This window comes from Bradyrhizobium vignae, from assembly GCF_900324035.1.
Taxonomy (GTDB): domain Bacteria; phylum Pseudomonadota; class Alphaproteobacteria; order Rhizobiales; family Xanthobacteraceae; genus Bradyrhizobium; species Bradyrhizobium vignae.
In genome coordinates this window covers 3,557,003-4,009,811 of the sequence record NZ_LS398110.1, presented here as the reverse complement: position 1 = coordinate 4,009,811, position 452,809 = coordinate 3,557,003, and the positions used below count along the sequence as shown (strand labels likewise).

429 protein-coding genes, 5 tRNA genes and 10 pseudogenes (2 of these 444 cut by a window edge) are annotated in these 452,809 nt (G+C 64.4%); 168 read left to right on the top strand and 276 right to left on the bottom strand.

The annotated features are described in order from the left end of the window. Positions 1–986, top strand: the 3' portion of a protein-coding gene (locus BRAD3257_RS19525) for a hypothetical protein (RefSeq protein WP_122403153.1). It extends 202 nt beyond the left edge of the window; 986 of the gene's 1,188 nt are visible here — the last part of the coding sequence; the start codon falls outside the window, past its left edge; it ends in the stop codon at positions 984–986. Between the two features lie 25 nt (positions 987–1,011). Here BRAD3257_RS19525 and BRAD3257_RS19520 read toward each other — a convergent pair whose 3' ends face one another. The 7 genes from BRAD3257_RS19520 to BRAD3257_RS19490 all read right to left on the bottom strand — a co-directional run bounded on the left by BRAD3257_RS19520 (position 1,012) and on the right by BRAD3257_RS19490 (position 8,335). Then, positions 1,012–1,962: a YVTN family beta-propeller repeat protein gene (locus BRAD3257_RS19520; protein WP_122403152.1), complete on the bottom strand. Its 951-nt coding sequence runs from the start codon at positions 1,960–1,962 to the stop codon at positions 1,012–1,014. Positions 1,963–1,964: 2 nt separating this feature from the next. Beyond that, a complete protein-coding gene (locus BRAD3257_RS19515; RefSeq protein WP_122403151.1) occupies positions 1,965–2,528 on the bottom strand; it encodes an SRPBCC family protein in 564 nt (187 codons plus the stop codon). A 476-nt stretch (positions 2,529–3,004) separates the two neighbouring features. After that, entirely contained in the window at positions 3,005–4,090 is a 1,086-nt protein-coding gene (locus tag BRAD3257_RS19510; protein WP_122403119.1) for an IS4 family transposase, read from the bottom strand. Positions 4,091–4,530: 440 nt separating this feature from the next. Then, positions 4,531–5,328, bottom strand: coding sequence for an AAA family ATPase (locus BRAD3257_RS19505; protein ID WP_122403150.1), 798 nt, complete (start codon positions 5,326–5,328; stop codon positions 4,531–4,533). Positions 5,329–5,428: 100 nt separating this feature from the next. Beyond that, positions 5,429–6,289, bottom strand: coding sequence for a PCC domain-containing protein (locus tag BRAD3257_RS19500; protein ID WP_122403149.1), 861 nt, complete (start codon positions 6,287–6,289; stop codon positions 5,429–5,431). Positions 6,290–6,298: 9 nt separating this feature from the next. After that, on the bottom strand, positions 6,299–7,906 hold the full coding sequence (locus BRAD3257_RS19495; protein WP_122403148.1) for an acyl-CoA synthetase: 1,608 nt from the start codon (positions 7,904–7,906) through the stop codon (positions 6,299–6,301). Positions 7,907–8,008: 102 nt separating this feature from the next. After that, on the bottom strand, positions 8,009–8,335 hold the full coding sequence (locus BRAD3257_RS19490; protein WP_244607993.1) for a hypothetical protein: 327 nt from the start codon (positions 8,333–8,335) through the stop codon (positions 8,009–8,011). 103 nt (positions 8,336–8,438) lie between these two features. On the opposite strand from BRAD3257_RS19490, the gene BRAD3257_RS19485 reads away from it, so the two are divergent. Next, on the top strand, positions 8,439–8,798 hold the full coding sequence (locus tag BRAD3257_RS19485; protein ID WP_122403146.1) for a hypothetical protein: 360 nt from the start codon (positions 8,439–8,441) through the stop codon (positions 8,796–8,798). A gap of 87 nt (positions 8,799–8,885) precedes the next feature. Then, positions 8,886–9,161, top strand: coding sequence for a GNAT family N-acetyltransferase (locus BRAD3257_RS19480; protein WP_122403145.1), 276 nt, complete (start codon positions 8,886–8,888; stop codon positions 9,159–9,161). 49 nt (positions 9,162–9,210) lie between these two features. Here the strand turns inward: BRAD3257_RS19480 and BRAD3257_RS19475 are convergent, their stop codons facing one another. Beyond that, positions 9,211–9,606, bottom strand: coding sequence for an SPW repeat protein (locus BRAD3257_RS19475; protein ID WP_122403144.1), 396 nt, complete (start codon positions 9,604–9,606; stop codon positions 9,211–9,213). Between the two features lie 318 nt (positions 9,607–9,924). Here BRAD3257_RS19475 and BRAD3257_RS19470 point away from each other — a divergent pair, with 318 nt between their 5' ends. Continuing rightward, positions 9,925–10,200 (top strand): GNAT family N-acetyltransferase, encoded by a 276-nt coding sequence (locus BRAD3257_RS19470; RefSeq protein WP_122403143.1) that lies wholly within the window; start codon positions 9,925–9,927, stop codon positions 10,198–10,200. 51 nt (positions 10,201–10,251) lie between these two features. On the opposite strand, the gene BRAD3257_RS19465 is transcribed toward BRAD3257_RS19470, so the two are convergent. Continuing rightward, on the bottom strand, positions 10,252–10,650 hold the full coding sequence (locus tag BRAD3257_RS19465; RefSeq protein ID WP_122403142.1) for a DUF3597 domain-containing protein: 399 nt from the start codon (positions 10,648–10,650) through the stop codon (positions 10,252–10,254). A gap of 336 nt (positions 10,651–10,986) precedes the next feature. Between BRAD3257_RS19465 and BRAD3257_RS19460 the strand changes: the two genes are divergently transcribed. Both BRAD3257_RS19460 and BRAD3257_RS19455 read left to right on the top strand, forming a co-directional pair. Then, complete coding sequence (locus BRAD3257_RS19460) at positions 10,987–11,895, top strand: DUF2189 domain-containing protein (RefSeq protein WP_162500268.1); 909 nt, start codon at positions 10,987–10,989, stop codon at positions 11,893–11,895. A 131-nt stretch (positions 11,896–12,026) separates the two neighbouring features. Next, positions 12,027–12,851, top strand: a complete 825-nt coding sequence (locus tag BRAD3257_RS19455; RefSeq protein ID WP_122403141.1) for a lytic murein transglycosylase — start codon at positions 12,027–12,029, stop codon at positions 12,849–12,851. 74 nt (positions 12,852–12,925) lie between these two features. On the opposite strand, the gene BRAD3257_RS19450 is transcribed toward BRAD3257_RS19455, so the two are convergent. Then, positions 12,926–13,189 carry a hypothetical protein gene (locus tag BRAD3257_RS19450; RefSeq protein ID WP_244608021.1) on the bottom strand — a complete coding sequence of 88 codons (264 nt, stop codon included), beginning with the start codon at positions 13,187–13,189 and terminating at the stop codon, positions 12,926–12,928. Between the two features lie 670 nt (positions 13,190–13,859). Between BRAD3257_RS19450 and BRAD3257_RS19445 the strand changes: the two genes are divergently transcribed. The 5 genes from BRAD3257_RS19445 (at position 13,860) to BRAD3257_RS19425 (ending at position 18,595) form a co-directional block, all read left to right on the top strand. Next, entirely contained in the window at positions 13,860–14,012 is a 153-nt protein-coding gene (locus tag BRAD3257_RS19445; protein ID WP_007590701.1) for a DUF1127 domain-containing protein, read from the top strand. Between the two features lie 125 nt (positions 14,013–14,137). Next, the gene (gene trmFO, locus BRAD3257_RS19440; RefSeq protein WP_122403139.1) at positions 14,138–15,565 is read left to right on the top strand and encodes a methylenetetrahydrofolate--tRNA-(uracil(54)-C(5))-methyltransferase (FADH(2)-oxidizing) TrmFO; all 1,428 of its coding nucleotides are present in this window, start codon (positions 14,138–14,140) and stop codon (positions 15,563–15,565) included. Between the two features lie 7 nt (positions 15,566–15,572). After that, positions 15,573–16,667 carry an AMP-binding enzyme gene (locus BRAD3257_RS19435; protein WP_122406659.1) on the top strand — a complete coding sequence of 365 codons (1,095 nt, stop codon included), beginning with the start codon at positions 15,573–15,575 and terminating at the stop codon, positions 16,665–16,667. A 74-nt stretch (positions 16,668–16,741) separates the two neighbouring features. Next, complete coding sequence (locus BRAD3257_RS19430; protein ID WP_122406658.1) at positions 16,742–17,320, top strand: CAP domain-containing protein; 579 nt, start codon at positions 16,742–16,744, stop codon at positions 17,318–17,320. 96 nt (positions 17,321–17,416) lie between these two features. Next, on the top strand, positions 17,417–18,595 hold the full coding sequence (locus BRAD3257_RS19425; RefSeq protein WP_122403138.1) for an aminotransferase class V-fold PLP-dependent enzyme: 1,179 nt from the start codon (positions 17,417–17,419) through the stop codon (positions 18,593–18,595). Positions 18,596–18,654: 59 nt separating this feature from the next. On the opposite strand, the gene BRAD3257_RS19420 is transcribed toward BRAD3257_RS19425, so the two are convergent. Next, entirely contained in the window at positions 18,655–19,116 is a 462-nt protein-coding gene (locus BRAD3257_RS19420) for a cupin domain-containing protein (RefSeq protein ID WP_122406657.1), read from the bottom strand. A gap of 112 nt (positions 19,117–19,228) precedes the next feature. Here BRAD3257_RS19420 and BRAD3257_RS19415 point away from each other — a divergent pair, with 112 nt between their 5' ends. Then, positions 19,229–20,782 carry a winged helix-turn-helix domain-containing tetratricopeptide repeat protein gene (locus BRAD3257_RS19415; RefSeq protein ID WP_122403137.1) on the top strand — a complete coding sequence of 518 codons (1,554 nt, stop codon included), beginning with the start codon at positions 19,229–19,231 and terminating at the stop codon, positions 20,780–20,782. A 25-nt stretch (positions 20,783–20,807) separates the two neighbouring features. Here BRAD3257_RS19415 and BRAD3257_RS19410 read toward each other — a convergent pair whose 3' ends face one another. Genes BRAD3257_RS19410 through yajC form a run of 6 tightly spaced genes read right to left on the bottom strand, consistent with a single transcriptional unit; the run spans position 20,808 to position 26,453 of the window. Further along, the gene (locus tag BRAD3257_RS19410) at positions 20,808–22,052 is read right to left on the bottom strand and encodes a threonine ammonia-lyase (RefSeq protein ID WP_122403136.1); all 1,245 of its coding nucleotides are present in this window, start codon (positions 22,050–22,052) and stop codon (positions 20,808–20,810) included. Positions 22,053–22,097: 45 nt separating this feature from the next. Beyond that, positions 22,098–22,961, bottom strand: coding sequence for a phytoene/squalene synthase family protein (locus BRAD3257_RS19405; RefSeq protein WP_122403135.1), 864 nt, complete (start codon positions 22,959–22,961; stop codon positions 22,098–22,100). Beyond that, a complete protein-coding gene (locus BRAD3257_RS19400; protein WP_027576230.1) occupies positions 22,958–23,341 on the bottom strand; it encodes an Mth938-like domain-containing protein in 384 nt (127 codons plus the stop codon). Before BRAD3257_RS19400 ends, BRAD3257_RS19405 begins: the two co-directional genes overlap by 4 nt. 60 nt (positions 23,342–23,401) lie before the next feature. Continuing rightward, positions 23,402–24,421 carry a protein translocase subunit SecF gene (gene secF, locus BRAD3257_RS19395; RefSeq protein WP_122406656.1) on the bottom strand — a complete coding sequence of 340 codons (1,020 nt, stop codon included), beginning with the start codon at positions 24,419–24,421 and terminating at the stop codon, positions 23,402–23,404. 11 nt (positions 24,422–24,432) lie between these two features. Further along, positions 24,433–26,037 carry a protein translocase subunit SecD gene (secD, locus tag BRAD3257_RS19390; RefSeq protein ID WP_122403134.1) on the bottom strand — a complete coding sequence of 535 codons (1,605 nt, stop codon included), beginning with the start codon at positions 26,035–26,037 and terminating at the stop codon, positions 24,433–24,435. Positions 26,038–26,084: 47 nt separating this feature from the next. Next, positions 26,085–26,453, bottom strand: coding sequence for a preprotein translocase subunit YajC (gene yajC, locus BRAD3257_RS19385; protein ID WP_027576227.1), 369 nt, complete (start codon positions 26,451–26,453; stop codon positions 26,085–26,087). A gap of 182 nt (positions 26,454–26,635) precedes the next feature. Between yajC and BRAD3257_RS19380 the strand changes: the two genes are divergently transcribed. Continuing rightward, positions 26,636–27,628 (top strand): ATP-binding protein, encoded by a 993-nt coding sequence (locus BRAD3257_RS19380; protein ID WP_122403133.1) that lies wholly within the window; start codon positions 26,636–26,638, stop codon positions 27,626–27,628. Positions 27,629–27,783: 155 nt separating this feature from the next. Here BRAD3257_RS19380 and BRAD3257_RS19375 read toward each other — a convergent pair whose 3' ends face one another. Continuing rightward, on the bottom strand, positions 27,784–29,163 hold the full coding sequence (locus BRAD3257_RS19375) for a peptidoglycan DD-metalloendopeptidase family protein (protein ID WP_122403132.1): 1,380 nt from the start codon (positions 29,161–29,163) through the stop codon (positions 27,784–27,786). Between the two features lie 109 nt (positions 29,164–29,272). After that, positions 29,273–29,923 carry a protein-L-isoaspartate(D-aspartate) O-methyltransferase gene (locus BRAD3257_RS19370; RefSeq protein WP_122406655.1) on the bottom strand — a complete coding sequence of 217 codons (651 nt, stop codon included), beginning with the start codon at positions 29,921–29,923 and terminating at the stop codon, positions 29,273–29,275. Positions 29,924–30,153: 230 nt separating this feature from the next. Between BRAD3257_RS19370 and BRAD3257_RS19365 the strand changes: the two genes are divergently transcribed. After that, positions 30,154–30,525 (top strand): response regulator, encoded by a 372-nt coding sequence (locus BRAD3257_RS19365; protein WP_122403131.1) that lies wholly within the window; start codon positions 30,154–30,156, stop codon positions 30,523–30,525. A 2-nt stretch (positions 30,526–30,527) separates the two neighbouring features. Here the strand turns inward: BRAD3257_RS19365 and surE are convergent, their stop codons facing one another. The 12 genes from surE to BRAD3257_RS19300 all read right to left on the bottom strand — a co-directional run bounded on the left by surE (position 30,528) and on the right by BRAD3257_RS19300 (position 42,547). Further along, positions 30,528–31,295 carry a 5'/3'-nucleotidase SurE gene (gene surE, locus BRAD3257_RS19360; protein ID WP_162500267.1) on the bottom strand — a complete coding sequence of 256 codons (768 nt, stop codon included), beginning with the start codon at positions 31,293–31,295 and terminating at the stop codon, positions 30,528–30,530. A gap of 108 nt (positions 31,296–31,403) precedes the next feature. After that, positions 31,404–31,766 carry a hypothetical protein gene (locus tag BRAD3257_RS19355; protein WP_122403129.1) on the bottom strand — a complete coding sequence of 121 codons (363 nt, stop codon included), beginning with the start codon at positions 31,764–31,766 and terminating at the stop codon, positions 31,404–31,406. A 61-nt stretch (positions 31,767–31,827) separates the two neighbouring features. Next, the gene (gene serS / locus BRAD3257_RS19350) at positions 31,828–33,159 is read right to left on the bottom strand and encodes a serine--tRNA ligase (RefSeq protein ID WP_122406654.1); all 1,332 of its coding nucleotides are present in this window, start codon (positions 33,157–33,159) and stop codon (positions 31,828–31,830) included. 199 nt (positions 33,160–33,358) lie between these two features. Next, the gene (tatC, locus tag BRAD3257_RS19345) at positions 33,359–34,171 is read right to left on the bottom strand and encodes a twin-arginine translocase subunit TatC (protein ID WP_122403128.1); all 813 of its coding nucleotides are present in this window, start codon (positions 34,169–34,171) and stop codon (positions 33,359–33,361) included. Further along, entirely contained in the window at positions 34,168–34,662 is a 495-nt protein-coding gene (gene tatB, locus BRAD3257_RS19340) for a Sec-independent protein translocase protein TatB (RefSeq protein ID WP_122403127.1), read from the bottom strand. Before tatB ends, tatC begins: the two co-directional genes overlap by 4 nt. Positions 34,663–34,751: 89 nt before the next feature. After that, positions 34,752–34,985, bottom strand: coding sequence for a twin-arginine translocase TatA/TatE family subunit (locus BRAD3257_RS19335; protein ID WP_018642198.1), 234 nt, complete (start codon positions 34,983–34,985; stop codon positions 34,752–34,754). 165 nt (positions 34,986–35,150) lie between these two features. After that, the gene (scpB, locus tag BRAD3257_RS19330) at positions 35,151–35,915 is read right to left on the bottom strand and encodes an SMC-Scp complex subunit ScpB (RefSeq protein ID WP_162500266.1); all 765 of its coding nucleotides are present in this window, start codon (positions 35,913–35,915) and stop codon (positions 35,151–35,153) included. A gap of 21 nt (positions 35,916–35,936) precedes the next feature. Next, entirely contained in the window at positions 35,937–36,776 is an 840-nt protein-coding gene (locus BRAD3257_RS19325; protein ID WP_028179491.1) for a segregation and condensation protein A, read from the bottom strand. Further along, positions 36,773–37,801: a beta-N-acetylhexosaminidase gene (nagZ, locus tag BRAD3257_RS19320; RefSeq protein ID WP_122403125.1), complete on the bottom strand. Its 1,029-nt coding sequence runs from the start codon at positions 37,799–37,801 to the stop codon at positions 36,773–36,775. Before nagZ ends, BRAD3257_RS19325 begins: the two co-directional genes overlap by 4 nt. A gap of 46 nt (positions 37,802–37,847) precedes the next feature. After that, entirely contained in the window at positions 37,848–39,398 is a 1,551-nt protein-coding gene (locus BRAD3257_RS19315; protein ID WP_122406653.1) for an SPOR domain-containing protein, read from the bottom strand. A gap of 140 nt (positions 39,399–39,538) precedes the next feature. Then, entirely contained in the window at positions 39,539–41,329 is a 1,791-nt protein-coding gene (gene argS, locus BRAD3257_RS19305; RefSeq protein ID WP_160118823.1) for an arginine--tRNA ligase, read from the bottom strand. A gap of 9 nt (positions 41,330–41,338) precedes the next feature. Beyond that, the gene (locus tag BRAD3257_RS19300; RefSeq protein ID WP_122403123.1) at positions 41,339–42,547 is read right to left on the bottom strand and encodes a deoxyguanosinetriphosphate triphosphohydrolase; all 1,209 of its coding nucleotides are present in this window, start codon (positions 42,545–42,547) and stop codon (positions 41,339–41,341) included. Positions 42,548–42,657: 110 nt separating this feature from the next. Between BRAD3257_RS19300 and erpA the strand changes: the two genes are divergently transcribed. Further along, the gene (gene erpA, locus BRAD3257_RS19295) at positions 42,658–42,987 is read left to right on the top strand and encodes an iron-sulfur cluster insertion protein ErpA (RefSeq protein WP_024342679.1); all 330 of its coding nucleotides are present in this window, start codon (positions 42,658–42,660) and stop codon (positions 42,985–42,987) included. Positions 42,988–42,991: 4 nt separating this feature from the next. Here the strand turns inward: erpA and BRAD3257_RS19290 are convergent, their stop codons facing one another. Then, the gene (locus BRAD3257_RS19290; RefSeq protein ID WP_122403122.1) at positions 42,992–45,316 is read right to left on the bottom strand and encodes an ATP-binding protein; all 2,325 of its coding nucleotides are present in this window, start codon (positions 45,314–45,316) and stop codon (positions 42,992–42,994) included. 135 nt (positions 45,317–45,451) lie between these two features. On the opposite strand from BRAD3257_RS19290, the gene xth reads away from it, so the two are divergent. Continuing rightward, entirely contained in the window at positions 45,452–46,249 is a 798-nt protein-coding gene (xth, locus tag BRAD3257_RS19285) for an exodeoxyribonuclease III (RefSeq protein WP_122406652.1), read from the top strand. A gap of 18 nt (positions 46,250–46,267) precedes the next feature. On the opposite strand, the gene BRAD3257_RS19280 is transcribed toward xth, so the two are convergent. The 4 genes from BRAD3257_RS19280 to BRAD3257_RS41075 all read right to left on the bottom strand — a co-directional run bounded on the left by BRAD3257_RS19280 (position 46,268) and on the right by BRAD3257_RS41075 (position 50,229). Then, positions 46,268–47,095: a tetratricopeptide repeat protein gene (locus tag BRAD3257_RS19280; protein WP_122403121.1), complete on the bottom strand. Its 828-nt coding sequence runs from the start codon at positions 47,093–47,095 to the stop codon at positions 46,268–46,270. After that, entirely contained in the window at positions 47,082–48,803 is a 1,722-nt protein-coding gene (ilvD, locus tag BRAD3257_RS19275; RefSeq protein ID WP_122403120.1) for a dihydroxy-acid dehydratase, read from the bottom strand. The genes BRAD3257_RS19280 and ilvD overlap by 14 nt, the downstream gene beginning before the upstream one ends. Before the next feature lie 609 nt (positions 48,804–49,412). After that, complete coding sequence (locus BRAD3257_RS41080; RefSeq protein WP_129142818.1) at positions 49,413–49,937, bottom strand: transposase; 525 nt, start codon at positions 49,935–49,937, stop codon at positions 49,413–49,415. After that, on the bottom strand, positions 49,921–50,229 hold the full coding sequence (locus tag BRAD3257_RS41075; RefSeq protein ID WP_244607992.1) for an IS110 family transposase: 309 nt from the start codon (positions 50,227–50,229) through the stop codon (positions 49,921–49,923). The genes BRAD3257_RS41080 and BRAD3257_RS41075 overlap by 17 nt, the downstream gene beginning before the upstream one ends. Positions 50,230–50,549: 320 nt before the next feature. Here BRAD3257_RS41075 and BRAD3257_RS19265 point away from each other — a divergent pair, with 320 nt between their 5' ends. Continuing rightward, complete coding sequence (locus tag BRAD3257_RS19265) at positions 50,550–51,635, top strand: IS4 family transposase (protein WP_122403119.1); 1,086 nt, start codon at positions 50,550–50,552, stop codon at positions 51,633–51,635. Positions 51,636–52,479: 844 nt separating this feature from the next. Here the strand turns inward: BRAD3257_RS19265 and BRAD3257_RS19255 are convergent. The 5 genes and pseudogenes from BRAD3257_RS19255 to BRAD3257_RS19240 all read right to left on the bottom strand — a co-directional run. After that, positions 52,480–52,812, bottom strand: a pseudogene (locus tag BRAD3257_RS19255) (TonB-dependent receptor domain-containing protein); the annotation flags it as partial. A 65-nt stretch (positions 52,813–52,877) separates the two neighbouring features. Further along, complete coding sequence (locus BRAD3257_RS19250) at positions 52,878–53,135, bottom strand: hypothetical protein (RefSeq protein ID WP_122406651.1); 258 nt, start codon at positions 53,133–53,135, stop codon at positions 52,878–52,880. Positions 53,136–53,335: 200 nt separating this feature from the next. Then, positions 53,336–53,548, bottom strand: coding sequence for a hypothetical protein (locus tag BRAD3257_RS19245; protein WP_122403118.1), 213 nt, complete (start codon positions 53,546–53,548; stop codon positions 53,336–53,338). Positions 53,549–53,699: 151 nt separating this feature from the next. Then, positions 53,700–53,876, bottom strand: coding sequence for a hypothetical protein (locus tag BRAD3257_RS40340; RefSeq protein ID WP_164937104.1), 177 nt, complete (start codon positions 53,874–53,876; stop codon positions 53,700–53,702). Positions 53,877–53,998: 122 nt separating this feature from the next. After that, the gene (locus BRAD3257_RS19240) at positions 53,999–55,735 is read right to left on the bottom strand and encodes an adenylate/guanylate cyclase domain-containing protein (RefSeq protein WP_122403117.1); all 1,737 of its coding nucleotides are present in this window, start codon (positions 55,733–55,735) and stop codon (positions 53,999–54,001) included. 280 nt (positions 55,736–56,015) lie between these two features. Here BRAD3257_RS19240 and BRAD3257_RS19235 point away from each other — a divergent pair, with 280 nt between their 5' ends. Then, a complete protein-coding gene (locus BRAD3257_RS19235; protein ID WP_122403116.1) occupies positions 56,016–58,205 on the top strand; it encodes a lytic transglycosylase domain-containing protein in 2,190 nt (729 codons plus the stop codon). Between the two features lie 75 nt (positions 58,206–58,280). Here BRAD3257_RS19235 and BRAD3257_RS19230 read toward each other — a convergent pair whose 3' ends face one another. From BRAD3257_RS19230 to BRAD3257_RS19215, 3 genes are all read right to left on the bottom strand, one after another. Then, complete coding sequence (locus tag BRAD3257_RS19230; protein WP_122403115.1) at positions 58,281–58,643, bottom strand: hypothetical protein; 363 nt, start codon at positions 58,641–58,643, stop codon at positions 58,281–58,283. Next, positions 58,640–58,828, bottom strand: coding sequence for a hypothetical protein (locus tag BRAD3257_RS19225; RefSeq protein WP_122403114.1), 189 nt, complete (start codon positions 58,826–58,828; stop codon positions 58,640–58,642). The genes BRAD3257_RS19230 and BRAD3257_RS19225 overlap by 4 nt, the downstream gene beginning before the upstream one ends. Positions 58,829–59,271: 443 nt before the next feature. Beyond that, a complete protein-coding gene (locus BRAD3257_RS19215; RefSeq protein WP_244607991.1) occupies positions 59,272–59,481 on the bottom strand; it encodes a hypothetical protein in 210 nt (69 codons plus the stop codon). 544 nt (positions 59,482–60,025) lie between these two features. Here BRAD3257_RS19215 and BRAD3257_RS19210 point away from each other — a divergent pair. The 3 genes from BRAD3257_RS19210 to BRAD3257_RS19200 all read left to right on the top strand — a co-directional run bounded on the left by BRAD3257_RS19210 (position 60,026) and on the right by BRAD3257_RS19200 (position 63,153). Next, a complete protein-coding gene (locus BRAD3257_RS19210; RefSeq protein ID WP_122403112.1) occupies positions 60,026–62,011 on the top strand; it encodes a PAS domain S-box protein in 1,986 nt (661 codons plus the stop codon). Then, positions 62,008–62,679, top strand: a complete 672-nt coding sequence (locus tag BRAD3257_RS19205) for a response regulator transcription factor (protein WP_244607990.1) — start codon at positions 62,008–62,010, stop codon at positions 62,677–62,679. Before BRAD3257_RS19210 ends, BRAD3257_RS19205 begins: the two co-directional genes overlap by 4 nt. A gap of 87 nt (positions 62,680–62,766) precedes the next feature. Next, on the top strand, positions 62,767–63,153 hold the full coding sequence (locus tag BRAD3257_RS19200) for a response regulator transcription factor (RefSeq protein ID WP_122403111.1): 387 nt from the start codon (positions 62,767–62,769) through the stop codon (positions 63,151–63,153). Between the two features lie 47 nt (positions 63,154–63,200). On the opposite strand, the gene BRAD3257_RS19195 is transcribed toward BRAD3257_RS19200, so the two are convergent. The 16 genes from BRAD3257_RS19195 to eno all read right to left on the bottom strand — a co-directional run bounded on the left by BRAD3257_RS19195 (position 63,201) and on the right by eno (position 80,052). After that, the gene (locus BRAD3257_RS19195) at positions 63,201–64,172 is read right to left on the bottom strand and encodes a tripartite tricarboxylate transporter substrate binding protein BugD (protein ID WP_122403110.1); all 972 of its coding nucleotides are present in this window, start codon (positions 64,170–64,172) and stop codon (positions 63,201–63,203) included. Between the two features lie 199 nt (positions 64,173–64,371). After that, positions 64,372–65,613: a threonine synthase gene (locus BRAD3257_RS19190; protein ID WP_122403109.1), complete on the bottom strand. Its 1,242-nt coding sequence runs from the start codon at positions 65,611–65,613 to the stop codon at positions 64,372–64,374. Between the two features lie 64 nt (positions 65,614–65,677). Continuing rightward, positions 65,678–67,099, bottom strand: a complete 1,422-nt coding sequence (gene lpdA, locus BRAD3257_RS19185) for a dihydrolipoyl dehydrogenase (RefSeq protein WP_122403108.1) — start codon at positions 67,097–67,099, stop codon at positions 65,678–65,680. Positions 67,100–67,116: 17 nt separating this feature from the next. Then, positions 67,117–67,350 (bottom strand): hypothetical protein, encoded by a 234-nt coding sequence (locus tag BRAD3257_RS19180; RefSeq protein WP_027574345.1) that lies wholly within the window; start codon positions 67,348–67,350, stop codon positions 67,117–67,119. Between the two features lie 9 nt (positions 67,351–67,359). Next, entirely contained in the window at positions 67,360–68,715 is a 1,356-nt protein-coding gene (locus tag BRAD3257_RS19175; RefSeq protein ID WP_122403107.1) for a pyruvate dehydrogenase complex dihydrolipoamide acetyltransferase, read from the bottom strand. A gap of 62 nt (positions 68,716–68,777) precedes the next feature. Then, a complete protein-coding gene (locus BRAD3257_RS19170; protein WP_122403106.1) occupies positions 68,778–69,230 on the bottom strand; it encodes a nucleoside deaminase in 453 nt (150 codons plus the stop codon). Positions 69,231–69,232: 2 nt separating this feature from the next. Then, complete coding sequence (locus tag BRAD3257_RS19165) at positions 69,233–69,535, bottom strand: DUF5076 domain-containing protein (protein ID WP_122403105.1); 303 nt, start codon at positions 69,533–69,535, stop codon at positions 69,233–69,235. Positions 69,536–69,538: 3 nt separating this feature from the next. Continuing rightward, positions 69,539–70,930 carry a pyruvate dehydrogenase complex E1 component subunit beta gene (locus BRAD3257_RS19160; RefSeq protein ID WP_122403104.1) on the bottom strand — a complete coding sequence of 464 codons (1,392 nt, stop codon included), beginning with the start codon at positions 70,928–70,930 and terminating at the stop codon, positions 69,539–69,541. 29 nt (positions 70,931–70,959) lie between these two features. Next, positions 70,960–71,982, bottom strand: a complete 1,023-nt coding sequence (gene pdhA / locus BRAD3257_RS19155) for a pyruvate dehydrogenase (acetyl-transferring) E1 component subunit alpha (protein WP_122403103.1) — start codon at positions 71,980–71,982, stop codon at positions 70,960–70,962. A 302-nt stretch (positions 71,983–72,284) separates the two neighbouring features. Then, positions 72,285–73,802 (bottom strand): aldehyde dehydrogenase, encoded by a 1,518-nt coding sequence (gene adh / locus BRAD3257_RS19145; RefSeq protein WP_122403101.1) that lies wholly within the window; start codon positions 73,800–73,802, stop codon positions 72,285–72,287. A gap of 250 nt (positions 73,803–74,052) precedes the next feature. Continuing rightward, the gene (locus tag BRAD3257_RS19140) at positions 74,053–75,012 is read right to left on the bottom strand and encodes a helix-turn-helix domain-containing protein (protein ID WP_162500264.1); all 960 of its coding nucleotides are present in this window, start codon (positions 75,010–75,012) and stop codon (positions 74,053–74,055) included. 310 nt (positions 75,013–75,322) lie between these two features. After that, the gene (locus tag BRAD3257_RS19135; RefSeq protein ID WP_122403099.1) at positions 75,323–75,640 is read right to left on the bottom strand and encodes an FtsB family cell division protein; all 318 of its coding nucleotides are present in this window, start codon (positions 75,638–75,640) and stop codon (positions 75,323–75,325) included. 96 nt (positions 75,641–75,736) lie between these two features. Next, positions 75,737–76,288 (bottom strand): NADPH-dependent FMN reductase, encoded by a 552-nt coding sequence (locus BRAD3257_RS19130; RefSeq protein ID WP_122403098.1) that lies wholly within the window; start codon positions 76,286–76,288, stop codon positions 75,737–75,739. A gap of 197 nt (positions 76,289–76,485) precedes the next feature. Then, entirely contained in the window at positions 76,486–77,484 is a 999-nt protein-coding gene (locus tag BRAD3257_RS19125) for an MBL fold metallo-hydrolase (RefSeq protein WP_122403097.1), read from the bottom strand. A 116-nt stretch (positions 77,485–77,600) separates the two neighbouring features. After that, positions 77,601–78,734, bottom strand: coding sequence for a zinc-binding dehydrogenase (locus BRAD3257_RS19120; RefSeq protein ID WP_122403096.1), 1,134 nt, complete (start codon positions 78,732–78,734; stop codon positions 77,601–77,603). Positions 78,735–78,768: 34 nt separating this feature from the next. After that, complete coding sequence (gene eno, locus BRAD3257_RS19115) at positions 78,769–80,052, bottom strand: phosphopyruvate hydratase (protein WP_122406648.1); 1,284 nt, start codon at positions 80,050–80,052, stop codon at positions 78,769–78,771. Between the two features lie 174 nt (positions 80,053–80,226). Between eno and BRAD3257_RS19110 the strand changes: the two genes are divergently transcribed. Further along, entirely contained in the window at positions 80,227–81,204 is a 978-nt protein-coding gene (locus BRAD3257_RS19110; RefSeq protein ID WP_122403095.1) for a virginiamycin B lyase family protein, read from the top strand. Between the two features lie 39 nt (positions 81,205–81,243). Then, positions 81,244–81,705: a preQ(1) synthase gene (gene queF / locus BRAD3257_RS19105; protein ID WP_122403094.1), complete on the top strand. Its 462-nt coding sequence runs from the start codon at positions 81,244–81,246 to the stop codon at positions 81,703–81,705. Positions 81,706–81,927: 222 nt separating this feature from the next. Here the strand turns inward: queF and BRAD3257_RS19100 are convergent, their stop codons facing one another. The 3 genes from BRAD3257_RS19100 to BRAD3257_RS19090 form a co-directional block, all read right to left on the bottom strand. After that, positions 81,928–83,133: an MFS transporter gene (locus BRAD3257_RS19100; RefSeq protein WP_122403093.1), complete on the bottom strand. Its 1,206-nt coding sequence runs from the start codon at positions 83,131–83,133 to the stop codon at positions 81,928–81,930. Continuing rightward, a complete protein-coding gene (gene kdsA, locus BRAD3257_RS19095) occupies positions 83,133–83,981 on the bottom strand; it encodes a 3-deoxy-8-phosphooctulonate synthase (protein ID WP_122403092.1) in 849 nt (282 codons plus the stop codon). Before kdsA ends, BRAD3257_RS19100 begins: the two co-directional genes overlap by 1 nt. A gap of 116 nt (positions 83,982–84,097) precedes the next feature. Next, the gene (locus tag BRAD3257_RS19090) at positions 84,098–84,424 is read right to left on the bottom strand and encodes an NIPSNAP family protein (protein WP_122403091.1); all 327 of its coding nucleotides are present in this window, start codon (positions 84,422–84,424) and stop codon (positions 84,098–84,100) included. A gap of 187 nt (positions 84,425–84,611) precedes the next feature. Here BRAD3257_RS19090 and BRAD3257_RS19085 point away from each other — a divergent pair, with 187 nt between their 5' ends. From BRAD3257_RS19085 to BRAD3257_RS19075, 3 genes are all read left to right on the top strand, one after another. Further along, the gene (locus tag BRAD3257_RS19085; RefSeq protein ID WP_122403090.1) at positions 84,612–85,286 is read left to right on the top strand and encodes a response regulator; all 675 of its coding nucleotides are present in this window, start codon (positions 84,612–84,614) and stop codon (positions 85,284–85,286) included. Beyond that, positions 85,283–86,659 (top strand): sensor histidine kinase, encoded by a 1,377-nt coding sequence (locus tag BRAD3257_RS19080; protein ID WP_122403089.1) that lies wholly within the window; start codon positions 85,283–85,285, stop codon positions 86,657–86,659. The genes BRAD3257_RS19085 and BRAD3257_RS19080 overlap by 4 nt, the downstream gene beginning before the upstream one ends. Positions 86,660–86,771: 112 nt before the next feature. Then, on the top strand, positions 86,772–87,434 hold the full coding sequence (locus tag BRAD3257_RS19075) for a class I SAM-dependent methyltransferase (protein WP_162500263.1): 663 nt from the start codon (positions 86,772–86,774) through the stop codon (positions 87,432–87,434). 4 nt (positions 87,435–87,438) lie between these two features. On the opposite strand, the gene pyrG is transcribed toward BRAD3257_RS19075, so the two are convergent. The 3 genes from pyrG to tpiA all read right to left on the bottom strand — a co-directional run bounded on the left by pyrG (position 87,439) and on the right by tpiA (position 90,515). Then, positions 87,439–89,070 (bottom strand): CTP synthase, encoded by a 1,632-nt coding sequence (gene pyrG, locus BRAD3257_RS19070; protein WP_122403087.1) that lies wholly within the window; start codon positions 89,068–89,070, stop codon positions 87,439–87,441. 166 nt (positions 89,071–89,236) lie between these two features. Continuing rightward, a complete protein-coding gene (gene secG, locus BRAD3257_RS19065; RefSeq protein WP_122403086.1) occupies positions 89,237–89,620 on the bottom strand; it encodes a preprotein translocase subunit SecG in 384 nt (127 codons plus the stop codon). Positions 89,621–89,759: 139 nt separating this feature from the next. After that, positions 89,760–90,515 carry a triose-phosphate isomerase gene (tpiA, locus tag BRAD3257_RS19060; protein WP_122403085.1) on the bottom strand — a complete coding sequence of 252 codons (756 nt, stop codon included), beginning with the start codon at positions 90,513–90,515 and terminating at the stop codon, positions 89,760–89,762. A 221-nt stretch (positions 90,516–90,736) separates the two neighbouring features. Between tpiA and BRAD3257_RS19055 the strand changes: the two genes are divergently transcribed. The 4 genes from BRAD3257_RS19055 to moaC are packed head-to-tail and all read left to right on the top strand — an operon-like array spanning position 90,737 to position 95,024. Then, on the top strand, positions 90,737–92,635 hold the full coding sequence (locus BRAD3257_RS19055) for a SurA N-terminal domain-containing protein (RefSeq protein ID WP_122403084.1): 1,899 nt from the start codon (positions 90,737–90,739) through the stop codon (positions 92,633–92,635). Between the two features lie 14 nt (positions 92,636–92,649). Then, the gene (gene trpD, locus BRAD3257_RS19050; RefSeq protein WP_122403083.1) at positions 92,650–93,663 is read left to right on the top strand and encodes an anthranilate phosphoribosyltransferase; all 1,014 of its coding nucleotides are present in this window, start codon (positions 92,650–92,652) and stop codon (positions 93,661–93,663) included. 7 nt (positions 93,664–93,670) lie between these two features. After that, complete coding sequence (trpC, locus tag BRAD3257_RS19045) at positions 93,671–94,492, top strand: indole-3-glycerol phosphate synthase TrpC (RefSeq protein WP_122403082.1); 822 nt, start codon at positions 93,671–93,673, stop codon at positions 94,490–94,492. 1 nt (position 94,493) lies between these two features. Next, positions 94,494–95,024, top strand: coding sequence for a cyclic pyranopterin monophosphate synthase MoaC (gene moaC / locus BRAD3257_RS19040; RefSeq protein WP_122403081.1), 531 nt, complete (start codon positions 94,494–94,496; stop codon positions 95,022–95,024). Here moaC and BRAD3257_RS39320 read toward each other — a convergent pair. Then, positions 95,012–95,236, bottom strand: coding sequence for a hypothetical protein (locus BRAD3257_RS39320; protein ID WP_129145027.1), 225 nt, complete (start codon positions 95,234–95,236; stop codon positions 95,012–95,014). The genes moaC and BRAD3257_RS39320 overlap by 13 nt on opposite strands. Before the next feature lie 123 nt (positions 95,237–95,359). Between BRAD3257_RS39320 and BRAD3257_RS19035 the strand changes: the two genes are divergently transcribed. Continuing rightward, the gene (locus tag BRAD3257_RS19035; RefSeq protein WP_162500594.1) at positions 95,360–98,095 is read left to right on the top strand and encodes a bifunctional diguanylate cyclase/phosphodiesterase; all 2,736 of its coding nucleotides are present in this window, start codon (positions 95,360–95,362) and stop codon (positions 98,093–98,095) included. An 83-nt stretch (positions 98,096–98,178) separates the two neighbouring features. On the opposite strand, the gene BRAD3257_RS19030 is transcribed toward BRAD3257_RS19035, so the two are convergent. Further along, on the bottom strand, positions 98,179–99,516 hold the full coding sequence (locus BRAD3257_RS19030) for a S41 family peptidase (protein WP_122403079.1): 1,338 nt from the start codon (positions 99,514–99,516) through the stop codon (positions 98,179–98,181). 303 nt (positions 99,517–99,819) lie between these two features. Here BRAD3257_RS19030 and BRAD3257_RS19025 point away from each other — a divergent pair, with 303 nt between their 5' ends. The 6 genes from BRAD3257_RS19025 (at position 99,820) to BRAD3257_RS40065 (ending at position 105,591) form a co-directional block, all read left to right on the top strand. Next, complete coding sequence (locus BRAD3257_RS19025; RefSeq protein WP_122403078.1) at positions 99,820–100,953, top strand: alpha-hydroxy acid oxidase; 1,134 nt, start codon at positions 99,820–99,822, stop codon at positions 100,951–100,953. 29 nt (positions 100,954–100,982) lie between these two features. Continuing rightward, positions 100,983–101,606, top strand: coding sequence for an HAD family hydrolase (locus tag BRAD3257_RS19020; protein ID WP_122403077.1), 624 nt, complete (start codon positions 100,983–100,985; stop codon positions 101,604–101,606). 156 nt (positions 101,607–101,762) lie between these two features. Further along, positions 101,763–101,966 (top strand): hypothetical protein, encoded by a 204-nt coding sequence (locus tag BRAD3257_RS19015; protein WP_122403076.1) that lies wholly within the window; start codon positions 101,763–101,765, stop codon positions 101,964–101,966. A gap of 549 nt (positions 101,967–102,515) precedes the next feature. Next, positions 102,516–103,727, top strand: coding sequence for a molybdopterin molybdotransferase MoeA (locus tag BRAD3257_RS19010; protein WP_122406647.1), 1,212 nt, complete (start codon positions 102,516–102,518; stop codon positions 103,725–103,727). Between the two features lie 175 nt (positions 103,728–103,902). Then, on the top strand, positions 103,903–104,604 hold the full coding sequence (lexA, locus tag BRAD3257_RS19005) for a transcriptional repressor LexA (protein WP_122406646.1): 702 nt from the start codon (positions 103,903–103,905) through the stop codon (positions 104,602–104,604). Positions 104,605–105,156: 552 nt separating this feature from the next. Then, complete coding sequence (locus BRAD3257_RS40065; RefSeq protein WP_162500262.1) at positions 105,157–105,591, top strand: hypothetical protein; 435 nt, start codon at positions 105,157–105,159, stop codon at positions 105,589–105,591. Between the two features lie 122 nt (positions 105,592–105,713). Here the strand turns inward: BRAD3257_RS40065 and BRAD3257_RS18995 are convergent, their stop codons facing one another. Both BRAD3257_RS18995 and BRAD3257_RS18990 read right to left on the bottom strand, forming a co-directional pair. Next, positions 105,714–107,993 (bottom strand): ComEC/Rec2 family competence protein, encoded by a 2,280-nt coding sequence (locus BRAD3257_RS18995; protein ID WP_122403075.1) that lies wholly within the window; start codon positions 107,991–107,993, stop codon positions 105,714–105,716. 96 nt (positions 107,994–108,089) lie between these two features. Beyond that, positions 108,090–108,323: a DUF2171 domain-containing protein gene (locus BRAD3257_RS18990; protein ID WP_122403074.1), complete on the bottom strand. Its 234-nt coding sequence runs from the start codon at positions 108,321–108,323 to the stop codon at positions 108,090–108,092. A 398-nt stretch (positions 108,324–108,721) separates the two neighbouring features. Here BRAD3257_RS18990 and BRAD3257_RS18985 point away from each other — a divergent pair, with 398 nt between their 5' ends. After that, the gene (locus BRAD3257_RS18985) at positions 108,722–110,050 is read left to right on the top strand and encodes an MFS transporter (protein WP_122403073.1); all 1,329 of its coding nucleotides are present in this window, start codon (positions 108,722–108,724) and stop codon (positions 110,048–110,050) included. Between the two features lie 193 nt (positions 110,051–110,243). On the opposite strand, the gene BRAD3257_RS18980 is transcribed toward BRAD3257_RS18985, so the two are convergent. Then, the gene (locus BRAD3257_RS18980) at positions 110,244–110,606 is read right to left on the bottom strand and encodes an SPW repeat protein (RefSeq protein WP_162500593.1); all 363 of its coding nucleotides are present in this window, start codon (positions 110,604–110,606) and stop codon (positions 110,244–110,246) included. A gap of 243 nt (positions 110,607–110,849) precedes the next feature. Between BRAD3257_RS18980 and BRAD3257_RS18975 the strand changes: the two genes are divergently transcribed. Both BRAD3257_RS18975 and glnA (BRAD3257_RS18970) read left to right on the top strand, forming a co-directional pair. Beyond that, on the top strand, positions 110,850–111,032 hold the full coding sequence (locus tag BRAD3257_RS18975) for a hypothetical protein (RefSeq protein WP_122403072.1): 183 nt from the start codon (positions 110,850–110,852) through the stop codon (positions 111,030–111,032). Positions 111,033–111,156: 124 nt separating this feature from the next. After that, positions 111,157–112,587 (top strand): type I glutamate--ammonia ligase, encoded by a 1,431-nt coding sequence (gene glnA / locus BRAD3257_RS18970; protein ID WP_122403071.1) that lies wholly within the window; start codon positions 111,157–111,159, stop codon positions 112,585–112,587. A gap of 18 nt (positions 112,588–112,605) precedes the next feature. Here the strand turns inward: glnA (BRAD3257_RS18970) and BRAD3257_RS18965 are convergent, their stop codons facing one another. After that, entirely contained in the window at positions 112,606–113,055 is a 450-nt protein-coding gene (locus BRAD3257_RS18965) for a YbhB/YbcL family Raf kinase inhibitor-like protein (RefSeq protein ID WP_122406644.1), read from the bottom strand. A gap of 118 nt (positions 113,056–113,173) precedes the next feature. Between BRAD3257_RS18965 and BRAD3257_RS18960 the strand changes: the two genes are divergently transcribed. The 3 genes from BRAD3257_RS18960 to BRAD3257_RS18950 are packed head-to-tail and all read left to right on the top strand — an operon-like array spanning position 113,174 to position 115,396. Further along, on the top strand, positions 113,174–114,175 hold the full coding sequence (locus BRAD3257_RS18960) for a ribonuclease Z (RefSeq protein WP_122403070.1): 1,002 nt from the start codon (positions 113,174–113,176) through the stop codon (positions 114,173–114,175). Between the two features lie 20 nt (positions 114,176–114,195). Then, positions 114,196–114,876: a phosphoribosylanthranilate isomerase gene (locus BRAD3257_RS18955; protein ID WP_122403069.1), complete on the top strand. Its 681-nt coding sequence runs from the start codon at positions 114,196–114,198 to the stop codon at positions 114,874–114,876. Positions 114,877–114,910: 34 nt separating this feature from the next. Next, positions 114,911–115,396, top strand: coding sequence for an adenosine-specific kinase (locus tag BRAD3257_RS18950; RefSeq protein ID WP_122403068.1), 486 nt, complete (start codon positions 114,911–114,913; stop codon positions 115,394–115,396). 97 nt (positions 115,397–115,493) lie between these two features. On the opposite strand, the gene BRAD3257_RS18945 is transcribed toward BRAD3257_RS18950, so the two are convergent. Beyond that, positions 115,494–117,170, bottom strand: coding sequence for a glutamine--tRNA ligase/YqeY domain fusion protein (locus BRAD3257_RS18945; protein WP_122403067.1), 1,677 nt, complete (start codon positions 117,168–117,170; stop codon positions 115,494–115,496). Positions 117,171–117,324: 154 nt separating this feature from the next. Here BRAD3257_RS18945 and gltX point away from each other — a divergent pair, with 154 nt between their 5' ends. From gltX to BRAD3257_RS42245, 9 genes and pseudogenes are all read left to right on the top strand, one after another. Then, the gene (gene gltX, locus BRAD3257_RS18940) at positions 117,325–118,749 is read left to right on the top strand and encodes a glutamate--tRNA ligase (RefSeq protein ID WP_122403066.1); all 1,425 of its coding nucleotides are present in this window, start codon (positions 117,325–117,327) and stop codon (positions 118,747–118,749) included. A 146-nt stretch (positions 118,750–118,895) separates the two neighbouring features. After that, positions 118,896–120,197: a citrate synthase gene (gene gltA, locus BRAD3257_RS18935; protein WP_122403065.1), complete on the top strand. Its 1,302-nt coding sequence runs from the start codon at positions 118,896–118,898 to the stop codon at positions 120,195–120,197. Positions 120,198–120,429: 232 nt separating this feature from the next. Continuing rightward, complete coding sequence (locus BRAD3257_RS18930) at positions 120,430–121,608, top strand: ROK family transcriptional regulator (protein ID WP_174221580.1); 1,179 nt, start codon at positions 120,430–120,432, stop codon at positions 121,606–121,608. A gap of 58 nt (positions 121,609–121,666) precedes the next feature. Continuing rightward, positions 121,667–122,953, top strand: coding sequence for an ABC transporter substrate-binding protein (locus BRAD3257_RS18925; protein WP_122403063.1), 1,287 nt, complete (start codon positions 121,667–121,669; stop codon positions 122,951–122,953). Next, positions 122,950–123,873 (top strand): carbohydrate ABC transporter permease, encoded by a 924-nt coding sequence (locus BRAD3257_RS18920; RefSeq protein WP_162500261.1) that lies wholly within the window; start codon positions 122,950–122,952, stop codon positions 123,871–123,873. The genes BRAD3257_RS18925 and BRAD3257_RS18920 overlap by 4 nt, the downstream gene beginning before the upstream one ends. Next, positions 123,866–124,723 carry a carbohydrate ABC transporter permease gene (locus tag BRAD3257_RS18915; protein WP_162500260.1) on the top strand — a complete coding sequence of 286 codons (858 nt, stop codon included), beginning with the start codon at positions 123,866–123,868 and terminating at the stop codon, positions 124,721–124,723. The genes BRAD3257_RS18920 and BRAD3257_RS18915 overlap by 8 nt, the downstream gene beginning before the upstream one ends. A gap of 10 nt (positions 124,724–124,733) precedes the next feature. Next, positions 124,734–125,843 carry an ABC transporter ATP-binding protein gene (locus BRAD3257_RS18910; protein WP_122403060.1) on the top strand — a complete coding sequence of 370 codons (1,110 nt, stop codon included), beginning with the start codon at positions 124,734–124,736 and terminating at the stop codon, positions 125,841–125,843. Beyond that, positions 125,840–126,607 (top strand): SDR family NAD(P)-dependent oxidoreductase, encoded by a 768-nt coding sequence (locus BRAD3257_RS18905; protein WP_122403059.1) that lies wholly within the window; start codon positions 125,840–125,842, stop codon positions 126,605–126,607. The genes BRAD3257_RS18910 and BRAD3257_RS18905 overlap by 4 nt, the downstream gene beginning before the upstream one ends. A 174-nt stretch (positions 126,608–126,781) precedes the next feature. Further along, positions 126,782–126,853, top strand: a pseudogene (locus tag BRAD3257_RS42245) (hypothetical protein); the annotation flags it as partial. A 53-nt stretch (positions 126,854–126,906) separates the two neighbouring features. On the opposite strand, the gene lpxB reads toward BRAD3257_RS42245, so the two are convergent. From lpxB to lpxA, 3 genes are read right to left on the bottom strand one after another with little or no spacing between them, the layout of a single operon-like run. Then, positions 126,907–128,091 carry a lipid-A-disaccharide synthase gene (lpxB, locus tag BRAD3257_RS18895; protein WP_122403058.1) on the bottom strand — a complete coding sequence of 395 codons (1,185 nt, stop codon included), beginning with the start codon at positions 128,089–128,091 and terminating at the stop codon, positions 126,907–126,909. Beyond that, positions 128,088–128,957, bottom strand: a complete 870-nt coding sequence (locus BRAD3257_RS18890) for an LpxI family protein (protein ID WP_122403057.1) — start codon at positions 128,955–128,957, stop codon at positions 128,088–128,090. Before BRAD3257_RS18890 ends, lpxB begins: the two co-directional genes overlap by 4 nt. A gap of 7 nt (positions 128,958–128,964) precedes the next feature. Continuing rightward, positions 128,965–129,756, bottom strand: a complete 792-nt coding sequence (gene lpxA / locus BRAD3257_RS18885; RefSeq protein ID WP_122403056.1) for an acyl-ACP--UDP-N-acetylglucosamine O-acyltransferase — start codon at positions 129,754–129,756, stop codon at positions 128,965–128,967. Positions 129,757–129,933: 177 nt separating this feature from the next. On the opposite strand from lpxA, the gene BRAD3257_RS18880 reads away from it, so the two are divergent. Beyond that, the gene (locus tag BRAD3257_RS18880) at positions 129,934–130,278 is read left to right on the top strand and encodes a KTSC domain-containing protein (RefSeq protein ID WP_122403055.1); all 345 of its coding nucleotides are present in this window, start codon (positions 129,934–129,936) and stop codon (positions 130,276–130,278) included. Between the two features lie 6 nt (positions 130,279–130,284). Here BRAD3257_RS18880 and fabZ read toward each other — a convergent pair whose 3' ends face one another. From fabZ to BRAD3257_RS18805, 15 genes are all read right to left on the bottom strand, one after another. Continuing rightward, positions 130,285–130,746, bottom strand: a complete 462-nt coding sequence (gene fabZ, locus BRAD3257_RS18875; RefSeq protein ID WP_122403054.1) for a 3-hydroxyacyl-ACP dehydratase FabZ — start codon at positions 130,744–130,746, stop codon at positions 130,285–130,287. Continuing rightward, positions 130,743–131,810, bottom strand: coding sequence for a UDP-3-O-(3-hydroxymyristoyl)glucosamine N-acyltransferase (gene lpxD, locus BRAD3257_RS18870; RefSeq protein ID WP_122403053.1), 1,068 nt, complete (start codon positions 131,808–131,810; stop codon positions 130,743–130,745). Before lpxD ends, fabZ begins: the two co-directional genes overlap by 4 nt. A gap of 124 nt (positions 131,811–131,934) precedes the next feature. After that, positions 131,935–134,457, bottom strand: coding sequence for an outer membrane protein assembly factor BamA (bamA, locus tag BRAD3257_RS18865; protein ID WP_122403052.1), 2,523 nt, complete (start codon positions 134,455–134,457; stop codon positions 131,935–131,937). 176 nt (positions 134,458–134,633) lie between these two features. Continuing rightward, the gene (rseP, locus tag BRAD3257_RS18860; protein WP_122403051.1) at positions 134,634–135,785 is read right to left on the bottom strand and encodes an RIP metalloprotease RseP; all 1,152 of its coding nucleotides are present in this window, start codon (positions 135,783–135,785) and stop codon (positions 134,634–134,636) included. 44 nt (positions 135,786–135,829) lie between these two features. Next, positions 135,830–137,053: a 1-deoxy-D-xylulose-5-phosphate reductoisomerase gene (gene dxr, locus BRAD3257_RS18855; protein WP_122403050.1), complete on the bottom strand. Its 1,224-nt coding sequence runs from the start codon at positions 137,051–137,053 to the stop codon at positions 135,830–135,832. Between the two features lie 4 nt (positions 137,054–137,057). Continuing rightward, positions 137,058–137,900: a phosphatidate cytidylyltransferase gene (locus BRAD3257_RS18850; RefSeq protein ID WP_122403049.1), complete on the bottom strand. Its 843-nt coding sequence runs from the start codon at positions 137,898–137,900 to the stop codon at positions 137,058–137,060. Continuing rightward, the gene (locus BRAD3257_RS18845) at positions 137,897–138,655 is read right to left on the bottom strand and encodes an isoprenyl transferase (RefSeq protein ID WP_036010029.1); all 759 of its coding nucleotides are present in this window, start codon (positions 138,653–138,655) and stop codon (positions 137,897–137,899) included. The genes BRAD3257_RS18850 and BRAD3257_RS18845 overlap by 4 nt, the downstream gene beginning before the upstream one ends. A 12-nt stretch (positions 138,656–138,667) precedes the next feature. Then, positions 138,668–139,231, bottom strand: coding sequence for a ribosome recycling factor (frr, locus tag BRAD3257_RS18840; RefSeq protein ID WP_122403048.1), 564 nt, complete (start codon positions 139,229–139,231; stop codon positions 138,668–138,670). 67 nt (positions 139,232–139,298) lie between these two features. Next, positions 139,299–140,015: a UMP kinase gene (pyrH, locus tag BRAD3257_RS18835; RefSeq protein WP_122403047.1), complete on the bottom strand. Its 717-nt coding sequence runs from the start codon at positions 140,013–140,015 to the stop codon at positions 139,299–139,301. 61 nt (positions 140,016–140,076) lie between these two features. Beyond that, entirely contained in the window at positions 140,077–141,000 is a 924-nt protein-coding gene (gene tsf / locus BRAD3257_RS18830) for a translation elongation factor Ts (RefSeq protein ID WP_122403046.1), read from the bottom strand. 133 nt (positions 141,001–141,133) lie between these two features. Continuing rightward, entirely contained in the window at positions 141,134–142,129 is a 996-nt protein-coding gene (locus tag BRAD3257_RS18825) for a 30S ribosomal protein S2 (protein WP_122403045.1), read from the bottom strand. 210 nt (positions 142,130–142,339) lie between these two features. Continuing rightward, entirely contained in the window at positions 142,340–144,826 is a 2,487-nt protein-coding gene (locus BRAD3257_RS18820) for a caspase family protein (RefSeq protein WP_122403044.1), read from the bottom strand. A gap of 166 nt (positions 144,827–144,992) precedes the next feature. Beyond that, positions 144,993–145,736 carry a carbonic anhydrase gene (locus tag BRAD3257_RS18815; protein WP_122403043.1) on the bottom strand — a complete coding sequence of 248 codons (744 nt, stop codon included), beginning with the start codon at positions 145,734–145,736 and terminating at the stop codon, positions 144,993–144,995. Positions 145,737–145,866: 130 nt separating this feature from the next. Continuing rightward, positions 145,867–149,370, bottom strand: a complete 3,504-nt coding sequence (gene dnaE / locus BRAD3257_RS18810; protein ID WP_122403042.1) for a DNA polymerase III subunit alpha — start codon at positions 149,368–149,370, stop codon at positions 145,867–145,869. Between the two features lie 448 nt (positions 149,371–149,818). Continuing rightward, positions 149,819–150,541 (bottom strand): outer membrane protein, encoded by a 723-nt coding sequence (locus BRAD3257_RS18805; RefSeq protein ID WP_122403041.1) that lies wholly within the window; start codon positions 150,539–150,541, stop codon positions 149,819–149,821. 253 nt (positions 150,542–150,794) lie between these two features. On the opposite strand from BRAD3257_RS18805, the gene BRAD3257_RS18800 reads away from it, so the two are divergent. Together BRAD3257_RS18800 and BRAD3257_RS18795 are read left to right on the top strand one after the other, a co-directional pair. Then, the gene (locus BRAD3257_RS18800) at positions 150,795–151,103 is read left to right on the top strand and encodes a DUF3551 domain-containing protein (RefSeq protein WP_122403040.1); all 309 of its coding nucleotides are present in this window, start codon (positions 150,795–150,797) and stop codon (positions 151,101–151,103) included. Between the two features lies 1 nt (position 151,104). Continuing rightward, positions 151,105–151,368, top strand: coding sequence for a DUF3551 domain-containing protein (locus BRAD3257_RS18795; protein ID WP_122403039.1), 264 nt, complete (start codon positions 151,105–151,107; stop codon positions 151,366–151,368). 53 nt (positions 151,369–151,421) lie between these two features. On the opposite strand, the gene BRAD3257_RS18790 is transcribed toward BRAD3257_RS18795, so the two are convergent. Beyond that, positions 151,422–152,060 (bottom strand): HD domain-containing protein, encoded by a 639-nt coding sequence (locus BRAD3257_RS18790; protein WP_122403038.1) that lies wholly within the window; start codon positions 152,058–152,060, stop codon positions 151,422–151,424. A 42-nt stretch (positions 152,061–152,102) separates the two neighbouring features. Beyond that, positions 152,103–152,564, bottom strand: a complete 462-nt coding sequence (locus tag BRAD3257_RS18785; RefSeq protein ID WP_122403037.1) for a carboxymuconolactone decarboxylase family protein — start codon at positions 152,562–152,564, stop codon at positions 152,103–152,105. Between the two features lie 117 nt (positions 152,565–152,681). On the opposite strand from BRAD3257_RS18785, the pseudogene pdxR reads away from it, so the two are divergent. Next, positions 152,682–154,087: pseudogene (pdxR, locus tag BRAD3257_RS18780) on the top strand (MocR-like pyridoxine biosynthesis transcription factor PdxR). A gap of 22 nt (positions 154,088–154,109) precedes the next feature. Here the strand turns inward: pdxR and BRAD3257_RS41070 are convergent. The 3 genes and pseudogenes from BRAD3257_RS41070 to BRAD3257_RS18765 form a co-directional block, all read right to left on the bottom strand. After that, positions 154,110–154,244: pseudogene (locus BRAD3257_RS41070) on the bottom strand (type I methionyl aminopeptidase); the annotation flags it as partial. 25 nt (positions 154,245–154,269) lie between these two features. Then, positions 154,270–155,169 (bottom strand): GNAT family N-acetyltransferase, encoded by a 900-nt coding sequence (locus BRAD3257_RS18770; RefSeq protein WP_164937153.1) that lies wholly within the window; start codon positions 155,167–155,169, stop codon positions 154,270–154,272. A 118-nt stretch (positions 155,170–155,287) separates the two neighbouring features. Beyond that, entirely contained in the window at positions 155,288–156,664 is a 1,377-nt protein-coding gene (locus BRAD3257_RS18765; protein ID WP_122403036.1) for an FAD-binding oxidoreductase, read from the bottom strand. Between the two features lie 106 nt (positions 156,665–156,770). On the opposite strand from BRAD3257_RS18765, the gene BRAD3257_RS18760 reads away from it, so the two are divergent. Next, on the top strand, positions 156,771–157,679 hold the full coding sequence (locus tag BRAD3257_RS18760) for a LysR substrate-binding domain-containing protein (RefSeq protein ID WP_122403035.1): 909 nt from the start codon (positions 156,771–156,773) through the stop codon (positions 157,677–157,679). A 237-nt stretch (positions 157,680–157,916) separates the two neighbouring features. Here the strand turns inward: BRAD3257_RS18760 and BRAD3257_RS18755 are convergent, their stop codons facing one another. The 3 genes from BRAD3257_RS18755 to BRAD3257_RS18745 form a co-directional block, all read right to left on the bottom strand. After that, positions 157,917–158,774, bottom strand: coding sequence for a DMT family transporter (locus BRAD3257_RS18755; RefSeq protein WP_122403034.1), 858 nt, complete (start codon positions 158,772–158,774; stop codon positions 157,917–157,919). A gap of 70 nt (positions 158,775–158,844) precedes the next feature. Beyond that, a complete protein-coding gene (locus tag BRAD3257_RS18750) occupies positions 158,845–159,381 on the bottom strand; it encodes a TetR/AcrR family transcriptional regulator (protein ID WP_244607989.1) in 537 nt (178 codons plus the stop codon). A gap of 180 nt (positions 159,382–159,561) precedes the next feature. Further along, positions 159,562–160,335, bottom strand: coding sequence for a helix-turn-helix transcriptional regulator (locus BRAD3257_RS18745; protein ID WP_122403033.1), 774 nt, complete (start codon positions 160,333–160,335; stop codon positions 159,562–159,564). A 110-nt stretch (positions 160,336–160,445) separates the two neighbouring features. On the opposite strand from BRAD3257_RS18745, the gene BRAD3257_RS18740 reads away from it, so the two are divergent. After that, the gene (locus BRAD3257_RS18740) at positions 160,446–161,525 is read left to right on the top strand and encodes a quinone oxidoreductase family protein (protein WP_162500259.1); all 1,080 of its coding nucleotides are present in this window, start codon (positions 160,446–160,448) and stop codon (positions 161,523–161,525) included. A 276-nt stretch (positions 161,526–161,801) separates the two neighbouring features. Here the strand turns inward: BRAD3257_RS18740 and BRAD3257_RS18735 are convergent, their stop codons facing one another. The 9 genes from BRAD3257_RS18735 to BRAD3257_RS18695 form a co-directional block, all read right to left on the bottom strand. Further along, positions 161,802–162,506 (bottom strand): ABC transporter ATP-binding protein, encoded by a 705-nt coding sequence (locus BRAD3257_RS18735; RefSeq protein ID WP_122403031.1) that lies wholly within the window; start codon positions 162,504–162,506, stop codon positions 161,802–161,804. Between the two features lie 7 nt (positions 162,507–162,513). Further along, entirely contained in the window at positions 162,514–163,794 is a 1,281-nt protein-coding gene (locus BRAD3257_RS18730) for a lipoprotein-releasing ABC transporter permease subunit (protein ID WP_122403030.1), read from the bottom strand. Between the two features lie 73 nt (positions 163,795–163,867). Next, a complete protein-coding gene (gene proS, locus BRAD3257_RS18725; RefSeq protein ID WP_122403029.1) occupies positions 163,868–165,187 on the bottom strand; it encodes a proline--tRNA ligase in 1,320 nt (439 codons plus the stop codon). A 166-nt stretch (positions 165,188–165,353) separates the two neighbouring features. Then, entirely contained in the window at positions 165,354–166,910 is a 1,557-nt protein-coding gene (locus BRAD3257_RS18720) for a copper resistance CopC/CopD family protein (RefSeq protein WP_122403028.1), read from the bottom strand. Next, positions 166,910–167,428, bottom strand: a complete 519-nt coding sequence (locus BRAD3257_RS18715; RefSeq protein WP_122406641.1) for a YcnI family copper-binding membrane protein — start codon at positions 167,426–167,428, stop codon at positions 166,910–166,912. Before BRAD3257_RS18715 ends, BRAD3257_RS18720 begins: the two co-directional genes overlap by 1 nt. Before the next feature lie 20 nt (positions 167,429–167,448). Further along, positions 167,449–167,862 (bottom strand): alkaline phosphatase D family protein, encoded by a 414-nt coding sequence (locus BRAD3257_RS18710; RefSeq protein ID WP_244607988.1) that lies wholly within the window; start codon positions 167,860–167,862, stop codon positions 167,449–167,451. A 20-nt stretch (positions 167,863–167,882) separates the two neighbouring features. Further along, the gene (locus BRAD3257_RS18705) at positions 167,883–168,413 is read right to left on the bottom strand and encodes a copper chaperone PCu(A)C (protein ID WP_122406640.1); all 531 of its coding nucleotides are present in this window, start codon (positions 168,411–168,413) and stop codon (positions 167,883–167,885) included. 82 nt (positions 168,414–168,495) lie between these two features. Beyond that, positions 168,496–170,712: a TonB-dependent receptor family protein gene (locus BRAD3257_RS18700; protein ID WP_122403026.1), complete on the bottom strand. Its 2,217-nt coding sequence runs from the start codon at positions 170,710–170,712 to the stop codon at positions 168,496–168,498. A 92-nt stretch (positions 170,713–170,804) separates the two neighbouring features. Beyond that, a complete protein-coding gene (locus BRAD3257_RS18695) occupies positions 170,805–171,179 on the bottom strand; it encodes a DUF2946 domain-containing protein (protein ID WP_122403025.1) in 375 nt (124 codons plus the stop codon). Positions 171,180–171,905: 726 nt separating this feature from the next. On the opposite strand from BRAD3257_RS18695, the gene BRAD3257_RS18690 reads away from it, so the two are divergent. Genes BRAD3257_RS18690 through BRAD3257_RS18680 form a run of 3 tightly spaced genes read left to right on the top strand, consistent with a single transcriptional unit; the run spans position 171,906 to position 175,492 of the window. Beyond that, positions 171,906–172,928 (top strand): sugar ABC transporter substrate-binding protein, encoded by a 1,023-nt coding sequence (locus BRAD3257_RS18690; RefSeq protein WP_162500258.1) that lies wholly within the window; start codon positions 171,906–171,908, stop codon positions 172,926–172,928. Positions 172,929–172,948: 20 nt separating this feature from the next. Continuing rightward, positions 172,949–174,451, top strand: a complete 1,503-nt coding sequence (locus BRAD3257_RS18685; protein WP_122403023.1) for a sugar ABC transporter ATP-binding protein — start codon at positions 172,949–172,951, stop codon at positions 174,449–174,451. A gap of 12 nt (positions 174,452–174,463) precedes the next feature. Then, complete coding sequence (locus BRAD3257_RS18680) at positions 174,464–175,492, top strand: ABC transporter permease (protein ID WP_122403022.1); 1,029 nt, start codon at positions 174,464–174,466, stop codon at positions 175,490–175,492. Positions 175,493–175,884: 392 nt separating this feature from the next. Here the strand turns inward: BRAD3257_RS18680 and BRAD3257_RS18675 are convergent, their stop codons facing one another. Both BRAD3257_RS18675 and BRAD3257_RS18670 read right to left on the bottom strand, forming a co-directional pair. Beyond that, a complete protein-coding gene (locus BRAD3257_RS18675) occupies positions 175,885–176,586 on the bottom strand; it encodes an L-2-amino-thiazoline-4-carboxylic acid hydrolase (protein ID WP_122403021.1) in 702 nt (233 codons plus the stop codon). 47 nt (positions 176,587–176,633) lie between these two features. After that, positions 176,634–176,960: a RidA family protein gene (locus BRAD3257_RS18670; RefSeq protein ID WP_162500257.1), complete on the bottom strand. Its 327-nt coding sequence runs from the start codon at positions 176,958–176,960 to the stop codon at positions 176,634–176,636. Between BRAD3257_RS18670 and BRAD3257_RS40335 the strand changes: the two genes are divergently transcribed. From BRAD3257_RS40335 to BRAD3257_RS18655, 3 genes and pseudogenes are all read left to right on the top strand, one after another. Next, positions 176,937–177,269, top strand: a complete 333-nt coding sequence (locus BRAD3257_RS40335; RefSeq protein WP_174221539.1) for a hypothetical protein — start codon at positions 176,937–176,939, stop codon at positions 177,267–177,269. The genes BRAD3257_RS18670 and BRAD3257_RS40335 overlap by 24 nt on opposite strands. 101 nt (positions 177,270–177,370) lie before the next feature. Further along, positions 177,371–177,526 (top strand): annotated as a pseudogene (locus tag BRAD3257_RS18660) (LysR family transcriptional regulator); the annotation flags it as partial. Positions 177,527–177,651: 125 nt separating this feature from the next. Further along, a complete protein-coding gene (locus tag BRAD3257_RS18655) occupies positions 177,652–180,750 on the top strand; it encodes a hypothetical protein (protein ID WP_122403020.1) in 3,099 nt (1,032 codons plus the stop codon). Here BRAD3257_RS18655 and BRAD3257_RS18650 read toward each other — a convergent pair. The 29 genes from BRAD3257_RS18650 to BRAD3257_RS18510 all read right to left on the bottom strand — a co-directional run bounded on the left by BRAD3257_RS18650 (position 180,747) and on the right by BRAD3257_RS18510 (position 210,799). Beyond that, the gene (locus BRAD3257_RS18650; RefSeq protein WP_122403019.1) at positions 180,747–181,796 is read right to left on the bottom strand and encodes an ABC transporter ATP-binding protein; all 1,050 of its coding nucleotides are present in this window, start codon (positions 181,794–181,796) and stop codon (positions 180,747–180,749) included. The genes BRAD3257_RS18655 and BRAD3257_RS18650 overlap by 4 nt on opposite strands. After that, positions 181,789–182,769 carry an ABC transporter ATP-binding protein gene (locus tag BRAD3257_RS18645; protein ID WP_122403018.1) on the bottom strand — a complete coding sequence of 327 codons (981 nt, stop codon included), beginning with the start codon at positions 182,767–182,769 and terminating at the stop codon, positions 181,789–181,791. Before BRAD3257_RS18645 ends, BRAD3257_RS18650 begins: the two co-directional genes overlap by 8 nt. Continuing rightward, a complete protein-coding gene (locus BRAD3257_RS18640; RefSeq protein ID WP_122403017.1) occupies positions 182,766–183,587 on the bottom strand; it encodes an ABC transporter permease in 822 nt (273 codons plus the stop codon). Before BRAD3257_RS18640 ends, BRAD3257_RS18645 begins: the two co-directional genes overlap by 4 nt. Beyond that, entirely contained in the window at positions 183,584–184,507 is a 924-nt protein-coding gene (locus BRAD3257_RS18635) for an ABC transporter permease (protein WP_122403016.1), read from the bottom strand. Before BRAD3257_RS18635 ends, BRAD3257_RS18640 begins: the two co-directional genes overlap by 4 nt. A 54-nt stretch (positions 184,508–184,561) precedes the next feature. After that, positions 184,562–186,151: an ABC transporter substrate-binding protein gene (locus BRAD3257_RS18630; RefSeq protein WP_122403015.1), complete on the bottom strand. Its 1,590-nt coding sequence runs from the start codon at positions 186,149–186,151 to the stop codon at positions 184,562–184,564. 403 nt (positions 186,152–186,554) lie between these two features. Next, positions 186,555–187,844: an S-methyl-5-thioribose kinase gene (mtnK, locus tag BRAD3257_RS18625; RefSeq protein WP_122403014.1), complete on the bottom strand. Its 1,290-nt coding sequence runs from the start codon at positions 187,842–187,844 to the stop codon at positions 186,555–186,557. Between the two features lie 33 nt (positions 187,845–187,877). Beyond that, positions 187,878–188,225: a hypothetical protein gene (locus BRAD3257_RS18620; protein ID WP_122403013.1), complete on the bottom strand. Its 348-nt coding sequence runs from the start codon at positions 188,223–188,225 to the stop codon at positions 187,878–187,880. Between the two features lie 155 nt (positions 188,226–188,380). Then, positions 188,381–188,656 carry a DUF1467 family protein gene (locus tag BRAD3257_RS18615; protein WP_100232724.1) on the bottom strand — a complete coding sequence of 92 codons (276 nt, stop codon included), beginning with the start codon at positions 188,654–188,656 and terminating at the stop codon, positions 188,381–188,383. A gap of 9 nt (positions 188,657–188,665) precedes the next feature. Then, a complete protein-coding gene (gene mce, locus BRAD3257_RS18610; protein ID WP_122403012.1) occupies positions 188,666–189,070 on the bottom strand; it encodes a methylmalonyl-CoA epimerase in 405 nt (134 codons plus the stop codon). A 12-nt stretch (positions 189,071–189,082) separates the two neighbouring features. Continuing rightward, on the bottom strand, positions 189,083–190,753 hold the full coding sequence (locus BRAD3257_RS18605) for a ribonuclease J (protein ID WP_122403011.1): 1,671 nt from the start codon (positions 190,751–190,753) through the stop codon (positions 189,083–189,085). After that, the gene (locus tag BRAD3257_RS18600) at positions 190,753–191,559 is read right to left on the bottom strand and encodes a biotin--[acetyl-CoA-carboxylase] ligase (RefSeq protein WP_122403010.1); all 807 of its coding nucleotides are present in this window, start codon (positions 191,557–191,559) and stop codon (positions 190,753–190,755) included. Before BRAD3257_RS18600 ends, BRAD3257_RS18605 begins: the two co-directional genes overlap by 1 nt. 1 nt (position 191,560) lies before the next feature. Next, positions 191,561–192,997 carry an NADH-quinone oxidoreductase subunit NuoN gene (nuoN, locus tag BRAD3257_RS18595; RefSeq protein ID WP_122403009.1) on the bottom strand — a complete coding sequence of 479 codons (1,437 nt, stop codon included), beginning with the start codon at positions 192,995–192,997 and terminating at the stop codon, positions 191,561–191,563. A gap of 22 nt (positions 192,998–193,019) precedes the next feature. Further along, a complete protein-coding gene (locus tag BRAD3257_RS18590) occupies positions 193,020–194,528 on the bottom strand; it encodes an NADH-quinone oxidoreductase subunit M (RefSeq protein WP_122403008.1) in 1,509 nt (502 codons plus the stop codon). Continuing rightward, positions 194,529–196,622, bottom strand: coding sequence for an NADH-quinone oxidoreductase subunit L (nuoL, locus tag BRAD3257_RS18585; RefSeq protein WP_122403007.1), 2,094 nt, complete (start codon positions 196,620–196,622; stop codon positions 194,529–194,531). Between the two features lie 8 nt (positions 196,623–196,630). Beyond that, positions 196,631–196,939 (bottom strand): NADH-quinone oxidoreductase subunit NuoK, encoded by a 309-nt coding sequence (nuoK, locus tag BRAD3257_RS18580; RefSeq protein WP_027523804.1) that lies wholly within the window; start codon positions 196,937–196,939, stop codon positions 196,631–196,633. Continuing rightward, the gene (locus BRAD3257_RS18575; RefSeq protein WP_027575307.1) at positions 196,936–197,574 is read right to left on the bottom strand and encodes an NADH-quinone oxidoreductase subunit J; all 639 of its coding nucleotides are present in this window, start codon (positions 197,572–197,574) and stop codon (positions 196,936–196,938) included. Before BRAD3257_RS18575 ends, nuoK begins: the two co-directional genes overlap by 4 nt. Positions 197,575–197,583: 9 nt before the next feature. Continuing rightward, a complete protein-coding gene (gene nuoI, locus BRAD3257_RS18570; protein WP_210342510.1) occupies positions 197,584–198,078 on the bottom strand; it encodes an NADH-quinone oxidoreductase subunit NuoI in 495 nt (164 codons plus the stop codon). Between the two features lie 8 nt (positions 198,079–198,086). Continuing rightward, on the bottom strand, positions 198,087–199,154 hold the full coding sequence (gene nuoH, locus BRAD3257_RS18565) for an NADH-quinone oxidoreductase subunit NuoH (protein ID WP_122403006.1): 1,068 nt from the start codon (positions 199,152–199,154) through the stop codon (positions 198,087–198,089). Positions 199,155–199,164: 10 nt separating this feature from the next. Further along, positions 199,165–201,240, bottom strand: coding sequence for an NADH-quinone oxidoreductase subunit NuoG (gene nuoG / locus BRAD3257_RS18560; protein WP_122403005.1), 2,076 nt, complete (start codon positions 201,238–201,240; stop codon positions 199,165–199,167). Positions 201,241–201,245: 5 nt separating this feature from the next. After that, positions 201,246–202,571 (bottom strand): NADH-quinone oxidoreductase subunit NuoF, encoded by a 1,326-nt coding sequence (nuoF, locus tag BRAD3257_RS18555; protein WP_122403004.1) that lies wholly within the window; start codon positions 202,569–202,571, stop codon positions 201,246–201,248. Between the two features lie 15 nt (positions 202,572–202,586). Continuing rightward, complete coding sequence (locus BRAD3257_RS18550; protein ID WP_122403003.1) at positions 202,587–202,793, bottom strand: hypothetical protein; 207 nt, start codon at positions 202,791–202,793, stop codon at positions 202,587–202,589. After that, positions 202,793–203,404, bottom strand: a complete 612-nt coding sequence (nuoE, locus tag BRAD3257_RS18545; protein WP_122403002.1) for an NADH-quinone oxidoreductase subunit NuoE — start codon at positions 203,402–203,404, stop codon at positions 202,793–202,795. Before nuoE ends, BRAD3257_RS18550 begins: the two co-directional genes overlap by 1 nt. A 12-nt stretch (positions 203,405–203,416) precedes the next feature. Continuing rightward, positions 203,417–204,379: an FkbM family methyltransferase gene (locus BRAD3257_RS18540; protein ID WP_162500256.1), complete on the bottom strand. Its 963-nt coding sequence runs from the start codon at positions 204,377–204,379 to the stop codon at positions 203,417–203,419. After that, complete coding sequence (locus BRAD3257_RS18535; protein WP_122403000.1) at positions 204,379–205,575, bottom strand: NADH-quinone oxidoreductase subunit D; 1,197 nt, start codon at positions 205,573–205,575, stop codon at positions 204,379–204,381. The genes BRAD3257_RS18540 and BRAD3257_RS18535 overlap by 1 nt, the downstream gene beginning before the upstream one ends. A gap of 2 nt (positions 205,576–205,577) precedes the next feature. Beyond that, the gene (locus tag BRAD3257_RS18530; RefSeq protein ID WP_027575316.1) at positions 205,578–206,189 is read right to left on the bottom strand and encodes an NADH-quinone oxidoreductase subunit C; all 612 of its coding nucleotides are present in this window, start codon (positions 206,187–206,189) and stop codon (positions 205,578–205,580) included. Positions 206,190–206,200: 11 nt separating this feature from the next. Beyond that, the gene (locus BRAD3257_RS18525) at positions 206,201–206,788 is read right to left on the bottom strand and encodes a NuoB/complex I 20 kDa subunit family protein (protein ID WP_162500255.1); all 588 of its coding nucleotides are present in this window, start codon (positions 206,786–206,788) and stop codon (positions 206,201–206,203) included. After that, a complete protein-coding gene (locus BRAD3257_RS18520) occupies positions 206,779–207,144 on the bottom strand; it encodes an NADH-quinone oxidoreductase subunit A (protein WP_008136158.1) in 366 nt (121 codons plus the stop codon). Before BRAD3257_RS18520 ends, BRAD3257_RS18525 begins: the two co-directional genes overlap by 10 nt. A gap of 715 nt (positions 207,145–207,859) precedes the next feature. After that, complete coding sequence (locus BRAD3257_RS18515) at positions 207,860–210,109, bottom strand: TonB-dependent siderophore receptor (RefSeq protein WP_162500254.1); 2,250 nt, start codon at positions 210,107–210,109, stop codon at positions 207,860–207,862. A gap of 174 nt (positions 210,110–210,283) precedes the next feature. Then, positions 210,284–210,799 carry a MarR family winged helix-turn-helix transcriptional regulator gene (locus tag BRAD3257_RS18510; RefSeq protein ID WP_122402998.1) on the bottom strand — a complete coding sequence of 172 codons (516 nt, stop codon included), beginning with the start codon at positions 210,797–210,799 and terminating at the stop codon, positions 210,284–210,286. Positions 210,800–211,313: 514 nt separating this feature from the next. Here BRAD3257_RS18510 and BRAD3257_RS18500 point away from each other — a divergent pair. The 8 genes from BRAD3257_RS18500 (at position 211,314) to BRAD3257_RS18460 (ending at position 218,258) form a co-directional block, all read left to right on the top strand. Beyond that, entirely contained in the window at positions 211,314–211,517 is a 204-nt protein-coding gene (locus BRAD3257_RS18500) for a hypothetical protein (RefSeq protein ID WP_122406638.1), read from the top strand. A 161-nt stretch (positions 211,518–211,678) separates the two neighbouring features. Then, positions 211,679–211,755, top strand: a tRNA-Asp gene (locus BRAD3257_RS18495). Between the two features lie 762 nt (positions 211,756–212,517). After that, a complete protein-coding gene (locus BRAD3257_RS18490; protein ID WP_122402996.1) occupies positions 212,518–212,880 on the top strand; it encodes a hypothetical protein in 363 nt (120 codons plus the stop codon). 953 nt (positions 212,881–213,833) lie between these two features. After that, complete coding sequence (locus BRAD3257_RS18475) at positions 213,834–214,055, top strand: hypothetical protein (protein WP_122402993.1); 222 nt, start codon at positions 213,834–213,836, stop codon at positions 214,053–214,055. A gap of 313 nt (positions 214,056–214,368) precedes the next feature. Then, positions 214,369–214,521, top strand: coding sequence for a hypothetical protein (locus tag BRAD3257_RS40325; protein WP_164937087.1), 153 nt, complete (start codon positions 214,369–214,371; stop codon positions 214,519–214,521). A gap of 547 nt (positions 214,522–215,068) precedes the next feature. Next, a complete protein-coding gene (locus tag BRAD3257_RS18470; RefSeq protein ID WP_122402992.1) occupies positions 215,069–215,398 on the top strand; it encodes an HU family DNA-binding protein in 330 nt (109 codons plus the stop codon). A 117-nt stretch (positions 215,399–215,515) separates the two neighbouring features. Further along, positions 215,516–216,766 (top strand): peptidase T, encoded by a 1,251-nt coding sequence (pepT, locus tag BRAD3257_RS18465; RefSeq protein ID WP_122402991.1) that lies wholly within the window; start codon positions 215,516–215,518, stop codon positions 216,764–216,766. A 361-nt stretch (positions 216,767–217,127) separates the two neighbouring features. Then, on the top strand, positions 217,128–218,258 hold the full coding sequence (locus BRAD3257_RS18460) for an MFS transporter (protein ID WP_244607987.1): 1,131 nt from the start codon (positions 217,128–217,130) through the stop codon (positions 218,256–218,258). Positions 218,259–218,322: 64 nt separating this feature from the next. Here the strand turns inward: BRAD3257_RS18460 and BRAD3257_RS18455 are convergent, their stop codons facing one another. Continuing rightward, complete coding sequence (locus BRAD3257_RS18455; RefSeq protein ID WP_122402990.1) at positions 218,323–219,213, bottom strand: hypothetical protein; 891 nt, start codon at positions 219,211–219,213, stop codon at positions 218,323–218,325. Positions 219,214–219,573: 360 nt separating this feature from the next. On the opposite strand from BRAD3257_RS18455, the gene BRAD3257_RS18450 reads away from it, so the two are divergent. From BRAD3257_RS18450 to BRAD3257_RS18425, 6 genes are all read left to right on the top strand, one after another. Further along, positions 219,574–219,810 (top strand): hypothetical protein, encoded by a 237-nt coding sequence (locus BRAD3257_RS18450; protein ID WP_122402989.1) that lies wholly within the window; start codon positions 219,574–219,576, stop codon positions 219,808–219,810. Positions 219,811–219,930: 120 nt separating this feature from the next. Next, positions 219,931–220,296 (top strand): hypothetical protein, encoded by a 366-nt coding sequence (locus BRAD3257_RS18445; protein WP_122402988.1) that lies wholly within the window; start codon positions 219,931–219,933, stop codon positions 220,294–220,296. A gap of 55 nt (positions 220,297–220,351) precedes the next feature. Continuing rightward, the gene (gene ihpA, locus BRAD3257_RS18440) at positions 220,352–221,626 is read left to right on the top strand and encodes a divalent metal ion exporter subunit IhpA (RefSeq protein ID WP_122402987.1); all 1,275 of its coding nucleotides are present in this window, start codon (positions 220,352–220,354) and stop codon (positions 221,624–221,626) included. Beyond that, complete coding sequence (gene ihpB, locus BRAD3257_RS18435) at positions 221,623–222,600, top strand: divalent metal ion exporter adaptor subunit IhpB (RefSeq protein WP_122402986.1); 978 nt, start codon at positions 221,623–221,625, stop codon at positions 222,598–222,600. Before ihpA ends, ihpB begins: the two co-directional genes overlap by 4 nt. Then, complete coding sequence (locus BRAD3257_RS18430; protein ID WP_122402985.1) at positions 222,593–225,805, top strand: efflux RND transporter permease subunit; 3,213 nt, start codon at positions 222,593–222,595, stop codon at positions 225,803–225,805. Before ihpB ends, BRAD3257_RS18430 begins: the two co-directional genes overlap by 8 nt. A 2-nt stretch (positions 225,806–225,807) precedes the next feature. Continuing rightward, positions 225,808–226,770 (top strand): cation diffusion facilitator family transporter, encoded by a 963-nt coding sequence (locus BRAD3257_RS18425; protein ID WP_162500252.1) that lies wholly within the window; start codon positions 225,808–225,810, stop codon positions 226,768–226,770. Positions 226,771–226,917: 147 nt separating this feature from the next. On the opposite strand, the gene BRAD3257_RS18420 is transcribed toward BRAD3257_RS18425, so the two are convergent. Continuing rightward, positions 226,918–227,778, bottom strand: a complete 861-nt coding sequence (locus tag BRAD3257_RS18420) for a class I SAM-dependent methyltransferase (protein ID WP_162500588.1) — start codon at positions 227,776–227,778, stop codon at positions 226,918–226,920. A 254-nt stretch (positions 227,779–228,032) separates the two neighbouring features. Here BRAD3257_RS18420 and BRAD3257_RS18415 point away from each other — a divergent pair, with 254 nt between their 5' ends. Then, entirely contained in the window at positions 228,033–228,392 is a 360-nt protein-coding gene (locus BRAD3257_RS18415; protein ID WP_122402984.1) for a hypothetical protein, read from the top strand. Positions 228,393–228,584: 192 nt separating this feature from the next. Here the strand turns inward: BRAD3257_RS18415 and BRAD3257_RS18410 are convergent. From BRAD3257_RS18410 to BRAD3257_RS18380, 7 genes are all read right to left on the bottom strand, one after another. After that, positions 228,585–228,661 (bottom strand) — tRNA-Val (locus BRAD3257_RS18410). A gap of 63 nt (positions 228,662–228,724) precedes the next feature. Continuing rightward, positions 228,725–229,129, bottom strand: coding sequence for a GFA family protein (locus BRAD3257_RS18405; protein WP_122402983.1), 405 nt, complete (start codon positions 229,127–229,129; stop codon positions 228,725–228,727). A 68-nt stretch (positions 229,130–229,197) separates the two neighbouring features. After that, entirely contained in the window at positions 229,198–231,621 is a 2,424-nt protein-coding gene (lon, locus tag BRAD3257_RS18400) for an endopeptidase La (RefSeq protein ID WP_122402982.1), read from the bottom strand. Positions 231,622–231,944: 323 nt separating this feature from the next. Beyond that, entirely contained in the window at positions 231,945–233,216 is a 1,272-nt protein-coding gene (gene clpX, locus BRAD3257_RS18395; RefSeq protein ID WP_008547851.1) for an ATP-dependent Clp protease ATP-binding subunit ClpX, read from the bottom strand. A 413-nt stretch (positions 233,217–233,629) separates the two neighbouring features. Then, complete coding sequence (locus BRAD3257_RS18390; protein ID WP_027559514.1) at positions 233,630–234,265, bottom strand: ATP-dependent Clp protease proteolytic subunit; 636 nt, start codon at positions 234,263–234,265, stop codon at positions 233,630–233,632. Positions 234,266–234,643: 378 nt separating this feature from the next. After that, positions 234,644–236,005: a trigger factor gene (gene tig, locus BRAD3257_RS18385; RefSeq protein ID WP_122402981.1), complete on the bottom strand. Its 1,362-nt coding sequence runs from the start codon at positions 236,003–236,005 to the stop codon at positions 234,644–234,646. Between the two features lie 175 nt (positions 236,006–236,180). After that, positions 236,181–236,265: transfer RNA gene (locus tag BRAD3257_RS18380), tRNA-Leu, on the bottom strand. 154 nt (positions 236,266–236,419) lie between these two features. Here BRAD3257_RS18380 and BRAD3257_RS18375 point away from each other — a divergent pair. After that, entirely contained in the window at positions 236,420–237,721 is a 1,302-nt protein-coding gene (locus tag BRAD3257_RS18375; RefSeq protein ID WP_122402980.1) for a multicopper oxidase family protein, read from the top strand. 4 nt (positions 237,722–237,725) lie between these two features. On the opposite strand, the gene BRAD3257_RS18370 is transcribed toward BRAD3257_RS18375, so the two are convergent. After that, complete coding sequence (locus BRAD3257_RS18370; protein ID WP_162500251.1) at positions 237,726–239,225, bottom strand: NAD(P)H-hydrate dehydratase; 1,500 nt, start codon at positions 239,223–239,225, stop codon at positions 237,726–237,728. A 380-nt stretch (positions 239,226–239,605) separates the two neighbouring features. On the opposite strand from BRAD3257_RS18370, the gene BRAD3257_RS18365 reads away from it, so the two are divergent. Together BRAD3257_RS18365 and glnA (BRAD3257_RS18360) are read left to right on the top strand one after the other, a co-directional pair. Beyond that, positions 239,606–239,944, top strand: coding sequence for a P-II family nitrogen regulator (locus tag BRAD3257_RS18365; protein ID WP_007603495.1), 339 nt, complete (start codon positions 239,606–239,608; stop codon positions 239,942–239,944). A 153-nt stretch (positions 239,945–240,097) separates the two neighbouring features. Beyond that, a complete protein-coding gene (glnA, locus tag BRAD3257_RS18360) occupies positions 240,098–241,507 on the top strand; it encodes a type I glutamate--ammonia ligase (RefSeq protein WP_122402979.1) in 1,410 nt (469 codons plus the stop codon). A 190-nt stretch (positions 241,508–241,697) separates the two neighbouring features. Here glnA (BRAD3257_RS18360) and BRAD3257_RS18355 read toward each other — a convergent pair whose 3' ends face one another. The 3 genes from BRAD3257_RS18355 to BRAD3257_RS18345 form a co-directional block, all read right to left on the bottom strand. Continuing rightward, positions 241,698–242,459, bottom strand: coding sequence for a slipin family protein (locus tag BRAD3257_RS18355; RefSeq protein ID WP_122402978.1), 762 nt, complete (start codon positions 242,457–242,459; stop codon positions 241,698–241,700). Then, on the bottom strand, positions 242,456–243,838 hold the full coding sequence (locus BRAD3257_RS18350; RefSeq protein ID WP_122406633.1) for an NfeD family protein: 1,383 nt from the start codon (positions 243,836–243,838) through the stop codon (positions 242,456–242,458). Before BRAD3257_RS18350 ends, BRAD3257_RS18355 begins: the two co-directional genes overlap by 4 nt. Positions 243,839–244,316: 478 nt before the next feature. After that, on the bottom strand, positions 244,317–245,279 hold the full coding sequence (locus tag BRAD3257_RS18345) for an AraC family transcriptional regulator (protein WP_129144927.1): 963 nt from the start codon (positions 245,277–245,279) through the stop codon (positions 244,317–244,319). A 310-nt stretch (positions 245,280–245,589) separates the two neighbouring features. On the opposite strand from BRAD3257_RS18345, the gene BRAD3257_RS18340 reads away from it, so the two are divergent. Next, positions 245,590–247,080: an outer membrane protein gene (locus BRAD3257_RS18340; RefSeq protein ID WP_122402976.1), complete on the top strand. Its 1,491-nt coding sequence runs from the start codon at positions 245,590–245,592 to the stop codon at positions 247,078–247,080. 13 nt (positions 247,081–247,093) lie between these two features. Here BRAD3257_RS18340 and BRAD3257_RS18335 read toward each other — a convergent pair whose 3' ends face one another. Beyond that, entirely contained in the window at positions 247,094–247,867 is a 774-nt protein-coding gene (locus BRAD3257_RS18335) for a gamma-glutamyl-gamma-aminobutyrate hydrolase family protein (protein ID WP_122402975.1), read from the bottom strand. 280 nt (positions 247,868–248,147) lie between these two features. On the opposite strand from BRAD3257_RS18335, the gene BRAD3257_RS18325 reads away from it, so the two are divergent. Beyond that, positions 248,148–249,299, top strand: coding sequence for an AI-2E family transporter (locus tag BRAD3257_RS18325; RefSeq protein ID WP_122402973.1), 1,152 nt, complete (start codon positions 248,148–248,150; stop codon positions 249,297–249,299). Between the two features lie 6 nt (positions 249,300–249,305). On the opposite strand, the gene BRAD3257_RS18320 is transcribed toward BRAD3257_RS18325, so the two are convergent. The 6 genes from BRAD3257_RS18320 to BRAD3257_RS18295 form a co-directional block, all read right to left on the bottom strand. Next, complete coding sequence (locus BRAD3257_RS18320; RefSeq protein WP_122402972.1) at positions 249,306–249,602, bottom strand: antibiotic biosynthesis monooxygenase family protein; 297 nt, start codon at positions 249,600–249,602, stop codon at positions 249,306–249,308. 96 nt (positions 249,603–249,698) lie between these two features. Next, positions 249,699–249,938 (bottom strand): hypothetical protein, encoded by a 240-nt coding sequence (locus BRAD3257_RS18315; protein ID WP_122402971.1) that lies wholly within the window; start codon positions 249,936–249,938, stop codon positions 249,699–249,701. 56 nt (positions 249,939–249,994) lie between these two features. Beyond that, positions 249,995–251,215: a GGDEF domain-containing protein gene (locus BRAD3257_RS18310; protein WP_122402970.1), complete on the bottom strand. Its 1,221-nt coding sequence runs from the start codon at positions 251,213–251,215 to the stop codon at positions 249,995–249,997. Positions 251,216–251,444: 229 nt separating this feature from the next. Next, positions 251,445–251,924 carry a 30S ribosomal protein S9 gene (gene rpsI / locus BRAD3257_RS18305; RefSeq protein ID WP_018642439.1) on the bottom strand — a complete coding sequence of 160 codons (480 nt, stop codon included), beginning with the start codon at positions 251,922–251,924 and terminating at the stop codon, positions 251,445–251,447. 1 nt (position 251,925) lies between these two features. Further along, positions 251,926–252,390: a 50S ribosomal protein L13 gene (rplM, locus tag BRAD3257_RS18300; protein WP_027576505.1), complete on the bottom strand. Its 465-nt coding sequence runs from the start codon at positions 252,388–252,390 to the stop codon at positions 251,926–251,928. A 156-nt stretch (positions 252,391–252,546) separates the two neighbouring features. Next, on the bottom strand, positions 252,547–252,975 hold the full coding sequence (locus tag BRAD3257_RS18295) for a PaaI family thioesterase (protein WP_122402969.1): 429 nt from the start codon (positions 252,973–252,975) through the stop codon (positions 252,547–252,549). A gap of 86 nt (positions 252,976–253,061) precedes the next feature. On the opposite strand from BRAD3257_RS18295, the gene BRAD3257_RS18290 reads away from it, so the two are divergent. From BRAD3257_RS18290 to BRAD3257_RS18275, 4 genes are all read left to right on the top strand, one after another. Beyond that, positions 253,062–253,886, top strand: coding sequence for an enoyl-CoA hydratase (locus BRAD3257_RS18290; protein ID WP_162500250.1), 825 nt, complete (start codon positions 253,062–253,064; stop codon positions 253,884–253,886). A gap of 124 nt (positions 253,887–254,010) precedes the next feature. Beyond that, positions 254,011–254,595: a CoA-binding protein gene (locus tag BRAD3257_RS18285; RefSeq protein WP_122406632.1), complete on the top strand. Its 585-nt coding sequence runs from the start codon at positions 254,011–254,013 to the stop codon at positions 254,593–254,595. A gap of 139 nt (positions 254,596–254,734) precedes the next feature. Then, on the top strand, positions 254,735–256,015 hold the full coding sequence (locus BRAD3257_RS18280; protein WP_122402967.1) for an O-acetylhomoserine aminocarboxypropyltransferase: 1,281 nt from the start codon (positions 254,735–254,737) through the stop codon (positions 256,013–256,015). Between the two features lie 197 nt (positions 256,016–256,212). Next, complete coding sequence (locus BRAD3257_RS18275) at positions 256,213–256,557, top strand: hypothetical protein (protein ID WP_122406631.1); 345 nt, start codon at positions 256,213–256,215, stop codon at positions 256,555–256,557. Positions 256,558–256,562: 5 nt separating this feature from the next. Here BRAD3257_RS18275 and BRAD3257_RS18270 read toward each other — a convergent pair whose 3' ends face one another. Beyond that, positions 256,563–257,645, bottom strand: coding sequence for a COX15/CtaA family protein (locus tag BRAD3257_RS18270; protein WP_122402966.1), 1,083 nt, complete (start codon positions 257,643–257,645; stop codon positions 256,563–256,565). A gap of 110 nt (positions 257,646–257,755) precedes the next feature. On the opposite strand from BRAD3257_RS18270, the gene BRAD3257_RS18265 reads away from it, so the two are divergent. Then, complete coding sequence (locus BRAD3257_RS18265) at positions 257,756–257,977, top strand: DUF2842 domain-containing protein (protein ID WP_122402965.1); 222 nt, start codon at positions 257,756–257,758, stop codon at positions 257,975–257,977. Here BRAD3257_RS18265 and BRAD3257_RS18260 read toward each other — a convergent pair. After that, entirely contained in the window at positions 257,974–259,020 is a 1,047-nt protein-coding gene (locus BRAD3257_RS18260; protein WP_122402964.1) for a polysaccharide deacetylase family protein, read from the bottom strand. The genes BRAD3257_RS18265 and BRAD3257_RS18260 overlap by 4 nt on opposite strands. 128 nt (positions 259,021–259,148) lie before the next feature. Here BRAD3257_RS18260 and BRAD3257_RS18255 point away from each other — a divergent pair, with 128 nt between their 5' ends. Continuing rightward, positions 259,149–260,330 (top strand): GNAT family N-acetyltransferase, encoded by a 1,182-nt coding sequence (locus BRAD3257_RS18255; RefSeq protein ID WP_122402963.1) that lies wholly within the window; start codon positions 259,149–259,151, stop codon positions 260,328–260,330. Positions 260,331–260,393: 63 nt separating this feature from the next. On the opposite strand, the gene BRAD3257_RS18250 is transcribed toward BRAD3257_RS18255, so the two are convergent. Then, positions 260,394–262,688: a GumC family protein gene (locus BRAD3257_RS18250; protein ID WP_122402962.1), complete on the bottom strand. Its 2,295-nt coding sequence runs from the start codon at positions 262,686–262,688 to the stop codon at positions 260,394–260,396. Positions 262,689–262,890: 202 nt separating this feature from the next. Between BRAD3257_RS18250 and BRAD3257_RS18245 the strand changes: the two genes are divergently transcribed. The 3 genes from BRAD3257_RS18245 to BRAD3257_RS18235 all read left to right on the top strand — a co-directional run bounded on the left by BRAD3257_RS18245 (position 262,891) and on the right by BRAD3257_RS18235 (position 267,106). Continuing rightward, complete coding sequence (locus BRAD3257_RS18245; protein WP_122402961.1) at positions 262,891–264,024, top strand: glycosyltransferase family 4 protein; 1,134 nt, start codon at positions 262,891–262,893, stop codon at positions 264,022–264,024. 118 nt (positions 264,025–264,142) lie between these two features. Then, the gene (locus BRAD3257_RS18240) at positions 264,143–265,693 is read left to right on the top strand and encodes an undecaprenyl-phosphate glucose phosphotransferase (RefSeq protein ID WP_122402960.1); all 1,551 of its coding nucleotides are present in this window, start codon (positions 264,143–264,145) and stop codon (positions 265,691–265,693) included. 156 nt (positions 265,694–265,849) lie between these two features. Beyond that, entirely contained in the window at positions 265,850–267,106 is a 1,257-nt protein-coding gene (locus BRAD3257_RS18235) for an O-antigen ligase family protein (protein WP_122402959.1), read from the top strand. Here the strand turns inward: BRAD3257_RS18235 and BRAD3257_RS18230 are convergent. Further along, a complete protein-coding gene (locus tag BRAD3257_RS18230; protein ID WP_162500587.1) occupies positions 267,075–267,551 on the bottom strand; it encodes a MarR family transcriptional regulator in 477 nt (158 codons plus the stop codon). The genes BRAD3257_RS18235 and BRAD3257_RS18230 overlap by 32 nt on opposite strands. Positions 267,552–267,698: 147 nt before the next feature. Here BRAD3257_RS18230 and BRAD3257_RS41965 point away from each other — a divergent pair. Both BRAD3257_RS41965 and BRAD3257_RS18220 read left to right on the top strand, forming a co-directional pair. Then, positions 267,699–268,890 (top strand): annotated as a pseudogene (locus tag BRAD3257_RS41965) (FAD-dependent oxidoreductase). Positions 268,891–269,205: 315 nt separating this feature from the next. Then, positions 269,206–270,177, top strand: a complete 972-nt coding sequence (locus BRAD3257_RS18220; RefSeq protein WP_122400484.1) for an IS110 family RNA-guided transposase — start codon at positions 269,206–269,208, stop codon at positions 270,175–270,177. A 208-nt stretch (positions 270,178–270,385) separates the two neighbouring features. On the opposite strand, the gene BRAD3257_RS18215 is transcribed toward BRAD3257_RS18220, so the two are convergent. From BRAD3257_RS18215 to BRAD3257_RS18205, 3 genes are read right to left on the bottom strand one after another with little or no spacing between them, the layout of a single operon-like run. Continuing rightward, entirely contained in the window at positions 270,386–271,564 is a 1,179-nt protein-coding gene (locus tag BRAD3257_RS18215; RefSeq protein ID WP_122402957.1) for a saccharopine dehydrogenase family protein, read from the bottom strand. 9 nt (positions 271,565–271,573) lie between these two features. Beyond that, a complete protein-coding gene (locus BRAD3257_RS18210) occupies positions 271,574–272,356 on the bottom strand; it encodes a DUF169 domain-containing protein (RefSeq protein ID WP_122402956.1) in 783 nt (260 codons plus the stop codon). Positions 272,357–272,410: 54 nt separating this feature from the next. Further along, positions 272,411–273,178 (bottom strand): YdcF family protein, encoded by a 768-nt coding sequence (locus tag BRAD3257_RS18205; RefSeq protein WP_162500586.1) that lies wholly within the window; start codon positions 273,176–273,178, stop codon positions 272,411–272,413. 168 nt (positions 273,179–273,346) lie between these two features. Between BRAD3257_RS18205 and BRAD3257_RS18200 the strand changes: the two genes are divergently transcribed. From BRAD3257_RS18200 to BRAD3257_RS18190, 3 genes are all read left to right on the top strand, one after another. Continuing rightward, positions 273,347–274,288 carry an acetamidase/formamidase family protein gene (locus tag BRAD3257_RS18200; protein WP_122402954.1) on the top strand — a complete coding sequence of 314 codons (942 nt, stop codon included), beginning with the start codon at positions 273,347–273,349 and terminating at the stop codon, positions 274,286–274,288. 200 nt (positions 274,289–274,488) lie between these two features. Then, a complete protein-coding gene (locus BRAD3257_RS18195; RefSeq protein ID WP_024341172.1) occupies positions 274,489–274,686 on the top strand; it encodes a hypothetical protein in 198 nt (65 codons plus the stop codon). A gap of 75 nt (positions 274,687–274,761) precedes the next feature. Continuing rightward, positions 274,762–275,253: a GcrA family cell cycle regulator gene (locus BRAD3257_RS18190; RefSeq protein ID WP_162500249.1), complete on the top strand. Its 492-nt coding sequence runs from the start codon at positions 274,762–274,764 to the stop codon at positions 275,251–275,253. Between the two features lie 273 nt (positions 275,254–275,526). On the opposite strand, the gene BRAD3257_RS18185 is transcribed toward BRAD3257_RS18190, so the two are convergent. Continuing rightward, a complete protein-coding gene (locus tag BRAD3257_RS18185) occupies positions 275,527–277,083 on the bottom strand; it encodes a porin (protein WP_122402952.1) in 1,557 nt (518 codons plus the stop codon). A gap of 408 nt (positions 277,084–277,491) precedes the next feature. On the opposite strand from BRAD3257_RS18185, the gene BRAD3257_RS18180 reads away from it, so the two are divergent. Next, entirely contained in the window at positions 277,492–277,998 is a 507-nt protein-coding gene (locus tag BRAD3257_RS18180) for a MarR family winged helix-turn-helix transcriptional regulator (protein WP_162500248.1), read from the top strand. Between the two features lie 16 nt (positions 277,999–278,014). Here BRAD3257_RS18180 and BRAD3257_RS18175 read toward each other — a convergent pair whose 3' ends face one another. Together BRAD3257_RS18175 and BRAD3257_RS18170 are read right to left on the bottom strand one after the other, a co-directional pair. Further along, entirely contained in the window at positions 278,015–279,127 is a 1,113-nt protein-coding gene (locus BRAD3257_RS18175; RefSeq protein ID WP_122402950.1) for an alpha/beta hydrolase family protein, read from the bottom strand. Between the two features lie 263 nt (positions 279,128–279,390). Next, the gene (locus BRAD3257_RS18170; RefSeq protein ID WP_122402949.1) at positions 279,391–280,362 is read right to left on the bottom strand and encodes an SDR family NAD(P)-dependent oxidoreductase; all 972 of its coding nucleotides are present in this window, start codon (positions 280,360–280,362) and stop codon (positions 279,391–279,393) included. Positions 280,363–280,719: 357 nt separating this feature from the next. Between BRAD3257_RS18170 and BRAD3257_RS18165 the strand changes: the two genes are divergently transcribed. Next, positions 280,720–280,959, top strand: a complete 240-nt coding sequence (locus BRAD3257_RS18165) for a hypothetical protein (protein WP_122402948.1) — start codon at positions 280,720–280,722, stop codon at positions 280,957–280,959. Between the two features lie 130 nt (positions 280,960–281,089). On the opposite strand, the gene BRAD3257_RS18160 is transcribed toward BRAD3257_RS18165, so the two are convergent. Continuing rightward, a complete protein-coding gene (locus tag BRAD3257_RS18160; protein WP_244607984.1) occupies positions 281,090–282,013 on the bottom strand; it encodes an alpha/beta fold hydrolase in 924 nt (307 codons plus the stop codon). Between BRAD3257_RS18160 and BRAD3257_RS18155 the strand changes: the two genes are divergently transcribed. Continuing rightward, a complete protein-coding gene (locus tag BRAD3257_RS18155) occupies positions 281,955–282,857 on the top strand; it encodes a TetR/AcrR family transcriptional regulator (protein ID WP_244607983.1) in 903 nt (300 codons plus the stop codon). The genes BRAD3257_RS18160 and BRAD3257_RS18155 overlap by 59 nt on opposite strands. Positions 282,858–283,893: 1,036 nt before the next feature. Here the strand turns inward: BRAD3257_RS18155 and BRAD3257_RS18150 are convergent. From BRAD3257_RS18150 to BRAD3257_RS18120, 7 genes are all read right to left on the bottom strand, one after another. Further along, a tRNA-Pro gene (locus BRAD3257_RS18150) sits at positions 283,894–283,971 on the bottom strand. A 114-nt stretch (positions 283,972–284,085) separates the two neighbouring features. Beyond that, a complete protein-coding gene (locus BRAD3257_RS18145) occupies positions 284,086–284,664 on the bottom strand; it encodes a MerR family transcriptional regulator (RefSeq protein WP_122402946.1) in 579 nt (192 codons plus the stop codon). 24 nt (positions 284,665–284,688) lie between these two features. Beyond that, complete coding sequence (locus BRAD3257_RS18140; protein ID WP_162500246.1) at positions 284,689–285,033, bottom strand: integration host factor subunit alpha; 345 nt, start codon at positions 285,031–285,033, stop codon at positions 284,689–284,691. A gap of 133 nt (positions 285,034–285,166) precedes the next feature. Then, positions 285,167–286,147 (bottom strand): beta-ketoacyl-ACP synthase III, encoded by a 981-nt coding sequence (locus BRAD3257_RS18135; RefSeq protein WP_122402945.1) that lies wholly within the window; start codon positions 286,145–286,147, stop codon positions 285,167–285,169. Further along, complete coding sequence (gene plsX / locus BRAD3257_RS18130; protein WP_122402944.1) at positions 286,144–287,205, bottom strand: phosphate acyltransferase PlsX; 1,062 nt, start codon at positions 287,203–287,205, stop codon at positions 286,144–286,146. The genes BRAD3257_RS18135 and plsX overlap by 4 nt, the downstream gene beginning before the upstream one ends. Before the next feature lie 295 nt (positions 287,206–287,500). Then, entirely contained in the window at positions 287,501–288,067 is a 567-nt protein-coding gene (locus tag BRAD3257_RS18125) for a YceD family protein (protein WP_122402943.1), read from the bottom strand. Next, positions 288,064–288,615, bottom strand: a complete 552-nt coding sequence (locus BRAD3257_RS18120) for a ubiquinol-cytochrome C chaperone family protein (protein WP_122402942.1) — start codon at positions 288,613–288,615, stop codon at positions 288,064–288,066. The genes BRAD3257_RS18125 and BRAD3257_RS18120 overlap by 4 nt, the downstream gene beginning before the upstream one ends. Positions 288,616–288,713: 98 nt before the next feature. On the opposite strand from BRAD3257_RS18120, the gene BRAD3257_RS18115 reads away from it, so the two are divergent. Both BRAD3257_RS18115 and BRAD3257_RS18110 read left to right on the top strand, forming a co-directional pair. After that, on the top strand, positions 288,714–289,199 hold the full coding sequence (locus BRAD3257_RS18115) for an outer membrane protein assembly factor BamE (protein ID WP_162500245.1): 486 nt from the start codon (positions 288,714–288,716) through the stop codon (positions 289,197–289,199). 234 nt (positions 289,200–289,433) lie between these two features. Further along, positions 289,434–290,420, top strand: a complete 987-nt coding sequence (locus tag BRAD3257_RS18110; protein ID WP_122402941.1) for a Bug family tripartite tricarboxylate transporter substrate binding protein — start codon at positions 289,434–289,436, stop codon at positions 290,418–290,420. A gap of 121 nt (positions 290,421–290,541) precedes the next feature. Here the strand turns inward: BRAD3257_RS18110 and BRAD3257_RS18105 are convergent, their stop codons facing one another. From BRAD3257_RS18105 to BRAD3257_RS18050, 12 genes are all read right to left on the bottom strand, one after another. After that, entirely contained in the window at positions 290,542–292,662 is a 2,121-nt protein-coding gene (locus BRAD3257_RS18105) for a sodium-translocating pyrophosphatase (protein WP_122402940.1), read from the bottom strand. A 235-nt stretch (positions 292,663–292,897) separates the two neighbouring features. Beyond that, positions 292,898–293,899, bottom strand: coding sequence for a thiamine-phosphate kinase (thiL, locus tag BRAD3257_RS18100; protein WP_122402939.1), 1,002 nt, complete (start codon positions 293,897–293,899; stop codon positions 292,898–292,900). A 153-nt stretch (positions 293,900–294,052) separates the two neighbouring features. Beyond that, on the bottom strand, positions 294,053–294,550 hold the full coding sequence (gene nusB, locus BRAD3257_RS18095) for a transcription antitermination factor NusB (protein WP_100232645.1): 498 nt from the start codon (positions 294,548–294,550) through the stop codon (positions 294,053–294,055). A gap of 4 nt (positions 294,551–294,554) precedes the next feature. Then, positions 294,555–295,046, bottom strand: coding sequence for a 6,7-dimethyl-8-ribityllumazine synthase (gene ribH / locus BRAD3257_RS18090; protein ID WP_122402938.1), 492 nt, complete (start codon positions 295,044–295,046; stop codon positions 294,555–294,557). A gap of 126 nt (positions 295,047–295,172) precedes the next feature. After that, positions 295,173–295,796: a riboflavin synthase gene (locus tag BRAD3257_RS18085; protein WP_122402937.1), complete on the bottom strand. Its 624-nt coding sequence runs from the start codon at positions 295,794–295,796 to the stop codon at positions 295,173–295,175. After that, positions 295,796–296,944, bottom strand: a complete 1,149-nt coding sequence (ribD, locus tag BRAD3257_RS18080) for a bifunctional diaminohydroxyphosphoribosylaminopyrimidine deaminase/5-amino-6-(5-phosphoribosylamino)uracil reductase RibD (RefSeq protein WP_122402936.1) — start codon at positions 296,942–296,944, stop codon at positions 295,796–295,798. The genes BRAD3257_RS18085 and ribD overlap by 1 nt, the downstream gene beginning before the upstream one ends. After that, entirely contained in the window at positions 296,941–297,423 is a 483-nt protein-coding gene (gene nrdR / locus BRAD3257_RS18075) for a transcriptional regulator NrdR (protein ID WP_011087793.1), read from the bottom strand. The genes ribD and nrdR overlap by 4 nt, the downstream gene beginning before the upstream one ends. A gap of 15 nt (positions 297,424–297,438) precedes the next feature. Then, positions 297,439–298,737 carry a serine hydroxymethyltransferase gene (gene glyA, locus BRAD3257_RS18070; protein ID WP_122402935.1) on the bottom strand — a complete coding sequence of 433 codons (1,299 nt, stop codon included), beginning with the start codon at positions 298,735–298,737 and terminating at the stop codon, positions 297,439–297,441. Between the two features lie 254 nt (positions 298,738–298,991). Beyond that, the gene (locus BRAD3257_RS18065) at positions 298,992–299,213 is read right to left on the bottom strand and encodes a hypothetical protein (protein ID WP_122402934.1); all 222 of its coding nucleotides are present in this window, start codon (positions 299,211–299,213) and stop codon (positions 298,992–298,994) included. Positions 299,214–299,250: 37 nt separating this feature from the next. After that, positions 299,251–299,484, bottom strand: coding sequence for a hypothetical protein (locus BRAD3257_RS18060; RefSeq protein WP_122402933.1), 234 nt, complete (start codon positions 299,482–299,484; stop codon positions 299,251–299,253). A gap of 196 nt (positions 299,485–299,680) precedes the next feature. Continuing rightward, positions 299,681–300,199: a transcriptional regulator LdtR gene (ldtR, locus tag BRAD3257_RS18055; protein WP_122402932.1), complete on the bottom strand. Its 519-nt coding sequence runs from the start codon at positions 300,197–300,199 to the stop codon at positions 299,681–299,683. A gap of 523 nt (positions 300,200–300,722) precedes the next feature. After that, a complete protein-coding gene (locus BRAD3257_RS18050) occupies positions 300,723–301,220 on the bottom strand; it encodes a DUF6163 family protein (RefSeq protein ID WP_122402931.1) in 498 nt (165 codons plus the stop codon). A 122-nt stretch (positions 301,221–301,342) separates the two neighbouring features. On the opposite strand from BRAD3257_RS18050, the gene hemB reads away from it, so the two are divergent. Next, a complete protein-coding gene (gene hemB, locus BRAD3257_RS18045) occupies positions 301,343–302,404 on the top strand; it encodes a porphobilinogen synthase (protein ID WP_122402930.1) in 1,062 nt (353 codons plus the stop codon). 303 nt (positions 302,405–302,707) lie between these two features. Here hemB and BRAD3257_RS18040 read toward each other — a convergent pair whose 3' ends face one another. Further along, entirely contained in the window at positions 302,708–303,607 is a 900-nt protein-coding gene (locus tag BRAD3257_RS18040; protein ID WP_197711557.1) for a DUF6151 family protein, read from the bottom strand. Between BRAD3257_RS18040 and BRAD3257_RS18035 the strand changes: the two genes are divergently transcribed. Both BRAD3257_RS18035 and BRAD3257_RS18030 read left to right on the top strand, forming a co-directional pair. Next, positions 303,521–304,069, top strand: a complete 549-nt coding sequence (locus BRAD3257_RS18035) for an RDD family protein (RefSeq protein ID WP_122402928.1) — start codon at positions 303,521–303,523, stop codon at positions 304,067–304,069. The genes BRAD3257_RS18040 and BRAD3257_RS18035 overlap by 87 nt on opposite strands. A gap of 115 nt (positions 304,070–304,184) precedes the next feature. Beyond that, positions 304,185–304,961 (top strand): arginyltransferase, encoded by a 777-nt coding sequence (locus BRAD3257_RS18030; RefSeq protein ID WP_122402927.1) that lies wholly within the window; start codon positions 304,185–304,187, stop codon positions 304,959–304,961. 153 nt (positions 304,962–305,114) lie between these two features. On the opposite strand, the gene BRAD3257_RS18025 is transcribed toward BRAD3257_RS18030, so the two are convergent. After that, positions 305,115–306,479 (bottom strand): Nramp family divalent metal transporter, encoded by a 1,365-nt coding sequence (locus BRAD3257_RS18025; protein WP_122402926.1) that lies wholly within the window; start codon positions 306,477–306,479, stop codon positions 305,115–305,117. Positions 306,480–306,645: 166 nt separating this feature from the next. Between BRAD3257_RS18025 and BRAD3257_RS18020 the strand changes: the two genes are divergently transcribed. Then, positions 306,646–307,896 (top strand): MFS transporter, encoded by a 1,251-nt coding sequence (locus BRAD3257_RS18020; protein WP_122402925.1) that lies wholly within the window; start codon positions 306,646–306,648, stop codon positions 307,894–307,896. Here BRAD3257_RS18020 and BRAD3257_RS18015 read toward each other — a convergent pair. Then, entirely contained in the window at positions 307,893–309,152 is a 1,260-nt protein-coding gene (locus BRAD3257_RS18015; protein WP_122402924.1) for an adenylate/guanylate cyclase domain-containing protein, read from the bottom strand. The two genes, BRAD3257_RS18020 and BRAD3257_RS18015, sit on opposite strands and share 4 nt — an antisense overlap. A gap of 174 nt (positions 309,153–309,326) precedes the next feature. Between BRAD3257_RS18015 and BRAD3257_RS18010 the strand changes: the two genes are divergently transcribed. Both BRAD3257_RS18010 and BRAD3257_RS18005 read left to right on the top strand, forming a co-directional pair. Beyond that, positions 309,327–310,484: an MFS transporter gene (locus BRAD3257_RS18010; RefSeq protein ID WP_122406627.1), complete on the top strand. Its 1,158-nt coding sequence runs from the start codon at positions 309,327–309,329 to the stop codon at positions 310,482–310,484. A 31-nt stretch (positions 310,485–310,515) separates the two neighbouring features. Continuing rightward, positions 310,516–310,707, top strand: coding sequence for a hypothetical protein (locus BRAD3257_RS18005; RefSeq protein WP_122402923.1), 192 nt, complete (start codon positions 310,516–310,518; stop codon positions 310,705–310,707). A 6-nt stretch (positions 310,708–310,713) separates the two neighbouring features. Here BRAD3257_RS18005 and BRAD3257_RS18000 read toward each other — a convergent pair. Together BRAD3257_RS18000 and dmeF are read right to left on the bottom strand one after the other, a co-directional pair. Next, positions 310,714–311,540: pseudogene (locus BRAD3257_RS18000) on the bottom strand (N-acyl homoserine lactonase family protein). Between the two features lie 66 nt (positions 311,541–311,606). Next, entirely contained in the window at positions 311,607–312,584 is a 978-nt protein-coding gene (gene dmeF, locus BRAD3257_RS17995; protein ID WP_122406626.1) for a CDF family Co(II)/Ni(II) efflux transporter DmeF, read from the bottom strand. Positions 312,585–312,781: 197 nt separating this feature from the next. Between dmeF and BRAD3257_RS17990 the strand changes: the two genes are divergently transcribed. Together BRAD3257_RS17990 and chrA are read left to right on the top strand one after the other, a co-directional pair. Next, on the top strand, positions 312,782–313,600 hold the full coding sequence (locus BRAD3257_RS17990; RefSeq protein WP_145987015.1) for a chromate resistance protein ChrB domain-containing protein: 819 nt from the start codon (positions 312,782–312,784) through the stop codon (positions 313,598–313,600). Further along, a complete protein-coding gene (gene chrA / locus BRAD3257_RS17985; RefSeq protein ID WP_122402921.1) occupies positions 313,600–314,985 on the top strand; it encodes a chromate efflux transporter in 1,386 nt (461 codons plus the stop codon). Before BRAD3257_RS17990 ends, chrA begins: the two co-directional genes overlap by 1 nt. Before the next feature lie 98 nt (positions 314,986–315,083). Here chrA and BRAD3257_RS17980 read toward each other — a convergent pair whose 3' ends face one another. The 15 genes from BRAD3257_RS17980 to rpoZ form a co-directional block, all read right to left on the bottom strand. After that, positions 315,084–315,506 carry a GNAT family N-acetyltransferase gene (locus BRAD3257_RS17980; RefSeq protein ID WP_122402920.1) on the bottom strand — a complete coding sequence of 141 codons (423 nt, stop codon included), beginning with the start codon at positions 315,504–315,506 and terminating at the stop codon, positions 315,084–315,086. A gap of 901 nt (positions 315,507–316,407) precedes the next feature. Beyond that, positions 316,408–317,406, bottom strand: coding sequence for an IS110 family RNA-guided transposase (locus BRAD3257_RS17975; RefSeq protein ID WP_122402735.1), 999 nt, complete (start codon positions 317,404–317,406; stop codon positions 316,408–316,410). A 560-nt stretch (positions 317,407–317,966) separates the two neighbouring features. Continuing rightward, on the bottom strand, positions 317,967–319,511 hold the full coding sequence (locus BRAD3257_RS17970; RefSeq protein ID WP_122402919.1) for a GMC family oxidoreductase: 1,545 nt from the start codon (positions 319,509–319,511) through the stop codon (positions 317,967–317,969). Between the two features lie 4 nt (positions 319,512–319,515). Further along, a complete protein-coding gene (locus BRAD3257_RS17965; RefSeq protein ID WP_122402918.1) occupies positions 319,516–321,066 on the bottom strand; it encodes an ABC transporter substrate-binding protein in 1,551 nt (516 codons plus the stop codon). Positions 321,067–321,403: 337 nt separating this feature from the next. Then, positions 321,404–323,662, bottom strand: a complete 2,259-nt coding sequence (gene parC / locus BRAD3257_RS17960; RefSeq protein ID WP_122402917.1) for a DNA topoisomerase IV subunit A — start codon at positions 323,660–323,662, stop codon at positions 321,404–321,406. Positions 323,663–323,723: 61 nt separating this feature from the next. Beyond that, positions 323,724–324,011 carry a hypothetical protein gene (locus BRAD3257_RS17955; RefSeq protein ID WP_122402916.1) on the bottom strand — a complete coding sequence of 96 codons (288 nt, stop codon included), beginning with the start codon at positions 324,009–324,011 and terminating at the stop codon, positions 323,724–323,726. Between the two features lie 100 nt (positions 324,012–324,111). Next, complete coding sequence (gene recO / locus BRAD3257_RS17950; protein ID WP_122402915.1) at positions 324,112–324,864, bottom strand: DNA repair protein RecO; 753 nt, start codon at positions 324,862–324,864, stop codon at positions 324,112–324,114. Between the two features lie 170 nt (positions 324,865–325,034). Beyond that, entirely contained in the window at positions 325,035–325,415 is a 381-nt protein-coding gene (locus tag BRAD3257_RS17945) for a hypothetical protein (protein WP_122402914.1), read from the bottom strand. 21 nt (positions 325,416–325,436) lie between these two features. Continuing rightward, on the bottom strand, positions 325,437–326,363 hold the full coding sequence (gene era / locus BRAD3257_RS17940) for a GTPase Era (RefSeq protein ID WP_122402913.1): 927 nt from the start codon (positions 326,361–326,363) through the stop codon (positions 325,437–325,439). Next, positions 326,353–327,189, bottom strand: coding sequence for a ribonuclease III (gene rnc, locus BRAD3257_RS17935; protein ID WP_122402912.1), 837 nt, complete (start codon positions 327,187–327,189; stop codon positions 326,353–326,355). Before rnc ends, era begins: the two co-directional genes overlap by 11 nt. Beyond that, on the bottom strand, positions 327,186–327,950 hold the full coding sequence (lepB, locus tag BRAD3257_RS17930; RefSeq protein ID WP_122402911.1) for a signal peptidase I: 765 nt from the start codon (positions 327,948–327,950) through the stop codon (positions 327,186–327,188). The genes rnc and lepB overlap by 4 nt, the downstream gene beginning before the upstream one ends. Before the next feature lie 249 nt (positions 327,951–328,199). Continuing rightward, entirely contained in the window at positions 328,200–328,619 is a 420-nt protein-coding gene (gene acpS / locus BRAD3257_RS17925) for a holo-ACP synthase (RefSeq protein WP_122402910.1), read from the bottom strand. Next, on the bottom strand, positions 328,616–329,368 hold the full coding sequence (locus tag BRAD3257_RS17920) for a pyridoxine 5'-phosphate synthase (protein ID WP_122402909.1): 753 nt from the start codon (positions 329,366–329,368) through the stop codon (positions 328,616–328,618). Before BRAD3257_RS17920 ends, acpS begins: the two co-directional genes overlap by 4 nt. Before the next feature lie 147 nt (positions 329,369–329,515). Next, positions 329,516–331,798, bottom strand: coding sequence for a RelA/SpoT family protein (locus BRAD3257_RS17915; RefSeq protein ID WP_122402908.1), 2,283 nt, complete (start codon positions 331,796–331,798; stop codon positions 329,516–329,518). Between the two features lie 207 nt (positions 331,799–332,005). Then, entirely contained in the window at positions 332,006–332,398 is a 393-nt protein-coding gene (rpoZ, locus tag BRAD3257_RS17910; protein ID WP_007603391.1) for a DNA-directed RNA polymerase subunit omega, read from the bottom strand. Between the two features lie 331 nt (positions 332,399–332,729). Between rpoZ and BRAD3257_RS17905 the strand changes: the two genes are divergently transcribed. Together BRAD3257_RS17905 and BRAD3257_RS17900 are read left to right on the top strand one after the other, a co-directional pair. Further along, positions 332,730–333,374: a LabA-like NYN domain-containing protein gene (locus BRAD3257_RS17905; RefSeq protein ID WP_027573659.1), complete on the top strand. Its 645-nt coding sequence runs from the start codon at positions 332,730–332,732 to the stop codon at positions 333,372–333,374. After that, complete coding sequence (locus tag BRAD3257_RS17900; RefSeq protein ID WP_122402907.1) at positions 333,355–334,026, top strand: uracil-DNA glycosylase; 672 nt, start codon at positions 333,355–333,357, stop codon at positions 334,024–334,026. Before BRAD3257_RS17905 ends, BRAD3257_RS17900 begins: the two co-directional genes overlap by 20 nt. Positions 334,027–334,108: 82 nt before the next feature. Here BRAD3257_RS17900 and BRAD3257_RS17895 read toward each other — a convergent pair whose 3' ends face one another. From BRAD3257_RS17895 to dapA, 4 genes are read right to left on the bottom strand one after another with little or no spacing between them, the layout of a single operon-like run. Beyond that, positions 334,109–334,708: a peroxiredoxin gene (locus BRAD3257_RS17895; protein ID WP_122402906.1), complete on the bottom strand. Its 600-nt coding sequence runs from the start codon at positions 334,706–334,708 to the stop codon at positions 334,109–334,111. Positions 334,709–334,712: 4 nt separating this feature from the next. After that, positions 334,713–335,186, bottom strand: a complete 474-nt coding sequence (gene smpB / locus BRAD3257_RS17890; RefSeq protein ID WP_122402905.1) for an SsrA-binding protein SmpB — start codon at positions 335,184–335,186, stop codon at positions 334,713–334,715. A gap of 59 nt (positions 335,187–335,245) precedes the next feature. Continuing rightward, positions 335,246–335,659, bottom strand: coding sequence for a large conductance mechanosensitive channel protein MscL (gene mscL, locus BRAD3257_RS17885; RefSeq protein ID WP_027573655.1), 414 nt, complete (start codon positions 335,657–335,659; stop codon positions 335,246–335,248). Between the two features lie 53 nt (positions 335,660–335,712). Further along, on the bottom strand, positions 335,713–336,603 hold the full coding sequence (gene dapA / locus BRAD3257_RS17880) for a 4-hydroxy-tetrahydrodipicolinate synthase (RefSeq protein WP_122402904.1): 891 nt from the start codon (positions 336,601–336,603) through the stop codon (positions 335,713–335,715). 226 nt (positions 336,604–336,829) lie between these two features. Here dapA and BRAD3257_RS17875 point away from each other — a divergent pair, with 226 nt between their 5' ends. Next, complete coding sequence (locus BRAD3257_RS17875; protein ID WP_122402903.1) at positions 336,830–339,322, top strand: lytic transglycosylase domain-containing protein; 2,493 nt, start codon at positions 336,830–336,832, stop codon at positions 339,320–339,322. A 462-nt stretch (positions 339,323–339,784) separates the two neighbouring features. Here the strand turns inward: BRAD3257_RS17875 and BRAD3257_RS17870 are convergent, their stop codons facing one another. Continuing rightward, entirely contained in the window at positions 339,785–341,356 is a 1,572-nt protein-coding gene (locus BRAD3257_RS17870) for a porin (protein WP_122402902.1), read from the bottom strand. Positions 341,357–342,195: 839 nt separating this feature from the next. Between BRAD3257_RS17870 and BRAD3257_RS17860 the strand changes: the two genes are divergently transcribed. Then, positions 342,196–342,288 (top strand) — tRNA-Ser (locus BRAD3257_RS17860). A gap of 899 nt (positions 342,289–343,187) precedes the next feature. Here the strand turns inward: BRAD3257_RS17860 and BRAD3257_RS17850 are convergent. From BRAD3257_RS17850 to BRAD3257_RS17805, 8 genes are all read right to left on the bottom strand, one after another. Beyond that, entirely contained in the window at positions 343,188–343,454 is a 267-nt protein-coding gene (locus BRAD3257_RS17850; RefSeq protein WP_122402900.1) for a hypothetical protein, read from the bottom strand. A gap of 1,484 nt (positions 343,455–344,938) precedes the next feature. Then, the gene (gatB, locus tag BRAD3257_RS17835; RefSeq protein ID WP_122402898.1) at positions 344,939–346,417 is read right to left on the bottom strand and encodes an Asp-tRNA(Asn)/Glu-tRNA(Gln) amidotransferase subunit GatB; all 1,479 of its coding nucleotides are present in this window, start codon (positions 346,415–346,417) and stop codon (positions 344,939–344,941) included. Then, positions 346,414–346,716 carry a hypothetical protein gene (locus BRAD3257_RS17830; protein WP_122402897.1) on the bottom strand — a complete coding sequence of 101 codons (303 nt, stop codon included), beginning with the start codon at positions 346,714–346,716 and terminating at the stop codon, positions 346,414–346,416. Before BRAD3257_RS17830 ends, gatB begins: the two co-directional genes overlap by 4 nt. After that, the gene (gatA, locus tag BRAD3257_RS17825; RefSeq protein ID WP_122402896.1) at positions 346,707–348,182 is read right to left on the bottom strand and encodes an Asp-tRNA(Asn)/Glu-tRNA(Gln) amidotransferase subunit GatA; all 1,476 of its coding nucleotides are present in this window, start codon (positions 348,180–348,182) and stop codon (positions 346,707–346,709) included. Before gatA ends, BRAD3257_RS17830 begins: the two co-directional genes overlap by 10 nt. After that, positions 348,179–348,391, bottom strand: coding sequence for a hypothetical protein (locus BRAD3257_RS17820; RefSeq protein WP_122402895.1), 213 nt, complete (start codon positions 348,389–348,391; stop codon positions 348,179–348,181). Before BRAD3257_RS17820 ends, gatA begins: the two co-directional genes overlap by 4 nt. A gap of 18 nt (positions 348,392–348,409) precedes the next feature. After that, positions 348,410–348,697: an Asp-tRNA(Asn)/Glu-tRNA(Gln) amidotransferase subunit GatC gene (gene gatC / locus BRAD3257_RS17815; RefSeq protein WP_122402894.1), complete on the bottom strand. Its 288-nt coding sequence runs from the start codon at positions 348,695–348,697 to the stop codon at positions 348,410–348,412. Between the two features lie 76 nt (positions 348,698–348,773). Continuing rightward, positions 348,774–349,850, bottom strand: coding sequence for an NAD(P)H-dependent flavin oxidoreductase (locus BRAD3257_RS17810; protein ID WP_122402893.1), 1,077 nt, complete (start codon positions 349,848–349,850; stop codon positions 348,774–348,776). Between the two features lie 114 nt (positions 349,851–349,964). Continuing rightward, positions 349,965–351,005: an NAD(P)H-dependent flavin oxidoreductase gene (locus tag BRAD3257_RS17805; protein WP_122402892.1), complete on the bottom strand. Its 1,041-nt coding sequence runs from the start codon at positions 351,003–351,005 to the stop codon at positions 349,965–349,967. 96 nt (positions 351,006–351,101) lie between these two features. Between BRAD3257_RS17805 and BRAD3257_RS17800 the strand changes: the two genes are divergently transcribed. Both BRAD3257_RS17800 and BRAD3257_RS17795 read left to right on the top strand, forming a co-directional pair. Then, positions 351,102–351,992, top strand: coding sequence for a LysR family transcriptional regulator (locus tag BRAD3257_RS17800; protein WP_122402891.1), 891 nt, complete (start codon positions 351,102–351,104; stop codon positions 351,990–351,992). A gap of 240 nt (positions 351,993–352,232) precedes the next feature. Then, the gene (locus tag BRAD3257_RS17795; RefSeq protein ID WP_122406625.1) at positions 352,233–353,123 is read left to right on the top strand and encodes a cyclase family protein; all 891 of its coding nucleotides are present in this window, start codon (positions 352,233–352,235) and stop codon (positions 353,121–353,123) included. Positions 353,124–353,237: 114 nt separating this feature from the next. Here BRAD3257_RS17795 and BRAD3257_RS17790 read toward each other — a convergent pair whose 3' ends face one another. After that, positions 353,238–355,463 (bottom strand): DNA/RNA non-specific endonuclease, encoded by a 2,226-nt coding sequence (locus BRAD3257_RS17790; protein ID WP_122402890.1) that lies wholly within the window; start codon positions 355,461–355,463, stop codon positions 353,238–353,240. Between the two features lie 269 nt (positions 355,464–355,732). Then, a complete protein-coding gene (locus BRAD3257_RS17785) occupies positions 355,733–355,960 on the bottom strand; it encodes a hypothetical protein (RefSeq protein ID WP_122402889.1) in 228 nt (75 codons plus the stop codon). A 46-nt stretch (positions 355,961–356,006) separates the two neighbouring features. Here BRAD3257_RS17785 and ruvX point away from each other — a divergent pair, with 46 nt between their 5' ends. Together ruvX and BRAD3257_RS17775 are read left to right on the top strand one after the other, a co-directional pair. Continuing rightward, entirely contained in the window at positions 356,007–356,498 is a 492-nt protein-coding gene (gene ruvX, locus BRAD3257_RS17780; protein WP_162500242.1) for a Holliday junction resolvase RuvX, read from the top strand. Between the two features lie 3 nt (positions 356,499–356,501). Then, entirely contained in the window at positions 356,502–357,425 is a 924-nt protein-coding gene (locus BRAD3257_RS17775; protein WP_122402887.1) for an AEC family transporter, read from the top strand. Positions 357,426–357,503: 78 nt separating this feature from the next. On the opposite strand, the gene BRAD3257_RS17770 is transcribed toward BRAD3257_RS17775, so the two are convergent. The 4 genes from BRAD3257_RS17770 to BRAD3257_RS17755 all read right to left on the bottom strand — a co-directional run bounded on the left by BRAD3257_RS17770 (position 357,504) and on the right by BRAD3257_RS17755 (position 362,626). Beyond that, complete coding sequence (locus tag BRAD3257_RS17770; protein WP_122402886.1) at positions 357,504–358,832, bottom strand: TIR domain-containing protein; 1,329 nt, start codon at positions 358,830–358,832, stop codon at positions 357,504–357,506. A 264-nt stretch (positions 358,833–359,096) separates the two neighbouring features. Further along, a complete protein-coding gene (locus tag BRAD3257_RS17765) occupies positions 359,097–359,867 on the bottom strand; it encodes a CPBP family intramembrane glutamic endopeptidase (RefSeq protein WP_122402885.1) in 771 nt (256 codons plus the stop codon). A 146-nt stretch (positions 359,868–360,013) separates the two neighbouring features. Next, positions 360,014–361,657, bottom strand: a complete 1,644-nt coding sequence (locus BRAD3257_RS17760) for an acyl-CoA dehydrogenase family protein (RefSeq protein ID WP_122402884.1) — start codon at positions 361,655–361,657, stop codon at positions 360,014–360,016. A gap of 198 nt (positions 361,658–361,855) precedes the next feature. Then, the gene (locus BRAD3257_RS17755; protein WP_245163386.1) at positions 361,856–362,626 is read right to left on the bottom strand and encodes a M15 family metallopeptidase; all 771 of its coding nucleotides are present in this window, start codon (positions 362,624–362,626) and stop codon (positions 361,856–361,858) included. Positions 362,627–362,828: 202 nt separating this feature from the next. On the opposite strand from BRAD3257_RS17755, the gene BRAD3257_RS17750 reads away from it, so the two are divergent. The 4 genes from BRAD3257_RS17750 to BRAD3257_RS17735 all read left to right on the top strand — a co-directional run bounded on the left by BRAD3257_RS17750 (position 362,829) and on the right by BRAD3257_RS17735 (position 367,069). Further along, entirely contained in the window at positions 362,829–363,776 is a 948-nt protein-coding gene (locus BRAD3257_RS17750) for an aspartate carbamoyltransferase catalytic subunit (protein WP_122402883.1), read from the top strand. Between the two features lie 5 nt (positions 363,777–363,781). After that, entirely contained in the window at positions 363,782–365,083 is a 1,302-nt protein-coding gene (locus tag BRAD3257_RS17745; RefSeq protein ID WP_122406623.1) for a dihydroorotase, read from the top strand. 32 nt (positions 365,084–365,115) lie between these two features. After that, entirely contained in the window at positions 365,116–365,712 is a 597-nt protein-coding gene (gene plsY, locus BRAD3257_RS17740; RefSeq protein WP_122402882.1) for a glycerol-3-phosphate 1-O-acyltransferase PlsY, read from the top strand. Between the two features lie 151 nt (positions 365,713–365,863). Further along, positions 365,864–367,069: a patatin-like phospholipase family protein gene (locus BRAD3257_RS17735; RefSeq protein ID WP_122402881.1), complete on the top strand. Its 1,206-nt coding sequence runs from the start codon at positions 365,864–365,866 to the stop codon at positions 367,067–367,069. A gap of 105 nt (positions 367,070–367,174) precedes the next feature. Here the strand turns inward: BRAD3257_RS17735 and BRAD3257_RS17730 are convergent, their stop codons facing one another. Next, entirely contained in the window at positions 367,175–368,419 is a 1,245-nt protein-coding gene (locus BRAD3257_RS17730) for an amidase (RefSeq protein ID WP_122402880.1), read from the bottom strand. 91 nt (positions 368,420–368,510) lie between these two features. Here BRAD3257_RS17730 and dprA point away from each other — a divergent pair. Next, positions 368,511–369,422: pseudogene (gene dprA, locus BRAD3257_RS17725) on the top strand (DNA-processing protein DprA); the annotation flags it as partial. Between the two features lie 96 nt (positions 369,423–369,518). On the opposite strand, the gene BRAD3257_RS17720 reads toward dprA, so the two are convergent. Further along, positions 369,519–369,965 carry a winged helix-turn-helix transcriptional regulator gene (locus tag BRAD3257_RS17720; protein ID WP_122402879.1) on the bottom strand — a complete coding sequence of 149 codons (447 nt, stop codon included), beginning with the start codon at positions 369,963–369,965 and terminating at the stop codon, positions 369,519–369,521. Positions 369,966–370,048: 83 nt separating this feature from the next. On the opposite strand from BRAD3257_RS17720, the gene BRAD3257_RS17715 reads away from it, so the two are divergent. Beyond that, positions 370,049–370,657 (top strand): FMN-dependent NADH-azoreductase, encoded by a 609-nt coding sequence (locus BRAD3257_RS17715; protein ID WP_122402878.1) that lies wholly within the window; start codon positions 370,049–370,051, stop codon positions 370,655–370,657. A gap of 63 nt (positions 370,658–370,720) precedes the next feature. Here BRAD3257_RS17715 and BRAD3257_RS17710 read toward each other — a convergent pair whose 3' ends face one another. After that, a complete protein-coding gene (locus BRAD3257_RS17710; protein ID WP_122402877.1) occupies positions 370,721–370,903 on the bottom strand; it encodes a hypothetical protein in 183 nt (60 codons plus the stop codon). Positions 370,904–371,080: 177 nt separating this feature from the next. Further along, complete coding sequence (locus tag BRAD3257_RS17705; protein ID WP_162500241.1) at positions 371,081–371,854, bottom strand: SDR family oxidoreductase; 774 nt, start codon at positions 371,852–371,854, stop codon at positions 371,081–371,083. A 122-nt stretch (positions 371,855–371,976) separates the two neighbouring features. Between BRAD3257_RS17705 and BRAD3257_RS17700 the strand changes: the two genes are divergently transcribed. Beyond that, positions 371,977–372,447, top strand: coding sequence for a winged helix-turn-helix transcriptional regulator (locus BRAD3257_RS17700; RefSeq protein ID WP_122402875.1), 471 nt, complete (start codon positions 371,977–371,979; stop codon positions 372,445–372,447). Positions 372,448–372,697: 250 nt separating this feature from the next. Here the strand turns inward: BRAD3257_RS17700 and BRAD3257_RS17695 are convergent, their stop codons facing one another. Further along, positions 372,698–372,937 carry a hypothetical protein gene (locus BRAD3257_RS17695; protein WP_122402874.1) on the bottom strand — a complete coding sequence of 80 codons (240 nt, stop codon included), beginning with the start codon at positions 372,935–372,937 and terminating at the stop codon, positions 372,698–372,700. A gap of 227 nt (positions 372,938–373,164) precedes the next feature. Here BRAD3257_RS17695 and topA point away from each other — a divergent pair, with 227 nt between their 5' ends. From topA to BRAD3257_RS17675, 4 genes are read left to right on the top strand one after another with little or no spacing between them, the layout of a single operon-like run. Beyond that, positions 373,165–375,927: a type I DNA topoisomerase gene (topA, locus tag BRAD3257_RS17690; RefSeq protein ID WP_122402873.1), complete on the top strand. Its 2,763-nt coding sequence runs from the start codon at positions 373,165–373,167 to the stop codon at positions 375,925–375,927. Positions 375,928–375,934: 7 nt separating this feature from the next. Beyond that, the gene (rnr, locus tag BRAD3257_RS17685; RefSeq protein ID WP_122402872.1) at positions 375,935–378,283 is read left to right on the top strand and encodes a ribonuclease R; all 2,349 of its coding nucleotides are present in this window, start codon (positions 375,935–375,937) and stop codon (positions 378,281–378,283) included. After that, the gene (locus tag BRAD3257_RS17680; RefSeq protein ID WP_122402871.1) at positions 378,277–378,717 is read left to right on the top strand and encodes a DUF983 domain-containing protein; all 441 of its coding nucleotides are present in this window, start codon (positions 378,277–378,279) and stop codon (positions 378,715–378,717) included. The genes rnr and BRAD3257_RS17680 overlap by 7 nt, the downstream gene beginning before the upstream one ends. Before the next feature lie 32 nt (positions 378,718–378,749). Beyond that, a complete protein-coding gene (locus BRAD3257_RS17675; protein WP_122402870.1) occupies positions 378,750–379,502 on the top strand; it encodes an NUDIX hydrolase in 753 nt (250 codons plus the stop codon). 35 nt (positions 379,503–379,537) lie between these two features. Here the strand turns inward: BRAD3257_RS17675 and BRAD3257_RS17670 are convergent, their stop codons facing one another. Continuing rightward, positions 379,538–380,902: a metallophosphoesterase family protein gene (locus BRAD3257_RS17670; protein ID WP_122402869.1), complete on the bottom strand. Its 1,365-nt coding sequence runs from the start codon at positions 380,900–380,902 to the stop codon at positions 379,538–379,540. Positions 380,903–380,969: 67 nt separating this feature from the next. After that, a complete protein-coding gene (locus BRAD3257_RS17665) occupies positions 380,970–381,203 on the bottom strand; it encodes a hypothetical protein (RefSeq protein WP_244607980.1) in 234 nt (77 codons plus the stop codon). A gap of 282 nt (positions 381,204–381,485) precedes the next feature. Here BRAD3257_RS17665 and BRAD3257_RS17660 point away from each other — a divergent pair, with 282 nt between their 5' ends. The 3 genes from BRAD3257_RS17660 (at position 381,486) to rpmG (ending at position 384,641) form a co-directional block, all read left to right on the top strand. Next, positions 381,486–382,823: an amidohydrolase gene (locus tag BRAD3257_RS17660; RefSeq protein ID WP_122402868.1), complete on the top strand. Its 1,338-nt coding sequence runs from the start codon at positions 381,486–381,488 to the stop codon at positions 382,821–382,823. Positions 382,824–383,023: 200 nt separating this feature from the next. Then, positions 383,024–384,349 (top strand): LLM class flavin-dependent oxidoreductase, encoded by a 1,326-nt coding sequence (locus tag BRAD3257_RS17655; protein WP_122402867.1) that lies wholly within the window; start codon positions 383,024–383,026, stop codon positions 384,347–384,349. 124 nt (positions 384,350–384,473) lie between these two features. Continuing rightward, entirely contained in the window at positions 384,474–384,641 is a 168-nt protein-coding gene (gene rpmG, locus BRAD3257_RS17650) for a 50S ribosomal protein L33 (RefSeq protein ID WP_007603295.1), read from the top strand. A gap of 510 nt (positions 384,642–385,151) precedes the next feature. Here the strand turns inward: rpmG and BRAD3257_RS17645 are convergent. Further along, entirely contained in the window at positions 385,152–386,384 is a 1,233-nt protein-coding gene (locus BRAD3257_RS17645) for an MFS transporter (RefSeq protein ID WP_122402866.1), read from the bottom strand. A gap of 130 nt (positions 386,385–386,514) precedes the next feature. Here BRAD3257_RS17645 and BRAD3257_RS17640 point away from each other — a divergent pair, with 130 nt between their 5' ends. Continuing rightward, the gene (locus BRAD3257_RS17640) at positions 386,515–387,123 is read left to right on the top strand and encodes a TetR/AcrR family transcriptional regulator (protein WP_162500585.1); all 609 of its coding nucleotides are present in this window, start codon (positions 386,515–386,517) and stop codon (positions 387,121–387,123) included. 295 nt (positions 387,124–387,418) lie between these two features. Here the strand turns inward: BRAD3257_RS17640 and BRAD3257_RS17635 are convergent, their stop codons facing one another. Then, positions 387,419–388,792, bottom strand: a complete 1,374-nt coding sequence (locus tag BRAD3257_RS17635) for a PleD family two-component system response regulator (protein WP_122402864.1) — start codon at positions 388,790–388,792, stop codon at positions 387,419–387,421. Between the two features lie 14 nt (positions 388,793–388,806). Then, positions 388,807–389,172 (bottom strand): response regulator, encoded by a 366-nt coding sequence (locus BRAD3257_RS17630; protein WP_027573612.1) that lies wholly within the window; start codon positions 389,170–389,172, stop codon positions 388,807–388,809. 242 nt (positions 389,173–389,414) lie between these two features. Between BRAD3257_RS17630 and BRAD3257_RS17625 the strand changes: the two genes are divergently transcribed. Both BRAD3257_RS17625 and BRAD3257_RS17620 read left to right on the top strand, forming a co-directional pair. Next, on the top strand, positions 389,415–389,726 hold the full coding sequence (locus BRAD3257_RS17625) for a DUF3572 domain-containing protein (RefSeq protein ID WP_122402863.1): 312 nt from the start codon (positions 389,415–389,417) through the stop codon (positions 389,724–389,726). Continuing rightward, complete coding sequence (locus BRAD3257_RS17620) at positions 389,723–391,012, top strand: DNA polymerase IV (protein ID WP_122402862.1); 1,290 nt, start codon at positions 389,723–389,725, stop codon at positions 391,010–391,012. The genes BRAD3257_RS17625 and BRAD3257_RS17620 overlap by 4 nt, the downstream gene beginning before the upstream one ends. 15 nt (positions 391,013–391,027) lie before the next feature. Here the strand turns inward: BRAD3257_RS17620 and BRAD3257_RS40320 are convergent, their stop codons facing one another. Then, positions 391,028–391,183, bottom strand: coding sequence for a hypothetical protein (locus BRAD3257_RS40320; RefSeq protein ID WP_008548553.1), 156 nt, complete (start codon positions 391,181–391,183; stop codon positions 391,028–391,030). Between the two features lie 190 nt (positions 391,184–391,373). Here BRAD3257_RS40320 and BRAD3257_RS17610 point away from each other — a divergent pair. After that, positions 391,374–391,780 (top strand): annotated as a pseudogene (locus tag BRAD3257_RS17610) (ACT domain-containing protein). 37 nt (positions 391,781–391,817) lie between these two features. Here BRAD3257_RS17610 and BRAD3257_RS17605 read toward each other — a convergent pair. Beyond that, complete coding sequence (locus BRAD3257_RS17605) at positions 391,818–392,219, bottom strand: RidA family protein (protein ID WP_122402861.1); 402 nt, start codon at positions 392,217–392,219, stop codon at positions 391,818–391,820. 197 nt (positions 392,220–392,416) lie between these two features. Then, complete coding sequence (locus tag BRAD3257_RS17600) at positions 392,417–393,262, bottom strand: cell envelope integrity EipB family protein (RefSeq protein WP_160118821.1); 846 nt, start codon at positions 393,260–393,262, stop codon at positions 392,417–392,419. 240 nt (positions 393,263–393,502) lie between these two features. Between BRAD3257_RS17600 and BRAD3257_RS17595 the strand changes: the two genes are divergently transcribed. The 5 genes from BRAD3257_RS17595 to BRAD3257_RS17575 all read left to right on the top strand — a co-directional run bounded on the left by BRAD3257_RS17595 (position 393,503) and on the right by BRAD3257_RS17575 (position 398,375). Then, the gene (locus BRAD3257_RS17595; protein ID WP_122402859.1) at positions 393,503–393,970 is read left to right on the top strand and encodes a RidA family protein; all 468 of its coding nucleotides are present in this window, start codon (positions 393,503–393,505) and stop codon (positions 393,968–393,970) included. Between the two features lie 5 nt (positions 393,971–393,975). Then, a complete protein-coding gene (locus tag BRAD3257_RS17590) occupies positions 393,976–394,722 on the top strand; it encodes a glycerophosphodiester phosphodiesterase (protein ID WP_122402858.1) in 747 nt (248 codons plus the stop codon). A 122-nt stretch (positions 394,723–394,844) separates the two neighbouring features. Beyond that, the gene (locus BRAD3257_RS17585; RefSeq protein WP_122406339.1) at positions 394,845–396,011 is read left to right on the top strand and encodes an IS110 family RNA-guided transposase; all 1,167 of its coding nucleotides are present in this window, start codon (positions 394,845–394,847) and stop codon (positions 396,009–396,011) included. Positions 396,012–396,629: 618 nt separating this feature from the next. After that, positions 396,630–397,886, top strand: coding sequence for a GNAT family N-acetyltransferase (locus tag BRAD3257_RS17580; protein ID WP_122402857.1), 1,257 nt, complete (start codon positions 396,630–396,632; stop codon positions 397,884–397,886). Between the two features lie 60 nt (positions 397,887–397,946). Then, positions 397,947–398,375, top strand: a complete 429-nt coding sequence (locus tag BRAD3257_RS17575; RefSeq protein ID WP_122402856.1) for an HIT family protein — start codon at positions 397,947–397,949, stop codon at positions 398,373–398,375. Positions 398,376–398,534: 159 nt separating this feature from the next. Here the strand turns inward: BRAD3257_RS17575 and tsaA are convergent, their stop codons facing one another. The 4 genes from tsaA to BRAD3257_RS17555 form a co-directional block, all read right to left on the bottom strand. Further along, entirely contained in the window at positions 398,535–399,026 is a 492-nt protein-coding gene (gene tsaA, locus BRAD3257_RS17570) for a tRNA (N6-threonylcarbamoyladenosine(37)-N6)-methyltransferase TrmO (protein WP_122402855.1), read from the bottom strand. A 29-nt stretch (positions 399,027–399,055) separates the two neighbouring features. Next, positions 399,056–399,406, bottom strand: a complete 351-nt coding sequence (locus BRAD3257_RS17565; protein ID WP_122406622.1) for an AzlD domain-containing protein — start codon at positions 399,404–399,406, stop codon at positions 399,056–399,058. Continuing rightward, complete coding sequence (locus BRAD3257_RS17560) at positions 399,403–400,143, bottom strand: AzlC family ABC transporter permease (protein WP_122402854.1); 741 nt, start codon at positions 400,141–400,143, stop codon at positions 399,403–399,405. Before BRAD3257_RS17560 ends, BRAD3257_RS17565 begins: the two co-directional genes overlap by 4 nt. Before the next feature lie 213 nt (positions 400,144–400,356). Continuing rightward, positions 400,357–401,310 (bottom strand): transglycosylase SLT domain-containing protein, encoded by a 954-nt coding sequence (locus BRAD3257_RS17555; RefSeq protein WP_122402853.1) that lies wholly within the window; start codon positions 401,308–401,310, stop codon positions 400,357–400,359. A gap of 88 nt (positions 401,311–401,398) precedes the next feature. On the opposite strand from BRAD3257_RS17555, the gene BRAD3257_RS17550 reads away from it, so the two are divergent. Next, positions 401,399–402,037, top strand: a complete 639-nt coding sequence (locus BRAD3257_RS17550) for an HAD family hydrolase (protein WP_122402852.1) — start codon at positions 401,399–401,401, stop codon at positions 402,035–402,037. A gap of 4 nt (positions 402,038–402,041) precedes the next feature. Here the strand turns inward: BRAD3257_RS17550 and BRAD3257_RS17545 are convergent. Further along, positions 402,042–402,176: pseudogene (locus tag BRAD3257_RS17545) on the bottom strand (phenylacetaldoxime dehydratase family protein); the annotation flags it as partial. A gap of 66 nt (positions 402,177–402,242) precedes the next feature. On the opposite strand from BRAD3257_RS17545, the gene BRAD3257_RS17540 reads away from it, so the two are divergent. The 5 genes from BRAD3257_RS17540 to BRAD3257_RS17525 all read left to right on the top strand — a co-directional run bounded on the left by BRAD3257_RS17540 (position 402,243) and on the right by BRAD3257_RS17525 (position 405,998). Continuing rightward, positions 402,243–402,533 (top strand): hypothetical protein, encoded by a 291-nt coding sequence (locus BRAD3257_RS17540; RefSeq protein WP_244607979.1) that lies wholly within the window; start codon positions 402,243–402,245, stop codon positions 402,531–402,533. Positions 402,534–402,648: 115 nt separating this feature from the next. After that, positions 402,649–403,674 (top strand): aldo/keto reductase, encoded by a 1,026-nt coding sequence (locus tag BRAD3257_RS17535; protein ID WP_122402851.1) that lies wholly within the window; start codon positions 402,649–402,651, stop codon positions 403,672–403,674. Between the two features lie 82 nt (positions 403,675–403,756). Further along, positions 403,757–403,903, top strand: coding sequence for a hypothetical protein (locus BRAD3257_RS40060; protein ID WP_162500034.1), 147 nt, complete (start codon positions 403,757–403,759; stop codon positions 403,901–403,903). A gap of 92 nt (positions 403,904–403,995) precedes the next feature. Then, positions 403,996–405,417, top strand: a complete 1,422-nt coding sequence (locus tag BRAD3257_RS17530; protein WP_122402850.1) for an MFS transporter — start codon at positions 403,996–403,998, stop codon at positions 405,415–405,417. A 125-nt stretch (positions 405,418–405,542) separates the two neighbouring features. Next, positions 405,543–405,998, top strand: a complete 456-nt coding sequence (locus tag BRAD3257_RS17525; protein WP_162500240.1) for a PEGA domain-containing protein — start codon at positions 405,543–405,545, stop codon at positions 405,996–405,998. A gap of 67 nt (positions 405,999–406,065) precedes the next feature. Here the strand turns inward: BRAD3257_RS17525 and clpA are convergent, their stop codons facing one another. Then, positions 406,066–408,474, bottom strand: coding sequence for an ATP-dependent Clp protease ATP-binding subunit ClpA (gene clpA, locus BRAD3257_RS17520; protein ID WP_122402848.1), 2,409 nt, complete (start codon positions 408,472–408,474; stop codon positions 406,066–406,068). A gap of 269 nt (positions 408,475–408,743) precedes the next feature. Next, positions 408,744–409,076, bottom strand: a complete 333-nt coding sequence (gene clpS / locus BRAD3257_RS17515; protein WP_162500239.1) for an ATP-dependent Clp protease adapter ClpS — start codon at positions 409,074–409,076, stop codon at positions 408,744–408,746. 554 nt (positions 409,077–409,630) lie between these two features. Here clpS and BRAD3257_RS17510 point away from each other — a divergent pair. Next, the gene (locus BRAD3257_RS17510; RefSeq protein WP_244607978.1) at positions 409,631–410,941 is read left to right on the top strand and encodes a pilus assembly protein TadG-related protein; all 1,311 of its coding nucleotides are present in this window, start codon (positions 409,631–409,633) and stop codon (positions 410,939–410,941) included. A gap of 77 nt (positions 410,942–411,018) precedes the next feature. On the opposite strand, the gene BRAD3257_RS17505 is transcribed toward BRAD3257_RS17510, so the two are convergent. Next, complete coding sequence (locus BRAD3257_RS17505) at positions 411,019–411,357, bottom strand: phasin family protein (RefSeq protein WP_122402845.1); 339 nt, start codon at positions 411,355–411,357, stop codon at positions 411,019–411,021. 387 nt (positions 411,358–411,744) lie between these two features. Here BRAD3257_RS17505 and BRAD3257_RS17500 point away from each other — a divergent pair, with 387 nt between their 5' ends. Next, positions 411,745–413,568 carry a D-alanyl-D-alanine carboxypeptidase gene (locus BRAD3257_RS17500; protein ID WP_122402844.1) on the top strand — a complete coding sequence of 608 codons (1,824 nt, stop codon included), beginning with the start codon at positions 411,745–411,747 and terminating at the stop codon, positions 413,566–413,568. Positions 413,569–413,801: 233 nt separating this feature from the next. On the opposite strand, the gene BRAD3257_RS17495 is transcribed toward BRAD3257_RS17500, so the two are convergent. The 4 genes from BRAD3257_RS17495 to BRAD3257_RS17480 all read right to left on the bottom strand — a co-directional run bounded on the left by BRAD3257_RS17495 (position 413,802) and on the right by BRAD3257_RS17480 (position 417,601). Next, positions 413,802–414,527 carry a DnaJ domain-containing protein gene (locus BRAD3257_RS17495; RefSeq protein ID WP_122402843.1) on the bottom strand — a complete coding sequence of 242 codons (726 nt, stop codon included), beginning with the start codon at positions 414,525–414,527 and terminating at the stop codon, positions 413,802–413,804. A 61-nt stretch (positions 414,528–414,588) separates the two neighbouring features. Further along, positions 414,589–415,338, bottom strand: coding sequence for a vWA domain-containing protein (locus BRAD3257_RS17490; protein WP_122402842.1), 750 nt, complete (start codon positions 415,336–415,338; stop codon positions 414,589–414,591). 136 nt (positions 415,339–415,474) lie between these two features. Continuing rightward, positions 415,475–416,335 (bottom strand): alpha/beta fold hydrolase, encoded by an 861-nt coding sequence (locus tag BRAD3257_RS17485; RefSeq protein ID WP_122402841.1) that lies wholly within the window; start codon positions 416,333–416,335, stop codon positions 415,475–415,477. A gap of 342 nt (positions 416,336–416,677) precedes the next feature. Next, complete coding sequence (locus tag BRAD3257_RS17480) at positions 416,678–417,601, bottom strand: division plane positioning ATPase MipZ (RefSeq protein ID WP_122406620.1); 924 nt, start codon at positions 417,599–417,601, stop codon at positions 416,678–416,680. 283 nt (positions 417,602–417,884) lie between these two features. Here BRAD3257_RS17480 and panC point away from each other — a divergent pair, with 283 nt between their 5' ends. Further along, entirely contained in the window at positions 417,885–418,736 is an 852-nt protein-coding gene (gene panC, locus BRAD3257_RS17475) for a pantoate--beta-alanine ligase (protein ID WP_122402840.1), read from the top strand. Here panC and BRAD3257_RS17470 read toward each other — a convergent pair. From BRAD3257_RS17470 to BRAD3257_RS17455, 4 genes are all read right to left on the bottom strand, one after another. Further along, positions 418,733–419,173, bottom strand: a complete 441-nt coding sequence (locus tag BRAD3257_RS17470) for a DUF1489 family protein (RefSeq protein WP_122402839.1) — start codon at positions 419,171–419,173, stop codon at positions 418,733–418,735. The two genes, panC and BRAD3257_RS17470, sit on opposite strands and share 4 nt — an antisense overlap. A 42-nt stretch (positions 419,174–419,215) precedes the next feature. Continuing rightward, positions 419,216–420,199 (bottom strand): hypothetical protein, encoded by a 984-nt coding sequence (locus BRAD3257_RS17465; protein WP_122402838.1) that lies wholly within the window; start codon positions 420,197–420,199, stop codon positions 419,216–419,218. 157 nt (positions 420,200–420,356) lie between these two features. Continuing rightward, entirely contained in the window at positions 420,357–420,560 is a 204-nt protein-coding gene (locus BRAD3257_RS17460; protein WP_085969273.1) for a hypothetical protein, read from the bottom strand. 306 nt (positions 420,561–420,866) lie between these two features. Further along, a complete protein-coding gene (locus BRAD3257_RS17455; protein ID WP_122402837.1) occupies positions 420,867–421,529 on the bottom strand; it encodes a glutathione S-transferase family protein in 663 nt (220 codons plus the stop codon). Between the two features lie 124 nt (positions 421,530–421,653). On the opposite strand from BRAD3257_RS17455, the gene BRAD3257_RS17450 reads away from it, so the two are divergent. Beyond that, positions 421,654–422,367: a DUF599 domain-containing protein gene (locus BRAD3257_RS17450; protein WP_122402836.1), complete on the top strand. Its 714-nt coding sequence runs from the start codon at positions 421,654–421,656 to the stop codon at positions 422,365–422,367. A gap of 277 nt (positions 422,368–422,644) precedes the next feature. On the opposite strand, the gene BRAD3257_RS17445 is transcribed toward BRAD3257_RS17450, so the two are convergent. The 4 genes from BRAD3257_RS17445 to mgtE all read right to left on the bottom strand — a co-directional run bounded on the left by BRAD3257_RS17445 (position 422,645) and on the right by mgtE (position 426,500). Continuing rightward, positions 422,645–423,565, bottom strand: a complete 921-nt coding sequence (locus BRAD3257_RS17445; RefSeq protein WP_122402835.1) for a hypothetical protein — start codon at positions 423,563–423,565, stop codon at positions 422,645–422,647. Positions 423,566–423,614: 49 nt separating this feature from the next. Continuing rightward, entirely contained in the window at positions 423,615–424,433 is an 819-nt protein-coding gene (locus tag BRAD3257_RS17440; protein WP_122402834.1) for an aldo/keto reductase, read from the bottom strand. A 140-nt stretch (positions 424,434–424,573) separates the two neighbouring features. Beyond that, on the bottom strand, positions 424,574–424,891 hold the full coding sequence (locus BRAD3257_RS17435; protein ID WP_122402833.1) for a helix-turn-helix domain-containing protein: 318 nt from the start codon (positions 424,889–424,891) through the stop codon (positions 424,574–424,576). Positions 424,892–425,078: 187 nt separating this feature from the next. Next, complete coding sequence (gene mgtE, locus BRAD3257_RS17430) at positions 425,079–426,500, bottom strand: magnesium transporter (RefSeq protein ID WP_122402832.1); 1,422 nt, start codon at positions 426,498–426,500, stop codon at positions 425,079–425,081. Between the two features lie 81 nt (positions 426,501–426,581). Here mgtE and BRAD3257_RS17425 point away from each other — a divergent pair, with 81 nt between their 5' ends. After that, on the top strand, positions 426,582–427,379 hold the full coding sequence (locus tag BRAD3257_RS17425; protein WP_122402831.1) for a polysaccharide deacetylase family protein: 798 nt from the start codon (positions 426,582–426,584) through the stop codon (positions 427,377–427,379). Positions 427,380–427,539: 160 nt separating this feature from the next. Beyond that, positions 427,540–428,910 carry a polysaccharide deacetylase family protein gene (locus tag BRAD3257_RS17420; protein WP_122402830.1) on the top strand — a complete coding sequence of 457 codons (1,371 nt, stop codon included), beginning with the start codon at positions 427,540–427,542 and terminating at the stop codon, positions 428,908–428,910. Between the two features lie 4 nt (positions 428,911–428,914). On the opposite strand, the gene BRAD3257_RS17415 is transcribed toward BRAD3257_RS17420, so the two are convergent. Continuing rightward, positions 428,915–429,289 carry a hypothetical protein gene (locus tag BRAD3257_RS17415; protein WP_122402829.1) on the bottom strand — a complete coding sequence of 125 codons (375 nt, stop codon included), beginning with the start codon at positions 429,287–429,289 and terminating at the stop codon, positions 428,915–428,917. A 286-nt stretch (positions 429,290–429,575) separates the two neighbouring features. On the opposite strand from BRAD3257_RS17415, the gene BRAD3257_RS40055 reads away from it, so the two are divergent. Further along, positions 429,576–429,833, top strand: coding sequence for a hypothetical protein (locus BRAD3257_RS40055; RefSeq protein WP_174221578.1), 258 nt, complete (start codon positions 429,576–429,578; stop codon positions 429,831–429,833). Positions 429,834–429,930: 97 nt separating this feature from the next. Here BRAD3257_RS40055 and BRAD3257_RS17405 read toward each other — a convergent pair whose 3' ends face one another. The 13 genes from BRAD3257_RS17405 to BRAD3257_RS17340 all read right to left on the bottom strand — a co-directional run bounded on the left by BRAD3257_RS17405 (position 429,931) and on the right by BRAD3257_RS17340 (position 440,917). After that, complete coding sequence (locus tag BRAD3257_RS17405) at positions 429,931–430,119, bottom strand: hypothetical protein (protein ID WP_122402828.1); 189 nt, start codon at positions 430,117–430,119, stop codon at positions 429,931–429,933. A gap of 10 nt (positions 430,120–430,129) precedes the next feature. Continuing rightward, a complete protein-coding gene (locus BRAD3257_RS17400; protein ID WP_122402827.1) occupies positions 430,130–430,459 on the bottom strand; it encodes a four-helix bundle copper-binding protein in 330 nt (109 codons plus the stop codon). A 116-nt stretch (positions 430,460–430,575) separates the two neighbouring features. Beyond that, the gene (locus BRAD3257_RS17395) at positions 430,576–431,520 is read right to left on the bottom strand and encodes a cation diffusion facilitator family transporter (protein ID WP_122402826.1); all 945 of its coding nucleotides are present in this window, start codon (positions 431,518–431,520) and stop codon (positions 430,576–430,578) included. A gap of 27 nt (positions 431,521–431,547) precedes the next feature. Next, complete coding sequence (locus tag BRAD3257_RS17390) at positions 431,548–432,450, bottom strand: NAD(P)/FAD-dependent oxidoreductase (RefSeq protein ID WP_122402825.1); 903 nt, start codon at positions 432,448–432,450, stop codon at positions 431,548–431,550. Next, on the bottom strand, positions 432,447–433,523 hold the full coding sequence (locus BRAD3257_RS17385; RefSeq protein WP_122402824.1) for a flavodoxin family protein: 1,077 nt from the start codon (positions 433,521–433,523) through the stop codon (positions 432,447–432,449). Before BRAD3257_RS17385 ends, BRAD3257_RS17390 begins: the two co-directional genes overlap by 4 nt. A 65-nt stretch (positions 433,524–433,588) precedes the next feature. Beyond that, positions 433,589–433,792, bottom strand: coding sequence for a hypothetical protein (locus BRAD3257_RS17380; protein WP_244607977.1), 204 nt, complete (start codon positions 433,790–433,792; stop codon positions 433,589–433,591). Next, complete coding sequence (locus BRAD3257_RS17375; protein ID WP_122402822.1) at positions 433,789–433,998, bottom strand: hypothetical protein; 210 nt, start codon at positions 433,996–433,998, stop codon at positions 433,789–433,791. The genes BRAD3257_RS17380 and BRAD3257_RS17375 overlap by 4 nt, the downstream gene beginning before the upstream one ends. A gap of 272 nt (positions 433,999–434,270) precedes the next feature. Continuing rightward, positions 434,271–434,471 (bottom strand): hypothetical protein, encoded by a 201-nt coding sequence (locus tag BRAD3257_RS17370; RefSeq protein ID WP_122406619.1) that lies wholly within the window; start codon positions 434,469–434,471, stop codon positions 434,271–434,273. Positions 434,472–434,607: 136 nt separating this feature from the next. Next, positions 434,608–434,814, bottom strand: a complete 207-nt coding sequence (locus BRAD3257_RS17365) for a hypothetical protein (RefSeq protein ID WP_244607976.1) — start codon at positions 434,812–434,814, stop codon at positions 434,608–434,610. 559 nt (positions 434,815–435,373) lie between these two features. Further along, entirely contained in the window at positions 435,374–436,120 is a 747-nt protein-coding gene (locus tag BRAD3257_RS17355; RefSeq protein ID WP_122402819.1) for a Crp/Fnr family transcriptional regulator, read from the bottom strand. Beyond that, positions 436,120–439,290 (bottom strand): CheR family methyltransferase, encoded by a 3,171-nt coding sequence (locus BRAD3257_RS17350; RefSeq protein WP_122402818.1) that lies wholly within the window; start codon positions 439,288–439,290, stop codon positions 436,120–436,122. Before BRAD3257_RS17350 ends, BRAD3257_RS17355 begins: the two co-directional genes overlap by 1 nt. 342 nt (positions 439,291–439,632) lie before the next feature. Then, entirely contained in the window at positions 439,633–439,899 is a 267-nt protein-coding gene (locus tag BRAD3257_RS17345; protein ID WP_122402817.1) for a hypothetical protein, read from the bottom strand. A 10-nt stretch (positions 439,900–439,909) separates the two neighbouring features. Next, positions 439,910–440,917, bottom strand: a complete 1,008-nt coding sequence (locus BRAD3257_RS17340; RefSeq protein WP_122402816.1) for a chemotaxis protein CheB — start codon at positions 440,915–440,917, stop codon at positions 439,910–439,912. An 87-nt stretch (positions 440,918–441,004) separates the two neighbouring features. On the opposite strand from BRAD3257_RS17340, the gene BRAD3257_RS17335 reads away from it, so the two are divergent. After that, positions 441,005–441,409, top strand: coding sequence for a response regulator (locus BRAD3257_RS17335; RefSeq protein WP_122402815.1), 405 nt, complete (start codon positions 441,005–441,007; stop codon positions 441,407–441,409). A 52-nt stretch (positions 441,410–441,461) separates the two neighbouring features. Beyond that, complete coding sequence (locus BRAD3257_RS17330) at positions 441,462–441,650, top strand: hypothetical protein (RefSeq protein ID WP_122402814.1); 189 nt, start codon at positions 441,462–441,464, stop codon at positions 441,648–441,650. A gap of 360 nt (positions 441,651–442,010) precedes the next feature. Here BRAD3257_RS17330 and BRAD3257_RS17325 read toward each other — a convergent pair whose 3' ends face one another. Continuing rightward, positions 442,011–442,793, bottom strand: a complete 783-nt coding sequence (locus BRAD3257_RS17325; RefSeq protein WP_122402813.1) for an SDR family NAD(P)-dependent oxidoreductase — start codon at positions 442,791–442,793, stop codon at positions 442,011–442,013. A 170-nt stretch (positions 442,794–442,963) separates the two neighbouring features. On the opposite strand from BRAD3257_RS17325, the gene BRAD3257_RS17320 reads away from it, so the two are divergent. The 11 genes from BRAD3257_RS17320 to BRAD3257_RS17270 all read left to right on the top strand — a co-directional run. Continuing rightward, complete coding sequence (locus tag BRAD3257_RS17320; protein ID WP_122402812.1) at positions 442,964–444,139, top strand: zinc-dependent alcohol dehydrogenase; 1,176 nt, start codon at positions 442,964–442,966, stop codon at positions 444,137–444,139. A gap of 12 nt (positions 444,140–444,151) precedes the next feature. Then, positions 444,152–444,721: a hypothetical protein gene (locus tag BRAD3257_RS17315; protein WP_122402811.1), complete on the top strand. Its 570-nt coding sequence runs from the start codon at positions 444,152–444,154 to the stop codon at positions 444,719–444,721. Next, positions 444,702–446,306, top strand: coding sequence for an alpha-amylase family glycosyl hydrolase (locus BRAD3257_RS17310; protein ID WP_122402810.1), 1,605 nt, complete (start codon positions 444,702–444,704; stop codon positions 446,304–446,306). The genes BRAD3257_RS17315 and BRAD3257_RS17310 overlap by 20 nt, the downstream gene beginning before the upstream one ends. A 166-nt stretch (positions 446,307–446,472) precedes the next feature. Beyond that, positions 446,473–446,652 (top strand): CsbD family protein, encoded by a 180-nt coding sequence (locus BRAD3257_RS17305; RefSeq protein ID WP_122402809.1) that lies wholly within the window; start codon positions 446,473–446,475, stop codon positions 446,650–446,652. Further along, positions 446,649–447,803 (top strand): DUF305 domain-containing protein, encoded by a 1,155-nt coding sequence (locus BRAD3257_RS17300; protein ID WP_122402808.1) that lies wholly within the window; start codon positions 446,649–446,651, stop codon positions 447,801–447,803. Before BRAD3257_RS17305 ends, BRAD3257_RS17300 begins: the two co-directional genes overlap by 4 nt. 73 nt (positions 447,804–447,876) lie before the next feature. Further along, positions 447,877–448,437, top strand: coding sequence for a c-type cytochrome (locus BRAD3257_RS17295; protein ID WP_122402807.1), 561 nt, complete (start codon positions 447,877–447,879; stop codon positions 448,435–448,437). Between the two features lie 32 nt (positions 448,438–448,469). Continuing rightward, entirely contained in the window at positions 448,470–449,444 is a 975-nt protein-coding gene (gene coxB / locus BRAD3257_RS17290; protein ID WP_122402806.1) for a cytochrome c oxidase subunit II, read from the top strand. After that, positions 449,441–451,354, top strand: a complete 1,914-nt coding sequence (gene ctaD, locus BRAD3257_RS17285; protein WP_122402805.1) for a cytochrome c oxidase subunit I — start codon at positions 449,441–449,443, stop codon at positions 451,352–451,354. Before coxB ends, ctaD begins: the two co-directional genes overlap by 4 nt. Then, a complete protein-coding gene (locus BRAD3257_RS17280) occupies positions 451,351–451,953 on the top strand; it encodes a cytochrome c oxidase subunit 3 (RefSeq protein ID WP_122402804.1) in 603 nt (200 codons plus the stop codon). Before ctaD ends, BRAD3257_RS17280 begins: the two co-directional genes overlap by 4 nt. Further along, on the top strand, positions 451,950–452,294 hold the full coding sequence (locus tag BRAD3257_RS17275; protein ID WP_122402803.1) for a hypothetical protein: 345 nt from the start codon (positions 451,950–451,952) through the stop codon (positions 452,292–452,294). Before BRAD3257_RS17280 ends, BRAD3257_RS17275 begins: the two co-directional genes overlap by 4 nt. Then, a protein-coding gene (locus BRAD3257_RS17270) for a cytochrome c oxidase assembly protein (RefSeq protein WP_122402802.1) crosses the window boundary here: on the top strand, positions 452,282–452,809 show its 5' portion. Its footprint extends 351 nt past the window's final position; the window shows 528 of its 879 coding nt (coding positions 1–528); its start codon is at positions 452,282–452,284; the stop codon falls past the right edge of the window. Before BRAD3257_RS17275 ends, BRAD3257_RS17270 begins: the two co-directional genes overlap by 13 nt.

Sequence of the window (452,809 nt, the reverse complement as noted above, 5' to 3'; positions counted from 1 at the left end):
CCCAACAGATCGAAGCTACGCAGAAGCTGGTCGACCAGATAGGCAGGGAGATCGCTATCGATCGAGGCGCGATTTTTCTGAGCGGCCTGCTCTGCCTCCTGATGACAATCGTGTGTCTCGTCGCCCCCTTGCTGTATCGGTTCGCTTCGCGACGTCGCCTACGCATTTTCGTCTCGTTCAACCGTGTTCGCGGCGATGCCGCAGAACAGTTGCACGTCTTTCTTGAGAGAAAAGGGTTTGCGGTATCCCGGCTCCCGTTTGACGACAAGGCGGAGCATCAAGCTCTTCTACGGAAGATTGTCGAGCTGCTGAAGAAAACCGAGCTCGTGGTTTGCATTCCCGGTCCATCAGATTCATTCGTGGAACACGAAATCCTGGCCGCGACGACGATCGGTCACCCGGTCGTCCTCCTGATATCAGGGGACGACGGCACGATCCCGAACACGGCAGACAAGCGCTACCCGGTCTTTCAGATCGAGGCTCTCGCCGACAACGGTTTCCATCCCCTCGAGATATTTCTCAGCTTCATCGGCGGTGACTTGCAGTCCATGCTGGAAATCTGCAAGCGATCGCTTCGACAGGGAAAGGCGATATCGTGGGCAATCGCAATGACGTTTCTTCTCGTCACCATGGCGTTGTGGCTCCTGTCAGCATTCCTGGTGTACAGTAAGGCCGCGTCGCTTCAGCCTGAAGCGACCGATCCGTTGCCGATGATGTTGGCTGTCGGCGTCCAAGCATTGGTTTTCGCCGGCCTTTGCGTTGTCCCCGCGACGTTTTGCGCATTCATCAGCATGCGGATTCTGCTCAGTCTGTATCGACAATTGCGAGCGCAATGGCTGGCGGAGCTTAAGGTCGAGGTCGCTGCGTTCAGTCGCGACGATTGGGCTGACCTGATGCACGACGTATCTTCCGGTCCGGCGATCTACGAGGCAATGCTCCAGCTGGCGCCCCTGGCCCATCATGAAAGAGCTGCCGGCATCGCCTGAGCTTCAGCGAATCCGCCTCCACCCCCTACTCCGTCCTCCGCAAAAACGCCCCGAACGCGCGCGGGCCGTCGCCGGTCTTGATCTCGCCGATCACCTTCAGCTCGACCGCATCGATGATGTCCAGCACGTTGCTCTCCCAGCAGGCGACGATGACGCGCTTGCCGTCGGCGGTCGCGTTGATGCCTTCGGGATAGTCGCCGACATTGATGCGCTTGATCGGCTTCAGCGTCGCAAGGTCGAACACGCTGACGGTTCCGCCATATTGGTCGGTGACGAAGCCGCGGCCCTGCGCCAGCGCCACCGCATAGGGGCGCATGCCGACCGGCACGCGGCCGATCTCTTTGCCTTCGGCGATGTCGATCACCGAGACATTATCGGAGCCGACATTGGCGGTGTAGGCGCGCCTGCCATCGGCGTCGATGGTGACGCCGAACGGACGGGTGCCGACCTTGATGGTCGCCTTGCGCTGGCGCGTCGCGGTGTCCACGATCGAGACGCTGTCGTCGTCGCGGTCCGCCGAGAGCAGCAGCTTGCCGTCCGGCGTGACGGCGAGGCCCGATGGCGAGGCGCCGACCGCGATGCTGGCGGTGACGCTGCGCGAGGCCGTATCGATCAGCCGAACCGCGGCGGCATACCAGTCCGCGACATAGACGGTCTTGCCGTCGGGCGCCACGGCAATGCCGAGCGGCCCGCCGCCGACCTCGACGCGGCCAGCGACCTGGCGCGCGGCGGCGTCCACCACCGTCACGGCCTTGGCATCGGGGCTCGTCACATAGGCAAAGCGTCCGTCCACGCTGACGGCGATGCCGGCCGGCTTGCCGCCGATCGGGATGGTCGCAACGCTGCGCGCGGTCGCGAGGTCCACGACCATCAGATCGTCGCTGAGCTGGTTGGTGACGAACGCCTCCTCGGCGACCGCGCCGCGGGAAGCGGCAAGCCAGAGGCTGGCGAGCGCCGCCAGGACCGGGATGCGCACGATCAGCTGCCGCTCTCGATCTTTTTCTTCAGCGCTTCGAGGCCGGTCTTGTAGAGCCCGCTCACCGCAGTTTTGGCGGCTTCGTCGCTCAGCTCCGGTGGCGGATCGTTGTTGGGATAGCCGCGATAGAATGCGCCAGCCCATTCCAGCTTGGACTTGCCATCGGGAGCGGGCGACACGCTGAGAGTCGAAGAATAATTGGTCACCGGCAGCACCTTCACGTCGACTTTGGTGATCCGGTACGAATAACTCATCATGTCGGGCTCGTACTTGTAGAGCTCCTCATCGACGGTTGCCCCGCCGGTCAGCGTCAGCTGGCGCGTTGCGCCGATCTCGTTGCCCCTCTCGCCCGTGGTCTTGGTCACAGGCGGTAGCCAGCTCATGTCCTGGAAGTTGCGGATTGCGGCCCAGACCTTGTCCTGCGGCGCGTTGATCTCGATGGATTCGCGCACCTTCTGCCGCGTCGGCCCATGGGCCCAGACCGGCTCAAAAGCTGCCGTCAGAGCCATCCCCGCCACCGCCAGCGCCGCCACCCCGGCGAGCGCCGTTCCGCTTCTCATCCTCATACCGTTTCCTCACTCCTGATCCTGCGCGACTTGGAACGCGCGCTGAGATCATCGTAGCGCATTTTTGGACCGTGGGGAGACCAGTTCGTGGTGCGGCTGTGGCAGGGCTTCTCCGTTCACACCATCGGTTGCGGTGCCCGACGGGCAAAACACGCCAAAGCCGTAAAACCACTGCGCAGGGAAGGCCCGATGTTTGGCTTCACCTGTATGCCGCTGTGCAGCTTCTCGTAGCGCAGTTTTCGCACAGTGGACCGTGGGTGCCCGGCCGGCACCCGGCCTTCCCCATAGGCGTTAAGGTAGCGCGAGCATCGATTGATACGGACGTTTTCGAGGAGGCTCGCGCAGGTGCCGCCCAAGCGCTCGCTTTCTGCGGCGAAAGCAACGGATGGTTGGTTGTGGAATGATCGCTTGTAGCAAGGATGCAACGAGTTGTTGCAAAACACGCCAAGCGCCAGGTGCCGTCAGGCGGCCTGCGTTCAGCGGGGAGAGTCCTCGAAGTCGCGGGCAAGCGGCTCGAGCAGCAGGATGATCAAGAGGTGTGCCAGCAAGTAGGGCTTGGCGGAGCGCGGATCGGTTCCAGGTGGCGTCTTGAGACCAATCAGACTCTTCAGTCGCTTGAAGCCAAGTTCGATGCGCCATCGCAGTCGATAGAGCGCGAGTACATCCTTGGTGGAGAACTCGTCCCGCGCGAGCGACGTGACCAGAATGACCCAATCCGCGGCTTCCAGAGTTTCTTTGGAGATGACGCGGTTTTCGTCTTGTGCGTCGCGCCGGGCTTTACGGCGCGAAGCCGCGACTGCACCGGCGGGCTTCTTGACTGCGACCAGACGCATAGCCAGAGGCGCACCGTCCTTGCGTTTGATCCAAATCCTCCGATCGATCAGTCCGTGCGCCTTCGCCGCACGCAATTGGGCCATCAGATCGAACGGAAGGCCTTTGGCATCAAGCCAACGTGCGTTCTTCCAGCCCGCTCGGATCAAAACGTCTGCCCCGGCGTCGCGCACAGCGGCGATGCGGTCAGGTTGTAGATAAGCGCGGTCAGCAATGCGGATCTCGTTCTTGACCACCGGTATCCGGTCAAACGTTTCGCCTTCTTGCTGATCTGTCAGCTCGAAGTGACCAAAGCGCTCATATGGCAGATCGAATGCACTATGAACGCGCCAAAGCTCACTGTTCCTGCGCGCAGCCGGTCCTGCCTGAGGCACTGTCGTCGCATCGATAATGCGGATCAGGCGGCCTCGGCTCGCTTTCGGGGCTGCCGCAGCGAGCAAGCCCTCCACCAGCACTGCAAACCAATCGCCACATTGACGCAGGCGATAGAACAACGCCACGCTGCTGAGGTCGGCAAGGCCAACAGAAGCGGCCCACGCGGCTGTCGATCTCAACCCTCTTTCACCCAGACAATAGGCCAGCATCAGCCGAAGTAACGACACCGCATCTGGAATTTGGCGCCGCCGCACGAAAGCCTTCGTCTGGCGCGCACTTATTTCAAGCTGCGCAGCCCCGCCGAGCTGCGTAACCACTCTCGTCCAGTCCTCGTTCAGAAGCGATTCGTCTGCCATCCCGCCTTGGAATCACGTGTGATTCCAACACTCAAGAACAAACTTAACGCCTATGCGGCCTTCCCTGCGCCCTCGGCACTTTCGAGGGCGGCAGCTGAAGCAAAGCTCGGGCACGATGTGCCGCGAGAACGGGGGACCGCGTGTGCGATTTAGATTCGAGTATGAAGATGAATTGCACTCTCGTGGCCGGACGCAGCGCATCCGCGGCGATGCGCTGCAGAGCCGGGACCCATCTCTTCTGCGTCGTACCGTGTCGCCATTTGAGTCCTGGCTCTGCGCCACAACGCTTGCGCGTTGCGGCTTGTCCGGGACACGACAGGTGAGCGCGGTGTGGCCCTCCACTCCGCCATTGCGAGCGTAGCGAAGCGATCCAGACTGCCGCCGTGGAAAAGATTCTGGATTGCTTCGCTTTGCTCGCAATGACCAGGAAGTGCCCTTGCCTACTCTCCCAGCGTCGCCTCCACGAACCCGCGCGGATCATCGCAGAACTCCCGCATCACCCGGTAATGATCCGTCTGCTCCAAAGTAACCGGCTCAAGGCCGTATTTCCCGAGCCGCAACAGTTGCGCGTTGGGATAGGCCATCAGCAGCGGAGCGTGGGTCGCCATGATCACCTGGCAATTGCCGGAGAGATCCATGCGATGCAGCAGCTTGAGGAAGTCCATCTGCCGTGCCGGCGACAGCGCGGATTCCGGCTCGTCGAAGATGTAAATGCCCTGCTTCTGGCAGCGCTCCTCGAAGAACACCAGAAAACCTTCGCCGTGGGAAAAGGAGAGATAGTCGGGCGCTTCCTGAACGCTCGCACCAAACACGCCTTCCATGGCGTGCGCAGCATCCACCGCCGAGCGGTCCAGATAGCGCGCGATGGAGAAGAACGTCTCGGCACGAAAGAACCAGCCGTCGGTCACCTTTGGCACCCAGGCAGCCCGCAACGCAGAGGACAGTTCATCGCCGCTGATCTCGATGCCGCCGCCGTCGACTTCCTGAAAACCCTTGCGGCCGCCGGTGCTGGCAAAGCCGGCCAGTCCCGCGATGCCCTCGAGAATGGTCGATTTGCCGCTCCCGTTCTCGCCGACGATGATCGTGACCGCGGCGTCGAAGCTCTGGTCGAACTCATCCCTGAACACAGGAAGACAGAACGGATAAGCCTCCCAGTCCTCGACGCGCGAGCGATCGAGCCAGACGCGCCTGAGATAAGGCGCACGCAACGTGGTCTGACGGCGTCGTGTCCGGCTCATGCTCCTGCCCCCTCTCTACTCAAAACCTTAATGGAACATAACAGGAACATCAATCGCACGGAAGCGGCATCTGCGGAAGACAGCAAGCTCCGGTCGAACCTTAACCCAAGGCCTCCAGCACAAGCTCCATCGTCATCAGCACGGGATTGTCGCCCCGGACGAGACGGCCCTCCGCGATACCGCCGGTGTAGTCGATCAGGGCAACATCGACTGCCGCTTCGACCGTGTGAGACGGACCGGACTCGATCGCGCCACACGTTATTGCCAGCTCCGTGGCGAATGGCTCTGTCACGCCACCGTGGGTAAACCGCGCGCCGATGGTCGAGCCGACGCCACCGTGGATCTTTGCGCGGGCAATGCCGTGCGCGTGACAGAACGCTTCGAGACAGCCGGCAAGATCCTGGTTCGGACGGAGCCGCAGCGCAAAGGCGCGGCTCGTCGTTCGCGCGCCGGTGCTTGCAGCCGCAACCGGCCCGAACAGCTTGAAGTTGGTCTCCGGATCCGGCTCGGCGATAAACATCGCACCATCGATGCCGAAAGCCTCGACCTCGAACGGCTCGGCGACGACAGTCTCATCCGGCATCATGTGGCCGCCGCTGGTCCTGCCGTCCGCCTCGGTCCACAGTCCATGGCAATGAAAGAACGGCGCGCCGTCGCGCGTGCCGAGCGTCATGCTGCCGAGCCTCAAGCGCGTCACGCCGTTGGGCCGGTAGGTGTCGCTGTAGAACGCCGCGTTCTCGCCGGTCTTCGACAGTGCCGGCATGACATAGGCGAACGGTCCGAGTGCGCCGCGGCGAAAATTCAGCACGCCGCCGGCAAAACCCTCCTCGGCAAAGCCGCGCCGCGCGGCTTCCAGCAGCGGCAGACCCGCCTGAAGCGTGAAGGAAAAGGCGCGCCCCCTCGTCTCCACCCACTGAATACGTTCGGGAGGCGGCGCTCCAGGCTGCTTGATCCTTCGCATCTCGTCTGCTCAGCCCGCCTGCTTCTTATCCAGATCGAGCAACCCGCGCGCCTCGAGCTCATCGCGCACCATCCGCTTCGGCACCTTGCCGTAGCCGGATTTCGGCAAGGCCTCCCAGAAGAAGAAGCGCTTCGGCATCTTGTAGCGCGGCACCTTCGGCGACAGGAACGCCGCCATCTCCGCCTCGCTCACCGGCTTTGCGCCTTCGCGCGCCACGCAAACGGCAACGCCGACCTCGCCCCAGGTCGCGTCCGGCACGCCGAGCACCGCAACCTCGCCGATCGCGGGGTGCGTCAATATCTTCTCCTCGATCTCGCGCGGATAGATGTTGGAGCCGCCGGAGATATACATGTCGGAGGCGCGCCCGGTGATGTAGACGAAGCCCTCCTCATCCATGTGGCCGAGATCGCCGGTACGGAACCAGCCGTTGCGGAACGCCTTCGCATTGGCTTCCGGATTGTCGTAATAGCCGGCGAACACGGCCGGCCCGATCACGCAGATCTCGCCGCTCTGATTGGCTTTGAGCTCGCGGCCCTCGTCGTCCTGGATCGAGACCTGCATACCGGTGCGCTCGAAACCGCAGGTGCCGATCTTCGTATGCGGGCCATCCTCGAGATCATGCAGCGCGGCCGGCAGCACGGTGATGTTGCCGGTGACCTCGCCAAGGCCGAAATACTGCACGATCACCTTGCCCAGCTTCTTCAGCGCCGCCTTCTGATCCTCCCGATACATCGGCGCGCCGGCATAGATGACATGGCGCAGCGAGGAGTGATCGTATTTGTCGGCGGCGGGATGCTCGACCATCATCTTCAGGATGGTCGGCACCGTGAAGAGATTGCTGACGCGATGCGCCTCGATCAGGCGGAACGCCTCGTTGATGTCGAATTTCTCGGTCGGCAGCAGCACGGTGCGCGCGCCCCGTGCGGTCTGCATCAGCTGATGCACGCCGGCACCATGCGACAAGGGCGCCACCACCAGCGAGGCATCCTGCTCGGTCGTACCGGGCGTCAGATCGGCGAGATGATTGGTGACGACGAAACCCATCTGGCCGTGGGTCAGCACCGCCGCCTTGGAGCGGCCGGTGGTGCCGGAGGTGAAGAAGAACCAGCAGGGATCGTCGTGCTCGACGGCGACATTCTCCACGGTCGCTCCGGTATGCGAGGCGATGGCGTCAGCCACCGAGCGCTCGCCGAACGCGGCCTTGCCGTCGATGCTCCAGGTGAATTCCAGCGCGCCGTCCTTCACCGCCGCAGCGTGCTCGGGGAAATCGACATGGCACAGGAACGCCTTGGCGCCGGAGGCCTGCGCGAGATAGCTGACCTCATCCGGCATCAGACGGAAATTGGTGGGGACCCAGACCGCACCGAGCCGGAACGCGGCGAACATGGAAACGAACATCTCCTCGCCATTCTTGGAATGGACGAGGATACGGTCGCCCTTCGCAATGCCGCGCGCGGCGAGCGCCGCGGCCAGCGCCGAGACCTGCGCATCGATCTGGCGCCAGGTCCAGGACCTGTCGCCCCAGACGAAGCCGGGGCGCGCTCCATGCCGCCGCGCATTCTGGGTCAGCATATAGGCGAGATTCATGACGCGGCGGGACATGCGCAGGGGCTGCATCGGGCTTCCTCTTCGACTGGCGGCACGCGAGCCGCCCGTTCATTGCAGCCCATTTATCGCCAACGCCAGCGCCCCTGCAAGGCCAGCTGCCGCGGACCAGCCCTATGGCTGCTCGAACGCAAAGGACGTCGCCGTGATGGCCTTCGTCTTCCAGCAGGCTTGCGGACCAAATCCGCCGCAGAAGCTGCCATGCAGATCGAAGCGGACGGTGCGCGCCGCGCCGCGCTTCACAGGCGGGACCATGATCTTGTAGCCGCGGACATAGCCGTCAAACACCTCGCGCACGCTGCCATCCGGCAGCATCACCAGGATCTTCATGACGCAGCCGCCGGTTCCGCAAAAGGTCGGTTGGCGATCGCCGCATTTGGTGTCCTGGAAATCCACGATGTAGTCCTCGCGTCCATCGCCGGTCAGATCGATCTTGCGCACGGTGTTTCGCGCGAAGGTTCGCAGCCGCAATCGCAACCGTTCAGGGAATTTTAAACATGATCGGCGCAACCTTCGTCCGTCTCCGCGTACAGAGTGCCGCATCATGGTCAAAGCGCCCGCCCTCCTCCTGTTGTCGCTGGCGCTCGCCGGGTGTGCTATGGCGCCACAGACTCATCTGGCTTCCGATCCTGCCTTCAAGCCTGCGCGCTATGCCTGGGATGGCGCCGGTGAGGATCCCAATCGGCCGCACGCTGCCTCGCAGCCAACGCGGGCCGCTGCCCGTTCGGAGCGCAGCAGATCGCAAGTCGGGCTTCAGTCCTCTTCCAAGGAGTGGTGGCAGGCGCAGGACGCCACAGAGGCCGAACAGGACGCCAGGGTCAACCGCTCCCTGGTCATCTGCCAGGGCTGCCTCCGCCCGCAGCCTCAGGCCGAAGATTCCAGGCTGGCCAGAGCGACCGATTGAACCGAACGGCTTCAGATCGGAAACCACCGACCGGACCGTGCGTTACGACTTCGTGCGCGAGGCTGGCAGCTATGCAGGGGCGACGATATGAGCGACGTCATCAACAACAAAGCCCATCACCGTTATGAGCTCGAGGTGGACGGTCATCTTGCGACCGAGCACTACAAGCTCAACGGCAATGTCATCACATTCGAACATACCGACGTGCCGAAGGAGCTCGGAGGCAAAGGTGTCGGTTCGAAGCTGGTGCAAGGCGCACTCGATCAGGTCCGCGCCGACGGATTGAAGCTGATCCCACAATGCCCGTTCGTGAAGGCGTGGATCGACAAGCACCCGGACTATGCGGATCTCGTGACGCGATGAATGCACAGGCCCGCCGTCAGTAGCCGGCGGGCCTGCCGATATCTACGGCCTATTGTCCATGCTTGAGCATATCCTGGTCGGTCAGATCCCAGTCCTGCCACAGCTGGAGTATGCCGAGCAGCACCACCACCGCACCGAGGCTCGTGTGATAGATGCGGAGAAAGCCCTCACCGGAATAGCCGAGCGCATAAGGCGAGGCGATGAGCCAAAGTCCGACCAGGATCGTCGTCACCTCTTGCCAGCGCTGCAACGCGACATATTCGAGCTGGCTGAGGCCAAACACGACCAGACCGACCGCGACCGCGTTCAGGATGACCATCTCATGTCCGGTCATCGGTTGATCCTGGATGGGAAACCATGGCGAAGCCACGATGACCGCCCCAAGCAGCATCCCGCACCAGTCTTCCCATGTTCGATGAGTATCAAAGAAACCAGAGTCCGACATCGTACCCTCCTACACAAGAGGCATACGTCTGCGGCTGGCGATCATGACACTCCGAATGTCTAGCGACCCTGCCGGCCGCATTCGGGCGTATGTCCTCCGCAGGACGTGGGAACCGAGGTCCGGCTTGCAAGAGCGGTACCGAGGATTATTTGCGCTCGCCGCACCATGCTCGCAAAGCGCGATATCCATACTGCACTGCGGTCGCGGCAGTGCGCGTTTGCATATACCTCCTCTGCGCCAATCTCCCTTGATCTCACTTGGCAAGGATGGCGTCGGCCTCCTAGATCAGGAGACAATCGGCATTTCGGAGGATCCCGCATGGCGGCTTCGGTACGCGACAACAAGGACAGGAGCCGCTTCGAGCTCGATGTCGGCAGCGACATCGCCTTCGCCAACTACCGGCTGACGCCGTCGGCCGTGATCATTACCCACACCGAGACGCCGCGCGCGCTGCGCGGCCGCGGCATCGGCTCCGAGCTGGTCAGGGGCGCGCTGGACCTGATCCGGCGCGACGGCAGGAAGGTGATCGCCGGCTGCGGCTTCGTCGTCGACTATCTCGACAGGCATCCGGAGGATGCGGATCTGATCGCCTGAAAGCGAAGGGGGTCCGCGAGATGGCAGCCCCTTTTTCGCGACCCAGGCGGATCAGTGCTTGATCTCCGGCGGCAGCTTGCCGCCATTGGCGGCGAGCTTGGACATTACCTGCTTGTGCAGCCAGACGTTCATGCTGGCCGAGTCGTTCATATCGCCGCTGTAGCCCAGCTCCTTGGCGAGATCCTTGCGCGCAGCGAGGCTGGAATCGATGTCGAGCGCCTTCATGAGGTCGACGATCGAGGTACGCCATTCCAGCTTCTCGCCCTTATGCGCGGCCGCTGCCTTGTCGACGATCGCCGCCACGTCGACCGCGGCCATGGGCGCTGTGGCCGGCGCCGAAGCGCCCGGCGTCCCTGCGGGCGCGCTGGGCGAAGCCGCGCCACCGGCGGGGGCGGCGGAGACCGGCTGGCTGCCGAAGATCGCGCTCATGATTTTCCCGAAAATGCTCATGTCTGCTCCCCGAAAAGGAATCCGTTGGAAGGGCCTTGAGTGGCACTTATAGACGAAGTTACTGCGTCGCGCCCGCGAAGCTCCGCGAACGACCAGCAGCATCAGCTTATCTGCGGCGAAATGACGACAGAATGACATCGTCGTGGTTGCGCCGCGGCATTGAATTTCACCCGAGCGCGAGGGACAGGACTCGGACTTGGGAGTATGGTTGTCGTTCAGCTCGCGATGTCATCCGGAGTTCGCATCTGGTCGGGATTGCGAGATTTCAGAGAATGGCGGCCGCTTGCGCCGTTTGCTGGCGCCGGGCTCGGCTGCCTGGCAAGGGAGCTAGCGACCATGGCCACACTCTACCAAGGCAATGTCCCCACGATGGCCCAGCGCTCGGATGCGGCTGGGCCAGTGATCCGAACCATCAAATTGTCCGATCTGCACGACGCGCTCAGGCGCGGTTGGGAAGACTTCAAGGCCGTTCCGAGCCACGCCATTATCCTCTGCGTGATCTACCCGGTGCTTGGCCTCGTGCTCGCCCGCGTGGTGATGGGCTATTCGGTGCTGCCGCTGTTGTTTCCGCTGGCTGCCGGCTTCGCGCTGATCGGGCCCTTCGCGGCGCTCGGACTCTACGAGCTCTCAAGCCGGCGCGAGCGCTATGAACCGGCCAGCGCCTGGGATGCCATGGAGGTACCGCGTTCGCCCTCGTTCGGTGCGATGCTCGGCCTCGGTACGGTGCTGCTCGCCCTGTTTGTCACTTGGGTTGCGACCGCGCAGGCGATCTATGTCGCGGCGTTCGGGTACGAGGGCGTCACCGGTTTCTCGGATTTCGCGACGCGCGTGCTGACGACGCAGCAAGGCTGGTGGCTGATCGTGGTCGGCTGCGGCACCGGCTTCCTGTTCGCGCTCGCCGCGCTTTGCATCAGCGTGGTGTCGTTTCCCTTGATGCTCGACCGTCATGCCGGCGCGTTCGAGTCGATGGTGACTTCGCTGCGCGTTGTCGGAAGAAACCCGGTACCGATGGCGGCCTGGGGCCTGGTCGTGGCGGTGCTGCTCGCGCTCGGCACGATACCGGCCTTCCTCGGCCTCGCCGTGGTGATCCCCCTGCTCGGGCACGCCACGTGGCACCTCTACCGCAAGGTGATCGTGTCGGAGCCTGGGGCACGTCCGGTGCCGCCCCCGCCGCATCGTCCGCGCAAGCCGGCCGCCGACTTCCCGGCCAACCTCTTCCCTTGGCGAAACCGGACCGACGCCTGACGACATCGTGACATGCGATCCTGCCTCGGCTCGGGCAGGATCGCGCCCTGTCGCGCGCCTTGCTTTGGCCGCGGTTCCGGCCGAGATTGCGCCCCGCCGGTCAGATCGCTCCACGGAATTCATTTACCCGAATGCCCCCGACGATTTCTCGTCTCGCTCTCGCAGCCTTCGCCCTCTCCGTTTCAATCCTGTCCGCCCAGCCAGCGCTCGCCGCGGTTGCCTGCGGCTCGGGCAATTTCGACGCCTGGCTTGCGGATTTCAAAACCGACGCTGCGGCAAAAGGCATCTCGCAGCAGGCCATCGCTAGCGGGCTTGCCGGCGTGACGCTCGATCAGAGCGTGCTCAACCGCGACCGCTCGCAAAAGGTCTTCAGCCAGACCTTCGAGGAGTTTTCCGGCCGCATGGTGCCGCCACGCGTGCAGCGCGGCTCCAACATGATGAAGCAATACGGATCCGTGCTGTCGCGCATCGAGCAGGCCTACGGCGTGCCCGGCGAGGTCTTGGTTGCGATCTGGGGTCTGGAGACCGATTTCGGCGTCAACACCGGCAAGTTCGCAACGATCCGCTCGCTGGCAACGCTTGCCTATGACTGCCGTCGCTCGGAGCAGTTTCGCGCCGAGCTGATGGATGCGCTGCGCATCATCCAGCGCGGCGATCTTGCACCTGCCGACATGAAAGGCGCCTGGGCCGGCGAGCTCGGTCAAACCCAGTTCATGCCGTCGTCCTGGATGAAATACGCCGTCGATTTCGACGGCAATGGCAAGCGTGATCTCCTGCATAACGCGCCTGACGTGCTCGCCTCCACCGCCAATTATCTCGCAAGCTATGGCTGGCAGCGAGGCAAGGATTGGCAGCCAGGCAGTCCGAATTTTGCGGTGCTACAGCAGTGGAACAAGAGCGAGGTCTATTCCAAGACCGTCGCCTATTTCGCAACCCAGCTCGCTCACGCCCCCTGATGCCTCGGACAAGATGAGTAAGGCCGATCGCACGGCGACCGGCCTTCTCTCGGTGCCTTGGCTTCCGGACGTCCCTATTTGCCCGTGGTCGCCTGCATCGCCTTGTTCAGATGCGCGCCGCATGCGGCCATTTTGCCGTTGAGCAGCGCGTCCTGCGCCGCCGCGATTTCCTTCTGGGCGACGAACTTGCTGTCGCCGTCGGCCATGTTCTCGATCGCAGTCTCCGTCTTCTCCAGATTGGCCCCGCTGCAACCGCCCATGGCGTGCTTGGCGGCGTGGGACGGCGCGACCGCGAATGCGGCGGCAGCAATTGCGATAACCCCGAGTAACTTCTTCATGATGTTACTTTCCTTCTCTTGTTCTTGGGCCAGAACCAGCGACATTGCCGGAATCTGCAAGAATGACTTTCCTCTGCTTGCGGCAACTTGCCGCAATAAATTCCCCGCGAGAATTGCGTGATGTTGCGAGCCGCGCAGAGCCGCATGCGAAACTTCTGATTTTCATTACAACTTCGTAATCGGAGCACCCGCTTGACGTGTGCACCGCATCAAAGGGGCGGTCAGTCTCAGTCCGAAGAGGCCAGCGCATCCGCCTTGGCTCGCAGTTCCAGGCTCGCCATTAATCTAGCCATTTCGGACTCCACCTCAGGAACAATAGAATCTTTGTTCATTTCATGAGTTCATGCGATTCGCGCATGAGAAACTTGGGCTTACAAGCTGACCCATCGTGTTGCAGATCAAGAGGGAGCAACTTATCTCAAGGTTTTTCGGAGCCGAGATGTGTGAAATAAGCAATTGATTTACATGCATTATATTGCAACGCACGACATGATCCGCCGAACTCATGAGCGACACTGCCGAGAGGTTAATCATTTCTTGCCGACGCTATGCACCTATCGCCTAGCTGCATCGCAACATCGGAACTTTCGCAGTGCACCACACTCACCTATATTCATTTCAACGATGAGGCCTAAAGGCAAAGGCTGAATCGAACTACAGGAGACTACCAATGCTGCTCTCGCTCATCCGCATGATCCAGGCCTTCCGGGACTATCAGCGCAATGTTGCCGAGCTGTCCCAACTCAGCGATCGCGAACTGGCCGATATCGGCCTCGATCGCTCGGACATCCCGCGCGTTGCCGCCGGTCAGTATCAGGGCTGATACCGTTCAGCCCTCCACCGGACGGACCGATAGCGCCCGCCTTGTGCGGGCGTTGTCGTATCTGGTGGCAGAAAACTCGATCTCGGCGATTCCACTCTCCGCCGAAAAGCGCTACCTGTCCGCCCATGACAGGACCTCATTCCAGTAGTGTGCACGTGATCGGCGCGGGCCTTGCCGGCTCCGAAGCCGCCTGGCAGGTCGCCAAAGCCGGTGTGCCCGTAGTGCTGCACGAGATGCGGCCGGACCGCATGACCGAGGCGCACCGCACCGACGGACTCGCCGAACTCGTCTGCTCCAATTCGTTCCGCTCGGACGATGCTGCCAGCAACGCTGTCGGCTTGCTTCATGCGGAGATGCGCCGGCTCGACTCGTTGATCATGCGCGCGGCGGACGCCAACCAGGTGCCCGCCGGCGGCGCGCTTGCGGTCGATCGCGACGGCTTCTCGGCGGCCGTGACCGAGGCACTGAATGACCATCCCCTGATCGAGATCGCACGTGGCGAGGTCGCTGGCCTGCCGCCGGCCGACTGGAGCAACGTGATCGTTGCAACCGGTCCCCTCACCTCCGCGCCGCTGGCTGACGCCATCCGCGAATTGACCGACGAGAATGCGTTGGCCTTCTTCGATGCGATCGCACCGATCGTTCATCGCGAGTCCATCGATATGTCAGTGGCCTGGTTCCAGTCGCGCTACGACAAGGTCGGCCCCGGCGGCAACGGCGCCGACTACATCAACTGCCCGATGACCAAGGAGCAGTATGACGGCTTCGTCGCCGCGCTGATCGCCGGCGAGAAGACCGAGTTCAAGGAATGGGAAACCAATACCCCCTATTTCGACGGCTGCCTGCCGATCGAGGTGATGGCGGAGCGCGGCCCCGAGACGCTGCGCCACGGTCCCATGAAGCCGGTCGGCCTCACCAATCCGCACGATCCCACGACGAAACCCTACGCGGTCGTGCAGCTGCGCCAGGACAACAAGCTCGGCACGCTCTACAACATCGTCGGCTTCCAGACGAAGCTGAAATACGGCGAGCAGCAGCGCATCTTCCGCACCATTCCCGGACTGGAGAAGGCGGAGTTCGCCCGTCTCGGCGGCCTGCATCGCAACACCTTCCTGAATTCGCCAAAGCTGCTCGATGGCCAGTTGCGCCTGCGCGCGCAGCCGCGGCTGCGCTTCGCCGGGCAGATGACGGGCTGCGAGGGCTATGTGGAGTCCGCCAGCGTCGGCTTGATCGCCGGTCTCTACGCAGCAGCGGACGCGCGCGGTGAGACGCTTGTCAGTCCGCCGGCTACGACGGCGCTCGGATCGCTGCTCGGCCACATCACCGGCGGCCATATCGAGACCATCGAGCCGGGCACGCGCTCGTTCCAGCCGATGAACATCAATTTCGGCCTGTTCCCGCCGCTCGCGACGGTGCCGGCGAAGAAGCCCGACGGCACGCGGCTGCGCGGCAGCGAGAAGACGGTGGCCAAGAAGCAGGCGCTGAGCGCACGAGCGCTCGCCGATCTCGATCGCTGGATCGCCGACCACCTGCGCATTGCCGCCGCCGCGTGAGCTTTCGATGAGCCTCCCCAAAGACGACGCCGCAGTGCTGTCGCCGCGCTGGACCGAAGGTGTGCTGCTCAAGCGAGACGTGTTCTCGACCGTCGAGCGCGGCCGCTTCCGCAGCGAAAGCGGCGAGATCGACGCGGTGCTGCGCCGGCTCGATGAGGTGCCATGGTGGTCGTTCCTGCTGGCACGCCATCTGTTCGCCCGCGAGAAGCATGCGCTGCTGCGCGCCAAAGGCCTCAACGCCGGTCCGGAGCTGCTGTGGGCCGGACGCCGCGCTCTGGTGCGCGGCTTCGTCGACGGCGTCGCACTGCATCTGGCCAAGCCGCATGGCGATCTCACCTATTTCCGCTCGGCCAAAGCCGTGCTGCGCCGGCTGCGCCGCGCCGGCATCTGCCACAACGATCTCGCCAAGGAGCAGAACTGGCTGGTCGGCCGCGACGGCAGGGCCTATGTGACCGACTTCCAGCTTGCAGCTTGCTTTAACCGCCGCGGCCGGCTCTATCGCATCCTCGCCTATGAAGACCTGCGGCATCTGCTCAAGCACAAGCGCTCCTACGCGCCGGAGGCGCTGACGCCGCGGGAGCGAAAGATACTGGCGAAGAAGTCGTTCGCCGCGAGCCTGTGGCTTGCCACCGGCAAGAAGGTCTATCGCGCCGTCACCCGCGGCCTGTTCAATTTCACCGACCGCGAGGGTGGCGGCCGCAGGCTCGTCAACGACGCGCCGGTCCTGGCCGAACTGATCCTGCGGAATCCTGCCGTGCGCGACGCCGCCATCGTCGCCTTTGCCGACCGGCGCTCCGGCGTCGGGCTCTATGCCTTCGTCGAAGCCGATCAGGCCGCGCTCGAAGGCCAGCTCCGCAGCGAGCTTGCCGCCGCCAACGGACCGAAGCCACCCGAGCACATCCAGGTCGTGCACGCCCTGCCACGCAACACCAGCGGCAAGCCGCGCACCGAGGTCCTGCAACTCGTCGCCATGAACCAGCTCGACCTGATCGAGCCGATGATGACGAACGAGCAGGACCGGGCCTTCCTCAAGGACATCCTGGAGCAGCGCAAGAACCTTCGCGACCGCTTCAATTTCGAGGCGAACCTGCCGACGAGCTAGCGCGGGGTCTGCGCCTTGAAGCGTCCACATTGGCGATGGAGAAGCGTACGGACAAGGCTGGGTTGGGAAAGATCATGGGCGCTCGGGGAGCGATAATACATCGTGTGGTTGGCGGGATGATCGCTGGCCTTCTGTTGCTGGCAGGCACGCCCGCGATGGCCGACTCGCCGGCCGAGTTGATCTCGAGCTTCCGTCTCAAGCATGGCGAGATCCGCGTCGTCCGCGATGCCACGCTCGACCGCATTGCCATGGATCAGGCCCGCGCGATGGCGGCGAAGGATGACCTGAGCCACGACGCACTCGGTCCGTTCAACCGCCGTGTCGCACCGGCGGGCGCGGGGCGCGCCGCCGAGAACATCGCCTACGGGTATGACAGTTTCGAGAAGACGTTGGGTCAGTGGATCGACTCGTCCGGGCACCGCAAGAACCTGTTGCTGCACAACGCCTCTCGCGTCGGCCTTGCGAGCGCCAAGAATGCCAGCGGCAAGCGCACCTATTGGGCCATGGTAATCGCCGGCGACTACGAGCCGAAGGGCAAGGGTAAAGGCAAGAAGGACAAGGAGCCGCTGGTTGCCGTGAAGCGCGAGGCTGCTCCGGCAAGCAAGCCCAAATCCAGCAACTGCCACATCAAGCTGCTCAGCCTCTGCATCTGAAACGAGACCGGGCCGTCTTGCTCGCAGTCTTCGACGTGTCAAATTCATGCACGAACGTCCAGTTCATGCACGAACGTCCAGGAGGCGGAGGCGCAAGTGATCGACATCGAGCGGATACGTGCTGAGACACCGGCCGCCTCGCGGCTCGTATACCTGCATAATGCCGGTGCGGCCCTGATGCCGGCGCCCGTTGTCGCGGCGATGAAGCAGCATATCGATCTCGAAAGCGATATCGGCGGTTATGCCGCTGCCGACCGTGAATCCGATCGGCTCGACGCGATCTACGGCTCGGTCGCGCGCCTGCTCAATGCCGCCCCCGATGAGATCGCACTTGTCGAGAACGCGACCGTTGCCTGGCAGATGGCGTTCTACGCGCTGCCGTTCCGCGAGGGCGACCGCATCCTGACCGCCGAGGCGGAATACGCCGCCAACTATGTCGCCTTTCTTCAGGCCGCGAAACGAACCGGCGTGACGATCGACGTCGTGCCGAGCGATTCCAGCGGCGAGCTCGACGTGCACGCGCTCGAACGCATGATCGACGAGCGCGTGAAGCTGATCGCCATCACCTGGGTGCCGACCAATGGCGGGCTGGTCAATCCCGCCGCGGCAATCGGCAAGATCGCGCGGGCGCACGGCATTCCCTATCTGCTCGACGCATGCCAGGCGGTCGGACAGATGGCGGTCGACGTCGAAGCCGTCGGCTGTGACATGCTGTCGGCGACGGGGCGCAAATTCCTGCGCGGCCCGCGCGGCACGGGCTTTCTCTACGTCCGCCGTGCGCTGCTGCAACGGCTCGAACCGCCGATGATCGACCATTTCGCAGCGCCCTGGGTCTCGCGCGATGAATATCGGCTCCGCGACGATGCGCGCCGTTTCGAGACCTGGGAGAACAATTACGCGGCCCGGCTTGGGCTCGGCGCTGCCATCGATTATGCGCTGGACATCGGCATGGATGCCATCGAGGAGCGCTGCCGGCTGCTCGCGGGCCGCCTGCGCCGCGGCCTTGCGGCCCTTCCCGGCATCACCATTCGCGACCTTGGGCGTTCGCCGGGTGCGATCGTCAGCTTCACGATGGCCGGGCACGGGGCGGACGACATTGTCGCAAGTTCCGCTACAGCCGGCATCACGATCGGCGCTTCGGATCCGTCGAGCACGCGCATCGATGCTGAGCTTCGCTCGCTGCCGCATCTCGTGCGGGCGTCACCGCATTATTACAACACGGAGGCCGAGGTCGATCGGCTGGTCGCGCATCTGGCGGACCTGACGTCACGATAGCAAAAGGAGCCGGCGCGACCGGCCGACGTGACGTCGGCCACGATCGCGCCGCCCTGACATCAAGCTCTTGTCGTCAATGCCGAGAGTTGGTCGGTATCAAAGCGGGCGCGCAAGGCGCTGATGGCTCTCGCATCCGGCGGCCCACTCGCCGTCAACTTGGCCAGTTCCTCGAAATAATGCTCGTGTCCCGGCGGGGAGACGGTCATGAGCACACGCGCGGGCTTCTCGCTCACGTTGGTGATGTTGTGAGCCACGCCCGAAGGAATGAAGAGAAAGGTCCCGGGGGTTGCCCGGACAACCTCATCCCCAACGTGCCATTCACACTCGCCTTCGAGCATGTAGAAGGTCTCTTCCTGAACACGATGCACGTGCCGGCCGGTGGCAAATCCGGCCGGAATCGTCCAGTCGAACATACTCGTGTGCCTGGTGTCCTCGCCGGTCACCAGGAAGCCCATGGGTTTGCCGCGCAGCACAACCCCTTCGGACTCGCCTGGCCTGCGGATCACGTGTTTCACGGTCATGTACCCCTCCATCGCTTGTTGCAGCCGCGATAGTGATCCAGGCCAGCCCGAAAGTGGTGAAGCCGATCGGAAAACGTTGCAAAAAACCTGCGAAATGTGCCCTTCTTCGGCGATGGCCGCGATCCTTGAATTTGGTCCCTTTCGGCTCGATGCCGAGGCGGGAATCCTGTTCCACGGGGCTGAGCCGACGGGACTCGGCCGGCGGGCCGTGCTGCTCCTCGCCCTCCTCGTCCGGCAGGCTGGCGCGCCAGTTTCGAAAGATGCCTTGATCGAGGCGGCCTGGCCCGGCCAGGCCATTGAGGACAGCAATCTGACGGTCCAGATCGCGGCGGTGCGGCGCACGCTGGCTGACATCTCCGGCGATGCACATTGGATCGAAACGTTGCCGCGCCGCGGCTATCGCTATGTCGGCCCCACCGTGACGACGTCCGATCCGGATCGCGCACAGGCAGCGCCGCAAGCGCCGCCGCTGACACTGCCCGACAGGCCGTCGATCGCGGTGCTGCCTTTCACGAACCTAAGCGGCGATGCGGAGCAGGATTATTTCGCCGACGGAATGGTCGACGACATCATCACCGGGTTGTCACGCATCAACTGGCTGTTCGTGATCGCGCGGAATTCCACATTCGCCTACAAGGGCCGTGCGGTGGACGTGAAGCAGGTCGGCCGCGAGCTTGGTGTACGCTACGTCCTGGAAGGCAGCGTCCGCAGGACAGGCACGCTGGTCCGCATCACCGGCCAGTTGATCGATGCGGCGAGCGGAATGCACGTATGGGCCGAGCGATTTGACCGCCGGTCCGAAGACGTCTTCGCCCTCCAGGATGACATTGCATTGTCGACCGTCGGTGCCATCGCGCCCAGCCTGCGGCGTGCCGAGATCAACAGGGTCAAGCGCAAGCGGCCGGACAGCCTGGATGCCTATGATCTCGTCCTGCGCGCCCAGCCGGACGTTGACTCCGGCATGCCCGCCCAGGTCACCCAGGCCCTCGTGTTGCTTGAGCGTGCGATCGCGCTCGAGCCTGCGTATGCGCTCGCGCACGGCAATGAAGCAATGTGCCATCACTGCTTGTTTCTCCGGGCCGGTCTGCAGGAAGCCAATCGCGAGGCTTCGATCCGCCACGCGCGCTCGGCCATCGTCCACGGCCAGGACGACGCACTTGCGCTCACGCTCGCGGGCTTTTCGGTCGGCATGGACGGGCACGATCGCTCCGCGGCATTCACCGCGTTCGAGGCCGCGCTCGCCATCAGCCCATCATCGGCGCTGACCTACATTCTCGGAAGTGTCGTGCTCGGCTGGGGCGGAGATTCCGACCGCGCCATCGAATGGAGCGAGCAAGGCCTGCGGCTCAGCCCGTTCGATTCCTGGGCTTTCGCCGCATTCGACGCCCAGGCGCTCGGGCACTTCCACCGCGGCCGATATGAGGAAGCGTGCCGCGCCGCTTACCGCTCGGTTCAGGCCAATCCTCGCCACAGCATCACCTATGTGCAATTGGCCGCAGCGCTGGCAAAGCTGGGACGATTGCAGGAGGCGAAGGCAGCGGCCGCGCGGGTGCTGGAGCTACACCCGACCTTCCGCTACGGCCGTCAATTTCAGGGCGTCAACTGCGCGCCGGCGCTGGCCTCCTCGCTGGGCGACGCGCTCCGCGTTGCGGGCCTTCCCGAGTAGCGCTCGGCTCGGCCTCGCGTTGCGCTCAAGCGCAGCGCGCGCTCAGTCCGGATGCGCTGAGCCGGGCCATCACCTCATCGAGATGGGCGGCATCACGGGTCTCGATGACGAGCTGCAGCAGCGTCGCCTTGGCCGGCAGGTCGGAAAAGGTCCGCTGATGCGAGACCTCGATGATGTTCGCACCCGCCTCGGCCAGCAGCGCCGCCACGGCGGCCAACTGCCCGGGCCGATCGGGAATATCGAGCGACAGTTGCGTCAACCGCCCCTCGCGCGCCAGCTCGCGGGTGAGGACGGAGGCGATCAGCCGCGTGTCGATATTGCCTCCGCTCAGCACCAGGCCGACCTTCTGGCCGACAAAGCGGGACGGATCGGACATCAGCGCGGCAAGGCCGGCGGCGCCGGCGCCCTCGACAACAGTCTTCTCGATCGAGATCAGGGTCGCGACCGCGCGCTCAAGCTCCGCTTCGCTAACGAGCGCAATGTCGTCGACAAGGCGGCGGACGATCTCGGTGGTGATCTTGCCCGGCGATTTCACCGCAATGCCCTCGGCGAGCGTATCGCCGCGCGCCGGCAGATTGCCGTCATGGATGGCGTTGTACATCGAGGGATAGAGCCAGGCCTCGACGCCCAATATCCGCAGCGACGGTTTGATCGATTTCGCGGCAATGGCAATGCCGCTGATCAACCCGCCGCCGCCGATCGGGACGACCAGCGTATCGAGCTCCGGGACCGCCTTGAGCATTTCCAGCCCGATCGTGCCCTGCCCCGCGATCACGAGCGGATCGTCATAGGGATGGACGAAGATCATGCCGTGCGCTTCACCATGGCTGCGCGCAAAGGCGGCCGCCTCTTCCAGCGTCGCGCCCGTGACCACCACCTCGGCGCCGTGATGCCTGGTGTTCTCGATCTTCACCATCGGCGTGCCGATAGGCATCACGATGGTGGCGGGAATGCCGATCCGCTTGGCGTGGTAGGCGACGCCCTGCGCGTGATTGCCCGCGGACATTGCGATCACGCCCCGCGCGCGCTCTTCCGGCGTCAGCGCGGTCAGCCGGTTGAGAGCGCCGCGCTCCTTGAACGAGGAGGTGAACTGGAGGTTCTCGAATTTGAGCCAGATGTCGCAGCCGCAGATGCTGCTCAGCGTGCGGCTGTAGTTGCAGGGCGTCTCGACGACGGCGCCCTGGATGGTCTCGGCGGCAGCGCGAATGTCTTCCGGTGCGACCGAAAGGCCGCTGACTTCGGAGGACGTGGTTTGGGACAAGTCAGCCATGGGACAGCATAGAGCATTTCGCCGGCCCAGGCGATAAGCCAGCCTCTATTTGGTAAATTCACGTGATCGCGAGGCGCGCCACAGTGTCCAGAGCGTGCGCAGCCGCGACGACGGCTGCAGCGTAAACGGGTTTCGTCCCGGACGCGAGAGGCGCTTGAGATCGGCCTGCGCCTGGCTCAGCGGTAGAAACGCCGGCCGCACGGACGGCGCCACCTGCGCCAGCAGCGACGACGACGCCGTCATATGCTGCCGGGCTTCAGCCGCAAGCTGCTCCAGCACCGCGTGGAGACTGGGTGTCTCCTTGCCGGCGAAGACATCCTGCATGCTGCAATTGTGCCTCTCGAGCACCTGTTGCGGCAAGAACAGCTGCCGGTGCGCGGCATCGCGCGGCAAATTGGCTATGACCTGCACGAGGCCCTGCGCCAGTCCGGCATGACGAGCGAGATGCTCGACCGCCTCCGATCGTGGTCCCATGATCCGGGCAGCGAGATCGAACAGCGCCGATGACGTCGCCGCCAGATACCCCTCCAGCGCGGCCATGGTCGGCATCGGGTCATTGTAGAGATCGAACTGGTGCTCGTCGGCAAGCAACGACAGCGGCTCGACGGGCAGGTCGAAATCGCGGATCGCGCGCAGCAGCTCGGCCGCCACGGGATTGCCCTCAGCGCTGCCATGGACATGGCCCGACAGCATGTCGGTCCACCATTGCAGGCGGATTTCGCCGGGCAATGGCTGGCTCACCTGGTCGCGGACGCGCACGATCTCGACATTGAAGGCATAGAGCGCCAACAACGCGCGGCGCTCGGCGGCAGGCGCGAACAGGGTCGCGGCATAGCGCGGAAAGTCATGGCTACGCACGAGATCGGCGCAGAAGGCAACGGAGTCGGGCGGCGGCGCAGCGCGGCTCATGGCACGGCGATCAGCGCGGCTGCGACGCGCCGCCGTTCGCCGATCATGATGTTGTAGGTGCGCACGGCCGGGCCGGTCTGCATCGTGTCCAACACCACCCTCACCGCCTTGAGCGCCTGGCGGAGCTCCGGCGGGGGCAGCCAGAGCCCGGTTCCGGTGCCGACGAGCAGCGTGTCGATGCTGTTGGCGGCTGCGAACACCCGATCCAGCGAGTAGCGATCGATCTTCTGGGGGTCCGTCACATCCCAGGCCCAGATCGCATCGGGCAGGCACAGCAGCGATCCTCGATGCGACATGCCGGCAAAGGCGAAGCCGCCCTTGCCATAGGCATCGATCGGCGCCGAGCGCGGGAAATGCGGAGCGTTGGGATCGCCGGCCATGAGCTTCGTCCGAATGGGCTTACTGCCCCCGCAAACTCCTGCGAGGGCATGAGGTTCGGATCATGCCTTGCTTTTCTTCGCCGGCGTAGCGGAATCGGGCGCATCCTCGCGATGCTCGCCGACGCCGAGATAGATCAGGATCGGCGCCGCAATGAAGATCGAGGTGTAGGTGCCGACCAGCACCACGCCGAACATCATCACCGCGGTGAAGCTGTGGATCGCGTGGCCGCCGAACAGCAGCAGAGCGAGCAGCGCCAGCGTCACTGTGAAGTGAGTGATGATCGAGCGCGACAGCGTCGAGTTGATGGACTCGTTGAGCAGCTGCGGCATCGGCATCTTCTTGTAGCGCCGCAGCATTTCGCGGATACGGTCATAGATGACGACGGTGTCGTTGAGCGAATAGCCGAGGATCGTCAGGAGCGCGGCTATGCTGGTCAGGTCGAAATCGACCTGGCTGATCGACATGAAGCCGATCGTCAGCACGATGTCGTGCACGTTGGCGATCATCGCGCCGAGCGCGAACTGCCATTCGAAACGGAACCAGAGATAGATCAGGATGCCAACGATGGCGAGCATCAGGCCGAGCATGCCGTAGGCCAGGAGCTCACCAGCGACACGCGGACCGAGCACCTCGGTGCGCTGAATGTCGACGCTGTCGCCGAGCGCGCCTCGAAGCTTCTGCAGGGCCGCCTGCTGTGCGGCGTCGCCACCCGGCTGTTCCGCAACGCGGATCAGCACGTTGTCGGGGCCGCCGAACTGCTGCAACTGAATTTCGCCGAGACCCAGGGCATCGAGCTTGGTGCGCATCGCCGCGATGTCGGCGGTGCCTGACCTCGCCTTCACCTCCAACAGCGTGCCGCCCTTGAAGTCGATACCGAGGTTCAGGCCATGGGTGAAGAACAGCGTGATCGCGACGATCGACAGCGCCGCCGAGATCGGGAAGCTGATGCGGCGGAAGCGCGTGAAGTCGAAATGCGTATCATCGGGGACGATGCGCAGCGACGGTAGCACGCCAAGCGCGGCGACCACGGTGAGGACGGCAATCAAGATGCCAAGCCCGATGAGAATGTAGTGATTCACGGTCTTGGCTCCTAGATCGGCACGCTCTGCGGCCGCCGCCACCGCACCCACCATGCCACGATCAGCCGGGTCAGCGTGAACGCGGTGAACACCGTGGTGATGATGCCGATGCCGAGCGTCACGGCGAAGCCGCGCACCGGGCCGGTGCCGATGTAGAACAGCACCGCGGCGGCAATGAAGGTGGTGATGTTGGAATCGAGGATGGTCGCGAGCGCGCGCTTGAAGCCGGCATCGATCGCCGAGATCGCGTTGCGTCCGCCGCGCAGCTCCTCGCGGATGCGCTCATAGATCAGCACGTTGGAGTCGACCGCGATGCCGACGGTGAGCACGATGCCGGCGATGCCGGGCAGCGTCAGCGTGGCGTTGAGCAGCGACAACAGGCCGAAGATCATGGCGACGTTGATGGCCACCGCGATGTTCGCGAACACCCCGAACAGCCGATAGGTTACGAGCATGAACACGATGACGAGGATCGAACCGACATAGGCGGCGAGCTCGCCCTTCTCGATCGAGTCCTGGCCGAGGCCCGGACCGACGGTGCGTTCCTCGACCACCGTGAGCGGCGCCGGCAGCGCGCCGGCGCGCAGGAGAATTGCGAGATCGTTGGCCGATTGCACGGTGAAGTTACCGGAGATCTGGCCTTGGCCGCCGGTGATCGGCTCGCGGATCACGGGCGCCGAGATCACCTTGTTGTCGAGCACGATGGCGAAGGGCAGTCCGACGTTCTCAGTCGTGGCCTGCGAGAACTTGCGGGCGCCCGAGGTGTTGAACTTGAAGCTGACGACCGGTTCGCCCGTGCGCTGGTCGAAGCTCGCCTGGGCGTCGGTCAGGTCACCGCCAGCGACCAGCACCTGCTTCTTGACCACGTAGGGCGTCGGCGGCGGCGATGCGCTCATCAGCAGCTCGGATTCCGGCGGCAACCTGCCCGCTTGCGCCTGATCAGGCGGCACGGAGGTGTCGACCATGCGGAATTCCATCTTCGCGGTCTTGCCCAGCAGCTCCTTCAGGCGCGTCGGGTCCTGGAGGCCGGGGACCTGCACCAGGATGCGGTCGTTGCCCTGGCGCTGGATCACGGGCTCGACGGTGCCGAGCTCGTTGACGCGGCGTTCGACGATCTGGATCGACTGCTCGATGGTCTTGCGCATGCGGTCGAGCATCGCGGCCTGCGGGATGGACAGGCGGATCACGCCGCCGCCGGCATCAGCCACCTCCAGGTCGCGCTGACCGCTGGATCCCATCAGGCCGCCCAGCGGCTGGGACAGCTCCCGCAGCTTGGCGAGTGCGGCCTGCGCATCGGCTTCCTTGGTGATGCGAACCTCGACCGCGTCGTTGCGCACCGTGACGCCGCCGGTGAAGCCGATCTTGGCATCGCGCAACGTCCGGCGAACGTCGTCGCGGATTTGGTCGAGCCGCTCCTTCTTCACGTAGCTGGAATCGACCTCGAGCAGCAGATAGGAGCCGCCCTGGAGGTCGAGGCCGAGGACGAGCCGACGCTGCGCCCAGGCGGGCCAGGTCTTGACCTGTGCCTCGGGGAAGAAGTTGGGGACCGCGCAGAGGCACACGATCAGCGCCGTCAGGATAATCCCCAGCGCCTTCCACCGCGTGAAATACAACATCGACTGGACCTGTCAGATCAGGAAACTTGAGACTCGCGGTGAAGCGCTCACTTCGCCGCGGTGTCGTCCTTGGCGCTTTCCTTCGAGCTTTCTTTGGCTGGCTCGCCCTTGGCACGCACGCCCGAGATCATCTGGCGCATCTGCCGCACGCGGACGCCGTCCGAAATCTCGAACTCGATCTGATCGTCATCGACGACCTTGGTGACCTTGCCGACGAGGCCGCCCGAGGTCACGACGGTGTCGCCGCGTCGAATGTTCTTCACGAGTTCGGCGTGATCGCGGACCTTCTTCTGCTGCGGACGCAGAATCAGGAAGTACATGATCACGAAGATCAGGGCGAACGGCAGCAGCGACATCAACATGCTGTTGGTGTCGCCGGCGCCCGCGGCCTGGGCATACGCAGGGGTAATCAGCATTCGGACGATCCTCGTGAGAACGGGGGAAGGCCGGTCAGGCCCTCAAAGGCGACCGGTTCGGTCAAATTCGCGCGGACTATAGCGGCCATTGCCCCAATTGCAACGCTGCCAGACCGCCCTTTTGGGCCACCTTGCGGCGCGCCATGAGGCCCGATAAGGCTGCGTTCTCAGGAACTTCGGACATGCCCAAAAAACCAAGCAAAAGCCCGGCCGGCAAAGGCCCCCGCACCCCTGCCAGGAAGCCCGCCCGCGTCGCGGCAAAACGCCCCACGGCAGCCCCCAAGGCTATCACCAAGACAGCCCCAGACGTCTCTCAGGAACGCATCGTCCGCGCGCTGGAGACCATTGCGGCGCACCTCTCCGCCCAAGGCAGGCCGGCAGTCGAGGCCGAGTCGTTCAAGCGGGCGGATGCCTACGTCTGGCACCCGGACGGGCGCCTTGCGGCCGTACCGCGGGTCAGCCGTGTGGAGCTGTTCCTCCTGAAGGGCGTCGACCGGATGCGTGACATCCTGATGGAGAATACCGAGCGTTTCGCCAACGGCCTGCCGGCCAATAACGCCCTGCTCTGGGGCGCCCGCGGCATGGGCAAGTCGTCGCTGGTGAAGGCAGCGCATGCCAGCATCAACGCGGAGCGCAAACCCGCCGACAAGCTCAAGCTGATCGAGATCCACCGCGAGGACATCGAAAGCCTGCCGGCGCTGATGGAGCAGCTGCGGGCCTCCTCCTTCCGCTTCATCGTGTTCTGCGACGACCTGTCCTTCGACGGCAACGATGCCTCCTACAAGTCACTCAAGGCCGTGCTCGAAGGCGGCATCGAAGGCCGGCCCGAGAACGTCATCCTCTACGCCACCTCCAATCGCCGCCATCTGCTGGCGCGCGAGATGATCGAGAACGAGCGGTCGACCGCGATCAATCCCGGCGAAGCGGTCGAGGAGAAGGTCTCACTGTCGGATCGTTTCGGCCTCTGGCTCGGCTTTCACCGCTGCAGCCAGGACGAATACCTCGCCATGGTGCGCGGTTATTGCAGCCATTTCGACATCAAGATCGACGACGAGGCGCTGGAACGCGAGGCGCTGGAATGGTCCACGACACGCGGCTCGCGCTCGGGCCGCGTCGCGTGGCAGTTCGTGCAGGAGCTTGCGGGTCGGCTGGGCGTGAAGCTGACGGCGCGGTAACGGGAGCTCTTGCCCCGCCCATAACGGTCATTCCCCGCGAAAGCGGGGAATTCAGTACGCCGCGGCCTATCGGCCAACACTAAATATCTCTGGAATACTGGGTCGCCCGGTCAGGCCGGGCGACGACACCGTTCGTGTGGAGCGGTGCGTAAGCTTCACGCCCCATTCAGGAATTGAAGCGGGTCAACCGGGTTCGATCCCTTGCGGATCTCGAAGTGGAGCTGCGGCGACGCCACCTCCCCGGATTGACCCGACTTGGCAATGACCTGGCCGCGCTTGATGGTATCGCCGCGCTTCACCAACAGCTCACTCGCATGGGCATATGCGGTGACGTAGCCGTTGGAGTGCCGAACCAGGACCAGATTGCCGTAACCTTTCAGCTCGTTGCCGGAATAGGCGACGACGCCGTCTTCAGCCGCCTTGACCGGCGTCCCCTCGGGCACCGCGACATTGATGCCGTCATTGGACTTGCCATTCGTCTTGGCACCGTAGCTCGTGACCACCTTGCCACGGACCGGCCAACGGAAGGTCGGCAGCGCGCCGGTGGCCTCCGCAGCCTTCCCCGGCGTCTCGGCGGGCTTCTCATCGACATTGGCCGTGGCTTGAGCCAGGCGTGCGCTCTGCACGGGCGCGGCGGCCGTGGCCATCTTGGTGGCGGGCGCCGGAGCAGCCGCAACGGGCTGGAGCGTTCCGGCCACTGGAGCAGCCCCGACCGGAGCCGCGGCAGCCGGCGCCGCGACGGCCGCGGTCTTGGCGCCCGGTACGGTCAGCTTGGTGCCGAGCTTGAGTTTTGCAGACGGGTCGAGGCCGTTGGCACGGGCGAGTTCAGCCGCCGAGATGTGGTTCTTGCGGGCGATGCTGGCGAGCGTGTCGCCGGCATTGACGAAGTGGGTGCTCGACGGTGCCGCAACCGCAGCAACCGGCTTCGCCGCGGGCGCCGCCGCGATGGGCGCCGACGCGGGGGCTGCGGCCGTCGCCGGATGGGGGATGATCAGTTGCTGGCCGGGCGAGAGCGCCCGCGGGCCCTTGTAGCCATTGGCGGCAAGGATCGCCTGCGGCGTGACGTGATAGCGCTTGGCGAGCACGTCGAGCGTATCGCTGGTGCCGACGATGATCTTGGTCCCACCGGCCGGCTGGGCGGCCGCAACCGAGCGCGGCGGCACCGTGGCAGTGGTTTCGAGATGCGGCTGTGCCGGAGGCGCATAGGAGCTGACGCCGCGCCCGCCACCGGATACGCCGCCGCCTCCCGCAACCGGATAGGATTGCGGCGCGGACACCGCCGGCGGCGGCAAGGGCTGCGACTGGTAGTAACCGGGCTGTGTCTGCGGCCGCGCATATTGCGGCAGCTCACGCTGCGGCGGCGGCGCCTGCTGCACCGACCCCGTCTGTTCGGAAGCGAAGGGATTGGAGAAATTTGTCTGGGACAGTCGCGACGACATGTCGGCGCTGCACCCTGCAAAGCTGAAGGAGATCAGCGCCAGCACCGCGACCTGCGGCACGCGGCGCGAGTAAAGCAACTCGGCGACAGCGGACATGGTTACTCACTCGTACGCAACAGAACTGGTGTTTTAAGTAAACACGCGTCGAGTAAATAACGGCTTAACCCTCACAATAAGATGTTGGCGGCGCTGCCGATCCGGGATTCTACAGCTCCCGCGCCACGCCGGGCAGTGCCGGCACGAAGCGGACCTCGACGAGTTCCTTGCGCTCGATCCCGGCTTCGGTCCGGATCAGGCGGGTCAACGTCTGCACGCCCTGATGCGGGCCGACGGGGGCGATCAGGATGCCCCCGACCTCCAGCCGCCCGATCAGGTTCTCCGGAATCTGCTCCATTGCGGCGGTGACGATGATGCGATCGAACGGACCGATGTTGGGAGGCAGATTGAGACCGTCGCCAAGCATCACCTCGACATTGTGACAATCGAGCTTTTCGAGCCGGGCGCGTGCCGTGTCGGCGAGCTTGCGATAGCGCTCGACGGTCAGCACCTGGCCGGCGAGCCGCGACAGCACGGCAGCCTGGTAGCCGGAGCCAGTGCCGATTTCGAGCACCCGGTGCTGCTTCTGGAGCTGGAGCTGCTCGGTCATGTAGGCGACGACGAAAGGCTGGCTGATGGTCTGCCCGCACGCGATCGGCAGCGCGCTATCGCGATACGCACCGTCGCGATCGGCCTCGTCGACGAAAAGCTCGCGCGGCACTTCCTCCATTGTCCGCAGCACGGCCTGATCGCTGATGCCCCGACGCCTCAGCGTCAGCTGAAACATCATCTTTTCCGGCGGGTGCTGATGCGAGGTCATTGCTGCTGCTTCGTTGATCTCGTCTGGCGGATTGCCGTACTGCACCGCAAGAATCCGAGGCGCGAATCTTGTTCCGGCTCAGGAACTCATGATAGCCTTTCGGCGCAGCATCTGACCACAACCGGGCTATCAACGCGCTAGGCTATTTGCAGGTTTGGGTTCGCCGAAACGCGCATTGCGTCGCTTATCGTTATCTGCGAACGTTCGCGAGAATGGGCAAGGACTCACCAATGACTGCGACAGGGCTTTCGGGCCGCTCTGTTTTCCTCGTCGAGGACGAGGTCATGATCAGAATGATGGTCGCGGACATGCTGGAGGAGCTCGGCTACAAGGTTGCCGCCGAGGCGGGCGACATCAGCGAGGCCATGCGACTTGCTCAATCCACCGAGTTCGACCTCGCCATTCTGGATGTCAATGTCAACGGCAAGGTCATCTCGCCAGTGGCCGATGTCATCATGGCGAAGGGTTGCCCGTTCATCTTCGCCACTGGCTACGGCTCCTCCGGCTTGCCCGAACAGTACCGCGACCGGCCGGCGCTCCAAAAGCCGTTTCAACTCGAGGCGCTCGGCAAGACCATCGAAGCCGCGCTTCGCGGCGGATAGTTCTATTTCAGCATCGCGCTCAGCTCTTCCGAAAACGCTTCGTCGGTGCGGTCGAGCCTGAGCGGAGTGACTGAGACGTAGCGCTCGCGCAGCGCTGCGAGATCGGTGCCGTCGGCGGGCGTGTCGAGCATCGCGGTGCGTTCGAATCCGATCCAGAAATAAGGGTTGCCGCGGCCGTCCTTGCGCTCGTCGATCCTGAGGAAGCCCAGATTGCGCTTGCCTTGCCGCGTGACGCGGATGCCCAGCACATCCTCCGGCGCGCAGGACGGGAAGTTGATGTTGATGACGGTGTCCTTCGGAACGCCGGCGGCGATTACCTTGCGCAGGATATCGGGCCCGAATTTGCGCGCGGTGTCCCACGGCGGCCGTTCGCGGGTTTCGACACTGAACTCCTGCGACAGTGCGAATGATGGGAGCCCTAAGATGGTGCCCTCCAACGCGCCAGCAATGGTGCCGGAATAGACGACGTCTTCGGCGACGTTGCGACCTTTGTTGACGCCGGACAGCACGACATCGGGCAGCTTGGCACCCAGGATGTGGCGGGCCCCCATGATGACGCAGTCCGTCGGTGTGCCGCGCACGGCAAAGTGCCGCGGGCCGACCTCGCGCAGGCGCAGTGGATCGTTCAGCGACAGCGAATGCGACACGCCGGACTGGTCGAGCTCGGGCGCCACCACCCAGACGTCGTCGGACAAGGCGCGCGCGATCTCCTCCACGACCTTGAGGCCGGGAGCGTGGATGCCGTCGTCATTGGTGCAGAGGATGCGCATGCGGGAGCTACGATTCCTGAAAGCGGTTCTGAGCCGTCTTATCCGGCTAGGGCCGATCAGGCAAACCGGACGATTGCGGTCCGCCGTCAGGTTCCCGATCTGGTCGTGTCAGCGACGGATACGCCATTGCGGCAGGAAGCGCGCCAGGCGGCCTTCCGCACGCAGCCGCATCGCCGGCACGACCGGACTCTCGACGGGAGTTTCGATCACGCCGAGCTCCTTGAGCTGAGCGACGAACGGGTCAGAGTCCGGTGCCTGCGGAAAGCGTTCGCGCGCCACCGTCAACGCCTTGTCGAAGTCAGCAGTATTGACGCCGGGCTTGGAGCGCCGGCTCTGCACGAGATCGTCGTCCCAGAGCCGCGCGATCTCGATGTCGAGGACGCCGCGGAGGCGCTGATCGATGGCCTGAATCCCCGCACCCGTCACGGCCCATTGTCGGCCGATCCAGAAGATATCGCGGTGCAAGGCCATGAGCGGTGAGTTCGCGTTGACGGGCGCCGGCAGGATAGCCGGCCGCCCGATCTACGCAACCCTACTCGCGCGCGATCACCTTCAGCCCGCCCATATAGGGCTGGAGCACGCTGGGGACCGCGATCGAGCCGTCCTCCTGCTGATAGGTCTCCATCACCGCGATCAACGCGCGGCCGACCGCTGTGCCGGAGCCGTTCAGCGTGTGCACGAAGCGCGGCTTGCCGTCGGGCCCGCGCGAGCGCGCATCCATGCGTCGCGCCTGGAAATCGCCGCAGACCGAGCAGCTCGAGATCTCGCGGAACATGCCGCCATCGCCCTGCCCGGGCATCCAGACCTCGATGTCATAGGTTTTCTGCGACGAAAATCCCATATCACCTGCGCAGAGCGTCATCACCCGATAATGCAGGTCGAGCTTCTGCAACACCTGCTCCGCACAGGACAGCATCCGCTCCAGCTCGTCCTTGCTTGTCTCGGGCGTCGTGATCGAGACCAGCTCGACCTTGGTGAACTGGTGCTGGCGGATCATACCTCGGGTGTCACGCCCTGCGGCACCCGCCTCCGCACGGAAGCACGGCGTCAGCGCAGTCAGCCGCATCGGCAGTTGCTTCTCGTCGAGGATGGATTCGCGCACGAGGTTAGTAAGCGACACCTCAGCGGTTGGGATTAGGCCGAGGCGTTCGGTCCTCAAACGCTCATGATCGGGCGAGGCGAGCAGCTCGCCCTTGATCGCCCAGAATTGATCGTCCTCGAATTTCGGCAATTGCCCGGTGCCGAACATCACCTCGTTGCGCACCAGCAGAGGTGGATTGATCTCGGTGTAGCCATGCTCGGTGGTGTGAAGATCGAGCATGAACTGGCCGATCGCGCGTTCGAGCCGCGCCAGCCCCTTCTTCAGCACCACGAAGCGCGCGCCGGACAGCTTTGCCGCCGCCTCGAAATCCATATAGCCGAGCGCGGTGCCGAGATCGTCATGCAGCTTGGGCGCGAAGCCGTAATTGCGCCTGTTGCCGAACACGTGGTGCTGCACGTTGCCGTGCTCGTCGACCCCATCGGGCACTTCGTCGAACGGAATGTTCGGGATCGCCGACAGCTCTTTCGTCAGCTCCTCGTCGGCGGCTTTCGCGGCCGCTTCGAGCTCGGGCATCGTGGTCTTGAGCTCTGCGACCTCAGCCATCAGCTTCGCCGCGCGCGCTTCGTCCTTCGCTTTCTTGGCGTCGCCGATTTCCTTGGAGGCAGCATTGCGCCGCGCCTGCGCCTGCTCCGAGGCCAGAATCGCCGCGCGCCGCCGCTCGTCGATCGCCAGCAGCGAGGCCGACATCGGGTTCAATCCGCGCCGTGCGATGCCGGCGTCGAAGGCTTGCGGATTGTCGCGGATCGATTTGATGTCGTGCATGGCCGTGGTCCTGGGCTTGTTGCAGGCCTGCAAATCATCGATTTGCAGGCCCGCAAATGGCTGGCTTCCCTAGCACTCTGTCATCGCCCGCGAAAGCGGGCGATCCAGTATTCCAGAGACCGGGGTGATTCTCCGAGGGGCTGCCGCGTGCTGGATACCCCGCTTTCGCGGGGAATGACGGCGGAGGGGTTGCGGGGCCCTACTCCGCCGGGTTGGCCGGCGTCGATACGTCGGTGCCGGTGGCTTGCGCCGAGGCTGCAGCCTTCTTCTCCACCATCGCCACCGCGATGATCGAGCCCTCGTACAGCGCCAGCAAGGGGATCGCCAGCGAGCACTGGCTGAGCACGTCGGGCGGCGTCAGCACGGCTGCGATCACGAAGGCGATCACGATGAAATAGCGGCGCTTCTCGCGCAGCATTTTCGAGGTGATGATGCCGATGCGGCCGAGCAGCGTCAGGATCACCGGGAGCTGGAAGGCGATCCCGAAGGCGAAGATCAGCGACATCATCAGCGACAGATATTCGCCGACCTTGGGCAAGAGCTGGATTTGCGCAGTCTCATCGCTGCCGGCCTGCTGCATGCCGAGCGAGAATCGGATCAGCATCGGCAGCACGACGAAATAGACCAGCATCGCGCCCAGCACGAAGAAGAACGGCGTCGCGACCAGATACGGCAGGAAGGCCTGCTTCTCGTGCTTGTAGAGCCCGGGCGCAACGAATTTGTAGATCTGCGTCGCGACGATCGGGAACGAGATGAAGCCGGCGCCGAACAGCGCCAGCTTCAGCTGCGTGATGAAATATTCCAGCAGCGCCGTGTAGATGAACTTGGAGTTCTCGGGCCCCGCGACCCACACGAACGGCCAGACCAGCACGTTGTAGATCTGCTTGGCGAAGAAGAAGCAGAAGATGAAGGCCACGCCAAAGCCGAGCAGCGCCTTGATCAGCCGCGAGCGCAGCTCGATCAGGTGGTCCATCAGCGGGGCTTTGCTGGCCTCGATATCGGCGTCGGTCATGACGCTTTGGCGTCCTTGATCGCCTCGGGTGGCGCGGTGTCCTGCGCGACCGGTGCCTGTTCGATCTCGCGGGTGACCGCGAGCGGCTCGTTCGCATCCGCATGTGCCTCGGCCTCCACAAAAGTCGCGGGCGTCGGCGCTTCCGGAGTAGTCGGGCTAACAGGGGGCTCGACAGCTGTGGTGGCAGGCGTCTCTGCCGGCTTGTCCAGCGCATCGACGCGCAGCGCGTCGCTGACGTCCTTCTGGAGCGAGGTCAACGGATTTAATCCCGTGGCAGCCTCCTTGACCTCGTCAAAGCTCTTCTTGAGGTCGGCCATCTCGGCCTCGCGCATCGCCTCCTGGAACTGACCCTGGAATTCGGCGGCCATCCTGCGCGCCTTGCCCATCCACTGCCCGACCATGCGCAGCACGCCCGGCAGCTCTTTCGGGCCGATGGCGATCAGGGCCACGACCCCGATGAGGACCAGTTCACTCCACCCGATGTCGAACATGAGGTCTTCCGTTCACGCGAAGCCGCAGCCGGCCCAATCCCTTGCGCGCAGGATCGGGGCCGCTACCCGGGTCTCGCGTGCTCTCTGGCTCAGACGGCCTTGCTGCCGACGTCGGATCGTGCCGCGGTCGGCGCAGCATTGTGCTCGATCGACTTGGCCGGCTCGGGCTTCTCGGCGGGCTTGTCGTCGTCCTGCATGCCCTTCTTGAACGCCTTGATGCCCTGCGCCACGTCGCCCATCAGATCCGAAATCTTGCCGCGGCCGAACAGCAGCAGGACCACTGCGATCACCAAGATCCAGTGCCAAATGCTGAGTGAACCCATCCTGCAACCCTCCAAACGCGCATGGCCGGGGACCCGGCCGATCTTCACCGAAACCTAGGCTTGGCAGGGCTCAAAAACAAGGACCAAGGCAGCGCCAATTCGCTGTCGGCGCTACGCAATTTTGCTAGTGTTAACCGGTCGCAGGGCCCCGTCGTCGAACGGGCATCACTCCTCGCTGCCGCTTTCGCTGCCACCCTCGCCGCCGCCATCATTGCCGCCTTCAGGCGTCTCGGGCTCGATCGCAGGCGCCAGCGCAAGATCGAGATCCTCGCCTGGTTCCAGCGGATCCTCGTCCTCGCGCAGAGCAGGGTCATCGGACGGCGTAGGCACGCTAAATCCGGTGGGCAGGCGCGAATCCAGAAGACCCGTGCCCTTCAGCTCTTCCAGGCCCGGCAGGTCGCCGAGCTGTTCCAGCGTGAACTGCGACAGGAACTCCTCGGTGGTTCCGAAGGTGAGCGGACGGCCCGGCGTCTTGCGACGGCCGCGCGGCTTGATCCAGCCGGTCTCCAGCAGCACGTCGAGCGTGCCCTTTGAGGTGACAACACCGCGGATCTCCTCGATCTCGGCCCGCGTCACCGGCTGGTGATAGGCGATGATCGCCAGCACCTCGATCGCGGCGCGCGACAGGCGGCGGGTCTCGGTGCTCTCCCGTGTCATCAGCCAGGCCAGATCGCCGGCGGTGCGGAACGTCCATTTGTTGGCGACGCGGACGAGGTTCACGCCACGTGAGGCATAATCGGCCCGCAATTGCTCGAGCGCGGCCTTGACGTCGACGCCCTCGGGCATGCGCTTGGCCAGCGTGGCGGTATCCAGCGGTTCACTCGAGGCGAACAGCAGCGCCTCCAGCAGCCGCAATTCTTCGGGACGTGCCTGGGATTCGTTCTCCATCGGCTCGGCCTCTTCTACCCGCACTTCAGCCAGGCTTGCCATGGCAGATTCTCCTTCTTGCACTTAAGCGACCGGCGCATCAGGCGCAGGAGCTGCGTCCGGGACCGGTTTTGGGCGCCCTTTCCGGAAATAGATCGGCGCAAATGCCTCTTTCTGGTTCAGCTCGAGCTGACCTTCGCGCACCAATTCGAGCGCGGCGGCAAAGCTCGAGGCAAACACCGTCGCGCGCTGCGTCGGATCGGCGACATGCCGGATCAGGAAGTCGTCGAGCACGCCCCAGTCATCCTGTTCGTTGAGGCTGCCGACCAGCCGCTCCAACGTGGCCCGCGCTTCGGCAAGCGACCACACCGTGCGCTTGGCCAGATGCACGCTCGCCAGCACCCGCGACTGGCGCTGCGCGGCATAGGCAGTGAGCAGGTCGTACAGCGTCGCCGTGTATTTCGGGTGCTTGATCTCGGCGATTTGCTCGGGCTCGCCGCGCGGGAAGATGTCGCGCTGCAATTGCGGCCTGTTCATGAGCCGGTTGGCGGCTTCGCGAATGGCTTCCAGCCGGCGCAGGCGATTGGCGAGCGCCGTCGCCATCTGCTCCGCGCTCGGACCTTCCGCACTCGGCGGCTCCGGCAGCAGCAGGCGCGACTTCAGGAAGGCAAGCCAGGCCGCCATGACCAGGTAGTCGGCGGCAAGCTCGAGCCGGATCTTTCGCGCGGCCTCGATGAAATGGAGATATTGGTCGGCCAGCGCCAGAATCGAGATCTTGGCGAGGTCGACCTTCTGCTGTCGCGCCAGCGCGAGCAAGAGATCGAGCGGACCCTCATAGCCCTCGACGTCCACCACCAACGCCGGCTCACCCTCGGCGAGCTCTGCGGGCCGCCCGGTTTCAAACGATAGGATTTCTGCGGTCATGCCGATGCCGTGTTTGCCCGTGCGATCAATGCGTCCAGTTCGGCGCGCGCGGCCACGCGGTCGAATGGCTGCGGCGGCTTGCGTGCGGCGAGCGCGGCATTCGCCCGCTCCAATGCTCTGCCGGACAGTTCCGGTGTCTGGCCGGCGACGTCGCGCATCTCCTCGATGTTGCCGTTGCAATGCAGGGCCACATCGCAGCCGGCCGCGAAGATAGCGCGGGTCCGTTCGGCGATATTCCCCGACAGCGCGTTCATCGACACGTCATCACTCATTAACAAACCCTGGAACCCGATTGCGCCGCGAATCACGTCAGCAATCATTGTCGCAGATGTCGTCGCCGGATGGACGGGGTCGACTACGCTAAACACAACATGTGCAGTCATGGCCATCGGCAGGTCCGATAGCGGCCTGAACGCCGCGAAATCGGTGCGTTCCAGTTCGTCCCGGGGCGTATCGACGGTCGGCAGCTTGAAATGGGTGTCGGCGGTTGCCCGGCCATGACCGGGAATGTGCTTGAGAACCGGCAGCACACCGCCCTGCTCCAGTCCCTCGGTGACCGCACGGGCAATCGCCGCGACCTTTCGCGGCTCGGTCCCGTAGGCCCGGTTGCCGATGACCGCGTCAGCGCCCGGCACCGGCACGTCAGCTAGCGGCAGGCAATCCACGGTGATGCCGAGTTCGGCAAGATCGGCCGCGATCAGGCGGGCACTGAGGCGTGCGGCAGAAAGGCCGAGCGCCGAATCAGTGTCGTACAAACTCGCGAATACAGCCCCCGGCGGATAGACCGGCCACTGCGGCGGGCCGAGGCGCTGCACCCGTCCGCCCTCCTGATCAATCAGGACCGGAGCATCGGGCGCATTGGCCACCGCCCGCAATTCCGCAACCAATGCAGCAACTTGCGCTGGCGTCGCGATGTTGCGTTTGAAGAGAATGAAGCCCCATGGGCGTTCGGCACGGATAAACTCCCGCTCGGCGGCGGTCAGTTCCGTTCCGGATACGCCGGTAATGAAGGCCCGCGTGCTCATGACGGCCGATTAACCCTGCCCCGCGAAGGGGTCAAGGAAACGGCCGTTAATTCCTCTGGACGAAGCAGGCAGACAGGCCTGCGGACTTGAGGCTGTTGCAAGCCTGCGTCGCCTCCTCGGCCGAAGCGTAGGGACCCGCGAAGGCGCGGTAGACGATCCCCTTGCCCTTGTCGGTCAGATCGACCCGCTTGATCACCGGCGAACGGGAGCCGAGCACGCTGCCGTACTTGCTCTGGAGCACTCGATAGGACGCGGCGGCGCTGTCCTCACTTTGCTGCGAGGAGACCTGCACGATGTAGCCGCCGCCGCTGCTGCTGCTGGGCGCGATTTGCGTCGGGTTGGTGGCAGCCATCCGCTGCGGAGGCTCGGCCGTCGCTCCCGATTGCGGCGCGAGCGACAGGGGCTGGTTGACGCTGGCATTGGCCGAGGTCGGCGGATTGCGCGGCGCCGCCGGTGCAGCGGGCGCGGCAATAGGCTTCGGCGCCGTAGCCGTCGGCTTGGCGGCGGCCGATTGCGGCACGGTGCTGTCAGTCTGATCGCCCTTCACGGCCACAGTCCTGATCGGACGCGGCAAATTGTTCGGCAGCGTGCCATTGCTCGGAGTCGGCCCTGCGCTCGGCGGCGGCACGGTAGAGGGCGACACGCTCGCCACCGACGGCGGGTTCGCATTCTGGTTCAGCGGCGGGAACACCACGCGGGGCCCGCCTGCCCTGGCGTTGACGTCGACGGGCGCCTCCTCGCGCGGCACGATCTTTTCCGTGCCGTCACCGCTGAACATGCGATCCGGTACCTTGGCCGCGGAGTCCGTCGGAGCCGGCACGATCTTGGTCGGCGTGTTGTCAGCCTTGATGATCGGCGGCTCGCCGCTGCGAGGCGAGCCGATATAGGTCTTGTAGGCGAACGCCGCACTGGTGCCGACGACGGCAAGTGCGAGAATCGCCGCGACCGTCATCATGCCACCGCGCTGCTTCTTCGGCTCCTCGACTTCGGCCTCGGGATAGTCGCTTTGGTACGCGTAAGGGTCGTCTGGATAAGCCGGCTCGCGTTGATAATCCTGTTCGCCTGTCTCCAGGCGACCGTAGAGCGCATCGTCGTAGCGCGATGGATCAGGCTGCGCATACGGCTCCTGATAAGCCTGCTCCTGGTAAGCTTGGCTATGCTGCTGGTAGGCCTGATCCTGATAACCTTGATCCTGATAGGCCCGCGGCTGCTGAACATCAGGCTCGGGCGCGGCAGCCTTGGCTGAATAGCGATGCAACGGATGAACCGGGCTGACGGAGACGGAATAGTCAGGCTCCGGTGCCGGCTGCGGCTGCACGTTCGCGCGCCGCATCCATGAGGGCGGCCCGGGCGGCGGCGGCGCCTGCTCGGCGTAGTCCTGCTGACCATCTTCCTGGCGGTAATCGTCTTGATGATAGCTCTGGGCGGGCGCTGCCGGCGGGCGGGCAGTCGACTTCCCCTGCGCTGCGAACGGATCAGTCTGTCCGATCAGACGGGCAAGCTCGGCCAAGGGATCATTTTCCGCCTTCCCATAGTGATCGCCGCCGCGACCATAGTCATCGGAAGGAAACGGTCTGTCCTGATATCGTTCGGCCATCGTGATGATGCGTCCCTTCGGGAAAGCCGCGCGCCCCTCGACCAAGGCACGGCCTTCGACCCACAAGGCTTTCAACCAAGTCTAAGCGATCCGGCTTCTGCCGGTTACCCCCGAATTCCGCTTAAGTAGTTCGCCCCAAACTACCGCATCTCGTCCGGAGCATGGACGCCGAGGATGGCGAGGCCCGATGCCAGAACAGAGACGACGCCCTGAACCATCGCCAGCCGCGCCTTTGTAAGATCTGCATCATTATTGATAATGAAGCGTAAATAGGGCAAATCGCGCCCTTTCGTCCAAAGCGCATGAAATTCGCTGGCTAAATCATAGAGATAAAAGGCAATTCGGTGCGGCTCGTGGGCCGCGGCGGCCGCTTCCAGCATGCGCGGATAAATTGCGAGACGCTTGAGAAGATCGAGTTCCACGGGATCCGACAGCCGCTCGACCGCCGACTCAGCGAGCCAGGCAATGCGCTCGCCGGCATCTTCGGGCAGTTCCGGAAACACCTCGGCCCGCGCGTTGCGGAAGATCGAGTGGCCGCGGGCGTGGCCATACTGGACGTAGAACACCGGATTGTCGCGCGACTGCTCCATGACCTTGGCGAGGTCGAAGTCGAGCACCGCATCGTTCTTCCGGTAGAGCATCATGAAGCGGACGGCGTCCTGGCCGACCTCATCCACCACCTCACGCAAGGTGACGAAGTCCCCGCTCCGCTTGGACATTTTGACCGGCTCGCCATTGCGCAGCAACTTCACGAGCTGGACGATCTTGACGTCGAGCGATCCCTTGCCCGAGGTCGTCGCCTTCACCGCCGCCTGCATCCGCTTGATGTAGCCGCCATGGTCGGCGCCCCACACGTCGATCATCTCGGCGAAACCGCGGTCGAACTTGTTCTTGTGATAGGCGATGTCGGAGGCGAAGTAGGTGTAGGAATTGTCCGACTTGATCAGCGGCCGATCGACGTCGTCGCCATAGGCGGTTGCCTTGAACAGCAGCTGCTCGCGGTCTTCCCAATCCTCGACCGGCGCGCCCTTCGGTGGCGGCAGGCGGCCTTCGTAGATGTCGCCCTTGGCCTTCAGGAAGTCGATGGTCCCGGCAACCTTGTCGTTGCCGCCTTCAATCAGCGAGCGCTCGGAGAAAAACACGTCGTGGCGGATATTGAGCGCGGCGAGATCGTCCTTGATCTCATCCATCATCATCGCGATCGCCTTGGCGCGCACGGTCGGCAGCCACTCGGCCTCGGTCATCGCGAGGAGCCTGTCGCCGTGCTCTTTCGCCAGCGCCTGCCCCACAGGCTTGAGGTAGTCGCCCGGATAGAGGCCTTCGGGAACGGCACCGATGTCCTCGCCGAGCGCCTCGCGATACCTTAGGAACGCCGAACGTGCGAGCACGTCAACCTGGGCACCTGCATCGTTGATGTAATATTCTCGCGTGACGTCGTGACCGGCGAACTGGAGCAGGCTGGCCAGCGCGTCGCCGAACACCGCGCCGCGGCAATGGCCGACATGCATCGGCCCCGTCGGATTGGCCGAGACGTATTCGACATTGACCTTGGCGCCGCTGCGGATGCGGCCGTAGTCGCCGGCCTCGCGCAGCACCGTCCGCAACGCCTCAGCCCAGGCGGCGGGCTTCAGCGTCAAATTGATGAAGCCGGGACCGGCGACGTCGACCTTGGCGATCAGCGCGTCGGTGCGCAGCCGCCCGGCGATCTGCTCGGCGAGATCGCGCGGCTTTGCCTTGGCCTCTTTCGCAAGCACCATCGCAGCATTGGTCGCCATGTCGCCGTGGGAGGCATCGCGCGGCGGCTCGACCACCACGCGGGAGAAATCGATGCCCTCCGGCCAACTGGCGTCCGCCGCAAGCGCGCGGCAGGCGGCGTGCACGCGTGCGAGCACATCGGCGAACAGATGCAGGGATGAGGATGTCTGGGGCATGGGCGCCGCCTAACGCAAATCCGGGGTCGAGTCAAAAAGCCGCTGGTGCTCGGTCAGGGCGAAACGGTCGGTCATTCCGGCAATGAAATTGCCGATCCGGCGGGCCCGGTCGCCCTCATTGTCCGCCTCTGCCCCCAACAGCCATTCCGGCGGCAGCTCGGCAGGGGATTTCAGGTATTTTGCGAACAGGTCGAACAGGATCTGCTCCGCCTCTCCCATCACCCGCATCACCCGCTCGTGGCGGTACATGTGCTGGTACAGGAAGGTCTTGATGGCAGCCTCTTCCTCCGCGACCTCGGCGGGAAACGCGATCAGCGCCCGGCTCTGCTGGCGGACGTCCTGGGCCGATTGCGGCTTGACGGCGGCGAGGTTCTTCTGCGCCTCCGCAAACACCGCCCCGATCAGGTGCGAGATCAGCTCGCGCACCAGCTCGGCGCCGCGCCGGACGTCCTCCAGATCGGGATAATGCGCCGCAGTCTCGGCGATGATCTCCGCAGTCAGCGGCATCACCTTGAGATCGTCGACGTGGAACAGGCCGGCGCGCAGGCCATCATCGATGTCGTGAGCGTCATAGGCGATGTCGTCGGCGATCGCGGCGACCTGCGCTTCCAGCGAGGCAAAGCTCCACAATTCGAGGTCATAGGTCTTGACGTAGTCGGCAATCCCCACGGGAACGCCGTGCTCGCGGTAGCGCCCGATCGGGCCGCCGCTGCGGTCGGTCAGCGGGCCGTTATGCTTGACGATGCCCTCCAGCGATTCCCAGGTCAGGTTGAGTCCGTCGAACTCGGGATAGCGGTGCTCGAGCGAAGTCACCACGCGGAGCGCCTGGGCATTGTGGTCGAAGCCGCCGAACTCCTTCAGGCAGGCGTCCAACGCCCGCTCGCCAGCATGGCCGAACGGCGGGTGGCCGAGATCGTGGGCGAGCGCGAGCGTCTCGGTCAGGTCCTCGTCGAGGCCGAGTTGGCGGGCCAGCGCGCGGGCGAGTTGCGCCACCTCCAGCGAATGGGTCAGGCGGGTGCGGTAATGGTCGCCCTCGTGGAACACGAACACCTGGGTCTTGTACTTCAGGCGGCGGAACGCGGTCGAATGGATCACCCGGTCGCAATCCCGCCGGAACGGGCTGCGGGTCCGGCTCGGGGGCTCGGCGACCAGCCGGCCGCGGCTGCGATCGGGGTCGCAGGCATAGGGCGTGCGGGGGGCTGCCATTCCGACGGACACGGCGAATTTAGTCCCTATCCATTTGATTCTGCGTATGGTGGCACTTAACTATGTCAGGCGCGGGATACCAAATGAATTGGGTATGACTGCGGGACTATCGGAGACGAGTGATGACGACTGCCGTGACCATCAGCGACCGGGCCGCACGCCGGATTGGGGAGATCCTCAAGGGCGAAGGTTCTGGCGCGATGCTGCGCATCTCGGTCGAGGGCGGCGGCTGCTCCGGTTTCCAGTACAAGTTCGACATCGACCGCGCGCGGACCGACGACGATCTCGTGATCGAGCAGGACAATGCGGTGGTGCTGGTCGATTCCGCCTCGCAACCGTTCCTGGCGGGATCGCAGGTCGATTTCGTCGATGACCTGATCGGCGCCTCGTTCCGCGTCAACAATCCCAATGCCACAGCGTCCTGCGGCTGCGGGACGAGCTTCTCGGTCTGAGTGCTTACGCGCCCGTTATCTGCCTTTCCTCGTCCGTCCACTCCACGTCGCCCGGCATCGGCTCCGGCTGAAGCGGCGCGTCCTCGAACGCGAGATGGCCGTCCAGCGCGCGCAGGAGTGCCGCGATCAGCGCGGGCTTGCGCAGCGGCTTGGCAAGGAAGTCCGACATGCCCGCTTCGCGGCAGATCTTGATGTCCTCAGGGAAGGCGTTGGCGGTCAGGGCGATGATCGGCAAGAGCCGCCCGCCTTGTGCCCGGATCGCCCGGGTGGCGGCCAGTCCGTCCATATCGGGCATGCGCACGTCCATCAGCACGACATCGTAATTGTCCTGGGATGCCGCTGCGACGGCCTCGGCGCCGTCGGCGACGACGCTCAATTCGACGTCGAAGGAGCCCAGCATCTTGCTGACGACCATGCGGTTCACGGCATCGTCCTCCGCGACCAGCACCTTCAGCGGCCGGTCGAAGCCGGCGATCCGGGCTTTGAGATCGTCGGCTTCGTCGCGCCTGCCCGCCTGATCGGATGCCTGCGCATGGCTCCAGGGCAGCACCAGCGTGAAGCGGAAGGTCGAGCCCTCGCCCGGCGTCGAGGTGACGCCGATGGTGCCGCCCATCTGCTCGATGATGCGCCTGCTGATCGCAAGGCCGAGGCCGGTGCCGCCGAAGCGGCGGCTGATCGAGGCATCGGCCTGGGCGAAGTCGCTGAACAACAGGCCGAGCTTTTCCGGGGCGATGCCGATGCCGCTGTCGGTCACGGTCCATTCGACGGTCGCCAGCAGGTCGCGGCGCGCCCGGCAGATGACTGATATCGTCACCTCGCCCTCGTCGGTGAACTTCACTGCGTTGGACGCGAGGTTGAGCAACACCTGGCGGATGCGCGCGACGTCGCCGCGCAGCGTCGGCGGCAGGGTCGGATCGAGCTCGACCTTGACGGATAGCCCCTTGCCCTTGGCGCTCGCGCGCACCACGGTCGCAACCGTCTCGACCAGCGCCTGCGGGGCGAAGTCGATCACCTCGAACTGGAAGCGGCCGGCCTCGAGCTTGGACAGGTCGAGGATGTCGTTGAGGATGCGCTGGAGATTGTCGCCGGACTCGCGGATCGTGGTGACGGCCTCGCGCTGCTCCGGATCGAGTTTTGTCTCCAGCAGCATGCTGGCAAGTCCGAGCACGCCGTTCATGGGCGTGCGGATCTCGTGGCTCATCACCGCCAGGAAGTCGGACTTGGCGCGGCTCTCGGCCTCGGCCTTTTCCGCGCGCCAACGCTCGGTGACGTCGCGCCCGAAGCCGCGATAGCCGAGGAACTGGCCCTCGCGATCATAGGCCGGCTTTGCCGTGAGCGACCACAGCCGCGCCTCGCCGCCGGCCACGACCTTGAGGTTCATCTCGTGCAGCGGCTCGGCATGCTCCATCAGGCCGATGATGTTGTAGGCTGCGCTCTTGTCCCCCGGGCACAGCATCTCGAGCACGTCTGCGAAATGCGAGCCCCTGAGCAGCGGTAGCGGCAGCTGCGCGACATCCGCGAAGCGTTGGGGCACGTCGATCAGATGCCCGTCGGCATCGGTCTGCCACAGCCAGTCGCCGGCATTCTCCTGAAAATCCTTCAGCAGCAGCGAGATGATCTCGGTTTGGCGCTCGAGTTCGAGCTGGGCCTTGAGGTTGCCAAAGAACAGATTGCCTTGCGAGACGATGTTGCGCGCCATGAAAAACGCGAACAGCAGCAGGAACACCGCGGTCACGAGATACGGACCGGTGCCGCAGAGCAGCAGCGCGCCGGCGCAGGCGACGGTCATGGTGGCGAGATAGACGAGGCCCGCCCGCGGGAAGGTCGAGAGCGTGAAGGCGCCGCCCGACATCATGCCGACCATCAGGCAGGCCAGGATCAATTGACTGGTCGGCTCGGCGCGGCTGAACAGGGCCAGCGGCAGCGTGCTCCAGATCGCGGCGACGAAAAATGCCTGCCGCAGCATTTGCTGCGCCACGCGCGGCGAGGCTCCCTGGGGTGGGCTCTGATGCGACTTGTGCCACGCGCGCACCGCGAGCGAGGCGGTGGCCGCGAGCGTCATGCCCCAGATGGCGAGGAAGTCATTCCAGCCCCTGCCCCAGAGCAGGATCAGCACGATGGCGACGTTCAGCATCGTCACCGCCATCGTCACCGGGATCAGCCGCGTCACGGCGTCGATCTGCTTGGCGCGGATGCGCCGCATCTGCCGTTCGCTGAGATCGGCGGTCAGGCCGTCCTCGATCTCGAAGCCGCCGAGCCAATACAGGAACGCGCCGATCACGCCGTCACGCGGCTGAGTTCGTATCATCGACTTGTCCGGCCATCCCATCCGCGGAACCTATTGACGATCAATGGCCCACCGCCCGCTTAGACCGGGTTAATTTTGTGGGAGATTTTGCGGCGTCCTTGACGGGCGCGTTTGCAGTTTGTTCTAACCATGGCCCTTGGTCCGGAGCCTGCCGACATGCCCATCAGAGTAGCCACCTGGAACGTGAACTCGGTCCGGCAGCGGATCGATCTGCTCCTGACCTGGCTGAGAGAGAGCCAGCCCGACATCGTCTGCCTGCAGGAGATCAAATGCGTCGACGAGGCCTTTCCGCGGCTGGAGATCGAGGCGCTCGGCTACAATGTCGTCACGCATGGGCAGAAGACGTTCAACGGCGTTGCGCTGCTCTCTAAGCTCAGGTTCGACGAGACCAAGTCGGGCCTCGCCGGCGACGACGAGGACGCCCATGCGCGCTTCCTCGAGGGCGTGGTGACGCTAAAGTCTGGCGTGCTGCGCATCGCCTGTCTCTACCTGCCCAATGGCAACCCGGTCGGGACCGACAAATATCCCTACAAGCTCAAATGGATGTCGCGGCTTCTTGACTACTCGAAAGAGCGCCTCAAGGCTGAGGAGCCGCTGATCCTCGCAGGCGACTTCAACGTCATCCCGCATGCCCGCGACGTGCACAATCCGGCCGCCTGGACGGAGGACGCCCTGTTCAAGACGGAGACGCGGGAGAGCTTTCAGTCCCTGCTCGGCCTCGGCCTGACCGACGCCCTGCGGGCCGTGACCGACGAGCCCGGGCTCTACACCTTCTGGGACTATCAGGCGGGGGCCTGGCAGAAGAACCAGGGCCTTCGGATCGACCATCTCTTGCTGTCGCCGCAGGCCACAGACCGGCTCGCCAATGTCGGCATCGACAGTTATGTGCGCGGCTGGGAGAAGCCGTCGGACCACGTGCCGGTGTGGGCGGATCTGGATCTTGAGGCGGCGTGAAGCCGCCTCATCGTGGAGCTATTCCCGGCGGCCCTGCACCCACTGTTCCAGCATTTGCAGGCACATGGCGCGGTCGTCGTCGGAGGCCTTGGCGAAGGCGCGGTTGTAGCTTTCCTTGATCCAGGTCTCTTCGGCGCCTGCGCTGTCGCGCGCCAGGGTCAGCCACATCAGGCCGCGCGCGGCCTGCCGCGGCAGGCGGTCGCCGTTGAACAGCATCTGACCGAGCAGTGCCTGGGCCTGGTGCTGGCCCTTCTGCGCGGCGAGGCCAAGCCAGCGTGCACCGTAACGGAAGTCCTCGCGCGAGGCGTCCGGGGTCTTCAGGTACAGGCGGGCGAGGTCGTACTGCGCGTCCGCGTTGCCGAAATAGGATGCGGCATACGAGAACATCTCCCGCGCGCGGTCAGGATCGGCCTTGATCTTCGAATTCGGAATGCCGGCCAGATAGTAGCGGCCGAGCGCGACGAAGGCATTGGCCACGATCTGCGCCTGCGGCGCCGACGGGCTGTCCTCGGCATGCGCATTGGCGATCCGGCTGAAATATTCGAAGGCACGCAAATCGTCCTGGGCGACGCCGTCGCCGTTGGCGTACATGCGGCCGAGCTTCCACTGTGCGATGGGGTGGCCACCCTCGGCAGCATATTGCAGTGCGCTCAGCGAGGTTTCCTGGGCTGCGACCGCCGGCGGAACCTTGGCGCGCACCGCACCCGCAGCGCCCGGCAGGGTGGTCACGACCGGGATGGTCGCGTCCTTCGGATTGACCGGCGCGCCGTCGAAGGCGAACGCCGGCGCGGCCAGCGCAGCCGCCCCCAACATAAACGCAACTATGGCACGCCTAGATGTCCGCATAGCACTGTTTCTCGTGCGCGCCGCCCGGATGGGTCACTGCCCCTCCGACCGCTGGTCCAACCTGCTGAGCATATTTCCAGAGAGCACCCGACGTGTGGTTAGTCGCGCGAGCGCTCCATTTGGTCTTGCGCTGAGCGAGTTCGGCGTCGCTCAATTTTACGTTAAGGGTACCGGCGACCGCGTCGATCTCGATGATGTCGCCGTCCTCGAGCAGCCCGATCGGGCCGCCGACCGCCGCCTCCGGCCCGACATGGCCGATGCAGAAGCCGCGGGTGGCGCCGGAGAAGCGGCCGTCGGTGATGAGCGCGATCTTGCCGCCCATGCCCTGGCCGGTCAGCGCCGCAGTGGTCTGGAGCATTTCCCGCATGCCGGGACCGCCCTTCGGCCCCTCGTAGCGGATCACGATGACTTCGCCTTCGCGGTAGGTGCGGTTCTGGACCGCCTCGAACGCATCCTCCTCCCGGTCGAAGCACCTGGCCGGACCGGTGAACTGGAGGTTGGACATTCCCGCGACTTTCACGATCGCACCTTCTGGCGCCAAATTGCCCTTCAGACCGACCACACCGCCCGTCACGGTGATGGGTTTGTCTGCCGGGTGCACCACGTCCTGGTGCGGATTCCACTTCACGCTCTTGAGGTTTTCGGCGATCGTGCGGCCCGTGACGGTAAGGCAATCACCGTGCAGGAAGCCGTTGTCGAGCAGCGTCTTCATCAGAAGCGGTATGCCACCTACTTCAAACATGTCTTTGGCGACATAACGGCCGCCCGGCTTCAAATCCGCGACATATGGTGTCTTTTTGAAGATTTCGGCGACGTCGAACAGGTCGAACTTGATGCCGGCCTCGTGAGCGATCGCCGGTAGGTGCAGCGCAGCATTGGTCGAGCCGCCGGAAGCCGCGACCACGGCAGCCGCGTTTTCCAAAGCTTTGCGAGTGACGATGTCGCGCGGCCGGATATTTTGCGCGATCAGGTCCATCACCTTCTCGCCCGCGGTCATGCAGAACGCATCACGGATTTCGTAAGGCGCCGGGGCACCGGCCGAGTACGGCAGCGCGAGTCCGATCGCCTCGGAGACGGTCGCCATGGTGTTGGCGGTGAACTGCGCGCCGCAGGCGCCCGCCGACGGGCAGGCCACGCGCTCGATCTCGTCGAGGTCCTCGTCCGACATGGCGCCGACCGAGTGCTTGCCGACCGCCTCGAACATGTCCTGCACGGTGACCTGCTGCCCGCGGAAGTTGCCGGGCAGGATCGAGCCGCCATAGATGAAGATCGAGGGCACGTTGAGGCGGACCATCGCCATCATCATGCCCGGCAGCGACTTGTCGCAGCCGGCAAGGCCGACCAGCGCGTCATAGGCGTGGCCGCGCACGGTCAGTTCGACCGAATCGGCGATGCATTCGCGTGACGGCAGCGACGAGCGCATGCCGTCATGGCCCATGGCGATGCCGTCGGTGACGGTGATGGTGCAGAATTCGCGCGGGGTGCCGCCGGCCGATGCCACGCCCTTCTTCACCGCCTGGGCCTGGCGCATCAAAGCGATGTTGCAGGGAGCGGCTTCATTCCAGCACGAGGCGACGCCGACGAAGGGCTGGTGGATCTGCTCGGTCGTCAGACCCATGGCGTAGAAATAGGACCGATGCGGCGCGCGCGCAGGACCTTCCGTCACGTGACGGCTCGGCAGCCTCTGCTTGTCGGTCTTGGCGTTCATCGCAACCAGTCTTCCCCGGCCAACCCTTTCAGACCCGAAAAATCAGAGCCAAGATTTGAATCGACCTTGGGATTTTCTCGTCGCCTTCGAAGACCGCCGCCGCTACCCTTTAAAACATTAGAGTGATCTTATTCATGTTCGGGTGTGGCCAAAAAGCGGCGGCCATGCGAACCGCCGGCGGTGAGGGTTAAATCCGGGATGGGTGTTGCTCAAGAGGAACAATCGTTACCGGGAAGACACGGAGCTCGCTACCTAAATACCGCAATAGCAATGGCAATCCACAACTCAGGATCTTTCGGAAGGAATAGCACACCAGGCTTGGCCAAGGAGGCGCGCACCAACCGGCAATCGCCTCATAAACTTCAGCACTTTCGAATCGCAGACATGCCTTCGCGTCCTCGCGGCTCAATTCGCCCGAGCTTTGCGTCATCTCTCGCCGCTCTTGTCCAAGAGCAACTGTGGCGAAGTAGCCCGGCGATCGGCCGGCCTCAAGGCTGGCGCTGGCGCGCCCCCGCCTGCGGCGGCTGACGGCCTTGACCCCGTCCGCTCACCGGTCTGTTGGCTTTGCATGCGCTCGGCCGAGGTCCGAGCGCGAGATAGGCGCGCTCGTCAGGCCACCCTGTATTTCTTCGGATCCCACGTCTCGCCGCGCGCGATCATGGTGTTGAGGATGATGATCAGCTTGCGCATGCAGGCGACGATCGCGACCTTTGGCGGCTTGCCCTTGGCAATCAGCCGTTCGTAGAAGGCCTTGAACACCGGATTGTTCAGCGTTGCGGCACCGACACAGGGCATGTAGAGGGCATTTCGCACCCAGCGGCGGCCACCCTTGATGCAGCGTTCACCTCGACGTTTGCCGCTATCGTCGTCATAAGGAGCAACGCCCATCAACGCGGCGGCAACTTCGTCGCTCACCTGCCCCAGCTCCGGTAGTCCTCCAAGCAGCGCCATTGCGGTCCCCTCAGCAAAGCCTGGTACGCTCTGGATGATCTCGGCACGTTTGGCAAAGTCCGGCGTTGTCTTGATCGTCGCCGCGATCGCGGTCTCGAGCGCGGCGATTTCGTCAGCCAGCTTCTTAAGAAGACGCGCGCGAGCCTTCTGAACAAGGGCCGGCGCCTCATGCTCCTTCTGCATTTTCCAGGCGAGCCCTGACGTCAAGCAGGCCTTGGCGTCCCTTCACCAGTGCCTTCATCTCCTCGTGAGCGGGATTGTCGACTTGGCTGGGAGCCTCGCCGAATGTCTCGGCGAACCAGGAGATCATCTCCGCGTCGATCTTGTCATTTTTCGCAAGGCGTCCCGCCGATTCCGCAAAGTGGCGAACCCGTTTGGGATCGACGATCCGTACTTCCAGCCCTGCTTGGCGCAACGCCTTGGCCCATACCCGCTCGTAGCCGCCGCTTGCCGCTCCGTTACGGTCCGAATGCACGCATCAATCTTGTCTTTAGCGACATCGATGCCGACGACAACCAGATCGTCTTGTGTCATCATCCACTCCCTTCCTTGCCTGGTACGGGCTCGCAGCCCTTGCAACTGTTCGGGTTCAGGAAGACACCGGAGCTGTCCCTTGCTCTTTAGCAGGCTCTGTCGCCTTTGGGCGCAACGGGCTCAGTTCCGGCAACGGGCGGTTCTGATCCAACCGCCCGTTGCCACATTCTGGCAGATTTCGGGACACAAGGGCGCAGGGAAGGCCGCATAGGCGTTAAGTTTGTTCTTGAGTGTTGGAATCACACGTGATTCCAAGGCGGGATGGCAGACGAATCGCTTCTGAACGAGGACTGGACGAGAGTGGTTACGCAGCTCGGCGGGGCTGCGCAGCTTGAAATAAGTGCGCGCCAGACGAAGGCTTTCGTGCGGCGGCGCCAAATTCCAGATGCGGTGTCGTTACTTCGGCTGATGCTGGCCTATTGTCTGGGTGAAAGAGGGTTGAGATCGACAGCCGCGTGGGCCGCTTCTGTTGGCCTTGCCGACCTCAGCAGCGTGGCGTTGTTCTATCGCCTGCGTCAATGTGGCGATTGGTTTGCAGTGCTGGTGGAGGGCTTGCTCGCTGCGGCAGCCCCGAAAGCGAGCCGAGGCCGCCTGATCCGCATTATCGATGCGACGACAGTGCCTCAGGCAGGACCGGCTGCGCGCAGGAACAGTGAGCTTTGGCGCGTTCATAGTGCATTCGATCTGCCATATGAGCGCTTTGGTCACTTCGAGCTGACAGATCAGCAAGAAGGCGAAACGTTTGACCGGATACCGGTGGTCAAGAACGAGATCCGCATTGCTGACCGCGCTTATCTACAACCTGACCGCATCGCCGCTGTGCGCGACGCCGGGGCAGACGTTTTGATCCGAGCGGGCTGGAAGAACGCACGTTGGCTTGATGCCAAAGGCCTTCCGTTCGATCTGATGGCCCAATTGCGTGCGGCGAAGGCGCACGGACTGATCGATCGGAGGATTTGGATCAAACGCAAGGACGGTGCGCCTCTGGCTATGCGTCTGGTCGCAGTCAAGAAGCCCGCCGGTGCAGTCGCGGCTTCGCGCCGTAAAGCCCGGCGCGACGCACAAGACGAAAACCGCGTCATCTCCAAAGAAACTCTGGAAGCCGCGGATTGGGTCATTCTGGTCACGTCGCTCGCGCGGGACGAGTTCTCCACCAAGGATGTACTCGCGCTCTATCGACTGCGATGGCGCATCGAACTTGGCTTCAAGCGACTGAAGAGTCTGATTGGTCTCAAGACGCCACCTGGAACCGATCCGCGCTCCGCCAAGCCCTACTTGCTGGCACACCTCTTGATCATCCTGCTGCTCGAGCCGCTTGCCCGCGACTTCGAGGACTCTCCCCGCTGAACGCAGGCCGCCTGACGGCACCTGGCGCTTGGCGTGTTTTGCAACAACTCGTTGCATCCTTGCTACAAGCGATCATTCCACAACCAACCATCCGTTGCTTTCGCCGCAGAAAGCGAGCGCTTGGGCGGCACCTGCGCGAGCCTCCTCGAAAACGTCCGTATCAATCGATGCTCGCGCTACCTTAACGCCTATGGGGAAGACCGGGTGCTGACCTCGCACCCGCGGTCTGCTGCGCGAAAAGCACGCGCAAAGGAGACCGCACAGCAGCATACAGGTGGTGCCAATCACTCGGCCTTCCCTGCGCGATGGTCGGACGGCTTATGCCGCGCTCTCCCGGGAGCCGAATTCCTTCTGGCCTCCCTCACGCTCGCGGAATTCACCGGCAGCCGCGCCGGTTGACGCGACTGCCGCATCCGCAAGCGCTTGACCGTAGCAACGACGGCCAGGACCACACGGTTTTGCCGTACGCACGGCTCGTTGGCGCCACAGGGTTCGACGGCGTTGTGCACGTTGCCACCGAAATGCTGACGCGACGAACCTGACAGCGCCGCTCGTCCGCACGAAGCCTCGGGCTCACGGAGAGCAATCCGCCCTGCCCTTGACATCTCGTACACGACGCTGCTGCGTCCACCGCAAGCCCGGCTCGCGACAATGACGACCTCCATGATCGCCCCTCGAGAATGAGCCGGGATGGGCGATACATACGCCAATTCCGAATTTCGGTAAAGTGGAATATTTTCGCGCCCGTGGGTTGACAGAGAAGCGATACAGGCAACGATGGCGTAGAACGCGCTGAAGCCGATCGTCTGGTTCACGAGCCAGGCACCGGTGACGACGAGCAGCGACCACTGAGCTTGAGGTCGATCGTGCCATCCGCAGGGATTGGCTTCTGCGTTCCCGCCTGATCGTTGTCCATGCGGCGCTCGCACCAAAAGCGGGCGATGGCGTCGAATACAAGGTAATTCTGCCAGATGTTCCAGGTGACGCCTGCACTTGCGGTGTAGCGCGACACCAGCGGCAAGTCGTTGCCTGCCCAGCTGCCTTCGCGGAAGACAGCTCGCATATAGGCCACGCCGGAACGCACCAGCACTGCATCGTTGATGCGATAGGAGACACTGGTCTCCGAGCCATAACGGCGGGTCGGATCGAGATTGGTGTTGTAGAACAGGATCGGATTGACAGTGCAGTCCGCCCGCTCTGATCCACAGCCCGCCCCCGACGTCCCGAGGCGCCGCCGGCCGCTCAGGTCCGCCCGCGCAAACGCTGGGCCCGGGCCCAGGCGACAGCGACATCGTGTGGCGGGACATCGACGCGTTTGACAGGCGTCAATTCGCCGGACGCGGAGACGATCGCGGTCTCCTCGCGGCGGCAGCGCGTGCAGACAAAGCGGACCTCGTGCGGGGACGCAGACCAGCTCGTCCGCTTCACATTGGCCGCCATCGGCCAGGCATCGCAATGCGAGCACGACACCAGAAATCGACCTGGATCGAGCATACCCATTCCATCGGACTCCGCGCCTGCCCGCCCCATTCAATGATTAATTCATGTGAATCGTTCCGGTGTCCAAGCACCGCCAGCCTTTGACCTCGGGTCGCTATCGGTTCCCGCATCCGCAAGCGTCAAGTCTCGTGGGCGAGTGGCGCTGCGACTTCAGCAACCTCTTCGCGCGGTTGCGATCCCTGCAAAGCAGGTGGTTCCGCTCAGCGAGCTCCCTTGAGGGTGCAGGAGGTCGTGCAGGTGACCGTCGTGCCGCGGTCGCACGCCTTGCAGGCGCTGACGCACTGGTTCATGTCGCGTGGATTGTAACTGTAGTTCCGCATCGGACAGGTCGAATTCGTCGTGCCGGTGATGTCCTGCTCCTGATCGCAGGCCGCCGTCATGAGCGCAAATATGACCACTGCAACGAGGCGCATGGGATTGCCCTATCAGGCATGGCAACGACACTCGCGAGGCACGCTGCATTGCAACGAGCCCCGGCCTTCCCACCACGAGCCGTCGCCGATTCAGCGACGCCCGCATGCTTCAAGGATGCGCGCCAAACGTTAAGAACGGATTGCAGACGGCTTAGGCCGCAGCCCTGGTCGCGATCGCTTGCCGCATATCTCCCGCCAGCTGGCGGTACTGCTCCGCGAGCCTCAAATAGAACTCGCGCTTGGTGCTGTCGGTGGCGAGCTTGGCAATCAGCTCGCATTCGGCGGTGAGCGTCTCGAACCGTTCGAGCCTGTCCTCGAGATGTGTCATCGGCGTGTCCCCATAAGACGCCTGAGGGACGTCAAACCTAAGCCCGGGAAATAGGTCACGGCGAACATCGTTATGAACTAGCATCTTTTTTTCCGGCCCGGCATGCCGGACCGGAGGCGTGGCTATTTCTGCTCCAGCCGCCAGGCGCCATCCCAATTGGCATCCGGCGGATTGGCCGCAAACCGGGTGATGCGGCCGAGCATCGCGCGCGACGGGCCATCACCAGGCACCGCCTCGAGTGCCGCGTTGAAGGCGGCACGGGCTTCGTCGAAGCGCCGGGCACGATAGGCGGCGAGACCTTTGGCATAGTGCCTGCGCAGGCTCACTTGCGCATCGGTAAGCGCGCCCGGTTTCGCCATCACCTCGAAGATCGCCTGCGGCGCGCTTTGACCCGCGACCGCCAGACGATCGATCTCGCGCAATTCGAGCCGCGATCCAATCGCATCCGCAGTCGGCTGCGAGATCAGGATGCGGGTGCCGTAGACCTTGTTGACTGCCTCGAGCCGCGCGGCGAGATTCACGGCGTCGCCCATCACGGTGAAGCTCATCATCAGCTCGGAGCCGATGCTGCCGGTCAGGACCTCGCCGGTAGCGATGCCGATGCGCAGATCGCACGGCGCCGGCATGGCGCGGATGCCGAGCAGATCCGGCAGCTGCTTCTGCAGCGCGGGCACCTGGTCGGCCATCTCGACGGCGGCAAGGCCGGCGAGCAGCGCCTGCTCGTCCTCCTCGATGAAGGGCGGGCCCCAATAGGACATGATGGCGTCGCCGATATATTTGTCGATGACGCCGCGATTGCTCCTGATGGGAGCGGACATCACGGTGAAATAGTGGTTCATCACCTTGACGAGGCCGCGCGGGGTCATGCCCTCGCTCATCGAGGTGAAGCCGCTCATGTCGCAGAACATGATGGTCATCACCCGGCGCTCACCGTCGATGGCGACCTCCGGCCGGTCGATCAGACCCTGCACCACCTTCGGGTCGATGTAGCGACCGAAGGTCTCGCGGATACGCTCGTTGCGGCGCAGCTGCTCGATCATGCGGTTGAAGGCCGCGGCGAGCTCGCCGATCTCGTCCTGCGTCGAGACGGTGATGGGCTTGTCGAACCGGCCCGCCTCGACCTCGCGGGTGCCGGCCAGCAGCAGCCGTACCGGGCGCGTGATGCCGCTGCTCACCAGCAGCGCAAAGACAAATCCGACGATCGCCGCGAGCAAGGTCACGATGCCCGAGACGATGATCGCCTGATGCTGGCGGCTGATCACCTGCGATGTCGAGAAGAAGACCTGCGTCAGCATGTCGGAGCGGATCGCATCGATCTTCCGGTTGAACTGGTCGCGCAGCACGTCGATGTGCTCCAGCGTGCCGCGGGCCTCGGTCATCTGCCTCGCGTCGACCTGCTTGAGGAGCTTCGCATGGTCCTCACTCAGGTCGCGGCGCAACTCAGCGACGGCGGTTTCGATGCGGATATCGATACGCCCCAGCGCAGCATTGTCGGAATACGTCCTGGGGTCGTCGATGATCGCGTTGATCAGCTTGCGCGCGGCCTCCGCCTCCTCCTCGATCTTGCGGTCCGAGACCTCGAAATCGCGAACGCGCGCCGCGTAGGCCTCCTCGTCCGACGGTGCCTCCATCCTGGTCATGATCATCCGCCGCAACGCCAGCCCCCGCTCGAGCGAGCGAATATTGGCACGCGCCAGATGGCTGTAGGCCGGGATGTAACGGTTGGTGAGCTCGGCCAGGAGGACGCCGACCTGGCTCGACATCACCATCGACAGGACCGAGGTGACCAGCATCAGGACGATCAATCCGAGGGCGATGCCGACGATCTTGCGCCGGATCGACTGGTTGAAAATCGGCATAGGCGCGGAGGCCAAAAGGACGAGCGAGGGAACTCATACACGGATTTAGCTGTGGGAACACGCGCAATCTGCGCCGTCCTGACGTCCCGCCCAATCGTTAACGAAGATTAAAGACACAACCCCTCTTCCGCCATTTCGGAAGTTCCCCAGTTCCAATCCGTATTTTGCCGCATTGTTGCGACAGCTTGAGGATGCGACACGACGCTGATGCATCGTTGATTCGCAAGCCGCATGTCGTCGCGGACCTTGGTTTGTAGTGGTTTCGCAGGGGGACCATCGAATGAACCAGTGCCTACGCTCGCTCGCGTGTGTCGTTGCCGTGGCCGCGATGGCCTTCCTTCCTACTCAACTGGCGGCGAAGAGCAGTCAAAAATCCTCCGCGCCGAAGAAGGCGCATGAGGCGAAAGCCGGCAAGCACCGCCATGCCTCCGACGGCAAAGCGCGACGCGGCAAGCACGCCGAGGCCAAGCGCAAGCCGAAAAAGACGGTCGACGAGCCCGCGGACAAGCCGGCAGCGCCGCCGCTGACCGGCGATCTCGCCGCGCTGAAGGATGCCATCGATCTCGCGCGCAAGGGCAAGACGGATGACGCGAGCGCAGCGCGCGACCGCATCGCCGACCCCGCCGGACAGAAGCTCGCCGACTGGTTCATGCTGCGCCATTCCGAGAGCACCGCGAATTTCAAGCGTTACGCCGCCTTCCTCGCCGCCAATCCGGACTGGCCAAGCAGCGCGCTCTTGCGCCGGCGCGCGGAGGCGCGGCTGTGGCAGGAGAAGCTTGACGCCGCCACCGTGCACAAGTTCACGATGGACCGGCCGACCAGCGCCAAGGGCAAGTTCGCACTCGCTCGCGTGCTGCTCACCGAAGGCGAGACCGACAGGGCTGCACGGCTCGTGCGCGACGCCTGGCGCATGGACGAATTATCGGAGCGCAGCGAGGAGGACGCCTACGAGGCGTTCCGCGATCTCCTCACGGCGGACGATCATCGGGCCCGCATGGACAAGCGTCTCGGCGCCAAGGACTATGCCGGCGCCAGGCGCGCGGCCAAACGGCTCGGTGAGGATGCGCTCGCGATCGTCAAGGCCTGCGCGGCGGTCACCGGCAAGGCGAGCAAGACCAAGGACTTTCTCGATGACGTCTCCGCCGACGCGCGCCGCGATCTCGGCTACGTGCTGTGCCGCGCTCAATGGCACCTCCAGAAGGACCGCATCGACGACGCTGCCGAGGTGATCCTCGCCGCCGCGCCCGACACCTTGGCGGCCCAGGACACCGACGCCTGGTGGCGCGAGCGTCGCCTGCTCGCGCGCAAGCTGCTCGACCAGGGCAAGTTCAAGACTGCTTATGATGTGGTGCGCACCGCCGCGGTGCCTGATAAGGAAGTCTACCGCATCGACTACCACTTCATGTGCGGCTGGATCGCGCTGCGCTATCTCGACGATCCCAAGACGGCGATGGTGCACTTCGCCGCGATCGACGAAGGTTCGGTCAATCCGATCGCGCTGTCGCGGGCCCATTACTGGCGCGGCCGCGCCGCCGAGGCCATGGGCGCGACGGCCGATGCGCGCATGAGCTATCGGGCGGCGGCGCGCTATCAGACGGCCTATTACGGCCAGCTCGCCCGCGCAAAGCTCGGCCTCGACCGGATCGAGCTGCGTCCGCCCTCGCCTGTGCTGGCCTCGGCCGATACGCAGCCAACGGACGAGCGCGTGCGCGCGGCCGACATGCTCTACGCCATCGGCGAGCGCGACGTGGCGTTCTACTACGCCGAGGATTTTGCCCAGGAGAGCACCGACGTCGTGGCGCTCGAAGCGCTCGCCGAGCTTGCCGGCCGGCGCAACGATGCGCGCGTGATGCTGGAGGTCGGCAAATCGGCGCTGGCGCGCGGGTTCGCGCTCGACCACTACGCCTTCCCGACCATCGGCATCCCCGAGCACAAGCAGGTCGCGCCCGCGATCGAGACCAGCGTGATCTATTCGGTGGCGCGCACCGAGAGCTCGTTCAATCAGCGCGACAAGTCGCCGGCCAATGCCGTCGGATTGATGCAGGTGACGCCGGAAGCCGGCCGCGACACCGCCAAACGGTTCGGCCTCACCTATGACTGGGACAGGATGGTCTCCGATCCCGTCTACAACACGCAGATGGGCGCGGCCGAGCTCAGCGCGCTTCTGTCGGAATATCGCGGCAACCAGATCATGGCCTTTGCCGGCTACAATGCCGGCCGCGGCCGGGTGCGCGAATGGGTGCAGGCGCGCGGCGATCCCAGGGATCCCAATGTCGATCCGGTCGACTGGGTCGAGCGCATTCCGCTGTCGGAGACCCGCAACTACGTCCAGCGCGTGATGGAGAACGTGCAGGTCTACCGCGCAAGGTTCGAGGGCAGCGGCTTGGTCGCCGGCAAGAGCGACCAGCGCGTGGTTACGCACGAGGCCGGTGTAACGGCACCCGCGGCTGCCGCAGCACCCGCTCCCTAGTCGGCGCCGCCGGGGCTGGACGCACCGCCTGCAAGGATAGGGTGCTGCGGCTTCCACGCGAGTGCAGCCGCGCAGCTAGGTGTCACCTCCTCCCATCGTGATCAGATCGCGACCGTCCAAATATGCGCCGGTCAAGGCTCTCGCGAAGGTCCAGGCGTTGATCGTGCAGCTCCAGCACCAGACGGCACTCAGGACCGCCAACGTCTCGATCATGTTGCCGGCTGTGAGCTCGACGTTGCCGGCAGACGGCTCGGTCCGCCGAGGCACCGACCATTGCATCAACAACGTGACGAGCTCGTCGCGCCGGTAGCAATCGTAGTCACAGTAACGGCGCTGCGTCCGCGCATGCCGGACATAGCTGGAGCGGAGCGACCGCGAGCATGTGCTGCACGTGGCCGCGTGCAACGGGGGCTCGTGATTGACCACCACGAACTTCATGACGCCGCTCTCACGCCATCTTTCGCGAGCGCTTCGCAGAACAGCGCATAGCACTGATGGTCGCAGTAAGGCAGCCGGGTCGCGATCTCGCGGAGATAGCCGCCGCTGATCGGCTCGCGGCACTGCATGCACCAGGTCTGCCGGAACGGGGTCCGGCCGTTCACGAGGACGAACGCAAATCTCATGTGGCACCTCCCAAAGCAAAGCAGTAAACGCTGTCGAGCGGAGACAGTGCGGGTGGTGGAGCGCAAAGATGGTTTCGGCCGTCCGGATTATCCCTGTTTCGCTCCACCTTTTGCGGTGGGACCAGAATGTATCTCCCGTCCTCCCGGCGCCGGGCATAGATCTGACCGTCGACGTATTTGATGTCGGTCGGATAACAGTCGGCGCTGTTGCAACAACTGAGGCTCGGATTGTCCGGCATGTGCCAGGTCGAGTAGAATTTTTCGTGCAGCGCCTGGTCCTGGGGCGGGTGCTGGCGATGAGCGGCGCCGTGTTCCGTCTCCTGTGCCTGGACCGCCGCAATGGAGCCGAGGAGAGCCATCGAGCACAAGAGCTTGCATGGGCGGTTCAACGCACGGGCTCCCGGATCAGACCTTCGGAACGACGTCAGCTCTCCAATTCAGCCTTAGGCGACCTGAGCCTGGAACAACCACCGGCGGTCACGTTCGCGGCGTGTGCGGAAGCGATCGACGCACTTCTTGGAGCAGAGCGCGGTACGCCACGAATAGTGGCGGATCAGGCCGAACTTGCCGCCGCACACCGCACAGCCGTTGACCGAAGAGCAGCGCTCGAACTCCGATGGGCGACGCGCAGGAATTACCGATGTATCGCACATTGTTCTCTCCCTCTGTTGCTCTCGCTTTTGTCAGTTCGACCTCGCATGGGTCGTAAATTGCCGCGATCGCAGCTGCCTCTCGAGAAATGAACGGCCTCGTGCCCGGTCGCTGCAGGTCGGTGAGAGGCTTCGGCCCCGTAGGTCTGAGCCCGCTACCCGTACGACCGCTGCGATTGGTGGTCGACATTCCCGATGGTCACGAGGCTAGTCCGCCCGGCACGAAGCGCTCAATTGTACGGAAGTAAATCGCCGACATGACTAGGATTGGAGAAGCTATACCTAGGTTTGTCCCGTACTTGCCCGGATGGACTCTCGCACCGCCTCCGCCCTCGCATTCAACGAGACGGCGCACGGCCCGCGGGCTGCAGCGTCACCGCGAAAAATCTGCCCGGCGCGGCATGCTTGATGCGCCGCAATGGACAAGGTGGTGAGCAGTCCACTCCAACGACCGTCGCGACCGCCCGTCCGACTTTGGCTGGAATTGCTCCTTCGGCGGCAACGTGCTCTACTTGCGTTCACGCAGAGAGCGCCGGGAGCGTCTGCGATGAAGCCGGGCCGGGCAGTAGCGTTCGGGAAGTCAGCCGCGCAATACCTCGTCGGCTGTGTCAGGCACACTGTTACTGCCAAGCCGCGCGTTGAGCCCGGTGACGCCGGTCTGTTGGAAGCGGTCAAGCAGTGGCAGCAAGTCTTCGAGCACAACCCGGTCATGTACTTCATGGTCGACCCGGCCGGAACTGTCATGAACGTGAACACGTTTGGCGCCGCGCAGCTGGGCTATACGCCCGCGGAGTTGATCGGCCGATCGGTGCTGGATGTCTTCTTCGAGGAAGATCGCGCTACTGTCCGCGCGTGCATCGCGCTGTGCCTTGAGACTGTTGATCAGTCACACACCTGGGAAATCCGGAAGGTTCGCAAGGACGGTTCGGTGCTATGGGTGCGCGAGAACGCCAAGACCATGCTGCGGGCGAATGGCGGGCCAATCGTGCTGGTCGCCTGCGAGAACATCACCGAGCGCAAGGAAGCGGAGAATGCGCTGCGACAGAGCGAGGCTTATCTCGCCCAGGCGCAGGAATTGAGCCACACCGGCAGTTTCGGCTGGAAGGCCGCAACCCGCGAGATCACCTGGTCCAAGGAGACCTACCGCATCTTTCAATGCGACGAGGGAACCAAGCCAAAGATCTCGTTCATGCTCGCGCGGATCCATCCGGACGACCGGCTCGCAGTGCAACAGACTACGGCTCGGGCCGCCCGAGAGGGAAAGGATTACGATCACGAATACCGGCTCGTGATGCCCGACGGCTCCATCAAGTACGTCCGAGCGGTGGCTCGGGCCACGCGAGATGCGAGCGGTCAATTGGAATTCGTCGGATCGGTGACCGACATCACGGCGACCAAAGAGGCGGAGCGCCGCCTTCGTGACAGCGAGCAGCGCTTTCGCGATTACGCCGAAACCGCCTCCGACTGGTTCTGGGAAACGGGGCCGGACCATCGGGTTACTCGGATATCGGAACACTCCGATACAAACACCGCCCCCGCCGGCCTGATTGGATTGACGCGTTGGGACATCGCTCCGGACGCAGATCTCGAACCCGAAAAATGGCGACAACATCGGGCGGCGCTCGATGCCCATATCCCGTTCCGCGACTTGGTATATCGCAGCAAAGACCGCAACGGTCAGCCGATCTACGTCCGGACCAGCGGCAAGCCGTTCTTCGACGCCGACGGCACTTTCCTGGGCTATCGTGGCGTCTGCACCGACGTGACCGCGGCCATCCGGGCCGATCAGGCCGAAGACGCACTGCGCAAGGCCCAGGCCGAGCTCGCCCATGTCACACGCGTCACGACACTGGGTGAGCTGACCGCGTCCATTGCCCACGAAATCAATCAGCCGCTCGCCGCCGTGATTGCAAACGCCGACGCCTGCCTCGCCTGGCTGCAGCGCAGTCCACCCGACCTCAAGGCGGCCCGCCGCTCCGTGGAGTGGATCATCGAGGATGGCAAGCGTGCCAGCGACGTGATCCGTCACGTTCGGGCGCTCGCCAAGCGTTCCGATATCGAGATGGCGCCGCTCGACGCCGGCGCGGTCGTGCGCGAGGCTGTGGCGCTCGTTCAGCGCGAGATGGCCAGCCACGCCGTGTCGGTTCGCATGGAGCTGTCGTCGACACTGCCCAGGATCTTTGGCGATCGAATTCAATTGCAGCAGGTCCTGATCAACCTGATCAAGAACGGGATCGAGGCCATGGAAGGCATCGATGACCGCCCGCGCGAGCTGGCGATCCGTTCAGCGACCGACGACAATGGCGCGGTGCTGGTGAGCGTATCCGACTGCGGCGCCGGCATCGACGAACAGGCGATGGACCGCCTGTTCATGCCGTTCTTCACCACGAAGTCCAGCGGCATGGGCATGGGCCTGTCGATCTGCCGCTCGATCATCGAGGCCCATGGCGGGCGACTTTCCGCCATGCCGAACCAGGAGCACGGAGCGACTTTTCAGATCACCCTGCCGCTGCATCGCGAGGACGCATCGTGACCGAGCGCGCGCAATCTTCGCCGCCCGGGGAGGATGGCGATCAGCCGATCGTCTTCATCGTCGACGACGACGCGTCCATGCGCCGCGCGCTCACCAACCTGTTCGAATCGGTGGGCCTCAAGGTCGAAGCATTCGGCTCTGCGCCGCAACTCCTGCAGGCCAAGCCGCCAGACGTCCCCAGTTGCCTCGTGCTCGACATCCGCCTGCCGGGAGTTAGCGGTCTCGACCTGCAGGCCGATCTTGCCAAGGCAAATATCCACACGCCGATCATCTTCATCACCGGCCATGGTGATATTCCGATGACCGTTCGGGCCATGAAGAGCGGCGCGATCGACTTCCTCACCAAGCCGGTTCGCGACCAGGACATTCTGGACGCGGTCCAGGCCGCGATCGAGCGAGACCGCAAGCGACGCGACCTCAACAGGACGGTCTCGACCGTCAGATCGCGCTTCGAGTCATTGTCCTCGCGGGAAAGAGACGTATTGTCGCTGGTGACGTCCGGCCTGATGAACAAGCAAGTGGCCGCCCAGCTCGGTTTGGCGGAAATCACCGTCAAAATTTACCGCGGCCAGATCATGCGGAAAATGGGCGCGAAATCGCTGGCCGACCTGGTGAGAATGAGCGAGGCGCTCGGGATTCGGCCAAACAAATCCGACATACAAACCTAAGTATGAGTTTCCAATGGTGTCTGGCGGGCCCACCCTGAATGTGGCCGCAGCGACGGCAAGCGTATTCCCGGGAAAGGAGCAGACGTCTTGTCAGTCCCCTCGGTCATTTCAGTGCTTGATGATGACCCCTACGTGCGGGCCGCGATCAACAATCTGCTGAAGTCACGCGGTTACAACGTACACACATTCGCTTCCGCCCACGAATTTCTGGCTTCGGCCGACTCGCACGGCACCTCGTGCGTGATTGCGGACGTGCAGATGCCGGTGACGAGTGGAATCGATCTGCTGACGCAGATGCGCGCGCAGGGATCCGCGACGCCCTTCATCCTGATCACGGCGTTCCCGGACGAGAGCGTACGTGTGCGTGCACACAAAGCCGGGGCAACCTGCTTTCTCGACAAGCCGTTCAACGCGTCGGATCTGATGAAATGCCTGGAGGTGGCGCTGGCAGCAGGCGACGAATCCACGCAATGATCGCCTGGCCGTCAGCGCCGAGTTTGGATGACCTGACGACGCGCGCCTCAATCCACCTTGATATTCGCCGCCTTGATCATCGGCCACCATTTTGCGATCTCGGCCTGCTGGCGAGTGCCAAGTGCTTCGGGCGTGAGCTGATCCTTCGGTGTCATCTCCAGGCCCTGGTTTTCGAGCTGCTTCCTCACCGCGGGATCGTTCAGCGCCTCCACGGCCGCGGCGTTGAGCTTGACCACGATCTCTTTCGGCGTCCCCTTCGGCACCCACATGCCGGACCACAGCGTCATGGTGAAGCCTTTGAGGCCCGCCTCCGCCGCGGTCGGGATCTCCGGTGCCGAGGCCAGGCGCTTGTCGTCTGTGATGGCGTAGGCGCGGATGGTGCCGGCGCGGACCTGGTTGATGGAGTTGGAGGTCTGGTCGACGATGATATCGATCTGGCCGGCGATAAGGTCGTTCAGCGCGGGCGCAGTACCGCGATACGGCACGTATTGCAGCTTGATGCCGGAGACGCTCTCGAAATAAACCCCGGCGATGTGGCTGCCGGAGCCTGCACCGGCGGTGCCGGCAGTCGGCGGCGACGGTCGTGATTTCAGCCAGTCCAACAGCTCCTTCAGCGAGGTCGCGGGCACCGCGTTCTTGCTGACCACGATCATCGGATTGCTCGGCAGCAGCACCACCGGCTCGAGGTCGGCGACGAGGTCGTATTTGAGCTTGTAGACGGCACCGTTGGCCACATGGGTGCCGAGGTGGCCGAAGGAGATGGTGTAGCCGTCCGGCGGCGATTGCACGGCGCGGCCGACGCCGATCGAGCCGCCCGCGCCCGTGACGTTCTCGATCACCACCGGCTGCCCCAACGTCACCCGCATCCGCTCGGCAAGCACCCGCGCCATGGCATCCGAAGGCCCACCGGCCGCGAAGGGCACGATGATGGTGATGGGACGGGAGGGATAGTCATCGGCGCGCGCGGCACCGGTCACAGCGAGAACAGCAATCAGTGCAGCCCAGACGGCCTTCTTCATTGTCTTCTCCCCAGCGATGTCGTTTTGTTTTTCTTCCCCTCGCCCCGCTTGCGGGGCGAGGTCGAAGCGAAGCAATTCGGATGAGGGGGTTCAGATCTCACGAAGATCTCATTCGCGGAGACAGGCCCCTCACCCCAACCCTCCCAGCGCGAGCGAAACTCGTCGCGCCCCCGTGAGAACGGGGAGAGGAAGAGGCAAGTCAGAACTGCGAGTAATCGATCGGCTTGTGGCGATCGAGCGTGCGGGTGACCGGCGGCAGCGGATATTTCAGACCGGTGGCACAGTTGAACAGCATCACGCGGTCGGTCTTGCTGACGCGACCATCGGCAAGGCTCTCCTTGTAAGCGGCATAGGTGGCCGCGCCCTCGGGGCACAGCAAAAGCCCCTCCTCGCGAGCAACCTCGCTCAGCGCCGACGAGATCTTGTCGTCGTCGACTGCGATGGCAAAGCCTTTGCTCTCGCGGACTGCACGCAGGATCAGGAAATCGCCGATCGCCTGCGGCACGCGGATGCCCGACGCAATGGTGTGGGCGTCCTCCCAGCGCGTCGCATGCTCGGTGCCGGCCTCGAAAGCCCGCACCATCGGCGCGCAGCCGGAGGCCTGCACCGCGACCATGCGCGGGCGCTTTGAGCCGATGAAGCCGATCTTCTCGAGCTCGTCGAAGGCCTTCCACATGCCGATCAGGCCGGTGCCGCCGCCGGTTGGATAGAAGATCACGTCGGGCACGTCCCAGCCGAGCTGCTCGGCGAGCTCGAGGCCCATCGTCTTCTTGCCCTCGATGCGGTATGGCTCCTTCAGCGTCGAGGTGTCGAACCAGCCGACCTTGGCCTTGCCCTCGCCGACGATCTTGCCGCAATCGTCGATATAGCCATTGACGCGGTAGACGGTCGCGCCCTGCAGCTCGATCTCGCTGACATTCACTTCGGGCGTATCGGCCGGGCAGAAGATCGTCGTCTTGATGCCGCAGCTCGTCGCATAGGCCGCCAGCGCCGCACCGGCATTGCCGTTGGTCGGCATCGCCATGTGCTTGATGCCGAGCGCCTTGCCCATCGACACCGCCATCACCAGGCCACGCGCCTTGAACGAGCCGGTCGGCAGCCGTCCCTCGTCCTTCACGATGATCTCGCCGCCACCGAGTTTTGCGCCGAGCTTGGGCAACCGGATCAAGGGCGTCGTGACTTCGCCGAGCGAGACGATGTCCTTGCATTTGCGCACCGGCAGCAGCTCGCGGTAGCGCCACATGTCGCCGGGCCGCTGGGCAAGCGCGTCTTTCGTCAGCGCCTTCTTCACGCCGGCGAGGTCGTAGCGCACGAGCAGCGGCTTGCCGGCCTTGGAGAGGTTGTGGACCTGGTCGGCCGCGTAATGATCGCCTTCCATCGCGCATTCGAGATGGGTGACGAAGGTCGGGCGTTCGATGGTGAGGTTGTCGTTGTCGTGCATGGGTGATTTCCTTCTTATTCTGCAAACAGCTCTCTTCGCTCGCAACGACGGCGGTGGCGCTCGGTCAAATATTCAACACCCGTCCGTACGCATCCAGCACGGCTTCCTTCATCATCTCCGACAGGGTCGGATGCGGGAACACCGTGTGCATCAGCTCTTCTTCCGTCGTCTCCAGGTTCATGGCGACCACGTAGCCCTGGATCAGCTCGGTGACCTCGGCGCCGACCATGTGGGCGCCGAGCAGCTGGCCGGTCTTCTTGTCGAAGATCACCTTGACGAGGCCCTGGTCCTCGCCGAGCGCGATCGCCTTGCCATTGCCGACGAAGGGGAAGCGGCCGACGCGGATCTCGCGGCCACTCTCCTTCGCCTTGGCTTCGGTGAGGCCTACGGAGGCCACCTGCGGATGACAATAGGTGCAGCCCGGGATCATGTTCTTGTCCATGGGATGCGGATTGAGGCCCTTGATCGCCTCGACGCAGATCACGCCCTCATGCTCGGCCTTGTGGGCCAGCATCGGGGGACCGGAGACGTCGCCGATGGCGTAGATGCCGGGAACGTTGGTTTTGCCGTAGCCGTCGACCACGATGATGCCGCGATCGGTTTTGACGCCGAGCTTTTCGAGTCCCAGATTTTCGATGTTGCCGACGACGCCAACCGCCGAGATCACGCGCTCGAACTCGGTCGTCACGGGCTTGCCCTTGCCGTCGTCGATGGTGGCGACGACGCTGTCGGCCTTCTTCTCGAGCTTGGTCACCTTGGTCGAGGACATGATCTTAATGCCCTGCTTCTCGAAGCGCTTGCGCGCAAGACCTGCGATCTCGGCATCCTCGACGGGGAGGATCTGCGGCAGCACCTCGACCACGGTGACGTCGCTACCCATGGTGTGGAAGAACGAAGCGAACTCGATGCCGATCGCGCCGGAGCCGACCACCAGCAGCGACTTCGGCATCCGCTCCGGGATCATCGCCTCGAAATAGGTCCAGACCAGCTTCTTGTCAGGCTCAAGGCCGGGCAGCACGCGCGGCCGGGCGCCGGTCGCGACGATGATGTGCTTGGCCTGATACGTCCCCTCGCCCAGCGCCCCCTTCGGACCCTCGACATCGGACTTCTTCACGGTGACCTTGCCGGGCGCGTCGATCGAGGCGGCGCCCCAGATCACGCTGACCTTGTTCTTCTTCATCAGGAAGCCGACGCCGTCGTTCAGCCGCTTGGAGACGCCGCGCGAGCGCTGCACCACGGCCTTCGGATCGAACGAGACCTTCTCCGCCGAGAGGCCGTAATCCTTGGCGTGCTGCATGTAGTGGTAGATCTCGGCCGAACGCAGCAGCGCCTTGGTCGGGATGCAGCCCCAATTCAGGCAGATGCCGCCGAGATAGGATTTTTCCACGATTGCCGTCTTGAGGCCGAGCTGCGCGGCGCGGATCGCGGTGACATAGCCGCCGGGACCGGAGCCGATGATGATGACGTCGAAGGATGTATCGGCCATGTCGGCTCCCGTTCAACTCAAGAGGTCGTTGCACCGCCGGAGCGGCGTTTTGAAATGATCGACCTGACCAGCCATTCGATGACGCAGATCGAGATCAGGATCGCAAGACCGATGAAGACGATCGGCTGGGCAATGCTGCGCGAGAGCAGCTCGCCGCTGAAGAAGGCGTCGCGCAGAACGCCGGTGCCGAGCGGGCTGACGAGGATGATGATCGACAGCAGCATCGATATCCAGGGCCAGCGCGTCGTCATGCGGCGGCTCTAGACCATCATCATCACGGGGTTTTCGATCAGCTGCTTGAACGCACCGATCAGCTCGGCGCCGAGGGCACCGTCGATGGCGCGGTGATCGCAGGACAAGGTCACGCTCATCATGTTCGCGATCTCGATCTTGCCCCCGCGCACCACGGGGCGCTCCTCGCTGGTGCCGACCGCAAGGATCGTCGCATGCGGTGGATTGATCACGGCCGTGAAGTGGCTGATGCCGTACATGCCGAGGTTGGAGACGGCGGTGGTGCCGCCCTGGTATTCCTCGGGCTTCAATTTGCGGGAACGTGCGCGCGCGGCGAAATCCTTCATCTCGTTGGAGATGGTCGAGAGCGTCTTGGTCTCCGCTTTCCGGATGATCGGCGTGATCAGGCCGCCGGGCATCGCGACCGCAACGCCGACGTCGGAATGGTGATGCTTGACCATGCCGCTTTCGGTCCAGCTCACATTGCAGTTCGGGATCTTCTGCAGCGCGACCGCCATCGCCTTGATGACGAAGTCGTTGACCGAGATCTTGTAGAGCGGCTTCTTCTCCTTGTCCTTCGGCGCGGCGGCGTTGATCTCCTCGCGGGCAGCGAGCAGCTTGCCGATGTCGCAGTCGATGGTGAGATAGAAGTGCGGAACGTTCTGGATCGATGCGGTCAGACGCTGGGCAATCGTCCGGCGCATGCCGTCATGCGGGATGATGTCGTAGGACCCCGGCTCGAACAGCGACAGGATCTGCTTGTCCGACATGGTCGGCGCGATCGCGGGCGCACCCGACGGCGCCGCGGCGGGTGCCTTGAGGCCCTTGCCGGACTTGGCCTGCTCGACGTCGCGCGCGACCACGCGGCCGTGCGGGCCGGTACCGGTGACCATCGCCACGTCGATGCCGGCTTCCTTGGCGAGACGCCGCGCCAGCGGCGATGAGAACACACGGCCGCCATGGCCATTGCCCTGCACGGCGGCAGCTGCAGCCTGCGGGGCCGGTGCGGCGGCCGGTGCCGGCGCCGCCTTCGGTGCGGCCGGAGCAGGTGCCGGCGCCGGCGCCGCAGCAGGTGCTTCAGCGGCCTTGGGAGGTGCAGCCGAGGCGGTCGGCTTCGCAGCGCCCGCGGCCTTCACGTCCTCGCCTTCGCCGGCAAGCACCGCGATCACGTCGTTGACCGGGACGTCCTGCGTGCCTTCGGGCACCAGGATCTTGGCTATCGTGCCCTCGTCGATCGCCTCGACCTCCATGGTCGCCTTGTCGGTCTCGATCTCGGCGATGACGTCACCGGATTTGACCTTGTCGCCCTCCTTCTTCAGCCACTTGGCGAGGTTGCCCTTCTCCATCGTCGGCGAGAGAGCGGGCATCAGGATGTTGATGGGCATGCTGACCTCAAGAAGAACTTTGCAAAACGTCGTTTCCGACAGCGGAGACGAACAGACCAGGTTTAGTTGCCGATGTCGCCCTGCCACAGGCGCTCATTGGCTGGGATGGAACGCCAATTCTTCATCATGGTGATGGAGCGGTCGTCGGCAAGATCGATCCAGGGGATGCCGAACTTGTCGAGGATGTCCTTGGAGCCGGGGAAAGTGACGGATTCGCCGATCACCACCAGCCTGACCTTGAACAGCGCCAGCGCGCCGGCGCACATCGAGCATGGCGACAGCGTGGTGTACATGACGGTATCGTGGAATTTGATCGCACCGGCCTCGCGCAGGCAGCTCATCTCGCCGTGCAGGATCACGTTGTTCTCCTGAACACGGTTGTTGTGGCCGCGGGCGATGATCTTGTTGTCGCGCGTCAGCACCGCGCCGATCGGCAGGCCGCCTTGCGCGATCGAGGCCTCCGCTTCGCGAATCGCCTCCAGCATGAAATCGTAATGATAGGATTCGATCGCCACGGTCAGTGCCCCTTGCCGCGCGGCGTCGTGGTGCCGGTGTCGGTGGGACGCTCGATCTCCGCCTGGAACATGTCGAGGATCCGATTCAGCGCGTCCTCCTCGGTGTATTCACTCTCGCGCGCATAGGCGCGCGCGGCGTGGCGGGCAAGATCGACCAGCAGGAGGCCCCACATGTCGGGCTCCTCGAAGGCGCGTTGGAACGCCATCGACAGCCCGCCGTCCAGCACGAACACGCGCAGGATCTCGACCGCGTCTTCGCGGGTCATGACGTCCGGCGGCAGTGGCTGCTCCCTGGGGCCCGCCATGGTCTACCTATAGCAGACGGCTTTGGCGGCCTCGACGACTTCCGCCGCCGAGGGCAGCGCGAGCTTCTCCAGGTTCGCGGCATAGGGCATCGGCACGTCCTTGCCGGCGACGCGCGCGACCGGCGCATCCAGATAATCGAAGGCGTTCTCCATGATGCGCGCGGCGATCTCGGCGCCGACGCCGCTTTGCGCCCAGCCTTCTTCCACGGTGACGGCGCGGCCGGTCTTCTTCACCGAGTTGATGATGGTCTCGGTGTCCATCGGACGGAGCGTGCGCAGGTCGATCACCTCGGCCTCGATGCCGTCCTTGGCAAGCTCGTCGGCCGCCTTCAGCGCATAGGTCATGCCGTTCGACCAGGAAATGATGGTGACGTGGCTGCCCGAACGCACGATGCGCGCCTTGCCGATCGGGATCACGTAATCGTCGAGCTTGGGCACTTCGCCGGTGTGACCGTAGAGCACCTCGTTCTCGAGGAAGATCACCGGGTTGGGATCGCGGATCGCAGCCTTGAGCAGACCCTTGGCATCGGCGGCCGAATATGGCGCGATCACCTTCAGGCCCGGAATATGCGAGTACCAGGCCGAGTAGTCCTGACTGTGCTGCGCGGCGACGCGCGCGGCGGCACCGTTGGGCCCGCGGAACACGATCGAGCAGCCCATCTGGCCGCCGGACATGTACAGCGTCTTGGCCGCGGAGTTGATGATCTGGTCGATCGCCTGCATGGCGAAGTTGAAGGTCATGAACTCGACGATCGGCTTGAGGCCCGTCATCGCGGCACCGACGCCGACACCGGCAAAACCGTGCTCGGTGATCGGCGTGTCGATCACGCGCCTGGCGCCGAACTCCTGGAGCAATCCCTGGGTGACTTTATAGGCGCCCTGATATTCGGCGACCTCTTCGCCCATCACGAACACATCGGGATCGCGGCGCATCTCCTCGGCCATGGCGTCGCGCAGCGCTTCGCGGATCGTCTGCGTCACCATCTCGGTGCCGGCAGGCACTTCCGGATCGGGCTCGGCGACGGCCTGCGGTGCAGACGGCGCAGCCTTGGGCTGCGGCACTTCGGCCTTGGCCGCCGCAGGCGGCGCCGACTCGGCAGCCTTCTCCTGCTTGGCGGGGGCCGGCGCCTTGGCAAGATCAGCAGCGCTCTCACCGTCGGCGAGGATGGTCGCGATCGGCGTGTTCACCGCGACGTCGGCGGTGCCCTCGGGGATCAGGATCTTGCCGAGCGTGCCCTCATCGGTCGCCTCGACCTCCATCGTCGCCTTGTCGGTCTCGATCTCGGCGATGACGTCGCCGGACTTGATCGTCTCGCCCTCTTTCTTCAGCCATTTGGCGAGGTTGCCCTTCTCCATCGTGGGCGACAACGCGGGCATCAGCACTTGAATTGGCATATCTTCTCCAAAAGAAAGCTTGCGCGCGTTCAGCGGTAAACGTCGGTCCAGAGCTCGGCGGCGTCCGGCTCGGGATCATGCTGGGCGAAATCGGCAGAGGCGTTGACGATGTCGCGCACCTCGGCGTCGATCGCCTTCAGGTCCTGCTCGCTGACCTTGGCCGCCAACAGGCGGTTGCGCACCTGCTCGATCGGATCCTGGTCGTGGCGGACCTTCTCGACCTCCTCGCGCGTGCGATATTTTGCAGGATCGGACATCGAGTGGCCACGATAGCGGTAGGTCTGCATCTCCAGGATGTAGGGCCCCTTGCCGGCGCGGCACCAGGCCGCCGCCTCCTCGCCCGCGGCCTTGACGGCGCGGACGTCCATGCCGTCGACCTGCTTGCCGGGGATGTTGAAGGAGACGCCGCGCTTGGAGAAATCCTGCTGCGCCGAGGCGCGCGAGACCGAGGTGCCCATGGCGTAGCGGTTGTTCTCGATGACGTAGATCACCGGCAGCTTCCAGAGCTCCGCCATGTTGAAGCTCTCATAGACCTGGCCCTGGTTGGCCGCGCCGTCGCCGAAATAGGTGACGCTGACATTGCCGTTGCCGCGATAGTGATTGGCGAAGGCAAGACCGGTGCCGAGCGAGACCTGGGCGCCGACGATGCCATGGCCGCCGTAAAAGTGCTTCTCCTTGCTGAACATGTGCATGGAGCCGCCCTTGCCCTTGGAATAGCCGCCGCGGCGGCCCGTGAGCTCGGCCATGACGCCGTTGGCGTCCATGCCGGTGGCGAGCATGTGGCCGTGATCGCGATAGCCGGTGATGACCTGATCGCCCTCTTTCAGGGCCATCTGCATGCCGACCACCACGGCCTCCTGGCCGATATAGAGGTGGCAAAAGCCGCCGATCGCGCCCATGCCGTAGAGCTGGCCGGCCTTTTCCTCAAACCGCCGGATCAGGAGCATGTCGCGGAGCGCCTTGAGCTCCTGCTCCCTGGTGAATTCCGGTGGCGAACCGCCGTCGGACTTGTCCTGTGAAGTGCTTGCGGCGGCTTTCTTGGGTGCGGCCATAGGAATTCCGGGTCAGAGAAAACTTTCGCCCTCTCTAACCCAAGTCAAACGCCCTTGGAAAGCACCGCGGCGGCATCGCACGACTTTCATTATGCCGCACTGCAACGTGATCGAAATAATGGAAAATCTTTGGCGCTGATCGGGCAACAAATCTATGCGCGCCAGGGTGCGCGTGCGGATTCGCCTCGATAGCGTCATGGCCGGGCTCGTCCCGGCCATCCACGCCTTGCCCCGCGGCACGAAGGACGTGGATGCCCGGGACAAGCCCGGGCACGACGGCCTCATGCGTGCGGCATTCCCGATCAGAAGAAGCCGAGCTTCTTCGGGCTGTAGCTGACCAGGAGGTTCTTGGTCTGCTGGTAGTGGTCGAGCATCATCTTGTGGGTCTCGCGCCCGACGCCCGACTGCTTGTAGCCGCCGAAGGCCGCATGCGCGGGATAGGCATGGTAGCAGTTGGTCCACACGCGACCCGCCTGGATCTCCCGGCCGAAGCGGTAGCAGCGATTGGCATCGCGGCTCCAGACGCCGGCTCCTAAGCCGTAGAGTGTGTCATTGGCGATCGCGAGTGCCTCCTCGTCGGTCTTGAAGGTCGTGACCGAAACCACGGGACCAAAGATCTCCTCCTGGAAGATGCGCATCTTGTTGTGGCCCTCGAACACGGTCGGCTGAACGTAGAAGCCGCCGGCGAGATCGCCGCCGAGCTGGGTGCGTCCGCCACCGGCGAGCACCTTGGCGCCCTCCTGCTTGCCGATGTCGATATAGGAGAGGATCTTGGATAGCTGCTCGCTAGACGCCTGGGCGCCGATCATGGTGGTGGCATCGCGCGGATCGCCCTGCTTGATCGCGGCGACGCGCTTCAGCGCCCGCTCCATGAAGCGGTCATAGATGTCGGCGTGGACCAGCGCCCGGCTCGGACAGGTGCAGACCTCGCCCTGGTTCAGCGCGAACATGACGAAGCCTTCGATCGCCTTGTCGAAGAAGTCGTCGTCTTCCGCCGTGACGTCCTTGAAGAAGATGTTCGGCGATTTGCCGCCGAGCTCCAGCGTGACCGGAATGAGGTTCTGGCTGGCGTATTGCATGATCAGCCGGCCCGTCGTGGTCTCGCCGGTGAACGCGATCTTGGCGATGCGCGGGCTGGACGCCAGCGGCTTGCCGGCCTCGAGGCCAAAACCGTTGACGATGTTGAGCACGCCAGGCGGCAGCAGGTCGGCGATGATCTCGGCCCAGACCATGATCGAGGCCGGGGTCTGCTCGGCGGGCTTGAGCACGACGCAATTGCCGGCAGCGAGCGCCGGCGCGAGCTTCCAGCAGGCCATCAGCAGCGGGAAGTTCCAGGGAATGATCTGGCCGACCACGCCGAGCGGCTCGTGGAAATGATAGGCGATGGTGTCGTGGTCGATCTCGCCGATCGAGCCTTCCTGGGCGCGCACGACGCCCGCGAAATAGCGGAAATGATCGATCGCGAGCGGCAGGTCGGCGGCGCGGGTCTCGCGGATCGGCTTGCCGTTGTCCCAGGTCTCGGCGATGGCGAGACGCTCGAGATTGTCCTCCATCCGGTCGGCGATCTTGTTCAGGATCGCGGCGCGCTCGGCGACGCTGGTGCGGCCCCAGGCGGCCTTGGCGGCATGCGCCGCATCGAGCGCCGCCTCGACGTCCTGCGCGTCGGAGCGCGCGATCTTGCAAACGACCTGGCCGGTCAGCGGCGAGGCGTTGTCGAAATACTTGCCCGAGATCGGCGCGACGAATTTACCGCCGATGAAATTGTCGTAGCGTTCGGCAAAGGGAACTTTGGTGACGCCGAGGAATTCCACCTTGTTCATTGATCACTCCCGATGTTTGCTGTTTGCGCTTGTCGTCGCGTGACCCGCGACTTGCGCCGACGATGATGCGGGAGGCGTTCTCTGTCAGCCCGGGCGGACGCGATCGCGGAGCGGACCTGTCGCAGTTCTGCGACAGTGATGGGCTAGGCATCACCATCGTGTCCCGGACGCGCTGCGCTGCGTCCGGGGCACGAGACCTGCGTTTCGAGCCACCGGCTCGACACCGCAATGGCGGCTGAGAAGCAGCGGCTCAGTGGTTCAGCTCGAACCGCTTCAGCTTCCGGTGCAATGTGGCGCGGCTGACGCCGAGAGCCTTGGCGGCTGCCGAGACATTGCCGCCGGCGCGGAGCAGTGCACGCTGCAACACCGCGCGCTGGCCGCCGGCAAGGTGATCGTGCGCGGTATCGCCGCCGAGCAGGTCGGCGGCAGGCATCGGCTGCAAGGCCCGGCCGGGGGCAATTCCGAGCGCCACCCGGGCGGAGCGGGTCGCGCCGATCACGAGATCATCCGCATCGACCGCAACGAGACCGCCGCAACTTCCGTCCGCAGCTTGCGTCAGCACGATGCGGGCATGGGCAAAGGCCTTTCGAAACAGATCGGCCTCGATACGCTTGGCCGCCTCGCCTGCCGCGAGCGCGATCAGGCTGGCGAAGGCGTCGGTGCGGTCGGCGCGGCAGGAGGACACGTCGAGCACGCCTGCGAGTGCCGCCTCATGGTCGTAGATCGGAACGGCGGTGCAGCTCAGAAGCGTATTGCGGGCAAAGAAATGCTGGTCGCGATCGATCGTCAGCGGACGCTGCTCGACGAGGCAGGTGCCGATGCCATTGGTACCCTCGTGCTCCTCGCTCCAGAGCGCACCGATCCACAGCCCCCAAGATTGAAACGTCGCGTCGTCCGCCACCGTGCCGCGGCGATCGACCGGCACGCCATCGCGGTCGGCGAGCAGCACGCAGCAGCCCGCGGCGCCGACCGCCTGATAAAGCCGGTCCATCGCGCCTTGCGCGGCGGCCAGAAGCGGCGCGATGCGCTCGCGCGCCTGGCGCAGCTCGGCTTCGGTCAGCCGCATCGGCGCGGTGCGGCCGCCCGGATCAAGATGATGCAATCTGGAGGAACGGCACCACGAGGCCACGAGCGCGGACCGAGCCGCCTGGCCAGACGCGATGGCGGCCTCGACGCGGGCCGCGTGATGCCGGGGCATTGACCCATTCATCACTGTTTCCTCCGGATGGCAGTCTAGAACGTGCCGGTGCTGCCCGGTTGATCCGCGTCAACTTCGGCAGACGCCACAGAAGCCATGTGCCAGCGACCGTGCTGCCGTCAAGGCGTCCGCCCGGTTCCGGGCTTACGACCTTCGCAGGAGCAAAGAGCACGGGATCGGTTCAGCGGCTTTCGGTGGCGGTTTCGAAAGCTGCGGATACGCTAAAACATGATCAGGAAAAGTGCGAAGCGGTTTTCCGGAAAGATCATGCGTAAACAACAAGCTAAAGCGCGATGACGATTCATCCAAATCTCGTCGCGCTTTAGTTCGCCGGGATCATCCGAACGAGATCGCGCGGATTGACATAGTCGAGCTGGAAGCGCGCCCGCTCGTCCAGCATGTCCGGGTCGATCTTCTCGGACCGCAGCAGCGACACCCGCTGCTCGCTCCTGGCGCGCTCACGCTTGAGCTGGGCCAGCTCGCTGGTCAGTGCGATGATCTCCTGATCGAGCTCCTGGCGGGCGTTGAGGCCGTATTTGCCGGTATAGGCGTTGACGCCGAAATAGCCGACGATCGCCGCCGCCATCGCATAGAGGGCAAGACCGGTCAGGATCGATTTCAGGCGGGCGCGGGAGACCATCCCGGGAAGATGGGACAGGTTGGTTAAGGGAGTGCTAATTGCCCCAAGAACGTGGACGGCCGGGACAAGCCCGGCCTTGACGGAGAGAGTGAGTGCTCAGCCCTGATTCTTCGCCACATGCGCGGCGAAAGCATCGATGTACTGCTGCAGCACGGTCTTGAGGGAATCCTTGGTCAGGTTGCCGTCCGCATCGAAGGCGTCGCCGACGCCGTTGAGATAGATTTCCGGCTGCTGGAGAACCGGACCGGAGATGCCCGGCAGGATGTTCTGCAGATGCTTGGCCGCGCTGACGCCGCCGAGTGGCCCCGGCGAGTTGGAGATGATGCCGACCGGCTTGCCGAGCAACGAGCTCTTGCCATAGGGCCGCGAGGCGACGTCGATGGCGTTCTTGAGAGCGCCCGGGATCGAGCGGTTGTACTCGGGTGTGACGAACAGGACGCCGTTCGACTTCTGGAGCTTCTCGCGGAATGCGAGCCAGTCCGCGGGCGGCGCGCCCTCGAGGTCCTGGTTGAAGAACGAGATGCCCGCCGGCGTGATCACCTCGAGCTTGAGCGAGCCAGGCGCGAGCTTGGCGAGCGCATTGGCGATCTTGAGCGAGAAACCGTCCTTGCGCAGGCTGCCGGCGATCGTGACGATGTTGTAGGCCATTGAGTGTCCTTGAGAGCTTGAGCGGGAATGCCGCGAAAGCACTTAAATCATCAGGGCCAATAGATGCAAGTGCATGAACTGGCTTGATTTGGAAACGCTGTGTTTCTGGAAATTGGTCCCCATTCCGGCGGAAGCGATCCGAAGCAATCGGGCCGCCAAGCGGCGGCCCGACCTTTCGCACCAGGGTTCAACCGCGGTCAGATCGTCGGATTCCACGCCGACGGGATCAGGCGATATTTGGCGCCGTCCTTCTCGACATGGCCGACCGATGGGAAGGTGAAGTGGAAGCCGATCACGGTGGCCTTCTCCGCCGCCGCCATGTCGTAGAACTTGTGGCGCGTCGCCTGCGCCAGCGCGGGATCGGTGTCGAACATCACGTGCCAGTCCGGATTGCGCAGGAAGAATTCCGGGATGTTGGTGACGTCGGACTGAATCAGCACCTTGGCATCGCCAGATGCGACCGCGAAGGAGGTGTGGCCGGGCGTGTGACCCGGCGTCGCGATCGAGGTGATGCCGGGCGCGACCTCCTTGCCCCACTCGTACTTGGTGACCTTGGATTCAAGGCCGGCAAAGGTCTTCTTCACGTTGGCGAAGTAGTTCTTCATCATCGGATTGGACTCGGCCTTGGCGGCGTTGTCCTCGCTGGTCCAGAACTCCCAGTCCTTGCCCGGCACCATGATCTCCGCATTCGGGAAGGCCAGCCCGCCGTCGGCCAAACGGATGCCGTTGGTGTGGTCAGGGTGCAGATGCGACAGCAGCACGATATCGACGTTCTTGGGGTCGACACCGGCGGCCTGCAGGTTTTGCAGCGTGCGGCCGACCGCACCCTTGCTCGGCTCGAGATTGGCGACGCCGTTGCCGGTATCGATCAGCACCAACTTGGAGCCGGTGTTGACGAGCTGCGGGTTGAACGGCACCGTGACCATGCCCTTCGGCATGTAGGCCGCCTCGCCGGCTGCTGCGGCTTCTTCCTTCGGCACGTTGACGACGAACTTGTCCGGCATCGGGAAGGTGCGCGCGCCGTCGTTGATCGAAGTGCATTCGAAGCTGCCAACCTTGTAGCGGTAGAAGCCCGGGGCCTGCGTGCCGGCTTGCGGCACTGCGGCATTGGCAACGGTTGGGCGAAGCCCGGTCACGGCAGCCGCACCCATGGCGGCGGCGCCTGCGAGCAGGTGACGACGATTGAGATCGGTCATGGAAATGTCCCTTCTGAGCGCCTAGCGGTTTTCCGCTTCAAATGGCGGCGGAATAATCTCCCGCCTCGCTCAGAAGGCAAGACTTTCCTTCGGTGACGTGCCGTCGCCCGTCACCATTATTTGTTTGGGTTGATGAGGAATTTTTCGCCGGTGGCGCGTTTGGCGTACACCGCGACGTTGGCGAGATCGAGCGCCTCGGCAAGCGAGACCACCTTGGTGTAGTGGCTGGCGAACGTGGTCTTCAGCTCGGACGCCACGCGCTGGCGCAGGCGGCCCACCTCGGCCGGACCGATCTTCTGAAGAAACGGCGTGAGCAGCCAGCCGCCCACGCCCCAGCTCAGCCCGAACGAGCGGCTCAGCTCCGTCGGGCGCGTGTCGAGGCTGCCATAGATGTAGACCTGCTTGTACACGTTGGAGCCGTATCGGCTGTATTCCTTCGCAGTCTTGTTGGCTGCAATTTCCATCGCGGTCAGGATCTGGCCCGCCAGCTTGCCGCCGCCGATGGCATCGAAGGCGATGGTGGCGCCGGTCTCGACAAGTGCATTGGTGAGATCGTCCATGAAACCAGGCGCGCTGGAATCCACGACATATTTGGCGCCGATCTTATGCAGGATGTCGGCCTGCTCCTTGCTCCTGACGATGTTGACGAGGCCGATGCCGTCCTTGATGCAGATCTTGTTGAGCATCTGGCCGAGATTGGAGGCGGCGGCCGTGTGCACGAGCGCCTTGTGGTTCTCCCGCCGCATCGTCTCGGTCATGCCGAGCGCAGTCAGCGGATTGACGAACCAGGACGCACCGTCCACGGCCGTGGTGCCCGCCGGCAGCTCCATGACATCGCGGACCTTGAGCACGCGATATTGCGTGTACATCGCACCGCCGATCATCGACACCGTCTTGCCCATCAGCGCTTTCGCGGCATCGGACGATCCGGTCTGGATCACCGTACCGGCGCCCTCGTTGCCGACCGGCAATGACTGATCGAACCTGGCCGCCATCATCCGCATCGCCGCCTCCGGCATCTTGGCGGTGATGACCGGCATCTCCTTCGTGCCGGAGGCCTGGGCGGCCGACATGTCGGCCGGCCCGATCAGAAGTCCGAGATCTGAGGGGTTGATCGGGGAGGCTTCGACGCGAACCACGACCTCATCGTCGGCCGGCTCCGGCGTCGGGACATTCACGAGAGACAATTCCAGCTCGCCACTCTTTTTGAGCAGCGAACGCAACTGCAGTCCGGTCTTGCCGTCGCTCATGTCGATCCTCCCCTGTCCGTGTTGAAGCGCCGGCTTATGCCAGCGCCTTCAGTGCCGTCTTGCCGCCGTAGAGCGCCTGCTTGCCGAGCTGCTGCTCGATGCGCAGGAGCTGGTTGTATTTGGCGGTGCGGTCGGCGCGCGCAAGGGAGCCGGTCTTGATCTGACCGCAATTGGTGGCGACTGCGAGGTCGGCGATGGTGGAATCCTCGGTCTCGCCGGAGCGGTGCGACATCACCGAGGTGTAGCCGGCCTTGTGCGCCATTTCGACGGCGGCCAGCGTCTCGGTCAGCGTGCCGATCTGGTTGACCTTGATCAGGATCGAGTTGGCGCGCCCGGCCTTGATGCCTTCGGCGAGGCGCTTGACGTTGGTGACGAACAGGTCGTCGCCGACCAGCTGGCACTTCTTGCCGATGAGGTCGGTAAGCTCCTTCCAGCCGTCCATATCGTCTTCCGACATGCCGTCCTCGATGGTCACGATCGGATAGCGCGCGACCAAGTCTGCAAGATACTTCGCCTGCTCCGAGATCGAACGAGTCTTGCCCTCACCTTCATAGGCATACTTGCCGTCCTTGAAGAACTCGGTCGAGGCGCAGTCGAGGCCGAGCACGATGTCGGAGCCCGCCTTGAAGCCGGCCTTGCCGATCGCGTTCATGACGAAGTCGAGCGCGGCGTCGGCCGACGGCAGGTTCGGGGCAAAGCCGCCCTCGTCGCCGACATTGGTGTTGTGGCCGGCCTTCTTCAATTCGGACTTCAGCGTGTGGAACACCTCCGCGCCGTAACGCAGGCCTTCGGCGAAAGAGGATGCGCCGACCGGAAGGATCATGAACTCCTGGAAGTCGATCGGATTGTCGGCATGCACGCCGCCATTGATGATGTTCATCATCGGCACCGGCAGGAGGCGCGCCGAGGTGCCGCCGACATAACGGTAGAGCGGCATGTCGAGCGAGTTCGCGGCCGCCTTGGCGCAGGCGAGCGAGACGCCGAGGATGGCGTTGGCGCCCAGCCGGCTCTTGTTCGGCGTGCCGTCGAGGTCGATCATGATCTGGTCGATCTGGGCCTGCTGCTCGACATCGAGGCCACTCAGGGCCTCGAAGATCTCCCCGTTGACGGCGCCGACCGCCTTGGTCACGCCCTTGCCGAGATAGCGGGCCTTGTCGCCGTCGCGCAGTTCCACCGCCTCGTGCGCGCCGGTGGAGGCGCCGGACGGCACCGCGGCGCGGCCGAGCGCACCATCCTCCAGCACGACATCGACCTCGACGGTGGGATTGCCCCGGCTATCGAGAATTTCGCGGCCGATGATGTCGATGATGGCGGTCATGATGTCCACTTCCGTTCGTTAGGGCTGATCGGTGCCGCGGGTCTTACACGGGCTGCAAGCAAATGTGAACGCTTGGACGAGCCTCCTCGACTGACGCGTGAAGCGGCTCAGCTTATGCTCGACCGCATCTGGTCCGCGCGTCCAACCTCAATCTGAAACAGTCGGGGTAACGCCATGAATCGCCGCCAGTTTCTTGCTTCGAGTGCCGCCCTGCTCGCGATCCGCCCAGGTTTTGCGCAGGAAGCCCCGTTCCGAACAAAATATTATCCTATCAGCCCCGGCATCGGCCTGCACGATCTCACGCCCGCCCCTGACGGCACGGTTTGGTTCACGGCGCAGGGCAAGGGCCTGCTCGGCAGGCTCGATCCGCGAGATGGCAGTTTCAAGACGGTCAGCCTCGGCCAGGGCGCTGCCCCGCACGGCGTAACCATCGGGCCCGACGGCGCACCCTGGATTACCGAAGGCGGCCAAAACGCGATCGCGCGGGTCGACCCCGGCGATCTCAAGGTGACGCTGTTTCGCCTCCCGGAAAAGTTCGCGTCCGCCAATCTCAACACCGGCGTGTTCGACAAGGACGGCACCTACTGGTTCACCGGACAGTCCGGCTATTACGGGCGGCTTGCGCCGAAATCCGGCGAGATGACGGTGTTCAAGGCGCCAAAGGGGATCGGACCCTATGGCATCACCGTGACGCCCAAGGGCGACATCTGGTACGCCTCGCTTGCCGGCAGCTACATCGCCAAGATCGATCTTGCGACCGGCAGCGCCGGCGTCGTGCAGCCGCCGACGCCGAATGCGGGCTCACGGCGCGTCTGGTCGGATTCAAGGAGCCGGATCTGGGTCAGCGAGTGGAACAGCGGGCATGTCTCGGTGCACGATCCCGCCGACGGCTCGTGGAAGACATGGAAGCTGCCGGGCGAACGCCCCCGCGCCTACGCTGTCTTTGTCGACGACAAGGACAAGGTCTGGCTGACGGATTTTTCCGCCAACGCCATCGTGCGCTTCGATCCCGCTACTGAAAAGTTCAACGTCTTCGCCAGCGACAAGCCCAACGCCAATGTGCGCCAGCTGGACGGCCGTCCGGGCGAGCTTTGGGGCTGCGAGTCCGGCAACGACCGCATCGTGCTGATCCAGACGATTGCCGCCGGTTGACGGCAGCGGCATTTGCGTCCATCCCGGCATCCGCAAAGGATGACGATGATGGCGAAAAAATCCCTCCAGCTCGGCCGCGCGGTCGAGTGGCCGCACACACCGGAAGAAGCCCAGCTCGACCGCGTGCCCAATCCGCAAAAGGGCACCGATTACCTGGTGCGCTTCACGGTGCCGGAATTCACCTCGCTCTGCCCGGTCACGGGCCAGCCGGATTTCGCGCATCTGATGATCGACTACGCGCCGGGCGCGTGGCTGCTGGAATCGAAATCGCTCAAGCTCTACATCGCGAGCTTTCGCAATCACGGCGCCTTCCACGAAGACTGCACCGTGATGATCGGCAAGCGCATCGCCTCGGAGATCAAGCCGAAATGGCTGCGCATCGGCGGCTATTGGTATCCGCGTGGCGGCATCCCGATCGACGTGTTCTGGCAGACCGGCCGCGTGCCGAAGGGCCTGTGGGTGCCCGAGCAAGGCGTCGCGCCTTATCGCGGGCGGGGCTAAAGCGCGATGAGATTTGGATGAATCGTCATCGCGCTTTAGCTTGTTGTTTACGCATGATCTTTCCGGAAAACCGCTTCGCACTTTTCCGGATCATGCTTTAGCCTCTCTTGTCCGGGACGCTGCACAGCGTGAAGCACTGCTCCGCTGAGCCGGGCCCAGTGCCGTTATGGACCCCGGATCAGCGGCGCGCTGCACTGCATCCGGGGAACGAGCATCCATGCCTCAGCGCGCGTCGGACGGCGCCCGCTGCTTCAGCAGCCGGGCGCAGACGAAGCCCAGCACCACCATGATCCCTGCGCTCGCGAACAGGGTCGGCATCTTGCCGGCGTGCTGAAGGCCGAAGCCATAGGCGAGTGGCCCCACGGTCTGGCCCATGAAGAAGAAGAACGAATGCAGCGACATCGCGGTGGCGCGAGCCTCGACCGAGAGCTCGCTGGCGAAGACCTGAAGACAGCCATGCGCGATGTAGAAGCCCCATCCCATCACGATGAGATTCAGCGCCTGCACTTCCCAGCGTAGGCCGAAAGCGACGGCTATGAGCTGCGAGGCGACCAGCGTCATGCCGGCGATCATCATGCCCTTCATACCGAGCCGCGGCAGCAGCCGTGACACCGTCAGCGTGTAGAACAGGCCGCCGACCGCAAAGCCGGCGATGACGATGCCGGCGATCGAGAGCGAGGTCTGACCGAGCTCGAACAGGAACGAGGCGATGTAGGGAAACAGGCCGAGCACGCAGCAGCCTTCGATGAACACCGCCGAATAGCAGACATAGGCGTTCGGATTGGTGAAGATGGTGCGGTAGCCGGCCTTGAGCGCCGAAAGGCTCGTCTTCGGCGGATGCTCGACCTTGGCGCCGTGGAAGCCGGCCGCAACGGCGATCGAGGCGACGATCACGAGCGCACCCAGCACCGCGAGCACGCCGCGCCAGCCGAGGAAATCGCCGATCAGGCCGGAGGCCGAGGCGCCCAGCAGATTTCCAGTCATGGCGCCTGCCAGCGTGCGGCTGATCGCGACCTGGCGTTTTTCGGGCCCGACGAGATCGCTGGTGAGGCTGAGCGCCACCGGAAACACGCCTCCGGAGCCGATGCCCGCGAGGATGCGGGTGACGAACAGCAATGAGAACGAGCTTGAGAGCGCACCCAGGATGTTGGCAAGGCCGAGCAGCGCGAGGCAACCGATCATCAGCCGCGTCTTGCCGAACAGGTCGGCGGCGGCGCCGATGATCGGCTGGATGATGGAGAAGGTGAAGGCGAACACCGCGGCAAAGCCGGCGGCGGTCGCGATGCTCACGCTAAAATCCTCGGCGACGTGCGGCAGCACCGGATCGAGCGCGCGTGCCGACAGCGCCGCGGCGAAGCTTGCGCCTGAGATGACGTAGAGTGCTGTCGGCAAGCCGGGATCGTGCGGCCGCGCCTCGCCTTGCTGCATCAGCGCGGATTCTTTGCGAGCGCGTCGAACGCCATCAGCCTGGCGATCAGTCCCTCGAATTCGCGCAGCGGCACCATGTTGGGTCCGTCCGAGGGCGCGTGATCAGGGTCAGGATGGGTCTCGATGAAGACGCCGGCGACGCCGACCGCGACAGCCGCGCGCGCCAGCACGGGCACGAATTCGCGCTCGCCGCCAGACGAGGTCCCTTTCCCGCCCGGCTGCTGCACCGAATGGGTGGCGTCGAAGATCACGGGCGCGCCGGTGGTGCGCGCCAAGATCGGCAGTGCGCGCATGTCGGAGACCAGCGTATTGTAGCCGAATGAGGCACCGCGCTCGGTGACGAGCACGTTGGGATTGCCAGCGCTCGTGAGCTTGGTGACGACATTGGCCATGTCCCAGGGAGCCAGGAACTGGCCCTTCTTGACGTTGACGACCTTGCCGGTTGCGGCCGCCGCCAAAAGGAGATCGGTCTGCCGGCACAGGAAGGCCGGGATCTGCAAGACGTCCACCGCCTGCGCCACGTCTGCGCATTGCGCGGCTTCGTGCACGTCGGTCAGCACCGGCAAACCGAACGAGGATCGGATCTCCGCGAAGATCGGCAGCGACTGCGCTAAGCCCAAGCCGCGCGCTGCAGCCGCGCTGGTGCGGTTGGCCTTGTCGAACGAGGTTTTGTAGACGAGGCCGATGTTCAGCCGCGCGGCGATCTCCTTCAGCGCGGACGCGACCTCCAGCGCATGCTGGCGGCTCTCGAGCTGGCACGGCCCGGCAATCACCGAGATCGGCAGATCATTGCCGAATTTGACCGTGCCAATGGTGACGACCGGCGCCGCTGAATTTGAAGAGCTCAAGGCAAATCCCTCATTTCGGCGCGACCATAGCCGCCATGAGGGTCGGATCAACCCTCTTCCGCCCGGGCCGCTCGAATATCAGGGTTGCGCCATGGTTCCCGCCGCGCCAGTGATCGCTACTTCACCGCCGAGAAGGCGGTCGGCGCCAGGATCTGGCTGACGATGTTGCCCACGATCTGGCCGTCCGCTTCCGATTTCGCCCGCGCCTCGAGCCAGTCCGGGTCGGTCATGAACGCGCCCCACTTCTTCTCGCGCTCGGCGAGCGAGTCCCAGGCCAGGAAATAGGTCAGCTCCTGGTTGGATTCACCGATCAGCGTCGTGAAGAAGCCGGCCTGCTTGATGCCGTGCTTCTCCCAGATCTTCAGCGTGGCGGTCTCGAACCGCTTCAAGAGCGCCGGCAGGCGACCGGGGACGCAGCGGTAGACGCGCATTTCGTAGATCATTCACGGCCTCCCTGAACAGGTCCGGCGGTTATAGCGGTTGGTCCCGACGGTGTCTTGAGCCCTGCCCGTCCGCCCCTGTGGCGTTCTGCGCATGGCTTGAGCTTCCGCCGCAGGGCCGGACTCCCGCAATGCTGCCGCAATGATCGGGCCGCTACAAAGGCGTCAGATGCGGTTCAGGTGCCCTTACATGCGGATTTTGCTGGTCGAGGATGAAGCGGAAATGGCCGGCGCGCTGGCTTCGGCGCTGAAGCGCTATGACATGGTGGTGGATCATGCTCCGACGCTCGCCGAGGCGGAGGAAGCCATTTCCGCCGACGTCCATGCCGCCGTCCTGCTCGACCGCCAGCTTCCTGACGGCGATGGCCTCGCCTTGATCCCCAAGCTCCGCGCGCGTGCCGACGGCGTGCCCATCATCGTCCTGACTGCGCGCGGGGAGCTCGCCGACCGCATCGCCGGCCTCGACGGCGGCGCCGATGACTATCTGGCAAAACCGTTTGCAGTCGAGGAGCTGCTGGCGCGGCTGCGTGCAGTGCTGCGGCGGCCTGCGGGCCTCTCCCCCGAAATCATCCGTGCCGGCCGCCTCGCGTTCGATGTCGGCCATCGCGAAGCCAGCATCGACGGCGAGCCGTTCGAGTTGCCCCGCCGCGAGCTCCTGGTGCTCGAAGCGTTGCTTCGCCGCATGGGCCGGACCGTGCTGCGCTCGGCGCTGGAAGAGGCGGTCTACAATTTCGACGACGAGATCCAGTCCAACGCACTCGACACGCATGTCTCGCGGCTGCGGCGAAAGCTCGCGGAAGCCGACGCGGGTATCGAGATCCACGGCATTCGCGGCGTCGGCTATCTCCTCAAGAAGTTGCCATGAGCAAACACGACGATCCCTATTGCCTACGCTCGCGGCTGAGCTGGCGCCTGCTCTCGCTTCAGGCGGTCATCCTCGTCGCGCTGCTTGCAGTCGTTCTCACCGGGCTTTGCGCCTCCGGCTTCGTGCTGGCGCCGCGCGATGAGGACCGCGTCATCGATGTCGTCCAGCGTGCGCTCACGCGCGATGCGCAAGGTGGATTGGCCTTGCGGCCAACGGCCGAACTGCAGCAGTTGCGCAGCGAGACACCCGACCTCTGGTTCCTGGTACGCGACCGGGAGGGACGCTCCCTCACCGAAGGCGCCGTGCCGGCCGAATTCGCCGCGATCGGCGGAGGTCTCGACCGGATCAGCCAGGCGCGGCTCGGTTGGCAGTTGTTCGAGGACGATCCGCGCAAGCCGGCGGCGCGCATGAAGCGGGTCGACACTGATGCGGGCAACGTGCAGGTCATCACGGCGACACAAGGACGCCTGACCGGCGCCAAGGCGCTGTTCATGACGTCCCTTGCGTTCCTCGGCATCGCCCTGCCCGGCCTGCTCCTGATGGGAACGGCGACGTTCATCGCGACGCCGATGATCGTGCGGCGCGCCTTCGGAGGACTCGATATCGCGGCGGACGAGGCGCGGCGCATCGACATCCACCAACGCGGCGCGCGGCTCCCGGTGGAGCGGATTCCGCTCGAAGTCGTGCCCCTCGTGACCGCGATCAACGACGCGCTGGCCCGGCTCGACCAGGGCTATGCCCGCCACAAGCGCTTCGTCGCGGACGCCGCACATGAGCTGCGCACGCCGATCGCAATCCTGAACACGCGCCTGGAGTCACTTGCCCCTGGGCCGGACAAGAATCGCCTGCTGGAGGATGCGGCGCGGCTGGCGACTCTTGCCGAGCAATTGCTCGATATCCAGCGGCTCGACCGCTGCGGCCATCCCTTCACGCGCGTCAATCTGGTTGCCGTTGCGCAAAGCGTCGCCGCCGACCTAGCGCCGCTGGCGATTGCCGCCGGCTACGAGCTGGCGCTCGATGCGCCCTCGACACCGGTCGAGACGATCGGCGATGCGGCGGCCCTGGAGCGCGCACTGACCAATCTCGTGCAGAATGCGATCCAGCACGGTCCTCGCCGCGGCACGATCGGGATTCGCGTCGGCAGGCCCGCAAATATCGAGGTCACCGATGAAGGCGCCGGCATTCCCGCCGATCAGCGCGAGCAGATCTTCGAGCCGTTCTATCGGCTCGCGCCGCTCGATCGCGGTGCCGGCCTCGGCCTCAACATGGTGCGCGAGATCGTGCAGCTGCATGGCGGCCACGTTTCGGTGCCGGACGGAGCGGAGGGCGGCGCCTGTTTCCGGATGACGTTGCCGCCGGTCCGACAGAGTTGATTCAATCCGCATGCGCCTCTAGCGGCGCAATGCTGTCGCAATGCGCCTCCGCAACACTGCATCCGTCTCACCTGTGATCTCAGCAGGTGCAAACCAAGATGCCGGAGTGCGCATGCCCAACGATTTCCTTTCCTTCTTCCTGTCCTGGATGTCGTCCCCGCGTCGGGTCGGCGCTGTCGCACCATCGAGTGCGGCGCTCGCCGATCTCATCACGCGCGAGATCAGCGCATCGACGGGGCCGATTCTCGAGCTTGGGCCCGGCACCGGCGCCTTCACCTACAAGCTGCTCAAACGCGGCGTGCGGCCGCAGGATCTCACGCTGGTCGAATACGGCTCCGACTTCATGAAGCTCCTGCAACTGCGCTTTCCCGGCGCACGCGTGCTGTGGATGGACGCGGCGCGGCTGACGACCGACCGCCTCTATGACGGCGCCCCCGTCGGCGCGGTCGTGAGCGGCCTGCCGCTGCTCAACATGAGCAGGCGCAAGGTCATCTCGATCCTCAGCGGCGCGTTCAGCTATGTCCGCCCCGGCGGCGCCTTCTACCAGTTCACCTATGGCATGAGCTGCCCGGTACCGCGGCCCGTGCTCGACCGGCTGGGCCTGCGCGCAAGGCTGGTGGATCGCGCCTTGCTGAACGTGCCGCCCGCGGCCGTCTACAGGCTGACGCGGCGACCACAGATGAAGCTGATCACGGGATCGGTTGCGCCTGAACCGTCAGCGCGGGCCCCGTTGGGGCCGATGCATCACGCGCGCGACTATTCCGCCGCGCGCTGAGCCGTCAGACCAGCCGCGACTGCACCACCGCCGCCTGAATGAACGAGGCGAACAGCGGATGCGGCTCGAAGGGGCGCGACTTCAGCTCGGGATGGAACTGGACCCCGATGAACCAGGGATGATCCTCGTACTCGACGATTTCAGGCAGCACGCCGTCGGGCGACAGGCCCGAGAATTTCAGCCCGTGCTGCTCGAGGCGATCCTTGTAGGCGGTGTTGACTTCGTAGCGATGGCGGTGACGCTCGGAGATCTCGGTCGCGCCGCCATAGACCTGCGAGACGCGGCTGCCGCGGTTGAGCGTTGCCGGATAGGCGCCGAGGCGCATCGTGCCGCCGAGGTCGCCGGCCTGCGAGCGCTTCTCGAGCTCGTTGCCGCGCAGCCATTCCGTCATCAGACCGACCAAGGGTTCCTTGGTCGGGCCGAACTCGGTGGAGTTGGCGTCCTCGATGCCGACGAGGTTTCGCGCAGCCTCGATCACCGCCATCTGCATGCCGAAGCAGATGCCGAAATACGGCACGTCGCGCTCACGCGCGAACTGCGCCGCCTTGATCTTGCCTTCGGCGCCGCGCTGACCGAAACCGCCGGGCACCAGGATGCCGTTGACGTGCTCGAGGAACGGCGCCGGATCTTCCTTTTCGAAGATCTCGCTCTCGATCCAGTCGAGGTTGACCTTCACCTTGTTGGCGATGCCGCCATGCGAGAGCGCCTCGATCAGCGACTTATACGCATCCTTCATGCCGGTGTATTTGCCGACGATGGCGATGGTGACGTTGCCCTCGGGGTTGCGGATGCGCTCGTTGATCTCTTGCCAGCTGCGCAGCTCCGGCGGAATCCGCGAGGCGATGCCGAAGGCGGCGAGCACTTCATCGTCGAGGCCCGCATTGTGATAGGCCTCGGGCACCGCATAGATGTTGTCGACGTCGCGCGCCTCGATCACGGCGCTTTCGCGCACGTTGCAGAACAGCCCGAGCTTGCGCCGTTCTTCCTTCGGGATCGCGCGATCGGTGCGGCAGAGCAGGATGTCCGGCTGGATGCCGATCGAGCGCAGCTCCTTGACCGAGTGCTGTGTCGGCTTGGTCTTCAATTCGCCGGCGCTCGGAATGTAGGGCAGCAGCGTCAGATGGATGTAGACGGCGTGATCGCGCGGCAGCTCGTTCTTGAGCTGGCGGATCGCCTCGAAGAACGGCAGGCCCTCGATGTCACCGACGGTGCCGCCGATCTCCACCAGCACGAAGTCGTAGCCGTCATTGCCGTCGAGGACGAATTCCTTGATCGCGTTGGTGACGTGCGGAACCACCTGGATGGTCGCGCCGAGATAATCGCCGCGGCGCTCCTTGGTGATGATGTCCTGGTAGATGCGCCCGGTGGTGATGTTGTCGGCCTTGGTCGCCGGCCGGCCGGTGAAGCGCTCGTAGTGACCGAGATCGAGGTCGGTCTCCGCGCCGTCGTCGGTCACGAACACTTCGCCGTGCTGATACGGCGACATCGTTCCGGGATCGAGGTTGAGATAGGGGTCGAGCTTGCGGAGGCGAACCTTGTAGCCCCGGGCCTGCAACAGAGCACCCAGTGCCGCCGAAGCCAGACCCTTGCCGAGCGAGGAAACCACGCCGCCGGTGATGAATATGTACCGCGCCATGGGACTTAACCTCTAATCCCTCGAATTCGATTCGCCAAAGCGATTCGTATTCCGCCCCAAAGATTTTGCGGGCCTGTGGGTGAGCCAAAACTAAGAGTGGTGACAGTGCCTTGATGGGGATTTTTGATGCAGGACGGTAGCGGCCGCCCTGCATGGCCCCCCTGCTTTATTGCGAGCGCGGTACCTGCGGGCCGCTCGGGGCCGGGGCCTGCTGCTGCTCGTCGGCCTTCTTGAGCGAATCCAGGATGCCGCCCGAGGTTGGCGGCGCGACCGGCGAACCACCGGTTGGCTGGGTCTGCGCCGGCTGGCCGATGATCGACGACGGCTTGCGGTCGTAGCCCGCATACCAGGACAGGAACAGGCTGGTGAGGAAGAACCCGACGGCCAGGATCGCGGTGGTCCGCGTCAGAAGGTTCGCCGTGCCGCGGCTCGACATGAAGCCCGCGCCGCCGCCCATGCCGAGGCCGCCGCCTTCCGACTTCTGGAGCAGCACGGCACCGATCATGACAGCGACGATCATGAGGTGAATGACGATGACAACGGTCTGCATGATATCCTTCCGTCACAAGCGGGCGGCGCCTGACGGCGGCCGATCGCGCTTCGCGGGTTTTCCTGAAGTTGCGCGGTGTTACACGATCGGGAGGGGTATTGCCACCCCCGATCGGGTCGGGATCAACGCATTGGATTAGCTAGGGACAGCCTTTGGCGATCGCAAGGAAATCGGCCGCCTTCAGGCTGGCGCCACCGACCAGCGCGCCGTTGACGTTTTTCACCGCCATCAGCTCGGCCGCATTCGAGGGCTTGACCGAGCCGCCATAGAGGATTCGCATCTTCGCTCCCTCGGCTTTGAACCGGGAGATCAGGAGTTCCCGGATAAAGCCATGAATCTGCTCGACATCCTTGGCTGTGGGGGTCAGCCCGGTGCCGATCGCCCAGACCGGCTCATAGGCCACGACCAGATTGGCTGCGGTCGAGCTGTCAGGCAGAGAACCGTCAAGCTGGCCGCGCACGATGTCCAGGGTCTGGCCGGCGTCCCGCTGGCCTTGCGTCTCGCCGATGCAGACGATCGCCGTCGCCCCGGCGCGCCAGGCGGCCTCGGCCTTCTGCCGGATCAGCGCATCCCCCTCGCCGTGGTCGGCGCGGCGCTCGGAATGGCCGACGATGATGGCGGTTGCGCCCGCATCCACCAGCATTTCGGCGGCAACATCGCCGGTATGGGCACCTGAGGCCTTGGGGTGGCAATCCTGCGCTCCCACCGCGACCTTCCTGCCACGTGCCCTCTCGGCGAACGCCGCAACGAGGGTCCCCGGCGGGCAAACCAACAAGTCGGCCTTGCCGGCCACGTCTGCCGCACCGTCGAGCATGGCGTCGAATTCGGCAGCCTGGGCCTTCAGGCCGTTCATTTTCCAATTGCCGGCGATCAGCGGTCGGATGGCGTCGGTCATGTCAATGTCCAGCAAAATGAGGTTTGTGCATGCGCTAGCAGAGCTGTCGCGGCAGTTCCAGACCTAGAGGCCTTTAACCGCAGGTCTCAAGGGGGACCCGTGGCAAGGTTGCGGGGGGAAAGCCGCCACTTTATGATGATCTATCAATTTGGTGACGCGCTTTTGCGGAATCTGCATTAAGACGCGCTCCCGTTCCCTCCTGACCAGACAAGTTGGACCAAATGCTCCGAGGAATGCGCAAGGCCTCATCGAACTGGCTCGGCAAGACCATTATGGCCGTGGTGATGGGCGTGTTGATCATCAGTTTCGGCATTTGGGGCATCGCCGACATCTTCCGCGGCTTCGGGCAGTCCACGGTCGCCAAGATCGGCCACACCGAGATTTCGCTGAACGAGTTCCGGCAGATCTACACCGACCGCCTGCAGCAGATCAGCCGCCAGTTCGGCCGTCCGCTGACGCCGGACCAGGCGCGGGCCTTCGGCCTCGACCGCCAGGTCCTCCAGCAGACCATCGCGGAAGCCGCCCTCGACGAAGAGGCGCGCCGGCTCGGGCTCGGCCAGTCCGATGACCAGATCCGCCAAGTCATCATGAACGATCCCAACTTCAAGGGCGTCGGCGGCAACTTCGATGCGAACCGCTTCCAGGCCGTGATCCGCAATTTTGGCTACACCGAACCGCGTTATGTCGCCGAGCAGCGCAAGGTGTCGCTTCGCCGCCAGATCACCGGCACGATCGGCGCGGGCATCGAGCCGCCGAAGGCAATGATCGACGTCCTGACGCGGTACCAGAACGAGCAGCGTACCATTGAATTCGTCAAGCTCGACGCTGCACAGGCAGGCACCATCGAGGCGCCCTCGCCCGAAGCCCTGGCCACCTATTTCGAGGATCACAAGGTCCAGTTCCGCGCGCCCGAATACCGCAAGATCGCCTTCGTCGTGATCTCACCGGAAGAGATCGGCAAGTGGACCGAGGTTTCCGACGAGGACGCCAAGAAGGTATTCGAGCAGCGCAAGGACCGGCTTGGCACGCCGGAGAAGCGACAGATCCAGCAGATCGTGTTTCCGAACGTTGCCGAAGCGCAAGCCGCACGCGAGCGCCTCGTCGGCGGGACGTCGTTCGAGGATCTCGGCAAGGAACGCGGGCTGAGCGCCTCCGACGTCGACCTTGGCCTCGTCACCAAGTCTTCGCTCGACCCCGCGGTTGGCGATGCCGCCTTCACGCTTCCGGCCGGTGAGATCAGCCAACCGATCCAGGGCGCTCTCGGCACGTCCATCGTCAGGGTCGACAAGATCGAGCCGGGCAAGGAGGCGGACTACGCCAGCCTCGCCGGCGACATCAAGCGCGAGATCGCGACCGAGCGCGCGCGCGTCAAGGTCGCCGATCTCCGCGACAAGATGGAAGACGAGCGCGGCGGCGGCGCCAGCGTGATCGACGCGGCACAGAAGCTCGGCCTCACCGCCGTGACCATCGACGCCGTCGACCGCTCCGGCCGCGCCCCGAACGGCCAACCGGTCGCCAACATCCCGCAGGGTCTCGACGTGGTGTCGCAGGCCTTCAACACCGATGTCGGCGTCGACAACGACCCGATCTCCTTCAAGGGCGGCTATGTCTGGTACGACGTGCTCGCCATCACGCCCTCGCGCGACCGCAATCTCGACGAGGTCCGCGACCAGGTCGAGGCACGCTGGCGCCAGGACCAGATCGCGACCAAGCTGAAGGCCACGGCGACCGAGATGGTGCAGAAGCTCGAAGCGGGCGGCAAGCTCGCGGATGAAGCGGCAGCGGCCGGCGCCAAGGTCGAGACCGCGACCGGCTTCAAGCGCGACGATACGCCCGCCGGCGTGCCCGCCACCATCGTGTCGGCCGCGTTCCGTGCCGCCAAGGACGGCGTCGGACAGACGCCCGTGAGCGGCGGCAGCGAGGTGATCGTCTTCCGCGTCACCGACATCGTCGACCCCGCGGTCGACTTTGCCTCCGATGCTGTCAAGAAGCTGAAGGAGAGCCTCGACCGGGCCCAGACCGAGGAGCAGGTCGCATCCTACGTCAACAAGCTTGAAACCGACATCGGGACCACCATTAATCAGGCCGCCTTCGCGCAGGTGACCGGCGCGAACCAGTGAGTTGAAAGCACGCGATGGACGACCTGAAATCTATCATTGGAAAAGTGGCGACCGGCGCCAGCCTGTCGCGTGACGAAGCCGCTTCCGCCTTCGATGCCATGATGAGTGGCGAGGCTACGCCCTCGCAGATGGGCGGCCTCTTGATGGCGCTGCGGGTGCGCGGCGAGACCGTGGACGAGATCACCGGCGCTGTTGCGGCGATGCGCTCCAAGATGCTGACCGTGACGGCGCCGTCCGACGCCGTCGACATCGTCGGCACCGGCGGCGACGGCTCCGGCTCGGTCAACGTCTCGACCTGCGCCGCCTTCATCGTCTCGGGCGCCGGCGTGCCGGTGGCCAAGCACGGCAACCGCGCGCTGTCCTCGCGCTCGGGCGCCGCCGACGTGCTGGCATCGCTTGGGGTGAAGATCGATCTCAAGCCGGAGCAGGTCGGACGCTGCGTGCGCGAATGCGGCATCGGCTTCATGTTCGCCCCCGCCCACCATCCCGCCATGAAGAACGTCGGCCCGACCCGGGTCGAGCTCGCGACCCGCACGATCTTCAACCTGCTTGGGCCCCTGTCCAACCCGGCCGGCGTGAAGCGACAGATGGTCGGCGTGTTTTCAAGGCAATGGGTGCAGCCGCTGGCGCAGGTGCTCAAGAACCTCGGCTCGGAATCCGCCTGGGTGGTGCACGGCTCCGACGGTCTGGACGAGATCACCCTCACCGGCCCGACCTTCGTCTCCGCGCTCCACAATGGCGAGATCCGGAATTTCGAGGTGACGCCGGAGGAAGCCGGGCTCTCGCGTTGCGAGGCCGGTGCGCTCAGGGGCGGCGACGCCGACGCCAATGCGATCGCATTGCAAAGCGTGCTCGACGGCAAGCCGAGCCCCTATCGCGACGTGGCGCTGATCAACGCCGCCGCCGCACTGGTCGTGGCCGGCCGCGCCAAGGACCTCAAGGAAGGCATCGCGATCGGCGCCGCCTCCATCGACAGCGGCGCGGCCAACGCGAAGCTGAAGCACCTGGTCACGGTCTCCAACGGCTGAATTGCGCATGTCCGACATCCTGACCAAGATCGAGACCTACAAGCGCGAGGAGATCGCGGCAGCGAAGCGGACGCGTCCGCTCTCCGCCGTGGAGGCGCAAGCCAAGGCCGCCTCTGCGCCGCGTGGTTTCCTGCGAGCGATCAAGAGCAAGCATGCCGATGGCGACTATGCGTTGATCGCCGAGATCAAGAAGGCCTCGCCCTCCAAGGGTCTCATTCGCGCCGATTTCGACCCGCCGGCACTCGCAAAAGCCTATGAGGCGGGTGGCGCAGCCTGCCTTTCGGTGCTGACCGACACGCCGTCGTTCCAGGGCCATCTCGACTTCATGGTGGCGGCGCGCGCGGCAACGTCACTGCCGGTGCTGCGCAAGGATTTCATGTTCGATACCTATCAGGTGGTCGAGGCGCGCGCGCACGGCGCCGACTGCATCCTGATCATCATGGCGGCGCTCGATGATGCCGCTGCCAGGGATATCGAAGAGGCTGCCATCGCCTATGGCATGGACGTGCTGATCGAGATCCACGACCGCGCCGAGCTCGACCGGGCGCTGAAGCTGCGGTCGCCGATGATCGGCGTCAACAACCGCAATCTGCGCACCTTCGAGACCACGCTCGCGACCAGCGAGGCCCTGGCGCCGCTCATCCCCGGCGACCGGCTGATGGTCGGCGAGAGCGGCATCTTCACGCCCGAAGATCTCGCCCGGCTCGAGCGCGTCGGCATGTCGACCTTCCTGGTCGGCGAGAGCCTGATGCGGCAGGCCGACGTCACCGCGGCGACGCGCGCGCTGCTCGCGCGCGAGACGACGGCGCGCGCGACGGGCACGCGCTGACATGGCGCGCAAGCCAGCCAAGAAGCCAGGCACGACGAGGACGGCCAAATCCAACGCCGGTCCCGCGCTCACCCATATCGGCGCCTCCGGCGAGGCGCGGATGGTCGACGTCTCGGACAAGCCCGCGACCGAGCGGCTTGCGGTCGCGGAAGGCCGCGTCGTCATGACCAAGGCAACGCTCGACCTGATCGTTTCCGGCAATGCCAAGAAGGGTGACGTGCTCGGCACCGCGCGCATCGCCGGCATCATGGCCGCCAAGCGCACTTCCGAGCTGATCCCGCTCTGCCATCCCCTCGCGCTGTCGAAGGTGACGGTCGACATCGAGCCGGACGCAAAACTGCCGGGCTGCCTCGTTCGCGCCAGCGTGAAGGTCACGGGCCCGACCGGCGTCGAGATGGAGGCCCTGACCGCAGTCTCGGTTGCCTGCCTGACCATCTACGACATGATCAAGGCGGTCGAACGCGGCGTGCACATAGAAGGCATCCATCTCGTCGAGAAGCTCGGCGGCAAGTCGGGCCATTATCGCGTCTGATCGCAGGCGGCAAGCGCATCCTCGCGCGCTGCCGACAGCAGCGCGCCGCGCCCGGCGCGTGCCGCCACCCGCAATGGAAACGGCGCGAGCGCGTCATTGAGCGCGCACGTGAGATGGTTAAGCACCGGTTGCGTTGCGACGACCGGCAGGGATCGAGACCACGGCACACTCGGGGAATTGCTGCATCTCGCCGTGCCGCGCATCGTTTGCATGTGCGCGCGCCTTCATCCTGCGTTAACCACGCTTCCTAACTTTACCTCCACGCCGTTCCCGTAAACCAACGGATGTGCCCGGGCTCAAGAATTGATCCTGGCGTGTGTACGACAGCGATCGAGATCATGACCAAATTCCGCAACCGCCTCGTCGACCAGGCCGTGCTCACGCGCAGCGGGCCGATCCGCTGGCTGGTGGTGGGCGGGATCTTCCTGATCGCCGCGATCGCCGTTGGCGCAACGCTGATGGCACAGAACTTCCGCGAGCGCGCGCTGCGCAACTCCGGCCGCGAGCTGGAAAACACGGTGCTGCTGCTCGCTCACCATTTCGACCAGCAATTGCAGGATTTCGCGGTCATCCAGAAGGACTTCGTCGACCACGTCCGCACGACCGGAATCACGACCGCGGAAGACTTTCGCAAGCGCCTCTCGGGCGAGGACGTCCACCGGATGCTGCGGTCGAAGATCGAGGCGCTGCCCTATATCGGCGGTGTCAACATCATCGATGCCGAAGGCAATCTGATCAATTCGTCGACGGCATGGCCGGTTCCCGGGGTCAAGATGGCCGACCGCGCCTATTTTCGCTCCTTCAAGTATGATCCCAATGCGCCTGATGTCCTGATCGAGCCGTTGCATAGCCGCATCTCCGGCGCATGGACCATTCTGGTGGCCCGGAAGATCGTCGGGCCAAGCGGCGAGTTCCTCGGTATCGTCGGGCGCGGAATCGAGCCCGCCAACTTCGAAAAATTCTTCGCCTCCGTCGTGCTCGGCGAAGGCGCGACGATCTCGATGCTGCATCGGGACGGCACGCTGCTCGCCCGTTATCCCCATTCCAGCGAATTGATGGGGCGGAATTTCAAAAGCGGCGCGTTCGAGCTCCAGAGGGTGTTCGGGCTCGATCACTTCGCCGGCCGTTTCGTAAGCCCTGTCGACGGAGAGGACCGGCTGATCTCCTCGCGCGCCCTGCCCCATTTCCCGATCCTGATGATGGCCACCACGACGCGCGCGGCGGCCCTGACGGACTGGCGCGAGCAGATCGGCATCCTGATCTCGGTTGCCGCCTCGTCAGCGCTCGCCATCGCAGGCCTGCTGATCGCGATCGTTCGCAAGCTGCTGGAGCAGCACCGCCTTTCGCGCGAGCGGCTCACGCTGGAAAAGCAGCGGCTCGACCGCGCCGTCAACAACATGACCCAAGGCCTGTTGCTGTTCGACGCCGAGCAGCGGCTCGTGGTCTGTAACCAGCGCTACATCGAGATGTATGGATTGTCGGCCGAGATCGTAAAGCCCGGCTCCAGCTTCCACGACACCATCGCCCATTGCAAGGCAACCGGCTCGTTCGCGGGCGACGTCGACGCTTACGTCGCGCTCGTGCTGAAGGACATCCATGTCCGTAATTCAATGGTGATCGACACTTCCGACGGCCGCTCGATCCACATCCTCAACGAACCGCTCGCTGATGGCGGCTGGGTCGCGACCCATGAAGACATCACCGAGCGCCGCCGCATCGAGGAGCGCATCACCCACCTCGCTCATTATGACGCGCTGACGGACCTGCCCAACCGCGCCATGTTTCACGAGCATCTGCGCCATCAGCTGGCTGCGGTCGGCGACGGCGAACAGATCGCGGTGCACTACATCGATATCGACGAATTCAAGAGCGTCAACGACGCGCTCGGCCATCTCGTCGGCGACGAGCTATTGAAATCGGTCGCGGCGAACCTTCGCCGCTGTGCCGGCCCGGCGGACTTCGTGGCGCGACTCGGCGGCGACGAATTCGCCATAGTACAGAGCGCGGCGACGTCGCTGGACCAGGTCAACGAGCTCGTCGCGCGGGTCTTCGAAGCCATCCGCACGCCGTTCGACTGCATGGGCCATCATCTCACCACCGACGCCAGCATCGGCATTGCGCTCGCGCCGGAACACGGAACAATGCTGGACCAGATCCTCAAGAACGCAGACATGGCGATGTACGCGGCCAAGTCGACCGGGCGGCGTACCTTCCGCTTCTTCGAGCCGGACATGGACGCCAAGGTTCGCGAGCGGCGCCAGCTCGAGAGCGACCTGCGCCACGCCATTGCCCAAGGGGGGCGCGAAGGCGGACTCGAGGTGTATTACCAGCCCTGCCTCGGCCTCAAGGACGACCGCATCACCGGCTGCGAAGCGCTGGTGCGCTGGCGCCATCCCGAGCGCGGCATGATCTCGCCGGCCGAATTCATCCCGATCGCCGAGGACACCGGCCTGATCAACGAGATCGGCGAATGGGTGCTGGCGACCGCGTGCCGGGACGCGGCGGGTTGGCCCGACGACATCCGCCTCGCCGTCAACGTCTCGCCGGTGCAGTTCAAGAGCGGCACGCTGGCGCTGAAGATCATGGCCGCGCTCGCCGCGTCGAACCTGCCGGCGAGCCGGCTCGAGCTCGAGATCACCGAGGCGGTCCTGATCCGCGACGACGATGCCGCGCTCGCGATCCTGCACCAGCTTCGTGCCATCGGCGTGCGCATCGCGCTCGACGATTTCGGCACCGGCTACTCATCCCTGAGCTATCTGCACCGCTTCCCCTTCGACAAGATCAAGATCGACCGCTGCTTCGTCGACGACATCGCCCGCCCCGACGGCTCCGCCAGCATCGTCCAGGCCGTCGTCAATCTGGCGGCTGCCCGCCGCATGACCACCACGGCCGAGGGTGTCGAGACCGAGGAGCAGCGGCGCCTGCTTCGCACGCTCGGCTGCGCCGAGATGCAGGGCTATCTGTTCAGCGCCGCCAAGCCGGCCGACAAGATGCTGGAGCTATTCGCGCTGCATCGCAGCCGGCTCGCGCGACGCGAAGGCAGCGAGGGTCGCCGCCGCGAGGCCGGTTAGGTGTTCGAGACCGCGTCCCCAAACGAATTCGCCCGGAAGCGGTGATCCACTCCCGGGCGATCCATATCTGGAGGTCGTCGGATTTAATTCGGAACCGCAGCCTTCGTCGCGCGCTTGGCGGCGACCGCATTCGCGGTGACGCCGTGCAGGAAGTCATAGGCCGCGTGCAGCGCCTTGTCGTCCTTCTCTTCCGGCGGGACATAGGACTGCGATCCAGTCTGCTCGGTGCCGTCGGCGGCCTGCAAATGCCCGCGCATCTGGGATTCAGCCATGGTGTCCATCCGGCCCTTCAGCTCGGGCGGCACGTCCTGGAGGATCTCGATGTCGGGCGCGATGCCCTGGGCCTGGATCGAACGGCCCGACGGCGTGTAGTAGCGCGCCGTGGTCAGCGCCAGCGCGCCATTGCCGGCGCCGAGCGGAATGATGGTCTGCACCGAGCCCTTGCCGAACGAGCGCGTGCCGATCAGCGTCGCGCGCTTGTGGTCGTGAAGCGCGCCAGACACGATCTCCGAGGCCGAGGCCGAGCCGCCATTGATCAGCACCACGAGCGGCTTGCCCTTGGTGAGATCGCCGCCATGCGCGGTGAAGCGCTGGGTCTCTTCCGGATTGCGGCCGCGGGTCGACACGACCTCCCCACGCTGCAGGAAGGCGCTCGACACCGACACGGCCTGGTCGAGCAGCCCGCCCGGATTGTTGCGCAGATCAAGCACGTAGCCGACGAGCTTCTCCTGGGCGACCTGCTTGGAGATCGAGGCGATCGCCTTCTTCAGGCCGTCGGTGGTCTGTTCGTTGAACGAGGTGACGCGGATATAGCCGATGTCGCCGTTCTCGACGTGGAAGCGCACGGGGCGCACATGGATGATCTCGCGCGTGATTGCGACGTCGAGCGGGGCGTCCGCGCCCTTGCGCACGATGGTGAGCTTGGTCTTGGTGTCGACCGGTCCCTTCATCTTGTTGACCGCCTGCTCGAGCGTCATACCCAGCACGGCCTCGCCGTCGATCTTGCTGATGAGGTCGCCGGACATGATGCCGGCCTTCGAGGCCGGCGTATCGTCGATCGGCGAGACGACCTTGACGAGGCCGTCCTCCATCGTGACCTCGATGCCGAGGCCGCCGAACTCGCCGGAGGTGGTCTCCTGCATCTCGGTCCAGGCCTTGGCGTTCATGTAGCGTGAATGCGGATCGAGCGAGGTCACCATGCCGGTGATCGCACCCTCGATCAGCTTGGCATTGTCGGGCTTCTCGACATAGCTGGCCTTGACGCGCTCGAACACCGCGCCGAACAGATTGAGCTGGGAGTAGGCATCATCCGCGCTCGCCGCCGCCCGTGCCGCCCATACTCCGCTGTGCGGGCTGGCTACCAGAAGGGTCAGACACGCTCCAGTGAGCGCGCCCAGGGGGAACAGCAGGGTTTTCCGCATGGATGGGCTAGCCTTTTGCTTGGCGGTTCTCTTGGGGCTGGGGGGCGCCATGCAAATGGCGATCCAGCCCGCTTCTCACAATACCATTCCGGTTTCTTCAAGGCCGGATGCCGCGCTAGCGGCCGCGCCGAAGAAATCCCTTCGCCTTGGCCTAAACTTTTGGCAACGTTCCGAAACTGTTTCGCGCAAAGCGGAAACCGGTCGGCCGCCCGCGCCTCACAGCTATGCGATTTTAGGATGGTTTTGGAGGGCCGGACGCGATAGGCGATGGCGACAAGACTTCAAATTCTCGGGAGGACAACAATGAATGAAGCGCCCCGCATCCGGCCGGAACGGAACGTCGAACTCGGCGCCAGCAACGAGCCGTTCCAGAACCTGCACGAGTTCATCCGGAAGGCGCGCGCCAACCTCAACCAGAATGCCTGGGACTACATCGTCGGAGCGGCCGAGACCGAGACCACGATGCGGCGCAACCGCATGGCGCTTGACGAGATCGCCTTCCGGCCACGCGTGTTGCGCGACGTCCGCAAGGTCGATGGTTCCGTCGAGCAGCTCGGCCGCAGGATGCGCCTGCCGGTGGTGCTCGCCCCGGTCGGCGCGCTCGAGATCTTCGATCCGGATGGCGCGGCAAGCGTCGCGCGCGCCGCCGGCACCTTCGGCGCGGCGCACATGCTGAGCTCGGTGTCCGAGCCCGGCCTGGAGAAGACCGCCGAGGCTGCGCCCGACGCGCTGCGGCTCTATCAGCTCTATGTCCGCGGCGACGATGCCTTCGTCGCCGATGTCGTCAGCCGGGCCGAAAAGAACGCTTATGCCGCCTTCTGCCTGACCGTCGACACCGCGCATTACAGCCGTCGCGAACGTGACATCGCCAAGCGCTATGTGCGCGAGAGCCGCCTGCGCGCCACCGGAGGCGATTTCCAGAAGGGCTTGGAGTGGCGGACCGTCAAGATGATCAAGGACAAGTTCAAGATCCCTCTGATCCTGAAGGGCATCGCCACCGCCGAGGACGCGCAGATCGCGCTCGAGCACGGTGTCGAATGGATCTACGTCTCGAACCATGGCGGCCGCCAGCTCGACCACGGCCGTGGCGCCATGCATGTGCTGCCGGAGATCGTCGATGCCGTGAAGGGCCGCGCCAAGATCATGGTCGACGGCGGCTTTTGCCGCGGCACCGACATCGTCAAGGCAATCGCGGCGGGCGCGGACCTCGTCGGCATCGGCCGGCTGCAGTGCTGGGCGCTGGCGGCCGCCGGCGAAGGCGGCGTCGCGCGAATGCTGGAGCTGCTGGAGGACGAGGCGCTGCGCTGCCTTGGCCTCTTGGGCGCCACCTCATTCGCCGAGATCGATAAATCCTGCCTGCATCCGGCGACCGCCACCAACGCACCCGGCGTGTTCAGCGCGTTCCCGCTGTTCGACCATGAGCCCTATCGCTACTGAGTTGCCGATATTGAAGTGAAAAGGACGCAATGACATCACTCTCTCCCGGCAGCGCCGATGCGCTGCTGTTCGACCTCGGGCGCGTGGTGCTCGACATCGACTTCTCCAAGGCGATCGCCTGCTGGGCGGGACATGCGGGCTGCCGGCCCGAGGCCATCGTCGCGCGCTATGTGCGTGACGAGGCCTACCGGCTGCACGAGATGGGCAAGATCAGCGACGCGGACTATTTCGCCTCGCTGCGTGCCTCGCTCGGAATCGGCATCTCGGACGCGCAGTTCCTGGAAGGCTGGAACGCGATCTTCGCCGGTGAGATGCCAGATATCGCCGAGCTGCTGCCGCGCGCGGCGAAGCAGATGCCGCTCTACGCCTTCTCCAACACCAATCGGCCGCATGTGGACTATTTCTCGAAAGAATACGCCGGCCTGCTCGGCCATTTCCGCGAGCTGTATTTGTCGTCCAGCATCGGACTGCGCAAACCGGACGCGGAGGCTTTCGATCACGTCGTGGCGGCGATCGGGGTGCCGGCGGATCGCATTGTCTTTTTCGACGACCTCGCCGAGAACGTCGAGGGAGCGCGGGCGCGCGGCTTGAAGACCGTGCATGTCACCTCGCCGCGTGACGTCGGAAACGCATTGAAAGCGCTGGGTATCTGAGCCGCGGGAGGCCCGGTTCGTGCTCAGTTCCCGAAACTAAATTGCACGCGATGAGGAACCCAATCACTTTGTGCATTTTTATACAGAGTTCCGGGAACGGAATACCACCCATCGGACTCATGAGTCCGTTGGGACTTCTACATTGGACTGATCGACGTGCTGGGCAAGACCTATCTCACCAAGCAAGCCTCGCTCCTGCTCGAATTCGCCAGAACCACCTCGGATTCTGACCTCTCCGCCAAGCTGATCAGCAAGGCCGCCGACCTGAAATCCCAGGCCGATCCGCTGCCCGACAAGGATCAAGGTCCCAGGGCGCCCGACGTCGCGGACGTCAGTCCGGACGATCCGACGGAGCGTTGACCGATGCTGGCCGTGGCGCTCGTCCTTCTCGTGCTCGCCATGGCCGTCCTCGTGCCGGTCTGCCTCGCCTTCCGGATCATGCCGCGGCGGACTTGAGCCACCTTAGGCATCCGAGTGCTCGCGTTCCCGTGCGGGATGCTGAATCGTGAGAATGACGATTTCGCCAGCCTTTTCGTCCAGCCGGTTGAAGCGATTCAAGGATCGCAACGCGCCTTACGGGCTGTGCTCCCTAACATAATCGGCAATGCTAATCAGATCGTGGGTCGCGCGTTCCGTGAACCTGCGCCTCTTCGCTCGAAGCGGCGGAACGGGGCTTCGACGTCAGGATCAAAGCCAATATCGAACACGCAATCTCGTCCTGGCTATCCGCAGGAAGCCGCCGCACGGCTTGAAGTGCCTTTTCGAGCAGTTTTGTCATCGACAGCCAGTGCGGAAAGGAAGTGTGGCTTTTCGCCGGGTTGAGGAGGTCTTTTGCTTCAGCCCCTCCGCTCGGCTAGAACTTTGCCGACCGAGTCCTTCGATTTGTTCGATTTGTTGCGGGAGTTCGCCGTGGCCCTGATGCCGGTATCCGACGCGCTTGCCGCCGTGCTCGCAGGCACAGAGCCGCTGGCCGAGGAGACGGTCGCCCTCGACGCCGCCTACCATCGCGTGCTCGCGCGGGACGTCGCGGCGCGGCGCACGCAGCCGCCGGAAGCGATGTCGGCGATGGACGGCTATGCCGTGCGCGCGGCAGACGCGGCAACGATCGATTCCAGACTGGCGGTGATCGGCGAAGCCGCAGCGGGCCGTCCGTTCGCGGGAACGGTCGGCGTCGGCGAAGCGGTGCGGATCTTTACCGGCGGCGTTATTCCCGACGGCGCCGATGCGGTCGTGATCCAGGAGGACACGGTCGCCGACGGCAAGCACATCATGATCAAGGAAGCCGCGATTCCCGGACGGCACATTCGTCCCGCCGGCGTCGACTTCCGCGAGGGCGACGTGCTGCTGCGCAAAGGAACCCGTCTCACCGAGCGCGATCTCGCGCTCGCCGCTGCGATGAATCATCCGCAGCTCGCCGTCTGCCGCCGTCCGAGGGTCGCGATCCTTGCCACCGGCGATGAGCTGGTGATGCCGGGCACCGCGCCCGGTCGCGGCCAGATCGTCTATTCCAATGGCTATGCCCTGCACGCGCTCGCCCGCAGCGAGGGCGCCGAGACCATCGATCTCGGCGTTGCCGCCGACACGCTGGAGGCCACTTCCGCCGGCATCCGCCGCGCTCGCGAGAGCGGCGCCGACATCCTGATCACGACCGGTGGCGCATCGGTCGGTGATCACGATCTGGTTCAGCAGGCGCTGAAGGGCGAAGGCATCTCGATGGCGTTCTGGAAGATCGCGATTCGGCCCGGCAAGCCGATGATGCACGGACGGCTCGGCGCCATGCGCGTGATCGGCCTGCCCGGCAATCCCGTGTCATCATACGTGTGCGCCTTCCTGTTCATGGTGCCGCTGATTCGCGCCCTGTCAGGCCGTTCGGTGATTCATCATCGCCGCGAATGCGCCGTGCTGGGCCGCGATCTCGGGGCCAATGACCAGCGCGAGGATTATCTGCGTGCGCGACTGGAACTGCGCGGCGACGGCACGCTCGTCGCCCTTCCCGTCCGCCATCAGGACTCCTCTCTGCTTGCGAATCTCGCTGCGGCACAGGTACTTCTCGTACGCGCGCCGTTCGCGCCGAAGGCCGAGGCCGGCACGCCTTGCGAGGTGCTGCGGCTCCCCGTCTGAGCTGCACGGCACACGCATTCCGCGAGATTTGCCCCGTTCACCGTAAATTAAGCAGTTGCGGAACACATATCGAACATATAGTGTCCGTTCATGATTTGTTTCGAGGATGTAGCGGCTTATCGCTGAATTCATCGTCTCGGAATCGAACGACATCAACCGGGGGACTTTGGTCGAGATGTTGACGCGCAAACAATACGAGCTTCTGCGGTTCATCAGCGAACGTCTGAAGGAAAGCGGCGTGCCGCCGTCTTTCGACGAGATGAAGGATGCGCTCGACCTGCGCTCGAAGTCAGGCATTCATCGCCTGATCACTGCGCTCGAGGAGCGCGGCTTCATCCGCCGCCTGCCCAACCGCGCCCGCGCCATCGAGGTGATCAAGCTGCCCGAACTCCAGGCCGCTGCCGGCAATCGCCGCGGCTTCACGCCGAGCGTCATCGAGGGCAATCTCGGCAAGGTGCGCGCGAGCTCCAGCCCGCCTGTTGACGAGGGCGAGCGTCCCGTCGCGGTGCCCGTGATGGGCCGCATCGCGGCCGGCACGCCGATCGAGGCGTTGCAGACCCGCAGCCACACCATCAGCGTACCGCCCGACATGCTCGGCGCGGGCGAGCACTACGCTCTCGAAGTGCGCGGCGATTCGATGGTCGAGGCCGGCATCCTCGATGGCGACATGGCGCTGATCCAGCGCAACGAGAGCGCCGATACCGGCGACATCGTGGTGGCGCTGATCGATGACGAGGAGGCCACGCTCAAGCGCTTCCGCCGCCGCGGCGCCTCGATCGCACTCGAGCCAGCCAATGCCGCCTACGAGGTCCGCATTCTTCCGCCGAACCGCGTGAAGATTCAGGGCAAGCTGATCGGGCTCTACCGGAAGTACTGAGCGGTCTGCGGTCGTTGGACACCTCTTGGAGCGGATCATTTTCCGCTCTGGCTGGATGGTCTTTCCGGTTCTGCTCAGACTATTCGGTCCTTTTTCCGGTGCGAGATCCTCGGCACGCCGCACGAAGCAACATCGCTTCGCGGCCACAGCTTCGAGGAGACGCCACCCGCCAGATGTTTCATGGACAATCATTGCAGCGCTGATCGCAGCATCAGCGTCGCAGGCCATTGCCACACAGTCGCACCGCCATGTGCGCAAGCAATCGAGCCAGTACGAATTCGCGACGCGCGGAATGTGATGCGCAGCTCTCCGCAATCGAGCCGGCAATAAGCGAGCCGGTCAGCACCCGCGGGGCGCTGACATTGGCGCCGTTCGAATGCACAGGCGTCGGCTTTGTTCCTATCGAATCCGGGAAAGATAATGTGATCGCGGCTCGCGAAGCCCAGCCGCAGATTTGCCCACAACCGAGCAGAACGTTGTATGCTTCACCCTGATAGAGGCCTGCGCCTCCAAGAGAGGTGCGGCTTGCTATCTTCGCATGAGGAGCACCCGATGTGTGACTATAGCCTGCATGCCGTCGCGACGCGCCCTGCCGAAGTCGGCGAGACGATCGTCACGACAACCTTCCGCGGCACCTCGACACGCGGCTTCGCCTCTGAAGCCGATCTCTCCGTCGCGGTCTGCCTGCTGCCGGGAACGGAGCTCGCTTTCGCCGACAACGTTCGTTACGACAACCGCTGGATCTGGACGCGCACCGTCAACTCCCGCGTCGGCAAGTTCGGCAAGATCGATCCGCACATTCCCGATCGCCATCATGACGCGATCGAATTTCCCGACGGCAAGTACGTGCTGGTGACGCAGCTCGTCGAAGGCCAGCGCGCGACCGTGCTGCAACTGCCGGTGACCCAGCCGGTTGGCGAGCGCGAGCACAAGCCGCAGATCGTCGCCGAGACGAGGTCCACGATCACACGCCTGCCGATCGGCTGATCGTCGGCGCGCCCCCGGCCGATTTGTCGAGGGCCAGAACTTGAAATGCCATCGCCGGCTGAGGCCGGCGAGATGGTATGGTTTGCGTCCTGCAGAATCCCGCGCCTCCTCCGCATCGATCCTCAATCGTCAGCCTGCAAGTCGGCCTCCGATGGCGTTGCGTCCCGATTGCGGGGCACGGCCGTCTTCGGCGCAAGGCTGCCGTCGAAATCCCCCTCGCCGGCGCCGGCCGGCAGCCAAGGGCGGCTTGCGCCTCTCGCCCTCACCACCTGCACCGAGAAACCCTCTCCGTTTTGCGTCAGAGCCAGCGCGCCCTGACTGGCAAGGCGCGACCGATCGACCACCATCGCTGCGCAATCGGGCGGCGCGGGCCGCGCCGTCACCACCAACGCAGCGCGGCTGCAATCATCAGCCAGCGCGTCGATGCGCAGAGAAAGCGCGACCAGCCGCCCGTCCGCAAGCGGCGCCACGCAGCCGGACTCGTCACATGACACACCGCTCGCCAACGAGGCGTTGGCGGCATCGCGCGGATCGGCATCGGCGGCTAACCATTCCCTCAGCAGAAAGCCATCCTTGCTCGCGCGGATCACATGCAAACGCCCGTCGCCGCCCCGGACCGCGACGCTCGCGCCATCCCCGGCAATCAGGATATCGGGCTGCCGCACCGACAGTCCCCAGAGGATCGCTACCAGCAGCACCAGGGCGCCGGACAAGCGCAAGGGCGTGCGCAACAGGCCCATCACGATGATCCCGAGGCTGGCCGCGATCAACGGCGCGATTCCGAACGCCGGAATGCGGCCAACTGCGCCCGGTAGGGCCGCCACCCAGCGCGAGACCGCGACCATCCAGTCAATGCCGATCCCCATCAGCCACCAGAACACGCCGTCGAGGCCGAAGGGCGCCGCGAGCAACCCTAAAAGCCCCGCCGGCATCACCAGCGCCGAGACCACCGGCATCGCGCCGAGATTGGCGAGCACGCCGTATGGCGTCACGCGATGGAAGTGGAAAGCGGCATAGGGCGTGGTCGCAAGCCCCGCGATCAACGAAGCCAGCAACAGCATCGCGATCTCGCGGCCGCCCCACAGCGCGATGCGCGCTGTCGTCGAATGATCGGGCGATGCAAGCAGGTTCGGCATGCCGATCTGCACCAGCGCCACCAGCCCGAGCGTCGCGACGAAGGACATCTGGAAGCTGGGATGCACCAGCGCTTCGGGCGCGACCGCGAGCACGATCAGCGCGGCCACAGCGAGGGTTCGGAAGGTGATGGCGCGGCGATCGACCATCACGGCGATCAACACCACCGCGGTCATGAAGAACGATCTCTGTGTCGCGACCTCCGCGCCTGACAGCAGCAGGTAGAACGCTGCCGCCGCCAGCGCAGCGGCCGCCGACCATTTCTTGATGGCGAAGCCGGCCGCCAGTCCCGGGATCAGCGCCAGCAGCGCGCGCACTGCGAAGAAGACGACGCCGGCGACGACCGCCATGTGATAGCCGGAGATCGACAGCACATGGCCGAGCCCCGAGATGAACATGGCGTCGTTGACGGGCGTGCTGATCGCATCGCGCCGTCCCGTGAGCAGCGCGGTCGCAATCGCGCGGTTGTCGCCTTCGAGCGTTGAGCGGATGCGCGCGTCGATCGCATCGCGCAGGCCCTGCATGAAGGCGGCGTAGCGCAGCCGCAAGCCGCCGGCATCCGGCGGCACCGAAGCCGTGATCGCGCCCATCACGAAACCGGAGGCACCAATGCCCTGGAAGAACATATCGCGCGAGAAATCATAGCTGCCAGGTCGCACCGGCGAGATCGGCGGCAACAGCCGCGCCTTCAATTGCACGAAGCTGCCGACTTCAGGCGCCGTGCCCTTGCGCACCGAGAGGCGGACGCGCTCGAGCTTCACGTCGCTGCGTTGCGCCTCCATCGCGCTGACACGCAGTACGAAGCGATCGGTGCGCTCGCGGATGTCGCGTGCTTCCACAAAGCCCGACAGCGACACCGAATAGAGCGGCTTGGCCAAAACGATGTGGGCGATGCGCGCCGTCTTCCAGGTCGCCGTGGCAAAGCCGGCGGCGACCGCCGCGATCACGATCGCGGGCGCAAACAACCGGCTCCGCCGCAGCAGCACGGCGCCAAGCGCGAGAACGGCCGCGGTCGCGACGACCACCCACGGCACCGGCTCATGATCTGCGGCGAAATAAAGCGCGATGCCGCCGCCGAAGGCGACCGGCACCCACGGCAACAGCCGACCAGGCCCGGCCTCGGCGCGGGCCCATTCGCGCAACGTTGCGACGGTAGCCGGCCAGACGCCAAAGCCCGCCGGCGCAAAGCCGCCAGCCGGTGCGGCGCGGCCGACCGGCCACGTCCCCGCAACTCCCTGGGAGCGTACTGGCCGCCCCGGCTCCGCCATTCCCCTGCACCTTACGATACGCGACGGGTGCGGAGGCTACCGGAACGTGCGGCTGCGCGAATAGCGGTACAGATCAGGAACGAAGTCGGGCGGGCCCTACTTTTCCTCTTCCATGGTCACGGCCACCGACGCCTTGGCGGACAGCCGGACCTTATTGCCTTCGACATCGGCAACGAGCCCCTTGTCGATGAAGTGATGGTGCCCCTTGTGGCTGCCTTCCCCACTGTCCTTCCTAGTCAGCTTGATGCGATTGCCCTCGACGCGGTCGACCGTGCCGACATGGACGCCGTCGGCGCCGATCACTTCCATATGCTCTGCGATGTTCTGCATGGCGGGATCCTCGTTGGACCCACACAACGCCTGAGAGGCCTTTCCGTTCGTTCGTGACAAAATCGCCGAGCGCGGTTGGCGACCCCGTTCCATCTCAGGACTTGCAGGACTTGGGCAGCCCCGGTTCGGTCGATTGAGCCGAAAGTCTCATAAGACGCCAGCCCCGGCGGGACTACACTGCGTCTCCGCCTCCCCGGCAATACGGGCAGGTTGTGATAGCTCGCGGTAACGAAGCGACCGCTGGAGCTCTTTCTCGGGTGGCTCAAGCCTCCCTGAGATTTGGCGCTGCCGACGCAACTCGCAATTCTCGCCTGTGGCGTCGCGCACCAAGCGTAGCGCGCGAGCGAAGGACGCTGAAAAGCGCCGAGAGTAGCGTTTGAATTTGACAGGAGCAGCACATGGCAATTCAAGTACCGAGCGATTTTCGCCGCGTGATTGTTGCTGCGTCGGTGGGAAACGTCATCGAATGGTATGATTTCTATATCTTCGGCAGCCTGGCCGCAGTTCTGTCGGTCAAGTTCTTCGAGCAGTCCCACCCGGTTGCAGCCCTCCTCAGCACGATCGCGCTGTTCACTGCAGGATTCCTGATCCGTCCGTTGGGAGCTTTCCTCTTTGGATGGATGGGCGACCGCGTCGGGCGAAAATATACGTTCCTCATCACGCTGAGCGGAATGGGACTGGGTACGGGAGCAATCGGGTTGATCCCGACCTACCAGTCCATCGGTCTGACGGCGGCGTTCCTTTTGTTCGGTCTGCGCATGATTCAGGGTCTGTGCTTGGGCGGCGAATATGGCGGCGCCATCACCTATGTCGCAGAGCATGTTCCGGACGACAAGCGCGGCTACTACACCGGCTGGCTGCAGACCTCTCCGACTCTCGGCATCGTCGTGTCCCTGGCCGTGATCATCCTGACACGGACCTGGTTCGGCAATCAGGCGTTCGACGAATGGGCGTGGCGCGTTCCGTTCCTGGTGTCCTTCCTGCTTGTGGCCATCGCAATCTACATTCGGCTCCAGCTCCAGGAGACGCCGATCTTCCAGGAAATCAGGGCCCGCGGCCAGATGACGACGAATCCGTGGAGGGAGGCCTTCCTCAGTTCGAACATCAAATTCATCGGGATCGCAATCGTGGTCCTGATCGGGCAAGGGGTGGTCTGGTACAGCGGTCAGTTCTGGGCGCTGTACTTCCTTCAGCAGGTCTCGAAGCTGGATCCGCTGACCTCCGCCTATATCGTGGGAGCCGCGCTGCTGATTGCCACACCGAGCCTGATTTTCTTCGGCTGGCTGTCGGATCAGATCGGCCGCAAGCCGGTAATCCTGGGCGGCATGCTGCTGGCCGCAATCACGTACTATCCGCTGTATCTATGGCTGGGAGCAGTCACGCAGCCCGGCAACGTCAACTATCCGACCGCGATCTTCATCATCTTCATCCTCGTTTGCTACGTTGGGATGGTCTATGGGCCGGTCGGCGCGTTCCTGGCGGAATTCTTTCCGGGCAGGATCCGGTATACGTCGGTATCGGTGCCATACCACATCGGCAACGGCTGGGGTGGTGGATTGGTGCCGTTCATCACGTCGGCGGCATTCGCGGCGACCGGGAGCATCGGCTACGCGTTGATCTACCCGATCGCGGTCCCCGCGGTATGCTTCCTGCTCGCGCTGTTCCTGATGCCGGAGACGCGCAAGATCAGCATCTGGCAGCCGATCGAGCCCAGAACCGCATCGTGACGGAATGGTCTTGTGCAGGTCTAGGTGCAGGATCCGCACGGCCTGCACAATGGCCGCATCGGCCTTTCAGCGCGACGACGGCCATTGGAATCCCCGTCGCGCCAAGGCGTTGTCCCTGGCGTGCTCAAATCGAGCCTCGCCTCCGGCCGCCAGCCGATAGCGGTCGGCGGCGAGTTTGGCCGATTGCTCTTTGTCAGCCGGCCGGGTGATGCCAGCGATCGTGCCACCAGGCGCTGAAGTCACGATCGGTCATCAGCTCCCAGCCACTGAGCAAGATCACCAGCAGGCCCGACAATACGCTGCTCGCCGTGGCTGCTACCTGGTCATAGCCAATGGTCCAAGGCACCAGCACCAGCGCCAGTCCCAGCAGCATTTCGCCCCACTCTTCCAAGTAGGACGGGATGACAAAGGCCTCTACGGCAAACAGCATGACGCCGAGCCCAAGCGCGATGGTGATCCAGACAGCCGCCCCGGATAAACCAAGGATAGGGGACGACAGGACCAGCCATACGCCCACCAACAGGCTGGCAGCGTCTTGCCAATGTTGGATGCGCATAATGCTCACCTCCCCTCTCCTACTTATCTGGGGACGCACCGATGAAAAAATCATCCGTCCGGCCTGCATTGTGTGGCCGCGAGGGCGGTCCGGGAGCCGGCGCCAAGCCCGGCCGCGCATCCAGGAGAGGGCCCTTGCGAGTGCGGCGCACCCGGATGCAGACTGACGACGCTAGACAGGTGTCAATGTCGACCGTTCCCGGCGCAGCGGAAGGTCGCGCCCGGAGCAGAGGGAGATGACGCCATGCGAGAAATGGAAATTCACGACTATGCGCGGCAGTTGCTGGAAGCCCATGGCCCCAAGGCCATTGCGGAAGCCGCTCAAAACGCCATCGAACTCGAGCAGAAGGGCGAGCTCGAATTGGCAAGAACCTGGCGGCACATCGAAGATGCGATGAAGCTGATGCGCGGGCCACACCAAAGCTGACAGTCGGCGCAAAGCTTGCCTGACTGCGGCGACAACGCCGAACGTGGACCACAGTCCGTCGCGAGCCGCCAGGTTGCGGCCGAACGGCTACGCGATCTCGGGACGCTGACCTGGGAGCGAAGCCATGGTTGCAAAATGTACGACAGCCGAAGACCTCGTGAAGGCGATCACGGACGAGAACGTCCAGATGATCGATTTGCGGTTCACCGATCTGCCGGGGATGTGGCAACATTTTTCCGTACCGCCGAGCGCGGTGAATGCCGATGCACTCAACGAGGGCCTTGGATTCGATGGCTCATCGATCCGCGGCTTCCAGGAGATCCAGGAAAGCGACATGCTCGTCGTCCCGGATCCGACGACCGCCTTCGTCGACCCCTATAGTCCGGCCAAGACGCTGGTTCTCATCTGCAACATCCGCGACCCCGTGACCGGCCAATCCTATAGCCGGGACGCCCGCTACATCGCCCAGAAGGCCGAAACCTACCTCAAGGGTACCGGGCTTGCCGATACGAGCTATTTCGGCCCGGAGGCCGAGTTCTTCGTCTTCGACGAGGTCCGCTACGGACAGGGCATCAACTTCGCCATGCACGCAATCGACTCCAGCGAAGGCAGCTGGAACACCGCCACGGATGAAGGACCGAATCTCGGCCACAAGCCGCGCCCGAAAGAGGGATACTTTCCCGTTCCTCCGACCGACAGCATGCAGGCGCTACGCACCGAAATGGTGCTGACGATGGAATCTCTGGGGATCCAGATCGAAGCCCATCACCATGAGGTCGCGACCGGCGGCCAGAACGAGATCGACATGCGCTTCACCACGCTGACCCGCATGGCCGACAATTTGATGATCTACAAATACGTGGTCAAGAACACCGCGCATCAGCATGGCAAGACCGCGACATTCATGCCGAAGCCGCTGTTCGAGGACAACGCTTCGGGCATGCACGTTCACCAGTCGCTCTGGAAGGGCGAGACCAACTTGTTCTACGACAAGGGCGACTACGCCGAGCTGAGCCAGCTCGCGCGCTACTATATCGGCGGGCTTTTGAGCCACGCCTGGGCGTTGTGCGGGCTCTGCGCCCCCACCACGAACTCCTACCGGCGCCTGGTGCCGGGTTATGAAGCTCCGATCAATCTCGTCTACTCCCAGCGCAATCGCTCCGCCTGCTGCCGGATTCCGATGTATTCGCCGAATCCGCGCGCAAAGCGCGTCGAATTTCGTTCACCCGATCCGTCCTGCAATCCCTACCTGGCCTTCGCTGCAATGCTGATGGCCGGCCTCGACGGTATCGACAGGCGGATTGACCCTGGCAGCCCGATCGACAAGAATCTCTACGACCTCCCGACTGCCGAGGCGAAGGAGGTGAAGTCCACGCCGGGATCTCTGGACCAGGCGCTCGACGCGCTCGAGCGCGATCACGCATTCATGCTACGCGGGGATGTCTTCACCGCCGACGTGATCGAAACCTGGCTCGATTACAAGCGCAAGAAGGAGATCGACCCGATCCGGCTGCGACCGCATCCTTACGAGTTCCATCTGTATTACGATATCTAGTTTAGGGCATTCTTTCGCTTACCTCTCGTACCAACCGACGAGGGTCGCTTCCGCGATCACGTGCTTGCGCGCCTCTCGCTCGACGTCGCCGCAGGATGCATTGGCCTTTACCGGCAGGCCCTCCGTCGAGAGGGCAAGCAGTCGGAAATGATAGTGATGAGGCCCATGGCCGTGCGGTGGACACGGGCCGCCATAACCCGCCTTCCGAAAATCATTGACGGCTTGCTTCATTCTGGCGTTCTGTGCGGCGTTGATCGCAAATTGCGTGACCTCCGGCGGAATGTCGTACACTGCCCAATGATGCCATTTGCCGGCGGGCGCATCGGGATCATCGCAGAGCAGGACAAGACTCCGCGCCCCCTCCGGCGCGTCGCTCCATTGCAGAGGTGGCGAAAGATTTTCGCCATCACAGGTAAACCGTCGCGGAATTGCGGCACCATCGGCGAAGGCGCTTGAAACGAGTTTCATGGCTCTCTCCTCGATCCGATAGATGTATTCTAGCTCGATCCTGCCCGGTGCGAAATCCATCGCCGTCCCCTAAGATGAGGAGAGATGCATTTGGGACTGTTGCAGCAGAATTGTTGTCATGCGACCGCTTTTCCATCCTAGCCTGGTCAACGGTCGCTACGGCGATCCTACGGTCTATGTCGAAACGCTGTTCGAGAAGCGAAGTCTGCTGTTCGACATTGGAGAGATTGCTTCACTGGCGCCGCGGAAGATCCGACGCGTCGACCAGGTCTTTGTCTCGCATGCGCATATCGATCATTTCGTTGGCTTCGACCATCTGCTGCGTTTGCTCGTCGGGCACGAGAAATCGGTACAGCTGTTCGGTCCGGCCGGCTTAGCCGAGCACGTCTTTCACAAGCTTCAGGCCTATCGCTGGAACCTGGTCGAAAACTATTCCTGCGATCTTGTTTTCGACGTCAGCGAACTTGGAGCGGAAAATTCCACCTTCACCACCCGGTTCCGGCTGAGGAAAGGCTTCGCAGCAGAGCCATCCGTCTCTGGCAACACCATTGCGGGCGTACTCTGCGATGAACCGACCCATCGCGTGTCAGCCGCGATCCTTGAGCATGGCACGCCCTGCCTCGCCTTTGCGCTGCAGGAGGCGGCCCATGTCAACGTATGGAAGAACAGGCTGTCGGAGCGTGGACTACCCGTCGGTCCCTGGTTGCTGTCGCTAAAGAAGGCCGTCGTCGAGCGTCGCGCGGACGATCATTTGATCCGTATCGAAGAAGCGAACAAGTCGGATCGCCTCGTGCCACTCTCAAGCCTGCGCGATCTCGTGACGGTCACTGCCGGCCAGAAAATCGCCTATGTGACCGATGTTGCCGACACGCCGGCCAATCGCACCGCCATCGTGGCGCTGGTTCAGAATGCAGACATCCTCTTCATCGAGGCGGCGTTTGCGGACGCGGACGCCGCAATAGCGAAGGAGCGGGCTCATCTTACCACCACGGCTGCCGGAGAAGTCGCACGGGAAGCCAAGGTCCGCCGCGTCGAGCCTTTTCACTTCTCTCCGCGCTATGCGGGAGAGCAGGAACGGATGCTGGCCGAGGTGATGGCAGCGTTCGAGGCGTCTCCCTGAGACTCGGAGAGGTTGCGCCGATGTTGACCCAGATCTATGAAATCTCTACCCCCGAAGAGGCGTCCGCACTTTCAGTCATTGGCGTCGACCATGTCGGCGTGCTCGTCGGAGAAGGCCAATTTCCACGCGAACTGCCGATCTCAACGGCTTCCAAGATCGGCGCGGCAATTGTACCGCCATCGAAATTCTCGGCACTGTTTCTGACCTGCGATCTCGCCTTGATTGCGTCGTGGGCGCGCGAGCTCAACCCCGCGATCGTCCATTTGGGAGCCAGCGCCGAACTGCTTTCCCCGCAAGATGTTGCTTCCCTCAAGCGCATGTTGCCCGGGATCGTCGTGATGAGAAGCATACCGGTGTTCTCCGAGGAAAGCGTCGCAATTGCCGAGAGCTACGATGGCATCGCAGACTTTCTGCTGCTCGACAGCTATCGGTGCACGGACAGGCAGATCGGCGCGCTCGGCGTGACGCATGATTGGAACATCAGTCGCCGCATCGTGGATGTCGTCCGTGTACCGGTCGTCCTCGCAGGCGGCCTCGGACCGGACAATGTCGCAGGAGCGATCCGAACGGTCCGTCCTGCCGGCGTCGACTCCAAGACGAAAACGGACCAGGACGGTTCGCATGCGAAGGACCTGGAGCGAGTCCGCCGGTTCCACCAAGCGGCTCGGGCAGCGGCTGACAATCGCTTTCCGTCGGCCTAACATGAATTGTGTAGCTCTCTCCCGGAGCGCGGCCATGGAACTCACCGTCGTACCCATCGTCAAGCCGGAGGCGGCCAACTTCATCTTCGGTCAGTCGCATTTCATCAAGACCGTGGAAGATCTCCACGAGGCGCTCGTTGGCACGGTTCCGGGCATCCGATTCGGGCTGGCCTTCTGCGAGGCCTCCGGCAAGCGGCTGGTGCGCTGGTCGGGCAATGACGAAGCGGCCCTCACCCACGCCCGCAACAACGCATTGGCCATTGGCGCCGGCCACACTTTTCTGATCTTCCTGGGCGACGGCTTCTTTCCGGTCAACGTCCTAGCTGCCGTGCGCTCGGTGCCGGAGGTCTGCCGCATCTACTGCGCGACGGCCAACCCCACGCAGGTGATCGTCGCACAAACGGAGCTCGGCCGTGGCGTGCTCGGCGTAGTGGATGGCGCCTCACCGCTGGGTATCGAGACCGACGCCGACATTGCGTGGCGGAAGGACCTCCTGAGGAAGATCGGCTACAAGCTGTAGCGACCGGAGCCGTTGCATCGAGCTTTGCGAAGCCGGCGCACCATTTCGCGATGATGGCGGAAACGATGGCGTCGGCGTCGCTTGCTCAGGTCAGCCCTCAACCTTTCGCGACTTCCTTCGCGAACGTGTCGCGCAGGCCGATGGTGCGCGAGAACACCGGCTTGCCCGGCGTCGAGTCCTTGTCGCGCACGAAATAGCCCTGGCGCTCGAACTGCACCGGCTCGGTCGAATTGCTCTCCGCAACGCAAGCCTCGATCCGCGCATCGGACAGGATCTCCAGCGAATTCGGATTGAGATCGGCTGCGAAATTCGAGGCGTCCGGGCTCGGATTGGAGAACAGCTGGTTGTAGATGCGGATCTCCGCCGGCTTCGACGTCGCCGCCGCCAGCCAGTGCATGGTCGCCTTGACCTTGCGGCCGTCGGGCGCGTTGCCGCCCTTGGTCGCGGGATCATAGGTGCAGCGCAGCTCCACCACTTCGCCCTTGTCGTTCTTGATCACGCCGGTGCACTTGACGAAGTAGGCATAGCGCAGCCGCACCTCGTTGCCCGGCGACAAGCGGAAGAACTTCTTCGGCGGGTTCTCCATGAAGTCGTCCTGCTCGATATAGAGCTCGCGGCCGAACGTGATCTTGCGCGTGCCGACCGACGGATCGTCGGGATGGTTGATCGCCTCGAGCTCCTCGGTCTGCCCTTCCGGATAGTTCTCGATCACGACCTTCAGCGGCCTCAAGACCGCCATGCGGCGCTGCGCCGTGCGGTTCAGCTCCTCGCGGATGCAGAACTCCAGCATGCCGACGTCGACCACGCTGTTGGCTTTGGCGACGCCGATGCGCTTGACGAACTCGCGCAAGGCGGCCGGCGGCACGCCGCGGCGGCGCATTCCCGCGATGGTCGGCATGCGCGGATCGTCCCAGCCCGCGACATGGGCGTCGCGGACAAGCTGGGTCAGCACGCGCTTGGACAGCAGCGTGTAGGTCAGGTTCAGCCGCGCGAATTCGTACTGGTGCGGCTTGGACGGTACCGGCAGCTTCTCGATGAACCAGTCGTAGAGCGGCCGGTGGTCCTCGAACTCCAACGTGCAGATCGAATGCGTGATGCCTTCGATGGCGTCCGACTGGCCGTGGGCGTAGTCGTAGCTCGGATAGATGCACCAGGCGTTGCCGGTGCGCGGGTGGTGCGCATGCAGGATGCGATACAGCACGGGATCGCGCAGATTGATGTTGCCCGCTTCCATATCGATCTTGGCCCGCAGCACACGCGCCCCGTTGGGGAATTCGCCGGCCTTCATCCGCCGGAACAGGTCGAGGTTCTCCTCCACGCTGCGGTCCCGGAACGGCGAGTTCTTGCCCGGCTCGGTCAGCGTGCCGCGCGAGAGGCGGATCTCCTCCTGGGTCTGGTCGTCGACATAGGCGAGCCCGTCGCGGATCAGCTGCTCCGCCCATTCGTACAGACGGTCGAAATAGTCCGAGGCGAAGAACAGGTTCTTGCCCCAGTCATAACCGAGCCAGCGCACGTCGGCCTGGATGGAATCGATATATTCCTGCTCTTCCTTGACCGGGTTGGTATCATCGAAACGCAAATGGCAGCGGCCCGGAAACTCCTGGGCGATGCCGAAGTTGAGTGCGATCGACTTGGCGTGGCCGATATGCAAGTAGCCGTTCGGCTCCGGCGGGAACCGGGTCACGATCTCCTGGTACTTGCCCTGATCGAGATCGGCCTGGATGATGTCACGAATGAAATCGCGCCCAACCTCAGCTGCCACCGGTTCTGTCATTACGAAAATCCTGTAGGGAAATCAGCGGTCCTTCTGCCAAATTCGCGTGGCCGCGCCAAGAGCTTAAGCAAGGCCTGCCAGGTCCGCGTCGGGCTTTAGTTATGTCCCGTTCCTGCTATACACCACCGCCTCCAATGCATAGGCCTTGCCAAGAATGTCCGATTCCGTCGTCACGCGCTTTGCTCCCTCCCCGACCGGCTTTCTCCATATCGGGGGCGCCCGCACGGCGCTGTTCAACTGGCTCTATGCCAAGAAGCACGGCGGCAAGATGCTGCTCCGGATCGAGGATACCGACCGGGAGCGCTCCACGGAGGCTGCGATCGGCGCCATCCTCGACGGGTTGAGGTGGCTCGAGCTCGGCTGGGACGGCGAGGTGATCTACCAGTACAGCCGCGCCGCCCGCCACCGCGAGGTCGCCGAGCAGCTGCTGGCCGACGGTAAGGCCTATCGCTGCTACGCCACGGCCGAGGAGCTCGCCGCCATGCGCGAGAAGGCGCGCGCGGAAGGCCGCACCCGCCGCTATGATGGCATGTGGCGCGACCGGGATCCCGCGACGGCGCCAAGCGACGTGAAGCCCACCATCCGCCTGCGCGCGCCGCAGACCGGCGAGACCGTGATCGAGGACCAGGTCCAGGGCCGCGTGGTCTGGCAGAACGAGAACCTCGACGATCTCGTCCTGCTGCGCGGCGATGGCAACCCGACCTATATGCTCGCGGTGGTCGTCGACGACCACGACATGGGCGTTACCCACGTGATCCGCGGCGACGACCATCTGATCAACGCCGCGCGCCAGAAGCAGATCTACGATGCGATGGGCTGGGCACTGCCGAGCATGTCCCACATCCCCCTGATCCACGGCCCGGACGGCTCGAAACTGTCGAAGCGGCATGGCGCGCTCGGCGTCGATGCCTACCGCGCCATGGGATACCTGCCTGCGGCGCTGCGCAACTACCTGGTCCGGCTCGGCTGGAGCCATGGCGACCAGGAGATCTTCTCGACCGAGGAGATGATCGCGGCGTTCGACCTCGCCAGCGTCGGCCGGGCCGCCGCCCGCTTCGACTTCGCCAAGCTGGAAAGCCTCAACGGCCACTACATCCGCCACACCGACGATCAATCGCTCGTGAAGATGTTCGAGGACGTGCTCGACCATGTGCCCGGACGGAGCGAGCTCAAGGCCAAGTTAAACGACACCACGCGTTCGCAGCTCCTCAAGGCCATGCCGGCCCTGAAGGAGCGCGCCAAGACGCTGATCGAGCTGATCGACGGCGCCCATTTCATCTTTGCCGACCGGCCGCTGGCGCTCGATCCCAAGGCGGAAGCATTGCTGACGCCCGAAAATCGCAAGCTGATCGGCCAGCTTCATTCCGCGCTGGAGAAGGTCGAGACGTGGAGCGGTACGGCAACTGAAGCCGCGCTGCGCGCCTTTGCCGAGGAAAATAGTCTCAAACTCGGCGCGGTCGCCCAGCCGCTCAGGGCGGCGCTCACCGGACGGACGACGTCGCCTGGTATATTTGAGGTTTTGGACGTCCTGGGGCGCCAGGAGAGCCTCGGCCGGCTTAAGGATCAGTCTACGACGTAAGTCGACCATGCGTGCGGCGATCTTGCAGCGCACATAGCAATAATATACCCATCTCCCCCGTACATTCTGGAACATCCGGCCTGCCCCCATGCTCTCCCTGGGGGCCTCCGGCTCCGGCCCGTTTCACCACACATCGGGGACCTCTGATGGACGCAAAACCAAGCCCAAAGACCGCGACGCTGACGGTCGGAAACAAGAATTACGATCTCCCGATCCTCAGCGGTAGCGTCGGGCCTGACGTCATCGATATCGGCAAGCTCTACGGCCAATCCGGCCTGTTCACCTACGATCCGGGCTTCACCTCGACCGCGAGCTGCCAGTCCAAGATCACCTATATCGACGGTGATGCGGGCGTGCTGGAATACCGCGGCTACCCGATCGAGCAGCTCGCCGAGCACGGCGACTTCCTGGAGACCTGCTATCTCCTGCTCTACGGGGATCTGCCGACCGCCGCGCAGAAGAAGGATTTCGACTATCGCGTGACCCATCACACGATGGTGCACGAGCAGATGGCCCGCTTCTTCCAGGGCTTCCGCCGCGACGCCCATCCGATGGCGATCATGGTGGCGGCCGTCGGCGCGCTGGCCGCGTTCTATCACGACTCGACCGACATCAACGATCCCAAGCAGCGCATGGTCGCCTCCATGCGCATGATCGCCAAGATCCCGACGCTGGCCGCGATGGCCTACAAGTATACCGTCGGCCAGCCCTTCGTTTATCCGAAGAACTCGCTGCGCTTTGCCGAGAACTTCCTGAACATGTGCTTCGCGGTGCCCTGCGAGGATTACAAGGTCAGCCCGGTTCTCGCCGACGCGCTGGAGAAGATCTTCATCCTGCACGCCGACCACGAGCAGAACGCCTCGACCTCGACGGTGCGCATCGCCGGCTCCTCGGGCGCCAACCCGTTCGCCTGCATCGCAGCCGGCATCGCCTGCCTGTGGGGCCCGGCGCATGGCGGCGCCAACGAAGCCGCGCTCAACATGCTCTACGAGATCGGCACGGTCGATAAGATCCCCGAGTTCATCGCCAAGGTGAAGGACAAGAACTCGGAAGTCCGCCTCATGGGCTTCGGTCACCGCGTCTACAAGAACTACGATCCGCGCGCCAAGATCATGCAGAAGATGTGTCACGCCGTGCTCAAGGAGACCGGCCATGGCGACGATCCGATGCTGAAGGTGGCGATGGAGCTCGAGAAGATCGCGCTCAGCGACCAGTACTTCATCGATCGCAAGCTCTACCCGAACGTCGACTTCTATTCGGGCATCACGCTGAAGGCGATGGGCTTCCCGGTCTCGATGTTCACCGTGCTGTTCGCGGTCGCCCGCACCGTCGGCTGGATCAGCCAGTGGAGCGAGATGATCGAGGATCCGCATCAGAAGATCGGCCGTCCGCGCCAGCTCTACACCGGCGTCGCCAAGCGCGATTACGTTCCGATCGACAAGCGCTAACAATCGGCCATAACGGCTTCGAAGCGGCGTCATCGAAAGATGGCGCCGTTTTCGTTTGCGGGACCCGTCGAGTGGTAAAGCGCAGCTGCCCAACCTCACGATTTCCTCGGCAGCTGACGCGGCAACCATGCTGCCGCGCACAACAACAAGTCGGCGCACCGCGCCGGCCACCGCTTGACAGCCGAAGCGCTCCGCGCGCAAATTCTTACACTAAGTAAGAATGACGACAGGGATGGAAATGCCGGAGCAGCCGCGAAGTCGGCGGCAGACGCGCGCTGCCATTTTGACTCATCTGCTTCAGTCGGGCGGCTCGTTTCGTCCGCCTCTGGCCAAGGCCGTGCGCCTGTCGGAAGCGAGCCTGTCGCGCATCCTGTTCGACCTGAAGGCCGAAGGCCTGATCGAGGAAGTGCGGCGCCCTGCTCCTTACGTCGGCGGCCCGACGGGCCTCGTGTCACTCGACGGTGCGGTGGCGCTCGCAGCCGTCGAGCTGAGCGCTCAATGGCTCAGCGTCGGCGTCGGCGGTCTCGCCGGCGAATTGCACTACACGGAGCGTCTGCCACTGCCGAAGGTACCCACGGTCGAAACGGTCGGCCGCGTGTTCGGCGAGGCGATGACATTGCTGCGCGACTGGACACGCCGCCGCCACATCACGCTCTCACAAATCGGCGTCTCCATTCCGGGCCTTGGCCGGCTCACCGTATCCGGCAACCCGATCATCCCCTGCCATGTCGCGCGTCTCAGTGGCATGATCGGCGAGATGTTTGCCGGGGTGCCGCTGGAATTCACCAATTCGGTGGTGGCGCACGCCATCTTTCACCGCTGCCGCACGCAGAACTATCCGTTCAGCGACACGCATCTGTTCGTCCTCGTCAGCCACGGCGTTGCCGGCGCCTGGATGGATGATCCGGCCGAGGCCGATGCCCTGCAACCGATCGAACTCGGCCACATGGTGTTCGGGCCTGAGGGACCGCGCTGCCGCTGCGGCCATCACGGCTGCGTCGAGGCCTATACCTCGCTTCCCGCTCTGGCCGCGCTCCTCGGCATCTCCGAGGCTGAATTGCTCCAGCACGGCAGCGAATGGGTGCACACGATCCCGCTCTCGGCGCGCGTGCGCCAGGAGTTGCGGCGACGCTTGTTCCGGCTTGGCCTTGCGGTCGGCAACACGCTGAACGTCAAGCCATGCGGCGGCGTCGCGATCAGCGGCTGGCCCTCGCTTCTGTCCGAAGAGGATCGGAAGGCGGTGGTCGATGGGATCGACGCCTGCCTGCTGGGCGGACGCAAACTGGCGCGGCTATCCCTCGCCTTCGTGCCGCCCTCGACGGGCAACGATCCGCAAGCCGCACTGGCTTTCGCCGCCTTTTGTCTGGCCAGCCGCGGCGGCATGCCGGCGGCATCGACGGAGGCGGCCTGACATGCGCTGAACCTGCACGTCCCATATGTGCCGAGACTTCACACCGGGAGGAATTGCAATGCCGATCACAACAACAAGGCGCCGTCTGCTCGCTGGATCCGTCGCCACACTCGCCCTGCCGGCATTTGCCCGCGCGCAAGGCGCGGTCAAGCCGCGCCTGACCGCGATCTCGCAATGGTCCGCGGGCAGCGACGGAGCGGCGATCACGGCGCTGGGCAAGAAATTCGAGGAGAAAGGCGGCGTTTGGCAGCACTCGCCCGTCCCCGGCTTCACCACCGAGATGATGAACAAGCTGCGCGCGCAGATCATGGCCGGCGATCCGCCGGCCTGCTCGCAGCTCAAGGGTCCGGAGATTGCGGCCTGGTCGAAGATTGCTCCGACCGTCGATCTCGACGGCGTCGTCGCTGCCGCCGGTTACGAAAAGGTCGTCGCTCCCGATCTTGCGCGATTGCACAAGCCGGCGGGCAAATGGATTGCATTGCCGTTGCAGATCTACAGCACCAACATGCTGTTCCTGTCCAAACGCGCGATGGACAAGGCCAAGGCCGACAAGATCCCCGTCACCTGGGCCGACTTCAATGACCTCGCCGAAAAGATGAAAGCGGGCGGTGTCCCCTATCCCATTGCCAACGGTGGGACCCGCCCCGACGACGGGCAGAAATTCGAGGCCGCGCTCGCGGGCATCAGTCCCACCGCATACCGCGCAGCCATCATGAATCTCGACACGAAAGCTCTCGAGGGACCCGAGATCAAGGCTGCGTTCGCGCAGGTGCGCAAGATCTCCGACTGGATGGACCCCAACGTCGGCGCCCAACATTTTTCGACCAACCTGAAGCGCTTCGTCGACGGCGACATGGGCATGATGATCATGGGCGGCTGGGCGCAGGGCGTGTTGCGCAATGCCGGCTTCAAGTTCGAGGACTTCATGATTGCACCGGGCCCCAGCGACAACAGCAAGCCGGTCTTCCTGTTGAATGCCGATGCTTTCATCTTCTGGCAGCGCAAGGAGCCGGACCTGCAAGCCGGCCAGATGCTGATGGCCCAGCTCGTCATGGATCCGGCGATCCAGACGATGTATTCGCAGATCACCGGATCGATCCCCGTGCGCACCGATGTTGACCTTTCCGGCGAAGGCTGGTCAGAAGGTCAACGGCGGACCGCAGCAGCTCTAAAGGACGCGATCGCCAGCAATCAGGCGGTCCTGAGCCTTGCGCACAACATGGCGCAGGAAAACGGCATGACCGCGGCGATGATCGACGTGATCACGGAGTACGTGAAGAACAAGACGATCAAGCCGGAGCAAGCGGTCACCCGCCTCGCCGAGGCCGTCGAGGGCGCACGTTGACCGATGCCGTCCTGACAAGACCGGGGCGGTCGGCGGCTACCGAATTGGTGCGCCGGCTGCCCGAATATCTCTTGATCTGGGTGCCGCTGCTGCTGTCCGCGGCGCACCTCGTGTCGTTCGCGCTGTGGACGATCTGGATATCGTTCACGCCATCCACTCTGGTCCCGGTCGCGGGCTGGGTCGGCTTGCGCAACTACACGGCGGTCACGGCATCGCGGAACTGGCAGATCGCCTTCGACAATTTGCTGCTGTTTGGCAGCGCTTTCGTGCTGCTGAGCGCAGCGACCGGGCTCATCCTTGCGATCCTGCTCGATCAGCGCATTCGCGGCGAGAACCTGCTGCGCTCCATCTTCCTGTATCCCCTTGCCGTGTCTTTCGTGGTCACGGGCACGGTCTGGAGCTGGCTGCTCAATCCTGGCCTCGGGATCCAGAAGCTGGTCCACGACCTCGGCTGGACCTCCTTCAAGTTCGACTGGCTGATCGACCGCGACATGGCCATCTGGACCATTGTCATTGCTGCGATCTGGCAGTCGTCGGGCTTCGCCATGGCGCTCTTCCTTGCCGGCCTGCGGTCCGTCGACGCCGACATCATCAAGGCCGCTCAGATCGACGGTGCAGGCCCGGTCCGAATCTACCGGCGCATCATTCTGCCGTCGCTCTGGCCGATCACCGTCACCGTCGTCGTGATCCAGTTGCAGTTCGCGATTTCGACGTTCGATCTCGTACGCGCGCTCACCAACGGTGGACCGGGAATCGCGACGCAGCTGCCGGCCCTCGTCGTCTACGACCTCATGTTCCAGCGCAGCCTGCTCGGCCGCGGCGCGGCGGCGGCGGTGCTCATGCTGCTCATTCTTCTCACGGTGCTGTTGCCCTATGCGGCGTGGCGATATGTTCAGCGACGGCGGGCCGCCCATGCGTGATCGCAGCTTCGCACCGAGCCGGATCTTGATCTATCTCGCCGTTTCGCTGGTCGCCGCGGCCTGGCTCGCGCCGCTGGTCGTTGTGGTGCTGAACTCGCTCCGTAGCAACGAGGAGATCGCGCAGGCCTCGATGATCGGTTGGCCGCGGCAATGGGCCTGGAGCAATTACGCCGCAGCCTGGAGCGGCTTCTGCGTCGCCGAGACCTGCGCCGGCATCCGGCCGTACATGCTGAACTCCGCGCTCGTCACGATCCCTGCGACGATTTTCTCGACCATGCTCGGTGCGATCGCCGGCTACGCCGTGTCGCTCTGGCGCTTTCGCGGCGACAACTGGATCTACGGCATCGTGACCCTTGGCCTGTTCCTTCCCCAGCAGATGCGCCTCTTGCCCTGGACCATCGTGCTGCGGGACATCGGTCTCATCAACACGCTGACGGGTCTCGTGCTGATTCACACGATCCAGGGACTCTCCTTCACCACGCTGTTCTGCCGAAACTACTATGTCGCCATTCCCCATGAATTGATTAGGGCCGCGCGCATCGACGGGGCGGGCTTCTTTCGTATCTTCTGGCGCATCATCCTGCCGCTCTCGGGTCCCATCCTGATCGTCACGGTGATCTGGCAGTTCACGCATATCTGGAACGAGTTCCTCTATGGCGTGACATTCACGACGGGCCAGCAGCAGCCCGTCACGGCGGCTCTGATCGCACTATCGGCCGCAGTCGCGGACATCCCGCAGCATGGCGTGCAGAGCGCCGCGGTGATCATCGCGGCGCTGCCCACTTTGTTGATCTATCTCCTCGGCGGCAAGTACTTCGTCCGCGGCCTGACTGCCGGGGCCGTGAAATGATGAGGCCATCATGGCAGCACTGAGCATTCGCGCCCTATCCAAGCGTTACGCCAATCTGGAGGTGCTGAAGGGCATCGATCTCGACATCGAGAGCGGCGAGTTCACCGTACTGGTCGGGCCGTCCGGCTGCGGCAAGTCCACGCTGCTCAACATGGTCGCCGGGCTCGATCGTCCGAGCGCGGGGACGATCGAAATCGGTGGGCGCATCGTCAACGACGTCGCGCCGAAAGACCGCGACATCGCGATGGTGTTTCAGTCCTACGCGCTCTATCCCTCGATGACGGTGCGCCAGAACATCACCTTCGGCATGGAATGCCGGCACGTGCCCAAGGCGGAGCAAGAGAAAGCGGTCGCGAATGTCGCAAAGCTGCTCCAGATCGAGCCGCTGCTCGGCCGCAAGCCGGCGCAATTGTCCGGCGGCCAGCGCCAGCGCGTGGCGATGGGGCGCGCGCTGGTGCGCAATCCCCTGCTCTTCCTGTTCGACGAGCCGCTCTCCAATCTCGACGCCAAGCTGCGCGTCGAGATGCGGATGGAGATCAAGCGCCTGCATCAGCGCATCGGCGCCACCATCGTCTATGTCACCCACGACCAGATCGAGGCGATGACGATGGCGACGCGGATCGCCGTGATGCATCAGGGCAGCGTGCAACAGTTTGCCGACCCCGATACCGTGTACCGCTACCCCGCCAATCTGTTCGTGGCGCGCTTCATGGGCTCGCCGCCGATGAACACCATGCCGGCGCGGCTCGAGGCCGCCAGTGACGGGGCGGTGGTCGTGATCGGCGCGGGACGGCCCGACGAGGTTCGTCTGCGCCTCAGGGGATACGACGCCGCAGCCTCCTTTGTCGGGCGCGAGGTGGTGTTCGGGATCAGACCGGAATGCATTGCCGAGGCCAGCCGCACCTTTTCCAGCGATGCGCCTGTCCGCGTCGACGCGCCGGTGGAGTTGGTCGAGCCGACCGGTGCCGAGACGATGGTGTTGCTGCGGCTCGGGGGCGAGCCTGCGATGGCGCGGATCTCGCCGGATATCCGTCCCGCGCCCGGCACGACCGCCGCCTTCGCGCTCGACACCCGCCGCATTTGCCTGTTCGACCCCGAGACGGAGCGACTGATCGCATGACGAAGACGACCTATTCAGGCCTTGCGGGCCGCGTGGTGTTGATTACCGGAGGAGCCAGTGGCATCGGCGCCGCCTTCGTCCGGGCCTTTGCGGCCCAGGGGGCCCGGGTCGCCTTCTTCGACATCGATACGGACGCCGGCGGAACGCTGGTGCGGGAAGTAGCGGCCTCGTCCGGGACCGCCCCGCTGTTCGTGTCCTGCGATCTCCTCGACATCGATGCCTTGCGCTCCGCGATGGCAGAGGCCCACCGTTCGCTCGGCGATGCCGCCGTTCTCGTCAACAACGCCGCCAACGATCAACGCCAGATTCTCGCCGAGGTGACGCCGGCCGAGTTCGATTGGATGATCGGTGTCAATCTCAAGCACGTCTTCTTTGCCGCACAGGCAGTGGTGCCGCAGATGCGGGCGCGCGGCGGCGGCTCCATCATCAACATGTCGTCGATCGCCTGGATGCGCGGCGCGCCGGCGCTGCCGGTCTATGCCGCGGCGAAAGCGGCGATCGTCGGCTTCACCAACTCGCTGGCGCGGTCGGTCGGCCCCGACCGCATTCGCGTCAACGCGATAGCGCCGGGCATGGTGATCACCGAGCGCCAGCGCCGGCTGTGGTATCCGGACGAGCAGGTCATCGCCGGGATGCGTGCGCGCCAGGCCGTTCCCGACGCGGTGACGCCCGATGACATCGCCAACATGGCACTGTTCCTCGCCTCAGACGAAAGCCGGCGCATCACCAGCCAGTGTTTCCGGGTCGACGCGGGCCTCGGCTAAAGCATGATCCGGAAAAGTGCGAAGCGGTTTTCCGGAAAGTTCATGCGTAAACAACAAGTTAAAGCGCGATGACGATTCATCCAAATCTCATCGCGCTACAGGGCGCGTACCCAACATCGACTCGGGTCCGCTTTTTCGATGGAGCACTAAACAGTCGGCAGGGGGCGCGTCACCTTCGTAGTTGCGAAACGTGGCTCGGAATGGATGATCGTCCATCTGCACCGGTCTCCCTTGCCCACAACGTAGCGCTTAAGGTCTCAACAAGTTAGCGGCTGATGCACGCGATATGAGTACACGTGCTAGCTCGCCCGACGTCCTTTGCGCATCGTCGCGAGCACGATTTCGGCGGCGAGCATGCTCGGCGATTTGTTGCCGGTTGACATGATCTGATCGAGCTTGGCGAATGCCTCGACCTGCTCACGGCGGAGCGGCGAATCCGTCAGCAGCGCAGAGAGCGCCGGCGCCAGCTTCTCCGGCGTGCACTCCTCCTGCAGGAACTCCGGGATGACATCCCTGCCGATCACGAGATTGGCAAGGATCACCGAGGAGACGCGGATCGCGCGGCGCAGGATGAAGGCCTCGATGGCGCCGACGCGATAGGCCGTCACCATCGGAATGCCCGACAATGCGAGCTCGAGCGTCACCGTGCCGGATTTGGCCAGCGCAGCATGCGCGATGCGGAAGGCCGCACGCCTCTCGCTCTCGCCGATCACGATGTGAGGCTTGACCGGCCAATGCGCTATGCCTTCGCGGATGGTGGTTTCGAGATGCGGCATGGTCGGCAGCATCGGCTCGAACGCGCAGCCCTTAGCCTGCAACCGGCCCAGCGTTGCGCCGAACACGTCGAGATGATGCCGGATCTCGCTGCGGCGGCTGCCGGGCAGCACCAGCAGCACCGGGGGCTCACTGTTGCGGCGCTTCTGCTCCTCCGCGTTCGGCCGCAGCGAGCCCAATTGCTCGATCAGGGGATGGCCGACATAGCTGCATGGCGGTCCGCCGAGCTTGCGGTATTCCTCGGGCTCGAACGGCAGCAGGCCGAGCACGTGATCGACATAGCCGAGCATGGTCCGTGCCCGTCCCGGCCGCCATGCCCAGAGCTGCGGCGAGACGTAATCGACGATGGGAATCGCCGGACTGCGCGACCGCACGCGCCGGGCGACGCGGTGGGTGAAGTCCGGGCTGTCGATGATGACGAGCGCGTCGGGCGCAGCCTCGGTCACGGCGTCAGCCGTGTTACGGATCAGCCGCAGGATCTTCGGCAATTGCTGCACCACCGCGGCAAAGCCGACGATCGACAGCTCCTCGATCGGAAACAGCGATTCGAGGCCCTCGCGCGCCATGGTGCGGCCGCCGACGCCGACGAACTGCACGCCATCGCCGAGGCGCTGGCGCAGCACCTTCATCAAGGCGCTGCCGAGCCTGTCGCCGGATTCCTCCGTCGCGATCAGGAAGATCTTGCGCTTGGGATCGCGGTCCAGCATCACGCGGGCAGGCCGATGACGAAGAGATATTTCGCGTCGGCAAGCGCGATCATCGCCTGCGGCTCGGCGGCGATGGTGTTGCCGGCGATGACGGCGATGCCGGCAAGGCCGGCGGCCGCGACGCCCTCGATCGTGCGCGGGCCGATCGTCGGCAGGTCGAAGCGCAGATCCTGGCCGCTCTTCGGCGCCTTCACCAGCACGCCGCGTCCCGTGGCGGCGCGGATGCGCCCCTCCTCGCGCAGGCGCGCCACGCGCGCAAGCAGTGCGTCGGTGCCCTCGATGTCCTCGACCGCGACCACATGACCGTCGATCACGACCGCTGCCTGGCCGATGTCGAACGGACCGAGTGCGGTCAGCACTGCCCGGCCGCGTTCGATGTCACTCTTGCTGGTGCCGCTCGGCCAGGTGCGGCTGATGCAGCCCTCGGGCATCAGCAGATCCGGCGCGACATCCTTGATGCCGACCATGCGGAAGCCGTCCTGCTCGAGGATTCGGCCGACACCCGACAGCAGATGATCGTCGCCGCCGCGGAACGCGCGGATGACATTGCCGAGCAGGCGCAGCGTCTTGACGTCGAAACGGATCTCGGACAGCGAGGGCCGCACCAAGGTGCCGATGAAGATCAGGTCGCGGCAGCCTTCCTGGCGGAACAGCCGCATCGCGCGGCCGAGCTGGCCGACCGATATCCAGCGGTGGCGGAACTGCTCAACCCGCGCCGGATCGCAGGCCCCGCGTAGCGGAAACAGCACCGGCGTGATGCCGCGCGCCGCAAGCGACTCGGCGACCGCGAACGGCATGGCGCCACCGCCGGCGACGATACCGACCGGTGACGAAACTTGCGAAGCCGCCGATGTCGTGCCCGCGGCCATCACAGGATCACTTTGCGATGGCGGGAAGACAGAGCGGGCGCTTGCCCTTGCCGATGAAGTCGAGAATTTCGGCGATCGCGGAGTCTTCGCCCGCGAGCGGCCGCACTGCCTCCAGCCGCTCGGCGAAGGTGCCGGGCCCGTGGAAGAGCTTCTGATAGAACGCGCGCACGGTCGCGAGCCGCTGCTTGGTGAATTTGCGGCGCTTCATGCCGATCAAATTGAGGCTCTCCAGCACCGCATATTGGCCGTTGACCAGTCCATACGGGATGACGTCGTCGCGCACGCCGCACACGCCTCCGACCATGACATAGGGGCCGATGCGCGTGAACTGATGCACGGCGGACAGGCCGCCGATGTAAACGGCGTCGCCGATCTCGCAGTGGCCGCCGAGCGTCGCCGACGTCGCGAAGATCACGTTGTCGCCGACCATGCAGTCATGGCCGACATGGCTGTTGTTCATGAAATAGCCGCCGCTGCCGACGCGGGTCAGCCCTCCACCCTTGATCGTGCCGACATTCATCGTCGCACCTTCCCGGATGGTGCAGCCCGAACCGATCTCGAGCCGGGTCGGCTCGCCCTTGTAACTGAGATCCTGCGGGGCGCCGCCGAGCACTGCGAATGGCGAGATCACGCAGTCATTGCCGAGCGAGGTGTGGCCGATGACGGTGACATGTCCGATCAGCTTGCAGTTCGCGCCGATCACGACGTTCGGGCCGATGATGCAATAGGGTCCGATCTCGGTACCCTCGCCGATCACGGCGCCGTCCGCGACCCGTGCGGTGGGATCAATCTTGCTCATCAAGCCAATCTTACTCGTCAAGAAGGTCTGGTTATGTATTGAAGTCGCTTGGTTTTCGGGTGGTTAGCGCGACTATGCCCGATCTGTCCAGTGACGTATCATCTCGTCCTGTTTCAAGTGCTGGATGAGGCGGCCCTCCCGCCCCCCTCAACACGTTCAGGCGGAGCTTCAACGATCGTGGTCAGGGCCTTCGTCCTTCTGCTCGCGCAGCTCGCGGGCACACCGATCGTGTCCGAGACGGTCGAGACCGACGAACACCGCCTCGTCGATCTCCAGACATTCGAATGCCGGGACATCACCCGCAGCACGGTGCTTCAGCGGGTCTGTTACGATCGCGCGCAGCAGGACCTGATCGTCGCGAGCCACGGCGCCTATGACCGCTATTGCGGCGTGACGGCCGAGACGGTCGAGCGCCTCCTCGGCGCGCCGTCGATGGGCCAGTTCTTCAACCGGAATATCAAGCGCGAGACGACCGCCGGGCGCTACGCGTGCCGGACGCGCGAGCCGGCCCGGAAGGGTTGAGGCCGCTCAATCCGTCAGCATGGCGCCGACATCGGCCTCCGCGACGATCTGGCCGTTGACCTTGGCGTCGCCGTGAAACCACCACATGGCCTTGCGGCGCCCGAGCGAGCGCATGTGATACTCGATGGTGTCGCCGGGCAGCACCGGCTTGCGGAACTTGCACTTGTCGATGGTGAGGAAATAGACCGCGCGCGGCTTCTCCGTGCCTTCGACCGACTTGATGCCGATCACGCCGGCGGTCTGCGCCATCGCCTCGATCATCATGACGCCGGGATAGACCGGGCGCTCGGGGAAATGTCCCTGGAAGGCCGGCTCGTTGAAGGTGACGTTCTTGATGCCGATGCCGCTGTAATCGGCGCGGATGTTGATCACGCGGTCGATCAGCAGCATCGGAAAACGGTGCGGCAGGGTCTGGAGGATCGCGTTGATATCCACCAGCTCGAACTTAACAGGTGATTCCGCCGTCATTCCCGTCCCTCGTCCTTCGGATCGGCCTTGCTGTCGCGTACCAGGCGCTCCACCGCGATGATCTCCTTGAACCATTGTTTGGTCGGCTTGGCGAAATGTCCGCCCCAGCGACCGCCTGGCGGGATGTCGTCCTTGACGGCGCTCATGGCGGTCACCTGAGCCCCATCGCCGATCTTGAGGTGATTGTTGATGCCAACCTTCGCTCCGAGCGCCACGTTGTCGCCGATGGTCAGGCTGCCGGCGAGGCCGATCTGGGCCGCCAGCAGGCAGTGCCGACCGATCGTCACATTGTGGCCGATCTGGACCTGGTTGTCGATTTTGGTCCCCTCGCCGATCACGGTGTCGCGCAAGGACCCCCGGTCGATCGTGGTGTTGGCCCCGACCTCAACGTCGTTCTGGATCAGCACCCGCCCGGTCTGCGGTACCTTCAGATGGCCCTCGGGGCCGAAGAAGATGAAGCCGTAGCCGTCCTGGCCGATGGAGCAGCCGGGATGGATCAGCACGTTGTTGCCGATCAGGGCGCACTGGATCGCCGTGCGGGCGCCGACATTGCAGTCCCGGCCGATCTTCACGCCGGGGCCGATCACCGCTCCGACGCCGATCACGGTGCCGCTGCCGATCTCGACGTCCGGGCCGATCACGGCCAGCGGATCGACGATCACCCCGTCCTCGAGCCGGGCCGAGGGGTCGATGATTGCCGAGGGTGCGATGCCGTCATTGCCGACCCAGGACTGCGGCCGCAGCGCGTCGCCGTGCCACTCCCGAGCGATCCTGACGAAGGCGCGGAATGGCTGCGCCACCCGCAGCACGGCCACATGCGCGGGCACCTCGGCCTCGAAGCGCGGGCTGACCAGACAGGCGCCCGCCTTGGTCGCCCTGAGTTGATCGGCATATTTGAGGTTGTCGAAGAATGCCAGATGCATCGGGCCCGCCTCGTCAAGCGAAGCTAGGCCCGTGATGATGTGGCCGCCCCTCTCGGGGTCGACCAGCTGCGCCTTGGTCAGCGTGGCAATCTCGGCCAATACTGTGGCAGGCGGCTTTGTGAAGAAGGTCGGCTGCGCCATTCCACCCGTCGCGGTCCGGCTTCGGCATGAAGCGGTCAGGCCGCATCATGCCTCATGTCTTGGATTGGCACGATCCCTTTCGGAAACCGGCTCCGGTGATCCGGATCGTGCCGTGCTGATCGAACTAGAACGTGGTGCCGCCGCCGAACCGGAACTCTTGCACGCGGTCGTATTTCCCCTTGGTGATCGGCACGGCGTAGTCGAAGCGCAGCGGACCGAACGGGGACTGCCAGATCAGGCCGACACCCACCGACGAGCGAACCACCTTGCTGTCGTCATAGACGAGGCCGGTACAGGTCCCCGCGCTCGACGGATTGACGGTCGACGGGATACAGCCCGGCACATTGACCTCGTTGGTCGCCGTCCAGCTCGTCGGTCCCTTGTAGTCGTAGAGGCCGCCGGCGTCGGCATAGACCGCGCCCTTCAGACCCACTTCCTTCGGCAGGAACCAGAACGGCATCTGCAGTTCGAGCGAAGCGCCCCAGTATTTGGTGCCGCCAAGCGCGTCCTGCGTACCGAACGGGTTCAGGTCGCGCGGGCCGATGCCGTTCGGGGCAAAGCCGCGGACGAGGTTCGGGCCCATCTGGAAGTGGTCGAGCATGCGCAGATCGCTGCCGATCTTGTTCAGCATGCCGCTCTGCAGGCGGACGAGACCGACGATATCGGACACCAGCGGAGTGTAGTACTTCGCGTCGATGACCGACTTCAGGTAGGAGACGTCGCCGCCGACGCCGGCGAAATCCTGCCGGAAGTCGATGAGCAGACCGTCGGTCGGGTTCTTGTTGTTGTCCAGCGTGTTGTAGGTCAGCGTGTAGCCGAGCGCCGAGGTCAGCGCCTTGCCGGCGGCAAGCTCCTTGCGCACCGGCAGCGAGGCTTCGCCGTCGCTGTAGCAGCCGAGGCCATTGGTCGAGGCCAGGCTGATACCGTTGGCATTGGCAAACGCAGGGCTCGGGTTGAACGCAGCCGAACCGACTACGTTGTTACAGTTCGCCAGGTAGAACGGCAGCGTGATTTCCTGCTGGTAGATCGAATAGCGCACCTGGAGCGCCAGATCTTCACGCAAGGAGAAACCGAGGCGCGGCGAGAAGCCGAGCGTCTTGGTGCCGTAGGAGATGTAGCTGTTGGACAGCTGCTGGCGCTGATAGAGGTCGAGGCCGAGCGCGACGCGGTAGTCGAGCAGATACGGTTCGACGAAGGACAGCGAGTAGCCGCGGGCGTACTGGCCATAGGTCACCGACGCCTTGGCGAACAGGCCGCGGCCGAGCAGATTGCGCTCGGAGACCGAGACTTCGGCCAGCGCGCCGTCGGTGGTGGAGTAACCGCCCGAGATCGAGAAGTCGCCGGTCGATTTCTCTTCCATGTCGACGATCAGGATGACGCGGTCGCTCGACGAGCCCGGCTCGGTCGTGATCTTCACGCTCTTGAAATAGTCGAGGTTCTTCAGGCGCCGCTCGGCACGGTCGACCAGCGCGCGGTTGTAGGCGTCACCTTCCGAGATGTCGAACTCGCGGCGGATCACGTAGTCGCGTGTGCGGGTGTTGCCGCGCAGGTTGATGCGCTCAATATAGGTACGCGGGCCCTCGTCGATGTTGAAAACGACGGACACCGTGTGCGCTTCGAAGTTGCGGTCGCCGCCGGGCCGGACCACGGCGAAGGCGTAGCCGCGGCGCGACGCCTCGATCTGCATCTCCTCGACCGACTTCTCGACCGATTCGACGTTGTAGAGCGAGCCGACATTGACGCGCGAATAGGCGCGCATCGAGGAGGGATCGAAGTTCGGGATGCTGGAGCGGAAGTCGACTGCGCCGACGCGGTATTGCGCGCCTTCCTCGATCTTGAAGGTGACGTTGAAGCCCTTCTTCTCCGGATCGTATTCGGTAAGCGCGGCTACCACCTGGACGTCGGCGAAACCGTTCTTGAGGTAGAAGCGGCGGATCAGGTCGCGGTCGGCCTCGACACGATCGGGGTCATAGATGTCGCCACTGGCAAGGAAGCTCAAAAGATTCGATTCGCGCGTCTTGATGACGTCGCGCAGACGGTAAGACGAGAAGGCGTTGTTGCCGACGAACTCGATCGACTTGACGCCGGTCTTGGCGCCCTCCTCGATCGTGAAGATCAGGTCGACGCGGTTGTTCGGCTGCTCGATGATCTCGGGCGTGACGCGCACGTCATAGCGGCCGGAGCGGCGATAAATTTCGGCGATTCGCAGCGTGTCGGACTGCACCATGGCGCGGGAGAAGGTGCCGCGCGCCTTGGACTGGACCTCAGCGGTGAGCTGCTCGTCCTTGATCTTCTTATTGCCTTCGAAGGCGATGCGGCCGATCACCGGGTTTTCCACCACGGAGACGATGAGCTGGCCGCCGGAACCGCGGTTGATCCTGACGTCCTGGAACAGGCCGGTCTCGATCAACGCCTTGAGGCCGTCGTCGATGGCGGCTTGATCCAGCCGGCCGCCCGGACCGGGCTTGAAATAGGAGCGGATCGTCTCCACCTCGACCCGGCGATTTCCCTCGACGGTAATCGACTGAACGGTCTGAGCGAGCGCAGACGAAGACACCAAAACAGCCCCAACCGGGGCAACCACCGGCGCGCCGAACAAGATCAGGGTTGCGAGCAAGCCCCCCCGGAGTCGCAGTCCAAACTTCATTGCGCAACGCGCCCTTATCATTCCGAGCCAGACCCAACCCCAACGCCGGTCCGGAGATTCCCCAACTTCAGGCCGCTTGTAGCCAATTTCGCCGACGCCGCAAACGGCCGAAAGCGCCGCAATTTCAATTTCATTCCAAGACGTTGCTCAACAGCAACGCCACAAAAAAGCCTCTATCAGGATGCGGCCATCCGCAGGATGTCGTTGTAGGTCGCAAATACCATCAGCATCAGCACCAAGCCGAGCCCGATTCGGAACCCCATTTCCTGAGTCCGCTCGGACAAGGGCCGCCCCCGGACCACTTCGGCCGCGTAGAACATAAGGTGGCCGCCATCGAGCAGCGGGATCGGGAACAGGTTCAACAGGCCGATCGACACCGACAGCACCGCACAGAGATTGATCACGAACTGGAACCCGGCGCTGGCCGCCTGCCCCGACATTTTCGCGATGCCCAGGACGCCGCTGACCTCGTTCGGATTGCCTTGTCCGACGAACAGCGACCCCAGGAACTTGAAGGTGCTGGTAATGATGAACCAGACCTGCTCGCCGCCGATCTTGAGCGCTTCACCGACGCCGACCGGTGCGGTCGAGGCCTCCCCGGCCTGCGATTTGTGCTCGACGCCGAGCACGCCGAGACGGTGGCTGTTGCCGAACGGATCCTTGCGCTCGAGCAGCGCCGGGGTCGCGGTCAGCGAGACGATGGCGCCGTCCCGCTTCACCTGGAATCTAAGCGCCGAACCGGCGTTCATCGCAACGATTCGCTGCATGTCGGCAAAGCTCTCGATCGGCTTGCCGTCGATCTGGACGACGACGTCACCGACCTTGAAGCCGGCCGCTGCTGCCGCCCCCTCGGCAACGACGCCGTCGACACGCGCGATCGTGCTCGGCTTGCCGTAATAGAGCGCCATGCCGGCGAAGATCAGCGCACCCAGGATGAAATTGGCGATCGGTCCTGCCGCGACGATGGCCGCACGCGGGCCGACCTTCTTGTGGTGGAAGCTGCCGGCGCGCTCCTCAGCCGTCATGGCCGCGAGCGTCTCGGCCGACGGGGTCGAGGCCTCGCTCTCGTCGCCGAAGAACTTGACGTAGCCGCCGAGCGGGATGGCCGAGATCTTCCAGCGGGTGCCATGGCGGTCGTTGAAACCAACCAGCTCAGGGCCGAACCCGAGCGAAAAGGTCAATACGCGCACGCCTGCCCAGCGCGCGACCAGGAAATGGCCGAGCTCGTGAAAGAACACGACGATGGTCAGGACGAACAGGAAGGGAACCGCGTAGCCGAGGAGCCCATGGCTCAACGTATTGAAACTATGGACGAAAAAGTCGATCATCGAATTCCCTCACCCAGCGCCTTAAGGCCCTGGTCGCGAACCAACTAGGATGCCTTTAAGGCAATTTGAGGCAATAGGGCGGCAGCCCTATTTCGAGCAACATGGTCAACGGAGATTGCATCGTCGGCGGACGTCAGGGGCGCCTGATTCCCGCCCTTGATCCAATCGTCAAGGGTCGCCTCGACCAGCCGGGCAATCGCACCGAACCGGATCTTGCCGGCGATGAAGGCGGCGACCGCGACCTCGTTGGCGGCGTTGTAAACCGTGGTCGCCCCCTTCCCGGTTCGGAGCGAATCGTAAGCCAGCCGTAGTCCGGGGAACCGCTCGAAGTCCGGCGCTTCGAAAGTCAGCTGACCGATCTTGGCAAGGTCGAGCTTGGCCGCCGGCCCCTTGATGCGATCAGGCCAGCCGAGGCAATGCGCGATCGGCGTGCGCATGTCGGGCGCGCCGAGCTGGGCGACCACCGAGCAGTCGGAAAACTCGACCATGCCGTGGATGATCGACTGCGGATGAACGAGAACGTCGATCTCGTCCGGCGAGAGCGCAAACAGATAGGATGCCTCGATCACCTCGAGGCCCTTGTTCATCATCGAGGCGGAATCGATCGTTATCTTCTGGCCCATGCTCCAGTTCGGATGCTTCAGGGCCTGATCGAGCGTCGCCTGCTCGATGTCGGCAGGCTTCCAGGTCCGGAACGGGCCGCCGGAGGCCGTGATGATGACACGGACGAGCTCGTCACGGTTACCTGAGCTCAGCGCCTGGAACAGCGCGTTGTGCTCGGAATCGGCGGGCAGGATGCAGGCACCCGCTTTCGCCGCGCGCTGCATGAAGAAATCGCCGGCGCAAACGAGGCATTCCTTGTTGGCGAGCGCGACATGGGCGCCGCGGTCGACCGCCGCCAGCGCCGGCTTCAGTCCGGCAGCGCCGCTCACGGCCGCCATCACCCAATCGGCCGGACGCGCGCCGGCCTCGATCACCGCGCTTTCGCCGGCGCCGCATTCGGTGCCGGTGCCGGCCAGTGCGGCCTTGAGCTCGGCGAGCTTGGAGGTGTCGGCGATCGCCACAAAGCGCGCGGAGAATTCCCTGGCGAGCTTGGCCAGCGCTGCGACATTGCCGTTCGCCGTCAGCGCTTCGACGCGGTAGCGCTCGGGCGAGGCGCGCAACAGATCCATCGTGCTGTCGCCAATCGAGCCGGTGGCGCCGAGGACCGTGACGCTGCGGACGTCGGACGCAGCAAGCCTGTTGTTACGCAATGGGACCGCGCTCATATCCTCACCAAACCATAAGACCGCTTCCGGCGCTATGCACACCATGGCGGACGAAGCCGATAATCCATGCCGCCAGGATGGCGGCGACAAAACCGTCCAGACGGTCCAGAAGCCCGCCATGACCGGGAATTAAGTGACTGGAATCCTTGACCCCGAAGCGCCGCTTCACGGCGGATTCGAAGAGATCGCCGAGCTGCGAAACCACCGACAGGACGGCGCTGACGAGCAGCAGTGGAACCGCCTTTCCGATCCCGCAGGCGGCAAATCCGGCCGCAACCACAAGGCTCGCCGCAAAGCCGCCGAGCGCTCCGGCCCAGGTCTTTTTCGGACTGACGCGCGGCCACAGCTTCGGCCCGCCGATGCTGCGGCCGGCGAAATAGCCGCCAATATCGGTCGCCCACACCACGAGCAGCACGAACATCAGTGCGGAGAAGCCGTTGACGAGATCCTTCCGCACCAGGATCGAGGCCAGCAGCGCCGCCGATGCATAGGCAAATCCAGTCGCCGCCCAGACGAACTTGCCTCGCGCAATCAGCATCACGATCGCACCGCCGATGCAGCCCGTGATGATGGCGGTCTTCAGCGCACCGAAGGTCACGCAGAATCCCATGGTGGCGATGACGATGGTCCCCGCCCCCGTCAGCGCAACCGAGCTCGCGCCCACCACCGTCAGCCATTCCGCGAACAGCCCGATCGACACCAGGGTGACGAGCAGCGCCCAAAGCCAGCCGCCGGCGTAGGCGAGCGCAACGGCAAGCGGCGCCAGCACCAGTGCTGCGAGGACTCGCAGCACGAGATTGCTCGGGGCGGGCTGAGAGCCCGCCGGTGCGGCGTCGGGTTCGCTCACGAGGCGGTCTTTGCGACCAAGCCGCCGAAACGGCGCTCGCGCCTGGCAAATTCGGCGATCGCGCTCTCGAGTGCCGCCTTGTCGAAGTCGGGCCAGTGGATCGGCACGAACACGAGCTCGCTATAGGCGGCCTGCCACATCAGGAAATTGGACAGGCGCTGCTCGCCGCTGGTGCGGATGATGAGATCGGGGTCGGGAATGTCGGGCGCGTCGAGATGCGCCCCCAGTGTCTCGGCGTCGATCGTGGCAGGATCCCGTCTGCCTTCCGCGACCTCGCGGGCGAGCTTCTGCGCCGCTTTCGCGATCTCCTGCCGCGAGCCGTAGTTGAAGGCGACGACGAGCGTCAGGCGCGTGTTGTCGCGCGTCAGCTCCTCGGCCTCGTTGAGCAGCGCGCAGATATCGCTTTCGAGCCCCTCGCGCTCGCCGATGATGCGAACCTTGACGCCGTCGCGATGCAGGCTCGCCAGATCGTTGCGGATGAAGCGCCGCAGCAGACCGAACAGATCGCCTATCTCGCTCGCCGGGCGCGACCAGTTCTCCGAAGAGAACGAGAAGATGGTGAGATAGCGAATGCCGAGTTCGTGCGAGGCGCGCACCACGCGGCGCAGCGCGTCCACACCGCGGCGATGCCCTTCCGCACGGGGCAAGCCGCGCGCGGCCGCCCAGCGCCCGTTGCCATCCATGATGATGGCGACATGCGCAGGCGCTTCGGACCTATCGGGTCCTTCCGTTGCGGGCGCGGCGGCGTTGGACATGAAGGCGATGCCTTAAACGGTGAGGATTTCTTTTTCCTTGGCGGCCAGCAACTGGTCGATCTCGGAAATGGTGCCGTCGGTCGCCTTCTGCACCTCGTCGGCGTGACGCTTCTGATCGTCCTCCGACATCTCGTGATTCTTCTCGAGCTTCTTGAGCACGTCGAGACCGTCGCGGCGGACATGGCGCGCGGCGACCTTGGCGGCTTCGGCATATTTGTGCGCGACCTTCACCAGCTCCTTGCGCCGCTCCTCGTTGAGCTCGGGAATGCGCAGGCGCAGCACCTGCCCCTCGGTCGCCGGCGACAGGCCGAGATTGGAATCGACGATCGCCTTCTCCACTGCCTTGACCATCGACTTGTCCCAGACCTGCACCGAGATCAGCCGGGGCTCCGGCACACTGACCGTGGCGAGCTGATTGAGTGGCATGTGACTGCCATAAGCCTCGACCTGCACCGGATCGAGCATCGAGGCGGAGGCGCGGCCGGTGCGCAGGCCGCCGAGCTCGTGCTTGAGGGACTGGACGGCGCCTTGCATGCGGCGCTTCACTTCGTTGAGGTCGAAATTACCCGTGGCCATCACGTTTCTCCTTCAAAATCCCGGCGACCGCTCCGCGCCCTTCCCTCGGGGGGCGCCAGACGAGCCGTCAGCCGGCGACGATGGTTCCGTGGCCGACGCCACGCAGAATCGCGCCGATCGAGCCCGGCTCCGCGATCGAGAATACGATGATAGGCAGCGATGTCTCGCGGGCAAGCGCGAAGGCGGTCGCATCCATCACCTTGTAACCACCCGCGATCGCCTGCGAATGCGTCAGGCGGTCGAACCGCGTCGCGGCCGGATCCTTCTTCGGGTCGGCCGAGTAGACCCCGTCGACATTGGTCGCCTTCAGAACCGCCTGTGCGCCGATCTCGGCGGCCCGCAGCACCGCGGTCGTGTCGGTGGTGAAGAACGGATTGCCCGTCCCGCCGCCAAGCAGCACGATCCGGCCTTCGGCGAGGTATTTGTGTGCCGCAGTGCGGGTGAACAGCTCGGAAATCTCGGGCATGACGAAGGCCGACAGCGTCCGTGCCGGCGTGCCCTTGCGCTCGATCGCCGCTTCCAGCGCGAGGCAGTTCATGATGGTGGCGAGCATGCCCATGGTGTCGCCGGTCGTGCGCGACACCCCGCGGGAGGAGACCTCGACGCCACGGACCATGTTGCCGCCGCCGATCACGACCGCAACCTCGGTCCCGAGATTACGGGCCGCGATCAGATCGTCCGCAACCCGGTCGACTGTCGGCTGATCGATGCCAAAGCCTTGCTGCCCCGCGAGATATTCGCCGGACAGCTTGATCACGACGCGACGATAGACCGGATCAGTCATGAGCACTTTCCTTCTCCGGGCGCCGCTTCCGGCGGCACGCCGGAAGGAGGTGTTCCGGCGCTTACTTCTTGCCGCTGGCAGCGGCGACCTCGGCCGCGAAGTCGCTTTCCTGCTTCTCGATTCCCTCGCCGAGAGCATAGCGCACAAAGCCGGCGATCTTCACAGGCCCGCCGACTTTGCCTTCAGCCTCCTTCACCGCCTGCGCCACCGACTTGCCGGTGTCGTGGATGAAGGCCTGCTCGAGCAGGCAGACTTCCTTGTAGTAGGTCTTGAGGCCGGACTCGACGATCTTCTCGATCACGTTCTCGGGCTTGCCCTGCTGACGGTATTTGTCGGCGAGCACGTCCTTCTCGCGCTTGACCACGGCCGGATCGAGGCCCGACGGATCGAGCGCCAGCGGGTTGGCCGCCGCGACATGCATCGCGATCTGACGGCCGAGCGCGGCGAGCTCCTCGGCCTTGCCCGGCGATTCCAGCGCCACGATCACGCCCATCTTGCCGGCGCCTTCGACGACGGCCCCGTGGACGTAGTGAGAAACCACGCCCTGGCTCACCTCGAGCTGGGCGGCGCGGCGCAGCGTCATGTTCTCGCCGATGGTGGCGATCGCATCATTGATCGCGGTTTCGATCGTGACGTCGCCGACCTTGGCGGCCTTGATCTTCTCGACATCGGCACCGACGTCGAACGCGACCTGGGCGATCATCTTGACCAGGCCCTGGAACTGGCCGTTGCGCGCGACGAAGTCGGTCTCGGAGTTGACCTCGACCACGACGCCCTTGGTGCCCTTGGTGAGTGCGCCGATCAGGCCCTCGGCCGCGACGCGGCCGGACTTCTTGGCGGCCTTGGACAGACCTTTCTTGCGCAGCCAGTCCTGCGCCGCTTCCATGTCGCCGTTGGTCTCCGTGAGCGCGGCTTTGCAGTCCATCATGCCTGCGCCGGTCGACTCGCGCAGGTCCTTGACCATCGCAGCTGTGATCGTTGCCATCGTTGAAAATCCTTTGTGCCTGGCGGTTTGCCGCAGCGCGGCATCGAAGCGCCCCGCCGCGGTCCATCTCAGGGATTCGCGTCAACTGAAATGGTGGCCGGATCCTATCCGGCCAACCCATCGCTCTTTTTGACTATTCCGCTTCCGCGGTCAGCGCCTTGGCCTTGGCCACCCAGGCATCCGCACGGCTCGGCAGACCGACTTCTTCGCCGATCGTGAGCGCGGTGTCGTGGTCGAGCTCGGCGAGCTGCCAGTAGTGGAAGATGCCGAGATCGTTGAACTTCTTCTCGATCGCACCCGACACGCCCGGGAGCTTCTTGAGGTCGTCGGCGGTGCCACGCGGACCCGCAAGGCCCTGGAAGCCGCTCGACGAGGGCGCCGGAAGCTCTTCGGCGACCGGCTCAGCCGAAGCGCCGACGTCGATGCCCGAATCACCCTGGGCGCGCGAGATGCCGTCGATCGCCGCACGCGCAACGAGATCGCAGTACAGCGAAATGGCGCGGCCGGCGTCGTCATTGCCGGGGACCACATAGGTGATGCCCTTGGGGTCCGAATTGGTGTCGACGATCGCGGCGACCGGGATGTTGAGCCGCTGGGCTTCCTGGATCGCGATGTCTTCCTTGTTGGTGTCGATCACGAAGATCAGGTCGGGCAGACCGCCCATGTCCTTGATGCCGCCGAGCGAGCGGTCGAGCTTGTCGCGCTCGCGCTGCAGCGTCAGGCGCTCCTTCTTCGTGTAGGAATTGGCTTCTCCGCTCGAGAGCACGTCGTCGAGGTGACGCAGGCGCTTGATCGAGGCCGAGATCGTCTTCCAGTTGGTCAGCGTGCCGCCGAGCCAGCGCGAATTGACGAAATACTGCGCGCAGCGCTTGGCCGCGTCCGCAACACCGTCCTGCGCCTGGCGCTTGGTGCCGACGAACAGGATGCGGCCGCCCTTGGCCACCGTGTCGCTGACGGCCTGGAGAGCCTGGTGCAGCATCGGCACGGTCTGAGCGAGGTCGACGATGTGGATGTTGTTGCGGGTGCCGAAAATGAACGGAGCCATTTTCGGATTCCAGCGGTGGGCCTGGTGGCCGAAGTGCACGCCAGCTTCGAGCAGCTGACGCATGGTGAAGTCGGGTAGCGCCATCGTTCTAATTCTCCGGTTGGTTCCTCCGGAAACGTGTGAGCAAAACGGAGCGTTCTCGCCCCGGCTGCCACCGGACGGCCTTGTGAGCCATGTTTCCGTGTGAGATGGCGCGCTATATAGCGCCATTTCGGCCAGAAGCAAGGAAATAAGGGCCTTTCGGGGGCGGGTCTCGCCCGCCGAACGCCTGGTCCGTCAACCGCGCGCCGTATCCTAGCATTTCGGCTGGTTCGGCGGGCACTTCTTTGCCGCCGGCGGCGGGGCCGCTGGCCGCGGCGGTGGGGCTGCCGGACGCGGCGGCGGCGGTGCCACAGCCATCCGGGGCGGCGGCGGAGGCGCCGGCCGGGCTGCCGGTGGCGGAGGCGCGGGCCGCGCCATTGGTGGAGGCGCCGGGCGGGCCACCGGCGGGGGCGCAGGCCGTGCGACCGCCACCGGCGGAGCGTTCCGCGTCGGCGGAGGCGATGCGACACGCGGCGGAGGCGGCGGCGCCGCGCGCAGCGCTGCTGCCGGCGGCGGAGGCGTTGGTCGTGCCACGGCCTGCGGCCGCGGCGGTGCAGCAGGCCGGGCGGCCTGCGCCGGAGCAGGCGGTGGCTGATTCGGCGACCTGATCTGCTCGCGCGCGGCCGAAGGCGACGGCGCGCCCGGCCGACCGGCGGCGGCCGAGGACGGGTTGGTCGCCGGCGGCAAGCCGGCCGGCTCGCGCGTCGCGGACTTGGCGCGCTCGGCAGGACCGGTCCCGGGCGGGGTCTGTGCCACTGGCGGCTTCGGCGGCTGGCCGGGCGCAGCGGTCGCGGGAGCGGCCGCCGTTGGCGCACCAGGATGCCCCGGTAGCGTCGTGGCGGGCGCCGCGGCCGTTGGCGCCCCCGGATGCGTCGGCAGCGTCGTGCCGGGTGCGGTTGCCGTCGGCGGCATGGGCCTGCCGCCGGGCAGAGGTCCTGCCCCGGCCGGAGGTGCTGGCGGACCACCACGCGCGCCGGGAACCGGCAGCGTGTTGGCCTGAGGCAACTTGGTCTGTGGCGCGGGCGATGGCGCCGCAGTGGGCGCGACATTCGCCGGTGTCCCGGGAGGTGTCACGGGCCTCGCGGTCGGCTGGATCGTTGCGCTCGGCGGCAGTGGCGCCTTTCCCTGCTGGATCAAGGCGGCGCGCTGCACGACGGCCTGCGGGACAGCGGGACCTGCCGGCGTGGCACGGCCGGCGACGGCCGGTGCCAGGCTCGTCGGCCCGGCCGCGGCGCCCGCAGGCGGCGCGGGCGGCTGGTTGATCACGGTGTTGATGACCGTGGTGTTGTGGATGTTATTGAAGATGATGTTGTTCGGCGGCGGCGCGACATAGACCGGCGGACTATAGAACGCCGGGATCGGCACGAACACCGGCTGCGGCAGCACGAACAGGCCGACCACGGGCAGCGGCGGCGGCAGCACGACGAAATCGGGCGGCGGCGGCGGACAGAAATAGACCGGCGGCGGCGGCGGCGGCACGAAGTCGAACACGGGATCGCTGAAATACAGCACCGGACGATCGACATAGACCACCTCCTCCGGAGGCGGTGGCGGCACGTCGTAGTCGATCATCGCAAAGGTCGGCGGCGGCTCGGCCGGCGCGGTGAGGATCGCCAGGCGTCGGCGCGCATCGGCCGCATGCGGGCCGCGCGGATAGCGGCGCATATACGACCAATAGGCCTCCGGCGTGTCGGTCCGATAGGTCCGTCGCCATGTGATGGCTTCGCGGCGTGCGGCGACGATCGCCATCACGCGCTTGGCGAGCGGATCGCCGGGATAGGCCACGAGAAACTCCTCATAGGCCGCCAGGGTGTCGCGCTCGAGCGCGGCGGCATAGGCATCCTGCACGCCGAGATCGCGGATCGGCTTGCTCCGGATTGCGGCGACCTGGTCGGGCGCAGCCTCCGGCGGCGGCGCATCGGGTCCGCGCTCGAAGAAAGAGAATTGCGCCGATATTTTCTGCTCATTCCAGGGCACCTGCGCGCCCTTGGAGGCCTCGTTGACGCGCAGGCGAACGCGGTCGAACACCTCGGGCAGCGGCAGGCCGCCGGTGCGGATCATCTCGGCGAGCGACTGTGCATAGATTCCGTACGGCCCCTTCTCCTCCGGCGCCACCGTGCCGGGCGCGGCGTTGAAGGCGATCAGCATGTTCGCCTCGGGCTCGACCAGCGCCAGACCGCTCGCGATCGGCTGACCGCCTTCGATAAAGGGCTGCGCGCGGGCCGCGTCGAGCACCACGATATTGGCCTTGAGCGGAATGGACGCGAGCTGGCGCGCATAGTCACTGATGCGCATGGCCTCGGTCGGTATGTCGGTGTCGCGGGTGATGTTGGAATCGACCGGGATGAAATAGTTCTCGCCGGCCAGCTGCACGCCGTAGCCGGCGAGATAGATCATCGCGACGGTGCCCGGTCCCGAAGCCTGGGCCTTCTGAATGAAATCGCGCATGCTCTTGCGCAGCGTGTCGCCGTCGAGATCGCGCGCGCCGACCACATCGAAGCCGGCCGCCTGCAGCGTCTGCGCGATCAGGCCGGCATCATTGGCCGTCGTCGCCAGTGGCGACTTGGCATAGGCGCCGTTGCCGACCACGAGTGCAATGCGCTTTTCCGGCTGCTGCGCGCGCGCCTGATCCGGCGCGGCGGCGGCAAGAGCCACGATCGGCAGCAGAAGGCAGATGAAGGCTCTGAGTGTCCCACGCATGGCTTGCTTGCCCGCTTTTGTTGTTGAGGTGCCACCACGCATGAGGCGCGCAGCCGGCTGAACGGCGGTTGAACGAAAAGCTCGGATTGAGGCGCTGGCGTGGCCGCGCCGCCGCGGGCGTCAGCTCCAGGTCAGCCTCATGTCAGCTCGAAAGGGCGGCCCAGGCTCAGCCCTGGGCAAGCAACTCGACGGTCCCCGTGCTCAGCCGATAGATACCGCCGACCACCTTGAGCTTACCCTGCTCGGCCGCTGCGTTGAGGATCGGAGCAGCCGATCTCAGCTTGGCGACGTTGTCGATGACGTTCTGACGAATGGCGTTGTCGAGCGCGTTCCCGCTTTGCTGGGCCGCGGTCTTCACCGCCGGCGCAATCGCGGCGGCGAGCGTGGGGATGTGCCCCGGCAGCGGCTTGTCGTCCTTCAACGCCTTGATGGTCGCATCGACGGCACCGCAACTGTCATGGCCGAGCACCAGGATCAGGGGCGTGCCGAGCACGGCGACGGCGTACTCCATGCTGGCAACGGTCTCATCGCCGGCAAAATTTCCGGCGACGCGGCACACGAACAGGTCTCCGCGTCCACTATCGAAGGCATATTCGGGCGCGATGCGTGAATCGGCGCAGCTCAAAACCGCTGCGTAAGGATTCTGACCGCCGACCAACGCCTCGCGCTCGTGGCTGAAGTCGTGGCGGCGCGACACGCCCGACACGTAGCGCGCATTGCCTTCCATCAGCCGCTTCAGCGCCGCATCGGGCGACAGCACGTTCTGCGGCTTCGGCGGCGCCTTTGCCTCCTTGGCCAAAGCGGCCCCGCCGAACGCCGCCGCTCCGAGCGCCGAAGCAGCAAGGAGCATCATGGAGCGCCGCGAAGGAGCGAGCGATTGCTGTAGATTTTGGGAGCATTTATCGCACATGGCTGTTGTCCTCCCTGACGACCCGCCGAACGCGATTGTCCGGCACACAACTCATAGCTGCGCCGGACAGGCTTCGATACCACACGGGGGCTTGATAGTTAAGCGTTGGTTTGCGGCGGAGCTGACAACGTCAGAGCTGCTGCACGTCCACCACGCCCGCCACCGCCTTGATCGCGCCGGCGATCTGCGGCGAAACCTTGAAGCGGCCGGGCAGCTTCATCTCCACCTCGGTCTCGAGGTCGAGCATCATCACCAGCGAGACCTCGCCGTCGCCATTCGAGCGCGGTGCGATGCCGGGACTGCCGACCTTCGGCGCGGCGCCGTTCGAAGCGGCCATGTCGGGGCCGGCGAGACGCTTGGCGATGGAGTCCAGCGGCTTGGTGTCGCGCAGGAAGATGCGCAGACCCTTCTGCGTCTTGGCGGCGGCGGCGTCGAGCGGCTCGGCATGCAGCACGCGGGCGCGGACGTCCTCGCCCTGAAGCTCGGCACCGAGCTGCAGCAGCACGGCCGCGCCCGGCTCCAGCACGTCGCGATATTGCGCGAGCCCTTCCGAGAACAGCACGGCCTCGAAATGGCCGGTCGGATCGGACAGGCCCATGATGCCCATCTTGTTGCCGGTCTTGGTGCGCCGCTCCATGCGCGAGACCACGGTGGCGGCGACCTTGCCGGCGGTGGCCCCCGTCTTCACCGCTCGCGAGAACTCGGCCCAGCTCTGCACCCGCAGCCGCTTCAGCACGGTGGCATAATCGTCGAGCGGGTGTCCCGACAGGAAGAAGCCGACGGCGTCGTATTCGCGGCGGAGTTTTTCGGCCGGCAACCACGGCTCGACCTGCGGCAGCATGATGGTCGGCGCGTCCGCCGACATGCCGAACATGTCGTTCTGGCCGATGGTCGCAGCTTCATGCGCCCGCTGGCACGCGGCGAGGATCGCATCCGCACCGGCGAAGACGCGCGCCCGGTTCGGCTCCAGCGCGTCGAAGGCGCCGGCGGCGGCGAGACTTTCGATGATGCGCTTGTTGATCGCGCGCGGCGAGACCCGCGCGGCGAAATCGGCGAGCGAGGTGAACAGGCCGCCTCTGGTGCGCTCCGCGATGATCTGATCGATCGCCTGAATGCCGACGCCCTTGAGCGCGGCGAGCGCGTAGTAGATCGTGTTCTCGCCGACCTCGAAGGTCGCGCCCGAGCGGTTGATGTTCGGCGGCTCGACCTTGATGCCGAGGCGCTGCGCCTCGGAGCGGAATTCGGAGAGCTTGTCGGTGTTGTTGAGATCGAGCGTCATCGACGCTGCGATGAACTCCACCGGATAATGCGCCTTCATATAGGCGGTGTGATAGGACACCAGCGCGTAAGCCGCCGCGTGGCTCTTGTTGAAGCCGTAGTCGGCGAACTTCGCCAACAGCTCGAAGATGGTCTCGGCCTGCCCCTTCGGCACGCCGTTCTTCACCGCGCCCGCGACGAAGATGTCGCGCTGCTTGTCCATCTCGGCGCGGATCTTCTTGCCCATGGCACGGCGAAGCAGATCGGCGTCGCCGAGCGAATAGCCCGACATCACCTGCGCGATCTGCATCACCTGTTCCTGGTAGATGATGACGCCGAAGGTCTCCTTCAGGATGGGCTCCAGCAGGGGGTGCAGATATTCCGGCTCCTCGTCGCCGTGCTTGCGCGCGCAATAGGTCGGGATGTTCGCCATCGGACCCGGGCGATACAGCGCGACCAGCGCGATGATGTCCTCGAAACGGTCGGGGCGCATGTCGATCAGCGCCCGCCGCATGCCCTGACTTTCAACCTGGAACACGCCGACCACGTCGCCGCGCGCCAGCATCTGGTAGCTCTCGGCATCGTCGATCGGCAGCGTGGCGAGATCGACGTGGATGCCGCGCGGCTTGAGCAGCTTGCAGGCGACGTCGAGCACGGTCAGCGTCTTGAGGCCGAGGAAGTCGAACTTCACCAGGCCCGCCGGCTCGACCCATTTCATGTTGAACTGGGTCACCGGCATATCGGATTTGGGATCGCGGTAGAGCGGCACGAGCTCGCTCAAGGGGCGATCGCCAATCACGATGCCGGCGGCATGCGTCGAGGCGTGGCGCGTCAGGCCTTCCAGGCGCTGGGCGATGTCGAAGGCGCGCGCCACAATCGGGTCTTCGTCGCGGAACGCCTGGAGCTTCGGCTCGCTCTCGATCGCCGCAGCCAGCGTCACCGGCGCGGCCGGATTCTGCGGCACCAGCTTGGTCAGCTTGTCGACCTGGCCGTAGGGCATCTGCAGCACGCGGCCGACGTCGCGCAGCACGCCGCGCGCCTGCAGCGTACCGAAGGTGATGATCTGCGCGACCTGGTCGCGGCCGTAGCGCTCCTGGACGTATTTGATCACCTCGCCGCGGCGGTCCTGGCAGAAGTCGATGTCGAAGTCCGGCATCGAGACGCGCTCGGGATTGAGGAAGCGCTCGAACAGCAGGCCGAACTTGATCGGATCGAGGTCGGTGATGGTCAGCGCCCAGGCGACCAGCGAACCGGCGCCGGAGCCGCGGCCCGGCCCGACCGGAATGCCCTGCGACTTCGCCCATTTGATGAAGTCGGACACGATCAGGAAGTAGCCCGCGTATTTCATGCGGGTGATGACGTCGAGCTCGAAGGCGAGCCGCTTGGCATAGGTCTCTTCCGTCGTGCCCTGCGACAGGCCGTGGACCCGCAGGCGCTTGGCGAGCCCCTCCTCCGCCTGGCGCTTCAATTCGGCCGCCTCCACCGCGGCCGCATCCGAGCTCGACGCGGCGCCGACCGTGAAGAACGGCAATATCGGCTTGCGCGTCAGGGGGCGGAACGAGCAGCGCTCGGCGATCTCCACCGTCGAGCTGAGTGCCTCCGGAATGTCGGCGAACAGCACCGCCATCTCGGCGCGCGTCTTGAAGCGGTGATCCGGCGTGAGCTGCTCGCGCTCGGTCTCGGCGATCAGCCGCCCGCCGGCGATGCACAGCAGCGCATCATGCGCTTCGTAATCGTCGGTCGCCGCGAAATACGGCTCGTTGGTCGCAACCAGCGGCAGCCCCTTGGCGTAGGCGATGTCGATCAAGCCGCCTTCGACGCGCCGCTCCTTTTCGGTGTTGTGGCGCTGCAACTCGATGTAGAGGCGGTCGCCGAACAGGCCGGCCAGACGCTCGCAGCGCGCCGCGGCGAGCTCGCCAAGACCACCGGCGAGCGCCAACGAGATCGGCCCGTCCGGTCCGCCCGTCAGTGCGATCAGCCCCTCGGTTTCGCCCTCGAGCCAGTCGAATTTGATGAACGGAGCATGGCTGTCCGGTGATTCCAGGAACGCGCGCGAGTTCAGCCGCATCAGGCTGCGATAGCCGCGCTCCTGCGCCGCCAGCAACACCACGCGCGACGGCCCGATCGCATTGCGCGCATTGGGATCCTGATCGCCGAAATCGATCGCCAGCTCGCAGCCGACGATCGGCTGAATGCCGGAGCCCGCCATCTTGTCGGAGAACTCCAGCGCACCGAACAGATTGTCGGTATCGGTCAGCGCCAGCGCGGGCTGATGGTCTTTCTTCGCAAGCTCGGCAAGTTTGGCGATCTTGATCGAGCCCTTGAGCAGCGAATAGGCCGAGTGAACGTGAAGGTGAACAAATCCGGCGCTCGGCATGGTCGCGTGACGGCCTCTTGCAGATGGGATAGAGCGGTCGCCGGCGCCCTAGGGCATCATCCACCCGTCCGGCCGACTCGCTTCACAATGGTGGGGTGTCGCGCCGCGAGAGTCCACGCAGGAGCGACCGCTTCGCCCCGTCATCCGGCTTTTCCCCAACATGCCGGAAGCTCAGCGAATCAGAGCTGCGGAATCACCTGCGCCCAGATCGCGATCATCCCGACGAACAGCGTGATGGACGCCAGTGCGGCGGCTTCTTCGACGAAAACCCTGAACATGGCCTGCTCCCTTGTTGGAACGTATGAAGAACATTGTTCTCAGTTTGTTCTAAGGAGTCAAGTGATCCGGGACGTCCCCAGGCTGGATGGTTAACTCGTTGAATGCAAATAACAAAAAGCCCCGGCCGAAGCCGGGGCTTTCGTCAGCCGCTCGCGTGGAGCGTTCTGTCTTAGTAGCGAGCCACCATCGGGCCGCCGAACTTGTAGTTCAGGCGGACGAGGCCCATGTCGACGTCCTGACGGATGCGCTCGGTGCCGGCGAAACCGGCGAAGGTGACGTCCTTGTCGGACAGGAAGATGTGGTTGTACTCGACGCCAACCGACCAGTTCGGCGCAAAGCCGTACTCGAGACCGGCACCGACCGTGCCGCCCCAGCGGGTGTTGCTGGTCGACGCGAGCAATCCGCCGCCGAGGTTAAAGATCTCGTACTTGTCGCTGACCACGGCCGCACCGCCCTTCACATAGATGAGGACGTTGTTCCAGGCATAACCGACCTGGCCGGTGATGAGGCCGAACGCATCCATCTTCGTGCGGTTGCGGGTGGCGAACAGCGCGCTGAGATTATCGCCGGAGAAGTCGGCCCAGTTGCCCTGGCCTTCCACGCCGAACACCCACTGGCCCGACTGCCAGCGATAGCCGATCTGGCCACCAACCGTGCCGCCGGTCGCATCGTGCGAACCTTCACGACCGACGCCCACGAAGTCCCAGGTCACGTGCGACGAACCGCCACCACCGTTGATGCCGATGTAGAAGCCGCTCCAGTCGTAAACAGCAGCGATCGCCGCCGGCGGAGCTTTGGTGTACGGCCGCGCCGCGAGGTCAGCAGCCAGTGCCGGCGCGGCCGCGCTGAGCGCGACGAGGCTGACAGCAGCAAGCAACAAACTCTTCTTCATTTGATTCCCGTTCCAGTTTCTTCAAAGGCCCCCGGGCCGTGACCGTCGTCATAACAGCGATCGACGGAATTGCTGTAACCGCTACGCAACAGTTCGATCGAAAGGACCTTGCTCATTAACGAATGTTTACCGTCACGTGCACGGAAACCCTTTGAAACCAGGGTTTTCACGAGTTCCAATGTCGACTACACGACATACACCGCATGCGTGCGTAACGACGTCGCGCGCACGTTCGCGTGATTGGAGAATCGAAATGCGCAGTCGAGTTCCTCACCCCATTGTCGCCACACTTTCGCTCGCATTGATCACATTTGCACTCGCATCAATTGCAAGCACGCCCGCACGCGCATTCGGCAAGAACCATCCGTTCTGCCTCACTGGTGATGAATGGCCGGGACTGAGCAATTGCAGGTTCGACACCTACCCGCAGTGTCAGGCGAGCGCGTCCGGTCGCGCGCTGACCTGCATCGCCAATCCGTATTTCGTCGGACAAAGCGACGACCCATACGCGTATCAAAATCGCCCGCGCGCGCAGACGCCGGGCTATTTCCTGCCGCGCTGAGATGCGACGCGCCGTACTGATGCTCGCCCTCACCGGCATGCTCCCGGCAAGCGGGTCTGCGCACGCGCAGACCTATGATCCGAGCTATCCGGTCTGCATGCAGATCTACGGCCCCGTCGGCTATTTCGACTGCCGCTACGGCTCACTTGCGCAGTGCCGATATCTCGCCGTTGGGCGCTCAGCGAGTTGCGTCGTGAACCCGTACTTCTCAAAGAAGAAACCAACGCCCTCTCGCCGCGAGCGCACGGCCGCTGACACCGGATGATCGGAACAGTTCGGCTGCAGCCAGGCATCCTGTGGCGTAGCGGCTGCGTCTCCTCAGCTTTGCCAGGGCGTGTTGCGGATGCGCGTGCATGCGTTCGGTTTGCGGAAGCTCGGATCGTGATCCTCGATGTAATCGAAATTGACGGTGCCGAACGTCGTCTGCGGCTTCTTCAGCGCCGAGCAGGTCTGCACCTTCAAGAACTCGTTCTTGAAATCGCCGCGCGGAAACGCGGATATTACCTCGTCGCGCTGCTCCGGCGTGTACTCGTCAAATCCAACGCCCACGACATCCACCAGGACGCCTGCGTTTGTGAGCGCGATCTCCGGTTTCATATATTGCGGAATGCCGGGCGTGGTGTGCAGCGCGATTGCTTCCCACACCAGGTCGGCCTGCGGCTCGGCAATGCCGCGCGCCCGCAGAAAGTCGCGCGCGGCGTCGGCACCGTCGACCTCAAACCGCTTGGTCTCGGTGTGGTAGTGATCGACCAGGCCGAGATCGTGAAACACCGCCGCGACATAGAGCAGCTCGGAATCGAACTTCAGCTTCTGACGCAGTCCCTTGATCGCGCCGAACACGTAGACGCGAACCGAATGGTTGAACAACATCTCGTCCTCGTAACTGCGCACCAGCTCGGCGGCCTCGCGCGCCAATTGGCTGTCGGGAATCTTGACGCCGGAAATCACGCTCGTCATCTTCAGGCTCCTGCTTTCTGTTTCGGCTGATGCCCTTCGCGGTCAGGCTGCATGCTCGAGCGCAGCCTGTGGCGACTTTCGGAAGCTGATCGACATGCGATTGTACGCATTCATCAGGCTGATCGCGATCGTGAGATCGACCAGCTCGCGCTCGCTGAAGACCTTGCGGGCGGCTTGATAGGCTACATCCGGAACGTTGGTCTCGGCGACACGGGTAACCGTCTCGGCCCACGCAAGGGCGGCGCGCTCGCGCGCGTCGAAGAGATTGCCGGCCTCGGCCCATGCCTGGACCAGCGCGAGCTTTTCGATCTTCACGCCGCTCTTCAGCAAGTCGCGCGTGTGCATGTCGAGGCAATAGGCGCAGTTGTTGATCTGCGACACGCGGAGATAGACCAGGGCGACCAGCGTCGCGGGAAGGCCACTCTGCATGACGTAGCCGTAGACGCCGCCCAGTGCCTTCGCGCCTGATGGTGCGATGTGGTTGTAGTTGAGACGTTCACTCATCTGCTTGCTCCTTGATGATCGGAAGGGATGAACGCTCCCCGTTGCCCCCTTTAGGTGCCCCTGCCATGGTCCATAAAAAAGCACCAAGAACGCACAAAAATCGTGTACCATGCAGGCATGACCAAGCCACTGCGTCTGAAGCTCGATCGATCTGCGAAGACGCCGCTGGCCGAGCAGATCCACAGGGGGATCAGGACCGCCATCGAGAGCGGCGTGCTCGCCGCGGGCGCGCGCCTGCCCTCCTGGCAGGATCTGGCCGCCCAGCTCGGCGTCGCGCGCGGCACCGTACGCGTCGCGTACGAAAAGCTCTCATCCGCCCAACTGATCGTCGCGGCCCGCGCCACTGGAACGCATGTCGCGGACCGGCCGTCCTTGCCGGTGCGGCGGGACAAGGCCCCGGCCCCCGGCTCGTTCATGGAGATGTATCAGGAGCTCACGGCCGGGCCGGCGATCTTCCAGATGGGCGTGCCTGCGCAGGAGGCCCTTCCTGCGACGCTGCTGGCGCGGATGCGCGCGCAGGCGGTGCGCGCCGAGGTGAGCGCGCCGGCGATCTACCCTGACCCACGCGGCGAACTGGCGTTGCGGCGCGAGATCGCGGCCAATCTTGCGTTGGCGCGCGGCATCGAATGCGCGCCCTCCCAGATCATCATTACCGGCGGTTTCAGCGGCGGGCTCGGCCTGGCGCTCCGCGTCCTCGGGCTCGAGCAGAAGAAGGCCTGGTTGGAGGAGCCGGGCTTTCCCTTCACCCGGCGCGGTCTCGGGCTTGCGCGATTATCGATCGCGCCGATCCCGGTTGACGCCGACGGTATCGACGTCGATTACGGCCTGAAGCATGCTCCCGATGCGGCGCTGGTCCTCGTGACACCAGGACAGCAGGCGCCGTTCGGATCGACATTGTCGCTCGCGCGGCGCTCCGCCTGCTCGACTGGGCTGCGCAAAGCAAGGCGTGGGTGATCGAGGATGACTATCTGAGCGAGCTGCAGCTCAGGGGCCGGGCGACGCCGGCGCTGGCATCGCTCGACCGCGCCGGCCGCGTCATTCACATCGGCTCTTTCAGCAAGACCGTGACGCCTGCCCTCCGTCTGGGCTTTGTCGTTGCACCGGCCGCCCTGGCGTCGCGATTTGCCGAAGTTGCGGCGTGCCTCGCGCCGGCGCCTGGACCCGCGGTGCAGCTCGCGATGGCCGATTTCATCAGTGATGGCCATTATCTCCGGCATCTTCGGCGCACGAAGCGGGTCTACGCAGCGCAAGGCGATGCATTGCTGAAATACCTCCGCCCGCGCACTGCAAATGTTGCGATTGCCGGATTGGCGGCGGTCCTGCGGTTGCCGGAGGGAGCGCCCGATCTGGCCATCGCCAGGGAAGCCGCACCGCTTGGGCTGGCGCCCACGCCGCTATCTCTCTGGTATGCGTCGAAGGGATCAGCGCGCCCGGGACTGTTGCTCGGGGTCGCAACGTCTCCGCTCAAGAGGATCGAGGCGTCCTGCGATCGGCTCCTTGAGATCGTCGATCGTCTGGCATGAGCAGGCCGACCTCGGTGGCCTTACCGGCCGGCGTGACGATCAAAGGTCCGTTTCGCGTGGCGATCACGGTGTGCTCGTATTGGACGGTCGGCGTCGCCGGGCGGCTGTCGAGCGTCCACGGATCGTCATCATCCTGCGCCCACTCGGCGCCCATGGAGCGTGTTCAATGCACCTGGATTGAGCTACATGAAACCGGGATTGCGCGGGAGGTAGCTGCCCCAATCTCCGAACTGTCGATTGGACATCAGCAGCATCGGGAAGGTCAAACGCATCCCGTTGTCAATCGCCGCCTTGAGAGCCGGCTCGCTCGCGCCCGGCACGAAGGCCGAAATGGTTGACACATCGCTCCGCGCTGCGAACGACAGCGCAGCCGCAAATGCGGGGCCGACGAGATCTGGCCGGCGGACTGCAAGCGGGCCAATGTGTCCATCCGAGATATAGACATACCCCACGCATTCACGACCGGCGTGAATGGTGAACCCGCTCGTCGTGCTGTCGTTCAGGAGATATCGATGATGCTTCTCTCTGGAAATGCCGAGAGCACTGGCGTCAATGGACGCCAGCTCATCGAACCCGGTCGTCTTGGCGGCGAGAGATTCAAGACGGAGCCGCGGCTCGGCCAACCGCTGCGCCAGGCGGTCACGAGGCACACTGACCATGTAGATCGGAAAGCGCGGGAACAGTCCGTGCCGGATGTAGAGGCCTTGAGACACGTTATTGAACGTGAAGGTGATTAGCGCCTTGATGGATGCTCCGCGCATCTCTGCGTGCGCGAACGTCCGACCGATGAGTTGATCGCCAATGCCGGCGCCCTGGCGATCAGGGGCCACGAACAGCTGCGCCAGAAACCAAAGCCCGCCGCAAACCCAACTCCACGCGAAGCCGACAATTTGTCCGTCGTCATCGGCGACCCATAAACCTTCCGCATCATCGGCGAGCGAGAAGGCCTGAAAACTCGGCGGACGAGAGGATGCCATCTTTCCAAAGCCCCGCCGCTCAGTCAGTTCATTGATGCTGGCGACCACGATCTCGTCGGCTCTCACCAAGTCGTCCATGCGAGCGGGTCGGCACACGATGGCCATTTCTGGAGTCCTTCCCTGGATCAGCGCGGCCCGGCCAACGTCAAGACCGGGGCCGGAGCGTAGCGCCTTGTACGGACATCCTGAACGGGATGAGAACGACGAGATCCTCAGCCGCCAATCAGGCCAGCGGCCGGATGTTCTGGTTCATGCGGAAGAAGTTCGTCGGATCGTACTTCGCCTTGATCCGCTGCAGACGCCGGTAGTTCGGTCCATAGGCGGCAGCGACAGGATCGCCCGTCTCGTCATCATCGAGATAATTGACATAGCGGCCGGAGGCAAAGAAGGGCCGCATGCTTTCGTAGGTCTCGCGCGCCCAGGAGATGCAGCGGCTTGTCTCGCCGGGCTGCGTCCACTGCGCGAGGATCAGGAAGTTGTAGCCCTCCTGCCGATGCGGAAATGCGGTATCCCCCGCAGCGATGCGAACCGCCGCGCCGTGGATGTGTTCGAGCAGGAACTGCCCCATGGGAGTCGGGCAGCGCGCGAAACATTCGATCATGGTCGAAATCGCATCGTCGCTCAGCTCGCTGAGGAAGTTTGATTTCCAATAGTTGAAAGCGCCTTTCGGATAATTGGCGTCGAGCATGCGGTTGAGCTCGCAATAGGGCATCGGCCCGACTGCATCCAGGATTGGTGCCCCGAACTGCTTCAGCGGTCGCATCGCTGCTTCGGCATCCGCCACCGAACCGCAATGGCTGGTGACCAGGGCGGCAACCTCCGTGCCCGATCCGTCGGGCGCATGGGTCAGGGATGCGAACAGCATATGCTCGTCCGTGAGCGAGCGCGTACTGGCCCGGAAGAATTCCAGCACGTCACGGGAGCGCGCGATGGGGTGGATGATCGGACCGCCCGTGATGATCGGCCCGACCCTATGGAGATCATATTCGAGACTGGTGGCGATCCCGAAGTTTCCGCCGCCGCCGCGGACGGCCCAGAACAGATCGGGCTCCTCTTGCTTGCTGGCCCGCAAAACCTTGCCGTCGGCGGTGACGAGCTCGACGGCGCGCAGATTGTCCAGTGCCAGGCCGTACTTGCCCATCAACCAGCCCAGTCCTCCGCCGAGGGTCAAGCCGGCGATGCCGGTGGTCGAGACCACGCCGCCGGTGACCGCAAGGCCGCGGAGTTGCGTTTCGCGATTGAGCTCGCCCCAGGTGACCCCGCCCTGCGCCCATACGGTCTTGCCGACGGCGTCGACCCGGATGCCCTTCATGGGCGAGAGGTCGATCATGATCCCGCCGTCGATGGTTGCGCGCCCTGCCACATTATGACCGCCCCCGCGAACCGCGACTTGAAGACCAAGCTTGGTTGAAAGTGCCACGGCATCCACGACATCGGCGACGCTGCGGCACCTGGCAATCAATGCTGGGCGCTTGTCGACCAGCCCGTTGTGGACCTTTCGCGCCTCCTCGTAGCCCTCGTCCCCTGGCTCGAGGAGCTGTCCTCCGAAGGAGGCGTTGAGATCGGCGGCAGCGCTGGCGACGGATGCGATGGGTGACATGACACGGTCTCCTCAGCTTGACCGCCGTATCCTCAATCGTGGGCTGTCTCGGCGCAAATCCGAAGAATTCAGGTGACGATGAATTGATTTCACCTAGACTGGTGGCATGCACAAGCTGCCGCCGCTGATCGAGCTCCGCGCCTTTGAAGCTGCCGCACGGCATCTGAGCTTCAAGAAGGCGGCGGCAGAACTCGGTGTGACGCCGACGGCGATCAGCCACCAGATCGGGTTGCTCGAGCAGTATTGCGGTCGGGCTCTGTTCCGGCGCAGACCACGGCCTCTTTCGTTGACCGAGGCCGGGGCGCGGCTCTTCCCCGCCATTCGCGGCGGCCTCGAGGGGTTTGCCGCGGCCATTGCGGCCGTCAAGCAGGAACGAGACCAGCAGCCTCTCCGGGTGACGACGACCAACGCTTTCGCCAGCCGCTGGCTCGTGCCCCGCCTGCCCCTGTGGCGGAAGCTGCATCCCGACGTGCCGCTGGAAGTCATCGGCACGGATTCAGTGCTCGATCTGCAGGCCGGAGATGGCGATGTCGCCATTCGCTATGCGACCAGCCGGGCACGGCCGACAGACGGAATCGTCGATGACCTCTTCAGCGATACGTTCTGGCCGGTTTGCAGTCCCAGCTTGCTTGCAACGGAGCGCCTGAAGAGACCGATCGATCTTGCTAACCACGTTCTGATCCACTCCTATTGGTCGCCCGCCGATCGCGAGCCGCCCACGTGGCAGAGATGGCTCGCCGCGGCTCAGCGCAGGTGGCGAGAAGTGCCCCAATTCAAGGACATGCAGCATTTGAGCTTCCGGGAGGAACTGCACGCCATCGAGGCGGTGATCGCCGGACAGGGAGTCGGGATTTTCAGTGACGTGCTCGTGGCACACGACCTCGCAGCTGGGACGCTCGTGAAGGCCTTCAAGTTGAGCTTGCCTGGCTACAGCTTCCATGTGGTCAGTAAGCCAAGCCATCCGCGCGCACGGACCATCCGGGCTTTTTCGCAGTGGTTGCGGTCAGGTCCTTGATCGGCCTCTCAGTACTCCCGAGATGTCCACTCCTGATCAAGCGTTGCGATCCAAACCACCGCAACGTTTCCGCTTGCCGCTCGAAATCAGACGCGCCGGCCACTACGACTCTACGCGCTGCACCCGATGGTCGCAGGCGAGCTACAGATAACGGATGATGTGACTGACGAACCTACTCCGAAACTCCATCGTTTCGCAAAGCGCTCCGGCGAGCGAGGTCCGTCTCCCCTGCCCTGCTCACGAACGCGTGGCCGGTCGCAGCTGCGTCATGGCGACGCCTGATATCGCGAGCAGCCCCCCGACAAGCAACTTCGGCGTCATATGTTCGCCGAGAAACAACACGCTCGATGTCAAGGCGAACACCGGAAGCAGAAGTCCGAATGGCGCGACGCGGCCTATGGAGCAACGGGCAATCAGCCAGAACCAGAGGCCGAACCCGACAATCCCTCCGATGAAGATCGTGTAGGCCAGCGCCAGCCAACCACGGTCATCCGCGGCGACGAGGCTCGTGAGCTGTCCATGTTCAAGGAGCAACGACATCACCAGAACCTGAGGCACCGCAAGCAGCGACGACCACCCCATCAACATCAGCGGTTCAAAAGGGCCATAGCGTTTGATCAAGACATTGGACACCGCAAACGCGAACGCGGCTCCGACCACAAGCAGCAGCGGAAGGGTATTTGCGGACAAGCCGGGTCCCGCGGCCAGCACCGCCACACCGGCGAATGCGATCACGACGCCGGCGGATGTGGCGAGCGACGGCTTTTCCGACAGCAGCGGCCAGGCCAACAGGACGGTGAAAGGCGGGGCGAGTTGGTATGCGACGGCCGACAGGCTTCCCGAGCCGAGCCCAAGGCCAACATAGAAGAGACCGAAATTCAGTCCGCCCAGGAAAAGCGAAATGGCTGCGACGGGACCGAACTGTTGTCGCGCAGGCTGCCCAACGAATGGAACAAGCAGCAGCGCGATGGCCAGAAAGCGCAGCGCGAGGAAGAAGAGCGGCGGAAACTCCGTCACGCCGACCTTGATGACCACGAACTGATAGCCCCAGAGCAACGGAACGGCCACGGCGCAGACGATCTGGATGGCCGACATGGCGCCGTTCTTTTCAAGACTACTCGGTCCAGATATAGGCCTGCGAGCAGCGGAAACGTCCATGGTCTGCCTACCTGATAAAGCGATCGAGCAAAGCGTCGACGGTGGCTTGCGAAATCATCCGTGCCGGAGCCGTTTTACCGACCACCCGCATGCCCTCGACGAAACAGACGATAATGCGGGCGGCACTCGCAGGCTCGACGCCATCGGCCAATCTGCCCGCTGCCTTCGCACGGGACAGGGCATCGACCAAGCGAGCCTCCATGGCTCTGAAAAAGCTCCCGATGCGACGGTCGACCTCGGCATCACGGCCGGCCAGTTCCATGGCTGTGGCGACCAGCAGGCATCCGCGCCGGCCATTGGCCCCGCTGTTGCGCTCGACGTAACCGGCGAAATAGGCCCGCAAGCCGTCGACCGGCTCTCTCTCAGGGGCAAATTCGACGTCCATGCGATCGATGGCATCGGCAATGTAACGATCAAGTGCACGCAGAAAGAGCGAATGCTTGTCGCCGAAGGCGGCGTAAAGGCTGCCGCGCGAGAGCTTGGTCGCTCGAAGAAGGTCCGGGAGCGCCGTGGCGTGATAGCCGCGCGACCAGAACACATTCATCGCGCGTTCGACAGCAGCTTCGGTGTCGAACGTTCGGGGACGGCCACGGGGAATCTGCACGGGAGACTGGCTGCGCATATGTAGATATATAGACCGAATGGTCTTAAATTGGCAAGAGCCCCTTTCGCCGCGGGCGGTACGGCTCCGCGTTCAAATGCTGACGCGAGTTCCCGCGCGCGATCACACCGGCGTATAGATCACGAGCCTCAGCGCGGCGTCGTCGTTGGCCTGAAAACTCGTGTGCTCGAAATGCAGCACGCCCTTGGTCGGATGGGTGATGGTCTTGCGGCCCGACAAGGTGCCGTGCACCTCGTGGGCGCCCCACCATTTGACGAATTCGGGACTACCTTCGCGCAAGCGCGTCAGCAATTCCGCAAAGGCGGGATCGCCGGCCCAGACATCGTGGGTGGCGCGAAACATCGCGACCATGCGCCTTGCGACATCGGCCCAGCCCGCGCCGTAGGATTTTCGCGTCTGCTTGTTGGTCATCATCAACAGCAGCGTGTTGCGATCGTCCTCCGGCAGCCGGCCGAATGCAAAGATCTCTTCTGCGGCTTCATTCCAGGCCAGCACGTCCCAGCGCCGTCCGGTGATGTAGGCCGGATGCGGCAGGCTCTCGACCAGGCGCAGAATGGGCGGCGGCACCACCTCGCGGGTGAACGGACGCCTGTCGCCGTCGCGCGCGAGATCCTTGAGGTGCGCATGCTCGGTCTTGCTGAGCCGCAGCGCGCGGGCCAGCGCATCGATGGTGGTGACCGACGGGCTGACGGTACGGCCCTGTTCGAGGCGGATGTACCAGTCGACCCCAATGCCGGCGAGCTGCGCGACCTCCTCGCGCCGCAGGCCTGTAGTGCGCCGGCGGCGCCCCGCCGGAAGGCCCACGGTCTTCGGCGACAGCTTTTCGCGGCGGGACCTGAGGAAATCGCCGAATTCGACGCGGCGTGGGTCGGCCATCGATGTCGCTCCCGCAATGGAGGGCCCTGGGAATACTAGGATAATACCAGGCCTTCCTGGCCTCTCCAAGGCGGTGCATATCGGCTTCACCCGACTTTGAGGTGAACATCATGAAAGCTGCCGTGCTCAAATCCTTCGGCTCGCCATTGGTGATCGAAGATGTCCCCGAACCGGTGCTCGGCACCGGCGAGGTCATCGTCGATGTCGTCGCCACGCGCGTGCTCTCCTACATGAACGAGGTCTTCAGCGGGGAGCGCAATTACGCACTCGACTTGCCGGTCATCCCGGGCCCCGGCGGCATTGGCCGGGTGCGCGCGATCGGCCCGGACGCGACCAAGCTGGCGACCGGCGACTGGGTGTTCTGTGATCCGACGGTGCGCTCGCGCGATGACGCCGTTGCGCCCGATATCGCCCTGCAAGGGCTGACGGCCGCCGGGCCCGGTGGCATGTCTCTGCAAAAGCACTTTCGCCACGGCTCCTTCGCCGAGCAGATGCGCCTGCCGACCGAGAACGTCAAACGGCTCGGCGCGATCACGCCTGAGGAGGCGACGCGTTGGTGCGCACTGGGCACGCTGCTGGTGCCCTATGGCGGCTTCCTCGCTGCGAACCTTCGTCCTGGCGAGACCGTGCTGGTGAACGGCGCCACCGGCAATTTCGGCAGCGCGGCCGTCTCGGTCGCGCTCGCGATGGGCGCCGCCTGCGTGGTCACGCCTGGCCGCAACGAAAAGATCCTCGCCGACCTGGTCCGCCGCTTCGGCAGCCGCGTGAAGCCGGTCAGGCTCACCGGCAATGAGGACGACGACCGCGAGCGCATGAAGCGCGCTGCATCAGGCCCGATCGACTGCGTGTTCGACATCATGCCGCCCTCGGTGAGCCCGACCGTCGTGCGGGCCGCGGTCATGACGGTGCGCGCATATGGCCGCGTCGTGCTGATGGGCGGCGTCGGCATGGCGGGCGGCGCCGGCCTCGAGCTGCCCTACCCCTGGATCATGCGCAACTGCATCAGCATCCACGGCGTCTGGATGTATCCGCCGGATGCGGCGAGCCGCCTGATCGCGCTGGTGCGCGCCGGGCTGCTGCGGCTCGACGAGTACGAGACCACCGCCTTCGACCTCGAGCATGCCAACGAGGCGGTAGCGCATGCCGCGGCGAATGGCGGACCGTTCAAATTGACCGTGATCAGGCCTTGAGCCCTGAGGCGGCGGCAGAGCGCCGTCGCCGTTTTTTCGTCAGTCCCGTCAAGCACTTGGCTACTGTGCATGGGGTTGTTTTCGCAGTTTTGAGTTCGACTCGAGCAGCGCGGCGTCGGGAACTCACCGCTCCCTTGGGAGAGGTCGGCGCGTTCGTCCCGCGCGCCGGGTGAGGGTTTACGGTCTTTCGTTGGGCAGTCCCCCTCATCCGATTGGCTGACGCAAATCGACCTCTCCCCGCTGGGGAGAGGTGAACCGAGCCTGCGGCTGACTTGCTTAATCGAGCTCGACCACTTTGCCGTGCGACAGCGAGACGCGCCGGTCCATGCGGCCGGCGAGCTCCATGTTGTGGGTCGCGATCAGCATCGACACCTGGGTCGCCTTGACCAGCTGCATCAGGGCCTGGAACACGTGCTCGGCCGTACCTGGGTCGAGATTGCCGGTCGGCTCGTCCGCAAACAACACGCGTGGCGCGTTGGCGACCGCACGTGCGATCGCGACACGCTGCTGCTCGCCGCCGGACAGCTCGGCCGGGCGATGGGTGATGCGATCGCCAAGGCCGAGATAGCCCAGGATCTCCTTGGCGCGCTTGACGCTCTCGGACTTCTTCAGGCCGCGGATCATCTGCGGCAGCATCACATTCTCGAGCGCCGAGAACTCCGGCAACAGCCGGTGCGACTGGTAGACGAAGCCGATATCGGTGCGGCGGAGCTGCGTGCGCTCGATGTCGGGCAGCTGCGAGGTCGGCGCGCCCGAGACATAGACCTCGCCGGAGTCGGGCGCTTCCAACAGCCCCGCGATGTGCAGCAGCGTCGACTTGCCGGAGCCCGAGGGCGCCACCAGCGCGACCGACTGGCCGGCCCACAGCGCCAGCTTGGCACCGTCGAGGATCGTTAGCGGCACCTCACCCTGCAAGTACTGCCGCTTGATCTCATGGAGATAAATGACCGGTACATCCTCGGCCCCCTGCTGCTGCTCCATCAGCCCCTCACTCATACCGGAGCGCTTCGACGGGATCGAGCCGCGCGGCGCGCCACGACGGATAGAGCGTCGCCAGGAACGACAGCGTCAGCGCCATGACGACAACCGCCGTAGTCTCGCCGATGTCGATCTCTGCGGGCAATTTCGACAGGAAGTAGAGTTCCGGCGAGAACAGCTCGGTGCTGGTCAGCCAGGACAGGAATTGCCTGATCGATTCGATGTTGAGACAGATCACGAGGCCAACGCAGAAGCCGACCAGCGTGCCGACCACGCCGATCGAAGCGCCCGTGATCAGGAAGATCCGCATGATCGATCCTTGCGAGGCGCCCATCGTGCGCAGGATCGCGATATCGCTGCCCTTGTCCTTCACCAGCATGATCAGGCCCGACACGATGTTCAGCGCCGCGACCAGCACGATCATGGTCAGGATCAGGAACATGACGTTGCGCTCGACCTGGAGCGCATTGAAGAAGGTCGAGTTGCGCTGCCGCCAATCGACCAGGAACACCGGCCGGCCCGCAGCCTCCGTCACCGCTTTGCGGAAGGCGTCGATCTTGTCGGGATTGGTGGTGAACACCTCGATGGAGGTCACGTCGTTGCTGCGGTTGAAATAGGCCTGCGCCTCGGCCAGCGGCATGAACACGAAGCCGAGATCGTATTCGGACATGCCGATCTCGAACACGGCGACGATCTTGTACGGCTTGATCCGCGGCGTCGTGCCCATCGGCGTCACCGCGCCCTTCGGCGCCACCAGCGTGATGCTGTCGCCGGCATGCAGCGATAGCTGGTCGGCGAGGCGGCGGCCGATCGCGACGCCCTGCCCGTCGTCGAAGCCTTCGAGCGAGCCCTGCTTGATGTTCTTGGCGATCGAGGTGAGGTTGTTGAGATCGTCGGACCGGATGCCTCGCACCAGAACGCCCGAGGCGTTCCATGGCGATGACGCCAGCGCCTGACCATCCACGACGGGGGCCGCGAGGCGGATGCCCTCGACCTGACTGATGCGCTCGGCGACGTCCTTCCAGTCGGTCAGCGGCGATTCCAGCGGCTGAACGAGGATGTGGCCGTTGAGCCCCAGGATCTTGTCCAGCAGCTCTTTGCGGAAGCCGTTCATCACGGCCATGACGATGATCAGCGTCGCGACGCCCAGCATGATGCCGAGAAAGGAGAACCCGGCGATGACCGAGATGAATCCCTCCTTGCGGCGCGCCCGCAGATAGCGCGCCGACAGCATCCACTCGAATGGCGCAAAAGGCGCGGTTTGCACGGTCTCGGTCATGGTCTCATCCATCGCTCGATAATCCCATGATTCGGGGTCAATTGTGGCCGGATTGGCGGCCGCGATATCGGGCGATGAACAATATTCAGCCGACCAGCCGGGCGACCGCGTCCGCCGGCGACATGGTCTCGCGGGCACCATCGCTGCGCCGCTTGATCTCGACCTTGCCGTCGGCGAGGCCCTTCGGCCCGATCATGATCTGCCAGGGGATTCCGATCAGGTCCGCGGCGGCGAACTTGGCGCCCGCGCGCTGGTCGGTGTCGTCGTAGAGCACGTCGACGCCCTTGGCCGTGAGCTCGGCATAAAGCTTCTCGCAGGCCGCATCGACGGCCGCATCGCCCTGCTTGAGGTTGAGGATCGACGCGCGGAACGGTGCCACCGCCTCCGGCCATTTGATGCCGGCATCGTCGTGGCAGGCCTCGATGATGGCACCGACCAGGCGCGAGACGCCGACACCATAGGAGCCGCCGTGGATCGGCACGTCGACGCCGTCCGGGCCCGCCACCAGCGCCTTCATCGGCTCGGAGTATTTCGTGCCGAAATAGAAGATCTGACCGACCTCGATGCCGCGGGTGTTGACCCGTTTATCCACCGGCACTTCCCGCTCGAAGCGCGCGGCGTCGTGGACGTCCTCAGTCGCCGCATAGAGCGAGGTCCACTGCTTGATGATCGGCGTCAGATCGCGGTCATAATCGACGTCTTCGCCCGGCACCGGCAGGTCCAGCACGTCGCGATTGATGAAGACGCCGGATTCACCTGTCTCTGCCAGCACAATGAACTCGTGGCTGAGATCCCCCCCGATCGGTCCGGTCTCGGCGCGCATCGGAATCGCCTTCAGTCCCATCCGCGCGAAGGTGCGCAAATAGGCGACGAACATCTTGTTGTAGGCGACGCGTGCCGCGGCCTCGTTGAGGTCGAAGGAATAGGCGTCCTTCATCAGGAACTCGCGGCCGCGCATCACGCCGAAGCGCGGGCGCTGCTCGTCGCGGAATTTCCATTGGATATGATAGAGATTCAGCGGCAGGTTCTTGTAGGACTTCACATAGGCGCGGAAGATCTCGGTGATCATTTCCTCATTGGTCGGCCCGTACAGCAGCTCGCGCTTGTGCCGGTCGGCAATGCGCAGCATCTCCGGTCCATAGGCATCATAGCGACCGCTCTCGCGCCAGAGGTCGGCGAGCTGGAGTGTCGGCATCAAAACCTCGATCGCGCCGGACCGGTCCTGCTCCTCGCGCACGATCTGCTCGATCTTCTTGAGCACGCGGAAGCCGAGCGGCAGCCAGGCATAGATGCCGGCGGCCTCCTGCCGGATCATGCCGGCGCGCAGCATCAGGCGATGCGAGACGATCTCCGCCTCTTTCGGATTTTCCTTCAGAATGGGCAGAAAGAAACGCGACAACCGCATGGTAATACTCTGGGAATCAGTGATCGGCTGCAGTGAAACCGGATTGGGAGCAAAAACACAAGACCGGGAATGAGGAAAAGCCGCTAACGCGGCGAAATTCCTTGTCATTTTTCCGTCGACTTCAGGTTCAGCTCGAAGTTCAGCATGCGCCGCAAACTCGGCAAGCTTAGGGCGGCGCCAGCTCGAGCTCGTCCTCCAGCGTGATCTTCTCGAAATCAGTCACAAGCGCATCGATCCGCACGCGCCAGCGTCCGGCGAAAGGAAGCTCTACCTTGCGGACATGCCAGTAGTGGTCCGGCCCGAGCGAGGCACCCTGCTCCATCGGCTCGATGCCGCGCTCGGGCAGGCTCAGAGTGAGTGTCACCTCCTTGGCCTCCAGCAGCGTGCCCCCGCCGGTCATGAGCTGGAGCACGAAATCGTCGATCCCCGCCTTGCCGGGCGAGACCAGCACCTGGAACATCGCCTTGTCGGTATGGATGTGGATCGCCAAGGGCGTCTCGGGAACAAGGGTCCGAGGCGGCGGCGTGAAGCGCCAGCCGGCGACGAGGGCGAAGATGGCAACAGCGATCGCGCCTTCGAACACGATCGAGCGCTTGAGGGCGGCTGCGCGCCCTCTCTCCAGCGCCGGGGTGAAACAGAAGCGGTTGAGCGCTGCGAGTGTGACCAGCAGGAGCACCAGTGCGAGCTTGGCGAGAAGAACGAGACCGTACCAGGTCTCGATCAGCGCCGCGGGCTTTTCGAGCTGGACGATCGCGAGCGCAAGGCCGCTCAATGCGAGGAGGCCGACCATCGGCACGGCGATCCGGGAGAAGCGGTTCACGATCGGCAAGGCCTTGTCCGGCGACATCGACACAAGCGCTGCGAGCGGCGCCAGCGCGCCGATCCAGAACGCGACGCCGACGCCGTGGAGGAAGATCGCCGGACGCATCAACATTTCCGGCGGCGCGGTTGCGGCGTGTCCGGTCATCGCGAGCGACAAGCCGACGCCGATGAATGCGAGGATCGCAAGTGAGCGCGCATAACCGGCGTTGCGCAGGGCCATCAATGCAAACAGCATCGCGGCGATCGCCACCAGCATGGCCGGACCCGCGCTGGTCGCGAACGCGACCTTCCAGGGAGCAGTCGTCGCAACCGCCGGGAGCGGCAATCCGAGCAGATCGAGGCCCAGCGCACCGAGTGAAATGACGGCGCTCGGCACACCAATGGCGAGCGCGACGCCCGGCGCGACCATGCCCGTGAGCGACCGCGCCATCCATTGCACAAAGAGCGCGCCGCCGACGCCGACGAAAAGCCCGAGATAGAGGCCGATCCGCGTCAGCCAGATCAGAACCTTCAGGCCGGCATCCGCGCTCGCGGGCGGCTGCGTCGCCGTCGGCGTACCGATCGAGAAGATCACGGAGCCCGCGACCGGATGACCGTCCTGCGAAATGACGCGATAGCTGACCACCGCCGTGCCCTGCGGCAGGTCCGGCGGCATCGCGATCGAGATCGCCTCACCCGATGCGCTGACGCGCGCATCGTCCCGCGCCCTGCCCGCGCCGTCGATCAGCCGGATTGCACCTGGCGTAACCGTTTCGTTGAAACGCAGCTCCAGGGCCTTTGGTGCGCTCGCAAGAATGCTGCCGCTTGCGGGCGTCACCGAGATCAGCGCCGCATGGGCCGATGCGCCGGTCGCAAAACCGGCAACGAGGAGCAGCGTCGTGAGCGCGGCGAGCAGGCGCATCAGGGTTTTGGCATGAGCTTCACACCCGGGGCCGGCGACTTGCTCTCATGCGAATGCGCTGCGCCCTCCGCTGGGATTTCGATCCAGCGGCTAATGCCGGATTCGCATTCCTGCACGACGGGGAAATACAGGATCGTGTTCGGCTTGAGCACGTCGGTCAGCATCGTCTGCATGACGAACTCGTCATAGTACCTGTCCGGCAGCTTCCCGCCGGACCATGTCACCTCCTTGACGCCGGAGGAGAGCTTGCTGCCGTGAAAATCGTACTCGCTGGCATATTTGCCCTCGAGCACATCGACAGTCCAGCCAGCCTTCGGCATCGGCTTCACCGCGATCACCCCTTCCGGGATCTGCACGCGGAGCTTCACGGTGGGCGAGCCCGCGCAGCCATGCGGCACGGCGAATACGGCCTTGTAGTACGAGCCGACGGCCGCCTGCTTCGTCTCGAGCGTGACGTGCGCCGCCGCCGGCGATGCGGCGAGCGTGGCAGCGAGGATCAGACAGGATCTCTTCGACATGTTCGGCCTCTTCGAGAAGATCACTTGATCAGGATCGGCGATTCAACGTTGACATGATCGGCCTTCGAGATCGATATCCCGAGGCCCAGCATCCAGCGTCCGGGCGTCAATTGCGCGACCTTCGCGTGCCAGCCGTCCTCGCTATCGCGAGACGCCTGCACGGGTGCGAGCTTCCTGCCTGTCTGCGTATGCACCAGCGTCACCGACACGGCTTCGGCCGAGAGCGGCGTCTCGTCCGTGGTTTCGAGCTGGATGACGATCTCGACCGGGCCAGCTCGGCCCGGCGATACCGTGACATTGGCCATCGCCTTCTCGGTGTGGAGATGTGTGAAGAAGCTGTCGTCGTCGGTCGCCGCTGCAAGCGGCGTGGCGGCTACCGAGAGCAACGCAACCATCGCGAGCGCAAGGCCCGTAAAATTCCGGCGAGTGGTCATGGGAGACTTGATCCTCTGCATCACATCTTCATTCCGGAATGATCAGGCATCTTCTTCATTTCCATGTGACCGGAATGTCCGCCGTCGCCGGGGGCCTGAGCGCCGACGCCCTGCACGTCGAGGGACACCGCGACCTTGCCGGCCTTTTCGAACTGAAGCGTCACCGGCACTTTGTCGCCCTGCTTGAGCGGGCCTTTCAGCTCCTGGAGCATCAAGTGACTGCCGCCGGGAGCAAGCTTCACGGTCTTGCCGGCGTCGATGACGAGCCCTCTGTCGAGCGGCCGCATCTTCATCACACCATTGTCCATCGCCATCTCGTGGACCTCGGCCTTGCCGGCGATGTCCGCGGAAACGCTGACCAGCCTGTCGGGCGCCGTTCCCTTGTTCTCGATGATCAGATAGCCGCCCGCAACCTTGGCGCCGCCCGGCGTTGCCCGGCTCCAGGCCTGCGAAATGACGAGATCGCCGGCCTTGACGTCGTCGGCCGATGCAACGGCACAACCAGTGAGCAGCAGCGAAATTGTGAGAAGAGCAAGCTTCGTTTTCTTCATGGTGATTCCCTTGTTCATAGTCGTTCGGACTCTCGTGATCGCCTCCCGCAGGGCAGATTCGGCGGCAAGTGACGTGCAAGCCTCACCATCGATACCTCATTCCGACGTACACTGCCCTCCAAGTACCCGGCTCAAACAAGGGCGACGTTGCCGTCGCTCGATCAATGATGCTCGCGCTGGCAATGTAGGTCTTGTTGGTGAGATTGCGCCCCTCGATGTAGCCGGACAGCGGGCCGCCATTATCGAACCCTGCCTTCACGCCGAGCAGCGCGTAGGGCTCCGTCGTCAGCGTGTTCATGCTGTCGACGAAATACGCCTGGGGTACCCATTCGACATTGGGACCGAAGTAGAGACCGGTCGGGTGCTTGTAGAGCAGCTCCGCGCGCAAATAGTGCGCCGGGGCTCCCGGCAATTTGTTGTTTCCAAAGGTCGGATCGTTGTCGAAACGGAAGTCATTGAACGTATAGGCGACGTTGAGCCAGATCTTGTCCGGCGCAGATCCGCTCACGAAGATCTCGCGGAAGATTGCGGCCCCCGCCCCCGCCTCGACGCCCTGATGAATGGAGCGGTCTGCGTTGGTCACATTGCAATTGCCGAAGGCGCTGTAGAGGCATAGGAGCTCGTCGCGAATGTTGGCGCGATAGGCGGCGAGCTCCCACGCATAGTCCGGCCGCCTCATGCGCGTTCCGATTTCGTAGGTGGTCGCGATCTGGGGACGGATGCTGGTGAACGGAATCGTCGGAATGCCGGGACCGTTCGCGCTCTCACCGAAGCTCGGCACCTCGGCGCTCCGCGACACATTGGCGAAGGCCTGCCAGCCTGGATCGATTTGCCACAGCAGCCCGCCCTTGGGTGACCATAGATTGAAGCGCGTTGCCCCTGATTGATCTCCATCGCTCAGGAAGCGATCCTGCCGATTGCGGGTTGCGTACAGAAACTGCGTGCCGCCGACGACCGCGACGTTCGGAAGGAAGTAGAAGCTGTCCTCGATATAGACGGAGGCATTTTCCGAGCGATCGATCGACGACGACAGCAGTGCGCCCTTTTGCCCGGCGATGTTGGCGAATTGCTGGTTGTCGATGCTGCCGTTCAATACGTTGACACCAGCGACCAGTCTGTTGCGGAAGCCTCCGATCGTGCGCTCGTCTGTGACCTTCACAAAGCCGCCGTAGTCCTTGTAACGGTAGTCCAGCCACTGGAAAATCGGATGCATCAGATGGCGGTCGACCCCGAAAGCGCCAAATTCAACTTTGGTGTCATCGAACCGCACCGCCGTCTTGTTCGCCAGCCTGACGGTCTCGATGTTGCGCTGCTGATCCATTGCAACGTTTGCCGGCGCGGCAGCCTCCGGATTGGTCAGGGCAGACGTCCTAGTCACAGTACCAGGAATCCGTTGCCGCACCTCATTGGCGTTGAGGTAAAACCGCGTCTCAACGTCCGGGGAGAACTGATAGCCGACATTGCCGCTCAAGCGGTTGCTCGACCCGAAGCTGTGATCGCGAAACCCGTCCGCGGACTGCGTCGAAGCGGTCACGAAACCATCCCAAGGCCCGTTCACGCCTCCTGTGTTCGCCTGAAGGCGCTTGAAGCCAAACCCTCCGACATCGAGCGACACGCCATTCGGCAACGCGTCGCGGCCCGTCGGCGTCACGAAATTGATGGCACCTCCGAGCGAGTTCGCGCCGAACTGGAGCGCGTTCCCGCCTTTGTAGACTTCGACGTATTTGTAGGCCGTCGGATCAATCTCCTGGAAATCGCCATAGCCGTCCGCAGTGTTGATCGGAATGCCGTCCATGTAGAGCTGCACGCCGCGCAGATGGAAATTGCGCGACAGGCCCGAGCCGCGAATCGAAAGACGCGTGTCGTCGCCCCATTTGGGCTGGGCGAACACGCCGGGCACGTAGTCCAGAATGTCCTTGATTGTGTTCGAGGGGGTCGAATTGCGGTAGGCGTCGGCCGATACGAGCGCCACACTGCCCGGCGTCTGGTTGATTTCCGCGAGCGCTTGTTGCGCGGTCAGCACGGTCAGGGCGCCTGGAATGCCCGTCCCCTGAGCGCTCGCGGTCGGCTGCGGAGTCGGAGTCGTGCGCAGGTCCCGCGCAACACGCTCAGGCCGCACTGCATCGCGTTTTGGACGCGGCACTGACACGCGCTTTTCAGAAGGCGCTTCAACCGTCACCGGGGGAAGTTCCGGCCGATTCAGCTGCGCCCGCACAGCCTGTGGAAACGCCAGAATGGATGCGGAGGCAAGTAGAATCGCGCGCGCACGCGCGCTCTGCAGAGAACGAAAACAAGGCATGAGCCAATTCCTGATACCGGCGCACCAGCCGGTCTGTTGCAAGATGCCCGTCGCGCGCCAACAAGCGCACCGGGGCAAAGTTCGTCAGTACGTCAGGAAATTCGAGGCGGTGCGCGGGCCTGGCCGCTCGAGCCCTCATGAAGGGCGACGGCGGGGACCTCAGCGGGACGCCACACCACCCGGCCAGCGTCGCGGGCGGGAATGGCGAGCGCAACCTGCGGCGGCGAATCCAGCGAGGCGCCGGCATGCGCCAGGCAGCACAGCGCACAAGCGCCGGCATGCGCGGTCGGCGTGCCCGACTGATCATTCAGACCGCCCTGCTCGCCTACACTGTGGCAGATGACGGCTGCGGACAACGGATCGGACACGGCCTCGCCCGTCGCCCAGCAGGCGGCAATCGGCGCCAGCACCTGCATCACCAGGGCGAGCAGGACCAAGGGCAAGTATTTTTGTAGCCGTGCGCGCATCCGCCGAAACCGTTCGCTCGACCGGCAACTAAACACTGCGGCCGGGGCCGAGTCGAGGTCAGTTCCGCCGCCTTCTTGACCCAGCGCAGCTTTCTCGAAAGCTGTGGTCGGCGTGTGCCACCGCCGTCGGTCCGGCATTTGAGGCAGGGAGACCTGCCCCGCCTGTCCACAAATTTCTTATATTTGTCATATGGTTATATGGCTAAAAGCTCGATCATTTCGTCAGCTGCTCGAATTTTGAACATTCGTTGCTGAAAATGATGACAAGTGAGAAAAGTTGATCTAGCATCCTCTTGCTCAGGCGCTGACCGTGAGGTCGAGGCCTGGTGGTCCAAGTCTCGGGAGGAGCCCCTGGCGCGCAAAACGCAGCGTCGCCCCGTCAATCAAGAGCAAATCTTAGAATCGGGGATAATAGGGTCGACACAATTTTTGAGCGGGGCCAGGGCCCCGCTCTTTTTTTTGCGTGCGTGGCAGATGAACGCTCCTTCCGACCACAGCGACCAGTCATCGTAGTCGAGCATTGCGCGCGGGGCATTGCGCTCGCGCAGGGATCGACGCGCGGGCGATGCTCGACCTCGCGGTGACGCGCAGCGGACACTCCCGGCTGATGCGACGCCTGTCTCGCGGTTGATTGCAGATTGAGTGCCAACAACTCTTGTGAGAGACTTTCGGACATCGGTCGCGCAAGCAATGACGCGCCGACGACAAAATATATGGGAGCGAGCGATGTCCGGGACGAAAGATTTCTCGACGACGAGGCGCGATCTTCTACAGGCGGCCGCGACCGCCGGCGCCGGGGCTGCCCTCTTCGGCAGCCTGGGCATAAACCCCGCACTTGCGGCCGAAGTCGGACGCAGCGAAAAACCGCTGAAGGCGGCCTTCTCCAACGCGGGCCTCCAGGCCACCTGGTGCGCGCAAGGAAAGCAGGCGGCGGAATTCTGGGGCAAGCTGTTCAACGTCGAAGTGACCTGGTTCGACGGCCAGCTCGATGCGGTCAAGCAGCGCGCCGCGATCGACAACATGGCCTCGCAGAAATGGGACTTCGTCGCGATCCAGGCCTTCGGCATCGGCACCCTGACCCAGCCGGTTCAGAAGATGATCGACGCCGGCACGCCCGTGATCGACATGGACACGCTGATCGCGCCGCTCGATCAGATCAACGTCCACTCCTTCCTCGCTCCCGACAACGAGTTCATGGGCGCCTCGGTAACGCAGGCGCTGTGCAACGCGATGGGCGGCAAGGGCAAGATCATCATGACCCAGGGCGCGCTCGGACATACCGGCGCGCAAGGAAGAGCCAAGGGCTTCAACTCCGTCGTGAAGCAATTTCCGAACATCGAGGTGCTCGACACGCAGCCGGCCGACTGGGACGTCTCCAAGACGGCGCGTCTGTGGGAAACGTACCTGACGAAATATCCGCAGATCGACGCGGCGTTCTTCCACAATGACGACATGGCGCTTGCGGCGGCCAACATCATGAAGGCGCGCGGTCGCACCAACATCCTGATCGGCGGCGTCGACGCCATGCCGCCGGCGATCCAGGCGGTGAGCGAAGGCCGCATGTTCGCGACCGTCCGCAATCCCTCCTGCCGCATCCATGGCGGCGCCATCATTGCAGGCGTATCGGCCGTGGTCGGCGGCGAGAAGAGCGGACAGGGAATCCCGAAGAACGTCGTCACCGACGGCCCGGTCGTGACCAAGGCCAACGCCGCCGGGATGCAGTGGATGCAGGATCACTTCCTGATCTGAGTCTCCAGATCTGAACTTTCATGACTGCGGGACAACAGCCTATCCTGGAACTCCAGGGCATCACGAAGAGCTTCGGCGGCGTCGAAGCGCTTCGTGGTGTCGACTTCGCGCTTTATCCCGGCGAGATCCACGGTCTCGTCGGCGAGAACGGCGCCGGAAAAAGCACGCTGATGAAGATCATCGCCGGCGTGCACACCGAGTTCTCCGGCCGCTTCCTGGTCGACGGCCAGGAGATGCATTTCCGCTCGGCGCGGGATGCGCACGCCGCCGGCATCGCCATGGTGCATCAGGAGCTCAGCGTTGCGCCCGACCTCACGGTCGCGGAGAACGTCTTCCTCGGCAACCAGCCGACCAACGCGCTCGGCCTCGTGCAGTGGCGGCGGATGGCGCGCGAGGCGGGCGAGCAGCTCGCCCGCTTCGGCATCGACGTCGACCCGATGGCGCGGCTCGGCGATCTCCCGATCGGACTGCAGCAACTGATCGAGATCGCCCGCGTGCTGTTCTCCGGCGCCCGCATCGTCATCCTGGACGAGCCGACCTCTGCCCTCTCCCCGCCCGAGGTCGAGCGGCTCTTCGCAACGCTCCGGCGGCTGCGCGAGGAAGGCACTGCAATCGTCTTCATCTCGCATTTCATCGAGGACATCCTGCGCGTGTCCGACACGGTGACCGTGTTCCGCAACGGGCGGAAGGTGGCGGAGACCGCGAGCGCTGCGACCAGCAAGGGCGCGCTGATCGAGGCCATGATCGGCCGCGGCGGCGAGGTGCTCGAGCATAGCTACACTGACGATCTGATGCTGCCGCAGCCGAGCGACAGCAAGGTCGTTCTTAGGGTCGACCAGCTATCGCTGTCCCGCAGCCTTCGGGACGTCTCGTTCGAGGCTCGCGCCGGCGAGGTGCTCGGCATCTACGGCTTCATGGGGTGCGGCCAGCAGGAGCTGTCGCGCATCCTGTTCGGCAAGCTGAGGCCGGACAGCGGCACGCTCGCCGTCGAGGGCGCGCCAACGACCTTCGCCAGCACGGCGGCGGCGCGGCGCGCCGGCGTGGCGCTGGTGCCGGAGAGCCGGCGCGACATGCTGTTTCACCAGGAGCCGGTCTACAAGAACATCTCGATCAGCATTCTCGACCGCATCTCGTCCGTGCTGCTCAAGCCGGCGCAGGAGCGCGACATCGCCAAGCGCCAGGTCGATCAGCTGCAGATCCGGCCGCCCGTGGTCGGCCTCGATCTCGGCATGCTCTCGGGCGGCAACCAGCAGAAGGTCGCGCTGGCGAAATGGCTCACCTACCCACCAAAGCTCCTGGTGCTGTGCGAGCCGACCCGCGGCATGGATGTCGGCGCCAAGAACGACGTCATCAACATCGTTCGCGACCTCCGCGCCAGGGGGCTCGCGATCATCGTGCTGTCGACCGAGCCGGAAACGGTGCTGTCGCTGGCCGACCGCATCCTCGTGCTCAAGCGCGGCGCCTTGGTGCGGGAATTCAGGAACGAGCCGGTCAGCAAGGACCGCCTGCTGGAGGCGGCGTGACGGAGACGCACAATGGCGAGCAGTGAGACGGCTTTTGCGGGAGCTCGTCGGGCGCGGGGCCTTGCGCCCTTCCTTCGCTCGCAGATGCGCAACATCGCGCCGTTCCTGACGCTGATCTTCCTCTCCGCCTTCTTCGCCTTCGCCAGCCCCTCCTTCGCGACGCTCGACAATCTCGGCAATATCCTGACGCAGGTGTCGGTCACGGGCATCATCGCCGTCGGCCTCACCTTCGTGATCCTCTGCGCCGAAATCGACCTGTCGATCGCCAGCATCGCCAACGTCACCGGCATTGCGGTCGCCTACTTCACGCTGCAGGAATCCTACGTCAACATCGCCAACATCCCGCTGCCCGGCGCGGTCGCGGTCATCCTGTCGATCCTGCTCTGCGGCCTGCTCGGCCTCGTCAATGCGCTGGGGCTGACCGTGATCGGCATCCCCTCCTTCATCATGACGCTGGCGATGATGCAGATCGCCGCCGGCATCTCCGCGCTCTTGGTGCGCGGCCAGATCGCCTACAAGGTGCCGAGCCTGATCACGACGCTCGGTTCGGGCTCGATCGGCGGCATCCCCTGGATCGTCATCGTCGCCGCCATCATGCTGCTCGGCGGCCATCTGGTGCTGACCTACACGCGCTTCGGCCGCTACGTCTACATGGTCGGCGGCAACCGCGAGGCGGCCGAGTATTCCGGCCTCAACGTCAAGCTCATCCTCGGTGCGGTGATGGTGATCTCGGCGGTGTGCTCCGGTATCGGCGGCATGCTCGGCGTTGCCCATTTCGGCAGTGCCCAGCAGAACGAGTTCGACACCTACCTGCTCGACTCCATCGCCGCCGTCGTCGTCGGCGGCACCAGCCTGTTCGGCGGCCGCGGCGGCATCGGCAACACCATCGTCGGCCTGTTCGTGCTCGGCGTCCTCAACAACGGCCTCGACCACGTCAACATCGACAGCTTCCTGAAAATCCTGATCCGCGGCCTGATCCTTTTGGCCGCGCTGGTCATCAATGTCTACGCGCAGCGCTTGAGGGAAAAAGCGGCGGAGTAGACGGCCGCAAAAACAAAAACTGCGAAAACAACCCCATGCACAGTAGCCGGGGCCAGCGAAATCAATGACTTGCCGGCAGCATCGTTAACTTCCGATTTGGCGAAGTCGATTTGACTCGTCGGGCAAAACAGGGGCATGATGTCATCATCGGCAGCCGGCTTCGAAAGGCCGGTGCATCCCCCGTCGTTGCGAGCAGAACGGCGATCTGGGATCTACCTAAGGCGCGATGAAATGAGGCTCGATCGCGCAAATGGGACAATCCCCAAGAGGAGAAAGCCCTCACCCAGCGCTTTGCGCCGACCTCTCCCGCAAGCGAGAGAGGTTGCACCGAGCCCGTGGCAATCGGCTCGACCTAAAGCCATTCCGCTCTATCGCGGGTCAGCGGGTGCGGTCTAACTCCCAGCCTCGGCATCCGGCGACAACCGCGAAAACCGGAAATTGCAGTGGCTGGCGCCGCCCGCCAGCGTCTGGGTCCGTTCCAGGCGGATGCCTCGCGTGGCGTAGGCGACGAAGTCGAGGCCGCAGATGGTCGGCAGGATCTCCTTGTCGCCATGACGTGCCGCGAGCTTGCAGAAGCCGCAGGCCTTGTAATCGATGCCGAACTCGAAGCTGTCCTGGGGACGCGGCTCAACGAAATCGTAGACGAAATCGTCCGGAAACTCCGCTTGGTGAGCTCTTGTAACGCTTCTTGCCGCCTGCTCGCGCATCAAAGCCTGGTTCTCCCGTGACATGAACTGACGCCCCGCGGCGAGACGCTCGGCTTCGGATGTCGTCAGCAGCTGCGCCTTGTAGGTTTCCCGCTCGATCTCGCCGATCACGGGCACCGGCACGTCGTGGCGACGCAGCACCCGGCTGATGGCCATGAAGCCGGTCAGGCGCATGAAGAAATCACTCATGCGGCTTGCCGCGCCACCGACGTAAGGAATCTGGGTGAGGACGATCTCGAATTCGTCCATCACCTCCTGCCTGATTGCGTCGATATCTGAGAGTTGCGCGCGCTCGCGGAGCATCGCGTCGGCAAGGTCTAGTCGCTCGCGCATGGCGGCTTCCATGGCTTGGCGGTGCGTCTGGTAGAACGGATGGATCTCGGCCATTGGACACCTGATATGATTGGCTCATTTGCAACATCGACGGCGCCGCCTCATTCCGCGGCGATCGCTTCGATCTCCAGCAGCCATTTGCTGTCGACGGTCTCGACGACAACGACGGTCAGTGCCGGCTGGTGCTCCCCGAGCATGGCGCGGCGAATGGCGCGGTTGATCACGAGCTGACTGCGTTCCGTCAGGAACGTCGTGACCTTGACCAGGTGCTCGACGCCGAGACCTGCCGCGGCGAGCACCTCCCTGACGTTGCGCCAGGCCTGCTCGCATTGCGCCTCGAAGCCGTCGGGCACGGTGCCGTCGGACTTTTCAGGCACCTGGCCGCTGATGAACAGCAGGCGGCGATGCTGCTTCAGCTCGAGGCCCATGCTGTAGCCGCCGGCGGGCGGGTGAACCGTTGCGGGATTGTGGCTGACGATGTGAGTGGCGACATGGCGTTTCTCCGGATTTGCGGGTCAAGGCTATCCGGCGGCATCACCCTTGTGCAAAGCATCATTGCTGCGGTTCAGCGCAAGGAAATCTATTGCAAGCCCGCGGCCTATCGGTGTCAAAGTGCCGTTGCGATGACCTACGCCCTTCCCCCGCTCAACGCGCTCCGCGCCTTCGAGGCCGCCGCGCGCCACGCAACCAGCCAATCACCCGGACCCGATCCTTCATTGATCCGTTCGCAGCGATAGCCCGGATGGTGGCTCACCCCGCGGGTGATCAGCACGTCGACCTTCCCCTCGACGAGCTCGTGCAGGCCGGCGGGCTGCAGCACGCGCAAACCGATCTCCGCACCTATCTGCCCGGAATCTCCGAAGGCTTTCGCCACATCGCCGAGGCGACCTCGCAATTGAAGCCGACAGGCGCGGTACTGCTGCAATTGGGGGCCCATGGCAGCTACGACCTGCGCCGCCTCGAGCTTGCGCAGTTTCGCAGCGCACATGCGGAACCGATGATTCATATCTGTTCGATGCCGAAGCCCGTATCAAGACCGGCGATGAAAAGGAGGGCGAAGGACTGAGCGCGGTCGACGGCATCAACCGTATTCGTAACATTCTGCGTCAGCCGAGACAGGTGGTCCGGCTCGTTGGCCTTTCGGGTGTGGGCAAAACCCGGCTTTGTGAAGCGCTGTTCGACGACAAGGTCGGCAATGGAGGGCTTGATCCTTCACTGGCCTACTACACGAATGTAGCCGAAGACCCTAACCCTGCACCCATCGGTCTTGCCTCCGATCTGATTGCGGCGCGCAGGCGTGGTATCCTCGTGATCGACAATTGCCCCTTCGAGCTTCATGGTGAGTTGGCGAAGGTGGCGCGCGAGGCGAACTCGACCATCAGCGTGATCACGGTCGAGTACGATATCCGTGATGATCAACCCGAGGGCACGGATGTCTTCGCACTGGATACGTCCTCTCTTCCCCTTATCGAGAAGCTGGTCGCACGGCGCTATCCTCAGGTCTCACAAATCGACGCAGGAACCATAGCGCAGTTTTCGGGCGGCAACGCGCGCGTGGCACTCGCATTGGCCGCCACAGTTGGGAAAAATGATTCCATCAGTAAGCTCAGCGATGCGGATCTGTTCAAGCGGCTCTTTCAGCAGCGGCATGAACACGACCCCGATTTGCTCTTGATCGCCCAGGCGTGCTCGCTGGTCTACTCCTTCGAAGGTGTCAAAACAGAAGGCGAAGGTGCCGAGCTGCCCATTCTTGCAGGGCTCATCGGCAAGCCCGTATCGGAGGTTTACGCCGCAGTCGCCGAGCTGAAACGACGCGATCTGTTGCAGGAACGCGCGGAATGGTGCGCGGTACTGCCGCACGCAATTGCCAATCGCCTTGCTGCGCTCGCCTTGCAGAACATTCCCGCGGCGACGATTGTGAAGACGCTGGTGACCGATGCGCCTCTGCGCCTTAGGCGCTCGTTCTCGCGAAGGCTTGGATATCTCGACGGCAGCAAGGAGGCCCGTTCTATCGTTCAGGCCTGGCTCGCCCCGGGAGGGATGCTCGCGGACACCCCCAATCTCGGCGAAGACGAACGAACGATGTTGGCAAATGTCGCGCCTGTCATGCCGGATGAGACCCTCGCAGCCATCGAGCAGGCCTTGAAAGACGCCGACGAGCCTACGCTGGCCAAGACCACGCATGTCGTGCGGCTGCTTCGCTCGCTTGCCTATGAGCCGGAACACTTCAAGCGGGCGATCGCTTTGCTGATCAAGATCGCCCTGGCGGCAAAAGGCGATGACGACAGTGGCGCCGTGGGTATCGTGCCGTCGCTGTTCTACATTGTTCTGTCCGGCACGCATGCGCCAATCATCATGCGGCTCAAGATTCTGGAAGGTTTGCTAAAGTCGGACGAGCCCGGGTGTAGAGCGCTGGGGTTGAAATCCCTCGACGCCGTCCTGAAGACCGACCATTTCTCCTCGGCCCATGGCTTTGAATTCGGCGCGCGTTCGCGTGACTACGGCTACTATCCGCCAACAGGCCAGGATGTGCAGGATTGGTTCGACGCAGTGCTGCACCTGATCTCGCCCCTTGCCCTATCCGACGCCCCTGTTGCGCCCGGTGTACGCACTGCCATCGCTCATGAATTCCGGGGCCTCTGGTCCAACGCTGGCCAAGTGGATGCTTTGGAAGCGCTAATGAGGCAAATCGCAAGCAAAGGATTCTGGCGCGAAGGTTGGGTAGCCGTGCGTCAAACGCGAATTTTTGATGGCGAACACATGCCTGCCGAAATACGCGAGCGGCTATTGGCATTAGAGGAATTTCTTCGTCCCAAGGATCTCGTCGACAAGGTGAAGGGCGTGGTCCTGGGATCAGGGCGCAACATCGATCTGGATGATCTCGACGAGGTCGAAAACGACGACTACGAGGACGCGATGGTGCGCATGAATCAGACAGTCGAGAGTCTCGGAAAGGATGTTGCGAACGACGACGAGGCATTCAAAACGCTGCTGCCGGGCCTCGTGCGTGGCGGTTCTCGCGTCCCTCTGTTCGGCGCCGGCCTCGGAAGCACCACAGAGAAGCCCTACGAGATTTGGCAGGCCTTCATGACCGAATTCTCGGTAACGGATAAGCCCGACACAGGGCTGATGGGCGGATTCTTGACGGGTCTGCAAAAGCGGAATGCCTTGTTGGCCGACAAAATGTTGGACGAGGCCGTCGAACACCCATCGGTTGGGGTGTATTTTCCGCACCTTCAAGCGCGGATCATTGTGGATGAGAAAGGCGTCCAGCGCCTGCACCGAGCCCTCGAACTCGGCAAAGCCGACATCACACAATATTTCGCGCTGGGCTATGGCCGCGCGAGCGATGAGATTCCGGGACCGCAGTTCCGAGACGTTCTCCTTGCGATCGCGAGCAAGCCCGGCGGCCTGACGGTCGCGTTGGAAGTCCTGTCAATGCGCCTAGTTTCAAATGGAATCGACAAGAAGGACCCGGTGCCCGAGGTTGCCGAGGCGGGGCGCGTTCTCCTCGATGCTTTTGAATTCCATGCAAAGGATGCTCGGTCGGATCGGGAAGATCGCGAGTTGGGAAGCATCGCAAAGGTATCTCTGGCGGGGGAAGAGGGCATCCCAATCGTCCGGCGCATCATCCGAAAATTGATGATCGCGGTGGGCCGCTACGATATTCACGCGTACACGCAGGATGATCTTGTAACGGGCCTGCTTCGCGTTCATCCGGAGATCGTGCTCGACGAGGCCTTCTCGGGCGACGCCAAGGCGCGGCAAAAAGCCGTGCAGGTCTTTGTCGATTTCCAGCGCTTTCACAAAAACCCGCTGGGCGTCGTGCCGGATGATGTACTTCTAGCGTGGTGCGATGCTGATCCCGCCGTTCGCTATCCTCTCATGGCGGCATCGGTAGGCCTGTTCAAGCGTCCTGCGAACAACGAACCGCATGAGTGGCTTCCCTTGGCATCGAAGTTGCTGAACAAGGCCCCCGATCCTCATGCCGTATTGAATGAGATCGTGCGGCGCTTACGTCCGTGGAGCTGGAGCGGGTCGCTCGCGACGAAGCTGGAAGAACGCTTGAAACTGCTTGAACAGCTTCCGGGCGACCACACACCAGAACTTGCCAATGCTCTCGACAAGGCCAAGGCTGACCTTCAGGAATGGATCACCAAAGAGCGTAGGAACGAAGCCGCGGAGAGCCGGGCACGGGGCGGCCGGTTCGAGGATTAAATTTGCGACTTCCGCTCACTTGACATCGGCTCCCCCGCAATCTCCTCGCTTCGCCAGCACCGCACCGCGTGCCCATCCGCCCGCGTCTCCAGCGACGGCCCCGGCTCATTCCGGCACACCGCCTCCGCATACCGGCAGCGGGGGCTGAAGGCGCAGCCGTTCGGTGGATTGAGCGGGTTGGGCAAGTCGCCGCCTGTCGTCACCAGCGGCGCATGGCGCAAGGGATCGGGGATCGCGGCGATCAGGGCTTGCGTGTAGGGGTGCGCGGGACGTTCGAAGATCTCGCGCCAGTGGCCGTTCTCGACGATGCGGCCGAGATACATCACGGCGACGCGGTCGCTCATGTGCTCGACGACGCCGAGATCATGGCTGATCATGATGTAGGACAGGCCGAGCGTGTCCTTCAATTCCAAGAGCAGATTGATGATCTGGGCTCGGATCGAGACGTCGAGCGCCGAGACCGGCTCGTCGCAGATGACGATCTTCGGATTGAGGATCAGCGCGCGCGCGATGCCGATGCGCTGGCGCTGGCCGCCGGAGAATTCGTGCGGATAGCGATCGGCCTGCTCGGGGCGCAGGCCGACATGTTTCAGCATCGTCGCGACGCGGTCCTCGATCTCGCTTTTCGCGGTCACGCCGTGCACGCGCAGGGGATCTTCGAGCGTGCGACGAACGGTCTGGCGCGGATTGAGCGAGGCGTAGGGATCCTGAAACACCATCTGCACGATGCGGGCCAGCGCCTTTCGATCGCCGGATTGCCTGTTGGTCACGACCTGCCCGTCCAACACGATGCGACCGCGCGTCGGCGTCAGCAGACCGAGGATCGAGAGCGCGACCGTCGACTTGCCGGATCCGGACTCGCCGACGAGGCCGAGGCATTCGCCGCGCTTCAATTCGAGATCGACACCGTCAACCGCACGCAGCAGCCGCCGGCCGCGGCCCAGCAGGCCACCTCCCAGCGGGAAATGAACCGCGAGATCCTCGATGGTGAGAATGAGATCGTCGTCCCGCCTGGCTTCGCCCAGCATGTTCTGCGGCTCATGCATGGTGATGACACCTGACCAAGCCGCCTGCCTCCAGCAAATCCGTCTTGGGCGCGGCTGTCCGACAAATATCGGTCGCCTGCGCACAACGGGGATTGAACCGGCAGCCATCCGGGAAATTCGTGATCGCCGGGACGACGCCCGCGATCTCCTTGAGCCTGCTGCGGCCGAGCGCGGCGCGGCTGCCCAGCCGCGGCAGGGAGTCGACGAGGCCCTGCGTGTAGGGATGGGAGGGCGCGCGGAAGATATCCGCCGAGCTGCGCTCCTCGACGATGCGGCCGGCATACATCACGGCGACGCGGCGGCAGACATTGGCGACGAGGCCGAGATCGTGGCTGATCATCAGGATCGCCGTTCCGCGCTCGGCGCATAGGTTTCGCATCAGCTCGATGATCTCGGCCTGCACGGTAACGTCGAGCGCGGTGGTCGGTTCGTCGGCGATCAGGAGGTCCGGACCGCAGGCGAGTGCGATGGCGATCATCACGCGCTGGCGCATGCCGCCCGAAAGCTGATGCGGGTAATCCTTCACGCGCCGCTCCGGCGCGGGGACGCGCACGCTCGCGAGCGACTCGACCGCCAGCTGGTTGGCTTCCCGCCAGCTCTTGCCCTTGTGCAGCACGAACATCTCGGCGATCTGCCGTCCGACCGGCGAGACCGGGTTCAGCGCCGTCATGGGCTCCTGAAAGATCATGGCGATGCGGTTGCCGCGCAGCTGCCGCTGCCTGGCGGCTGAGAGGTTCTGGATCTCCCGCCCCTCGAACCGGATGGCGCCACCGCCGATCGACAGCGGCGACCGCAGCAGGCCGATCAAGGCGAGCGCCGTGATGCTCTTGCCGCAGCCGGATTCGCCGACAAGGCCGAATGTCTCGCCCCGATCGATCCGGAACGAAATGCCTTCGGCCGCCGCAACGCGCCTCGATCCATCATCGAGATCGATGCGGAGATCCTCGACCTCGATCAGCGGCGCCCCTGTCATGTTCGCCGGCTCCGCGATTGGGGATCGAGGATGTCGCGCAGGCCATCGCCGAGCAGGTTGAGGCCGAGCACGGTCAGGAAGATGGCAAGGCCGGGAAAAACCGAGAGCCACGGCGCCGTCGTGATCTGGTCGCGGGCCTCGGACAACATGCTGCCCCAGCTCGGAAAGGGCGGACGGACGCCGAGCCCCAGGAACGACAATGCGGCTTCGGAGAGAACGGCGCTGCCCATGCCGAGCGTGCCGATCACGACGATCGGCCCTAACATGTTCGGCAAGAGCTGCGTGATCATGATGCGCAGATCGCCATAACCGAGCACGGTTGCGGCCTGAACGTAGCCCTGGTTCCGCAGCGACAGCGCCGATGCGCGTGCGAGCCGGCAGGTGAAGGACCAGTTGGTCAGCCCGAGCGCGATCAAGAGGCTGGTCAGGCCGGGACCGAGCACCGCCATGATGGCGAGCGCAAAGATCAACGAGGGGATCGCGAGCATGAGATTGGTCAGGGCGTTGACGACATCGTCCCACCAGCCGCCAAAATAGCCGGCGCTCAGACCAAGCCCCACGCCGATGACGCTGTTGATGAGCTGCGAGACGATGCCGACCGTCAGCGAGATGCGGGCGCCGTAGACGACGCGGGAATAGATGTCGCGGCCCTGTCCGTCGGTCCCGAACCACCAGGTCCAGCTCGGAGGCTCCTCCGCATTCAAGAGGTTGGCATCCATGACGGGGTCCGTATGCGCCAGCCAGGGCGCGAGCAAGCCCACCAGGATCGCAAGCGCGAATAACGCGCCCCCGATGACGAGATTGGCGCGGAGCTTCATGCGTATCTGATCCTGGGATCGATCACGCCGTAGAGCACATCGATCAAGAGATTGATCGCGAGAAAGAACAGCACCACCACGAGAATGGAACCCTGGACGGCGGGAATGTCGCGCTGCAGGACGCTGTCCACGAGCAGCGAGCCGATCCCCGGCCAGGAGAACAGCTTCTCGACCACGACCGCCTGCCCCATCAGCGCGCCGAACTGCAGGCCCATGGTCGTGAGAATGAGGACGAGCGCATTGCGCATCACGTGCCATTTCACGACCCTGGTTTCGCTCATGCCCTTCGAGCGCGCCGTGCGGACGAAGTCCGCGGTCATGATCTCGAGGACCGCGGCGCGCGTTGTCCGCGCCAGCAGCGCCATCGGCGAGACGCCGAGCGTCACGGCCGGCAGGATCAGATATTTGAGGCCGCCATCGCCATAGCCGAAACTCGGCAGCCAGCCGAGCCTCAACGCGAACAGGTACATCAAGAGCAGTCCGAGCCAGAACTTGGCCAAAGACAGGCCCGATACCGCCAGGACCATCGAGACGGTGTCGACGAGGCTGCCCGGCCGCAACGCCGCGACGAAGCCGAGCGGGACGCCGAGCAGAACCGCAAATGCCATGGAGGCGAAGATCAGCTGCAGCGTCGGCCATGCCCGCTTGGCGATCATGGTCGTCACCGGCTCGCGGGTCCGGAACGACGCCCCCAAATCACCGGTCGCGAGCCTCGCGACATAGGCGCCGAAGCGCATGTAGACGGGCTGGTCGAGGCCGAGCTGCTTCTTCATGCGCAGCTCGACCTGCGGGTCGCTGTCGTCGCTCATGGTCGAGGCGATGCTGCCTGGAACGACACTGAACAGCACGAACACCAGCAGCACGACGGCGAGCACGGTCGGAATGGTCTGCAGCAGGCGACGGATCAGGAACGAGAGCATCGGCACTTTTCCTCGCTCCCTCCATTGTCTGTCACGATGGGGGGAGCGCGCGTGTCACTTCGCGGGCGAGGTCTCGTCGACCCAGAGCTCCTCCACGTTCTGGTGGGTCAGCTCCGTCGGGTTCTGCTGAATTCCGTGGAGCCATGGCTGCACGGCCATGACCGCCTTGTTGTAGTTGAAGAACCAGACCGGCGCCTCGTCGTAGAGCAGTGCATTGGCCTTTTGCAGCAGCTGGGTGCGCTTCGCAGCGTCATCGGCCTGCCCGGCCTCGTCGAGGATCTTGTCGAATTCGGCATTCTTGAAGTTCATGTAGTTGCAGGCCGGTTGCGGCGTCGACGAGTGGAAGCATTTGAGTGCGGCCAGCGGATCCGGGCCGCTCTGCTGGGAATAGATGAAGGCCTGGTAGTCGCCGGTGCGAACCACCTCCGCCAGCACCGCGGTCTCGACCTGCTTGACCTTGGCCTTGATGCCGACCTTGTCCAGCATTGGAATGACGGCCGAGACGATCGGCAGGCCCCAGCTTTCGTTCTGGCTGGTGGTCCATTCGAACTCGAAGCCGGATGCGTAGCCGGCCTCGGTGAGCAGTTGCTTGGCCTTGGCGGGATCATAGGGATACGGCTTCATGGACTTGTCGTAGGCCGGCGAGGTCAGCGGCAGCCAGCTGGTGGCGCGGTAGGCCTTGCCTTTGACCAGCTTGTTGATGATCAAGTCGGTATCGATCGCGTAGTTGATCGCCTGCCGGACGCGTTTGTCGGCAAACGGTTTGAAGGCGGTGTTCATCCCCATGTAGCGCGTGAAGACCTCCGCGACATCGACGATGGTACCCTTGAGGTTGGCGTCGGACTGGTAGGCGACGTACTGCGCCGGTCCCAGCACCGAGGTGTCGATCTCCTTGTTGCGGAAGGCGACATCGCGCGCGGCGGCCTCGGCCATGATCGACACGATGACCTTGTCGGCATAGGGCTTGCCGGGCTTGTAGAAGCGGTCCCAGCGCTCCAGGACGATGCGCGATCCCGGCACGTGCTCGACGAATTTGAAAGGCCCGAGACCGATCGGCTTCTGGATGAAGCTCTCCTTGGCGCCTTCGTCGGCCGGATAGATCGAGGTCAGCGCGGTGAAGAAATAAAAGCCGGGATCGACCTTGTCGGTCAGCTTCATCTCGATGGTGAAGTCGTCGATCTTCTTCAGGCCGGAGATTTCCTTGGCCTGGCCCTTCTCCACCGCGGCCGCGCCCTCGATCACGCGGACAAAGCGAGCGCCGGGATAGGCCTTGCTGCCGTCCATGATGCGGTTATAGGACCAGATGACGTCGTCGGCGGTCATCTTTCGGCCATTGTGGAAGTAGGCATCGTCGCGCAGCTTGAAGGTGTGCACGAGACCTCCGCCCGAGACCACATCCTCCTTGGCGAGTTCCAGGACCGGCTTTCCTTGCGCGGAATCCCAGATGTAGAGCGAGCGGTGCAGCGCCTTGGCGTAGATCTCGTCCTGGGCGCGTTGCGTGGTGTGAATGTCGAGACTTGTGAAGCTCGAGCCATAGGGCGCGGTCATCCGGATGGTTCCGCCCTTGCGCGGCGTCTCGGCCTCCGCCGTAGCAGCGAGCGCCAGCCCCATCCCCGCGACGACCGCAATCATCCTGAACATCATGTGTCCCCCAACAGCGCAGGCGTATTCCGACAAGAGATTTGATCATTCGTCGCCCGTCGAAAGCAAGCTTCGATTTGATGGCAACCGATGCCGGTTTCCGAGGCAGTCCTTCGACCGAGACCCTTCGGGGGACTGGTTGCATGCCCCAAGCCGATTTGACGCGGTGCGTCATTGAACGGCCGGGATCGGTGAACATTTTTCGTGATCAACGCGAACGACGGAGGGACTGGGCGCCGGCTTTATTGACGTTCCCGCGACGATCTCTCACCTCGTCATTGCGAGCGCAGCGAAGCAAATCCAGTCTGGCTCCGCGGAAAGATTCTGGATGCTTCGCTGCGCTCGCAAAACATCGACAGCAATGACGGAGCGTGGGGCGGCTCCGGCTCCTCACCATGCGGCTCTCTCAGCCGGACAGCTCCGGCATCCAGTTCCGCAGTTTCCGCGCGGCGCCCGTCACGTCGGTGACCGTCCGAAATGCCCCCGTCTCCACCATCATCGTGCGCGCCAGCCGCACGGCGCGTGCCTCGGTGGTCGCCCGCATGCGCAAGTCCTCGATCAGCTCGAAATCGATGTTGTGGGCGAGGCCGAAGATGCGGCGGATGATCTTGGCAGCGGCGAAGCCGACCGTATCGGCGAACAGGCGCTGCATGTAGGCCTGCCGCTCGGCCTCCAGGCGCGCCGTGCCCTTCTCGCCGCCGAAGAGTGACACCGGATAGGCGTCACCGGCCGCGCTGCCGCGCCAGAGATCGAGGAATTTGCCGGCGAACCCGGTCCACACGTTTTCGACCGTCTCCAACACCCAGGCCTCGAATGCGGCCCGGTCGCCCGGCGCGCCCTCGTGGCCGGCGGAGGCGAAATAGGCCATCAAGAGGTTGGCAAGCACGGCGCCCGCGTCGAACCCCATCGGACCGTAGAATGCGAATTCAGGGTCGATCACCCGCGTCTGGCTGTCCGTGACCATGATCGAGCCCGTGTGGAGGTCGCCATGGATCAGCGCCTCGGGGCTCGCCATGAATTTCAACTTCAGCCGGGAGATCGCGATGTGCAGGTCCATGTCGTCGCGCAGATCGGCGGCGACGCCGTCGAGATATGGCACCGTCCAACGGTTCTGTTCGGCGATGCGGTAGGGATCGGTGAAGATCAGATCCTCCGTGATCTTGCAGAGTGCGTGGTTGCCGGCGAAGGCGGCTATGCCCTGCTTCTTCTCCGCCGCGGAGAGCGCGAGGTCGGAGGTGAAGAACAAGGTGCGCGCCATGAAGGTGGTGATGTCGTCCGCGAAGCGCGGATATTTGGTTCCCGCGACCAGGCCCTTGCGCATGATGATGTGGGGCTCGAGCAGCTCCATCACCGTCAGCGCCAGCTTTTCGTTGTGATGCAGCAGGGCCGGCACCAGGCCGGGTGCGAGCTCGGCCTGCCGTGACAGAGCGAGATATTCGTAATGGGCCCGCGACAGCGGCAGCGGCCAACTCTCGCCGACGAGGCGAACGTAAGGCAGCGCCTGCTTCACGGCGATGCCGCCACGGGCGCCCTTGACGATGAAGACGAGGTTGAGATTGCCGTCGCCGACCTCGGTGATCGCCCAGGATACGGGATCGCCGCCAAGCCGCACCTTCAGGTCCGGAAGGGCCGCGAGATAATCCCGCAAGGCCGCCTCATGCAGAATCCGATAGTCTCCTGCCCGGTCCCCGGTCATGACGATCCCACCCCATTTGTGTAGGCCGGATCGTTACTCCCGCTCCAGGAAGCTCGAGCCGATCTCGGCCTTTCTTTTGATCGGATCGTAATCACAATAAACGAGGTCCGCCACCAGCGTGTAGCTGGCGCTGACGGTGTATTTGTCTGTTTTGACCGAGTTCAGGCCGATCACCGAGGTGCTCTTGCCCCCGTTCCATTTGAACGGGGTCGAGCTCTTGGCCTGCTCGCAGGCCAGCACGGCCTCGTTGAAGACATAGCCCTCGACGAACGCCTTCAGGGTGCGCACCTGCACCGCCATCTTCCATTCGACATAGCCGATGGCACCAAGACCGGCGACGATCAGCACCAGAAGCGCGACGACGATCCTCTGAAAAGTCATTCGTTACCCCCTCAATTGTGTTTCAATATGCAAACTATCTCCGGCGTCATTGCGAGCGAAGCGAAGCAATCCAGAGTCTTTCCGCGGAGGGATACTGGATTGCTTCGCTTCGCTCGCAATGACGAGCTTGGTCGATATCCTTCGTCTGTTACGCTCTAAAACGGCATTCCCATCAATTTCGACAGGCGCTCGATCGAGAGATAGCCGGCATGATAGGCCGCTACGCCGAGGCCGTAGATCACCGCCGAGATGATCGTGGTCCAGATCAGCTTGCGGCCCATCCGCGTCAGGATCGGCGCGCCGGGATCGGTGCCGGGGGCGCCGACGCCGTCCTCGTGCTGGCTGCGCACGCCGAACGGCAGCGTCAGGAACAGCGCGATCCACCAGATGACGAAGTAGATCGCAAGCGCGGTCGAGATCTGGATGGCCATGGCGCGGCCTTATGCCTGCTCGATCTCGACCAGGGCGCCGGAGAAATCCTTCGGGTGCAGGAACAGCACCGGCTTGCCGTGGGCACCGATCTTCGGCACGCCGTCCCCGAGCACCCTTGCGCCCTCCCTCACCAGCGTGTCGCGCGAGGCGATGATGTCGACGACCTCGTAGCAGACATGGTGGATGCCGCCGTCGGGATTGCGCTCGATGAACTTTGCGATCGGCGAGGATTCACCGAGCGGCTCGATGAACTCGATCTTGGTGTTGGGAAGGGTCGCGAACACGGTGGTGACGCCATGCTCGGGCAGCGGCACGGCCTCGGAGATCTGGGCGCCGAATGCCGCACCGTAGATCTTGGCGGCCTTGACGGCGTCCTTGGTCGCGATCGCGACGTGGTTGAGGCGACCCAGCATGGTTCTCTCCCGTTAGACTGTCAGTACGTGGACCAGACAGGGGGGCTTTTTGCCCCAATGTTCGTTGATCACAGCCCGGACCGCGCGTCGCACCGGCTCGGCCAGCGCGTCCGGATCGCGGCGGCGCGCCTTCGGCAGCCCCTCGATCGTGGACATCACGGCTTCGAAGACAAGGTCGTCGAAGAGTTCGCCGGCCCGGTTCTTCTCGGGGATGCCGACGAGATCGACCTCGGGCTCGTCGGCGAGCTCGCCCTGCGCGGTCATGGCGATGGCGACGAAGGCGCAGCCGGAGAACGCCATGCGGCGGCGCTCGATCACGGCACGGGACTTGGAGTCCTCCAGGATCGTGCCGTCCTTGTAGAGGCGGCCCGACGGCACCTCGCCGACGATGCCGGGATCGCCGGGGCCGAGCTTGACGAGATCGCCATTGCGGCAGACCAGCACGCGCGGCACGCCGGCGGCGCGGGCGAGCTTTGCGTGCTCGTGCAGATGCAGCGCCTCGCCGTGGACGGGGATGAGGAGCTGCGGTTTCACCCAGGAGATCAGGTCGCGCAGCTCGTCGCGGCGCGGGTGGCCGGAGACGTGGACCAGGGCGTCGCGGTCGGTGATGATTTCGATGCCCTGGAGCACCAGATTGTTGATGATCGAGCCGACGGCCTTCTCGTTGCCGGGAATGGTGCGCGATGAGAAGATGACGCTGTCGCCGCGGTTCAGGGTGATTTCAGGATGATCGTCATTGGCGATGCGCGCCAGCGCCGCGCGCGGCTCGCCCTGGCTGCCGGTGCACAGCGCCAGCACCTTGTCCTGGGGCAGGTGACCGTAGACCTCGGGCGAGCGGAAGTTCTGCACGCCTTCGAGATAGCCGGTCTCACGCGCGACCTGCACCACGCGCTCCATGGCGCGGCCGACCACCACGACCTCGCGGTCGGCGGCCCTCGCGGCATCGGCGACGGCTTTGACGCGGGCGACGTTGGAGGCGAAGGTCGTGACCGCGACGCGGCCCTTGGCCGCCTTCACGAGGTCGATGATGGTTTTGGCGACCTCGGCTTCCGAGGGCGAGCGGCCGTCGCGCACCGCGTTGGTGGAATCGCCGATCAAGGCGAGCACGCCCTGCTCACCCAATTCGCGCAGCCGCTTCTCGTCGGTCGGGGGCCCCAGCGTCGGAGTCGGGTCGATCTTCCAGTCGCCGGTGTGCAGCACGATGCCGGCTTCGGTGTGGATCGCAAGCGCGTGGGCTTCCGGAATCGAGTGCGCGACCGGGATGAACTCGACGTTGAACGGGCCGACATCGACGCGGCCGCCCGATGGCACCACCGTGACCGGGATCTCGGGCGCATTGCGCTCGGCGGCGCATTTGGCCTCGAACAGCGCGGCGCTGAATTTCGTCGCGTAGATCGGGCATTTCAGCTTGGGCCAGAGGTCGATGATGGCGCCGAAATGATCCTCATGGGCGTGGGTCAGCACCAGGCCCATCAGGTTCTTGCGCTCCTTCTCCAGGAAGCTGATGTCGGGCATGATCAGGTCGATGCCGGGCAGATGCTCCTCGTCGCCGAAGGAGACGCCGAGATCGACCGCGAGCCAGGCGCGCTGGTGGCGGTTGCCGAGGCCGTAGATCGACAGGTTCATGCCGATCTCGCCGACGCCGCCGAGCGGCGCAAACACCAGTTCGTCGGGCCTTGCCATCACGCAGCTCCCACGGAGGCGACGGGGCCGAAGAACACCTCGCCCGCGGCCACCGGCACAAGGCGGCCCTCGGCGGTGCGGACGATCAGGCAGCCGGTGTCGTCGATCGTGTCAAATATGCCTTCCAGCGTCATCGCTCCCGTGTGGATCGCGACCTTCTCGCCGAGGCCGGCCGCGCGGTCCAGCCACAGTTTACGGATATCGGCGAAACCGCGGCCATTGTCCCAGATGCCACGGAACTCGACCCAGGCGTCCGACAAGGCCGTAAACAGCTCCTCCGCGCTGATTTGGACGCCGAGCGTAGCCAGCGACACTGCGGGCGTCGGCGTCCCTTCGGGCGCAGCGACGACGTTGGTGCCGATGCCGACGACGACGGCCAGGCGGTCGCCGATGGCCTCCGCCTCGAGGCCGATGCCGACGAGCTTCTTGCCATTGGCGAGCACGTCATTCGGCCATTTCAGGGCGTAGCGGGGACGGTCAGGACCAAGCCGCAGCGCGGCTTCGAGGCTGACCTTCTCGAGGGCGGCCTCCTCTGCCAGCCCTGCGGCAAACCCGATGGTGGCGGCAACCGCTGGCGCGATGTCCAGGACTTCGAGGACGCTGGCGGCGAGATTGCCCTTCGGGGCGATCCAGGCGCGCTGGCGGCGGCCACGGCCGGCGGTCTGCTCCGAGGTGACGAACCACATCGGACCGCGTTCGCCGGCCCGCGCGTGCTCGATGGCGTCGGTGTTGGTCGAGCCGGTCCGTTCGAACGCCGCGAGCTTGTAGCCCGCGGCCTGTGCGCGAGGACCGAGCGCGAACGCCATCCTAGAACAGCGACTTTGCCGCGGCGGAGGCGACGCTCACCACGGGACCTGCGAACAGCGCAAACAGGATGTTGAACACGCCCGCGACCGCCAGCACCGTCTTCACCTCGATGCGCACCGGGTCGACCTGGCCGGCCGGCTCGTCGAAGTACATCGTCTTGACGATGGCGAGATAGTAGTAGGCGCCGACCACGCTGGTCAGCACGCCGATCACAGCGAGCGTGAACAGGTTCGCCTTGATGGCGGCGACGAAAACGTACCATTTGGCGAAGAAGCCGGCGAGCGGCGGAATGCCGGCGAGCGAGAACAGCAGCATCGCGAACATGAAGGCGAGCAGCGGGTTGGTGCGCGAGAGGCCAGCGAAATCGCTGATCTGCTCGACGGCCTGGCCGTTACGCTTCATGGCGAGGATGATCGAGAACGAGCCGAGCGTCATCGCGACATAGATCACGATGTACATCAGGACGCCCTGCGCGCCCTCGACCGTGCCCGAGGCCAGGCCGACCAGGGCGAAGCCCATATGGCCGATCGAGGAATAGGCCATCAGGCGCTTGATGTTGCTCTGGCCGATCGCGGCGAAGGAGCCGAGCGCCATCGACGCGATCGACACGAACACCAGGATCTGCTGCCACTGCGAGACGATGCCGGGGAATGCGGTCAGCGTGACGCGGGTGAAGACGGCGAGCGCGGCCACCTTCGGCGCCGAAGCGAAGAAGGCGGTGACCGGCGTCGGCGCGCCCTCGTAGACATCAGGCGTCCACATGTGGAACGGCACGGCCGAGACCTTGAAGCAGAGGCCGACGAGCAGGAAAACGAGGCCGAAGATCAGGCCGATATTCGAGACCGTCGCGGCCGCGGCGATGCCGGTGAAGCTGACGGTACCGGTGAAACCATAGACCAGCGAGGCGCCGTAGAGCAGCATGCCCGAGGACAGCGCGCCCAGCACGAAGTACTTCAGGCCGGCTTCGGTCGACTTGGCGTTGTCGCGGTTCGAGGCGGCCACGACGTAGAGCGCCAGCGACATCAATTCGAGGCCGAGATAGAGCGAGATCAGATCGCCGGCCGAGATCAGCACCATCATGCCGAGCGTCGAGAGCAGCACCAGGATCGAATACTCGAAGATGCGGCGCGACGGGTCGGACAGGAACTCGGTCGACAGGATCAGCGTCACGGCCGAGCCGATCACGGCCAGGATCTTCATGAAGCGGGCGAAGTCGTCGACGATGAAGCTGCCGCCGAAGGTCACCTGCTTGCCCGCAGGCTGCATGTAGACGAGCGCGCCGACCACGATCAGCAGCACCACTGCCAGCGAGGTGACCGTCCTGGTCGTCCCCTGCCCGCGATAGGCCCCGAGCATCAGAAGCGCCATGGCGCCGACCGCGAGCACGAGCTCGGGCAGCGCGGGCGCCAGTTGATAACCTGCAGTCGAAAAGCTCATGGCGATATCCTGACCTGCCCGATCACTGGAGCAGTGCGGCGGCCCTCACGGCCGTCACGGCGGTGTTGTAATTGTTGACGAGTTGCTGGACCGAGGCGGCCGACATGTCGAGCACCGGCTTCGGCCAGACGCCGAACAGGATCGTCAGCGCGATCATCGGAAACAGCGTCAGGCACTCCCGCAAGGTGAGATCCTTCATGCTCATCAGCGACGGCTTGACCAGCGCTCCGAACACGATCTTGCGGTAGAGCCACAGCGCGTACGCCGCCGAAAGGATCACGCCTGATGTGGCGAAGAACGCGGTCGGCAGCGAGACCTTGAAGGTGCCGAGCAGCGTCATGAACTCGCCGACGAAGCCGCTCGTGCCGGGCAGACCGACATTGGCCATGGTGAAGACCATGAAGGTCATCGCGTAGAGCGGCATCCGGTTGACGAGGCCGCCATAGGCCGCGATCTGGCGGGTGTGCAGGCGGTCGTAGACGACGCCGACGCAGAGGAACAGCGCGCCGGAAACGATGCCGTGCGAGATCATCTGGAACACGCCGCCGGCGACGCCCTGCATGGTGCCGGCGAAGATGCCCATGGTGACGAAGCCCATATGCGCGACTGACGAGTACGCGATCAGCTTCTTCATGTCCTCCTGCATCAAGGCCACCAGCGAGGTGTAGATGATGGCGATGACCGAGAGCGTGAAGATCAGCGGCGCGAAGTCGTGCGAGGCCAGCGGGAACATCGGCAGCGAGAAGCGCAGGAAGCCGTAGCCGCCCATCTTCAACAGGATCGCGGCGAGGACCACCGAGCCCGCGGTCGGCGCCTCGACGTGGGCGTCGGGCAGCCAGGTGTGCACCGGCCACATCGGCATCTTCACCGCAAACGAGGCGAAGAAGGCGAGCCAAGCCCAGGTCTGCAGGGACCGCGGCACGGCGGTGTGCATCAGGGTCGGGATGTCGGTGGTGCCGCCGTTCCAGTACAGCGCCATGATGGCAAGCAGCATCAGGACCGAGCCGAGCAGCGTGTAGAGGAAGAACTTGAACGACGCATAGACCCGGCGCGGACCGCCCCAGACGCCGATGATCAGGAACATCGGGATCAGGCCGCCCTCGAAGAACAGGTAGAACAGCACGAGGTCGAGCGCCGAGAAGGTGCCGACCATCAGCGTCTCCAGGATCAGGAACGCCATCATGTATTCGCGGACGCGGCTCGTGATCGCCTTCCAGCTCGCGATGATGCAGAACGGCATCACCGCGGTGGTGAGGATCACGAGCGGCAGCGAGATGCCGTCGACGCCCATATGGTAGGTGATGCCGGTGGCGAGCCAGTTCGCCTTCTCGACGAACTGGAAGTCCGGATTTGCGGGATCGAAGCGCATGACCAGGATCACCGACACCGCGAAGGTGATCAGCGTGGTCCAGAGCGCGATCCAGCGCGAATTGCGCCGGGCCGCCTCGTCATCGCCGCGGCTCAGATAGACGATCAGCGCGCCGACCAGCGGCAGGAACGTGGTGACCGAAAGAATGGGCCAGGTTGTCATTTACTGGCCTCCAAAGCCGAACATGAACCAGGTGATCAGGCCGGCCGCGCCGATCAGCATGGCGAATGCGTAGTGATAGAGATAGCCGGTCTGGATCTTCACGACGTTGCGGGTGACGTCGAGCACGCGAGCGGAGACGCCGTCGGGTCCGAAGCCGTCGATGATGAAGCCGTCGCCCTTCTTCCAGAGCTGATAGCCGATCCACTTCGCCGGACGGACGAAGATGAAGTCGTAGAGCTCGTCGAAGTACCATTTGTTGAGCAGGAACTGGTACAGCATCGGCTGCGTCTTCGCGAGCTCGACCGGCAGGTAGGGCCGGCGGATGTAGAACAGGTACGAGACGAGGAAGCCCAGCACCATCATCACCGTCGGCAGGAAGGCGATGGTCTCGGGGATGTGGTGCATCTCCTCGATGATGTGCGGGTTCATCTTCACGGACTCGCGGAAGAACTCCTCGATGCCGTGACCGGCGAACAGCTCCTTGAACGGAAGCCCTGCCACGAACGAGCCGACCGCGAGCGCGCCGATCGGGATCAGCATCCAGATCGGAGCCTCATGCGCGGCCTCGTAGTGATGCTCGTCGTGCGGCTCGCCGTGGAACGTCTTGAAGATCAGGCGCCAGGAGTAGAACGAGGTCAGGCCGGCGGCGACGACCGTCATCAGGAACCCATACACCGCGAACGGATTGTGCGAGGCGTAGGCGGACTCGATGATCGCGTCCTTGGAGAAATAACCGGCGGTGAGCGGGAAACCGGTCAGCGCCAAGGTGCCGACCACCATCACCGCATAGGTGTAGGGGATCTTCTTCCAGAGGCCGCCCATGTTGCGGATGTCCTGCTCGTGGTGCATCGCGTAGATCACCGAGCCGGAGCCTAGGAACAGCAGCGCCTTGAAGAAGGCGTGCGTGAACAGGTGGAACATGCCGACCGAATAGGCCCCTGCCCCCATCGCGACGAACATGTAGCCGAGCTGCGAACAGGTCGAGTAGGCGACGATGCGCTTGATGTCGTTCTGGACCAGGCCGATCGTGGCCGCGAAGAACGCCGTGGTGGCGCCGAAGAACATCACGACGGCCTGCGCATTCGGGGCGAGCTCGAACAGCGGCGACAGCCGCGCAACCATGAACACGCCGGCGGTGACCATCGTCGCCGCGTGGATCAGCGCCGAGACCGGGGTCGGGCCTTCCATCGCGTCCGGCAGCCAGGTGTGCAGCAGGAACTGCGCCGACTTGCCCATCGCACCCATGAACAGGAGGAGACAGGTCAGGGTCAGCGCGTCGGCGTGCCAGCCGAGGAAGTTGATGGTCTTGCCGGTGAGGCTGGGCGCGGCATGGAAGATGGTCTCGAAATCGGTCGAGCCGGCCAGCATGAAAATCGCGAATATGCCGAGCGCGAAGCCGAAATCGCCGACGCGGTTGACCACGAAGGCCTTGATGGCGGCGGCGTTCGCCGAGGGCCTCTGGTACCAGAATCCGATCAGCAGATAGCTGGCGAGACCCACGCCTTCCCAGCCGAAGAACAGCTGCACGAGATTGTCAGCCGTCACCAGCATCAGCATGGCGAAGGTGAACAGCGAGAGATAGCCGAAGAAGCGCGGCCGGTTCGGGTCCTCATCCATGTAACCGATGGAATAGAGGTGCACGAGCGAAGACACGGTCGTCACCACCACCAGCATCACGGCGGTCAGCGTGTCGACCCGCAGGGCCCACCAGACCTGGAGGTCGCCCGAGAAGATCCAGGGCAGAATCTGGATGCGGGCGTCATGATGCATGAAGCCGACATCGACCAGGGTCATCCAGGACAGTGCGGCCGAGACGAACAGGAGCGCCGTGGTGATCAGCTCGGCACCGCGCGAGCCGGCCGCCGGCGGCTCGTGGTCGTGATGGCCCGGCTCGTCGTGGGTCTCGTGAACGACGCTCCCCTCCTCCTTGATGGAGGCAGCGGAGACGTGGCCGTTATTCGCACCATTACCGTGCGCCTCGTCGTGATGCTCGACGGTGTCGCCTGAGGGATTGCGCCCATGCGCGCCCACAAGCGCGATCAGGCCGGCCAGAATGGCGCCCAGGAGAGGCAGGAAAACGATTGCCTGAACCATTTGAGAGCTCAGCCCTTCATCAGATTGACGTCCTCAACCGCGATCGAGCCGCGGTTGCGGAAATAGACCACCAGGATGGCGAGACCGATCGCGGCTTCGGCGGCCGCAACGGTCAACACCAGCAGCGCGAAGACCTGGCCGACGATGTCGCCGAGGAAGGTCGAGAACGCCACGAAATTGATGTTGACCGAGAGCAGGATCAGCTCGATCGACATCAGGATGACGATGATGTTCTTGCGGTTCAGGAAGATGCCGAGGATCCCGAGCGTGAACAGGATCGCGCCGACCGCCAGATAGTGTCCGAGCCCGATCGTCATTTCACCCACTCCGCAGCATCGGCGTCCGAGAGCCCCTGCCCCGACGCTACCTTGCGCATCGCCATCGCCATGTCGGGCGTGCGCGCGTTCTGAACGTTGATGTCCTGCCGCTTGACCTTCGCCTTATGCCGAAGCGTCAGCACGATCGCACCGATCATCGCAACGAGCAGCACCATGCCGGCGAGCTGGAAGTAGTGGATGTACTTCGTATAGAGCACGAGACCGAGCGCCTCGGTGTTCGAGACATTCGTGGGGATCGCCGCCGTGATCGTCTTGGAGACGCCGGGGTTGATGACCCAGAAGCCGACCGTGAGCAGCAGCTCGAACAGGAAGATGCCGCCGATCACGAGGCCGACCGGCAGATACTCGATGAAGCCCTCGCGCAGCTCGAGGAAGTCGACGTCGAGCATCATGATCACGAACAGGAACAGCACCGCGACCGCGCCGACATAGACGACGATCAGCATCATGCCGAGGAACTCGGCACCCATCAGCACGAACAGGCCGGAGGCGTTGACGAAGGCCAGGATCAGGTACAGCACGGAGTGCACGGGATTGCGCGAGACAATCACCATCACGGCCGAAGCGACGCAGACGCCGGCGAAGAGATAGAAGAACAGCGCGGGAAGGATCATGCCCTCACCTCACCGGTACGGCGCGTCGAGCTCGATCGCTTTCGCGATCTCGCGTTCCCAGCGGTCGCCGTTGGCGAGCAGCTTGGCCTTGTCATAATAGAGCTCCTCGCGGGTCTCGGTCGCGAACTCGAAGTTCGGGCCTTCGACGATGGCGTCGACCGGACAGGCCTCCTGGCAGAGGCCGCAATAGATGCACTTCACCATGTCGATGTCGTAGCGCACGGTGCGGCGGGTACCGTCGTTGCGGCGCGGGCCGGCCTCGATGGTGATGGCCTGCGCCGGGCAGATCGCCTCGCACAGCTTGCAGGCGATGCAGCGCTCTTCGCCGTTCGGATAGCGGCGCAGCGCGTGCTCGCCGCGGAACCGCGGCGAGATCGGGTTCTTCTCGAACGGATAGTTGATGGTCGGCTTCGGCTGGAAGAAGTAGCGCATGGCGAGGAAGAACGCCGAGACGAATTCCGACAGCAGAAGCGAGCGTGCAGTGGCGTTGACGTTGATACCCATGACGGCCCTCACTTCGGCGCGATGCCGGCGAAATGCAGCACGCCGGCCACCACGACCACCATCACCAGCGACAGCGGCAGGAACACCTTCCAGCCGAGGCGCATCAGTTGGTCGTAGCGGTAGCGCGGCACGATCGCCTTCGCCATCGCGAACAGGAAGAACATGAAGAACAGCTTCAGCGAGAACCAGATGATCCCCGGCACCCAGTTGAAGGGCGGCAGATCGACCGGCGGCAGCCAGCCTCCGAGGAACAGGATCGTCGCCAACGCGCACATCGTGACGATCGCGACATACTCGCCGAGCATGAACAAGAGGTACGGCGTCGAGCCGTATTCGACCATGAAGCCGGCGACGAGCTCGGATTCGGCTTCCACGAGATCGAACGGCGGACGGTTGGTTTCCGCCAGTGCCGAGACGTAGAACACCACGAACATCGGGAACAGCGGCCAGACGTACCAGTTCAGGATGGTGAGCTGCGGCAGCCCGATCAGGCTGGCAAGACCGCGCGCATGCTGGGCCTCGACCACGGCCGTGAGGTTCAGCGTGCCGGCGCAGAGCAGCACCGTGATGATGACGAAGCCGATCGAGACTTCATACGACACCATCTGCGCCGCTGAGCGCAGCGCGGCCAGGAACGGGTATTTCGAATTCGACGACCAGCCGGCCATGATGATGCCGTAGATCGACAGCGACGAGATCGCGAAGATGAAGAGGATGCCGACATTGATGTCGGAGATCACCCAGCCGAGATTGGTCGGAATCACCGCCCAGGCCGCGAGCGCGAGCACGCACGACACCAGCGGTGCCAGCAGGAACACGCCCTTGTTGGCGCCCGCCGGAATGATCGGCTCCTTGAGCACGAACTTCAGGAGGTCGGCGAAGGACTGCAGCAGGCCCCAGGGGCCGACCACGTTCGGGCCGCGGCGGATCTGCACCGCCGCCCAGATCTTGCGGTCGGCGAGCAGGATGTAGGCGATCGCGACCAAGAGGACGACGAGCACCAATACGCTCTGCGCGACCATGATGATCAGCGGCCAGAGGAAGCCGGTCCAGAATGCGCTTTCGAAGAATTCCATCAGATCACGCTCACTCCGCTGCGGTCAGCATTTGCCCGGAGGCGAGGCGCGAGCATTCCGCCATCACGGCGGACGCACGCGCGATTGGGTTGGTCAGGTAGAAGTCCTCGACCAGGGGCTTGAACGGCGCCTTTTCCGGCGAGCCGCCCTTCCCTGCAAGCTTCTTGATCTGGTCGGCGGAGCCGGCCTCGATCTGGCCGAGACGGATCAGATGCGGCACGGCCTTGAAGATCGCCTGGCGCAGCGCCGAAAGCGAGTCGTAGCCGAGCTTCTTGCCGAGCGCCTCCGACAGCGCGCGGATGATCGCCCAGTCCTCGCGGGCTTCGCCCGGCGGGAATGCGGCGCGGCCGGTCATCTGCACCCGGCCTTCGGTGTTGACGTAGATCGCTGACTTCTCGGTGTAGGCCGCTGCCGGCAGGATCACGTCGGCGCGATGCGCGCCGCGGTCGCCGTGAGTGCCGATATAGACGACGAAGGTGCCGTCAGGCGCCTTGATCTCGTCGGCCCCGAGCAGGAACAGCAAGTCCAGCGTGCCGAAAGTCGTCATCTGCGCGGCGTTCAGCCCACCCGCCGCGGCGGAGAAGCCGATATCGAGCGCACCGACGCGCGAGGCAGTTTCGTGCAGCACGCCAAAGCCGTTCCAGCCGTCCTTCACCGCCCCGACGTCGATCGCGAGCTTGGCGCTCGCGGCAAGAATGGCCGCGCCATCGTGACGGGCGGCCGCGCCTGCGCCGACCAGGATGATCGGATGCTTGGCGTTCTTCAGCACGTCCACGAAGGAGTGCTTGCCGGCCGCGAGCTCGCCGAGCGTCTCGGTGCCCGCACCGAGATGGTCATAATCATAGGTCAGGTCGGCCTTGGCGCCGATCACGCCGACCTTGAAGCCGCCGGCACGCCAGCGCTTGCGGATGCGGGCGTTGAACACGGCCGCCTCCTTGCGCGGATTGGCGCCGATGATGAGCAGCGCATCGGCCTGCTCGACGCCCGCAAGCGTCGGGTTGAAGATGTAGGAGCCGCGGCCGAGCGCGGGATCGAAGGCGTCGCCGCCCTGCACCGCCAGATTGCTCGAGCCGTACTTGGCGAGCAGATCCTTCAGCGCGAACATCTCCTCGACGCCAGCGAGATCGCCGGCGATCGCGCCGATCCGCTTGCCGTCACTGCGCGCCGCCTTGGCGGCGATGGCGGCGAAGGCCTCGGGCCAGCTCGCTGCACGCAGCATGCCGGCTTCGCGGATATAGGGCCGGTCGAGGCGCTGGGTGCGCAGGCCGTCGACGATGTGACGGGTCTTGTCGGAGATCCATTCCTCGTTCACGGCCTCGTTGATGCGCGGCAGGATGCGCATCACCTCACGGCCGCGGGTATCGACGCGGATCGCCGATCCGAGCCCGTCCATGACGTCGATCGACTGGGTCTTGCCGAGCTCCCAGGGACGCGCCGCGAACGCATAGGGCTTCGAGGTCAGCGCGCCGACCGGACAGATGTCGACGAGATTGCCCTGCAATTCCGAGGTCAGCGCGTGCTCGAGATAGGTCGTGATCTCCATGTCCTCGCCGCGGCCGGTGGCGCCCATCTCGGGCGCGCCGGCGACTTCCGCCGAGAAGCGGACGCAGCGCGTGCACTGGATGCAGCGGTTCATCGAGGTCTTGACCAGCGCGCCGAGGTACTTGTCCTCGACGGCGCGCTTGTTCTCGGCGAAGCGGCTGGTGTCGACACCATAGCCCATCGCCTGGTCCTGCAGGTCGCACTCGCCGCCCTGGTCGCAGATCGGGCAGTCCAGCGGATGGTTGATCAGCAGGAATTCCATCACGCCTTCGCGCGCCTTCTTCACCATCGGCGAACGCGTGGAGATCTCCGGCGGCTCGCCCTTGGGACCCGGACGGCAATCGCGCACACCCCAGGCGCAGCTCGCGACCGGCTTCGGGCCGCCTTTCACTTCGACGAGGCACATCCGGCAATTGCCGGCGATCGACAGCCGCTCGTGATAGCAGAAGCGCGGAATCTCGGCGCCCGCCGCCTCGCACGCCTGAAGCAGCGTGTACTCCGGCGGGACGTCGATCTCTTTGCCGTCGATGATGAGCTTGGTCATTCTTCTTACTCCGCCGCGACCATGTTCACGGGATCGCGGACGCCGATATCGTCGACATCGGCCTTATGCGAATACTGGTCGATGCGCGCCTCGATCTCGTGACGGAAGTGCGCGATCAGGCCCTGGATCGGCCAGGCCGCAGCATCGCCGAGCGCGCAGATGGTGTGGCCTTCGACCTGTTTCGTCACTTCAAGCAGCATGTCGATCTCGCGCTTATGGGCGCGGCCTTCGGCCATGCGGGTCAACACGCGCCACATCCAGCCGGTGCCTTCGCGGCACGGGGTGCATTGGCCGCAGCTCTCATGCTTGTAGAAGTACGAAATGCGGGCGATGGCGCGGATCAGATCAGTCGACTTGTCCATCACGATCACGGCCGCAGTGCCGAGACCCGAGCGCAGCTTGCTCAAGCTGTCAAAATCCATCGGCGTGTCGATGATCTGCTCGGCCGGCACCATGCGCACGGACGAGCCGCCGGGGATCACCGCCTTGAGATTGTCCCAGCCGCCGCGGATGCCGCCGCAATGCTTATCAATCAGCTCACGGAACGGAATGCCCATGGCTTCTTCGACGTTGCAGGGCCGCTCGACATGGCCGGAGATGCAGAACAGTTTCGTGCCGACATTGTTCGGACGGCCGATGCCGGCGAACCAGGCCGCGCCGCGACGCAGGATGTCGGGCGCGACCGCGATCGACTCGACGTTGTTGACGGTGGTCGGGCAGCCGAACAGACCGACGTTTGCCGGGAACGGCGGCTTCAGCCGCGGCTGGCCCTTCTTGCCCTCGAGGCTTTCGAGCAGCGCGGTCTCTTCGCCGCAGATGTAGGCGCCGGCGCCGTGGGCGACATAGAGATCGAACGGCCAGCCGTTGACGTTGTCCTTGCCGATCAGCTTGGCCTCGTAGGCCTGGTCGATCGCGGCCTGGAGGCGCTCACGCTCGCGGATGAACTCGCCGCGGACGTAGATGTAGCAGGCATGCGCGTTCATCGCGAAGCTCGCGATCAGGCAGCCCTCGACCAGCAGATGCGGATCATGCCGCATGATCTCGCGATCCTTGCAGGTGCCGGGCTCGGACTCGTCGGCGTTGACGACCAGATAGCTCGGTCTTCCGTCGGTCGATTCCTTCGGCATGAAGGACCATTTCAGACCGGTCGGGAAGCCAGCGCCGCCACGACCGCGCAGACCCGACGCCTTCATCTCGTTGATGATCCAGTCGCGGCCCTTGTCGATGATATTCTTGGTGCCATCCCAGGCGCCGCGGCGCCGCGCACCCTCGAGCCCCCAATCGTGGAGGCCGTAGAGGTTCTTGAAGATGCGGTCCTTGTCCTCGAGCATATCAGTGCTTTCCGATCAACGATTGGACTGCTTGTAGGCAAGTCCGGCGGCGCAGACGGCGAAGGTCAGCGCCCAGAGCAGACTGGATTCCAGCGACGCGTTCAGGCTGAGACGCTGCAGCAGGAAAATGAACGTGGCCGCCACCGCGGCATGCATCGCGATGAAGCCCCATCTTTTCACGGCACCGCTCCCCTGCACTGAAGGCGACGAAAGATCACGCATCAGGTGACCTCCTTCAGCGTGGTCGGTCCGGTTATCGGCGCCGAGAACTGGCGGCCGTTCTGGGGACCGGGCTTGGGCGGATTGCCCGAAGCAAAGCCGTCGAGCACCTTGCCGAAGCTTTCCTTGGTCAGGTCCTCATAGGTGTCCTTGCCGATCAGCACCATCGGCGCGTTCACGCAAGCGCCCAGGCACTCCACCTCTTCCCAGCTGAAATTGCCGTCCTTGGAGAGATGGAAGGGCTCGTGATGGATGCGGTGCTCGCAGACGTGGATCAGGTCCTCGGCGCCGCGCAGGCGGCAGGGCGTGGTGCCGCAGACCTGGACATGGGCTTTCTTGCCCACGGGAGCGAGCTGGAACATCGTGTAGAAGGTCGCGACCTCCAGCACGCGAATATAGGGCATGTCGAGCATGTCGGCGATGACGCGGATCGCGGCTTCCGAGACCCAGCCGTTATTTTGTTCCTGCGCGCGCCAGAGGATGGCGATGACGGCGGAAGCCTGGCGTCCGGGCGGATACTTCGCGATCTGCTGCCTGGCGAATGCGAGGTTCTCCTCCGTGAACGCAAAGCTCGCGGGCTGGACTTCCTTCGGTGCTAATCGGCGAACGGACATAGCTTCAATCTCTCACTGCATGCGGCGCGCGGTCTTCGCATTCATGGCCTCGATCCTGTCCTGCCAGAATGCGCTTGCGGTGCCGAAAACGTTGTAGCCGACGTGGGTCGAGACCTTGATGCGGTCGAGGATCGACAGCTCGGTCACGGTCTCCATCCGGTTGCTGCGCGGATCGAACACGATCAGCTTCAGCGGGGTCTGTTCGAGGATGAAGCGCGACACGGCGTGAGAGCGGTCGCTGCCGTGCTCCTCGCACATGATGACGCTGTCGGCCTGCAGCAGCCGGACGCCGCCCTTGATCGCCTCGATCTCGACGCCTTCGACGTCCAGCTTGATCAGGTACTTGCCGGTGGCCGCGACCTTGCCGTCGCCGATCAGATCGTCGAGCGCAATGACCGGCACTTCCTCACCGCCCACCGACGGATCGCCGGCGATGCTGAAGGCCTCGTGCTTGGTGCCGGAGAGCCGCGCGGTGCCGCGGGCCGCGCCGATCGCGCATTTCATGGTCTCGAAGCGGCCACCGTTGACGCGGGCGTTGTTGGCGAGCTTCGGATAGTTCTGGCCCGACGGCTCGATCGCGATCGCCTTGTGCGCACCGAACGGCTTGCTCGACACCAGCACCGACCAATAGCCGTAATTGGCGCCGCAATCGAGCAGCGTGTAGTCGACGTCGATGGAGTCGGCGAACAGCAGCTCGAGCTCGTCCTCATAATTGTACGAGCGGTTGAGCAGCTTGCTCCAGTAGCCGTCCCCATAGGGGAATTCGAACACCGCGTCGGGGTTGAGCCTGATCGCGATGTTGCGCTCCGGCAGCGTCTTGCGCAGCAGATTCGCGCAGGCGATGTAGCCCATGTGCGAGAAGTGCGAGGAGATCTTCGATCCCGTCACCAGCGCCAAGGCAGCCGTCCGCTCCCACAGGTTGGCCCCTTCAAGGGCCCCCGAGGCACGGTCAAACTGGATTGGCGCCTGCGCCATCACCGATCGACCTCTCCGAACACGATGTCGAGCGAGCCGAGGATCGCCGAGACGTCGGCAAGCAGATGGCCGCGGCAGATGTGATCCATCGCCTGGAGATGGGCGAAGCCCGGCGCGCGGATCTTGCACTTGTAGGGCTTGTTGGTGCCGTCGGCGACGAGATAGACGCCGAACTCGCCCTTGGGCGCCTCGACCGCGGCATAGACCTCGCCGGCCGGCACGTGGACGCCTTCGGTGTAGAGCTTGAAGTGGTGGATCAAGGCTTCCATCGAGCGCTTCATCTCGCCACGGCGCGGCGGGGCGACCTTGTTATCGGCGACGACGACGGGGCCCTTGCCGTCCGGCGCGTTCAGTTTCTGGATGCACTGCTTCATGATGCGCACGGCCTGGCGCATCTCTTCCATGCGGATCAGATAGCGGTCGTAGCAGTCGCCGTTCTTGCCGATCGGGATGTCGAAATCCATCTCGGCGTAGCACTCATAGGGCTGCGACTTGCGCAGATCCCAGGCCGCGCCCGAGCCGCGCACCATGACGCCCGAGAATCCCCACTCCCAGGCCTCCTTGAGCGGCACCACGCCGATGTCGACGTTGCGCTGCTTGAAGATGCGGTTGGCGGTGAGCAGCCGGTCGAGGTCGTCCACGACCTTCAGGAACGGATCGCACCAGGCCTCGATGTCGTCGACCAGCTTCTGCGGCAGGTCCTGATGCACGCCGCCGATACGGAAATAAGCAGCGTGCATGCGGCTGCCCGAGGCGCGCTCGTAGAACACCATCAGCTTCTCGCGCTCTTCGAAGCCCCACAGCGGCGGGGTCAGCGCGCCGACGTCCATCGCCTGTGTAGTGACGTTGAGCAGATGCGACAGGATGCGGCCGATCTCGCAATAGAGCACGCGGATCAGCTGGCCGCGGCGCGGCACCTCGATGCCCAGCAGCTTTTCGGCGGCGAGGCAGAAGGCGTGCTCCTGGTTCATCGGCGCGACGTAGTCGAGCCGGTCGAAATAAGGGATCGCCTGCAAGTACGTCTTTTGCTCGATCAGCTTCTCGGTGCCGCGATGAAGCAGGCCGATATGCGGATCGACGCGCTCGACCACCTCACCGTCGAGTTCCAGCACCAGGCGCAGCACGCCGTGCGCCGCCGGATGCTGCGGCCCGAAGTTGATGGTGAAGTTGCGGAGATTCTGCGGTTGCTCGTTCATGATCAGCTCTTCGGCCCCGCTTTTTCATCCCCCGGCAGCGGATAGTCCGCCCCCTCCCACGGCGAGAGGAAATCGAACTTGCGGAATTCCTGGTTGAGCCGGACGGGCTCGTAGACCACCCGCTTCTCCTGGTCGTCGTAGCGGACCTCGACGAAGCCGGTGAGCGGGAAATCCTTGCGCAGCGGATGGCCCTCGAAGCCGTAGTCCGTGAGGATGCGGCGCATGTCGGGATGGCCGACGAAGAACACGCCGTAGAGATCGTAGGCCTCGCGCTCGAACCAGTCGGCGCCGGGGAAGACGTCGATCAGCGACGGCACCTGCGTGGTCTCGTCGGCCTGAGCCTTGAGCCGGATCCGCGCGTTCAACGTCGGCGACAGGAAGTGGTAGATCACGTCGAAGCGCTTCTCGCGATCCGGGTAGTCCACCGCCGTGATGTCGGTGATGTTGACGAAACGGCAGTTCGGGTCATCGCGGAGGTACTTGACCACCTCGACGATCTTGCTGGCCTCGACATCCACGGTCAGCTGGTTGAAGGCCACCGAGTGACCGGTCGCGGCGCCCGGAAGCGCGCTAACGATCGTCTGCCCCAGGGCGTCGAGCTTGGCGTCGTCCATGACGTAAAACCTTAGCGTTCGATGGTGCCGGTGCGCCGGATCTTCTTCTGCAGCAGCAGCACGCCATAGAGCAGCGCTTCCGCCGTGGGCGGGCAGCCCGGCACGTAGATGTCGATCGGCACGATGCGGTCGCAGCCGCGCACGACCGAGTAGGAATAGTGGTAGTAGCCGCCGCCATTGGCGCAGGAGCCCATCGAGATGACGTAGCGCGGCTCCGGCATCTGGTCGTAGACCTTGCGCAGCGCAGGCGCCATCTTGTTGGTCAGGGTTCCCGCGACGATCATCACGTCGGACTGGCGCGGCGAGGCACGCGGGGCGAAGCCGAAGCGCTCGACATCGTAGCGCGGCATCGACACCTGCATCATCTCGACGGCGCAGCACGCGAGACCGAAGGTCATCCACATCAGGGAGCCGGTGCGCGCCCATGTGATGAGATCGTCGGTCGCGGCCACGAAGAAGCCCTTGTCGGACAGCTCGGAACTGACCTCGAGGAAGAATGGATCATTGGCCCCGACCGGCTTTCCGGTCGACGGATCCAGGATGCCCTTCGGGGCCGGCGCGATGACCGGACCGGTGGACGATGCGGGGTTCAATCCCATTCCAGTGCTCCCTTTTTCCATTCGTAGGCGAACCCGACCGTCAGCACGGCGAGGAACACCACCATGGACCAGAAGCCGGTCGCGCCAAGCTTGCCGAACGCCACAGCCCAGGGAAACAGGAACGCCACCTCGAGGTCGAAGATGATGAAGAGGATGGCGACCAGATAGAAGCGGACGTCGAACTTCATGCGGGCGTCGTCGAAGGCGTTGAAACCGCACTCATAGGCCGAGAGCTTTTCCGGGTCCGGCTGCTGGAACGCCACGATGAAGGGCGCGATCAGCAGCACGAGACCGATGAGGCCCGCAACGCCTATAAAGACCACGAGTGGAAGATAGTTCTGAAGAATGCCGCTCATTGACGAGCCCTTTTTCCCGCAGCCTCGGGAGAGCCACGGATTCGTCCGATTTGGAATTATTCTGAGCCTTAGCGCAGTGCACCAATGGGCGCAAGACACGCTCGTTTCAGGCCCTTTGCCGCTCCCAGCGCGGCGAAAATCCCGGAATCACCCCGCGGCTGGTATGGAGCAGATCGCCGGCCCCAGCAAGAGCGGTGACGGTTTCGCTGGCCCGCAGTTCCGAGATTGCGGCGCAGGGGTCAAGGCAGCTATCGCCCGCGCTTTGACCGACCAAATGTACACTTTTTCTGACGACACGTGCAGCCCAGGCAACAGCCGGCCGCCGCCTTGACATATTTTGCCGAGGGTCCTTTTTCCAGGGGGTCCCCCCGAGCGGTGCAGCCAAGGAGCCATTGAGGGCGCTGCCGCGATCGGGACAGATGCAACATAGGACACCTATCCACAGCTGCGGACGATCAGAGAGCCATGCGCCACGAAAGGGCCGGGGCTCGTCTGGCGAATGCGTCGGCGGTCAGCTCCGGACCTGACCACGAGCGCGGCAGCGGCGACTTGCTGGTCGCTCGCGCCGCGCTCGGATGAGCTCCGGGCCGGGGGGCATGGCCCGTGAGCTCATCGTGACGCCAGATCAGCTGTCTCCAGGCGGAGCCGAAGGACGTTCACGACCCGTCGGTCCAAGTCCCACAGCCTGCCGCCACGGCCCCGCCCTCGCCTGTCCTCACCATTTGTAGGAGACGCTCGCGGTGACGCGCCGACGGTCGCCATAGAAGCAGGACGTCGGGAACGAACAGCTCGCGACGTAGATCTTGTCGGTCACGTTGATCACGTTGATGGCCGTGCGCCAGTTCTGCCATTCGTAATGAAGGGCGAGATCGCCAAGCACCACCGCGGGAACCTCGAGCGTGTTGGCGGGGTCGGCCCAGGAGGAGCCGACGTAACGGACGCCGCCGCCAAAACCGAATCCTTCGAGCGGACCTATCTTGAAGGTGTAGTCGGCCCACGCCGAGACCAGAAGCTGAGGCGTGTTGGTCGGCGTCTTGCCGACCAGCGACGGATCGAGATCCCTGCTGTTGAAGAGGTGATAGGCGGTGAAGGCGCCGATCAGCTTGAGTTCCTTCGTGGCATTGGCCACCGCTTCGAGCTCGATGCCGCGAGAGGTCACCTCGCCGGTCTGGTTCAGCAAGATCGGCGTGCCCGCGGTCGTCGCCACGTTCTGACGCTTCAGGTCGAACACCGAAGCCGTGAAGTAACCGTCGAACCCCCTCGGCGCGACCTTCACGCCGATCTCGGCCTGTTGTCCGGTCTCCGGCAGGAACAGCTGGTTGCTGGCGTTGAGACCGATGACCGGGTTGTAGCTCGTCGCATAGGAGACGTAGGGCGCGATGCCGTTCTCGAAATTGTAGATCAGCCCGGCTCGCCCGCTGAACTTGCTGTCGTCGCGGCTTGCGACCGTGGCTCCGGTGTCGCGGCCCGCCTGCGTCGTCTCCACCCAGTCGTTGCGACCACTCACCACCAGTGTGAAGTTGCCGAGCTTCATCTGATCCTGGAGATAAGTGCCCGCCTGCTTCTGCGTGATGAGGAAGTTGCGGAACGGCGCGCCCGTGAGCGGAATGTCGAGACCGTAGACGGGATTGAAGACGTTGATCGAAGGGACGGTGCCGAAATTGAAGTTCTGGTAGTCGTCGATCTGATAGCCCCTGAGATCCACTCCGAACAGCATCGTGTGCCGCACCGGTCCCGTGTTGAAGCGATACTCCAGCTGGTTGTCGAGATTGGCCTGGTTCGCGGTGTCCTTTGCGTACCAATTGTAGCGGCCCATCACGGCCGTATTGATGTTCTCCCAACCGTTGCCGATGTAGCCGCGATAAGTCAGGTCGATATGCGCAAACCGCGCGTTCTGCCGAAAGGTGAGGTCGTCAGTGAGATTGCGCTCGAACCGATAGCCGAGCATCTCCTGCTCGCGCGTGAACTTGTCGACACTGGGATCGCCGACGAAGAAGCTGGTCGGAATCTTGCCGAACGGCGCATCGGTCACCGTGCCCTGGTACGGGAGGAAGTTGATGCCGCGGGTGTCCGTCTTCGACGCCGATGCGAGAACCGTGAAGGTTGTGTCGGCATCGGGCTTCCAGGTGAATGACGGTGCGATGAAGTAGTTGTTGTCCGGCGTGAAGGCGACCTGCGTGCCACCGTTCCTGACCTCGCCGACGACGCGGTAGAACAGCTTGCCATCTTGGGGCTGGGTTGCGATCGGCCCGCCGACGTCGAAGCCGACATAGGCGTTGCCGAAATTGTTGACGCCGGTCTCGATGTAGCGGATCGGTTCGGCCGGCGGCATCTTGCTGATGACGTTGACGATGCCGCTCGGGCTCGAACCACCATAGAGCACGGCGGAAGGACCGCGCAGCACCTCGACGCGCTCCATGTTGGATGGCGGCAGACGCCAGCTCGCATAGGAGGTGTAGAACAACTGCATACCGTCGAGGAACAGTCCGACGTCGTCGGACTTGAAGCCGCGGATCAACCACCAATCGTTGCGGGTGTCCGCACCGAAGGTCCCTGCCCGAACGCCAGCGGTGTAGCGCAGCACCTCGTCGAGCTTGTTCGGCTTCTGGCCACGGATCTGCTCGGCGCCGATCACCGAGACCGATTGCGGTGTCTCGATGATCGGCGTGTTGGTCTTGGTGCCGGACGAGCTGCGACCCGCGACAAAACCGTTCACCGGGCCAAGCGGTGTCTCGACGAAGCCGAGATTGCGCTGCGGCTGGGGCTTGCTCCTGTCGGCGGTCTGCACCGACGATCGCGTCGCACGGCGCTGTGGGGTCGCAGCAGCACGTCTCCGGGTTTCCGGCGCGGTGACGGTCACCGACGGCAGATTCTGCGCGCCGCTCGGCGCCGAAGACTGTGCGAGCGATGCCTGCGGCATCAAGATCCAAGCGGATGCCGTCGCCAACACGGCCGACCGCAGCATTCCAAGACTGTTCAACGCGCCACCCCAAAGCTGCATGTTCGATGCATCATGCCGCCTGTCCCGGAACGGCATGCGCTTGCGGCGACTTATGTGAGGGCGCGCGATTTCCCTAATTGAAAGCTTCTTAGAAAGTCTCTTAGAAGTGCTTCAATAGTTCCGCGTGCCGCAGCGAGATCAGCGCAAATTCTTCTCGGCCTCGAGCATCTCGGCGGCGATCGCCGTGAGCTGATCGACCTGCCGCAGCAGTGCATGCAGTTCGGCTTCGCTCAGATGCTCCAGCAGACGGCGGTTGCGCTCCTGCGCGCCATCGACGATCGCATCATGCGCAGCGAGACCCGTCACGGTGAGCGAGATCAGCACCTCGCGGCTGTCCTTCGGATTGGCCGCTTTTGCGATCAGCTTGCGCGACAGCAGATTTGCGAGTGCACGGCTGATCTGTCCCTTGTCCTGGCCGACGGCTTCGGCGAGCCGCGCCACACTCATCGGCGGCCGCCGTCCGAGCGAGGCGACGAGACCGAACTCGACCGAGTTCAATCCAGTCAGCCGCTTGTAGCGCAGGATGGCGCCGCGTTTGAGCAAATTGGCAAGCACCATCAGCCGCGACGACAGCATCGCGGTGATCGGCGCCGCCGGCTCGCTCTCGTCCGTTTTCGATGACGTCGACCCGCCCCTGCTCTCGGTCTGGCCCATGATTCCACCTCTGCCAAGAAAGCCGGGGCGTGCCAAGCCCGGGCCGCTGCGGGCGCAACTAAGCCGCGGCGAGGACCACTCGAAATTGTGGGCCGCGCGACCACCTCGGCCTCGCCCGTGGTGGGTGGGCAGGGTCAACGTCATTCTAAAGGCGTTATGGCGCGCCGTGCGCTACTCCCCGCTCCCGGCCGCAGTCACGACCACGCTCGGCGCCCTGCTGTTCATCTCGGCCGCCCGCGCGATCCGGGATGGCATCGGCCGGGCGCCCGCCTGACGCCCCTTCCGGCCAACCCCGGCGAAACCAAGCGGGCGTATTAAAGCGCGATGAGATTTGGATGAATCGTCATCGCGCTTTAGCTTGTTGTTTACGCATGATCTTTCCGGAAAACCGCTTCGCACTTTTCCGGATCATGCTTTAATGAAACCATTTTGCGGAACCCGCGAAACCATCCGGAAACAGATGGTCCTTAGAAGAAGAGCCATAGACGGCGGTAAAGCCCGTCGGGAGGCTCAGATGAACCACTCTATTCACTCCGCTGATCGTGCGACCCACCTGAAGATCGTGGTGGTGGCGCTGGTGGCTGGCATCGTCGTGGCCGGCTTCGGGATCGCAGCCCGCACCCATGCCGATTACAGCCAGACCGCCCAGTCGAGCCATGTGATCAAGGCCGGCAAGCCGGTGGTGGTAACGAGCGCAGGGACGTCGGAGATTCGCTGATACGGCCTCTTCCGAGCCGGCCAATGGCCGCCCCCGGGGCGGCCTTTTTCGTTTTCCAGAGCAATGCTTAGCCGGGACGCTCTGGGGAAGCGCAACGTCCTTGACTTCACCATGTCCCCCCTTTAAGTCCCCCCTCGTTCCGCGCGCGTCCAGCGAACCACGCGGGAGTAGCTCAGTTGGTTAGAGCGCCGGCCTGTCACGCCGGAGGTCGCGGGTTCGAGCCCCGTCTCTCGCGCCATTCAATGGCGGAAGATCAATCACTTAGATTTGGCCGATACGGACCTTTCGACACTCGAGTGTCAGGATGGCCGGCGCCCTGACACTTTTGGTCCGGCTTCGTTCGTACCGGTGCGAATCCGCCGCGGAGCGCTCGCGCGCCGAAAATCACACACGGCCCAAGCCGCTGATGCCCAATAGTCCGCGGCCCCTTTGTTCTCGCTGCGTACACGTGCGACAAGAGGGCCGTGACACCGGGCCCCAAGATCAGCCTCGGCGAAAGCCGCAATTCACGTGCAGCAAATGCGGTCACCGCGGCGCCGAAGTCCGGCCGGATTTTCAGCCGCCACGCATGGGCACGGGCTGACGCCACCGGTCTAATCGTCCCAAGTGAGCTTCTGGCAATCGGCGCACTTGTAGATGCGCACAGGCTTGTCATTGCGGGTATTAAGGAGACGTTCCACCCGGCTCAATCGGCCGTTGCAGTGCGGGCAGGTACGGAATTGGTCTCCCCCTGCTCCCGGGGGATGAGGCGATGAAGAACCGATGCGAAGCATGGTGATGCTCGTCAGCGAACTCAGGAAGCAAGCTAAAGCAAATCTGCTTCGGATGTTCCGATACCGCGCCGAGCAGGACCGATCGCGGGGAACGAAGGTCACGGGATCAGATTAAGAGTCTCGCCGGCTCGCCGCTTGAGCTGGTGGAGCGGCCCCGGCCTACCCCCACACCACGCCCCGAAGCCGGGGCCGACTCTCCGCCGAAGCGACAGTTTCGGAGTATGCGTATGCGTTCCTCGCCGTCGATTGTGCCGGCGGATCGTCTCGACCGCGACATCTACCTGGTGCTCGAGGATTTCGGCGCATGCGCCGGCAGCGCCTGGCGCGAGACCGACGAGGGCGACACGGATCTCGAGACCGTGCTGCAGGACATCATCTCCGGCCAATACGCCTACCCGGTCAGGATCGTCTGCTTCAATGCCGTCGAGGGCTGGTCACGGGATGCGACCCCCGACGTCGCCGACGCGCTAGCCGAGCGCGTCGCCAACACGGACGCCGAGATCAGGCCAGCGCTGCAGGACTTCATCAAAGCCAACGCGAGACGGCGCCTTGACGTGCAGCTCGCGCTGCCCCTGCGCGGCGTCGGCTGATGGCAACCGAAGGCAAGCCTCTCGGCTGGACTGCCCCGGAGAAAGCCAGCTCGCGCGGACGCTGAACAGCCAAATCGGGCGCTCGTTCGCGACAGCGTCGGCACTCATGAACCGCACGAGATCGCGAAGGCAGCTGCGCGAGAACTCGGCCGTAATTATTGGGACCTGCTTTGCAAGCACTGGGAACCGAGGAGCGGGAGCAAAGTTGGTCTTGCGGATCACGCCTCGAAAACGTGATGCCGACACAAGGCCTCAGCTCGGTGTCAGCCCCGGAGCTGAGGCATTTTGTTGCCTGTGTACATTTTTGTACAAAGCTGCGGAACGCAGTCCGGGTTTCTGACTCATCCCACGGGGCCTTCGATGGGATGAAAACGTGCCGCGTTACACCTCCTTCGCCCGAGAGGCCGCAGCAACGCTGCTGCGAATGGCAAAAACAACAAAGGACCCGCAGGTTGCGTCGGGATTGATCCAGCGGGCGGCCGATCTAAAGGACCGCACTGGGGAGCTTGCCCCTGGTGAAATCGATGCGATGGCGGAAGAACCGCGAAAGCCTCTTACAAGGAACTAAGGCCGCCTCCACGGGCGGCCTCGATCGTCTCTGATCGTCCTTGCCCGCCTAATCGCGGTCGTGATGGTGATGGTGATGGTGTTCGTGGTGCTCGTGCCGGACGCCTCCACCTCCGGAATGCGCAATAGCGTTTGACGTGAGGGAGGTCGAAAGCAGCATAGTTATGGTTGGCGGAGTCACCGCCGCGAACTTTCCGCAAGTCTTCAGAAACTCACGCCGGTCGTCGTCTTCAGCGGGCATAGCGGCCAATCCTCTATTTTAGGGCGATCCAATATTAAACTAGCACGAATTAAATAAATTTAAATACGTTAATAGGTTCCAATTTTTTTCGGTGAAGCTACGGTTCCATGGTATTGTCCCTCGTAGGCGTGCTGAAGGGCGAGACATGGGGATCTACCTACATTTGCAAACCCACGGTATGGCACCGAGAGAGATTGCTTGTATTACAAAGGCTTACGAGCAAACCTTGCGTGCTCTATGTGTTAAAGATCGCGACGATCCCCTCACGGAACTGGTGGCGAAAACAATCATAAAGATCGCCCAAACAGGGCTCAAAGACCCTGCACAGATTTCAGCGCAGGCGATCACGCAACTCGAATTGCGGTAGGCGATCCCGACCGCTTGAAACTGAAACATTCCCGAGATCAGGAGGTTGGTTATTGGGCTTCGGGGCTTCGCAACATGCGAGGCGCGCCATGACCCCTCTCCCGGTGGGCGATGTGTTCCTCACGGTCGCAATCATGGCCGTGACGTTCGTGGTCGAGATCGGCCTTTTCATCCTGATCGGAATGTTCTGAATGGAACGCCCATCCCGCTCAGGATAGCGGGTGCCGGATGCCTTAGTTTCGGCTCAAATATTTCAAGATCCCCCGCAACCATCGCCCTCGTTCGGCGTCATGCTTGATTGCGGAGACTTCGCGATGGACGACGACGGCGAGGAACAGCAAGAGCTTGAAGATCAGATCATGCGCTACCGCATGATGGAGCGCGACGTCACCGATCCGCTCGCGCTCGGGCTCCTGCACGACATCGTCGCGGAATTAGAAGCTGCGCTGCAAGCTTCAAACGAGTAGCCGAATTATCAGAAAGACGGTATTGGCCTCAGTAAGAGGCGCGCTTAAGTACCGCCGCGCCGTATAGGAACCCCCGATATCAAGTGGTGTTGCGTCTCTATGCCTAGAGAGATCGCAATAGCGCTCTGGTCACTTGCCGTTGCCTGCGTGGTGGCGTTCAGTGTGGCCGCAATCGTTTCTCCTCACTAGTCGCCCAAAAGGCCGTCGGTGTCGGCGGCCTCTTTCCGCGCTTGATCCGATCCTCGTCGCCCTCATCGGCATCGCGACCCGCTTCGGTTCAAAATGACAAACCGCTGAAATTCCTCAGACAACAATCCCTCCCCGCCGAAGATCCGTTCGGCGGGTATGGAACGGCACAACTTCTAGGCACTCAAGTGGGCATTGCACGTAGTCCACGTAATCTGCCCGGCCGGTGGGTCCACCGGGAACTCTCGGCATAGTCAGCCCGCGCCCGAATCGTCTACGCCTGAAAGGACTTAGAGGGATCCCCGCATTCTCGGCTCTTCCAGGGGTTCCCCCGTCGGTGGATAACCCGAGGAGGCCATTCATGGCTAAGAAGGATTCCGCGAAGAAGGATTCGGCGAAGAAGGCAGCCGCTCCCGCCACGATCACGCTCAAGCACCTCGCCGCCGATATTGCGGAGCGCCAGGACCTGTCAAAAAAGCACGCCGAGGCCGTTCTGACCGACATGGTCGACCTGATCGCCAAGCACCTCAAGAAGGGCGACCGTGTCCGTATCGTGGGCCTTGGCATCCTCCAGGTCCGCAAGCGCGCCGCCCGCACCGGCCGCAATCCTGGCACCGGCGAGGCGATTCACATCAAGGCCAGCAGGAAGGTCGCGTTCCGCCCGGTAAAGGAACTGAAAGAGGCGATCTAGCACGTACGATTCATTAGGCCTGACCGGATCTCGTTCTCGCCGCATCATGATCCGCTTTTCTGATATACCGCCTGCTTCCCAAGACCTGCTCCCCAAGACCCGGCGGTTTGACCAGAAATGTCCTCCCTCTCCTTTTCGCATACCGTGACCGAGCGCTTCCTGCGCTACGTCACCATCGATACCCAGTCCGATCCGGAATCCCCCAGTTCGCCCTCGACCGAGAAGCAGAAGGATCTTGGCCGCGTGCTCGCCGCCGAACTGAAGGCGATGGGCGTCGAGGACGCGCATCTCGACGATTTCGGCTATGTCTACGGCACCATCCCGGCCAACACCGAAAAGAAGGTGCCGGTGATCTGCTTCTGCTCGCACATGGACACCTCGCCCGATGTCACCGGCAAGGACGTCAAGCCGCAGGTCGTGAAGAACTATCGCGGCGGCGATATCGTGCTGCCGGGCGACACCAGCCAGGTGATCCGCTTCGCCGAGCACCCCGCGCTGAAGAGCCAGATCGGCAACGACATCATCACCACCGACGGCACCACGCTATTGGGGGCCGACAACAAGGCCGGCGTCGCCGAGATCATGGATGCCGCGCATTTCTTCCTCACCAACCCCGACGTGAAGCACGGCACCATCAAGATCCTGTTCACGCCGGACGAGGAGATCGGCCGCGGCGTCGACAATGTCGACCTGAAGAAGCTGGGCGCCGATTTCGGTTACACCATGGACGGCGAGAGCGCCGGCTGCGTCGAGGACGAGACGTTCTCGGCCGACGGCGCCACCATCACCATCAATGGCGTCAGCGCCCATCCCGGCTACGCCAAGGGCAAGATGGAGCACGCAATCAAGATCGCCGCCGCCATCATCGAGCGCCTGCCGAAGGAAGGCTGCTCGCCGGAGACGACCTCGGGCAAGCAGGGCTTTCTACATCCGATCGGCATCGAGGGCGCGCTGGAGCAGGCGACCCTCTCCTTCATCGTCCGCGACTTCACCGAGGAAGGGCTGAAGGAGAAGGAGGTCCTGCTCGAGACCATCGTCAAGGACGTGATGAAGGACTATCCGCGCTCGACCTACAAGTTCGAGGTGCGCGAGCAGTATCGCAACATGAAGCAGGTGATCGATCGTCACCCGCACGTTCTCGAATACGCCATCGAAGCCATCCGCCGTGCCGGTCTGCGTCCGATGCGCACCGCGATCCGCGGCGGCACCGACGGCTCGCGCCTGTCCTTCATGGGCCTGCCCTGCCCCAACATCTTCGCCGGCGAGCACGCGTTTCATTCGCGGCTCGAATGGGTGAGCCGGCAGGACATGGAAAAGGCCGTGCAGACGATCGTGCATCTGGCCATGATCTGGGAGGAACGGGCCTAGGTCTCATACCGACCAGGCCCGGCCACCGCGCGCGGCCGAGCGAACGGTGGCTTCCCGCTGCGCCCATCCCGACAACGCGCCGGTGCGGCCGAGCCTAGGAACCGGCCGATGCGCCGGCCGTTACCGCCCGTCCGCCTCGGAATGCCCCGATAGAGCGCCGCTGTGACGCCATGGCCCGACCAGGCGGGGTCCCCGACCTCACCGGAGGAGCACGCGCGTCGCAGAACTCGAGCAGACGATGGGCATCCGTGACCTCGCGCAGTTCACGCCGCAGTAAGCGGCGGCTCCCCAGCCCGGCAGGATCAGGGCTATGAAAAAAGTTTCCGCGCACGCCTCGCCCGCTTTCACTTTCGTGCTGACAATGGGCGTGGTCAATCTGTTCGGCGACGTCACTTACGAGGGCGGCGCGAGCATCAATGGTCCCTTCATGGCTTCGCTCGGCGCCAGCGCGGCGGCCGTCAGCATCACAGCCGGCGCGGGTGAGTTTCTCGGCTATTCGCTGCGGCTCGGTGCTGGTTATCTCGCAGACCGCACCGGTCGCTATTGGCTCATCACTTTCGCTGGTTACGTCATCAACCTGTTTGCCGTCCCAGCCATGGCGCTTGCCTGGAATTGGCAGACGGCAGCCGCATTCATTCTAGCTGAGAGAATCGGACGCGCGTTGCGCAAGCCGACGGTCGAGGCGATGCTCTCCTACACGACGGGCGAGCTCGGCAAGGGATGGGTCTACGCCGTCAACACCGCGCTGGACGAGATCGGGGCCACCCTTGGCCCGCTTCTGATCGCCCTGGTCCTGCTCCTGAAAGGAGATTATCGGACCGGTTATGCGCTTCTGCTGATATCCGCCGTGTCCGCGCTCCTCGCGCTGGCCGTCGCACGCGTGAATTTCCCATTGCCGTCGCGGCTCGAGCAAGGCCAAACGGCGCCGGCGCGAAGCTTCGCTCGTCCGTACTGGCTGTACATGCTGGCGGGCGCCTTGTTTGCCGCCGGGCTCATGAGCTTCGAGCTGATCTCGTACCATCTGTCAAAATCGAAGATCGCATCCGAGCAGTGGATTCCGGTCTTGCTGGCGGCCTCGACGGCGTTCGGCGTGCTCGCAAGTCTCGCCCTGGGCAGGCTCTACGATCACCTCGGTCTCCCCGTGGTGATCGGCGCGGTGTGCCTCTCCGCCCCGTTCTCACCGCTCGTGTTCCTCGGCGACTTTCAGCTGGTGCTCGTCGGCATGCTGTTGTGGGGCGTCGGCTACGCGACGCAGGACACCCTGCTCAAGGCGCTCGTCGCCGAGGTGCTTCCCGAGGGAAAGCGCAACCTGGCGTTCGGCCTGTACTATGCAGGTTATGGGGTTGGGTGGCTGGCCGGAAGCATCGTCACCGGCCTGCTGTACGACCGCTCGATGACGGCGCTGATCGCGTTTTCGATTGCGATGCAGCTATTGGCGGTGCCGGTCTTTGCTCTGGCGCGGCGAACGCAAGCGCCACCACCCACCCTGTGATTAGCCGGGGAAGTCGGTCGCCTCCACGAACGAGAGCGGCCGACACGATCTTGTGCGAGCGATCCTACGGCACCGGCATCGCGCGTGGATTGCGATGGAAGCGGTTGGCGCTCGCCATCCAGTTCGGCAACGGCTCTCCATCCCGATGCCGTCCACCGGCGACGGCGGCAGCCCATGCCACCGCGGCGCCGACCAGGGTCGCGGCTGCGACCGAGAACGCCACGATGATCGAGTTGCGCCTGGCACGGTTGATGGCCGTCTTTGACTCTGCGATCAGGGTGTCGACCCGCCGTTCGGCGTCAGGTGCCGCAAGGCCCGTCACAGCCGCGACCTGTTGCACGAGGTAGGTCCGGTCGTCCGTGCTGACACCGCTGTGGCTGGACGACGTCATCAGGATCCGTCCCGCTTCCGCGCGTCCTTCCCTCAGATCGGTGTTCGGCGGGCGGCGCGGCGCGCGGAACAGCTTGTCGAGCTCATAGCTCAACAGCGGCTCGGCCGCGGACGTGTTGCTCGCCGAGCTGCGCATCGGCGAACGATCGATCGCAGCAGCGCCAAGAAGAGCCAGCAGAGCTGCGCCCAGGAGCACAGCGAGAGCCCAGGACGTCAGGCCATGCAAGCCGTCGCGCCGCTCGTCATCGTCCTCGATCTTGGCCGGCGCCGGCGCCGGTCGCGTTGTCCGGCCGGCGATATAACCGCCGAAGCCGAAGCTGATGATGGCCTGGATGATCAGATACAGCCCCGAGAGCAGCGCCAGCGCTGCCGAGGCATCGCGCCATGTCGGCGAAGCCGAACTGACGCCAAGGCCGATGGCAACACCAAAGCTCACCAGGATGAACGACATTGCGCCCGCCGCAAGCGCGCCTGCGAACACGGAACTCCACTGTATGGTTCGAGGAGCCTCGCCCGCCATGCCGCCTTCCATGACCTCTTCCCGCATGAGAGTTTCAACCGTCATTGCGGTGCTCTCAGCGCAAGCCGAAGAACGACAGGATCGCCATGATGACGACGATCAAGCCGATCAGATAAATCAGTCCGTCCATTGTCCGTCCTCCTCAGTCTCTCCTGCTCGCTAATCGCGAGGTATGAGGAACGTTCCAAATTGGACGGATCGCCTGGAACGAACGTGGAAGATGCGGGTTATCCGCTCAAGTCCCAAGGATAGAGAATGTGAGCACATGAGGCCTCAGCCGGTTCGTCCGGCTGGGGCCTTTCCGCGTTGCGGCCAGCTTTGGCTGTCCCTGTCCCATGTTAACGACGCAAGGGCCGGGATCATTGATGATGCGACGGGGCGGAACCTCCAGGTCAGGAGAGGCGCGTGGATCGCAGAACGGCATGCCTGCATCAGGCGAATGCATTTCGGGAGAAGGCCCTCGCCGATCCCGAGCACCACGACCAATGGATTGACGAAGCCATCAAATGGCTGGAACAGGCGATGGAAGCGAGCTGTCACGCCGTCATCACCATGGAGGCTGACGACGGCAGCGACGCTCCGGAGCCGGCCCCCACGGTCGCAGCCATGGCCCCGCATCGGCGCGTCATTATCCGCCAGTGATAGGCGCTGGCGACGTATCCACCGGTGCGGCAATTGTTCCAAGGACGTAACAATGTTGCGGGTCGACACTGTTCCCGCGCCCATGCTAGGCCGAGCACAGACCGCAACCAGAGTAACGTCGTGCTCGCAAACCGCCAGCCCTCGGGATCGTGCCGCTCGCGCAACTGGCGCGGGCTGCTGTCCGTGCTGATCGCGGTGGTCTACCTGCTCGCGAGCACGCTGCACGGCTCGCACGACATCGACGTGACCACGCCCGGCGGCGGCTCGGAGATCGCTACGGTCCTTGATGGCCCCCCGGGCCACGGCGACCACCCTAAGGTCATCGGCAGCCATCACTGCCATGGCTGCTTCTCGCTGACGGTGACGCAGCCGGCGCCATTGACCGCATCGGTCATGCTCGTGTCCGCAGCGAGCCCGCAACGTGCACCCAGGCTCGCCGGAATTGTCCTGGATACCGACTCCCCGCCTCCCAAACATACTGCCTGAACGGATTGGTCGGGCGGCCCGCGCCCGTTAGGTTCATCCTTCACAGGTCGGTTTCATGTTTCGCAGGGGAATGGCTGCGCGCCTCGCGTGCGCGGCGGCGTGTCTGATTGCCGAAGTGGCGCTAGCTCCGTCTCACGCCCAGACTTTGACGATGCGCAGCGCGTTGTCGCGCGCGCTGGCGGCGAGCCCGCGGCTGACGGCGGCGGAGCGCGACGTCGGCATCGCCACGGGCCAGCGCATCCAGGCGGGCGCGCTGCTCAATCCGGAACTGTCCTACGAACAGGACGATTCATTCGGCTCCGGCAAATATCGCGGGACGCGATCGGCGGAGACCACGCTGCAGATCAGCCAGGCCTTCGAGCTGTTCGGCAAGCGCGACGCGCGGATTGCAGCCGGGGCGGCTGGGGTCGAGGTCGCGGCGATCCAGCGCAAGGCCGTCAGGCTGGAGGTGCTGTCGGAGACCGCGATCGCCTTCCTCAGCGTGCTCGGCGCACAGCGGCGCATCCAGATCCTCGACGAGCAGATCGCGGCGATCGACCGCCTGACGCCGCTGCTCCGCCGCCGCGTCGAGGCCGGCGCCTCCTCACCGGCCGAGACCGGCCGCGCCGAGGTCGCCTCGGCGCTGGTGAAGGCCGACCGCGAGCGCTTCAAGGCGACGCTGGCGAGTGCCCGGCGCGAGCTCGCGGTGCTGATGGGCGATCCCGCCGCGAAATTCGGCGAAGTCTCCGGCCGGCTCGACACCACGGGCAAGCCGCCGACCTTCCAGTCGGTGGTCGCCGCCATCGATGCCAATCCGCAACTGGTGCGCTGGACCGCCGTTTACGCGCAGCGCAATGCCGAGCTGCTGCTGGCGCGGCTCAAGCCCTATCCAGACGTGCGGATCTCCGCCGGCTGGCGCCATTTCAACGAGACCAATGACGATGCCGTGCGCCTCACTCTCTCGGTGCCGATCCCCGTCTTCGACCAGAACCAGGGCAATATCCTTTCGGCGCAGGAGAGCCTCGCCAAGACGCGCGCCGAGCGCGAGACCAACCGCAACGCGCTGGTCGTGATCGCCGGGCGCGCCTACGACTCGCTGCAGGGCTCACTGCGCGAGCTCGCGGTGCTGCGCGAGGTCGCGATCCCGAAGGCCGTCGAAGCGTCCGAGGCGATCTCGCAGGGCTACGGACAGGGCCGCTTCACTCTGCTCGAGGTGCTCGATGCCCAGGCGAGCGTCACCCAGGCGCGGCTGCGCGAGCAGGAGGCGCTGCAGAATTTCCATGCCGGGGTCGCGACCATCGAAGGCCTCGTCGGCAACCCCTTCACGCTGGCGCGGGAGAGCGCACGATGAGGACCTCCTCCACCATTCTCATCGCCATCGTTGCCGCAGCGCTCGGCGCCTACGGCTATTCCCGGCTCGCCCCGGCCAAGCTCGCACACACCGAGCATACCGAGCATTCCGAACAGAAGAAGCCGAACAACCATGTCGAGCAGGACGAGCACGGCGCCGACCGCATCCGCATCTCCGACGTCAAGCTGGCAGCCGCCGGCGTGAGCCTGGCGGAGGCCGCAAGCGCCACACTGACCGACACGCTGTCCTTCAATGGCATCCTGCGTGCCAATCAGGAAACGGTGGTGCAGGTGACGCCGCGCTTTCCGGGCGTCGTCAAATCCATCCTGAAGCGCATCGGCGAGAAGGTCGGCAAGGACGATCTGCTCGCCGCGATCGAGAGCAACCAGAGCCTCACCGTCTACGAGCTCAAGGCGCCGATCGCCGGCACCATCATCGAGCGGCAGATCTCGCTCGGCGAATACGCCTCCGAGCAGAAACCGGCCTTCGTGGTCGCCGATCTCTCGACCATCTGGGTCGATCTGTCGATCTACCGGCAGGACCTCAGGCGCGTCCGCATCAACGACGAGGTGCTGATCGATCCCGACGACGGCCGCGGCGAGATCAAGGGCACCATCTCCTACATGGCGCCGATCGGTTCGAGCGAGACCCAGACCGCGCTGGCGCGGGTGGTGCTGGCCAACCCCGACGGCCGGCTTCGTCCCGGCCTGTTCGTCACGGCGCGGCTGATCCTCGCCGCGCGCAATGTCGCGGTTGCCGTGCGCCGAAGCGCGATCCAGACGCTGGAGAACAAGACCATCGTGTTCGTCCGCGAGGATGGCGACAAGATCGAGGCGCGCCCGGTGGAGCTTGGCGACTCCGATCCGAAATTCGTGGAGATCCGCGCGGGCCTTTCGGCCGGCGAGCGCTACGTCGCCGAGAACAGTTTTGTGGTCAAGGCGGAGATGGGCAAGGGAGACGCCGATCATGATTGACGCCCTCCTCGCCTTCTCGGTCCGCCAGCGCTGGCTCGTGGTCCTGCTCGCCCTCGCCGCCGGTGCCCTTGGCGCCTGGAATTTCACGCGCCTGCCGATCGATGCCGTGCCTGACGTGACCAACGTCCAGGTCCAGATCAACACGCACGCGCCGGGGCTGTCGCCGCTCGAGGCCGAGCAGCGCATCACCTTTCCGCTCGAGACTGCAATGGGCGGCTTGCCCAGGCTCGACTACACCCGCTCGATCTCGCGCTACGGCCTGAGCCAGGTCACCGTCGTGTTCCAGGACGGCACCGACATCTATTTCGCGCGCCAGCTCGTGAACGAACGCATCCAGCAGGCGAAGGACCAATTGCCTGCAGGCACGGAGGTCGCGATGGGACCGATCTCGACCGGGCTCGGTGAGATCTACGTCTACTCGGTCGAGGCAAAGGCCGGCGCAAAGTCGCCGGCGGGTGCCGAGTTCACGCCGACGGAGCTGCGCACCATCCAGGACTGGATCATCAAGCCGCAGCTGCGCACCATTCCCGGCGTGATCGAGGTCAACTCGATCGGCGGCTATGAGCGGCAATTCCATGTGCTGCCGATTCCGGGTCAGCTGATGGCCTACAAGCTCGGCTTCCGCGACATCATGACGGCGCTGGCCGCCAACAATGCCAATGTCGGCGCCGGCTATATCGAGCGCAACGGCGAGCAATATCTCGTCCGCGCTCCCGGCCAGGTCGCCAATATCGAGGACATCAGGGGCATCGTGATCGGCTCGCGCGGCGGCGTGCCGGTGCGCATCCGCGATGTCGCCGAGGTCAGCGAAGGCAAGGACCTGCGCACCGGTGCTGCGACGGCGAACGGCGGCGAGACGGTGCTCGGCACCGCCATGCTGCTGATCGGCGAGAACAGCCGCACCGTGGCCCAGCGCGTGAAGGCCAGGCTCGCGGAGATCGCCAAATCGCTCCCCGACGGCGTGATCGCGCGCGCCGTCTACGACCGCACGCATCTGGTGGAAGCCACCATCCAGACCGTCGAGAAGAACCTCGTCGAGGGTGCGGCGCTGGTGATCGCGGTGCTGTTCCTGATCCTCGGCAACATCCGCGCCGCGCTGATCACGGCCTGCGTCATCCCCCTCTCCATGCTGTTCACGATCACGGGCATGGTCGAGAGCAAGGTCAGCGCCAATCTGATGAGTCTGGGCGCGATCGATTTCGGCATCATCGTCGACGGCGCGGTCATCATCGTCGAGAACTGCCTGCGGCTGCTTGCCGCCGAGCAGCACCGCCGCGGCCGGCTGCTGACGCTGGACGAACGCCTCCAGACCATCCGCATGGGAAGCGGCGAGGTGATCAAGCCGAGCCTGTTCGGCACGCTCATCATCGCCGTGGTCTATCTTCCGGTCCTCACCCTGTCCGGGACCGAGGGCAAGATGTTCACGCCGATGGCGCTGACCGTGCTGATGGCGCTTGCGGGCGCGGCGCTGCTGTCGGTCACGTTCGTCCCCGCCGCGGTTGCGATTGTCGTCACCGGCAAGGTCGCGGAGACGGAGAACGTCTTCATGCGGGCCGCCAAGCGGCTCTATCTGCCCCTGCTCGACCGCGCGATCCGTTATCGCGGCAGTGTCGCGCTCGGCGCCCTGCTGATCGTCGCCGGCAGCATCTTCGCCGCAACGCGCATGGGCGGCGAGTTCATTCCGAACCTCGATGAAGGCGACATCACCATCGAGACCATCCGGATTCCCGGCACCAGCCTGACCCAGAGCGTCGACATGCAGCTCCGCCTGGAAAAGGCGATCAAGCAGGTGCCGGAGGTCGCGACCATCTTCTCCAAGATCGGCACCGCCGAGATCGCCAACGACCCGATGCCGCCGAATGTCGCCGACACCTATGTCACGCTGAAGCCGCGCGAGGAATGGCCCGACCCGGCCAAGCCGAAGGACGAGGTGGTGGCCGAGCTCGAACGCGCCGCCAACACCTTGCCCGGTAGTGCCTATGGCATGACCCAGCCGATCCAGATGCGCTTCAACGAGCTCATCGCCGGCATCCGCAGCGACGTCGGCGTCAAGATCTTCGGCGACGATCTCGACGTGCTCGCCGGCATCGCCCAGCAGGTCAACGGCGTGGTTCGCGGCATCGAGGGCGCCGCCGACATCAAGACCGAGCAGATCGCGGGCCTGCCGATCCTCACCGTCAAGCTCGACCGCCAGGCGCTGTCGCGCTACGGCCTCAGCCTCAGCGAGGTGCAAAACCTCGTCGAGATCGCGATCGGCGGCAAGCCGGTCGGCAAGCTGTTCGAGGGCGATCGGCGCTTCGACATCGTGGTGCGGCTGCCGGAAAGCCTGCGGGCCGATCCCGATACGATCAAGTCGCTGCCGATCCCGCTGCCGCCGGGCGAGGATATCGCGGCCGTCACGAAAACCGCCTGGCCGGGGGCATCCGGGACGACGCCACGCTATGTGCCGCTCTCCTCCGTTGCGGCAATCGAGATCGCGCCGGGCCCCAACCAGATCAGCCGCGAGAACGGCAAGCGCCGCGTCGTGGTCATGGCCAATGTCCGCGGGCGCGATCTGCGCTCTTTCGTTGCCGAGGCGCAAGCCGCCGTCGCCGAGAAGGTCAAGCTGCCGCCGGGTTACTTCATCGGCTGGGGCGGACAGTTCGAGCAGCTGGTGTCCGCCACCAAACGGCTGACGATCGTGGTGCCGGTGGCGCTGCTTCTGGTGTTCCTGCTGCTGTTCATGGGCATGGGATCGGCGGCGGATGCGGCGCTGGTGTTCTCCGGCGTGCCGCTGGCGCTGACCGGTGGTGTCGCGGCGCTGCTGCTGCGCGACATTCCCCTGTCCATCAGCGCCGGCGTCGGCTTCATCGCGCTATCGGGCGTTGCCGTGCTCAACGGGCTCGTCATCATCGCCTTCATCGAGCGGCTGCGCAGCGAGGGGCGATCCGTCGTGGCTGCCGTACGCGAGGGCGCGCTGACGCGGCTGCGCCCGGTGCTGATGACGGCCCTCGTCGCCTCGCTCGGTTTCGTGCCGATGGCGCTCGCCACCGGCGCGGGCGCCGAGGTGCAGCGGCCGCTTGCGACCGTCGTGATCGGCGGCATCATCTCCTCCACGGTGCTCACGCTCTTGGTGCTGCCGGCGCTCTACGTCCTCTTCCGTCGTGACGTGACGCCCGAAGCGCCTACAATGGCGCCTGATTTGACTGCATCCGCGGAGCGCTAGAGGTGGCCGGCCACGATCATCACGGGCATCACCATCATGACCATGCCGGGCATGGCCATGATCGTGGTCACAGCCACGGCCATGTTCATGCCCCCGCCAATTTCGGCAAGGCGTTCGCGATCGGCATCTCGCTCAACACAGCACTGGTCGTGGCCGAAGCGACCTACGGCTATCTCGGCAACTCCACCGCCCTGCTGGCCGACGCCGGCCATAACCTTTCCGACGTGCTCGGCCTGGTGGTGGCCTGGGGCGCCTCGATTGCAGCACGCCGCGCTCCGAGCGGCCGCTTCACTTATGGCCTGCGCGCCTCCACCATCCTCGCGGCACTTGCCAATGCGGTGTTCCTGCTGGTCGCAACCGGCGCGATCGGCTGGGAGGCGATCCTGCGCCTGCGCCAGCCGGAGCCGGTTGCCGGCGTGACGGTGATGGTGGTCGCCGGCATCGGCATCCTCATCAACGGTTTTAGCGCCATGCTCTTCGCGCGCGGGCGCAAGGACGACATCAACATCGAAGGCGCGTACCTGCACATGGCCGCAGACGCCGGGGTCTCGCTCGGCGTGGTCGTCTCGGCGGCACTGATCGTCTGGACGGGTTGGCTTTGGCTCGATCCCGTCACCAGCCTCGTGATCTGCGCCACCATCCTCTGGAGCACGACGAGCCTCTTGCGCGGCTCGATCGACATGTCCATGGCGGCGGCGCCAAGAGCCATCGACGTGGCGGCAATCAGGGCGTTCCTGCTGGCGCGGCCGGGCGTCTCAGGGATCCACGATCTCCACGTCTGGCCGATCTCGACCACCGAGACGGCGCTGACCTGCCACCTCGTCATGCCCGCCGGCACGGACGACGCATTCCTGATGCAGACGGCGCAACTCCTCAAGTCATCCTTCCGCATCGGCCACACCACGCTTCAGGTCGAGACGCATCCCGACAATGGCTGCGCGCTCGCGCCGGATGATGTGGTGTGAGGAACCATCCACGTCGTCATTGCGAGCGCAGCGAAAGCAATCCAGGCTGCCGCCGCGGGAAGATCCAGGATTGCTTCGTCGCCAGCGCAAATTGCTTCGCAATCTTGTCGCGGGCTCCTCGCAACGACGGGTGTGGAGAAAACGGGCCTACGCAGCCCTCGCCGTCACGATCCAGATCGCGCCCTGCAGCACCACGCTTTGCCCCTTCAGGAATGGCGCGAGCGTTTCGCGGATCGAGGCTTTGGCCGCTTCATAGGTCTCGGCCGGATGGCCCTGCAGCGCGCGGCTGGCCGGACCGATCTGCAGCGAGCCGTCGACGGCGGCATCGAGACCGCCGCCGATCGCAATGTCCATCGCGAGATCATGCGGCTCCATTGCCACATCCGCGAAGCCTGCACCCTTCAGGATGCGCGTCACGCGCTCCTCTGACGCAAAGGCGAACGGGCCCGGCTCCTCCGGCCCGACCGGCGGCATCTTCGGCACATGCTTGTAGACCGCCATCAGCGGCGCCATCATCCAGGGATTTTCCTTCGGCTCGCGCCAGCAGACGAAAGCAAGCCGCCCTGTCGGCCTCAGCGCGCGACGCAAATTGATGAAGGACGCAATAGGGTCGGCAAAGAACATTACGCCGAAGCGCGACGCCAGCAGATCGAAGCTCGCCGGCTCGAACGGATGCACCGTCGCATCCGCCAGCACGAACTCGAGCGGCAGGCCCTTTGGCGCAAGAGCCCGCGCCTGCGACAGCATCGGCTCGGACACGTCGAGGCCGAGCGCGAAGCCGTCAGGCGCCACTACCTTCGCGAATGCCACCGTCGTCGCACCGGAGCCGCAGCCGACGTCGATGACACGCTCGCCCGGCTTCGGCTTGGCGCGGTCGATCAGCACATCGGCAATCGGCCCGAGCAGCTTCTCCTGCACCGCGTGGCGATCGGCCCAGCGCTGCCCGCTCGGGCCGTTCCAATAGGCGATCTGGTCGGCGTTCTGCTCGTGTCCGCTCGGCTGTTCCATCAGGTCTTTGATCCCTAGCATTGTCGATCCGCCCGTCCCGCAATTGCGGGGGGTCACCTGGTCGGATCCCCGCCCGGATCGTAGCGCAATTTTCTGCAAGGACCACACAGTCGCTGCTGTCGAGAATTGGCCGCGCTTTCCGGCAGGAAGTGCTCGCATTTTGGTCGCATAGCTTTCACCGAATGGCCCCATCAGAAGCAGACGACAACCAGATTTCGTGGATAGCATTTTCAGGTTGCTCACCTTGGAAAGGCATGACCATGCGCAGCATCATGGGCCCCCTCATCATCGCAACCCTCTCCTTCGGGACGCCGACCTTCGTGCAGGCGCAAGGAACATCGTCGCAACCGGGAACAGAATCATCGCCCGCTCAGAGCACCGTCATCCGTCAGATCCAGGTCATCGACATCAAGGACCTGCAACCAGCCGTGCGCTCGAAGGTCGATGAAATCGTCGCACAGACAAGCGATGACGATATTCAGTCGCTCCGGAAAACGATTGATGCAACGCCCCAGGCGGCGTCCGCGCTGAAGGCGAAGGGGCTGACTTCGTCGCAGGTCGTTGCGATCAACATTGCCGAAGGTGTCCTGACACTATTTACCAAGACGGCCTGACATTTCCATCGGGAATGACGACGCGCCACTGTGGGGCACGTGACCGCTCCACGGGGCCGTTGGCACGTCCGACCGAGGTTTGCAGCCTTTCGAACGAACTAGCCAGCCGCAACGAATGGAGGCTTTGCGCTGATGCCATGCTCCAATTGGTCGCCCGGCATGGCAGCCTGCTTGGCCCCGCAAAGCGAAGACTGGTGGGCGGTCACGGATTCGAACCGCGGACCCTCTCGGTGTAAACGAGATGCTCTAACCAGCTGAGCTAACCGCCCCCGGCCGCCTCTTTAGCCTCACAGGCCCTGGACGGGCAAGCGCGGAACTTCATTTCCTGGACCTCAATCCTGCGGCCGCCCCGGCAACAGCGGCACGGCGTCGATCCACACCGCCGCCGACTGGCACCATATCTGCCTGGAGGGCCGTAATTGGTCGCGCTGGCGGATGCTGCCCCAGCGGATGCCCCAATCGTCGGCCTGGTCGCCCTCGCCGCTGGTGAACAGCGGGGAACCGCAGTCGGCACAGAAGTGCTGGAAGCGCATCCGGCCGTTGTCGCCGCGCTTGCCGTAGAGCTTTGGCGCGCCGGCGGTCAGGCGGACATCGGACTTGGCGCAGATCGCGGTCACCCGGAACGGCGAACCCGTCAGCGTCTGGCAATCGGTGCAGTGGCACACCGAGACCGCCTCTGGGTCGATCTCGGCCTCGTAGGTGATCTTGCCGCAATGGCATTGCCCGTCGACCTGCATTGCCTCCTCTCCTCGCCACAAACAAAAACGGCGCCCGGAGGCGCCGTTTTATCATCTATCAATGAGCCTTAGTGAGCGGTCAGACCGCCGGCGGCTTCGTCGCCGTCCGGCTTCACCGTCACTTTGGTGTCCTCTTCCCAGACGATCGGCACCGGCTTCTTCACCAGCGCTTTCGCGACGACGTCGTCGAGGCGGGAGACCGGGATGATCTCCATGCCGCCCTTGATCGCATCGGAAATCTCCGTGAGATCCTTGGCGTTGTCCTCGGGGATCAGCACCGTCTTGATGCCGCCGCGGGCCGCGGCCAGCAGCTTCTCCTTGAGGCCGCCGATCGGCAGCACGCGACCGCGCAGCGTGATCTCGCCGGTCATCGCGACATCGTGGCGGACCGGGATGCCGGTCATGACCGAGATGATCGCGGTGGCCATCGCCACGCCCGCGGACGGACCGTCCTTCGGCGTCGCGCCTTCCGGCACGTGCACGTGGATGTCGCGCCGGTCGAACAGCGGCGGCTCGACGCCATAGTTGATCGCGCGCGAGCGGACATAGGACGCCGCCGCCGAGATCGATTCCTTCATGACGTCGCGCAAGTTTCCGGTGACCGTCATCTTGCCCTTGCCGGGCATCATGACGCCTTCGATCGTCAGCAACTCGCCGCCGACATCGGTCCAGGCAAGGCCGGTGACGATGCCGACCTGCGGCTCGCTCTCGATCTCGCCGAAGCGGTACTTCGGCACGCCGAGCAGCTCTTCCAGAGTCTTCTCGGTGACCTTGACCGCCTTCTTCTTGGAGATCATCAGCTCCTTCACCGCCTTGCGGGCGAGTGTCGAGAGCTCACGCTCCAGGTTGCGCACGCCCGCTTCGCGGGTGTAGCGGCGGATCAGAAGCAGCAGCGCGTCGTCGTCGATCGAGAACTCCTTGGAGTCCAGGCCGTGCTTGGACACCGCGTTGGGGATCAGATGCTTGCGCGCGATCTCGACCTTCTCGTTCTCGGTGTAGCCCGCGATCCGGATGATCTCCATGCGGTCCATCAGCGGGCCCGGAATATTGAGCGTATTCGCGGTCGTGATGAACATCACGTTGGACAGATCGTAGTCGACCTCGAGATAGTGGTCGTTGAACGTTCCGTTCTGCTCGGGATCGAGGACCTCGAGCAGAGCCGACGACGGATCGCCGCGGAAATCGGCGCCCATCTTGTCGATCTCGTCCAGCAGAAACAGTGGATTGGACGACTTCGCCTTGCGCATCGACTGGATGATCTTGCCGGGCATCGAGCCGATATAGGTGCGGCGGTGACCGCGGATCTCGGCTTCATCGCGCACGCCGCCGAGCGAGACGCGCACGAATTCGCGCCCCGTCGCCTTCGCGATCGACTTGCCGAGCGAGGTCTTGCCGACGCCGGGAGGTCCGACGAGGCACAGGATCGGCCCGGTCAGCTTGTTGGCGCGCGACTGCACCGCGAGATACTCGACGATGCGTTCCTTGACCTTCTCGAGCCCGTAGTGATCGGAGTCCAGGATGGCTTGCGCCTGCTCCAGGTCCTTCTTCACCTTGGACTTCTTGTTCCACGGGATCGACAAGAGCCAATCCAGATAGTTGCGCACGACGGTCGCTTCCGCTGACATCGGCGACATCTGGCGCAGCTTCTTCAATTCATGCTGCGCCTTCTCGCGCGCTTCCTTGGAGAGCTTGGTCTTGGAGATCTTCTCTTCGAGGTCGGCGAGCTCGTCGCGACCATCGTCGTCGCCGAGTTCCTTCTGGATCGCCTTCATCTGCTCGTTGAGATAGTACTCGCGCTGGGTCTTCTCCATCTGGCGCTTGACGCGCGAGCGGATGCGCTTCTCGACCTGCAGCACCGAGATCTCGCTCTCCATCAGGCCCAGCACCTTCTCCAGGCGCGTGGTGACGGACAGCGTCTCCAGGATGCCCTGGCGATCCGCGATCTTCACGGCGAGATGCGAGGCAACCGTGTCGGCGAGCTTGGCGAAATCGGTGATCGCCTGCACGACGCCGACGACCTCGGCCGAGATCTTCTTGTTGAGCTTCACATAGCTCTCGAAATCGGAGACGACCGAGCGCGCCAGCGCCTCCGCCTCGACCGACTTCGCATCGGTATCGGCGAGCGCAACGGCAGTCGCCTCGTAATAATCGGCGCGATCGGTGTATTTGGACACGCGCGCACGCTCGAGGCCCTCGACCAGCACCTTCACGGTGCCGTCGGGAAGCTTCAAGAGCTGGAGCACGCTGGCGAGCGTCCCGGTCTCGTAAATGGCATCGGGCGCCGGATCATCGTCGGACGCGTTCTTCTGCGTCGCGAGCATGATCAGCGCGTCGTTCTTCATCACCTCTTCGAGCGCGCGGATCGACTTCTCGCGGCCGACGAAAAGCGGAACGATCATGTGCGGGAAGACGACGATGTCGCGCAGCGGCAGCACCGGATAGGCGTGCGCTTCGCCATGGACGATGGTTGGCCGGGGTTTGGGATTAGTCATGGCCTTTTCCTTTTGCTTTGCCCCCTTGCACGCAGCCCGCTGATCATGCGCAACCACCACAAGGTGCCGAGGTGATCCGCAAGACCGGTCGGTCCTTTTGCGAGTTGGACCGGCTTGTCGGATCGGAACTGAGGCGAATCTTGAAGAGAATTTTCGCTCGCCGCCAACATTAGGTGGCTATCGACCCGGGGGGTGTCAAGTCACTGAAAAACGCGCGCCATCAGGCGCTTACGCACGCACTAAGCGACGCACCACCGACTGCGGAAATACCAGTTCCGCAGCCCACCTCGGCGAGACAATTGGAGCGTTCCAGCGCCGCCAGATCAGGCGCTGGCGTTCTCGACGGCGCGATCGGATCGATCGGCGTAGATGTAGAGCGGACGCGCCGTTCCTTCCACCACTTCTCGGGAAATCACGACTTCTTCCACACCTTCCAGACCCGGCAGGTCGAACATGGTCTCGAGCAGGATCGCCTCGAGGATCGAACGCAGGCCCCGCGCGCCGGTCTTGCGCTCGATCGCCTTGCGGGCGACCGCGCCAAGCGCCTCGTCGGCGAAGGTCAGCTCGATGTTCTCCATCTCGAACAGCCGCTGGTACTGTTTCACCAGCGCGTTCTTCGGCTCGGTGAGGATCTTCTTCAGCGAGGTCTCATCGAGATCCTCGAGCGTCGCCACGACGGGCAGACGGCCGACGAACTCGGGGATGAGGCCGTACTTCAGGAGGTCCTCAGGCTCGACGTGACGGAAGATTTCACCGGTACGGCGATCCTCCGGCGCAAGCACCTGGGCGCCGAAGCCGATCGAGGTCGACCGTCCGCGTGCCGAGATGATCTTCTCGAGGCCGGCGAAAGCGCCGCCGCAGATGAACAGGATGTTGGTGGTATCCACCTGCAGGAACTCCTGCTGCGGATGCTTGCGGCCGCCCTGCGGCGGAACCGAAGCCACGGTACCTTCCATGATCTTCAGCAGCGCCTGCTGCACGCCCTCACCCGACACGTCACGCGTGATCGAGGGGTTGTCGGACTTGCGGCTGATCTTGTCGATTTCGTCGATGTAGACGATGCCGCGCTGGGCGCGCTCGACATTGTAGTCGGCGGCCTGGAGCAGCTTCAGGATAATGTTCTCGACGTCCTCGCCGACATAGCCGGCTTCGGTCAGCGTCGTCGCATCTGCCATCGTGAACGGCACGTCCAGGATGCGGGCGAGCGTCTGCGCGAGCAGCGTCTTGCCCGAGCCGGTCGGACCGATCAGCAGAATGTTCGACTTCGCGAGCTCGACGTCGTTGTGCTTGGTCTGGTGGTTGAGGCGCTTGTAGTGGTTGTGCACCGCGACCGAGAGGACCTTCTTCGCATGGCTCTGGCCGATCACGTAATCGTCCAGCACCTTGCAGATTTCCTTCGGCGTCGGAATGCCGTCGCGCGACTTGACCAGCGAGGACTTGTTCTCCTCGCGGATGATGTCCATGCAGAGCTCGACGCACTCGTCGCAGATGAAGACCGTGGGACCCGCGATCAGTTTGCGGACTTCGTGCTGGCTCTTGCCGCAGAACGAGCAATATAGCGTGTTCTTGGAGTCGCTCGTGCCGACCTTACTCATTCATGTCTCCGTCCGCGGTTCGATCCCGTTCCGCTCGATCGCTCCATTCCGACACGACGGCCGGTATGAAGCTTAAGTAGAGCAAATTCCGTACCAAAAAAGACCCTACGCATTACATCCAGTGCGAATCACGGTCACTCGATTCCCCGCGATCATAGCCGATCAATCGTAGCCAACCATGCTGTCACCCGACTATCAAGAATTCGCTAATCGGGGGTCGCCGGCTACCCGTGACAATACCGTGATTTCCGGACTTGGCACGGGCCAAAGTGATCGAAAATCACCCCGGCGTTGCGGGATTGCCACGAAAAACAAGCACGAAAGCGGAACTTCCCGCTTGTCGCAGCGCGCAAAACCGCGTTTTGCGACGCGCACCCGCCGACCCCCGGGATCGCCGTGACGCCCCAGTAATGCTACGGGGCTTTCGCCGGCGCGGGCTCCTCGGCGCGCTTGTCGATGACCTTGTCGACGAGACCGAACTCCTTGGCGTCATTCGCGGTGAGGAATTTGTCGCGTTCCAGCGCATCCTCGATCGACTTGTAGGTCTGGCCGGTGTGCTTCACGTAGATCTCGTTGAGCCGCTTCTTCAGGTTCAGGATTTCCTGAGCATGCAGCATGATGTCGGTGGCCTGTCCCTGGAAGCCGCCGGAGGGCTGGTGCACCATGATGCGCGCGTTCGGCAGCGAGAAGCGCATGTCCTTCTCGCCGGCGGCGAGCAGCAGCGAGCCCATCGAGGCCGCCTGCCCCGTGCACAGCGTCGAGACCGGCGGGCGGATGAACTGCATGGTGTCGTAGATCGCAAGGCCCGATGTCACCACGCCGCCCGGCGAGTTGATGTACATCGAGATTTCCTTCTTCGGATTTTCCGCCTCGAGGAACAGGAGCTGCGCGACGATCAGCGTCGACATGCCGTCCTCGACCGGGCCGGTCACGAAGATGATGCGCTCCTTCAACAGGCGCGAGAAAATGTCGTAGGCGCGCTCGCCACGGTTGGTCTGCTCGACCACCATGGGCACGAGGTTCATGTAAGTTTCAACCGGATCGCGCATGAGTCACCTAGGGTTTTCGGAGACGGACATCGCCGGGCCTGGCTGCCAGTTTGGCTGGATGCGCCGGAGGGGCGGATGGACGTCCCGTGATGCAGGAACTTGGTAGAGGTAGAACGCGTAGCGACAGATATAGCCCAATTCGCGCCTGACAAGTGCGGAGCGCATTAAGGCTTAATCCGTGAGGCAGTTGAAGCTGATTCGTAGAATGAGGCCCAGCCGGCCATCTGGCTAGCTGGGCCTCTTTCCTGATCATCCTTAACAGAGGACTGTCCCGGAGCTCCTTTCCGATGGAATCGGAAAGGGGTTCTAGCTTCTATTTTCGACGCGTTTTCTTCGCGCGAAGCGGTATCCACTTCGCTCGAAAACGCTGTGGAGCCTTCAGGCTGCGGTCTTTTCCGCATCGTCGTCCTTGTAGAGGTCCTCGCGCGAGACCTTCTTCTCGGTCACGTTGGCGAGCTCGAGGATGAAATCGACGACCTTGTCCTCGTAGATCGGCGCACGAAGCTGGGCCAGCGCCTGGGCGTTGTTGCGGTAATAGTCCCAGACCTCCTTCTCGCGGCCGGGCATCGAGCGCGCGCGCTCGATCACGGCGCGGCCGACTTCGTCGTCGGTCACGGTGATCTTGTTCTTCTCGCCGATCTCGGAGAGCACGAGGCCAAGCCGCACGCGGCGATCGGCGATCTTGCGGTACTCTTCCTTCGCCTTGTCCTCGGTGGTGTCCTCGTCGGCAAAGGTCTTGCCGGCCGAATCCATCTCGGCCTTGACCGAATTCCACATCAGATTGAACTCCTCGTCGACGAGCGAGGGCGGCGCTTCGAAGCGATGCGCCTCGTCGAGGCGGTCGAGCAGCGCGCGCTTGACGCGCTGGCGAGTCGCGGTGGCGAACTCGGCGGTCAGGCGCTCGCGCGCGGCTTCCTTGAGCTTGTCCAGCGATTCCAGGCCGAGCGACTTGGCGAACTCGTCGTCGATCGCAAGGTCCTGCGGCGCCTCGATCAGGGTCGCAGTGGTCTCGAACTCGGCGGGCTGGCCGGCCAGCTTGTCGTTCATGTAGTTCTTGGGGAACGTCACCTTCAGCGTGCGGGTCTCATTGGCGCCGATGCCGATGAGCTGCTCCTCGAAGCCCGGGATGAAGGTGTTGGAGCCGATCACGACCTGGATGCCCTCGCCGGTGCCACCCTCGAAGACTTCGCCGTTGATGCTGCCCTTGAAGTTGATGGTGACGCGATCGCCGGAGGCGGCCTTGGCGCCATCACCCTTGTCGGCATAGGTGCGGTTGGAATCGGCAATGCGCTTGATCGCCTCGTCGACGTCGGCGTCGGAGACATCGGCAACGGGCTTCTCGACCTGGAAGGTCTTGAAGTCGGCGAGCGCGATCGCCGGCACCACCTCGATCGCAACCGTGTAGGTCAGATCGGTCTTGCCGCTCAGCAGCTCCTCGACGTCCTTCTGCTCCGTCGGCATGGTGATCTTCGGCTCGGTCGCGAGACGGAAGCCGCGCTCGGAGAACAGCTGTGTGTTGGTGTCGCGGATGGTCTGATCGATGGTCTCGGCCATGACCGAGCGGCCGTAAACCTTCTTCAGGTGCGAGACCGGCACCTTGCCCGGACGAAAGCCGTTGATGCGGACCTTGTCCTTGAGGTCGACGAGCTTGGCACCGGCCTTGGCATCAAGATCAGACGCGGGAACGCTGATCTTGAACTCGTGCTTCAGACCTTCCGAGAGGGTTTCTGTGACCTGCATGGCGTCCAATCTTCTTTTCGTTCGGCCCCGGCACGTCGCGCGTCGGGACGCTGTCATTAATCGATCCGGCGCGAGGCAAACGCCTCCACGCCGGTGGTTCATCGGACCGGCTTCAAGGCGGACGATCATCCGCGCGGAAGCAGGTCTCGTAATCCGTGCAAACGCGATAAGCGCTTGGTGCGGGCGGAGGGACTCGAACCCCCACAACTTTCGTCACTGGAACCTAAATCCAGCGCGTCTACCAGTTCCGCCACGCCCGCGTGAATTTGCATCAAGACCGGCCGCGATGCCGCGGGCGGCCGGGCTTATAGCATGTGCCTGACTGTTCGCAGCAAAAAAATGGCCTGATGGAGGCAGGCTTCAAGTAGGCACGATGGCTGGACTTATCCAGCGCCGCGTGGTCGGGATCACGCCATGACAACGCGGATTTTTGCCCCACATCGGCGCCAGGTTTTGGCAGGCCTCGGAGCCTCGGCAGCCGGGCTGATCGGCGGCGGCGCGGGCCCATCCGTGACGACCCAGCTCGCGCTTCAGGCGAGGCCGGCAACGCTCGCTCTGAAACCCGATCAGCCGGCTACACCGATCTGGGAGCTGGCCGCGGTAAGTCATCTCAGGGACGTTCGTCTCAAGCGCGGCGACCGCTGCGAGGTGGTGTTTCGGAACGACCTGCCTGTACCACTTGCGCCGGTCTGGTACGGCCTCAATGGCGCGACCGCGACCGACCCGCTGCGGGGGCGTGCGCCCGCCGCGCCAGACACGACCGAAACATCAATCATTTCAATACCAAGCGCGGGAACCCTGCTGGCTGACTTCCGTCTCTTCGAGGGCAGCCTGAAGCAGCCGGCGCGCCCGCTCCCGATCATCGCGACCGAGACCAACCGCGTCGCCGTGGACCGCGACGAAATCCTGCTGATCGAGGAATGGCGCCTCCGGCCGGATGGCACCGCGGTCCCGCCAGGCCAGGACCCAAAGGACACGACGCCGCTCTATACCGTCAATGGCCGAACTTCATTCGATCTCTCAGCTTCGGCCGGCGAGCGGCTTCGGCTGCGCTTCATCAACGGCTCCCAACGTACTGTTCTCGCAATCAAATTGGAGAGCCACGAGGTCCGCGTGATGGCCCTGGACGGACAACCAGCCGAGCCGTTCCCCGCGCGCAACGGCGCGGTGGTGCTGGCCCCGGGCGCGCGAGCCGACGCGTTCGTGGATACGGTCACATCGGCCCCATTCCTGCTCCATGACGGCAAGGAGGTGCGCCGGGTCGGAAGCCTCGCCATCACTGGGACGCTGGAGCGCGCACCGCTGTTGCCGCCGCAACCGCTCCCTTCGAACGACCTCCCCGAAAAGCTCGATCTGGGAGGCGCCCTGCGGTTCGATGTCGCGCTCGGTGCGCCGGACGCCGGTTGGACACGGCCCGCGAACTTCTCCACCGCCTCTGCCCCCGCCTTCCGCGCCAAGACCGGTCGCACCGTCGTGCTGGCCCTCAAGAACCCTGCCCCGACCAGCACCGTGTTCCACCTGCACGGCCACCCCTTCCGCCTGCTCGACAAGCTCGACGACGGCTGGAAGCCCTACTGGCTCGACACGCTCGCGATCGAGCCCGGCCAGACCCAGCGCATCGCCTTCGCGGCGACCTCACCCGGGCGCTGGCTGCTCGAATCCGTGGCGACCGATTGGGCAGCGCCGCGCTTGGTGCGCTGGTATGGGGTGGAGTGAGCGGTCAGTATTCGATGCCCAGCGCATCATAGATCCGCCGGTGCACGGCCGGCAGCGTCTCGGTGAGGTCCTCCGCGATCAGGCCCGGCCCGGCTTCGCTTGCCGCTTCGCCATGCATCCAGACGCCGATGCTCGCGGCCTCGAACGCCGGCACGCCTTGGGCCAACAGGCCTGCGATAATGCCGGACAGCACGTCGCCGGCACCGGCCGTGGCGAGCCAGGGCGGCGCGTTGGCGGCGATGGCGGCGCGGCCATCGGGGGCCGCGACGGTTGTGTCCGGGCCCTTCAGGAGCACGACCGCGCCGGAGCGCTCGGCGGCGGTGCGGACGCGCTCGAGCTTGGAACGGCCGGGATGCTTGTTGCTGAGATCGGAGAACAGGCGCGGAAACTCGCCTTCGTGCGGGGTCAGCACCACTGCACTGTCCCCCGACGACTTGATCCACTCGAACAGGCGCTCGGGTTTCGCCGCAAAGCTCGTCAGCGCATCGGCGTCGAGCACCAGATGCCGCTGCGCCGACAATCCGGTGTGGACCATGTCGCAGGTGCGTTCGCCGACGCCGGCGCCGGGGCCGATCATGCAGGTGTTGTAGCGCTTGTCACCGAGCAGCTCGCCGAACTCGACCGCGGTGTCGACGGGGCGGACCATCACCGCCGTCAGCGCGCTGGCATTGATCGCGAGCGCAGCGCGTGGGGTCGCCAGAGTCACAAGGCCGGCGCCAGCGCGCAGGGCGCCGCGCGCGGCGAGCCTTGCCGCCCCCGTCGCGGCGGCATCGCCGGAGACCGCCAGCACATGGCCGCGCGCGTATTTGTGGCCGTCGATACGCGGCACCGGAAAGGCGGCACCCCAGACTTGCGGATCGTTCTCGAAGATCTGTGGCCGGATCTCGTCCAGTACTTCGGCGCCGATGCCGATATCGGCGAGCCGCACGCGGCCGCAATGCATGCGGCCGGGCAGCAGCAGATGCGCCGGCTTCTTGCGGAAGAAGGTGATGGTCTCGGTGGCGTTCACCGCCACGCCCATCACGGCCGCGCTGGTGCCGTTGATGCCGCTCGGCAGGTCGACTGCGAGCACCGGGGCACCGTTGCCGTTGATCGCCTCGATCATTTCACGCGCCTCGCCGTCCACGCTGCGGCTGAGGCCGGCGCCGAACAGCGCATCAATGATCAGCGCCGGCCTTCCGATCGCCTGTGGATTGAACGGCAGTACCGGATGCTTCCAGCCCCGCGCGGCGGAGGCCGCATCGCCCTGGAGCTGGTCGCGCTCGCACATCAGGATCACCGAGACCTCGCGCCCCTGGGCGGCGAGTTCGGCGGCTGCGACGAAACCGTCGCCGCCATTGTTGCCGGGACCGGCGACGATCAGGATCGGCCCCTCCTCCACCAGCGCATGGGCGGCCTCGGCGACCGCCTGGCCCGCGCTCAGCATCAGCTTGAAACCGGGCGTGCCGGCCGCAATGGCGAGTTGGTCGGCCCGCTGCATCTCGGCGTTGGTCAAAACTTCCATGCCACTTCCTAGTACAAACGCCTCTTCAACAGGCATCATCCTTGCCGATCCGACGGCAGGGACGTCGACTTGCACATATATTGAACCGTTTGCCTATTTCGTAGTCTTCGGTATTTTGTGCAGGTCGGCGCCTCATCCAGAGATGCTCGTTAAAAGACTGATAACGCTCCAATAACCAGGGCATTTGCAACTTGGCATAGACCCTGCTTTCGAGGAAGCCGCTTCGGTTTGTCGTGCTCACTGGCATCTTACAGGGGGTGACCGGCCGTTGTTGCCGGACTGGTCAGGGATCCCGGCATAGAGAAGACAAGATCGTGCGTTGAGAAATGCGCATCCTGACGAAGACGTTGCTATTTGATCGAAAGGCCGGGAGTCGCGCAGTGAAGAAAATTGAAGCCATCATCAAGCCATTCAAGCTCGACGAGGTGAAGGAAGCGCTTCAGGAAGTCGGCCTCCAGGGCATCACCGTCACCGAAGCCAAGGGCTTTGGCCGGCAGAAGGGTCACGCCGAACTTTACCGCGGCGCAGAATACATCGTCGACTTCCTGCCGAAGGTCAAAATCGAGATCGTGATCGGCGACGATCTGGTCGAGCGCGCCATCGATGCGATCCGCCGTGCCGCGCAGACCGGCCGCATCGGCGACGGCAAGATTTTCGTCTCCAACATCGAAGAGGCGATCCGCATCCGAACCGGCGAATCCGGGCTGGACGCTATCTGAGCCGGGTGCTATCCCGCATTTTGCGTCACTCCGACAAGAAATAAGGCTGCTTCGGCGGCCTGATTTCGTTTGTGCGGTCGCGCGCGAACTCGCCAAAAGCGAGAATAATCTTGCTCACCTGGAAACCGACCCGCAGAGCCATAAGGGGTATGCATGAAGACCGCCAAAGACGTCCTGAAATCGATCAAGGACAACGACGTCAAATACGTCGACCTGCGCTTCACCGATCCGCGCGGCAAGTGGCAGCACGTCACGTTCGACGTCAGCATGATCGATGAAGACATCTTCGCCGAAGGCACGATGTTCGACGGCTCCTCGATCGCCGGCTGGAAGGCGATCAACGAGTCCGACATGTGCCTGATGCCCGATCCGGTGACCGCGACGATCGATCCGTTCTTCGCCGAGACGACCATGGTCATCACCTGCGACGTGCTCGAGCCGACCACCGGCGAGCCTTACAACCGCGATCCCCGCGGCATCGCCAAGAAGGCGGAGGCGATGGTGAAGTCGATGGGCGTGGGCGACACCGTGTTCGTCGGCCCGGAAGCCGAGTTCTTCGTGTTTGATGACGTGCGCTTCTCCGCCACCCCCTACAACACCGGTTTCCGTCTCGACTCCTCGGAGCTGCCGACCAACTCCGACACCGAATATGAAGGCGGCAATCTCGGCCACCGCGTCCGCACCAAGGGCGGCTATTTCCCGGTTCCGCCGCAGGACTCCGTGCAGGACATGCGCTCGGAAATGCTCGGGGCCATGGCCAAGATGGGCGTCAAGGTCGAGAAGCATCACCACGAGGTCGCTTCCGCCCAGCACGAGCTCGGCATGAAGTTCGACACGCTGACGCTGATGGCCGACCACATCCAGATTTACAAGTATTGCATCCACCAGGTCGCGCACATCTACGGCAAGACCGCGACCTTCATGCCGAAGCCGGTCTACGGCGACAACGGCTCGGGCATGCACGTGCACCAGTCGATCTGGAAGGATGGCAAGCCGGTGTTCGCCGGCAACAAATACGCTGACCTGTCGGAGACCTGCCTCCACTATATCGGCGGCATCATCAAGCACGCCAAGGCGATCAACGCCTTCACCAACCCCTCGACCAACTCCTACAAGCGTCTGGTCCCGGGCTATGAGGCGCCCGTGCTGCTCGCCTACTCGGCGCGCAACCGCTCGGCCTCCTGCCGCATCCCCTACACCGCCTCGCCGAAGGCCAAGCGTGTCGAGGTGCGCTTCCCCGATCCGCTCGCCAACCCCTATCTCGGCTTCGCCGCGATGCTGATGGCCGGCCTCGACGGCATCAAGAACAAGATCGATCCGGGCCCGGCAATGGACAAGGATCTCTACGACTTGCCGAAGGAAGAGCTGAAGCAGATCCCGACGGTGTGCGGCTCGCTTCGCGAGGCGCTCGAGAACCTCGACAAGGACCGCGCCTTCCTGAAGGCCGGCGGCGTGTTCGACGACGACTTCATCGACGCCTATATCGAGCTGAAGATGACCGAAGTCGAGCGCTTCGAGATGACCCCGCATCCGGTCGAGTTCGACATGTACTATTCGGGGTAAATCGCCCGAACCGGACAAGAGATGCAAAAGGCGCTTCCGAAAGGGGCGCCTTTTCGTTTGCGCCGTTGGGCCTGCAGGCTGGGTTGGCCCCACTGGCGTAACCCACCATGCTTCAGCAAATGTGCGACGAAGTTGGTGGGTTACGCCCAGCAACCATTTGGACGAAGCTGGGTCGTCCGCGGCGTTACCCCTACGGGTTGTTGGGCCGCGGCATGAGATGGTCGAGCAAGCCGGCCGGCAGCGGAAACACGACGGTCGACGACCGTTCACCGGCGATGTCGTGCAGAGCCGCGAAATAGCGCAGCTGCATGGCCTGAGGCTCCTGCGCGAGGATCCGCCCGGCTTCGACGAGCTTTTCGGCGGCTTGCTCCTCGCCCATCGCATTGATCACCTTGGCCCGCCGCAAGCGCTCCGCCTCTGCCTGTTTGGCAATCGCGCGAACCATGGTTTCGTTGATATCGACGTCCTTGATCTCGATGCCGGTGACCTTGATGCCCCAGACGTCAGTCTGTTTGTCGAGTATCTCCTGGATGTCGGCATTCAGCCTGTCGCGTTCGGCAAGCATCTCGTCGAGCTCGTGCTTGCCGAGCACCGAACGCAACGTGGTCTGGGCGAGCTGGCTGGTCGCGGCCATGTAATCGCCGACCTTGATGATGGCGCGCTCGGGGTCGACGATTCGAAAGTACAATACGGCGTTGACCTTGACCGACACGTTGTCCCGCGAAATCACGTCCTGCGGCGGAACGACCTGCACCATCACCCTGAGATCGACCTTGACGAGTTGCTGCACGATCGGGACGAGGATGATGAGGCCGGGCCCCTTCACCCCGGTGAAGCGGCCGAGCGTGAAGACGACGCCGCGCTCGTATTCGCGCAGGATTCGAATGGCCTGAGATAGAAATATGACGACCAGCAGCGCGAGCGCCGCATAGGTCAAATATTCCAGCATCATGATGTACCTCCCTCGCCTCTTGGGGCGGGCGTGCGCCGTATCAGCAGCGTCAGGTCGATGACGTTGGCGATTTCGACGATGTCTCCAGGCTTGAACGTTTCGGCGCCGCGCGCGCGCCAGCGCTCACCATGGGCGAACACATGACCTTCGTCCCCGTTCCAGTCGAGAATCTCGGCAGGCAAGCCTCGCATCGCCTGCGCACCGACCCGTGCAGGAGCTTTGCGGACACGCCGAAGCGAACCAAGCACGACCAGAGCAACGCCGGCGAACACAGCTGCAGTGATGCCGATCACCCACCACGACAAGCGATAGCCGGGCGCCTCGACCCTGAACAGCATCAGCGCGCCGAGCACGAAGGCGATGATCCCCCCGAGACCGATCACCACCGTCGGATTGAAGGCTTCGATGGTGAGAAGCACCAGTCCGACCAGCATCAGGGCGAGACCGGCATAGTTGATCGGCAGCAAATTGAGTGCATAGAGACCGATCAGCAGGCAGATCGCGCCGATGACTCCGGGAGCGACGGCGCCGGGCGACATGAACTCGAAGATCAGACCGTAGATGCCAACCATCAGGAGAATGAAAGCGACGTTGGGATCGGTGATGACCGCCAGGAAGCGGGATATCCGTCCGGGCTCGATGGCTTCGACGACAGCATCTTTCGTCGCGAGGCGTTGTGTCTTGCCGCCTGCAAGCTCCGCCACGCGGCCATCGACCTGCCGCAGCAATTCGGCCTGATCGCGCGCGACGAGATCGATGGCATGTGCCTCGAGCGCGCCGTTGGCAGAGAGTGTCGCAGCCTCACGGACCGCCTTCTCCGCCCAGTCCGCATTGCGGTTGCGCAGCTCGGCGAGGCTGCGGATGAAGGCGACGGCGTCGTTCGTGGCCTTCGCCGTCATCGCGTCCTTCGGCTCATCCTTCTTGTCTTTGCCGTCCTTCTCCGGCGTACCGCTCGGCAGGCCCGGCAGTGGCCCGCCAATCTGGACCGGCGTCGCCGCGCCGATATTGGTGCCGGGCGCCATCGCCGCGATGTGGGTCGCATAAAGGATATAGGTCCCGGCACTCGCCGCGTGGGCGCCGGACGGGGCGACGTAGCCGATGACGGGGACGGGCGAGGCGAGCACATCCGCGATAATCTCGCGCATGCTGGAATTGAGACCGCCGGGCGTATTCATTCTCAGAAGCACGACCTCGGCACGCCGTTCGCCCGCCTTGGCCAAAGCCTCCCGCACATAGCTGGCCGACGCCGGGCCAATTGCCCCGTCGATCGAAACGACCAGGGCAACACCGCTGCTCTCCTCCGCTGAGCTGGGAAGGAGGCAACAGGTCAAAGCCACGGCGGTGATCGCCGCAACGAGGGCCGCCTTCATGGTCTGCACGGCAAGGGCTCCCTTGCAGACCATATGGTGGTCCTCTCGGGAACCTCAATGCTGCGCGTGGAGGCCAACGTCACGATTGTGCAACGCAATGCAAATCGTCACGCAGAATGTCGATGTGATCGGCTGAGTAGAGGAAGCCGCGGACCAGGTCACAGTTGGATCCGCCCCGCGTCAGGCGCGACTACCGCGCTCAAACATAGAGCTTGCGCCCGCCCGTCAGCCTTCGTTCTGCATCTGACTCCAATTCGTTCTCAAAGAACAAATCAGAGCCGTGAAAATCGGGACGGAGCAATTCCTACTGATTGGTTTATTCCGTGCGAGATTTCGATTGCGCATTGGACAGATGGCGCAATCGTCGCCGGCCTTGCCGTCGCAAGCGCGGCGGAGCTGGTCTTCGGCAGCGACCGTGTTGCCCATCATCGGGATGCAATTCCAGTTTGGAAATCCTGGTGGAGCAAGCGGCCGATCCGTCCGTAGCTTACTTGCAGGCACGGATCTCCGACGGGGACGCGCCGTAGACACGACGAAAGGTCCGATTGAAATATGAGATGTCGTTGAAGCCGGACCGGTGCGCGATGTCGCTGATCGAGCGGCCTGCGAGGCCGACATCCGTCAGCAACTTGTAGGCAGAGGCGAGCCGCTGGTTGAGGACAAACTCGGTAAAGCTCGTACCTTCGGTCTCGAACAGCCGTCGGACATAGGATTTCGAAATGCCCTGCTTGGCAGCCACAGAGTCCAGACTCAGCCCGGGATTGCCGGACTGCGCGCGGATGTGGGCTTTGATGCTCCGCATTCTGGCGGCTGCAAGGCCGCGCGTGTGCGCCATCTCGGCGGCATCCGGCGTGGCGCCCAGCAACAGGGCGCCGAGATCGAGCATGTGGTTCACGACGGCCCGCCGCATTGCGGCGTTCGCGAGCGTCTGTCTCTCATTGACGATGCCGAGATAATCCAGAAAGAGCGACAGCGCTGGATTCTGTTTGTCGAGCGGTCTGCCGATGGCGTCATCGAAGTTGCTGACCAGGGGCGCAATCAGCGCGCGGCTGATCCGCCAAGTGACCACGCGCCTCGTCGTGTAGTTGGTCGCGGTTCCCGGCAATCCATTCGTGGTCAGGGCCGCCTCCCCCGGACCGAGATGCGTCTCGTGGCCATTTTGATTGTGGATGGCCGCACCATCGAGGTTGAACACAATCACGGGATCGTCGTTGTCGATCATCGCTTCGGTGTGGCGACAGAAAATCGGAGAAACGGTCGCGGCCGCGACGGACATCCCAGGCAACGCCCGCAGCTTCATGTCGATCTGAAGCGCCGCGTCGGGCAACGGCTCGATCTCCAGCTTGAGAATTTCACGGCCGTAGATCTGATGAAAGGCTTCGATCCTGTCGCGCTCGGCAAAGGCGGAGCTCGACAGCTCCAATACGATCAATTCGTCGCCACTATCCAACGCACCGCTCCGTAACAGCAAGATCTAACAGCAAGATCGCCCGGCGGTCCTTTTGTCGCAGGAAATGGCGCAGCGTTCAAAGGACTTTCATGCAGCCTCCAATTCGGATGCGCTGGCGCTGCATGATGCGACGCGGGCTCCGGACCGACGCGCCTGCCGATGTGGCAAGGCGATCACACTGGATGGCAATCGTCAGACTTGTGTCGATCAGTCCAAGTCGGTGTAGCGCGTGCCCCAAGCCGAACGCGCCGCACTCCCGCTATAGCTCCCTGATGTTGCTCGAAATTGCGCGCCGGTTGCAGAGGGCTCAATGGCAATCACGGAAAAAATCATTTCGGCTGCTACACTTGGTCTGGCATTGACGCAGGCGGCATCCGCCGCAGACCTTCCTGTCAAAGCGGCTGCGCTTCCGCCTCCAATCGTCGATTGGAGCGGCGTCTATGTCGGCGTGCATGTCGGCTATGGCGGCGGCATGAACGATTGGTGGATTAACGACCCCCGCGAACCGACCGTCGATTATGCTGCGAACGGCGTGCTCGCCGGCGCTCAAATCGGCATCAACAAGCAGATTGCAAATTTCGTTTTTGGCCTTGAACTGGACGGCTCATGGGCGAACATCCGCGGATCGCAGAGGCTGCGGCTCGGCTTCCCGTTCTTCGGCGACGTGACCAGCACCACCACCTCGAGGATTGACGCGTTGACCACGGTCGCCGGTCGCGCGGGGCTCGCCGCCGATCGCTGGTTCGCCTTCACCAAGTTCGGACTTGCCGGTGCCTGGGAAACGCACACCAGCAACGCCGCGGGCGATTTCGGCTTCGGTGCATTTTCCACCAGCCTCAGCGGACGAGAGTATCGCTGGGCGCCGCTGATCGGATTTGGAGCGGAATACGCGTTGGGAGGAAACTGGTCGGTCAAGGCTGAATACGATTACCTGCATTTCGGCACCCGGCAGGTTGGCATGAGCGGCAGCACCACGTCTGCCGGCGTGACGACTCCGGTCGCGGGAGATGTCCCGATTGCGCAGGATTCCATCCACCTGATCAAGCTGGGGGCGAATTACCGACCTGGTGAGGTCGCGGCCGATCCCAAATATCCGCCGGTCAAGACGGCATCCGGCACGAACTGGACCGGCGGCTTTGTCGGCGTGCAGGCCGGTTATGGTCTTGGTCGCGAGTCGCGCCATCAGGACCCCTCGCCTCTGCCGGGCAGTGGCAGCTTCGATACAAGCGGGTGGCTCGCCGGTTTTGATGGCGGCGTCAACGTGCAGTCCGGCGCGCTGGTCTTCGGCGTCGAAGGTGAATGGATGTGGACCGGCATCCAGGGCAGCCGGTCCTCTGCGTTTCCGCTGTTCGGCGCCGCGGCCACGAATGATCTGAGCACCTCGATCGACTGGCTTGCCATCGCCAGCGGCCGTGCCGGCTTCGTCGTCGGCGATCGCCTGCTCGTCTATGGCAAGGCGGGTGTCGCCATCGCCAATGAGAGCCACGCGTTCAATGGTGCGGCATCCTTCGGGGCCGTCAGCCAGAGCATGGCGGTTCAGGGGAAGATAGTGCACTCAGGCGGCGTGATCGGCGCGGGACTCGAATACGCGCTTGCCGGCAACTGGTCGCTCAAGGGCGAGTACGACTTCATCCGCATGATCAACCAGCATACGAGCCAGAGCGGCAGTTTCAATCAAACCGGCTTCCCCGCGGCAGGGGCCGCCGCCAACAGCTGGATCACGCAGGATCTGCATCTGTTCAAGTTGGGCGTGAACTATCACTTCAATCCGCTGCCCGGGGCCGTGACCGCCCGCTATTGATCGGGAGCGTGAGCTACGCCGCCGCCTTCTGCCGCGTCACCAGCGCTTCGCCAAAGGCCTCGAATAGCTTGCGGTTGATCGGGTTGTGCTGCGGGTCGTACTCCGCATGCCATTGCACGCCGAGCGCAAAGGTCGGGGCCTCGGCAATGCGGATCGCCTCGATGGTGCCGTCCTCGGCGACGCCCTCGATCAGCACGCGCTTGCCGGGATCGAGGATGCCCTGGCCGTGCAGCGAATTGACCCTGATCCTCTCGCAACCGAGAATTTTTGCGAAGGCGCCGCCGGGCGTCAGATCGACGTCGTGACGGTCGGCGAACACCACGGTGGGATCGGGATGGATCTCGCCGTTCTCGAGCCGGGGCATGCGGTGGTTCATCCGGCCGGGGAGCTCGCGGATCTCGGGGTGCAGCGACCCGCCGAAGGCGACGTTCATCTCCTGCAGGCCGCGACAGATGCCGAACAGCGGGATGCCGCGGGCGACACAGGCGACCGAAAGGGCTAGCGCGACCTCGTCGCGGTGGATGTCATAGGGCTCGTGCTTCTCGCACGGATCAACGTTGAATCGGGTCGGGTGCACGTTGGCGCGGGCGCCGGTGAGGATGATGCCGTCCACGGTATCGAGCAGCGCCACGATATCGGTGATGTCAGGGGAGCCCGCGAACATCAGCGGCAAGCCACCGGAGACTTCGGCCACGGCGCGCAGGTTTCGCTCGCCGACCATCTGGACCTGAAATCGATTTTCGACGCGATAGGAATTCCCGATCACGCCGACGACCGGCTTTCTCATCTGTCGTTCCGCGCCTCCTGGTAAGAAGATTCTCCAAACATGCCCTCCGGATGGAACAAATTCAACAGAAGGGATCGCGGGACGGCAATGCTATTTTCGCGCAAATGGCCGGCCCGGCGAGCCCTGGGCAGGCCGGGCGACGGCTACTCCGATCGCTCGCGAAGAGGGCCAGAGGCCCGCAGCAACGACGAGGCGCGCCAAGCCGGCGCACGCCGCTTGATCCCCGGCAGGATTTCGCGAAAGAGTGCGCTGGCGCCGCCTCGCTCGAAAAGGATCTGATGTGACGATTCCCAGAGATGACCGCCCGCGTGCCCGCAGCGACCTGGCTCGGGATCAGGCCTGGGCGATTTCCGTCGGAGGCATCGGCGTCGTACTGTTCACCGCCCTGCTCGCCTTCACCTGGTATTTTGCGGCCACCCTGCTGCTGATCTTCACCGGCATGCTGCTCGGCCTCGGCCTCAACGCGCTGGTCAATGCGCTCGGCCGCCGGGTCAACCTCCCTCACACGTTCCGACTTGCCATCGTCTGTGTCGCGCTCGCTTTGCTCCTCGCAGGCATCGCCTATCTCGGCGGCGCCACGATTGCCGAACAGGCCTCGGTGCTGAGCAAGACCATCAAGTCGCAGATCACCAATGTCAGGTCGTTCCTCGAGAACCACGGCATCGACACCAGCTTCTTCGATCTCGGCAGCACCGCCTCGGACGCCTCGGCCACCCCATCGTCGGACGCGACACCCGCGCCGGCGGCGCCCTCGCGTGGGCCCTTGCCCGGCGCCGGCGCGCTCGCTTCCAGTGGCGGGGCGATCGTGAGCCAGACCCTCAAGCTGCTGCTCGGCACCATTCACGGCGTGGGCAACATCTTCATCGTGCTGTTCCTGGGCCTTGCCTTCGCCGCCCAGCCCAGCGTCTATCATGACGGCCTGCTGTTCCTGGCGCCGGCGAGGCACCGCACGCGCGTCGCTCTGATCATCGACCGCATAGCTGAGACGCTGGAGCGCTGGCTGATCGCCCAGATCGTCGTCATGATTGCGGTCGGTGTCGTGACCTGGATCGGCCTTGCCGTCATCGGCATCCCCGGCGCGTTCATCCTGGGAATCCAGGCGGGCCTGCTCGCCTTCATCCCCACCGTCGGCGCCATCATCGCCGGCGTCGTCGTGGTGCTGGCAAGCCTCGCCTCGGGCTGGATTCCGGCACTATCGGCCTTCCTCCTCTTCATGGGCGTGCATGCCATGGAAAGCTACGTGCTGACACCGATCCTGCAGCGGCAGGCGCTGGACATCCCGCCGGCTACGCTGTTCGCGTTCCAGATCCTGCTCGGCGTCGTGTTCGGCATCTGGGGCCTCGCGCTGGCGCTGCCGCTGGTCGCGATCGCCAAGGTCATGATCGACCATTTCAAGACGTATGAGGCGCCGCCCCTGGCGGAGGCAGCCTGACCCGCTTTACGTGGTGAGCACGGTCTCGGTGTGCTCGACCTCCGGGGCTGCGGCAAAATACTGCCCGACCAGGCCGCGCCATTCGGTGAAATTCTCCGAGCCGCGGAAATCGACGGTGTGGTTCTCCAGCGTCGCCCATTTTACCATCAGCCGGTAGCGCTGCGGCTTCTCCATCGACTTGTGCAGCTCGAAACCGTGAAAGCCCTTGGCGCGGCCGAAGGCGGCCTTGGCCTTGGCGACGGCCGCCTCAAAGTCCTTCTCGCTGCCCGGCTTGACGTCGATTTGCGCGATCTCGGTGATCATCGGTTTCCACCCTTTTGTTGATGGCCGTGTCTACCGCAGACAGCGACAAAGAAAAAGGCGCCGAAACGGCGCCCCGCCCGGCCTGGAAATGCAGGCCTATCGGGCGAACAGCAGGACCGTGCCCGCGACGATCAGTGCACAACCGACGAACAGCGCGAGCGGCCAGTAGCTGCGCCTGTGCGCGTAGCGGCCCTGCGCGCGGCGTTCGGTGATCAGCGCCTTCTCGTATTCATCCGCGGTCGAGAACAGACAGGCGAAACCGCCGCGTGCCGAGGCCGCAGCGGCTTCGAGCGACATCAGGGTGACTTGCGGATTCCGTCGGCGGATCGATTCCATACCGGAATGATATGGGATCGAACGGTAAACAGAGGATTACCGCAAGACGCCGCCGTTCAGGCGGTGGCCGGACGCGCCTGCGATGGACCGGTTCGCGCGGCGCTCTGGCGGCGCCAGTTCTCCAGCGACAGTGGCAGTTCCTCCGCCGCCTCGACACGGTTACGGCCGCCGCGCTTGGCCTGGTAGAGCGCGGTGTCGGCCGAGGCCAGCAGCACCTCCAGCTCGGTACCGGCCGGACCGCCCGCGACGCCGATGCTGACAGTGGTGTCCACCGGGCCTTCATCGACCACGACGCCGGAGGTCTCGAATGCCTCGCGCACGCGCTCGGCGACGAGCACGCCCTCCTCCAACGAGCACGGCAACAGAGCCGCAAACTCCTCGCCGCCGATGCGGCCCGAGAGGTCGGAGATGCGCAAGTTGCTGATCACGACAGTGGAGAACAGTTTCAGCATCTCGTCACCGGCGGGATGGCCGAAGCGGTCGTTGATCGACTTGAAGTGGTCGATGTCGAAGATCATCACGGTCACCGGCCGTCCGGCCTTGGCCTCGCGCTCGATCACGCGCGCACAGGCTTCCGAGAAGCCGCGCCGGTTGAGCATGCCGGTCAGCGGATCGGTCGACGCGGCGGTCCGATGCGCGGTGACGGTGCGTTCCGACACCAGCATGAAGATCACGAACACGGTTCCGACGGCATAGAGTATGAGCTCGACCGCGAATACGGTGACCCAGATGCTCGAGGAGAAGCCGGCATCGTGCGGACGCAGGAAACTGCCGATCAGGATCGGCAGCATCAACACGCAGCCATGCATCGCCGGCATCATGAAGGCCGGCCAGCGTCGTTGCAGGCTCTTGCGCCGTTCGGTCCAGAGCTCGCTCGCGGTCAGCGCCGCATAGACCGAGACGATGCCGGCACCGACGAGCATGCGCAGCATCGATGCTGTGGGATCGAGCAGCGTCGCGGCAGTGACCCAGGCGAGCGCGCCGAGCACGAGGCCGGGCCAGTTCGGCTTGCGGCCGTGGAAGACGCGCGCCGCGTTCCACACCATGCCGCAGGCGACGAAGCCGACGGCATTCAGCGCAAGGTAAAGATGGGCGCCCAGCCTGTCGCCTGCTGCGGTCCACAGCGCGACCGAGGCAGCACCGAGGAGATAGGCGGTGCCCCACCATTTCAGCGCCGGGCTGTTCTCCTGCCTGCCGAAAAACACCATCATGGCGCCGAGCAGTGCGGCGACCATGGTGGCGACCAAATAGAGCGTGATGCTATCGAGCGACATCATGTCGGCCCCCTCTAGAACATAGCAGTTACGCGATCGGCACATCCGATTTGCGCGCCCTTCCAAGTGCGACGCTATGTCCCGCGGGTTCCATTCAGGTTTTCGCGGATCCCTAAGTTTTCGGGAAACACGCCATCAATTTGCATACAAACGAACAACAAAAAGGGCGCTGAAATCGGCGCCCTTTTGCATCTCATTGAAGCCGCTTTCGCGGCAAATGCGACAGAAGCGATTAACGCTTCGAGAACTGGAAGGACCGGCGAGCCTTGGCCTTGCCGTACTTCTTGCGCTCGACCACGCGGGAGTCGCGGGTGAGGAAGCCGCCCTTCTTGAGCACAGAGCGCAGTTCCGGCTCGAAATAGGTGAGCGCCTTGGAGATGCCGTGACGGACCGCGCCGGCCTGGCCGGACAGGCCGCCGCCGGCGACGGTGCAGATCACGTCGTACTGGCCCGAACGCTGGGCCACGGAGAACGGCTGCTCGATCATCATGCGCAGCACGGGACGGGCGAAATAGACCTCGACCTCGCGCGAGTTGACGGTGACCTTGCCGGCGCCCGGCTTGATCCAGACGCGGGCGACCGCGTCCTTGCGCTTGCCGGTGGCATAGGCGCGGTTGAACTTGTCGACCTTCTTCTCGTGCTTGGGCGCTTCGGGCGCGGCCGCCGTCTTGAGCTGCGAGAGCTGGTCGAGCGACTGGATGGATTCGGCCATGTTATGCGGCCCTCGTGTTCTTGCGGTTCAACTTGGCGATGTCGATCTTCTCGGGCTGCTGCGCCTCATGCGGATGATCCGGCCCGCCGTAGACGCGGAGGTTGCCCATCTGCACGCGACCGAGCGGACCACGCGGAATCATACGCTCGACGGCCTTTTCGAGCACGCGCTCGGGATGACGACCCTCGAGGATCTGGCGCGCGGTGCGCTCCTTGACGTGGCCGACGTAACCGGTGTGCTTGTAGTAGGTCTTCTGCTCGCGCTTGCGGCCGGTGAGGACCGCATGCTGCGCGTTGATGATGATGACGTTGTCGCCGCAATCAACGTGCGGGGTATAGGTCGGGAGGTGCTTGCCGCGGAGCCGCATGGCGACGATGGTGGCGAGACGGCCGACGACCAGACCCTTGGCGTCGATCAGCACCCACTTCTTCGTCACCTCGGCCGGCTTTGCCGAAAAGGTTTTCATGTCAGAATTTCCGTGAGGGAGACATCGGCGCGAACACCGCACCGGACTGCGCGGGTTTCTAGAGAAGACAGGCGCAACGGTCAATGCCCTGAGATGGAAATTATAACAACGAAATCAATATCTTGAAAATATGGTGCTATGTTACCTGCAAAAACCTCAAACATTTGGAATGGAATAGGTGGAGGTGACATGGGCGATCGGGTCGGCGGATGTGCCCGACAGGAGGTTCACCTCCCCAACTGCCAGGCGCTTGCCGAGCTTGAGCAGCCGAGCCTCGGCCAGCACGTCCTGGCCTGGCTGGCCCTTGCGCAGGAAGTTGATGTTGAGATTGATCGTGACCGCGAGCCCGATCGGCCCGATCGCGGACAGCAGCACCACGTACATCGCGAAATCCGCGAGCGCCATCAGCGTCGGGCCGGACACGGTTCCACCCGGCCGCAGCATCCTTTCGCTGTAGCGCTGGCGCAAAAGGCTGGTCTGGCCGTCCGCGCTCTCGATCGTGATGTCGTCACCGCTGAAGGCCTGGGGAAACTCGTCACGGAGGAACTGCTCGAGCTCCACTACGCTCATTTTCGCTGACGCCATGTCGTTCCCCACCCTCGCTTCGCTTGCCCTGTTACATTAAGTTATTGGTGTCATCCAATTGCAATCATTTAGCGGAAATCGCGTCAATGTCCGTCCAGGCTGCCCGCGCCCCCTCCCCGCAACCGCCGATCCTGCTGCGCGAGATCGTCGGCAGTGTCGCCGTGCTCACGCTGAACCGACCAGCCGCGCGCAACAGCCTTTCGGAGGCGATGATCGGACAGCTGCATGCGAGCCTCAATGCGATCGCGGAAGACAGGCACATCCGTGCGGCCGTCATCGCAGCCAACGGGCCGGCTTTTTCCGCCGGCCACGACATGAAGGAGCTGACCGCGCGCCGCACCGATCCGGATCGCGGCCGGGCTTATTTTGCGCAGATCATGACGGCGTGCAGCGCCATGATGCAGGCGATTGTGCGCCTGCCCAAGCCCGTGGTCGCTGCCGTCCAAGGCATCGCCACCGCGGCGGGCTGCCAGCTCGTGGCAAGCTGCGATCTGGCGATCGCCTCGGAAGCGGCGAGCTTCGCCACTCCCGGCGTCGACATCGGCCTGTTCTGCTCGACGCCGATGGTGGCGCTGTCGCGCAACGTGCCGCGCAAGCAGGCGATGGAGATGCTGCTGACCGGTGAGCCGATTCCGGCCGCGCGCGCCCGCGAGATCGGCCTCGTCAATCGCGTGGTCGCCGCGGGTACCGAACGCGAGGCCGCGATCGCGTTGGCGCAACAGGTTGCGCTGAAATCCGCGTACACCGTCAAGCTCGGCAAGGAGGCGTTCTATCGCCAGGCCGAGATGAGCCTTGCAGATGCGTATCGCTATGCGGCGGAGGTCATGACCGAGAACATGATGGCGCGCGACGCCGAGGAAGGCATCGGCGCTTTCATCGAGAAGCGCGCGCCGACATGGCGGGATGAGTAACTGTATCTCTTGTGCCGTCGGGGCGATGCGAAGCATCGAACTATGGTGCGCAATTGCGCACGTGAGAATCTCGAGATTCCGGGTCGGCTCTTCGAGCCGCCCGGAATGACGAATGAAGGATGACATGAACCACGACGCCTATCCCGACAATTACATCCGCGGCATCCTCAACAGCGTGAAATCGATCGCGATGGTCGGCGCCTCGCCTGTCAACGTGCGGCCGAGCTATTTCGCGTTCAAATATCTGGCGCAGCGCGGCTACGACATGATTCCCGTCAATCCCGGCCATGTCGGCAAGGACCTGCTCGGCAAGCCTTTCGTCGCCTCGCTGTCGGATATCGGCCGCCCCATCGACATGATCGACATATTCCGCAACTCCAGCCACATCATGCCCGTGGTCGAGGAAGCTCTCACGCTGGACCCGCTGCCGAAGGTGATCTGGATGCAGCTCGGCGCGCGCGACGATGCGGCGGCGGCAAAGGCGGAGTCGGTCGGCATCAAGGTGGTCATGAACCGCTGCCCGAAGATCGAATATGGCCGCTTGTCGTCGGAGATCTCCTGGATGGGCGTGAACTCGCGCACGCTCAGCTCCAAGCGCGCGCCGGCACCGACACAGGGCATGCGGCTGTCCCTCAATCGGATGAGCGTCGGGGGCGGCAACACGGCAGCATCGGATCGCGCCGCGAAAAGCAAGACCGAGCAGAGCTGACGCAATCCGCGAAGGATTCATCTCGCGAACGCGACAATGCGTAGCAAGATCGTTCCGATGTGAAGCGGCGCCTTGACGGCGAGCGCCCCGCCCATCAGCATGCCGCGCGATTTCAGACCACGAGAACAGGACGCCTTATATGAGCGATCGCCTTCCGGGATTTTCGACCCTCGCCGTGCATGCCGGTGCACAGCCCGACCCCACCACCGGCGCGCGCGCGACTCCGATTTATCAAACGACTTCTTTCGTCTTCAACGATGCCGACCACGCCGCCTCGCTGTTCGGTTTGCAGGCGTTCGGCAACATCTATACGCGGATCGGCAATCCGACCAATGCCGTGTTGGAAGAGCGCGTCGCCGCACTCGAAGGCGGCACGGCTGCGCTCGCGGTCGCTTCCGGCCACGCCGCGCAGGTCGTGGTGCTACAGCAATTGCTGCAGCCCGGCGACGAGTTCATCGCCGCGCGAAAACTCTATGGCGGCTCTATCAACCAGTTCACGCATGCATTCAAGAGCTTTGGCTGGAACGTGGTGTGGGCCGATCCCGACGACATTGCGAGCTTCGAGCGCGCGGTAACGCCGCGCACGAAGGCGATCTTCATCGAATCGATCGCCAACCCCGCCGGCAGCATCACCGATATCGAAGCGATCTCGACGGTGGCGCGCAAGGCGGGAGTGCCGCTGATCGTCGATAATACCCTGGCCTCGCCCTATCTGATCCGTCCGATCGACCATGGCGCCGACATCGTCGTGCACTCGCTGACGAAATTTCTGGGCGGCCACGGCAATTCGCTCGGCGGCATCATCGTCGATGCCGGCACCTTCGATTGGTCGACCGGCGGCAAATATCCGATGCTGTCGGAGCCGCGGCCGGAATATCACGGCATCCGCCTACAGGAGACCTTTGGCAACTTCGCCTTCGCGATCGCCTGCCGCGTGCTCGGCCTGCGCGATCTCGGCCCGGCTCTGTCGCCGTTCAACGCCTTCATGATCCTCACCGGCATCGAGACGCTGCCGTTGCGCATGCAGAAGCACTGCGACAATGCCAAGGCCGTCGCCGAATTCCTCGTGGGACATCCGGCGGTGGCCTCGGTCAGCTATGCCGGCCTGCCGAACGACAAGTACAACCAGCTCGCGCGCAAATATGCGCCGAAGGGCGCGGGCGCAGTATTCACCTTCAGCCTGAAGGGCGGCTATGACGCCGGCGTCAGCCTGGTGTCGAAACTGCAGTTGTTCTCGCACCTCGCCAATGTCGGCGACACCCGCTCGCTGGTGATCCACCCCGCCTCGACCACGCACAGCCAGCTCGACGACGCCGCCAAGACCAAGTCCGGTGCCGGTCCCGACGTGGTGCGGCTCTCGATCGGCATCGAGGATAAGGAAGACCTGATCGCCGATTTGGAACAGGCGCTGGGGGCTTAAGCTCGCTGTCGTTCCGGGGCGGTGGCGAAGCACCGAACCCGGAACCTCGATATTGTCAGGTCCGCTCGAGATTTCCGGGTTCGCTGCTTCGCACTGCCCCGGAATGACGGTCGCTTCGGCGACCGTCGGTTAACAGTCATTAACCGTATCTGCCGCATAAATCGTCCTTGGATCGCCCCTTTGATTCGGAGCCGACGATGCTGCGCTGGATGGTGCCTGCCCTTGCGGCGATGCTGACCGTTTCAAGCGCGCTCGCCGCCGATCTGCCGGCCAGCCCAAAGCGGCGCGCAGCCGTGCCGCCGCAGGATCCGCCACAGGTCTACGTCGAGACCGATCCGGATGCGCTGATCTCGCCGGCCTATGGCATCGGCAGCTACATCCGCAACCTGCCGGGCACGCCGCTCTTGCCGGGATCCAACACCTTGCCGGGCTATTACGGCCGGCCCTGGAGCTACGATTACCAGGGCCCGTATTACGGCGGGAAGCAGGTCGATTATTTCTGGCGCCTGCCCTATGCGTGCGGCGTCTACGGCTACTGCTGATCGGATCAGCTGGGCTGGCTGACCGGGACCGCACGCGGCTGCGTCTCCGCAGACCGTCCTGACGCGAGCCGTTCAACCTGCATCACCGCAAGTGTGAGCACCAGTATCGCCACTGCCTGGTGCGCGAGCGCCAGTCCGATCGGAACCTGGTTGAGCAGCGTGAGGATGCCGAGCACCGCCTGCAGGCTCACCGCCGCAAGCAGCCACAGCGCACCGCTCGCTGCCGCCCCTGCGCGCGATCGCAGCGCGTCGATCGCATGCAAGGCCGCCAGCACGAACAGCGCATAAGCCGTCATGCGGTGCTCGAACTGCACGGTCAGCACATTGTCGAACATGTTGCGCCACCACGGCGTCTCGAACCACAGCCGCTCGGCCGATGGAATGAACGCGCCGTCGATCTCGGGCCAGGTGTTATAGGCGCGCCCCGCGCGCAGGCCCGCGACCAGCGCACCGAAATAGATCTGCACGAAGGTCACGACGAGCAGCAGCGCGCTCGTGAACCTCAGCCGAGCCGATGCTGTGATTTGCGGCCGCTCCTTGAGCCGCCGCACCGTCCAGACGATCCCGGCGAAGATCAGCAGCGCCAGCAGCAGATGCGTCGCCAGCCGATATTGCGAGACCTCGACCCGCTCGCTCAGGCCCGAGGCAACCATCCACCAGCCGACCGCACCCTGCAGACCGCCGAGGGCGAACAGCAGCCATAGCCGCCGCTTCAATTCACCGGACAGGCCGCCGCGCCACAGGAAGAACAGGAACGGCAAGAGATAGGCGACGCCGATGAAGCGCCCGAGCAGCCGGTGGCTCCACTCCCACCAGAAGATCTCCTTGAACTCGGACAGGCTCATGCCCGCATTGAGCTCGCGATATTGCGGGATCTTCTTGTAGGCCTCGAACGCCTCGGTCCACTGCGCTTCCGACAGCGGCGGAACACTGCCCGTGACCGGCTTCCATTCGACGATCGACAGGCCGGATTCCGTCAGCCGCGTCGCGCCGCCGACCAGCACCATCAGCGCGATCAGCGCGGCCACGGAGATCAGCCACCAGCGCACGGCGCGATGCGGGTTGATTGGAGCGGAAATCGTCGTCATTTCAGGGACAAACCAACCCTTGCAACCAACAGACTTGAACCGGAACGCGTGCCCCTTATAGTCCCCCGCTCCCGCAGCGCAAGTTACGCGAAAGACCGCGACATTCCGCCATGACGATCCGCACCCGCAAGTTCCTCGGCGCCATCCTGCTCCTGATGCTGGCCACGGTCTGGGCCCTGCTCGGCATGGCGGCGGCGCAGATGCCGTGGATCGCGGAGTCCGGCTGGCGGCAGGCGATCTACTATGTCGTGGTGGGCATGGGCTGGGTGCTGCCGGCGATGCCGATCGTGAGCTGGATGCAGCGTCCCGACCGGGTCAAGTCCGCTCGTTAGGCCTTGCCCGTAGTGCTGCCGGTCGGCTTCACCGGCGCAAAGGCAACACCCGACACCAGCACGCGCATCACCCGCAGCGAGCGCACCCGTCCGTCCCAGGAAATGCGCGGCAGCGCGCGCAGATTGGTGCGCCCTTCCGCCTCCACGATGCCCGGGATCGTCGACACCGCGCTGGCAAAGCCGGCCTCCTCCGCCATCACAACGTGGCTGCGCCGAAACGAGGAGCGGTCGCCAAACGGAAAGGCGAAATGCCGGATGTCGCGGCGGAAAGCCGATTCCGCGACCGCTTTGCCCATCGCCATCTCGCGCAGCGCCGCGGCATCCTTCATGTTGGCGAGAACGGGATAGTTGACGGTGGCGCTGCCGATCGTCACCTGCGGATCGGCAGCAAGCTTCGCGAGGTCTTCCCAGTCCATCGACGCCTCGCGCGAGAGCGCAGCGAGGTCGATGCGGTAGCGCGTGCAGAGATCGGCGATCGCGACCGACAAATCCGCCGGCGGCAGCGAGCGAAGCCAGCTCTCCAGATACGAAAACAGCGCCCGCTTCCGGGCATTGTCGGTGACGGTGAAGCGCTGCTCCTTCTCACCCATCATCAGGCTGATGCGGCTCTCGCGCGCGATCACCCGCTCGAGCCCGAGCCACCAGGCCTCGCCGACGCCATCGGGAAAGGCGGTCGGCACATAGATCGTGAAGGGCACGTCGTGACGTGCCAGCACCGGATAGGCGAAGTTGATGGCATCCTTGTTGGCGCCGTCGAAGGTCAGCGCCACGAAGCGCCGCTTCTCCGGCAGCATCACGGCACGCCGGCAGACCTCGTCCATGCCGAGGAAATCATACTTCCACCGCTTCAGCGCGCGGATGGCGCGGTCGAGGAACTGCGGCGTGATCTCGTTCGCGCGCAGCGGCTGAAATCCGCGCCGCCGCGGCCGCACATGCATAAAGCGCAGGATGGCGCCGGCACCACGACTGCGCAGCGCCGCCTGACCGCTGAACCAGGTCAGCTCGAGGCGCAGCCGTTCCAGCCATCTGTCGTCGAAAGCCAAAATCCCACCCTTCGTGCGTGCCGGCGGTCCGTCCCTCTCCCATTGTCATTACCCTTTGTTGACCTTTGTTTGCAAAGGTCGGCCACAGGCCGAATTGCGTATTTTCGATTGCTCGACAGGTTTCGCGAATGACCATGGCTGCGGCGATGCAAAGCCGGACGGCAGAAGCACCTGCGCGGTCGAAAGCGAGCCGTATCGCGCAGGTCGATATCGTCACCGATCTCGCCGAGGCCGAGGCGGTCTGGCGTGCCTTCGAGGCGAGCGGCCAGCTCTTCACGCCATATCAGCGCTTCGACCTGCTCAGCCCGTGGCAGCGACTGGTCGGCGCCCGTGAAGGCGCCCGGCCGCTCATCGTGATCGCCCGCGACGCCGATCGCCGGCCGCTCACCCTGCTGCCGCTCTCGCTGCGCCAGAGCCACGGCGTGCGCACGGCCTGCTTCATGGGCGGCAAGCACACGACCTTCAATATGGGCCTGTGGAACGCCGAGTTCGCAGCGCAGGCCGGCCTCGCCGATCTCGACGCGCTGTTTGCGCCGCTGCGTGAGCATGTCGACGTGCTCGCGCTGATGCAGCAGCCCGAGCGCTGGCATGACCAGCAGAACCCATTTGCAGCTCTGCCGCGACAAGGCGCGGTCAACGGCTGTCCGCGGCTGCTGATGGAGCCGGGCGGGCCGAAGGAATCGCGGATCAGCAATTCCCTCCGCCGCCGCCTCAAGAGCAAGGAAAAGAAGCTCCAGTCCCTCACCGGTTATCGCTATCACCTCGCCACGTCGGACGAAGACATCACCCGCCTGCTCGACTGGTTCTTCCGCGTCAAGCCGGTGCGGATGGCAGAGCAAAAGCTTCCGAACGTCTTCGCCGAGCCCGGCGTCGAACAGTTCGTCCGCAGCGCCTGCCTTGCGCCGCGCGGTGAAGGGCACGTCATCGACATCCACGCGCTGGAATGCGATGACGAGGTGATCGCTATCTTCGCCGGCGTCGCCGATGGGGCGCGCTTCTCGATGATGTTCAACACCTACACGATGTCCGAGCACGCCCGCTACAGCCCGGGCCTGATCCTGATGCGTTACATCATCGACCGCTACGGCGAACGTGGCTACCGCTCGCTCGACCTCGGCATCGGTTCGGACGACTACAAACGGATGTTCTGCAAGGACGACGAGGAGATCTTCGACAACTTTGTTCCATTGACGCCGCGCGGAAAACTCGCGGCGATGGCGATGTCCTCATTCAACCGCGGCAAGCGGCTGGTGAAGCAGAACCAGATGCTGTTCGACATGGCCCGCCGGCTGCGGCAGGCGTTCGGGTAGCTCTTTCCGCTTGCACGGCTGCCTTCCCTTCTCCCCTTGTGGCAAGGGAAGAGGAAAGAGAGGTTACGCCGCCACCACGCGTGGCGCTTCGACCGCATCCGAGGCCTGCACCGGCTTGCTCAGCATCGTCACCTCGCTGAAGCCGACTGCTCTCAGCTGCTCGCACATCTGCGTGCGCGCATCCGGTGCCATTGAGGCGTCGGGCACCACGACGGCACGGGCATGCGCCGTCAGCAGTTCGGCCGGAAGGTCGGAGGCGCTGCCGGCGTCGATCAGCACGTGATCGTAGGCGCGCAGCAACGCGTCGATCGCGAGCGCCACGCGCGGTGATTGCAGCAGGCTGCGGTCGAAGCCGGGACGGCCGGCCATGACCAGATGCAGCCGCGAGAGCTTGTCGCGGGTGATGATTTGCGCGAAGGAGGCCTCCCCCTGCATCAGTTCGGCAAGGCCCGGAGCCGACGCATCGACGGATACCGCGGCAACGGTCGGCGAGGACGCGGCGAGATCGACGACGGCGACGCGCGCATCGCGCGAGAGGTGCCGGGCCAGCGTCAACGTCGATAGCGTGATGGCTTCGCCGGGCGCGGTACCGAGCACCGTGACCTTCCTGGCCGCAGCGCCCGCGGCGAGCAACCTGTCCGCCAGACGTTCGATCTCGGCGAATTCGCTGACGTCGATGTCGGTCGCCATCGCCGGCTGCAGCGGCGCGGGATCTGCCAGAGCCGGATCGATCACCGGATCGTTGCCCCTGTCGACGACAGGCTCGACGGCCCGCTGAACGACCAGCGGCTCTTGACGCGCCTGCGCCTGCGCCGGTCCAACCGCCGCCGCGCGCGGCGCGGTCTGGCGCAGCAGCTCACCGGTGACGACGACGCCGGACGACAGCAATAGCGTTGCGATGGTCGCGATCAGCACGATCGGCAGCTTCTTCGGAGAGGCCGGCGTGTTGGAGACAATGGCGCGCGAGATGATGCGGCCATCCGTCGGCGCAGCGTCGATGGTTTCGCGGGTATTGGCCTCGCGGTACTTGGCGAGATAGGTCTCGAGCAGGTCGCGCTGCGCCTTGGCCTCGCGCTCCAGCGCGCGAAGCTGGACGTCCTGGCCGTTGGTCGAGGCCGCCTGCTTCTTGAGCTGCTCCAGGCTCACGGTCAGGCCATCGACTCTGCCGCTGGCGATCCGGGCGTCGTTCTCGAGCGAGCGCGAGATCTTCGCCGCTTCGTCACGAATCTGATTGTCGAGGTCGCCAAGCTGCGCCTTCAGCTCCTTGATCCGCGGGTGATTGCCGAGCAGTGTGGACGACTGTTCGGCGAGCTGCGCTCGCAATGTCACCCTCTGCTCCGAGAGGCGGCGCATCAATTCGGAGTTCACGACCTCGGATGCCTCGATCGGCTTGCCGCTCTGGAGCATCTCGCGGATCAACCGAGCCTTGGACTCCGCGTCGGCCTTCATCGAGCGCGCATTGTTGAGCTGGGTGTTGACCTCGCCCATCTGCTGGTTCGACAGCGTGGTGTTGTTGGTGCCGACGAACAGGCTGGACTTGGAGCGGAAGTCCTCGACCCTGGCCTCGGCCTCGGACACCTTCTTGCGCAAGTTCTCGATCTCGCCGGCCAGCCATTGGCTGGCGTTCTTGGCCTGCTCCTGGCGTACGCCCTGCTGCAGCACGAGATAGCCGTCGGCGATCGAATTGGCGACACGGGCAGCAAGCTCGGGATCGGCGGACTGGAATTCGACCACGATCACGCGCGACTTGTCGACCGCGTAGGCCTGGAGGCGTTCGTAATAGGCATCGAGCACGCGCTCTTCCGGCGTCATCGCGAACGGATCGCGGCCGATACCGATGAGCGCGGCCAGCGACTTCAGAGGTGAGATGCCTTGCAGCACAGGATCGAATTCGGGCCGCTCCGCAAGCTTGTTCTTCTTGATGATCTCGCGCGCGAGATCGCGCGACAGCACCAGCTGCACCTGACTGGTGACGGCCTCGGCGTCGAGCGCCTGCCGCTCCTCGGTGCGATCGCTGTTCGGGCGCAGGAACACGTTCTCGCGGCCGTCGATCAGGATGCGGGCTTCGGACTTGTAGCGCGGCGTGACGAGATTGACGACAGCGAGGGACGCAACGAGCGCCAGCACCGTTGGCACGATGATCCAGCCGCGCTTGCGCGCCAATGCCGCGCCGAGCGCGTGCAGGTCGATGTCGCCGGATTCGACTTGCGCCGGCTTCGCGACGACGGGTGCAGGCTCTGCTTCGACCCCGGCTTCGACCTTCGAGTTGATCTTGGGCGCGTCCGCGGGCTTGAACTTCGAGACAGCCCGCTCGATCACTGCCTTGTTCTTGCCGGCACGCCAGAACGCTAAACGCATCGAACACTCCCGCAGGGCAATGCTGCGACTCTACTTCAACCCGGGCGATTACACTCCATTAAGGTTGCCGCTGGGTTAATCGCGATATCGCGCGCCTCGCACGCGCGCACTGGTCACCATTTGTTAACCACGAGGGCCCTTAATCCCTCTCGTTTATTTCGTGAGAATTGTTCGGCTGTCGCCGTCGAGCTGGTTTTGGATCATGCCTCCCTCTCCCGACCGGCCGCTTCGCATCCTGCACGCCGTGCGTGCTCCGGTCGGCGGCATCTTCCGCCACATCCTCGACGTCGCCAACGGCCAGGTCGATTGCGGCCATCATGTCGGCATCCTCGCCGATAGCCTCACCGGCGGCGAGCGCGCCGACAAGGCGCTGGCCGAGCTCGCGCCGCGGCTGAAGCTCGGCGTGCACCGCATGGCGATCCGCCGCGAGCCGTCACCCGATGACGTCATGGTGTGGCTGCGGATGCGACGCCTGATCGCGAAGCTCAAGCCCGACGTGATGCATGGCCACGGCGCCAAGGCCGGCGCCTTCATCCGCATGCGGCGGCGCACCGACGACACCATCCGCATCTACACCCCGCATGGCGGCTCGCTGCATTATCCGCTCAACACCCTCAAGGGCGAATTCTACGCACGGCTCGAGCGCGCGCTGATGGATGCGACCGACCTGTTCCTGTTCGAGAGCGCGTTCGCCCGCGACACCTATCAGCGCATCGTCGGCACACCCAAGGGCGTGGTCCATTGCGTCTTCAACGGTGTCACGCCCGAGGAGTTCGAGCCCGTCATCGCTGCCGAGGATGCGACCGACCTCTGCTATGTCGGCGAGTTCCGGCACATCAAGGGCGCCGACCTGCTGGTCGATGCGGTGGCACGTCTGCATGAAGGCGGCAAGAAGGTCACGCTGACGCTCGGCGGCGACGGCGAGGAGACGGCGGCGCTGAAAGCGCAGGTCGAGAGGCTCGGCCTCACCGGATCCATCCGCTTCATCGGTCACGTCAAGGCGCGCTACGGCTTCTCCAAGGGGCGGCTGCTGGTCGTTCCCTCTCGCGGCGATTCCATGCCCTATGTCGTGATCGAGGCCGGCGCCGCCGGCATCCCGATGATCGCATCGAAAATCGGCGGCATTCCCGAGATCTTCGGCGCCGACAGCCCCGCTCTGTTCGAGCCGAGCAATCCCGAAGCCATGGCGGAGGCGATCGCCGCCGCACTGGACGATCCGCAAACGACAGCGCAGCGCGCGGCGTCCTTGCGCGAGCGCATCTCGGCGCATTTCTCGCAAGCCGCGATGGTCGAGGGCGTGCTTGCCGGCTATCGCGACGCATTTGTCAACCATTAACCATCCTTAAGCCAGCTTTAGAAAATCTTCCGATTTGTTCGATAGTCGAAGCGCCAGGGGATACTTGCCCGGCCGCGCGAGGCCGCGCCGCTTGCTTTTGGAATGGACGTGGACGCCCGTGGAACCGCTCAACGCACGCTCGATGCTCGATGCCGCGACCAGCGCTGCGGCAAAGCCTGCCGACCAGCCCTTTGTGGAGCGCCGTCGCCGGCTCTCGCCTGCGGCGCTCGAAGTCGTCAACCAGAAGGTCGCCCGCGCCTATTCGCCGATCGTGATCGCCGGCTTCGTCCGCCTTGCCGATTTCGTGCTGCTGAGCCTCGTCGGCATCGCGCTCTATGTCGGCTATGTCATGCCGCTCTCCGGCGCCTTCAGCTGGATTTATCCGGCCGAGGTCGTCGCCGTCGCCATCGCCGCCGTGGTCTGCTTCCAGGCCGCCGACATCTATCAGGTGCAGCTGTTCCGCGGCCAACTGCGGCAGATGACGCGGATGATCTCGTCGTGGTCGTTCGTCTTCCTGCTCTTCATCGGCATTTCCTTCTTCGCCAAATACGGCAGCGAAATCTCGCGGCTGTGGCTGGCCGCCTTCTACTTCCTCGGACTCGCCGCGCTGATGGCCGAGCGTCTGGTGCTGCGCACGCTGGTGCGCGGCTGGGCGCGCCAGGGCCGGCTCGACCGCCGCACCATCATCGTCGGCTCCGACAGCAACGGCGAGCAGTTGGTCGAGGCGCTGAAGGCGCAGGAGGATTCCGACATCCACGTGCTCGGCGTGTTCGATGACCGCAACGACAGCCGCGCGCTCGACACCTGCGCCGGCGCGCGCAAGCTCGGCAAGGTCGACGACATCGTCGAGTTCGCCCGTCGCACCCGCGTCGATCTCGTGCTGTTCGCGCTGCCGATCTCGGCGGAGACGCGCATCCTGGAGATACTCAAGAAGCTCTGGGTGCTGCCGGTCGACATCCGCCTCTCCGCCCACACCAACAAGCTGCGGTTCCGTCCCCGCTCCTATTCCTATCTCGGCGAGGTGCCGACGCTCGACGTGTTCGAAGCGCCGATCACCGACTGGGACCTGGTGATGAAGTGGCTGTTCGACCGCGTCGTCGGCAGTCTCGCGCTGCTCGCCGCCCTGCCGGTGATGGGACTGGTGGCGCTGGCGGTGAAGCTCGACAGCCAGGGCCCGGTGCTGTTCCGCCAGAAGCGCTTCGGCTTCAACAACGAGCGCATCGACGTCTACAAATTCCGTTCGATGTACCACCATCAGGCCGATCCGACCGCGTCGAAGGTCGTGACCAAGAACGATCCGCGCGTCACCCGCGTCGGCCGCTTCATCCGCAAGACCAGCCTGGACGAGCTGCCGCAGCTCTTCAACGTGGTCTTCTCGGGCAATCTCTCCCTGGTCGGCCCGCGGCCGCATGCGGTGCAGGGCAAGCTCCAGAACCGCCTGTTTGACGAGGCCGTCGACGGCTATTTCGCCCGCCACCGCGTCAAGCCCGGCATCACCGGCTGGGCTCAGATCAACGGTTGGCGCGGCGAGATCGATAACGAAGAGAAGATCCAGAAGCGCGTCGAGTTCGACCTCTATTACATCGAGAACTGGTCGGTGCTGCTCGATCTCTACATTCTCCTGAAGACGCCGATCTCGCTGCTGACAAAGAGCGAGAACGCGTATTGATTTTTCGTCATGCCCCGGCTTGACCGGGGCATCCAGTACTCCGCAGCGCCAGTCGTTTCCTACTATGCGCGTCACGGAGTACTGGATCGCCCGGTCAAGCCGGGCGATGACAGCAGTGCTTGTAGCGTAAGAGTTGCGTAAGCGTATGAGCGTGCGATGACGTATGCCGTGACGGCCGGTGGAATGAACGTAGCCGCACCAGCTGCTCCGGGCGTGCTGGCGCTGCAGCGCGCGCTGGTGTGGCTGGTCGGTGCCTGCGGCGCCATCGTCTTCATCGAGCCCAGCCCCTACGAGATCGCGACGCTGCTCGCGACCGTCACCTTCTTCGCCACCGGCCTGCGCCTGAGACTGGTGCTGATGCCGCTGGTGTTGATGCTGGTCCTCCTCAATGTCGGCTACACCATCAGCGCGATCCCGCTGTTCGCGCAGGCGGAGGTGGTGAGCTGGATCGCAACCTCCTGGTACATGGCGGTGACCGTGGTGTTCTTCGCCATGGTCTCCTCGGAGGACACGGCGGCCCGACTCGACATGCTCCGCCGCGGCCTCGTGGTCGGCGCGATGGTCGCCTCGCTGCTAGCCGTCGCCGGCTACTTCCACCTGGTTCCCGGCGGCAACGACCTGCTGACGCTCTACGGACGCGCGCGCGGCACGTTCAAGGACCCCAACGTGCTCGGCGCCTTCCTGATCCTGCCGGCGCTGTTCGCCCTGCAGAGCGTGGTCTCGGACAAGCTGGCCAAGGCGTTCCGCAACGTCATCGCCTTCGGCATCATGTCTCTGGCGATCCTGCTCGCGTTCTCCCGCGCCGCCTGGGGCGGGCTGGTGCTGACCTCCGCCTTCATGCTGGCGCTGATGGTGCTGACCAGCCGCACCAATGCGCAGCGCTCGCGGATCATCATCATGGCGATCGTCGCCGCGGTGCTGGGGCTGGCGCTGATCGCGGTGCTGCTGTCGTTCGATTCCACCGCCGAGATGTTCAAGCAGCGCGCGAGCTTCGACCAGAGCTATGACGAAGGCCGCTTCGGCCGGTTCGGCCGGCACATCCTCGGCGCGGAGATGGCGCTCGACCTGCCGTTCGGCATCGGTCCTTTGCAATTCCATCGCTACTTCCCCGAGGACACCCACAACTCCTACCTGAATGCCTTCATGTCCGGCGGCTGGCTTTCCGGCGTGTGCTATCCCGCGCTGGTCTTCACCACCGTCATCATGGGCTTTCGCCACATCTTCATCCCTGTGCCCTGGCAGCGCGCCTACCTCGCGGTGTTTTCCGCATTCCTCGGCACGGTCGGCGAAAGCTTCGTGATCGATACCGACCACTGGCGGCATTTCTGGATGATGCTGGGCGCGATGTGGGGCATGATCGCGGCTGCGCAGGTCTACAAGACTAGGACTGGCGGGGACGCTTCTTCAACTTGAGATCGGGACGCTTCTCCGGTGGCGTATCGATCAGGCGCTTGAGCGCCTCTGTTGCCGCGAGCACTGCCTTGTAGCCCTCGTTGCAAAAGCGCAACAGCAGGCGCAGCTCATCATCGGAATAGCCGTTGCAGACCTTCTCCATCGCCTGCTGCATCGGCACGTAGAACTGGCCGAGCTTTGCGATCGTCTCCGGCACGACGGCGATGAAGACCTTGCGACGATCTTTCTCGTCGCGCTCGCGGCGCACCAGCCCTGCCTTTTCGAGCCGGTCGACAACGCCCGTGATTGCGCCCGTCGTGAGGCCCGTGACCTCGGCGAGCCGGCCCGCGGTGACGCGTCCCTCGAGATAGAGGATGTCCATGCATTCCAGGTCGGAATTGGCAATTCCGGCAACGTTGGCAACGGTCTGGCCGTAGAGCACGCCCTGCGCAGACGACCTGCGCATCGCCGCCTCGAGCTCCTGCAACAGCGCCGCGCGCGCCTTCGTCCTTGACAAGGCCGGCCCCTTCTCTTACTAGATATATATCTTAGTCGCTAAGAGATTTAGCGACCGTGATTTCTCCTAGCACCATGGAAACGTCGGGAGCAAGCCATGTCCAACCGTCCCCGCAAGGCCCTGATCATCGGCGCCGGTATCGCCGGGCCCGTTGCCGCCATCCTGCTGCGCCGCGCCGGTATCGAATCCGCGATCTACGAGGCTTGGCCCTATTCGAAAGGCATCGGCGGCGGCCTCCAGATCGCCCCGAACGGCATGCATGTGATGGACGAGATCGGCCTTTCGAACGAGCTGATCAGCCGTGGCTCGGTGGCGGAGTCCTTCGACTTCTATTCGCAGGGCGGCGAGAAGCTGGGCTCGATCAACCGCGACTTGGCGCGGCGCTTCGGCCAGCCGGCCGTCAACATCTCCCGTGCCACGCTGAACGAGATCCTGATCGACAAGGCCTGGTGCGCCTGCGTCTCACTCCATTTCGAGAAACGCCTGATCAAGATCGAGGATCGTGGCGATCAGCCGATCATCGCCTATTTCGCTGACGGCACCACCGCCGAAGGCGATTTCCTGATCGGCGCAGACGGCGTCCACTCGGTCGTGCGCCGCCAGGTCGTGCCTGACGGGCCGCAGCCGTTCGACACCGGCCTGATCGGCTTCGGCGGCTTCGTGCCGCACGCCGTGCTCGACGGCAGGCCGATCGGCCGGCGCGTCGAGACGACGTTCGGCCAGAGCGGATTCTTCGGCTACGGCTATTGCAGCCCGGATCCGACCGACGGCGTGATGTGGTGGAGTACTCAGCCCGCATGTGGCATGGGCGATGTTCCGCGCGCTCGATCACGCGACGCTGAAGCAGCATCTGCGCGGCTTCCATCGCGGCTGGCACGATCCGATCCCCGCTATCATCGAAGCGGCCGAGAACATCGTGGTCACCGACACGCTCGACGTCGCGACCCTGCCGGCCTGGTCGCGCAAGCGTTCGCTCTTGATCGGCGATGCCGCGCACGCAACCAGCCCACATGCCGGCCAGGGCGCCTCGCTGGCGCTCGAGGACGCGATGCGGCTCGCGCGCTTGATGCAGGAAGGCCAGGAGCTCGGCGCCATCTTCCAGGCCTTCGAGGCCGAGCGCCGCCCACGCACCGAGAAGATCGTCGCGATGGCCCGCCGCAACGGCAACAGCAAGCGCGAGTTCAGCGCCATCGGCGCGTGGATGCGCAATCAGATGCTGAAATGGCTGCTGCCGCTGGGCGCCAAAGGCATGGATTTCATGTACGCGTACGATGCACGGGCGGCGTAGCACCACGAACGGTGCAGTAGGGTGGGCAAAGCGAAGCGTGCCCACCATTGCTGATGCGATCCCAGAGAGATGGTGGGCACGGCGCGTTGCGCCTTTGCCCACCCTTGTTTTAGCGCACCGGACTAGAATGGCCTCGTTCCGTGAGGAATGGCCCAGCTCGGGTGGCCGCCCGAGCTGGGCTGCCGATCGATCGGATCGATGCCGACCGAAGCCTTGAGGGCTGCCTTTCGTAGCAGGATCGCGATCGGTACTTCATCGGGACCCGGATGGTTGAACGAACTTTAGGTTCGCACACACAAGGGAGGGTCGACGAAGATGGCCAAGCGTATCACGATCTGTGCCGGGATCGATACCGGTAAACGTAAGCTCGATGTGGCACTTGATGGCAGTTTGGAGCGGCTTCAGGCCGATAACACGCCGGATGGCTATAAAGTGCTGGTGGAATGGTTGCAGCGCCACAAGGTCAAACGGGTCGGGATCGAGGCGAGCGGCGGCTATGAGCAGGCTGTCGTCGCCGAGTTGCGGCGCCAGCGGTTTGTGGTCGTCGTATTTCAGCCGGCCCAGGTGCGCGCTTATGCCGTGTTCCAGCTGCAGCGCGCCAAGAACGACAAGATCGATGCCGCGCTGATTGCGGCCTGCACCGCCGCGGTCAAGAAGATCCACGCAGCTCCGGATCCCCGCTTGCTGCCATTTGCCGAGCACCTGACGATGATCGACCAGATCACCGAGGACATTGCTCGGCTGAAGAACCGGATCGAGAGCTGCCGCAATATGCGGCTCCAGAAGCTGTGGAAGGAGGATATCGCTCGCCTGGCCAAGCGCGAGAAGGTCGAACTGAAGGCACTGGCCGCCGCAATCCGTGAGCATCGCGATCTTGCCGAGCGGCTCGACTTGATCAACAGCATCGATGGTATCGGGCTAAAGACCGCCATGGTCATTCTGGTGCGGATGCCCGAGATCGGTCAGATCACGCGCGAGCAAGCGGCCGCGCTGGCTGGCATTGCCCCTTACGATGACGACAGCGGCGATCGCACCGGCGTTCGTCACATCGCCGGCGGGCGTGAACGGCTGCGACGTGCGCTCTTTACTGCGGCGCTGCCGGCGTCATTTCGCTGGAATCCGCAGCTCATCACGCTCTATGGAAGGCTGATGGGAGCAGGCAAGGAACACAAGCGCGCATTGATCGCTTGCGCCAGAAAGCTATTAATCTTCGCCAACACAGTGGTCGCCCGCGGCACGCCTTGGCAGACAAAACCGCCCGAGATCGCGAGGGCTCCGGCTACCTGATGGCGTTTCTTTGTTCGGCCGAAGCACCGTTTCTTCGTCCCGACCTGCCGTCACAAAGACGCCGCGCGCCGCGGCCGTCAAAGGCTGGCCGTCGCCCTGGCCTCAACTCCATCTCCGCTGCCGCCAGGCCACGCCTTGACGGCCGCAAGCACGGCGTCACGCTACCCTCAGCGATCGGGCGAATCTAATGGTTGCTACGAGAGCCAACCTACCCTTCCACCCCGAACGTCAGCCCGGCGTGATCGACCAGCCGCTTGATCAGCTTGTGCTGCATCGCTGCGCCCGGCGTCCAGAAACCGGCCGGAACGTCTGCTGCGTCGCGCAGCAGGCAGATCGCGCATTCGGAGATCATCTTCGAGGTCGAGCCGTAACCGGGATCGCGGTCTCCGGTGACGCCGGCGCGGACCATGCGACCGTCGGGAGCAATCGCGACGTAGAGCAGATTGAACAGACCGTTCTCGCGCTCCTCCTTCGACGGCCCCTCGCCTGGCTTCGGTGCGTTCGGACCGGTCTTCTCGGCATTGGCCGCCATCACGCGCTTCGCATTGGCCTCGCCCTTCTCGCCGGGACCGGTCAGGACCATCTCGTCGTAGACGAAGTCCTTCCCGTACGGAAAGCCCATCAGCATGTTGGAGCGATGGACGTTGCGGGTGTTGATCAGCGCCATCATGAACGGAGCGGCCCAGGATTGCAGGTCCTCCTCGTAAGTCGCCCTGTTGCCCTTCGGCTGTTTCGGGCCGGTGAAGCCCGGCGTCAGCGCGAAGTGATCGTTGAGGATGGCGACGAGGCTGAGATCCTTCGCGACGGCGTCGAAGGTCGCTTTCGCGCTCGCCGCGGTGCCACCGGACAGCGTGCCGCGCATGTCGCGCACGCGGCCCTTCACGCGCGGGGCCGGCGCGCCAAACACACGCCTCGCCTCTTCCTGCACGAAGAAAGTGCCGAGCTCGAACGGCACGGAATCATAGCCGCAGGAAAACACGATGCGCGCGCCGCTCGCCTCGGCCGCCGCACCGTACTTGTCGATCATCTGTCGCATCCAGACCGGCTCGCCGCAGAGATCGAAATAGTCCGCACCCGCAGCGACGCAGGCCGCGAGCAGGTCCTCGCCATAGAATTGATAGGGACCGACCGTCGTGATCACCGACTTGGTCTGCGCCACCATCGCCTTCAGCGACGCCGCGTCCGACGCATCCGCCACGATCAGCGGCGTGTCGGCTGGCGCGCCAATGGCGTCGCGCACCGATTTCAGCTTGTCGAGGCTGCGACCCGCCATCGCCCATTTCAGCGCCATGTCGTCCTTGTAATGGGCCGCCAGATATTCGGCGACGAGCTGGCCGGTGAAGCCGGTCGCGCCGTAGACGACGATGTCGAATTTCGCAGAGCTCATGATCGGCCTTTACTTCTTCGCGTAACTCACGCCCATGCCGGCACGGACGTCACTTTGAATGCCATAGGGCGGGATCGGATAGCGCAGGCCGTTCTTGGCCAGCGCCTTCATGCCTTCAATTGCCTTGGCGAGATGCGAAGGCTTCAATGCCATCAGCATCTCCTCGTCCGGCACGCCGCCATAGCGCCGTTCGGCATAGCATGGCAAGGACAGGCTGGGCTCCCCGGTCTTGAGCGCCCGCCCCCAGGAATCCGCGCACGCGGTCTCGCCGACCACGCCCCACTCGAATTTCTTGTAGCCGGTATATTGCAGCCCGTTGATCAGGATGATCATCTGCCCCGGCGTTGCATAGACGAGGCAGATGTCGGGCGGATCGAGCCGGCCGCTCGCCAGCGGACTGACGGCGAGCGCCTGATAGTGTCCGAACGGAACCACGTCCAGCGCCTCCTGGCGCTTGCGCGCATCTTCTGCGGTACCATGCCAGACTCCGACATAGTTCTCGCCGGCGAGCCATTTGTCGTCCTGGGGGCTGAGCCCGATCACGGCGCGGCATTGGCTACCTACGAGATCGTCGGCGGTGATGCCGACGGTCCAGCCGAGGCGCGCCGCCATGCTGACGATCTGATCGGTGGTGTGAATTGCATTCGGGCGGCGGATTTTCGGGATCGCCTCCATCTCTGCGGCCGTCGCGAACAACTTCATGCCGATCACGTTGGTCTTCAGCCGCAGCAAGCTGTTGAGATCGGCGACGAGGCCGGCAAGATCGATCCTGTCTGCACTCTGCTGTTGCATGGCTTCCTCCGCGCCGGCGATCGCGCGCCGTGTTCTTGTCTTGGTGCCCTCGTTCTAGTCCCTGCCCGGTCCTGGAAGCAACTCGCCGGTTCGGCCCATCAGACGGTAGGCCACGAGGCCGATCCACTCGCGGATGGCCACTTCCGTTCGGCCGAGTCCGTCCGCACCCATATTCGTGAAGGAAAACAAATCGTCTCGTCCGCCCATCCGCCAGTCCACCGGATACGCCTCGACGTCAAATCCAGCCTTGCGGAAGATCCCCATCGAGCGCGGCATGTGGAAGGCCGACGTCACCAGCAGCCAGCGCTCGCGCGGCTTTGGTGACACCAATTTCTTGGTGAACATCGCATTCTCCCAGGTGTTGCGGGAGTCACGTTCGAGGATCAGGCGCTCCTTCGGTATGCCGAGGTTCTCCAGGATCGGCGCGGAATAGTCGGCCTCCTTCGCCTCGGTCGAAACCAGGTTCGCGTTGCCTCCCGTGAACACGATGCGCGCGCTCGGATAGCGGCGGGCAAGCTCGGCCGGCGCGAACAGACGATCGGCCGCGTGCGCGACGACCGGCGTGCGATGCGCCGCCGACAGATCGGTGTCGACCGAGCCGCCGAGCACGATGATGCCGTCGGGCGCGCCGCGCGAGGCGTCCCACGCAGGAAAGCGAGACTCCAGCGGATAGATCAACAGATTGCCGAGCGGCGAGAACGCCGCGAGCGCCAGCAGCACCAGCGTGATCACGGCAAGCTTGCGGCCGAGCGCGGCAAAGCGCGTCACCATCAGCACGACAGACAGGATTCCGAGCTCGACCAGGAGATTGATCGGCAGCAGCGCGGTGCCGAGGGTCTTGGAAAGAACGAAAAACAGGGGAGCCTCGCTGAAATCATCTTGCCTGTCTGTGCGGGGCTTGACCGGCCCCGCCATCTTCAGAAATCTTCTTGAAAGAGGATCGATCGCCGGGTCAAGCCCGCGGCCGATGAAACCAACCGGACGCGGCATATGACCCATCATCACCTGCATTCCACCCCCGAAACCTGTCATTGGGGCTTCTTCGAAGCCGCGCTCAAGCCCGTCCTCACCATTGCCAGCGGCGATGAGGTGACGGTCGATACCATCAGCGGCGGTCCGGACGTGCTGCCCGATCGCGACAAATTTCACATTCCGCCGGAAATGCACCAGGTTCATGCCACAAACGAGCGCATGCTGCCGGGCCACATCCTCACCGGCCCGATCGCGGTCGAGGGAGCCGAGCCCGGCGACGTGCTCGCGGTCGAGATCCTCGACGTGCAGCTCCGGCAGGATTGGGGCTGGAACATGATCAAGCCGCTGGCCGGCACCCTGCCCGACGATTTCCACGAGACGCGCTTCCTCAACATCCCACTCGACCGGACGCGGATGGTCGGCCGCATGCCCTGGGGTTTAGACCTGCCGCTCAAACCGTTCTTCGGCGTGATGGGCGTATCGCCGCCACCTAGCTGGGGCCGTATCTCCTCGCTGATCCCGCGCGCAATGGGCGGCAATCTCGACAACAAGGAGCTCGGTGCGGGTGCGACGCTGTATCTGCCGGTGTTCGTGCCAGGTGCGATGTTCTCCTGCGGCGACGGCCATGGCGTGCAGGGCGACGGCGAGGTCTGCGTCACCGCGATCGAGACCGCGCTGCGGGGCCGCTTCCGCCTCACGCTGCGCAAGGACCTCAGGCTCGAGTACCCCCGCGCCGAGACGCCGACGCACTACATGACCATGGCGATGGACCCCGATCTCGACCAATGCGTGGTGCGTGCGCTGCGCGACATGATCGCGCTGCTCGGCGAGACGCGAAATCTATCGCGCGAGGATGCCTACACGCTGTGCAGCCTGGCCGCAGACCTGCGCGTGACCCAGACCGTCAACGGCGCCAAGGGCATCCATTGCATGATCGAAAAGACGATCGTGCACGGCTGAGCCGCCGCGCCCTTCCCCGACCTGCCGACATCGAGCCGCCGCCCGGTCTTCCCTGCGGCGCGCCGCGACGTGTCCGATTCCCAAGCGATTCCAACCAGGTGAGCTGCTGCCCCGGCGCTGATTTGACTTCCACCCCCGAAACTAAATAGAGTCTTAATCGTTACTTTTATGTACCCGAGTAAGAGGCTAGCGTTCGGGCCATGGCCACCGAAAAAGCCGAGACTGACCGCATTCCCGTAACCCTGGCGCTCTCGACCATCGCCTATCTGGAGAAACTGGTGAGACAGGGCACCCACGGCACCAGCGTTCCCGGCGTCGCGCGGACATTGATCGAGGAAGGCATCCGTCTCGCCATCAAGGACGGGCTTCTGTCGATCCGCGACAATGGCAGGACGTGAGCGCGCGCCGGACGTGAGGCGGACGGATCTCCGAGCGGGCGGATGGCCGACATCTGCAACCTGGGATCGCAACACATGCCTGTTCTCTCGCCTGCCTCTTCACGAACTTGGACCGACGAACGCATTGAGCTGTTGAAGCGGCACTTCGACGCCGGCCTCTCCTGCAGCGAGATCGCCGCCGACATCGGCGTCAGCCGCAACGCCGTGATCGGCAAGCTGTCGCGGCTGAATCTGACGCGCGGCCGGACATTCGACGACCGCAAGGTCCAGGACAGAGGCTTGGCGCCGGCGCGGGCGCGCAAGGCCGTGCCGCGGCTGCAATACGAGATGCTCGCCACCATCTATGGCGAGGCCGACGCGCCGGTGGTCGCAGGCCCGATCGACGACGCCAATCGCTGCTCGCTGCTGGAGCTGTCCGAGAACCGCTGCCGATGGCCGATCTCGACGCCGGGCGAAGACGATTTCTGCTTCTGCGGCAACACGACGCCCGACGGCCAGCCCTATTGCGCCGGTCACAGCCGCCTCGCCTACCGGCCGTATGCGCGCGCTCGCGCGATGCGCGGTTGATCTGCAGCATCTCCAAAAACAAAAAACCTCCGGCGGGGCATCACCGGAGGTTTCTGGAGGCTTAGCGTGAAGCTAAGAGCCGCAACTTTCGTATTTGGCCAAAAGCCATATAGCTTAGTAACTCAGGTAAGTAAATAAATTTGAGGCGATCGAACCGCATGGCTCGTCTTCGCGCTTCGCAACGGCTGCCGGATTTTCCGAACGCCCCTCATTGCGGAAAAAAGCCCCGGCGGTTTCCCGCCGGGGCTTCATCAAGGGCTCGATACCCCAAGCTTACCAGTTGCGCTGGGCGCGCAGCAGCAGGCTGTAGGTGTCCTGGTCCTTCAGCTCGTAGGTCGCCGCCGGCTTGGCGACGCCGGTCAGGGCTCCGGTCGTGATCGCGCCCGAATACTTCTGGTCGAGATGGCTGTAGGTGAAGTCGGCCGAGAAGGTCAGGTTCTTCACCGGCGTCCAGCGCGTGATGACGCCGACCTGGCCGATGTTGAAGTCCGGGTTGCAGGTGCCGGTCAGGGTGGCGAACGCGGCGCTGCCGCAGATCAGGCCTTTCGCCGTGCCGCTGTAATTGACCGCAGCCCACGCGCCGTACAGCGCCGTGTTCCAGTACGGATTCCAGTTGTGGGTGTAGGCACCACGGAAACCGTAGGTCTTGGTCAGTTCGAGGCTGCCGCCCGGTGCGAACACCGCATCAGACACGCCGGCGAAGCCGATGCTCTGATAGGCCGCGTTCGAGCTGCCGAACATCGAGTAGCTGGTCGCGGCCAGCTCCTGGAAGTTGTAGCGGCTCGCGCCTTCAGTGTAGACGCCCGAGATGTTGATCACGTCGCCGGCGCCAGTCGGGATGTTCTTGATGCCCAATGCGAGCTGGACGGCCCAGCCCCACTTGTCTTCCGGATGACCGGTGGTTTCAGTGGCGCCGTAGTAAGCGACATGGTTGTCGTGCGCCGCGACCGACGCCTGGAACAGGCCCCAGGCTTGATCGACGCGAACCATCGCGACGAGATCGGGCGAGCGGCTGCCGCCGAGGTCGTTCGAACCGTAGGCACCGCCGAGCACGCCCGTGGTCGACATGCCGGCCGTGTTCCAGATGTTGGTCTGGAAGACCTGCGTCTGGTCCTGCGCCGAGAACGAGGCCGTGATGCCCTGGCCGAAATCGGCCGTGTAGGTGAACTGCGCCACGCCGTTGGTGGTGCCGCTGCCGCCGACCAGCTGGTCGAAATTGTTGCCGGGATAGTTGATCCAGGGCGCGTCGAACTGCGACACCGCCTTACCCATGGTGAATCCGGCGAACTGGATGAAGGCGTAGTAGACGCCGAGCGCGCCACCGGAGATGCCGCCGTCCGTGCCGTTGACGGCGCCGCCGCTCGAGCCGGTGAGGCCGGTGCCGGCCGCGTTGAGGCCGATCGTGCCGCTGTACTGGGTCGCTCCCGTGGCCGAACCGGTGCCGCCATAGTTGCCGGTCGTCCAGGTGAAGACCGCGTCGAAATAGGTGCGGACGACGCCGTACTCGGTCGCGGTGCGGGTGTCGATGTTGAGATCTTCACGCGCGCGCATCGAGTAGTAGTTGGTCAGGCGGTTGTTGGCCGCGAACACGCCGTTGTACTGGGCGCTGTAATTGCCGCCGGCGTTGAGCGCCACTTCGGCACGCAAATAGCCGCCCAGCTTGATGCAGGTGTCGCTGCCCGGGATGTAGTAGAAGCCCGCGCCGTAGAGCGTGCAGATCTTGACGTACTCGACCGCCTTGGCCTTGACCGGAAGATCGGCGGCCTGGGCTCCACCGACGGCGATCAGACCCGCCGCAGTGCCGAGCAAAAGGCTCTTCACCACTTTCATTTAAAACCTCCAAGTTGCTCATTTTACGGAGACCGGACCGTGAGGCCCCCCAAGATCCCCGTCTCTCAAATCCGCTCGGCCGCTTTGCGCTTTCGGCCACACCCGCAATCGAGGCGAGGGACGTGAGCGAACCACCTGCAACGGGACGATCGAGTACCCCCCACCGTCACGCATCAATATGCCTGCGCCGTTTCGCTAATCAAAATAGTTTATTTGATCAGCTTTCTGGTTTCGCTAAACCTGTGCCCGCGGCGCAACACTTCCGCCGAAGCCTATAGCCTGACTTTCTCATCTTTGTAATTTTAGTGACAAAATTACCCTGCTCTGCACTTGCGTCGGGGCAGGCTTGCGTGGACTATGGCATCCCACGATCACCGGCCTGAAAGATCAGTTCACGGGAGTGACGCTGTGTCCGCGACGAGGAAAGAGGGAGCGCGCCTGCGCTCGATCGCCAACCTGGATATCATCAGGCGCTTCACCTGGGAGATATCGTCGATCAACATGTATCTGGAGGAAGTGCGGCAGATCTGGGCGCGGACGCTCGGCATCAGCGGCCCGCAATGGCTGATACTGATGGCGATCTCCGACCTCGACAAGGACGATGGCATCCCGGTCAACGTCGTCTCCAAGCTCCTCCACGTCGATCCGTCCTTCGTCACCACGCAATCCAAGCTGCTCGAGAAGAAAGGCCTGCTGCGCCGCCGCCCCTCGCCGACGGACGCAAGAGTGGTGCGGCTGTCCCTGACCGAGAAGACGCAGAAGCACCTCGCGAGCCTCAACGAACAGTACAAGACGATCAAGGAATTCGTCTTCCAGGAGTTCGACGAGCACGAGCTCACCGAATTCACCACCAAGCTCGCGATGTTGAAGTCGCGCCTCGAGAAGGCCTGCGTCCGCCTCAGCCTCGACTTCTAAGGGAGGTCGTAGCGCTTCAGATTCGCAGAGGCGAACTGAGCCGGGATTCAAGCCAGTCGAAGATGTATTCGTTGGCGAGGCTCGGATTGTCCGCGTGGGCCTGCGCGGCGCCGGTTTCACCGGCGGTGAACACCTTGAGCATGACCTCGGAGCTGCCAAGCCGCGACGTCTGCACGATCTGGCGGGCGCGGTCGGCCTTGAGCCAGCCGTCCTCGCCCAGCGTGATCAGCACCGGACATTCGGCGCTGGAGGCCATCAGCGGCGCATGGGGCACCGGAACGATGCTGACGTCGCTCATCGCAAAGCGGCTGGCGAAGAAGGCCCGCTCGTGCAAGTCCCACAGTCCGCCGTCGCAAACGGCCGCCGCCAGTCGCGGCTCCTGCAACACCGCGCGTGCCACGAAGGACGAGCCCCAGCCATCGGCCACGATGGCGATGCGGCCGACATCGACATCGCTGCGCGTCTCCAGATAGTCCATCACGGCCGGAATTGCGCTTTCGAGATCCCGGCGCCGCAGCAGCACATCGAGATAATCGTCGCGCTGATCGCCGAACAGATCCAGCGCCAGCATTGCAAAGCCACGCTCGCGCGCATGCGGCGCCAGCTTGAACAGAAACTCTTCCTTGCGGTGTCCGGGCTCGCCGATGCAGATCACGGTCGGGGCCGGCCCTCGACCCGAGGGCGCAGGCAGGAAATAGCCTTGCAGCGAATGGTCATCGAGCCAGGGGATCGTCACCACTTCGCCGGGGGGCGTGCGTGCCGACAGATAGCGGCGGGCGCATTCCTGCGTCGCGAGCACCGCGACCCAGCGGCGCTCGTCGGCCGCCTCGAGCGGCATCGCCGCCGCAGCGTAGTAGTTCATCGCGCGCAGCCAGTTGCGCTGCGCGCTCGCCATGTGCCCTTCCGCGAACGCGGCTTCGGCGCGGTGCCGGTTGGCCCGCGCGAGCTTTTTCCATTCACGGTGCCAGGACTGATCGTCGCCACGCTTCAGCTGGCGGGCGATCAGCAGGCATTCTGCGATGGTGGCGCCACCCTCCTGCGCCGCGGTGAGGAGCCGCGTGAATTCAGCGGAGATGTCCTCACGCTCCGGGCAAAAGATCAAATCGTCGGAGAGGCATGCGGGCATCATGGTGAGCTACGCTCTGGTCGTCGCGTTACCCTGATTGACTAAACTATTTCAGTTCAGCAACCAAGCTACCGTGCTTCAAATGAGACTCGCTTGAGATCACCATCGCTTGAACGATCGTCCCTGTCGCATGCCCGATATTCCAATTCATCATACGGCTACCAATTGGCGGGAGCTGGCACGCGAAATCAGCCGCGCACCTCTTGTCATGACGACCATCATACCTACATCTGGGCGCTTCTCTTGAGTGGGTCGGCAGTGCCGACTCACCCGAGCCGCCAGCCCACCTCTTGCGTTAAACTTTCGTAGAAGGCGCGGTCGTAAGCCTGCTCCGGCGTGGCGCGCACCCGCTCGTCGAGATGCTTGGCGTCCTCGCCGACGAGAATACGCCAGCGCTCCGCCTTGACGCCGTCGAGAATGATCTTCGCCGCCTGCGCCGCCGTCGTCGGCGCATCCTCCAGGAAGCTGCGGGCGCGCTCGGCGAACGCCGCCTGGATGTCGTCGTCCGACATCTTGTCGGCATCCGGCACGCCGGCCGCGGCCATGCGCTTGCGGGTCAGCGCCACCTCGTCGTCGCTGAGCCGCTCCGAGCCGTCGCCCGTCTGCACCTTGCGCGAATTGGAGACTATCGAGGTGCCGATGTGACCGGGCATCACCACCGAGCATTTGAGGTGCGGGGCATGCAGGCGAAGATCGTTGATCAGCGCTTCGGTAAATCCTTTCACGGCGAACTTGGCCGAGCTGTAGGCTGTGTGCGCCTGGTTCATGCCGATCGAGGCCCAGAAGCCGTTGACGCTCGCGGTGTTGACGATGTGGGCCTCGTCCGCCGCCACCAGCATCGGCAGGAAGGTGCGCACGCCGAGATAGACGCCGCCCCAGCAGATGTTGAAGGTGCGCTCCCACTGCTCGCGCGTGTTGGTGAACAGGCTGCCGCCGCCGCCGATGCCGGCATTGTTGAACAGGAGATGGATCTTGTCCGTCTTCTGCTGCTCCGCGAGCTCGTCGCGAAAGCGCTTCAGATGATCCTCGATCGCGACGTCGGCGACATGCGTCGTGACGCGCAGGCCCTGCGGCAGCCTGTCGACCTCGCACAACCGCTTGGTCTCGGCCATCGCCGCTTCCGAGACGTCGCACATCGCGACGTTGCAGCCTTCGGCGACGAGCTGCCGCGCGAGCTCGCGCCCCATCCCCGTGCCGCCGCCGGTGATGACCGCGATCTTTCCAGCAAAATCCTTCATCGGACTTCGGTCCCTCCCCTTGTCGGTATGTTTCTTCGTCGCAGCGCCATTTAGCGAGGCGCGCGCAAAACTGTAGCAGCGCCGCATCCGCGGGTAAAAGCGGATCGGCGATGCCATTCGGCATCAGTTATTTCGGCACACGGATTATCGGCCACTCCAGTGCGGTCACCACGCGGAGCGCGCGGTCGGCGTCTCAAGGCGCACCGCCATAACCCGAAGCCGGACAAATGCGGGAACCACGGGGGAATGGACGCTGGGTTTGAGTCGGCCAAGCCAGCGTGTTGTTTGCGTGTAACAGGCTCTGGCACTCCGCTTGCATCCTCTTCGTGGTCAGAAACAACCAATGAGGTGACAGGAATGTTCGTGACCGTCGTAGCGGTGCTCTGCCGGCTAGGTGCGTCTGCCTCGGGCGCTTGCGTCGAGGAAATCGTGACCGACAGCAACATGACGCCCGAGATTTCGATGATGCAGTGTGCGGTCGGTGCACAGGCCCCCTTAGCGAAATGGATGGGCGAGCATCCGATCTATCACGCCAACTGGCGCCTCGAGCGCTACAAATGCGTGCCAGGTCACTACGAGATCAAGGGCCGCGCCTGAAGGCCCGCAAAAAACGGATAGCAAGACGACGAGGAAACGCCCCGGGGATCGCCTTATCCCTCCACGCGGGCGCCGCCAGCGCCGGACCGTTCGCGGCAACGCGCTCTGTGACGATGATCACGCCACATTCCTACCCAATCTCACGCAGGATGATTGCACGCGCCCGCCGTCCTTCCGGCGTCGGCATCAACGCATAATTATGCGGCTGGCCGCGCAAAAGATGCAGCTCGACCGACACGCCCACCGTCCGCGCCCGCTCCGCGAGATCGACGCTGTCAGGGTAGAGCAGATCGCGCGTCCCCGAGAAGATCGTCATCGGCGCCAGCGCGCGGAAGGCGCCGTTGAGCGGACTGACGAAGGGATGGCCGACATCGAGCTCGCCGGCATAGAGCCGTCCCGCCTCGACGATCCCCGGAATGTCCTGGATCGGATCGCGCGCAGCGATCGCAACCTGCTCCACGCGGCTGACCGACGCATCGGCCGCGGGCGAGATCAGCACCAGACGGCTCGGCTGCCGATGGCCGCGATCGCGCAGCCACTGGCAGGCCGCGAGCGCGAGCCCTGCGCCGGCGGAATTGCCGACCACCGTGACCTTTGCGGACCCTGCGTCTTCCAGCAGCATGCGCAGCAGCTCGGCCGTCGTCGGCACGACGTCCTTCGCAGTCGCGCGCGGCGCCAGCGGATAGATCGGCACGACGCAGCAAACGCGCGCCTGCCGAGTCATCTGTCCGACGAAGCGCCAATGAGCCGGCACGATCTCATTGATGAAGCCGCCGCCATGCAGGAACATGACGTAGTTGCACCCCTCATGGCCCGACGACGGTGCCGTGTAATAGACCGGCCAGCCGCCCATCTTCGTCAGCGTCGCCTCGACGCCGCGGCCGAGCCCCGTCGGCTCGAACGTTACAGGCTCCAATGCGAGCTTCCGCACGTGGGCCTGCACGGCTTCGGCTGATGCCAGCTGCTTCTTGAACGGAAGAAGGCGCAGCAGCAGGTTGAAGGCGCGGCTTTGCAGGCTTGGCGCGGGATCGCGCCGGGCCGGTGGACTGAACACGCAACCACCCGGGCAAAACTGCAAGGCCGACACGATCCTGGCAACGCTCATGGCCATATCCCCATCTGGCGCGTTCGCGGCGGCGACAAACAGGCTTGCCGACCCGCCGCCGCTTGCCGCTATAATGCGAGCATTCACTCGCTTTTCCTACTCGCATTCAGATCACAAGGCCGTGGCCCGCAAACCGCCCACAAAACCCCGGAAAAATGCCTCGCAGGAGCGATCCCGCGCCACCGTCGACGCGCTGGTCGAGGCGACTGCTCGCATTCTGGTCAAGGAAGGTTTTGAGAAAGCCAGCACCAACCGCATCGCCGAGATCGCCGGCGTCAGCGTCGGCTCGCTCTATCAATACTTCCCGAGCAAGGAGGCGCTCGTCGCCGCCGTGATCGACCGCCACAACGAGGAGATCATGGGCCTCGTCCGCACCGCGCTCCTTGAAGTCGCCGACATGCCGATCGAGCAAGCCGTGCGAAAACTCGTCACCGTCGCAATCGAAGCCCACCGCATCAACCCGAAACTCCACCGCGTCCTCGCCGAGCAGATCCCCCGCACCGGCCAGCTGAAGGACGTCGAAGCCTTCAACCGCGAAGTCCACACCTTGGTGCGCACCTATCTCGGAAGCCGCCGCAAGGAGATGCGCAAGATCGATCCGGGCCTAGCGACGTTCATCTGCGTCAGCACGATCGAGGCCGTCGCGCACAACACGGTGCTGAACCACGCCGAGATGCTGTCGGAGAAGAGGGTGAAGGTCCTGGTGGACGAGACGACGCGGATGGTGGTGGGGTATTTGGCCGTAAGCTCAAACCCAGAGCTGCGCGCCGCCGCAAAACCAGCGCTTGGCTAGCCCCTACCTGGCAACTGCCGATTTTGGAGTTGATAGCGTAAGCTCGATGGCATCATAGGACGAATATTCAAGATGCTCTCCCAGACCTCCCCTTGGAGGATCGCGATCGCACGCTGACGGCAGATCATGACAAGAGGCACCAATACAGTGCTGATCCTGCCAACCCACTTGCCATTCGCTCGATCCGAAATTGGAGCATCAATGCATCGGCTCCCCAGGCAGCGGGGTCGGTTGGTTTTCTACGCATGCAGCCTTCGCAAGACTTTGATGCTTCGTTAGCTGATCGCATCGTTGGCTCGGCCTCAAGCTAGCGGGCTTCTGCTCGCGCTTGGTGTAGCGATGATCTCGATCCCTAGAAGAACCCCTCCGACGATGTCGACGGACCTCATAGCTCGCCCCGTCTCGAACTACGCGAAGTCAAAGTCCGCGGGCTATTTCGTCGTGTCACTTGGCGTCGCTGAACACCCTGGGGCTACCGAGGTGCCGATTGAATAGCAGCTGGGTGGGGTGCGAAACACGCTTTTGGTTGTCTCCGATTGTGGGTTCAGTAAGCCCGAGAGAACTGCCAACGCTGCCATAGCCCCGATGGCAGCAAGCGCGATCTTGTCAGGCCTAGTGAAAACTGTGCGGCACCGGAGCCCGCCTGGTGCAATGTGCTTCAATTAACGCAACTCTGAGTTTCAATAAGATTATCATATGTTTATTCCGGTTCCATCGCAAGTGGCGGTCGTTCGGAGCGGTAGTGCTCGCAGCCAGAAGGGCCCGCCAGATGCGTTAGTTGATCGAGCCGTACAGTGCCCTGTCGCGGCGGCTTACGGAGTCGATGCCGTCCGTTGTCATGTTTGGGATGTAGGCTGGGACTTGGTGCCCCGGCGCGGGTCTCGACGACGCGCGTGGTGTCGATCTCGTGGACTCTCCGCCTTTGGCCTCCTAGCCGAAGAGAACGCGGAGCGAACGGATTGCGTAAACCGCCTGTAAACGGGCGGCCCGCTGCAAACGGGCCGTCTCGAGACGAGATCGAAAGTATTTGGAAAAATGGTCGGAGCGAGAGGATTTGAACCTCCGACCCCTAGTCTCCCAGACTAGTGCGCTAACCGGGCTGCGCCACGCTCCGAATGTCGTTCCATTAGCTAGGATCGCCGCTTTGCGCAAGGCGACGTCACACCATTTTGGTGTATCCGCCCAAACCGTCCCGGAACTGCCCGCAAAGCCGGCGGGAAGCAGCTCTTCACCCGTCCTTCAGCGCCTGATCCAGCATCTCCTTGGCTGCGACGAGATCGGCAAGTGCCCGACCCAAGCGCTCCCGGTCCACCGCGCTGGGGCCGGCGGGTGCGGCGGCGGCGCCGCCCTTGCGGAAGGTGGTGAGGATCTCCTCGTCGTCGATCTCGGTGAAGCGGAAGTCGATGCCTTCCTCCTCATCGCCCTGGAAGTCGTCATCGTCGGTGTCGGTGATGCCCTTGATGGGCGCCTCGTCCTCGGGCTCCATCAGGCTCTGCCCGATGGCGTCCTCGATGGCTCCGAACGAGACTGCTGCCGCGCTGTCGGCGAGGCCCTGCACCGATTTGACGCCGTGCTCTTTCAGGATCCGCTGCACCCCGCGGATGGTGTAGCCCTCGCCGTAGAGCAGCCGGCGGATGCCCTTCAGCAGGTCGACATCGTCGGGGCGGTAATAGCGGCGTCCGCCGCTGCGCTTCATCGGCTTGATCTGGGAGAAGCGGGTCTCCCAGAACCGCAGCACGTGCTGCGGAATGTCGAGTTCCTGCGCTACTTCGCTGATGGTTCGGAACGCATCCGGCGCCTTGTCCAAATGCCAGTCCTTTCCGAAAGGCGGTTACGCCTCTTCCTGTTGTGCCTTGGTGGCGTCGCCGTTGGTGCGGTGCTGGGCATTGATCCGCTGCTTCAGGATCGCCGAGGGCTTGAACACCATGACGCGGCGCGGCGAGATCGGCACCTCGGTGCCAGTCTTCGGGTTACGGCCGATACGCTGACCCTTCTTGCGCACCATGAAGGAACCGAACGATGACAATTTCACCGTCTCACCCTTCTCCAGGCAGTCGGTGATCTCCTTCAGCACGAGTTCCACGAAGGCGGACGACTCCGTGCGCGACAGACCTACCTTCTGGTAGACGGCTTCGCAAAGATCAACTCGCGTTACGGTTTTGCTGGTCTCGGTCATCGCCCTGCCCCACCTCACGGCGAACAATTGTTGTCTGAAATTATGAGGTTACGATACGACGGTCAACAGCGCTCATCAATGCCGACGCATTCATAATCGGCGCTGATTCCGGCGAAATTTTATCTGATGTGGCTTACCAGCGCACCAGCGCGGAACCCCAGGTGAAGCCGCCGCCCATGGCTTCCAGCAGGACCAGATCGCCCTTCTTGATGCGGCCGTCCTTGCGAGCCACCGACAGCGCCAGCGGGATCGAAGCCGCCGAGGTGTTGCCGTGGCGGTCCACCGTCAGCACCACCTTCTCCGGCGCGATATGCAGCTTGTGCGCGGAGGCATCGATGATCCGCTTGTTGGCCTGGTGCGGCACGAACCAGTCGATGCTGTCGGCATTGAGCCCGGTCGCGTTGAAGGCATCGACGATGACATCGGTGATCATGCCGACCGCATGCTTGAAGACCTCGCGGCCTTCCATGCGCAGATGGCCGACGGTCTGGGTCGAGGACGGCCCGCCGTCGACGAACAGCTTGGCCTTGTGGCGGCCGTCGGAGCGCAAGTGAGTGGTCAGGACGCCGCGATCGGTCGCGGCATTGCCCGGCTGCTCCTGCGCTTCCAGCACCACGGCGCCGGCGCCGTCGCCGAACAGCACGCAGGTGCCGCGATCGTTCCAGTCGAGGATGCGCGAGAAGGTCTCCGCACCGATCACCAGCGCGCGCTTGTAGGCGCCGGTACGCAGGAAGTTGTCGGCGGTAGCGAGCGCGAATACGAAGCCCGAGCACACCGCCTGGAGATCGAAGGCCGCGCCATGGTTGATGCCGAGCCCGTGCTGCACGGCGACCGCCGTCGCGGGGAAGGTGTTGTCCGGCGTCGAGGTCGCGAGCACGATGAGCTCGATCGATTGCGCGTCCACGCCGCCATCAGTGAGCGCGGCCTGGGCCGCCTTGATCGCGAGGTGCGAGGTGAACTCGCCCTCGGCCGCGATGTGCCGCTCGCGAATGCCGGTGCGCTGGACGATCCACTCGTCGGAGGTGTCGATACGCGCCGCCAACTGGGCGTTGGTCACCACCTGCTCCGGCAAGTAAGAGCCGCAGCCGAGCACGACCGAACGAATTTGAGTCACGAAACAGCCTCCTGCGCGGCCTGCACGGAACTGAGTGCACCACCCTCGCGGTTGAGCATCTGATTGATCTTGTTCAGGAGATCGTAGTGAGCCATCTCATAGCCAACATCGATCGCATAGGCAAAGCCTTCGGCGTTGGTTCCGCCATGGCTCTTGACCACCACCCCGTTCAGTCCCAGCAGCACGCCGCCATTGGACTTGTTGGGGTCCATCTTGTCGCGGAGGACCTGGAAGGCGCTGCGGGCGAACACATAGCCGAGCTTGGAGAGCCAGCTCCGCCGCATCTCGTTACGGAGCAATTCCGCCATCTGCCGCGCGGTTCCCTCGGCGGCCTTGAGCGCGATGTTGCCGCTGAAACCTTCAGTGACGATCACGTCGGCCAGCCCCTTGCCGATGCCGTCGCCCTCGACGAAGCCGATATAGTCGAGCTCCGGCAGGTTCCTCGCCCGCAGGATCTCGCTGGCCTCGCGGATCTCCTCGTGGCCCTTGATCTCCTCGGCGCCGATATTGAGCAGCCCGACCGTCGGCCGCGTCTTGTTGAACAGCACGCTCGCCTTGGCCGCGCCCATCACCGCCATCGAGACCAGGTGGTGGGCATCGCCGCCGAGGGTGGCGCCGAGGTCGAGCACGACGGATTCGCCGCGCATGGTCGGCCAGATCGCGGAGATGGCCGGCCGGTCGATGCCCGGCAGCGTCCGCAGATGGAAGCGCGCCATCGCCATCAGCGCGCCGGTATTGCCGGCGGAGATCGCGACATCCACCTCGCCCTTCTTGACCGCATCGATCGCGAGCCACATCGAGGAGGTCTTGCGGCCGCGCCGCAGCGCCTGGCTCGGCTTGTCCTCCATGCTGACGGCGACGTCGGTATGGACAATCTTGGAGGCGGCTTTCAGCTTCGGGTGCTTATCGAGCTCGGGCTCGATCCTGGCGCGGTCGCCGACCAGCAGAAACTCGGTATCGCGATGCCTGCCCAGCGAGATGGCGGCGCCCGGAATGACCACGGCGGGGCCGACATCGCCTCCCATGGCGTCCAGCGCGATGCGAACCTTGCTTGGCATAAAAGTCCTGGAAACCTGGTCTGGTGCGGTCTGTGCTAGCGGGGCCGCAAAATGGGTTCGCCACGGACATGGCGATCGGCCAAGCGCCACGCCGCACCCGGACCGGGGCGCGACAATAGCGTTTTGTGCCCCCGAAACAACCTCTTGCCCCCAGCCTTTTGCATTCGGGACGATCCGGCCGCGAACACCGTATTTCGCAGGAAACGCATTGAAATCAGAAAGATAAGAGGTTCTTTCAAACCATCAAGGCAAATGGCTCGGGTCCGATCGCAAGGCGGCCGCAAGCGCAAATGCCCTACTGGCCCTTCTTCTTGTCCTGCAGTGCCTTCAGCGCCGCGAAGGGATGGTCCTCGGGATCGGGCGCGGTGACCTCCGTCTCGAACACGGCCCCCTCCTTGCGCGGATAGGGATCGATCGCCAGGAACAGGGCATCGGTGGCGAGGCGGCCGAGGTCGATGATGCCGCCAGCGATCGGCTCGGGCGGGTCGGCGACCTCAGACGGCGCGCCATCCTGTCCCTCCTCGATCAGGTCGGCCAGGCGGCGCGCCTCGGCTTCGGGGGCGAACATCAGGTCCACCTCCTCCTCGATCTCGCTCTCGATCGGATCGAGCGTGACGACGCAGGTCTGGCCGATCCGGCCGCGAACGAGCCCCGTGACCTGGACCCGCCCGCCGCTTTTCGGCACGACATCGAAGCTGGCATGGGCGGACAGGATCTCGCGGAGGCCTGCGACCTCCGCCATGGCCCGTCGCTCGGCCGCCGAGGCCTCCAGCTCGCGATGCAGCCCGGCGTCGGGGATCTGCGCAACGATGACGGGCGCCCGCCAGGGATCGGGCTCGGATCCGGCATTCGGTCGGCTCATGGCGTGACATCCTCAGGGAGTGCTGGAGGAAACTTGAAGGCGGCGCGCAGCAGCGCAGCCTCCTCGGTCCGGCCAAGATCGGCCTCACTGGCCCGCGCATAGGCCGCAAGCCGCTGCGCCTGGTCGAAGCCGGTCCCATTCAAGATATTCTTGCAGATCGCCGATGCCAGCGCCTCGCCGCCGGCCTCCATGGCCTGGTCATAGGCCTGGACGCGGCCGTAGAAGGCCTCGCCGAAGGCCCGCATCCGCTTCGGCACGGTCTGATCGCCCACCCCCATCTCGCGCAGATTGTCATCCATATCCTCGCAGAAGCGGTCGAACAGCGCCTGGGACAGGTCGGTGGCGCCCGGGGCCGTGCGCAGGCGGCGCAGCAGCAGCCAGAGATGCAGCAGCAACAGGTCGAAACGCCCGTTAACCGTATCGGGCACGCCCAAGTCGCGGTAAAATATGGGTTCTCGCGCCTGCGTCACGATCATGCCATAGATGGCTTCAATGGTGTCCGATGGGGTTCGCCGGGGTTTCCTGAAGTGATTGAACGGCCAAAGCATTGTGGTTTCCGCAAGCGGGCGCGCGCGTGTTGCATTCAGACGCCCAGCCCGGTACTTCAGCGCCTCGCGCGACGCAAGGGGACGGAATCAGTTCCACTATGACGACAACGAACGAGACCAGCCTGCGCGCGGACAAGCGGCGCGGCCTTCACGCATGCTGGCACGGCTTGCGCATGCTCGCGGCTACGGCCGTGGTCGGCCTGGCCCTTGCGGGCTGCACCGGTGAACAGTTCCAGAAGGGCTACATCCTGCCGCCCGGCGCGCTCGAGCAGATTCCGATCGGTGCGAGCCAGGACCAGGTGCTGATCGTGATGGGCACGCCCTCCACCGTCGCGACCCTCGACGGTGAAGTGTTCTATTACATCTCGCAGCGCTCGGAGCGCCCGGTCGCCTTCATGAACCAGAGGGTGGTCGATCAGCGCGTGATCGCGATCTATTTCGACAAGAACCGGCGCGTGCGCCGGCTTGCGAATTACGGCCTCCAGGACGGCAAGATCTTCGACTTCATCAGCCGCACCACGCCGACCTCGGGTCAGGAGATGAGCTACCTCGCTCCGCTGTTCAAGCTGCTCAGCTTCAACTGAGGCTTCGCGATATTTTCGAGCGAGGTGGATATCGGTTCGCGTCATCGTGCGCGCACCAATTCCGCTGCAAGGTAAATGGCTCGATCTCTGCGGCTTCGTGCCACCCTCCGCGCGGCGCTTGCCGTCGCGCGCGACTTGCAGCCGCACGAGCGGTTCCGTACCGTCCCAGCAAAGCAAGAAGCAGGGAGCGGATTCGTGCCCAATAAAACTCAGAACACATTTCAGAACACTTTCTTGTCCCGCCGTCGCGTGCTCGCCGGCGCTGCCGGCCTTTCGGCCGCAGCGATCCTGCCGCGATCGAGCCTCGCCGACTGGAAGCCCACCGAAAACGTCCGCCTCATCGTGCCGGCTGCGGCCGGCGGCTCGACCGACGTGATGGGCCGGCTCCTTGCAGCACATCTGCAAACCGCCTGGGGCCAGTCGGCGGTCGTGGAAAACCGCTCCGGCGGCGGCGGCACGATCGGCACGGCTGAGGCCGTGCGCGCCAAGCCGGATGGACACACCATCCTGATCGGCAACCCGGGGCCGAACGCGATCGCCTACAGCATCTTCAAGAACCTCACCTACAAGCCGGACCAGCTGCAGCCGGTGTCGAACATGATCCGGATCCCGAACATCGTCTCGGCGCATCCGAAGACCGGCATCAAGTCGGTCCCCGAGCTGATCGCGTACCTGAAGGCCAATCCGGACAAGCTCAGCTACGCCTCCTCCGGCGTCGGCCAGAGCCCCCACCTCACCGGCGCCTGGTTCCTCCAGCTCACCGGCCTGAAGATGACACACATCCCATTCCGCGGCGCCGGACCCGCGCTGCAAGCGGCGCTCGCCGGCGACATCCAGATCCTGTTCGACAATCTCTATCCGAGCCTGCCTCAGGTGCAGAACGGCACGCTCAACGGCCTCTGCGTCACCACGACCGAGCGCAGCGACCTCGCGCCGAACCTGCCGACCATGCGCGAGAGCGCGCCGGAATTGGCGAACTTCGACGTCTCGTCCTGGTTCTCCGTGTTCCTGCCGAAGGGGGTCTCACCCGAGGTGCTCAACGCGCTCAATCTCCAGGTCAAGGCGATGCTGGAGCGCGACGACATCAAGAAGCAGATCGCCGCGATGGGCGCCCGCGCCGACTACGGCACCCCGCAGCAGTTCGCCGCCTTCGTGGAGGCCGAGACGAAGAAGTTCGCCGGCATCATCCAGAAGGAAGGCCTGCAGATGGATGTGCAATAGCGTTCACGCGAGCGCTGCTGCCTCCTTCGTCATTGCGCAATGACGAGGTGAGAGCATCCAACCCATCAAACAAAACCCCGCGGCTCGCGCCGCGGGGTTTCGTCTTTCCGGCTTCCGCCGCTCAGTGCGCCAAAATCGCCAGCAGCAGCAAGGCGACGATGTTGGTGATCTTGATCATCGGGTTCACCGCAGGTCCCGCCGTGTCCTTGTAGGGATCGCCGACGGTGTCGCCGGTCACCGCCGACTTGTGGGCATCAGAGCCCTTGCCGCCGAAATGACCGTCCTCGATGTACTTCTTGGCGTTGTCCCACGCGCCGCCGCCCGAGGTCATGGAGATCGCGACGAACAGGCCCGTCACGATCACGCCGAGCAGCATGGCGCCGACGGCGGAGAACGCGGCCGACTTGCCGGCCGCGCCGCCGCCCGCGATCGCATAGATCACGAAGTAGACGACGATCGGCGACAGCACCGGCAGCAGCGAGGGGATGATCATCTCCTTGATCGCAGCGCGGGTGAGGAGGTCAACCGCCTTGCCGTAGTCCGGCTTGTCGGTGCCCTGCATGATGCCCGGCTTCTCGCGGAACTGACGGCGCACCTCCTCGACGATCGCGCCGGCCGCACGGCCGACTGCGGTCATGCCCAGCGCGCCGAACAGATACGGCAACAGGCCGCCGAACAAGAGGCCCACGACCACATAGGGGTTGTTGAGCGAGAAGTCCGGATTGACGCCGGCGAAGTAGGCGTGCTGCGCGCTGTCCGCTACGAAGAACTTGAGGTCCTGGTTGTAGGCCGCGAACAGCACGAGGGCACCGAGACCGGCGGAGCCGATCGCGTAACCCTTGGTCACTGCCTTGGTGGTGTTGCCGACCGCATCGAGCGCGTCGGTCGACTTGCGCACCTCCTTCGGCAGGCCCGCCATTTCTGCGATGCCACCGGCATTGTCGGTGACGGGGCCGAAGGCGTCGAGCGCGACGATCATGCCGGCCAGTGCCAGCATGGTGGCAGTCGCGATCGCGATGCCGAACAGGCCGGCGAGGCTATAGGTGACGAGGATACCGGCGATGATCACGATCGCGGGCAGCGCGGTCGCTTCCATCGAGACGGCGAGACCCTGGATCACGTTGGTGCCATGGCCGGTGACCGAGGCCTGCGCAATCGACTTCACCGGACGGTAGTCGGTGCCGGTGTAGTATTCGGTGATCCAGATGATCAGCGCGGTAACGACGAGGCCGACCACGCCGCACTCGAACAGCGCCATGCCCGTGTAATCGACGCCCTCGAGCTTGCCGAAGCCGATCAGGTAGTAGATCACCAGCGCGATGCCGATCAGCGACAGGATGCCGGTCGCGATCAGGCCCTTGTAGAGCGCGCCCATGATCGACTGGCTCGGCCCGAGCTTGACGAAGAAGGTGCCGATGATCGAGGTGATGATGCAGATGCCGCCGATCGCGAGCGGCAGCGTCATCATGTTGGCGAGGATCGGCGTCTTGGCGAAGAAGATCGCCGCCAGGACCATGGTGGCGACCGCGGTCACCGCATAGGTCTCGAACAGGTCGGCGGCCATGCCGGCGCAGTCGCCGACATTGTCGCCGACGTTGTCGGCGATGGTCGCCGGGTTGCGCGGATCGTCCTCGGGAATGCCGGCCTCGACCTTACCGACGAGGTCGCCGCCGACGTCAGCACCCTTGGTGAAGATGCCGCCGCCGAGACGGGCGAAGATCGAGATCAGCGAGGCACCGAAGCCGAGCGCCACCATGGCGTCGACGACGGTGCGGCTATCGGGCGCGAGCTTCAGCGAGTGGACCAGGAAGCCGAAATAGAGGGTCACGCCCAACAGCGCGAGACCGGCAACCAGAAGTCCGGTGATGGCGCCCGCCTTGAAGGCGAGCTCGAGGCCGCCGGCAAGCGACGTCGTCGCAGCCTGGGCGGTGCGCACATTGGCGCGGACCGAGACGTTCATGCCGATGAAGCCGGCCGCTCCCGACAGGACCGCGCCGATGGCAAAACCGATCGCGACATAGACCCCGAGGAAATAGGCAAGGAGCACGAAGATGACGATGCCGACGAGACCGATCGTGGTGTACTGGCGCCGCAGATACGCCTGTGCGCCTTCGCGCACTGCGCCCGCGATCTCCTGCATGCGCGGCGACCCCGCATCCGCGCCCAACACCGAAGACGTCGCCCAAATCGCGTAGACGACGGAAAGCACTCCGCAGAGCACTATCAACCATAATGCTGTCATGTGATTTTTGCCTCAGATCCTTGATGTACCCCCGGCGCCTTTTGTTGTCCGTCGTGCGGTGCGGCGCCTTGATTTTGAACAAAGCCGCCCCCTTGCCCTGAGGGGCGGCTCCAGTCGGTTGCGAGCTTGCCAAAATCAAATTGAGGGTGCAACGCCGGATAAGGCCGAAATCGCCGATCTCGGCAGGTATTTAGGACCAAGTGCTGCGAACTAAGATGCCGGTTTGGCGCAATTCCTAGAAGTGGCTGTAGGACAGCCGCGTCAAGAGCAGTTCCTGGCCCTGCCCGTCCAGGAAGCGCGGCCGCTCGTGCCCCTCCACGATCGTACCGATCGCGGTCACGGCAACGCCCATGGCTTGCCCCGCCGCAATCAGCGCGTCGCTTTGCGCGGGCGGAACGGTGCACAGCACCTCGTAGTCATCGCCCCCCGCGAGCAGCGTCTCGACGCGAACGACGTTGCCGGCGAGCAGGCCGGCTGCCGCGGCCGAGAGTGGCACGCTTGTCACATCGACCGAAGCCGAAACCTCGGACGCTGCACAGAGTTTGGTCAGGTCACCAGCGAGGCCGTCGGAAACGTCCATCGCGGCGGTCGCATGATCGCGCACCGCTCGCGCCAGCACGTTGCGCGGCTGCGGCACCCGATAGCGTGAGATGAGAAAATCCCGTGCAGCGGGATCGGATGTCAGCGCGCCGGCAGCGGCGCCGCCTCTGAGCACGTCCAGGCCAAGCGCGGCATCGCCGATCGTCCCTGTCACCAGGATGCGGTCGCCCGGCCTTGCGCCGGTACGGCCGATCATCCGCCCCCGAGGCACACGGCCGAAGGCTGTGATCGAGATCATCTGCGGACCCGGCGTCGACACCGTGTCGCCGCCGAGCAGAGGACAAGCGAAATTCTTTGCGTCCTCGCCCAGCGCGTCCGCAAAAGGACGGAGCCAGGCATCCTCCTTGCTGCGCAATGCCAGCGTCAGCACGAAACCTGCCGGCAACGCGCCCTTGGCGGCGAGATCGGACAGGTTCACCCGCAGCGCCTTGCGCGCGATGGTGTCAGGCGGATCGCTGGCAAGATAATGCACGCCCTCGACGACGGCGTCGGTGGTGACGACGATGTCCTCGCCGGATGAGGGCAGCACCGCAGCGTCATCGACCAGCCCGAACGCGCCGGGGTCAGTCGCCAGCGGCTTGAAATAGCGCGCGATGAGGGAGTCTTCGCCGGAAGCTTTGTTCTTGTCCTGCGTCACGATAGCAGACCCGTCATTCTGAGGTGCGAGCCCTTGCGAGCCTCGAAGGATGGCCGGCCGAGGTGTTGCCTCAGCGGCACGCCGCCGCCCTTCGAGGCCTCCGCTTCGCTCCGGCACCTCAGGTGACGGCTACGGCGGAAGTCATCGCCTCAATTACCCCCGCCCGAACTCGTCACCACGAAACTGGCGGCCGATCTGGTCGAGCACGGCGTTGACCATGCCCGTCTCCTCGCGGTCGACGAAAGCATTGGCGACGTCGACATATTCGGAGACCACGACGCGGCCCGGCACGTCCTTGCGGTGCTGGAGCTCGTAGGCACCCGCGCGCAGCACCGCGCGCAGGATGGCTTCGATCCGCTTCAAGGGCCAGCCCTTCGACAACGCCTCGTCGATCAGCGGATCGAGCTTCTTCTGGTCGCGCACGACGCCGGAGACGACGTCGCGGAAGAACGCGGCTTCAGCCGGCAGGTACGTGTCGCCCTCGACCTCGTTGCCCAGCCAATGGCTCTCGAACTCGGCGAAGATATCGTTGATGCCGGCGCCGGCGATGTCCATCTGGTACAGCGCCTGCACGGCGGCGAGCCGCGCCGCGCCGCGCCGGTTTGCTTTCTTCTCTGGAGTGCCAGCCGGCTTCTTGCTGTTGTCGGCCATGGCTTCAGGCCCGTGCCAGGCGGCGTTTGATGCGCAGCATCGCCAGCGCCGCGCGCGCGGCGTCGCCACCCTTGTTGAGCTCGCTGGCGCGCGCCCGCGCCCAGGCCTGGTCCTCATTGTTGACGGTGAGGATGCCGTTGCCGAGCGGCAGCTTTCGCGTCACGGCGAGGTCCATCAGCGCGCGCGAGGATTCCTGCGACACGATCTCGAAATGAATGGTGTCGCCGCGGATCACGCAGCCAAGCGCGATCACCGCGTCATAGGGCTTGCCGTTCGCCGCCGCGGCATCGACCGCGATCGCGACTGCCGCCGGGATCTCCAGCGCACCGGGAACCGTGATGACGTCATGCGTCAGGCCGGCTGCCTTCAGCTCGGCCACCGCGCCTTCGAGCAGCGCGTCCTGGAGATCGTCATAGAACCGCGCCTCGACTACGAGCGCGCGCGCGCCGGAAATGTCGGTCTGGTCCTTCAGGGGTGCGCGCCGCGCGTCTGCCATCGTTCAATCCGTTCTACTGGGTCGGCGCGTTATGTAGTCGCCGCAGGCGGGTAAGCCAAGTTCAAAAGGGCACCGTCATTCCGGGGCGGCTCGAAGAGCCGAACCCGAAATGACAGCAAGCGCCGGTCACTTCATTTCCGTCAGCCGCGCCGCGTAGCGGGCCATCAGGTCAACCTCGATGTTGACCTCGTCGCCCGCCTTCCAGCCGCCGATGGTCGTGACATCAAGCGTGTGCGGGATGATCAGCACCGAAAAGGTCACGTCTGCAACCGTATTGATCGTGAGCGACACGCCGTCGAGCGTGATCGAGCCCTTGGTGGCGATGTACCGCGCCAGCTCCCGCGTCGTCGAGAGCACGAAGCGCGCCATATCAGGCAGGTCCTCGCGGCTGACGATGGTGGCGATCCCGTCGGCATGGCCGGCGACGATGTGGCCGCCGAGTTCGTCACCGATCTTCAGCGCGCGCTCGAGATTGAGCTTCGTCCCCACCTTCCAGTGCTTGGCGGTCGTCAGCGCCAGCGTCTCGGCCGCGGTATCGACGTCGAACCAGGTCCTTTGCTTAGAGTCCCTGCCGTCGGCAACGCCCGAGGCAACCACGGTCAGGCAGACGCCGTTGCAGGCGATCGAGGCACCGTCGGCGATGGTGCTCTGATCGTAGCGGCAGGCGATGCGCAGGCGGTGCAGCTGCCCCTGCGCCGTTGGCGTGAAGCTGACGATCTCGCCGATATCGGTGACAATGCCGGTGAACATTACGCGCGCTCGTAGATGGTGAGAGTATCCTTGCCGAAGGTCTCGCTAGCATGAACCTTGTAGGCCTGCGACTGCGTGATTTTCGACAGGGGCAATGCATCGAGCGCATCGACGCCGCCTTCGCCCACCGCTTCCGTGCCGCGGAACAGCCAGATCTCGTCGACGAGATCGGCCGCCATGAACGAAGCCGCAACACGGCTACCCCCCTCGACCATCAGCCGCGTGATGCCCTTCTCGGCCAGCGCATGCAGCACGGCCGGAAGATCGAGCCCGGACGCACCGCCCCGAGGCACGCGCAACATTTGCGCACCGGCCGCGCCAAGCCGCATGGCAGCAGCAGCCTCGGCGAGCTCGGAACCAACCACCCAGAGCGGCGTCTCGCGCGCGGATCGCACGAGCCGGCTCGATGCGGGAATGCGCAGGCTCTGATCGAGCACGATACGCACCGGCGAGCGCGCCGCCATGCCAGGCAGCCGGCAGGTGAGAAGCGGATCGTCCGCCAGCACCGTGCCGATCCCGACCAGAATGGCATCGCTCTGCGCGCGCAAGAGGTGCACGCGATCGCGCACGGCCTCGCCCGTGATCGCGACCGGCTTGCCGCCTGCCGCACCGATCTTGCCGTCAGGCGAGATCGCGAGCTTCAAGATCACATGCGGGCGCCTGTCGCGGATGCGACGGAAATGGCCGGCATGATCGAACGCGGCCTCCGCCGCGCACAAACCGACATCCACATTGATGCCGGCCGCGCGCAGGCGCGCATGGCCCTGGCCTGCGACTTCAGGATTGGGATCCTCGATCGCCGCGACCACACGCTTGATTCCCGCTGCAATCACCGCGTCGGCGCAAGGGGGCGACTTGCCGAAATGCGAGCACGGCTCCAGCGTGACGTAGAGAGTGGCGCCCCGCGCGGCCTCGCCCGCGCGCCTTAGCGCTTCAGGCTCGCCATGCGGCCGTCCTCCGGGCTGCGTCCAGCCGCGGCCGATGATGATCCCGTCCTTGACGATGACGGCGCCCACGGCCGGATTGGGCCAGGTCCGCCCCTGCCCGCGCTTACCCAGCGCCAGCGCCAGCTGCATGAAGCGCCGATCGGCATCCCTGGCCTCGCGCGCCTTCTGCGCGAACTGATCCTCCAGGATGCGGAAGATCATTTGCGGATCGCGGCGAGCCGCGCTTCCTCCTCACCGGAGAGCTCGCCGAGCACGTCGGCGAAATCCTTGGCCTCGCGGAAATTGCGGTAGACGGAGGCAAAGCGCACATAGGCGACGTCGTCGAGCGTGCGCAGATGCTCCATCACGGTCTCGCCGATCACCTCCGAGGAGATCTCGGCCTCGCCCCCGGTCTCGAGCTCGCGCACGATGGTGGAGACCATCTTCTCCACCCTTTCAGGCTCGACCTGCCGCTTGCGCAACGAAATCTGCACCGAGCGCATCAGCTTGTCGCGGTCGAACGGCACGCGGCGGCCGTTGCGCTTGATCACCGTGAGTTCGCGCAGCTGCACGCGCTCGAAGGTGGTGAAGCGGAAATTGCAGGCGACGCACACGCGCCGCCTGCGGATCACGGACGAGTCCTCGGTCGGACGCGAGTCCTTTACCTGCGTATCGAGACTGTTGCAGTTCGGGCAGCGCATCCGCTTGGCCTTGCCTTACTGGTAGATCGGGAACCGATCGGTGAGCGCCTTGACTCGTTCCTTGATCGCAGCTTCCACCAGCGGCGCCTTGCCGTCGGAGGACTGCGCGATCGCGTTGAGGACCTCGGCGATCATGCCGGCGACCTGCTGGAATTCGGCGACACCGAAGCCGCGCGTGGTCGCAGCCGGCGTGCCGAGCCGCAGGCCCGAGGTGACGAACGGCTTTTCGGGATCGAACGGAATGCCGTTCTTGTTGCAGGTGATGGCGGCGCGGACCAGCGCCTTCTCCGAGACGTTGCCCTTCAGGCCCTTCGGCCTGAGGTCGACCAGCATCAGATGGTTGTCGGTGCCGCCGGAGACGATGTCGAACCCGTGGCTCTTCATCGCCTCGGCCAGCGCCTTGGCGTTCTCGACGACGTTCTTGGCATAGACCTTGAAGTCCGGACGCAGCGCCTCGCCGAAGGCGACCGCCTTCGCCGCGATCACATGCATGAGGGGACCGCCCTGGAGGCCCGGGAAAATCGCCCCGTTGAGCTTCTTGGTCAGCGTCTCGTCATTCCACAGCATCAGGCCGCCGCGCGGACCGCGCAGGGACTTGTGCGTCGTGGTGGTGGTGACGTGGGCATAGGGCACCGGCGAAGCATGTACGCCGCCGGCGACGAGGCCGGCGAAGTGCGCCATGTCGACCAGGAGATAGGCGCCGACGCTGTCGGCGATCTCGCGGAAACGCTTGAAGTCCCAGGCGCGCGAATAGGCCGACCCGCCGGCGACGATCAGCTTCGGCTTGACCTCTTCGGCCTGCTTGGCCACCGCATCCATGTCGATGATCTGGTCCTCGCGGCGCACGGTGTAGTGCGCGGCCTTGAACCACTTGCCGCTCATGTTGACGGGCGAGCCGTGGGTGAGATGGCCGCCGGCGGCGAGATCGAGACCCATGAAGGTGTCGCCGGGCTGAAGCAGCGCCAGAAACACCGCCTGGTTCATCTGGCTGCCGGAGTTCGGCTGCACGTTGGCGAAGTTGGCACCGAACAGCTTCTTGGCGCGATCGATCGCGAGGTTCTCGGCGACGTCGACCCACTCACAACCGCCGTAGTACCGCGCGCCCGGATAACCCTCCGCGTACTTGTTGGTCATCACCGAACCCTGCGCTTCCAGCACGGCCCGGCTGACGATGTTCTCGGAAGCGATCAGCTCGACCTCATGGCGCTGCCGGCCGAGCTCGCCCTTGATGGCGGCGGCGATTTCCGGATCGGCCTTCTCGAGCGAGGCGGTGAAAAACGAATCGGGCGCGGAGGCGGTTTTGGGTGCGGTCATCTTGCGAATATCTCCACCGCCGGAGCCTTTTGGCGGGCTACGGGCGTGTCTGGTGTGGCGGTCGGAAGCACGCGCGATCTACCACATCGCCCGCAACAGGCCAAGCATTTGCGGGTGGGGCCTGATATTTATGCAAGATATGGGGGATTGGAGGTTCTCATCCCGAGATCGGTTCCGGGGAGCCGCTCCTCGGGGACCAGGGCCGCTTTGGCCTCATTCCTCGCAAACGGCAACCCGGCGGAGCCGGCGTCGTTTCACAGCCCGGTATACCCCGCCTTGACCGGGTCCACGCTGCCGTCGAGCTGGCGCAAATAGGTCAGACCGCAGACCGTCAATCTGTGCGGGTCCGTCTCGCCCGCTTCCATCAGGGTATTGAGGTAGTTCGTCACCTTTTCCCGCGCCTCCTCACTCGCCGCCGCGGTGCGGTTGGCGAGCAGGTCATAGGTCTGCATGATGCGGTCGACGGCGGCTTCCATGGCACCCTCTGGTTTGTCGCTAATTTGGGAGTCTTGATCAGGCAACCGCTCTGGCCTCGGTCTGCTGGAACTTGGCGATTGCCTTGTTCGCCAGCCTGATCTTGTTGAATTCGCCTTGCTGGAGCAGCTTCACGATGAGGCCGAGCAGGCGTTCGTCGGTGACCAGCGAGTCGGGGATGGCGCCCGAACGGCGAAGGAAGTTCGCGGCAATGGCGTAGGCCTTGCTCACGAGTTCTACGTTCGTGGCCTGAAGCCCGCGCTCGACCAGCATCGACGTTTCTCCGATCCGAAGGAGATAAGCGCCCGGCCCGGAACTGGTTCCTCGTGCCCGGGACATTTTTTCGCAGGTGCAAAATATGGAACGCGCCGGTCCGAAATCCGGGCCGGCGCGCTTGGGGGAAGTCAGGCACGTTCGGGAGGCTTGCCGGTCTTGTTGCGGGCCGGCTTGGCCTTGATCCCTTGGAGACTCAGAGGCGATAGAGGATCTGGTCGGTCCAGAACCGCTCGAGGCGGTGCAGCGACTTGTTGAGCGTCGCAAACTCGTCGCCGGAGATGCCGCCGACCTGCTCGACCGTCTTGACGTGCTTCTGGTAGAGCGCCTCGACGATACGGCGGACTTCCTGGCCCTGCGGGGTCAGGCGGATGCGCACCGAGCGGCGATCGACGCGCGAGCGCTGATGATCGAGGAAGCCGAGCTCGACGAGCTTCTTCAGATTGTAGGAGACGTTGGAGCCGAGATAGTAACCGCGCGTGCGCAGCTCGCCCGCGGTCAGCTCCTTGTCGCCGATGTTGTAGAGCAAGAGCGCCTGCACCGAGTTGATGTCCGCACGGCCGCGGCGATCGAATTCATCCTTGATGACGTCGAGGAGCCGGCGATGCAGCCGCTCCACCAGAGTCAAAGCTTCCAGATAGAGCGACTGCACCGAGCCCTGCTGGCCGGAGACGCGCTCTGCGGTATCTGCCGCAGTTGCGACGGCTTTCATCATGACACTTCCCCTGTTGTCGTTTTTATCGACACTTATTCGACGAAACTTGTGTCCCGTCTGATAGGTGCAACTTAAGGGGCGCGTTTGAAGATCGGCTTAAATAAGAGAATAAAGAGATCATGAATTTAAGACAGTGAATTGCGGATTAAGCCTGTGCCACAAGCACTTTTCGCAACCGTCTGTTGACCTTCGCAAGGTCCTGTTCACCCTCCGTCCGCCGTTGTTGTCGCATTCCAGAACAGCCCCGCCCCGTTTCGAAACGAGCGCGTAACAGCTGTGGCGGAACCGGCTGGTCAATGAAAACTTACCGCAAATTTTAGGCAACCAACGGTCAACCAAGCGCAACACTCTCATGTCCCGGACAGGATGCAGCGCGCAGCGATGCATCGCGGAGCCGGGACCCATATGTTGCAAGATGGGACCGCGGTGAGATGGGGCCCGGCTCTGCAGCGCATCACGTCGCAAGAGCGCCACGCTGCATTGCGTCCAGGGCGCGAGACCGTTGTGCGAGCGGCGAGGCCGGCTACGGCGGCCGTTCGCGCGCGGCCATCCAGGCGAGCGCCAGATACGCGGCAAGCATGAAGACCTCGACGCCGACCACGGCGAGGCTGCCGCCGTAGATTCCCGGGAACATCAACTCGATCACCGCCATCGACACCACGGTCGTCAGCCACACCACCGCGCCCCAGGGCGTCGCGAGCCACAGGCCGACGGCGGCGACAAGCTCGATCACGGCGAAGTAGACGGTCGCGGCCTGCCAGGCCATCGACTGGTTCTCGAATGCCTCATCCTCGCCGCCGACAAAGCCAGTCACCTGCGCCCAGTGATAAAGGCCCTTGAGGATCGAGAGCAGCGCCATCACCCGCAGGAACAGCACGAGCCGGCGGGTCCAGACATTGTCGTCGGACTCTGAGCGCTCCGATGAGATCGCCGCCACCGACAATGCGCTCTCTCTGGCATTGTCTCGGGCGCCGTCCCTGGCGCTGTCGCGGGTCGCATCGCGGGTGGAGATCTCGGACATGGCCCCTTCTGGCTGCTTCGCCCCACAAAATCAATCGGCTGCCATCCCTTGCGGCAGGTCAAGCCGCGGTGACGGGAACCATGCGAGCTGGTATAAGAATAATTCCAGCCGGAGGAAGAGTAATGGCGATCAAATACGGACGTCCGATCGAATTGCGCGAGGTTTCGCGCAAGGATGGCGGAGCGGCCTCCCCTGCTCTCGATCTGACCGTCCGCCCGCGCCGCAACCGCAAGGCGGAATGGGCCCGGCGGATGGTGCGCGAGAACGTCCTCACCACCGACGATCTGATCTGGCCGCTGTTCCTGATCGACGGCCACAACAAGCGCGAGCAGGTTGCCTCGATGCCGGGCGTCGACCGCCTCAGCGTCGATCAGGCCGTGCGCGAGGCCGAGCGCGCGATGAAGCTGACGATCCCCTGCATCGCGCTGTTTCCCTACACCGATCCCTCCCTGCGCGACGAGGAAGGCTCGGAAGCCACCAATCCGAACAACCTGGTCTGCCAGGCCGTGCGCGCGATCAAGAAGGAGTTTCCGGAGATCGGAATCCTCTGCGACGTCGCGCTCGATCCCTTCACCAGTCACGGCCATGACGGCCTGATCTCTGACGGCAAAATTTTGAACGACGAGACGGTCGCCGTGCTGGTGCGTCAGGCGCTGGTGCAGTCCGAAGCCGGCTGCGACATCATCGCGCCTTCCGACATGATGGACGGCCGCGTCGCCGCGATCCGCGAGGGGCTGGACCGCGCCGGCCTGCTCGACGTCCAGATCATGGCCTATGCGGCCAAATACGCCTCCGCCTTCTATGGCCCGTTCCGCGACGCCATCGGCTCGGCCAAGACGCTCACCGGCGACAAGCGCACCTACCAGATGGACAGCGCCAACACCGATGAAGCCCTGCGCGAGGTCGAGCTCGATATCGCCGAGGGCGCCGACATGGTGATGGTGAAGCCCGGCATGCCCTATCTCGACGTGGTCCGCCGCGTGAAGGACACGTTTGCAATGCCGACCTTCGCCTACCAGGTCTCCGGCGAATACGCGATGATCGCGGCGGCCGCGAACAACGGCTGGCTCGACGGCGAGCGCGCGATGATGGAGAGCCTTTTGGCGTTCAAGCGCGCCGGCGCCGACGGCGTGCTGAGCTATTTTGCGCCCAAGGCGGCGGAGAAGCTGCGCGCGCAGGGGTAAGGTCGTGCCCCGGACGCAATGCAGCACGCCCTTGGCGATGCGAAGCATGGTCCAGTTGCGGCGTGATGCGTTGCAGAGCCCGGGCCCATTTCTTCTCCGCGATCTCACTTGTGACCTCTAAAGCGCGATGAGATTTGGATGAATCGTCATCGCGCTTTAGCTTGTTGTTTACGCATGATCTTTCCGGAAAACCGCTTCGCACTTTTCCGGATCATGCTTTAGGTCCTGGTTCTGCGCGCCGCTTTGCGGCGCTTGTCCGGGACATGAGGGCGGAGTTGCTCGCGCACCCTACCGCTGCAACACTCAACCCGCTTGCGCGTTCGGCTGAGGTCCGCATAACAGACGCAGCGCCTCGCGTTGCTCGCGCGACAGCACGGTAATTGGATAGATCGGCTCACGCGTCTCCCGCTTGAAGAACGGGTGCGGCCAGGTCTTCCCCCGCAGCTTCCATGCCAGCACCTTGCCGATGGCGCGCAAGATGAGAGAAAGATTAAGCCCGGTCGAGCCCGCCGGTGGCTCACCGACCGCGTACTTGCCGAGAATGGCGCCGGTCGGCGCTCCGGCGACATCGTCGACCGCCGGCGTGCCGCCCTCGAACGCCTGCGCGATGATGCCGACAAAGGGAACGCTGGGCGAAAGCGTGTTGCCGACCGGCGTGTTGCAGCAGCTTGCATACCACCGGTAGAGACCTTTCGCGGTCAGCCGCACCCCCGCGATCCGGCTCTGACCCTGCACAAACGAGAGCGTCGATGGCGCGACCTGGATAATGTCGCTGCCGCCCTTCGCGTTCAACAGATCGGCGCGGCCGAGCTGGTGTGCGAAAGCCTGGCAGTCGTCGCAGTAGCAGACCACGCGATTGACCGTCCGCGGCGACACGCCCGTGACCACGGCGCGGACCCCGCCACAGCTGCAACGTAATTCGACCTGACCACCCATGAAATCTTCCTGTGAGGGCTCAGCCCGCCCCAGCATGGTGCAAATCACGCGCCGCGCAAGCGCCTGCGGCCGCCGAATCGCCGGAATATTTTGCGGTATTGATAGACCAACAGCCTTGGCGCGTGGCCGGACTGTTCCCATCTGCTGCCGGTGAGAGATCCGAAAGCGAAAGAGAAGCTCATGTCTTATTCGGGTTCGCCAAATGACAGCGGCACTTGGCGCAATGATGGTGCCATGCAACCGCACGCCTACGATCCCGATCTGCATCCGGAACTGTTCCGCGGGGTCGCGACACGGCGGGTGTTTGCCTTCCTGATCGACATGATCGTGATCTCTGTGCCGGTCATCCTCGGCTACCTCTTCATTGCGTTGTTCGGCCTGGTGACGCTCGGCCTCGGCTGGGCACTGTTCTGGCTGGCTTGGCCCGCCTCGGTGATCTGGGCGATCGTGTATTACGGCGCCTGCATCGGCGGTCCGTCCTCGGCGACGATCGGCATGCGCGTGATGGATCTGGAACTGCGCACCTGGTACGGCGCACCAGGCTATTTCGTGCTCGGCGCCACGCACGCCGTGCTGTTCTGGGTGACCGTCTCGTTCCTGTCGCCCTTCGTGGTGCTGGTCGGCCTGTTCAACGGCCGCCGCCGCCTGCTGCACGATTTCGTGCTGGGAACCGTCGTGATCAACAATTCCATCCGCGCGCCGGTGTCGCAGGCCGCCAGGTCCTGGTGAGGAGCTGGCAACCTGTGCCTGCTAGGATGACGAGCGTGTCCTGCCGCGCAGGCCGATTGACCGGGAGCTTTGGTAGCGCGATGCTGAGATCTTGTTCGGAGGCCCACGACGTCCCTTGACCCAGCACTCTCGCGATACCCCGCAATTTTACCTCACGGCGCCATCCCCGTGCCCCTATCTGCCGGGCCGCCATGAGCGGAAGGTGTTCACGCACCTTGTCGGAGATCGTGCGGGCGACCTCAACGACCTCCTGACCCATGGCGGCTTCCGCCGCAGCCAGTCGATTGCCTATCGTCCTGCCTGCGACCAGTGCCGCGCCTGCGTCTCGGTCCGGGTCATCGCCAACGAGTTCCGGCCCTCTCGCAGCTTCCGCAAGGTGATGGCGCGCAATGCCGACATCATCGGCGAGCAGCGCAGCGCGGTGCCGACCTCCGAGCAATATTCGGTGTTCCGCGCCTATCTCGACGCCCGCCACCGCCATGGCGGCATGGCCGACATGACCGTGCTCGACTACGCCATGATGGTCGAGGACAGCCATGTCGAGACCCGCATCATCGAATACCGCAAGCGCGGTCCCGACAGCGGCCTCACCGGCCGTGGCGAGGAGCTGATCGCGGTGGCGCTCACGGACGTGCTCAGCGATGGCCTCTCGATGGTCTATTCGTTCTTCGATCCGGGCCAGGTCAGCCGCTCGATGGGCACCTTCATGATCCTCGACCACATCGCGCGCGCGCGACGTCAGGGCCTGCCCTACGTCTATCTCGGCTACTGGATCGAAGGCTCCAAGAAGATGGACTACAAGGCCCGCTTCCTGCCGCAGCAGCGGCTCGCGCCCTCAGGCTGGCTGCGCATCGATGCGCAGGGCGATACAGCATCCGAGCCGCAGGACTAGGCGCCTCACACTCTCCGTCATGCCCCGGCTTGACCTGGCTTGACCGGGGCATCCAGTACGGTACGGCGCGGCGTCCCGAGTCAATTACAGCCGTCTCTGGAATACTGGATCGCCCGGTTGAACCGGACGATGACAGCTACCCAATGGCTAGCATCACCCGAAAAACGTATCCGCCAGCAGCTTCACGTTCAGCACCACGATCACGCCCGCGACGATCCAGGCAATTGCGGCGACGGATACCGGTATCGCGAACTGGCCCATCTTGCGGCGGTCGGAGACGAAGCGGACCAGCGGGATGACGGCGAAGGGCAGCTGCATCGACAGCACGACCTGGCTGAACACCAGCAGATCGGCCGTGCCGCGCTCGCCGTAGATCGCCGTGACGATGATCACGGGAACAATGGCGATGCCGCGTGTGAGCAGGCGACGCGCCCAGCTCGGCAGGCGCAGATCGAGGAAGCCTTCCATCACGATCTGGCCGGCGAGGGTCGCGGTCACCGTCGAGTTGAGGCCCGAAGCGAGCAGCGCCACCGCGAACAGCGTCGAGGCGATGCCGAGGCCGAGCAGCGGCGACAAGAGCTCGAACGCCTGTCCGATCTCGGCGACATCGGAATGGCCACTTCTGTGGAAGGTCGCAGCCGCCACGACCAGGATCGCGGCGTTGATGAACAGCGCCAGCATCAGGGCGACGGTGGAGTCCGTCGTTGCCCATTTGATCGCTTCGCGCCGACCACTGTCATTGCGTTCATAAGCGCGCGTCTGCACGATCGAGGAATGCAGGTAGAGATTATGCGGCATCACCGTCGCGCCGATGATGCCGATCGCGATGTAGAGCATGTCGGAATTGGTGAAGATCTCGCTCTTCGGCACGAAGCCGCGCAGAACCTCCGCCACCGGCGGGGCCGCCGCCGCGATCTGGACCACGAAGCAGACCGCGATCACCGCGAGCAGCGCAATGACGAACGCCTCGAGGAATCGAAAGCCACGGTTCATCAGGAGCAGCAGCAGGAAGGCGTCGAGTGCGGCGAGAAGCGCGCCGCCGATCAGGGGAATGCCGAACAGGAGTTTGAGCGCGATCGCCGTACCGATCACCTCGGCGAGATCGCAGGCGATGATCGCCGCCTCGCAGGCGAGCCAGAGCAGGAAGTTCACCACCGGCGAATAGGTCGCGCGGCAGGCCTGCGCGAGGTCGCGGTCGGTGACGATGCCGAGCCGCGCCGCCAGCGACTGCAGCAGGATCGCCATCAAATTCGAGAGCAGGATGACCGAGAGCAGCGTGTAGCCGAACTTCGACCCGCCGGCGAGGTCGGTCGCCCAATTGCCGGGATCCATGTACCCGACCGAGACGAGATAGCCCGGACCGACGAAGGCGAGCAGCCGCCGCAACCAGTGCCCGGCGACCGGAATGGCGACGGTGGAATTGACCTCCGCGAGGCTCTTGGTGGTGGGCGCGTCAGCGCGCCAGCCGGCGACGTCTTGGGACGAGGTTTGGGTCAGGTCGGGCGATCGCGCATCCATAAGAGGAGAATACCGAAGTTCGATCTTATTGCAACTCATTTGCAACTGCATCTAGCCGCAGCGGTTCCGGTCCGGCCATTATCCGCTGCCCTGTCGGGAAGCGGGTGGGTTTGGCCGTCCCTGGGAGCGGATATTGGCAGCAACTCGACTTTGCAGGATATGCGCCATGTCAACGCCGTCTCGCCTCCCCGACACCTTCAACCGCCTCGCCTGGTCGAATCTCGCGGCGCAGTCGGCCGAGCAGATCGCGCTCGCCGCAGCGCCCATTGTGGCCGTGCTGACGCTGGGTGTTGCCGAAGGTCAGACCGGCCTGCTCCAGACCGCGCTCACCCTGCCCTTCGTCCTGTTCGCCATTCCCGCCGGCGTGCTCGCCGATCGCATCTCCCGCCGCTGGCTGATGGCGGGTGCCGAGGCGCTGCGGGCGGCTGCGCTCGCCGCCATCGTGCTGCTGCTGGTGCTGGGGGCCCTCAACTTGCCGCTGCTGGCCCTGCTCGGCTTTGCGGCCGTGTGCGGCACCGTCGTCTACAGCGTGGCGGCGCCGGCGCTGGTTCCCTCGCTGGTGAGCTCCGACTTGTTGCCGGCGGCGAATGCGCGGATCGAGCTCGCGCGCACCATCGCCTTCGCCAGCGGCCCTGCACTCGGCGGTGCGCTGGTGGGATGGTGGGGCGCAAGCCCAGCCTTCGGCTTTGCCGCGGCGCTCTCGGCCATCGCGGTGGTGCTGCTCTCCGGCATCTACGAGCCCGCGCGCGCGCCGGCGCCGCGCCGTCATCCGCTGCAGGAGATCCGCGAAGGCGCGGCCTTCGTATTTCACCATCCACTGCTGCGGCCGGTATTCATCACCCAGTTCATCTTCAACACCGGCTGGTTCCTGCAGATCGCGGTGTTCGTGCCCTACGCCGTGCGCCATCTCGGCCTGACGGCCGCCGGCGTCGGCACGGTGCTGACGATGTATGGCGTCGGCATGGTGATCGGCGCGCTGGTCGCCACGCGCGTGATGAAGCGCATCGCGTTCGGCCTCGTGGTCGGACTCGGCCCCGTCACCGGCTTCGTCGCCGCATTGGTGATGGCGCTGACGGTGCTGCTCCCCTCGCCCTGGCTCGCAGCCTTGAGCTTCTTCCTGCTCGGCGCCGGGCCGATCCTGTGGGTGATCTCGACCACGACCCTGCGCCAGTCGGTGACACCGCCGCGGCTGCTTGGCCGCGTCTCCGCCATCAACATCATGAGCTACGGCGCCCGCCCGCTCGGCTCGGCATTAGGGGCAATCGTCGGCGGCCTCTGGAGCGCGGAAGCGTGCCTTTATCTCGCCGCAGCCGTCTTCGGCATGCAGGCTTTGGTGATCCTGCTGTCACCGGCAGTGGCGCTGGATCGGCAGCCGGCCATGGTGGGGGATGAAGCGGCGCTGGAGCAGCCGGCCTAACCCGCCAGATAGCGCTCATAGCTCCCCGCCACCGGCTCGCTCGCCTCAACCTCTGGATCGAGCGTGTAGAGATCCTGCGCGCGGCCGATGCCGCGCAGCGCGTAGCGGCCGGTGGAGACGAGATAGCGACGGCCGGCGGCATCGAGGCCCTTGTAGAACTCGGATGAGGCCAGCAGCTCGCGGTCGACCGAGCGGCTCATCGAGGCGATGCGGCTGACCTCGTTGACGGTCGGGCCGACCACCGTGAAATCGAGCCGGTCCTGGCTGCCGATATTGCCGTAGAAGACCTCGCCGACATGCAGGCCGATATAGGCTGACGTGGTCGGGCGGCCCTCCGCCGCCCGCCGCTTGTTCAGCGCGGCGACGTTCTTGCGGAAGAGATGCTCGGCCCGTAATGCGGCCCGTCGCGCATCCGCCATGTCCTCGCCCCAGAACATCGCGAGCACGCCATCGCCGATCAGCTTCAGCACGTCGCCGCCGGCCTCGTGGATCGGATCGATCACGGCCTGCGCATAGTCGTTGAGGAACGGAATGATCTCGTCGGGACCGATGCTCTCGCTGATGCCGGTGGAGCCGCGCAGGTCCGAATACCACAGCACGGCGTTGATCCGCTCGGTGACCCCGCGCGAGATGCGCCCGCGCAAGACCTGCTCGGAGGCGTCGCGGCCGAGATAGACGCGGCCGAGCGTGCGGGCGATGTCGACCTGCTGCGCCGATTTGATCGCGAGCCCCAGCACCGGCACGAGATCGCGCAGCGCTTCCAGCTCCGATGGCGTGAAGCCGTCCTCGCGCCGGGTGGTCCAGTAGGAGTAGAGACAGTCCATCTGCCCCAGCGCGCCGCTTTCGCCGAAGCGATGGACGAAGGCGAGGAAATGCCGATGGCCCTTCTCGGCGAGGTCGCCGATCTGCGAGAAATCGAGCGTGGCTGCGTCGGCGAGATCGATCACCATCTCGTCCTCGCCATGCTCGAGCAAATGATAGAACACCGACCGCCGCCAGTTCTTGTTCGGATCCCCCTCGGCCGTCGAACCGTATTCGAACATGTCGCTCTCGTTGCTCGACCGGTCGGTCCAGCGAAAGCCGCGGCCCTCGTAGATCGGGTGCAACGTGTCGATGAAGACCAGCCCGCGCGACAGGTCGAGCCCTTCGGCGCAGCAGCGCTCGCAGAAGCCGCGGAGCAGTTCGGGTTCAGGCAGGCCCGTAAGCCCCTGGCTGGTGACCCAGTTCATCAGTGAGAGACGCGAAGTGACTTGCATGCGCCATTATGGCGTGCATTCGTGACCGGCGAAAGGCGCGAGGGCCCGACATGCGCGGCAGGCTCGCGCCCCTTGCAGATCGAATATGTCGCGGGCGCGGTTGACGCACTCGCCACGCGGGCGGCAAATGCCGGCGATGAAGACTTTGTCGGCCAGAATCGGAGGCACGCGCCGATGACCCAGCGCCAGCTTCCGATCATCCTGGCGCTCGGCACCACCGAGACTCTGGCCTGGGCCTCGAGCTACTATTTGCCGGCGCTGCTCGCTGATCCCATGGCACGCGACCTCGGCGTCTCCTCCAACTGGATCTTCGGTGCGTTTTCGGCCGCACTGGTGATCTCGGCAATGCTCGGCCCGCGCATCGGGCGGCAGATCGATCTCGTCGGCGGCCGTCAGGTGCTGTCGGCCTCGAACCTGACCATTGCCGCCGGCCTCGTGCTCCTCGGGCTCTCGCAATCGATCGCGGTGATGGCGATCGCCTGGCTCGTGCTCGGCATCGGCATGGCAATGGGACTCTACGACGCCGCCTTCGCCGCCTTGGGGCGCATCTACGGCATCGAGGCGCGCAGGGCCATCACCGGCATCACGCTGATGGCGGGCTTCGCCTCCACCGTCGGCTGGCCGCTCACCGCCTGGGGCATCGCCCATATCGGCTGGCGCGACACCTGTTTCGCCTGGGCCGCGGCCAACATCCTGATCGGCCTGCCCCTCAACTTCTTCATGCTGCCGGCGATCAAGGGCGCCAAGCAGGCGGCGGCCACGGCCGAGAAGCCGCATTTGCCGCTCGACCGCACCATGCTGCTGCTCGCCTTCATCTTCGCCGCGGTCTGGACCGTCACCGGCGCCATGGCCGCGCATTTCCCGCGCATCCTGGAGACCACGGGCGCAACGCCGGCCGAGGCCATCGCGGCCGGCGCACTGATCGGCCCGGCACAGGTTGGTGCGCGCATGCTAGAGGCCGGCTTCCTCAGCCGCTTCCATCCGCTGTGGTCGACGCGGCTCGCCAGCCTCACCCACCCGATCGGAGCCGTGATCGTCGCGATCTTCGGCGGCGCCGCGGCGAGCGCCTTCGCGTTGTTCCACGGCTCCGGCAACGGCATCTTGACGATCGCGCGAGGCACGCTGCCGCTGTCGATCTTCGGCCCGAAAGATTTCGGCTACCGCCTCGGCATCATCGGCGCCCCGGCGCGGATGGCGCAGGCCGTGGCGCCGCTCGCCTTCGGCCTGCTCATCGACCTCATGGGCGCCAAGGTGCTGATCGTCTCGTCTGCGCTCAGCCTCTCGGCGCTTGTGGCGCTGTTCCTGATCCGCCCCGTGTCGCGGCCTGATTGACGGCACAGCCGCTTTCGCGCACAAGCGAGCCATGAGCAACGATGCCGGCCCGCCCCGCACATTCAAAGGCCTCCTGCGCTGGGCGACCACGCCGCCGCAGGCCTGGGGCGTCTATCTCCTCGCGGTCCTCCTGGTCTGGCTGCTCTCGTTCTATGCCGGCACGCTGAAGCCGAAGAAGACGCCGGACGCGAATCCGCCGACGTTGACCGCGCCGAAAGGCTGATCCGCCTCAGTCGTAAAACTCCGGCGCCATCTTCTGGCCGTCGCGCTGGGCCTTGTCGTGGTTGATCCAGAGCTGCGCCTTCTCCTTGGCGAGCGTGTCGGCGATCTTCTGCATCGAGGCCGCGCTCTGGTCCTTGTCGACGTTCATGCTGGGCACGCGGCGGTTGTCCCAATTGTCCTTGAAGTGCACGGCATCGCCAGACAGCAGAACCGCGCCGGTTTTCGGCAGTTTCACCAGCAGCGACTGGTGACCCGGCGTGTGACCCGGCGTCGATAGGATGGTCAGGCTGCCGTCGCCGAAGACATCCTTGTCGCCCGTGAGCAACTCGACCGGATGCGACGGCTTGAAGCGCGGCGCGTTGTCGGCGCCGGGCCAGTCGTATTCGGCCTTCTGCACATAGAGCATGGCCTGCGGGAACAGCTCGACATTGCCGATATGATCCGGATGCGTATGCGAGACGGCCATCGCCCGGACGTCATCGGGCTTGAGGCCAAGCTGCTCGAGCTGCGCTTGCAACGTCTTCGGCCGACGCCAGGTCACGGCTTTGGGATCGGCGGGCACGAGACCGTTCGGCATCGCGGCGACGGAATCGGCAATGCCGGTGTCCCACAGGAACCAGCCTTTGACATGCTTGATCAGATAGCAGGTGTCGACGAAATCCATCGTCTTGCCTTCGTTCAGGCCCGGCGTCCACCGCGAGATGTCACCGGCGGTACCCTCTCCGCAAGCACATAGAGCTTTTCAACGCCGGCCTTTTCCGATTGCGCCAGCGCCCCGGGGCTGGAAAGAGCGAGTGCGGCGATGGCGACCGCGAACGCGATCCTGTGCATCATTGTTCCTCCCGTACAGGGCTGCGACCGAGGATCAACCCCGGCCGCTCAGCAGAATTCCGCGCTCCGTCAATGCAGGCAGGTCTCGACCTCGACCGCGATGTGGCTGAGGCCCTTCAGCCCCGCGAGCCGCCGCTTGTAGACGGCCGGCTGCTTCGGCTTGTCCGACACCACCGAGAGCAGCACGGCACAATGGCCGGGGCCGACCCGCCAGAGATGCAGGTCAGTCACGCGATCGTCGCCGACTTCCATGCGGGCCCGGATCACCCGCTCCAGCTTCTCGTCGGCGCGCACGTCGAGCAGCACCGCACCCGATGACTTGATGAGGCCGAACGCCCAGCTCGCGATCACGACGCTGCCGATCAGGCCCACGGCCGGATCGGCCCAGACCCAGCCCGAATACATAGCGACGGCGAGCGCTGCGATCGCCAGCACCGAGGTCGCGGCATCGGTCATGACGTGGACATAGGCCGCGCGAAGGTTGTTGTCGTGGTGATGGTGATGATGGCCATGATGATCATGGTCGTGGTCATGATCGTCGTGGTCATCATGCGCATGGCTGTGGCCATGCGCGTGATGATGATGATCATGGCTATCGCGCAGCAGCCACACACTCGCGAGATTGACGCACAAGCCGAGGGCGGCCACCGCCATGGCCTCGCCATAGACGATCGGCACCGGCGTGAACAGGCGCAGCACGCTTTCATAGGCGATCTCGACCGCGATCAGGCCGAGGATGATGGCGCTGGCGAAGGCGGCAAGATCCCCGAACTTGCCGGTGCCGAAGGTGAAATGCGCATTGCCCAGGTGCCGCCGCGCGAAGCGATAGGCGAAGGCGGCAATGCCGAGCGCCGCCGCATGCGTGCCCATGTGCCAGCCGTCGGCCAGCAGCGCCATCGAGCCGAACAGCGAGCCGGCAACGATCTCGCCGACCATCATGACCAGCGTCAGCACGACCACGAACCAGGTGCGCCGTTCGTTCTCGTCGTGCTTCTCGCCCAGGAAGGCGTGGTCATGGGTCCATTGTTCGATGGAATGGGAATGCATCGAATTCTCCCGAAGATTCACGATCTGTCGGCGTGCAATATAGACGGTGGGAACCAATTTTCTAAGCTCCAATCGTCCCGCGGATTGACAGTGCTTCTTAGTTTCGCTGTAATCTGTCTCATGGGGATTTGAGCGATCTCCCCACGAGGCGACAGGCCCAAGCATCGCGTCCCGTTCGTTTCTTGCGAGGACGCATCATGTCTACATTCACGACCATCTCATCTGACAAAATGGCACGGCTGATCGGCACGGCCAACGCGCCTGTCCTGATCGACGTGCGCACCGAGGAGGATTTCGCCGCCGACCGGCGGCTGATCCCCGGCTCCATCAGGCTCAGCCACGACAATGTGACGGACTGGGGCGGCACATTCGCCGGCCGCCGCGCCGTCGTCTCCTGCTTCCGCGGCGAAAAGCTCGCGCAGGGCACGGCGGCCTGGCTCCGTCAGCTCGGCGTGAGGGCCGAGACGCTGGAGGGCGGCTTCGAGGGCTGGAAGGCGGCCAAGCTGCCGCTGCTCGACACCCGCAAGCTGCCGCCGCGCGATGCCAGGGGGCGTACCGTCTGGGTCACGCGGGCGCGGCCGAAGGTCGATCGCATCGCCTGCCCCTGGCTGATCCGCCGCTTCGTCGATCCCAACGCGATGTTCCTGTATGTGGCGCCGTCCGAGGTGGTCGGGGTGGGGGAGCGGTTCAATGCGGCCCCCTTCGACATCGAGAATGTGTTCTGGAGTCACCGGGGCGAGCTCTGCACCTTCGACGTGATGATCGAGGAGTTCGGGATCGCCACGCCGCCGCTGCTCCGCCTCGCGACACTGGTGCGCGGTGCCGACACCGCGCGGCCCGAGCTCGCGCCGGAGGCGCCCGGCCTGCTCGCAGCCTCGCTCGGGCTGTCGCGCATGTTCGACGACGACCTCGAACAGCTCGAGGCCGGCATGTTGCTCTACGATGCCTTCTACCGCTGGTGCCGCGACGCGACCACCGAGACCCACAACTGGCCGACCAACAAGGTGAAGGCGTAATGGATACCCGCAACGTGCAAGCAGGAGCTGACGCCGGCCACGGCGTCAGCTTCAACGAGGCCTTTCGCGTCTGGCTCCGCGTCGCCTGCCTCAGTTTTGGCGGGCCCGCGGGCCAGATCGCTGTGATGCACCGTATCCTGGTCGAGGAGAAGAATTGGATCTCCGAGGGGCGTTTCCTGCATGCGCTGAATTACTGCATGCTGCTGCCGGGACCTGAGGCGCAGCAGCTCGCAACCTATGTCGGCTGGCTGATGCATCGCACGGCCGGCGGGCTGATGGCGGGCGGACTGTTCATCCTGCCCGGCATCATCGCCATCATGGGTCTGAGTTACATCTACGCCGCCTTCGGCAATGTCAGCTTCGTCGAGGCGCTGTTCTTCGGACTCAAGGCCGCGGTCCTGGCCATCGTCGTCGAAGCTGTCGTGCGCGTCGGCAAGCGTGCGCTGAAGAACCGCATCATGATCGCGCTCGCGGCTGCGGCCTTCATCGCGATCTTCTTCTTCGCGGTCCCCTTCCCGATCATCATCATCGCCGCCGGCCTCATCGGCTATGCCGGCGCGCGGAGCGGCCGTCCGGAGTTCGCGCCGGCCGGTCACGGCCATGGCGGCAGCGGCGCCGCGATCGACAGCATGCTCGGCGAGGCCGTGCCCGATCACGTCCGCCCCAACACCGCACGCACGATCCGCCTCAGTGCGCTGTGGCTCGCGCTCTGGCTGGTGCCCGTGATCGCGCTGCTGGTGGCCTTGGGCCAAGCCAATGTGTTCAGCCAGATCGCGCTGTTCTTCTCCAAAATGTCGCTCGTCACCTTCGGCGGCGCCTACGCGGTGCTGGCCTACGTCGCCCAGCAGGCGGTCGAGCACTATCACTGGCTCAAGCCGCAGGAGATGCTCGACGGCCTCGGCATGGCCGAGACCACGCCGGGGCCGCTGATCATGGTGCTGCAGTTCGTGGGCTTCATGGCGGCCTATCGCGATCCCGGCGGCCTCTCGCCGATGCTAGCGGCAACTTTCGGCGGCCTGCTCGCGACCTGGGTCACCTTCACGCCCTGCTTCCTCTGGATCTTCGTCGGCGCCCCCTACATCGAGCGCCTGCGCGGCAACACGGGATTGGCCGGTGCATTGAGTGCGATCACCGCCGCCGTCGTCGGCGTGATTCTGAACCTCTCGATCTGGTTTGCCCTGCACACGCTGTTCCGCGAGACCGTGCCGCTGCACGCGTTTCCGTTCGCGTTCGACCGTCCGGTGCTGACCAGCGTCGACATCCCCGCGCTGCTGCTGTCGATTGCGGCGGCAACCGCGATCTTCCGGTTCAAGCTGGGGATGCTCACCGTGCTGGCGGGAAGCTGCGCGGCGGGAGTGGCGCTGCGGATGGTGGGGGTGATCTAGCGGCGAAGGAGTCATAGGTTCGTCGCGTCCGGTTTGCTGTCGGAAGGCGACATCAAAGCCCACAGGGCTGCATGGCGGCTTGGAGCCGACAAGCGACCTCATACTTGTTTCAGCTCGATGACAAGTCTGGGAAGCATCCTACCGGGTATTGAGCCGGAAGGAGAAAAGCCACAATCTTTGGCACCCATTCGTCGATAGAAAGGTGCGGCCTCTGGGTCGGCTTCGATCACCAAACGACGAGCACCCATCGACTTTGCTTGACTGGAGGCCCAGCGGAGCAGCCTTGTTCCTACGCCGCCGCGAAGCATCATCGGCTCGACGAACAGCTTCAATAAATCGGCCTCGCTTCCATTTATCTTGACTTGGGCAACGCCGACAATTTTGCCGCTCTCTTCCGCCACCGCGATTGAGCTTGATTGCAGTTCACACGCTTTAATGGTGAGCTCGCTGCGACAGGCTCTCATGAAGTCGTCGCCATAGCCCCACACAGCTTTCGACCTCATGCACAAAGCCGAGAGCATTGGCAGCTCTTCGACTGTCGGCGATCGGAGAACAGACGACACGAGACTTGGCTCCGTGGACTGGCCTCGAATAACATATCAAGTCGCTCGTGTGTCATATAGGTCATCAGCGTTGCTTTAACTACGGACCGGTCACTTCCCATCTACCCCGTCCTCAAGGGCAATCGCATTTGACCGGTTTCCCCCTGCAGCCATCCTTCGAGACGCCTGCTTTGGGCGGGCTCCTCAGGATGAGGGCGGAGCGTGCGGCAGCAGTTTCAACGGGCACTCACGCCAATTAGCCTCATCCTGAGGAGGCGCGTAAACGCCGTTTCGAAGGACGAGGCGCGCGCTGAGGCCGCCCGCCCGTCGGGCAACGCAGCCGACCAATTCCGCCACATCGCTTGTCAAGCCTCACCTGGCAAAATATTCCACTTTACCGAAATTCGGATTTGTCGTACATGCAAAGACACCCTGGCCCGAGACAAGGGGCGGATCGCGATCGTCACGAACCGCGGGCCGGGCAGCGATGGACGCGACGGCGTCGGGCGTAGAAGACATTGCAGGGCGGGACACCGTGAGCAATTGCCTTTCCGCGCGAACGACACGGCGCCGACAGCGTCTTCGCATGGCTTCGGGGGCGAGCACACGCCACCCCTCGGATTCCCAGCGAGGACGTGCGCGGACGGAGAAGTCGTGTGGTCCTGACGCCCGGGGTCTGTGCGTCAAGTCCTGCGGTGATGCCTGCAGCCCAACCGGGTCCGCACATCAGTGATCCGCAAGGCGACGGGGGCAATAGTGCATCGCTCCCCGAGGAGCAACTGTGTTGAAGTAGCCCGGCGATCGGCCGGCCTCAAGGCTGGCGCTGGCGCGCCACCGCCTCCGGCGGCTTCCGGCCTTGACCCCGTCCGCTCGCCGGTCTTCAGGGCGTGCAAGCGCTCGGCGGAAGCCGAGCGGAGTTGCTCACTTCGTACCGGCCGGCGTCCCATTTCTCGCCGCGTGCGATCATGACGTTCAGGATCACGATCAGCTTGCGCATGCAGGCGGTGAGCGCAACCTTCGGCTCCTTGCCTTTGGCGATCAGGCGATCGTAAAAGGCCTTGAGCACGGGGTTATGCCGGGTCGCGGCTCCCATGGACGCCATGTAGAAGACGTTGCGGACCTTGCGGCGTCCGCCCTGGATATGACGGACGCCCCGACGTTTGCCGCTGTCGTCGTCATAAGGCGCAGCACCCAGCAGGGCCGCGGCCACTTTGTTGCCTATCTGGCCGAGTTCCGGCATCGCCCCGATCAGTCCGGCGGATGTGCCCCCGGCAAGACCTGGTACGCTCTCGATGATCTCGGCGAGTTCGGCAAAACGCGGTGTGGTCTTGATCAGGGCTGCGATCGCTGCTTCCAGCTTGGCAATTTCGGCGGCGAGCCGCTTCAGCAGGCGATTTTGCATCTTCTGCACGACGTCAGGAGTGGAATGCTCCGTCCTGTTTCGCAAGCTCGTCTGCACGTCAATCAGAGCCTGGCGCGCACTCACGATCTGCGCCAGCTTCTCGCGTGCCGCATCGTAGGCTTGCCCCCTTGCCTCAATGAAGGTCTCGGCGAACCAGGCAATCATCTCCGCATCGATCGGATCGTTCTTGGCGAGCTGTCCAGCCGATTTGGCGAAGTTGCGCACCCGCTTTGGATCCACCACCAAGCCTTCGATACCATCCTGGCGTAGCACCTTGGCCCACTCCCGCTCATAACCACCGGAAGCCTCCATGGCGGCTTTGCCGACCTTGTGCTTGCGAAGCCAGCGGATCAGCGCTCGCCGACCTTCTGGGCTGCTCGCGAACGTCTGCCGTTGTGACAATGAGCGAATGCACACATCCACCTTGTCCTTGGCCACGTCGATGCCAGCGACAAGGACGTCGTTTTGTGCCATCATCTACTCCCTTCCTTGCTCGGTTCGGGCTCGAAGCCCATGCAACTGTTCGGGTTGAGGAAGACCACCGGATCTGTCCCTCGCTCCCCGACAGGCTCAAGGCCTTTGAGCACGAACGGGCTCAGATCCAGCGACGGGCGGTTTTGCGAGAACCGCCCGTTCGCACATTCTGGCAGATTTTCTGGACACAAGAGCACGACATAAGCCGTCAAACCACTGCGCAGGGAAGGCCGGGCGATCCGGCAACACCTGTGGTCCACCCCGTGTGCATTTTTCGTAGCGCACGGACTTGCGGGTGCCAGCCGGCGCCCGGCCTTCCCTGCGCCCTTGTCTTTGCGAGGGCGGCACACGGAGCAAAACTCGGGCGAGCTGCGCCGCGAGAAGGCGAACGTTTGTCTGCTGTTTGAAGAGTGTAGCGAGCGATGGCCTCGCCCCTTGCTCCGTCATTGCGAGGAGCCCTTGCGACGAAGCAATCCAGAATCCCTCCGCGAAAAGATTCTGGATTGCTTCGCTGCGCTCGCAATGACGGTGTTGTGCTATAGCTTGCGCCTCACGCGATTCTGCTATCGCATCATCATTCGCGCGATCGCTTCCCCGATCACCACCGTCGTGAAATGGGTGTTGGCCCGGCAGTCGGACGGCATGATCGAGGCGTCGGCGACGCGCAGGCCGCTGATCCCTTTCACGGTGCCATCGGGATTGACCACGCCGTCGGCATCGCCAACGCCGCTCATGCGGCAGCTGCCGGCGGCGTGCTGGATGTCGCCGGTCTCTCGCCGCAGCACCGCGTCGAGTTCGTGGTCTGGCAGGCTGGCGGCCTTCGGCAGCGTCAGGTCCGTGTCGGCGAGCCGGATCCAATCGGCGATGTTGACGAGCGCCGGCTGCGAGGTGATCACGGCGAGGCGCTTCACCGCATCCATCATCCGCAACATGTCGCGGGGATCAGCCAACATGTTCTCCTCGACGACAGGATCGATCGCAGGATCAGTCGAGACGAGCTTCAGCGTCCCACGCGAATACGCGTTGAACAGCCCTGCGCCGATCGCCCCGGGGTTACCGATGCCACGGTGATTGAACGCGATCAGGATCATGTCGCGCTTGCCGCCATCGGCGAGGCCCGAGGAATAGGTCACGCAGCAATTGGTGTGGCGCGTATCGGGATCGGTGGGACGAAGCTCCTCCCGCAGCTGGATCGTGGCGCGAAACAGCGGGTGATCGAAGAAGTGGCGGCCGACCGGCAGGTCGCGCGCGACCGCAATCCCCATCGCCTTCAACTCTTGCGCTGGTCCGATGCCCGAGCGCAGCAGGATCGCAGGACTGTGAATGGCGCCGGCGCACAGCACGATCTGGCGCGCGCTGATCTCGTGGGTGCCCTGCCCCTCGATATGAACGCGGAGTCCGGTTGCCCTTCCGTCGCTGATCAGCACGCGATCGACCAGCGCGTGCCCGCGGATCTCCAGATTGGCGCGACCGCGCGCGGGCTCGAGATAGCCCTCATTGGTGGTGATGCGGCGACTGTCGCGGCTGTTGATGGGATAGCAGGCGACGCCCTCGCCATCAGGACCGTTGAGGTCCGCGCACCAGGGATAGCCGCTCGCCAGCGCCGCGTCGCGCAGGCCGCGATCGATCGGGCCCCATGTCTCCGGCGGCGCGCGGTAGACCGGCAACGGCCCGCCGCGTCCGTGGCCGTCGGCATCGCCGAACTCCAGATCGTCCTCGATCACCGAGAAGAGCGGCATCACCTCCCTGGCCGACCAGCCGGTGCAGCCATTGGCCGCCCATTCGTCGAAGGCATCCGCAACGCCGCGGATTGCAATCTGGCCGTTCATCATCGACGAGCCGCCCAACCCCTTGCCCCGCCAATAGAAGCGCGGCTCCTGCCCAGCCACACGGCGCGTCAGCAGATCGGGCCATTGCCATTTCTCCTGGTATTCGCGCCTGTGGATGATCGGGATCGGGTTCGGCGTCCTCACCTCCCAGGGCGCATCATCAGCGCGCCAGTCGCGCCCCGCTTCGAGCAGCAGGACGCGCCGTGCCGGATCCTCGGAGAGCCGTGCCGCAACAGCAGCACCGGCGGAGCCGCCGCCGACAACAATGACATCGTACATCGCGTTATTTCTCAATGTTCCAGAACACCGGGATGGCGGACGGTATCAGACCGCGCAAAGTCGCGCGATAGGCGGCCGGCTGAGCGAACTGGCCCCACGGAATTGCGGGCGCCTGATCGTACATGACGGCCTGGATCTCGCCCGCGATCTTCTTGCGGTCCGCCTCGGCCGGCGCCTTGGCGAAGGCTTCCATCAGAGGGGTGATGCGCGCATCGCACTGCCAGCCGGTGAAATCGGCGCAGTTGAAGGCGACCATGACGTTGGTCAGCGGCGAGCCCAGATCAAAGCCGCCGGCGTGAACGCCATAGACGCTCCAGCCCTCCTTCTTGGCACGGCGCGCCAGCACGCTCGCCCAGTCCATCACCTGCAGATCGACGTTGAACCCGGCAGCCTTCAACCTCTCGGCCAGCACCTGCGCCGAGACGCGCGGGGCTTCGAGATCGTTGGCCTCCATGACGATCACAGGCTCGCCGGCGTATTTGGTCGCCTTCAGCGCAGCCTTCGCCGCTTCGATCGAGGGCTTTGCCGCCGCTTCCGTGCCGGCCTTGTTTTCATAGGTGGTACCGCAGGTGAAGAACGTCGCGCACGGCGTGGCGTATTTGGCGTCCAAGCCGAGTGCATCCAGCACTTCGCGCTGGTCCACCAGCTTCCACAGCACGCGGCGGATCTCGGGATCGTCGAACGGTTTCGATGCGGCATTGAGGCGATAGGCGCCCGCGAACATGTTGCCGCCGGTGAAATTGACCACTTTGACCCGCGAGTTCTTCTCCAGCTGCGGCAACAGATCGAACGGCGCGTATTGCATGAAATCGACTTCGCCGGCCTGCAGCGCGGAGGCCGCCGTCGCGCCATCGGGAATGACGCGGATCTCCAGCGTATCGATGTTGACGCGCTTGCCGCCGGCGAGGAAGTCAGCGGGTTCGGGACGCGGCACATAGTCGGCGAATTTCTTCAGGATCATGCGGTCGCCGGTGCGGTGCTCGGCCTTGCTGTAGACGAACGGACCGGAGCCGATGATCTCGGTGATCCGCTGGTCGCCAGGCGTTTTCGCGATGCGCTCGGGCATCATGAAGGCGACCGGGCTGACCGGATTGCCGAGCGCGTCGATGACGAGCCCGGACGGCTCCTTCAGCGTCAGCACGAAGGTTTTCGCATCGGTCGGCTCGAGCGAGGCCGTGATCGCGAAAATGCGACGGCCGAGTGCGCTGCGGGTGCCCCAGCGACGTAGCGAGGCCACGCAATCGACAGATGTGACCGGCTGGCCGTCATGCCATTTCAAACCGTCGCGCAGCGTGAACGTGTAGGTCAAGCCATCGGGCGAGACTTTCCAGTCCTGCACCATCTGCGGTTTGATGTCGCCCTTGGAATCCTTCGCAAACAGCGTGTCGAACACCATGTAGCCGAACGTGCGCGAAATATAGGCCGTGGAGAAATGCGGATCGAGTGTGACGATTTCCGCCTCGAGCACCGCGACCAGATTGCCCACCGCATGCGCGGGCGCAGCCGCCAGCGCGAGACCGAACAGCGCCGCAATGAAAGCCTTCAGTTTGAACATTGGGATGTGTTTGCCTTTTCACCAGCCGTTTGCAGTCGCCAGGAAAAAGCAATGTTCGTGCCCGCACGTATGCACTCGGGACTATCTGCTACGCGTTTGCGGGGTACTCAATGTCAGTTGGAGAGCAGCGCCATCGCCTCTCGTCATTGCGAGCGCAGCGAAGCAATCCATACGCTCGCGATGACGATGTGGAGACAGGTGCGCGCCACACTCTCGCTGTCGTCGCCCGGCTCGACCGGGCGACCGAGTATTCCAGCGACAGCGACGCATACGGAGAAGCCGCGGCGTACTGGATGCCCGGTCGAGCCGGGGCATGACACCGTTGGTGAGAGCCGCCCTACCCGATTACCCGGCCGAACTTGTTCGACTTCGGGAAACCCTTCGGCGGCAGGCGGCCGGCATCACCGCGATTGCCCTGCCACTCGGCAAGCTCCTTCATGCTCGCGGAGAATTCGCGGCCCGCGGAGTCCTTCCAGGTTAGGCCTGCCTTGGCGTCGAAGACAGCGACGTCGGAGAGGCCGCCGTCCTTGTACTTCTGCAACCGCGTCCCGCGGCCGCGCGCCATCTCGGACACCTGCTCAAGCGGGAAGACCAGCATCTTGCGGTTCTCGCCGATGACGGCGACGGTGTCGCCGACCACTTCGGTGATCGCGCGCGCCTCGTTCGGCATGTCGACGTTGAGGACCTGCTTGCCCTTCTTGGTGGTGCCGACGCAATCGTCCTCGTTGACGACGAAGCCCTGGCCCTCGTGGCTCGCGACCAGGAACTTGCGCCCGCCCTTGTGAACGAACAGCGCGACGGGTGCCGCCTCCTGCTCGAGGTCGATGAACAGGCGGATCGGCTCGCCGTGACCGCGCCCGCCCGGCAGCTTGGCGACATCGAGCGAGTAGAACTTGCCGTTGGTGGCGAACAGCAAGAGCTTCGAGGTCGTCTCGGCGAAGAAGGCGAAGCCGAGCTTGTCGTCCTGCTTGAAGGCGAGGCCCGAGAGATCCTCGACATGTCCCTTCATGGTACGGATCCAGCCCTTGTCGGAGACGACGACGGTGACCGGCTCACGCTCGACGAAGGCCTCCTCGATCGCGGCGAGGTCGTGCTCGGGCGCGTCGGCAAAGGTGGTGCGGCGCTTGCCGAGCGGCGTCTTCGGTCCGAACATGTCGCGGACCTTGCCGACCTGCTCGCCGACCTTCTTCCACTGCTCGGCTTCGGAGGCGAGCACCGCGTTGATGCCCTTGAGCTCGGCGCGGAGGTTCTTGTCCTCGGTGCGGATCTCCATCTCCTCGAGCTTGCGCAAGGAGCGCAGGCGCATGTTGAGGATGGCTTCCGCCTGAACCTCGGTGAGCTTGAACGCCTTCATCAGCTCGGGCTTCGGCTCATCCTCGGTGCGGATGATCTTGATCACCTTGTCGATGTTCAGATAGGCGATCAGGAAGCCACCGAGCACTTCCAATCGGTGCTCGATCTGCGCCTTGCGGTAGTTGCTGCGCCGGATCAGCACGTCGCGCAGATGGTCGAGCCATTCGCGCAACGCTTCGGCAAGGCCGACCACCTTGGGGATGCGGCCCTTGACCAGCACGTTGAGGTTCAGCGGAATCTTGCTTTCGAGCTCGGTCAGGCGGAACAGCGATTCCATCATCAGCGCCGGGTCGACGTTCTTCGACTTCGGCTCGATGACGAGGCGAACGTCCTCGGCAGATTCGTCGCGGACCTCGCCTACCAACGGCAACTTCTTCTGGTCGAGCAGCTCGGCGATCTTCTCGACCATCCGCGACTTCTGCACCAGATACGGAATCTCGGTGACGACGACGACCCAGGTACCGCGTGCGCCCTCTTCCTGCTGCCACCTGGCGCGAACACGGAACGAGCCGCGGCCGGTCGTGTAGGCTTCGGCGATGGCCTGCTTGGAATCGACGCAGATGCCGCCGGTCGGGAAATCCGGGCCCTTGACCCACTTCAACAACGCCTTGGATTTCGCGTCGGGCTTCTCGATCAGATGCAGCGCCGCATCGCAAAGCTCGGCGGCGTTGTGCGGCGGAATCGAGGTCGCCATGCCGACCGCGATGCCCTGCGCGCCGTTGGCGAGCAGGTTCGGAAAACCGCCGGGCAGCACGACGGGCTCTTTCGACTGGCCGTCGTAATTGGCGCGGAATTCAACGCCGTCCTCGTCGATGCCTTCGAGCAGAAGCCGCGCGACGTCGGTCATGCGCGCTTCGGTGTAGCGGTAGGCGGCCGGATTATCGCCGTCGATATTGCCGAAGTTTCCCTGGCCGTCGACCAGCGGATAGCGCGAGGAGAAATCCTGCGCGAGACGGACCATGGCGTCGTAGATCGCCTGGTCGCCGTGCGGATGGAACGAGCCCATCACATCGCCGACGATCTTTGCCGACTTCTTGAAGCCCGTACCGGGGTCGAGGCGGAGCAGCCGCATGCCGTAGAGGATGCGCCGGTGCACCGGCTTCAGGCCATCGCGCGCGTCCGGCAGCGCACGGTGCATGATGGTCGACAGCGCATAGGCGAGATAGCGCTCTTCGAGCGCATCACGCAGCGGCACCTCATGGATTTCGGCCGGTTCTTCCGGCGGAACGATTCGTTTTCCCATGCCGCCCGGTTAAACCGTGGGAGCGAATCGGGCAAGGATCGAGTGGTCCCCTGTGGGTGGCCTACTGGCCCGCCCAGCCGGCCGTGAACGTCTGGGTCTTGGCTTGACCCGGCGCTTGGGCAGGCGCCGGCGCATTGGTCAAGCAGCGGCGGGCCGCCTCGATCTCGGCCTCAGTCGCACCATGGGACCGTGCCCATGTCTCTGCGGCGGCAGCGGAATATTTCGCCACATAATATCGGACGAGCGTGCAGGACGCCCGGCGAAATACGCCAGGTTGCTGCTCGCCGGCAACTGCATCGGGCGCAAACGCAAGCAGCGCCGCGGACAAGGCGAAGCCCCTAATCAACATTTAGGCTGTCCCCCCTGTGTGGAACCTGAAAGCGAACTCGACTGGTCCGATTTGGTTCCGCAGGACCGCCCGCAAAGCAGCAATGCAGAATCGCGATGACTCATGGCGCGAAAATCGCCGCTCTCGCCTGCTGTCGCATCAAGGCATTGATGAAGCCGGCCCGCGCATCGGAATGGCCCTGCCCGCGCGGCTCCAGCACGTGGCGCAGCAGGAACAGGCCGGTCAGCCGGAAGCCGTCCTGGAGATCCTGCTCGGTGAGATCGCTCGCGGTCTCGCCATGCCGCAGGAACGGCGGCAGACGCAACAGCCGATCGCGCCACGGCTCGCCAGCGCCGCGCGACACCGCGCCGCCGGATTTCGGCGAGACATAGATCAGGTCCGTGGTCTCCCCGGTCACCGCGCAGTTGTCCAGCGCCAGTCCGAAACCCAGCTCGGCGAGCATCGCCAGCTCGAAATGGATCAAATGCACGGCGGCGCTGCCGATATCGTCGAAATCATCCAGCGAATGTTCGAGCAGCGCAAAGATGTCTTCGTGCGGATCGCGCTCCGGCAAGAGCCGCGCGATCGAGGCGAGATGGGTGACGCCATAGACGCCGTGGGACGAGGCCAGCAGCGTCGCCGCGCGCAGCTTCAATCCCTCGATCGTATAGGTCCCGAGATGCTCGTCGAGCCGTGCCCGCCACACTGCACTGACGCTGTTTCCGGGTTGCAGCAGCGGCCGCATCCGCGAGCTGGCCCCGCCGCGCACGAGGCCCAGATGCCGGCCGTGCGCGCGCGTCAACAACTCGACGATGGCGCTAGACTCGCCATGCCGCCGCACCCCCAGCACGATGCCTTCGTCGGTCCATTCCATGAGGGAATATTACAGGATTCCGGTGCCTCTCGCACGCACTCGTGCCCCGGACAAAACGCGGCGCGCAAGCAACGTGTTGCCGAGCCGGGGCCCATCTCTCCGCGCGCTCCCCGTGTCCCGGCTCTGCGGCGCAGCGCTGACGCGCTGCACCTTGTCCGGGACACGGGGCTTCACGCGTTGAACCAGCCCTGAGCGTCGCCGGTGAAGGAGAAGTACAGGCCCATGGTCGTCAGCGCGCAGGAGACGATCTCGATGGCGCTGTCGAGCTCCATGCCCTTCTCGCCGATGATCTGTCCGAGCGAGATCACCGACAGCACGAGCGCTGCCGCCAGCACCCAGCGCGGCCAGTTCTTGCGCCAGCGCGCCGCGAGCCAGACGAAATGGACCAGCAGCAGAATCATGCCGCCGGCGAGCAGCGTCGCCGTCATGATCATCTGCTCGGTCACCTCGGCATTCGGCGTACGGTCCTGCACGGCAACCGAAAGGGCATCCAGCATCAACGACGCATAGAGCAGCGCTTCGAAGCGCCTGACATTGCTGGGCACGCTCATCGGAAACCGATCTTGTCTTGGTTATTCCTTGGGGAAGTCCAGGCCCATCTCGCGGTAGCGATCTGGATCGTCGCCCCAGTTCTCGCGCACCTTGACGAACAGGAACAGATGCACCGGCACGTCCAGGATCTGCATCAGCTCTTTCCGCGAATCCGCGCCGATCGACTTGATGGTGGCGCCGCCCTTGCCGAGCACGATCTTGCGCTGGCTTTCGCGCTCGACGAAGATCGTCTGCTCGATGCGCACCGACTTGTCCTTGCGCTCCTCCCACTTGTCGGTCTCGACCGTGGACTGGTAAGGCAACTCCTGATGCAGCTTTTGATAGATCTTCTCGCGCGTGATCTCGGCCGCCAGCTGCCGCATCGGTGCGTCCGACATCTGGTCCTCGGGATAGAGGAACGGGCCCGGCGGCACCATGTCCGCGAGCGTCTTGCGGATGTCGTCGACGCCGTCGCCTGAGATCGCCGAGATCATGAACGTCCGCGCGAACTTCATGCGCTCGTTGGCGGCCTGGGCCAGCGCCAGCAGCTTCTCGCGCTGGACGAGATCGACCTTGTTGATGACCAGGATCTTCTCGTGATTGACGCTGGCTGCCTTGGCGAGGATCGCCTCGGCCTCCTCGTCGATCCCGGTTTTGGCGTCCAGCAGTACGCAGACGAGGTCGGCGTCATGCGCTCCGCTCCATGCGGTCGAGACCATCGCGCGGTCGAGCCGGCGCTTCGGTGAGAAGATGCCGGGCGTGTCGACCAGGATGATTTGCGCGTTGTTCTCGATGACGATGCCGCGGATCAACGCGCGCGTGGTCTGCACCTTGCGCGAGACGATCGTGACCTTGGCCCCGACCAGCGCGTTGACCAGCGTGGACTTGCCGACGTTCGGTGCGCCGATCAGTGCGACGAAGCCGCAGCGCGTCGGAGTGGGCGCCTCGCCGCTTGCTTCAGCCGTCATTGCCGCCGCCAACGCCTTCGCGTTCGATCATCACTGAAGCTGCCACCTTCTCGGCCGCGCGCTTGCTGCCGCCGATGCCCTCGGCCGGCGCCAGCCCCGGCAGATCGACCGCGACACGGAACTGCGGATCGTGATGCGGGCCGGTGCGCTCGACCTCGCGGTAAACAGGGGTCGGCAGCCCCTTGCCCTGCGCCCATTCCTGCAGCACGGTCTTGGGATCGCGCAAGGGACGGCGCGGCTTGTGCATCCGCTCGGTCCAGTTGCGCTTGACGAATTCGGCTGCTGCCGCATGGCCGCCGTCGAGGTAGATGGCACCGATCACGGCCTCGCAAATGTCGCCCAGCACCGACTTGCGCAGGCGCGCGTCGGCGCTGGGACCGACCGAGCCCAGCTTGATGTCGTCGAGCAGACCGAGCGACTTGGCGACGTCGGCGCAGCTTTCCTTGCGCACGAGCTCGGCAAGACGCTTGGACAGCTCACCTTCATCGGCGTTCGGGAAGGCATGATAGAGCATGTCGGAGACGACGAGCCCGAGCACGTGATCGCCGAGGAATTCCAGCCGCTGATAGCTGTCGCCGCGCTTGCGCCTGGACTTCAATGCCGAGACATGCGTGATCGCCTGCATCAAGAGGTTCGAGTCCGTGAAGCTGTGGCCGATGCGCGCCTCGAGCGCCGCATTCGCATCCATGCCCTTGGCCTTGCTGCTCCGCGCCCGCTTCTTCTTCGCAGTTGTCTTGTTTGCAGGCGTTTTGGCCGCAGCTTCCCCTTCGGGGCCCGCTTGCGCCTCGATCGGCTGGGTCGCGATGTCCTTGGCTTCGTCTTTCATCGGACGATTTTGAAGAAGCGATTCCAGCGCACCGCCCACGGCCAGCGCCAGAACGTCCAGGCATGCTCGCCTTCAGCGATGGAGAAGAAGATCATCTGGGCGCGGCCGATCAAATTCTCCTTTGGCACGTAGCCGACCTGGCCGAGGAAGCGGCTGTCGGTGGAGTTGTCGCGGTTGTCGCCCATCATGAAGAAGTGACCGGGCGGCACCGTGTAGACGTTGGTGTTGTCCATGTAGCCGTTGTCGGCGCAGTCCAGCGTCTCGTAGGACACGCCGTTCGGCAGCGTCTCCTTCCAGCGCTTCACCCGGGAGATGCCGCCGCCTTCCGAGCCGCAGGGGTCCTCGCCGACATATTCGCTCATGCGCTGCCGTTCGACGGGCGTGTCGTTGATGTAGAGCAGCCCGTCCCGCATCTGGATGCGGTCGCCGGGAAGACCGATCACGCGCTTGATGTAGTCGGTGGAATCGTCCTTCGGAAGGCGAAACACGACGATGTCGCCGCGGTTCGGATCCGAGCCCCAGATCCGCCCCGAGAACAGCGGCGGCGAGAGCGGAATCGAATAGTGGCTGTAGCCGTAGGAATATTTCGAGACGAACAGGTAGTCGCCGACCAGCAACGTCGCCTTCATCGAGCCGGAGGGAATATTGAAGGGCTGAAACAGGAAGGTGCGGATCACCAGCGCGATCAGGAGAGCGTGAATGACGACCCGGATCGTTTCACCGACGCCGCTCTCAGATTTCGTTCCTGAAGTCACGCTCATTGCTCTCTCAATTCCGGCCGCCGGTCACAGAGCGCCCTCCTGGCGCGAACAGCCCATTGCTTCGCGGCCCATGGAGATTGTCCTGATTCTGATAGTGAGGGCCAATTCCGGCGTAAAGCCGAATCCGCCCAAGCTGATTTGCGTTGGCGGACTTTTAGACTGTTGTCGGAGGCCACGCAATCAAGGATCGCATCAAAACTGAATAAGACATTGATTTTACGTACGAATTATAAAATTGAACGGAGGGCGTCAGAGCTTCGCCAGGGGGACGGCGGAAATGATGACAAAGGCCTGCGCCAGCGGCCAGTCGTCGGTGATCGAAACGTCGATCCGCGCCTCGAACCCCTCCGGCGTCAGAGCCTGGAGCCGGGCCAAGGCGCCGCCGGTCAGTTGCATGGTCGGCCGCCCGCCCGGCAGGTTGACCACCCCCATGTCGCGCCACCACACCCCGCGCCTGATGCCAGTGCCGAGCGCCTTGGAGCAGGCCTCCTTGGCGGCGAAGCGTTTGGCGTAGGTCGCCACCACCATCTTGTCATTCTTGGCGCGGCGTTCCGCCTTGGCCCGCTCGGCCGCAGTGAAGATCCGGTCGAGGAAGCGCTCGCCATGGCGCTCGATCACCTTGGCAACGCGGGTGATGTCGATCAGGTCGGAGCCGATGCCGATGATCATGCCCGGCTCCGGCCGCGGTCCATCGCCGCGCGCATCCTGCGCACGGTCTCGGCCAGGCCCACGAACAGCGCTTCGCCGATCATGTAGTAGCCGATATTGAGCTCCATGATCTCAGGAAGGGCCGCGATCGTCTCTGCCGTCGCATAGTCCAGCCCGTGCCCGGCGTGGACCTCGAGCCCCGCATCCTTGGCGAGCCTTGCCCCGGCCACGATCCGCTGCCATTCGGCCTCGGCCTTGTCGGTGTGGCCGTCGACGACGGCGTCGCACCAGGCGCCGGTGTGGATCTCGATCACGGGCGCGCGCAGCCGTGCCGCCATCTCGATCTGGGCGGGATCCGCGGCGATGAACAGCGAGACCCGGATGCCGGCATCGTTCAGCCGTGCGATATAGGGCCTGAGCGCGTTGTGCTGACCGACCGCATCCAACCCACCTTCGGTCGTCACCTCCTGGCGCCGCTCCGGCACGAGGCACACCGCGTGCGGCTTGGTGGCGAGCGAGATCCGCATCATGTCGTCAGTCGCGGCCATCTCGAAATTGAGGGGCTTGGAGATCTCCGCCTTCAGCCGCGCCATGTCCTCGTCGCGGATATGCCGGCGATCTTCGCGCAGATGAGCGGTAATGCCGTCGGCGCCGGCCTCGATCGCGAGCAGCGCCGCACGCACCGGATCGGGATTGCGGCCGCCGCGCGCGTTACGCAGGGTTGCGACATGGTCGACATTGATGCCGAGGCGGAGCGGAGGTGCGGGCATTTCAGAACTCACGAAGCGACATTTCCCTCTCGTCATGCGCGGGCTCGACCCGCCTGCGGGGCCGAAGCCCCTTCGGCGCGGCGAAGGCCCGCGTATCCCTCTTCTTGAAGAGATGGGTTGCCGGGTCAAGCCCGGCAACGACCAGCATCATCCATTAACACGTTCGACACGGGCGACGACCGCCTTCGCGCGCAGCTGGGCCAGGATCGCGCTCAGGTGCTTCAGGTCGTAGACTTCGAGATCGATCGTCGTCTCCGTGAAGTCAGGCGAGCGGCGCTGCATGCTGATGTTGTCGATGTTGCCGTCGTGCTCGGCGATCACGGTCGCGATCTGCGCCAATGCGCCGGGTTCGTTGACGTTCTCCACCTTGATGCGGGCCGGGAAGCGCTGCGGCGCGGAATCCTCGATGTCCCAGCGGACGTCGAGCCAGCGCTCCGGCTCCTCCTCGAAATCCTTCAGGGCCGGCGCCTGGATCGGATAGATCGTGATGCCCTCGCCCGGCGTGACGATGCCGACGATGCGATCCCCGGGCACGGCGCCGCCGTTCGGAGCGAACTTCACCGGAAGGTCGGAATTGATGCCGCGGATCGGGATCGCAACCGGGCTGCGCGGTTCCAAGGATTTCTCCTTGAGCTTGGCGGCCAGCCCCTTCTTGCCGCCGTAGCGCGCGATCCGCTCCTCCTTGTAGTCCGGGTACATCGCACGCGCGACGTGGGACGCCTTGATCTCGCCGCGGCCCACCGCCGCCATGACGTCCTCGATCGAGGTGCGCGCGAGCCGCGGCAGCGCGCCCTTGAGCTTGTCGTCGGCGTATTCGATCTTGGCGCGCTCGAACAGGCGCTCGACGATGCGCCGGCCGAGGCCGACATATTGATCGCGCACCGCGGTGCGCGTGGCGCGGCGGATCGCGGCACGCGCCTTGCCGGTGACGGCGAGCGTTTCCCAGGCCGACGGCGGCGCGGATTGCGCTTCCGAAGTCAGCACCTCGACCTCATCGCCGTTCTGGAGCTCCGAGGACAGTGGCGCGAACTTGCCGTTGATCTTGCAGCCGACCGCGCTGTTGCCGACGTCGGTGTGCACCGCATAGGCGAAGTCGATCACGTTGGCGTGGCGCGGCAGCGCGATCAGCTTGCCCTTGGGGGTGAAGCAGAACACCTGGTCGTGGAACAGCTCGAGCTTGGTGTGCTCGAGGAATTCCTCGGGATTGGCGCTCTCGGAGAGAATTCCGATGGTGTGGCGCAGCCAGGCGAACGCGTTGGACTCGCGCTTGAGGAATTCGGTCGGCGAGCCCACGCCTTCCTTGTAGAAGACGTGCGCGGCAATGCCGCGCTCGGCGATCTGGTCCATCGCCTCGGTGCGGATCTGGAGCTCGACGCGCTGGTTACCGGGGCCGATCACCGTGGTGTGGATCGAGCGGTAGTCGTTCTGCTTCGGCGTCGAGATGTAGTCCTTGAAGCGTCCCGGCACGACCGGCCAGGTGGTGTGGACGATCCCGAGCGCGCGATAACAGGCCTCGATGTCGCTGACGACGAGGCGAAAGCCGAAGATGTCGGACAATTGCTCGAAACCGACCGATTTGCGCTCCATCTTGGTCCAGATCGAGAAGGGCTTCTTGCGGCGGCCATAGACCCGCGCCCCGAGGCCCCTGTGGCGCAGATTGTTGGAGAGCTGGTCCTCGATCTCGCCGATCAGATTGCGGTTGCGCTCGGCGAGTGCGTCGAGCCGCTGCATCACGACCGAATAGGCTTCGGGATCGAGGGTGCGGAAGGACAGATCCTCCAGCTCCTCGCGCATTTCCTGCATGCCCATGCGCCCCGCCAGCGGCGCGTAGATGTCGAGCGTCTCCTCGGCGATGCGCCGGCGCGATTCCGTCGGCACGAAGTCCAGCGTGCGCATGTTGTGCAGGCGATCGGCGAGCTTGACCAGAAGCACGCGGACATCATCGGCGATCGCCAGCAGCAATTTGCGCAGGTTCTCGGCCTGCTTGGCCTCCCGCGAGACCAGCTCGAGCCGCTTCAGCTTGGTCAGGCCCTCGACCAGCGCGCCGATTTCGGGTCCGAAGATCTGGTCGATCTCGGCCCGCGTCGCCTCGGTGTCCTCGATCGTATCGTGGAGCAGCGCGGCCACGATGGTGGCGTCGTCGAGCTTCAGGTCGGTGAGAATCGCCGCCACTTCGAGCGGATGCGAGAAATAGGGGTCGCCCGAGGCACGGGTCTGCGAACCATGCGCCTTCATGGCGTAGACATAGGCGCGATTCAGCAGGTCTTCGTTGGTGTTGGGATTGTAGGATCTGACCCGTTCGACGAGGTCATACTGACGCATCATGCGCGCGCGGGGGCGGGCCGGGCGCGCGACCGGCGCAGTCGGGGCTACGGCAACCGATTCGGTTGCAGCCTGCATCTGCGTGGATCTGCGACGCCGATATACCATTCCGTCCTGCCTTCAAACGGGCCCTGACCCGGCCCGTTGTATACATCCTCGCCCCGATCGCGCTTGTGTCCGATCTATTCGTTGACCGGGCGCAGCGCCAACCGGCAACGCTATGGTAACCACGAAAAGGTCAACAAAAGCAAAGGCCCGAACGACGGTTCGGGCCTTTGATAAGATCACAAGAAGTCGATGATCGCGACTGAGGAATTACTCGTCTTCCTCGGGCTGCTCCTCGGGCGGAGCGAGGCCTTCCAGGCCCTTCAGAAGCTCCTCCTCGGTCATGCGCTCCACGGCGACCTCGGTGTCGTCCGCATCGACGCTGGCACCTGCGGAACCGATCAGCGGCACGGTATCCGGCTCGGGCTCATCCACCTCGACGAACTTCTGGAGCGAGTGCACCAGCTCCTCGCGGAGGTCCTCCGGCGAAATCGTCGTCTCGGCAATTTCGCGCAAGGACACAACAGGGTTCTTGTCGTTATCGCGGTCAACCGTTAGTTGTGACCCGGACGAGATCATGCGGGCACGGTGGGCAGCCAGCAGGACCAAGTCAAACCGGTTGTCGACCTTGTCGATACAATCTTCTACGGTGACGCGAGCCATGGACTGTCGCTCCGTTGTGGGTGGGACGAAAAGATGTGGATGATTGGGGCTAGTTATAGGGGCCGGGACGGTTTCGCAAGGCCAATTTGTAATTTGGCCTCGCCAAACGGCTCTGCTAACCCCACATTGGGGCTGGGACGGGTGGTTTTCCCCGGGCTGCCAACAGGGGCGGCCCCGAGTGTATGCGAGTCCGCCATAACTATACCTTGATTGCCCCGACTTCTCCGGATTTGCGGTTTCGACGGGTCTCAGCGCCACTTTAGAACCGCGCGGCTTGCTGTCCCCGCGCCAACAAAAAACGATCAATCTCGAACACTACGCGAGCAACTGAATGTCACCTTCTCCTACCAACAAGATCGCGCTCTTCATCGATGGGGCCAATCTGTACGCGACGGCGAAAACTCTGGGCTTCGACATCGACTACAAGCGCCTGCTGAAGGAGTTTCAGAGCCGCGGGACATTGTTGCGGGCGTTCTACTACACGGCCATCATCGAAGACCAGGAATACTCCTCGATCCGCCCGTTGATCGACTGGCTGGACTACAACGGCTACACCGTCGTCACCAAGGCGACCAAGGAATTCATCGACGCCTCCGGCCGCCGCAAGGTGAAGGGCAACATGGACATCGAGCTCGCGGTGGACGCCATGGAGCTCGCCGAGCACATCGACCAGATGGTGCTGTTCTCGGGCGACGGCGACTTCCGCTCCCTGGTCGAGGCGGTGCAGCGCCGCGGCGTACGGGTCACGGTGATCTCCACCATCGCCAGCCAGCCGCCGATGATCGCCGACGAGCTGCGCCGCCAGGCCGACGTCTTCACCGACCTCGTCGAGCTGCAATCCAAACTCGGCCGCGATCCGTCCGAACGCCCCGCCCCGCGTGACCGCGGCGAGCGTGGCGAACGCCACCACGCCCCGCAATTCCTCCAGCGCGCAACGACGATGGCGCCGAGGGGCGATGACGACTTCGAGGAGTGAGGCGGCCCGGTCAAACCGCCAGCCTCTCACCGTCCCCGACCGTGACTGTCCGCTCTGTCCGCGCCTGGTCGCCTTTCGCGAGGCGAACCGCGCGCGTGAGCCATCCTGGCACAATGCGCCGGTTGCGCCCTTCGGCGACATCAAGGCGCGCCTTTTGATCGTGGGCCTCGCGCCGGGAATGCAGGGCGCCAACCGCACGGGACGGCCGTTCACCGGCGATTATGCCGGCGACCTGCTCTACGCCACGCTGGTCGAATACGGCTTTGCCAGGGGCACCTATCAGGCGCGGCCCGACGATGGCCTGACGCTGGTGGACTGCCGGATCGCGAACGCGGTGCATTGCGTGCCGCCGCAGAACAAGCCGCTGCCGTCCGAGATCAACACCTGCCGCCAGTTTCTTGCGGCGAATCTGGCAACGATGCCGAACCTGCGCGCGATCGTCGCGCTCGGGCGGATTGCGCACGACAGCGTGCTCAAGCCGCTGAATCTGAAGGGTTCGCAAGCCCCCTTCGGCCATGGCGCGGTGCATCAGGCCGGCGCGTTCAAGCTGTACGACAGCTATCATTGCTCGCGCTACAACACCAACACTGGCGTGCTGACGCCGGACATGTTCCGGAGCGTGTTCGCGAGGATCAAGGCCGACCTCGACTAGGCCTCATGCTGGCCTGCCGGTCGTGGTTCACCTCTCCCCAACGGAGAGATGCGCCCTCGGCATGCGCCGGCTCAACCAAAACTCATCCGACCTTTGCGGACGATCCGTTGGCCGGATTGGCCTTCAGCCAATCGAGCACATCGCCGGCGTTCCGGTCGGGCGGGAACACCGGATAGAACACATGCGTGATCCTGGCGTCGTCGATGATCAGCGCCAGGCGCTTGATCAACGTCAGGCCTGCGACCTCCATGGTCGGCAAATTCAAGGCGCGCGTCAGCGCCAGCTTCTCGTCCGAGAGCACCGGGAACGGCAGATGCAGGCGCGAGGCCATCTCGGTCTGGTAGTCGTTGCTCTGGGTCGAGAGGCCAAACACATGGGCGGCGCCCGCGGCCTTCAGCTCGGCGAATAGATCGCGGAACGCGCAAGTCTGCGGCGTGCAGCCGCGCGCTCCCGGAATCATATCCCAATCGTCCACCAGCGCGATCTTGCCGGGCTCGCCGGTACGCGGATAGGCGAACACCACGGTCCGGCCACGCAGCGCCGACAGCGTCACCGACCGGTCGTCGGTCGCGAGCAGGCCGATCGGGGGCAGCGTCATGCCAGTCAGATGCGCGGCACCGCCGTCATCGGTGGGCGCCGGAATCTGGCTCCAGTCGACCTCGAGTAGGTTCCGCTGGTTCATCGCATTATCCCCTCGCCCGCATCAGCCGGCCCTTCTCGCGACTCCAGTCGCGCTTCTTCTCGCTCTCGCGCTTGTCGTGCAGCTTCTTGCCCTTGGCAACCGCGAGCTGCAATTTGGCGCGACCGCGCTCGTTGAAGTAAAGCTTGAGCGGGATCAGCGTCATGCCCTCGCGGTCGACCGCCCCCATCAGCTTGTTGATTTGCCGGCGATGCAGCAGCAGCTTTCGCGGCCGCTTGGGCTCGTGATTGAAGCGATTGCCCTGGAGATATTCGGGAATGGTGGCGTTGATCAGCCAGATCTCGCCGTCCTTTGAATCGGCGTAGGATTCCGCGATCGTGCTTTTGCCGCTGCGGATCGACTTGACCTCGGTGCCGGTCAGCGCAATGCCCGCCTCGACCGTGTCTTCGATCGCATAGTTGAAGCGGGCCTTGCGATTCTCCGCCATGACCTTGATCGGACGTTCGTTCTTATCGGCCATGATGCGTTAACCTGATCGAGATGGGCGCGGATTCTAACAGTTCGGATGAAGCGCGCGCGTCACTTCTTGAGGAGATCGCGGATCTCGGTCAGGAGTTCGACTTCGGCCGAGGGCTTTGGCGGCGCGGCCGGAGCGGCCTCGTCCTTGCGCTTCAGGGTGTTCATGGCGCGGATCACCAGGAACAGCACGAACGCGATGATGATGAAGTTGATCGTCAGCGTGAGGAAGCTGCCCCAAGCCAGCACGGCGCCTTGCTTTTTCGCATCGGCTAAGTTGGTGGCTGTGACCTTCGCCGACAAGGGGGTGAAGTAGTTCGAGAAGTCGAGCCCGCCGGTGACGGCACCGATGATCGGCATGATCACGTCGCCGACCAGCGAGTTGACGATGGCGCCGAACGCCGCGCCGATGATGACGCCGACCGCGAGGTCGACGACATTGCCCTTCATCGCGAACTCGCGGAACTCCTTCAGCATCCGTGCGCCCTTCTCCTCGACGCTCATGAAAGACCCCCCGGCGTGCTAAGGCGTCAGTTGATCAGTCCGGCGTGAACCATCGCGCTGCGCACGGCAACGCGGGTCGGCTCGGAAACCGGAACCATCGGCAGCCGCAACGTCTCGTCCAGCTTGCCGAGCAGCGACATCGCGTACTTGATCGGCGCCGGGTTGCTCTCGATGAAGAGGTTGTTGTGCAGCGGCATCAGCTTGTCGTGGATGGCGAGCGCCGACTTGGTGTCACCCTTCTGCCAGGCGGCGTGGAACTCCGAGCACAGGCGCGGCGCCACGTTCGAGGTCACCGAGATGCAGCCATGGCCGCCATGGGCCATGTAGCCGATGATGGTGGCGTCCTCGCCCGAAAGCTGGTTGAAATCCTCGCCCATCGCCGCGCGCTGCTGCGACACGCGAACCATGCTGGCTGTGGCATCCTTCACGCCGGCGATGTTCTTCAGCTCCCACAGCCGCTTCATGGTGTCGACCGACATGTCGATCACCGAGCGCGGCGGAATGTTGTAGATGATGATCGGAATCCCGATCGCATCGTTGATCGCCTTGAAGTGCTGGTACATCCCCTCCTGGGTCGGCTTGTTGTAATAGGGCGTGACGATCAACACGGCGTCTGCGCCCGCCTTCTCGGCGTGCTGGGAGAGTTCGATCGCCTCCTTGGTCGAGTTGGAGCCGGCTCCCGCGATGACGGGCACGCGGCCTTTGGCCTCAGCGATGCACCATTCGACGACCTTCTTGTGCTCGTCATGGCTGAGCGTCGGGCTCTCGCCGGTGGTGCCGACCGGAACGAGGCCGTTCGTCCCCTCGGAAATCTGCCAGTTGACCAGGGAGCGGAAAGCCGCCTCGTCCAGCGAGCCGTTCTTGAACGGGGTGACCAAGGCGGTGAACGATCCCCGGAATTTCGTCTTGGCTGCCATGGACTTCCTCCGTACGCGGCAATCTTGAGAGCAAGCCCCATACATATCGGGTCTATCCCGGCGGTAAAAGGGCCGCCTCGGTGCGAGGCTGCGTTTAGGCCGCGATTTTGCCGCGGTGATGGTGCAAATCGGACCGAGGTAAGCGGGCGTTGGTATTTTCTCCGCATATTCAATCAAATTCAGCTAGGTCTTGAGCCACTTCACTGATTCGGGGCGACCAAACGCCGTGACCTCCTTTGCTCGTGCCACATGGCGATCCCTAGGTCTGGCCGTGTGCCTGATGGCCGGGCTGTCGGTGGGCTGCGCCGCGCTCGCCAAGTCCAATGAGTCCAATGAGATGGCCGCGGAGGCCAAGGATACCGCGAAGCCAGCCGCCAAGGACGCGGCGAAGGAGCCCGTCAAGGGATCAGCCAAGGCCTCAGCCAAGGGAACCGGCAAGGACGCAGCGAAGAGCGCGGGCAAGAGTGCGGCTGGCGCCCCGGCCAAGGACGCAGCAAAGAATCCTGCCAAGGATGCTGCTGGTAAGGAACCTGCGAAAGACAAGTCGAAACCCGCCGCAGCAGTCTCCTCGCCAAAGTCACAGCCGACCGCGAACGGGTCGCCGGCCAAAACCGCATCACCCAAAACCGCACCGCCTAAGACCGCACCGCCCAAGACCGCACCGCCCAAGACCGAGCCGGCGGTGACGGCCACCGTCAGACCCACCGCCCCTGTCACCGCCAAGCCGGTTACAGCTCCCGTCCTGGCTCCTGCGACGCGCCAGCATGCGGCGCCGCGCAAGCCGGTCATCCCGGCCGCCGTCGCTGCGACGTCGTCGACGTCGCAAGCGGACAAGGACACGCTGGAGAGCGTCATCGAGCTCGTGCGCAAGCGCAAGGCCGGTGACGCCACCAATGCGGCCACCGGCATATCGGATCCGGTCGCGCGAAAGCTCGCCGAATGGATCATCCTGCGCAGCGAGGATAACGGCGCGAGCGTGGAACGCTATCGCGCCTTCCTCTCCGCCAATCCGAGCTGGCCGTCGCAGACTTTCCTGCGCCGGCGCCTCGAGGCCGCGATGTGGGACGACAGGCGCGACGATTCGGTCGCGTGGTCATGGTTCGAGAACGAGTCTCCGATCTCCGCCAAGGGCCGCTTCATGCTCGCCAAGGCGATGCTGGGGCGCGGTGACCGCGCCAATGCCGAGCGGCTGGTGCGCGAGGCCTGGCGCAGCGATCCGATGTCGGAGGAGACCGAGAACAACGCGCTCGACCAGTTCGGCGCTCTGCTTACGCCGGGCGATCAGAAGGCGCGGATGGACACCCTGCTCTACGGCAGCGAGACCGAGGCGGCGCTGCGCGCCGCAAAGCGGCTCGGCGCCGGCTATGTCGCGCTCGCCAAGGCCCGCATCGCCGCGGTCAAGAAGGCGCCGAACGCGCGGGCACTGCTCGACGCGGTGCCGCGCGAGCTGCACAGCGATCCCGGCTTCATCTTCAGCAAGATCCAGCTCTTGCGCCGGGAGGAGAAGTTCGCCGAGGCCGCCCAGCTGATGCTGTCCGCGCCCAAGGATCCGGGTCGCCTCCACAATCTCGACGAATGGTGGATCGAGCGGCGCCTGTTGGCGCGCAAGATCATCGACACCGAGGAATTCCGCAGTGCCTATCTGATCGCGCGCGACGCCGCCCTGCCCTCGCGCGACATCTACAAGACCGAGCAGGAGTTCACCGCCGGGTGGATCGCGCTGCGCTTCCTCAACGACCCCGCGACCGCCGCCCAGCATTTTGCCCGCATCGGCGTCGGCAGCGTCAACCCGACCACGCTGGCGCGCGCCGGCTATTGGCAGGGCCGTGCCGCGGAGGCGATGGGCCGCCAGCAGGAGGCGCGCAACGCCTATGCCCGCGCGGCCGAGCAGTCGACCAGCTATTACGGCCAGCTCGCGCGGGCAAAACTCGGCCTGCCGCAGATCGAGCTCAACAGCCAGCCGCGCGGGCGCGGCGCCGAGCGGCTGGAGATCGTGCGCGCCGCGCAACTGCTCTACGAGCTCGACGAACGCGAGCTCGCGGTGCCCATGCTCGCCGACATGGGTGAGAACGGCGATCCCGAGGCGCTTGCCGGCCTTGGCGAGCTCACCCAGCGCTACAGCGATGCGCGCGGCATGTTGCTGGTCGGCAAGGCCGCGCTCAATCGCGGCCTGCCGTTCGACTTCTACGCCTACCCCGTCAATGGCATTCCGCATTTCACGCCGATCGGCCCCGAGGTCGAGCGCAGCATCGTCTACGCCATTGCCCGGCAGGAGAGCGCGTTCAATCCGTCGGTGGTCTCGCCGGCCCAGGCCTACGGGCTGATGCAGGTGACGCCGGATGCCGCGCGCTATGTCTGCAAGCGGCACGGCGCGACCTACGACCTGGGACGGCTGAAGAACGATTCGGTCTACAACGCCACGCTCGGCTCGGCCGAGCTCGGCGGACTGCTAGAGGATTATCGCGGCTCCTACATCATGACCTTCGCCGCCTACAATGCCGGCCGCGGCAGTGTGAAGAAGTGGATCGAACGCTACGGCGATCCGCGCGACCCCAAGGTCGACGCTGTCGATTGGGTCGAGCTGATTCCATTCTCCGAGACGCGCAACTACGTGCAGCGGATCATGGAGAACCTGCAAGTCTACCGCGCCCGCTTCGGCGGCGGCACGCGCCTGCAGATCGAAGCCGATCTGCGCCGCGGCGTCGGAAGCGTGGAATAGCCGATCTCCGCTCTCGCTTCGCAGGCCGGCGCATCGGGGAACGAGCGCCGTCCCGGTCAGGACCCGAGCAGGCGAAGCATCTCGATTGATCGACCACTACCCTCGGGCGTCCTCCCGACTCGCGGCTCAAGCGCGGCGGCGACTGCGGTCAGATCGGGAAGTTCGGCGGTGGCCCGTCTCTCGACAATGAGACGGCGGTCCACTCCTGCTGCAAGGCCCGACCCGCAGTACGGTCGCACGGCCGAGCCGGCCGACGCGGCAGCCCTCCCCGGCGTATTCTCGCTCGGGACTTATGGCGCGGATCCCCCTCCCACGACAACCCGCATCGGGTCGCACCGAACCATCGATGGAGGGGAGCAGCGCGAGCTCGGCACTTGGCGCAAGACCGTGGGCATCCGACGCCAGAAAGAAAAGCCCCGGCGGTTTCCCGCCGGGGCTCTCTGTCAGGTCATTAGACCGAACTTACCAGTTGCGCTGAGCGCGGAGCAGCAGGGTGATGCTGTCCTGATCCTTCAGCTCGTACACAGCGGCCGGCTTGGCCGACGTGCCGGACGGGCCGATCGGGCCAACCGTGCCGGAATACTTCTGGTCGAGATGGGTCCAGTTCAGGTCGGCCGAGAACGTCAGGTTCTTGACCGGAGTCCAGCGGGTGATGATACCGACCTGGCCGATCGCGAAGTCGGGGTTGCAGCTCGTCACACCAGCGAGAGCCGCTCCCGTGACGAACACGCCACCGACGCCGCAGAGCGTGGTCTTGGCGAGCGTGCCGAACTGGGCCTGAGCGTAAGCACCGTAGAGCGCGGTGTTCCAGTACGGATCCCAGTTATGGGTATACGCACCACGGAAGCCCCAGGTCTTGACCGTCTCCTGCGAGCTGCCGGTGACGTACACCGTGTCAGGAGCATTGGCGAAGCCGACGCTCTGGTAGGCAATGCCCGAGCTGCCGAACATCTGATAGGAGCTGCCCGCCAGGTTCTGGAAGTTGTAGCGGGTCGCACCGTCGGTGTAGACGCCCTGGATGTTGATCGTGTCACCCGCGCCGGTCGGGATGTTCTTGATCGAGAGGGCGAGCTGAACCGCCCAACCCCACTTGTCGTCGGGGTGGCCAGTCAGCTCGGTCGCGCCGTAATAGCCAACGTGGTTGTCATGCGCAGCGACCGACGCCTGGAACAGGCCCCAGGCCTGGTCGACGCGGACCATACCGACAAGGTTCGGCGAACGCGAGCCGCCGATGGCATTGGTGCCGTAGGAGCCAGCGAGGATGCCGGCCGCAGTCGCGCCGGTCATGTTGAGGTTGCCGGCCTGATAATAGGCCGTCGCGTCTTCCGCCGAGAACGCCGCCGTCACGCCCTGACCGAAGTCAGCGGTGTAGGTGAACTGGTTGACACCAGTGACCGTGCCGCTGCCGCCGACGAGGCTGTCGATGTTGTTGCCGGGATAGTTGGTCCAGGGCGCGTCGAACTGCGACACGGCCTTACCCATGGTGAAGCCGGCGAACTGGATGAAGGCGTAGTACACGCCGAGCGAACCGCCCGAGGTACCGCCGTCAGTCGGGTTGATCGTCGTTCCGCCGACGAGACCCGTACCGGCAGCGTTGAGCGCAACGCCGCTCGTATACTGGGTGCCGCCAGTTCCCGAGCCGGTGGCGACAAAGCCGCCCGTGGTCCAGGAGAACGTCGCATCGAAGAAGGTGCGGACGACGCCGTATTCGGTGGCCGTGCGCGTGTCGATGTTGAGATCTTCACGAGCGCGCATGGTGTAGTAGTTGCTCAGGCGATTGTGCGCACCGGCGGGAGAGCCGTTGGCAATGCCGTAGATGCTGTTGGTGCCCAGCCCGACTTCAGCGCGCAGATAACCACCCAGCTTGATGCAAGTGTCAGTGCCCGGGATATAGTAGAAGCCCGCACCGTACAGCGAGCAGATCTTCACGTATTCGACCGCCTTGGCCTTCACGGGGAGATCGGCTGCCTGCGCTCCGCCCACGGCGATCAGACCCGCCGCTGAGCCGAGCAAAAGGCTCTTAACCAACTTCATGTTAAACCTCCAAGTTGCTCTTCAGGGAAGGTCACTGACCGGACGGCCAATTCCCCAACCCCCTCTAAATCACCGCTTTTGGCCCCTTCGCGCCTTCGGACACACCCGCATGAACGCGAGGGACTTAAGCGAACGACCTAAACGGGACGACCTCGGGATGCCCCCCTCCGTCGCTCAGTCACAATTACCGAAGGTCCTTGCACACACAACAAGAGAACGCTCCGAAACGGGCCGATGAGGCGTGTTTTCCGACGGGTGTTGCACAAATAACACGCAGATGTGATCAAGTCGCCCTCGTAACACATTGTTTATATTTATATTTTTTGAGCGGTTCCATTTGCCATCAAAGTTCCGCACATGAGGCACCGCAGCCGAGACCTCGGCCTGGAGCGGCTTTGATGCGCTGGAATCGTAGAATCAGAAGGAGACTCAATGGGCAGGCATCGCCCGCCTCCGCGCCTCCAGTTTGACACAAGCGCGGTCACAACAACGCCCGAGCCGCGCGGCAAACACTCTTAATCGAGTTATCGAGGCGGAGATGATTGGGAACGGACCGGCAGCTCGGCGGTCAAGACGCAGGGATGCCGACGTTCCATGGGACCCCGCTCACGTATCATTGAATTTCCTAGCAAATTCAGCTTCTGACACGAGCAAGCAGGCTTCTCCATGCGGAACATCCTTGCGCCTTGTGTCAGATGTTCCAGCTTTGGGGCCTGTTCTTTACGGCGTCACCCGCGCGAACAGACCCGTTTGTTTCGAAAGTCACTGGGAATATTCGAGCGAAAACACACGCTTCCAAATTGACCGCCCCAAGTAATTAGAGGCATAAGGCTCGCACCGGAGAGGTGGCCGAGTGGCTGAAGGCAACGCTTTGCTAAAGCGTCATACGGTCTCAAGCTGTATCGAGGGTTCGAATCCCTCCCTCTCCGCCACCCAGCAGCTTGTCCGGCCCGGAGACATGGGTAACGAAACGTACCTAAGAGATGGGTGACAACCTCGTGCCGATCGGGTTGTCGCGGGGTTTCAAAGTCATCTGCTCCAAGTTCGCTTAGTTGAGGCCGATGGCCTGCAATCTGCTGCATTTCAGCGTGACGCATTCATGGCACGGCTATTTTTGCTCGGCTCGCGCTGTCGCCGTCAACCACGCGCGTGCCGCGCCCTTCGGGCTTCGGGGGTTGACCGCGACAGCGGAGCCAAGCAAGTGGCCCTCCATGCCAAGAATGCACAAGAGCGCGTCTCCGTCAGGGCGCCGTGGTCGTGGCGGAGACATCAGTGATGGGCCTCGGACCGAACGGGTTGTCGCTTTCCACGGCATCCACACCTCCCGCAGAACAAAAGCGGAAAGTGTAACCCATGTGCCCGGTACGTTCTGTCACCTATGTCTCGGGCCGCTCAAGCAGAATCATCCGAGGTCTTCTGCGTTCTCTCAGCTGAAGCGGGCGTGACGCCGGCGCGAAAGCCCGGCGCAAGGATGAGCACGGCGAGCCCAGCTCGATTCGCGTGCTCCTTAATATATGTGTGCACGCACCTAGACGACGGATCGCCCTATCCGCCAATGCGAGGGCGAGATCAGCATAGGCTCGTCAGCCCAAACATTGAACCAGACGCCGCCCTTACGCCGGCATGGAAAGGGCCAGGGCACAATTCCCGTCTTGTGCAGACGCCCGAGTTCCAGATCGCACTCGCCGGGAGCGATCTGAATCGGCAGCCATTGTTCATTCGTAGCCGGGTTGCTCATGCCGTCGGACTTTAGGCGGCGGCACCGGGGAGAAACTTGCTTCAGCGCAACCGGGCCCACCCGTGCGAACACGGGTCAGAGGCGATTCTCGTCTCAGTGCGCGCAGACCCAGGCCCTCGCCTCGCGCTGCGCAACCGAGATCTCGGCGTCCGACATCTGCCCGGCGACTTCCTGGCGCAGCGCTACGGCGTCCTTGCGGCCTTTCAACGCGGCGAGGTTGAACCATTTGTGCGCGGCGACGAGATCGACGATCCCGGAGCGGCCGCTCGCCCAATAGATCCCGCGCTCGAACAGCACGTCCGACAGCGCGCTCGCGTCGACCGGCGTTGCCGTCTCCAGATCGAAAGTACCCTGAAACATCACGCATCCCCTTTGTTCTTATGCCGGTCCCGTTCCCCGAGCGCGGCTTCCGTCCACAAAGCTGTTCAACTCATCCCCATGCCGTTTGCCGGCTTGTTGGAGGCGATGATGGCGGGCAAATTTGAATGGCAGTTTAAGTATCGCGATGAAGCAGACGTAAACGCGAGCGGGCGAGGCCGGCGAGAGGAATTCGAGAAGCCCCTGATTTGCCGGCACTTCTGCAATTCGTCAGCTTCGGTTTACCGCGGGATTTTGGGAGAACGATAACCATTGCGCGCGGACGGATGTGCGGCGTGGCGTACTGCGTGCAGCTCATCGTCGTCAGCCGCGCAGGCGGGTGACCCAGTATTCCAGAGACAGAAGTCATCCCCCGAGAAGCCGCGGCGTACTGGATCGCCCGGTCGAAGCCGGACACAGCGAATGGGGATCCCTGCGTGCGAACAATGGAATCAGGGCCCCAGCCCTCGCCTGCTCCAAGGCAGAACACCGACGTCGGCGCGGACGCGTCGCGGTCAGATCAACAATGTCGGGGGGAATGGAATGCCGGCAATGCCCCGGCTTCGAGAGAACGAGGGCGTCGGCGAACACGTCAGGACCAGATTCCACTTTGGCCCGAAGGCCTCTCGTGAAATTGCGGAGCCCCCAAGAAGGAGAACCGCACCGAACGAAGAAAACTCGTTTCTTCTGCCGGACCGCGAAAGAGAACAGCCCGACCGTTGACCTGATGTCTCGCCGACACCCTCTATCGTCGACCAGAACCTCCAGGAGGCGCTGATGACGTGCCGGCTATCTGGAGCCGGCAACTTCAGAAGCGAAGTTACTTCTTCTTCGCGACCTTGCGGGTCTTCTTCGCAGTCTTCTTCACTGCGCTCTTCGCCTTCTTCGCCTTCTTCGCCTTCTTCGCTTTCTTGGCCATGTTGCCCTCCGATGTGTGAGATGGCTTTAATCGCTGCGTGCACTCGGGGATCGAATGCACTTCATCCCGAATACACCAACACGAAGAAAAAAACAGCTTCTCGCTTAAAGAAGTGTTGACGCAGCAAGGCGCGTGCGCTTGGCGGGCGCGACGCAGGCGCTTCGCATCATGTGCGATTGCGATCGAGCAGAGTGATCGCATCGTCGCCGTTCGCGAACGACGCGATTGCACAAAAACACTATGCCGCAAGTATTTTTTCGCACGCGCGCATCGCGTGCGATCGACGCGACGGCGCGCATCGACAATCGCGCGATCGTGTCGCGAAAGCGTTTCGCGGACTCTGAGTCGCGAATTTTGGCAACGAAAATATTTTCATGCTTAACGGCGCGAGCGCTCGCCGAAGCGTCCGCAAGGCGCCGTTTTGGCCGAATCGCGTGACGGCGATTCGGTCGCGCCACCGCTGTCGATCGGGATGAAGTTTGCCGTTCGAGGATGCGCGCGAGCGGCGCACCGAGAGCCGAAAGCGAGGTGACGAAACGGTCCGTCACCTCGTTCGAACGTGTGAGGATCAGACGCCGAGCTTGGCCTTGAGCAGCTCGTTGACGCTCTGCGGGTTGGCCTTGCCGCCGGACGCCTTCATCACCTGGCCGACGAACCAGCCGAGCGACTGCGGCTTGTCCTTGACCTGCGCCGCCTTGTCGGGATTGGCCGCGATGATGTCGTCGACCACCTTCTCGATCGCCGAGAGGTCGGTGACCTGCTTCATGCCGCGGCTTTCCACCAGCGCGCGGGGATCGCCGCCTTCCTGCCAGACGATCTCGAACAGATCCTTGGCGATCTTGCCCGAGATCGTGCCCTCGCCGATCAGATCGATGATCGCAGCGAGCTGCTCGGCGTTGACTGGAGAGTCCGCGATATCCCGGCCTTCCTTGTTGAGACGGCCGAACAGCTCGTTGATCACCCAGTTGGCCGCCATCTTGCCGTCGCGCGCGCGGTTGGCAAGCCTGTCGAGCACGGTCTCGTAGAACACCGCACTCTCGCGCTCGGCGACGAGCACGCTCGCATCATAGGCCGAGAGGCCGAAATCGGCGACGAAGCGCGTCTTCTTCTGGTCCGGCAGCTCCGGGAGTTCAGCCTTCAGCTCGTCGACGAACGCCTGGCTGAACTCCAGCGGCAACAGGTCGGGATCGGGGAAGTAGCGATAGTCGTGCGCCTCTTCCTTGGACCGCATCGAGCGTGTCTCGCCCTTGTTGGGATCGTAGAGCCGCGTCTCCTGCTCGATCTCGCCACCATCCTCGATGATCTCGATCTGGCGTCGCGCCTCGTACTCGATCGCCTGGCCGATGAAGTTGATCGAGTTCATGTTCTTGATCTCGCAGCGGGTGCCGAGCGGCCCGCCCGGCTTGCGCACCGACACGTTGACGTCTGCGCGCAAGGATCCCTTCTCCATGTCGCCGTCGCAGGTGCCGAGATAGCGCAGGATCGAGCGCAGCTTGGTCACATAGGCCTTGGCCTGCTCGGCATCCCGGATGTCGGGCTTGGAGACGATCTCCATCAGCGCGACGCCGCAGCGGTTGAGGTCGACATTGGACATGGTCGGTGACCGATCGTGCAGCAACTTGCCGGCGTCCTGCTCCAGATGCAGCCGCTCGATGCCGATCGTGACGCTGCGGCCGCCGTCGAGCTCGACCAGCACCTCGCCCTCGCCGACGACCGGCGATTTGTACTGGCTGATCTGGTAGCCCTGCGGCGAGTCCGGATAGAAATAGTTCTTGCGGTCGAACACCGAGCGCAGATTGATCTTGGCGTTGAGGCCGAGACCGGTCCGGACAGCCTGCCTGACGCATTCCTCGTTGATGACAGGCAGCATCCCCGGCATCGCGGCGTCGACCAGCGATACGTGGCTGTTCGGCTCGCCGCCGAATGCGGTGGACGCGCCCGAGAACAATTTTGCGTTCGACGTCACCTGGGCATGGATCTCCATGCCGATGACCATCTCCCAATCGCCGGTGGCGCCTTTGAGAAGCTTGTGCGTGGCCGTGCTCATGTCTTGCTCCCGAGCAGCGTGGCAGCGATCCGCTCCCACTCCGCTTTCAATGAATCCTTCGCTACGGGCTGGCCGGCCTGGCGGTACCAGTAGCCGGCATTGCCGAGATCGCCTTCGACGCGGTGCAGATAGGCGTGCACCCAGGCGGCCTCACGGCTGCTTTCATCCTGAACGATCTTGTGGGCGCGGTCCCAGTCGCCCTTGGCGGCCCACCAGAGACCTCTAAGCGGCGCGTTCAGGCTAGGCGCGGGCACCGCGCCGTCGAGGCTCGCGATGAAGGCCGCGACATTCACCACCACCTCTCGGGCACGAAGCGGCCGGCGGCCTGCTCGATCACCTCGCCGAGCGAGAACAGCGTCTCCTCGTCGAACGGCCGACCGATCAGTTGCAGGCCGAGCGGCAGGCCCTGCGCGTCCTTGCCGGCGGGCACGGCGATGCCGGGCAGGCCCGCCATGTTCACGGTCACCGTGAAGATGTCGTTGAGGTACATCTCGACCGGATCGGCGCCGCCCTTCTCGCCGATGCCGAAAGCCGCCGACGGCGTCGCCGGGGTGAGGATCGCATCGACGCCCCTCGCGAAGCAGTCCTCAAAATCCTTCTTGATCAGCGTGCGCACTTTTTGCGCGCGCAGATAATAGGCATCGTAATAGCCGGCCGAGAGCACATAGGTGCCGATCATGACACGGCGCTTCACCTCCGCGCCAAAACCCTCGGCACGGGTGTTCTCGTAGAGCTCGATGATGTTTCTGCCCTGCTCGCGCAGGCCGTAGCGCACGCCGTCATAGCGCGCGAGGTTGGAGGAGGCCTCCGCCGGCGCCACGATATAATAGGCCGGCAGCGCATATTTCGTGTGCGGCAGCGACACCTCGACGAGCTCGGCGCCGGCGCTCCTCAGCCAGTCCGCACCCGATTGCCAAAGCTTCTCGATCTCCGCCGGCATGCCGTCGAGACGGTACTCCCGGGGAATACCGATCTTCATGCCCTTCACGGACTTGCCGATCGCCGCCTCGTAGTCCGGCACGGGAATGTCGACCGAGGTCGTGTCCTTCGGATCGTGGCCGGCCATCGAACGCAGCAGCATCGCGGCATCGCGCACGCTGCGCGCGATCGGACCGGCCTGGTCGAGCGAGGAAGCAAAGGCGACGATGCCCCAGCGCGAGCAGCGGCCATAGGTCGGCTTGATGCCGACCGTCGCGGTGAACGCCGCCGGCTGGCGGATCGAGCCGCCGGTATCGGTCGCAGTCGCGCCCATGCAGAGCAGTGCCGCCACGGCCGAGGCCGAGCCGCCGGACGAGCCGCCGGGCACCAGCGTGGCGTTGCTGCCGTCGCGCCGCCAGGGATTGCCGACGGGCCCGAAGCAGGAGGTCTCGTTCGACGAGCCCATCGCGAACTCGTCATTGTTGAGCTTGCCGAGCATCACGGCACCATCGCGCCAGAGCTGCGAGGTGACGGTCGACTCATACGTCGGCACGAAATTGCCGAGGATTTTCGAGCACGCCGTGGTGCGCACGCCCTTGGTCGCGAACAGATCCTTGATGCCGAGCGGGATGCCGGCGAGCGGGCCGGCGTCACCCTTGGCGATCTTGCCATCGGCCTCCCGTGCCATCGCGCGGGCCTGGTCGGGCGTCTCCATCACGAAGGCGTTGAGCACGCGCGCGGCTTCGATCGCGGAAAGATGCGCGTCGGTCAGCTCGAGCGACGTGAAAGTCTTGTCGGCGAGGCCCTTGCGGGCCTCGGCGAGCGTCAGCGATGTCAAATCGGTCATTTATTGATCGGGCTGCAGAAGAACGGAGACAGGGTCTTGTCGTTGGCCGGGTCGTCTTTTTTGGCAGCGGCTTTCGCGGCAGCCTCGATCTCGTCGAGCACGGCATTGACGGCGACATTGGGATCGGCAGCCTTGCCCTGCCGCTCCATGTTGTCGAGGTAATTCATGTAGGCCTGATAGGCCTTTTCATCGTCGCAAAGCAGGCACATCGGACCACGTCCTAAGAGTTACTCTACGACCTTGGGCACCAGGAAGAAGTGACCTTCGGTCGCGGGCGCGTTGGCAACGATATCGTCGGCGATCTCGCCGTCATTGACCACGTCCTGCCGCTTCTTCATCTGCATCGGGGTGACCGAAGTCATCGGCTCCACGCCCTCGACATTGACTTCCGAGAGCTGCTCGACAAAGGCGAGCATGGCGTTGAGCTCGCCCTGCAGATGCGGAACCTCCTCCTCGGACACCGCAATGCGCGCCAGATGCGCGATGCGGCGGACGGTAGCGGCGTCAACGGACATTATATAAGGCCTCTCACGGCAAAACCTATGTGCCGTATAGCAGAGGCCGCTTTTGCGCCGCAACCGGCGCTTCCCCCTATCCGGCGAGGGCCTTCATGCGCCCGAGCGCCGATTTGGCGAGATCCCGGGTCAATTCGGCGGCGGGCACCTCGCGGCCCAGCGCAATCGCCTGTCCCGCCCAGAGATTGGTGAAATCCACCCTGCCCTGCTTTTCGGCAGCGGCCTTCAGCGGCCCCAGCGCGGTCGCGGCATGGGGAAAAGGCGGCGCATCCGGCGAGACCGGGCCGGCCTCACGCATCAGGCGGTTCTGCACGCCGCGCGCCGGACGGCCTGTCATGACATTGGTGATGACGGTGGAATCGTCCCGCGCTTCAGCGAGCGCCTTGCGGCCGCCCGCGCTGACCTTGGATTCCGGACAGCGCAGGTAAGCGCTGCCGATCTGCACGCCGGAGGCACCGAGCGCAAAGGCTGCGGCAATGCCGCGTCCATCGGCAATGCCACCGCAGGCGATCACCGGCACCTTCACGGCATCGACGACCTGCGGCACCAGCGCGAAGGTGCCGGGCTGCTCGGCGATGTTGTCGGTCAGGAACATGCCGCGATGCCCCCCCGCCTCGGCGCCTTGCGCGATCACGGCGTCGACGCCGTGCTGCTCGAGCCAGACCGCTTCCTTCACGGTCGTGGCGGACGAGATGACGAGACAGCCGGCCGCCTTGACGCGCCTCAGCAGCGCTTGCTCCGGCAGGCCGAAATGGAAGCTGACGACCTCCGGCTTCAGCTCCTCGACCACTTCACAGAACGCCGCATCGAAAGGCGCGCGGTTTGCAGCATTGATCGGTGCCGAGGGATCGAGACCATGCTCGGTGTAATAGCCCGCCAACCGTTGCTTCCAGCGCGCTTCGGCCTCCGCCGTGAGCTCGACCGGTGTATGGCAGAAGAAGTTCATGTTGACCGGTGCCTTCACGCGCTGGCGGATGAGACCGACCTGCTCGCGCGCCTTCTCTGCCGAGATCATTGCGCAGGGCAGCGACCCCAGCGCCCCGCCTTGCGCAGCCGCAACCACCAGCTCCGCATCCATCACGCCAGCCATCGGCGCCAGCACGATCGGGAATTCGGTCTTGAAGAGGTCGATCAGTCGACGGTCAGGCCACATGGTTCTTGCCTCGTATTCGCTTTCCCATCTCCCCTTGAGAGGGTGGATCGCCGCGCAGCGGCGAGACGGGTGAAGGGTGTGTCTCCGCGGACGCAGACCTCTTCGGATTTGAATTTATTCTCCGCGGACAAAGCCCCTCATCCGGCGCTGCGCGCCACCTTCTCCCACAAGGGAGGAAGAGAAGGCATCGGTCACCGAATTTCGTTTTCCTTCGAGCAGCTGCTCGGCCTCGACCGCGATCCGCTCGACGATCTCGGCTGCGGGCGGAATATCATGGATCAGGCCAACGGCTTCGCCGGCAAACACGGCTGCAACCTCGAAATTGCCCGCGGCCTTCGCCGCAGCATATTCAACGGCGACCTCACTGGCGCGTTGCATGAGCTCGACCTCGCGACCCGTCCAGCGTTTGATGTGATCATTGACCAACGTTCGCGCGGTGAACGGCGCCGGCCAGAACAGCTCCCGCGACCAGTCGGCGATGACGCCGCGCACCGTCTCATTGCCGTCGGCATCGCGAATGCGCTGCTTCGCCTTCTCGGCGCCATTCGCCTCCACGCTCGCATAGAAGCGCGTACCAATCAGCACGCCGGATGCCCCCAGCATCATCATTGCTGCGAGGCCCCGGCCATCGGCGATCCCACCGGCCGCGACAACCGGCACGCGCCTGGCCGCGAGATCGACGATGGCAGGCACGATATCGACCGTGGTGCGCGAGGCGCCGTGGCCACCCGCCTCCGTCCCTTGCGCGATCAGGATCTCGGCGCCGGCATCGAGCGCTTGCTTCGCCATGTCCTCGCTCTGCACCTGGCAGATCAGCCGCACGCCGCTCGCCTTGATGCGCAACGCGAACGGCGCGGGATCGCCGAACGAGAGCATGATCGCTTGCGGGCGAGCGTCGAGCGCGATGTCGAGCAGCTCGGGCTGTTTGGCGAGGCTCCAGGTGATGAAGCCGATCCCGAACGGCGCAAAACCCTTCAGCTCGGCAGCCTCAGCCTGAAGCCGGGCCCGGTCGCCGTAACCGCCACCCAGGATGCCGAATCCACCCGCCTCGCTGACGGCGCGGGTCAGCCGGGTGCCGGCGATCGTGTCCATGGGCGCCGACAGGATCGGATGCTTGATCCGAAGCAGCTCCGTGAGCGGCGTTGTGATTGGCATGAATCCTCCCACTCTGGACAGCGAGACTAGGCGCAGCTAGCATTCGCGAAAAATGAATTGTTGCGAATGCTGCCATCTCCAAAGCGGAACGACGCCATGGAACTCAGCGACATCAAGACCTTCGCCGCCGTCGCCCGCACCGGCGGCATCACCCGCGCCGCCGAAGAGCTCAACACCGTGCAATCGAACGTGACCCAGCGCGTGAAGGCGCTGGAGGCGGAGATCGGCACGCCGCTGTTCGAGCGCCACAGCCGCGGCATGACGCTGACAGGCGCCGGCAAGCGCCTCCTCCCCTACGCGCAAAAGATGGCGGCGCTGTCGCGCGAAGCCTTGCTCGCCGCGCGTGACGACGGCGAGCCAAAGGGACCGCTCGCCATCGGCTCGATGGAGACAACGGCAGCGGTGCGGCTGCCGCCGCTGCTGGCCGATTTCCACCGCCGCTTTCCCGCGGTGCGACTTTCCTTGCGCACCGCGCCGACCGCCGACCTCGTCACTGGCGTGCTCGACGGCACGCTCGACGGCGCCTTCGTCGCGGGGCCCATCACGCATGACGACCTCACCGCGACGAGCGCCTTCCGCGAGGAGCTGGTGCTGGTCAGCGCGCGGCGCTGGGCTTCGCTCGCCGAGCTGCGCGCCGGCACGCCGGAGTCCGGCCCGACCGCACTGGTATTCCGCACCGGCTGTACCTACCGCCAACGGCTCGAACAGGTGTTCGTCGAGTTCGGCTGGCCGTCGGCCGCACGCTTCGAGCTCGGCACGCTCGACGGCATGATCGGCTGCGTCGCCGCGGACATGGGTGTGACGCTGCTGCCGCGCGCGGTTGTCGAGCGCAGTGCGATGCACGGCAGCGTGTCGATCCACACGCTGAGCCCTTCGTACGCACGCGCGGAGACGCTCTTCATCCAGCGCAGCGCCGGACATCAATATAGCGCGCTTCAAGGCTTCGCCGCCTGCCTGAAGAAAGACGACGACGTCATCGCGGCCTGACGCGAGCGCAGACGTTCCACGACACGAAATTCGCCGTCACAAATTTGTCGTACTCACAGTGCGCGCAGCCGATGCTGCGTTCAGCCGTCGCATCACAGCGCTCGAAAAGTTTTGAAGCGCGTGAGTATTCTACGTTAGGATGAGAGACTGGCCAGCGCGAAACCGTAACGAAGCCAAAACATCGGGAGGACTATCGATCGCAATACACTCGTGTTGTGCTGTGTCGCCGCGTTGTCGGCGATGTCAGGAACTGCAAGCGCTCAGGACTGGACCAAATCGAAATGGGGGCCGAACGACGAGATCGGCGCCGCCAATTACATGACGCCCGAGCTCGTGGTGAAGGCGGCATCGCTGGTGAAGACCGGCAAGACCTATGCCCTCGGCATTCCCGTCACACCGCAAACGCCGGCCTATCCTCCGCGCAGCTTCAAGATCACCGTGGTCCAGCCGGGACAGGCCGGCAGCCCGGGCCTCGGTCCCAACAAGGCCACCTACAATGACGATATCCTCGACACCTGGGTCGGCATCGGCAGCCAGCTAGACGGCCTCGGCCATCTCGGCGTCGAGCACGTCTACTACAACGGCAACAAGCTCGCCGATTTCGCCGATCCGACCGGGCTGAAGAAGCTCGGCATCGAAAAGGTGCCGCCGATGGTCACGCGCGGCGTGCTGCTCGACATGGCGGCCTATTTCAAGACCGACGTGGTGAAGGAAGGTACCGCCTTCAACATCAAGGAGATCGAGGAAGCCGCCAAACAGCAGAACGTCGAGATCCGCCAGGGCGACGTCGTCATCTTCCACACCGGCTGGCTCAGCCTGATCGGCAAGGACGACAAGCGCTACTCGGCCGGCGAGCCCGGTCTCGGCGTCGAGGGCGCGAAGTACCTCACCAGCAAGGGCGTCGTCGCGATCGGTGCCGACACCTGGGCGCTCGAGGTGCTGCCGTTCGAATCCAAGAACGTGTTCGAGGTGCACCAGATCCTGCTCGCGATGAACGGCACCTACATCCTCGAAAACATGGACACCGCCGCGCTCGCCCGAGACAAGGGCTACGAATTCCTGTTCGTGCTGGGACAGCCGCGCTGGACCGGCGGCGTGCAGGCGATGATCAACCCGATCGCGATCCGCTGACATCCCACACGGCTCCGTCGCAACAGCCCCGGGTGAGGGTCTTGCAGTGTCTCGAGAGAGTACACCGCTCCCTCACCCGAATGCTGCGCCGGTCCCGCCGCTCGAACCTAGGCTCTAGATCCGAATGTCCTCATAGGATTCGATCCGCCGCGGGCCGACCGAGGTTGCCTCGTGCGAGTCCGCGTCGGCGAGATTGCCGAAGTCGAGCTTGGTCAATTTCGTCAGATCCGCGATCGAGACCTGGAACACGCTGACGTCTGCTTCGGACATCCGCTCGAGCAGATCCGCCTCCTGGATGCGGTCTATCTCCATAACCTGCTTTCGCTGGCTCATCAGGAACGCCGCCGCTTTGAGCGCGTCGCCATCCTCGTTGCGCCGGATCAGGATCTTCCAGAAATATTTCGGGATTTGAACCCCGCCAAAGCTCGGATCCTTGTGCGGCCGGCCGGCCGGATCGGGCAGATCGGATCCGTCGGCATCCGGTCCGTCGAACACCGGGCCGTTCATGACGATGCCCTTCTCCTCGCCTTCGAGCAGGACATCACGCGTGTAGTCCTCCAGTCCTGCCCAGAGCTGCTTGCCCTGATTGAACGAGAAGAACTGCGGCGAGCAGTTGGTGAAATGGAAGGAATCGTCGCCATGCTGCTTGGCTGCGGCGACGGTGTCGCCCCAGGTTGCATCCAGACGGCGTACGAGATGACCGCGGTCGAACGGATTCTTGCTGCGGTCCGCCTCGAAGGTGGCCTGCTTGCGGTAGAACTCATCGCCGATCTGGACGTCGTCGTCGATGCGCGGATCGCGCAACCAGGAATCACCTTCCCGCTTGCCGACGTCCTGCTGCTTGCCGCCATCGATATTGACGCAACTGAAGAAGGCGAGCCTGCGCTCTTTGTTCATGACGACGCTGTAGTTGAAATATTTCAGCTCGGACTGCTTGGAGCTTCCCTTCAGCATCGCGATCCGGGACTTGAGAGCGGACGGAATCTTCGGCAACGGCACCGAGAACTTGCCGGTGCCCAGGAAATTCGCCTTGTATCCGGGACGCGATTTCAGCGTGCTCTGATCGATATGCACGGCCTCCATCGGCAAGCCGTTCTTCGCGCTGATGTTGGGCAACAAGCCCGCCGGTGGGGCGATCAACGGCTTGCCGCCATTGTGCATGCCGCCGTTCGGTGCTCCGCCGTTGCCTCCCGGCGGGCCCTGCACGGGCGCCGGCGGAGGCATCGGAATTTCCGTCCTGAACATCGGCAACGGCACGCGGATCGGAACCACGAGCGAGGTCCCGTCGAGGGATTGCTCGACCCAGGCATTGGCACCGAAAGCAGGCGCGGGGGCCGGCGGCCGGACTTTCGCGACCTCGTCCCGGATCGGCGGCTCCTCCTCATCGAGCACCGGCCTGATCAAGGGATGAGAACCAATCGCAACTTTGAGATCGGCGACGATCGCGCTGATCCGGATGCCTTCATTGGCGATCCAGTCGATCGAGGATTCGTCCATCGTCGGCTTCCACACCTTGCCGTCCTTGGTCAGGGTGCGGCCCTGCGCATCCTTCCGAGGAACGCCACTGTGGTGCAGCGCGACCACCTGCCAGAAGCGGTTGAACGCCGGCGATCCCGATGATCCGGCCGTCGTATCGGTGTTGTACCAGAGGAAGTCGCCGACATATTTGAGCAGCTTGTTCTCGCGGACGCAGACCTGCTTCATCTGACCGCTGGGATGCTGGATGATGGTGAGGTACTCGCCGGGGTCTGCCTTGCCGGGCGCGCCGCTCAGCGGCAGCCATCCCCAATCCTCGAGCCCCTCGTTGCCTGACAGCGAGGTCGGCGCCACCGCAACGACCGAGAAATCCAGCCTGTCGTTGGTGTAGAAGAATTTGCCCGGCTCGAATCCGAACCGCACCGGCACACGCTCCTGTCCCGAAACATCCAATTCATAGTTGAAATCGGCAATCGAATTGGCCGCCTCGGCCGGCGTACCGAAGACATGATGGTTCGTCAGCAGCAGGCCGGGTCCGATCAGAAAGCCCGAGCCATAGCCGAGCAGGTTCGACTTGAGATCCCTGAGTTGAATGCGGCAGACCGGGCGCGAGGCGGCCGTTCCCTTGGCCAGGTAATTGATGCTGTCGAGATCATTGCCCTGGAGAATTCGCTCCAGGCCGATCTCGGCCGCCTGCACGTCCTGCGTCTCGGCCAGGAGCTGGCGCTGGCGCTGGCGTATCTTTTCGACGGTCATCTCGATCGGCCCGTCGCCCAATTTACGGTTCAGGGCATCGGGTGAGAACTCGGCTTGCTTGAATCGCCTTTCTGAGCCCGCGATCAGGCTTGGCTTGATGAGCATCATGACCTCTCAAAATACTGGGCGAATATTGGACATGGTCGGCGCCTGAAAATCTGCGCCAAGGTTGCAGCGCGGTTCGGACCGCAGGTCGCTGCCGATCGTTCTGAAAATCGGGGCACCGCCCCTACTACTTTAGGCCCATATATTTATTCCACAACAACCAGAGCGTCAATCAACGTGCGCTGCTGAGGACGCGACATCATGCCATGGTCTGCGGCGCCGTCCGTGTGACATTTGCCACAAATGATCGCTGCATTTGTCCGCCACCGTTCTCATGCGCTTCTTCCGATCGCCTTCAGCTGCCATCGTCGCAGCGCCACGATGGACCAGATCGCCTCGACCAGGCCGAACGGCCAGGCGCCCTGGAGGAAACCGTAAGCCGAGCCGAGCGCGCAGGATGCGGCGAACAGCAGCACGAACCAGTGGCTGCGATCCTCCAGGGCATAAGTGACCAGCATTGCCGTGACGGCGAACAGGCCGAATAATGTCAGCGCATCCATGTTCCGGGTTCACTCCGCAGCGTGACGCGTGATATGCGCTAACGCCATGCCGGCTCTTATCCTGCCTCTCGTCGAAGCTGCAACCCATTGGCCCGCGCGCGGCGCGCTGGTCGGGCTCGATCTCGGCACCAAGACCATCGGTGTTGCCGTGTCCGACCCCGATCGTCGGCTTGCGACCGGCGTCGAGACCATCTCCCGCAAGGCGTTCAAGCAGGATGCCGCCCGCCTGCTCGCGATCGCGGCCGAGCGCAAGGCGGCCGGATTCGTGCTCGGCCTGCCCATCAACATGGACGGCAGCGAGGGCCCGCGCGCGCAATCCACCCGCGCCTTCGCGCGCAACCTTGCCGGCCTGACCGCGCTTCCCATCGGTCTCTGGGACGAGCGCCTCTCGACCGCGGCGGTCGAGCGCGAGCTGATCGGCATGGACGTCAGCCGTGCGAAGCGCGCCGAGGTGATCGACGAGCATGCCGCGATCTTCATCCTGCAAGGCGCGCTCGACCGCCTCGCCAATCTTCGCGCCAGCCCGGGGATCGATTGATCCATGGCCGTCGTCGTCGCGGCGCTGCTGCCGGTCTTCATCCTCATCGTGCTCGGCATCGTGCTGAAGCGCAGCCTGATGCGGCTCGACACGCAGTGGCACGGGCTGGAGCGGCTGACTTATTTCGTGCTGTTCCCGATGCTGCTGATCCAGACGCTGGTGAAGGCGGATCTCTCCAAGGTGCCGGTCGCCGGCGTCGGCGGCGCGCTGCTGCTGTCGGCGCTCGGGATGTCGCTGCTGTGCCTCGCGCTGCGCCCTGCCCTTTCGCGGCTCGATATCGACGGCCCCGCCTTCACCTCGATCTTCCAGGGCGCGACGCGCTGGCAGACCTTCGTCGGGCTGTCGGTGGCCGCCAACATGTTCGGCGACGTCGGGCTGGCGCTCGCTTCGGTGGCGATGGTCGCGATCATTCCGCTGGTCAACGTGTTCAGCGTCGCGGTGCTCGCCCATTACGCATCGCCCGAGAAGCAATCCGGCCGCGCCATCGTCATGACCTTGGTGCGCAATCCCCTGATCTGGGCCTGCGCGATCGGCCTCTTCATCAATGTCACCCGCTTGCCGCTGCCAAAGCTCTGGCATGAGGTTGCCGACGCGCTCAGCCGTTCCTCGCTCGCGATCGGCCTGCTCGTCACCGGCGCGGGGCTGCATCTCGAAGGCCTGCTGCGTCCGAGCGCCGCCGCTGCGATCGGCGTCGCCTTCAAGCTGGTACTGATGCCCGCACTCGCCCTCGCGCTTGCCGTCTGGTTCGGCCTGTCGGGCGAGAGCCTGGCGATCGTTGCGATCTGCTCGGCGGTGCCGACCTCGTCGAGCGCCTATGTCCTCGCACGCCAGATGGGCGGCGACGCGCCGCTGCTGGCGCAGATCATCACGCTACAGACGATGCTGGCGGCGATCACGATGCCGATGGCGATCGCGCTGGTGGCTTGAGGCGAACGACCGAACGCCGACCGATCGTACTCGTTCCGACCGAGCGGCTCCGCCCGCGCGGATGCCGCCGTTTCTGTCTTACGGAGGTGCCGGGGGCAACTGGAGATTCTGAGCGATATCGGCATATTTTTGTGCGCTCAACTGATAGTAATCGCGGTTCATTTTCGCGATCTCATACAGGGATTGCGCGATCGTCTTGATGTCGACCGGCTCCTTCCTGGAGCATTCGAGTATGTTCTTCAGCAGGTCGTTCCAGCTGACCTCATCCTTCATGGTCTTGGTCAGAGGCGCCACGCCGCGAGCATCCATCGGCTTCGAAAGCCCGCGTATATTGCTCTGTATTTCTAGACTTCGCAGTTCGTCCCGTATTTTCAAGACAACGCTACGGACTTTTACGGCTTCAACTTGCGACGAATTCACGTATCCCAACAGTTCGTCATACAATTGATCAATCAGCTTTCGTCGTGCGTACCAAGTGATGTTGATCATGTTGTAGACCGCAAGTTCCTCCTTGTTTGTGGTGTCATGGATTCCGAAGATCGGAATGTCGATCGGCGCTGCAGTGAAGTAGAACTTCAATCGACTCGCGCCGTCGATCTCCTCGTAGCGCCGAAGTGTGAGCCGGAACAGGTCGTCAGAACCGGTGGGACGAATGAAACATCCCAAGGGCGCCTTCTTCTTGCAGGCGCTCCTCAGCATCCGCGCGAGTTCAGGCTCGTAGATGTCGCGATCGACCCAATCGGAGGACAAATCCTTCCAGTTCCAAGCGCCCGTTGACACATCCTTCCCGAACAGCGCCTCCCAACCCTGGGTTCCCATGAATAGCGCATCCGCTGGCAGATTCTCCAGCTCCAGGCAGTCTTCATTCTGTTCCGTGCGGCTCAATTCGATTGAGAAGTTTGGCACGAGATCAAAATTGATCGCGGTGACGTGCGTATAGTCGAACCATCTGCAGATGTCGGTGGCAGTCTTGCGCAAGAACGCCGTATCAATACCTGGGTAAATATCTCTTTCGACGTATAATTGCTCCAGGAAATCGTAAACCTGATCCGACGATATCGGCACCGATATGTACTGGCTCAGCGCTCTTGGCTTGCTAACGCTCGGATCGTGAAACACGACAATGGATCTTTTTTCGTCTTTGCTCAGAGCCGTTTGGAATTGGCCAGCCTCGAGCAGACAGTATCCCCAATCCTGATCCTCGCCAGTGTAGAGCAGCAGAAAGAGATCCGCACTCTGGATCGCTGCTGTGATCTCCGGACTGAGTTCTCTTCCCTTCTGAAAATCCTCCGCAAGGACGATCTTGATTTTGTTGCCAGAGTACGAGGCAATCAAATTTCCGATACGGCGAGCCGCCTCACTATCCTTCGGCATCTTGTGGCTGATGAAAATCGTTAAATCGGACATGGCCCCTCCAATCGTAGCGCGTGGGACAAAGCTCGAAAATCAAAATAAAAAGTTGGGCGGGGGCCGTGTGTCGCGTGCGACGGCGCCCCCTAGCTAATTTCCGCATTCAAGCCGACAAGGGGATGCGTGACAAGCCTCTTCTACCTTGGGATGCCCGATAGAGCCGGGAACTTGCAAGGCAGCGGACGGCAACACCAATCTGACCCGCTGAGACACCGCGGGTCTTTCGGAGCCGCCGCAGTTGGGGAAGCGGCAGGCGAGCGCTCAGCCCCCCACCCACATCGTCAGCACCACCGCGGTCAGATTGTTCAGCGCATGGAGCACGATGGTGAGCCACAGCGAGCCGGCGCGATAGCGCATGTAGCCGAACCACAGGCCGATGGTGAAGACCTCGGCGAGGAAGTAGATGTCGTATTGCAGGTGCACGATTGTCCAGACCAGCGACGACAAGAGGATCGCGCCGGGCACGCGCAGGAAGCTCGCGGACCAGCCGCGATAGAGAAAGCCTCGCGCCAGAATCTCTTCCGACATCGGCGCGGCCACGCTGAAGGCGAACAGAAGCAACAGCGCAGCGCCCTTGTCGCGTCCCGATTTCAACAGATCGGTCATGAAGCCCGGTGTCGCCTCGCGGCCGAGTGCGCGCGACATCGTCTCCCAGACCAGCACGATCAGGATGAGGCCGACGGCGCCGAGCAGCAGCTGCTTCCAGGACGTCCAATGCAGCGCGAGATAGTCGACAAAGGAGGCCTTCTTGATGCGGATCGCGAGCCAGACCGCAAGAAGCGTTGCCGGCAGGCCCATGATGACCGAGAGCGCGAGCGTCTGGGGCTCATGGCCGACGAGCTGGAGCGAGGCGAGGTCCATGGGGAGGCCACGCTGCGCCGCCAGCAGAACGACGGCGCCGATCTGGCCGACGAACATCGCGACGAAGATGAAGAGGCCCCACAGCGCCGTACCCCAGAACTTCCAGACAGGTGGCGCGTGCTCTGCTCGCGTCATGACGAGAGGCGGATGGTCGGGATTGAGGGTGTCCATCAGGAGGCTTTCGTTGGAACGCGCAAACTAACGAGCGATCGTCATGCCCGGGCTTGTCCCGGGCATCCACGTTCTTCTTGCCACGCAGCAAGACGTGGATGGCTGGGTCAGGCCCGGCCATGACGCTGTGGAGAGACCGCGGCCGCTCACGGCAGCGCCCGCTCCAGCAGCGCGCGCTCGTCGGCGCTGTCGAGTTCGACCGCACCGTACATGCTGGCGTGATTGGCCGCGAGACGCGTCGCCGCGAACAGTTCGGCATTGTGCGGTGACACGCCGTTGAGCGCTGCGGCCGCAGCGAGCAACGCCAACGTCTCGACGGCAAGCCGCGCGACGCGCTCGCCGTCGGCGCGCCAAAAAATCCTGCCGATGAACGCGACCGCCTCCCCGGCCCCCGGCAGGCTCTTCGTGTCGGCCGCAAGCGATTGCAGCACGGTCATCGCCGCCTCCGGCTCGCGCGAGAGCGCGCGGAGCACGTCGAGGCACATCACGTTGCCCGAACCTTCCCAGATCGCATTGACAGGGGACTCGCGATAGTGGCGCGCCAGAATGCCGTCCTCGACATAGCCGTTGCCGCCGAGGCACTCCATCGCCTCGTAGAGAAATGGCGGCGCGCTCTTGCAGGTCCAGTATTTGATCGCGGGCGTGAGGAGCCGCATATAGGCGGCTTCCGCCGCATCGTGCGGCGTTCGGTCGAAGGCGCGGCAGAGCCGCATCACGAGCGCTGTACTCGCCTCGACATGCAGCGCCATGTCCGACAGCACGGCCTGCATCAGCGGCTGATCGGCCAGATGCTTCTGGAACACGCTGCGGTGACGGGCGTGATGCAGCGCATGCGCCAGCCCCGAGCGCATCAGGCCGACGGAGGCGATCGCGCAATCCTGCCGCGTCAGCTGCACCATCTGGATGATGGTGCGGATGCCCTTGCCCTCCTCACCGACCGCTTGCGCATAGGCGCCGACGAACTCGACTTCGGACGAGGCATTGGAACGGTTGCCGAGCTTGTCCTTCAGCCTCTGGAACTGGATGGCATTGACCGAGCCATCCGGCGCGAAGCGTGGCATGAAGAAGCAGGTCAGCCCCCCCTCCGCCTGCGCCAGCACCAGGAACGCATCGCACATCGGTGCCGACATGAACCATTTATGGCCGGTGATGCGATAGCCGTCCCCGTCGCGCACGGCGCGCGTCATGTTGGCGCGCACGTCGGTGCCGCCCTGCTTCTCGGTCATGCCCATGCCGAGCGTCATGCCGCGCTTTTCCCACCAGGGCGCGAAGCTGGGATCGTAGCTCTTCGTCGACAAAACCGGCATCACGCGCGCGAGCAGATCGGGTTGCATCGCCAGGGCACCGACGGAGGCGCGCGTCATCGTGATTGGGCAGAGGTGGCCGGTCTCGACCTGGGCTGCCATGTAGAACTTTGCGGCACGAATGACCTCGGCGCCATCGCCCGCCGGCTTGCCATCTGCGGTCCAGGTGGAATTGTGCACGCCGGCATGCGCGCTGTGCGCCATCAGCTCGTGATACGAGGGGTGAAACTCGACCTGGTCGCGGCGATGGCCCTTCGAATCAAAGGCGCGCAGCTTCGGCGTGTTCTCGTTGGCGAGGCGCCCGCGATCGGCCATCGCGGCCGAGCCCCAGTGCTTGCCGAACGCTGACAGCTCGCGCTCCGCCGCCGCGCCGCCATTGGCCTTGACCGCCTCGACCAGCGGCCGATCCGTGGCGAACAGGTCGACGTCCTCGAACGGCGGTGACTGGTTGAGGACCTCGTGCGTCGCAAATGTGGGCTGGGTCATTGTGCTTCCATCGAATCTATCTCGGCTCGGGCAGTGCCACCTCTCGCAACGGGAGAGGTCGCGCCGGAGGCGCGGGCGAGGGGCTACGCTCTATCGAGGGACCTGATCCCCTCACCCGGCGCTTCGCGCCGACCTCTCCCCTTGGGGCCCCTTGGGAGAGGTAACCCTGCCCGCGGCGGCTTCCGTTTCAATCGAACTCTACCTCGTACGCGGCTGGATCGGGAAATCATAGGCCGGCCCGCCCGCCCCCGGCAGGGAAAAATGCCACCACTCCTTCGAATAGTTCACAAAGCCTTGCCTCGCCATCGCCGCGACCAGCCGCTTGCGCCAGGCGCGCTGCTCCGGATTGATCGACGGTGCCGCAGTGTGCCCCTTCGCATCGGTACAGTCGTAGCCTGTGCCCATGTCGACGCTGCCCTCCGGCGCGCGTATCTCGGCCGGCGCCGTGCAATCGGCGTAGGTCTTTGACGGATCATATTTTGCGGAATTGTCGGCCTTGAGATCGACCAGAGTGAGATCGAGCGCTGCACCCGTGGAATGCTGCGAGCGGCTCGCAATATAGCCGAGGCGGAACAGCTCGGTCTTCGGAATCCCGGGGTTGTAGCGCCGCTCAGCCGCCGTCTCGTGACCGTTCTGCGACCACTTCACCATGTCGAGCGAGGCGCGCGCCGGCCGGTAGCAGTCGAACATCTTCAGCGACAGATTCTGTGCGGCTAGCTCCGCTTGCACCGCCTTCAGCCGCAGCCCCACCTCCCGTTTCACCACGCATTCACCGGCATTGTAACCAGCGAGCGGACGGCCCACGAAATTGTTCGCCGTGGCGTATCGGATGTCCTGGATGATGCCGGGATCGATGTCGCGCAGGTAAACGAAGCCGCCGGGGAGCGATTGGGCGTGGGCCGTGCTGATTGGCACCGCGGCCAGGAACGCCGTCAGAATTCTTTTCACGAAATGCCCCACGATCGTCATGCCCGGGCTTGTCCCGGCCATCCACGTTCTATTGCGTCAAATGCGATAGAAGATCGTGGATGCCCGGGACAAGCCCGGGCATGACGGAGAAGGTGGCGGCAGGCCAGGCCACAGCGACCAAACCGACAGATCAGGGGATAACTCGCCTCCCGCCGTTTGCCCCTTGCTCCCCCCGCCATCCCCGCCTATAGCTCTGCTTTTAATGACATCGAAATCGACCTTCGTCCTCGGCCACCGGCATTTGCTGGGCATCGAGGGCCTTTCCGCGGCCGACATCAGCGGCCTCCTCGACCTGTCCGAAGAATATGTCGAGCTCAACCGCCAGGTTGACAAGAAGCGCACCGTCCTGCGGGGACGGACGCAGGTGAACCTTTTCTTCGAGGCCTCCACCCGGACCCAATCCTCGTTCGAGCTCGCCGGCAAGCGGCTGGGCGCCGACGTCATGAACATGTCGGTGTCCTCGTCCTCGATCCGCAAGGGCGAGACCCTGATCGACACCGCCGTGACGCTGAACGCGATGCACCCCGACATCCTGGTGGTCCGCCATCACGCCTCCGGCGCGGTGGAACTGCTGGCGCGCAAGGTCGACGGTTCCGTGATCAATGCCGGCGACGGCGCGCATGAGCATCCGACCCAGGCGCTGCTCGATGCCCTCACCATCCGCCGCAACAAGGGCCGGATCGAGGGCCTGGTGGTCGCGATCTGCGGCGATGTGCTGCATTCGCGCGTCGCCCGCTCCAACATCATCCTGCTCAACACCATGGGCGCCCGCGTCCGCGTCGTCGGCCCGTCCACGCTGCTGCCAACGGGCATCGAGCGGATGGGCGTCGAGGTCGCGCGCGACATGCGCGAAGGTCTCGAAGGCGCCGACATCGTCATGATGCTGCGGCTGCAGCGCGAGCGCATGAACGGCTCCTTCGTGCCTTCCTCGTCGGAATATTTCCATTATTTCGGGCTCGACCAGAAGAAGCTCGCCTACGCCAAGCCGGACGCGCTCGTGATGCATCCAGGTCCCATGAACCGCGGCGTGGAGATCGACTCGATCGTGGCCGACGGCGCCCAGTCCCTGATCCGCGAACAGGTGGAGATGGGCGTCGCGGTGCGCATGGCCGTGCTGGAAGCGCTCGCCCGCAACCTGCCGAACGCGTGATGCCGATGTTGACCGACCGCCGCCCCATCCTGCTCGCCAACGCCCGCGTCGTCGATCCCTCCAGGGAGTTCGACGGCATTGGTGACGTTCTCATTGCCGACGGCACCATCCGCGAGACCCGCCGCGGCATCGGCGCGGCCGGTGTCCCCGAGGGCACCGACATCATCAATTGCTCCGGCAAGATCGTGGCGCCGGGCCTGATCGACATGCGCGCTTTCGTCGGCGAACCCGGCCTCAGCCACCGCGAGACCTTTGCCTCGGCGAGCCAGGCCGCGGCGACCGGCGGCATCACCACCATCATCTGCCAGCCCGCCACCTTGCCCGTCATCGACAATTCGGCGACCGTCGATTTCGTGATGCGCCGCGCCCGCGACACCGCGATCGTCAACATTCAGCCGATGGCCGCGCTCACCAAGGGCATGCAGGGCGAGGAGATGACCGAGTTCGGCCTCCTGAAGGCGGCCGGCGCTGTCGCCTTCAGCGACGGCGACAAGAGCGTCACCAACGCCCAGGTGATGCGCCGCGCGCTGACCTATGCCCGCGACTTCGACGCACTGATCGTGCATCACACCGAGGATCCCAACCTGGTCGGCGAAGGCGTGATGAACGAGGGCGAGTTCGCGACCCGGCTCGGCCTGATGGGCATCCCGAATGCCGCCGAAGCCGTGATGCTGGAGCGCGACCTGCGCCTCGTCGCCCTCACCGGCGGCCGCTACCACGCGGCTTCGCTGACCTGCATCGACTCTCTCGATATCCTCCAGCGCGCTCGCGACGCCGGACTCGCGGTCAGCGCCTCGGTCTCGATCAACCATCTGGCGCTGAACGAGAACGACATCGGTCCTTACCGTTCGTTCCTGAAGCTGTCGCCGCCGCTGCGCACCGAGGCCGACCGCCGTGCGGTGGTGGCGGCGCTCGCCTCCGGCCTGCTCGACGTCATCATGTCGGACCACAATCCGCAGGACGTCGAGGTCAAGCGCCTGCCGTTCGCGGAAGCCGCACCCGGCGCCGTCGGCCTCGAGACCATGCTGCCGGCCGGCTTGCGGCTGGTGCATAATGGCGAGATGGAACTGAAGACGCTGATCCGTGCGATGTCGACCCGGCCGGCCGAGTTGCTCGGGCTGCCAGGCGGAACCCTGCGCGCGGGCAGCCCGGCGGACGTCATCGTAATCGATCCCGATACGCCCTGGGTGGTCGATCCCGCCGACCTCAAATCGCCCTGCAAGAACACCCCGTTCGACGAGGCCCGCTTTACAGGCCGCGTGGTGCGCACCATTGTCGGCGGCCGCACGGTCTATGAGCATGTCTGACGTGCGAGATCGTTCGACACGGAGATCCAGCCATGGCGCTTGAAGCATTTTTGCCGGTCGCCTTCGTCACCGGCTATCTCCTCGGCTCGATTCCATTCGGCCTGATTCTGACCAGGCTCGCCGGCACGCAGGATATTCGCTCGATCGGCTCCGGCAGCATCGGCGCGACCAATGTGCTGCGCACGGGACGCAAGAGCCTTGCCGCGGGCACCCTGCTGTTCGACGCGCTCAAGGGCACCGTGGCCGTGGTGATCTGTGGCTACATCGCCGGGCCAAATGCTGCGATGGTGGCCGGGCTCGGCGCGTTCCTCGGCCATCTCTTCCCGGTCTGGTTGAAATTCAGAGGGGGCAAGGGCGTGGCGGTCTATATCGGCATCCTGCTCGGCCTGTTCTGGCCCGGCGCCGTCGTGTTCTGCCTGCTCTGGCTGGCGACCGCCTTCACCACCCGCTACTCTTCACTCTCGGCGCTGGTGGCGGCGTTCATCACGCCGATGTTCCTGTGGTGGTTCGGTCACCTCGCATTGTCGGCACTGGCAGCAGTGCTGACGCTGCTCTTGTTCTACGCGCATCGCGAGAACATCAAGCGCTTGCAGGCCGGCAGGGAAAGCCGGATCGGCGAGAAGGCTTGAGGGCCGGAAAAAGTACGGATACCGCCGCACCCCTTCCGCACTATATGCCAAATTCTGTTCGCAACTTGGCTGCGACTCACGTCAGGCTGTAGCGAACGGGTTTCACGCCTGTCATCCTGACCCAGAAAAAGGCGTTACGCGGTTGCTCAGAATGAGCGAGAAGATTGTCGGCGTGCAGGATGGGGTTGGTTCGTCAGGTGTGACCGGCACCGCGGCAAGCCGGCTGCTTTCGGCGACCAACATCTGGTCCGATGCGCCGCCGCAAGCGGCTGCCGCTGTTTCACCGCCAACGCCGCAGCCTGAGCCCGTCGCGCGAGCCGCCGCTCCGCCCGATATCGTGGTCACCAAGGCTGTACCGGCCGCGCCTGCACAGGCGCGTTCAGACCAATGGCCGCCGCGAAAACTTTCGCTGGCGCTGCAGGGCGGCGGCACCTTTGCCGCCTTCACCTGGGGCGTGCTGGAGCGGCTGCTGGAAGAACCAGACATCGCGATCGACACCATCAGCGGCGCCAGCGCCGGCGCCATCAATGCACTGCTGCTCGCGTGCGGCTTGGCCGAAGGCGGCCGCGAAGGCGCGCGGTCGCGGCTGAACCGGTTCTGGGTCCGGCTGATGCACGAGGCCTCGTTCCGCTCGCTGATGCTGATCGGCGGCTTTTCCCCCGCGGGAAGCTCGGTCGCATTCGGCCCGACGCTGCGCTCCGGACAGTTCGATCCGTTCGACCTCGATCCGCTACGGCAGGCGCTGTCGCGCGACATCGATTTTGCCGCACTGCGCGACCCGAGGTGCCCAAGACTCATGATTGCGGCGACGCGGATCCGCGACGGCCAGCAGCAGATCTTCCGCAACGACGCCATCACCGCCGACGTCGCGCTGGCCTCGACCTGCCCGCCCCTGGTTCACTGCGCCATCGAGGTCGATGGCGAGGCTTATTGGGACGGCGGCTTCGGCGGCAACCCGCCGCTGCTGCGGCTGGCGCAGGAGACCACGACGTCCGATGTCCTGCTGGTGCAGGTCACGCCGACGCGCGACAGCTACGTGCCGATCACGCTTGCCGCAATCGACCGCCGGCTCGACCAGATCGCAGCCAACGCCGCGCTCAATGCCGAGATCGCAGCGATCGAATGGGCAAAGACCCATGCCGCGCCGTCGCTGCGGCTCTCCAGGATCGCGGCTGAAGATTCCGTCGACGGCCTGGCGCAGCGCTCTTCGACCGATCTCGGCCGCGGCTTCATTCGCCTCTTGCACCGGAGCGGCCGCGAGGCCGCCGAGCGCTGGCTCGGGCAAGGTACCGCTGGCAATGCAACATCACCTGCATCCGATCAGCGCATCGCTCCAGTGGAGCCCGCACTGGTCTAGAGTATGACCAAGTGTGAGACTGCCTGCGGTCTTGGTTCACCTCCGGGTGAGGGGCCGCAGCATTCAGTGAGACCATAACCCTCACCCGCCGCGACTCGTCCGGCGCTAGCCTGATTTCGCCAGCGCCTCCTCCAGGAACCAGGCCACCGCGAGTGCGAGCGGATCATTGCCGAAGCGCGCGATCACCTGCACGCCGATCGGCAGGCCCCCGGCCTTCAGCACCGGTACGTTGACGCAAGGATTGCCCATCAGCGTCCAGAGCCGGTTGTAGCGGGGGTCGCCGGTGCTGGCGAGCTCCTTGGCCGGCGCGGTGCCCGGCGCCGAATAGGTCAGGAGCACGTCGACGCCCTCGAACAATTCGCCGAGTTCGCGGCGGCCGCGACGGCTGATGCGGCGCGCCTCGTCATATTCCTTCGGCGTCAGCCCGACGGTCGCATCGAGACTGGCGCGCAGCATCGGCGCGATCTCGTCGTGACGCTCTGAAAACTCCCAGGCGAGTGCGCGATGCGCCTCAAAGTCCTGGATGATCGGGTGGATGCGCCAGGCCTCCTTGATGGCCTCGGGCAGATCGATGGTCTGCACGCTGGCACCGGCGCGCATCGCCGCCTTGATCGCAGCTTGCAGCCCCTCCTCGGCCGCCGCCTCGACGGCGCCCGCAAACTCCTGCCTGACCACGCCGATGCGCGGCGACTTCGCCGGAGTGATGCCCGAGAATTCGCGGCGCGCGGTCATCGCCAAGAGCCCGCGCGCAAGATCCTCTGCCCGGGCGCCGAACAGGCCGACCGTATCGAGCGCCCATGAATAGCACTTCACGCCGACCGTCGGCAGCATCCGGAACGACGGCTTGATCGCGGCCGTCCCGCAATAGGCGGCGGGCCGGATCACCGAGCCGCCGGTCTGGGTGCCCAGCGCCAGCGGGATCATGCCGGCGCCGACGGCCGCCGCCGAGCCCGAGGACGAGCCGCCTGGCGAATGAGCCAGATTGTGCGGATTGCGCGTCGGGGTCGGATCGCGCGAGGCGAACGCGGTCGTGGTGGTCTTGCCGATGATGGTGGCCCCTGCCCGCTTCAGCATCATCACGACAGGTGCGTCAGCGCGCGGCCGCCAGCCGCGATAGATCTCCGAGCCCATCTCGGTCGGCATATCAGCGGTGTCGATGATGTCCTTGATGCCGACCGCGATGCCGCGCAGCGGCCCGGTGCTTTGCGCGCTCGCCGACTTGTCATGACGGACGAAGGCCTGGACGTCCTTCTCCTTTGCCTCGATCGCGGCATGCGATTGCGCGATGGCGGCCTCGGGCGAAAGCTCCCCCGCTTCGATGCGGCGCTGGAGGTCGGCAAGTGAGATCATGGCAAAACCCTTCTTATTGCCACCGCTTTTAGCATCGCGACCAAGCCGCGCAAGCGCACGTCCCTGTTGCGCAACGCCCTCAGGTTGTTTCATGCTGTCCCTGCAAGGAGACACCGTGGACGCCATCAACAGAAGCGTGGAGCTGACCGAGGCTGAGCGGATCGATCGCCTGCGGCTGATCCGCTCCGACAACGTCGGGCCGCGCACCTTCCGCTCGCTGGTCGATCATTTCGGCAGCCCGCGCGCCGCTCTGGAGCGTTTGCCCGATCTGGCACGCCGTGGCGGTGCGCAGCGATCGGGGCGCATCTGCAGCGCGGACGACGCGAAGGCCGAGCTCGCCGCCAGCCGCAAATTCGGCATCGCCTGGCTTGCGCCCGGCGAGGACGGCTATCCGGCGCGGCTCGCAACACTCGATGATGCGCCGCCGCTGCTTGCCGTGCGCGGCGACACAAAAAGCTTGATGAGGCCGATGATCGCGATCGTCGGCTCGCGCAATGCGTCTGGTGCCGGCTTGAAATTCGCCGGCCAGCTCGCGCGTGCGCTCGGCGAAGCCGGCTTTGTCGTCATCTCGGGGCTGGCGCGCGGCGTCGACCAGGCTGCGCACCGAACCAGCATCGAGAGCGGTACGATCGCAGTGCTCGCCGGCGGCCATGACTGCATCTACCCGCCCGAGCACGGCGACCTGCTCGCCGCGATCCTGGATCACGCGGGCGCCGCGATCTCCGAAATGCCGCTCGGCCACGAGCCGCGCGCCCGCGACTTCCCCCGCCGTAACCGCCTGATCTCGGGCGCTTCGCTCGGCGTCGTCGTGGTGGAAGCGGCCCACCGCTCGGGCTCGCTGATCACCGCGCGCATGGCGGCCGAACAGGGCCGCGAGGTGTTCGCGGTGCCGGGCTCGCCGCTCGATCCGCGCGCCGCCGGCACCAACGACCTGATCAAGCAGGGCGCAACGCTCGTCACGGAAGCCGCCGACATCATCAATGCGGTGCAGCCGATCATGGAGGGCTCGTACCTTACCTCCCCTGGAGGGAGGGAAAAATCGACCTCGCAGCATGAGCAGAGCGCTTGAGCAGAGTGCTTACCCCCTTGATTCTCCGCTTCACCCGTCGTTGCGCTCGTCGAAGCGCGCTCGTGCTGCCGCGATCTGCTCCTGATGCGCGATCGCCCATTCTCCGAGCGCCTTCACCGGCTGCTGGAGGCCGTGGCCGAGATCGGTCAGCTCATAATCCACGCGCGGGGGTATGGTCGGGAAGATCGTGCGCGTGACGAGGCCGTCGCGCTCGAGGCCACGCAGCGTCAGGGTCAGCATGCGCTGCGAGATGCCGTTGATCATGCGCTTGAGCTCATTGAAGCGCTTTGGCCCGTCGCTCAGCATCATGATGACGAACACGCTCCATTTGTCGCCAACGCGGGACAGCACGGAAGCGACCCCGCGACAGTCTGCATGGTTGGGGTCTGGCCTTTGATCCGGCCTTTGATCCGGACCTGGAACCAGCCTCGGCGAGGCAGGCAAATCGGTGTTCTCAGGTTTCAATAATGTGCTCATGGCTCAAAAAAGTGCGTTCTTGCGGGGATTTCAACAGTCACTCATGTAGCGCTGGTTACAAACCTATACCAGGGTGACCCCAAATGAAACTGCTCCATATCGACTCCAGCGTACTCGGCCCCCACTCCGTCAGCCGGCAGGTTTCCGCCGCCATCGTCGACCGGTTCCGGCAGGCGACGCCCTCGCTTGACGTCGTCTATCGCGACCTGACCCAGACGCCGCTTGCCCATCTCTCCGGCTCGCATCTCGCGGCCGCGCAGGGCGCCCCGGCGCCGGCGGAACTCGGACCGGACCTTGCCGCAAGCGCGGCGGCGCTGGAAGAGTTCCTGGCCGCCGAAATCGTCGTCATCGGTGCGCCGATGTACAACTTCACGATTCCGAGCCAGCTCAAGGCCTGGATCGACCGCATTCTGGTTGCGGGGAAGACTTTTAAATACGGCGCGGCCGGGCCGGAGGGCCTTGCCGGTGGCAAGCGCGTGATCGTCGCGATCTCGCGCGGCGGCTATTATGGCGCGGGCTCGCCCGCTGCAGCCCTGGAGCACCTCGAAAGCTATCTGCGAGGCGTATTCGGCTTCATGGGCATCCACAATGCCGAGTTCATCATCGCCGACGGCATCCAGGTCGGACCGGATCATCGCGAGAAGGCGCTCGCCGGCGCGCTTCAGGCAGCCACCAGCCTGCACGCGGCCTGACGCCGTGCTGAAATCAGCCGCCGCCGGATTGCGCGGCGGCTGACGGCTGCACGATCTGAGACGCTAAAACCAGACGCCCTGCATGCCCAGGATCACGGCAAGGAGGGAAACGAGCAGGCCGATCCCGGAGAACAACGCGATGGCGACGAACTCGGCCGTGTCGGAACGCTTGGCCGGAATGGCGGATCTTTCGGTGAAAACGCGCGGTGATGAAATCGATGAAAAAATGCGGGCTGCCTTCGCCATAACCGACTCCCTTAAAAATGAGTCTTCTGCCCCCTTGCCCGTAAAAGTGTCTTCGCGGTCTGGATGAAGGTTCAACGCCTCACGCAAAGGTTCAGGAAATACGTCTTCCAAGATGCGGGAACCGGCCGGCGCAACCAACCTGGTCGTGCCGGCCGATTCAATTTGCACTCGACTTGTTCAGCCGCGGTAGATCGGCGCGCCGCTCGGGGACGCCACTGCGCCGCCGTCGACGAAGATTTCCTGCCCCTGCACGTGCGCGGAATCATCGGAGGCGAGGAACAGCACCGTCTTCGCAACATGGTCCGTTTCACCGATGCGGCCCAGCGGCGTCGATAGCGCAATCCGCGTCTCGAACGCTTTCTCGGCTTCGGGCGTCGCGGTCGCGGGCCCCCAGATCGGCGTGCGGATCGCGCCGGGCGCCACGACATTGACGCGGATGCCGCGCGGCGACAGCTCCGAGGCCATGATCCTCGCCATCGCCCGCACGCCCGCCTTCGCTGCGCCGTAAGCGGAGTAACCGGGAATGCCGAGCACGGAGATCACGGAGCCGTTGAGGATGATCGAGGCATTGTCGTTGATGTAAGGCAACGCGGACTGCACGGTGAAGAACACGCCGGTCAGATTGGTGCTGATCACCTTCTCGAAGACCTCGAGCGTGGCCGAACCGAGCGGCGTGCCGCCGGCGATGCCGGCATTGGCGAACACGATGTCGAACTTGCCGAACTTTTCCGCACCCTGCTTGATCGCGGCTTCCGTCGCCCCGATGTCCGTGGCGTCGGCCGGCAGCGCGAGCGCGTTCGGCCCGAGCTCCTTTGCGGCCGCCGCCAGCGTCTCCTTGTTGCGCCCGGTGATCACCACCTTGGCGCCCTCCGCCACGAACAGTTTTGCCGTCGCCAGCCCGATGCCGCTATTGCCGCCGGTGATCAGGGCCGTCTTGTCCTTCAGTCTCACGCTCGCCTCCAGTAGTTGCATGATGAAACTAAGTTGCCATCTAGGCCATTCGGTTCTATGATGCAACCACACAAGCGCGTGATCGGCGCTGGCGCCGTGCGAACGCGACAGGACAGAGGACGATGGTGAAACGAACGAGCTTCGAGAGCGATGCCTGCCCGATCGCGCGCTCGCTGGACGCGCTCGGCGACTGGTGGTCGCTCTTGATCATCCGCGAAGCGCTGTTCGGCCTGCGCCGCTTCGGCGAATTCCAGAGCAAGCTCGGCATGGCCAAGAACATTTTGTCGGCCCGGCTGCGCGCGCTGGTCGATCACGGCATCCTGGCAACCGCCCCCGCCTCCGACGGCAGCGCATATCAAGAGTATGTGCTGACGCCGAAGGGACGCGGCACCTTCCCGATCCTGGTCGCGCTCCGGCAATGGAGCGAGGAGTTCGACGACCACCCCGAAGAGATCGCGACGATCCTGGTCGATCGCGAGAAGGGCCGCCCGGTGAAGAAGCTCGAAATGCGCGCCGAGGACGGCCGCCTGCTCAGCCCGGCGGACACGATGGTGAAACCGCGGCCGGCACTGCGCCGGCGGTCAGTGGGATGACGGTGCGCTGCCACGACACCGTCATTGCGAGCGCAGCGAAGCAATCCAGTCTTTCCGCCGAGACCGTCTGGATTGCTTCAGCGTACTCTTATCGGTCACCGTCACACTGAGGCGCTCGCCCCTTCGGCGAGCCTCGAAGGGTGACGGCCCGGCTGGCACCTCGGCCGTTCATTCTTCGAGGCTTCCGGCGCGATGCCTGGCATCGCGCCACTCGCGCACAAGGATGACAGGGCGATATTGGCCGGACTGCTCACGACAGCTTGCGCTTGGTCCGCAGCCGCAGATGCTCATCGGCCTCGAGTTGCGTCATCCCCAGGAGATGATGCAGCACATCGAGCTTGTGGCGCTCGGCGAGCTTGCGCAAGACAGCCACCTGCTCGGCGATGAAGGCGACCGCCTCATCTGCCCCGCCCTCTCCCGGTTCCTCGTGACGCGAGCCCACCCGCGCGCCTGATCCGGTGCGCGCCCGTTTCTTTCCTGGCCTAGTCACCAGACCCCACCCGAATCCATGCCCCGCGGAAACATTACGTCGACATGCACCGCAACTCCAAGGTGGTATTTTGCAACTTTCTCGATATGAAATTTTGCCCACTCCAGCGGGTTTCAACAGCCCCCGATTTGACAGGGGCCGGCTCACCACCCATGTTCGGGTCGAAACGGCCGACCCGAGTCCTTTCGTTTTCGGCCCCAGATTTTCCCGTAAGACACTGGAACTAAATGAATATCGTCATTGTGGAGTCGCCGGCGAAAGCCAAGACGATCAACAAATATTTGGGCTCGTCCTATGAGGTTCTGGCCTCGTTCGGCCATGTCCGCGATCTCCCGGCGAAGAACGGTTCCGTCGACCCCGACGCCAATTTCAAGATGATCTGGGAGGTCGACCCCAAGGCGGCCGGCCGGCTCAACGAGATCGCCAAGTCGCTGAAGGGTGCTGACCGCCTGATTCTCGCCACCGACCCTGATCGCGAGGGCGAGGCCATCTCCTGGCACGTGCTGGAGGTGATGAAGGAAAAGCGCGCGCTGAAGGATCAGAAGATCGAGCGGGTGGTGTTCAACGCCATCACCAAGCAGGCGGTCTCGGACGCGATGAAGCATCCGCGCCAGATCGACGGCGCGCTGGTCGACGCCTATATGGCGCGCCGCGCCCTCGACTATCTGGTCGGCTTCACCCTCTCCCCGGTGCTGTGGCGCAAGCTGCCCGGCGCCCGCTCGGCCGGGCGCGTGCAGTCGGTGGCGCTACGCCTCGTCTGCGACCGCGAGCTCGAGATCGAGAAGTTCGTGCCGCGGGAATATTGGTCGCTGATCGCGACCCTGCTCACGCCGCGCGGCGAAGCCTTCGAGGCCCGCCTCGTCGGCGCCGACGGCAAGAAGATCCAGCGCCTCGACATCGGCACCGGCGCGGAAGCCGAGGATTTCAAGAAGGCGCTTGAGCTGGCGACCTACGCCGTCACGGCGGTCGATGCAAAACCCGCCCGGCGCAATCCGCAGGCGCCCTTCACCACCTCGACGCTGCAGCAGGAGGCCAGCCGCAAATACGGTTTTGCGCCGGCGCACACCATGCGCATCGCCCAGCGCCTCTATGAGGGCATCGACATCGGCGGCGAGACCACCGGACTCATTACTTATATGCGTACCGACGGCGTGCAGATCGCGCCCGAGGCGATCACCCAGGCCCGCAAGGTGATCGGCGAGGATTACGGCAACGCCTATGTGCCGGATGCGCCGCGCCAGTACCAGGCCAAGGCCAAGAACGCCCAGGAAGCGCACGAGGCGATCCGCCCGACCGATCTCTCGCGCCGCCCCGACAGCATGAGCCGCAAGCTCGATGCCGATCAGGCGAAGCTTTATGAGCTGATCTGGAAGCGCACCATCGCGAGCCAGATGGAATCGGCCGAGCTCGAGCGCACCACGGTGGACATCACGGCGAAGGCCGGCGGCCGGACGCTGGAGCTGCGCGCCACCGGCCAGGTCGTGAAGTTCGACGGCTTCCTCGCGCTCTACCAGGAAGGCCGCGACGACGAGGAGGACGAGGATGCACGCCGCCTGCCCGCGATGAGCCAGGGCGAGGCCGTGAAACGGCAGAGCCTCTCCGTCACCCAGCACTTCACCGAGCCGCCGCCGCGCTTCTCCGAGGCTTCCCTGGTCAAGCGCATGGAAGAGCTCGGCATCGGCCGGCCCTCGACCTATGCCTCGATCCTCCAGGTCCTGAAGGACCGCGGCTACGTGAAGCTGGAGAAGAAGCGCCTGCATGGCGAGGACAAGGGCCGCGTCGTGATCGCGTTCCTGGAGAGCTTCTTCAGCCGCTACGTCGAATACGACTTCACCGCCGCGCTCGAAGAACAGCTCGACCGTATCTCCAACAACGAGATCTCCTGGCAGCAGGTGCTGAAGGATTTCTGGCGCGACTTCATCGGCGCCGTCGACGACATCAAGGATCTGCGCGTCGCGCAGGTGCTCGACGTTCTCGACGAGATGCTGGGGCCGCACATCTATCCGCCCCGCGCCGATGGCGGCGATGTCAGGCAGTGCCCGAACTGCGGCACCGGCCGGCTGAACCTCAAGGCCGGCAAGTTCGGTGCCTTCGTCGGCTGCTCGAACTATCCGGAATGCCGCTACACCCGCCAGCTCGCCGCCGATGGCGAGGCTGCCGCCGACCGCTCGCTGGGCCAGGACCCCGACACCGGTCGGGATGTCTGGCTCAAGGCGGGCCGGTTCGGCCCCTACATCCAGCTCGGCGAGCAGAAGGATTACGAGGAAGGCGAAAAGCCGAAGCGCGCAGGCATTCCGAAGGGCACCTCGCCCAGCGATGTCGACCTCGAGCTCGCGCTGAAGCTGTTGTCGCTGCCGCGCGAGATCGGCAAGCATCCGGAGACGGGTCTGCCGATCACCGCCGGGCTCGGCCGCTTCGGGCCGTTCGTGAAGCACGACAAGACCTATGCGAGTCTCGAAGCCGGCGACGAGGTCTTCGACATCGGCCTCAACCGCGCGGTGACGCTGATCGCGGAAAAAGCCGCCAAGGGCCCGAGCCGCCGCTTCGGCGCCGATCCCGGCAAGGCGCTCGGTGATCATCCCTCGCTCGGCACCATAACCGTGAAGAGCGGGCGCTATGGACCCTACGTCACCGCCGGTGGCGTCAACGCGACGATCCCGAGCGAGATCGAGAAGGACGCGATCACGCTGCCGCAGGCGATCGCGCTGATCGACGAGCGCGCGGCCAAGGGCGGCGGCAAGACCAAGGCAACGAAGGCAGCCAAGCCTGCCAAGGCCAAGAAAGCTGCGGAGAAAGCTGCGGAGAAGGCTGCGAACAGCGAGGACGCCGCGCCAAAGCCGAAGAAACCGGCCGCGAAGAAAGCCGCGGCCAAATCGAAAACCGAATCCACCAGCAAGGCGCGCGCCGCCGTGTCGTCGACGGCAAAGACGTCGCCGACCAAGGCAACCGCCAGCAAGGCTCCGGCCAAGAAGAGTGCCGGCAAGAATTAGAGGTTAAGTGAAACGCAAGAATGACCATGGCTTTCCCGATCGGAACGCCATCGTCGCCTTCATCAAGGCAAATCCAGGAAAGGTCGGCACTCGCGAAATTGCGCGCGAGTTCGGCCTGAAGAACGCCGATCGCGCCGAGCTCAGGCGCATGCTGCGCGAGCTCGCCGACGACGGCATCATCAAGAAGAAGCGCCACAAGGTCTCGGAGCCGGACGCGCTGCCGCCCATCCTGCTCGCCGACATCACCGGCCGTGACAGCGACGGCGAGCTGATCGCCTCCCCCGCCGAATGGGACGAGGTCGAGAGCGGCGAGCCGCCAAAGATCCTCATCGAAATGCCGCGCCGGCCCAAGCCAGGCACCGCCGCCGGCGTCGGCGACCGCGCACTGCTACGCGTCGAGCGCACCGACGAGACAGAAGGCCCCGCCTATCGCGGCCGCATCATCAAGGTCATCGACAAGGCCAAGAGCCGCATCCTCGGCGTGTTCCGCAGCCTTCCCGAAGGCGGCGGGCGGCTCGTCCCCGTCGACAAAAAGTTCGCCGACCGCGAGCTGAACATCGCGAAGACCGACACCCAGGGCGCGCAGGACGGCGACCTCGTCAGCGTCGACATCGTCCGCTCGCGCGGCTTTGGCCTCGCCTCAGGTCGCGTGAAAGAGAAGCTCGGCTCGGTCAAATCCGAGAAGGCGATCAGCCTGATCGCGATCTACGCCCACGACATCCCGCTGCAATTCTCCTCCGCCGCGATGCGCGATGCGGAAGCCGCGGAGCCCGCCAATCTGAAGGGACGCGAGGACTGGCGAGACGTCCCGCTCGTGACCATCGATCCGCCGGATGCGAAGGATCACGACGACGCGGTGCATGCGCAGGCCGATGACGATCCCAACAACAAGGGCGGCTTCATCGTCAACGTCGCCATTGCCGATGTCAGCTTCTACGTCCGCCCGGGCACCGCGCTCGACCGGGACGCGCTCGACCGCGGCAACTCGGTCTACTTTCCCGACCGCGTCGTGCCGATGTTGCCCGAGCGCATCTCCAACAATCTCTGCTCGCTGGTGCCGGGCGAGCCGCGCGGCGCGCTCGCGGTGCGGATGGTGATCGGCCCGGACGGGCGGAAACGCTCGCACAGCTTCCACCGCATCCTGATGCGTTCGGCGGCGAAGCTGCACTACGCGCAGGCGCAGGCTGCGATCGAGGGTCGGCCCGATGACACCACCGGCCCGCTGCTCGATCCGATCCTGAAGCCGCTCTACGCCGCCTATGCTTGCGTCAAGCGCGCCCGCGACGAGCGCGATCCGCTCAATCTCGACCTGCCCGAGCGCAAGATTCTCCTGAAGAGCGACGGCACGGTCGACCGCGTCGTCATCCCCGAAAGGCTCGATGCGCACAAGCTGATCGAGGAGTTCATGATCCTCGCCAATGTCGCCGCGGCCGAGATGCTGGAGAAGAAATCGCTGCCGCTGATCTACCGCGTGCATGACGAGCCGACCTTGGAGAAGGTCCACGCGCTCGCGGAGTTCCTGGATACGCTGGACGTCCCCTTCGCCAAATCGGGCGCGCTGCGTCCGACGATGTTCAACCGCGTGCTGGCCCAGCTCGAAGGCCACGACTATTACCCGCTGGTCAGCGAGGTGGTGCTGCGGGCCCAGGCGCAGGCGGAATATTCCGCGGAGAACTACGGTCATTTCGGCCTGAACCTGCGCCGCTATGCGCATTTCACCTCGCCGATCCGCCGCTATGCCGATCTCGTCGTGCACCGCGCCCTGGTCCGCGCGCTCGGCCTCGGCGAAGGCGCCCTGCCCGACAGCGAGACGCCGGAAAGTCTCGGCGAAGTCGCCGCGCATATTTCGCTGACCGAGCGGCGGGCGATGAAGGCGGAGCGCGAGACCGTGGATCGCCTGATCGCCCATCACCTCGCCGACCGCATCGGCGCCAGTTTCCAGGGCCGCGTCTCCGGCGTCACCCGCGCCGGCCTGTTCGTGAAGCTCAGCGAGACCGGCGCCGACGGATTGATCCCGATCCGATCCCTCGGCACGGAATATTTCAACTATGACGAGAGCCGTCACGCGCTGGTCGGCACGCGCAGCGGCACCATGTACCAGCTCGGTGATGTAGTCGACGTCCGCTTGGTCGAAGCAGCCCCAATCGCCGGCGCGTTGCGCTTCGAGCTGCTGTCGTCACAGAGCGAGGGCGGCCCACGCGAGCGCCGGCCGTTCCGTCCGCAGCGCAAATCATCAAAGGCTCGTCCCGGACGCAGCCCAGAGCAAAAACGCAAGCCGGAGAAGCAGAAGTCCGGCAAGGAGAGGAACGCCAAAGGAAAGAACAAGGGAAGAGGCAAGAAGGGCAAGGCATGGTGACCACGAGCACGGCCCCAAAAATCTGGACGCGCGAGAGCGGTCTCGTCGAGAAGCGCGACGTGTGGGCGGCCATGAAGCGCGGCTTTCGCGGCCGCTGTCCGCGCTGCGGCGAGGGCAAGTTGTTCCGCGCCTTCCTGAAGACTGCCGACGATTGCGCCAAATGCGGTCTCGATTTCACGCCGCATCGCGCCGACGATCTGCCCGCCTATCTCGTCATCGTCATCGTCGGTCACATCGTGGTGCCGGCCATCCTCTGGATCGAGACCAATTATTCGACGCCGGTCTGGCTCAGCTTCGCTGCCTATCTACCCTTCACCTTCGTCGCCTCGCTCGCGCTGTTGCAGCCCGTCAAGGGAGCTGTGGTCGGCTTGCAATGGGCTCTGCGCATGCACGGGTTTGACGAGAACCCTCCGGATGGTATTCCGCCAGTGTAAGCAAAATAAGCAAGAACAGTTCGGGTGAGGACATGACGGATATTGCGCAAATTGCGGAGAAGGCCAGGGTTCACGAGGAGAAGGAAGCCGACCACCATCCCTATTTCCGCCCGAGGGATGCGGCGACGCTGATCCTGGTCGATCGCAGCGGCGCCGTGCCGAAAGTGCTGGTCGGCAAGCGCCATGACAAGGTGGTGTTCATGCCGGGAAAATTCGTCTTTCCCGGCGGCCGAGTCGACAAGGCCGATCATCGCGTGCCGTGTGCGGCGCCCATCACCGCGGAGTTGGAGGCCAATCTCGCCAAGGGCAGCCCGAAGACACCGGCCTCGCGCGCGAAGTCGCTGGCGATTGCCGCGATCCGCGAAGCTTGCGAGGAGACCGGTCTTTGCCTCGGCCGCAAGGCGGAAGGAAAGTTGGCAAAGCTCGAGGGTCCCTGGAAGCCGTTCGCGGATGCGGGCCTGTTGCCTGATCCCTCCGGCCTGTTCCTGATCGCGCGCGCGATCACTCCGCCCGGCCGCGTCAAGCGCTTCGACACGCGCTTCTTCACCGCCGATGCTTCCGCGATCACCCATCGCGTCGAAGGCGTGATCCATGCCGATGCCGAGCTGGTCGAATTGGTCTGGGTCGAGCTCGGCTCGAAGCCGCTCGCCGATCTGCACCCGATGACGCGCAACGTGCTCAACGAGCTCCACACCCGCCTTGCCACCGGTCCGCTCCGCCACGACGCACCGGTGCCGTTCTTCCATTTCTACGGCGGCAAGATGCAGAAGGATATTTTGAGCTGACATGACGGATGTCGCCGCACTTCGGCGCGCCGTCATCAGCACCCCTCTGGCGTGATGAGCACACTCAACGCCGCACCTCTGAAGGGACGGTCTTCGCGGCCGCCCTGTCCGTGGCCGATTGCCCAATGCCGGGGCCACGACAGCTGTTCCAGCCCCCGCGCCGTCGCGGAGGTGAAGGACGACCAGCGCGTGCAGTCGTGCCGGCGGTACAAGAGACCGCCGGGGCCCATATCAGGGTAGATCGTGGCGTAGATATCGAAACCCTCGCCCGGCGGAAGATCAGGTCCGAACCAATAGGTCGGGCTTCGCCCTGGCTGACCACCCACGATGGCCGTCAGGGTTTGCCGCGGTCCCCGAAGCCCCAGCCAGAACGGGGCGATCGAACCAGGTTCGAAAGCCGTGAAAATCGTCTGAGCCGTTGCGACGTCGGCTGCAGCGCTTTGCCCCGCAAGCCTCAGCTCGATCCGGCGTCCGCTCTTCACTTGTCCTTTGAACGGTGCTTCGACATCTCCGAGCCGCAACTCTCTCCACCCGGCGGGATCGGGCAGCGGCCATTGCAGCCTCTCCCTGACGACGCCATCGATATCGAGCACCTGATAGCGCAGGCCTTCCTCGTCGAGCGCGGCCTGAACGCAATGCAGATACTCGACGCCCTCGGGCATCCTGTGCGCCGTCCCTGCGCCCGCCGTGCAAATCTGCAGGACACCACGATGCGCCTGGACATCGAACGCCAGGATGTGGCTGCACAGATAAGCCAGCACATTCTCCTTCACTAGAATGTCCCAAAACGGGCGGCCGTATTCGTGGCCGATCTCGCGCTGATACGTCCCGGTAAAGCCGTTGATGGAAAACACCGGATGATGGCCCAGGACGAGCTTATGTCGGGCATCACCGTGGTCTCTGAGCGTCGCTTCCAGCCAGGCCAGCTCGACATGGCCCTCACCTCCAAGGCCGCTCCAGAGCGTGTTGACGAACACCATCAGAAGGTCGCCGCGCCGTACGTAGTAAGAGAGTCCGGCTTGGTCGGGCGGCCCATTGTCCGGCAGGTCCAGCACTGCGCGAAACACCGCCTCGCTCATCGCGTCGTAGGTCGTGTGGTTGCCGGTGGTGTGCCAGATCGGAATAGCCGCACGGTCGAGCCACGCCATTTCCGTGTCCAGCCAGTAACGCCACTGCGCACGCAGAGCGTCCGGGTCCGGCGTGAGTCCGATGATCTCATCGCCCGGAAAGAGAATGAAATCAGGCTGCGGCTTCAGGCGCTGCACGACTGCATTGACCGAAGCGAAGGTCCTTTCGTGCAAGGCACCGGGCACGCCCGAACAGGAGTCGCCGTACAAGAGAAACTGGTGGCCCTTGCCGCGCGGCAGAAGCGCGGGAATGGGATTATTCACAGAGGTCATGGCCTTCCATCGCGCTGTTCGGCCACGAGGATGACAATTTCCGGAGCGGGTCGCAACCAGGCCTTGATCAGCTCTCATCCGGCTCGGAGCCGACATAGTCGCGCGCCGGCAGCTTAAGGATGCGGCCGAGCTCGTTTGCGAGCTTGTCCGCCTCCTCGCTGGTGAAGGTCTGAAGCGTGATCGGCTCGGTGCCCTTGTTGCCGCAGAGATTGACGTCGTCGGTGGTCAGATCCGTATCATAGTCGTCGGTGATGCTGATGAAGTGATAGTCGGCGAGATCGCGCGATGAGCGGATATTCAACAGGCCGAATTGTCTGGTGATTACGATCTGGCGACCCAGGGCATGGGCCGGTCGATGCGAATCATGCCGCCATCCACTGTCATTGTGCCTGCAATGTCGGGGCTCCTCACAGGTTTTGGCTTGGTTGGGGCGAAGGGCGGATTGGTGCGATGAGGCGCGTCCGACGCCTTGCGACCGGCCCCGCTCCGCCGCGATGCGCCGGTACCGTTCTTCCATTTTCCATTGCGGCAAGATACGACGAGATGTGCTAGGTGAAGGGCGCTTGAACGACTGGAGGATCGGATGACGCGGTTCGTAAGGCCTCTGCTCGCTTCCGTGGCGTTGTGCGGCCTGCTCTCGCCGCCTGCCCATGCGGAGCTCGACGTCGCCAAATTGAAGCAAACCATCGAGACTTCCTTCGAGAGCCAGTATCCGAAGCTCGACGCGCTCTACAAGGACATCCACGCCCATCCCGAGATTGCTTTCCAGGAGGAGAAGACCGCGGCGAAACTGGCCGCCGAGATGCGTGCGATTGGTTTTGAGGTCACCGAGCACGTCGGCAAGACCGGCCTTGTTGCCCTCTACAGGAACGGCGACGGTCCCACCATCATGGTTCGTACCGAGCTCGATGCGCTGCCGATGGAGGAGAAGACCGGCCTGCCCTATGCCAGCCGTGACAAGCAGATCTGGCAGGGCCGCGAGACGTTCGTCGCCCATAGCTGCGGCCATGACATCCACATGGCGAGCTGGGTCGGCACGGCGAAAACCCTGGTCGGCATCAAGGACCAGTGGCACGGTACGCTGATGTTCATTGCGCAGCCCGCCGAGGAAGAGGTCGCGGGCGCAAGAGCGATGATCGCCGATGGCCTGTTCACCCGCTTTCCGAAGCCCGATGCGGGATTTGCCCTGCACGACGGCAGTGGAGCCTACGGCTCCGTGACCTACAGGGTCGGGGTCGGATCGTCGAATGTCGACGGGCTCTTTATCAAATTTGTCGGCCGCGGTGGCCATGGCGCGATACCGCAGGCGACCATCGATCCCGTGATGATGGCATCCCGCTTCGTCGTCGACGTGCAGAGCGTGATCAGCCGCGAGAAGGACCCGACCGAATTCGGCCTTGTTACCATCGGCGCGATCCATGCCGGCACCGCCGGCAACATCATTCCCGACGAGGCCAGGGTGATCGGCACGATCCGCAGCTTCAAGCCGCAGGTGCGCGCGAGGATGCTAGCCGGGATCGAGCGGACGGCGAAGGCGGTGGCGGCGATGGCGGATGCGCCGGCGCCCGAAATCCATCTCGACGAGGGTACCAAGGCGGTGGTGAACGATGCTGCTGTCGTCGGCCAGGCCGAGCGGGTGCTGAAAGCGGCCTTCGGCGACAAGTTCAACGTCAGCCCTGCGAACACGACCAGCGAAGACTATTCGGAATATGTCAACGCCGGCGTGCCTTCGATGTTCTTCAACATCGGCGTTTATGAGCCCGACCGCGTCGCCGCCGCGCGTAACGGCAGCGCTCCGCCACTTCCCGGCAACCACTCGCCGCAATTTGCCCCGGTGCCGAAACCGACCATCCAGACCGGTGTCACCGCGATGACGCTCGCCGTGCTGAGCGCCTTCGATCAAAGGGCCCAGGGGCAGTAGTTTCTCTCAGGGTCTACGGCTTGATGGATTCTCAGATGCGCAATTGCGCGTCGTAGCTCGCCGCGACGCGGCGCCCCGGAATGACGCGAACGTGCTGAGAGTTGATCGAAAAACAAAAAATTCTTCCCGCCTCCCCCAATGGCGCAGTTCCCAGGCGTGCCTATGTCTTTGCGAACGACACCCAGAACGGATACGGGGCGATGGCACAACGGCAACTCAAGCTTGGCGCGTTCATGCGCCCGATCTCTATCCACACCGGCGCCTGGCGCTATCCCGGGGCCTGGCCCGACGCCAATTTCAACTTCGGCCACATCAAGCAGCTGATCCAAAAGCTCGAGGCCGGCAAGTTCGACGCCTTCTTCATGGCCGATCACCTCGCCGTGCTGAACATGCCGATCAACGCGCTCAAGCGCAGCCACACCGTGACCTCGTTCGAGCCGTTCACGCTGCTGTCGGCGCTCTCGGCGGTCACCGACCGCATCGGCCTGATCGCGACGGGCTCGACCACCTTCGACGAGCCTTATCACGTCGCGCGCCGCTTCGCCTCGCTCGACCATCTCAGCGGCGGCCGCGCAGGCTGGAACATCGTCACCACCTCGAACCCGGACGCGGCGCTGAATTTCGGCCTCGACGACCACATGGAGCACGCCGAGCGCTACAAGCGCGCCCGCGAGTTCTACGACGTCGTCACTGGCCTCTGGGATTCCTTCGCCGACGATGCCTTCGTGCGCGACGTCGAGAGCGGCCTGTTCTTCGATCCCGCGAAGATGCACGTGCTCGATCACAAGGGCAGATACTTCAAAGTGCGCGGTCCCCTCAACATCGCCCGCCCCGTGCAGGGCTGGCCGGTGATCGTGCAGGCTGGTGCCTCCGAAGACGGCAAGCAGCTCGCCGCCGAAACGGCTGAAGCCGTGTTCACCGGCGGCGGCAGCCTCGCCGACGGACAGAAGCTGTATGCCGACATCAAGGGCCGTATGGAAAAGGTCGGCCGCGATCCGGAGCACCTCAAGATCCTGCCCGGAGCCTTCGTCGTGGTCGGCGACAGCGTCGATGAAGCCAAGGAAAAGCGCGCGCTCCTCGACAGCCGCGTGCATTACGACAGCGCCATCGCCTCGCTCTCCGTCATCCTCGGCACCGATGCCTCCGGCTTCGATCCTGACGGCCCCCTCCCCGAGATCCCCGAGACCAATGCCAGCAAGAGCGGCCGCCAACGCATGATCGATCTCGCCGCCCGTGAGAAGCTCACCGTGCGTCAGCTCGCCCAGCGCGTCGGCGGCTATGGCGGGCTGTCCTTCGTCGGCACCGCCAAAACGATCGCCGACCAGATGGAGGAATGGCTGGTCGGGCGCGGTTCCGACGGCTTCAACATCATGTTCCCGTTCCTCCCCGCCGGCCTCGACGATTTCGTCGACAAGGTCGTCCCGGAGCTGCAGCGGCGCGGGATTTTCCGCAAAGAGTATGAAGGGGCCACTTTGAGGGAGAATCTGGGCCTGCCGCGGCCGAAAAACCGCTTCTTCGAGGCCTGATCGGGCCGATTTGAGCGGTTTTCCGGGCGTAAAACCTTGACATCAGGCGGTTTCTGGCTAGGTTGCCGGCCAACGCGGGCCGATTGGCCGGCTCGAGATTCCCCAATTCTCTGAGGTTCAGAACATGGCCAAAGCGGTCACCATCAAGGTCAAGCTCGTGTCCTCGGCCGACACCGGCTTCTATTACGTCGCCAAGAAGAATTCGCGCACCATGACCGACAAGCTGGTCAAGAAGAAGTACGATCCGGTCGCGCGCAAGCACGTCGAATTCCGCGAAGCCAAGATCAAGTAAGATCGGCGAAGCGTTGAAGTTTTGCGGGGCCCTTGCGGGCCCCGTTTTCTTTTGGCGGCCCCTGAGGTTTCAGCGGCCCTCGAAGGGCGGCGGTTTGATATCAGGCCCAGCCGCTCCGCTTCGAGCGCTGCGCTGCGTCCGGGGCACGAGAACGAATTGACGTGCTCCACTTTCTCCTGACCGCCATGGCCAATCGATTGGGCAGTGGTCGCCTCAATCTTCGATTGCGCAACCACAAATGTCGATGCGCCGAAACAGGTGGCCAAGCCGCACGTGTCGGAACGGGGAGCAAACACGATGGCGCCGCGTCTGCGCATACAACAACCTGAAGCGCGATGGCGATTGATCCAATCTCATCGTGTCTTGCCCTATCCGGCTAGGGCGGAATGACTTCAGGTTGAATCGATTGCCGCGGCTCGTTCACCTCTCCCGCAAGCGGCCCATCACGAACCAACCAACGCGGCGTCCGCTCGAACCTCGCAAGCTGACGATAGCAAGCGCACGCTCGCCTTACGCCGTCCGCAATACCGGCGGCTGCGACCGCCTGACCAGCGCGAACGCCACCTGCACGATGCCGCCGGCAAGGCCGAGCGCCACGCCGATTCGCCAGGCCATGGTGTAGGAGCCGAGCGCGTCGTAGAGCAGCCCGCCTCCATAGGCACCGAGGAAGCTGCCGATCTGGTGGCTCATGAAGGCGAGGCCCTGGATCATCGCCTGCCAGCGCAAGCCGAACATCTCGGCGACCGCGCCGGCGACCAGCGGGCCGACGCCCATCCACAAGAAGCCCATGATGGCGCCGAACAGCAGCGTCGAGAACGGCGTCGCCGGCAGCATGAAATACCCGGCGAGCGCCAGCGAGCGCAGGATGTAGATGCCGCCAAGCAGCGCCAGCTTGTTCCAGCGCTGGCCCGCCCAGCCGAAGAACAGCGAGCCGAGCACGTTGAAGCCGCCGATCATGCCGAGCGTCTGCGCGCTCAGCATCGGATCGAGGCCGCAGATCGCAAGATAGGACGGCAGATGCGTGGTCAGGAAGACGAGTTGCATGCCGCAGACGAGATAGGCGCAGGTCATCACGACGAAGGACACGTTGCCGAACGCGGTTTTCGCAGCCGTCGCGGCCGTGGCATCGTCGATCTCGTCGGCCGCCGGCTTGGGCAGCGGGATCTGGTCGACGCGCCCGGCGTACCATGCGGCGGGGATCATCAGCACCGACATGATGACGAAACCGGCCAGCCCGATGCGCCAGCCAAAGCCCTCGTTGAGCATCTGCCCGATCGGCGCCGACAGCAGCGCGCCGAGCGAGCCCGCGCCGGAGACGATGCCGAGCACCGTGGAGCGCACCGTCTCGGGGACCGCGCGCGCCGCGACCGACATCGCGATCGCCGCTGCGGTGCAGGCCAGCGACGTCCCGATCAGCACGCCGGCGCCGATCATGATGCTGATCATGCCGTGCGCGGTCGCCATCAGCGCGAGGCCCACGATGTACATCAGCGCGCCCACGATCATGATCGGACGGAAGCCGTAGCGCACCGTCATCGCGCCGGCGAGCGGCTGGAGGAAGCCCCAGGCAAGGTTTTGCACGGCCAGCGCCAGCGTGAAATCCGAGATCGAAATGTGAATGTCATGCGTCAGCGGCTGCATGAAGATGCCGAGCGACTGCCGCAGCCCCATGCTCAGCGTCAGCATGATCGAGGCGCCGATCAGGATCGGCAATGTCGGACGCAGGACCTGCAACAGGGGCATTCTTCTTCTCCCTTTTGGGCGCGGCACGCGTGCCGACGTCTGCTTTTGCCGTTGATTTTGGTTACACAGACCTGTTTACTTAGGCTATGAACGCCGGATGCTGTCAAGCGAACAGGACGCGCGCCACCGCATGGCTCCCCCGCCCAAACCACAGACGATGAAAGAGCGGATCCTCGAGACCGCCGACAAGCTGTTCTATCTGAAAGGCATTCGCGCGATCGGCGTCGACACCATCGCGGCCGAGATCGGCATCTCCAAGCGCACGCTCTACAACCATTTCCCGTCCAAGGACGCCCTGATCGCGGCGTACCTCGAGCGCCGCTTCGTAAGCGCACGCCCTTCCGACAAGCCGCCAGCCGAGCAGATCCTCGCCACCTTCGATTCGCTGGAGCGGCGCTTTGCGGCCAAGGATTTTCGCGGCTGCCCGTTCGTCAACGCGGTCGCCGAGCTCGGCCCCGCCGACCGCGCCGTGAAGAAGATCGCCATCGCCTTCAAGGAAAGCCGCCGCCTCTGGTTTCGCGAGCGGTTGACCGAGCTCGGCGTTCGCGACGCTGAGGCGCTCGCGACGCAGCTCGTGCTGCTGGTCGACGGCTCCATCGCGCAGGACCTCGTGCGTGATGACCCCGCGATGGCAAGGGCCGCGAAGGAAGCTGCGAAGGTGCTGTTGCGGAATGCGGGGGTGGATGTGGGCGGCGATGCGGTGAAGCAGGTGAAGGGGCGCAAGCGCGCGCCACAATGATCACTGCCACCGCCCTATTCGGTGTCATCACCCGCGAAGGCGGGTGATCCAGTATTCCGAGACAGCGAGGCTGGAACCGAGACGCCGCGGCGTACTGGATTCCCCGCCTTTCGCGGGGAATGACAGCGGCGTTTGTGGCACCGCCGCGACCCTACCAATATGCTCCTGTTTTGCCCGACGGGTCAAATGACGCTGCCGCCGACGCAAGCCATCGCGCCACCTGCGTAACCCATTGATCCGGCTCGCGCCGGCTACTGTGCATGGGGTTGTTTTCGCAAACTTTGCGGGCGGCCGCTCACGCCGCGTGCGACACCACGCGATTGCGGCCGTCGTGCTTGGCGCGGTAGAGCGCGGTGTCGGCGCGCTTGAGGACGTCGGCGACCGCCTCGCCCTTCTGCTCCAGCGTGGTCAGGCCGATCGAGATCGTGACCTCGATGCGCTTGGCCCCTTTGTGGATCGCGAACGGCTCGCCCGCGATCGAGCGGCGCAGGCGCTCGGCGACCATGCCGGCGACGTGGAGATCGGTCTCGGGCATCACGATGACGAACTCCTCGCCGCCGTAGCGGCAGGCCAGATCAATGCCGCGGATCGACTTGCGCACGCGCACCGCGAACTCGCGCAGCACGTCGTCGCCGGCATCGTGGCCGTAATTGTCGTTGATCGACTTGAAGTAGTCGATGTCCAGGATCATCAGCGCCAGCGGCTTGCCGCGGGTCGCGGCCTGCTCGGCGAGCGTTGCCAGATGGCTCTCCATGTAGCGGCGATTGTGCAGGCCGGTGAGCGCATCGGTGATCGCCATCTCGATCGAGTTCTGCACGTTGTCGCGCAGATGGTCGGTGTAACGGCGGCGGCGGATCTGGGTGCGGGCGCGCGCCAGGAGCTCGGTCTTGTCGATGGGGCGCAGCAAATAGTCGTTGACGCCGATCTCCAGGCCCCGGAGCAGCCGCGTCGAGTTCTCGGGGTCGGCGATCGCCAGGATCGGCACGTGGCGCGTGCGCTCCAGCGAGCGCGCCTGGCTGCAGAGCCTGAGGCCATCGAAATTGTTGAGGTCGAGCGAGACGATCAGGAGATCGTAATTGCCCTCTGCGGCGTGGAACAGCGCCTCAGTCGGATTCGGCTCGACGTCGATGGTGTGCTCGGCGGCGAGGATCGTCGCCAGCCGCTCGTACGAGGACTCGCGGTCGTCGACCAGGAGGATGCGGCCGCCCTTGCCGGTATCGGCGACGGCGCTGCGCTCGGGCGCCTGCATGCCGATCTCGAGCGACGTGATGGCGCGCATGCGCAGCTCATCCGTCATCATCTTCAGCCGCGTCAGCGAGCGCACGCGCGCGATCAGCACGACATCAGAGACGGGCTTGGTGAGGAAATCGTCGGCGCCCGCTTCCAGCCCGCGATTGCGGTCGGCGGGACTGTCGAGCGCGGTAACCATCACGACCGGGATGTGATGCGTGGCCGGATCGGTCTTGAGGCGGCGGCAAACTTCGAAACCGTCCATGTCCGGCATCATCACGTCGAGCAGGATGATGTCGCATTCGGCGCGGTGGCAGATCGCCAGCGCCTCGGTGCCGTTCGAGGCGGTCATCACGTCGAAATATTCGGCGGAGAGGCGGGCCTCTAACAGCTTGACGTTGGCGGGGACGTCGTCGACGACCAGGATACGCGCGGACACTGTGAACTCACTTCCTATCCGATGAAACGCCGGACCGTCTCAATGAATTTCCCGACCGAGATCGGTTTGGATAAATAAGCTTCGCAGCCGCCCTCGCGGATGCGCTCTTCGTCGCCCTTCATCGCGAAGGCCGTGACCGCGACGACGGGAATGGTACGCAGCTCCGGATCGTCCTTGATCCAGCGCGTCACCTCGAGCCCGGAGACCTGCGGCAATTGGATATCCATCAGCACGAGGTCGGGCCGCATCTTGCGAACGAGGTCGAGCGCCTCGTAGCCGTTGCTGGTGCCTGTGGTCTGGTAGCCGTGCGCCTCCAACAGGTCGCGGAAGAGCTTCATGTTGAGCTCGTTGTCTTCCACGATCAGGACGGTCTTAGCCATCCCGCCCTCCTGATTGGTCCGAAGGACCGGTACATGTGACGCCTCAGACGCCGCTTCCCGGCGTTTCGAAAACTGGATTCAAACTAGCCTCAGATTCGCTTGAGTTTCGTTAAACCCGAGGGCCGACTTTCTGCAGTGTGGTTTCCAGTTGCTTGTCTGGGGCCGGAAGACTTGAGGACGAGACTCGGGCATGATGATTCCAAATTAGAGACCGAAAGTTAACGGAAAGGCAAACCGTCCCCGTGAAAAAGCCTGTTCACAACCCCCGCGAAGTCGCTGAAATCGTTGCGATTCAGGCCCTGTCCTTCATCGCCGGCGAGCCCGAGCGGCTGGGCCTGTTCCTGGCCGAGACGGGGGTCGGTCCGGAGACCCTCCGCAATGCCGCCGCGGACCCGAACTTCCTGCTCAGCGTGCTCGATTTCGTGCTGCGCGACGATGCCACGGTGAAGGCCTTTGCCAGCTCCGCGGAACTGCATCCGACCAACGTCGCCGCAGCGCGGCAGGTCCTCGGCGACGCGCTCGGCGACCCCTCCTGGGAGCGCGACGTGCCGTGAGCGACCCAGAGGCGGCCGGGCCCCGCTGCTTCTGCCGGGATTGTCTGGCCGACCTGGATATGGGGGTGCGACGCTGTTCCGCCTGCGGATCCCCTCGCCTCGTCCGCCACCGCGCACTGGCAGGCCTGAGCATCGCCCATATCGACTGCGACGCCTTCTACGCAGCGGTCGAGAAGCGCGACAACCCTGAAATCGCCGACAAGCCCGTCATCATCGGCGGGGGGAAACGCGGCGTGGTATCGGCCGCCTGCTACATCGCGCGCACCTATGGCGTGCGCTCGGCCATGCCGATGTTCAGGGCGTTGGAGGCCTGCCCGCATGCGACCGTGATCCGCCCGGATATGGCGAAATATGTCCGGGTCGGCCGCGCGGTGCGGCAGGCCATGCAGGCGCTGACGCCTCTGGTCGAGCCGCTCTCGATCGATGAGGCCTTCCTCGATCTCTCCGGCACTGAACGGGTGCACGGCATGATCCCGGCAAAGGTGCTGGCTCGCTTTGCCGGCGACGTCGAGCGCGACATCGGCATCACCGTCTCGGTCGGCCTGTCCTGCAACAAGTTCCTGGCCAAGATCGCCTCCGATCTCGACAAGCCCCGTGGCTTTGCCGCGCTCGATCGGGAGGAAGCGCGTTCGATGCTGGCGGAAAAGCCGGTCGGCTTCATCTTCGGCGTCGGCCCCGCCACGCAGGAACGCCTCGTGCAGCGCAGCTTCCGCGTCATCGCCGACCTGCAGAAGGCCGACGAGATCGAGATGATGCGGCAGTTTCCGAGCGACGGCCGCAGGCTGTGGCGGCTCGCGCGCGGCATCGACGACCGTCGCGTCGAGCCTGATCGCGGCGCCAAGACCATTTCCAGCGAGACCACCTTCGAGACCGACATCCGCGATTTCGCAACGCTGGAGAAGATCTTGTGGCGGCTGTGCGAGAAAACGTCGTCGCGGCTCAAGAACAGCGAGCTTGCCGGCTCGACCGTCACGCTGAAGCTGAAGACCGCCGATTTTCGCCAGCGCACCCGCTCGCAGTCGATCGCAGCGCCGACGCAGCTTGCCGCAAAGATCTTCTCGATCTGCCGCGAGATGCTGGCGAAAGAGATCGACGGCACCGCCTTCCGCCTGATGGGCGCCGGCGTCAGCGCGCTGCGCGAGGGATCAACGAGCGACGACACCGACATGCTCGACCGCCGCGCCGCTCACGCCGAACGTGCGGTCGACAGCCTGCGCAAGAAGTTCGGCAGCACCGCGGTGATCCGCGGCATTGCGTATGAAGGGCCGGAGAAGGCGCAGGAGTGATCTAGTCTGCTTTAGTCAGTCGCGTTCGAAGATCCGTGCACCCGGATAGGCGCGCCGGGCATACTGAACGACCAACTGTCGATCCTGGGTTTCCAGGAACGGCGTTCGGATCTGACAAGACCCGACGATGAGGTGCCACAAGCCGTTGAGCTTCCGAATGACGACGTTCATTTGAGCCTCTTCGCAGTGACCCGAGCGGACTCGAATTGTAAGAATCTGCCGCCGTCGCTCAATTGTACCAGCGTAAGGTCAGCGCATGAGAAGGATTAGAGGAGATATACAAAGGTATGTTGCTTGTGACTTCTACAGCCCCTGGCGCAGATAGCTTCGCAGGCGCTCAAACGATCTCGGGACTGGCACCGTGACAGGCGAACGCGATCTCGACGCACTGCTGACTAGCATGAAGCCGGAGATCCTGGACGGCATCTTCGTGTTTTGCACGCTTGCACCGGGTGCGAGCATTCCAGCCACCATTCACCCGATGCTGACGTTCCGGGAGCGCGAAGGAACAACGCTGGTGATCCTGCACGAGGAGGCCGAACGCGCCGGACTACGCCATGAATTTCCATCGCGCCTGATCACCTTGTCAGTTCACTCCGCGCTCGATGCGGTGGGCTTCCTGGCTGCAATCACGACGCGTCTGGCCGAAGCCGGCATCAGCGTGAACGCCGTGTCGGCCTTTCATCACGATCTCTCTTCGTGCCTGCCGACCTGGCCGATAAAGCGATGGTGCTGCTACGAGAGATGTCAGAAGCGAAGCATTCGTAGCCCGGATTACGCTGGCAGCGCAATCCGGGCTACGGAGTCAATCCGCGACGGCCACCGCCTCGATCTCGATCAGCCACTCCGGTGCAGCGAGCGCGGAGACGCCAACGAGCGTCGATGCCGGCGGCTCCATGCCTTCGAAGAAGGCGGAGCGAGCCTTGCCGATGACTGGACGCAACTCCGGCTTGTAGTTCACCACGAAAGTCGTGATCTTGACGATATTCGCATAGCTCGCGCCGGCCGCCTTCAACGCGAGGCCGAGATTCTGCATCACCTGCGTCGTCTGCGCCGCGATATCGCCCTCGCCGACGATCCGCCCCTCCTCGTCCACAGACACCTGGCCGGAGATGTAGATCGTGCGCGCACCCGTGGCAGTGACGACGTGGGAATAAGCGGGATTGTGATGCAGTCCGCTGGGGCGGAGATGGTCGAGCTTGGGCATCGGGTTGCCTCCCTGAGTTCCGTGGTTGTCGAGCGTAGCTGGGGAGTAAGCGGAGAGCCAGCCCCGTCATTGCGAGGAGCGAAGCGAGGAAGCACCCCAAAATCTTCCCGCGGACGGACTCTGGATTGCTTCGCGGAGCCTGTCATCGGGCCGCGCTTCGCGCGGACCCGTTGGATTGACGGAAGAGAGACTGCCCCTCAATTACAGGGCTTGCTGTCCTTCACGTCGAACTTGCCCATCGCGCCGGAGATGACGAAATCGTTGTAATCGAGCACGAGCTGGCGCGAGACGCCGTTCTCGTAGAGCTCGAACGACATCGCGTAGACCGGGGTCTGCTCGCCCTCCTTCTGCTGGGCGTCGCGGTCGAAATAGCTGACGGTGACAGGCCAACGCTTCAGCGACTTCATATGCTCGTCCGAGATCGACGGATCGGACGGCGTGGCGCGGTCGGCGGGGATCGGCTGGCCGATCACGGTCAGCGTGTTGTAGACCTTCTGGCCGTCGTCGGAGCCGTCATAGACGGAGAGCTCGAGCAGCGACTTGCCCTCCTTGGCTGCGGCGATGATGCGCTGGATCTGCTCGGTCGGGAATACGATCTTGCCGTCGAGGGTGAAGGTCTTCGGTGCCGGCAGCTTCAGCTTCACATTGATATGGTCGCCGTCGCGCTCGGCCGAGCCGTCGACGCGGCCGGCATCCGCCTCGTTCATGCGCGTTTCGATCTTGAAGCGGTAGCTCTTTCCCGCGGCGTCCTCCCAGGAATTGGAGCGGAGGTCGCTGAGCGTGACCTTGCCCTCGCCGCTGTCGAGCTCGGAGACCTGACGGAACTCGGAGGTGTAGCCCTCGCAGGCGCTGCCCGTGAAGTTGTAAAGAATCCGGCCGCGTGCGCTGTTGACCGAATTGGAGCGCGATTTGACGAGGCTGAGGTCATAGAGCGCCTGGTGCGCGAGAAACGGACCGTTGGCGGCCAGAGCCCCGCCACCAAGGCCGACACTGGCCGCGGCGAGCGCCATCACACCGAGCGAAGTCCGGAAAAGGTGCACCATGTCTGTTCCCTGAGGAAAGCGCAGATTCGACATTTTAATGACCGTTCCATTGCGTCGCAACTGAGGCCATTTCACGTAAAGTTGCGGCACTCGCGCTGAACCTGCTGCTCCGCCTCAACAAAACGCAGCCCCGGTCTGGTTGGGTTGCTTGCATGTGGCGGCACGATGGGCGAAACAGGTCGCGCCCGGCGTTCTAACGGACGCGCCGGGGGCAATGATTTTTGGACAACGAGGTCGGACATGGTGGGCACGGTCGAGCAGAAACTGGCGGAACAGGGCATCAGGCTACATGAGGCTCCCACCCCCGTCGCCAACTACGTCCCGTTCGTGCGCACCGGCAACTTGCTGTTCGTCTCCGGCCAGGTCTGCTTCGACCCCGCCGGCAAGCTGATCGCCAAGGGCAAGCTCGGCGCGGGCGTCTCCATCGAAGACGGTGCGGCCGCCGCGCGCGGCTGCGCCGTCAACCTGCTGGCCCAGGTCAAGGCAGCGCTCGGCGATCTCGACAAGGTCGTGCGCGTGGTGCGCCTCGGCGGCTTCATCAACTCGGCGCCGGACTTCCTGGACGGGCCGAAGGTGCTCAACGGCGCCTCCGACCTGATGGTTGCCGCCTTCGGCGACAAGGGCCGCCATGCCCGGACCACCGTCGGGGTCGCCTCGCTGCCTGCGGATGCGGCGGTCGAGGTCGAAGGCGTGTTCGAGGTCGCCTGACGCGCATGCGCGCTCCCGATTGGCTGACAGCCCGGCCGGTCGCCCATCGCGGCCTGCATGACATTTCGCGCGGCATCGTCGAGAACATGCCGGGCGCGGTGCAGGCTGCGATCACAGGCAATTTCTCGGTCGAGGTCGACATCCAGCTCTCCGCCGACGGCGAGGCCATGGTGCATCACGACCATGCGCTCGGCCGCCTCACGGAGGCCACCGGCGAGGTCATCTCGAAAACCGCCGCGGAGCTGAAAGCCCTCAAATTCAAGGACACGGACGAGCGAATGATGTCGCTGTCCGACCTCTGCGCCCTCGTCGCCGGCCGCGTGCCGCTGGTGATCGAGGTGAAGAGCCACTTTGGCGGTGACCGCAAGTTGGTGAAGCGAATGGCGGAGGTGCTGGCGTCCTATGATGGCCCGGCGGTCGGCATGTCCTTCGATCCCGACCAGGTGCTCGCGCTGCGCGAGCTGTTGCCCGACCGCCCGCGCGGCATCGTCGCGCAGCGGACCTATGAGGACGAGTACTGGGCCAAGCTCACGCAGAAGCAGCGCGACAGCATGCTCTACCTGCGGCACGGCTTGCAGACCCAGCCGCACTTCGTCGCCTTCAAGGTCGACCACCTCCCGGCCCCCGCCCCCTGGATCGCCCGCAACGTCTTCGGCTGCGCCCTGCTCGGCTGGACCGTGCGCACGCCAGAGCAGCGGACCCGGGTTGGGCGCTATGCGGACCAGATGATCTTCGAGGGGTTCGTGCCATAGGGCGCCCCTCCCTCCTCGTCATTGTGAGGAGCACTTGCGACGAAGATTCCATGGGGAGTGGATAGCGACCAGGTCTGAGGCCAGACTGAGGGTTGCTGAATCCATTCAACCTGGAGACGACGATGTTGCTCGATCATCCTTCCGACGGACTGGCCGCTATCCGCACGCAGTTTGGCGCAATTTTTGTGTCATTGGAACTGAGCCGTTCGACATGGCTGGTCACTTCGCTGTCGCCCTGCAAGGGCGAGAAGATGTCCAAACGCAGCATGAAGGCCGGCGACCTTTCGGAACTGTTGAAGCTGTTTGCGGAGCTGAAGCGCAAGGCGCAGGCGCGAACGGGTGAGAGCTATCCGCTCATCACGATCCAGGAGGCGGGGCTGGACGGGTTCTGGCTTCACCGCGCCCTGCAGCAGGAAGGCATCGAGAGCCACGTAGTCGATCCGGCCTCGATTGCGACGCCGCGCCGGCGCCGGCGGGCCAAGACGGACCGGCTGGATGGCGAGACGCTGTTGCGGACGCTGCTGGCCTACAAGCGCGGCGAGGTACGGGTCTGCGCCATGGTCGTTGCGCCCTCTCCGGCAGAGGAGGACCGCCGTAGGCTGTGCCGCGAGCGAGAGACCTTGATCGCGGAGCGGATCGAGCATGTGAACCGGATCAAGGGTCTTCTGTTCGCGCAAGGGATCTTCGACTACGCGCCGCTGCGGCGAGACCGGCGGAAGCGGCTGGAGGCCTTGCGGACGGGCGACGGGCGCGCCTTGCTGGCGCATCTGAAGGCGCAGATCAGCCGCGAACTCGACCGGCTCGAACTGCTGCTCGACCAGATCACGGCGGTGGAGCGCGAGCAGGATGCGTTGCTGGCCGCGAGCAAGGCGGCGGGGGAGAAGACCGTATCGAACCCGGTGGCAATGCTGCTCGAACTGAAGAGCCTGGGCCCGAACTTCACGGCCGTTCTCTGGTCGGAGGCCTTTTACCGGCAGTTCGCCAACCGCCGCCAGATTGCATCCTATGCCGGCCTTGCAGCCACGCCATGGCGCAGTGGCGGCATCGAGCGCGAGCAAGGCGTGTCGAAGGCTGGCAATCCGCGCCTGAGAACCACGATGATCCAGCTCGCCTGGCTCTGGGTACGCCACCAGCCTCAATCGGCTTTGACCCAGTGGTTCAAGGTGCACAGCCAACGCGGCCGCAAGCGCGCGATCGTGGCGCTCGCGCGCAAGCTGCTCGTGGCCCTCTGGAAGTACGTGACCGCGGGCGTGGTGATCGAGGGAGCCGAGATAAAGGCCGCCGCCTGACACCACGCTCCTCAGCCTCAAAGCCAATCCGCCGAGATTGATCAGCCTCGGCCGATCCGGGTGGACGAACCGATGGATTGCATGGCTTCAAACGCCGTAACGAAGAATGGTCTCGTCCTCTCGAGCCTGCCCGCCGCAAGCGGAATGTTGGTGCAGCCGCCGCCGCGCGGCGACCGAATGTGAGTTTGATCTGGCAAGCAAACCAGATTGCAAAAACCGGCTCGACCCTTGGATCGCCTGACGAAAAGGAGTTATCCGCCCGCTGCCCCGACTGCCAAAGCCTGATGGCGTGCTCGCTCGAGTCAAGGCCAAGTCGCTTCGCGACGGCCCTACGGGCCGACCTTGACTCGATCTGCGCTCGCCATCCTACGTGCTCCACGGTCGGGACGAAGAGCTGGCCTGCAATCGAACAAAGAGCTGAACAAACCGCCTTGACACACCAAATCCCCATGTGAGCAATCCAGGATCCCTTCGCGGAAACAGTCTGGATTTGCTTCGCGGAGCCTGTCATCGGGCGCTTCGCGCGGACCCGTTGGCTCGCAATGACGGCGGTGGCGACCGCCCGACCTGTGTTCCCGCCCCTTGAAGTCGCTGCTGCAATGCACGATCTTGGGCGCAATGGCATCATCCGAAATTACGCTCGAGGCCGTACCGTCCATTGGCGACATCTCGCCCGAGGATTGGGACGCCTGCGCCAACCCCGGCAAGACCTTTAACGAGAAGGCTTGCAACGGTCATGGCGCGGGAACCTCATCCGCTCCTCCAGGCGATTCTCTCGGGCTCTCAAGACCCGCCTATAACCCGTTCGTCTCGCACGCGTTTCTTTCCGCGGCCGAGAAATCGGGTTCGGCAACGATCCGCACCGGCTGGGGGCCGCGCCACCTCGTGGCCAAGCTCGACGGCCGCGTCGCCGGCGTTGTGCCCTGCTATTTGAAATCGCACTCGCAAGGCGAATACGTCTTCGACCGCGGCTGGGCGGATGCCTATGAGCGCGCCGGCGGACGCTATTATCCGAAGCTTCAGGTCTCAGTTCCCTTCACCCCGGCAACGGGACCGCGGCTGCTGGTTCGCGACGGTGTCGACCGCGAGCGCATCACAGACGCGCTGGCGAGCGGGCTGGTGGCGCTGTGCGGCGTCAGCAAAGCCTCATCCGTGCATGTTACCTTCGCGCGCGAGGACGAATGGAAGCTGCTCGCCGAGCACGGCTTCCTCCAGCGCACCGACCAGCAGTTCCACTGGCACAACGAGGGTTTTACGAGCTTCGACGATTTCCTGGCGACGCTGAACTCCCGCCACCGCAAGTCGATCAAGCGCGAGCGGCGCGATGCGCTGGCCGCCGGCATCACGATCCACTGGCTCACGGGAAAAGACATCACCGAGGATGCGTGGGACGCCTTCTTCGAATTCTACATGGAGACCGGCTCGCGTAAATGGGGCCGCCCCTATCTCACGCGCGAGTTCTTCTCGCTGATCGGCGAAACCATGAGCGAGGATGTGCTGCTGGTGATGGCCCGCCGCAACAATCGCTGGATCGCGGGCGCCATCAACTTCATCGGCTCGGACACGCTGTTCGGCCGCAACTGGGGCGCGGTCGAGCATCATCCGTTCTTGCATTTCGAGGTCTGCTATTATCAGGCGATCGACTTCGCAATCAGACACGGCCTGAAGCATGTTGAGGCCGGCGCGCAGGGCGAGCACAAGATCGCGCGCGGCTACCTGCCGCGCACCACCCATTCCGCCCATTTCATCGCCGATCCCGGACTGCGCCGCGCCATCGATGATTACCTCAAGCGCGAGCGCGCCTATGTCGCGGAGGCCGGGCGTGAGCTCGCCGAGCTCGGTCCGTTCCGCAAAGGCGGCGACGAGGCGCCTTGACGCCTCGCCGCTGCTGGTGACAGTAAGCGCAAAATCTCGAGGAGCCGCCGAGGAGCCATCATGACCGCCTACGACGCCAACAACATCTTCGCAAAGATCCTGCGCGGCGAACTGCCCTGCTACAAGGTGTACGAGGACGAGCACGTCTTCGCCTTCCTCGACATCATGCCGCGCGTACCCGGTCACACGCTGGTGATCCCGAAGGTCGCTGCCCGCAACATCCTCGACATCAAACCGGACGACTACGCCCATGTCGCCCGCGGTGCGCACAGGATCGCCGCCGCGGCGATGAAGGCGTTCGAGGCCGACGGCATCACCGTGCAGCAGTTCAACGAGCCTGCCGGCGGACAGGTGGTGTTTCATCTCCACATGCACGTGATGCCGCGCCACGACGGCGTCGCCATGCTGCCGCCGGCGAGCCGCAAGGAAGACGACAAGGTGCTGCGAGAGCACGCGGCGAAGCTGACCGCGGCGCTGAAGGCGGGGTAGGCGGCGCCGCATCCATCGTCATTGCGAGCCAACGGGTCCGCGCCAAGCGCGGCCCGATGACAGGCCCCGTGAAGCAATCCAGAATCCCTCCACGGAGGCAGTCTGGATTGCTTCGTCGCAAGAGCTCCTCGCAATGACGGGATTAGAGCGGAGCGCTCCTCACTCGGTCTCGAAATCGCCCTTCTGCGGCGCAGCCAGCGGCGTGAACTCGCAACGATCCGGCTTGATATCGATCAGCGGCGTATTGTCGATACAGTCGAGCCCGCGCACCAGGATCGCGTTGCCCTCGATACCGACCAGCTTCACGATCGAGGTGCCGATCGGATTGGGCCGCACCGGCGAGCGCAGCGAGAACGTGCCGCGCGTTTTCTCGTTGTTCTTCGGGCTCTGCAGGATGATGTCCCGGCGCGACTTGTCGAGCCAATAGAGCACTTCGAGATTGCTGTAGAAATCGACGCCCTTGATGGCCGGCACGAACGGCTCGAAGATCGCGAGGCGGCATATCGGGCCGTCCTGACGCCCCTGCCGCGGCGTCTCCAGCCGCGATGTCCAGGGCGTGCGGATACGGCCGATGAAGACGAGTCCGGCATCTTGCGTCGGCGGCAGCTCGATAGCGACCTCGCCCTCGCGGAGCTCCTGTTCGCGAACCATATGTCCATCCCTACTGTTCGCCGGCGGTTTTAGCCCAACCACCACTTGCCGGCCAGCATGAAGACTTCGCCCGTGACCACACCCGCAAAGATCGAACGGCGCGTCAGCAGGAAGACGACGAGCCCGGCGCCGACCGCACCATAGCGCAGGATATCGGGTACGCTCGCAAGCGCCCCGGGCGGCTCGACCACGATCTGTGCGATGACGCCGGCCAGGATCGCGGTGGCGACCGCCCTCACCCAGACCAATAGCTCGGAGCCCTCGTCGATGCCGCCGCCGAACCACAGGCCCAGCATGCGCCAGATCTGGTTGGGAACGACGCCGGCGACGAACAGCACGGCGAGCGCGTGCCAGTCCCCGATCGCTTGCGCAAGACTCACGCGCGCACCTCCCGCCACCAATGCACACCATAGGCGATCGTGCCCGCCACCGTGCCGCTCACGAGGATGTCGAGACCCGAGTTCATCTTCGCCGCCAGCGGATAAAGCAGTATCCCGAGTGTCAGCGCCACGACATCAGCAACCTCGCGGCTGTTGCGTGCGGTCGAGAACAGGAACGAAAGCGGTGTGAGCAGCAGGATCGCCGCACCAAGCGTCTGCGTCAGGTTGGCGGCGAGGAAATAGCCGACCGTATTGGCGGTGAGGCACACCGAGACCAGGCCGCAGCCGAGCCCGTGGACGAAGGCGATCCGCCGCTCGCGCGGCACCTGCGGCAGGAAGCGATGACACTCGACCCACAGCGTCACCGCGGTGAGGTGCGCGGCGAAGATCAGCTCGCGCCGTTTCGTCTTCGGCGTGCGCATCAGCGGCAGCACCGAGACCACCATCGGAAACAGGCGGATGGCGCTGACGGTCACCGCGATCGCCGACTGGACGATGGTGGCGCCCGAGCCGAGCGTGGTGATCAAGATGATCTGCGCCGGCCCCGCCCAGACGAACAGCGTCGAGCAGAGCGCCCAGATCAGGCTGAAATGGGTGTCATGAGCCAGCGCGCCGATGCCGAGATAGGTCACGAACAGGACGACGGTGAGGATCGTCTGCGTGATCGAGCGCAATCCCCACGCAAAGGCGCGCCACGGGCTTTGCCATTGAGGGGAATCGAGCGGAGGAAGCGCCACGGGAGTTTTGGCCGGGTGAGGAATCGTGCCCGCATAACGGGCAGTACGGCGGTCTGCGTCAAGGAAGTCCGCGGCGGGGCTGGCATGCGTGAAACACCCACCGCGGTCATTCCGGGGCGCGCCTTGGCGCGAACCCGGAATCCATTGCGCCACAGAGATCGCTGCACGATGGATTCCGAAGCTCTTCGTCGCGCGCCGGAATGACGGGAGTGCCTACCCCCTCACACCCCTATTCCTCAGAACGAAGCAGGCGCCACCCGCCTTGCGGATGCGGTTGCACAGATCATCCGCCTCGGCCCGGGTATCCGCACCAATGCGCACCTGGTAGAACGCACGCGTGCCGCGGCTGCGCATCACCGAGCTCAGCAGGCTCGGATCACGCTCGCCGATCACGGCGCTCAGTTTCGTGACGGCCCGGGAATACATCGCCAACGCCTTGTTGCGGTCGAAGCCGGCCGCGAGCTGCACCCCCCAGACCTTTGCGGCGGCAAGCTCCACATGCTGCTCGAGCTCGGCGACGAACGGGTTGGGAGCACGCTTGAGCAACGCCATCAGATCACGGCAGCTCGTCGGCGGCGAACTCGGCGGTCCCTTGCCGGTGCTGCCCGCCTTGGCCCAGGCATCGACGCTGGTGCCGGTGATTGCGTAAACGTAGTTGCGGGTTTGCTCCGGCATTCCGCCGGTGCCATCGAGCCATTCCTGCACCCGGCGCGGCCCCGCATTGTAGGCAGCGGCCGCCAGGCCGAGATTGCCGAACTGGTTGCGCAGCTCGTTCAGAAACTCCGCCGATTTCGGCAACGCCTGCACCGGATTGAAGGGATCGAGCAGTCCGCGCTCGCTCGCGGTGCCCGGCATGAACTGCGCGATCCCCTGCGCGTGCTCGCCGCTGCGCGTCATGGGCCCGACCGCATCGGCGTGGAAGCGGCTTTCCTGCCAGATCACGCGGGCGAAGAACTCCAGCGGCAGGTCGTTGTCGCGTGCCGCCGCCTCCACGATCAAGCAGATCGACTCCCGCGTGTCACTCTCGCGGGCGTCATTCGGCTTTTCCACCGGCTTCGCTGGTCCCTCGGCCTTCGCAGGTACGTCGGGAGGCGACGTCTCCTCTGCGAGCGCCGGCGACAGCACGAGGGCCAGGCACAAGACAGCGATAACCCGAGCTATTCGCATGGCATCGTCGCAATCGGATAAATCGGACCTTGACTTGGAACCCCAGCCAACTAGCAACATACGGCAGTATCAACGCAGGTCCCGCCTGATGGTGACAATCTTTTTTGATCTCGACGGAACGCTGACCGACCCTAAGCCCGGGATCACTCGCTCGATCCAGTATGCGTTGGAGCGGCTCGGGGTTTCGGTGCCGAGCGAGGACGAACTGACCTGGTGCATCGGCCCTCCGCTGCTTGCGAGCCTGAGAAAACTCACCGGAACCGATGAGCTCGCCGACCGCGCGCTCCTGCTCTATCGCGAGCGCTTCAGCGATATCGGCCTGTTCGAGAACGAGGCTTACAGCGGAATTGCGGACACATTGTCATCGCTCGCAGCGACACGTCAGCGCATGTTCGTCGCGACCAGCAAGCCCGCCGTCTACGCCACGCGCATCGTCGATCATTTCGGACTGAAACCGTATTTCGAGCGCGTGTTCGGCTCCGAGCTCGACGGCACGCGCGTCGACAAGCGCGACCTGCTCCGCTATGCGCTGGACGAGACGAAGGTCGATGCGAACAACGCGATCATGATCGGCGACCGCAGCCATGACGTGGTCGGCGCCCGCACCAACGGCATGACCGCCATCGGCGTGCTCTACGGCTATGGCAGCGAGGCCGAGCTGCGGGATGCCGGCGCGCACCACATCTGCGCGGCGCATCCGGACTTGCTCGGTCATTGCATAACCTAGTCGATCAGGCGCCGGCGGTGTTCACGGCCGCCAGCATCCCCGTCTTTGGGTGACAGTTCAGATATTCGAAGAATTGTTCGTCGGCGGCGGCTGCCACTGTCACCTCGTGATAGAGCCGCAGCTTGGCTGACGCCCCGAGCAGCTGCGGCATTGAGATCTCGTTCCAGTCAGCTATCACCACGAGCCTTCGCTTCGAGCGAAGGCAATGCTCGCCAATTCCAGATTGTCTTGCCTGGCGGCCTGGATCAGGCTGGCGCACATGAGGACTCACCACACCATAGGCGGATCGGAGCTGTTGCTGGGTGTGATCGCACTCCGGCTCGCGGTGCTGGTCCTGGTGGGCTGGAGCCTGACGCTCCTGCCGCGGCAAACGCGTGACAGCGAACCAGCGTGCTTCCCTGGGCCCGCAACAAGGCTCGAAGCTCAATCCTTGGTGAAGACACCCGGCTCGCACGTTGCCAATGCAGCATTCGACGACATGCGCCTGCACGATTAGGCCGCTCTCAGGCAAGGCCGCTATGTGCGCACGTGATAGGACGCGGCGCCTGCTTGCGGTATCCTTTGGCACCGAGCCGCAGTGATCAATCAGCGGCCAGCCAAGGAGCCAATCGATGGAATACCGACGCTTGGGCCGGTCGGGCCTCATGGTGCCCGCGTTGAGTCTCGGCACCGGCACCTTCGGTGGCGTCGGCCGCCTCGCTGCTTGGGGCACGACGGACGCGACCGAAGCGCGGCGCCTTCTGGACATCTGTCTCGAGGCCGGCGTATCGATGTTCGACACAGCGAATGTCTATTCGCTCGGCGAGTCCGAGCGGGTGCTCGGCGAAGCCATCAAGGGTCGCCGCGACAAGGTCCTGATCTCGACCAAGGCGTCGTTCCGCTTCGGTGACGGCCCTAACGACATCGGCTCGTCGCGCCAGCACCTGCTCGCCGCCATCGACGGTTCGCTGAGCCGGCTCGGCACCGACCATATCGACCTGTTCCAGCTCCATGGCTTCGACGCCTTCACCCCGCCCGAAGAGGTGCTCGCCACCCTCGACGTGCTCGTGCGCGCCGGCAAGATCCGCTATGTCGGCGTCTCGAATTTCTCGGGCTGGCACCTGATGAAGTCGCTCGGCGTTGCCGACAAGCACGGCTTCCCGCGCTACGTCGCCAACCAGACCTACTATTCACTGATCGGACGCGACTACGAATGGGAGCTGATGCCGCTCGGCCTCGACCAGGGCCTCGGCGCGGTGGTCTGGTCGCCGCTTGGATGGGGACGCCTCACCGGCAAGATCCGGCGTGGTCAGCCGAAGCCGCAGGTCAGCCGGCTGCCCAAGACCGCCGAGTTTGGCCCGCCCGTGCCGGACGAGCACGTCTACCGTGTCGTCGATGCAATCGACGAGATCGCCAAGGAGACGGGCAAGAGCGTCTCGCAGATCGCGCTCAACTGGCTACTCCAGCGCCCCACAGTCTCGACGCTGATCATCGGCGCGCGCAACGAAACCCAGCTGCGCGAAAATCTCGGCGCGGTCGGCTGGTCCTTGACCAAGGACCAGGTCGCAAAGCTCGATGCCGCCAGCCAGGTGACGCTGCCCTATCCCTATTGGCACCAGCGCACGACCTTCATCGACCGTAATCCGCCGGCGGTGTAGGACACTTGAGCTGCATCAAGCCCGCTTGCGTCGGCCGTGGCACCCTGCGGCCCTCGCTTGGCTGCCGATGCGCCGATTTGCCATGAAGGCCCTGTTCATGGTGCTTAATCTCAACCGCACCGAATTGACGCGGATCGACCGCGATCGCACCATCCTGGTCTTCTCGACGGCGGTGACACTCGGGCTCATTGCCCTCTATGTCTGGGGCAAGGCGACCGCGCGCTGGTAATTGCGGCTCCGGAACTATCGCGGTCCTGCCCTGTTGGCGCAATACTCGGCCACCTGGCAGAGTTCGATTCGCGAAACCAGACGCCGCTCACAATGTCGACAGTCACCATCGAGCAGGCGGATGGCCTGCCGCTGCCGCAGCGTCGATGGGCCATCCTCACCATTGCGCTCGGCATCACCATGTCCGTGATCGATGGCGCCATCGCCAATGTGGCGCTGCCGACGATCGCGGCCGACCTCGATGCCAGCCCTGCCTTCTCGATCTGGATCGTCAACGGCTATCAGCTCGCGATCACCATCTCGCTGCTGCCGCTGGCCTCGCTCGGCGAGATCGTCGGCTATCGGCGTGTCTATCTGGCGGGACTTGCGCTGTTCACCGTTGCCTCCGCACTTTGCGCCATCGCGCACTCGCTGCCGCTGCTGACCGTCGCGCGCGTCATACAGGGTTTTGGCGCGGCCGGCATCATGAGCGTCAACACCGCGCTGGTGCGCTTCACCTATCCGCATGCGCTGCTTGGGCGTGGCATCGCGCGCAACGCGCTCGTCGTGGCGGTCTCGGCCGCGATCGGGCCGACCTTGGCCTCGGGTATCCTGGCAGTGGGAAGCTGGCCTTGGCTGTTCGCGATCAACGTGCCGATCGGTGCAGTTGCAGTTGCGCTCGGCGCCCGCTGCCTGCCGCACACGCGCCTGGCGGCGCATTCATTCGACTGGCAGAGCGCGGGCCTGAGCGCCGTCACCTTCGGCGTCGGCATTTTCGCCGTCGACAGCGTCGGCCATGGCGAGCCGCTCCTCACCTGCATGATCGAATTCGCCGTCGCCGCGATCGCGGGCGCTGCCCTGATCTGGCGCGAGACGCATATGGCTGTGCCGCTGCTGCCGATCGATCTCCTGCGCATCCCGATCTTCGCCCTGTCGATCGCGACCTCGGTCGCCTCGTTCTGCGCCCAGATGCTCGCCTTCGTCGCGATCCCGTTCTACCTCCAAAGTCGGTTCGGCTATTCAGCCGTGCATATGGGCCTTCTGATCACGCCCTGGCCGATCACGGTGACGTTCGCCGCCCCGCTCGCCGGGCGCCTCGTCGAGCATTATCCGGCCGGCTTGCTCGGCGGCATTGGCCTTTTGCTGTTCGCAGGCGGGCTCGCCTCGCTGGCGATGCTGCCGGCCGAGCCCAGCGCCGTCGATGTCGTCTGGCGCATGGCCCTCGCCGGCTTTGGCTTCGGCCTGTTCCAGACGCCGAACAACCGCACCATGATCGCCGCCGCCCCGCGTCAGCGCTCCGGCGGCGCCAGCGGCATGCTCGGCACCGCCCGCCTGCTCGGCCAAACCACCGGCGCGGCGCTGGTCGCACTGTTGCTCGGCCGCTACCCGCAGGAGGGCACCAGGATCGCGCTGCTCGCCGGCGTCGGTTTTGCCCTGTGCGGCGCGCTGCTCAGCATGCTGCGCTTGTCACCCGCGGGCGCGCGCGGCGCCGAGCATGTCCGGGTTCAGGAAGGACAGCGGATGAAAGGGGAATGAGCGCGCCACGGCCGCCTTCTCGGTATCTCCCACACAACCTGTGCGTGGTTTAACCATTTGGACGCCTGACGTATTGCCCTCTCGCTCCGGTTGCGCTCCACTCGCCGCGGGACAAGGGGCATTTCATGCGTTCATTTGGAATAGTGGCGCTCAGCGTCATGCTTGGCGGCTGCGCGTCCGTTACGCGCGGTACGACGGAAAACATCAGCATCTCATCGACACCTTCGGGCGTGGAAGCCGTGGTCAGCGGAATGGAGGTTCCGACCACCTGCACGACGCCCTGCTCCGTGGTCGTCAAGCGAAACGCCGACATTTCGATCACCTTCCAGAAGGAAGGGTATGAGCCGCAAGTCGTGCCGCTCAGCCGGGACGTCCAGACCAGCGGGGCCGCCGGATTCGCGGGCAATCTTCTGCTGGGCGGCGTCGTTGGCATGGGCGTCGACGCCGCGACCGGGGCTGCGACCGATCACAAGCCCAATCCGGTCATCGTGACGATGCAGCCGTCGGCCCCTGCCCGCGCGCGGCCCGCCGCTCCGAGAAAGCCGAGGCCGCCGGCGGCAGCGCCAGAGGCCGGAACGTAGGGCCAACTGCGACCCAAAATAAAAGGCCGGCTCTTCAGCCGGCGTTTTCGATTTCACCACACGCCGATCAAACCTTGACCAGCGGCCCCTTGGAGGTCGGCCCCTTCGAGCCGCCAGGACCGCCCGGCTTCGACTTGCCCGGCGGGCGCTTGCGGGCGCCCGGGAGCTTCTCCTGCTTCGGCGTAACCGGACCCTCAACGAACTCGAATCCGATCTTCTCCTTGCTCTCGTCGGCCTCGTCCTTGACCAGAACGACGCGAACGTGGCCGCCGCCCTTCAGCTTGCCGAACAGCACCTCGTCGGCCAGCGGCTTCTTGATGTGCTCCTGGATCACGCGGGCCATGGGACGTGCGCCCATCTGCTCGTCATAGCCGTGCTGGATCAGCCAGGCCTTGGCCTCTTCGGACAGCTCGATTGTGACGTCGCGGTCGCCGAGCTGCGCCTCGAGCTGAAGCACGAACTTCTCCACGACCGTGCCAATCACCTCGACGCTGAGATGGCCGAACGAGACGATGGCATCGAGACGATTGCGGAATTCCGGCGCGAACTGCCGGTTGATCGCCTCGTGGTCGTCGCCTTCGCGCTTGGAGCGGGTGAACCCGAACGCCTGCTTGGCGAGATCCGCTGCGCCCGCATTGGTGGTCATGATCAGGATCACGTTGCGGAAGTTGACCTGCTTGCCGTTGTGGTCGGTGAGCCGGCCGTGATCCATGATCTGGAGCAGCACGTTGTAGAGGTCCGGATGCGCCTTCTCGATTTCATCGAGCAGCACCACGCAATGCGGATGCTGGTCGACGCCATCGGTGAGCAGGCCGCCCTGGTCGAAGCCGACATAGCCGGGAGGCGCGCCGATCAGGCGCGACACGGTATGCCGCTCCATATATTCGGACATGTCGAAGCGCAGCAGCTCGACGCCCAGCGCGGCCGCGAGTTGCTTGGCAACCTCGGTCTTGCCGACGCCGGTGGGTCCGGAGAACAGGTAGCAGCCGATCGGCTTCTCCGGCTCGCGCAGGCCCGCGCGTGCCAGCTTGATCGAGGCGGCGAGCGACTCGATCGCCTTGTCCTGGCCGAACACGGTGCGCTTCAGGGTCTGCTCGAGATGCTTGAGCACCTCGGCATCATCCTTCGACACGCTCTTCGGCGGAATCCGCGCCATCGAGGCGATCGTGGTCTCGATCTCCTTGATGCCGATGGTCTTCTTGCGCTTGTTCTCGGCAACCAGCATCTGCGCCGCACCGGACTCGTCGATCACGTCGATCGCCTTGTCGGGCAGCTTGCGGTCGTGGATGTACCGCGAGGAGAGCTGCACGGCGGCCTCGATCGCCTCATTGGTGTACTTCAGCCGGTGGTAGTCCTCGAAATACGGCTTGAGGCCCTTGAGGATCGCGATGGCATCCTCGACCGTCGGCTCGTTGATGTCGATCTTCTGGAAGCGCCGCACCAGAGCGCGGTCCTTCTCGAAGTGCTGACGATATTCCTTATAGGTCGTCGAGCCCATGCAGCGGATCGTGCCCGAGGCAAGCGCCGGCTTGAGCAGGTTGGAAGCGTCCATCGCCCCGCCCGACGTCGCGCCCGCACCGATCACGGTGTGGATCTCGTCGATGAACAGGATCGCATTGGGATGCGCCTCGAGCTCCTTGAGCACCTGCTTCAAGCGTTCCTCGAAGTCGCCGCGATAGCGCGTGCCGGCGAGCAGCGTGCCCATATCCAGCGAGAACACGGTCGCGGCCGCCAACACTTCCGGCACCTCGCTGTCGACGATGCGCTTGGCAAGGCCTTCCGCGATCGCGGTCTTGCCGACGCCGGCCTCGCCGACGAACAGCGGATTGTTCTTCTGCCGGCGGCACAGCACCTGGATCGCGCGGTTGATCTCGGAGTTGCGTCCGATCACCGGGTCGATCTTGCCGTCGCGCGCCTTCTTGTTGAGGTTGACGCAATAGGTCTCGAGCGCCTCGCCCTTCTTCTTGGCATCCTCGTTGCCCTTGGTCTCGGTCTCCTCGTCGACGCCGCGCACAGGACGCGCCTCGGAGACGCCGGGCCGCTTGGCGATGCCATGGCTGATGTAATTGACCGCGTCATACCGCGTCATGTCCTGCTCTTGCAGGAAGTAAGCGGCATGGCTCTCGCGTTCGGCGAAGATCGCGATCAGCACGTTGGCGCCGGTCACCTCTTCGCGACCCGACGACTGCACATGGATCACCGCGCGCTGGATCACGCGTTGGAAGCCGGCGGTCGGCTTGGCGTCGTCGGCGCCATCCGTCACCAGGTTCTCGAATTCGGTCTCAAGATAGTTGACGAGGCTCGTACGGAGCTTGTCGAGATCGACGCTACAGGCGCGCATGACGGCGGCTGCATCGGAGTCGTCGATCAAGGAGAGCAAAAGATGCTCGAGCGTCGCGTATTGGTGATGACGCTCGTTTGCGATCGCCAGCGCACGATGCAGGGATTGTTCAAGGCTTTGGGAAAAAGTCGGCATTCGCGTCCTCTATGGCCCCCACCATCATGATCGCCATCGCCCGGTCAGGCAACAACAACCTTCGTCACATATAGTTATACAAGATCGCGGCAAAAGACCGGTTCCGCGACTCGGCGGCTGCGCACCCCGGAATATTCTCGATGCAAAACCCGTTCCGATTTGGGCGGGATTGGCGAGGGCGTGGATTTCCGTAGTTTGCCGGTTACAAGCGGCGTCGCGCGCGCCACACGGCGGTCACACTGCTACTTACACTTCGAACGCGCCGTGACCTATTTCTTCTCCATCACGCATTGCAGCGGATGCTGGTGCTTGCGGGCGAAGTCCATCACCTGCGTCACCTTGGTCTCGGCAATCTCGTAGGTGAACACGCCGCACTCCCCGATCCCATGATGGTGGACGTGCAGCATGATCTTGGTCGCAGCCTCGACGTCCTTGTTGAAGAACTTCTCCAGCACGTGGACGACGAATTCCATTGGCGTGTAGTCGTCGTTCAGGATCAGCACGCGGTACAGATTCGGCCGCTTGGTCTTGGGCTTGACCTTGGTGATGACCGACGTGTTCGGCCCGGACGGGCCGCCCGCACGGTTGTCATCATTGCTCATCCGGAGAGCGTGGGCGGCGGCGGACAGGTCGAGTCTGGAAGTCAGTTGCGGCATGGCACAGGCGTTCAAATTCCCCACGGAAGCGAAAGACGGTCCGCCGCACCGCTCCGCACCCGGAGCCTCGCACAGGCGCGCCGCCCTATTGGATCGCCGCTTCCAACCGGTCCGGTCGAAGCCGGATCGCTCGCAAGCAATATGGGCCCCCTCCCGCCTCGCCGCAAGCGTGCCACCTGGTCGATGCGGCTCGCGGAGGTCCCGATTCCCGGTCCGGGCGATCCCCACCAAGGTTAATCAATCCGGACCGATTTGACAAAAATTTCCGGCCGGCCTGTTTAGAACGCGTTGACCAGGAACCCAGCCGCGGTGCAGGGCGCGACCTTTTGGTCCGTGGTCCCTCCGGCTTTGCAGCGTGCAATTTACCGGCGATTCAACGATGTGGCGCAAAATCCGGCAAAGTCACAGATTTCGGGGTCGCCATGTGTCGCTCGTCCGTCGTCATCCGCATTGGTCGACAGCTCGCCCGTTTTGCCGGAGCCGAGCAAGGCAATATCGCCGTGATCTTCGCCATCGCGCTCGTCCCGGTGTTGACCTTCATAGGCGCCGCCATCGATTACAGCCGGGCCGCCAACGCCCGTACCGCGATGCAGGCGGCGCTGGACTCCACTGCTCTGATGCTCTCCAAGGACCTGTCGGCGGGCACAATCACGACATCCCAAATCAGCTCAAAGGCACAGAGCTACTTCACCGGCCTGTACACCAATACAAGCGCTCAATCCCTCTCGATCTCCGCGACCTACACCGCCGCCAGCAGCAGTAGCAATGCGACGGTCCAGGTCACCGGATCCGGATCCATCCCGACCGAATTCATGAAGATCGCCGGATTTCCGAACCTCGGTTTCGGCGCGACCGCGACCAGCACTTGGGGAGCCAACCTGCTCCGCGTCGCACTGGTGCTCGACAACACCGGATCGATGGCCAACTACAACAAGCTCGCCTCGTTGCAGAACGCCGCCAAGAGCCTCGTGACCCAATTGTCTAATCTCGCCGTCAACCCCGGCGACGTCTACATTTCCGTCATTCCGTTCGAGATCGATGTCAATGTCGGCACGTCCAACGTCAATGCGAGCTGGCTGCGCTGGGACCAGTGGGACCCCACGAATTATCCGAACTCGTCGTATCCCTGGCAGACCTATTGCAGCGGCGGCTACTGGATGACTTATGCCCAATGCGTGGGGCACGGCTACACTTGGAATCACACGCCTACGATCGACAAGACACTGTGGAACGGATGCGTGACCGACCGCGACAAGAGCTCCAACTACGATGTCACCTCGACCGCGCCCTCCTCTCTCGCCACCTCCTTCTACGCGGATCAGGATCAATCGTGCCCGACAGCCCAGATCCTCCCCCTGACCTACAACTGGACTGCGGTCAACAACACGATCAACTCGATGACCGCGCGCGGTGCAACCAACCAAACCATCGGCCTGCAGTGGGGCTGGTTCTCGCTGCTCCAGCAGTCTCCCCTCAATGCACCGGCGGAATCGATCACCGGCAACACCTACCAGCACATCATTGTGCTGTTCACTGACGGCCTGAACACCGGCAACCGCTGGTACGGTGACTTCTCTAGTACGAGCACACAGGTCGATGCCCGCATGAGCACCTTGTGCACGAACATCAAGAATTCAGGCGTCACCATCTACACCGTGCAGATCGATACGGATGGCGCTGGCCAATCGGCGGTCCTGCCGGCCTGCGCGAGCGACTCAAGCAAGTTTTTCATGCTGACGAGCTCCAGCCAGATCGCATCCGCTTTCAGTCAGATCGGAACCTCCATCTCCAAGCTCCACGTCTCGCGCTGACGCGGAAGTGGAGCCACTCACAAAAAAAGCCCGGCTGTTTCAGCCGGGCTTTTCGCTTCCAGGATTTCCCGGAGAGTTTAGTGAGCGGCCGGGGTGAACTTCGACACAATCGTCTCGACCGGCTTGAACGCCTGCTTGGCGAGGTCGTTGTAGAGGCCGGCGATCTTCTGCGATTCCGCAACGAAGGTCTCGTAGGCGGAACGGGCAAAATCGGTCTGTGCTTCCATGGCCTTGTCCAGCGACTTCACGCCGGAAAGCTTCTCGACAAAGGACTTGGTGTCTTCGAACGACTTCTTCGTATAGTCGCCATAGGCGCTCGCGATCGCCTGGAGGCCGTGCTGCACCGAGGTCGCGGAGGCAACGCACTGCTCGAACTGCTCTTTCCCGTAGTTCTGAAAGTCTTCAACCTTGAACATCTCGGAATCCTTTTCCCTGGCTCACGTCGGGAAGCCCCGGCTCCCTGACTTCGCCCAAAATTAGTGCAACGCACAAAAAAGTCAACAATCTTGTGCATCGCACAAAATTCGATGCAAATCGCAGAAATTCCCGGGGTTTCCCGCAAGGGTTCCTTAAGCTTTTGGAAACCGCGGCCCCCTACCCTGATTCCCTGGACGTGTTCACTTCCGCAAGCGGCCAAAAGCCGTTTGAGAACATCACCTTGGCCAGAACAGCGGCTCGGGTCCAACGTCCCCCGCGGCGAACACCAGCGGAGGGACAGCCTGAGCAGGTAATGATCCCGGGTTTATTGGGCACAATTTCGCCTCACGGGCCGGTGATCAAGTCAGAAACGGGGACGGGGTTCCATGCTTCGTAAAAACTTGTCTTCCTCGCGCTTGGCGCGGGTTGGCGTTTTCGGGCTTCTTACGGTCACCACCGCAGTCATCTTCACCACCGATGCTGCCGAAGCGCGGCGCCATCGCCGACACTACGCGCACCACCGGGTCCAGCGCGATGTGTCCGAGAGCTCCAGCCCGAAATTCGCGTCCATCATCATCGACGGCAATTCCGGCGCGGTGCTGCAGGCGACAAGTCCTGACGGGATTCGCCATCCGGCCTCGCTGACCAAGATCATGACGCTCTATCTGCTGTTCGAGCGCCTGGAATCCGGCAAGATGAAACTCGACACTGAGATGCCGGTGTCCCAGCACGCTGCCGACCAGGATCCGACCAAGCTGAATCTGCGTGCCGGCCAGACCATTCGCGTTGAGGACGCGATCAAGGGCCTCGTCACCCGTTCAGCCAACGATGCAGCCGTGGTGATCGCAGAAGCGATCGCCGGTAACGAGGACGACTTCGCCCAGATGATGACGCGCAAGGCGCGCTCGCTCGGCATGTCGCGGACGGTCTACCGCAACGCCAATGGCCTTCCCAACGACGAGCAGGTCACGACCGCACGCGACCAGGCTACGCTGGGTCGCGCCATCCAGGAGCGCTTCCCGCGCTACTATCGCTATTTCGCGACCTCGACCTTCAATTGGCGGGGACAGTCGATCCGCAACCACAACCACCTGCTCGGCAGCGTCGAGGGCGTGGACGGCATCAAGACCGGCTACACCCGCGCCTCAGGCTTCAACCTCGTTACCTCGATGCGCCGGGGCAACCGCCACCTGATCGGCGTTGTGCTCGGCGGCCGTAGCGGCGGTTCGCGCGACGCCATCATGCGCAACCTGCTCGCCGAGAATCTCGAGAAGGGTGCAACCGTCCACACCGTCGCCGCAGTCACGGAGCGCAACGGCGCCGAGGCCAATACCGACGTCGCCGATGCATCGGATGCTCCCCGCTCCGCGCCGCAGGTCCAGGCCGCTGTAGCGCCTGCTCCCGAGGCTGCCCCGTCACGCCTTGCCGCGCGTCTGTCGACGCTGGCCGCCGCGACTGCCGCCATGCCGCCCGCTCAGCCCAAACCCGAAGTTCGGCCGACGGAGTCCAAGGTCGAACCTGCGCCGCTCACCAATGGTGTGATCTCGAGCCAGCCGCTCTCCATCATCCCCGGCTCGTCCGAGCCGATGAAGCCGGTTCGGGTCAAGACGGTTCAGGTCAAGGCCGGCGCCGTGAAGGTCGCCTCTGCGGCCCCGGCTCAGGTCGCGCCGCCGGTCACCAGCACCATCCCGCCGCGTTCGGACGTCGCGGAAACCTCCGGCGCCATCGTCGCCAGGGCAGACCTCATCAACAAGCCGGAGGCGGTGAGCCAGCCGGAAGCGCCGAAGGCCGAGATTGCCCGCACCGAACTGCCTCGGCAGCCGGCCGGCTTCGGCACCGGCAACGGCATTCTCGGGGTGCTGCCGGCCGCGGCGCCCACTCCCGCCGCTCCGAAGCTCGCGTCCGCCGAGCCGCCGTCGCAGCCGATCCAGATGAGCGCCACCACCAGGCCAGCCGTCACCCACAGCGGCTGGATCGTCCAGGTCGGCGCGCTCGATAGCGAGAACGAAGCTCAGCAGCGCATCGATGCCGCCCGCAACTCGGCGCGCGGCTTGCTCAGCAAGGCCGACCCGTTCACCGAGCCCGTTGTCGCCAAGGACAATCGCAAGCTCTACCGCGCCCGCTTCGCCGGGCTCGAGCGCGACCAGGCCGAAGCAGTCTGCCGCACCTTGAAGCGTGCCGAGATCTCCTGCATCACCGTTCGCAACTGATCTCCTTCCTCCGTTGCAGACCAAATGCCCGCGCCTTGCGCGGGCATTTTCATTTTGGGCTGCGGTGATGCCGAAGCGGTTTCACGACAAGGCTGTTCCACGACAACCTCTCGTCAAGGATTTACGGTTAAAACTTTGCTTGAGGGGATCGACCACGCCGACACAGGCGGGCGACGGCGACACAGAGCAAACGGAGCTCACGCGGTACGGGCGTTTGTGGCGTGGTGCCGGAGTTAGCCGTTATGCGTGCGAAGCAGAGTATCCTTGGCCTCGTTTACCCGGGCAGCGAGATACGTCGAGCCCCCTTGGTCGGGATGGAGTTTCTTCATCAGGGCCTTGTGGGCCCGGCTGATGTCGTCGCGCCCCGCGCCCGGCTGCAGGCCAAGGATCTGATAGGCTTCCTCCGCCGTCATTTTGCTGCTCGCCGCCGTGCGGCGCTGCCGCCCTGCCGCATCGCCCTGCGCGTTCTGACGCCAAGCGGGAAACCGGCGGTCCAGATAGCTTTCAAGTAAGGCCACGCTCTCGGCGTCGAAGGTCGGGACCATCGCCAGCAGGCCGGCGAGATCGAACTCATCGAGACTGCGCCCGGCGTGAGGCCCCGCGACGATCTGGCCGGAAAGCTGGCCAGAGTCGTGGTCGAGCCGCATGTCCAGGAATGGCGAGCGCACCCGCGAGGCCTGCCCGGACGGGCGCGTCGCGCCGCCGCCGAACAGCCCTCCGACATTGCCGAAGCCGGCATTCGCCAACGGCGTCCAGCCGAGCAACCCGGCGCCAAATATTCCGAGGGGGATCGCAACCGCCAGCTCGCCGCGCAAGCCCGTGAAGGCTGCGACCGCCAGCGCCAGCACGCCGCCGCCGAACTTGATGGTGCGCGCCAGCACCGCCGGATTGGCGGAGCGGAACATCTGGAGCAGCAGGTAAAGCGTGATAACAGCGACAGCGCCGGCAAGCAGGGTCATGGCCGGAATATAGTCGTCCTCTCGTCAAAAAGCATGGCGTTCACTGCCGCCGGCCAGGCCGCTATTTCAGCTGGCTGATCAGCTTCGCCGCGCCGCTCACGCTTCCAGCCAATTTCAGCAACGCCTCACGTCCGCCGGCGGCATAGGCCGCAGCTGCCCGCAACAGCTCGCGCAGCTGCGCCGCCGCACCGGGATCGAACCGGCACCAGGCACCGCCAGTCAGGCGCGCGATCTCGCGGAAGGCCCGCTCGGCGACGGCGTCATGACCTTCCTGAAACACGAACACCGGCACCTTGAGCATGCCGAGTTCGCCGGCTTTGGCGCAGAGCTGGTCGATTTCTTCCTCCATGGCATCGCCGACGAAGACCACGGCCCGCACGCCGGATGCGACCGCCTCGCGCCGGGCCTCGCTCAGTACCTTGCCAATCTGGGTGTCGCCGCCGCGGCAATCGATCTTGCTCATCAGCGCCGCCAGCTTGGCGCTGTCGGAGATCCAACCCGTGGCCCGGCACTCGTTGAAGCCGCGATAATAGACCAGCCGGATGTCGAGACTGCCGAGCGCCGCGGCCTCGCGAAACATGTCGGCCTGGAGCGCGCAGGCCATGTCCCAGGTCGGCTGCCGGCTCATCGTCGCATCCAGCGCAAAGATCAGCCGTCCCTTCGCGCCCGGTGCATGCGGTGACAGGGCCCGCGCCTTGGCGACGAAGGCGGCGATGTCTTCCGCGGTTGAGGTCCCCGCTTGCGGTAGCGCGCCGTCTGCTTGCGCCGAGACGGCATCGCGACCGCGCGGTTTGATGGGTTCGCCCGACATCGCTTGCACCTTGCGTGAACGGCTAATGTGGTCAGCGCATGCGGCCCGGTCAATGCGCAAAGCCTCCGCGGGCGGGCGCCGGCGGAGGCTTACAGTCGAGCGGCGATGTCAGCTCTTGTACGTCAGCCCTTGTACGTCAGCTCTTGGCAGGCGCCATCAGGGCGACCGGACCAGGCTCGAGGACCTTGGGCGGGGCCGATTGCGTGTCGACCGGCGCCACCTCGCTGTCCGTCGCGTTCAGGAACTTGTCGAGCATGCTCTGGATCGAGCTCTTGGCCGCATCCGGACCGGTGTCGCGCATGTCGTTGTGCTGGAATTCGGTCTTCACGACCTGGATGCCCGCCTTCTCGCATTCCTCGTCGGTCGGGAGCACGCCTGCGTCCGTCTTGAACTGTGGATCCTGCGAGCGGAACGAGAGGATCTTGAACTTGCCGGCGGTGACGAAGGGCACGCGCAGATTGTCGAGCGTGACGACCTTCTTGACTTCGTCCGGATACTGCTTGGCGAAGTACATCGTGATGTCGCCGCCCATGGAGTGGCCGACCATGGTCACCTTGTCATAGTCGGCGTTGGGCTGAACCTTCTTCATCTCCTGCATGGCGAGATGGATGTTGGCGACGCCGCGCAGGATCTGCGGCAGCCGGCCGACGTAGAGTTCGCCGGGCTTGGTCACCATCGGAGGATCGGTCGGCAAATCATGCTGCGGGCTCACGACCATGTAGCCGCGCGCGGCGAAGATGTTGGCGAGGAAGCCGTACTCGGTGTTCTTGACGGTGTTGCCGTGGTTGATCACGGCGACCGGCAGCGTGATCATGCCGGCATTGGCCTGCAGTTCCTTGTCGCGGCGCACCGCGATGTCTACGGGCACCGGGCGGTTGTCGCGCGAGGCATCGTAGAAGGTGATGGTCTCGTGCTTGATCGCCCACTTGCTCGCCGTGAAATAGGCGATGCCGCAGAGGGCACTGACCGAAACCAGAACGGCAATTCCACGCTTCATTTTCGTCCTCAGCCTCAGGCTTTGCGGCCTGAATCCCTGTTGAAAATCGTGTTCTTCCGGGGCTCTTCGGCCCCTGGTCGCCTATTCCCTAATATATGTCACAGGAGCGTGACAGGAAGGCTAAATATTGTGAGCCCGCAGCCCTTTCATTGTGCGTCGCACACGGTTTGTGAGCACCCCATCCTCATACCGCTACGTCAGGGTGCAGGTCACCGTTCGACGCAACCGGTCTCGATTCGGTTCGATTTCGCAGTAGATGCAGGATAGAACGCGCCGGACGCGGGCCGGGTTCCCGCGACAGGTATTACCCGGAACGGCTGGAACTGGCGCGATACCGAGGCGTCAGGCGCCGAGGATGTCGTGGACCTCAAGCGGCTTGTCGACCTGGCTGAACCACTCGGCCCGGTTGGCGGCGCGGCGGCGGCCGCGCTCGTCGAGCGGCAGCTTGAGCTGGCGGAGCAGGCTCGTCACCTCTTCCCGCGCGGTGAGATGGCCGAGATTGGGCCGCATGCCGAGCGTGGCCTCATCGATCTCATCGAGGGCGGTCAGGCCGCGCGGAAAAAATTCGCGGTACACGACACGCTCGGCGAAGCCATCGACGTAGCGGAACCCGAGCCGCAGCGACAAATCCTTCAACCCCTCGGCGACGAGTTGCTTGTTGCGGGAGCCGAGCATGGAGAGGCGGTTGCGCACGACGATCCAGTCGGTGGTCGCGCCATCGACCTGGCGGCGCTTGCGCCTGACGTCGCGTACCATCTCGGCATAGTGACTCTCGCCCGTCACCGCGTAGCTCGCGGGATCGACGGTGCCGAGCACATCGAAATCGAGGAAGCTGTCGTTGATCGGCGTCACCAGGGTGTCGGCCATCGAATGGGCAAGCCGCATCAGATAGCTGTCGGTACCGGGCGTATCGATGACGATGAAGTCGAAGCTGCTCTCGACTGCCGAGACCGCCTCCATGAACTGCTGGAACTCGGAAGTCTCGTTCTCGGCAATCTGCATGGTCTCGCCGAGCTTGATGCAGCGATGCACCGGCAGTTCGAGGTCGAGCTTGGTGCGACGGGCCCAGGCGGCGCGGTTGTCGATATAGCGGGTGAAGCTTCGCTGGCGGCAGTCGAGGTCGATGGTGGCGACCCGCTGGCCGGCCTTCAGGAGCGCAACAGCAATGTGCAAGGCGGTGGTCGATTTGCCGGAGCCGCCCTTCTCGTTGCCGAGCACGACCACATGCGCCGCGCCGGATTGGCCTTGGCTAGCCTGCACAAGCATAGCGATCCTCAACACCCTGACGAATATCTTCGAGTTGGTCGCCTCTGCGGTCAAGTGAAATGCGTGACAGGTAATGCAAATCGCAGCGCGCCCTGCTTCATCATGAATCGCGCGCCATCTTTCATCTGCGATCCGGCCCACAATGTCGCAAACGTGCTGCGCCACCGTGCGCGGGATGCTGTGCCGCATCCGGATGCATGGCGTCCACGAGCGCCGCTTGTTAAGGTTAGCCTGCTGGCGCTGCGCCCGCGCCTTTCGTCGCTTCCCAATCCGTCGAGTCCTGATGTCAGCAAGCCCATTGATCGCCCGCACGGTCCCCACCCTGCGACGCGCCATCGACAATCTCCGCAAGCGAAAGGCCACGATCGCGCTGGTCCCGACCATGGGGGCCCTTCACGACGGGCATGTGTCGCTGGTTCGTCTTGCCAAGCGGCGCGCCACTCGCGTCGTGGTGTCGATCTTCGTCAACCCCACTCAGTTTGCCCCGACCGAGGATTTTGGTGCCTACCCGCGAACCTGGAAGGCCGATATCGCCAGGCTCGTCGCCGAGGAGGTCGATATCGTCTGGCACCCGGGCGTCGCAGCCATGTATCCGGAGGGCTTTGCCACCCGCATCGTGCCGGAAGGGCCGGCGCTGGCCGGGCTCGAGGACCGCTTCCGACCGCACTTCTTCGGCGGTGTCGCCACCGTCGTCGGCAAGCTGTTCACGCAGTGCCGGCCTGATGTGGCGATCTTCGGCGAAAAGGACTTTCAGCAGTTGCGGGTGGTGATGCAGATGGCGCGCGACCTCGACCTCGGCGTCAAGGTGATCGGCTCCCGCACCGTGCGCGAGCGCGACGGGCTCGCGATGTCCTCGCGCAACGTCTACCTCTCGCCCGAGGAGCGCCAGACCGCCACCGTCCTCTACCGCGCCATGAAAGAGAGCGCCGCGCGCATCCGTGCCGGCGATTCGATCGCGCCTGCGATGGGAGGCGGCGCCGAGATGATCAAGGCGGCAGGCTTGGCGCTCGACTATTACGAGGTCCGCCATGCCGAGACGCTGGCACCGGTCACCTCGCGCAAGGACGGCCCCCTGCGGATCCTGGTCGCGGCCAGGCTCGGCACCACCCGGCTGATCGACAATATCGCTGTTTAGAGCAGCCCGAGGTCACGCAGCTGGCGCCGCATCGGCTCCGGCATCGCCGCAATCGAGCCGGCCGCAGACTTGCCGAGATCGGCCGGCGCGGAATCATCGGTCAGATAGCGCCAGCCCTGGAACGGGCGCATCGGCCGCGGCGAGACCGAGATCACCTTCGGCTGCATCACGATCCGGCAGCGCCCGATGCCGTCCTTGTCGCGGAACGGCTCGATGCCGATGATCTTCTCGCGCGCGGCGATCTCGCCCTTGATCACCCAATAGAGCGAACCTCCGGCGAGGATTTCGGCGTCGCGCTTCGGCACCATGCGGGTGATGTGGATGTGACGTTGCGGCAGACCCTTCTTCTTGGCGGTCCGCATCCGTTCGGCCACCCACTCCTTCAATTCCTTGACGGAGTCGCAGCCGACGGCGAGCTTGATCAGATGGAGTGGCATGCCCAAGCATTAGCCGGGCAGCCACGCATTGGGAATGCCGATCTATTCATTATCCGCAGCCGGAGCAGCGGCCGATGCCGGCGGCGGTGCGAGCGGAACCGGTGCGGCTGCCGGCGCACGCGCAGCTTTTGGCGCCGGCGGCTTCTTCGCGGCCGGCGCTGCGGCCTGTGCCGAGGTCGCGGCCGGCGCACGCGGTGCCGCCGCTGCGTTTGCGGCCGGCGTCGCCTGGCGGGTCGCCGCGGGCGACGGTTCCGGATTCATGATGCTCACCGGTGGCGTCGACGAAGCGCTCGGGAACTCTGCATTGGTCGGCTTGCCCGTCGGCACCGATGGCGGCATCCCGGCGAGTGCAGCGGTGACCGGCATCGCTGTCGCTGCTGCAGGCGTGTTCCAGGTCGGCGCATAGCGCGCGACCAGCGTGTCATAGAGATGGGAGTCCATGTTGGCCGCGACCTGCCGCTGGTCGGCCAGCGAGCGGAACGCGGCGCAATCGACCTGCGTGCAGCCGTCGCGCATCATCAGCACATGCGCGACAAGGCCGTAGCGATCACGCTCCAGCGACTTGCGCAGCACCTTCATGTCGATTGTCAGACTCTTCTCGGCCGCGGCGGCGTCGCCGAGCGCGGTCAGCCGGTCGATCCTGGCGGCAGTGTAGGAGACCGCCGCAGCCGCTGCGTCAGGCGCACCGAACAGCGCCTTCTCGCAACCAGCGGCGACGACATCGCCGGCGAGATCGTCGAGACAGGACAGCGCCGGCAGGCTCGCGGTCACCGCACCTTGCGCGCGCGCTTCGGCTGGAGCGGACTGCGCTTCCGGTCCATAGACGCGCACGGTGGCGGCCCCCGCGATCGCGATCGATAACAGCGTGATGACGGTCAGCGCACCATTGGCGACCGATCTGTCGGCGCGCAGCAGCGTGATCAGGAGGATCAATCCGAAGAATCCGGCAGCCGCCAGCGTCATCCACATCGGGAGGGCCGGCGAACGCCAGATTTGGTCAAGCGAACTGGCCCATGCCCAGTTCATGCGCGACGTCCCCTCACGCGAGCAAAGAGCGAATGGTCAAGCGAGCACCGCGTGTCGGCAACTGCCCCCGCTCACCTTGTGAAGGTGAAGCAGGCCTTTTGACGGCGGCAGAATGCAATTCCCCGGGGTCGCCAATGCGCTGACGGCGTCACAGCCTTCAGGAGAGCGCGAGCTGGCTTTCCTTGGCAACGCGCTCGAAAGCTTCGGTCGAGCTCTTGATCCGGTACTGGCAATCGTCGCCTTCGGTCGGCAGCAGGCGGATGACCTCATAGGCGCCGCTGGCGGCCGGACGCGCAACATTGCTAGCCGTGAACAGGACGCGCGTTCCCACGGGGAATTTGTGCTTCAACACCCTCTCCATTACTCAAACAGCGCCTGCCTCGCCCAGTGTCCCACTGCGATGGCTGGCCGGAAACCCGGGCCGCTATATAGCACGCGGCCGGTCGTTTTGGCCAGCACCATGCCAGCATGGCGAGCACACAAATTTTGCAGTTTTTTCAGAATGATAGAGATGGAACCAGCGGACCGATGATACCGCCGGGGTCGCTGGTTCAGGGGGCGTGTGGCAGGCCGGTCGCAGCTCCGAGTGAGGCGTTGCTCTGGTCGATTTCCGGATCATGAGAGCCGCCGGCCGACACGCGGTCGGCCGCACCCACCAGAGCTGCGATCAGGCGTCCTCGAATTTCGCGATGACAAGCGTTTCAGCCAGCCCGTCGCGCGTCCATTCCTGGAATGCCGGCAGCGCCATCATCGTTTCCATGTAGGCCCTGGTGTCCGGCGCCACCTCGATCGCATAGGTGCGGAAGCGGTGCACGACCGGCGCATACATGGCGTCCGCCGCGCCGAAGCGGCCGAACAGGAACGGCCCCTTCGCGCCATAGCGGGCGCGGCATTCGCGCCAGATCTCCTCGATCCGAGCGATGTTCGCCTTGGCGTCCGCCGACAGCGTCACGGGGCGGATCGGCCGATGCAGGTTCATGCCGCACTCGTTGCGCAGAGCGGCGAAGCCGGAATGCATCTCGGCGCACACCGAACGGGCATGCGCGCGCGCAGCGACATCGTCCGGCCACAGCTTCACTTCCGGGTAGCGCTCGGCGATGTATTCGATGATGGCAAGCGAATCCCACACCGTGATGTCGCCATCGACCAGCACCGGCACCTTGCCGGCGCGGCTGAAGGACAGGATCTGCTCCTTGTCCGCGGGATTGTCGGTGTAGAGCGGGATCAGCGTCTCCACGAACGGGATGTCGTTGGCGCGGAGCGCGAGCCAGGGCCGCATCGACCATGACGAGTAGTTCTTGTTGCCGATCGCGAGTTTCAGCGCAGCCATGTCACCAGTCCTTCCCGAGACGTCCTAGAGCGAGCTGCTTTTAACGCCATCGCCTGCCGCCAATCAATCGTTGCTGCGCCCCGTCATGCGTGGCAATCGTTGCGGTCCTTGCGAGGAGAAAGACATGAGCAGGCATTGGGTCGACATCGCTGCCGTCGGCTTCTTCATCATCGAATGGCTGATTTATGCCCTGACGCTGGAGCACTCGGCCTATGGCCGCGACAGCCTGTCGGCGCGCATGAACGGCTATCGCGAGGTCTGGGTACGCCGGCTGCTCGACCGCGACACGCGCATGGTCGACATGCAGATCATGGCCTCGCTCCAGAACGGCACCGCCTTCTTCGCCTCCACCAGCCTGTTCGCGCTCGGCGGCGCGCTGGCGCTGCTGCACGCCACCAACGACGCGATCACGATCCTGAGCAAGCTGCCGATCGACCTCAGCACCTCGCCCGCGCTGTGGGAGCTCAAATGCGTCGGCCTCGTGCTGATCTGCGTCTACGCCTTCTTCAAATTCGCCTGGGCCTATCGCCTGTTCAACTATGTCGCGATCCTGTTCGGCGGCATGCCGCCGGCCAACCGGCGCGACACGCCGGAGGCCGAAGCCCACGTCATCCGCACCTCGCGCCTGTTCGAATCCGCCGGCCGCCATTTCAATCGCGGCCAGCGCGCCTTCTTCTTCGCGCTCGGCTATCTCGGCTGGTTCGTCAGCCCATGGGTGCTGTTCGTCACCACCGCAGCCGTGGTGGTCGTGACCTGGCGCAGGCAGTTCGCGTCGAGCGCGTGGGCCGCGATGGCGCCGGAGGTCAACCTTGATGAGGGGATGAAGCGCAGTCATTGATCTCTCGTGTCCCGGACAGGCTGCAACGCGCGAAGCGTTGCGGCGCAGAGCCGGGACCCCGAGCAACACGGCACGGGCGCGGCGACATGGGCCCCGGCTCTGCAGCGCACGCTGAAGGAGCGCTGCGCTGCGTCCGGGGCACGCGAGAGGCGTGTGGTCCACGCTCTCTCCTCCTCGTCATTGCGAGGAGCCCTTGCGACGAAGCAATCCAGAATCCCGCCGCGGAATTTGCGTGATGGGATTGACAGAGGGCGACACAGGCACGATGGCGGGAGCGCTACGACCCAAAATCCTTCGGGCTGAACGGCAGGTCCAGCACCTTCCATTCCCCATACAAATTGGCCGGCAGCATCTTGTAGGGCTGGCAGTTCTGGAGCGCGCTCATTGCAGACTTGACGATGGCCACGCCTTTCGCGGACGGCGGCGCTTCGATCAGGATGGGCTCGCGCGCCAGCGTGCCGTCGGTGGCGAACACCGCGCGCAGCTTGACATGGACGTTGTCGCTCGGCGCGACCCCGGCGGGCAGCTTTGCGCAACTTCGCAAATGACGACGGAGTGCCGCGATGACTTCGGCCGGCAACCTGGCCGCGATCGAATCCTTGGCGTCGCCGCCATCGTCCTTGGGGGCATCCTTCGGCTCGGGCGGCAGCTCGGGCGGCAGGCCCAGCATGACCCCGTATTTGACTGTGACGTCGGGCTGGGGCGCCTGATAGGCCGGCGGCGCAGCCTGCTGCTGCGGCATCGCCTGAGGCGGCGTTTGCGGCGTCGGCTGAGAGTGCTGCTGCGGCTGAGACTGCGGCTGCGGTTGCACGTTGGCCTCGTGCTGCTTCGACGCCTGTGCGGGTTGCGGCTGCTTCTGCTGTGGCTCGGGCGAGGCGTGCGGTGACGACGATGGTGCCGCAGTCTGCTGCTCGGCCGCAGACTTCAACGCTGTGTCCGCCTTGTCGTTGAGATCGAGCTTGGGCAGCTTCAGGTCGGGAAGCGGCTCGGGCGGCTTCTCCTTCGCCGCTTCCTTCTCCTCGGCCTTGGCTTCCTCCTGCTTCACCTGCTCCGGCGTGACGATGTCGACCGTGACAGTCTCGGACGGCGCGGCGTGAAACGGATGGACCTCGCTGATCAAAACGATCAGCGCCACCAGCGTCAGATGCGCGATCGCCGAGGCCGCAATGTCCGTCCGTATGATCTTCCGCAGTTCCATCGACCGATCTTGGGTTGCCGTCGCGGTCCTAGCATACCGCGGGTCCCTCTCAATCCCATTTCGGCGCGAAGCCAAAGTCGGTCAGGCGTCCCTTCGGGGTGGCGAGCGCGGCGATCCGGCTCATCTCCTCCTCCGACAGCTCGAAATCGAAGATCTCGATGTTTTCCGACAGGCGCTCGACGCGCGAGGTGCGCGGGATCGCAGCGACATTCTGTTGCACCAGCCAGCGCAGGCAGACCTGCGCCGGCGTCTTGCGGTGGATGCGCCCGATCTCGGCAAGCCTCTGGTCGGTCTTGATGCGGCCCTTGGCGATCGGGCTGTAGGCGACCAGCGCGAGGCCGTGCTGGTCGCAGGCCGCCCTCACCTTCGCCTGGTCGAGATAAGGATGATACTCGACCTGGTTGCAGACGAGCGGCTCCGGCGAGGCCGCCACCGCCTGCTCGATCAGCGCCACCGTGAAATTGGAGACACCGATGTGGCGCGTCAGGCCCATCGTCTTTGCATGCGACAGCGCTCCAAGCGTCTCCGCCAGCGGCACGTGGGGATTGGGCCAGTGCAGCAGCAGCAGATCGACGGAGGGAAGCCGCAGGCGTGCGAGGCTCTCCTTGACCGAGCGTTCGAGATCGTGGGGCGCGAAATGGTTGGTCCAGACCTTCATCGTGAGGAACACTTCATCGCGACGCACGCCGGAGGCGCGCAAGCCATCGCCGACCTCGCGCTCATTGTCGTAGGCCTGCGCGGTGTCGAGGTGGCGATAGCCGAGCCGCAGCGCCTGCTCGACCACGCGCGCGCAGGTGCGCCCTTCAAGCTCCCAGGTCCCGAGCCCGATCGCCGGAATCCTTGCACCATTGGCCTCTACGAACAGCATGAGGAATCCCCTCTGTTGCGGCAGCCCCGTCGACATTATGGACCTCGTCCGGGATGGTTGCCAACGGACGTCAGTGCTATCGGGACGGATGTTCAGGGCAATGCTAACCGGAGGTTCGCGCGAGGCTTCAGGCCTTGACGTCACGCCTTGGCGAGCGCCTGGAACACGGTATCGGGCGCATGCGCGATCACCGCGAGCAGCGCGCGGGCCGGCCCCCGAGGAGCACGCTTGCCCTGCTCCCAGTTGCGGATGGTCTCGACGGGAACGCCGAGCTTGGCCGCGAACTCCATCTGGGTCAGGCAGGCGCGGCGGCGCAAATCGCGCACCGCGAGCGAAGAGGTGTCGGCCGGCGCGGCATTGGCCGCAAGCTCGACCGCCGACGGCTGGACCGGAAACTCCTGTCCGTCCCGCAATTCAACGACCCGTCCGTCCGCCTTCAGCCGCAACCGCATGTCCAGTCCCCCAAGCGCAGCGATGATGCGGCAGGTCGCTTAAGTTCGGATTAAAGATTGTCTCGTGCCCCCAAACGCTGCGCAGCCAGGACACGAGAGTGAGGATGCCCCCGCTGCCTCCTCCGTCATTGCGAGGAGCCCTTGCGACGAAGCTCGCAATGACGTGGTGAGAGCCTGGGGTCCCAAACCGGCCCTACTTCAACCCGAACCAGAGCGTCGCGATGCCGAGGAAGGAGAAGAAGCCGACCACATCGGTCACGGTGGTCACGAACGTGCCCGACGCCACCGCGGGGTCCGCCCGCACGCGCTCCAGCGCCATCGGGATCAGGATGCCGCCGAGCGCGCCGGCGACGAGGTTGCAGATGATGGCGAGCCCGATGACGATGCCGAGGCCCGGGATCTTGAACCAGGCCACCGCGGCAATGCCCGTGATCACGGCGAAGGCGAGCCCGTTGACGAGGCCGACCAGCGACTCGCGCAGCACCACGCGCCAGGCATTGGAGGAGCCGAGCTCGCGCGTCGCCAGTGCCCGCACCGCGACCGTCATGGTCTGGGTCGCCGCATTGCCGCCCTGGCTCGCCACGATCGGCGCCAGCACCGCGAGCGCCACCATCTTCTCGAGCTGCCCCTCGAACAGGCCGAGCACGGAGGACGCCAGGAACGCGGTGGCGAGGTTCACCAGCAGCCAGTTGAAGCGGCCGCGCGCAATCGTGAGGACGGTGTCCGACAGCTCTTCGTCGCTGGTGACACCGCCGAGCGCCTTGAGGTCCTCTTCCGCCTCCTCCTCGATGACGTCGACGACGTCGTCGACGGTGATGACGCCGACGAGGCGGTCCTGGGTGTCGAGCACGGGTGCGGCGACGAGATTGTACTTGCCGAACATGCGCGCCACCTCTTCCTGGTCCTCCAGGACGGAAACGCGGCGGCGGTCCTCGTCAGTGAGTTCGGTCAACGCCACCGGCCGGCGCGTGCGCAAGAGCACATCGAGCGGCACGGCGCCCTGCCAGTGCTGGTCCTTGTCGACGACGTAGATTTCGTAAAAGCGGTCGGGCAGATCCGGCGTCTCGCGCATATAGTCGATCGCCTGGCCCACGGTGAAATCCTGGGGCACCGCGATGAACTCGGTCTGCATGCGGCGGCCGGCGGAGTTCTCCGGATACAGCAGGCTGCGCTCGAGCGCGACGCGCTCCTTGAGCGGCAGCTTTTCGAGGATTTCCTCCTGCTCCGCGGCGTCGAGGGTTTCCAGGAGTTCGACCGCATCGTCGGATTCGAGCTCGCGGACACCCTCGGCGACCGTCTCCGGCGGCAGCTCCTCGAGGATCTCCTCGCGCACGGTCTCGTCGACCTCGTTCAGCGCGGAGAAGTCGAAATCACGGCCGGTGAGTTCGACGAGGCGGACGCGGGCGTCGGGCTGCAATGCCCCGATCAAATCGCCGAGATCGGCCTCGTGCAGCTCCGCGACGCAGGCGCGCAGCGCCGCACTGTCGCCGGCCTCGATCGCATGGGCAATTTCCTCGACGAATTCGTGACGAATTTCGCCGTCTTCATTGCGCATCGGCACGTGGTCGAGTACCGAATCCGAAGCGGTAGGGGCAACGTCCATATGTTCGTCCATGGCGCGCCTCGCCGTTTGACAGGTGAAACGAGTGATCTGGGCTGACGATCAGGCAATACCCACAAGGCAACTCCGAGCGCAATGACAAAGATGCTCCAACTGAGGTGGACCTCGATGATGGCGGGTGCGCTCGTCGTCGGCATCGTCTCGACGGATGCCGCCGAGTGCCCGCGCAAGGACGCGCTCGGTACCTCGCGCATCCTCAGCGTCGACGCCAAGACCTATCCGCGCGTCGGCTTGAAGAGCTTTCCGCAGACGCTGCCGCTGGCCGATCACGAGGTCGTGCTGACCTTCGACGACGGCCCCTACCCGCCGACGACATCGAAGGTGCTGGCGGCGCTGGCGCAGGAGTGCGTGCGCGCAACCTTCTTCCTGATTGGTCTGCACGCCACCGAACACCCCGAGATGGTCAAGCGGATCGCGCGCGAAGGCCACACCATCGGCCACCACACCTTCTCGCATCCGTTCATGGCGCGGATCCCGTTCGACAAGGCCAGGAGCGAGATCGACCGCGGCATCGCGGCCGACGAGATGGCGCTGCACGGGGTGTCGACGACGACACCATCGACGCCGTTCTTCCGCTTCCCCTATTTCGAGGGGACGCAAGCGCAGCTCGACCTGCTCCAGTCGCGCGGCATCGTCGTGTTCGGCGCCGATCTTTGGGCCAGCGACTGGAACGAGATGACGCCGGAACAGGAGTTGAAGCTCGTCACGGAGCGCCTCGCGGCTAGCGGCAAGGGTATCATCCTCTTCCACGACCCCAAGGCGCGCACGGCGGCGATCATGCCGGCCTTTCTGCGGTATCTGAGAGAGAACGGCTTTCGCGTGGTTCACGTCGTGGCGGCCGGCGCGCCGCCGAAGAATGCCGATGCGCGCTGATCCCGGAATGTCACGCCGGCGCAAAATGGGGTGATTTTGGCCCTATTAACACTCTGTTCATGCTACGCCGTGCAAACATGGAGGGGACGTGCGCCTGAACCGTTTCGGTGCAGCTCCGACCTAGAATGGCGGCAATCGCTTATGAGGGCAGACCGGGTTCATGATCGGAAGTAGCGTTGTAGTTCGGACGCGATCGTGGATCGTCCTCTGTCTGGGATTGCTGACCGTGGGCGCGCCGGCAGCTTATGCAGCCGACTGCCCCGGTCACCCGGACGCGCTCGGGACGTCCCGCACCCTCGTGGTCGATCCGCGCGAGCATCCGCGCATCGGCACCATGCAGTACCGCGAGACGCTGCCGCTGAAGGACCATGAGGTCGTCCTGACCTTCGACGATGGTCCATTGCCGAAATATTCCAACCAGGTCCTCAAGATCCTCGCCGACGAGTGCATCAAGGCGACCTTCTTCATCATCGGCAACCAGGCCAAGGCCAATCCGGAAGGCGTGCGCAAGCTGGTCGCGGCGGGCCACACCGTCGGCACCCACAGCATGGACCATCCGCTGACCTTCGACCGGATGCCGATCGAAAAGGCCGAGGCCGAGATCAACGGCGGCATCGAATGGACCTCGGCCGCGATGACCGATCCGTCCCAGCTCGCCCCGTTCTTCCGCATTCCCGGCCTGATGCGCGCCGAGGGCGTCGAGAACCTTCTGATCTCGCGCGGCATCCAGGTGTGGAGCGCCGACTTTCCGGCCGACGACTGGCGGCACGTATCGTCCGACCGCGTCTACCAGCTCGCGATCCAGCGGCTGGAGGCCAAGGGCAAGGGCATTTTGCTGCTGCACGACATCCAGGCCCGCACCGTGGCGGCGCTGCCGAAGATCATCCGCGACCTCAAGGCGCGCGGCTATCGCATCGTCCATGTGGTGCCCGCGACCGCCGAGCGGCCGGCGACGCCGACCACGGCGGTGGAATGGCTGCTGCATCCGCCGACCGAAACGACGCCGATCGCACGCTGGCCGCGCGTGCCGAATTTCGTATTCACGCAGACCCGGATGCTGCCGGCGCCCGCGCTGGCCGATCTCAATGCGCAGACCGAGCATCAGCCGCTGCTGCCGCGCCGGACCAAGGGGCAGATGGATATCGCATCCACCCTGCCCGTGCCCGACCGCGATCTGTTCGCAATTCCGGAGGGCTCGGTCGAGGTGCTGCTGTCGACGACCTTGTCGCGGCGTGCCGCAACCCGGCTGGCGATGGCAGCCGAGCCACCTCATGCGGCCAGGGGCAAGGCAGCACAGGGCAAAGCAGCAAAGGGCAAGGCAGCCAAGCTGCAAGGACGGCGTACGGCGCATACAGCGTCGGCGGCACCGGATCATGCCGCGCAGCCCATCGACATTGCACCCAAGGGGACTGCAGCCAAGGTGACTGCAGCCAAGGGGATTGCGGCCAAGGGGATTGCGGTCAAGGACGCGGCCTCTAAGCGCGCTACGCCCCGCCCGACCCGCGTCGCCAGCCTGAAGAAGCGCGTTTAAGCCCTCACTGCCGCATGATGGCGGCGACGCAGAGCAGCACGATCAGCGCCAGGAAAAACAGGTCCATATAGGACTTGAGCTCGCCGTCGCGCCGCAGCCGCGCAACGTCGGCGACGACCTGCTTGCGCGCCGTGGTTCCGCCCGAACCGTCATTGATCGGAGCCTGGAGGCGCTTGGTCTCGGCCTCCAGCTTCTCGATCTTCTGGAAGAAATAGAATGCGCGCAGCGTCGAGGCCGCGCGCATGGCGGCATAGACCAGCACCAGGATCGCGATGATCGCCCGGTTCTGATATTTCTCCATGAAGTTCAGGCTGAAATAGACCATCGCCATGAAGGCGAAGTTGGTGAAGAAGCGATAGACGAAGCTGAGAAAGACCATGCGCGCTCGAGCCTTGAGGGGTAGCGCAATCGGATCGTTGCGCGTACGGGATCAGGGGCCAAACCGGAACAGCCGGCCTGGATGCCGTGCAGGCCCGTCTACGCCAAGTTTATTTCGACAGAGATACGATCGCCCCGCACCCGCCGCCTTTTAGCCACACGCGGCCATAATGCAAGCCGGAGCACGTCGCCGGTCCATGGCGGCGCCGGCGGCCGCAACGGCTCAATGGCGATTTGGCCGAAGTCGCGATAGACTTGGGAGCTGCCGCCACATCTGGGGTCTGCCGATGTCGAAAAAGGGAATCACGGGCCACGATGACTGGGTGCTGACCGAGGCGCTCGCGACCGCCCTGGTCGCGCTGGAGCAGCTCGAGCCGAAGCACCGGCCGAACGCCCATATGGAGGACATCCGCAAGCTGCTCGCGAACGGCAAGGAGCCGGCGGCGGTGAGCCTGCACCTGGCGCAGGCCAAATGCCGCCTGTTTCCCGAGCTCGACCCGCTGGAGATCTACCGGGAATACGGCATCGGCGAGGAGTATGGCTAAAGCGCGATGAGATTTGGATGAATCGTCATCGCGCTTAAGCTTGTTGTTTACGCATGATCTTTCCGGAAAACCGCTTCGCACTTTTCCGGATCATGCTTTAGGGCCCGCCCGCGACCGATCCCGCGATCACCATGACCAGCGCGCCAAGGTCGATCTTGCCGTTGACGGTCAGCTCCTCCGAGCGGTTTCCATCGTTCGCGCCCTGGACCTTGAGCGATTGCGGCCGGTCGGCGGCCTGACGCTGCAACTCGCCGACGATCGCTTCCTTGAGCTTTTCTTCCAGCATGGGCCCCTCCTCACGCCGCCATTGCGCGGCACGATTGCGCGCAGGAGCGGCAGATCGCGACGCATTCGTCCATGCCGCCGATCCGCGCGCAATCCTCGGCGCATTCGCCGCAGATTTCGGCGCACTCAGCGCATGTATGCTTGTGGTGCGGCGTGTTTATCAGCATGAAATGCGCGGCGGTCCGGCACATCTCCGCGCAGGCCATCATCAGGCGGAAGTGTTCTGGCTCGACGTGCTTGCCGCCTGTCTCGAGGCAGTGGTTCATCGCCGTGCCGAGGCATGTCTGGTAGCAGCTCATGCAGAGTTCGATGCAGCGGGTCATCTCTTCGGATCGGGCCATCCGTTCTCTCCCAAGTTGCGCGTCCATGCCGCCCCTGCTCAACTCAACCAAGGCGACGCTTTCATCGTTCCTGCCCTCCCCCCGATTGTGACGACCTGGAACCACATGATGCGGCTCTAGCCGAAACGCCGCGCCCGCGCCGCCCGGTAGCGGGCATCGGTCTGCGGCTTGATGAACAGCGCCGCCACGCTCGGATGGCGCCTGCGGATCTCGGTCTCGATCGAAACGACGCACTGCTCGATATCGTCGGCGCGCTTGTCGTCGGCGAACTCGATGCTCAAGGCCACCACGACCTCGGCCGGCGATAGCTGCACCGTCAGGAGGCCGTTGGCCCTGAGCACGCCGGGCGAGCGCCTTGCCACCTCTAGGATGGAGCGCGCAAGCTCCGGATCTGCAGGCTCGCCGATCAGAAGGCTTTTGCTTTCGCGCGCGAGCGCGACGGACGCGGTCGCCAGCAACAGCCCGATCAGGATCGAACCAACCCCGTCCCAGACCGGCTGGTCCAGCCATACGGCAGCTGCAGTGGCCGCGGCGGCGATCGCGATACCGAGCAGCGCCGCGCTGTCCTCGAGCAGCACCATGAAAGCCGGAGGATCCTTGCTGCGGACGAAAGCCTGATAGTAACCAAACCGCTCGGCGTCCGACCTGAAGCGCCGCAGGGCAATCAGCCAGGAGCCGCCTTCGAACAGGAATGACAGGCCGAGCACCACGAAGCTGACGATGGGATCTTCGATCGGCTCGGGCGCGGCGACGTGCAGAATGCCCTGAAACAGCGAGACGCCGGCGCCCAGCGCGAAGATGAGCAGCGCAACGATGAAGCTCCAGAAATACAGCTCCCGGCCGTAGCCAAGCGGATGGGATTCGTCGGGTGGACGGGCCGCGCGCCGGTAGCCATAGAGCAGCAGGATCTCGTTGGTCGTATCGACGAGCGAATGCACCGCCTCGCTCGTCATCGCCGAACTTCCCGTCCATGCGGCGGCGCCGATCTTCGTGACCGCGACGAGGACATTGCCGAGCAGCGCCGCATAGACAGAGGTCTTCGTGGATGATCCTGCCGCCATGTTCGCCAATGTCCGATACTCCGCTTCTCACGCCAATCGCGCCGGCACGCTGTTGTGGATGGTGCAGGCGGCAATTGCGGCGTGGCCGAACGAGACCGAGATCTGGTGCAGGTCGGTGACGACGTCGCCGATGCCGTAGAGCCCGCGGATCGACGTGCGCTGATGGTCGTCGACCTTCAGATAACCCTCAACGGTATGCTCGGCACCCAGCGCCATCGCGAGCTGGGAGCGCACCTCAGCGCCCATCGCGGGATAGATCATGTCGAATTGCGCCGTGCGGCCGTCGGCGAAGACCGCTTCGATGCCATCGCCTCTCCGCTGCAAACGCAGATCGGGCGCACGCACGACCTCCACGCCCGCCTCGGCCAGCCGTGACGTTGCGGCCCGATCGTCATCCGGCTCGGTTGCGAGCAGCGTCACGTCGCGCGAATAGCCGCGCAGGAACAGCGCCTTGCCCGCAGCACGCGCCAGCGGGCCGATGACGCCGATGCGGCGGCCGGTCGCCTCGAAGGCGTCGCAGATCGGGCAGTAGCGCAAGAGCCCATCCGCGACGGCGGCGCGCCATTCGTCGAACGGCGGATGGGTATCGACGATCCCGCAGGCGAGGACGACGGTGGCGGCTGCATGCGCGCCGCCATTCCAGCTCGCCAGAAAACCACGATCGTGTCGTTGCAAGTCGGTGACCTCGGCGTCCACGCGCGTGACGGCGAGCTCGTCCAGCTGGGCCGACATCCTTTCGATCAGCTCCGTGCCGGACAGGCCGTGGACGAAGCCCGGGACATTGCGACTGCGCGGGATCAGCGCCGCCCGGCTCGCGCCAGTGTCCACGACGCAGACGCGGCGGCGGAAGCGCGCCAGATAGATCGCGGCCATCAGCCCGGCCGGGCCGCCTCCGACGATCAGGCATTCAAGCGGCGGCGCGCCGGTCATTTGGGTTTGGGGTCCACAAGACCGGCACCGGGATCGCCGAAACGCCCGCTCCTTGCCAGCCGGACTGCGTTGCCGAGCGCACGCGCCGCATTCTGCACCTCGTGCTGGAATTCGCTGTCCTCATCGAGATCGCGATGCGAGGTGGCGTATGGCTCCCTATAGCCGACATAGCCGTCGAGCTCGGCGTAGCGGCCCGCCGAGATCAGCTGCATGTCGGTCAACCAATCCGACAACGCCCGGCGCACGCCCGCGGCGCCGACCGCATCTCCGTGAACGACGACGCCGAAGTGACGGCCGGCGAGATGGCGCGGATAGGACCAGCCCTTCAGCTCCAGCGCCTTGGCCTCAGCGGCATTCTTGCCGTGGGTCGCAGTCGGATCGGGATTGCCGCCATCGGCGCAGACCATGCGGTCCATCATCGCCTTGAGCCCGGTGGGCACATGATACCAGTTCACCGGCGCCACGATCAGGATGCCGTGGGCCGCAACCCAGAGCGGATAGATCTCGTTCATCCAGTCGCCAGTCTGCCCCAGTGAATAGTTCGGATAGCAGCTGCACGGCCAGTGGCAGAGCGGCATGGCGGTGCCGACACAGGTCTTGCAGGGATGAATGGTCTTGCCGAACTCCGAGGCGAGGCGCGACAGATCGAGGATGTCGACGGCAAATCCCATCTCGACGAGGACGGGCTCGGCCAGCTTGACCAGCCGCCAGGTCTTGGACATCTCGCCGGGACAGGTGTGCTCGCTGCGGGTCGAGCCGTTGATGAGGAGAATGCGCGGCGTCTCGTCGGCATCGTCGTGCCGCCGCTGCGCCTCCAGGATTTTTGCGCGCGCATCGAGCCAGTCGACGGCAAGATCGTAGTCGGGATCGGAGAAGCCTGGGCCCGCCTTCCGCGTCAACGGCGCCTTGCGCGAATGGCTGTAGGCGTCCCAGGCCGCAGCGGTGATCGTATCGAGCTCCCGTCCGAGCGGGGCAAAGGCGGGATCGACGAACTGACGCTTGTAGCGGCGCTCGAACTCCTCGCGCGACAGCTTGACGGGTGGCATCCCCTTGCGAACGTCGGCGTCCGTCATGCTGGCTCCTGGCGAGGTCGATATCATTCGACCAACCCGGCGCGCAGCGCGGGGTTCCCAGGGCTCTACCCGCGAGCAGGCTCCTGCGGCACGTCGAATTGCGCGATCCGCCGGTCGAGCCGCCACAGCTCGATGCGATGGACCAGCACGAGCGCGGCCGCTTCGCGCTTGGCCTGCTCATCATCGTCGCAGACCAGATTGATGCATCCGAACACGTGCCCATCAGGATCGATCTGAAACGCGCGGTAATGCTTGATGCTCCCCATCATGTTTGTCCTCGTCTTGGGGAGACGGGCGCGCTCAACCAGTCTGTCAGGTTCGAGGTGACTTCGTTCTGTTTGGCGCGTTGCAGCAGCATCTCACGTTCCCTGCCCGGCGGCAGGGTGCGGGCGCGCTCGCGGGCGTTTTCGGCGAAGGCGGCCAGCCGCTCCTGGAGCGATTGGGTCTGTTTCCTGCGGTTACGTTTGGCGGTCATTTGCACTGTCGCGGATAATCGGTTGGAAGGAAATCAGCCCCGGCGGGGGATCTGGCGCCGGGGCCCAAATTCTATTGCCACTCAATTCGCTTACCGGCTGGGGCGGCCCAGCCCGGCAACGTTTGTAGCTTCCGCCGCAACAGCCGGTTCCGGCATTTCAATAAGTTAACGCTGCATGAGTTCGCGCGAGCGAGATCCGGACCGCGCCGGAACCGAAATGTCAACGCGCATATTCAAAGACGACTTGAAGGCGGATCATCATGGCAGACAATCTATTCGGGCGGCTGCAGGCCCGGCGACCGCAGCCACTCGCTCATCTGAGACCCTGTTTCCGCCTGGCGCGCCTTGCGCAACATCTCGTCGCGCGCGGCGCCGGGCGGAAGCGTGCTCGCTTGTTGGCGCAGTCGCTCCGCCTCGGCGGCGAGCCGCGCCTCCAGAGTCTCTATATGCTTGAACCGATGTCGCGTCGTCATCAGGCGTTCTCCCTGGTGCACGAGGTCGAGCGCGCCGTTGCGTTCTGACGTCTGGCGGGTGCCGAGCCGCGCAGCCTGGCAGACGGTCAACGTTGTGGGGGAGGAACGGTTGCCCGTTTCTGCGAAAAGACCGGAGCTATGGTTCCTCGTTGTCCCGGCGCGCCTTGATCTCCGAGCGAAGCATGGCGCTGTCCATGATGGCCAAACGCAAATCGTTCACGGTTTCGCCGTAGTGACCCGCAGCCTGTCTATGCTGCTCCCGAAGGGCGCGGCTCTCCTCGATAGCACGTCTAGCGCGGGCAAACAGGGAATCAGGCATCAGCCATGATGCAACAGAGTTCAACGGCACTCTCTTGCATAGGTTACTCATATTGCGCCAATCGCTCAAAGAGCCTCGCTCATTAACTTGGATCAAGCCTTCACAACCCCTCTCGGACGGTTTCTCAACCTATGATCGATGTCCGGAACGGGAATTGACCGGCAGATCCCCGATTTCCTTGGCCGAAACGCCGCGGCAGGTGTATGGTCAGTTCATCACCGGCTAACGCCCCGCCCGTAGGCGCCGGTGGCTGAGAGACGTAGGGTGCTCCCGCCTGCATGATCATCCGGGGAGCGCCCGATGGCGAAGCAGTCTCACTATCCTTTGGCGTCCGACGAGAAGCACGCGGAGCAGGTTCGCAAGGCCATCCGTGAATCGTGGGAGGTATTGACGCTTCCCCGACCGGATACGTTTCTCGGCCGACGAACTCACGAGCCTTTTCCAAGCGAACAAGGTGAGGGTGCGCAGGACAGACAGCCCCGCAGACCGCGATGATCGCAAGGGGGCCGCTCCGGCGACGTTCCGGCGGGATGTCACCGACGAAGCGGGTCCCGATAACGAAGGCCGGCTTCATCGCGTCGCTTCAGTCTCCTCGATAGAGCTGCAGATAGCTCGGCGAGTATAGCGCCGCGTTCTTGAGCGCATCGAGGTCTGGGATGGTCAGCATCCGCTCGCGCAGGATGATGAGCCCCGACGCGCGCAGCTCCTGAAGAGTCCGATTGAGGTGAACGACGGACAAGCCCGTGGCATCCGCGAGATCCATTTGCGTCACCGGCATGACGCAGGAATTGCCGTCGACCATCCCCACGACGCGAAGCCGCTCGAACGTTTCGCAGAACAGATGGGCGACGCGCTCAACCGCCACGCGACGGCCGAGATTGATCGCCCATTCGCGTTGAATGGCGATGTTGACGAGGGTCTCGCACCAGAACGCCTCCGCGAGCGAACGGTCGCCTGCCATCAGGCTCTCGAATCGCGCGCGCTTGATCTCGCTGTAGACCACAGGCGTCATCGTCGCGATGGAATGATCCATCACCGGGAGCAGGAACGCATGCGCATCGCAACTCTCGCCCGGGAAGATGAAATTGACGATTTGGCGTCGCCCATCCTCGAGCGTCTTGTAGCGACAGAGCCAGCCGGACAGGACGACGCGGACGCTATCGACAGGGTCGCCCTCGGAGATCAGGTCCTCGCCCGCTCCGGCACGTTGGAGGCCTTCGAGCATGGCATATTCGAGCGATGCGCGGGCCTCGGTCGACAACGGCCTCAGCGCGCTCAGCCGGCGAATGACCGGCTGCAATGCGCTGCGATCGACCGTCGACAACGGCATCAGGCCGCCACCACGGGTGTGTGGAAGGCGCGCTTGCTCAGCGGGACGGTGATTGTGCATTGCAGCCCCGCAGGGTTGAATATCATCTTGGTTTGGCCCTTGAACTCGAATGCCAGCGTACGCTCCAGAAGATCGGTACCAAATCCTTTTCGAGGCCTCGGGGTCACGGGCGGCCCGCCGCGCTCCCGCCATTCGAACACCAGCTCCGCGGGCTCAACGCTCTCATCGACGCGCCAGGTCACTTCAATGTGACCGGTCGGCTGGCTCAGGGCGCCGTATTTGAGCGCATTGGTCGCGAGCTCGTGGATCGCGAGTGCGAGGGTTTCCGCCGCCTTGGGCTGGAAGCGCACCGTCGGCCCGGAGACCCGCATCTGCTCGCCTTCGCGGGCATCGTAGGCAAGCAGCTCCTCGATCACGAGATATTCGAGATCGACGCCGCCTTCGGGATCTCGGGTCACCAGCGCCTGGGTGCGGGCAAAAGCGTTGAGACGACCATCGAGATGAGAGGCGTATTCCTCCACGGTAGAGCTCGTTTCCGCCGAGCGGCGGGCGATCGACCGCACCACACCGAGCGTGTTGCGAACGCGGTGCTGGAGCTCGGCCAGCAGCAGGCGCTGGCGCTCCTCGGCGCGAGTGATCGCGGTGACGTCAATGAAGGTGATGACGACGCCCGCGATGAAATTGTCGATGCTGCGGTAAGGCAGGATACGCACGATGTAACGGGTGCCGCTGTCAGGCGCGGTCAGCTCGCGCTCGACGCTCGCCAGCGTGCGCAGCACGCGGCGGACGTCGTCATAGAGCTCCTCGATCGGGATGCGCGCCTTGATATGGCTGATCGGCCGGCCCGTATCGGTTTCGACGAGATGCAGCAGGTGCGTGATCGCGGGCGTGAAGTTCATCACGCGCAAATCATTGTCGAGGAATACAGTCGCGATCTGCGTGCTCTCGAGGAAATTCTTGAGGTCGCTGGTGGCGCGCGTCAATTCCTGAACACGGTGGGCCAGCTCGCCGTTGACGGTGGTCAGCTCCTCGTTGACCGACTGCAATTCCTCACGCGAGGTCTCCAGCTCCTCGTTAGCCGACTGAAGCTCCTCGTTGAGCGACTGGTATTCCTCGTTCGAGGATTTCAGCTCCTCGTTGGTGCTCTCCAGTTCCTCGATGGTCGCCTGAAGGCGCTCGCGCGTGGCGCGCAGATCGGTTTCGAGGCGCTCGACATGCTCAGTGCGTACCAGCGCGTTGGGGTTGCCCTGATCGGCCTCGATCATTCGGACCGGGCCGTCCTTGAACAGCACGACGAAATTTCGGTGACCGCCCGCGCCGTCCTGGACCGGCTCGACCGTGATGTCGACCACGACACGGTGACCGTTCACCCCGAGTTGCACCTGCTCGGCATGGACGGGCTCGTTGGTCTCGACAGCGCGGCTGAGCGCGGTGCGCAGTTCGAGGCGCAGATCGCGGTGCACGAGCTGAAGCAGGTCGAGCGAGGCGGCACCCGCCGTCGGCTCGATATAGCGGCCGGTGCGCCCCGAGAAGTGCAAAATCTGGAAATTGTCATCGGTGATGACGTAGGCCGGCGCATAGCGCTCTGCGATGCGCTGGGCGCGCCGCTCCAGCCCGACGTCGGGACCGAACGAGCGCGGCGCCGGCACTTCGGCCGGCACCCTGCCCGCCACCGTCGTGATCGGAAATTCCGGCGGCAGCCGCGTTCCGGTTTCCAGCTTCTTGAAGATGCGCGCCCGTCGGTCGACCGGCGCGAACAGCTTCGGGTGCCGCGTCACGTTCTCGGAATTTCCGAGAAACAGATAGCGGTCCGGCAGCAACGCGAAGTGGAACAGCGGGATCACCCGGTTCTGCAGCTCGGCATTGAGATAGATCAGCAGATTGCGGCAGGAGACGAGGTCGAGCTTGGAGAACGGCGCGTCCTTGATGACGTTGTGCTGCGAGAAGATGCACATCTCGCGCAGCTCCTTCACCACGCAATAGGTGTCGCCCTCGCGCACGAACCAGCGCGCCAGGCGCTCGCTCGTCACCTCTGCCTCGATATTGGTACGGTAGCGCCCCACCCGTGCGGTCGCCAGCGCCCGTCCGTCGATGTCGGTGGCGAAGATCTGCACCTGCGGCGCGGATTCCATCCGCGCCATATGCTCGCGCAGGAGGATGCCGATCGAATAGGCCTCCTCGCCGGTGGCGCAGCCGAGCACCCAGACGCGCACCTGCTGCCCCGCACCCTTGCCCTCGAAGATCTTCGGGATGACTTGGGTCTCCAGCACCTCGAATTCGCGTTTGTCGCGGAAGAATTCGGTGACCCCGATCAAGAGATCATTGAAGAGGTGCTGGGCCTCGTCCTTGTCGTTCCGCAAGTAATCGACATAGGCAGCGATGTCGTCGATCTGGACCACTTGCATGCGCCGCTGCACGCGGCGCAGGAAGGTGTTCTGCTTGTAGCCGTGGAAATCATTGCCGGTCTTGTTGCGCAGGATGTCGGCAATGCGCGACAGCGACGACGCGGCCGCTGCGAGCACCTCATCGAAGCCCTGCTTCTCTTCCAGACGCCTGAGATGACGGGCATAGACCTGGATGTGCTCGGGAATATCTTCCGGCGGCAGCACATAGTCGGCGATGGCGGCGGGCGTGTTGCCGTTGCGCAGATGCTCAGCCTCGTCCTGGCTCGCTACCCTTTCGGCGATGGCGAGGCCGCCGTGATCTTTGAGCGTCGCCGTGCCGAGCGTGCCGTCACCGCCGGTGCCGGCAAGAATGACGCCGATCGATTGCTCGGAGCGTTCCTCGGCCAGCGAGACCAGGAAGCTGTCGATCGTGGCCCGCTCGCCGGGCGCCTGTTCGGCCTTGCGAATCGCGAACCGGTTGTTCTGGATCGTGGTAATCATCGCCGGCGGGCACAGATAGACCATGCCGCCTTCGATCGCGTGGCCGTCGCCGATATCGGCGACCTTGCCGCCATTGGACGCACGCACGATTCCGCGCAGCCGTTGCTCGTCAAAACTCTCGTGGTGCTGAAGCGCCAGCACGATGGCCTGATCGGCGCCTAAGCTCAGCTTGGCAAAGAAGCGCTCGATGCTGTCCAGCGCACCGGGCGAGGCGCCCACTCCTATGATCAGCGGAGTCTTGATCTGGCGCTCTCCTTGGACCGGCTGGTCGCCGACGTCATGCATGGCTCTGATGGCTCTCGTTCGCTCGCCGGGACCAACAGGCGCCCGGCTCCTGCAAATAACAGAAATCAATATTATCCCAATAGATCAAACGCAAAAATGTCCCGAAGCGTTCAGCGTTGTCAGCTCCGGCCGAAAGGTCCATGCTCGCCAGCACTGCGAAGGAACCCGCGATGCCCATCTCCGAGGAGCTCGCCGGCCTGATCAGGCGGGCCGAGCGTGCGACCGCGGAAGCCCGCCGCTTGCTGGCCGAGAACGAGCGCTGGCGCCGGTATACGGAGCGTCAGCTCGATACCATGTTCGAGCTCAGCGCGGAGTTCAGGAGAGCTGCCGTCCTTTCCCCAACTACCCCGCCGCGACCTCCTGCCGGAGATACTCGACCCGCTGCTCGATCAAAACGCGGTGGCGCTCCCATTCCACCAGGGTCTGCCTGAGTAGGCTGACCAGTCGTTCCGCCTGGCGCGTGTCGTGTCCGCCCGCCATCAGCTCGCGCACCCGATCCTCCTGATCGCGGATGCGCCTCCAGCCCTCCTCGATGTCTCTATCGGCCTTCACCAGGAGGCTCTGCTCGATGTTGAGTTGCGCGGTGCGTTCGGCAAGGGAGATGGCCATGGCAGAGCCTTCAGGCCTCCGGTTTGCCCACGGGAGGATCAAGGGACTTTAGCACAACGCGCCGGATCATGTTGGCATATTCGCGATATTCGCGTGCCCGAGCCTCGTACATCTCGGCGACGGCAGCCCGGCCGCTGCGCCGGCCGTCGGCTGCCATGCGCTGCACCAGCTCCGCGCGCTCCTCGATGATGCGCAGCGCCACGCGCAGGGCTTCGTCGACGCGCCCCTCCTGCTCCTTGGCGAGAGCATCGGCGGTGAAGCCGTGACCCACCTGGCAGCGGAAGCGCATCGGTCGCGCTTCCTTGACTTCCGAAAGCACGCCGCCGCAGGCCGGGCAAGTCAGCCCGACAGGGTCCGCAATTGCGCTGAGATTGTCGCTGCCTACACGCTCCCCAGCCGCGATCTCGACCTCGAGCCTGATCTCGGGGGGGACCGGCAGCGCGGCTCCGGCCGGCTCCCTGACGAGCTCGGACAGCACGTCGCCCATGGTGGCGCCGGAAACGCAGAGATCGACTGTAGTCGCTTCCATTGCGCGCCGCGGCATCTCGTCCGAGATTGCGTCCGCGGGATCCTGCACCACGGCCATCCCGCCGCAGCGCTTGATGGCGTTGAGACCGGCCGCGCCGTCGGACAACAGGCCGCTGAGGAGCACGCCGACCACGCGCGGGCCGTGATAGAGGGCGGCAGAGCGGAACAGGGCATCGATCGCCGGCCGCACCATGTTCTCGCGCGGCCCTCGGCCGAGGACAACGCGATCTCCAGCGAGCAGCAAATGATGGTCCGGCGCACCCAGATAGACGTGACCAGGCTCGATTTTCATGCCGTTCTCGGCCTGCCGGACCGGAAGTGGGCCGGCACTGCTGGCAACCGTCGAGAGGATGCCGATGCCCTGCGCCGGAATGTGCAGCACGACGAAGACGGCAGCCGGCAAATCCGCAGGCAGACGGCCCAAAATCTGCTTCAGCGGCGCGGTCGCCCCGGCCGAGCCCCCGATCACGATGATGTCGCGGTTTCCCATGGAACCCACCTTCGATTGCATCGTTTGCACCAAAGTGGGTCCCGGTCTTATGTTCCTATCCGCCTGGAGGGATTGCTGGAGGGGATCATGTCCAGTTCTCACGCATCGTCTCGTCAGCGCGCGCCCCTGACTGGGCGCCGTATCCTCGTGGTCGAAGACGAATATTTTCTCGCAGACGACATCGGACATGCGCTGCGAAAGCTGGGCGCCGAGGTTGCAGGTCCGGTGGGGGACATTGAGGACGCGATGGCAATGCTGCAGGGGGCCGGCGTACTCGACGGCGCCGTGCTCGACGTCAACATTCGGACGGAGCTGATTTTTCCGGTCGCCAGGGAACTCAGGGCGCGCGGCGTGCCCTTCGTGTTCACCACCGGCTACGACAGAATCAGCATCGCGCCGGAATTCCACGACGTGCCGCTCTGGGAAAAGCCGATCGATGTCGCAGCCATGGCGCGGACTCTGGCGGGACTCATCGGCGATCGGCGGGCATGACACGCAACGCAGCGCATCCTTCCCCACTTCTCGCAGTGGAGTGTGACGTTCAATGATCTACCTACCTGATACCGCCCTCGATGAGCAGATGCTCAGCCAATCGCGTGAGCTGGTGCGCGAGGGCATGGCGCTGCTGCGCAGCACCGACCATCTCGTGAGCGCCCAGCGCCTGCGCGATGAGCTGGAGGAAGAGCGCCGCAAGCCGCCGCGCCGGGACCGCAAATCGGGGAAGGCCCGCTGATCTGCGCCGCGCAGCCGATCGAATCAGAACAGATGTGCGACAGCAAGCCAGGCGGTCACCGCCAGGCACAGGACAATCGCGGCGTAAGGTAGCGCGACGCGCAAGACGGCAAGCTCCCCCAATTCAGCTGATCATCATCCAGACAATTGCCACCATCATCACGAGAAAACCCGTGACCGCAGTCGCGACAAAGGCTTGTTCGATGCGATCCATCGCCATCGCAGCCCCCCTCTTGTTTCAGCCCGTACAATTTGACGGTTTCGGGGCCGCTGTGCATTAGGCTATGTGAATCGGCGGGCGCCTTTGTTGTCGGCCCGCAACACGGTTCGCGCCACTCCGTGAAATTGCGACGATGTCGCTCTACGACCTCGCGGTGCCCGGCTCCGCCATCTTGCGATGCTGCCTGGCCAGCATCTCGTTCGGCGTGACGCTCGCAACCGTGGTCTGAATCTTGTTCTTCAGTCCGGTGACGATGTCGGCGTCGCCGCGCATCATCGCATCGAAGCCGGCCCTGGCGACACCGTAGGCGCCGTCCTTCTTCTCGGTGCCGACCTTGGTATCCATCATGTCGGCGCGGCGGAAGAACTCGGTTTCGGTCGCACCTGGCATCAGGCAGGTGACGGTGACACCGCTGTCGCGCAACTCCTCGCGCAGCGCGAACGAGAATGAATCCAGGAACGCCTTACTCGCATTGTAGGCGGCCTGGAAACTGCCCGGCATGAAGCCGGCGATCGAGCCGGTGATCAGGATGCGGCCGGCATTGCGGCGGAGCATCTCATTGCCGACGCGGTGGATCAGATACAGCGTGCCTGTGATGTTGGTGTCGATGAGGTGCTTCACCCTGGCAAAGTCCTGGTCGAGGAAGGCTTTGCCGAGGCCGATGCCGGCATTGGCCAGCAGCGCATCGATCGGCCGGTCGCCGAGCGCGGCGCAGAGCTTGTCCACGCCCTCGGTGGTGGCGAGATCCGCCTCGACCGGCTCGACGCTGCCGCCGAGCCGGCGCAGATCGACGGCCACCTGCTCGATCGCGGCCTCGTCCGCCGCGATGACGAGGTTGAAGCCTGCCTGCGCACAGCACCTGGCGAGTTCCAGACCGATACCGGTTGAGGCGCCTGTGACGACGGCGAGTTGATTGGCGGGCATGCGGCAAATCCTCGGATTTGGACCCTTGGGGAATTGAGGTGATGACGCTCAATCGCCGCCCTGCTCCCGCGTTCCTATTTGCGCAGTGCGAAGAATTTGCGCGGGGCGATTAGCAACCATCGTTCCTTCCTGGACTTAGATGCCAAGTGATTCAAGCGGGAGGACGGACGATGAAGGCGCTGGTCTGGCACGGCAAGGAGGACATAAGGTGCGACACCGTCACTGACCCGGAGATCCAGGATCCACGCGACGCCATCATCAAGGTCACGAGCTGCGCCATCTGCGGCTCCGATCTGCACCTCTTCCACAATTTCATTCCGGGCATGTTGCCCGGCGACATCATGGGCCACGAGACCATGGGCGAAGTGGTCGAGGTCGGCTCGGGCGTCGACGGCAAGCTCAGGAAGGGCGACCGCATCGTCGTGCCCTTCACGATCATTTGCGGCGAATGCGAACAGTGCAAGCGCGGCAATTATTCGGTGTGCGAAACCACCAACCGCAAGCGTCATCTGGCCGATAAGGTGTTCGGGCACACGACAGCCGGCTTGTTTGGCTATACGCATCTGACCGGTGGCTATCCCGGCGGCCAAGCCGAATATCTCCGCGTACCCTTTGCCGACGCCACCCACATCAAGGTGCCCCCAGGCATTCCCGACGAGCAATTGCTGTTCCTCAGCGACATCTTCCCGACCGGCTGGCAGGCCGCCGTGCAATGCGACATCGAGCCGACCGACACGGTCGCGATCTGGGGCTGTGGTCCGGTCGGGCAGATGGCGATCCGCAGCGCCATCCTGCTCGGCGCCAACCAGGTGATCGCGATCGACTGCCTGCCCGAGCGGCTCAGCATGGCGGAAGCCGGCGGTGCCACCACGATCAACTTCGAGACCGAGAGCGTGGTGGAGCGTCTGAACGAGCTCACCGACGGCAAGGGACCGGAAAAGTGCATCGACTGCGCCGGCATGGAAGCTCACGTGATGCCGTCCCGGCCAGACACCGTGCTCGACCGCGCCAAGCAGATGGTGATGCTGGAAAGCGACCGGCCGCACGTGCTGCGCGAGATGATCTATGTCTGCCGGCCCGGCGGCATCATCTCCGTCGCGGGCGTCTATAGCGGCCTCTCCGACAACATGCCGATGGGCGCCTTCATGAACAAGGGCCTGACGATGCGCACCGGCCAGACCCACGTCAACCGCTGGACCGACGACCTGCTCCGCCGCATCGAAGAGGGCGAGATCGACCCGTCCTTCGTCATCACCCACACCGTCCCGCTCGCCCAAGGCCCGGAGATGTACCAGGTGTTCCGCGACAAGCGCGATTCCTGCGTCAAGGTCGTGCTGAAGCCCTGAAGGAGCAGGCTTATGTTTCATTTCTCCAACATCGTCCGCACCAAGGGTGATCCGAAGATCGTCGAAGGCGGCCCGAGCCTGAAACAGCCCGCGGACCAGCTCGCGCGTGCACTCGGCTGGTTCAGCATCGGGCTTGGCGTCGTCGAACTTTTCGCGCCAAGGCGCGTCACGGAAACGTTGGGCATGGAAGGCCGTGAGACGATGGTCCGCGCCTTCGGCGTGCGCGAAATCCTCGCAGGCATCATGTCGCTGTCGATCGACAAGAACGCCGGCCTGTGGGCCCGCTTCGGCGGCGACGGCCTCGATGCCGCGGCGCTGCTCTCAGGGCTGACGTCGAATAATCCCAAGAAGGGCAACATCGCGCTGGCGCTGCTGATGGTCGGCGGCATCGCCATGCTGGACTACCGCGCCGCACGGGACACCAAGCCGCGGCGACCGCCGCGCAACGCACGGCGCAAGCTCTATCCCAACCGCAGCGGTTTCCCCAAGGGCATCGAGAGCGTCCGGACTGCGGCTCGGCAGATCACATCGCATGCTGGGCATAACGAGGTGATGCAAGGTGATGAGCGTCGAGTCCCGTGACGAAGCCGCGTGGTGGGAATCCGCCGTCATCTACGAGATCGCGCTGATCTCCTTCCAGGACTCGAACGGCGACGGCAAGGGCGACCTCGCCGGACTGATGTCGCGCATCGATTACCTGAAGTGGCTCGGGATCGATGCGGTGTGGCTGACGCCGATCTACAAGAGCCCCTTCCGCGATCTCGGCTACGACATCTCCGACTATTGCTCGATCGAGCCCGCCTTCGGCAGCCTCGACGCGTTCGATCGCCTCCTCGAAGCGCTGCACGCCGCAGGCATCCGGCTCATCCTCGATCTCGTTCCCAATCACACCGCGAACGATCATGCATGGTTCGTCGAAAGCTCGAGCTCGCGCAACAGCGCCAAGGCGGATTGGTACATCTGGGCCGATCCTGCCGAGAATGGCGGGCCGCCCAACAACTGGCTGAGCCGGTTCGGCGGCAGCGGGTGGGAATGGTGCGAGGCACGGCGGCAATATTACTATCATTCCTTTCTGGTCGAGCAGCCCGACCTCAACTGGCGCAATCCGCAGGTGCGTGCCGCGATCGCCACTTCCATGCGGTTCTGGCTCGACCGCGGCGTGGACGGCTTTCGCGTCGATGCCAGCGCGGTGCTGATCAAGGACCACCTGCTGCGCGACAATCCGCCGAACCCGCAAGCCAAGAGCAAGCCGCCACCGCAGCGGCAGACGCCGGTGTTTACCGACGACCGGCCCGAAACGATGGATTGCATCGAGTTCATCCGCGAGGTGATCGACGCCTATCCGGGACGAATGCTCTGCGGCGAAGTCCAGGGCAAGACCGACCGCATCGGCCACTTCTACGGCAACGGCCGGCCGCGCCTGCATTTGCCGCTCAATTTCGCCCTGCTCGATTCCAAGTGGGATGCGCTGTCGCTGCAAGCGACGATCGACGCCTATTTCAATGCGATCCCTGAACATGTCTGGCCGGTCTGGGTGATCGGCGGCCACGACAAGCAGCGGATCGCGAGCAAGATCGGCGAGGCGCAGATGCGCGTGATGGCGATGCTGCTGATGACGCTGCGCGGGACGCCTTTCTTCTTCATGGGCGACGAGATCGGCCGCAAGCGCGTTCCCATTCCGCCGGACCGCGTCCACGATCCCTTCGAGAAGCTCGTGCCCGGATACGGGCTGTGCCGCGATCCCGAACGCGCACCGATGCGATGGGATGACAGCCCGGGCGGCGGCTTCACCACGGGCAGCCCATGGCTGCCGCTGGAGCCGCCCGAGGGCGCGGCCAACATCGCCGGCCAGCAGCGCGACGAACGTTCGGTCCTGGCGCTGTTTCGCACGCTGATGGCGCTGCGGCGCGACCATGCCGGGCTGCGGCGGGGCGGTTACGCGCCGCTGCGCTCCCAGAACGACGTCCTGGCCTACAAGAGGATGGATGGCCGTAACGAATTTCTGGTCGCGCTCAACATCGCGGCCGAACCGCGGAATTTCCACTGGCAAGGCCGCGGCCGCCTCTTGCTGTCGACGCAGCTGGACCGGCGACCCGAGCCCTTGCCGGATGCTTCCATCCTGCTCCGGGGCAACGAAGGCGTGATCATCGCGATTGAGCCCCGGTGACGGCCCGAAGGAACCATCCGCCTCTCGAAGCGTCTCATCAACGCTTCCGGCGTCCCCCCGTCGCCGGAGGCAATTTGGACGGAACCGCAGCCCCGGCGCTCACGCCCCCTTCGGGCGCCGGGGAAGCGGCGCGAGCCCTTAAGGAAGGACATATCGGAGGCAGCTCATGGGCAAGACCAAAGGTCTTCAGCACCGGATCGCCGGCAGGACCAAGCAGGCCGTCGGCGAGATCATCGGCGACCAGGATCTGCACGATGACGGCAAGGCGCAAGCCGAGCGCGGGCGCGACGAACAGGACAAGCCGAGCGAGCTCAATCCGCTGAAGAAGCTCAAGCAGCTGACGTGAACGCAGAGCCGCGACCAGCGCTTGCCAGCGGGGCGCGGCGCATCACCGGCGGGCGGCGACGTTCGCGCTGGATCGCCGCCGCCGAGCTCGGCCTGATCAGCAGCACTTTCTCCACCATCGTCAGCCAGCTCTTCGCCGCCCGCATCGGCCGCGATGCCGCGGTCGACTGGATGACGGTCGCCGCCATTCCGGCGCGCGATTGGGCGATCAGCAGCGAGCCATCCTGGAGCACGATCCTGGCCGGGATCGCCTTTCACCAATGGGCGGATTTTTCCTGGGCGTTGGTCTTCTTCGGCGTGCTCGGGCGCTGGACTGCCGACTTGCGGCCGGCCACGATCCTGCTGCTGGCGCTGCCCTGGGCCGTATTCTCATCCAGCGTGGAATGGTTCGCGCTGGTGCCGCTGTTTCCGTTCTGGCAGCCGCTGTTCACGCTACAGCAGCCCTACTGGATCGGGCTGCTGGTGCATGGCTCCTCGGCCGTGATGTATCCCCTGTTCGCCCGCCTGCGCTGGAGGCGCGGGCATGCGCCGGGACGCGACGTGCGGTTCACCAACGCGTGGACCACCGGCGCGCTGGCCGTGATTGCAGTGCTCGGGGCGATCGCTTTGTTCGGCGGCCATGGATACGAGCTGCCATGGATGGGCCGCGACAGGGATCAAGATCAGGCTTACATCCGGCATATGAGCACGCACCACGCCCAGGGGATTGAGCTGGCGCGGACGGCTGCCGAACGCGCGCAGGATCCGCATCTGCGAAAGCTCGCGATGCTGATGGTCGCGAGCCAGACCGGCGAGAACCGGATCTTCGAGAATTGGTGGCTGAGCTGGTTCGACACGGAGATGCCCGATTGCAGCACGGAGGAGCGTGCGGCGATGCCGGGCTTCCTGACGCCGGCCGAGATGCGACAGGTCAAGACCGCGCCGCCGGACCAGTTCGACAAATTGTTCGTCGAGACGATGGGCAAGCATCACCGCGGTGCGGTCAGGATGGCCGATCAGATGTGGCACAGCCGCGGCGATCTGCGCCTGCGCATCATGGCGCAAGCCATTCGCCACGAGCAGCAGGGCGAGATCGCGCTGATGCACGGCGCGAGCGGCCTCGCCGCCGTCACCACCGCCGTCCGTAACATGCTCGGCGACAACGTCAATTGAGCGCGAGGAACCTTGGTTCGGCGTCTCGATTGAGGATCGTAGGTTCCTGAATTCAAGCGATCAGATGCAACGGATGGCCGGCGTTGTTCTCCTTGGTCTTGCAACCGCTTTGGCGGGATGCCAGCGGGAAGAGCGGCAGTTGCGGCTCGATCCGCCGATCGCCGATGCGCTCGACAGGGTAGCGCTGATGCCGAACCGCATCAGCGGTGCGCCGCCGGACGTCTATTTCGTGCTCGGCAAGCCCTATGAGGTCAACGCCTACAATCTCAGCCAGGGCAAGCGGCTCTATGCGTGGTTCGGCTGCAGGAGCTGCCATGGCGACGGCCAGGGCGGCAGCGGCCCCGGCTTCCTCGACGGCTGGTGGTACTACGGCCCCGAGATGGTCTCGATCTTCGCCTCGATCCGTGATGGGCGGCCGCACGGCATGCCCGCGTTCGGCAACAAGATGACGACGGATCAGATCTGGCAGCTCGCCGGCTATGTGCAGACGATCGGCTCCTACCAAGGCAAGACCGCCGCACCGAGCCGCAACGACGAGAAGCAGACCCGGCCCGCGGAGAACCGCGCGCCGGCAAAGCTGTTGTTCGATGAAGGTCCCTCGCCCGTCCATCCGGACCAGGGACCGACACCGTGATCCGCGCCGCCCGCAAAGCCTGTTCGAGCGCAATGCTCGCCGCGCCGCTGGCCGGCTGCGGCGGCAACTGGCAATCCGCGCTCGACGTCTACGGCACCTCGGCGATCAGCCTGAAGCACCTCATCATCCTGATCGTCGCGGTCTGCTCCCTGGTCTGGATGCTGGTGCTGATCGCGCTGATCGCCGCGTTGTGGCGAAGCCGTGATGCGCGGCCGGTGTCGCCCGAACCCGGACGCGAGCGACGCATGACCATTGCCGTCACCGGTGCCGTCGTCGCCACCGTTCTCATCATCGGGACCTTCACCGTCATGAGCTTCGTCGCCACGCGCGCGCTCACCGTCGCAGGACAGGACGATCTGACGATCCGCGTGCGCGGCCTGCAATGGTGGTGGGGTCTCGAATATATCGGCCCCGATCCGTCGAGCCGGTTCGAGACCGCCAACGAGATCCACATTCCCGTCGGTCGCAAGGTGCGCCTCAAGCTCGAAGGTCTCGACGTGATCCATTCGTTCTGGGTCCCGAGCCTCGCCGGCAAGCAGGATCTCGTTCCCGGCCGTCCGAACGAGCTCACCATCCGCGCCGAGCACGCCGGCATCTACCGTGGTCAATGCGCCGAGTTCTGCGGCATGCAGCACGCCCATATGTCGCTGCTGGTGATTGCCGAACCGCAGGACGATTTCGACAAATGGACGGCAACACAGCGGCAGACTGCGGCGCAACCGGCCGACGAGCAAACCGCCGCCGGCCTGCAGACCTTCCTGGCAAAGCCCTGTGCGGCCTGCCACACCATTCGTGGCACCGCGGCGGTCGGCACCACCGGCCCTGATCTCACCCATGTCGGCAACCGCCGCACCATCGCCGCCGGCCTGTTCGAGACCACACGGGGCTCGCTCGCGGCCTGGATCGCCGATCCCCAGACCATCAAGCCCGGCAACAACATGCCGATGGTGCCGCTGACGCCCGACGAGCTGCGTGCGGTGTCCGCATATCTGGCGAGCCTGAAATGAAGCCGTCCGCCGCGGCCCCAGAGCAGCGCGACATCGATGTCGAGCGCGCGCAGCTGACCGACGCGCTGGCGGAAACGTGGAAGACCCCGTCCGGCCTCTGGGGCGCGCTTGCGACCGTCGACCACAAGATCATCGGCCGCCGTTACATCTTCACCGCCTTCGTCTTCCTCGCCCTTGGCGGCGTGCTCGCTGCATTGATGCGAATTCAGCTCGCGCAGCCCGAGGCGCGCTTGCTCGGACCCGATCGCTACAACCAGATCTTCACGATGCACGGTGCGAATATGATGTTCCTGTTTGCCGTGCCCGTGATGGAAGCGGTCGCGGTCTATCTGGCGCCGCTGATGGTCGGTACCCGCAACATCGCCTTCCCGCGCCTGAACGCCTTCTCCTATTGGATCTATCTCGCCGGCGGCGCACTGCTCTGGATCGCGTTCGCGCTCGACATGGGGCCCGACGTCGGCTGGTTTGCCTATGTGCCGCTGTCGGGCCCGCAATACGGCACCGGCAAGCGTGCCGACATCTGGGCGCAGATGATCACCTTTACCGAGATCTCCGCGCTCGCGGTCGCGGTCGAGCTCGTCGTCACCATCTTCAAGCAGCGTGCGCCGGGCATGACGCTCGACCGCATCCCGGTCGTCGTCTGGGCCATGCTGGTGACGTCGTTCCTCGTCATCATGGCCATGCCGGCAATCGTGCTCGCAAGCACCAGCCTGATCCTCGACCGCCTCGTCGGCACGCACTTCTACAATCCGGCCGAGGGCGGCGACGTGCTGCTCTGGCAGCATCTGTTCTGGTTCTTCGGCCACCCCGAGGTCTACATCATCTTTCTGCCCGCCGTCGGCATGGTTTCGACCATGATCGAGCCGTTCGCGAGGCGCCCGGCCTTCGGCTATCTCGGCCTCGTGATGGCGCTGATCGCCACCGGCATCCTCGCTTTCGGGCTGTGGGTGCATCATATGTTCGTGGCGGGGCTGCCGCGGCTCGGCGACAGCTTCTTCACAGCCTCCAGCATGGCGATTGCGATCCCCGCCGGCATCCAGATCTTCTGCTGGCTTGCGACGCTGTGGGACGGCAGGCCGGTATTCAAGAGCCCGCTGCTCTTCATCATCGGCTTCATCATCACCTTCGTCATCGGCGGCTTGACCGGCGTGATGGTCGCGTCCGTGCCGTTCGACACGCAGGTGCACGACACCTATTTCGTCGTCGCGCATTTTCACTACGTGCTGATTGGCGGCGCCGTGTTTCCCTTGCTTGGCGCCGTCCACTACTGGTTTCCCAAGCTGACCGGACGCATGATGAGCGAAGCGCTCGGCCAGTGGTCGTTCTGGCTGATCTTCGTTGGCTTCAACGCGACGTTCTTTCCCATGCACATCCTCGGGCTCGAGGGCATGCCGCGCCGCATCTACACCTATCAGCCCGACTTGCCCTGGCACGGGCTCAACCTGTTCGTCAGCGTCAGTGCAGTGATCCTCACGGCCGGTTTCCTGCTGTTCTTCATCAATGTCATGCGGAGCGCACGCTTCGGAGAGATTGCGCTGGACAATCCCTGGGATGCGCCGACGCTGGAATGGGCGACGACATCGCCTCCGCCGAGCTACAATTTCGCCATGATACCGGTCGTCGGCAGCCTGCATCCGGTGTGGGACGACCGCGACGGCCTCCCCGTCGCCGATGGCTTGCGCACCGATCGTCGCGAACTGATCGTGACCACGCTGGCAACCGCCGAACCGCAGGCGCGCGAAGCCTCGCCGCAGAATTCCATCTGGCCGCTGTGGGCCGCGATTGCGACCACGATCATGTTGATCTGGTCGATCTTCTCGCCCTGGGCCGTCGTCTGGGGCTCCATCCCGGCCGCGGTCGCGCTGATCGGCTGGTTCTGGCCCAAGGGTACGCCGGAGGACGAGTCATGAGAGAGAAGATCGTGCTCGATCTCGGCAAATTGCCGCTGCACGGAATGGGTACCGCGAGCGTCACCTGGTGGGGCACGCTCGCCTTCATGCTGATCGAAGGCACCGGCTTCGCGCTCGTGATCGCCGTCTATCTCTACCTGATGAGCCTGGCGACGGCCTGGCCGATCAACACGCCGCCGCCCGATCTGCTTCCCGGCACGCTCGTGACGTTGATCCTGCTAACCAGTCTCATCCCCAACATCCTGCTCTCGCGCTGGGCCGAGCAGCAGGACCTGCGCAAGGTGCGGATCGGAATGGTGATGATGTCGATGATCGGCACCCTCCCGCTGATCGTGCGCATCTTCGAATTCCCCGCCCTCAAGGTGAGCTGGGACAGCAACGCCTACGGCTCAGTGGTGTGGACCCTGCTCGGCCTCCACACCACCCACATCATCACCGATCTCGTCGACACGCTGGTGCTGGCGGCGCTGGTATTCACGCGGCACGGCCGGAGCCCGAGAAGGTTCGGCGACGTCCAGGACAACGCCATGTATTGGAACTTTGTCGTCGCGACCTGGCTTCCGATTTATGGCTGCATCTATTGGTTGGCACGGCTATGAACGCGTCAAAGCTCCTCACCCATCTCTCGATCTGGGCGGGACTCTGGTTCGCGCCGCTGGTCTGGGCGGCGAACATGCAGCTCGGGCAGATCCTGCCCTATGTCGATTGCCGCTCGCAGTCTCACGCCTCAGCCATCACCTCGTTCATCGGTGCGGCGCTCACGACGGCATCGGCCCTCTCATCATGGCTGTCTCCACGGCGGGTGATCGGCAAAACCGACGGACATCATGGCAATGCCGATTTCGGCAGCACAGTGAGTACACTCTCCGCGGGCCTCTTCACTTTCGCCCTGCTGATGCAGGGCCTCGCTGCAATGGTGTTGACGGGATGCGAAAAATAGCCTTCGCCGCGATCGCTTGGTCGATGCCGCATTCGATCTACGCGCATGGGTCGGCGCTGCAGGCTGCAGCACCAGGCTGGACGTTCGATCCTTGGATCATCGTACCGCTCACGCTTTTCGGCCTGATGTACGGCATCGGCAGGCTTGTGCTGGCACGGAAAGGCCGCCAACGCATCGCGCAGGATATCATCTGCGGCGCCGGCTGGCTGACGCTGGCTGCCGCGCTGGTATCGCCGCTGCATTGGCTCGGAGAACGCCTCCTCTCGTTCCACATGATCGAGCACGAAATCCTGATGGCCGTGGCGGCACCGCTGCTAGTGCTCGCAAGGCCAGTCGGACCGTTGCTTTGGTCCCTGCCGCAGCGCACGCGGCTCGCGATCGGCTGGGCGATGCGGCATCCCTACATCACGCGGCTGTGGAGCCTGCTGAGCGCTGGCCGCAACGCCACGCTGTTGCATGGGATCGCGATCTGGACCTGGCACGCACCGGCGCTGTTCGATGCCGCGGTCGAGAAC

Coding starts and splice junctions, on each gene's coding strand:
- BRAD3257_RS19515 (WP_122403151.1), bottom strand. CDS start 2,528: ATGAGGATGAGAAGCGGAACGGCGCTCGCCGGGGTGGCGGCGCTGGCG.
- BRAD3257_RS19510 (WP_122403119.1), bottom strand. CDS start 4,090: ATGGCAGACGAATCGCTTCTGAACGAGGACTGGACGAGAGTGGTTACG.
- BRAD3257_RS19505 (WP_122403150.1), bottom strand. CDS start 5,328: ATGAGCCGGACACGACGCCGTCAGACCACGTTGCGTGCGCCTTATCTC.
- BRAD3257_RS19500 (WP_122403149.1), bottom strand. CDS start 6,289: ATGCGAAGGATCAAGCAGCCTGGAGCGCCGCCTCCCGAACGTATTCAG.
- BRAD3257_RS19495 (WP_122403148.1), bottom strand. CDS start 7,906: ATGCAGCCCCTGCGCATGTCCCGCCGCGTCATGAATCTCGCCTATATG.
- BRAD3257_RS19485 (WP_122403146.1), top strand. CDS start 8,439: ATGGTCAAAGCGCCCGCCCTCCTCCTGTTGTCGCTGGCGCTCGCCGGG.
- BRAD3257_RS19480 (WP_122403145.1), top strand. CDS start 8,886: ATGAGCGACGTCATCAACAACAAAGCCCATCACCGTTATGAGCTCGAG.
- BRAD3257_RS19475 (WP_122403144.1), bottom strand. CDS start 9,606: ATGTCGGACTCTGGTTTCTTTGATACTCATCGAACATGGGAAGACTGG.
- BRAD3257_RS19470 (WP_122403143.1), top strand. CDS start 9,925: ATGGCGGCTTCGGTACGCGACAACAAGGACAGGAGCCGCTTCGAGCTC.
- BRAD3257_RS19465 (WP_122403142.1), bottom strand. CDS start 10,650: ATGAGCATTTTCGGGAAAATCATGAGCGCGATCTTCGGCAGCCAGCCG.
- BRAD3257_RS19460 (WP_162500268.1), top strand. CDS start 10,987: ATGGCCACACTCTACCAAGGCAATGTCCCCACGATGGCCCAGCGCTCG.
- BRAD3257_RS19455 (WP_122403141.1), top strand. CDS start 12,027: ATGCCCCCGACGATTTCTCGTCTCGCTCTCGCAGCCTTCGCCCTCTCC.
- BRAD3257_RS19450 (WP_244608021.1), bottom strand. CDS start 13,189: ATGAAGAAGTTACTCGGGGTTATCGCAATTGCTGCCGCCGCATTCGCG.
- BRAD3257_RS19445 (WP_007590701.1), top strand. CDS start 13,860: ATGCTGCTCTCGCTCATCCGCATGATCCAGGCCTTCCGGGACTATCAG.
- trmFO (WP_122403139.1), top strand. CDS start 14,138: ATGACAGGACCTCATTCCAGTAGTGTGCACGTGATCGGCGCGGGCCTT.
- BRAD3257_RS19435 (WP_122406659.1), top strand. CDS start 15,573: ATGAGCCTCCCCAAAGACGACGCCGCAGTGCTGTCGCCGCGCTGGACC.
- BRAD3257_RS19430 (WP_122406658.1), top strand. CDS start 16,742: ATGGGCGCTCGGGGAGCGATAATACATCGTGTGGTTGGCGGGATGATC.
- BRAD3257_RS19420 (WP_122406657.1), bottom strand. CDS start 19,116: ATGACCGTGAAACACGTGATCCGCAGGCCAGGCGAGTCCGAAGGGGTT.
- BRAD3257_RS19415 (WP_122403137.1), top strand. CDS start 19,229: ATGGCCGCGATCCTTGAATTTGGTCCCTTTCGGCTCGATGCCGAGGCG.
- BRAD3257_RS19410 (WP_122403136.1), bottom strand. CDS start 22,052: ATGGCTGACTTGTCCCAAACCACGTCCTCCGAAGTCAGCGGCCTTTCG.
- BRAD3257_RS19405 (WP_122403135.1), bottom strand. CDS start 22,961: ATGAGCCGCGCTGCGCCGCCGCCCGACTCCGTTGCCTTCTGCGCCGAT.
- BRAD3257_RS19400 (WP_027576230.1), bottom strand. CDS start 23,341: ATGGCCGGCGATCCCAACGCTCCGCATTTCCCGCGCTCGGCGCCGATC.
- secD (WP_122403134.1), bottom strand. CDS start 26,037: ATGTTGTATTTCACGCGGTGGAAGGCGCTGGGGATTATCCTGACGGCG.
- yajC (WP_027576227.1), bottom strand. CDS start 26,453: ATGCTGATTACCCCTGCGTATGCCCAGGCCGCGGGCGCCGGCGACACC.
- BRAD3257_RS19380 (WP_122403133.1), top strand. CDS start 26,636: ATGCCCAAAAAACCAAGCAAAAGCCCGGCCGGCAAAGGCCCCCGCACC.
- BRAD3257_RS19375 (WP_122403132.1), bottom strand. CDS start 29,163: ATGTCCGCTGTCGCCGAGTTGCTTTACTCGCGCCGCGTGCCGCAGGTC.
- BRAD3257_RS19370 (WP_122406655.1), bottom strand. CDS start 29,923: ATGACCTCGCATCAGCACCCGCCGGAAAAGATGATGTTTCAGCTGACG.
- BRAD3257_RS19365 (WP_122403131.1), top strand. CDS start 30,154: ATGACTGCGACAGGGCTTTCGGGCCGCTCTGTTTTCCTCGTCGAGGAC.
- surE (WP_162500267.1), bottom strand. CDS start 31,295: ATGCGCATCCTCTGCACCAATGACGACGGCATCCACGCTCCCGGCCTC.
- BRAD3257_RS19355 (WP_122403129.1), bottom strand. CDS start 31,766: ATGGCCTTGCACCGCGATATCTTCTGGATCGGCCGACAATGGGCCGTG.
- serS (WP_122406654.1), bottom strand. CDS start 33,159: ATGCACGACATCAAATCGATCCGCGACAATCCGCAAGCCTTCGACGCC.
- tatC (WP_122403128.1), bottom strand. CDS start 34,171: ATGACCGACGCCGATATCGAGGCCAGCAAAGCCCCGCTGATGGACCAC.
- tatB (WP_122403127.1), bottom strand. CDS start 34,662: ATGTTCGACATCGGGTGGAGTGAACTGGTCCTCATCGGGGTCGTGGCC.
- BRAD3257_RS19335 (WP_018642198.1), bottom strand. CDS start 34,985: ATGGGTTCACTCAGCATTTGGCACTGGATCTTGGTGATCGCAGTGGTC.
- scpB (WP_162500266.1), bottom strand. CDS start 35,915: ATGGCAAGCCTGGCTGAAGTGCGGGTAGAAGAGGCCGAGCCGATGGAG.
- BRAD3257_RS19325 (WP_028179491.1), bottom strand. CDS start 36,776: ATGACCGCAGAAATCCTATCGTTTGAAACCGGGCGGCCCGCAGAGCTC.
- nagZ (WP_122403125.1), bottom strand. CDS start 37,801: ATGAGCACGCGGGCCTTCATTACCGGCGTATCCGGAACGGAACTGACC.
- BRAD3257_RS19315 (WP_122406653.1), bottom strand. CDS start 39,398: ATGGCCGAACGATATCAGGACAGACCGTTTCCTTCCGATGACTATGGT.
- argS (WP_160118823.1), bottom strand. CDS start 41,329: ATGCCCCAGACATCCTCATCCCTGCATCTGTTCGCCGATGTGCTCGCA.
- erpA (WP_024342679.1), top strand. CDS start 42,658: ATGACGACTGCCGTGACCATCAGCGACCGGGCCGCACGCCGGATTGGG.
- BRAD3257_RS19290 (WP_122403122.1), bottom strand. CDS start 45,316: ATGGGATGGCCGGACAAGTCGATGATACGAACTCAGCCGCGTGACGGC.
- xth (WP_122406652.1), top strand. CDS start 45,452: ATGCCCATCAGAGTAGCCACCTGGAACGTGAACTCGGTCCGGCAGCGG.
- BRAD3257_RS19280 (WP_122403121.1), bottom strand. CDS start 47,095: ATGCGGACATCTAGGCGTGCCATAGTTGCGTTTATGTTGGGGGCGGCT.
- ilvD (WP_122403120.1), bottom strand. CDS start 48,803: ATGAACGCCAAGACCGACAAGCAGAGGCTGCCGAGCCGTCACGTGACG.
- BRAD3257_RS41080 (WP_129142818.1), bottom strand. CDS start 49,937: ATGCAGAAGGAGCATGAGGCGCCGGCCCTTGTTCAGAAGGCTCGCGCG.
- BRAD3257_RS19265 (WP_122403119.1), top strand. CDS start 50,550: ATGGCAGACGAATCGCTTCTGAACGAGGACTGGACGAGAGTGGTTACG.
- BRAD3257_RS19250 (WP_122406651.1), bottom strand. CDS start 53,135: ATGGGTATGCTCGATCCAGGTCGATTTCTGGTGTCGTGCTCGCATTGC.
- BRAD3257_RS19245 (WP_122403118.1), bottom strand. CDS start 53,548: ATGCGCCTCGTTGCAGTGGTCATATTTGCGCTCATGACGGCGGCCTGC.
- BRAD3257_RS40340 (WP_164937104.1), bottom strand. CDS start 53,876: ATGACACATCTCGAGGACAGGCTCGAACGGTTCGAGACGCTCACCGCC.
- BRAD3257_RS19240 (WP_122403117.1), bottom strand. CDS start 55,735: ATGCCGATTTTCAACCAGTCGATCCGGCGCAAGATCGTCGGCATCGCC.
- BRAD3257_RS19235 (WP_122403116.1), top strand. CDS start 56,016: ATGAACCAGTGCCTACGCTCGCTCGCGTGTGTCGTTGCCGTGGCCGCG.
- BRAD3257_RS19230 (WP_122403115.1), bottom strand. CDS start 58,643: ATGAAGTTCGTGGTGGTCAATCACGAGCCCCCGTTGCACGCGGCCACG.
- BRAD3257_RS19225 (WP_122403114.1), bottom strand. CDS start 58,828: ATGAGATTTGCGTTCGTCCTCGTGAACGGCCGGACCCCGTTCCGGCAG.
- BRAD3257_RS19215 (WP_244607991.1), bottom strand. CDS start 59,481: ATGTGCGATACATCGGTAATTCCTGCGCGTCGCCCATCGGAGTTCGAG.
- BRAD3257_RS19210 (WP_122403112.1), top strand. CDS start 60,026: ATGAAGCCGGGCCGGGCAGTAGCGTTCGGGAAGTCAGCCGCGCAATAC.
- BRAD3257_RS19195 (WP_122403110.1), bottom strand. CDS start 64,172: ATGAAGAAGGCCGTCTGGGCTGCACTGATTGCTGTTCTCGCTGTGACC.
- BRAD3257_RS19190 (WP_122403109.1), bottom strand. CDS start 65,613: ATGCACGACAACGACAACCTCACCATCGAACGCCCGACCTTCGTCACC.
- lpdA (WP_122403108.1), bottom strand. CDS start 67,099: ATGGCCGATACATCCTTCGACGTCATCATCATCGGCTCCGGTCCCGGC.
- BRAD3257_RS19180 (WP_027574345.1), bottom strand. CDS start 67,350: ATGACGACGCGCTGGCCCTGGATATCGATGCTGCTGTCGATCATCATC.
- BRAD3257_RS19175 (WP_122403107.1), bottom strand. CDS start 68,715: ATGCCCATCAACATCCTGATGCCCGCTCTCTCGCCGACGATGGAGAAG.
- BRAD3257_RS19165 (WP_122403105.1), bottom strand. CDS start 69,535: ATGGCGGGCCCCAGGGAGCAGCCACTGCCGCCGGACGTCATGACCCGC.
- BRAD3257_RS19160 (WP_122403104.1), bottom strand. CDS start 70,930: ATGCCAATTCAAGTGCTGATGCCCGCGTTGTCGCCCACGATGGAGAAG.
- pdhA (WP_122403103.1), bottom strand. CDS start 71,982: ATGGCCGCACCCAAGAAAGCCGCCGCAAGCACTTCACAGGACAAGTCC.
- adh (WP_122403101.1), bottom strand. CDS start 73,802: ATGAACAAGGTGGAATTCCTCGGCGTCACCAAAGTTCCCTTTGCCGAA.
- BRAD3257_RS19140 (WP_162500264.1), bottom strand. CDS start 75,012: ATGAATGGGTCAATGCCCCGGCATCACGCGGCCCGCGTCGAGGCCGCC.
- BRAD3257_RS19135 (WP_122403099.1), bottom strand. CDS start 75,640: ATGGTCTCCCGCGCCCGCCTGAAATCGATCCTGACCGGTCTTGCCCTC.
- BRAD3257_RS19130 (WP_122403098.1), bottom strand. CDS start 76,288: ATGGCCTACAACATCGTCACGATCGCCGGCAGCCTGCGCAAGGACGGT.
- BRAD3257_RS19125 (WP_122403097.1), bottom strand. CDS start 77,484: ATGACCGATCTCAATCGTCGTCACCTGCTCGCAGGCGCCGCCGCCATG.
- BRAD3257_RS19120 (WP_122403096.1), bottom strand. CDS start 78,734: ATGAGCGACGGCAAGACCGGACTGCAGTTGCGTTCGCTGCTCAAAAAG.
- eno (WP_122406648.1), bottom strand. CDS start 80,052: ATGACCGCCATCATCGACATCATCGGCCGCGAAATTCTCGATAGCCGG.
- BRAD3257_RS19110 (WP_122403095.1), top strand. CDS start 80,227: ATGAATCGCCGCCAGTTTCTTGCTTCGAGTGCCGCCCTGCTCGCGATC.
- queF (WP_122403094.1), top strand. CDS start 81,244: ATGACGATGATGGCGAAAAAATCCCTCCAGCTCGGCCGCGCGGTCGAG.
- BRAD3257_RS19100 (WP_122403093.1), bottom strand. CDS start 83,133: ATGCAGCAAGGCGAGGCGCGGCCGCACGATCCCGGCTTGCCGACAGCA.
- BRAD3257_RS19090 (WP_122403091.1), bottom strand. CDS start 84,424: ATGATCTACGAAATGCGCGTCTACCGCTGCGTCCCCGGTCGCCTGCCG.
- BRAD3257_RS19085 (WP_122403090.1), top strand. CDS start 84,612: ATGCGGATTTTGCTGGTCGAGGATGAAGCGGAAATGGCCGGCGCGCTG.
- BRAD3257_RS19080 (WP_122403089.1), top strand. CDS start 85,283: ATGAGCAAACACGACGATCCCTATTGCCTACGCTCGCGGCTGAGCTGG.
- BRAD3257_RS19075 (WP_162500263.1), top strand. CDS start 86,772: ATGCCCAACGATTTCCTTTCCTTCTTCCTGTCCTGGATGTCGTCCCCG.
- pyrG (WP_122403087.1), bottom strand. CDS start 89,070: ATGGCGCGGTACATATTCATCACCGGCGGCGTGGTTTCCTCGCTCGGC.
- secG (WP_122403086.1), bottom strand. CDS start 89,620: ATGCAGACCGTTGTCATCGTCATTCACCTCATGATCGTCGCTGTCATG.
- tpiA (WP_122403085.1), bottom strand. CDS start 90,515: ATGACCGACGCCATCCGACCGCTGATCGCCGGCAATTGGAAAATGAAC.
- BRAD3257_RS19055 (WP_122403084.1), top strand. CDS start 90,737: ATGCTCCGAGGAATGCGCAAGGCCTCATCGAACTGGCTCGGCAAGACC.
- trpD (WP_122403083.1), top strand. CDS start 92,650: ATGGACGACCTGAAATCTATCATTGGAAAAGTGGCGACCGGCGCCAGC.
- trpC (WP_122403082.1), top strand. CDS start 93,671: ATGTCCGACATCCTGACCAAGATCGAGACCTACAAGCGCGAGGAGATC.
- moaC (WP_122403081.1), top strand. CDS start 94,494: ATGGCGCGCAAGCCAGCCAAGAAGCCAGGCACGACGAGGACGGCCAAA.
- BRAD3257_RS39320 (WP_129145027.1), bottom strand. CDS start 95,236: ATGCAAACGATGCGCGGCACGGCGAGATGCAGCAATTCCCCGAGTGTG.
- BRAD3257_RS19030 (WP_122403079.1), bottom strand. CDS start 99,516: ATGCGGAAAACCCTGCTGTTCCCCCTGGGCGCGCTCACTGGAGCGTGT.
- BRAD3257_RS19025 (WP_122403078.1), top strand. CDS start 99,820: ATGAATGAAGCGCCCCGCATCCGGCCGGAACGGAACGTCGAACTCGGC.
- BRAD3257_RS19020 (WP_122403077.1), top strand. CDS start 100,983: ATGACATCACTCTCTCCCGGCAGCGCCGATGCGCTGCTGTTCGACCTC.
- lexA (WP_122406646.1), top strand. CDS start 103,903: ATGTTGACGCGCAAACAATACGAGCTTCTGCGGTTCATCAGCGAACGT.
- BRAD3257_RS40065 (WP_162500262.1), top strand. CDS start 105,157: ATGTGTGACTATAGCCTGCATGCCGTCGCGACGCGCCCTGCCGAAGTC.
- BRAD3257_RS18995 (WP_122403075.1), bottom strand. CDS start 107,993: ATGGCGGAGCCGGGGCGGCCAGTACGCTCCCAGGGAGTTGCGGGGACG.
- BRAD3257_RS18990 (WP_122403074.1), bottom strand. CDS start 108,323: ATGCAGAACATCGCAGAGCATATGGAAGTGATCGGCGCCGACGGCGTC.
- BRAD3257_RS18985 (WP_122403073.1), top strand. CDS start 108,722: ATGGCAATTCAAGTACCGAGCGATTTTCGCCGCGTGATTGTTGCTGCG.
- BRAD3257_RS18980 (WP_162500593.1), bottom strand. CDS start 110,606: ATGCGCATCCAACATTGGCAAGACGCTGCCAGCCTGTTGGTGGGCGTA.
- BRAD3257_RS18975 (WP_122403072.1), top strand. CDS start 110,850: ATGCGAGAAATGGAAATTCACGACTATGCGCGGCAGTTGCTGGAAGCC.
- glnA (WP_122403071.1), top strand. CDS start 111,157: ATGGTTGCAAAATGTACGACAGCCGAAGACCTCGTGAAGGCGATCACG.
- BRAD3257_RS18965 (WP_122406644.1), bottom strand. CDS start 113,055: ATGAAACTCGTTTCAAGCGCCTTCGCCGATGGTGCCGCAATTCCGCGA.
- BRAD3257_RS18960 (WP_122403070.1), top strand. CDS start 113,174: ATGCGACCGCTTTTCCATCCTAGCCTGGTCAACGGTCGCTACGGCGAT.
- BRAD3257_RS18955 (WP_122403069.1), top strand. CDS start 114,196: ATGTTGACCCAGATCTATGAAATCTCTACCCCCGAAGAGGCGTCCGCA.
- BRAD3257_RS18950 (WP_122403068.1), top strand. CDS start 114,911: ATGGAACTCACCGTCGTACCCATCGTCAAGCCGGAGGCGGCCAACTTC.
- BRAD3257_RS18945 (WP_122403067.1), bottom strand. CDS start 117,170: ATGACAGAACCGGTGGCAGCTGAGGTTGGGCGCGATTTCATTCGTGAC.
- gltX (WP_122403066.1), top strand. CDS start 117,325: ATGTCCGATTCCGTCGTCACGCGCTTTGCTCCCTCCCCGACCGGCTTT.
- gltA (WP_122403065.1), top strand. CDS start 118,896: ATGGACGCAAAACCAAGCCCAAAGACCGCGACGCTGACGGTCGGAAAC.
- BRAD3257_RS18930 (WP_174221580.1), top strand. CDS start 120,430: ATGGAAATGCCGGAGCAGCCGCGAAGTCGGCGGCAGACGCGCGCTGCC.
- BRAD3257_RS18925 (WP_122403063.1), top strand. CDS start 121,667: ATGCCGATCACAACAACAAGGCGCCGTCTGCTCGCTGGATCCGTCGCC.
- BRAD3257_RS18915 (WP_162500260.1), top strand. CDS start 123,866: ATGCGTGATCGCAGCTTCGCACCGAGCCGGATCTTGATCTATCTCGCC.
- BRAD3257_RS18910 (WP_122403060.1), top strand. CDS start 124,734: ATGGCAGCACTGAGCATTCGCGCCCTATCCAAGCGTTACGCCAATCTG.
- BRAD3257_RS18905 (WP_122403059.1), top strand. CDS start 125,840: ATGACGAAGACGACCTATTCAGGCCTTGCGGGCCGCGTGGTGTTGATT.
- BRAD3257_RS18890 (WP_122403057.1), bottom strand. CDS start 128,957: ATGGCCGCGGGCACGACATCGGCGGCTTCGCAAGTTTCGTCACCGGTC.
- lpxA (WP_122403056.1), bottom strand. CDS start 129,756: ATGAGCAAGATTGATCCCACCGCACGGGTCGCGGACGGCGCCGTGATC.
- fabZ (WP_122403054.1), bottom strand. CDS start 130,746: ATGACGGCGGAATCACCTGTTAAGTTCGAGCTGGTGGATATCAACGCG.
- lpxD (WP_122403053.1), bottom strand. CDS start 131,810: ATGGCGCAGCCGACCTTCTTCACAAAGCCGCCTGCCACAGTATTGGCC.
- bamA (WP_122403052.1), bottom strand. CDS start 134,457: ATGAAGTTTGGACTGCGACTCCGGGGGGGCTTGCTCGCAACCCTGATC.
- rseP (WP_122403051.1), bottom strand. CDS start 135,785: ATGATCGACTTTTTCGTCCATAGTTTCAATACGTTGAGCCATGGGCTC.
- dxr (WP_122403050.1), bottom strand. CDS start 137,053: ATGAGCGCGGTCCCATTGCGTAACAACAGGCTTGCTGCGTCCGACGTC.
- BRAD3257_RS18845 (WP_036010029.1), bottom strand. CDS start 138,655: ATGTCCAACGCCGCCGCGCCCGCAACGGAAGGACCCGATAGGTCCGAA.
- frr (WP_122403048.1), bottom strand. CDS start 139,231: ATGGCCACGGGTAATTTCGACCTCAACGAAGTGAAGCGCCGCATGCAA.
- pyrH (WP_122403047.1), bottom strand. CDS start 140,015: ATGACTGATCCGGTCTATCGTCGCGTCGTGATCAAGCTGTCCGGCGAA.
- tsf (WP_122403046.1), bottom strand. CDS start 141,000: ATGGCAACGATCACAGCTGCGATGGTCAAGGACCTGCGCGAGTCGACC.
- BRAD3257_RS18825 (WP_122403045.1), bottom strand. CDS start 142,129: ATGGCGCTACCCGACTTCACCATGCGTCAGCTGCTCGAAGCTGGCGTG.
- BRAD3257_RS18820 (WP_122403044.1), bottom strand. CDS start 144,826: ATGCGTGGGACACTCAGAGCCTTCATCTGCCTTCTGCTGCCGATCGTG.
- BRAD3257_RS18815 (WP_122403043.1), bottom strand. CDS start 145,736: ATGTGCGATAAATGCTCCCAAAATCTACAGCAATCGCTCGCTCCTTCG.
- dnaE (WP_122403042.1), bottom strand. CDS start 149,370: ATGCCGAGCGCCGGATTTGTTCACCTTCACGTTCACTCGGCCTATTCG.
- BRAD3257_RS18805 (WP_122403041.1), bottom strand. CDS start 150,541: ATGAAGAAGAGTTTGTTGCTTGCTGCTGTCAGCCTCGTCGCGCTCAGC.
- BRAD3257_RS18800 (WP_122403040.1), top strand. CDS start 150,795: ATGCGCAGTCGAGTTCCTCACCCCATTGTCGCCACACTTTCGCTCGCA.
- BRAD3257_RS18795 (WP_122403039.1), top strand. CDS start 151,105: ATGCGACGCGCCGTACTGATGCTCGCCCTCACCGGCATGCTCCCGGCA.
- BRAD3257_RS18790 (WP_122403038.1), bottom strand. CDS start 152,060: ATGACGAGCGTGATTTCCGGCGTCAAGATTCCCGACAGCCAATTGGCG.
- BRAD3257_RS18785 (WP_122403037.1), bottom strand. CDS start 152,564: ATGAGTGAACGTCTCAACTACAACCACATCGCACCATCAGGCGCGAAG.
- BRAD3257_RS18770 (WP_164937153.1), bottom strand. CDS start 155,169: ATGGCCATCGTGTGCCGACCCGCTCGCATGGACGACTTGGTGAGAGCC.
- BRAD3257_RS18765 (WP_122403036.1), bottom strand. CDS start 156,664: ATGTCACCCATCGCATCCGTCGCCAGCGCTGCCGCCGATCTCAACGCC.
- BRAD3257_RS18760 (WP_122403035.1), top strand. CDS start 156,771: ATGCACAAGCTGCCGCCGCTGATCGAGCTCCGCGCCTTTGAAGCTGCC.
- BRAD3257_RS18755 (WP_122403034.1), bottom strand. CDS start 158,774: ATGTCGGCCATCCAGATCGTCTGCGCCGTGGCCGTTCCGTTGCTCTGG.
- BRAD3257_RS18750 (WP_244607989.1), bottom strand. CDS start 159,381: ATGAATGTGTTCTGGTCGCGCGGCTATCACGCCACGGCGCTCCCGGAC.
- BRAD3257_RS18745 (WP_122403033.1), bottom strand. CDS start 160,335: ATGGCCGACCCACGCCGCGTCGAATTCGGCGATTTCCTCAGGTCCCGC.
- BRAD3257_RS18740 (WP_162500259.1), top strand. CDS start 160,446: ATGAAAGCTGCCGTGCTCAAATCCTTCGGCTCGCCATTGGTGATCGAA.
- BRAD3257_RS18735 (WP_122403031.1), bottom strand. CDS start 162,506: ATGGAGCAGCAGCAGGGGGCCGAGGATGTACCGGTCATTTATCTCCAT.
- BRAD3257_RS18730 (WP_122403030.1), bottom strand. CDS start 163,794: ATGGATGAGACCATGACCGAGACCGTGCAAACCGCGCCTTTTGCGCCA.
- proS (WP_122403029.1), bottom strand. CDS start 165,187: ATGCGGTTGTCGCGTTTCTTTCTGCCCATTCTGAAGGAAAATCCGAAA.
- BRAD3257_RS18720 (WP_122403028.1), bottom strand. CDS start 166,910: ATGCGCCTGCTCGCCGCGCTCACGACGCTGCTCCTCGTTGCCGGTTTT.
- BRAD3257_RS18715 (WP_122406641.1), bottom strand. CDS start 167,428: ATGTCGAAGAGATCCTGTCTGATCCTCGCTGCCACGCTCGCCGCATCG.
- BRAD3257_RS18710 (WP_244607988.1), bottom strand. CDS start 167,862: ATGACCACTCGCCGGAATTTTACGGGCCTTGCGCTCGCGATGGTTGCG.
- BRAD3257_RS18705 (WP_122406640.1), bottom strand. CDS start 168,413: ATGAAGAAAACGAAGCTTGCTCTTCTCACAATTTCGCTGCTGCTCACT.
- BRAD3257_RS18700 (WP_122403026.1), bottom strand. CDS start 170,712: ATGCCTTGTTTTCGTTCTCTGCAGAGCGCGCGTGCGCGCGCGATTCTA.
- BRAD3257_RS18695 (WP_122403025.1), bottom strand. CDS start 171,179: ATGCGCGCACGGCTACAAAAATACTTGCCCTTGGTCCTGCTCGCCCTG.
- BRAD3257_RS18690 (WP_162500258.1), top strand. CDS start 171,906: ATGTCCGGGACGAAAGATTTCTCGACGACGAGGCGCGATCTTCTACAG.
- BRAD3257_RS18685 (WP_122403023.1), top strand. CDS start 172,949: ATGACTGCGGGACAACAGCCTATCCTGGAACTCCAGGGCATCACGAAG.
- BRAD3257_RS18680 (WP_122403022.1), top strand. CDS start 174,464: ATGGCGAGCAGTGAGACGGCTTTTGCGGGAGCTCGTCGGGCGCGGGGC.
- BRAD3257_RS18675 (WP_122403021.1), bottom strand. CDS start 176,586: ATGGCCGAGATCCATCCGTTCTACCAGACGCACCGCCAAGCCATGGAA.
- BRAD3257_RS40335 (WP_174221539.1), top strand. CDS start 176,937: ATGCTGCTTCAGCTCGAGGCCCATGCTGTAGCCGCCGGCGGGCGGGTG.
- BRAD3257_RS18670 (WP_162500257.1), bottom strand. CDS start 176,960: ATGGGCCTCGAGCTGAAGCAGCATCGCCGCCTGCTGTTCATCAGCGGC.
- BRAD3257_RS18650 (WP_122403019.1), bottom strand. CDS start 181,796: ATGCATGAGCCGCAGAACATGCTGGGCGAAGCCAGGCGGGACGACGAT.
- BRAD3257_RS18645 (WP_122403018.1), bottom strand. CDS start 182,769: ATGACAGGGGCGCCGCTGATCGAGGTCGAGGATCTCCGCATCGATCTC.
- BRAD3257_RS18640 (WP_122403017.1), bottom strand. CDS start 183,587: ATGAAGCTCCGCGCCAATCTCGTCATCGGGGGCGCGTTATTCGCGCTT.
- BRAD3257_RS18635 (WP_122403016.1), bottom strand. CDS start 184,507: ATGCTCTCGTTCCTGATCCGTCGCCTGCTGCAGACCATTCCGACCGTG.
- BRAD3257_RS18630 (WP_122403015.1), bottom strand. CDS start 186,151: ATGATGTTCAGGATGATTGCGGTCGTCGCGGGGATGGGGCTGGCGCTC.
- mtnK (WP_122403014.1), bottom strand. CDS start 187,844: ATGACCGGGGACCGGGCAGGAGACTATCGGATTCTGCATGAGGCGGCC.
- BRAD3257_RS18620 (WP_122403013.1), bottom strand. CDS start 188,225: ATGACTTTTCAGAGGATCGTCGTCGCGCTTCTGGTGCTGATCGTCGCC.
- BRAD3257_RS18615 (WP_100232724.1), bottom strand. CDS start 188,656: ATGGCCATCCAGATCTCGACCGCGCTTGCGATCTACTTCGTCATCTGG.
- mce (WP_122403012.1), bottom strand. CDS start 189,070: ATGCTGGGTCGCCTCAACCACGTCGCGATCGCGACCAAGGACGCCGTC.
- BRAD3257_RS18605 (WP_122403011.1), bottom strand. CDS start 190,753: ATGGCAAGGCCCGACGAACTGGTGTTTGCGCCGCTCGGCGGCGTCGGC.
- BRAD3257_RS18600 (WP_122403010.1), bottom strand. CDS start 191,559: ATGGCGTTCGCGCTCGGTCCTCGCGCACAGGCCGCGGGCTACAAGCTC.
- nuoN (WP_122403009.1), bottom strand. CDS start 192,997: ATGAGCTTTTCGACTGCAGGTTATCAACTGGCGCCCGCGCTGCCCGAG.
- BRAD3257_RS18590 (WP_122403008.1), bottom strand. CDS start 194,528: ATGACAACCTGGCCCATTCTTTCGGTCACCACGTTCCTGCCGCTGGTC.
- nuoL (WP_122403007.1), bottom strand. CDS start 196,622: ATGGTTCAGGCAATCGTTTTCCTGCCTCTCCTGGGCGCCATTCTGGCC.
- nuoK (WP_027523804.1), bottom strand. CDS start 196,939: ATGACGATCGGGCTCGGACACTATCTGGCGGTCGGCGCGATCCTGTTC.
- BRAD3257_RS18575 (WP_027575307.1), bottom strand. CDS start 197,574: ATGATCCTTCCCGCGCTGTTCTTCTATCTCTTCGCCGGCGTCTGCGTC.
- nuoI (WP_210342510.1), bottom strand. CDS start 198,078: ATGGGTATCAACGTCAACGCCACTGCACGCTCGCTTCTGCTGTCGGAA.
- nuoH (WP_122403006.1), bottom strand. CDS start 199,154: ATGGAATTCTTCGAAAGCGCATTCTGGACCGGCTTCCTCTGGCCGCTG.
- nuoG (WP_122403005.1), bottom strand. CDS start 201,240: ATGACCAAGCTCATCATCGACGGCAAAGAGATCGACGTCCCGCCGGAG.
- nuoF (WP_122403004.1), bottom strand. CDS start 202,571: ATGCTCGAGGACAAGGACCGCATCTTCAAGAACCTCTACGGCCTCCAC.
- BRAD3257_RS18550 (WP_122403003.1), bottom strand. CDS start 202,793: ATGCGTGATCTTTCGTCGCCTTCAGTGCAGGGGAGCGGTGCCGTGAAA.
- nuoE (WP_122403002.1), bottom strand. CDS start 203,404: ATGTCCGTTCGCCGATTAGCACCGAAGGAAGTCCAGCCCGCGAGCTTT.
- BRAD3257_RS18540 (WP_162500256.1), bottom strand. CDS start 204,379: ATGGCGCAGGCGCCAATCCAGTTTGACCGTGCCTCGGGGGCCCTTGAA.
- BRAD3257_RS18535 (WP_122403000.1), bottom strand. CDS start 205,575: ATGAACGAGCAACCGCAGAATCTCCGCAACTTCACCATCAACTTCGGG.
- BRAD3257_RS18530 (WP_027575316.1), bottom strand. CDS start 206,189: ATGGACGACGCCAAGCTCGACGCCCTGGGGCAGACGATCGTTAGCGCG.
- BRAD3257_RS18525 (WP_162500255.1), bottom strand. CDS start 206,788: ATGGGATTGAACCCCGCATCGTCCACCGGTCCGGTCATCGCGCCGGCC.
- BRAD3257_RS18520 (WP_008136158.1), bottom strand. CDS start 207,144: ATGAGCGGCATTCTTCAGAACTATCTTCCACTCGTGGTCTTTATAGGC.
- BRAD3257_RS18515 (WP_162500254.1), bottom strand. CDS start 210,109: ATGCTGCGGTCGGCCGTGTTGGCGACGGCATCCGCTTGGATCTTGATG.
- BRAD3257_RS18510 (WP_122402998.1), bottom strand. CDS start 210,799: ATGGGCCAGACCGAGAGCAGGGGCGGGTCGACGTCATCGAAAACGGAC.
- BRAD3257_RS18500 (WP_122406638.1), top strand. CDS start 211,314: ATGAACCACTCTATTCACTCCGCTGATCGTGCGACCCACCTGAAGATC.
- BRAD3257_RS18490 (WP_122402996.1), top strand. CDS start 212,518: ATGCGTTCCTCGCCGTCGATTGTGCCGGCGGATCGTCTCGACCGCGAC.
- BRAD3257_RS18475 (WP_122402993.1), top strand. CDS start 213,834: ATGGGGATCTACCTACATTTGCAAACCCACGGTATGGCACCGAGAGAG.
- BRAD3257_RS40325 (WP_164937087.1), top strand. CDS start 214,369: ATGGACGACGACGGCGAGGAACAGCAAGAGCTTGAAGATCAGATCATG.
- BRAD3257_RS18470 (WP_122402992.1), top strand. CDS start 215,069: ATGGCTAAGAAGGATTCCGCGAAGAAGGATTCGGCGAAGAAGGCAGCC.
- pepT (WP_122402991.1), top strand. CDS start 215,516: ATGTCCTCCCTCTCCTTTTCGCATACCGTGACCGAGCGCTTCCTGCGC.
- BRAD3257_RS18460 (WP_244607987.1), top strand. CDS start 217,128: ATGGGCGTGGTCAATCTGTTCGGCGACGTCACTTACGAGGGCGGCGCG.
- BRAD3257_RS18455 (WP_122402990.1), bottom strand. CDS start 219,213: ATGACGGTTGAAACTCTCATGCGGGAAGAGGTCATGGAAGGCGGCATG.
- ihpA (WP_122402987.1), top strand. CDS start 220,352: ATGTTTCGCAGGGGAATGGCTGCGCGCCTCGCGTGCGCGGCGGCGTGT.
- ihpB (WP_122402986.1), top strand. CDS start 221,623: ATGAGGACCTCCTCCACCATTCTCATCGCCATCGTTGCCGCAGCGCTC.
- BRAD3257_RS18430 (WP_122402985.1), top strand. CDS start 222,593: ATGATTGACGCCCTCCTCGCCTTCTCGGTCCGCCAGCGCTGGCTCGTG.
- BRAD3257_RS18420 (WP_162500588.1), bottom strand. CDS start 227,778: ATGGAACAGCCGAGCGGACACGAGCAGAACGCCGACCAGATCGCCTAT.
- BRAD3257_RS18415 (WP_122402984.1), top strand. CDS start 228,033: ATGACCATGCGCAGCATCATGGGCCCCCTCATCATCGCAACCCTCTCC.
- BRAD3257_RS18405 (WP_122402983.1), bottom strand. CDS start 229,129: ATGCAGGTCGACGGGCAATGCCATTGCGGCAAGATCACCTACGAGGCC.
- lon (WP_122402982.1), bottom strand. CDS start 231,621: ATGACTAATCCCAAACCCCGGCCAACCATCGTCCATGGCGAAGCGCAC.
- clpX (WP_008547851.1), bottom strand. CDS start 233,216: ATGAGTAAGGTCGGCACGAGCGACTCCAAGAACACGCTATATTGCTCG.
- BRAD3257_RS18390 (WP_027559514.1), bottom strand. CDS start 234,265: ATGCGCGATCCGGTTGAAACTTACATGAACCTCGTGCCCATGGTGGTC.
- tig (WP_122402981.1), bottom strand. CDS start 236,005: ATGCAGGTCACAGAAACCCTCTCGGAAGGTCTGAAGCACGAGTTCAAG.
- BRAD3257_RS18375 (WP_122402980.1), top strand. CDS start 236,420: ATGACAACGCGGATTTTTGCCCCACATCGGCGCCAGGTTTTGGCAGGC.
- BRAD3257_RS18370 (WP_162500251.1), bottom strand. CDS start 239,225: ATGGAAGTTTTGACCAACGCCGAGATGCAGCGGGCCGACCAACTCGCC.
- glnA (WP_122402979.1), top strand. CDS start 240,098: ATGAAGACCGCCAAAGACGTCCTGAAATCGATCAAGGACAACGACGTC.
- BRAD3257_RS18355 (WP_122402978.1), bottom strand. CDS start 242,459: ATGATGCTGGAATATTTGACCTATGCGGCGCTCGCGCTGCTGGTCGTC.
- BRAD3257_RS18340 (WP_122402976.1), top strand. CDS start 245,590: ATGGCAATCACGGAAAAAATCATTTCGGCTGCTACACTTGGTCTGGCA.
- BRAD3257_RS18335 (WP_122402975.1), bottom strand. CDS start 247,867: ATGAGAAAGCCGGTCGTCGGCGTGATCGGGAATTCCTATCGCGTCGAA.
- BRAD3257_RS18320 (WP_122402972.1), bottom strand. CDS start 249,602: ATGATCACCGAGATCGCGCAAATCGACGTCAAGCCGGGCAGCGAGAAG.
- BRAD3257_RS18315 (WP_122402971.1), bottom strand. CDS start 249,938: ATGGAATCGATCCGCCGACGGAATCCGCAAGTCACCCTGATGTCGCTC.
- BRAD3257_RS18310 (WP_122402970.1), bottom strand. CDS start 251,215: ATGATGTCGCTCGATAGCATCACGCTCTATTTGGTCGCCACCATGGTC.
- rpsI (WP_018642439.1), bottom strand. CDS start 251,924: ATGGCCGAATCCATCCAGTCGCTCGACCAGCTCTCGCAGCTCAAGACG.
- rplM (WP_027576505.1), bottom strand. CDS start 252,390: ATGAAAACCTTTTCGGCAAAGCCGGCCGAGGTGACGAAGAAGTGGGTG.
- BRAD3257_RS18295 (WP_122402969.1), bottom strand. CDS start 252,975: ATGGCGTCAGCGAAAATGAGCGTAGTGGAGCTCGAGCAGTTCCTCCGT.
- BRAD3257_RS18290 (WP_162500250.1), top strand. CDS start 253,062: ATGTCCGTCCAGGCTGCCCGCGCCCCCTCCCCGCAACCGCCGATCCTG.
- BRAD3257_RS18285 (WP_122406632.1), top strand. CDS start 254,011: ATGAACCACGACGCCTATCCCGACAATTACATCCGCGGCATCCTCAAC.
- BRAD3257_RS18280 (WP_122402967.1), top strand. CDS start 254,735: ATGAGCGATCGCCTTCCGGGATTTTCGACCCTCGCCGTGCATGCCGGT.
- BRAD3257_RS18275 (WP_122406631.1), top strand. CDS start 256,213: ATGCTGCGCTGGATGGTGCCTGCCCTTGCGGCGATGCTGACCGTTTCA.
- BRAD3257_RS18270 (WP_122402966.1), bottom strand. CDS start 257,645: ATGACGACGATTTCCGCTCCAATCAACCCGCATCGCGCCGTGCGCTGG.
- BRAD3257_RS18265 (WP_122402965.1), top strand. CDS start 257,756: ATGACGATCCGCACCCGCAAGTTCCTCGGCGCCATCCTGCTCCTGATG.
- BRAD3257_RS18255 (WP_122402963.1), top strand. CDS start 259,149: ATGACCATGGCTGCGGCGATGCAAAGCCGGACGGCAGAAGCACCTGCG.
- BRAD3257_RS18250 (WP_122402962.1), bottom strand. CDS start 262,688: ATGCGTTTAGCGTTCTGGCGTGCCGGCAAGAACAAGGCAGTGATCGAG.
- BRAD3257_RS18245 (WP_122402961.1), top strand. CDS start 262,891: ATGCCTCCCTCTCCCGACCGGCCGCTTCGCATCCTGCACGCCGTGCGT.
- BRAD3257_RS18235 (WP_122402959.1), top strand. CDS start 265,850: ATGACGTATGCCGTGACGGCCGGTGGAATGAACGTAGCCGCACCAGCT.
- BRAD3257_RS18230 (WP_162500587.1), bottom strand. CDS start 267,551: ATGCGCAGGTCGTCTGCGCAGGGCGTGCTCTACGGCCAGACCGTTGCC.
- BRAD3257_RS18220 (WP_122400484.1), top strand. CDS start 269,206: ATGGCCAAGCGTATCACGATCTGTGCCGGGATCGATACCGGTAAACGT.
- BRAD3257_RS18215 (WP_122402957.1), bottom strand. CDS start 271,564: ATGAGCTCTGCGAAATTCGACATCGTCGTCTACGGCGCGACCGGCTTC.
- BRAD3257_RS18210 (WP_122402956.1), bottom strand. CDS start 272,356: ATGCAACAGCAGAGTGCAGACAGGATCGATCTTGCCGGCCTCGTCGCC.
- BRAD3257_RS18200 (WP_122402954.1), top strand. CDS start 273,347: ATGACCCATCATCACCTGCATTCCACCCCCGAAACCTGTCATTGGGGC.
- BRAD3257_RS18195 (WP_024341172.1), top strand. CDS start 274,489: ATGGCCACCGAAAAAGCCGAGACTGACCGCATTCCCGTAACCCTGGCG.
- BRAD3257_RS18190 (WP_162500249.1), top strand. CDS start 274,762: ATGCCTGTTCTCTCGCCTGCCTCTTCACGAACTTGGACCGACGAACGC.
- BRAD3257_RS18185 (WP_122402952.1), bottom strand. CDS start 277,083: ATGAAAGTGGTGAAGAGCCTTTTGCTCGGCACTGCGGCGGGTCTGATC.
- BRAD3257_RS18175 (WP_122402950.1), bottom strand. CDS start 279,127: ATGATGCCCGCATGCCTCTCCGACGATTTGATCTTTTGCCCGGAGCGT.
- BRAD3257_RS18170 (WP_122402949.1), bottom strand. CDS start 280,362: ATGAAGGATTTTGCTGGAAAGATCGCGGTCATCACCGGCGGCGGCACG.
- BRAD3257_RS18165 (WP_122402948.1), top strand. CDS start 280,720: ATGTTCGTGACCGTCGTAGCGGTGCTCTGCCGGCTAGGTGCGTCTGCC.
- BRAD3257_RS18140 (WP_162500246.1), bottom strand. CDS start 285,033: ATGACCGAGACCAGCAAAACCGTAACGCGAGTTGATCTTTGCGAAGCC.
- plsX (WP_122402944.1), bottom strand. CDS start 287,205: ATGCCAAGCAAGGTTCGCATCGCGCTGGACGCCATGGGAGGCGATGTC.
- BRAD3257_RS18125 (WP_122402943.1), bottom strand. CDS start 288,067: ATGAGCCGACCGAATGCCGGATCCGAGCCCGATCCCTGGCGGGCGCCC.
- BRAD3257_RS18120 (WP_122402942.1), bottom strand. CDS start 288,615: ATGCTTTGGCCGTTCAATCACTTCAGGAAACCCCGGCGAACCCCATCG.
- BRAD3257_RS18115 (WP_162500245.1), top strand. CDS start 288,714: ATGACGACAACGAACGAGACCAGCCTGCGCGCGGACAAGCGGCGCGGC.
- BRAD3257_RS18105 (WP_122402940.1), bottom strand. CDS start 292,662: ATGACAGCATTATGGTTGATAGTGCTCTGCGGAGTGCTTTCCGTCGTC.
- nusB (WP_100232645.1), bottom strand. CDS start 294,550: ATGGCCGACAACAGCAAGAAGCCGGCTGGCACTCCAGAGAAGAAAGCA.
- ribH (WP_122402938.1), bottom strand. CDS start 295,046: ATGGCAGACGCGCGGCGCGCACCCCTGAAGGACCAGACCGACATTTCC.
- BRAD3257_RS18085 (WP_122402937.1), bottom strand. CDS start 295,796: ATGTTCACCGGCATTGTCACCGATATCGGCGAGATCGTCAGCTTCACG.
- ribD (WP_122402936.1), bottom strand. CDS start 296,944: ATGATCTTCCGCATCCTGGAGGATCAGTTCGCGCAGAAGGCGCGCGAG.
- nrdR (WP_011087793.1), bottom strand. CDS start 297,423: ATGCGCTGCCCGAACTGCAACAGTCTCGATACGCAGGTAAAGGACTCG.
- glyA (WP_122402935.1), bottom strand. CDS start 298,737: ATGACCGCACCCAAAACCGCCTCCGCGCCCGATTCGTTTTTCACCGCC.
- BRAD3257_RS18065 (WP_122402934.1), bottom strand. CDS start 299,213: ATGGAAGCCGCCGTCGACCGCATCATGCAGACCTATGACCTGCTCGCC.
- BRAD3257_RS18060 (WP_122402933.1), bottom strand. CDS start 299,484: ATGCTGGTCGAGCGCGGGCTTCAGGCCACGAACGTAGAACTCGTGAGC.
- ldtR (WP_122402932.1), bottom strand. CDS start 300,199: ATGATGAAAGCCGTCGCAACTGCGGCAGATACCGCAGAGCGCGTCTCC.
- BRAD3257_RS18050 (WP_122402931.1), bottom strand. CDS start 301,220: ATGTCCGAGATCTCCACCCGCGATGCGACCCGCGACAGCGCCAGGGAC.
- hemB (WP_122402930.1), top strand. CDS start 301,343: ATGGCGATCAAATACGGACGTCCGATCGAATTGCGCGAGGTTTCGCGC.
- BRAD3257_RS18035 (WP_122402928.1), top strand. CDS start 303,521: ATGTCTTATTCGGGTTCGCCAAATGACAGCGGCACTTGGCGCAATGAT.
- BRAD3257_RS18040 (WP_197711557.1), bottom strand. CDS start 303,607: ATGCAGATCGGGATCGTAGGCGTGCGGTTGCATGGCACCATCATTGCG.
- BRAD3257_RS18025 (WP_122402926.1), bottom strand. CDS start 306,479: ATGGATGCGCGATCGCCCGACCTGACCCAAACCTCGTCCCAAGACGTC.
- BRAD3257_RS18020 (WP_122402925.1), top strand. CDS start 306,646: ATGTCAACGCCGTCTCGCCTCCCCGACACCTTCAACCGCCTCGCCTGG.
- BRAD3257_RS18015 (WP_122402924.1), bottom strand. CDS start 309,152: ATGCAAGTCACTTCGCGTCTCTCACTGATGAACTGGGTCACCAGCCAG.
- BRAD3257_RS18010 (WP_122406627.1), top strand. CDS start 309,327: ATGACCCAGCGCCAGCTTCCGATCATCCTGGCGCTCGGCACCACCGAG.
- BRAD3257_RS18005 (WP_122402923.1), top strand. CDS start 310,516: ATGAGCAACGATGCCGGCCCGCCCCGCACATTCAAAGGCCTCCTGCGC.
- dmeF (WP_122406626.1), bottom strand. CDS start 312,584: ATGCATTCCCATTCCATCGAACAATGGACCCATGACCACGCCTTCCTG.
- BRAD3257_RS17990 (WP_145987015.1), top strand. CDS start 312,782: ATGTCTACATTCACGACCATCTCATCTGACAAAATGGCACGGCTGATC.
- chrA (WP_122402921.1), top strand. CDS start 313,600: ATGGATACCCGCAACGTGCAAGCAGGAGCTGACGCCGGCCACGGCGTC.
- BRAD3257_RS17980 (WP_122402920.1), bottom strand. CDS start 315,506: ATGCTCTCGGCTTTGTGCATGAGGTCGAAAGCTGTGTGGGGCTATGGC.
- BRAD3257_RS17975 (WP_122402735.1), bottom strand. CDS start 317,406: ATGATGGCACAAAACGACGTCCTTGTCGCTGGCATCGACGTGGCCAAG.
- BRAD3257_RS17970 (WP_122402919.1), bottom strand. CDS start 319,511: ATGTACGATGTCATTGTTGTCGGCGGCGGCTCCGCCGGTGCTGCTGTT.
- BRAD3257_RS17965 (WP_122402918.1), bottom strand. CDS start 321,066: ATGTTCAAACTGAAGGCTTTCATTGCGGCGCTGTTCGGTCTCGCGCTG.
- parC (WP_122402917.1), bottom strand. CDS start 323,662: ATGGGAAAACGAATCGTTCCGCCGGAAGAACCGGCCGAAATCCATGAG.
- BRAD3257_RS17955 (WP_122402916.1), bottom strand. CDS start 324,011: ATGTTGATTAGGGGCTTCGCCTTGTCCGCGGCGCTGCTTGCGTTTGCG.
- recO (WP_122402915.1), bottom strand. CDS start 324,864: ATGGAATGGACCGACGAAGGCATCGTGCTGGGGGTGCGGCGGCATGGC.
- BRAD3257_RS17945 (WP_122402914.1), bottom strand. CDS start 325,415: ATGAGCGTGCCCAGCAATGTCAGGCGCTTCGAAGCGCTGCTCTATGCG.
- era (WP_122402913.1), bottom strand. CDS start 326,363: ATGACGGCTGAAGCAAGCGGCGAGGCGCCCACTCCGACGCGCTGCGGC.
- rnc (WP_122402912.1), bottom strand. CDS start 327,189: ATGAAAGACGAAGCCAAGGACATCGCGACCCAGCCGATCGAGGCGCAA.
- lepB (WP_122402911.1), bottom strand. CDS start 327,950: ATGAGCGTGACTTCAGGAACGAAATCTGAGAGCGGCGTCGGTGAAACG.
- acpS (WP_122402910.1), bottom strand. CDS start 328,619: ATGATCATCGGCATCGGCTCCGACCTGATCGACATCACCCGCGTTGCC.
- BRAD3257_RS17920 (WP_122402909.1), bottom strand. CDS start 329,368: ATGCCCGCACCTCCGCTCCGCCTCGGCATCAATGTCGACCATGTCGCA.
- BRAD3257_RS17915 (WP_122402908.1), bottom strand. CDS start 331,798: ATGGTATATCGGCGTCGCAGATCCACGCAGATGCAGGCTGCAACCGAA.
- rpoZ (WP_007603391.1), bottom strand. CDS start 332,398: ATGGCTCGCGTCACCGTAGAAGATTGTATCGACAAGGTCGACAACCGG.
- BRAD3257_RS17905 (WP_027573659.1), top strand. CDS start 332,730: ATGTCACCTTCTCCTACCAACAAGATCGCGCTCTTCATCGATGGGGCC.
- BRAD3257_RS17900 (WP_122402907.1), top strand. CDS start 333,355: ATGACGACTTCGAGGAGTGAGGCGGCCCGGTCAAACCGCCAGCCTCTC.
- BRAD3257_RS17895 (WP_122402906.1), bottom strand. CDS start 334,708: ATGAACCAGCGGAACCTACTCGAGGTCGACTGGAGCCAGATTCCGGCG.
- smpB (WP_122402905.1), bottom strand. CDS start 335,186: ATGGCCGATAAGAACGAACGTCCGATCAAGGTCATGGCGGAGAATCGC.
- mscL (WP_027573655.1), bottom strand. CDS start 335,659: ATGCTGAAGGAGTTCCGCGAGTTCGCGATGAAGGGCAATGTCGTCGAC.
- dapA (WP_122402904.1), bottom strand. CDS start 336,603: ATGGCAGCCAAGACGAAATTCCGGGGATCGTTCACCGCCTTGGTCACC.
- BRAD3257_RS17870 (WP_122402902.1), bottom strand. CDS start 341,356: ATGAAGTTGGTTAAGAGCCTTTTGCTCGGCTCAGCGGCGGGTCTGATC.
- BRAD3257_RS17850 (WP_122402900.1), bottom strand. CDS start 343,454: ATGTTTCAGGGTACTTTCGATCTGGAGACGGCAACGCCGGTCGACGCG.
- gatB (WP_122402898.1), bottom strand. CDS start 346,417: ATGAGCACGGCCACGCACAAGCTTCTCAAAGGCGCCACCGGCGATTGG.
- gatA (WP_122402896.1), bottom strand. CDS start 348,182: ATGACCGATTTGACATCGCTGACGCTCGCCGAGGCCCGCAAGGGCCTC.
- BRAD3257_RS17820 (WP_122402895.1), bottom strand. CDS start 348,391: ATGTGCCTGCTTTGCGACGATGAAAAGGCCTATCAGGCCTACATGAAT.
- gatC (WP_122402894.1), bottom strand. CDS start 348,697: ATGTCCGTTGACGCCGCTACCGTCCGCCGCATCGCGCATCTGGCGCGC.
- BRAD3257_RS17810 (WP_122402893.1), bottom strand. CDS start 349,850: ATGTGGCCTGACCGTCGACTGATCGACCTCTTCAAGACCGAATTCCCG.
- BRAD3257_RS17805 (WP_122402892.1), bottom strand. CDS start 351,005: ATGCCAATCACAACGCCGCTCACGGAGCTGCTTCGGATCAAGCATCCG.
- BRAD3257_RS17800 (WP_122402891.1), top strand. CDS start 351,102: ATGGAACTCAGCGACATCAAGACCTTCGCCGCCGTCGCCCGCACCGGC.
- BRAD3257_RS17795 (WP_122406625.1), top strand. CDS start 352,233: ATGTCAGGAACTGCAAGCGCTCAGGACTGGACCAAATCGAAATGGGGG.
- BRAD3257_RS17790 (WP_122402890.1), bottom strand. CDS start 355,463: ATGATGCTCATCAAGCCAAGCCTGATCGCGGGCTCAGAAAGGCGATTC.
- BRAD3257_RS17785 (WP_122402889.1), bottom strand. CDS start 355,960: ATGGATGCGCTGACATTATTCGGCCTGTTCGCCGTCACGGCAATGCTG.
- ruvX (WP_162500242.1), top strand. CDS start 356,007: ATGCCGGCTCTTATCCTGCCTCTCGTCGAAGCTGCAACCCATTGGCCC.
- BRAD3257_RS17775 (WP_122402887.1), top strand. CDS start 356,502: ATGGCCGTCGTCGTCGCGGCGCTGCTGCCGGTCTTCATCCTCATCGTG.
- BRAD3257_RS17770 (WP_122402886.1), bottom strand. CDS start 358,832: ATGTCCGATTTAACGATTTTCATCAGCCACAAGATGCCGAAGGATAGT.
- BRAD3257_RS17765 (WP_122402885.1), bottom strand. CDS start 359,867: ATGGACACCCTCAATCCCGACCATCCGCCTCTCGTCATGACGCGAGCA.
- BRAD3257_RS17760 (WP_122402884.1), bottom strand. CDS start 361,657: ATGACCCAGCCCACATTTGCGACGCACGAGGTCCTCAACCAGTCACCG.
- BRAD3257_RS17755 (WP_245163386.1), bottom strand. CDS start 362,626: ATGACGATCGTGGGGCATTTCGTGAAAAGAATTCTGACGGCGTTCCTG.
- BRAD3257_RS17750 (WP_122402883.1), top strand. CDS start 362,829: ATGACATCGAAATCGACCTTCGTCCTCGGCCACCGGCATTTGCTGGGC.
- BRAD3257_RS17745 (WP_122406623.1), top strand. CDS start 363,782: ATGTTGACCGACCGCCGCCCCATCCTGCTCGCCAACGCCCGCGTCGTC.
- plsY (WP_122402882.1), top strand. CDS start 365,116: ATGGCGCTTGAAGCATTTTTGCCGGTCGCCTTCGTCACCGGCTATCTC.
- BRAD3257_RS17735 (WP_122402881.1), top strand. CDS start 365,864: ATGAGCGAGAAGATTGTCGGCGTGCAGGATGGGGTTGGTTCGTCAGGT.
- BRAD3257_RS17730 (WP_122402880.1), bottom strand. CDS start 368,419: ATGATCTCACTTGCCGACCTCCAGCGCCGCATCGAAGCGGGGGAGCTT.
- BRAD3257_RS17720 (WP_122402879.1), bottom strand. CDS start 369,965: ATGAGCACATTATTGAAACCTGAGAACACCGATTTGCCTGCCTCGCCG.
- BRAD3257_RS17715 (WP_122402878.1), top strand. CDS start 370,049: ATGAAACTGCTCCATATCGACTCCAGCGTACTCGGCCCCCACTCCGTC.
- BRAD3257_RS17710 (WP_122402877.1), bottom strand. CDS start 370,903: ATGGCGAAGGCAGCCCGCATTTTTTCATCGATTTCATCACCGCGCGTT.
- BRAD3257_RS17700 (WP_122402875.1), top strand. CDS start 371,977: ATGGTGAAACGAACGAGCTTCGAGAGCGATGCCTGCCCGATCGCGCGC.
- topA (WP_122402873.1), top strand. CDS start 373,165: ATGAATATCGTCATTGTGGAGTCGCCGGCGAAAGCCAAGACGATCAAC.
- BRAD3257_RS17680 (WP_122402871.1), top strand. CDS start 378,277: ATGGTGACCACGAGCACGGCCCCAAAAATCTGGACGCGCGAGAGCGGT.
- BRAD3257_RS17675 (WP_122402870.1), top strand. CDS start 378,750: ATGACGGATATTGCGCAAATTGCGGAGAAGGCCAGGGTTCACGAGGAG.
- BRAD3257_RS17670 (WP_122402869.1), bottom strand. CDS start 380,902: ATGACCTCTGTGAATAATCCCATTCCCGCGCTTCTGCCGCGCGGCAAG.
- BRAD3257_RS17660 (WP_122402868.1), top strand. CDS start 381,486: ATGACGCGGTTCGTAAGGCCTCTGCTCGCTTCCGTGGCGTTGTGCGGC.
- BRAD3257_RS17655 (WP_122402867.1), top strand. CDS start 383,024: ATGGCACAACGGCAACTCAAGCTTGGCGCGTTCATGCGCCCGATCTCT.
- rpmG (WP_007603295.1), top strand. CDS start 384,474: ATGGCCAAAGCGGTCACCATCAAGGTCAAGCTCGTGTCCTCGGCCGAC.
- BRAD3257_RS17645 (WP_122402866.1), bottom strand. CDS start 386,384: ATGCCCCTGTTGCAGGTCCTGCGTCCGACATTGCCGATCCTGATCGGC.
- BRAD3257_RS17640 (WP_162500585.1), top strand. CDS start 386,515: ATGGCTCCCCCGCCCAAACCACAGACGATGAAAGAGCGGATCCTCGAG.
- BRAD3257_RS17630 (WP_027573612.1), bottom strand. CDS start 389,172: ATGGCTAAGACCGTCCTGATCGTGGAAGACAACGAGCTCAACATGAAG.
- BRAD3257_RS40320 (WP_008548553.1), bottom strand. CDS start 391,183: ATGAACGTCGTCATTCGGAAGCTCAACGGCTTGTGGCACCTCATCGTC.
- BRAD3257_RS17605 (WP_122402861.1), bottom strand. CDS start 392,219: ATGCCCAAGCTCGACCATCTCCGCCCCAGCGGACTGCATCACAATCCC.
- BRAD3257_RS17600 (WP_160118821.1), bottom strand. CDS start 393,262: ATGGTGCACCTTTTCCGGACTTCGCTCGGTGTGATGGCGCTCGCCGCG.
- BRAD3257_RS17595 (WP_122402859.1), top strand. CDS start 393,503: ATGGTGGGCACGGTCGAGCAGAAACTGGCGGAACAGGGCATCAGGCTA.
- BRAD3257_RS17590 (WP_122402858.1), top strand. CDS start 393,976: ATGCGCGCTCCCGATTGGCTGACAGCCCGGCCGGTCGCCCATCGCGGC.
- BRAD3257_RS17585 (WP_122406339.1), top strand. CDS start 394,845: ATGTTGCTCGATCATCCTTCCGACGGACTGGCCGCTATCCGCACGCAG.
- BRAD3257_RS17580 (WP_122402857.1), top strand. CDS start 396,630: ATGGCATCATCCGAAATTACGCTCGAGGCCGTACCGTCCATTGGCGAC.
- BRAD3257_RS17575 (WP_122402856.1), top strand. CDS start 397,947: ATGACCGCCTACGACGCCAACAACATCTTCGCAAAGATCCTGCGCGGC.
- tsaA (WP_122402855.1), bottom strand. CDS start 399,026: ATGGTTCGCGAACAGGAGCTCCGCGAGGGCGAGGTCGCTATCGAGCTG.
- BRAD3257_RS17555 (WP_122402853.1), bottom strand. CDS start 401,310: ATGCGAATAGCTCGGGTTATCGCTGTCTTGTGCCTGGCCCTCGTGCTG.
- BRAD3257_RS17550 (WP_122402852.1), top strand. CDS start 401,399: ATGGTGACAATCTTTTTTGATCTCGACGGAACGCTGACCGACCCTAAG.
- BRAD3257_RS17540 (WP_244607979.1), top strand. CDS start 402,243: ATGCTCGCCAATTCCAGATTGTCTTGCCTGGCGGCCTGGATCAGGCTG.
- BRAD3257_RS17535 (WP_122402851.1), top strand. CDS start 402,649: ATGGAATACCGACGCTTGGGCCGGTCGGGCCTCATGGTGCCCGCGTTG.
- BRAD3257_RS40060 (WP_162500034.1), top strand. CDS start 403,757: ATGAAGGCCCTGTTCATGGTGCTTAATCTCAACCGCACCGAATTGACG.
- BRAD3257_RS17530 (WP_122402850.1), top strand. CDS start 403,996: ATGTCGACAGTCACCATCGAGCAGGCGGATGGCCTGCCGCTGCCGCAG.
- BRAD3257_RS17525 (WP_162500240.1), top strand. CDS start 405,543: ATGCGTTCATTTGGAATAGTGGCGCTCAGCGTCATGCTTGGCGGCTGC.
- clpA (WP_122402848.1), bottom strand. CDS start 408,474: ATGCCGACTTTTTCCCAAAGCCTTGAACAATCCCTGCATCGTGCGCTG.
- clpS (WP_162500239.1), bottom strand. CDS start 409,076: ATGAGCAATGATGACAACCGTGCGGGCGGCCCGTCCGGGCCGAACACG.
- BRAD3257_RS17505 (WP_122402845.1), bottom strand. CDS start 411,357: ATGTTCAAGGTTGAAGACTTTCAGAACTACGGGAAAGAGCAGTTCGAG.
- BRAD3257_RS17500 (WP_122402844.1), top strand. CDS start 411,745: ATGCTTCGTAAAAACTTGTCTTCCTCGCGCTTGGCGCGGGTTGGCGTT.
- BRAD3257_RS17495 (WP_122402843.1), bottom strand. CDS start 414,527: ATGACCCTGCTTGCCGGCGCTGTCGCTGTTATCACGCTTTACCTGCTG.
- BRAD3257_RS17490 (WP_122402842.1), bottom strand. CDS start 415,338: ATGTCGGGCGAACCCATCAAACCGCGCGGTCGCGATGCCGTCTCGGCG.
- BRAD3257_RS17485 (WP_122402841.1), bottom strand. CDS start 416,335: ATGAAGCGTGGAATTGCCGTTCTGGTTTCGGTCAGTGCCCTCTGCGGC.
- BRAD3257_RS17480 (WP_122406620.1), bottom strand. CDS start 417,601: ATGCTTGTGCAGGCTAGCCAAGGCCAATCCGGCGCGGCGCATGTGGTC.
- panC (WP_122402840.1), top strand. CDS start 417,885: ATGTCAGCAAGCCCATTGATCGCCCGCACGGTCCCCACCCTGCGACGC.
- BRAD3257_RS17470 (WP_122402839.1), bottom strand. CDS start 419,173: ATGCCACTCCATCTGATCAAGCTCGCCGTCGGCTGCGACTCCGTCAAG.
- BRAD3257_RS17465 (WP_122402838.1), bottom strand. CDS start 420,199: ATGAACTGGGCATGGGCCAGTTCGCTTGACCAAATCTGGCGTTCGCCG.
- BRAD3257_RS17460 (WP_085969273.1), bottom strand. CDS start 420,560: ATGGAGAGGGTGTTGAAGCACAAATTCCCCGTGGGAACGCGCGTCCTG.
- BRAD3257_RS17455 (WP_122402837.1), bottom strand. CDS start 421,529: ATGGCTGCGCTGAAACTCGCGATCGGCAACAAGAACTACTCGTCATGG.
- BRAD3257_RS17450 (WP_122402836.1), top strand. CDS start 421,654: ATGAGCAGGCATTGGGTCGACATCGCTGCCGTCGGCTTCTTCATCATC.
- BRAD3257_RS17445 (WP_122402835.1), bottom strand. CDS start 423,565: ATGGAACTGCGGAAGATCATACGGACGGACATTGCGGCCTCGGCGATC.
- BRAD3257_RS17440 (WP_122402834.1), bottom strand. CDS start 424,433: ATGCTGTTCGTAGAGGCCAATGGTGCAAGGATTCCGGCGATCGGGCTC.
- mgtE (WP_122402832.1), bottom strand. CDS start 426,500: ATGGACGAACATATGGACGTTGCCCCTACCGCTTCGGATTCGGTACTC.
- BRAD3257_RS17425 (WP_122402831.1), top strand. CDS start 426,582: ATGACAAAGATGCTCCAACTGAGGTGGACCTCGATGATGGCGGGTGCG.
- BRAD3257_RS17420 (WP_122402830.1), top strand. CDS start 427,540: ATGATCGGAAGTAGCGTTGTAGTTCGGACGCGATCGTGGATCGTCCTC.
- BRAD3257_RS17415 (WP_122402829.1), bottom strand. CDS start 429,289: ATGGTCTTTCTCAGCTTCGTCTATCGCTTCTTCACCAACTTCGCCTTC.
- BRAD3257_RS40055 (WP_174221578.1), top strand. CDS start 429,576: ATGTCGAAAAAGGGAATCACGGGCCACGATGACTGGGTGCTGACCGAG.
- BRAD3257_RS17405 (WP_122402828.1), bottom strand. CDS start 430,119: ATGCTGGAAGAAAAGCTCAAGGAAGCGATCGTCGGCGAGTTGCAGCGT.
- BRAD3257_RS17400 (WP_122402827.1), bottom strand. CDS start 430,459: ATGGCCCGATCCGAAGAGATGACCCGCTGCATCGAACTCTGCATGAGC.
- BRAD3257_RS17395 (WP_122402826.1), bottom strand. CDS start 431,520: ATGGCGGCAGGATCATCCACGAAGACCTCTGTCTATGCGGCGCTGCTC.
- BRAD3257_RS17390 (WP_122402825.1), bottom strand. CDS start 432,450: ATGACCGGCGCGCCGCCGCTTGAATGCCTGATCGTCGGAGGCGGCCCG.
- BRAD3257_RS17385 (WP_122402824.1), bottom strand. CDS start 433,523: ATGACGGACGCCGACGTTCGCAAGGGGATGCCACCCGTCAAGCTGTCG.
- BRAD3257_RS17380 (WP_244607977.1), bottom strand. CDS start 433,792: ATGATGGGGAGCATCAAGCATTACCGCGCGTTTCAGATCGATCCTGAT.
- BRAD3257_RS17375 (WP_122402822.1), bottom strand. CDS start 433,998: ATGACCGCCAAACGTAACCGCAGGAAACAGACCCAATCGCTCCAGGAG.
- BRAD3257_RS17370 (WP_122406619.1), bottom strand. CDS start 434,471: ATGACGACGCGACATCGGTTCAAGCATATAGAGACTCTGGAGGCGCGG.
- BRAD3257_RS17355 (WP_122402819.1), bottom strand. CDS start 436,120: ATGCCGTTGTCGACGGTCGATCGCAGCGCATTGCAGCCGGTCATTCGC.
- BRAD3257_RS17350 (WP_122402818.1), bottom strand. CDS start 439,290: ATGCATGACGTCGGCGACCAGCCGGTCCAAGGAGAGCGCCAGATCAAG.
- BRAD3257_RS17345 (WP_122402817.1), bottom strand. CDS start 439,899: ATGGCCATCTCCCTTGCCGAACGCACCGCGCAACTCAACATCGAGCAG.
- BRAD3257_RS17340 (WP_122402816.1), bottom strand. CDS start 440,917: ATGGGAAACCGCGACATCATCGTGATCGGGGGCTCGGCCGGGGCGACC.
- BRAD3257_RS17335 (WP_122402815.1), top strand. CDS start 441,005: ATGTCCAGTTCTCACGCATCGTCTCGTCAGCGCGCGCCCCTGACTGGG.
- BRAD3257_RS17330 (WP_122402814.1), top strand. CDS start 441,462: ATGATCTACCTACCTGATACCGCCCTCGATGAGCAGATGCTCAGCCAA.
- BRAD3257_RS17325 (WP_122402813.1), bottom strand. CDS start 442,793: ATGCCCGCCAATCAACTCGCCGTCGTCACAGGCGCCTCAACCGGTATC.
- BRAD3257_RS17320 (WP_122402812.1), top strand. CDS start 442,964: ATGAAGGCGCTGGTCTGGCACGGCAAGGAGGACATAAGGTGCGACACC.
- BRAD3257_RS17315 (WP_122402811.1), top strand. CDS start 444,152: ATGTTTCATTTCTCCAACATCGTCCGCACCAAGGGTGATCCGAAGATC.
- BRAD3257_RS17310 (WP_122402810.1), top strand. CDS start 444,702: ATGAGCGTCGAGTCCCGTGACGAAGCCGCGTGGTGGGAATCCGCCGTC.
- BRAD3257_RS17305 (WP_122402809.1), top strand. CDS start 446,473: ATGGGCAAGACCAAAGGTCTTCAGCACCGGATCGCCGGCAGGACCAAG.
- BRAD3257_RS17295 (WP_122402807.1), top strand. CDS start 447,877: ATGGCCGGCGTTGTTCTCCTTGGTCTTGCAACCGCTTTGGCGGGATGC.
- coxB (WP_122402806.1), top strand. CDS start 448,470: ATGCTCGCCGCGCCGCTGGCCGGCTGCGGCGGCAACTGGCAATCCGCG.
- ctaD (WP_122402805.1), top strand. CDS start 449,441: ATGAAGCCGTCCGCCGCGGCCCCAGAGCAGCGCGACATCGATGTCGAG.
- BRAD3257_RS17280 (WP_122402804.1), top strand. CDS start 451,351: ATGAGAGAGAAGATCGTGCTCGATCTCGGCAAATTGCCGCTGCACGGA.
- BRAD3257_RS17275 (WP_122402803.1), top strand. CDS start 451,950: ATGAACGCGTCAAAGCTCCTCACCCATCTCTCGATCTGGGCGGGACTC.